The sequence below is a fragment of the Suipraeoptans intestinalis genome, from assembly GCF_009696485.1.
In the GTDB taxonomy this organism is placed as follows: domain Bacteria; phylum Bacillota; class Clostridia; order Lachnospirales; family Lachnospiraceae; genus Suipraeoptans; species Suipraeoptans intestinalis.
On sequence record NZ_VULY01000018.1, the window covers coordinates 733,358 to 1,167,500 of the forward strand.

Genomic DNA, 434,143 nt, shown 5'->3' on the forward strand with positions numbered 1-434,143 from the left:
TGATAAAGGCGATCTCCGCCGGCTTCAGCTCTTTGTAGTCCCGGTATCCCAGATTGATGTAGGCGAAGCTTTCAAAAGAAACACAGTAGGCGTCTTCCTTACAGCCGATCACCAAAGGCGTTCTTCCTTTTTTATCCCTCGCCGCATAGAGTCCTTTTTCCGTCATGACCAGCATCGTCATGGATCCGTCTATCACATCCTGCGCATAGCGGATCCCCTCCGCAATACTGGCCTGCTTGCAGATAAGAGAAGCTACCAGTTCTGTGGCATTTACCTGCCCTGTACTCATTTCCTGAAAATGGGTGTGCCCCTGGCTGTAGGTCATATCCAGCAGTTCTTCCGTGTTGTTGATCTTTCCTACCGTCGTGATGGCAAAGCTTCCCAGGTGGGAACGGATCAGCAGAGGCTGCGGCTCAAAATCCGAAATACAGCCGATCCCCAGATTTCCCTGCATTTCCCCTACATCTTTGTCAAACTTTGTCCGAAAGGGGGAATTCTCTATGTTGTGGATCGCTCTTTCAAATCCCTGTTTCCCAAACGTTGCCATCCCGCCTCTTCTGGTTCCCAGGTGAGAATGATAGTCTACTCCGTAAAACAATTCCAACACACAATCCTTTTTTGAAGCTACTCCAAAAAAACCGCCCATTTTGTTCTCCTTTTCCTCGTCTTATTCTGTTGTTTCTTTCCCGATTTTATCACAAACACCAAAGCGGTGTCTAATGGAAGTTCACCCGGTTCAGTGCTTCCATCTGCGTCCGGATCCAGGGAGCATCCCTTTCGTCGCACATGGTAACGATCAGATCGCCTGTTACCAGTCTGGTCTTGCCCTTGGGGATGATCTCCTCTGTTCCTCTCTTTATGGAAATCAGCAGGCAGTTATCCGGCCAGGGAACCTCTGCCACCTGTTTTCCTTCCATTGCGCCTCCCTGCTCCACCACAAACTGGGTCAGCAGCTTTTCTCCTTCCTCCGCCGGCGCTTTCGTCCGGCCCTTCACTATCCGTTCCAGAAGGCTTTCGTAGATCGGCTTGGATCCTAAAAGTTCCGCCGTCACATAAGCTGCCACAGAAACTACCGCCAGAGACAGTAGCTGGCTCATAGAGCCTGTCATTTCAAAAATCAAAATGATCCCTGTCAAAGGGGCTCTTACAATGGCTGTGAAATAGCCTGCCATGGCAAGGATAATGAAATTGCTGATGTAGCTGCCATCCAGCCCCAGAAGCTGATGACAGATGGTTCCAAACGCGCCTCCCAACAAAGCCCCCAGCACCAGCAGCGGAAAAAAGATTCCTCCCGGAGCGCCGGATCCAAAGCTGAAGGTAGAAAAAAGGAACCTGCCCACCAAAAACAGCAGCATGACTCCCACCGTCAATCCTCCTCCGGCCAGGCTGTCGATCAATTTTTGCCCGCTTCCTAATAGTTCCGGTACCCAAAGCGCCAGAAGTCCGGACAGCAAAAACGGAAGCAGCATTTTTTTTACCGGCGTCTTCAGGGTTCTCCCATACCACTCCTGTACCTTCAGCGTTCCGTGGTTATACAGGACTCCTCCCGCGCCCAGCACGATCCCCAGGAGCAGGAGCAGCCAGTAATTTTCCAGAGGAATGGCTCGTGTCACCTGAAACCGGAAAACAGAATGGACTCCCAGGATGGAAGAACACAAAAAATCTGCCGTCAGCGATGCCGTCATGACCGACAGCAGCACAGAAACAGAAAAATTCTTATGGATTTCTTCCAGAGAAAACATCACGCCTGCCAGGGGAGCATGGAAGGCCGCCGAGAGCCCGGCGCTTGCCCCGCAGGTCAGAAGGAATTTTTCTTCCGTCTTTCCCACATCCAGTCCTTTTGCCACACCCTTCCCTGCCATAGCTCCCAGCTGGATGGACGGTCCTTCTCGTCCCAGCGCCAGTCCGCCCAGCATGCAAAGGCTTCCCCCGAGAAATTTGGTCCAAAGGACCCGATACCAGGTCTGATTGATGGATCCTTGCATCTCTCCTTCGACCTGCGGGATCCCGCTTCCGGAAGCCATCGGCTCCAGAGCCACCAGCTTTCCCGCAAGTACTGCCAGAAAAAAAAGTGCCAGAAACCATGCGATAACATAGAGAGGCTTTCCTTTTATGAAGGAAACGATCCTGAAAAGCCACTCTCCCGCCTGTTCCAGACACAATCGATAAAGCAATACTACGACTCCCGCTGCGATCCCCACCAGTATCCCTTCTCCCATAAGGATCGCCGGAAACCGCTGCTGTCGTCTCACTGTGTGTTCAATACTCTTTTTCTTTCCTCTCTCTCTCACCACTTCACACGTCCTCCCTGCCTTCTATTATAAACCAGCCACGTGGCTTGTCAACGAATGGGACCGCCAAATCTCATTTCTTTTCCCGTTTTCTGTCTGACTTTCCTCTCCGGTTACGGAACCTTCAAAACACCTTTCGCCGGATACAGGTCTTCTCCTTCAATCGTATCTTCCCTGTTTGAGAGGCTTCCCTTTTGATTTTTTTACTTTTTTCAAATTTTGCTTGCTTTTTTCTTCCTGGAATGATACTATACCTTTTGTTGAAAATAATATTTCATGCGGGTGTAGTTCAATGGTAGAACACTAGCCTTCCAAGCTAGATACGTGGGTTCGATTCCCATCACCCGCTTATTTTATTGCAATGCAGCTCTTTATAGAGGACCGAATCTTTGATGTAAAAAAGGTTCGGCCTTTTTAGGTTTCAAAATTTCCTTTTTTGCACAGCGAAAACCCGCTTGCCATACGGCTCGCGGGCTTCGTTGTTATTATCGTTATCTAAAGGAATGAGAGTAAAGTGCTACACCGTGTTTCACTTCCGGTGTTCACTTTTGTGAGGGGGATGATAGTTGATGTGTTCTTCAACTATCTGAGTTCATTATAGAAAAGAAATATGTCTAAAGTATGTTCCTTTTCTAAAAGAAATCGAAAATTCCTTAAGCACCTCTTAAGAATTCCTTGCGTTCCCTCTTCTTTTTCCTAAGAACTCCCGGATTCCACAGGTTTTAAGAATCCGCCGATGTTGTTGTCCTGAAAAAAAGTATTGCCGCTGTACAAAAACAGCACCTCATTGATCCCATAGGTGTCCATCAGTTCGTCCGCATTTCCCGCATAGTATCTGGGGTCCACCATAACGATCTCCTGGTAAAAAGGCGTCAGAAACGGGACAAAGCTGTTGGCAAACGAATCCTTCACCAAAAGCAGTCTCCTGGTATTTTTCACATCGGTTCTAATGTCCAGCAAGGAATAATTTCCTCCCTGGAAAACCTGATATCCGTTCTGGGTATCCAACTGCTTTTCGTCATAGAGAGAGGTCCGTTTTTTCTGATTTTCAACATAACTGACAACATACTTTGTATGGTCTTCCTTGGGAAGATACAGCTCTATCTTTTCCTTTTCTCCCCTTCTGAAGCCGCTGGTCTTGGAAAGAGCTCCATTAAACTGCGTCGTTACCGGATATTTCTTGTAGGCGCTTTCATCCAAAGGCAGCTCCGCCTCTTTCCCATATTCCAAAAAAGCATAAAAAACGCCCGTGCCGGTCCAGTGATGGTCCGTTTTATAATAGATGTTCTCCTCCTTGTGATCCTCCATCACCCGCTGTGCCTCCACCCAGCGGATTCCCGGAGACAGTTCTTCCCGGACGCCCTCGATCATATCCGTCTGGCTGGCCTGACGCACCAGAGGCGGCAGCTTCTCCTGCAAGATCTCTCCCGCATCCGGCACCAGCATCATGCGCATCGTCACCTCCGGATATCTGCCCTGAAAATCATTCATTCCCCGGACGGTATTCTCTACATACTCTTTTTTCGGCGGTTCTATTTTTTCCAGCAACTGTCCGTTTTTTCCCAGATAGACCCCGTTTTCTTCCCGGTTTCCGCCGATTCGCTTTAAGGAGGCGTGAAAAATTCTCCAGACACTTCGCCCCACAAACTGATCGGATACATATGCTTCGTACTTTTTCATAAAATTTCCCGACAACACGCCGTGGAAGGTCAGCTCCGGTCTTTGTGCCAGCGTCCGGTTTTCTTCCTCCGAGATCTTTTTATCCCGGATCACAGGCCCCAGCACTGCCAGCGCCAGTATTACTGTCAAAAAAATGATGCCTACTCGTTTATTTCCCCTTTTCATTGCTTTGATCCCTTTTCCTTGCACAAACAGTTAAAATCTAAAATACAAAAACGGATTAAATGTACTGGACACCAGGCAGGACAATGCCACCAAAAATATCCCGGCATACAAAGACAGCGCCATCCATCGGGGATTCCCCTCATACTTGTCACTGTTCAGCAGCCAGACTGCCGCCGGTGTGCTTCCGATGATACAGCACAGAAAAAGCAGCCAATTGGATGCCAGATAATAGACACTCATACTATCCAGTACGCCTTTACTTCCCACTCCAAACAGGATCCCGATATAGCGGATGGCTCCCTGCAGGCTGTCACTGAAAAAGAACACCCAGCCGATCAGCACCACTGCCAGCGTATAGATCCTCTGCATCCATCCGGAGCCTCTTTCCAGCGCGTTGCCCCACACAAATTTTTCCAGGATCAAAAATACTCCGTAGTACAGTCCCCAGAACAGAAAGTTCCAGGCCGCCCCGTGCCAGAACCCTGTCAGCGTCCACACGATCAGAAGATTGATGATCTGCCGTTTTCCGCCTTTTTTGTTGCCTCCCAAAGGGATGTACACATATTCCCGGAACCAGGTTCCCAAAGAAATATGCCATCTTCGCCAGAACTCGGTAATGCTTCTGGACGTATAGGGATAATGAAAATTTCTCCGAAAATCAAAGCCAAACATTTTTCCAAGTCCTATGGCCATGTCCGAATATCCGCTGAAATCAAAATAAATCTGAAGTGCGTAGGCCACCGCCCCTATCCATGCCGTCAGCACATAGGCGGTTCCCTCCTGCAAGAAGCTGCCATGGATCATGTCGAAGACTGCGCCGATCCCATTTGCAAGAATCACTTTCTTTCCCAGTCCAATAATGAAATACCTGGCTCCTGCCCCAAACTTTTCCAGAGATTCCTTTCTCTGGGCAAGTTGCTTGTCTATGTCAATGTAACGGACGATAGGCCCTGCGATCAACTGGGGAAACATGGAAATGTACAAGGCAAAATTCATCACATGCTTCTGCGGCTTTACTTCTCCCCGGTAAATGTCAATGAGATAGGAGATCGCCTGAAAGGTGTAAAAGGAAATCCCTATGGGAAGCGCGAGTTTCCTGTAAGGAAGAGGAACCGGAGAAATCTGGTTCCATATCCCTGCAAAAAAGCCGGAATACTTGAAAAATCCCAGCAGCGCCAGATTTGCAGCCAGTGCAAAGACCAGCTCCCGTTTCCCGGATCCTCCCGCCTCTTTGGCCAGATAGATATCCCTTCCACAGACGTAATTCAACAAGATGGACAACAGCATCAGCCCGATATAGACAGGTTCTCCCCATGCATAAAAAACCAGGCTGGCCAGCAGCAGCACCACATTTTTCAGACGCTTGGGAGCAATGGCATAAGCCAGCAACGTTATCGGAAAAAATACGAACAAGAATGTCACACTGCTAAATAACATGCCCTTCCTCCTTAAAGACTTTTTGAAAAAGTATCCCGGTAAACAGAAGCTTTCGGCGACACAGCCAGAAAAATATAGGTTCCCCGGATGCTGATCTCTGCATGCTCCAGCAATTCCACCTGTTTAGGGGCATACCCTGCGAAATCATTTTTCCGATCTGCCAGTCGTCTCTCAATGGCCGTCTCTACCTCCTGCACCTGGGATTCCTCTTTCACCTTGATAACCAGAAGCTCCTGTGCGGACATACTGGTGGTCGCCACATAGCAAAGAACGCCTTCATAATCTGTGCCGTTTAAACCATAATATCTCTTTAAGCCCTGCTCTCCTGCGTTTTTCAACCTCCGCGTGTCCACTACCTGTTCCATTTCTTCCTTTACTTTGGAAAATTTCTGGTCGCTCCCTCCCACATAGTGCAGCAGAAAGCCTATATACACGGCGATCCCCAGTATCACTGCGTATTTTAATCCTTTTACAAGGACTCTCTCTTTTCGGTTTCCCTGCTGCTGCAGCATGTGCTTCACTGAATATTGTTCCATCTTTATAGTCCTGCCCCCTCTACCATCTGCTGCAGCCATTTGGGATAAAATTCTATTTCAAAGTGATACCCGTCTTCTGCATAATCTGTTTCCTGTGCCAGTCCCTCGTTATCCAAAAAGGCGACTCCCTGTTCTTTGCACATGCTTCGGATGGCTTCGTTGTAGGGCTGCAGATCCTTATAGGCTTCATTTTCCACCACATCCAGAGACAGTACCGGAAACAGTCCGTTCACAAAAATCTCCGATTCCGGAAGCGCCTGCTTTAGTTGTATGATAAAGTCTGCGTATTCCTGTCTGAACAGTTCCACGTCTCCGTGCACATGCCCCACATCATTAAACCCATAATAAAGAAATACACACCTGGGCTTCAGCTCTGTGACGGTTTCCAGCTGCTTGTCGTAAGAGGTCAGTCCGGTTCCTACTTCTGCCACCACATTCGTACTATCCAGAACGTTGTAGGTAGAAAATCCGGACGCTACCGAATCTCCCATAATGACACACCCCGAAAAGGCCTCCCGGTAATCTCGCTGCGCTGCCGCACCTTCCCCCTGCAGCTGCTCCTGCCGCACCTTCCGGACAGCGTCTTCCGTTTTTAAAAGATCTCTTTTTTCCAGCTTTTGAAGGAGCTTTCTCCCCTCCGACACATCCTCTTTCTGTGGGAGCAGAAGCCTGATCCCCATCCCCAAAAGCGCCAGGATCCCCAGAAGTACAAACACGGTCAGAACCTGATATTTTCTTTTGATCCCCGCTTTGCCCCCGGTCCTTTTCCTGCCCTCCACAGCGTTTCCTCCCCTCTTTTTCTAATCGATCCGCTCTTTTTTCCCCAAGCGCACTTCCTCTACCTGACCTGCCAGAGATTCTTCCACCCCATCAAACAGATAGGTTTTTCCTTCCGGTCTGCTCTTTTGATATGCCAGACCCTCTTTTTTGATACGAAGAATCTCTTCCAGGAATTCCCGGGAAGAAAGAAGCGTTCCTCCCTGCCCCTGGATGATCACCTGTTCTACCCAATCGGACGTCACCACAGTCACATGATGCTTCCTTCCCATCCGATGCACCGTTTTTTCAATATACTGATCCGCCGTCTCTGCCTCTTTGGTATAAACTACAAAAACATTGTGGTATTTTTCTACTTTTGTCGGGTTTCCCTCCACCTTGTAGGCATCAAATACTGCGATGACCGGAATCCCCCGGTATCCCTGGTAATCACTTAGTACATCCAAAAGCCTCCATCTTGCCGCACTGATATCTTCCTGCGCCAGTTCCTTCAATTCTTTCCAGGCAAAGATCACGTTGTATCCATCCACCAGAAGGTATTCCTGCACCGGTTCCCGGGAAGTAGCGTAGTTTCCTGCGGAAACCGTCTGCTGCCGCCTTTCTTTGCCACCGACTCTTCCATAGGTGCGAAGTAAAATCTCTTCCATTTCCTCCTGGGTGATCTCCCGGTTTCCGGAAACGCTCCTTCCGGTCCTTACGCCCGTACCGGTATCTTCCCCCGGTTTTTGTCTGCCTTCGTCTGTATGAACGTGCATCCGTTCTTCTGCTTCCTTCCATGATACCGAAATCCCGGATCCCTGACAACAGAAAATCGACCCTGCCGGCCACTCCTTGTCCTCTTCCGGAGAATATCCTGCCATTTCTATGACCTGTTGCGGCTCCTGACAGGTTCCGTATCCTTCCACCGTCAGAGAACAGCTTCCTCTCCCACCGGTAAACGCCGCCACTTCTCTGGCGTACTGCTCCAGAGCTGACACCGGCGCCTCTCCCCGGATCAGCACCGTTTCTCCTGCCTGCTCCAGCGGAAAAAGTCTGGCGCCTCTTCGATCCAGATCGGTCAGGAGCCTTCCTGCATTCTCGGAAGGCGCCTGTATCCACACGCTGTAATAGGGCTCCAGAAGTACCGATCTTGCTTTTAAAAGCCCTTGGCGCAGGGCCCGTCTTGCAGCCTCCCTGAAGTCTCCGCCCTCTGTATGCCGGATATGTGCCCGGCCGGCTATCAGGGTAATGCGGATATCCGTTACCTCCGCCCCCGTCAGCACCCCTTTGATCCCTTCTTCTTTGAGAGCTGTTACCACCAGCTTTTGCCAGTGCTCCTCCAGCATATTCGTATCACAATCTCTCTCTATCTCCACTCCGCTTCCTCTGGGAAGCGGTTCCAGTTTCAGATGTACCTCTGCATAATGCTTCAGCGGTTCAAAATGACCTCTTCCCACCACCGTATCTGCTATGGTTTCCTTGTAGAGGATGCTCCCTTTTGAAAATCGCACACGCAAGCCGTACTTTTCCTGTATCCATGCCTGCAGGATCTCCACCTGCACCTCCCCCATCAAACGGACATACATCTCCTGCGTCTTTCTGCACCACTCCACCTTCAGCATCGGATCCTCTTCTTCCAGTTTCTGAAACGCCTGCAGTACTTCGTGTATGTCTGCCGTTTCTTCCGCTTCCACCCGGTATTTCAACACCGGCTCCAAAAGGGGGCGACCTTTTCCCTCCTCCCATCCCAGGCCTTCTCCGGCTCTGGTATGGGTAAGTCCCGTGATCCCGCAAATTTCTCCGGCTGCCGCTTCCTCCTGGCAGGTATATCTGTCTCCCGAATAAATACGGATCTGATGGATTTTTTCTGTGTAAAGAGTTCCTTCTTCATCCCTGTAGGGAATGGATTCCCGAAGTCCGATCCGGCCTCCCGTGATCCGTACATGGGTGATCCGACTGCCTCTGTCATCTCTTGTGATCTTAAAGATCTTTGCTCCAAAGCTTTCCTTCTGCGGAATCTCTGTCTCTTTTTGTCGGGATTCTCCTGTTCCCTTTTCTTTTCCGGCTTTTTCTTTTTTCTCTTTCTTCGTTTGTGACCAGTCTTTTGTCTGACCATATGTGAAGATTCCTTTCAGGAACGCTTCTGTCTGCCAGAGTTTTAAGGCGGAGCCAAAATAACAGGGGATGAGTTTTCTGCTTCCGATCAGCCTCCTGATCGTCTCCGTTTCCAGTCGTCCCGTTTCCAGGTATTCTTCCAGCGCCTCCTCGTCACAGGTGGCTGCCTCTTCCCACAATTTATCTTCTTCCTTTTGGAAATCTATGCATCCTTCCTGCAATTCCCCGTTTAGCTGTCTTTGCAGCTGTTCCCGGTCAACGCCCGGAAGATCCATTTTATTGACAAAGATGAACACCGGCACCTGATAAAGTTCCAGAAGGCGCCAGAGGGTTCTGGTATGAGCCTGTACGCCATCCGTTCCGTTGATCACCAGGATCCCGAAGTCTATCACCTGCAGTACCCGTTCCATTTCTGCCGCAAAGTCCACATGACCCGGTGTGTCCAGAAGGATGATCTGCGTATCTCCTTCCTCGATCCGCGCTTCCTTTGAAAAAATCGTGATCCCGCGCCTTCGCTCCAACGCAAATGTGTCCAGAAAGGAATTTTTCTCATCTACCCGCCCCAGCTTCCTCAAAGCTCCCGCCTGGTACAGCAGGGCCTCTGCCAGCGTCGTCTTTCCTGCATCCACATGGGCTAAAATCCCTGCTGTCAATTTTCTCATTCCCTAACCTCCGTTCTTCCTGCCTACAGTGTACCACGAATCCCTTTCTTTTGTATGAAAAAGATTCCCTTTTATGATTTCAGTTTTTTCTTTTCTCTACAATACGATCTTCTTGGAATATTTTTTACTTCATAGGACCTCATTCTCTTTGAACTAAAAAAGCGTCGGACTTCCTGATAGCTGCAAGTCTATCCGATCATCCGACGCTGATTCACATCCCTTTCTTACTCTACATTCCTGTGTCTTTCTTCCATTTCATCATGAGAAAGTTTCATTTCTCTCTCCAACATCATAATAAGTACGTCATATAAAAGGAATGCATGCTGTTCAAATAAATTCCCCATAGGCTGCATGGAAGGAACTGCTCTTTTATCCGTTCCGTTAAAAACATGAGCCGGTATAAACAGTATGCAATCTGCTACAGCATGTACTTCCTCTCCCGGAGATCCTGTTACAACAAGGGTCTTTGCCTGGGCTTTTTTCGCCTGTCTTGTCACATAATCCAAATGTCCGATCTTTCCCGATCCGTTTACAATCATACACAGGTCATCTTTATGCATCCCTGGCGTAGTATCATCCCAGATCCAATGAACCGTTTTCCCTAGATGCATCAATCGCATCGCAAATGCTCTCGCTGCAATTCCCTCTCTTCCTACTCCCAGTATGAAAATGCGTTTTGCCTCTTTCAGTACAGTCATGACTGTTTCCAATTCATCTAGATCCTGCTTTTCAAATACTTTTTTGTGCTCCTCTAAAATAGTTCGATATAATTCTTCATACAGTTGTCTGTTCATCTTCTTCCTCCCTTTATTTCGTACTTGCTTTCAACAGTTTTTTCATGGAATAATTTTTCAACAGATGATTTAACCCCAATACCAGGGTCAGCATAACCCCCCAGATCAATTTTTGCGTATAGGGAGACAGTGCCATGATAGTAAATGCGCTGGACATAATCTGCATCATTACGATCGCAATCAATACATCTCCTACCTTTCCTTTTCCTCCGTTCGGATCAATTCCTCCGATCACACAGACAATCAGCGTCTGTAGCAGATAGGAGTCCCCATATCCCACTTTCGCAGAATTCACCCGACTTAAAATAATCAGCCCTGCCATTCCTGCCAGTAATCCTGTCAGGATAAATGTCCACATACACATTTTTTCATTATGAATTCCTGAAAACCTTGAAGTTGTCGCATTTTCTCCATACAGATACAATTTTCTTCCAAATCCTGTCTGCCACAGCACGACTCCTAAAACGGCGGCTGTTATGATAAACACCCAAAAAACAAAGGGAACATTTGCAATCAATAATTTCCCCAGCAATGCAAATCCCTTGTCAATCTTCCCTACACTGCTTCCTCCTGTAATAGCCATTCCAATTCCTTTAAACAAAGTCATGGTGCCAAGTGTCGCAATCAATGGCGGCGCCGCCGTTTGAGAAATCAAAAAACCATTAAATCCTCCAAACGCCACACTACACAGGATCGCAAGGAAAATTGCAAACAAAATTCTTGCCGATCCTCCCAGTCCCAAAGCCCATGTTCCGTTCAGAACATACGCAGTTAAAATTGCCACTGTGTTTGCGTTTGCAATAATGGATAAGTCAATGCCTCCTATCAGGTTGGATAACATCATCGCCAATGCAAACATCCCAAACTCCGGTATCTGAAATGCCATAGACTGTATATTTCTGGCTGAATACATGGAATTTCCAAAGGCAACCCCTGACACCAGGAGTACACACACAGTAACTCCTATCAGAATGCTCCTGTTCAGGTTTTCATTTAGTCGTTTTCTTAGTTTTATCATGGCCAGTCTCCTACTCCGTGAAAATCAGATTTTTTCTGTTTTTTACCTTCTCCTGCAGGGATGTAATAGCAACAGACATTACAAGAATCGTTCCAATAAACAAATTATTCCAGGAAGCCGATAATCCGATCATAATGAGAGTCGTATTTAGAAGATTGATGATCAAAACTCCCAGAACAGCCCCCAAAACTTTCCCTTGTCCTCCTGTAATCTTTGTCCCTCCGATCACAACTGCTGCTACAACGATCAATTCATCTCCTACCAGTTTGTTCGGATATAAAGCATTCGTCTGCGCAACATAAAGAATTCCCATAATTCCCGCTAAAACCCCCGAGTATGCATAAACGAACAAACGAATCTTTGCCGGATCAAATCCAATCCGTCTTGCAGATTCCTCACTGTTTCCAATTGCAAAAATCCCTCTTCCTACCATAGTCCTGTGTAGCAGAAACCATGTGACTCCTCCAATACATATCACCGGTATCACTGCTGCCGTAAGTTTTGCATCACCTGCTTCCAAAATCGCCAGACTTCCAAATCGATGAATACTCTTGGGAAGCACCCCTGCTCCGAACGATCTGTCTCCTATAAAAGTTGTCATAATTCCATGAAACAAATTTTGTGTTCCCAGCGTGATGATAAATGGCGGCAATTTCAGCCAGTTGATCAGTCCTGCATTTATGAGTCCCAATGCTCCGCCTATCACAGAGGACAGGAAAAAAGCAAACCACAGATGGTCGATTCCTGTCTGTATCATAATATTGATCGCCGTATAACTTCCAAACAATGCGATGGACATAAAAGAAACGTCAATTCCTCCCGAGATCATTACAACCAGCAGTCCTATCGTCACGATCATCATAGTTGAAGCAACCCTTGCAATATCAAAAATCGTTTCTGCCTTCAAGAAGGAGGGATTTTTTGCTGCAACAAAAATGCTGTATACTATTACAATAATCAGCAATACTGCCTGAAACCTGTCTATCCTTACCCGCTTCATACAATCGCCTCCTTCCTTTTTTGCTGTCCGATCAGAGCCTCCATCTCACTCTCTGATTTTTCTCTTAGATCTTCCTCCTCTAACATGCAGGAGCATTTTCCATCTGCAAGTATCATAACCCTGTTGCAGTTTGCCAAAATTTCCTGAACTTCATCCGAAATTAAAATAATCGCCATTCCTTCTTCTGCAAGACGATGGATTTGCTCATAAATCTCTGCCTTAGACCCTATATCGATCCCGACTGTCGGGGTATCCATAATGAAGATTTTAGGTTGAGTAGCAAGCCATTTCCCAATAACAGCCTTCTGCTGATTTCCCCCGGACAAAGTCCCTATGATCGTTTCCTCGGAAGGAGTTCTGACCTTTAGTTTCTGTATAAACTGTCTGGCTGTTTTTCTCTCTTCCTTTTTATCCAGCCTTCCTTTCCTCACAAGCCTCTTTATAATCGCAGAGGAAATGTTTTCCATTATCATTCGATTCATAAAAAGTCCCTGCACGGACCGGTCTTCCGGAAGTAGTGCAATTCCATACTTTTTAGCGGCGATTGGCGATGTGATCTTGCACTCTTTCCCTTCCACTTTTACGATTCCGCTATGACTGGGATTCAGCCCAAATAAAGAAAGCGCCAATTCGGTTCTTCCTGCTCCCAGAAGTCCTGTCACTCCCAAAATATCTCCTGACCGAAGGGAGAAAGAAATATCTTGGAACTGCCCATTCCTTGTAAGATGTTCTACTTCCAAAACAGGGGTGTCATTCTTTGTCTTTCTTTCGTACCTTGGGTACTCTACTTCCCTTCCCGTCATATAATAGGACAGGCTTTTCTTGTCCAGTTCTTCACTTTTAAAATCTCCGATCTTCTCCCCATTTCTGAAAATCGTAATCACATCTGCAACAGAAAATACTTCATCCAATTTGTGACTGATAAATACAATAGACATTCCCCTTTTCTTCAGCTCTACCATAATATTCAGCAGTCTGTCTACTTCTGTTTTTGTCAAAGCAGTGGTAGGTTCGTCCATGAATAAAATTTTACATTCCTGCGCCAGTGCTCTGCAGATTGCCACAATCTGCCTGTTGGCCATGGAAATTTCTTCCACCGGTTGTTCCAGATCCAATTGAACCCCTATTCTGTTCAAATGTTCTTTTGCTATCTTTCTGACCCTTCTCCAGTCCAAAAGTCCTGCTTTTTCATTTTTCAGTTTTCCAATAGCTATATTTTCTTCCACCGTCAGATGCGGAAATAACGACAGATCCTGGTAAATAACCTGGATTCCTTCCCTCATTGCCTGTGTCGGTGTCAACTGGTCATAATTCTTCCCATTTACAATAATTTTTCCGCCATCAGGTACATACACTCCGGAAAAGCATTTTACCAAAGTAGATTTTCCACATCCATTTTCTCCGGCCAGACAATGGATTTCTCCCTGTTTTATTTGAATCGTAATGTCTTTCAATGCCTGTACTCCAACAAAGGACTTACTGACCTGTTTCGCTTCTAAAATCGTTTCCACCCTTCTCCAATCCTTTCTGTATTTTGTAAACACCCGGAATGCTAAAAGGTACATTCCAGAATCGCAGACAGTTGTCAAGGCCTTGCATAGTCGCAACTTTTCTCTTATCGCCATTACAAAAAGTTACTGCCCGAACTCTGTCGGGCAGCAGTTTTTCATTTGCTAGAACTTATAGTCGTTAATATTTTCTGCTGTAAACTCAAGAGGTGCGTTTCCGTATGCCACTCCATCCTTTACTTCTATCGCATCATATCCTGTGATCTTCAGATCTGTTCCCGTTTTAATCTCCTGCCCTGACGCCAAGAGGTATGCTGCGTAACAGGTAGCATATCCCGCATCCGCCGGACGCCATGCCAAGCCCGCCTGCATCGATCCATCTTCCAAATAGGTTGCCGACATACTGGGAAGTGCCAGTGATACTACCTTGACTTCTTTTGCCTTATTTTTTTCCTGCAAAGCTTCGCAGATTCCTCCTCCATGTGCGGAGCAATCAAAGAACCCTGCTATATCCGGATAGGTTTTTAAGATTTCAAGCGTCTTGTCATGAGCTCCTTCTACACTGTTTCCATCCTCATAAGGTTCTTTTGTTACACATTCCATCTCCGGATAATTCTCAGTAATGTAGTCCACTGCCGACTGGTACCATTCCATATGGGTTTCCATCGTCAGACCGCCTACAAATCCCGCATACTTTCCTTTTCCACCCATTGCTTTTGCCAGTTTTTCTCCGAACAATTCTCCAAAAGTTTTATTCACGAACGCTTCCACATCCAGATCTACCGTATCTGCTATTCCCGGCGCTTCATGCGACACTACTACAATCCCGGCTTCTTTTGCTTTCTCAATGGTCGGGATCAATGCAGACGGATCGTTGGGAACGATACAGATAGCATCCACCCCCTGTGCAATCAGATCTTCCATAATGGAAATCTGACTTGCTGCGTCTCCCGTTTCCGGAACCTGCACCGTCACATTCAGACCGGTATCCTTTTTTAACTGCTCTACTCCTGTCGCCATGTCATCAAACCAGGAATCACTTTGTTTGACAATCATAACCACTTGGTAATCTTCCGGATCTGCACTCTTGTTTTTAGAATCCTCCGTTTCCTTTGTAGACGCGGTCTTCGTTGTACTTGTGCTGCATCCCATAAGTAATGTGGATAACATCCCTATGCACACCAGCATTGAAACAAACTTCTTTTTCATTTTTCTTTCCTCCTATCACGATCTGTTTGATAAGGATATTATATCTGGCTTTCCCGCAAAATCATATAAATTAAACCGATGCCTTTTTTTAAAAATCCGACTTTTTCCTGTGGCAAAATTGCTTTCATTTTTTCTTATTGTTATAATAATCCTCATCAAAATACTGCTGCGAGGATTTACATCATGAAGACATTTTTTACCGCAAAACAGAATTGGAAACTAAAAACAAAAATCCTTTCTATGAGCCTCCTTCTGATTTTTTTGTTGCTGATTACAGCTTTTGTCAGTCTTCTTGCAGTCATGCATTCTGAAAATCAATTGCTGTACAAAGCCGCCTCCGGCTCCCTCAATTACAGCGCAGACGATATTGAAAGCAAACTTTCCAACATTGAATACATGACCAGTTCTCTTGTTTCAAATTCTGCTATCAAAAAGAACCTGATCACACTTGGAAAAGAAGGAGAAATCCTTCAGGATCCCACGGCAATCGTTCGATCAAACAACTCTAAATCCGCCATAGAAGCTACTTTGTCCGACTTTCATCAAATCTACAAGGATGACAATATCAGTTTTATTAACATGTATTACAGTAATGGCATGACCTCCAGCTACAATGCCAGGATCAGTGATATCCCACAGGAACAGCTTGCCGTTATTACTGCTCGTGCTCACAATAATTCCGGATACCCCGTCTGGATTACCGATTACTGTTCTTCTTCCGGAATTCTTTACCTTGCACGTGATTGCAGACAGGTAGAGGATCTACAATTCCATACCCTTGGCACTGTTGTCGTTGGCATTCAAATGGATCGGTTCATTCAGGATTCCACTTCTTCCGTCCTTTATGCGGACAAGGTGCATTATGCGTTATTCCGGTCCGGCAGACTATTTTATCTGACAAGCGACATCAACAAACAGCAAATTGAACTCGCTCAGTCGCAGCTGGACAGTAGTTACGGAATCATTACGGCTTCCGGAAAACGTTTTTTTGGTCTCCGCGGAACTCTGGAAAATACTGGCTGGAATTTTATCTGCCTGATTCCGTATGATGCCATTTCCGAAACGATAAATTTGACGCTTCGTACTGTGTTTATTATCATCACGCTCGCTGTAGTGATTTCCTATCTCATTTCTCATCAGATCACAAAATCTATTAACAATGATTTTATGCGGCTGGTAGATAAAATGAATACTTTTGCTGAAAATGAGACTCTAATCCCGGTTTCTCCTTATGATTACTCGGATCGCAATGATGAGATCGGAATCCTGCACAAGCAATTTGACAAAATGGCTCAAAAAATCCAGACTTTAATTCAACAGAACTATGTCTATGAGATTCTGGCAAAAGACGCAAAACTCAAAGCCTTGGAAAGTCAAATCAATCCTCACTTTTTATACAACACGCTGGAAACAGTGAATTGGCGCGCAAAAGCCATTGGAGAAAAAAGCATCTCTTCCATGACAGAGTCCCTCGGCATTCTCCTTCGGGAAAGCCTCGGCTCTTCTCCCGCCTTTCCTACACTGAAAAAAGAACTGGAAACAGTAAAACACTATCTGACTATTCAGAAAATACGATACGAGAACCGGTTGGACTATTGCGAAGCGGTAGACCCTTCTATCTTGTCTGTACACCTGCCTCATTTAACCTTACAACCGCTGGTCGAAAATGCAATTCGTTATACCATTGAAGAAAATGCGGAAGACTGTTCCATTATGATCCACGGAACATACACAGCCGACCATTCCATTGTGTTGGATATCATAAACAGCAACTCCCAGTTTTCTCCAAATATGCTGGAGAAACTGGAGCAAAACCTTATCGAACCTCATGGCTTCGGTATCGGCTTGCTAAACATCCATAAACGCCTTCAACTTATTTATGGCGCTAAATATGGATTGACTCTCTTTAATTTGGATGAAGAACATGCTGTCGCACGAATCACTTTACCGGGAGGAACCACATGCTGAAACTATTGATCGTAGACGATGAACGAATTATCCGGGAAACTATGGCAACCCTCATTGACTGGGAATCCCTTGGCATTCAATTGATCGGTACTGCAAAGGATGGAATCGAAGCCTACAATATCATATTGGATGAATATCCGGAAATCATTTTAACGGATATAAAAATGCCGGGACTGTCCGGTCTGGATCTGATTCAAAAGATAAGTGAGATCCATCAGAAAGCACATTTTATCATCTTATCCGGCTACAATGAATTTGAGTATGCAAAAGAAGCCATGAAGTACGGGGTAAAGCATTATATCCTAAAGCCGTGCAATGAAAACCAGATTATAGACAGTATTAACAGTGTGAAAAAAGATTATGCCGACGCCATGCTATTTTCCCCTGTTATGCACCAGTCTGATGCTCATTTGGATGTCTACCACAGCATCATGGTCAACAGTCTGAATCTGTGTTTGAGTGCTCCTCCCCACGCCTTGCCGCTGGAATCTATTAGCAGAACCTTTTCCAAATATTTTGATTTCATCCATATTTCTTACGAGCTATGGTATCTGTATTATGTCACGCCACAGGATTATCCACAAATATTGGAAGCACTGCAAAAGTATAAGTTTCACGCTTTTCCTCACTTGCTTATGGATGCTCTTTATGTGCAAAACACTTTGATCCTCTACTATCCTTCCTTTGCGATTGCTCCAGATTCTGTAGCGGAATTATTACATCGCTTTACCGATGACTTTGATGTTCTTCCTGAATTTAAACACAAAACATCCGACAATCTGCTGGATGTTCTAAAAGAACTGATTCCTCATATCCGAAGGTATGATACCATTTACTATACCAGCAGCTTGAATGCAAAGACCGCCACATCATTAAACAACTATCAAAATATCATTCAGGAAACACAGACACTCGTACTTCAGGTATTTTCACCTGATCCATCTGTTGGTAAGAATGCTTTAACTTCTTTGCTACAATTACTGTCTTCCATTTCCAGCACAGACTTTTTGAAACAACTGTCTACTTCCATCATGATGACAGTCGTTACAAAAAGCAGAACGCTTGACATCTCCGGAATGAGAGAAGTTCTTCTTCGCCTTGACACCGAAACTTCTCTGCCTGAAATAAAAAAACAAATAAAAGTTTACTTGGAAAATCACTATCTTAGTTTTCAGTCAAATCCAGTGTCACTGTCTCTGAGTTCCAAAATCAAAAAGTTGGTGCAGCAGCATTACTGCAACTCTAACCTGTCCTTGAAATGGATTTCAGAAAATTATCTTTTCATGAATGTTGATTATTTGAGTAAAAAATTTCTGCAGGAAACCGACTGCAAGTTTTCTAAATACCTGACAGACTACAGAATTTTGAAAGCAAAGGAGTTTATGCTTTCCTCTAACATTGAATCCATTCAGGAAATCGCCGATCTGGTTGGCTGTGGAAATAATCCTCAGTATTTTAGCCAGATTTTTAAAAAAGCAACCGGCCATACTCCCAGTAAATACATAAAGACGCTCCGCCAACCTCTTTCAGAAATGTGAGAAACACTTATTTGGGGAAGTAAAAAATTCCCTTTTATTCCCCCAATCTCCATGCTAAACTAAGAAGGCATCACCATGCGGAAAGCAGACGCATTCTCGCTGCCGGCAGGATCTGCGATCCTCTCGGCAATATTGATTCTTAAAAGAAGAGAGGTTACATGTATGAACAAAAAAGAAATTTTGGAAATCCGCCGTCAGTTTACACCGGAGAACTGCTCCATTACCCGTATCTGCGGCTGTTATGTAGATTATGAAAAAGAAAAAAAGGCGCAGATGTCCAAAACCTTCCTGACTCTCCCGGAGGAAGAAGCGTTTAAATATTTTGATATTTTCAGGCACACCCTGTCCGGCACTTTTGGAAAGCATCTGTTGTCCGTAGATTTTCCCTTGGAATCTGAGCTCTCCGGCGAAGCTTATCAGCTTCTTTGCCAGCTTCGTACTTCCCGACTGGAAGATGAGGAATTGGTCCATTCCTTTTTTGATAAGGTGATTGAAAATTATGTGTTTGCGGAAAATTACTATATCACCCTGATCCATGCTGTCTACGATGTTCCCGGAAAATCCTCCGACGGCTCCCAGATGTTTGACGCTTCGGACAATGTGTACGAGCACATTTTATGCAGTATCTGTCCTGTAAAGCTGACAAAACCGGGACTGACCTATAATGCGGAGACGGATCTGATCGAAGAACGGATCCGGGACTGGTTTGTGGACGCTCCTGTGGGAGGCTTTTTATTTCCTGCTTTCTCCGACAGACTCTGTGATATGCACCATGCCCTGTACTATACAAAAAAACCGGAAGAGCTCCAGCCGGTTTTTATCCAGAATGTGCTGGGCGGCAACGTCCCCTTGAGCGCCATGGACCAAAAAACCTCCTTCCAGGCGCTGGTCAGCGATACGCTGGGAGATGCCTGCCACTATGAGGCCATCCGAAACATCCATGAATCCATCCAGGAAATGTTGGAGGAAAGCAAGGACGCTCCGGAGCCTTTGGAGCTTTCCAGATCGGATGTAAAAAAACTGCTGGCGCAGGAAGGGGCGTCGGAGGAATCTCTGCTCACATTTGAAGAAGAATTTGATCAGATGGCAGGAGAGTCCCGCACTCTTCTGGCTTCCAATATCGCAGGCACCAAGCACTTTCAGGTGGAAACCTCGGTAGTATCTGTGAAAGTACCTGCCGACAGAAGCGACCTGATCTCTGTCCGGGAGATCGACGGACGAAACTGTCTGGTGATCCCGGTAGAGGACTATCTGGAAGTCAATGGAATGCCGGCGCCTGTCTTTAAAAACAGTCTGGAGTAACACCCATGATAAAAGACACCTCCTTTCAGTTGATCTGCTCCCTTTTCAGTAGGCATGACGATAGATTTCATTCCGGCTGAAAGGACACAGATCAGATTCGATGAGGTGTCTTTTGTGTCTTTTGTATTTTTGTGTCTTTTTTGTTTTTCGTATTTTGTATTTTTCGGATCTTATGAACCTGCCTTTTTATATCACACCTTTTTGCAGCATGATATTGGCATACAGGGCCGATTCCCCGGTTGCGATAATGGCATATGCTGTTTTTGCCGCCTCGTAGAAAGCAAATCTTTCCAGATTTCCTACCACAGCCTCTCCTCTGGCATCATACTTCTTCACGATTTCCCTGTAGGTATCCCAGATGGGTGTCTCCACCGTATCTCCCGGAACTTTTTCCATCAAAGTCACCGGTTTTTCGGTATAGGTATCCAGAGGAAACACCTCCAGGATCGCTTCTAAAAGTTCCGGAACATTGTGTCCGTCACAGCGGATCACAATCGCATCTTTCCCCATGGATTCCGCCGGAAAATTCCCGTCTGAGATCACGATCCTGTCACTGTGCCCCATTTCACACAGCACCTTCAGAAGCTGCGGCGATAAGATTTTTGGTATTCCTTTCAGCATGGTTCTCTCCCTCTTCTTTCTGTCTTTGATTCTGGGGGTTCTGTTTTTTCTTATTCCCCCATATTTTTCCGATATTTTTTATGTATTCCCGCGTTTTTTGTTCCCGGGTTGTTCCTTCAACGATACGGAGGGTGCCAAAAGCACCCTCCGTATCCGTATCCTGACAACCGATCTGCCTTCGTTTTATTTCATGGAAAATTACATTCCGGGAAATAAAACCGTTTCGCAGGCCTCACAGGATTTTTTCTTATTCATACAAGCAAGGAGCGATTTCCTTATCTTCCATGTTGTCTGCTGTATACCACAGGCATCCGGTATCTACGTCAGATACTTTCTCACCTTTGGAAGCCTTTACAGCCAGCTCTACTGCTTTATAGCCGATCTGTACCGGATTCTGTGTGATGGAACCAGCCAAAACTCCGCTTCTGATGGCATCCAGCTGAATCTTTCCAGCGTCAAATCCAACACCGATCACCTTGTCTGCGCCCAGCTTGTTCAAGCTTTCATTTGCCGTTACCAGGTTCTTTGCAGAGAACTCGTTGGAACCATAGATCGCTACCAGATCATTTTTGTTCAGCAGTGTGTTTGCTACCGTTACGCAGGCTGCATCTTCTACGGTTGCCGGAATTCCAACCTCAACGATTACTTTTGCACCGTCTACTTTTTTGTTGTATTTGTCATGTCCTTCTACAGAAGCTTTATCTTCTCCAATCAGTTTTACCATCTTGTCGATGAAACCTGCCGTTCTGTCGCCGATAGACTGAGATACCGCATCCTGTGCAACAACGCCGATACGTACAGTGTCAGCCGGATCTGTTACCTTATCTTTGATCAGTTCATACATTTTCTCTGCTGCCAGCTCTCCTGCTGCATAGTTGTCTGTGGAAGCGTTAGCTGCGATCACCTTGCTTCCCGGAACACCGGAGTCAAATCCGATCACAGGAATCTCGCTGGACTGTGCGGTATCCAGTGCACTCTTTACAGAGTCCGGATCCAGAGCTGCCAGACAGATTGCGCTTGGCTTCTTGTTGATGGCGTTGTTCAGCTGCTCTACCTGCTCTGCCACTGCAGACTCGTCCTTCGGTCCTACGAAATTCACTTCTACGCCGAACTCTTTTCCAGCCTCTTCTGCACCCTTGTTTACCGCTTTCCAGAAATCGTGCTGGAATCCCTTTGCTACGATTTCTACCGTGCCGCCCTTTGCACTGTCCTCATCGGAAGCTTTCTCTTCCTTTTTGGATCCGCATCCCATTACCAGTGCGGACACCATTGCTGCACACAACAACACGCTAAGAATTCTTCTCTTCATTTTGAAATCCTCCCTTTTTCTTTTTTGTTTTCTATATTTACATCTGCCACAGCAGACATAATATCTGTTTGCAGGATCTTCTCTTTGAGAAGCCTCCATCTCCTGCCGCTGACCGGAACCTCTCCCGCATCGGCTTCTTCTGCCTCTTTAGACAGACGCTGCTTTTTTCCTGTTCAGCACGTCTGCAAATACTGCGCCGATCAATACAAATCCGGTAATGAACAGCTGATAATGCGGCTGCAGACCTACGAAAGGAAGTCCTGTCTTTAATACCGCCATGATAAATACACCGATCAAAGTTCCTGAGATAGATCCCATACCGCCTGACAGAGATGTTCCTCCGATCACGACACCGGCAATGGCATCCAGCTCAAATCCGTTTCCGGTTCCCGGCATCAAGGTGGAATACACTGCTGCGTAGGAAATTCCTGCCAGCGCCGCAAAGAATCCGCTGAAAATGTATGCCAGTGTTTCCCATTTTACTACGTTTACACCAGACAATCTGGCTGCTTCCTTGTTGCTTCCCAGCGCCAGGATATAGCGTCCCGGTCTGGTCTTATTCAGGATAATGGACATTACCACTGCCAGTACGATCAGAAGAATGAATCCTGTGGGGATCCCTGCTCCCGGAAGTCCTTCTCCCTTAAATTTGAAGATATTATGGAACCATGCCCCTGCATCCGTTCCCTGCGGGTATGTGATGCTGGCTGTTCCGGTTACGATGGATCCAAAGCCTCTGGTGATCATCATGGTGCCAAGCGTTGCGATAAATGCCGGAAGTCCCATGATGGATACCATCAGTCCGTTTGCCAGTCCCAGCAGAACGCCCAGCAACAGGATAACCAGCAGGACTACTGCCATAGGCGCTCCTTTTTTCAGCAGGACGCCTCCGATCAGGGAGCAGCAAATGCAGACGGTACCGATGGACAGATCGATTCCTCCGGTGATGATGACAAAGGTTACTCCGATCGCCATGAAACCGATGTAATAAGCTGAATCAAAAATACTGATCAAGGTACTGTATTGAAAAAAGTTGGCTCCAAAAAAGCTGAAGAATGCATACAGGAGTATCAATGCCAGTACCGCCACAAATTTTTGTGTTTTAATTGTCTTTTTCATGTTTCCGTACTTCCTTTCTAATCTCTCAGTGTTGCTGCCGTCATGATTCTTTCCTGGGATGCCTCCGAAATGTCGATCTCTCCCGTCTTGCGGCCTTCGCACATTACCACGATCCGGTCACTCATACGCAGCACTTCTGTTAATTCTGAAGAAATCATAATGATGGATTTTCCCTGTTTGACCAGTTCATTCATCAATGCATAGATCTCACTTTTGGCTCCTACGTCGATTCCTCTGGTAGGCTCGTCAAAGATCAGGATATCGCTGTCTCTTGTCAGCCATTTTGCAATGACAACCTTCTGCTGATTTCCTCCTGAAAGGTTTCTGACCGCCTGTCTCACAGAAGGCGTTTTGGTCTTTAATGCCTCCACATATTTCCCGGAAATCTCTTCTTCCTTCTTTTTGTCTATAAAAAGTCCCTTTGTAAACTTTTCCAGGGATGCCATGGTGGTGTTCTCTGCTACCGTCTTCTCCACGATGACGCCGTATCTCTTTCGATCTTCCGAAAGATATCCGATCCCGTGTCTGACGGCATCCTGCGGACTTTTGATCTCCACCTTTTTTCCGTGGATATAGATCTCTCCGCTGTCTATCTTATCTGCCCCGAAGATGGCCCGCGCCGTCTCCGTCCGCCCGGCGCCCATCAGCCCGGAAAATCCCAGGATCTCGCCCTTTCGCAGCTCAAAGCTGACATTTTTCACCAGCTTTCCTGCATTCAGCTTTTCCACCTTCAGCACCACTTCCGCATCTTCCGGCACATTGCTCTTTTGTTTCGGTTCCTCGTATACCACACGGCCTACCATCATGTTTATGATATCGTCCTTGGTACAGTCTTTGGAAACCAGGGTTCCCACATATTCTCCGTCACGCATAACCGTTACCCGGTCCGTGATGCGCTTGATCTCATCCATCCGGTGAGAAATATAGATCAGTCCCAGTTCCTTCTTCCGAAGGTCGTCTATGATCTTAAACAGCTCGTTGATCTCCGTCTCTGTAAGGGCTGCCGTAGGCTCGTCAAATACGATGATCTTCGCATCTGTGGAAATGGCCTTTGCGATCTCGCACATCTGCTGCTTCCCAACGGTCAGTCTTCCCATGGTCTCCCTCGGGTCGATGTCGATGTTCAGCAGGTCAAACAGCTTCTGCGCTTCCTCCACCATTTTCCTGTCGTTGATGAATTTGCCGCTCATATTTTCCCTGCCCACAAAGATATTCTGGGCTACCGTCAGATGGTTCATCATGTTCAGTTCCTGATGTACGATCACGATTCCTGCATTCTGCGCCTCTTTCGGGTTCTTAAACTCGACTTCCTTCCCCTCGTAAACGATGGTTCCCTGATCTTTGCTGTAAATACCGGTCAGGATCTTCATCAAAGTGGATTTTCCCGCACCATTTTCACCCATCAGTGCGTGTACTTCTCCCTTTTTCAGTTCCAGCTGCGCCTGTTTCAGTGCGTGTACTCCAACGAAAGATTTGTCGATCTCTTTCATTGTTAAAATCACTTCACCCACTCTCTCACCTTCCATTCTATCTTGTCTGTTCTGCCTCTTTCTTGGTTCTTGTTTATTATAAAATCCCCCATCTTTCACCGGAATGGGAAATCTTACAAAAAAAGGTAAATATCTTACGCAATCCGAAAGATAATTACCTTTTTTAGTAAAATATTCACTTTAATCCATCCAGATGGGGAACAGAAGCTTTTGATTTTCCTCCGTGTACATGCTTTCCTTTGTGATCAGTCGAAAGCCGGAGTGGATCCGTTTTTCCACCTGTTTTCCCTGGGCGATCGAGGTGGCAGCCTGGATTCCCAGATATCCCATGTCAAATGCCCTTTGCACTACGATCCCGTCTATGATCCCTGCTTCCAGCATCTGCAGTTCCTTCACCGAATTATCAAATCCCAGTATTTTTACTTTTCCCCCCTGCTCCGTCGCCTTGATGTAGGTAGCGGCTCCCACCGTGGCATATTCGTTGGTGGCGATGATCACCGTGATCTCCGGGTGCGCCTGCAGCATCTGTCTGGTCACTTCATAAGAATACTCGTAATCGGACTTCCCGTATACCTGATCCACCACCGGCGCTTCTATAACGTTTTTGATCCCGGTCTCTCTGTCGATGGCGGTAGAACTGTCCTTTACATGGCTGACCAGTCCCACGCTTTCTTCCCCCTTACAGATGGTGTTCATATAATTTCCCAGCTCTTCCCCGGCTTTTACATTGTCTGTTGCCACGATGCAGTCGGCGATCTCCTCCTTTAAGATTGAATCCACCAACACCAGGGGAATCCCTTTTTTCTTGATCTCTTTCGCCGCTTTCAGCGTTTTTTCACTGTCTGCCGGTGAGAGGACGATCACATCCGGCTTCATCCGGATGGCCTCCCGGATCAGTGCATTCTGTTTCTGGTAATCGGTTTCCTTTAGAGGTGCCAGAAAGGTATAGTCGATCTCATATTCTTCTGCCGCCATGGCCGCCCCCTCCGTCAGAGAGTGCCAGAAATCAATACTTTGCTCATTGCTTTTAGAAATGTAAACGATCCGGATCTTCTGTCTGCCCTGCTCCGTCAGGACGCCCAGGAGCAGCAGCCCCAGAAACGCTGTCAGTAAAAGCAGTGCATTCCGCTTCTTTTTGTTCATTCCGTCACCTCCCTGCTCCCTCTTCCTGCCGGGATCCGCACATAGACTGTGGTTCCTTTTCCCGGCTGAGACACGTAGGATAAGCCGTAATCCTTTCCGTAATACAGCTTCAGGCGGTTTTGGACATTGCCCACGCCCAGCCCTGTTTTTTGCAGGGATGACGCAGCTTCCGACAACAGCGTCCGAAGCCGTTCCTCCTCCATTCCGATGCCGTTGTCCGACACCTCCAGAACGATATCCTCCTGCTGATAATAGCCCCGGATGGAGATCCTGCCCGGCCCTTCTATGTACTTGATTCCATGATAGATCGCATTTTCCACCAAAGGCTGGAGCGTCAGCTTCACGATGGTCTCCTGCGCCACCTCTTCTTCCACTTCCATGGTGTAGGTCAGCTTATCCCGGTATCGCATTCCCTGGATCGTCAGATAGGTACGGACATAGTCCATTTCCTTTCCGATCGTTACCATCTCCTCCTCGTTTCCGATGCTTTGCCGGAACAGTCGGGACAGGGCGGAGGTCATCTCTACCACTTCCCCGTTATGTTTTCCGCTTTCTGCCATCCAAATGATAGAATCCAGGGTATTGTACAGAAAGTGCGGATTGATCTGAGACTGAAGCGCCCGCATCTCTGCTTTTCTTTTTTCCCTTTGCTCCTTTACATTCTCTGCCATCAGGTTCTGGATCTCTTCTGCCATCAGGTTGAAGGATTCCCCCAGCCTCCTTACTTCCGCCTGTCCTTCCGTCTCTACCACAGCCTCCTTAAAATGCCCTTTTTCCACTTCTTTCATAGCCTGGTCCAGCCGTACGATAGGGCGGGTGATGCTCTTGGATAAAAATACGGACAGACTGATCCCCAGCAAAAGCAACAGCACCGCCATCATCAGATATGCCCTTTGCAGATGTCTGCTTTCCTTCTGGAATTCCGACATGTACGCCACTCCGATCACGGTCCAACCGGTATTGGGAGAGGTAGACATGGTGTACAGCTTTCTCTCTTTTCCCTTCCCCCGGATCACGCTGGTTTCGGATTTTTCACTGAGGAAAGCAGCTACTCCCAGTTCCTCCTGCTTCAGTCCGCTGTGAAAAAGCTGCTGTTTGGGATGGTAGATGATGTTTCCCTTCTGATCTACCACATAGATATATCCCTTGCTTCCCAGGCTGACGCTGCCGCACAGACTGGAAATGGTCCGATAGTTCAGGTCGATCAGGAAGACCCCTCCTACCCGCTGGGTATCGTCATGGACGACGCCGCGGCTTAAGGTGATCACCCAATCATATCTGCCAAACACCATGTTCTGAATATGCGGCCTGGACAGCACCACTGCCCCACCTCTTTCTTTTGCCTGGGTATACCACCCCTGTTCTGACAAAGCGGCATAGGGATTCAGCAGGGAGGTTCCTTTGTTCAGAGCAATCCTTCCGTCGTCTCCGATCACCGCAATATTGCGGATGTCCTTCCTGGTATCCATGATCGTTCCAAACTGTGCCAGCACCCGTTCTTTTTCTCCTTCCTCCCACTTTGGCTCCCGAAACAGGAAGTTCTGGATATCCTGACTGTCAAACACCATGGAAGAAATGTCTTTCATGTGGTTCATATAGGTGTCTATCTCATTGTTGACCTGGTGGATCAGCTGTGTCGTATATTCCCTGGAATTGTTCACCATACTTTTCTGGGTATACCGGAATGTTAAAAAGAAAAACAGCATGGACGACGCCAGAAGCAGTACCACAAAGTACATCATCAGAGCCGTCTGGATCTTCTGTCTCTGCAAAAACTGTTTGTAGCTTGCCAGAATCTTTTTCATACTTTACTCCGTTTTCTCGCATATTCTTTCGGCGTCATTCCCACATTTTTCTTGAAAATACTGCTGAAGTAATGCGCATCACTGTATCCGACAGCCTCCGCCACTTCGTAGCTTTTCATCTGTGTCGTTGAAAGCAGCTCCTTCGCCGCCTCGATCCGGCAATCTGTCAAAGCTTCCACGAAGGTTTTCCCCGTTTGATTTTTGAACAGGGTACTGAAATAGCTGGTACTGATCGCCAGAAACTTACAGACCTGCTGCAAAGACAGACTGGAATCCTTATAATTTTTCTGGATAAACTCCATTGCACAGACCGCCATGTTCCTTCCCAGGTCGTCTCTTTCCGCAGACAGCTCCTGTGCAATCTCCTCACAAAAGGTATAGAGAAAGCCTTCCATCTCGTCTAAATTTCCCCGGTAAAAAGCTTCTTCCAGACATTTCTTTTCCCAGTCGCCTCTCACTTCCGGGCGGATCCCCGCTTCTTCCACAAAAAACAGAAGCTTCATCAGGATGCTCTGAAGGTAGATGGCCGCCCTGGTTCTGGTCATCATTTCTGTTCGGATATCGTCAAAGCAGGATCGAACCTCTTTTTGCAGCTCCGCCTTTTCATTTCGTTTGATGATCGGGATCAGCTGCGCCGCCCAGTCATTTTCTCCGGAGATCCTCTGCCTGTAAAAACCCGTCAGCTCTTTGCCAAACACGATGGAATTATCTTCAAATAAAAAGCCGTATTCCTTTGCCTTCTGCACGTTATCGTAGGATACCGAGAGATCTTCCGGATCCGTCACGCTTTTGCCCACCACCATCAGAAGCGGCTGCCGGATATGGCTGGTCAACACCGACAGAATATGATTTCCCACCTCCTGGATCCTTTTTTCCAGATGGTACTCGCTTTCCCCGCTCAGGATCAGGGTCGCCGTATTCCCCATATCCAGGAAAGCAATACAGCCTGCCTCCTGCTGCACCAGTTCCTCCGTAATATTGAATAGAATAAACAGCTTCAGGTCGTCGCAGTCTTCCGGATGGGCAAAGCAGATCTGGATCACACTGAAATATTCTCCGGAAAATGCTATGCCGTACTCTTTCTGCTGCCGCTCTCCCGTCTTCCCCAACTTTTTCCCCCGTATCATCTGGTTCAGAAGCCGTTCCCTGAAATATGGCTTATTTCGTTCATATACGGCCCGGATCTTCTCCAGCTGCTCTTCCTGCTCTTTTTCCTTATCCAGCTCCTCCTTCGTCTCCGTCAGAAGCTTCTTCAGTTCCTGGGCCGTCACCGGCTTCAACACGTATTTCATGACCTGATAGCGGATGGCCTGCTGTGCATAATCAAAGTTATCATACCCACTGATAATGACCACCTTGCAGTGGGGACAGTGCTCATAGACATACCGGGACACCTCCAGTCCATCTGCAAAAGGCATACAGATATCTGTGAGCACCAGATCCGGCTGCTCTTCCTCAATGGCTTCTATGGCCTGCTTTCCATTTTCACAGGTTCTTTTCAGTACAAATCCGAGACTTTCCCAGTCTATGTTGTCACGGATGGCCTCCCGGATCAGAATCTCATCGTCTACTAATATTGCCTTGTACATCCTTGCCTCCACTTTCTCTTCCCGTTTCCCGACAGAGTCTGCCCGCCTCTGGCGTCCTCTGTTTCCCTGGTCACATAGGCAGATTTTATCATGATTTCTGTTTTGTGACAATGAAAAGCCCAACCGGTATCCCTGCTGCCTGCAGCCTTCCGATTGAGCTTTTTTTCTGTATCTGGTCCTATTTTCCTATGACCTTCTGAAATCTTTCGTAAGCCTCATCCCAGTCTCTTTCGTTCTCCGGCTCAAACTGCCTGATCTCCTGGGAGCGTGCAATGATCTGTCTCGCCTCTTCCAGTGTGGAGATTTCCTTCTGCGCCAGAAGCTGGAGGGCAATATTGCCCAGTACGGTAGCTTCTATGGGACCTGCGCTGACGGTGCAGCCGCAGGCATTTGCCGTGCATTCACAAAGCAACCTGCTTTGTGTCCCGCCGCCTACCATATAGAGGGTTTCGTAGGTCTTTCCTGTACATTCCTGGATCTCTTCCTTGACATAACGATATTTCATAGCCAGACTTTCGTCGATACATCTGACGATCTCTCCTACCGTCTCAGGAATTTCCTGTCCTGTCCTCTGGCAGAACTCCCGGATCCGTCTGGGGATGTTTCCTGCCGGTGTAAATTCCGGTGCGTCCGGATCGATAAAGCATTTCAGAGGTTGGGCTTTTCTTGCCAGCTCTTCCAGCTCTCCGAAACCATATTCCTTGCCTTCCCGCATCCACTGTCTGCGGCTTTCCTGGATACACCAAAGGCCAATGATATTTTTCAGGAAAGAGACTTTCTTTTCATAGCCTCCCTCATTGGTGATGTTGTAGTTTCTGGATTTTTCGCTGATAATGGGCGCATCCAGCTCCGTTCCCAGAAGCGACCAGGTTCCGCAGCTTAAGAAGATGAAATCCTTCTCCTTCGCCGGAACAGAGATCATGGCGCTCTGGGTATCGTGTCCCGCCACCGCGATCACATCCATCTTGTCCAGCTCCAATTCCTGACAGACGGCGTCGGACAGCTCTCCTACCCTGGTGCCGCTGGGAATGATCTCCGGAAAAATATGTTCCGGGATCCCTAAGGCTTCAATCACTTCCTTCGACCAGCATCCTTCCTTTGCATCCATCAGCTGCGTGGTGGATACGATGGAATACTCTGCTTTTTTTTCTCCCGTCAGGAAGAAATTAAACAGGTCCGGCATTAAAAGCATCTGGTCCGCCCTCTCCAGCAGTTCTTTTCTCTCTTCTGTCAGGGACAGCAGCTGAAACGCCGTATTTAATTCCATAAACTGGTTTCCGGTGATCCGGTAAAAGCGTTCCTTATCTATCTTCCGGAAGCTCTTTTCGATCATGCCGGCGGTACGCACATCCCGGTAATGAACAGGGTTCTCCAGAAGCCTTCCCTGCTCATCCACCAGTCCGAAATCCACCCCCCAGGTATCAATTCCCAGACTTTCTATTTTCCCGTATTTTTTTGCACGGATCAATCCCTGCTTGATCTCATGGAACAGCCGCAACACGTCCCAGTACATGGTGCCGTTCACCAGCACCGGGTCGTTGGAAAACCGATGCAGCTCTTCGATGGAGATTTTCTCCCCATCGAAGGTGCCGCACATAGCTCTTCCCCCTGATGCCCCAAAGTCAAAGGCCAATACTCTTTTTTCCATAGCACACCCCTCTATTTGTAAAGTGGTCCGTATGTAGCGCAGGCTCTGTAGTCCTGTCCTTCCTTATCTTCTCCAAATGCATTCCATGCTGCCGGTCTGAAAATCTCTTCTTCCGGTACATTGTGCATGCATACCGGGATCCGAAGCATAGACGCCATGGTGATCACGTCTGCCCCGATATGTCCGTGGCTGATGGCTCCGTGGTTTGCTCCCCAGTTGTTCATCACATCATAGGCAGATCTGAAAGCGCCTTTTCCTGTGATCCTTGGTGCAAACCAGGTACAGGGCCAGGTATAATCCGTCCTCTTCCACAGGGCGTCCGATACTTCCTCCGGAAGATTGACCGTCCATCCCTCTGCGATCTGAAGCACCGGTCCCAGTCCTTTCACCAAGTTCAGACGAATCATGGTTACCGGCATTTCCGCCTTCGTTTCAAATCTGGAGGAATATCCGCCTCCCCGGAAATATCCATTATTTGCATAGTGCCAGGTCGTGGCATCCATGATGGCTTTCTGGTCTTCTTCCGTTACTTCCCACCACTGCTTGATCACGCCGTTGCCGTTTTCATCCTTGGCAGCTCCGCTTCCGTCCAGACAAGCCGCTCCGGAATTGATCAGATGGATGAATCCGTCCGACTCCTTTGCCAGTCCTGTCAGTTCAAATCCGGTCGCCTTTTTTACTGCCTCCGGGCTCCAGTAGGTGCGAACGTCTGCAAATATCTGAGCCTTTCCGGTAAGAAGCTTCATAAACATCATGCCCAGTCCGTTCAGAACATCGTTTTCCGTTGCCAAGATATACGGTTCTCTTGCTCCGTTCCAGTCAAAGGATGTATTCAGCAGGGCCTCCGGGTAGTCGCAGTTGGGATAAAAGTCCGTCCACTGTCTCTGTCCCTGGAATCCTGCCGCCAGCGCATTGTGTCCGATGGCTTCTTCGGAAAATTCCTCCGGAAGATTCTTGTTTCCATTCATCAGATCTTTGATGATCACCATCATCTTCACTACAAATTCCCAGTCGGAATCCTTCTGCTCTCTTGATTTTTGCAGATGCTCCGGATTGGTATCAAAGCCTTCCTTGCAATATTCCTTCGTCCATGCAAGAGCCTTTTCATATTCTGCCTGATCGTAAACACCTTCTGTCATACGGCGGATGATCTCCACCTCATCTACGGATTCTACCCGCATACCCAGATAGGATTCAATGAAGTCGGAATCAATGATAGATCCGCCGATCCCCATACAGATGGAGCCGATCTGCAGGTAGGATTTGCCCCGCATGGAAGCCGTCGCCACTGCCGCACGTCCGAAGCGGAGAAGCTTTTCCCTTACATCTGCCGGAATGTCTGTATCATCTGCCCCGCACACGTCGTGTCCGTAGATCCCGAACGCCGGCAGTCCCTTCTGTGCATGCGTTGCCAGCACGGAGGCCAGGTAAACTGCTCCCGGTCTCTCGGTTCCGTTAAATCCCCAGACAGCCTTGATGGTATGAGGATCCATATCCATGGTTTCTGATCCGTAGCACCAGCAGGGTGTCACCGTCACCGTGATATCTACGCCTTCTCTGCGGAACTTTTCCGCACAGGCGGCCGTCTCTCCCACGCGTCCGATGGTGGTATCTGCAATGACCACCTTCACCGGTTCTCCGTTGGAATATCTTAAGTTTTCTTCAAACAGCTTTGCTGCTGCCTTTGCCATATTCATGGTCTGCTCTTCCAGAGACCCTCTTACATCCAGCGCTCCTCTTCTGCCGTCAATGGTGGGACGGATCCCGATCACCGGATAAGCTCCTACTAATCTGCTCGCTGCCATATGAATTCCTCCTTTATGACTATTTTATACATTTACTACATTATACCTCTGCTCTTTTCCCTTTTCTTGTGTTATAATAGAGAAAAAATATAATAATATTCACTTTTGCATAGGAGCCCAAAATGAAATATATTGAATACCATGAACGAAAAAAACACGGAACCTTTGACTTCCCTGTGGAATTTTATCACGTGACGCCCAGCCATCCCCGCTATGAGATGACCTACCACTGGCACATGGAATGTGAGCTGATCCGCGTGCTGAAAGGAGAGTTTCTGATGACCATGGAGGACAAGGAATTCCTGATCCGCGCCGGCGACCTAGCATTTGTCCCCAGCGGCGCCCTTCACGGCGGGATCCCCTCCTCCTGCGTCTACGAGTGCATCGTGTTTGATCTGCACGCCCTTGCCAAAAGCAATACAGCCGGAAAGAAACTGCTGGGCCAGGTGTGCAGCAATGCCGTCTGGGTCAACTCCTGCTTTCCGGATACCCGGGACGATCTTCATCGAATCGTCTGGACGCTGTTTGACACCATGCGCAACACCTCCTCCGGCAGAGAGCTGATCATTACCGGCGCCCTCTATCAGTTTTTTGGGTGTGTGTTTGAGCGTCACTATTATACGGAGCGCCCCCTGTCTTCCCGGAAAAATCACAGACGGATGGAGCAGCTGCGGGCTGTCTTTGACCTGATCGACGACCGGTATGCCGACTGCCTGACGCTGGAGGATCTTGCCCGGACCGCCGGCATGAATCCCCGGTATTTCTGCCGGTTTTTCCAGGAAATGACCCACCGCACCCCCATAGATTATCTGAACTATTACCGTATCGAGCAGGCCTGTTTCAAGCTGGTCACCTCCGATGAGTCTGTCACGGAGATCGCCCTTAGCTGTGGCTTTAACGACGTCAGCTATTTTTCTAAAACCTTTAAAAAATATAAGGGGCTGACGCCAAGAAAATACCTGCGCCTGCCCCTGCAATAGCTGTTTCTGTTTTTTCCCTCTACTCCGGATAGAGGCATGTTACCTGCGCCGCATCCAGCAGACGCTGCATTCTGGCGTCCGGCTTTTCGTCCGTCACCAGGATGTCGATATCCTTCAGATCTCCTACCTTGGCAAAAGCAAACCGGTACAGCTTGCTGCTGTCTGCCGCCAGGATCACCTGTCTTCCCGCTTTCATCATGGCCTGCTTCATCTGGGCAAACTCCACGTTGCTCTCGGAAAATCCTTTGTCCCCGTCCAAAGCCCGGCAGGAAATAATGGTTTTTTCTACATGATACTGCTGCACTGCCTCTGTTGCCTTGGCTCCCACCAGCGCCAGATATCTGTCCTTTAGTACGCCTCCGGTGGAGATCACTTCCCAGCCCTCCGTGTCTGCCAGCTCCAGCAGCACCTCGATGGAATTGGTCAGCACAGTCAGCTGCTCCTTTTTTTTCATTGCCTTGGCAATAAATACCGCAGTCGAACTGGCGTCCAGCATAATATGCTCTCCGTCTTCTACCAGATCCGCCACCAGCTTTGCGATCTTCTGCTTCCCTTCCACATTGTGCTTTTTTCTTTCATTGAAGGGCAGCTCAATACTGGTGCTGTCGTTCAGTACCGCTCCGCCGTAGCTTTTTACAGCCAGTCCTTCTTTTTCCAGCTTCTCCAGATCTCTTCGGATGGTCTCCTCTGAAACGTCATACTGACGGCTCAGCTCTCCCACGATCACTTTTTTTTCTTCCTGCAGCTTTTTTAAGATCTCTTTTCTTCTTTCCAGTGCCAGCATTGCCTTTCTCCTTTGATCCGTTTCTTTACAGGATTGTACGAATCAGCTTTGCATCAGGATTGGCAATCACGGAAGCGTCCAAAAGCATTCCCTTTTCTCCCACGCTCCTTTTTCCCGCCTCGATCGCCGCCTCCACTGCCGCAACCTCTCCCGTCAGAAGTAGATAGGACTTTCCGCACATCCCTTTTGCCACCCTGACTTCGATCAGTCTGACCATTGCCGTCTTGGCCGCCACGTCCGCCGCCACGATCACTGATGCCACATCATACGTCTCCAAAATTCCCAAAGCACGCATGTCTCCCACCTGGGAGCTTCCATAAAGTGCCGGGAAAATATCTTCGTGTGGATTTCCCAGAACGAAATCGCCGATCAAATGCATGGGGTACTGTGTCTGCACCAGTTCAACGGCCGCCTTTACCCCGCTTAATTCTCCCGCTACGATCGCAATGTATTTTCCGGGACAGACCGTCTGCGCTTCTATGATCTCCACCTGCGCCGCCTTTACCATTGCGTCGGTAGCTGTGATCCCCGATGCGACCGTCTTAAACTCGATCATTCCTATTGCCTTGTTCACTGCACGTTCGTCCTTTCTATCCTACGCTTCTTATTGTAACATAAGTTTCCGTCACTGACACTACCCTTCCGCTGATAGACGCATGAATCCCCACACTAAGCCCTTCGTCCGGTTTGGCGATCATCTGCCCCTTCTCTACCTGTTCTTCCGGCCGGACGATTACTTTTGCCGGCGCTCCGATATGCTGTGAAAGAGGGATCCTCACTTCTTTTACCTGATATCCCGTCTCCTCCACAAGGGGCGCTTCCGTATCATACCGGGTCAGATCCAACCTTGCCATCAGCCGTTCCTCCGGAAGCTTCCTGTATTCCCGGATCGCACGGACCGGCTCTGCCTCTGCCACCGGCGGCCGGACTCCTGATTTTCTCAGTCCGCCCTTATAAATTCCCATCAGCGTCCTGGGGGATAATTCCTGCGGACAGGCATACAGTTCGCAGACCCCGCAGGAGGAACAGAACAAAGTGTTTACAAAAGGATGGTTGTCCTGAAAATCCTGATTGGAAGCCGCCCGCATAAACAGATGGGGCGTAATGGGATGTCCCAGCATATGCCGGGGGCAAAGATCCGTACAGGCCTGACACTGACAGCAGATAGACGCCGCCCGTTTCAGCTCGATAGACGGATTGCTTTCCTTTTTCCGGATGAGATAATGCTCCCTGGGCAGTACCAGGATCGCATTGGTGGTTTTGGTTACCACATCTTCTGCGGTTTTGACTGTTCCCATCATAGGGCCGCCCACCAGGTAGACCGGATCTTTCAGTGTTGCCCCTCCGGCCATCTCTGCCGCTTCCCGGATCGATGTCCCCAACGGAACCGAAACGGTGGATGGATGCTTTACTTCCGCCACCACAGATACCAGCTTTTCTACCACCGGCTCCTGTTCCTTCAGCGCCCGGTAAATATTAAAAACGGTTTCCACGTTCAGTACCGCTACCCCTTCCTCTATGGGGAGGCCTCCCGGCCTTACCACCCGTCCGGTAGCTTCATAGATCAGGACGATCTCGTCTCCCATGGGATACACCCCGTCCAGCAGATGGATCCGGATCTGGGGAAATGCTTCCTTCCATCGCTCCAGTTCTCTGACCGTGGAAGTATATTCCCGCTTGATACCGATAACCACCTGTTTTGCCTGGACTATCCGGGCAATCTCTGCCAGTGTTTCCAGGATCTCCTGCGCCCTCCGGGACAACAGCTGCCTGTGCAGCTTCAGCAAAGGCTCACATTCTGCACAGTTCAGGATCAGTGTATCCACTTTTTCATCCATCTTCACATAGGTAGGAAACCCTGCGCCTCCTGCGCCCACCACTCCCAGGCGGCGGATCCGGTCTCTTAGTTCCTGAATCTCTTTCATCTTTTCTATGCCTCGTCTACAATTCCCACAATCGCCGCATCCACCGGCGCCGACTCCATGCCGCATCCGATCCTTGCCGCACTTCCCGTTGCTACCAAAACCGTTTCTCCCACTCCGGCTCCAATATGATCAATGGCTACAAAGCTTCCTCTTTCCGAGCCGCCTCCTTTTTCCAGCGGCTCTACGATCATAAATTTATTTCCTATGAGCTTTTCACTTTTTCTCGTGGAAACGATACTTCCCACCACTTTTCCAACCAGCATGAATCTATCGTCCTTTCTGCAAGATCGTTACCGTCTGCCCCTGGCGGATCCCACAGGCATTTGCCTCGTCTGTATCTATGTGCATTTCCAGCGTAAAGCTTTCATCCACCCGGATCTTCACATGCCTGAGGATCGTTCCTCTCTCATTGTCCGCCTGCACGGACACTTCTTCCTTATCTCTGACCCCTGCCGCCTCTGCATCCTTTGGGGACATATGGATATGGCGCATGGCCACGATACAGCCCTCCTTCAGATAGATGGCTCCCTTGGGTCCTACCACCGCAATGGGGGCGGAGTCCTTCGTGTCTCCCGACTCTCTGACAGGCGCCTTAACTCCCAGCCGGACGGCGTCTGTGGCGGAAATCTCCACCTGGGAAGCTTTCCGGGCCGGTCCCAGTACTCTTACATTTTCTATCGCTCTAAGCTTTAAACCGACGACGGTCACCGTTTCATTTGATGCAAACTGTCCGCCCATCAGTTCTTTTTTCTTCGTCAGCTGATATCCGCTTCCAAACAGGGTTTCTATATGCTCCTGCGTCAGATGCACATGCCGCGCAGATATCCCTACCGGGACTTCAAAGCCCGGTTTCTGAGGCCGTTCTTTTTCCATCGCCTCCAATACCATTCTCGTTATGACTGCAATTTCTTTCGTTTCCAAACTAGGTTCCACCCTTTCCCCGGCTGTCTGCCCGTTATGGTTCCATACCCTGCAAGCAGCTGCGTTGCAGGGTATGGCCGGAATTCGTTTTCTCTTTTATTTTACTTTTGGCAAAATCTGTTCTACATCTGTATGAGGTCTTGGGATCACGTGTGTTGCCACCAGCTCTCCCAGTCTTCCCGCACTGTCTGCTCCTGCTTCCACAGAAGACTTTACAGCGCCTACGTCTCCTCTTACCATTACCGTTACCAGCCCGGAACCGATCTTTTCTGTCCCTACCAGTGTTACGTTTGCTGCTTTACACATTGCGTCTGCTGCTTCCACTGCCGCTACCAATCCTCTGGTTTCTACCATTCCCAATGCTTCCTGTGCCATGTTCATATCCTCCTTTTGTTCTCTGTGTCTGCTTTTCCCTGCGGATCCGTCTCATCTTTTCGGATCTTTCCCGGGGCTTTCTTTACCGTTTCGGTTGATTCTTCTTCTGGTATTTCTTCTGCTCCTTTTTTTGAGCCTTTTTTTCAGGCTTCTTTTCTGCTTTCTGAAGCGCTTCTTTTTGTACTTCTTTTGTGCTGTCTACCGGTTCTGTTTCTTCTGCCTCTCTCGCGCTTTCTGCCGATCCTTTCGTCCCGGCTGCCTGCTTGTCTGTGCTTTCTGTGGGCGTTGTCTCCACCGCTGCCTGTGTCCTTGCTTCCGTCTTATCTGTCCGGAACCGGCTGGCGCTAAGCGCCACCAGACGTTGTATCTCCATGTGGGGACTGGCGATGACCCCGGATGCCACCGGCTTTTTGATTCCCTGGGTATTTGCGGCTTCCACTGCTTCCTTGACGGAGGCAACGTCTCCGCTGACGATGATGGTAGCCAGTCGGCCTCCCAGCTTTCTTTCCCAGGTTTCCAGCGTAACTCCCGACGTCTTGCACATAATGTCCAGTGCGTCAATCGCCGCCACCACTCCGGTTATTTCTACAAATCCATATGACTTTCCCATGGGTCCTCTCCCTGTCTTTGTATTATACGCCCGGCAGGATCTTCTCTACGTCTGAGTGAGGTCTTGGAATCACATGTGTTGCTACCAGCTCTCCCAGTCTTCCTGCCGCTGCACTGCCGCTTTCTACTGCTGCCTTTACCGCTCCTACATCACCTCTTACCATCACCGTTACCAGACCGGAACCGATCTTTTCTGTCCCTACCAGGACTACCTCCGCTGCCTTTGTCATTGCATCCGCCGCCTCGATCGCCGCCGTCAGTCCTCTTGTTTCTACCATTCCCAATGCTTCCTGTGCCATGTGACATTCCTCCGTTTTCTTTTTTACAAGTTTTTTTACAAATGCGTTCTAATTTTTGTCAAAAGCATTTAGCTTTAACATCTTTTCCGTATCCCCGGTGGGATTAGGGATCAGATAGCTCTGTACCACTCCCGTTACCTGGGATGCCTTTTCCTTTGCCGCCGTAAGCGCCGCTTCCACGTCTGCCACAGCACCTCTGAACTTTACCGTGACCAGAAGGGGTACCGGCAGCTCCTCTGCATTTCCCGGCTTATTTTTATCGAAATATTCCAATCGTACATTCCCGGCCTTGCATCCTGCATCCGCTGCAAGGAAGGCGCAGACCAGACCATATACTTCCAGGATTCCTACTGCTTCTTTCATATCCATGCGCTCCGTTACCGATTAATGATGGCGATCTTCAGTCCCGTCATTGCCAGATTTTTCTGGTGGGCCTCATTGATTTCTTCCAGAGAATAGGTGTCTGTGATCAGCTTTTCCATCGGGAGGCCGATCCCCTTTGCCCGTTTCAGGAAATCAAAGGTGGTGGCATAATCTCTCAGCGTATATACCCAGGAACCTACCAGCGTAATTTCCTTGGAACAAAGATCAAAATGAGGATTGATGGTGGCGTCTCCTCCGTTGATAAAGAATCCCAGCTCGCACAAGCCTCCTCCGTTCCGGATAAACTTATAGATATTGGCGTGCGCCATGGGGTTTCCGGTGCACTGGAAAGCAAAATCTGCCAGATGTCCGTCAAACTGCTCCTTCACTCCCTGAGTCAGCGCTTCCAGACCCTTGTGCTCCTGGAAGTTCACCGACTTCATCGCTCCCATCTCTTTTGCAAATTCCAGCCGTTTTGCATTTCCGTCTACTGCTACGATATTCTCAATTCCCATCGTCCGCAGCACCGCGATACAGATCAGTCCGATGGGGCCGCATCCTTGTACCACGACTCTGGAATTGAACCGCAGGATCCCGGTAGTCTTTGCCCGTTCCACCGCGTGGATCAGTACGGCAGAGGGCTCGATCAGGATTCTGGAATACAGATCCAGGTCACTTACGTTAAATACAGTAGAGCCTTCTCGGATCAGGATATAGTCGGAGAACCAGCCGTTAAAATGGATCTCGTCGTCCGGAAGCAGGCCATATACATCTGCCCCGCCTACGTTTTGCTTGTTCATATCAAACATGGTAATATCCGGATCGTCCTTGAAGATCATGCAAGTTACCACCTTGTCTCCCACCCGCAGATCCTTTCCCGCACTGTCCTTTTTTACATGTTTTCCCATTTTTACGATCTCTCCGGTACCCTCGTGTCCCAGCACTATCGGGATCAGTCCGAAGGGATCTCGTTTAAACTCATGGGCGTCCGTTCCACAGATCCCACAGCCTTCTACCTTTACCAGAATGTCTCCGTCTCCTACTTCCGGAAGGGGGAATTCCTTGATGTCATAATGCTCCAGGTCTGTCAGCATGGCCACCCTTGCCGTCTGGGGAATGGCTTCCTGTCCCTTTGCCGGAGCAGTCATGCCGGAGGGCTCCGCCATCATGTTGGCCAGCACCTGTTTTACGATTTCTTCTACATTCACATTGCTATTCATTGTTTCCTCCTTACCGAATACAAAGACTTTCGGACATGACACACTTACGCCGTTTTGTAAAGGTGCTGGCACTGGTCAGTCCTTCGCCGGTTCTGCTGGCTATGGTGAAGGTACAAAAGCCTTCGCCGCCAAATCCCAATGCTGCGTAAGAGGGCCCGTTTTTTACCAGGATCGCCGTGTCCAGCATCCTTGCGTAATGGGTGATCCGATCCACATTCTTGGAATGAATGTGTGCGGAATGCCTGTTTCCATGCTCCAGCCAGAGCGCCTGTTCTACCGCGTCTTCAAAGTCCTTTGCCCTTACGATCCCCAGAATAGGCATCATCAGTTCCTCCGCGATCAGGGGATGCTCCTTTGGTCCTTCAAAAATAATGCATCGGATCCCGTCAGGCACAGACACGCCGATCATTTCCAAAAGCGTCTTTGCATCCCTGCCCACACACTTGCGGTTCAGCCTGCCGCCTTTTAGCACCAGCTCTGTCAGCTTCTGCTGTTCTTCCTGACTGATCTGGTAACATCCCTGTTCTGTCTGCATATAATGGAGCAGCTCATCTGTGATCTCGCTGACAGCCACCACCTCTTTTTCTGCAATACAGGGAAGATTGTTGTCGAAGGTACATCCGTTTACAATATCTCTTGCCGCTTTGGCAATGTCCGCCGTTTCGTCTACCAGTGCAGGAGGATTTCCTGCTCCTGCTCCGATCCCCCGCTTCCCGGAAGAAAGTACCGCCGTTACCACGCCCGGTCCTCCGGTCGCCGCGATCAACGGAATGTCCGGATGCTTCATCATCACATTGCTGCTGTCCATGGTAGGCTTTCTGACAGTCACCGCAATATTGTCCGGCCCGCCTGCCTCCAGAGAAGCCTCGTTGATCAGATTGACGGCATAGATGGATGTCTGGATCGCTGCCGGATGTGGATTAAATACCACCGTATTTCCGCCTGCCAGCATTCCGATGGTGTTGCAAAGCACCGTTTCACTGGGATTGGTACAGGGTGTAATGGCTCCTATCACCCCAAACGGTCCCATTTCTATCAGGGTCAGCCCCCGGTCTCCCGAATAAGCTTCTGTCTTAATGTCTTCTGTCCCCGGAACCTTTTCTGCCACCAGGTGATGCTTCAGGATCTTATCACCCACGTTACCCATTCCGGTTTCCTCTACGCCCATGCGGGCCATGACCTCTGCCTGCTCCTTTGTTTTTTTGCGAATGGCAGAAATGATCTTTTCTCTTTGATCCATGGTCATCCGTTTTACGATCTGCTGCGCTTTTTTCGCCGCCTCGATGGCCTCTGTCATCTCCTCAAACACTCCGTGCTTCGTGGCTGCATCTTTCCGGATCTCCAGCTTTGCCACCACTTCCTGCACGATATTTTGCAGCAGTTCCTCATTTATCGGCACGAAACCACCTCCTCTAATAACTTCTTCCCGTACACAGCCAGTCCTTCATCCTGTTCTGCACTTCCGCCGCTGATTCCCAACGCTCCGATGATCTTTCCGTTCTCCTGCAGTATCTCGCCTCCGCCAAACAGAACGATCCTGCCATGGTTGGTAAACTGTATCCCGTACAGAGACTGTCCCGGCTGTGCAGCTTTTCCCAGTTCACTGGTAGACCTTTGAAAGGCAACGGCTGTGTAGGTCTTATTGACCGCCACATCGTAGCTTCCCCGGTAAGCCCCGTCCATACTGCGCACCAGTATGGGATGGCCCGACGCATCTGAAACGGCGCTGACGATGGCAAGTCCCAGTTCTTCTGCCCGGTCTTCTACACATTCCACCAGGGCAGCCGCCAGTTCCAGGGTCATTCCCAGACGCTTATCCCGGCTTCCGCCCCAGGCTGCTTTTACAAGCCTTGCTACCCTTTCTTCTTTCATCTGTCTGCCCTGCCTGCACTACATTCCCAGCTGTTCCATCACTTTTGCGGTAATGGAGGCTACCAGATCGGCATTGCTTGCCGCCTCTGTCTTCGGCTTGCTCTGACTCTGGCATCCGCAGCTGTGGCAGTTCTTTCCGTTTTTATTCTGGCAAAGGTCTGCCGGGTGTTTTCCCGGAATTCCCATCTTTCTTCTGATCTCGTACAGTTTTTCTACCGTCTGGCTGTCAAACTCCTTCGGTCCGCCCAGCATTTTGGACTTGTACAGCAGTTCTGCATAAAATTCTACCGACTCCATCTTGTGGTAAGCAGACAGAAGATCCTGTGCCCAGGTCAGGGCGCCATGGCTTTCCAAAAGTACGGCGTCATAGTACGGCAGGTACTTTTCTACATTGTCCGGAATCTCTACCGTAGAAGGAGTTCCGTATTCTGCGATAGGAACACATCCCAGGGAAATGACTGCTTCCGGCATAATGGGCTGGGTCAGCGGGATCCCGGCAATAGCAAAGCTGGTGGCAAAGGTTGGATGGGCATGTACTACCGCTCCTACATCCGGCCGTTTTTCATAGACCCTCATATGCATCAGAATCTCAGAAGAAGGACGGAAGCCTTTGTTTGCCTGGATCACTTCTCCCTTGGCATTGACCTTGCAGATATATTCCGGCGTCATAAATCCCTTGGATACTCCGGTAGGGGTACACAAAAACTCATTGTCGTTCAGCTTTACAGAAAAGTTCCCGTCGTTTGCGGCAACCATGTTTCGGTTGTAGACTCTTCGTCCGATCTCACACATTTGTTTTTTTATTTCGTACTCATTCAACATCGCTTGTTCCTCCCTGGAATGATCATTTTATTTGTTTTTCTTGGTTCTTTTTGTATTTTAATCTAAATACAACATAATGTCAACTGTTTATGTGTTGTTTTATGTTGTTTTTAACCGTTTCAGATCTTTTTCCCGGATTTCTATCCCATTTCCCCGTCATCTAGGTTCTGGTGATCTCGCACACACTGAAATCCAGCTTCCTGCTGGCATACTCCAGAATGGCACAGACCGAGGCTTCTACCTCTGATACACTTCCTGTGATCACCAGTGATCCGCTGACATGATCCAGGAAACCGATCTGGATCCCGGAAGCCTTCATTCCGATATCCGCCAGGATAATGGCCGTCTCCGCCGGAGTCACCGTCAGCACCCCAATGGCTGCTTTTACTTCCTTTCCGGGAGCCAGCCCTACTTTTTCATAAAGGCTTCGATCCGGATTGGCGATGATATGTGCCAGCGTCAGCTGTTTTCCCGGTACCAGCTCCTGTACGATCCTTTGTTTTTCACTGTCTCTGTATTCCATATCACCCTCCGATCTGACACGCCAGCATGGACGCCGACTCTGCCGCCTGTTTCAGTCGTTCCATCTTCTCCGTGGTGGGAGGAAGTACGTCTCCCATCAGATAGTTTCTCCCAAGACCTTCGTATTTGTCCTGCCCCAGTCTGTGATACGGCAGGAGAAACAGTCGTTTGACTTCCGCCAGTTCTTTCGCAAAGGAGGCGATGGCCCGGATCTCTTCCGTTGTGTCATTGAAGCCCGGGATCACCGGAATCCGGATATTCAGTTCTGTCGCTTTCGACACTGCGATTTTCTTTGCATTTTCCAGGATCAGCCGATTGTCCTTTCTGGTGTAGGCCTTATGCTTCCCAGGATCCATGTGCTTGATATCCAGCAGATACTGATCCAGATACGGCAGAAGTTCCCGGATGGCCTGATAGGGCGCGCAGGCGGTGCTTTCCATGGCAGTAGAGATCCCCGCATATTTGGCAGCCTTCAAAAGATCTCTGGCAAACTCCGGCTGACAAAGGCTTTCTCCGCCGGAAAGGGTCAGTCCCCCTCCGGAGCGCCGGTAATAGGGGCGGTCTTTTTCTACTGTTTCCATGACTTCTTCCACCGTCACATCCCGTCCCATGATCTTTTCCTTCCCGCCTACTATCATGGTCTGGATCCGATATTCCTGGGACTCCGGATTGCAGCACCAGCGGCATCTTAGAACACATCCCTTTAAAAACACAATGGTCCGGATGCCGTAGCCGTCGTGGATAGAGTATCTCTGGATATCAAAAATCCTTCCTTTTGTCTGTCTGTAGTCTTCCATAATTAGATTCCCTGCTCTGTTCGGTTGATGATGTCGTCCTGTAAGGACTTGGAAAGTGTGGTAAACAATGCGCTGTATCCTGCTACCCGCACGATCAGATGCGCATATTTTTCCGGATGTTTCTGTGCATCCAAAAGCGTTTCCCGGTCTACCACATTAAATTGCATGTGGCTTCCCTTCTGGTCAAAGTAGGAGCGGATCAGACTGACGAAGTTGTCCAGTCCCTTGATCCCGCTAAGGGCGGAAGGATGCAGCTTCTGGTTAAAAAGAGTTCCGTTGGAGGCAATTCCGTGATCCAGCCTCGCCACCGAGTTGGCAGCCGCCGTGGGCCCATACACATCCTTTCCAGCAGAGGGAGAAACTCCGTCCGCCACCGGTGTGTGCGCCAGCCGTCCATCGGGGGTTGCTCCCGTCTGGGCTCCCAAAGGAACGTTGGCCGATACCGGATACAACCCTGCCTGATAGGTTCCTCCTCTTGGGTTACGGTAGTATGGAAGCGGCTTTGTATAAAGGTATGCCACTTCTCTGGCAAATTCATCAATTTCCTCCTGATCGTTCCCGAATTTGGGAACCTCGTCGATCCACTGCCGCAGCTTCCTGTATTTCTGCTTTTCTTCTTCCGGGATCAGATCCTGACTTAAGGCTTTGACCACAGCTTCCACTTCCTTTGGCCCCGTCTTTTGTCCCTGTTTCTCCAGTTCTCTCAGGATGTCCACCGCCATCTCTGTCATGCTGACCGCGTCCAGGCCTTCTCCGTAATTCAAGGCCATTGCCTTTCTATATTCTCCCAGAGTCACCTTCTTTTCTTCAAATACCAGCTTCTTGATGGCATACAGGGAGTCTGCCATATTGGCGATCCCAAAGCCCTGGGGACCGGTAAAGTTATAGACGGCTCCGCCTTCCTGTACCGTCTTTCCTTTCTTCATACAGTCGTCCACCATCGACGACAGGAAAGGAAGCGGACATCTCTGTGCATGCGCCACGTCGATGGCATTGTCTGCATTGACCAGAAGAGAGATCTGGTAATTCATCTGCGCTTCGTAGGCTTTATAAACTTCTTCAAAGGTGGTCATCTGCTCCACATCGCCCGTCCTGACGCCTACCAGCTCTCCTCTGTCCATTCCGTTGGAAAACACCAGTTCCAGCGGACGGCACATATTAAAGAATGCTGCGTCATGCCACCCTTCCGTTTTTCCTGCCTTCTGAGGCTCCACACAGCCGATGATGTTGTAATCCCTGGCGTCCTCCAGCGTCAGCCCCCTGCTCATCAAAGAGGGAATGATCACTTCATCATTGTAATAGGCCGGCAGCCCGATCCCCGTCCGGGTCAGTTCTGCTGCCTTCATCAGAAGATCCTGCGGCGAACCGTTCCACACCCGGATAGACAGAGACGGCTGCGGCAGAAATACATGGTGAGACGCCTGAATACACATAAAGGAAAGATCATTGGTCACGTCACGCCCCTCTGTATCCTGTCCTCCCACGATCAGGTTCTGGAACAGGCTGTAGCCGGCAAATCCCTCCGCACTGGCAGCATCACGGCATTTGTTCAGGTCGTTGAGCTTGACCCAGATACAGTCGATCAGCTCCTGTGCCTGTTCTCTGGTCAGCCTTCCCGCCTCCAGATCCGCCTTATAATAGGGATACATATACTGATCGAATCTTCCCGGAGAGATGGAATGCCCACTGGATTCTATCTGGATCAGCTGCTGTACAAACCAGAAGCTCTGGCATGCTTCATAGAAGCTTTTTGCCCCCTTTTCCGGCACATTTTTGCAGTTTTCTGCGATCTTAAGAAGCTCTTCCTTCCTCCTTGGCTCCCCTTCTTTGGCAGCCAGCTCTCCTGCCAGCTTTCCGTATCGTTTCCCATAACGGATCGCAGCCTCACAGCTGATCAGAACCGCCTGCAAAAATCTGGACTTGGAGGCATAGTCAGGATCACCCACCTGACAGCTCTCCAATTCTTTTTGTGCCTCTTCCATAATGCCCTGATACCCTTTTTGCAGTACCATTTCATATTTGACTGTTACATGACCCACTCCGTTATAGAAATAATTCCCGGCAGTAAACATATTGTGAGCGATGGCTTTTTTGGTTTCCTCCGCCATATAATGCTCGGCCAGTTCACTGGTGGTTTTTCCTTTCCAGTAGCGGTGTACCTCCCGCAGCTTCTGTTTCGTTTCCTCTGCAATGTAAAAAGGATCTGCCGCTCTGGTCTCTACCGTATCAAATTCCTCTTCCAGCCAGGTGTAAGAAAATTCCGGATAGGTCTGGCACCCTCTCGGAGCCAGCGTGGTGCTTCCTACGATCAATTCCTGGGGACGTATCAGGATTGGAATGTGATCCAAAATATGGGCGAATGCTTTCGCCCGGCGCAGGATCATCGGTTCTCCCTCTGTTTCCTTGTAGGATTCCGTCAGCAGCACCGCTCTGGCGGATTCGATCTCCGGCATTTTGGCATACAAATGCTCTACCAGGGCCGGAATCCGGTCTGTCTTTGGAATGTCTGTACTGTTATACTTTCCCATTCTTCCCTCCATTTTGTGTGTTCTATTGGCTTTTTATGAATTATATGTTGTTTTTATTGTATTTTATGTTGATTATATGTTGTTTTTATTGTCCTGTCAAGGATGTTCTATCGCTTTTCCCACCACAACCCACAAATACACCACAAAAAACAGCAGCCAGACTCTTTCTCCTGACTGCTGCTATTACGAACTACCTTTCTTTTTCCCGTTACGCCCAAATTTTTCTTACTGAAAATGCAATTGCCTCTTCCGACCTCACCGGGCTGTCTGCCGATTCCTCTCTGGATTTCCTGCTACAACTGCCGTTTCAGAAACTCTCTCACGCTTTCCATGACGCAGGCGCTTTCGTAGCCCGCCTCCCGCCGCACCTCTTCCTTTGCCCACTTCATGGCAAAGCTGTCCGGCACCAAATGAAACATGGGAATATCATTGGTATTGTCCCCGAATACCAGAACCTCTTCTACGGACAGCCCTCTCTCCTTCAGCAGCCACTGCAGCGCGCTTCCTTTATCTGCTTCCGCCAAAACCAGATCCAGCCAGCTTTCATCCTGAAAGCTGATCCGTACCTCGTGATCTTTCTCCCCCTTCCTTCTGATCCAGCCTCCTTTTTCCCCCGATCCCAGAAAAAACGACATTCGAAGCACCGGTTCTGTCACTTCCCTGACGTCCCGGACGGGCATGACTGCTCTTCTTTGTTTCTGATACCTGCTTCTTAGCCCTTCATTTTCGTATTCTGTGTAGCAGGTGTGTTTCCCTGCCAGCAAAAGCTCCGCTTTCTGTCGTTTTGCCTCCTTCACCCAGTGTTCTACCGTTTCCCGGGAAATGGGTCTGCAATGGAGCATCTTTCCCTTCTGTATGATCGCGGCTCCCTCCTCGCAGATCATGGTCACTTCATATAGCACCGGCGCAAGCAATTTTTTCAGATCTCCGTAAGATCTGCCGCTGGCTACCACAAAGTCTATTTTCCGGGATCTCAGCTCCCGAATCCCGTCGAAAAATTCTTCTGGAAGCCTCTCTTCCCCCTCTTTTAACAGGGTTCCATCCAGATCACTGACAATACATTTCTTTCTCATGCTTTCTTCCCTTTCCGTCGAATTCCTTTCCCCGCTTCCCTTCTTTGTCCGTTCTATTTTTCAGGGCAGACCTATCCTTCTTCCTGTATTTCTTTGGATCTCTTTGCATTTCTTTGGATTTTCTGTACATCCAGCGTCATTATAGCAAACTCCTGCGGAGATTTCTACTTTCAAAAAGTCACAGGCTCCTCGGACTCCTCGCAAGAACCCGTTGGCACATCTGCTCTTCGCTTCCCTTAAATGTATTCATGATCCGGTTACATTATCTGACCCGTCAACTGTTTTTCGCAACAGATCCGCTTTCTCCGTCCCTCTGTTAAAAAACACCTTGAAATTCCGCTCGTTCTTTTCTACAATTTACCTAGGCTGTACCCACCGCCTTTTTACAGGCAGTTTTCTTCTGCAACAGACAGCCTTGATAGATTCCAGGCAAAAAGGAGACGAACTATTATGCTGAAAACAAACGTGATGCGCCTGCTAGATCAAAAGAAAATCCCTTACACTACCCATGACTACAGCGATACCGACGCCCTCAGCGGAACAGAGGTCGCCTCCATTCTTCATCAGGATCCTTTACAGGTATTTAAGACGCTGGTCGCTGTCGGCGCTTCCAAAAAATATTATGTGTTTATGATCCCTGTCTGCAAGGAGCTGCAGCTTAAAAAAGCCGCTCAGACAGCGGGAGAGAAAAAAATAGAAATGCTGAAGGCAAAGGAACTGCTGCCGCTAACCGGATATATCCATGGCGGCTGCTCTCCCATTGGTATGAAAAAGTCTTTTCCTACCTTTATCGATCAGCAGGCTCTCGCCTTTCCTACCATCATTTTCAGCGGCGGAAAGATCGGCCATCAGGTGGAATTGTCTCTTGAGTCTCTCAAACAGATCCTTCCTTTTGGCGTGGCAGATCTGACTTAGGGGAGAATTCTTTCCTGTGCCTTCTGATGTTCTTCTCTTGCTTCCGAAAGCGCAATAAAAAAAAAGGATACGGCAACTGACAAATTGTATCAATTACCGTATCTGTTCCGATGCGGATGACAGGACTTGAACCTGCACGTCATGGACACTAGATCCTAAGTCTAGCGCGTCTGCCAATTCCGCCACATCCGCATGCCTGTTCCAGGTCAAATGATGAAAACAGGGCACTCCCTATTCTACTTTTTTTAGCGATTTTTGTCAATTCTTTTTCAATAAAGAAGGCTCATGAAAGCCTTTTGAAAAGCCTTTTTGTCCTATCAGCCCAAAAGGCATCCTAGGATCCCGATCACAAATCCATTTCAAACACAAAACGAACGTCAAAACTGCCATCAGCTTTCGCTGATGGCAGAAATTGTGTCTGTTTCTCCGGTGATCCGGCTGCCAAGGCAGTCAAGCAGGATCTTTCCCGCTTTCAGTGGTTCTATATTCCCTGTTCCTCTTTTCTTTTCGTGAATACCAGGATCCCTCCTGCGATCGAAAGCAGCATTGCCCCGGAATAGAGCAGAACCTTCGGAGAATCTCCCGTTTTGGGAGCCGCTGTTGATTTCTTCACGCCGGCAACCTTTCCCGGAACTTCCGGCTTGGAAGGTTTTTTTGGATCCGTCGGCTTAGAAGGTTTTTTGGGATCTGCCGGCTTGGAAGGATCTTTTGGATCTGCCGGAACATCTTTTTCCGCAAGACATTTTACTGTCAGTTGAATGGCATCTGTGGTCGGATCTGTGGAATCTTCTCCCCCGTCCAGCTGAACTCCCTTCCACTTATAATCGAAACGGATCACATTTCCCGTCAGCTTGTGCGTTGCCTTTGCCTGGAAGACTCCTGTCACATCCCCTTTTATCGTGTAATTCTGTCCGCTCACTGCATCGTCTGCAAATGTCACACCGCCAACTTCCACTTTTAAGTGATCTTCTACTCCATCTACCGCTTCCTTGATTTCCTTAAATGTATTTACTTCTGCGGCAACCACCATAGTAACGCTTAGTTTCTTTCCCTCTATCTTCGCATCGGAGATCTTGAACTTTCCATTGGCTCCCTTCAGCTCAATATGATCCTTTGCATTCTCCGTAAACCGAAGTCCTTCCGGAAGCTCCATAGATGCTGTAAATGCATGATGTATATCGCTGATGGCGATATTCGTGGCAACCTGGTCTGCCTGATAGGCGTCCTCTACCTGCTTCATTTGCGTCTTGATCGGCCTTACATTCAGAAGTCCCGTTACCTTAAACGTATCTGCTTTTTTGAATACCGGAACCTTGGTGTGCTGGGTATCCTCATTTACCAGCAGGTCTCCGTCCAGATTTCCCGTCTTCTGGATCGTCTGCTCCGTCGCTGCCGGATAATGCACGGAAATTGCGATCTCTCCCGGATTGGCTACGCTTTTTCCGCCTTCCGACTGCTTTCCGTCCCACTGTAAATTAAAATTGATCGCTTTTCCGGAAACGGTATGGGTTGCCTTTGCTTCCATCCGTCCGGTCACCAGGCCCGTTACCTCATAAGTTTTGCCGCCTTCCGCCGCTTCATTAAATTTAACTGTCCGGAAGGTGACTTTCAGCTCATCGTCCATTCGGTTGATGGCATCCCGAAGCTTATCATAGCTGGTTATGCTTTCGGCTCCCGCCAGCTTGAGGGTGACTACCGCCACCCTGTCAGCATTCTCCAGCGTAGTCTGTCCGACCTCAAACACCCCGTTCGCGCCGGAAAGCGTCGCCTCTGTTTTTGTGAAGCTTAACTCGTATGGCAACATCAAGCTGGCTGTAAAGGTACTCTCCAGATTTTCCAATTTGATATTTGAGGCTTCTGCACCTGCGTAGGTATTTTCGATCTTTGCCATCTGTTCTTTGATGGCTTTTACGTCCAGTGTCCCCACAAAATCCATTTCTTCCGTCTTCTGCTTCGTGACTGCCGTATTTCCCGTATCATCCCCAAGCTTCAGATCCGCGTCCAGATCCAGCTGCTGCTTTACATCCTCGTTGCTTGGCTGTCCAAAGCAGTTGGCCGCTGAAAATCCCGGCGCCAAAGGCTGCGAGCTGACATCTGTTCCATAAACCACCTTTGAAAACGCCCAAGGAAAGCTTCCTGATGCATGCGTCTCAAACTCTCCCTTAGCCGTGACAGTCTGCTTCTCAAATTCCTTTGCTTCGTCCAGACTCCCCGCTGTAACGGTATAGGGAATAGTGATATCGATCGTCTTGTCTGAGGCTCCTCCCCCATCCTTGAGGTAATATTCGTAGATGCCCGGCCAGTTTACATCCTTCAACGGAAATTTGAAGGTCACCGACTGTCCGCTGACATTATGCGAAAATGCAGCGGTATTAAACATGGATGTGGCGTTGGTCTTCTGAATGGCAGCGCTGTCAATGACGGCGCCTGCCGGAAAGGTTACCGTGTATTCCACATAGGCAATCGTGTTGGCTCCATCCTTTCCGTGCGGATAGAATCCGTTAACTGCCGCCAGTCTCATTTGGGTTTCAATCCCCTGCATCACCTTTCCCATAGGAATGGAGGCCTTCCAGCTTCCATTGAATGTGGCGGTATTCTGAGCGGCTCCACAGCTTGCCGTCCCGCTCGTCTGAGTGTACTGTGCCACCTGTAGTTCATCCGCCGCCTGGACGACCACCGCTTTTGGCAACAGCATCCCCAATGCCACTGCCATTGCTGTCAGAAAAGCGAATCCCCTGTTTCTTTTCTTGCAATTTTTCATTTCTTTTCCTCTCTTGACTTTGAATCCTAGCTCCTATATATGAATCATTCCTATACTACTCCGAAACCTTCGGCAATGCAAGCGCCTTTCTTCCGCGTTCTTCGTCTCCCCTGACGAATTCCTCTTCCGCCGGCACTAATACCTGTCATATTTGCAGCTGTATCGCTCCCTCGATCTGGCCAGATGCAGCCGCATGCCTTCTCTTGCCCCGTCCCCGTCGTGGATCAGGATCGATCCATAAATTTTCTGGTGCTCTTCGTAAATTTCCTGAATCTGCTCCTCGTACACCATGCCCGTTCCACTGATGTGACGCATCAGATTGCTGATGGTCTGGATCATGGTGTAGATCACATCATTCCCGGAGCATCTTGCGATGCAGATATGGAAATCCAGATCCCCCTGCAGAAATTCTCCATGATTTCCTTCCAGCAATGCCCTTTGCATACTATGGCAGATGGAAGACAGATGGTGAAGCTCATCCACATCCTCGCAAAAAGCCGCAAGCTCTGCCGCCTTCGTTTCCAGGCTGTTGCGAACCACAATAATGTCTTCGATCTGGCTCCGGTTCAGAAACAGAGACCAGGACAGAGGGATCCGGAAAAAATCCGCCTCATCGCTGCTGATGTAGGTTCCCTGTCCCGGCCGGATGTCTACCATCCCAAGAACCTCCAGCACCTTCATGGCTTCCCGGATCGCCGAGCGCCCTACATTCAGCAGGACCGCCAGCTCTCTGTCCGCCTCGATCTTATCTCCCTTTTGCAGTGTGCCGTTCATCATCTGCTGCGCAAAATGCATGGTCAGCTGGTTGATCAGATGGTTGATCCCAGTTTTTTTGCCTCCCTGCCCCGGAATCTGCAGTCTGTCTTTTTTCTTCGGAAAGAGGGAAGCGATCTGCTCCGCAAATTCCTGTGTGTCCAGAGCAAAGAGCATCGGATCTATCGACACCTTGTCCGCTATCTTCAACACCACATCATTCAGTCTTACTCCGCCTTTCACTTCCAGATTGGAGAGAGTCGCAATACTGATGGGTCTTTCTTCCTCGTCCAGGAAGTGATGGATCAATTCTTTTTGTGTCAGTCCCAGATGTCTCCTGAAAATTCTGAGATTTTCATGTTTGTATAATGAACTCAAAGCTCGTCCTCCCACCATTCCGATTCTTCCGCACCCCCAGCAGCTTTCTATCCTATTTTACTCACTTAACAGCTGCATTGCAAGCTCTGTTATGATGACGGTTGCCTTTGCAAACTCGCTGTACTTTGTAAATTCGACCGGACAATGGCTTCTCCCGTCTCTGCTGGGCACAAACAGCATCGCAGTTGGAATGACCTGCCCGATCTCAAGGGAATCATGTCCTGCTCCGCTGGGAAGATATTTATAGCTGTACCCATGCTTTTTGCAGCCTTCTTCCATTCTGCTTAACATTTCTTTTGAAAGAAATACCGGTGTGATTTCAAGTTTTGCATTGATTTCATAGCTTCCGCCCATCGCCTTGACTTCCCGTTCCAGGGCCGCCCGGATCCTGTTTGCAATATCATTGATATTGTCGTTATTCATGGAACGGATATCTACCGTAAACTCCACCCGCTCCGCAACAATGTTCATTCCTCCCGGTATGGTACGGATATAACCTGTAGTAGCCACCGTTCCATCCGCTTTTTCTCTCGCCCAATCCGGAATCTTGGAAATCACTTTAGTGGCTGCGTCTACCGCGTCCATACGCATATCCATCGGCGTCGTTCCTGCATGGTCCGCCCTTCCGTGTACCGTTACCTGATACCTCTGGATCCCCACGATTCCTTCTACCAGACCAATCTCAACATTTTCCGTATCCAGAACAGGGCCCTGCTCAATATGCAGCTCCAAAAACTGTCCGATGGAGCCCTCCGCCCATGCGGCTTCCCGGATCTTTTCCGGAACCAGTCCATATTCTACCATGGCGTCATAAATCGAGACGCCGTCCTTGTCTTTAAAGCTTTTGCAATACTCCACGTCACGGTCGCCCAGCATGGCTCCCGATCCAAAGTATCCCGTTCCAAAACGCATTCCTTCCTCGTCGCAGAAGCCGACTACCACAAAGTTCCGGTCCTGCATGATTCCGCTGTCTCTTAGCTGTCTTGCCACCTCGATCCCACACACGACTCCTGCGATCCCGTCAAAATCTCCTCCGTTGATCACAGAGTCATAATGGGAGCCCATCATGACACAGGGAGCTTCGGGATTTTTCCCCTCCAGGACCCCGATCACGTTGCCGGCAGCGTCTTCTCGTACCTGCATTCCTGCCTCTTTCATGATCGTTGTCAGGTAATTCACGGCATCTCTTGCTTCTTTCGTGAAAGGAAGCCGTGTACACCCCTCTCCCGGCGTAGCCGTATACTGTTTTAAATGCTCTAAATTTGTCGCGATCCTTCCAATGATTCCATCAATCTCCATCATGCGTTCTTTTCTCCCTTTCAAACGAACCATGCCTTCGGTTCTTTCTTCTGTTTCCCTTATTTTTTCCGTTCTATGATAAATACCCTGATGGGCGAATAGAGCATGGCTGCAATGACCATCAGGAATCCAACGGTACACAACACGTCGTTTGACAGGCCAAGTCCTGCCATGATGATTCCAAACGCCAGCATCATAATCAGAAATACAAGCGTCAGACCGCCCGCCTTCGTCTTAAAGAAACTTTGATTTTCCATTTTCCTGCCTCCATTCCTTTGTGTTTAAATGACAGTTGCCGCATACAAAATGATTCCGATCACAATGGTGGCAGGCACTGTGATCACAATGATCTTCTTTAGCACCTGTCCTTCGCTTCCCAGAATATTGGCGGTTGTTGTTCCCAGAATAATCTTACTGGGACTGACGGCGCTTCCGATCGCTCCACCGGCAGACTGAGCCCCCAGTACAGCCGGGGCGTTGACGTCCAGCAGCTTTGCCGTCTGTACCTGAAAATCTCCAAACAGGATATTGGAGCTGACATTACTGCCTGTCATAAAGGTTCCCAGCAGTCCCACGAAGGGAGCCAGCACGATATAGATCCTTCCCAGTACCCTTGAGATCCCGTTGGCAAGAACCACTGTCTGTCCTGTTCCGCTCATGATCTTGGACATAATAACAAGGCCGATGACTGCGATCCCCGACGGCATCGTCATGGCGACAGACTTCCCGAAGATCCGCTTTACGCCGCCTTCTTTGATCCAGCCCTTCTGTCTGTAGTAGAAAAGGCCGATCAGGGAAGCCAGGAGCAAAAACATACTGGCATGCGTAAATGGCTGGAATGGAGAAAAGCTCTCGTACGCTTTGTTCACAAATCCATATCCGGTAGTCGTCTCCGGGAACGGGCAGCCAAATTCCACCTGTTGCAGCAGGTTATGCACCGGCTTTATCAGCAGTACGGCCAGCGTCATTGCCGATAAGAGAATGTAGGGGACGAACGCCTGCAAAAGCGTCATATCCGTCTCTTCCTTCTCGGAGGACCGTCCTGTAAATTCCCGGTTCATCAGATCGCTGTCTTCCATCATCCATTCCTCTTTGTACCGTTTCATTTTTCCCAAAAGCAATACTACCACCAGTGAAATACAGGAAGGAATAAAGCAGGACAGTGTCGTGTTGACCTGCGTCAGAAGAAGCTCTCCGCCTCCCTGGATCAGAGACAGCAGGACCACTGCCGGAAATCCTTTTTTGACGGCTTTTCCTTTTCCGTAGAACCAGCAGATGGCAAATCCGGTAATCGCGTTCCAGAACCAGAGGAAGCCTGCCGTCCAAAGAGCCGTCACCAGGTATTCCCTGCTTCCTGCCGCCAGATTTGCCGACATAGCAAGGGCGTCCCACGCCGCCGCCAGTGTTCCGAAGGTATTTCCCCATGCCTGTCCTAACAAAGGAAGAATCACGGCCCATTTCGGCTTCATCCCGATCCCGATCAGCAAAGGAGCTCCCACTGCAACCGGAACACCGAATCCGGTAATTCCCTGCAGGAAGCTTTCAAAAATCCATCCCATTGCGAGCACCAGCAAAAGCTCATTGGGAAGAAGCTTCCGCATTCCGCTTTTGATCACCGAAAAAGCGCTGGCTTCTTCTCCTACCTGATACATCAAAATGGCGGTCCACACGATTACCAGAATGGTGAGGGCGCTCCAGATCCCTTTTGCACTCTCCGCCGCCAGAAGCCTGATATCCGCCTTGTAAAATACCATGCCCGCAACGATCGTGATCAGAAGTCCTATGGGCGCGGCTTCAGTCGCTCCCCACTGGTATTTGATCATCAGCACCAATAAGACCACGATGGGAAGAAATGCCATGATCCACATAAATAAGTTTGTTGGTATATTCATAGTTATCTCCTACTTGCTGTTTCTGTAAATTTGTCCGAAAGCCATACCCCTCAGCCCCGGAAGGAGCTGCAGAATATGGCCTTTCTCCGGACTCTTAAGAATGTATCACAGTACCTGTTTTGCCCGCGATCCCATCCGATGCTTTATCCAGCAGCGTGATCAGCGTCCGGCGCCCCGGAGCAGATCTGGCAAAGCGGATCGCCGCCTCTACCTTGGGAAGCATGGAGCCTTTTGCAAACTGCTCCTGTGCAATGTACTCTTCTGCCTGTTCTACCGTAATATCCGAAAGCCATTTCTGATCTTCTTTTCCCCAGTTGATGGCCACCTTTTCTACCGCAGTCAGGATGACCAGGTAATCCGCGCCGATCTTCGCCGCCAGAAGGCTGCTGGCATTGTCCTTATCTATCACTGCGTTGGTTCCTACCAGTCTTCCGTCTTCATCACTTACAACGGGAATCCCACCGCCGCCGCAGGTGATCACGATGTGCCCTGCGTTTACCAGTGTTTTGATAGTTTCCAGCTCACGGATCCGCATGGGCATGGGAGAGGCTACCACCACACGGTACCCTCTGCCGGCATCCTCCATGCACGCCACTCCATTGGCTTCATTTTTTTCCGCCTCTTCCTTCGTCAAAAACCTTCCGATGGGCTTTGTGGGGTTCTGAAAGGCTTCGTCCTTCGGATCCACTTCCACCTGCGTCAGGATGGTGGATACCTTTCCGTCGATCTTCCGGTTGTGCAGTTCGTACTTGATGGCATTTTGCAGATCGATGCCAATATACCCCTGGCTCATGGCCACAGAGGTGGGAAGCGGGATCTGCTTATCCGTCTCTCCCGCCACCACCAGATTGTCCATTGCATTCTGGATCATGCCTACCTGCGGCCCGTTTCCATGGGTGACGATGATGTCCAGTCCCTGCTCCGCAAGATCCACGATCACCTTTGCCGTTTTTGCAACTGCTTTCTTTTGCTCTTCGATATCTTTTCCCAGGGCATTTCCGCCAAGAGCAATGACCACTTTCTTTTTCTCCATAGCCATCTCCTATCTTTCTATATTTTATGCCTCAAATCCCAGTTTCTTAGCATATGCCACGATTGCCTTCTCGAAGCATTCGATGGGAGGATGTACCGTACCTGCGCCGATCTGTCCCTTTCCTGCCACTTTGTTTGCAATTCCCGTGTTGATGACCGGTGTGATTCCCTTTTCCACTACCAGTCTCGCGTCGATTCCCAGACAGATTCCCTGGAAATTCCAGGTAGGAACAGTAAAGTTGGGATTCCTGTCGATCACGATCTCCATCATCTCATTGCTGGTCCTCAGCGCATCTTCATATCCGCCGGCTCCCACAAATCTTGTTACGGCAGGCGCGGCGATCATTGCCATGCCTCCTACGCCAAAGGTCTCTGTGATCGCACTGTCTCCCATATCCGGGCATGCGTCCTCTGCGTCATATCCCGTAAAGTAAAGTCCCTGCGGTGTATTTACCGGGCCGGTAAACCATTCGTCTCCCATTCCGGCAATGCGGATCCCAAACTCATATCCGTTCCGGCACATGGCTGTTACGATGGTTCCGTCCGTTCCTTCTCTTGCTGTATCCATGACCACCTTTCCTGTCGCCATCATAATGTTCAGGAAGAACTGATCTGTATCCGAAAGGAATTTGATCACGTCATAGCGGTCCTTTTCTTCCAGATCCATCGCTGTGATGATGGGCGCCACCTCTTTCAGGAAAGCCAGGGATGCCGCGATATTTCTCTGATGGAATTCATCTCCCATGGCAATTGCCTTTGCCACCAGCGGATTGACAGCCAGACCGTTTTCCATGGATCGAAGGGCTTTTCCCAGTGTGGGACCCAGTACGTCCCGCATCCAGCGCAGTCTGTCTACTACTTCCGCATCATAAGCGCCAAAGCGCAGCACCTTTCCAATCCCTTCGTTCATCGTACAGTAAGCCTTGCGTCCATCTACTGCATTTTCCACTACAAAGACTGCCATGTTGGGAGAGGTGATCCCTCCCATCGGCCCTACTGCATTGCAGTGGTGGCAGGGAATAAACCGGATCTCGCCCGCCTCCAGCATCCTTCTTGCTTCTTCTTCCGTCTCTGCCCATTCTTCAAACATGACGGCCCCGACGCAGGATCCCTGCATAGGATCCGGCATATTCCGGTACGCCACCGGAGGTCCGGCATGTAAAATGACTTTTCCGCCATTCTCTGAAAATTCCGGGATCACATCTTTTGCCCGGACATTGTCTTTTAGGATGGGCTGACTTCCCACAATCTTTGCGATCACTTCCCGGTTCTTCTGATCGATCTCCTGGCAGGTTCTTAAAAAATTCAGGGTTTTTATCAGCTTTACATTTCCGCCTGCCGGTGGCATCCAGTCGTACTGTACCACCTGGCAGCCAAACTGATCCGCTACTTCCGCAAAGCTTTTCAGCCCTATATTGATGATCCCCGGTTTTTCTGACAGCAGTCTGCGAAGCATGTCAGAAGGAGCTTGTTTCTCCCTGGGAGCCACTTCTTTTTTGCGGATCTCCTTTTTCGGTTCTGCAAAATCTCTTCCAATGGCACGAATCGCCATACGGCACGCCAGCTTATTGTTTTCGCAGACCATCACGCCTGCCTGCTCCAGCTTGCTTACAGCTTCTTCATATCCTTGTACATCTTTCTTCGTTCCGCACACCGTTCCGATAAAGAAAACCTTTCTTCCCGCCGACTCTGCCTTGGCCTTTAATTCCACAATAGTGGGAAGAAGGGCGCCTGCCATGTCCCCATGGGATCCATAACCCAGCATGATATCAAACAGAACCACTCCCGTCGTCTCATCATCCACTGCTTCCTGCATGCATTCGATCCGTTTTGCCGGGTCGATCATCGGATGCGGTTTGCCCTGCGTATAAGCGTCGTCTCCCAGATCTACCACAACATTTCCGTCCAACTGCAGCATATACCCTTCAATATCCTCCGGCGGGACCTTACATCCCATGGCGTCCTTGATCAGCATGGCCGCCTCATTTGCCAGGGTTCCTCCCGAATAATATGCCTTGATGGTCTTTCCATCCTCTGCCCGGAAGAACGCGGAAGTGTCTGCGTTTATCTCCGCCTCCGGCACTTCTTCGCCTCTCACCAGACCTACGGCAAGCCTTGCCGCCTCATCCAGCGTATAGGCATGATAGAAGTTTTCTTCGTGATAGTCCGGTTTTTCTCCTACAAATAAGGTGACTACCGGTTTGCTGAAATTGGAAAGCCTTGCAGAGATCTTGTCCCTGACTTCCTTTGCCGGCGGCTTGGATACGATCACAAGCACTTTTACCGCTTCGTCCTCTTCCATTCCGTCGATCATATCCATCATCGTGATCCCGCCAATGGCTGCGTTCAGATCACGGCCGCCGATCCCGATGGCGTTCGTTACTCCTTCTCCCAGCCGGTCAATGATGGTGGTCAGCTCCTGGATCCCGGTTCCGGAAGCTCCGATGATTCCGATGGACCCGGGCGTCACGTTGTTGGTAAAGGCAATGGGAACTCCCTGGATGATTCCGGTACCGCAGTCCGGCCCCATCACTGCAAGCCCTTTTTCGTGCGCCTTCTCCTTCAGTTTCTTTTCGTCTTCCACCGTTACATTGTCGCTGAACATAAATACATGCAGCCCCTCATCCAACGCCCGGTCTGCTTCCAGCGCCGCATACGCCCCCGGAATGGAGATCACCGCAAGATTTGCCTCCGGCAGCTTTTTCAGCGCCCTTTCCCAGGACTTGACACTTTCTGCCCCCTTTTTCTCCTCGTTGTCTCCCGACTGCTTTTTCAAGAATGCTTCACACTCCTCCAGGATGACGTCCAAAATCTCTTCCCGGTCCATATCCGCAACCACTACCATATCGTTTGCCGTTGCGGCCATCAATTCTTCTGTATCCAGCCCGCTCTGCTTGAAAATATCCTTATTGGCGGGCGTCGCCATCATGATGGATACCTTTTTTACTCCCTCGATCGCTGAAATATGGTTGGTCAAAAGCATCAGCACGACGGAATCATGATAGCTTCCTTTTTTTACGACTGTTTTTAACATAGTTTTTCTCCCTAATCGGCAAATCTGTTTTTGTGATCATATCTGTCAAAATGAAGCTGGTCGCTTTTCAGGTAGTCCACGATCTCATCTACCACCTCGATGCCGCCCTCTTCATAGGTTTTGTCTCTTCTCATCACAGCTCTTTCTCCCGGATAATACACCTTTCCAAACCCGGGTGCCGCCTTCATTCCGCTCAGCTCATCGCAGGACTGGGACATGTTTTTCATAAACTGTTCCGCCCCGCAGAATCTTTCCGGATCCATCACAATGATCATCTGACCCAGCTCCCGTCCCTTGGAGCAGTCTGCATACATGGAGCTTACATGCTTTCCGAAGGGAACTCCCAGCAGGATTCCTGAGAAAATGTCTACCATCATCATCAGCCCGTATCCTTTTGCTCCTGCAATCGGCACCAGAGCGTTCACTTTATGGGGATCTGTTACCGGGCTTCCTTCTTCATCCACTGCCCAGTCACTGGGGATCTCTGCTCCCTGTGATCTTTTATCCAGGATCTTTCCCCATGCCTGCACGGTAGTCGCCATATCAAAGACCACCATTCTTTCGTCTGCTGTCGGCGCCGCAAAAGAAATGGGATTGGTTCCATAGTAAGGCTCTGTCCCTCCATAGGGCACTGCCATGGGATCAGACTGACAGAAGGTTATGGCAAGCAGTCCCTGCTTCGCACACATTTCCGTGTAATATCCGATGGAACCTGTGTGTGAAATATTCGCCATCCCAACCACTGCAACCCCGTTTTCTTTCGCCATTTCGATAGCTTTTTCTGTTGCCTTTGTCGCCACGTAATAGCCGATCCCGTTGTCTCCGTCCAGGATCCCGGAACAGGGGCCCGTCTGTTTCCATGTGATAGCAGGGTCGTGGGTGATCCCTCCTTTTGCGATCCTTTCTGTGTAATATTCCACACGTACCGCTCCATGAGACGCATATCCTCTCTCGTGTGCCCATGTCAGGATCTCTGCCGTCTGCTCTGCGTGTTCTTCCTGCAGCCCTCCCTGCATCATTTTATGCTTCATTAAATCTTTCAACTCTTGACGTGCAAGCTTCATAACTTCCTTCCCTTTTCCTTTATTTTATTCTACCTGATTACAGCCGAACCTCTCTGTTACAATCCTTGGAGTACAGATAGGCAAGCTCCTCTTCTCGTCCTACACCGTAGCATGCCTGCGGACAGTAAGCGTCCAGGAACATGTAATCCCCCTTCTTTACCGGGATCCATTCGCCGTCCACACGATACATTCCTTTTCCGGAAAGAAAATACATCCCATGCTCCTGCAGGTGTGTTTCGATATATCCATGGGAAGCTCCCAGCTTGAATTTCAGAATGTGGAAGTTCATGTCAAAGCCAAAATCTCCCGCAGCCGGAAGCAGGTCTTTAATGTGGCAGTTGTCCATGCCTTCGTATTCCACCCATTCCATGTCATTTGTGTTGTTTACCACCGTATGCGCCGCATATCCCTCTACCGCATCATATCTGCGCCGGTAAACAAACAGCTTTGCCGTGTCCTTTCCTGTATTCTCAAAGCAGATGTCCTTCCCTGCCGGAGAAAACAGGTAGCCGCCCTCTGTCAGGTCTGCTTCCTTATCTGCATTTTTTACATGAACCTTCCCGGAAAGAACGTACAGCAGTGTCTCGATTCCTTCTCCACCGATCCCCTTCAGGTTCTTTCCGCCTTCGTGTACCGTTACAAGATAGTCTGCAAAAGACGCGCCCATGGCCGGAGATGCAAGAATGGTCACATCACAGTTTTCATATCCCGGAATGGCATTTTTTACCAGTCCGTCCGGCTCAAGAAGTACCCAGTTATCCTTCTTGATCACGGAACGTGTCTCTAAAAGATCCTCTCTGTATCCTGTCTGATTGTTTAAATAACTCATAGCTTTCATCCTTCCTTTCTTGATTTCCCAATAATTTTTATGTGTTGTGGTCAACCGGATTCTAATAGTTATTATCCTCTTAGTATCCTATTTTTTCAATAGTCATTTTAAACAAATTCATGAATTTTATTTTATCTATTCTGTATTTTTTATTTCCAATGCAGTTCCTCTTTATTTTCTCGCTGTTCGTGTTATAATATGTATTGAAATTTTCTTTTATTTATTAACCACATTTTAATCAACGGTTTCTGGAGGTTTTTTATGTTTCAGTCTAAAGAAGTCTGTTTACAGCAGCTGCCTTATCCCAAAAACGCCATCGTCTATTCCCATTCCTTCCGTAAGCCTCATGCCGTCCTTTTATATTTTCATGGCGGAGGACTTTTGTACGGAGATAAAAGGGATCTGCCCGACTGCCATATCCGCCGGCTTACCGAAGCCGGCTACAGCATTATTTCCTTTGATTATCCCCTGGCGCCGGCCGCAAAGCTCCCTCTCATTCTGGAGGATGTCTGCGCGTCCATCCGGCATTATCTGGAGCATCCGCTTTCCTATGTCTGCCGTCCTCTCCCCTACCTGCTGTGGGGACGTTCTGCCGGCGCTTATCTTTGCCTGAGCGCCGCTGCCTGTGGGCAGCTTCCCAGTCCACCGTCAGGGATCCTCTCCTACTACGGCTATGGGTTTTTGTGTGACAACTGGTTTCAGTCCCCCAGCAGTTTCTACCGCACATTTCCACCGGTGTCGGCTGACTGTCTGCAGGCCATCCCGAAAGAGATCCATCCCACCGGCAGCCTGCAGACCCATTACAGCGTCTATGTCTACGCCAGGCAACAGGGCTGCTGGAAGGATCTGATCTACGAAGGACGGGAAAAGTTTTTCTTCCTGCAGCACTCTCTTCGCACCTGCGACCGGCTTCCCTGCCCACTTTTTTGTGCCCACAGCACCGGAGATACCGACGTCCCTTACGAAGAATTTCTTGCTTTGCGTACAAAATACAACGCCTCTTCCTATGTGGCTCCCTGCAGTGAACACGATTTTGACCGGGATCCCTCCTCTGCCTTTACTGCCGCTCTTCTGGATGCCTCTCTGGCTTTCCTGCATCAGCTCTTTGCAGTCTGATCCTCTTCTGCCTCAAGCAGGAGCCTTCCGTTTATGGATACTCTCCTATAAACGGAAGGAGAGTGCCGCTTTCCTTCCCATCCGGACACGAAAACGACACCTCCTCTCATTCTGTTCTTATGCTTTATTTTTCAAAGATAGTTCCCTTGCAGAACTTCCTGGAGGACGGCAGCGTCTTCATCAGGAAATAATACAAAACCCCTGTCGGAATCAGGCTGACGTACCAGGACAGCTTCATGATAAACAGCGAGCAGATGGAGCCTATCAGAATCGCGATGATCCCTGCCCAGTTGATTCCCTTGAAGGTTCCCTGTTTGTCGTAAATATCATTGACATCCAGCTTTTTCTTTCGCAGGATAAAGAAGTCCACTGCCATCACCGCAAAAATCGGTCCTAAAAAGGCAGAGTAGAATTGGGTAAACAGGTTCAGACCTGCTGCCGAATCTGCCGTAACCAGCTTCCACGGCATCACACATACGGACAACACACCAACCAGTACGGTTGCGTGAGACCACTTCATTTTAAAGGATTCCATCAGAACATATGCCGGAGGTACGATATTGTTCAATACATTTGTGGTCACCTGTGCAAATGCGATAAACAGCAGGGTCACAACCGTCAGAAATTTACTTCCCATCGTGGTAGAAAATACTTCCACCGGATCGCTGTTGCCTGTCGCCGCCGTTACCAGAAGCCCGATCAGGCCCATGAACAGGGTTACCGGCAAAATGGAGATGGTGTAGATGCTTGCCGCTTTTACCGGCTTGATATCCGGCGTTGCATTCCGGGAATAATCGGAAGCATTAATGATCATGGTCGAATAGATCCCAAGGAAGGAAGTTGTCGCTGCCCAAAACGGCATGCCCCAGGTTCCCTTCACCTTGGAGAATACGTCTCCGATCTCTGTAGAAAACTGCGTATTTACCACATACAGCATGTAGATCAAAATTCCGATGATAAAGACACAGGAAATATTTTCCAGCCACTTGATCCCCTCAAACCCCTTAATAGCAAGAGCCACCTGAAGGATCGTAAACAATGCGTATACCACCGGCAGATTGTCAAACCCAAACAGAACCTTACAACAGCCGTTGATGGCGCCGGCTCCTACCCAGCTTTGGAAGCCAAACCAGACAATGGCAGGCAGTCCCCGAAGAACACCGGGGATTTTTACTCCCGTTACGCCAAAGCTGCTGCGCAACTGCACGGCAAACGGTATGCCATAAATATGTCCGCATTCTCCGATGATCGCAAGCGCCACTGCAATGACAACACATCCGATACACATCGCAAGGATCGCCTGTGGTACGGTAAGTACCCCGATCAGACCCGCTCCCATAGAAAATGTCCCTACCGATACACAGCCGCCCATAAAGCTTGCCCCGTAGGAAACGGTACCCATGATCCTCTTTTTTGTCGGCTGCAGATCCGGGTCGATCTGCTGCGCCAGATCCGCCCTTAATTCCTTATTTTCTATCAGATTACTCATCCCTTCTTCTCCTTTTTCCCAACTTTTTTATTTTTGCTTTTTTACCAGCTCTCCGCATCCTTTTTCCGCTACGATCTTGCCGTCCTGTGCTACCACATTACCCCGGACCATCGTCAGGATGGGAAGTCCTTTTCCCTTCAATCCCACAAAAGCAGAGATCTTGTTTACATAAAGGAGGGAATCACCTGTGATCTCCCATTCTTTTTCAGGATCTACCAGCAGAAGATCCGCATCAAATCCCACCCGGATATCTCCCTTCTTTCCATAGATCCCAAATGCCTTTGCCGGCAAAACCGCCATGGCATTTGCCAGCACAGTGGGGCATACTCCCCGCTTTACGACTCCTTCGCTGAAGGACGCCTGAAATCCGCTTTGGATCCCGGAGCAGCCGCCCCATACATCAAACGCCGTCTCTATTTTCTGCCCCAGGATCTCCTTGTATTTTTCATCATAGGAGCAGGGAGAATGATCCGAAGCAATGCCGCTGAATACGCCCGCCTTTACATATTCCCACATCTGCTCCACCGACTCCTGGGAATGCAGGATCGGCGCGCATTTATAAAGCGGCCCCTTTTCGATCACATCCTTCGAGGTAAAGGTCAGATAATGGGTACAGGTTTCTGCCGTAATATCATATCCCTCGTCCTGCGCCGCCTTGATATGTCTTGCCACCTCCGGATGCGATACATGGCAGATATGCGCCTTACAGCCGGTGGCCTTCGCGATCTCTATAATGGCATCCGTCGCCACGATTTCCGCCACTACCGGACGGGACTCCAGAAAGGCTTTCCAGTCGGTACGTCCGGCCTCCTTCATCCTCTTTTCCTGGTTTTTGATGATGGAGTAATCTTCACAGTGAAATCCTGCGCGTCCGTCAAATTCTTTGATGATCTCCATGGCCTCCATCGCCTGTCCATAGTTCAGCGACTCATAGTCCGGAGAAACGGGCCCGATAAAGGATTTAAAGGAAACGCATCCCTTTTCGTCCAGATCCTTCAGATCTCCCAGATTATAGCTGGTCAGTCCTCCCCAGAAGCAGTAATCCACATAGGCGTTGGGAGACACTTTCGCCTCCTTAAAATCAAAAGCCTCTGCATTTGTCAGGCAGGGATCGTTTTGCAGCGGCATGTCGATCACTGTAGTATAGCCTCCCAGAGCCGCTGCCGCCGTTCCATGCGCGTAGTCCTCCCGCCATTCAAACCCCGGATCATTTAGATGTGCATGGGTGTCAATGGCTCCCGGAAATACATACTTTCCTTCTGCCTCAATCACCTTCTCTGCCGGCGGAGCGATCCCCGCTTCCAGGATCGCCGCAATTTTCCCATCTTTTATTCCAATATTGCCCTTGCAAACAGCCTCTGCCGTCACAATGGTTCCATTTTGGATCAATACGTCAAACATTCCTCATTCCCTCCTGTTTTTTCTGTACGTCTGTTATTCTAAAGAGGTTCCTTTTCTGAAACGGGCACAGGATGGCATCTTTTTCATACCAAAGTAGTAGATCAGACCCGTCGGGATCGTTGCCGTAAAAAATGAAATATTTACGTTCAGCAAGCCGATGACTGCCCCCACTGCAATGGCAAGGATCGCCGCCCAGTTGACCCCTGCGTGATCTCCCTTTTCATCATAGAGATCCTGCAGGGCTTCTTCGGTATATTTTCTTCTGCGAAGAATGAAAAAGTCTGTGATCAGCACCGCAAAAATCGGTCCGAAAAATGCCGTATAAACTTTCACAAATATATCCAGTCCCGCCGCAGAGCTGTTGCTGGTCAAAATCCAGGGGCAGGTCGCCACCGCAAGTACTCCTACCAGGATCACCGCCGTCCTGTGTTTCATCTTAAAGGCGTCCATGAACGCATAGGCCGGAGGAATGACATTACTTGCCAGGTTTGTGGACAACTGTGCAAAAATGATGAATCCCAACGTTACAACCAGGACAAATTTATTTTCCACCATCTGCGCGAAAGCATTGATAGGGTTTGCAATTCCGGTCGCTGTGGAAACCATGGCTCCGATCAGCCCCAGCAGAACTGTCGCCGGCACCATCGCAAGAAAGTAGGAAACCCCGCGCGTAACGGCGGAATAGCCGCTTTTCATTTCACGGGAATAGTCCCCCGCATTCAGCATAACGGTGGTACTGTTTCCAAAAAATGCGATCACCGCCGCAATAAACGGCATTCCCCAGGTTCCCTCTTTATGCAGGAGTTTTTGTCCGATGGTATCTCCGTACTGTGAAATGCAGATGTACAGCAGATAGATCATGGCAAGAGAGATTACTACACCGCCAATGTTTCCAACCCACTTTGCTCCCTGGAACCCTTTGATGGACAGCAGGATCTGCACCACCTGAAAGAGGACAAAGTACACCCAGATATTATCATAGCCAAAGAATGCAATGGAAATATTGTTCAGAGCCGCTCCTCCCAGCCATGTCTGAAACCCGTACCAGACGATACCGGGCAGTCCCCGGATCATGACCGGCACGATACTTCCCTTGGTTCCAAACGCGCTCTTTAACTGTACGCTGTAAGGCGCTCCCGTCTTATAGCTGAACTGGTCATTCATGGCAATTCCCACGATCAAAAGCAGCGATCCCAAAAGCACAGCTGCAAACAACTGAACCAGATTCAGGCCTTTCTCCAACTGGGCAGATCCCATGGTCAGTGTTCCGATGGAAATACAGCCTCCCAGCCACAGCATGGTGTTGGAGCCCCAGCCCATGATACGGTCTTTTTCTTTGATGGGCGCCAGCGAACTGGCTTCTTTTTTCACTTCCTTGTTTTTTACTTCACTCATAATTCCCTCCTGTTTTCTCTCTCCCACAGTTCTATTTTACCGGTGTAACATATTCTCCGTGTCCGATGGCCTCTTCCCTGTATGCTCCGTCTTCCGCCACCACCTTGCCGCGAATAATGGTACATACCGGCGTTCCTTTTCCTTCCAGTCCGTTGAAACAGGAAACATGCCCTTTCGTCAGCAGCTTTTCCTGTTCACATTTCCATGCTTTCTCCGGATCCAAAATCACAATATCTCCGTCAAACCCGATCTCAAACGCACCCTTTCGTCCATAAAGCCCAAACACTTTGGCAGGATTGTAGTCCATGACTTTTGCAATGAGACTGGGAGACAGCCCTTTTTGATGCACCACCATATCAAACATCATTGGGAGGAAATACTGGATCGCATTCAATCCGCCCCAGGCATGCCAGATATCCTTTGTGGCATTGTCTTTCTCCTCGTCAGCCGCCGGGGAATGGTCGCTTCCTACACAGGACAGGGTGCCGTCCAGCACATAGTCCCACAGCTTTTCCATATCCTCCCGTGTCCGCATGGGCGGCGTACATTTTGCCGGCGCACCCTTCTCAAACACAAAGTCTTCTGTGAATCCCAGATAATGCGGGCAGGTCTCCGCCGTGATGGGAAGCCCTTCATGGATGGCATCCTTTACCACCTGCGCCACCATCGGATGGCTGACATGGCAGATATGCACCCTTCCTCCTGTTGCCCTTGCCATATCGATCACATTTTTTGTGGCCACATATTCGGTCCATACATCATGGGCATCTAAAAAGTCGCGGATCTTCTCTTCATTGGTACGGCCTTCCTTTGCCTTTGCTTCTTTTTCTCTTTCATACACCTGTCCCCATTCCTCACAATGGAATCCGCAAAGCGCCCCATAAGGCTTTAAGGTCTCTAACGCTTTTCTTACATTCCCCATATTCACCGTTGGAAACAGGTCTCCGTTTGGACAGGTAAATCCCTTGAAAGCCGCCACGCCGCAGTGATGCAGATCTACCAGATCCTTTATATTGCTTTTGATCCCATTGGGATCGTCGCTGTAGTCTCCTACAATGCCGCCCCACAACGCATAGTCGATCACAGAATGCTTGCTGACCTTTCCCATTTTCAAATCAAAAATTTCCTTGTTTAACAAAGAAGGATCATTGTTCAGAGGCATGTCGATCAACGTTGTACAGCCTGCTACCGCTGCCGCACGGGAACCTGTTTCAAAATCTTCCCGATATTCAAATCCCGGCTCGTTTAAGTGGGCATGACAGTCGATGATTCCGGGGAAAATATAGTTTCCCTTCGCGTCGATCACTTCCTTTGCCTCCACCTCTGCTTTCGGATCAAGAAATGCTGCATACTTCCCGTCATGGATCGCTACCGTTGCCTCATAGATACGATCCGGAGTTACCAACTTTCCGTTTTGAATTAATAGATCATACATAACTTTTTCCCTCCTGCTTGCCTGCTGTTGCGTTTTTCTTCCTTGTCTGCTACCATACGTACATATCTATAGATAAAATACTCAGGAAATTCCTTGGAGATAAGATACTATGTATTACGACATCATACAAGCCTCAGACCTCACATTGCACCTGTTAAAAACCAGACAAGACGGATTCGTGCATTCCGTTTATCGAAAAACTGTGAACCTTTGTATTGATAAGACACTGATCGCCTTACAATCGAACGCTTCCCCTCTGTCTCCCATCAGCCTGATCGCTGATCTTTCCGAGGAGTCCCTGCGCAAACTGAACCTCTCAGAAGGTACACCTGTCAGAGTTACCGACACTTCCCTTCTGATCGGCTCTTTCCGCTTTCTGTTTCAGGGAGCCAAATCCTATTCCTCCTGTCTGCAGGAAGAACTGACGCCTGCTCAGATAGCCCTTTTAAAGGAGCGTCTGGCCGCCGTCCTGCTCTCCTCCCACACCGGAGGATTTGACGCCATCTTCCACGCCTTTCAGAAGCCCGGCCGCCCCCTTCCTTCCCCGATCTTAGAAGGCGGACGGCAGTATCTTCTGCAGGCCCGACAGGCGTTATCCCAAAAAGAGTATTCTTCTGCCTCCGTCTGCCTGTCCCGGCTCCTGGGACTGGGCATTGGTCTGACTCCCTCCGGCGATGATTTCCTTTGCGGCGTTCTGGCCGGCCTGATCCTTTCCGGAAACGGAAGCTCTTCTTTTGCTTCTTTGCTGAAGGAACAGGTCGCAGCCGGCTTACACCGCACCAACACCATCAGCCAGGCCTTCCTGCGCTGCGCGCTGAACCACCGGTTCAGTCCTGCCGTTCTTTCTCTTGCAAAATGTCCGGATCCCGGAGCCGTTCGGGCTTCTTTTGAAACCATCGGACATTCCTCCGGCATAGATACCCTGTACGGGATCTTCTTCATCCTGGACTTTATAGAAAACGGGCGGGTGTAAATGCACCTGCCCCTTTTCGCTTTAGTAACTATGCACAGTTATCTTACTCCACCATTGTATCTCTTGTATATATCGCCAATTATAATATATCTCACACCGTAACACATTGGCTAATACCGATAAATTTCAAAATATTTTATATCCGTTTCGGATAAATTTTATTTCTCTATTTTTCTTTAAGATACTCTGCAAGAATTTGATTCAAGTCTCCCACGATCCCATAGTCCGCAATCTGGAAGATCGGAGCCTCCTCATCCTGGTTGATCGCGATCATCAGCTTTGTATCCTTGATCCCTTCCGTATGCTGGATCGCCCCGGATACCCCCAGAGCAATGCAGATACGGGGACGGATGGTACATCCGGTCTGCCCCACCTGATTTTCAAAGGGAATCCACCCTTCATCTGCAATGGGTCTCGTTCCTCCCACCGCCGCATCCAGATGCCCGGCGAACCGCCGGAGCAGTTCAAAGCTTTCTGCCGTTTCCGCTCCTCTTCCGGCGATCACAACTGTTTCCGCCCCAGGATGCTGTCCGTACAAGAGACGGCCGGACGCTTTGTTACCACCCGGATCCCGGATTCCGGCACTTCTACCTCCAGATAGCTGATCCTCGGTTCTTTTTCTTCCGTCGCCTCATAGGGCTGATACACTCCCGGTCTTACCGTCAGCATCTGCGGATATACCCCCGGTCTGGTCACAATGGTCACGAATACATTTTCCCCAAAGGAGGGCTTGTTCTGCTTGATATAGAAAGAGCCGTCCTCCCCTGTTCCCACCAGCACCTCTGTACAGTCTGCCGTCAGTCCACATCCCAGCTTTACAGCTACCCGTGAAAAAATCGAGCGCCCTGTCATTGTTGCAGGAACAAGCACAACGGAGGGATCGATCCTGCGGAGCATGTCTGCGATCACCTGGCTGACTGCATCGTCCTGAAACAGGGGATCTCTTTTTGTTTTCACCGCATAGATCTCATCCAGCCCCAGCTTTTTCAGTTCTTCGATCAGCTTCTCACAGTCGTCAGAGACAACCATGGCCGATATCTGTTCCTTCGTCGTCTCCTGTATCAAATGTGCCACCGAAACAAGCTCCGCTACCACCGCTTCTATATTCCCCTGAAAGTGTTCCGCAAAAACGCAAATTCCTTTCGCCATTTAATTCTTTCCTTTCTCAATCTCTATCCACTCTCGAATTTTTGCCGCCATCTCTTCCGGTGTTCCCTTTAACATGACAGCTTTCCTTGTCCGCTCAGGAACAAAGGAATCCGCTACCAGAGTGGGAGATCCCTTGAGCCCGATCTCCTCCTGCGCAAATCCCAGATCCTCATTCGTGTACAGCTTCAACGGTTTCTCCTTTGCCTTACGCTTCGTGCGAAGCGTTGCAAGGCGCGGCTCATTGCATCCGAAGCATACCGTCATCAAGGCCGGAAGCTGCGCCTCCAAGGTCACCTCTTCTCCCTGACACTGTTTGATTCCCCGTATTCCTTCCTGCCCGTCATACTCTATGCCCGACACTTCTGAAATATGAGGGATCCCCAGATATTCCGCTACCATTGCACCCACCTGTCCTGTTGCTCCGTCACTGGACATCGCTCCTCCTAAAATAAGTTCGAACGTTCCGTATTTCCCGATGGCCCTCGCAAGAGGCTTCGCTGTCGCCAGTGTGTCTGCTCCTCCAAAGCACCGGTCTGAAATCAGCACTCCCTCCTCACAGCCAAGCGCCATGGCATCCCGCAGTGATTTTTCCGCCTCTGTCGGTCCCATGGTAAAGGCAACTACCTTCCCGCCTACCTGCTCTTTTAACAGCATGGCAGCTTCAATGGCATTCAGATCGGCAGGATTCAGCATCCCTTCCATGCTCGTGCGAACCAGCGCATGTGTTTCCGGATCTACCGATACGTTGTTGGAAACAGGAACCTGTTTTATCAGAACTGCTATATTCATATGTCTCTCCTATCTACTCTTGCAGTGTCTTTCACTTCTTATTGCTCTAACAGACGCTTAAACGCCCAGTTTTCCAATAGCGGCGTGGATTCGCCCACCATGATCAGTTTCGCAAGGTCTCTGCTTGCTGCGGGCGCTTCGATCACTCCATTTCCGCCATAGCCTGTTGCCAGCAGATAGCCTTCCACCGGTGTCTCTCCAAGGATCGGCCAGAAGTCCTTTGGCTCCGCTCTGTAGGACAGCCAGGAAGATACCAGTCCGCTGTCTACGATTCCGGGTACCTTCGCTTCCAGCTGGTCCAAAAGGAAATCAATGAAATACTCGTCCGTTCCTCCCGTTGCCGGCAGCTTATCCGGATCCCACTGTCCTGCGTGCATTGGATTGTTCAGATCCATCGAAAGGTGAGACTTGCAGATGAAAATATTATTTCCTGCCCGCAGTGCATAAAATTCCGGGTATTTTAATACCGGGAAGGTATAATCCAGCTTCTTTCCCGGAGGGCAAAGGAAAAAGGCTTCTGCTTTTGTGTGCCAGATCGGTACGTCAACACCTGCCATTTCTCCGGTAAATTTGCTCCAGGGTCCTGTACAGTCTACTACCACATCAAAGGTATACTCGATTCCTTCGCTGGTTTTCAGCCCCTTGACCTTGTTGTCTTCTACCTTTATTTCCGTTACTTCCACACCGGTTTTTACGACGCCGCCGTTTGCCTGCAGTTTTTTTGCATAGGTGTTGGAGATCATGGTGCCGTCAAAATATCCGTCATCCTGGGTATAACCTGCTCCCAGAATATTTTCCGTGGAAATATCCGGAAGGATTTCCTTGATCCGGTCTTTATCGGTGATATATTCCCCTGTATAGCCTGCCGCCTTTGCAAGAGCGATCCCCGTCTGAATGACCTTTTCCACTTCCTCATTGGTAGCTACCACCAGTGTCCCCGTTTTATCAAATCCTGCTGATCCCTTTTCTTCCGCCTCCATTTTCAGGTAAGACTCAAACCCATAGAGACGCACGTCCCAGTATCGGTTTTTCAAAGAATCGTCAAACAGGCATACTGTTCCGGCAGATTTTGCCGTAGAGGCGCCTCCCACTGTATTCTTCTCAAACACCGTAACTTCCGCCTGATCGTAAAGACTCAGATGATAACCCAGACAGGTTCCTGAAATTCCTCCGCCGATGATCCCAATTCTCTTTTTCTCCATTTGTGTGCCCTTCCTTTCTTTTTTATTTCTAACATGAGTTATTTCATGTTATCTACTTTTAATACGGTATGTAATAATACCTCACAGCCTTTTTTCATCTCTTCTTTTTCTGTCCGCTCATATCTGGAATGGCTGATCCCGCCCTTGCTTGGTACAAAAATCATGCCTGTGGGAAATGCCTGTGCCATCGCCAGAGAATCATGAAACGCTCCGCTGGGAAGGATCGTGTAGCTATAGTCCATCTCCTTGGTCGCCTCCTCGATCTGTTTCCTCAGCCAGTCCTGCATTGGCTGCGGATCATGGTCCGAGATTTTCTGCACCCGAAATTCCAATCCGCTTTTTCGGCAGACTTCCTCCAGATATGCGAAAGCGTTTTTCTCTACCGCCTCCATGATTTCTCGTTCCTGATCCCGGATCTCCAGATGAAACCGGCAGTTTCCCGGGATCACATTGACAGAATTGGGAGAGACCTGTATGGTTCCCACCGTCGCTACAGTAAACTCCTTTCCGGTTTTCTTTACGATTTCAGGGATTTCTCCGATCAGCTCCGCCGCTGCTACCAGCGCATCTTTTCTGTCCCCCATGGCTGTACTTCCTGCATGGTTTGCCTCGCCGAAAATCTCCACCTCAAATCTTACTACTCCGGCGATAGAAGAAACGACTCCGATTGCTTTTTCTTCTCTGTCCAGCCTCGCTCCCTGCTCCACATGAAGCTCCAGAAAGCATTTAACATCCTTTGGCTCCTTCTTTGCTTTCCACACGTCTTCCATCCGGATCCCATAGCTCTTTTCCATCACTTCCTTCTGCCTGTTTCCGCATCCGTCTGCCTCTTCCTCTGACACCTCCAGCGGCTGTCCACAGATAGCGCTGCTTCCAAACAGTCCGCTTCCGAACCTTGCCCCTTCCTCATCTGTAAAAACGATTACTTCAATGGGATGATCGGGAATATATCCTGCTTTTTTCATAGCCTCACATACCGCCAGGCCTCCCACGCAGCCGGCAGCGCCGTCATATCTGCCTCCATCAGGAACGGTATCCAGATGAGAGCCCAGCAGGATCGCCGGCAAAGCCGGATTCCTTCCTTCCATTCTGGCAATCAGATTCCCCGCTTCGTCTACCCGCGTGGAAATTCCCATTTCTGCAAACCATCCCGCAAACAGCCTTCTTCCTTCCTGATCCTCTTTTGAGTAGGCGATCCTGGAAAATGTGCCGTCCGGCTGTTTTCCACATTGATAAAGTTCCTCCAAATAAAACATGACTTTTTCCACGTCAATGACCATTCTCTTTTCCTCCCTGTCAGGTTCCACAAGAACAGAAGGTTATTTTTGTGCAATTTATCCTATTATTCCCTTTTCTTTTTCTTTCCCCTGTGTATATTCGTCATTGTAGTTTATTTTTTAACAATTTTCATCGTCATTTCATGATAAAAAACAAAAACCATTTTATCTTTCTCAGATAAAATGGTTTTTGTTTTGCTCCCCGGCAGTACGAAGAAGCAGGCATCCTGCTCCTACCCCTTCTTTAATTTGTCCAGGATCTTACATGCTACAAGCCCGATTCGCACACTCAGCATTTCTCTTGCATCATCAAAGCGCATTCCTGTCATCATTCCGATTTTTTCGATCCGGTAAGCCACCGTCTTGTAGTGAATGTGCAGCTCCTGCGCCGTTTTCATCAGATTTTGATTATAATCCAGGTAGGTGGAAAGCGTCAGGATCCATTCCCTCTTTTGACTTTTATGATCCCTGTACAGCTTCTGGAGAGTCTCCGGTATATATTCCTGTAATTCTTCCTCCTTCAATCCCGATAGCAGCTTCAGGATTCCCATGTCGGAAAACAACAGGATATCCGACTTCTCCTTTCCAAAGATGCTGCCTGCAATATCCAGGAATCCCAACGCATCCTCCGCTTCCCGGTAGCTATACTTCAAATTGACGATACCGTCTACTTTTTTCCCCACTCCCGCCTTGATTTCAAAGCCTTTTTTCTGCTCCCGCAGAAACTCTTTCAATTTTTCTATGGCAGCCTGCATGTCTTTTCTAAATTCACATTCATGCTTTTCCATTTCTTCCGTTTCTACTACGATGACCTTATCCAGGTCATTGGATATCACGGCTCCCGGGAACACCCTGCGGATTCTTTCTTTCAGAAGGTTTACATCATCCATCCGGACGTTGATGTCTTTTGGCTCCTTCCCTCTCTTATATTCCATCCCGAAAACAACGACCCGGTACATCCCTCCAAAGGACATGCCAAGCAGGCTTACATTTTTCTTCATATCCTCGATGAAGTGGATCTCTCCGTGCAAAATGTTATGCAAAATATCATTTTGATACTTTTTCTCCAGTTCCAGTACCGCATATCTTCTTGACAGTTCATATTGCAGAGCAGATACCGCACTGTCGATCGCAATATAATCCATGGCGTCCAGTTTTTCCCCGATCTCTGTCACCACCAGATACATCTGGATCCCAAACATCCTCTTCATGCGGACTACGTACTGGTCAACCGCTCTTCCTTCTCCATAAATGTATACACTTCTCTTCATGTACTGGTAGTTGGAGGCGATTTCAGGATCTACCTGGATCAGTTCTCCCGAAACCTCCAGATCAGTGGGAACGGTTTTTGTCTCTCCGATGCAAACCCCATTTTGATCATACACCCCCGTCGGATTGCTGATGAGCTTTCCCAGTACCGTCAGCAGCTTCACGATCCCGTCCTCTTCCGGCTTTAAAGACAGTACCAGCGCCTCGAAGTTATCTCTGGTCGTCTTAAAATATTTCAGCCGTTTTACCTCGTCACTAAACAGCTCCCCCATGATCACTTCCATAATGTCCTTAAACGAAGTATCAAAATCCACAGACAGACAGGGAATCTCCCTGCGATTCGCATAAGCCTTGAACATTTCTACTTTTTCTTCTGCAAAGTCAATGTTCCGTCCTCGTTTCAGGATCACCGCACTGATCTTTTTTTGCTCCAGCTCCCGGATATAGCCTTCCATTTCCAACAGGCTGCAGGATTTGAAGGCATACAGTCCCGTCAGAAGCACTTCGCCGCCATTGATAAATTTGACAATATCCGGCGCTTCAATGATCGTCACTCCCCCGATCTCATTATCCAGATGATCTTCTCCGGCAATCACCCTCATTTTCCCCAAACCACTCTGCTCCATCAAATCTCTCACACGATATTTCATGCTTTATCCTCTCCTATCCTTCCACCTGGTCTGCAGTCGTCTTTTTGTCTGCTCCAAAACCCGCACAGCCTCTTTTGCGGGAATCTGTTTCAAAGTTTCTGCAAGCCCGGCAAAGCCGGTCATGGATGTTTGCCAGAGTTTCTTCTACCGGTAGGTTTCCGTCCTTGGCATCTAAGCTTTTCGGATCATATCTTTTTTAATCTCCGCCAGCGAATCTGCTCCGCACATTTCCATAGTATCCTTCAGTTCCCCGCCTATTTTCTCCACGTAAAGCTTCACCCCTTCTTCGCCGCCTCCGTATACCGCCGTTACGAAAGGCCGTGCCAGGATCACTCCGTCGGCGCCAAGAGCCAGCGCCTTAAATACATCCACGCCCGAGCGAATACCGCCGTCTACAAAGACGCGCATACTTCCCTCCACTGCCTCTACAATCTCTTCTAACACCTCCGCCGTAGCAGGACACTGATCCAGCACCCGTCCGCCGTGATTGGATACGATGATAGCCGATGCGCCTGCCTGCTTTGCTTTCAGTGCGCCCTTTCCTGTCATGATCCCTTTCACGATAAACGGAACAGAGGCGGCGTCCACAATTTCCCGCAGCTCCTCTACGGATTTTCTTCCTGCCGGAGGCACCATGTTTTTCAGGAAGGGAAGTCCTGCTGCATCTACGTCCATCGCAACCGCAAACGCGCCCGAATCCTGCACCTGCCGCATTTTCTCCCGAATGGTTTCCAGGTTCCACGGCTTTATGGTGGGGATCCCCAGTCCTTTCGCCTTTTTTACCGCCTCCGTTGCCGCTTTCATCACCTCTGCGTTCACGCCGTCTCCCGTCATTGCCACGATCCCTGCCTGCGCACAGGCGGATACGAGAACGTCATTGTAGGAAGCGTCATTGTATTTCTCTCCATAATGCAGGTTGACCGCGCCTACAGGACCTGCAAAAAAAGGATAGCGGAACTTACGTCCAAACATTTCAAATGTGGTATCCACTTCCTGTTTCTCTGTCAGGGTGTCCATCTGCACCCGAATTTCCTGCCACTTCTCATAATTACGGATGGCCGTATCTCCAACGCCTTTTGCCCCGGGTCCCGGTATCTGATTCCTGCAGGCTTTCCCGTTACACACCGGACAGGCTTTGCAGAATTTTCCAATTTCTCCCTGTGCTGTTTTTAGCATCTCTTCGTATGTCATTTGCCTTCCCTCTTTCTCTTGAAATTTATCTTGATCTGTTTTTTACAAAACAGCAAGTATCTTTCTCACTCTTTTTTGCTTTCTTCTTTCACGGTTCCCTTTCGCGGTTTTCTTTGTGGTTTTCTTTCTCCGTCCTTTTTTCCGTTTTCTATTTCGCACTTTTTAAAGGGTAGCTTCCGTATGTGAACTGGCTTCATCTTACTCTGAAAAGCGGCGCAATGCAAGCCCGTTATTTCCATCCTTGGGATCTTCACTAAAAATCCCGGATGGTTCGGATTTTTGGGATTCTTGTTCTATTTACGGTACTTTTGGGTCATCCCCGATGAATCGTTTTGGAAAAACATTGAGAAATCAGCAACAATAGCTTTTTTGGTTCAGTTGTTCGCTCTTCAGGAAGAGCCGGCTCAAAAAGTCGGCGTAAGAAGAGAAACCATAGGAAATCTGGAAAACGGAAGATATAATCCTTCCCTCGTGTTGGCCTGGAATATCGCAAAGCAGTTCCAGGTATCCATCGAAGAAATGTTTACAGTTGAGAATGATCTGTCATGAAATAAAAATAACGGAAACCCATATAGTATTGGATTTCCGCTGTTTGCTTTTATGAGCGTGCGGGGATTCGAACCCCGGACAACTTGATTAAAAGTCAAGTGCTCTACCGACTGAGCTACACGCCCGCAACTGGGCTAGTTGGATTCGAACCAACGAGTGCAGGAGTCAAAGTCCTGTGCCTTACCGCTTGGCGATAGCCCAATAAAAGAAAAAAGGGTGGGTAGTGGGACTCGAACCCACGATATCCAGAACCACAATCTGGCGCGCTAACCAACTGCACCATACCCACCATGTATCTACCTACCGGACTAAGACCGATGAAGTACCCAATATTAAGTTGTGTGGTTCCAACGAGCCTGGGGGGATTCGAACCCTCGACCTACGGCTTAGAAGGCCGTTGCTCTATCCAGCTGAGCTACAGACTCACAGGCCAAACAGAAACCGTCTAACCATTTTCCCGGGCATTTCTGCTCCAAGAAAAGCGGGTGATGGGAATCGAACCCACGTATCTAGCTTGGAAGGCTAGTGTTCTACCATTGAACTACACCCGCACACGATCGGGGTGACAGGATTTGAACCTGCGACCTCCTGGTCCCAAACCAGGCGCTCTAGCCAAGCTGAGCCACACCCCGACATTGTCGCACGATCGTCATCAGGCAATTTGCCGTGACACATTAGTCATTATATAGTACCAACTTTTAAATGTCAATCATTTTTTTCTTGAAATCTTCTGCTTTTTTATGATACAATGGTTCGGTATGAGAGGTGGATAATTTTGTAGTCCTGCCTCCCTGAAAGGAAATGCAACATTTCCGCTGGAGATGTACCCAAGTGGCTGAAGGGTCCGGATTCGAAATCCGGTAGGTCGGCTTCGCCGGCGCGAGGGTTCAAATCCCTCCATCTCCGTCTATCCCAAAGCCTGCTGATGATTTTCCGTCATCGGCGGGCTTTTTATGTACAGCCTTCCGGTCGCTCAAGATCGGATCAAAAAAACAGAAAATACTTAACCTGTAAGCATTTCCTGTTTCTCAAAAGCGGAGAGGGTGGGATTCGAACCCACGCGCCCTTGCGGACAAACGGTTTTCAAGACCGCCTCGTTATGACCACTTCGATACCCCTCCGTATCCTATTCTGCCGCGATCTGGCGACATGGTGTATTCTATCACACCTGGCAGGTTCCGTCAATATTTTTTCCCGCCTCCCATCTATCGTCTATCGTCCTGTTCATAGACTCCCGTTTATCATCTCCCTTTTATAACCTCCTGTCCCCTCTTTATGGACCAGGCACAAAGCCCGGTTTTCTTCCCTTGTGCCTGATCCTCTTTTTGCCTGCCTGATTTTTCTACTTCTATCATCCGATCCATTTGCCGTTTCCGTCAAATCGGTAGCTTGTCCCCGATACGGACAGCGCCACCCCGGCTGCCATCACTCCATTGCCTTTCAGATAATACCAGTTGCCTTTCTCCAGAAGCCATCCCGTTTTCATGGCTCCGTTTTCTTCCAGGTAATACCAGGATCCTCCTGTATAGAACCACCCTGTTCTCATGACACCGTTTCCTTCCAGGTAATACCAGGATCCTCCCGTATACAGCCACCCTGTTTTCATAACGCCGGTGCCTTCCAGGTAGTACCAGCTGCCACCTTCCCGAAGCCAGCCCGTTTTCATGGCTCCTGTCTCATCCAGATAATACCAGTTGCCTCCCGTGTGCAGCCAACCTGTCTGCATGATGCCTGTTTCTCCCAGGTAATACCAACTGCCGCCTGTGTACAGCCAACCTGTCTTCATGACGCCGTTTCCATCCAGAAAGTACCACGCATCACCTTCTTTGAGCCAGCCCGTCTGCATCTGCGCCGTTTTCTTGTCAAAGAAATACCAGCTTCCGCCGATTCCGACCCATCCCTTTGCCGCTTTGCTTTCGTAAGTCAGGTAATACCAGTGTCCGCCTGTCTGTATCCAGCGACAGCATTCCAGATATCCGGCCGCATTGAAATAATAGATTTCTCCTTCTATTTCTACCGCTTCTGCCTTCGGATAGCTTCCGTCTTCATATTGGTACCATTTCCCGATCCGATCTTCTCTCCACCCTTCCCGGATCTGTGGATCTTCCTCAATCGGCTCCGTCTCGGCTTCCTTTTTCTGTTGATACAGGTTCTTCAGAATCGGCTCCGTTCCCTTGGCTTTTACACCGATCCAGATCTGATATTGCAGTTCCTTCCCCGTCTTATTTTCAGGAATATGCAGAACTGCCGAGGTAGCGGATGTCTTCTCCACCGTCACCTCCATCTGCTCCACCCTTGTATCCGTTCCTTTTTCAAAAGCCTCCACCGTCACATTCCAGTTGTCCGTTTTCAGGTTTTCTCCCTCCAGCGTCAAGGTCGGCTCACCGCCTTCTGCCGTGATCTCCTCACAGCAAAGCCTTGCATTCTGAATTACCGGAGGCAGTGTAGGCTCCGGCTTTACATCCGGTTTCGGCGCATCCGTATCCGCCGTCCCATACTGGGTCAGCTTCATGGTTTTTTCATATCGCCCTGCCTTTGCCGTGATAATGTGCTCTTTTCTTCCCGCTTCCGGATTTTCCTGAAAAAACAGGGTATACGTCAGATTTTCATCGTTTGGATGCTCCACCTTTTCAATCATGACACTTTCCGGATGAGAAAACTCCAACGTAACGTTTTCCTTCGTCAGATGCTTGCCCTTTACCCAGACAACCACTTCATCTCCGGCTTGATACAGGTCTCCAAAGCACATGGCATTGCGAACCCACCAAAGCTCCGGCTCTCCCGTTTCTTCCTTTCTGGGAATCCGAACCTCATAGCTTGTTTCAAAAGCAATTTTTCCCTTTGTTTCCGGAGTAGGGAAAAACTGCACCTCATAAACCTCCTCGCCGCCGGTCTCATTTTCAGGGAATAGGATCTTGATGCTTTGGGATTCTCCCTCCCCTTCCCTGACGATCTGAAACAGATCCAGCTTCTGAGCAAATAACCCCATCTTTATGCGTACACCTACCTCTTTCAGGTTTTCTCCCTGTACCAAAAACTCTACCTGCTTCCTGCCTTCTGATATGGTTTCTGTTTTCCGGGTCACCTGCCTGATCACAGCTTCCTGCCCCGCCGTCTGTTCCTCTTCCAGACTTTCCTTCGCCGCCGGGCTGCTACCGGTCTCTGTCTCCCTTTCTGCCGCCAGCGCTGCCACGCTTCCCTGTGTTGCCAGCAGTGCAAACGCCAGCATCCATCCCACTACTTTTTTTCTCATCTTGTCCTCCTCTTTCTGCTCTCCAAAAAGTGGCTGCCTGTTTACTCTGTGCCGCCCTTTCTTCTGATTTTTCTTCTGCTATTTTAGCAAATTCCCCGGGCTTCCTCTATAACATTCAGGCGTCTGACCGATTGTTTTTTTTAATAAAAAAAGTAATTTATAGGTTTTTTCTATTCTGATTTTTTCTGCTTTTCCACTCTGTTTATCAGGTTTTTATCTATTTTCCTATGGTGATACATGCTTTCCAGTATCCGGTCGATTGATCCGCTACTTTGCCATCTTACTTCTTTTTCCCACATCTCCCTACAAATACTTGATCCAAGCCTCCGGCTCTTTTCCCTCCTCCAGCACCAGGATCATATAACTGGGTCTTCGCCCCTCCTGACGGGGATGCGTCAGACTGCCGGGGTTGAGGATGAGAAGATTTTCTTCCCTGTGGATCACCGGTCTATGTGTGTGACCATAAAGGACAATATCCGCCCCCCTGCCTCTTGCTTCCCGCTTCAACTGCTCTTCTCCTACAGAAACATAGTACGCATGCCCATGGCACAAAAAGAGGTGCCAGCCCTCCAGAAACAACTCCTTCTCTCTGGGAAGATCGGAAAAAAAATCATTATTTCCCCGGACAAAATGCGCCGGACAGTTCACGGAATAGCGGATAGCATCCTCTCCTTTTTCCACATCTCCCAGATGGATCAGAAGATCCATTCCCTCTTCCTTCTCCAGCACTTTGTCTACATTGATATGCGAACCATGTGTATCACTGATGATCAAAAGCTTCATGCTTCCTTCCTACTCCTTTGCCCCTTCTCTTTCTTCCAGAATCTGCCGCATTTTTCGCAGTCCCACTCCTCTGTGGCTGAGGCTGTTCTTCTTTTCCGGTGAAAGCTGGGCGCTGGTGCATCCATACTCCGGTAAAAAAAAGATCGGATCATAGCCAAATCCATTTTCTCCCGCAATCTCTTGCGCAATCCGCCCTTCCATCGTTCCCCGCACTACCTCCTGTTCCTTGTTGGGAAATACCGCCGCAATGGCACACACAAACCGTGCTGTTCTCTGGGAAGGTTCTGCCTTCGCCAGTCTCTCCAGAATCACCCGGTTTTTTTTGTCATAAGAGGTGTCTTCTCCCAGATACCTGGCAGAATAAATTCCCGGTTCTCCTCCCAGATAGTCGATCTCCAGTCCGGAATCATCTGCCAGCACTATCGCTTTCGGATATCGCTTATGGGCTTCCTTCGCCACCGCCCGTGCTTTTATGATCGCATTTTCTTCGAAGGTCTGACCGTCCTCCACAACATCCACAAAAATCCCCGCTTCCTTTTGAGATAAAATCTGGAATTCCCCCTGTTTTTCTCCCAGGATCATCCGGATCTCTTCCATTTTGTGTGCATTTCCCGTGGCAAAAATAATCTCTCTCATTATCCTTCTCTCCTTCTTGGCGGTTTTGGTCCTAAAAACTGATAGAAATAGGTTTTCAGCATCCCATTGTAAATTTTTCTATTTTTGTCTGCCTTTCTCCCGAAATATTGCTCCGCTTCCTCATAAGAAGTGATCATATAGGTGGACCAGGTGGGCATCTCTTTCATCCGTTCCCCTAAAGTCCTGTACAGCGCCGGAAGATCTTTCTTTTCCTCCAGCCTTTCTCCATAGGGCGGATTGGTAATGACGAACCCGTATTTTCCCGAATGACTCAGCCTGGATACTTCCCTTTCCTGAAAGTGGATATATTCCTCCACACCTGCTTCTGCAGCGTTGTTTCTGGCCACCCGAACCACCTGTGGATCTGCATCATACCCCTGAATATCCATTTCCACCTGCTGCCGGATCCCGTCATGCGCCTCGTCGATCGTCCGATACCAGGCCTGCCGGGGAATCAGGTTGTCCCACTCTTCCGATAAAAATGACCGATTCATACCCGGTGCGATATTTGCGCCGATCATCGCTGCTTCAATGGGAAATGTCCCGCTGCCGCAAAAAGGATCCACCAGGATCCGGTCTTTTCTCCAGGGAGTCAGAAGGATCAGGGCTGCTGCCAGCGTTTCTGTGATGGGCGCTTTTCCCGCTATCGCCCGGTATCCTCGCTTATGCAAAGAGGCTCCGGAGGTCTCGATCCCCACCGTCACCACATCTTTTTTCAGAAAGACACGCACCGGATAAGAGCTGCCGTCTTCCTGAAACCAGTCGATCCCGTATTTGGCCTGCAGCCGCTTTACCATGGCCTTCTTCATGATCGACTGGATATCCGAAGGGCTAAACAGTTTGCTTTTTACAGAAGCAGCCTTGGCTACCCAGAATTTCCCGTCTTTGGGAATATAATTTTCCCAGGGAATTTCCCTCGTTTTTTCAAACAGCTCTTCAAAGGTAGTGGCACGAAAGCTTCCCACCTTCCATAAGATCCTTTCTGCCGTTCTCAGAAACACATTGGCCCGGCAAACCGCCTCCACATCTCCGCAAAATGTAACTCTGCCGTCCTCCACCTCCGTGATCTCATATCCCAGATCCACAATCTCTTTTTTCAGCACCGACTCCAGGCCAAAGTGGCAGGGTGCGATCAGTTCTATCCTATTCATGCTTCTCCCTATTCTGCACTTTTCTCCCTTGAAAAATGCTCTTTCTGTTTTTTAACTTTTTCTTAATATTTTTTTACTTTTTCTGCTTGCTTTTTCAATTCCTCTATATTATACTGAGTCTTGTAGGAAGGATACTTCCTACACCCCTTATTAATTATTTATACTCCCCTCAAAAGACCGATGGCTCCCCCATCGGTCTTTTACTGATCTGACGGATTCTGTTTCAGGCTCCAAAGCAGCCTTTTTTCAGGTATCTTTCCTGCCGCTTCACTTTTCGATCCCGCTTCTCAAAAAGATCCGGCGCCTCACAGGGCGCCTTTTTGTCAGGATCGGCCGGCAAAGATCCGCACGATCACCACGATCGCAAGGATGGGAAGCAGAATCGGAAGCAAGGTACTGATGATCCCCGCGATCAAAGCTCCGATTGCAATCACAGCCAGAATCCCTATCACCAGCCACAAAATACAGCCCCAGCGCCCTGTGTTGATCTGGACAGAGCTACCTCTGGATTCTGTTCTTTCTTCTTCGTAATCCGCTCTGTGCTGCGGGCTTCGGGGCTCCTGGGAGCCCGTCTCTGCCATATCCGAAATGGTCCTTGCAATCGCCCAGGGATCCCCCAGCTCTTCCAACACTTCTTCCTCTGTCCGGCCTTTCTTTACCTCTTCACCAATATATTCCTCGTAGTATTTCAGATTTTCACGTATCACAGAAGGCTCCACCTCATTGACCAGCGCCTCCTCCAGTCTGCGTAAAAATTCGTGTTTTGTCATGAATTCCTGCTCTCCCTTTCTATCTGTCCTTTACACTTCAAACATCAGATCTCCATAAGACGGCATTGGCCACACCTCTTTATCCACCAGCATCTCCAGCTGATCCACCGGTCTGCGGAGTCTTTCCATAGCCGGAACCACTTTTTCATAACAATACCTGGCTCTGATCTCACTTTTTGCTTCCTTCGCCGCCTCTTCCGATACTTCCCGGAGAACCTTCAGGGCATCCTTTGTCTGCTTCAGCAAAGCGGACACCTCCGTCAGAAGCTCTGCCTGTACCTGATGATCCGCGCCAGCCTCCCTTACAGCCAGCACCGTATCCGCCAGCACTTTGGTGTAGCCCACCACCGCCGGAAGGATCTGCTTGCTTGCCATATTGATCATGACCTGCGCCTCTATATTGATCGCCTTCGCATAATTTTCGTACTTGATCTCTCCTCTGGATTCCAGCTCTGTCCGGGTAAACACTCCGAATTTTTCAAACATGGCCACCGTCTTTTCAGAGGTCAAGGCCGGGATGGCATCCACCATACATCTCAGATTGGACAGCCCGCGCCGCTGCGCTTCCTCCACCCACTCCTGCGAATACCCGTTGCCGCTGAATACGATCCTCTGATGCCTGGTGGCGTATTCCTTGATCAGATCATGCACCGCCAGATCAAAGTCCTCTGCCTGTTCCAGTACATCACACGCTTCTGCAAAAGCCTCCGCCACAATGGTATTGATCACCACGTTAGCCCCTGCCACGGAATCTCTGGAGCCTACCATACGGAACTCAAACTTGTTGCCTGTAAAAGCGAACGGAGAAGTGCGGTTTCTGTCCGTTGCATCCTTTGCAAAATCCGGCAGTGTACGCACTCCCGTATGCATTTTCCCCTTATCCAGACTGTGGGTCGCTTCTCCCGTACTGATCAGCTGTTCCATCACGTCCTCCAGCTGCTCTCCCAGAAAGACGGAAATGATCGCCGGAGGCGCCTCATCCGCTCCCAGCCTCTGATCGTTTCCCGGATTGGCTGCCGATTCCCGCAAAAGATCTGCATGCTCGTCCACCGCCTTCAAAATACAGGTCAGTACCAGCAAAAACTGGATGTTTTCATGCGGTGTACTTCCCGGTTCCAGAAGATTTCTGCCGTCATCCGTGGTCAGAGACCAGTTGTCATGTTTCCCGGAACCGTTGACTCCTGCAAACGGCTTTTCATGAAGCAGACATTTCAGCCCGTGTCTTCCGGCAATCCGCTTCAAGGTCTGCATAATGATGTGATTGTGATCCACTGCGACGTTCGCCACTTCAAAGATGGGAGCCAGCTCGTGCTGTGCCGGCGCCACCTCATTGTGCTGTGTCTTGGAAGTAACGCCCATTTTCCACAGCTCCTCGTTAACATCTTTCATAAATCCGGCCACCCTCTGGCGGATGGTCCCGAAATAATGATCATCCATCTCCTGTCCCTTGGGGGGCATTGCCCCAAACAGGGTACGTCCGGCATAGATCAGATCCTTTCTTTCCCGGAATTTGCCGGCATCGATCAGAAAATATTCCTGCTCGATTCCCACGGAAGGTCTCACCCGCTTGGACTGAGTATTGCCAAACAACCGGATCAGACGCATGGCCTGCTCATTGATCGCTTCCATGGAACGAAGAAGAGGCGTCTTCTGATCCAGCGCTTCTCCCGTGTATGCACAAAAAGCCGTGGGAATACAAAGAGTCGCTCCCGCAGCATCCCTTCTGACAAAGGCAGGAGACGTACAATCCCAGGCTGTATATCCTCTCGCTTCAAAGGTTGCCCGAAGTCCTCCCGACGGAAAAGAAGAGGCATCCGGCTCCCCTTTGATCAGCTCCTTTCCGGAAAAGGTCATCAGTACTTTTCCGCTTTCCAGCGGGGCCGAAATAAAGGAATCATGCTTTTCTGCCGTCACGCCTGTCAAAGGCTGAAACCAATGGGTATAGTGCGTCGCACCTTTTTCAATGGCCCATTCCTTCATCTCATGCGCAATCACATCTGCCGTATCCAGTTCCAGTTCTTTTCCCTCTTCTATCGTCCTTTTCAATTCCTTGTAGACCTTTTTAGGCAGACGCTCCTGCATTGCCGTGTCATTAAACACATCCTGTCCGAATATTTCCGCTACATTCATACCCTTTTCCATCTATTATCCTCTTCTTCCATAAATTCTATCAGTTATTACAAAAAGGCACTCCAACCATCGTCGGAATGCCCTTAGCTGTTCTATGCACGATCGACAGAACCAAACAATTCCATCTTCTCTTTTACCGTCTTCATGATCGCTTCTGTACCGGGCTTCAAAAGTTTTCTCGGGTCAAATCCTTTTCCTTCCAGATCTTTCCCTGCTTCGATATACTTTCTTGTCGCATCTGCAAAGGATAGCTGACATTCTGTATTTACGTTGATCTTCGCAACTCCCAGATCAATAGCCTTTTTGATCATATCTTCCGGAATCCCTGTCCCACCATGAAGAACCAGCGGAAGCTTGCCTGTCAGCTGCTGAATCGCATCCAGCGTCTCAAAGCTGAGGCCTGCCCAGTTTGCCGGATATTTTCCGTGAATATTGCCGATTCCCGCTGCCAGCATGTCTACTCCAAGATCTGCAACCTGCTTGCACTCTCCCGGATCTGCACATTCGCCCTGTCCGATGACTCCGTCCTCTTCTCCGCCGATGGAGCCTACTTCTGCTTCCAGAGAAAGTCCCAACTTCTTGCAGGTCTCTACCAGCTCCTTCGTCTTGGCAACATTCTCTTCGATCGGATAGTGAGACCCATCAAACATGATGGAGGAGAATCCTGCTTCGATACATTTCTGGCATCCTTCGTAGGAGCCATGATCCAGATGGAGCGCTACCGGCACGGTGATCTTCAGTTCATCGATCATCGCTTTGACCATATCTGCCACGGTCTTGAAGCCTGTCATGTACTTGCCTGCTCCTTCGGATACTCCCAGGATCACCGGGGAATTACATTCCTGAGCTGTAAGCAGGATCGCCTTGGTCCACTCCAGGTTATTGATATTGAACTGGCCCACCGCATAGTGTCCTTCCACTGCTTTTTCAAGCATCTCTTTTGCTGATACTAACATTCTACTACCTCCACTTTTTCTGCCTGCCAGGAGTCCCCCCCTGTCCGGCAATTTTCTGTGTCACTTGCTTTTCCCATTATATCTCAAAGAATCCAAAAAAACAAGTAACCTCTCTTTTGGTTCTGCTTTGTGTAAAATGTTTGTGTATCTGCGTCTTTTTTACGGCGTCACAGGCAACTGTATCATTTGATGCAACACTTCTCCTATGTCTCCATTGATGCATATGCTTCTATTTTCAATTTCCACCGGACAGAAGGCCTCCCCATAATTGATACAGGCATATGCTGCTTTTTCATTTTCCATCACCATCTGCCAAAACGGATATTTGATGATCACCGGGGTGTTCGCTCCTACTCCCAGTTCCAAAAACAGAACCGGCGTCTTCTCGTGATTTTTAAGGAACTCCCGGTATGCCTCTGACGCTTTGTGCCAGCCTGCGTCTTCTACAAAAGAACTGTCCACACGAAGATTTGTGGTTACTTCCAAACCGTCATCCGGACACCGTGGGAGCAGTTCCGGTGGAATCTGCATGGAAAGTCTTCCATCCTCTGGAATTTCCCACCTGCCTCTGACATCCCTTACAAAGCCCTGTGCTTTCATCGCCTCCATCACCCATTCTTCATTGTCATAGGTCTTTGGAAGATCCGGCGCCGCCTTTTGGAACAGTCCGTAATCTCCTTGCGTGTAAAATAGTCTTTCCTTGTCAAACCCCGCTCTTTGAAACTGATGATCCACGTTGGTTGTAATAACAAAGTAGTCTTTTTCCTTTAAAAGGGAAAGCAGCTCTTTGTATACGGGCTTGGGCGGATCAATATAGCGATTGTAGTAGATGTGCCTTGCCCACCATCCCCAAAAGGTTTCCTGATCGGGAAACGGATAGAATCCGCCGGAATACATATCCCGAATGCCGTATGCCCTTGCAAAATCAAAAAAATACCGTTCGAACCGTTCCCCGCTGTAGGTCAGACCGGCAGACGTTGACAGTCCCGCCCCCGCACCGACAACGATCGCTTCCGCACGTTTGATCGCATCTTTCAGATCTCTGATCTGCCATCCTCCCGCGCTTCTCCCAAAAGATGTTTTTCTTCCCAGATACCGCGCCGCTTTCAGGCCCTTTTGAATGGTTTCCCGGTATCCGTTACTTTTTTCATAAAAATTCTTCATAATATATTTTATCCTCATCCTTAAACACGTTGAAAATGATCCTCTCCATTGCATCCGGATGTTCCAAGGACCATTCTGCCACTGTATCTACGGCAATTTTTGCCGCTCTTTTATTCGGGAACCGAAACACTCCCGTGGATATGCAGCAAAATGCCACACTTCTCAATCCATTCTCCGCACACAGATCCAATGTGTTTCGATAGCAGTCCGCCAGCTCCTTTTCCAGCCTTGGCGTAAGCTGAGACTCCACGATCGGTCCTACTACATGGATCACCTTTTTGGCCGGAAGGTTGTAAGCATCCGTAAGCATCGGCACCGCAGTCGGCTGTTCATACTGCCTGCCATATTTTATCCGAAGCTTTTCCATCTGTTCATAGCACTCCTGCCTGAGCTGTATTCCCGCATAGGTATGGATACAGTTGTCAATACAGGTATGCATCGGTATGAAACACCCCAGCATCCCTGCATTTGCCGCATTCACCACCGCATCTACCTGGAGTCTTGTAATATCTCCCTGCCAAATAGACAGATTTCCCTTGATCACAGGAATGTCTGAAAGACGGACGATCCCTTTTTCTTTCGCACACTCCAGCAAATATTCATTCTGTAGCTTTATTACGTCATCTGCCATTTTCTTTGGCATGCGGATGTTCATGAGAGAACGCAAAATGCGCCGCTTTTCATCCACACCTTCCGGAATCTGTATATGTTTGTACTTGTCAGAGTCCTCTTGGAACGCCTTTAAAAGATCGTTCAGCCGCTGCTCCTGCACCTTATTCTGATTCATATCCTCACCTTCCTTCTGTTCTGTCATGTGCCAACCGTTCAAATAACTTCTGTCATTTTAACGATGTTTCCTACGGGTGTATTGTAACTTTATTTATTACATTTATCACCATCATGCTAGCATTATATTTATGTAATGTCAATGGTTACATTAAAATTTCTTATGTTTTTTAGTTTTTTTAGTTTTCTTCACGCTGCTCTTTGGCTACACAGTCCTATAAGAAAAAGCGGAAAAAGTCGGCGCAGTCCCACAACTGCACCGACTCTATCTTTCAATCTCTTTCCCTGTTTCTTTTTTCTGTTTCTTTTTTCTGTTTCTTTTTTCTGTTTCTTTTTCTATTTCTTTTTTCTGTTTCTTTTTTCTGTTTCTTTTTTTCGTTTCTTCTCTCTTATTTTTTTCTTCTAAGAAGCCAGATTCCTCCCAAGGAAGCAAGCAATGCTCCCACATATACTTCCGGATGTCCTTGCTCCCCTGTTTTGGGAGTTCTCATTGATGTACTGGAACTCGTCTTTTTCGGTGAAGGTTCCACCAGGATGGACTGCTTTGGTTCTTTTCTGGTATTGGTTACCGTAAACCCGGTTTCCATATCTCCTGTGATCTTTGTTTCATACCCCTTCTCTTCCTCTTCCTGAATGGTGTATGCAATTTCTTTTCCATCCTGATACTGCTCCAGATCGGTGAAGGTATGCTGCCAGTGATTCTCCTCACGCAGTACCGCCGAATCCACTTCCCTGCCATCTGCCAACAGGCGGATCGTAGCGGACGTTCCCGGCTTTCCTACCCATTTTTTCGTTACCGGCACAGATCTTTTTCCCGTGATGGTGTTAGTAATGGTGAAACCGTCCTTCTCCGTGCCGCTGATCTCTGTATGATATCCGGGCACCGGCTCCTCTTTTACACTGTATGTATTTGCTTTTGTGTCGGTAATGTGATCTACCACTGGCAGATTTTCAAAGCTTCCCGTCCACTGATTTCCCTGATTCAGCTTCAGACTCTCTTGGGTCTTTTCGCCATTCTTAAACAAATATACCGTTATTTCCGGCGCTTTATCCGGAGATACTCCCCTCCATACCTTTGTGACTTTGATTTCAGTCGTGGCCGGCACAAGCGGGACCATCTCTTCTTCTTGTTTGTTGGTAATCACAAGGCTTCCATTTTCTGCCTTCCCATACGTCACCTGAAACTGTTTCCCGCCTATTTCGATTTCTCCCTTTTCTTCTCCCACTTCCTTGACTGTGTAACGATAACTGTTTCCCTGATCGTCTGCCAGATCCAGTCCCCTCCAAATATGGCTTGTTTTCTCCTTTGTCAAGATCACTTCCTCTGAAACAGGAAAATCATTTTGATACAGCCTTACCTTCGTGTCCATTCCCTCCCCTGGCTGTCCGTCTGCCTTGATCCACTTCTTTTCTACGGAAACCTCCGTCTTTTTCTTATCGTTTTCAATCAAAAACCAAGCTCCCACTTTGTCATCCGCTTTCATTTCAAACTCTCGCACAACGGGGTGATCCTGGTCATAGGCGATCCATTGTGGCGCTTTCGTTTCTCTTATCTCATATGTCTGGGCTTTTAGTCCTTTGATCTCTGCCATTCCCTGATCATTTGTCGTCAGCCGGACCGACGGTCCTTTGTTTACATAACCGTCTCCTTCTTTTACCTGAATGTCCTGCCCATCCTTTCTGGTGAGCGTAAATTCTACATCCTTGATGGGAATCTGCGTTCTTTTTATGACTTTCTTAATCTGCAGTTCTCCCGGTTTCGTTCCGGATATCGATCCTCCCTGACGCTGGATCTTTACCCTGTCCCCAAATTGTGTGGGATCCAGTGTCCAGTCTGCTCCGTTTAATACCGGTTCTGATGTATTCTCTACGTATTCCACCGCTTCATTCTCCAGGGTTTCCCTGGTGATCTTTGCAGACAGCCGGACTGCCACCTCCGTCTCGTGAAGCGTTGCCGTGTAGCCGCCCCCATAATTTGCATATCCCGGTATCGTAATGGTCAGATCCTGCCCGGCAAATGAGATCCCGATCCCCATTTCTTTCGCCTTTTGCAGATCCACCCATCCGCCGGTTGCCGGGAACAACGTGGGAAGATATCCTCCCTGAAACTGCACCACATAAGGACTGCTGTTTATTTTGTCCAGATCCCACGTCATGGTCTCCGGCAGCTTGTCTGTCACCACAAACCCTGCGCTTCCATCGCTTTGATTCCTGGCTGCATTAAAGGTAAAGACCCAGTCCACGCTGCTGCCGTCATTTCCGGACACTTCTACTCCCTTTTTGCTATATACGTTATTGGTAGAGATTCCGCCTTTTTTATAAGTGACCTCTATGGTCTTTCTGTTCCCCTCGTAATCTATATAGATCCTTCCCGTTCCATCCTGATCCATATCTCCTTCGTAATATCCGGTAAAGCTGAAATAAAAGCTTCCTTCCACGTCATCCAGCTTTGCTGCATTTTCATTAAAAATCAGCGTTCCCTTGCTTTCCGAAAACTGCACCTCTCCCAGAAGCTGTCCTTCCCTGTTGTATAAAGGAATGGGGGAGGAGGGCAGCTTGACCTTTGCCCCGGCTGTGCCAAAGCTGATATCCACCCTCTGCCCCGCCTGTACATTCGTTCCCTGTCCTCCAAATTTCACCGTCACTTTGCTCGTTTCCGCATGACCGATCTGCTCTGCTTCCACCTGTACTTCTTTTATGATCGCTCCCTGTGCAGCAACCCTTCCCATCGCTCCCCAGCCGCTTAAGACGGATGCCGCCAGTAGCAGTACCCCCATGATCCCCGCCAATGTTCTGTTTCCTTTCATAAAAACCTCCTTCATATTCATCTTAAAATACTATTTATTACGTCTTTATATTTTTAATATCCGGCATCGCATCGCTCTTTAAACCTGGATGCTTCTGCTCCCCTATATTCCATAAGATGTGATACCGAAATTTCCTTTTTTGCTATTTCATATATATCTTGTCATATTTATTATGTATTAATCGTATCAATTTTATCATAGAAAGTCCATGAGAATTTTTTCGGAAAAACCGCCTGGTTTTGGGCAAAATAAACAAAATCCAGCCTGGGGATTTATGCAAACTCTCTTTCTCTTTCGTTCTTCTCCTGTCACAAAAAATCCCAAATCACCTAACACCCTGTAAAAAAAGGATGTCTCCTTCCTACGAAATTTTCGTTCATAGGAAAGAAACATCCTTATAATATTTTTCATTTTTTACGGAAACCAACCGAATTGATTCCCTTTGTTTTAAAACACTCTTAGAAGTCCCTTCAGAAATTCCTGATTATTCTCCAAAGAACAGCTTTAGATCTTCCTCTACCGTTCCAATGCCCGCGATCCCGAAGTTTTCTACCAGCACGCTGGCTACATTGGGAGACAAAAATGCCGGCAAAGTGGGCCCCAGGTGAATGTTTTTGATCCCCAGATACAGCAGCGCCAGCAATACGATCACCGCCTTCTGTTCATACCAGGCAATATTATAGATAATGGGAAGTTCATTGATATCGTCCAGCTCAAATACTTCCTTCAGCTTCAACGCGATCAGCGCCAGAGAGTAGGAATCGTTGCACTGTCCGGCATCCAGCACCCGCGGGATACCTCCGATATCTCCCAGATCCAGCTTGTTGTATTTGTATTTGGCGCAGCCTGCTGTCAGGATCACCGTGTCTTTCGGAAGCTGTTGTGCAAATTCTGTGTAATACTCTCTTTTCTTCGCTCTTCCGTCACAACCGCCCATTACTACAAATTTCTTGATGGCGCCGGATTTTACGGCTTCTACCACCTTATCTGCCAGCGCAAATACCTGCTCATGAGCGAATCCTCCCACAATGGTACCTTTCTCGATCTCCTGCGGTGGCTGGCAGGTCTTTGCCTGTTCGATCAGCTCTGAAAAGTCTTTTTCTTCTCCATAGCTGCCGGAAATATGGCGGCAGCCCGGAAATCCTGCAGCTCCCGTCGTCCAAAGCCGATCCTTATACGAATCCTTCGGCGGAACGATACAGTTGGTGGTCATCAGGATCGGTCCCCGGAAGGTTTCAAACTCTTCCTTCTGCTTCCACCATGCATTTCCATAGTTTCCTACAAAGTTGTCATATTTTTTAAAGAACGGATAGTAGTGCGCCGGAAGCATCTCAGAATGGGTATACACGTCTACTCCCGTTCCCTTTGTCTGCTCCAGAAGCATTTCCAGATCTCTCAGATCGTGCCCGGATACCAGGATCCCCGGTCGTGTTCCCACTCCAATGTTCACCTGCGTGATCTCCGGATTTCCATAGGCTCCTGTATTTGCCTGATCCAGCAATGCCATTCCCTGCACTCCGTATTTTCCGGTTTCCATGGTCAGGGCCACCAGCTCTTCTACGCTGAGGCTGTCATCCTGCACTTTGGCAAGCGCCTCCTGAATAAATCCATCCACATCGCCATCTTCCTGCAGCAGTGCATTTGCATGCTTGGAATAGGCTGCCAGACCTTTCAGCCCGTAGACGATCAGCTCCCTCAGGGAACGCACATCCTCATTTTCCGTTGCCAGCACGCCTACCGTTGCCGCCTTCGTTTCATATTCAGCCTCGCCGCCTGACCAGAGCGCTGCCTGGGACAGTTTCTCCTTGTCCTGCACCTCCGGCAGCAGACTGTCTTTTTCTTTTAGTGTCTCTGTGATTCTTGCAACGATCATTTCCCGGTCAAAATTGGCGTTTGTGATCGTCATAAACAGATTAAATGTTACGGTATGATTCACACTTTCGGCAATCGTCTTTCCTTCGGCTCTCAGTTGTGTTGTTACAGAAGCCAGTCCTTTCGTAACATACACCAGAAGATCCTGCATCATAGCCACTTCCGGCTTTTTCCCACAGACGCCGGACACACAACAGCCCTGGCCGCCTGCCGTTTCCTGACATTGGTAACAAAACATTTTATGTTCCATTTGGTTTCCTCCATACATGTTCGGGTTGTTTTTTGTTCCTGCACAGTATAGACGAATTTTCTTCTTTGTTCCGTTGTTATTACCACTTTTTTCTCTTTTTTTGGATATCTTTTTTCCCGGACTGCCGCATCTGCCTGCAAGACTTCTGTCTGTAGTCGTCGCCCCAAGGTCAGATTTTATCTGTTGGGATCCGATCCTATCCTTTCTTTTCCTCCGGGCAGACGTCTGTCAGTACCAGCGCCGAATACGCTCCCATGTTTACTACCAGCTCTCCCTCTTCCACCAGATATTCTTCCGCTTCCCGGGTATAGCCTTCCGCGTAGGTGTACATCAACCGGTACAGCCTGCATTTTTCCGCCACTTCCGCCTTCCAGACAGGCACCGTCACTCTGGCCAGCGTCTCTCTGTTGTTTAACACGACGATGATCCTCTCGTCCTTTCCGAACCTTCCATAGCTCAGAATATTGTTTTCCCAATGAAGCAGCAGCAAAGAGCCGGTCTTCAAGGCTGTATACGCTTTATGAATCGCAATCATATCCCGGTGAAATTCCAGAAGCTCCCTGTCTTCCCTTCCCCACGGATACGTTCTTCGGTTGTCCGGATCTGTAAAACCACAGACGCCCGCTTCATCTCCGTAGTAGACGGTAGGCGCTCCTACCCAGGTCATCTGCATCACTACCGCTTCCCGCATAATGGCCTTGTTGACATATTCCTCGGCCGCTTTACTTCCCAGCTGCCCCACGCGTCCCACCATATGATTGGTTCTGGTAAGGAATCTGGAATGGTCGTGGTTGGACAATTCGTTCATGGCCACCTGCAGGGAAGGCGTCAGCATATTTGACATGTGATGTAGCATGGCTCCCGCAAAATGATCTCCGTTGCCGCGAAGCTCCGGCCTCTCCTCGTCACTGTGCTTTTCCATGCCCGTCAGAAACCAGGTGACCGGCTCCATAAAGGCATCGTAGTTCATCACGGTATCCCATTCATCTCCCTTTAGCCATTCTCTCGGATCGCCGTAGTGTTCTGCCAGGATCAGTGCATTGGGGTTGGCATGCTTCACAGCCTTTCGGAATTTCTTCCAGAACTGATGATTGTATTCGTTGCTCCTCCCCAGGTCCGCCGCTACATCCAGACGCCACCCGTCTGCGTTAAAAGGCGGTGACACCCATTTGACAGCCACCTTCAGAATATAATTTTCCAGCTTGACAGATTCCTCATAGTTCAGCTTCGGCAAGGTATCATGTCCCCACCAGCCATCATAATGGTAATTGTAAGGCCATGCTTCTTCAAAAAACCGGAAATAGCTGCGATAAGGGCTGTCTGCCGACACATAAGCGCCCGGCTGATAGCCTTCCTGCCCTTCATAGATCCTCTCCCGATCCATCCACTTATTAAAAGAACCGCAGTGATTGAACACGCCGTCCAGGATGATCTTCATCCCCCTTTTGTGCAGTTCTTCTACCAGTCGGATAAACAACTGGTTGCTGGCTTCCAGATTCCTCCTGTCTCCTGTGCGCTTCTGGTATTTGGTAGCGTACAGGTTTTCCGTTACCCCTTCCTGCAGCACCTCGCCTTCGTCCGCCACGATCCGGCCATAGTGCGGATCAATATAGTCATAGTCCTGAATATCGTACTTATGATTGGAAGGGGACACGAACAGAGGATTAAAATACAACACCTCCACTCCCAGTCCCTGGAGATAATCCAGCTTGTCCAGAACCCCCTGGAGATCGCCTCCGTAAAATTCCCGAACGTCCATACTGTTGGGATACTGGTACCAGTCCGCCACCTTGCTGCTGTAATCTCCGATATAGAAGTATTCTCTGGTTTCTACATCATTACCGGTATCCCCGTTGCAAAATCTGTCTGTGTAGATCTGGTACATCACCGCCCCCTTTGCCCAGTCCGGGGTGGAAAATCCCGGAACCAGAACGAAGCGGTAGTAGTCTACCGGCTCCCTGCTGACTCCGTTTCTCCCATAATAGAGCGTCTCTTCTCCTTTGGTAATGGAAAAATAATAAGAGAACGTCTCTTCCTTCAATTTCCATTGGATGGCATAATAATCAAAATATCCTTTCGTTTCGTCCTTTTCCATAGAAAAAGTTCCGGTGTCTGTCACAAGACAAACACCGTCCGCTTCCTCCCTTGCTGTACGAAACCGCAACGTCACCACAGAATCCTCCTCCGGTTGCGGAGGAATCACATATTCCCCGGTGCCGTCACAAAATAATGCTTCTTCTTTCATGTAACCTAACTTCCTTTTTTCTTTATCCCTGCTGCGCTTCAAATAACGCTTCAAATTCTTCCCTTGTGATTTTTTCTTTCTCCAAAAGAAGATTTGCACATGCATGCAGCACCCCTTCGTATTCCTTCAAGAGGGCTTTTGCCTTCCCGTAGCACTCGTCAATGATCCGCTTGATCTCCTGATCGATGGTAGTCGCCACGCTTTCCCCGTAGCCTCTGGAGGCATGGGCCAGATCTCTTCCGATAAATACCTGGTCGCTGTCATCGTCATAGTTGATGAGCCCTACGGTGTCGGACATTCCAAACTTGGTTACCATGGATCTTGCCAGTCCGGTGGCCTGCTTGATGTCCTGAGACGCTCCTGTGGTAATGTCGTCGAACACTGCCTCTTCTGCTACACGGCCTCCCAGAGATACAATGATCTCCTGCATCATCTGTCCTCTGGTATAGAACATATCATCTCGTTCCGGCAGCGGCATCGTATATCCTCCTGCTCCTCCGGTAGGAATGATCGAAACGCTGTAGACCGGTCCCACGTCCGGAAGCACATGGAATAAAATGGCATGTCCTGCCTCGTGGAATGCCGTGATCCTCCGTTCCTTCTGGGAGATCACACGGCTTTTCTTTTCTGTTCCGATCCCTACCTTGATAAAAGCCTTCTGAATATCTGTCTGCTTCAGATATCCTCTGTTGTCCTTTGCTGCCAGGATGGCCGCCTCATTCAGGAGGTTTTCCAGATCCGCTCCCGTAAAGCCTGCCGTTGTCTGCGCCACCTGTGCCAGATCTACGTCTTCACTCAGGGGTTTTCCGTCTGCATGTACTTTTAAGATTTCTTCTCTTCCCTTTACATCCGGCGATCCTACCATTACTTTTCTGTCGAAACGTCCCGGACGGAGAATGGCCGGATCCAGGATATCCACCCGGTTTGTGGCCGCCATGACAATGATCCCTTCGTTGACGCCGAAACCATCCATCTCCACCAGCATCTGATTTAAGGTCTGCTCTCTTTCATCATGTCCGCCGCCCATGCCGGTTCCTCTCCGGCGCGCCACTGCATCGATCTCGTCAATAAAAATGATACAGGGCGCATTCTTCTTGGCGTCTTCAAACAGATCCCTGACTCTGGAAGCTCCCACTCCCACAAACATTTCTACAAAATCAGAACCGGAGATGGTAAAGAAAGGCACCCTCGCTTCTCCCGCCACGGCCTTTGCCAAAAGCGTTTTTCCCGTTCCCGGAGGGCCCACAAGCAGCACTCCTTTGGGAATCCTGGCTCCTACCTTCACATATTTCTGGGGATCCTTCAGGAAATCCACCACTTCCTCCAGTTCTTCCTTTTCTTCTGCCAATCCTGCCACCTTGTCAAAGGTGATCCGATGCTCCTCGTCATTGTGAAGCCTTGCCCTGCTTTTTCCAAAAGACATGGCCTTTGCTCCGGCTCCGCCTCCCTGACGGTTCATCATCAGGAAAATCAGAAGCACTCCTCCCACCGTCAGAAGAGTAGGAACTAAAGTCGTTCCGATCCAGCTGTCCTTTGGAATATCCGGCATTCGGTAAACCAGTTCCTTCTCCTGCAGATATTTCTGGATCTCATTCACATCCGACACATACAGATACCGGATATCTCTGGTCTCTCCCACACGGATGCCGATCTCCAGCCGCCCTGTAGGAACCGCCTTATTCTGGCGGATCGTCACATTCTCTACCTGTCCTTTTTGTACCAGTTCTTCAAAATCCTTCCTGGTGATCTCCCGGCCGTTCTGATTCAGTTTATCCGATAGCTGAAATGCCACGAACAGCAGGAGTATGGAAAACAGGAGTACGATCCCTCGCAGTCCCATATTTTTCTTGTTCATATGATAAGTTCCTTTCTCTTTCGTAATTCCGTCGGATTAGTTGACCCCTTCCACTACTCCGATATAGGGAAGATTCCTGTACTTCTGCGTATAGTCCAGTCCGTATCCCACCACAAATTCATCCGGGATCTCAAAGCCCACATAATCCACCCGGATATCCTTGACCCGCCGGTCCGGCTTGTCAAGAAGGGTACACAGCTTCATACTGTTTGGATGACGCTGCCCCAGGATCTCCCACAGATAAGACAAAGTCCTTCCCGAGTCAATGATGTCCTCTACCACCAGCACATCCTTTCCTTCCAGGGACTCGTCCAGGTCCTTTGCGATCTTTACCACTCCGCTGGAAGAAGTGGCATTTCCATAGCTGCTGACACTCATGAAGTCCATGGAAAGAGGCACGCTGATCCGCTTTGCCAGCTCGCACATGAAGAATACCCCGCCCTTCAGGACACAGATCAAATGCACCTGCTTTCCTTCATAGTCCCTGCTGATTTCTTTCCCCAGCTCTTCGATCCTTTTTGCCACTTCCTCTTCCGAGATCATTACTCTAATCTGCTCTGCCATTGTGATTTCCTCCATCTACTTTTATTTCAAGAATCCTCTTTGTCCTGTCAGTCACCTGATACCCTTGATTCTGCCTGTAACCAATCACCCAGAGAATATGGTGCCCGTCAGCCGCCAGCCATATGGCGTCTCTTTGCCTCTGCGGAATCTTTTCATTGATGAAATACTGCTTCAGCTTCTGCCTGCCGCCAGCCCGGTCAATGGTAAGATAGTCTCCTGCTTCTCTGTGTCTGATTTTTACATTAGATTCTATTTTATCATAATCAAACCACTTCGTGTAGGGATTTTGCGGAAATATTGTGACTTCTTCCTGCTTTTCAAAGATCCGCATCTGGACTGCCGGCGGTTTTTCTTCTCCCGGTCTCTTCCCCTCCTCTTTTTCTGCCGGGTACAATTCTATCCCTTCGGGAGTCCTAAGCGCATCCAGCCGGTAAGGCAGACAGTGCTTTCTCCCGGACTGCTTTCCCCAAAGCTCTTCCAGAAGCCCGATATGAACCGCCGTAATGTCCTTTCTTTTTCCCGCCCCTTCCCACAAAAACTTTTGCAGGACGTATTCCCGCAGTTCCTCCGGAATCTTCCGGTACTCTTCTTCCTTCAGAAGCAGGCGTCCTTCCTCCTTCTTCCGGCAAAGCCGATACCATCTGTCCGCCTCTTTTTCCAAAAACGCCCATGCCTTTTTTGCCCTCTGGGAGGTCTCCCAGAAATGAAGAAGCGCCTTCTCGTTCACCGTCTCCAGCTCCGGAAGGATCTGTCTTCGGATCCGGTTTCTTGCATATGCAAGATCCTGATTGGTCGCATCCTCCCGGTAGGGGATCTGGCGCTGTTTCACATATGCTTCTATTTCCCTTCTTTCCAGGCACAGAAGGGGACGGATGATCTGTCCTTCCACCGGCGCGATTCCTCCCAGTCCTTTCAGCCCGCATCCTCTGGCAAGGTGAAACAGCAATGTTTCCGCATGGTCGTTTCTATGGTGAGCCAGTGCGATCTTGCTGCCTCCCCACCTTTTCTGTTCGCTTTGGAACAGTTCTCTTCGAATCTCCCGGCCCGCCTCTTCCACGGAAAGCTTTTTCTTCTTTGCGATCCCTTCCACATCCTCCCGAAAGAGTCGATACTCCACGTTCTTCTCTTTACAGATCTGCTCCACAAAGGCCGCATCCTTTCTGGCCGCCTCGCCCCTGATCTGGTGATCCACATGCACCGCCAGGATCTCTAGCTTCCTTTCCTTTCGCCATTGCAGCAGTAAAAACAGAAGGCACATGGAATCCATCCCTCCCGACAGCCCCAGTACGATCCTGTCTCCTTCTTCCAGCAAATGGTACTGTTTTACAAATGTTCTAACTTTCTGCTCCATTTTTCTCTCCACCCGGTGTCTTGGGACAGACGCCGCAAACGCAGCCTCTCCCTGTTATACAAAGAAAAGCTTTAGGAGAGTTACTTCCTAAAGCCATTTATCTTTCTGCTACTCTGCTTTAAATACAATTTCGTTCTCGTGAACCAGGCCAAGCTTCTCCCGCGCCACATCCTCCACATAGGCGTCCGTGCCTACATATTCCTTCAGCTCCTTGATCTCTTCTGTGCGAGCCTTCTCTTCCTTTATTTTTTCCTGCAGTTCCGTCTCCTGTGCCAGAAGCACTCTCTCCTTTTGCTTCAGCGATATGCTTCCGACTCCGCACACGCCGCAAAGCAAAAGCAGCACCAAACAGATCCCTCTTACACTGCTTTGGTTGCGCCTGACTCTTTTTTTCGGCTGTTTCTTCCTGCCCCTTTGCTTTATGCTTCCCATACTTATACTCACCCTTACTTCTATTTCCCCATACTGCCTATCCCACTAGGCTTTCATTAAGCCTACCTGTTTTTCTCTGTTTCCGCAAGGGATTTTTTGTGTTTTTTTCCTAAAAAAACGTAAATTTTTTTACTTCTTTTTTGGCTTCTTTTTCTTTTTTCTTTAAAAAAAATCTACAAAAACACAAATTGTAGTGTCGGCCGTCTGCATGCTTTCTAAATTTTGTATAGTAAATATGCACAATGCCTTTACAGGTACCGAAAAAGCTCCTTTGCTTCCTCCTTTTTGGAGGTGTCCCGAATGTCCAGGACCTCTGCCCGAACACTCTGATTTCCAAACTGGATCTCTATAATATCTCCCGCCTTGACCTTCACGGAAGCCTTGGCTGTCACCCCATTGACGGTCACTCTGCCGGCGTCGCAGGCCTCGTTGGCCACCGTCCTTCGCTTGATCAGTCTCGATACCTTTAAAAACTTGTCTAGCCTCATCTTTCTTCTCCCTCTTCTTGTCTTCCCTCATTTCTGCCGTCGTCAGACTCCTGCGCAGGCACAGGATTCTGACTCCCCATGATCGCAGATTCCCGGAATGTCAAAAGTTACATTTCGCTGTAAAAAATAGAGAGTGGATCTCCACTCTCTACCTTCCTCTCTTCTTATGCAGTGATTATGCGTTCAGCGCATCCTTCAGTGCCTTTCCTGCTTTGAACTTCGGAGCCTTACAAGCCTCGATCTTCATGGTCTCGCCTGTCTGAGGATTTCTTCCTTCTCTTGCAGCTCTGTTGCTTACTTCAAAGGTTCCAAATCCAACCAACTGTACTTTCTCGTCTTTCTTGAGTTCTGCGGTTACCACGTCAACAAAAGCCTTCAAAGCCTTCTCTGAGTCTTTCTTGTTCAACCCTGCTGCCTCTGCAACTGCTGCGATCAATTCTGTTTTGTTCATGAAAAATATCCTCCTCTTATCTACCTTGTCGAATCCTGTCTTAATATATATTCAGATCCTCTGAGATGTTATCGGCTCCTTTAAAAAAAGAAACTCTTATAGGTATTGTTATACCTGTTTTCCCTCTGTTTGTCAAGAAAATTTCACCTGTCTCACGATTTTAAAGAAATTTACTGGTTTTCCTATCTGTTTACTTTTCTGACAGCATTGTGTCTATCATGGAAAGAACTTCTTTTCCCAGCGTATCGGATCTGTTCTGTGCATCTTCCAGGGACTCTCCCTTTACGCCATAGTAGAACTTCACCTTTGGTTCTGTTCCGGATGGGCGGACGCAAAGCCAGTTGTCTCCCTCCAGCTCGTAATACAGTACATTCGATACCGGAAGTCCGGTGTCTGTTGTTTCTCCCGTTCGGCAGTCCAGGATAACGGACGTCTGGTAATCCCGCACCCGTTCCACCTGATATCCTCCTACCTGCCTGGGCGGATTGGCGCGAAGGCTTCCCAGAATTTCCTGTATTTTCTGTAATCCTTCCATTCCCTGCAGAGTAATAGACTGGATATCGTCTTTGTAGAACCCATACTTTTTGTACAGATCCAGCATGGCATCCCACAGTGTCTTTCCCCGCGTCTTGTAGTACGCTGCCGCCTCGCACAGCGCCATGGTGGCCGCCACAGCATCCTTGTCTCTTGCGTAGGTACCGATCAGGCAGCCATAGCTTTCTTCAAACCCAAACAGGTAACTGCCCTTTCCTTTCGTTTCAAAGCCCAGGATCTTCTGCCCGATAAATTTGAATCCCGTCAGAACTTCCATCAAGCCGATCCCATATCCCTTGGCGATGGCATCTGCCAGGTTGGAGGTTACGATCGTCTTGATCAGGTATCCGTCCTCCGGCAGTCCCAGCTTCTCTTTTTTCTGTCCGATCTCATAGTCTGCCAGAAGACAGCCGGACATATTCCCCGTCAGCTCCTTATAGGTCCCCGTCGCCGTATCTTTGACATAGACGCCAAGTCTGTCTGCATCCGGGTCGGTCGCCAGAACCAGATCTGCATCTACCTTCTCTGCCAGCTTCAGTCCCAGCTCAAACGCTTCCTTTGCCTCCGGGTTCGGGTAGGAAACGGTGGGGAAGTCCCCGTCGGGAAGCTCCTGTTCCTTGACCACATAGACATTTTCAAAGCCCAGCTCCGCCAGAATCCTTCTCACCGGCAGATTTCCGGTGCCGTGCAAAGGACTGTAGACGATCTTCAGTTCTTTTCCCATCCGGCAGATGGCGTCCTGATGCAGGATCAATTTTTTCAGTTCTGCTAGATAGCCGTCGTCGATCTCTTTTCCGATGGTGATATACAGACCTTCCTTCGTAGCTTCCTGCAATTCCATCGTTTTCAATGTATCATAATCCCGAAGGGCGTTCACCTCATCCATGATTCCTTTGTCATGGGGCGGCGTGATCTGTGCTCCGTCCTCCCAGTACACCTTGTATCCGTTGTACTCTGGCGGATTGTGGCTCGCCGTAATGTTGATGCCTGCAATACATCCCAGAGTTCTGACCGCATAGGACAGCTCCGGGGTGGGACGAAGAGATTCAAACACATAGGCCTTGATCCCGTTGGCCGCCAGACAAAGCGCTGCTTCCCGGGCAAATTCCGGAGACATTCTCCTGGAATCGTAGGCGATGGCCACTCCTTTCTCCTGCCCGTCTTTCTTCCTGATGTAGTTGGCCAGTCCCTGCGTTGCTTTCCTGACAGTATATACGTTGATCCGGTTGGTTCCTGCTCCTATGATCCCTCTTAGTCCTGCCGTTCCAAACTCCAGTTCCTTATAGAAACGCTCCTGTATCTCTTTCTCATTTCCTTTCAGCTGCTGCAGCTCCTTTTTTGTCTCCTCATCAAAGCACGGCTGGCTCAGCCATTCTTCATACTGTTTCATCACTTCCATAGGCCACCTCCTTGTGGGTTCATTATATACCATCCTCTTTCTGTTGAAAAGATTCTTTTCTTTGAGCGGCAAGCTCCGTCAACTTTTCCCGGGAATTCCATTGCGGATGTTCCAACACCTGCTCCAGCATCCACTCCAGCGTTTCTCCCATCTCTTTCCCCGGCTGCATCCCCATCGCTATCAGATCTTTTCCCGAAACCGCCAGCTCTTTCAGGGATACACATTCTTCTTTTTGAATGATATCCTCGTAAATCTCCTGAACCCGCCGCAGATTCTCCAGCTTTTCTTCTCTCTTATAACTGCTCTGTGCCAGGGTATCCGCCATTCTGACCTTCAGGTAGTCCAAAAACAGATCTTTCCCGATCCGGTGCATTCCTTTCCTGACGGCAAGAGGCTCCGCCTTTATCCTATCATCATGAAAGCGGATCAGTTTCGTTACCTTCTGCCGGGTTTCATTGTCAAACTTCAGCCGCTTCAAAATATGTTCCGCCATTTTTTCACTGACGGCTCCATGTCCTTTGAAGTGCGCCACTCCGTTTTCATCCATGGTTTTTCTGGCAGGTTTTCCGATATCGTGCAGCAGCATGGTCAGACGCAGACTTTTTTCCGGCAAAATGTTCTCCATACTGTGTACGGTATGCAGCCCTACGCTGCAGTTGTGATGCGGCGTTTCCTGTTCGGTTTCCATCATCGCATCAAACTCCGGCAGGATGGCGCCTGTGATCCCCAGCTCATAGCCTTTCAGGATCATTTGCGGATTGGGCGACGTTACCAGCTTGACCAATTCTGCCTGGATCCGTTCTGCGCTGATCTCTCGGAGGGTGTCTGCCAGCTCCTTCATGGCAAAGGCCGTTTCCGCTTCCACCTGAAATCCCAGTTGTGCCGCAAACCGGATCCCTCTTAAAATGCGAAGCGCATCCTCTCTGAGACGTTCCCTGGGGTTTCCCACGCACCGGATCCTGCCTTCTCTTAGATCCTGTATTCCCTGAAAACAATCCACCAGCCCTCTTGTGGGATTGTATGCCATCGCATTGATGGTAAAGTCTCTTCGGCGCAGGTCTTCCTTCAGGCTCTTGGTAAATTCCACATGGTCCGGATGGCGTCTGTCCGAATAGGTTCCGTCAATCCGGTAGGTGGTTACTTCAAAGCTCTCTTTTTGCAGCCGCACCGTCACCGTTCCGTGTTCGATACCGGTATCGATGGTTCTGGAAAACAACCCCTTTATCTCCTCCGGGGAGGCCGACGTGGTCACATCCCAGTCCTGCGGCCTTCTTTTCAGCAGCGTATCCCGCACACAGCCTCCCACCGCATAGGCTTCATGCCCGCTTTCCTCCAGCCGGCTTATGATCTGCCTTACCTTCTCCGGTATGTCTATCTCCAGTTCTTTTACAGGCGTTTCTATCCGTTTTTCCTGCTCCATTCTTTCCTCCCGAATCTCCCCGGAAAGTCCCTTGTCCCTTTCCGTCCGACACTAGAAACTTTTCCTCTTAGCATACGGGGACGGAAGAGTCTTCCTGCTCCCCGTCCCCTCTTTTTGCAAGGTTCTTCCCCAGATTCCTGTTTGCCGAAACTGCCTGGCTCTCTCTTCTCCTGCCGGGCGATGCGCTTTGGCATCTTCAGGAATATCCGGCAAGCTTAATAGGATTTTCCCCAGTATGCCATATGCTTCGCCGGCTTGCCACACCAAATACAGGTATCTGAGATCATTTCTTCATCTTCGATCAGACATCTGGTGGAAGCTCCTCCGGTTACATATTTTACTTCTCCTTCACATTCCGGATCCCCACACCAGCATGCTTTTACAAATCCGCGGTTTGCCTTGAATTTTTCTTCCATCTCTTCCATGGTCACTGCTGTGTCAATATGGCTGTCCAAAAATTCTTTGGCGCGGTCATACATATCCTGCTGCTCCTGCTCCAGGATCTCCCGGAGCCTTACGCTTATGGCATCCAGAGACACCACTTCCTTTTCCCTGTTGTCACGACGGACTACGATCACCTGGTTGTTTTCGATATCCTTCGGTCCGATCTCGATCCTGGTGGGGATTCCTAGCATTTCCTGCTCGGAGAACTTCCATCCGGGACTCTTCTCGGAATCGTCGATCTTCACCCGGTATCCTGCCTTCTTCAGCTCATCCAACAGGGCGTAGGCTCTGTCCAGAACCCCTTCCTTGTGCTGTGCGATAGGGATAATACGGCATTCCACAGGCGCCACATGCGGCGGAAGCACCAGGCCGCTGTCGTCTCCGTGCACCATGATCAGCGCTCCGATACTTCTGGTGGACCATCCCCAGGAGGTCTCATACACACTGTGCAGCTCGTTGTTCTTGTCTACATATTTGATGTTAAACGCATCCGGGAATCCGCTTCCGAAGAAATGACTGGTAGCGGACTGCAGCGCCTTTCCGTCGTGCATCAGCGCTTCAATGGTGTAGGTATCCTGTGCTCCCGCAAATTTTTCGTGCTCTGCCTTTCTTCCCGAAACAAAAGGAATGGCAAGCGTATCACGATAACAGTCCTCATACACTTTCAGCATCTGGATGGTCCGCTCTTCCGCCTCCTCATAAGTGGCGTGGATGGTATGGCCTTCCTGCCACAAAAACTCCCTGGAACGCAGGAACGGTCTGGTGGTCTTTTCCCAGCGAAGCACTGAATTCCACTGGTTCCATACCTTCGGCAGATCCCTGTAGGACTGCACTGTTCTTGCCCACAGGTCGCAGAACAGCGTTTCTGAGGTAGGACGGATGCACAGTCTTTCCTGCAGCCTTTCCATTCCTCCATGTGTCACCCACGCAACCTCCGGAGCAAATCCATCTATGTGATCCGCTTCTTTTTCCAGCAGATTTTCCGGAATCAAAGTAGGAAGGTAAACGTTTTCTACTCCCGTTTCCTTAAATCTTCTGTCCAGATCCGCCTGGATCAGCTCCCAGATCGCATAACCGTTGGGCAGATAGTTCAGACAGCCCTTCACACTGGAATAATCGCAGAGCTCTGCTTCTCTTACTACATCTGTGTACCACTGCGCAAAGTTCTCGTCTCTGGACGTAATGCTTTGTACTAACTTCTTGTCTTTTGCCATAACTGTTCTCCTTTTCTGTTTGATATACGATAAGGAAACGCAAAACGCCGAATCCTGCGCTCCCCAAAGGGACCGAAGGACTCGGCGGTACCACCCTAATTAACTGCACTTTTGCAGTTCTCTCTGCTTGCCGTTAACGCCGGCATCTACGCTGCACTTTCATGCAGTGGCTCCAAGGCGGGTTCCAAAAGACTTCTGCGGGAGCCTCTCACCTATCTGACTCCCTCTCTGGCGCAGGTTTCTTCTGTACTGTTCCTCTTCATCGCCGTTTTTGATCATGCTTTATTCTAATAGGTGCCGTCTTGTTTGTCAAGCATTCTTCCCGCTTGCCGGCTTTCCTGATTTTTTCCATTTCCTCTCTGTTTTCTCTTTTTTTGCAGACAGTCCCTTCTCTTTTCCGTCTTATTTTATTTTTCTATAATTGTGTATGGTTCATAGAAATTATCAATTTTCCTCCCTTTTTTGTTTCTGCTATACTGTTTAGGCAAAATGCAATGTCTTAACAGTAAGAGGAGGACTATATGAAAAAAAGACAACTCAGCCTGATACTGGCTGCTGCGCTGACGGTAGGCTTATTATCTGCCTGTGCAGGAAAAAAAGAAGAGGTTGCTTCTTCCGAAAAAGCAGAAAAAGTCACTTATGAAAGTGTCTCCACAGAGGATCTGGAGAACGCACTGAAAGAAGAGAACACCATCGTGCTGGACGCCCGTTCCCAGGATTCTTACAGCGGCTGGGCCTTAAACGGCGATGCACGCGGAGGACATATTCCGGGAGCCGACCTTTTTTCGGCCTTCTGGCTGACCTGTGACTATGATGACAAGGAAAACCTGGAGGGTCTGACCCGGAAGGAAGTTTTGAAAAAAGCTTTAAAAAACAAAGGCATCACCTCCGACAAGCAGGTGATCGTCTATGACACCAACGGAAAGGATGCCAAGGAAGTCTGCGATTACCTCGCAAAGCAGGGCATCAAACAGCTTTCCACCTATGACGCCAAACAGTGGCTGTCCGATGACTCCAAAGAAACCGAATCCTACCTCAACTACGATATGTATGTTCCGGCCAGTGTCGTAAATGAGATTGTTTCCGGCAATATACCCGAAGACTTTACTGCCTCCGATAAGATCGTGGTGCTGGATGTCAGCTGGGGAAGTGAAAAAAAGAGCGGCTACCTGGATGGACATGTGCCCACTTCCGTACACATCAACACCGACAGCTTTGAGCCGCCGAAGGTCTATGCCAATGACATCGAAGAATGGCGGCTTGCCGATCCCGCTACCCTGGAGGCTCTCCTCCTGAAAAACGGGATCACAAAGGATTCCTGTGTCATCGTCACAGGTCCCGAACCTATGGCAGCCTGCCGTATGGCCGTAATCTGCAAATATATGGGAGTAGAGGATGTACAGGTGATGAGCGGCGGTCTGGTCACCTGGAAGGGCGAAGGCTACCAACTGGAAAAGAAAGCCAACAAGCCGGAGGCAGAAAGTGACTTCGGCACGGAGGTTCCCGCCAATCCGCAATGGATCACCACCATCGAACAGGCAAAAGAAGGACTTCAGGATCCCGGCAGCATTCTGGTGGACAACCGTACCTGGGAAGAATACATCGGAAAAAGTTCCGGCTACGACTACTATGATGTTGCCGGAAGGATCGAGGGCGCCGTATTCGGCCATGCCGGAATCGGAAGCTCCAGCTCTGTCTATTACTATCGGAATATCGACAAGACTATGCGGACCTCTTCCGACATCCTGAAGCTTTGGGAAAAAGACGGGATCGATCCCCAGAAGCACCTGATGTTCATGTGCGGAAGCGGATGGCGGGCCGCTGAGATCCTGTGGGACGCCAAAGTCATGGGGCTGGAAAATACGTCTCTTTACAGTGACGGCTGGATCGCATGGAGCAACGAAGGAAATCCCTACGTAACCGGAGATCCCACAAAATAAGACACCTGCTCCTAAACAAAATAAAAAAGCATCTCAAACCACACCGTCTTCTTGCTCCGGTTGTGGAATGGATGCTTTTTTTATTTTGCCGGTACATAACCTGTAAAAAACTCTGTCAGTGCGTCTAGCGTCTTCATCAGCACCGGAAGCTCCTTCTCGTCCAGCCGTTCCAGGATCACTTTGGTCATCTGCCGGTGATAGTCCTCGTGGTGGAGGTAGGCTTTTCGCCCCTTCTCTGTCAGCCGCACATAGACGACGCGTCTGTCCGTTTCACTTCTTTCCCGTTTTACGTATTTTTTCTTTACCAGACTGTTCATTGCCGTAGTCAGGGAGCCCACCGTGATGTTCAGCTTTTTGGCCACCATGGACATATTGCTGTCCTCCCCCAGCCCGATCGCCTCGATCACGTGCATATCGTTGTTGGTGATATCCCTGAATTCTTCCGTAATGATCGCCTTTTCCTCCAGTTCCCAGATTTCGTTGATCAGGTTTACCAACACCTCATTGATGGTCCTGTATGCATCCTCCATGAATAATATCCTCTCCTCCTGCAGCTTTTACCTCTCTTCGCAGTCTATAGTATACTCTCCCTTATACCAAAGAATCAATCACTTCTTTTACCCCTTCCATTTTTTTCACCGACGCTACGTTTCCTCCGCAAAACAAAAGGCCTTCTTCTATGTCTCCCTCAGCGGCGCGGATCAGCGCCTCGGTAATACAGTAAGGCGTACTTTTAGGATGGCAGCTTTTCAGACACCGGGTACAGCCGGCGGGCGGAATCCTTTCTGTTTTCAGCCTTTTCGTCAAGGTATTGGAGATGGCTCTTCCCGGCATTCCCACCGGACTTTTGATCAGCTCCACCTCTTCTTTCCCGGCCGTCACATACCTCTCCTTGTAGCGGGGATGTGCGTCACATTCCCAGGTGGCGATCAGCCTGGTGGCCACCTGTATTCCGTCTGCTCCCAGACGAAACGCTTCCTCTGCCTGACTTTTTTCTCCGATTCCCCCTGCCAGAATCACGGGAATAGGTACCTGGTAAGCATTTTCATAGCCTTTCGCCACTTCCATGATCTTTCGGATCTCCGTTTCGTATCCCACTGTCTGATAGAGGTCAAGCTGCTCCTTCTGAAAGCCCAGGTGTCCTCCGGCCATGGGGCCTTCTATGATTAAAAGCTCCGGCATTCTGCGGTATTTCTTTCCCCAGTACTTTAGAAGGATTTCTGCCGATCTGGCCGTGGAGACGATCACCCCCAGACAGATCGGGGAGTCTTTTACATATCCCGGCAGATCCATGGGAAGCCCTGCACCGGATATGATCAGGTCTGCTGAAAGCTCTTTTGCCTTTTCCACGGATTCCCTGTAGCAGGACATGACCGTCATAATATTAAAGCCGATCCAGCCCTTTCCTGCGATTTCTCTTGCCTTCCGGTATTCTCGCTCCATGGCAAGCAGATTGGCTTTTTGCGGCTCTTTCCGAAAGTTCTCCTCCCGGAATCCGATCTGTGCCGCCGATATGACGCCGATCCCTCCTTCTTTTGCCACAGCGCCCGCCAGACCTCCCAGACTGATGCCGATCCCCATTCCTCCCTGCAAAAAGGGACGTTCCACTCTTCGCCCTCTAATCTCCAGTTGCTTTGCCATAGCTTCTCCTACATCTTTCGAAATCTTTCATATCGTCTCTTTCTCAGTTCCTCTGCACTCAGCCTTTCCTGCCGATTAAAAAAGTCGTGCAGCTCTCTTCGCAGCACAGTCGTTACCGGCTCCATCGTTTTGGCAGTATAGGATTCCGGTTCCCGGATGATTTTTTCTACCACTCCCATGACATACAGATCTTTTGCCGTCAGCTTCATCATTTCTGCCGCTTCCTTTGCCCGGCTCCCATCCTTCCACAAAATACTGGCAAACCCTTCCGGGGACAGAATGGAGTAAACGGCGTTTTCCAGCATCCATACCTCGTCTGCCACTGCCATTCCCAGGGCCCCGCCGCTTCCGCCTTCTCCTATCACGATGGCTACCACCGGCACTTCCAGATCCGAAAACTCTGCCAGGTTCCTTGCAATCGCCTCTCCCTGGCCTCTTTCTTCTGCAGAGGTCCCACAAAAGGCTCCCGGCGTATCCACCAGACAGACAATGGGCCGGCCGCACCGCTGTGCCTCCTTCGCCAGCCGCCTTACCTTTCGGTACCCTTCCGGCATAGGCATTCCGAAATTTCTTTCTACATTTTCCCTGGTAGTCCTGCCTTTTGCCTGAGCGATCACTGTGACCGGGCGCCCCAGAAAGCTTGCGATCCCGCCCAGGATCGCCCTGTCTTCTCCCGATTCCCGGTCTCCATGCAGTTCGAAAAAATCCGGAAACAGAGCATCGATGTAGTCCCTTGCCACCGGGCGGTCTTTTTTTCTGGACAGCTTTACCCTTGCCCAGGCGCCTTCCTTTTTTCTGCCCGCCGTTTCCTCTTTCCTGTCTGTTGTCCGTTCCCATCTCGCAAGAGCTTCCCTGCCGCTTCCTTGTCTGAAGTCCGCAAGATCTCCCTCTGCTTCTGATTCTGATTCTCCTGTCGCTGTCCCGGCTGTGTTTTCTTCGCCCTCATATCCGGACCCCAAAACCTCTTTGACGGTGCCCTCCTCTGCCTTCCTGCCATGAAGCCGCAGGAGAAACCCAAGGGTCTCTCTCATCTCTTCTCTTTTGACGATTCCGTCCAGAAATCCCTTTTCCAGCAGAAATTCCGATTTCTGGAATCCCTCGGGAAGTTTCCCCCCTATAGTCTGTTCTATGACTCTTGGCCCCGCAAACCCGATCCGCGCCCCGGGCTCTGCCAGGATCACATCTCCCAGCATGGCAAAGCTTGCCGTAACCCCTCCCATGGTGGGATCTGTCAGCACACTGACGTAGAGGTTTCCGGATTCCTTGTGTCGTTTAAACGCCGCTGCCGTCTTTGCCATCTGCATCAAAGAAACGATCCCTTCCTGCATCCTCGCTCCGCCGGAGCAGGTAAACAGTACTACCGGCAGTCCTTCTTTGGTGGCTCTTTCTGCCAGTCGGGTGATCCTTTCCCCCACTGCATATCCCATACTGGCCATCAAAAAACGTCCGTCCAATGCTCCGACAGCCACCGGCTGTCCGCAAATTGATCCTTTTCCTGTGAGCACCGCCTCTGTCAGCCCCGTTCTTTTTCGCAGTTCCTGCTTTTTTTCTTCATAGCCGGGGTATTCCAGAGGATCCGACACCGGCAGTTCCTCTTTCCATTCTTCAAAACTGTCTTTGTCCAGTATGATCTCCAGCCTCCTTTTCGCAGAGATATGAAAATAGCCCCGACATTTCAGGCAAATGTACTGCTGTTCTTTTACATCCTCCGTTAAGATGGCTCCGCCGCATTTCGGACATTTTTTCAGCAATCCTTCCGGCACTTCCGGAGTCGGACTTTTTCCCGGTGTGACATGGCTTTTCTTCCCGATCTGAAAAATTGGTTTTTTAAATACGCGATCCAGTTTCATCCCACTCACCTCTTACCAGTCTTTCTGTATCTGCTCAATAAATTCTACATCCGTCTCCCCTGCCAGATAGCGGGGATGGCTCATGATCCCATACTGGTAATCCACATTTGTATCGATCCCTTCTACGATCACCTCTCCCAGGGCACTCTGCATCCGACAGATGGCTTCCTGCCGGCTTTCTCCCCACACGATGACTTTTGCGATCATGGAATCATAGTAAGGCAGCACCTCATATCCGCTGTATACTGCCGTGTCGATCCGCACTCCCATCCCTCCCGGAAAATGGAGACCGGTAATGACTCCCGGCGACGGGCGAAATCCCTTCTCGGGAACCTCCGCATTGATCCTACATTCAATGGCATGTCCTTTCAGTCGGATATCTTCCTGTAAGATCGACAACAGTTCTCCCGATGCGATCCGAATCTGCTCTTTTATCAGGTCCACCCCGGTCACCCACTCTGTGACCGGATGCTCTACCTGGATCCGGGTATTCATTTCCATAAAGTAAAACGCTCCCGTCTCCTCCAGAAGAAATTCTATGGTCCCTGCATTTTCATATCCGGCGGCCTTCGCCGCCTTCACTGCCATCTTTCCCATCTTTCTTCTCAGCTCCTCCGACAGTGTGGCGCAGGGCGCCTCCTCTATCATCTTCTGATGATTCCTCTGGATCGAACAGTCCCTTTCTCCCAGATGAATCACATTCCCGTATTTATCTGCCAGGATCTGAAATTCAATATGCCTCGGTTTTCGGATATAGCGCTCCAGATACATGGTATCATCTCCAAACGCCTGCCGGCTTTCGGTCTGTGCTGTCAGAAACTCAGAAGAAAACGCCTCCTCTTCCCATACGACCCGCATTCCTTTTCCTCCGCCGCCCAGCGCCGCCTTCACCATAACCGGATATCCGATCCTCCTCGCCGCTTTTTTCCCTTCCTCTACCGTCCGGATCGGCTCTTTGCTTCCGGGAATCACCGGGATTCCTGCCGCCATCATGGTTTTCCTTGCTTCCTGCTTGTCTCCCAGTTTTGCGATCACAGCGGAAGGGGGGCCCACAAAGCAGATCTTGCAGGCCTCGCACAATCCGGCGAACTTACTGTTTTCCGACAGAAAGCCAAAGCCGGGATGGATCCCTTCCGCTCCGCTTGCAATGGTAGCGCTCAAGATGGCTTCCATATTCAGATAGCTGTCCTTTAAGGCCGCCGGTCCGATGCAAATAGCCTCGTCTGCCAGCTTTGTGTGAAGAGCCTCTTTGTCTGCCTCCGAATAAACTGCCACCGTCTCGATCCCCATTTCCCGGCAGGCACGGATGATCCGCACTGCAATTTCTCCACGGTTTGCGATCAATAGCTTTCTCATTCCATCACCTACCCTACTATAAAAGTCAGTTCTGCGCTGACAACCGTCTTTCCCTCTACGCTGGCAACCGCTTCTCCCACGCCTACCGGCCCTTTTTTCCGGATGATGCGGGTCTCCAGACGCACTTTATCTCCCGGGGAGATCTTTCCTTTGAACCTGCATTTAGAGATTCCTCCAAAATAAGCGGTTTTTCCCTGATTTTCCTCACAGCTTAAAATAGCCACCGCTCCTGTCTGCGCCAGCGCTTCTACCGTCAGAACCCCCGGCATCACCGGCTCTTCCGGAAAATGCCCCCGAAAAAATCCTTCTCCGTAGGAAACACACTTGTATCCCACTGCATATTCTCCCGGCTGATAATCCTCCACATAGTCCAGTAGCAGGAACGGGTAGCGATGCGGCAGGATCTCTTTGATCTGCTGAATGTTCAGTCTGTTCATCGTTTTCTCCTTCTTCCTAACTTTTTATCCGAAACAACGGCTGCTGATATTCCACCAGCTTCCCGTTCTCTGCCAGGATTTCCAGGATCTGTCCGTCGCAGTCGCTTTCGATTTCATTCATCAGCTTCATTGCCTCGACGATTCCAAGGATCTGTCCCTTTTTGACCCGGTCTCCCACCTGTACATAGGGAGCGGCATCCTCTGCCGGCGCCGCATAAAAGGTTCCCACCAGGGGAGAGGTCACCACATTTCCCTGAAGTTCTTCCTGCTCCTGCCTCTTTTCTTCCGTACCGGTCGTCTGCTCCCACCGGACCTGTTCCGTTATCTTTTTCGGCAGTTCTTCCAAACCAATCGGTTCTTTTTCTTTCCGTAAATGCAGTCTCACTCCATTTTCTTCATACTCCAGCTCCGAAAGCCCGGACGCCGACATGGAAGAAATCAATTGCTGCAGCTGTGTCACTTCCATCTCTTTTCCCTCTACCCTTCATACTGCTTTGCCAATAAAGTTGCATTGTGCCCGCCAAATCCCAGAGAATTGGACATTGCAAAGCGGACGTTTCTTTTTACCGGACTTCCAATAGCATAGTTCAGATCACATTCTCCTTCCGTTTCCCTGGTTCCCATCGTCTGATGGATCAGGCCGTTTTCCAGAGTTTTCATGCATGCCACAAATTCAATGCCGCCTGCTGCCCCCAACAGGTGGCCTGTCATGGATTTGGTAGAATTGATCACTACCTGATCTGCCCCTTTTCCCAGCGCTTTTTTAATGGCTCTTGTCTCAAACAGGTCGTTATAGTAGGTGCTGGTTCCATGGGCGTTGATGTAGTCCACGTCCTTTCCTTCTATCCTGCCTTCTTCCATGGCCAGCTCCATTGCTCTGGCTGCACCGCTTCCATCCTCGCAGGGGGAGGTGATATGGTATGCATCTGCCGTTGCCCCGTAACCTATCAGTTCTCCGTAGATTTTTGCCCCTCTCTTTTTGGCATGCTCCAGCTCTTCCAGAAGTACCACGCCAGCCCCTTCTCCCAGTACAAAGCCGCTGCGGTCTTTGTCGAAAGGGATGGACGCCCGAAGCGGATCCACCTGTTCTGACAGGGCAGTCAGTGCCATAAAGCCTGCCACTCCCGTGGGACAGATACAGCTTTCCGCTCCTCCTGCCAGCATCATGTCTGCATCCTGATACTGAATGGCGCGAAAAGCGTCTCCTATGCTGTTGGTTCCGGAAGCGCATGCCGTCACCACGCTGGTACATTTTCCACGAAAGCCGGTCTGAATGGACACGTTGCCCGCTGCCATGTTAGAGATCATCATGGGAACCAGAAGAGGGTTTACCCTGCCGGGACCCTTTGTCTTTAGTTTTTCACAGGCCGTTTCCACCTGTGTCAGACTTCCGATTCCTGAGCTAATGATGATCCCTGCGCGAAACGGATCCTCCTCTTCCATAATAAGTCCGGCATCCTCCACAGCTTCTCTGGCCGCCGCCACGGCATATTGGGAAAACAGTTCCATCCTTCTTGCCGCCTTTGCATCCATCCTGTCTGTCGGCGAAAAATCTTTGACCTGCGCTGCCAGTTTTACTTTATAGTCCGCAGTGTCAAATCTTGTGATCCTGTCAATCCCTACTTTGCCCCTGCACAGGCCGTCCCAGTAGTCTGCCACCGTATTTCCTATCGGGGTTACTGCTCCCAGTCCTGTTACTACCACTCTTCTTTTCATGCGTCCTCCTTACATTGCGATCCCGCCGTCCACCTGGATCACCTGTCCTGTGATATAGTCTGCCTCTTTGGCTATGAGAAATTCTACTGCCGCTGCCACATGCTCCGGCCGGCCAAATCTTCCCATCGGTATTTTCTTTGCCGCCATATCCCTGACGTTTTCCGAAAGGTCTTTGGTCATGTCCGTCTCAATAAATCCAGGCGCCACCGCATTTACTGTGATCCCCCTGGAAGCCAGCTCCTGCGCCGCCGTTTTGGTCATCCCGATCAGTCCTGCCTTTGCCGCCGCATAATTTGCCTGACCTGCATTTCCTGTGATCCCTACTACAGACGCAATATTTACGATCCTGCCTTCCCGCCTCCGGACCATCTCTCTAGCTGCAAACCGCATGGTGTGAAACGCTCCTTTCAGGTTGACTTCCAGCACCCGGTCAAACTCCTCTTCCGTCATACGCATCAGCAGATTGTCTCGTGTGATCCCTGCGTTGTTGATCAACACATCGATCTTGCCATAGGTGTCCAGAATCATTCCCAGCATTTTTTGTGTTTCCTTCCAGTCAGAAACGTCACAGGACCAAATCTTTGCTTCCGCTCCCCTTTCCTGCACCTGCTCTGCCGTTTTTTCCGCCCCTTCCCGGTTCCCCTGATAGTTCAGGATCAGGACGGTATCTTTTTTTGCCAGCCTGACTGCAATCGCTTCCCCGATCCCTTTGGATGCTCCGGTGATCAAGATCACTTTTTTGTCCGTCATGCTTCCTGCCTCCTTTGTCCTATTTTTTCTGTTATCGTCTCCATATCTTCCCATGTTGCAATATTATAAACAGGAATCTCTGTTTTCATTTTTTTCAAAAATCCGGCCAAGGTGTTGCCCGGCCCAATCTCTATCACAGCCTCCACAGCTTCTGCCTGCAAAGTTTTCATACTCTGCATCCAGAGAACCGGATGGCTGATCTGGCGGATCAAAAGCGGACGGATCTCTTCCTTCTTCGTTACTTTTTTGGCCGTCACATTGCTGATATAAGGAACCTGCAGGTCCCGGATAGGAATTTCCTCCAGCTTCTGTTCCAGCCTTCTTCCTGCCTCTTCCATGTAAGGAGAATGAAAAGGACCGCTCACCTCCAGGAACAATGTCCGTCTGGCGCCTGCTTTTTTCAACACCTCTGCGGCTTCCTCTACCGCTTTTCTTTTTCCGGTAATCACAATTTGCCCCGGACAGTTATAATTAGCGACAGTGACTCCTTCTACCGACGACAAGGCTGCTTCCAGACGGGTTTCCTCCAGTCCCAAAACGGCGCACATAGCTCCTTCCCCTGCCGGAACCGCCTTCTCCATCAAAAGGCCTCTTTCCCTGACCAATCGGACAGCATCTGTCGTTGTCAGCCCTCTTCCCTCTGTAATGGCTGCATATTCTCCCAGACTCAATCCGGCTGTCACTTCCGGCCGGATTCCTCTGCTTTCTATCTCCCGAGTCATGGCAAGCATGGTAGTAAGGAGAGCTGCCTGGGTATACTCGGTCTTTTTCAAAAGCTCCTGCCCTTCCAGGCATAGTTTCCTGATATCCAGCCCGATTGCCTGGGACGCTTCCTCGTACACCTCTTTTGCAAAATTTCCTTTTTCGTAAAAATCCATTCCCATTCCTGTTTTCTGCGTACCCTGTCCCGGATAGATAAATGCGATCTTTCCCATACTATTCTCCCTTTAACAGTCTTTTGGCTTCCCGTGTGATCCCTTCCAAGATCTCCTGGCAGGACAGTTCTTCCCGGATCAGTCCTGCGATCTGCCCTGCCATGATACTGCCTTGTTTCACGTCTCCTTCTACCACAGCCTTCCTGAGACCGCCCAGCGTCAGATATTCCAGCTCTTCCAGGGTAGCTCCTTGTTTTTCCAGCTCCAGATAGGTTTTCGTCATCTCGTTGCGCAGAGCCCGTACAGGATGTCCTGTACTCCTTCCCGTCACCCTGGAATCAATATCTTTTGCTTTCAGGATCCGTTCTTTGTAGTTTCCATGTACCTGTGACTCCTTTGCCGTCACAAAGCGGGTTCCCATCTGAATCCCCTGTGCGCCTAAAAGAAAAGCTGCCGCCATCCCTCTTCCGTCTGCGATCCCCCCGGCTGCTATGACCGGGATCTGTACCGCATCCACGATCTGCGGAACCAGCGCCATGGTGGACGTTTCTCCAATGTGTCCACCTGCCTCACAGCCTTCTGCCACCACCGCATCCGCTCCGCACCGTTCCATCCGCTTTGCCAGTGCTACAGACGCCACTACCGGAATAACCCGGATACCTTTTGATTTCCACAGCCTCATGTATTTTTCAGGGTTTCCTGCCCCTGTCGTAACCACCTTTACGTCCTCTTCCGCCACTACTTCTGCCACTTCGTCGGCATAGGGGCTCATCAGCATCAAATTGACTCCCACCGGACAGTCCGTTTTTTCTCTTGCCGCTTTGATCTGTTCCCTTACCCACTGTGCCGGTGCATTTGCGGCTCCGATCAGCCCCAGCCCGCCGGCTTCTGACACGGCGGCTGCCAGATGGTGCTCCGCTACCCAGGCCATTCCTCCCTGTACGATGGGATATTTTATTCCTAACAACTTGGTGACTTCTGTCTGCATCTGTTACAACCTCTTTCCTTTATTCTTCTTATCCTTTGTGCTGTTCTATGTAGGCCATCACATCCCCCACCGTGTCCATCTGCTCCAGATCTTCTGTGGGGATCTCGATCCCGTATTCTTCCTCCAACGCCATCACCATCTCAAACAGATCCAGGGAATCCGCTCCCAAATCTTTCTTAAAAGAAGATCCCAGTGTAATGCTGCCTTCTTCTACTCCCAAATTTTCTGCTACCAGCTTTCTTACTTGTTCAAACATCCTTGTTCCTCCTTTTTTGTATCATTTATTCATAAACCAAATGATCGGTTTATTTCCACTCTACAATAACGGCTCCCCAGGTCAGCCCGGCCCCAAATCCTGCCAGTATCAGTTTGTCTCCCTGCTTGAGCTTTCCGTCTCTGTTCATTTCGTCTAATAGAATGGGAATACTGGCAGAGGATGTATTCCCATATCTGTCCAGATTCATGGGGAATTTTCCAATCGGTTCCTCCATCCGTCTTGCAACGGCCTCTACGATCCTACGATTCGCCTGATGCAGGACATAATATCGAATCTCCTGCTTTTCCAGACGATTCTTCCTCAGAACCTCCTCCATTACTTCCGGAACCTTTTTTACTGCGAATTTAAAGACGGCCTGCCCGTCCATCTTCATAAAGTAGGCAAAAGACTCTTTCCGGTCTTTTGGGATCTCACAAAACGCCTCTTCGTTCCTATCTTTATCCGACGGTAGACTGTTCTTCGTTCCTGTGACGGCAAATCGCTCCCTTCCTTTCCCGCCTCCCAGGAAAGGATGTTCCGTCTGACACAGGTTACTATGCACTCCGTCATTCCTGCTTCTGCAGGTCAGAGCTTCTCCCTTTTCTCCATCGGAATGGATGACCGAAAGGTAGGGACGGCTTATGCTTTTTTGAAGAAGGACGGCTCCTGCCCCGTCCCCGAACAGGATGCAGGTTCCTCTGTCCGTCCAGTCGGTGATGTGGGATAGACACTCGCTCCCAATGACCAGCACCGTCTGATATCCTCCCGTTTCCAAAAGACTTTCTGCCACATGATATGCCAGTACAAATCCGGTACAGGCTCCATTTATGTCAAATGCAGCGGCATGCTGTGCCTTCAGCAATTTTTGCACTCCACAGGCAGTCCCCGGAAAGACCTGCTCTCCCGATATGGTGGCCACCAGAATCAGATCCACCTCTTCCGGGGAACATTTTGCCTGTTCCAACGCTTTTTTCCCCGCCTGATATGCCATCATAACTGTAGTTTCTTCTGCTGCGATCCTCCGTTCCCGGATCCCGGTCCGTTCCCGGATCCACTGGTCGCTGGTATCCACCCAGGTACTTATCTGATCATTGGTGATCCTGCACTTTGGAAGACAGGATCCTGTTCCTGCTATGATCGCCATGTTTTTCTCCTTGTTGATTTGATTTTATTTTGATTTTAATATATTTTTACTTTAATATATTTTGACTATCAAAGTATATGCCTGTCTGCTTTTCTTGTCAAGCCCTTTTTCATGGAACCCCTCTGAGAACTTTTTCGAAGAACCCTTTCGGAGAACCCTTATAGGGCCCCTCTTTTCTGCAGGTCGGCAATTTTTTCTCCATGCCGACAACCTTTTTTTCCATGATAATTGACAGATTTCTTTTTATCTCTTATACTGGGAAATGATCATTGCATCAGAAATGGGAAACAGAAGGAATCTCTTCTATCCGTATTCGGGCTTGTAATGGTTTCGACGGGGATCAGGAAGTCGAGGAAGCCATCCGTAGCGGGACACTACGTTAAAAGTTCCATCTAAATATAAACGCAGATAATAAATTAGCGTACGCTGCCTAACAGGCAGTAGTCGGTCCAGGGTCATCCGCTGCTTTGGGTACCGGCTTCAACGAGGCGGAGCACTTCGTTTCCAAAGCTTTGAGGAAATGGAAGATCTTATGAAGCTACTGAAACCGGAAACCTGTCATTAGGTGTCCGGCAGAGGGAACGTCAGATTAATGACTGTGATGGGAGATGCTTTGATGAAATGATGTTCGGACGCGGGTTCGACTCCCGCCAGGTCCATCCGGGGCATTAGCGCAGTTGGGAGCGCGCCACAATGGCATTGTGGAGGTCAGGGGTTCGAATCCCCTATGCTCCATTGATGAACAAGGCAGAAGGTCAGGAATTTTGTGAAAACAGAGTTTCTGATCTTTTTTCATTTTACAGAGGCACTTTTCGGTGAAGGGAAACAAAAAGCCCCGGGGGCGGTTTGGAACCACACGCCCCTGGGACATTCTGTTTTCGCATTTCGCTCTGTCTTTTACTTTTTTATATAACCAGCCACAGGCTCTTATCCTCTCCTGTATCTGTCGGATACAGGCATTTACCCGATCCATGCTCCGTTGGCTGCAAACCGGTAATTGTGTCCACCCACCGAGATCGTGGCATTCGCTGCCATGGCTCCGCTTCCCGTCAGGTAATACCAGGTATTTCCCTGCTGCAGCCAGCCTGTCATCATGGCTCCGCTTCCTGCCATGTAATACCAGTTGCCTCCATCGTTGATCCAACCGGTCTGCATGACTCCGTTTGACGCCATATAATACCAGGTTCCGCCGGCGTTGACCCAGCCAGTTTGCATCGCTCCGCTTCCTGCCATATAGTACCAAGTGCCTCCGTCATTGACCCAGCCGGTCTGCATCGCTCCGCTTCCTGCCATATAGTACCAGGTGCCGCCGTCGTTGACCCAGCCAACCTTCATATTGCTATTCACTTTGTCAAAGAAATAGTAGACGCCACCGATCGCTTTCCAGCCTTTTGCAGACTTATTATCGTTTTCAAAGTAATACCACTGTCCGCCATCCTGCAGCCACTGATTTTTCACGGCATACCCTCTTGCGTCAAAGTAGTACCATTCTCCTTCAATCTGCTTCCATGCAGAAGCCGGATAGCTTCCGTCTGCATTTCTGTACCATCTGCCGGTTCCGTCTATCTGCCATCCTTCTTTATCGTCCACATCCGGGGTTTTGGTCTTCTTGTATTCGTATACAAATTCTCTTCCTGCCCCGATAAAGTCTTTATCCCCTTTCGGAATCGTCGGCTCTGAGAGAAGCTCATAGCCTTCCAGCTCCTTCTTCTCAATGGGATATTCGGAGATCATATGATATTCGTAGCCTCTGAAGATCTCCGGCTCTACGATATCTTTTTTTGTCGCGGCATCTATGTAGCGTACCTTGATCTCTCTGATATCCTCTTTTCCTGCCGGGAAGAATCCGGTTTCCCCGGTAATCCCGTTGTTGAGTACCTGCAGCGTTGCTACCGGCTTCTCTAAAAAGTTTTTTCCATCCAGTGCAACCTGGAGTGTGTAAGTTTTATCCGTTCCCGCTAATCTTGCCGGAAGTATTTCGATCAACTGTGTGTTCCCTGAACCGATCACACCCGTTTTATACTTGTAGGCAATTCCCAAGAAACGATTGCTGCCATCTCACTCCGGTACGTGGATTACCGGCCATACAATGCCGTTCTCATCCACTGCACGAATCTTTGTTTTCGTATCATCCAGATTGGTTCCGCTTAATTTCAAATGGACCTTCAGTTGTCCCAGAGACTTGCGGACCGTTACCACTGCATGGGTAGAGGTTGCTCCCTCCTCTGAACCGGATAATACACTGATGCTCATATGACTTAAAGTCTGATCCCCGGCGGTCTTTCCCTTGGGAAGTACAGACACTACGGCCGCCTTTGCCGGATTTTCCACCGTCGGCTCATAAATCGGCACTTTGTCTACCTCTACCTTCAGCAGATAACTGATGGTGTTGTCTGTTTCGTTGGCCGGTAATGTATAGGTCAGAGTCGGCTCTGCTCCCGGTGTTACTTCAATGGGGATTTCTGCCGGAGATGTTTCTGCTCCCCGGATCAGCTTGGCCTGGATCTGATCTTTTGACAAGGTGTCCAGCCGAACGCCCTTCAGGGTAGCCACCACCTGACCGCCTTCTGCCGAGAGGATGCCCGGTGTTACCTGGATATCATCTACATGAGGTCTTGACATAACCGCCCATTTAAAGTCTTTCACAAGCTTTCCGTCCGCCGTTTTCAGAGCTCCCTCTTTTACATAGAGAGCCGTGTCCGCCTTTGCATCGTATTTCTGGGCCAGCTTGATGGTCACGGTCTTTCCTTCTACCGTCACAGTGTCTGCCGCTTCCAGATTCCTGCGGTTCGCCTGATCGTCTCCATCCGATGCCAGATAGATCAGCGGCTTGATCTTCTCTGCTTCTCCTCCGGCTGTCACATCCTGCTCAAAGGTTGCCACCACCGTTGTATCGTCTGTCATGGCAACTGTGGAAGGCAGCAGCGAAACGGTGCTTGCCGCTTTCCCATCCTGCATGACCTTTAACTGCTGTATCTCGCTACCGTTTGAATCGGTTACCAAAATGCGATATTCCAGGCCGTTTTTCATTTTGTTGATCGGTATGGTAATAGTCGCTCCATCCGCTCTTTTTTCCTTTACTGCCGCCGGATATCTTCCCGTCATCTCCATGTTTCCGTCCTGCGTGTATGTTTTTACGTCTACATTCCACGCATCTGCCGTCAACCCCTGTCCGTTCAGAGTCAGCGTCACATCTCCCCCTGCTTCTCCAATCTGTGTTGGATTTACGGAAGCTGTAATCGACTGATCCTGATTCGTGACAGCCCCTGACTCTTCAGGTTCCGCCGCCCGTACTGCCAGACCGCCCTGCGAAAACAACAGAGCGCCCGCCAGCACAAGACTGACCAGTTTCTTTCTCATGTTCTTCCCTCCTCGTGTGTTTTTGTTCCCTCTCGATTTTCTCGAAAATAAACTTCCTTTTCATTATAGCGGATGTTCTCTTCTCTTTTCTACCATTTTACTTATTGTTTTTTCTGATAAGGCCTTCATTTATAGGTATTTTCTATATGTGCTTATAGGAAAATCCCGATAATGCAGGCAGAAATACCGACGCAGATTCCCCCTTCTATCAAGCAGTTCTCTGGATCTCTGACAGTCAAAACTGCCGCTCCCCAAAGGAGCAGAAAAGAGGGACGGATTCTATCCCGCAGGAATACAATCCGTCCCTCTTTTCTCTCTTTCTTCCCTATGATTCCTACAACATTCCGAATCTGAAATCTCGTTTCTTTATCTGTCATTTGTCAGTTTTAACCGATCCAGCACATGGAAGATCAGGCTCAGCACCATTCCTACCACGCAGGCCAGCACCATTCCCTTTAGCTGAATGCTGCCCATTTTTACCATAACGCCAGACAGACCCGTCACAAATACGATAGAGGTCAGCGTAAGGTTCCTGGATTTTCCATAATCCACTTTTGAATCTACCAGAATGCGGATTCCGGATGCTCCGATCATTCCGTACAGCAGAAACGAAATGCCTCCGATCACAGGATTGGGAATCGTCTGGATCAGGGCGGACAGTTTTCCCACCAGGGAGCAGATGATAGAAAGGATGGCCGCTCCGGCAATCACCCTAACGCTGTAGACTTTCGTCACAGCCATGACTCCGATGTTCTCTCCGTAGGTCGTCGTCGGCACAGATCCAATCAGACCTGAAATCATGGTGGACAGGTTATCTCCCAGCAAAGATCTGTGCAGTCCCGGATCCTTCAGAAGGTCTTTTCCTACGATCTTGCTGGTCACTACCTGGTGTCCGATGTGTTCCGAAGCGATCACCAGCAGCACCGGAAGGATGATCAAAACAGCTTCCAGACTGAACTTTGGTGTCTGAAAGTTTGGCAGAGCGAAGAAAGGAGCTGCTTTGACTGCCGAAAAGTCTACCATTCCTGTTGCGATCGCCGTTACGTATCCTGCAACCACTGCGATCAGGATCGGGATGACCGATAAAAATCCTCTGAACAGTACCGTTCCAAACACGGCAACTCCCAAAGTCACTGCAAATACCAGCACATTTGCCATGGATATTTTTTCATCCAGAAGTCCCGCATTCTGTGCGGCTGTCCCCGAAAGTTCCAGTCCGATCAGCGCCACCACCGGTCCCATTGCCGCCGGCGGAAGTACCACATTGATCCATTCCGAACCGAATTTATAGATAATGAGAGCCAGGATACAGCCTCCCAGGCCGACTACCACGAATCCGCCCAATGCATACGGATACCCCATTTCACTGATCACCACTCCTGCCGGAGCCAGAAATGCAAAGCTGGAGCCCAGGTAGGCCGGCGCTTTTCCTTTTGTGATGGCAATAAACAGCAGGGTCCCCACTCCGTTCATAAACAGAACGATTGCCGGATTGATCCCAAATAAAAAAGGTACCAGCACTGATGCTCCGAACATTGCAAACATGTGTTGCAAGCTTAGCGGAATCAACAGCTTTGCCGGTACCCGGTCTTCCACCTGGATAATTTCCTGATTTCCCATAATTTACCCTCCTAATATCTCATTCCTAAATTGTAGCCTCAACCATTCTATCACACCGCATTTCCAAAGAAAACAAAAATTTTTGATAATTCCCTCACAAAATTTATTTCTTCCTATCCAGAAGCATTCCCGCATCCGTTTTCATCTAATTTTTGAAAATTATAAAGCTGTTTTGTAAATCATGCGTTATTCTTCGTATTATAATATCATAATATTTATCTCTTTATGTTGTTATTTAGATAATATTATGATATTATAAAGATATTAAAAGGAGGTTATGATTATGATTACAATTCGACCGGTATCTGACTTAAGGAATAAATTTCCCGAGATCGAGGAAACTGTTATCTCTTCCAATGCTCCCGTCTTCCTCACAAAAAACGGATATGGAACTATGGTTTTAATGAGCATCCAACAGTATTCCGCTCTCACTGACACCATCGAACACAAGCTTGATGAAGCCGACCTTTCTGCCCAGGAAAGCCCTCTTCGCCACTCTAAGTCTGAGGTGTTTCGCCGGGTAAGGAGTAGAATAGATGAATCAGATTCCCTATAAATTAACATTCCTTCCTCTTTTTGAAGAAGATCTAAATGAAATCGTAGACTATATTACCCATACTCTTAAAAATCCGACTGCTGCCCATCGACTCGTTGATGAGATAGAGCTTGCTATTATGAAAAGGCAAAATCAGCCCCTTGCTTTTGCTCCCTATCGCTCTTCCATACCAAGAGCTCTTTTATATTACAGAATCAATGTTCGTAACTTTTCTGTTTTCTACGTTGTGATAGGTGACACCATGGAGGTCCGACGAATCTTATATTCCAAAAGAGATTTCGACAAATTTCTGGACTGATCCTTGAAACAGTCGCAATGCTGTAGAACCAGCTAGCAGACATGCTTCTCCAGTGCAATAAAATGCACTGTCCGGAATCATTTGAGACTCTAAACAGCGCATTTTTCATTTTTGTTATATTCCTTTTTCACGCCAAGATGATATGTACCTAGCGATACAGTCCTTTCACTGCTGGATACATCTCCCTGAACCGGCGGTATCTTTCTTCATATTTTGCCACCAGTTCCGGCTCCGGCTCCACCGTATCTGTTACCTTTACCAGCTTCTGGGTAATGCTTTCCACATCCTTGTACACTCCGCAGCCTACTGCGGCCAGCATGGCTCCTCCCAGTGCCGGTCCTTCTTCGCTCTCCAGAACATCCACCTTCAGATTCAGCACATTGGCGATGATCTTTCTCCAAAGTGGACTCCTTGCTCCGCCTCCGCAGATCTTTGTCCGTGTGATGGGCACACCCAGAGATCTTGCCACTTCCAACGAATCCCTCAGGCCAAAGGCTACTCCTTCCAAAACCGCCAATGTCATATCCTCCCTTGCTGTGTCCATGGACATTCCAAGGAATGCCGCCCTTACATTGGGATCATTATGCGGAGAGCGTTCTCCCATCAAATACGGCAGATAGAACACCTGGTTTTCTCCCAGCTTTTTGATCTGTTCCTGTTCTTTTACAAAATCTTTCGTCCGCAGGATCGCTTCGTTCCACCATTTGTTGCAGGATCCGGCGCTCAGCATACATCCCATAAGGTGATAGTGTCCGTCTGCATGCGCAAAAGAATGCAGGGCATTATTGGCATCCACCCCAAAGGTCTTGCTGGAAATAAAAATCGTTCCGGACGTTCCAAGAGAAATATTGCATCTGCCCTCTCCTACCGTTCCCGTCCCGATAGCGGCAGCCGCATTGTCTCCTGCTCCCGCCACGATCTTCACCGTCTCAGGAAGTCCCAACTCTCTTGCAAAAGCAGGAACCAGCGTCCCTACTACTTCATAGCTTTCATACAGTCTGGGTAGCTGGCTCTCCCGGATCTGGCAGATCTCCATCATTTCCCGGGACCATTTTCTGTTCTTAACATCCATCAGTAGCATCCCTGACGCATCCGAAACATCTGTACAAAAGACTCCTGACAACCGGTAAGCCAGATAGTCTTTTGGAAGCATGATCTTTTCGATCTTTGCAAATTTCTCCGGCTCATGCTTTTTCATCCACAAGAGTTTGGGCGCCGTAAAACCGGCAAAGGCAATGTTCGCTGTACACTCTGACAGCTTCTCCTTTCCGATCTCCCGGTTCAGATAATCTGTCTCCTCCCCTGTTCTCCCATCGTTCCAAAGGATCGCCGGTCGGATCACCTGGTCGTTCTGATCCAGGGCCACCAGTCCATGCATCTGACCCCCGAATCCGATCCCGGCCACCAGCTCTTTCTTACAGTCTGCTGTCAACTCTTTTATTCCGTCTATCGCCGCATCCAGCCAGTCCTCCGGATTCTGCTCGGACCATCCTGACTTTGGAAAGAAAATAGGATATTCTCTGGATACGATCTTGTGTATCCCCCCCTCTTCATCCATCAATAACAGTTTCACAGCCGACGTTCCCAAATCAATTCCTATGTAAAACATTGTCTCCTCCTTCCCGTTCCGCCCTCCTGCCGTCATTATAGCAAGTTTCCTTTTTCGTCACGACCAATTTTTTGCCTATCTTATGGCACTTTTTTGCCTTTTTCCCGCTTCCGTCTCTTTATTCGGATACACCGGCAGATCCAGCGTTTCCCGATCGCTGCTTTTCAAATCCCGACTCTGCTTTCAGATATGTTTTAAACCTCCATTTCTGTGAGGCGGATCTGTTTCAGAATGTCTTCCATATCCTCCCGCAGAAAATGTCCGGTTTCTTCCCGTAGCGCAGAGGCTGTGGACATGGCCGCTGCCCGTTTCAGGATCTCCTCCGGCTCCAGCTCCCTGCTGAGTCCTGCTGCAAATCCGGCCGTCATGGTATCTCCGCAGCCCACCGTATTGACGGCTTGTATCTGCGGTACTGTCAGCCGGAAGATCCCCTTTTTTGTTGCCGCCACTGCTCCGTCTTTTCCCAGCGATACCACCACCATCTCTATGCCGTCTTCCTGCAGTGCTCTGGCTGCTTTTCCGATCTCCGCTAGATCCTTACACGCACTCCCCGTCAGCATACGGATCTCGTCAATATTGGGCTTGATCAGGTATGGTTTCTCCTTGATCCCTTCTTCCAGAAGCCTGCCGCTGGTATCCAGTATCACTTTTTTCCCGGCCTCTTTTCCCAGTCTGATCAGTCTTCTGTAAGTACTCTCATCCAATCCTTTGGGAACACTCCCGGATAATACGATCACATCCGCCTTCGGCAGCTGCTTTTGATACCGCTCTAAAAATCCCTGAAATTCCTCCGGTGATACCGCCGCTCCCGGTTCCAGGCATTCTGTTTGCAGCTGCTTTTTTTCATCCCAGATATTGATGCAGGTACGGCTTTCTCCCGACAGGTGGAAAAAATCATGCTCCACCCCATATTTTTCCAGGGCTTCTTCGATGTAGGCGCCTGCGTGACCTCCTACAAACCCGGTGGCAACCACCCGTTCCCCTGCGATCACTGCCGTTTTAGACACATTCAGACCTTTTCCGCCGGGAACATACCTGCATTCCTTTACCCGGTTCACTTCCCCCTCCCGGAAGTTTTCTATCACATACCTCTTGTCGATAGCCGCATTCAGCGTCACTGTCAAAATCATACTCTCTCTCCCAACTGCTGCTTCTGTCTTCTTCTCCCTGTCTGTTAAGCTGCCGGTTTTTTACTTTTAGATTCTTTTCGCTCCTTGCCGGTCTTCTGCTTTTTACACACTTTTACACTTCCTGCTCCCCGCTTTCATTTACCAGCAGAATCTTTCCTTTTACCTTTCCCGGCTCCTTAAACAGTTGAAATGCTTCCTGCGCCCGGCTCATAGGAAACTTTTGGAAGATCAACGCCGGATCAAACCGTAGCTGTCCCGTGGCAAAATAGTGGGCCGTCAGTTCCCATTCCCGCCCTGGAAACGGCGCACTGTAAGACATCCAGGATCCGGTCAGCTTAAATTCCTTCCGGTTCATCTGCTCCCAGACTGCCGGAGAGAATGTCAGATCCTTGTGCGGCGTTCCGATAAAGCAAACGGAAGCTTTGTTGGCCGCCAGCAAAAAGGCCGCTTCCATGGTAGCTGTCTGCCCTGCCGTTTCAAACACGTATCCAAATCCGGCTCCTTCGGTGATCCTGCCTGCCTGCTCCATATAGTCTTCCTCCAAAGAACAGATGGTCTCGTCTGCCCCCAGTCGTTTGGCCAGCTCCAGCCGCTTTTGACTGATGTCAAATACCACTACTTTTTTTGCTCCGAAAATTTTGGCCCACTGCATGGTAAACAGACCGATGGTACCTCCTCCCAGGACGGCTACCAGTTCTCCGCCTCTGTAATCATTCTGAAAAAGACCATGGAGCGCTACCGTGGACGGCTCAAACATCGCTCCCTGCTCGTAAGAAACAGACGAGTCAAACACGACTGCATTCTTTTCCGGGATCACCACATAATCTCCGTTGCTTCCCTGCTGTCTGGAACCGATGAAGCTGTAGTGTCTGCACAGGGAATAGTTTCCTTTCTGGCAGTCCTCACATTCCATACAGGGTAAAAGGGGCGCCCCCGATACCCGGTCTCCTACGCGGACCTTTGTGACTCCCTCTCCTACTTCCACCACATCTCCGGAAAATTCATGTCCCAGCACAATAGGATAGAAATGGACACCATGGTGCAGGACCCGCGGAATGTCCGATCCGCAGATCCCGGATACTCGGACCTTTACCTTTACCATCCCCGGCTGCACCTGTGGTTCCTCATAATCCATATATCTTACATCTTCATTTCCGCATACGACTGCTGCCTTCATCAAAACTTATCCCTTTCCTTTCATCAGGTCTTTCAAATTCTCATAGATGCCCAAATAGGTTTCATAATTTTTATCATATACAGCCCGATGCTTCGGGTTCGGCTCATGCACTCTCCTGTATGTTACCGTCTTTTTCACAGCCTCTTCAAAGCTCTTATACATGCCGATGCCTACTCCCGCCAACATGACTGCTCCCAGCGTGGTTGCCGTATCCGAAGACGGAACAACAATCCTGGTTCCTGTTACATCCGCCTTGATCTGCGTCCACAAAAGAGAGTTTGCCGAACCGCCCATGGCCCGAAGCTCCTTGACGGCTGCATGCGCTTCTTTGGCCGTCTCCAGATTGTGGCGAAGAGACATGGCCACCCCCTCCATGGCAGCCCGCACCAGATGCCCCTTTGTCGTTTCAAAATCCAGACCGTAGAAGACCCCTTTTGCGTCCGGGTCCCAAATCGGAGAACGTTCTCCCGCCATGTAGGGCAGAAAGATCAGGCCGTCACTGCCTGCCGGAACCTTGTCAGCGATCTCATTTAACAGCTGAAACGAAGAAGTCCCTCTGTTTTTCGCCTCTATCCTCTCCACATCTCCCAGCTCTCTTTCCAGCCATCGGAGGACTCCGCCGCCTCCTACGGTTCCTCCCTGCAGCAGCCAGCTATCCGACGTGGCGTGGTAGCTTAAGATCAGCCGCCGATCCGCCCGGTACTCTTTGGTGCAGATGCTCATGCCGCCTGCCTGGCCGCCCTGCTCCTGGGTCTCTCCCTCCTGCAAAACCCCTGCTCCCAGCGTGCCACAGGCAGCATCCAGCGCTCCTGCCGCTACAGGGATCCCTTCCACCAGTCCACACTCTTGGGCCGCTTTTTTCGTAACGTTTCCGATGATGGCATGACAAGGGAAGATCTCCGGCAAAAAAGAAGTGTCTATTCCCATCTCTTTGCAGAGTTCCTTCTCCCACGTTCCCTTTCGCATATGAAAACACTGCCATCCATATCCCTGGGACAGCTCCTGTGTCATCTCTCCTGTCAGGCAAAAAGCAATATAACTGTTGGACTGCAGGATTTTTTCCGTGTGTTTATAGACCTCCGGCCTATGCTTTTTATACCAGAGCACCTTCGGCATGGAGTAGGAAGGCATAAATGGATTTCCGCTGACTTCAAACAGCCGTTCCTCTCCGAACGACTGCCTGATCTCCCTGCAGATTTCATCTGCACGGGTATCCATCCAGATAGGCGTATGACACAGGACGCGCCCCTCTTTGTCCACCGGGATAGCTGACCAGCTCTGCCCGTCGATCCCGATTCCTGCAATCTTAGAAGCTTCTATCCCGGAGCGCTCCAGCATTCTCCTGACCGCCCTGCAGACAGCCTCCCACCATTCCTCCGGGTTTTGTTCTGCCCACCCCTTCTTCGGATAATAGACAGGGTAGCCCTCGCTCTCTGTGGCAGCTACTTCCCCATTCTCTGTAAAAAGTGCCGTTTTGCAGGCACTGGTTCCAATATCGATTCCCAACAAATATTGTTTCATTCTGCACGCTTACCCTCGTTTGCTTTTCCGTTGCATCCACAGACTTTTATCCGGTCTTTTACCAGCTGTTTGACTGCTTCCATCCCCACCTGTCCCAACTTTTTCGGATCGATGGTTCCCGGCTCCTCTTCCAGCAGCTTTTTCACCGCTCCCGTATACGCTGCCCGCAGCTCCGTTGCAAAGTTGACCTTGCACATTCCTCTTGCGATGCAGTCCTTTACGTCTTCGTCGCTAAGTCCGGAGCCTCCGTGAAGCACCAGCGGAACAGAGACCTTGCTGCGGATCTGGGAAACCCGTTCTTTATCCAGAACCGGTGTCCCTGCATAGAAGCCATGGGCGGTTCCGATGGCTACCGCAAGAGAAGTGACGCCCGTCCTCTCCACAAATATCCTAGCCTCTTCGGGATCCGTATTGGTATCCGCCTCTGCCTCCAGGTCATCTTCTTTTCCTCCGACCTTCCCAAGCTCTGCTTCTATGGGGATCTGAAGGGCATTGGCCACATCCGCCACCCGTTCTGTCACCGCCACATTCCCTTCAAAATCTTCCTGGGATCCATCCATCATCACAGACGTATACCCTGCCTTTATGGCACGAACAGCCAGTTCAAAGCTGTTTCCGTGATCCAGATGCAGGCATACCGGAACGCTGGCCTTTTCTGCCTCTGCCCGCACCATAGCAAAGTAGGTTTCCAACGTCCCGTATTTCACCGTAGACGCCGTAGTCTGCAGCATGACTGGCGCCTTTAATTCCTCTGCCGCCGCAATCACAGCCTTTACCATTTCCATGTTTTCTACATTAAATGCTCCCACCGCATACTGCCCCCTCTGGGCGTCTGCCAGCATGTTTTTTGACGTAACCAATGGCATATCCTTTTCCTCCCTGCTTTTCAAACTGCTTGTTACTGTTCTTCCTAAAAAATCCCTTTCATTATACAACACTTTTTTCCCCTTTGCACTGATAAAAAAACAATTCTGCAGCTGCTTTTTGCGTATGGGAATGAACCCCGGCTCCCGTATGATATCTTCTGAGAATGAAAAAAGGCGATATTTCTACCGCCTTTGTATTGCATCAGATTTCCACCGTTTCCTTTACGTTTCAGATGTCTTGTAGGTCTTATCCGGCAGTCTCCTTCTCCTTTTTTCCTGCTGCCTGGGCTTTGTTGATCTCCGACAGCTTTTAATCCAGTTTCATGTCTCCCGCTTTGATCCATCCCCATTTTTTCAGGATGTAGCAAAATACTGCGGAGAGCACGGCCGGAAGGATAAAACAGATCAACCCCATTCCTGCCCAGTCCATGGCGGTGATCCCCTCTTTGACGCCGTTTGCCACATCGGCAGCCCATCCTGTATAGACACCGATCTGTCCTACAAAGCCACAGGTCCCCATTCCGGAAGAAACAGCAGGTCCGTTCATCTCCAGACGGAACACGCAGGTGGCGATAGGTCCCGTGATGGCCGATGCCAGAATAGGCGGGATCCATATTTTGGGATTCTTCACAATATTTCCCATCTGGAGCATGGACGTTCCCACCCCCTGTGAGATCAGTCCCCCCACTCCGTTTTCCCGAAAAGACATCACTGCAAATCCTATCATCTGGGCACAGCAGCCTGCCACCGCAGCTCCTCCTGCCAGGCCGGTCAGGCCAAACGCCGCACAGATAGCAGCGGAAGAAATGGGTAGGGTCAGTGCGATCCCCACCAGCACCGACACCAGAATTCCCATCAAAAACGGCTGAAGGTCTGTCGCCCACATGATAAGGCTTCCCATCTTGATAGCTGCACCTCCGATAGCAGGCGCCCACCAGGCAGAAAGCAGGATCCCCACTCCGATCGTCACAAGAGGTGTAATCAAAATATCAATCTTGGTTTCTTTGGAGATCGCTTTTCCACATTCCGCCGCAAAAATCGCCACAAACAGCACAGCCAGCGGCCCTCCTGCGCCTCCCAGTGCATTGGATGCAAATCCTACGGTAATCAGAGAAAACAACACCAGAGGCGGACTGTTCAGGGCATAGCCGATGGCCACCGCCATCGCCGGCCCGCTCATTGCCGACGCCATAGACCCTACCGTGTATTCTGTCTCATTGATAACGGCAACGGTTCTGGTCAGCCAGGAAATTCCCAGCTGCGTACCCAAGGTATTAATGATGGTTCCTATCAGCAGGGAGCAAAACAAGCCCTGCGCCATGGCCCCCAATGCATCTATTCCATATCTTTTGACAGAAATAACAATATCTTTTCGCCTTAAAAACTCCTTGACTGTATCCATTTGCTTCTCCTCTTTCCTTCTGTGCTCTACTTTGCTGTCTGTTTGTCTTTCTCTCTTCCTTTTCCCGGTCTTTCACTAAAGATCCGGAAAAGCGATGTCATAGATCTTCCATGTGTCTCCCTGCTGTATGTACCAAAGCACTGCCGCATAGGTTCCTTTTTTGGCAGATATGTTCTGGCCTTCCTCATATTGGCAGGTGTATTCCCCGGAAAGATCTACCCGGATGATCGTTTCCCCTTTCTTCCCTCTTGCTTCCGCCCGTGCTGTCGCTTCCCCACGGGACAGCAGCAGTGTCGCCACCTCCGTATTTTTTTCTTTCCCGCACAGGACATGATCCCGAAATCCCCGATATTTCTCATGCACCATCTTTTTACAGGTTTTATGCATCTTTCCCAGGATTTCGATCTTTCCGACCTCGTCCTTTTTAAGACTTCCTTCCATCAGCGTCTGAAATTCCTGAACTGCCTGTGAAGATACCTGCTGCACAGATTCCGGCAAAATATTCGGATCTGCCGCGATCTCTACCGGATTTTGAACTTCATCATAGCCTCTTTTGGACAGATCTACGATTTTTTGAATATCTTCCATTCCTTCCCGTTTGATCTCCACATAGTGCACATAGCCAAATATTCCCGGCACTCTGTATATATCGCAGGTTTCCGTCTGGACCGGCTTTACCCGCTGACTGACAGGCACGGCATCCAGCCTCAATCCGGCGTTCCGGGGCACCTTCAGGTCTACCTGACGGATCAAAAGGCCCTTGTCTTCTACCTTCCAGAATAATCCCTTCCGGACCATTCCGATCTCTTCCCAAAATTCTTCCTGGTTTTTCTCATAACAGATGCAGAATCTCGCCCGCTTTCCCGTCTGTGCCACTTTCCGGATCTTTTTTGGCTCTCCTACCTCCCTGCCTCCTGCTACCGTCATGGCTGTCACAAAGGCCCGCTTTCCCAAAAAGCCTTCCGGGACATCCCGGTACTCTAACATCTCGTACATGGCATTCCAGTCTTTGTCCGACCTTGCCTCTGCATAGCGCCTGACTGCGCTTTCTGCCCCCAGCACATTCGTCAGCACCAGGATCATGACTACCAGCGTCAGAGCAGCCACTCCCGCCTCCAGGATCAGGATCCTGGCAAGGACTGTAGGAGTCTTCCACTTTTTCTTTTTCCCCTCTTCTATCTCCAGCTGGTCAAATTCAAACTCTTCCGGGAGAAAAGGCCCGTAAACCGTCTCTTCAAGGACTTCCCATTCTGCTTTGCCACAGCTGCCCCGGCTTTCTTTTGGGATCTCTTCTTTTCTGCTTGCCCGGTTATCCTGCTTCCACTTTTCCCAAAACATCCTTCGTCTCTCCATTTTCTTAGCGATACGTCGACAACAGGTTTACGTTATAAATTTCTACTTCATTGAGATACAGGGTACGATTGGCATCAAATACTTCCGGCGCTATGGTTCCCATGTACCAGCTTTGGCTGTCGAAATATGCCTGCAGCTCCGGCTCCTGAAATCGCCGCCCTCTTCTTGCCAGGATCTCATTGATGGCCAGCTGCGCCTGCTCCGGAGAAAGGGCTGATGCTTCTTCCTCTGTGATAAAAGTGGTATCACTGGCAGGAAAACAAAAGGATTCCTCCGCCGACGGTTCCTCGGCTGCCTCCGATGATGGCTCCGTCGCTTCCTGTCCTTTCTGACCTGCCTTTGAAAATTCCATGACTTCGGGAACCGCCGTGACCATAACGCCTTCCGGAGCCGGAAGTGTCCCCTGGTTCCCCTCCCTGCTGCTTGCCAGATTCATCTCTCGTACCTTTTCCGTAGACAGAACTGACTCCTGCCTGGGTGCGTTTTCAGAGCCTTTTGCCAGCACATAGACGGTCACTGTTACCATAAGAAAAATAAGGATACCCAGCGCCGCTGCCGCAATTTCCTGGATGCGTTTTTTTCTCGTCATAGCTTTCTCCTTTTGTCTGCCCCTCTTTAAGTACCGTCAAAAAGATTCTCCTGATTTTGTCCTGCCGGCTGGCCGTCCCAGGGTCTGTGGAACCTCTTCTTTTCCATCAGACGCCCAGACGCTGTGCAACGGCCTGACCGGCTGCGGTTCCTGCCACTCCTCCGATCCCTGTCTCCTTCAGGCTGCTATCCATCTTATCTCCCACTTCCTTCATGGCGTCTATCACCTGATCCACCGGAATCTGGCTTTCGATCCCGGCCAGCGCCATATCGGCGGCAGCCATGGCGTTGACGGCTCCGCCCACATTTCTCTTGACACAGGGAACTTCCACCAGACCCGCCACCGGATCACAGACCAGCCCCATCAGATTCTTCAGCGCCATGGCACAGGCATGTCCGATCTGGCTTACGGTGCCTCCCCGCAGGTAACAGATGGCTCCTGCCGCCATCCCGGAGCCGGATCCGATCTCCGCCTGACAGCCACCGGATGCCCCGGCCAGATAGGCCCGGCTGGCGATCACCTGCCCGATTCCTGCCGCCACATACATGGCCTCTATCATATGTTCTTCCGGGATCCCGTATTCTTTTTTATAGGGAACCAGTACCGCCGGCATCACTCCACAGGCTCCTGCCGTGGGAGCCGCCACGATCCTTTTCATACAGGCGTTATTGCAGCCCATTTTCAGAGCTACCGTCATGACTTTTGCCATGTAATCTCCGCATAGAGCCTCTCCCTTCTTCTGGTAGGCTTCCATTTTCGCTCCTTCGCTGCCCACAAGGCCTCCCGAAGATACCTGATCTTCCTCATACGCCTCAATAGCACTTTCCATGGTCCTCCATATCCCACACATTCCGTTCCAGGATTCTTCCTCTGACGCTCCTCTGTCTTCCATATCTTCCAGTTGTATGGCTTTCCAGAACTCTATCCCTTCTTTCTCACATCTTTTTGCAATGTCTTCTATTGATTGGTATGCCATCTCTTTTCCTCCACTTACTCTGCGTGATACGCTTCCAAAAACATAACCCGGAGTATTCCCTCTTTTTTCTCCAGTTCTGCGATCGCTTCCTTTGATACCTTCTGATCTGTCTCCACCACCATAACAGCCAGTCCTCCCCGCTTATCACGGAACACCTGCATCGTGGCGATATTCACATCTTCTTTGCTGAGAGCTTTGGATACCTCCGTGATCCTCCCCGGCTGATCCACATTCCGAATGATCAGAGTATTCGACTCTCCACTGAAATTCACGTCCACATCTCCCAGCTTGCTGACCCGTATCCTGCCTCCGCCGATGGAATATGCCTGTATTTTCAGTGTCTTTTTTCCTTCTCCTTCCATCACCAGAAGCGCCGTATTGGGATGTGCTCCCTTCAGGTCTTTCTTGACAATAGAAAATTCCATTCCCTTTTCCTTTGCGATCTCAAAGCTGTCCGGGATCCTCATATCATCCGGCTTCATCCCCAAAAGTCCTGCGATCAGGGCCTTATCTGTCCCATGCCCCTTTCCTGTAGCGGCAAAAGAGCCGTGCAGATACACCGTCACCTTATCCGGCTGTCCTCCGAACAGCTTTCTTCCCATAAATCCGATCCTCGCGGCGCCTGCCGTATGGGAACTGCTGGGTCCCACCATAACCGGTCCCAAAATATCAAATATGTTTGCCATCTTCCCTCTCCCTTCTTTTCCTCTCTGGTTTTCCTTTCTGTTTTCTGTGACGTCTCTTCCTTTTTTTTTCAATTTCTATCTGTTTTCTCTACTTTATACACTATCACATTTTCCTTCTTTACAAAAGACCTATCTGTCGGAAAGCCCTTCCTTTTCCCTTGGGAAAGATCATGGCTCGCAAAAAGGAGGATATCCCCTTTCCATGGAGCTTTTTCCATAGGTTCGGACACCCTCCCTTTATCTTCCTGTGATGAAGCAACGGTCAACCTTTTCCGGATCCCCGGCAATTTACCGTCCCTTCAAACTGTGCCTCCCGCACTTCCCCGGGATCTGTTTTCTCTTTCGCTTTTTGCGGGAGCCTTTCTCGCTTTTGCCGCTTTCCTGCTTAAGTCATCTGATGCTCTGTATGAAGCAGAAGGTGTGCCTTGTGGGATAATGGCTTTTCCAGATATTCCGCATACAGCTTCTTGATATCCGGATTGTCATGGGAACAACGCACTTCGGAGCGATCGTCCAGATAGTAGAGATTCTTTCCTCTCTCAAACGCCAGCTCCTTCCCGTCGTGGATCAACTGCCCACCGCCGCCTACGCAGCCGCCGGGACAGGCCATGACTTCCACAAAATCATACTGTACTTCTTTTCTTTCAATCTTCTTTAGCAGTTCTCTGGTATTGCCCAGTCCGCTGACAACCGCCGTTCTTACCTTCACCCCGTCGATATCAAACTCTGCTTCCTGTATGCCGTTATTTTCCTGGAAGCCTGTGCTTCTTACCTGTTTGAAGGTGCCTGCCGGTGGATTTTCCTTTTTCAGGGTAAAATATGCGGTACGAAGAGCCGCCTCCATCACCCCGCCTGTTGCGCCGAAAATGATTCCGGCTCCCGTTCCCACACTCATGGGATTGTCTCCCGGGATATCCTCCAGCGTGTCCGGTTTGATATGGGCAGACCGGATCATTTTTACCAGCTCTCTTGTGGTGATCACCACGTCCGTCTCATGTCCTGCATATTCTCCGTAAAACAGTTCCATCTCCCGTTCGCTCTTCTTTGCCAGGCACGGCATCACCGAAACGGAAAAGATCTTTTCCGGCGACACTCCAATGGACTCCGCAAAATAGGATTTCATTACCGCGCCAAACATCTGCTGAGGTGACTTTGCCGTAGACAGATCTTTCACCATATGAGGGAACTGGGATTTTACGAAACGCACCCAGCCTGGGCAACAGGAGGTAAACATAGGCCTTTCCTTCAGCTCTCCCGCCGTAAACCGTTCCAAAAATTCGCTTGCTTCTTCCATAATGGTCAGATCTGCAGAAAACGCCGTATCAAACACATAGTCTGCTCCCATCCGCTTTAGGGAATCCAGGATCTTTCCTACCTTGGCTTCCTCCGGACTCAGCCCCAGCTGCTCTCCCCAGGAAGCCCGTACCGCCGGCGCCACCTGCACTACCACGATTTTCTCCGGATCTGCGATGGCATCCCACACCAGTTCTGTGTCGTCTCTTTCACTAAGGGCTCCCACCGGACAATGGGTGATACACTGTCCACACAGAGAACAGGGCGCCTCTTCTATTTTTTGTCTCCTGGAAACGTTAACGGTCGTTCTGGAGCCGGTTCCTTCCAGGTCCCACACATTCAGGCTTTGGACCTTGTCACACACCTGAATGCACCGCATGCATTTGATACATTTGGAGGAATCCCGGATCAATGGAAATTCCTTGTTCCACTCCTGTTTCTCCGGCGTCTGTTTGTAGGGAAGCTCCAGGATGTTCAGATCGTTTGCCACCTTCTGAAGACTACAGTTTCCGCTTCTGGAACAGATCACACATTGATTGTTGTGCTGGGACAGAATCAGTTCTACCGTCGTCCTCCGATGTCTTCTTACCTTGGGGCTGTTGGTATACAGTACCATCCCTTCCTCTACCACATTGTTACAGGAAGTGATCAGCTTTTCCTTTCCTTCCATCTCTACCACACAGACACGACAGGCTGCGATCTCATTCAGTCCTTTTAGATAGCAGAGTCTCGGAATCGGAATCCCATTCTGCTCAGCCGCCTCCATGATGGTGGTATTCTCTTCCACAGATATTTTCTTTCCGTCAATGATAAGATTTACCATAACCTCTCTCTGCCTCCTTTAAATATTCCATATCCGAAATGATCGCACCTCAGGCAGCGCCCCGCCTCCTGCTGTGCCTCGTTCTTCGTCATACAATTTTCCACGCCTGCAAAATCCTGGACTCTCTCGCAGCCTTCTCTTTCTGTCATATTGACTCTTCCGCATGGGATCTTGTCTTCCAGGCTTGGCTCCGGAATTTCCACATCGCAGGAAATCTCATGGCGATATCCGAAATATTCATCAATATTTGCCGCAACCACCTTTGCCGCCGCAATGGCTGTGATCACTGAGGCCGGACCGCTGGCGCAGTCTCCTCCCGCAAACACGTCCGGCATGTGTTCTACAGCTCCTGTGCTCTTGGTATGGATCTTTCCTTTTTCTACCGGGATCCCGGCTTCTTCAAAGTGTCTCGTTTCGATGTTCTGCCCAATGGCTACGATCAGGTAGTCGCACGGAATATAGACGTCCTCTTCCCCGGTGGGTTTTACACTTGCCCTCCCGTCCCGGATGGCGCTGATCATCTGCGGCGTCACATAGATGCCTTTGATATGATTCTGCTCGTCCACTTCGATAGAGGAGGGAGCCATCAGTGTCTGTACTTCGATTCCTTCTGCTACTGCCCCTTCAATTTCGGCGGGAAGCGCTGTCATATCTGCCACTCTTCTCCGGTATACGATGCTGACTTTTTTTGCGCCCAGACGTCTTGCCGTCCTGACTGCGTCCATCGATACATTCCCGCCTCCGATGACTGCCACTTCCTTCCCGGTCAGATCCGGATGTTCATTTTTTCCTACGCTCCGCAAGAACTGGACTGCGGACACCACTCCATCTGCATCTTCTCCCGGCAGTCCCAGCTTTTTGTCAGTGCTCGCTCCGATGGTGATCAGCACTGCGTCATACTGCTTTCTGAGATCCTGCAGACTGATATCCTGACCGATCTTCAGGCCATGTCTGACTTCCACTCCCGTCTTCAAAATGGCGCGGATATCCTCATCCAACCTGTCTTTCGGCAGCCGGTAATTGGGAATTCCATAGCGGAGCATCCCTCCCAGCTCCGGAAGCATTTCGTATACAGTTGCCTGATGTCCCATCAGCTGCAGATAGTAAGCTGCGCTTAAGCCTCCCGGACCTCCTCCCAATACCGCCACCTTCTTTCCGGTGGGCGCACTACAGACAGGGGGATCCACCTCTCCGGCATAATCCGCCGCCATTCTTTTCAGGCCTCGTATGTTAATGGCATCATCCATCATATTTCTTCTGCATCTTGCTTCGCACGGATGCTCACAGATAAATCCGCAGGTGGTTGGGAAGGGATTATCCTTCCGGATCAGGCGGATAGCGTCTGCATATCTCTCCTCGCGGATCAGGGCAATGTACCCCGGAATATCCACGCTTGCCGGGCAAAGAGCCACACAGGGTACCGGCTGGTGATAGGTACAGGTACACCGGCCGTTTTTAATGTGTTCTTCGTAGTCGTCCCGATAACCGATCAGGCCCTTATACACCATGTTGGCAGCCTCATACCCAATGGCACAGTCGGAGGCCTCCATTGCATTCAGCGCCGTCTGTTCCATGATATCCAGTGTCTTCATGGTCGCCTTTCCGTCCAGCACCTCCTTGATGCACTGGTTCAGCTGTCCCAGCCCGACTCTGCAGGGCACGCACTTTCCACAGGTCTGGGCGTGACACAATTCCACAAAAGCTCTTGCCATATCCACCGGACATAATCCCGGAGGACTGGACTCGATCCGTCTTTCCAAGTCTTTATACAGCCCCTCCATCACGATTTTAGCTCTTTTTGGCGAAGCAATTTCTAATCGACTCATTTCCATCTCCCCTTTTCCAAGTATTTTTGAAACAGTATTGGTAATAATATACCATTTTCCCTTCTTTTTTGAAATATTTTTTAGTAAAGTAGATAAATTAACATTTTGGTCAGCATTTTAACAAATATTCGTATAAATGATTTTTATTTTCAAAATAGAACTCCTCTTTTCTCACCTCTCCCTGATCCGAATCGGTAGACATGTGAATCCACACCGGAATCTGTAGACACATGCATCTGCACAGGCACGAATACAGACACAGATTCTGTTCAGACGTCAGAGCTGAGAATTCTCCGCACATTTTGTCCCATACCCTCATTCCACCTTTATGCAAACTGAAAAAAGGCTGCCGCTTTTTGCGACAACCTTCTCTTTGACAGATCCTGTATAGTCTGTTTTATACCAGCTCGATCAGAACTTCCATGGCAGCGTCACCTTTACGCTGACCAATCTTCACGATCCTGGTGTATCCTCCCTTGCGGTTTTCATATTTGGGAGCTACCTCGTCAAACAGCTTTGCAACCAGATCCACTTCTTTTGTATTTTTCTTTCTTCCTGCCTGTGCCGCCGGAACTTCTTTCACCGGATACAGCACCTTCAGCATCTGACGGCGTGCGTGAAGTCTGGAAGCAAGATCCTTCTTTACTGTCTTCTCCACTTCGTCGTAAACGGTAACTTTCTTTCCGTCTACTACCTCTTTCACTCTCTTTCCGTCTTTATCCTTGCGGGCAACTTTTGCTTTTACTGTTACCTCTTCGAAGTTATCCTTTTCTTTTACTGCCAGAGCGATCAGGCCTTCTGCGATTCCACGGATCTCCTTTGCCTTTGCCTCTGTCGTACGGATGCTTCCGTTATTTAACAGTGCTGTTACCTGATTTCTCAGTAATGCTTTTCTCTGGCTGGATGTTCTTCCAAGTTTTCTGTATTTTGCCATTTTTCTTCCTCCATCTCTTTCACATCGTCAGCGCTCTTCGGACTTACCTGCCGATGCTCTGTCATGCTTCTTCGGACTTACTGACAGATTTTTCTTATTCTTCGCCTCTGCTGAGGCCCAGTCCCAATTCGTCCAGTTTTGCAAGAACTTCCTCCAGGGACTTCCGTCCAAGGTTTCGCACCTTCATCATATCTTCCGAAGTGCGATTGGTCAGTTCTTCTACTGTGTTGATGCCGGCACGCTTGAGGCAGTTGTAAGAACGGACAGACAATTCCAGTTCATCAATGCTCATCTCCAGCACCTTTTCCTTTTCGTCATCTTCCTTTTCGATCATAACCTCTGCTGCCTGCGCCACCTCCGACAGATCTACAAAGAGTCTCAGATGCTCGTTCAGCACCTTTGCCGCCAGGCTGATGGCTTCATCCGGAAGCAGGGTTCCATTGGTGTAAACATCCAATGTCAGCTTATCATAATCTGTGATCTGACCGACACGGGTATTTTCCACCGTCAGGTTGACTCTCTCCACCGGAGTGTAGATGGAATCGATAGGAATCACCGCAATGGGAAGCTCCTCGTTTTTGTTCTTATCTGCGCTGACATAGCCCCGCCCCTTTGTGATGATCAGTTCCATGTACAGCTTGCTGTCTGTGCCTCCGTTCAAGGTGGCGATCACTGTTTCCGGATTGACGATCTCGATATCCTGGTCCACCTGGATATCCGCTCCGGTCACTACGCCCTCTCCCTCAAATTCAATATAAGCAGTCTTCGGCTCATCTGTCTCAGAAGTGTTTCTGATCGCCAGTGACTTCAGATTCATGATGATCTCTGTGACATCTTCCTTAACACCCGGAATAGAACTGAACTCGTGAAGTACCCCGTCTATCTTAACCTGGCTGACTGCAGCTCCGGGCAGAGACGACAACATGATCCTGCGCAGGGAGTTTCCCAGCGTCGTTCCATATCCTCTCTCCAAAGGCTCTACTACAAACCTTCCATACTTCTTATCTTCTGAAATCTCAGTTATCTCAATATTGGGTTTGTTAAAATCAAACACTAAGTCCACCTCCTGTGGTGCTACGGGTTATTATTTAGAATACAACTCGACAATCAGCATTTCGTCTACCGGAACTTCGATCGCTTCTCTCTTTGGAAGCTCTTTTACTTTTCCGGTCAGTCCTTCCAGATCAGACTCCAGCCACTCCGGAACAAGACGTCCGGCTGTTACTTCCACGATCCCTTTGTATCTTGTAGAGCCCTTCTTGTTTTCCTTGATCTCGATCACGTCTCCTGCCTTGATCAGATAAGAAGGAATATTGATCTGTTTACCGTTTACCAGTACATGCTTATGGTCTACGATCTGTCTTGCTTCGCGTCTGGTTCTTGCAAATCCCAGGCGGAACACAACGTTATCCAGCCTTGACTCCAGCATAACCATCAGGTTCTCACCTGTCATACCGCTCATACGCTGAGCCTTCTTGAAGTAGTTTCTAAACGGTTTTTCCAATACACCGTAGATGAACTTTGCCTTCTGCTTCTCACGCAGCTGAAGACCGTACTCGCTCATCTTTTTATTTGCTCTCTTTAATTGTCTGTTAGACTTTTTATCAATTCCCAAGTATGTAGGATCCATACCAAGTGATCTGCATCTTTTGAGAACCGGAACTCTATTTACTGCCATGTTTTCCTTTTCCTCCTGTTTGAAATTCGGATATTACAATCTTGCCTGCGGGTATCCACTAGACTCTTCTGCGCTTCGGCGGACGACATCCGTTGTGCGGTACCGGAGTCACGTCTCTGATGCTGGTTACATCGATTCCGCAAGCCTGCAATGCACGGATCGCAGCTTCTCTTCCGGATCCCGGTCCTTTTACCATAACGTCCACGGATTTCAGTCCATGTACCAATGCCGCTTTTGCCGCTGTCTCTGCTGCCATCTGTGCCGCATATGGAGTAGATTTCCTTGAACCTCTAAAGCCCAGACCACCTGCACTTGCCCATGAAAGAGCATTTCCCTGTGCATCTGTCAACGTAACGATCGTGTTGTTGAAAGATGACTGAATGTGTGCCTGTCCACGTTCAACGTTTTTCTTGACACGTTTTTTTGTCACTTTTTTTGTAACTTTCTTTGCCATAATAAAACTAACCTACACTTTCTGATTTAATCATGTTTTATGAGTACCTATTTCTTTTTGTTTGCCACAGTTCTCTTCGGGCCTTTTCTGGTTCTTGCGTTTGTCTTTGTCTTCTGTCCGCGAACCGGAAGTCCCTTTCTGTGACGGATTCCTCTGTAACATCCGATTTCCTGTAATCTCTTGATGTTCAAAGCGATCTCTCTTCTAAGATCACCCTCTACCATCTGACTTTCGTCGATCACTGCGCTGATCTTCTTCACATCTTCGTCTGTGAGGTCTCTGCAGCGAATGTCCGGATTTACTCCTGCTTCTCCCAGAATCCGGTTAGAGCTTGCTCTTCCGATCCCGTAAATATAAGTCAATCCGATCTCAACACGTTTGTCTCTTGGTAAATCTACACCTGCTATACGAGCCATGTGAATTTCCTCCATTTTCTTTTCTTAGTTTAATATTGTCTTTAACTGGGGATATGATATCCCAGGTGTGTCGGTATCCACACCCTTTCCGGCCACCGGTAGCCTCCGGTAATGACGGGCCGGTATTAGAAGCAATATACGAGGACGTCCACCAGCCGCGCAGGATTCCTTGTATATTTGATACAGTCTCCCCCCGTAGGGATCCACTGTCAGCCGCCTAAATCATCTGCATAACTTTGCCAAACTCCAAGGATTAACCTTGACGCTGTTTATGCTTTGGGTTCTCGCAGATAATGCGAACGCTTCCTTTTCTTTTGATTACTTTGCATTTTTCGCAAATTGGTTTTACTGATGATCTAACCTTCATGTCAAATCCTCCTTTCATCCATTGCTCTGCCGTTGTTTCACCCATTTTTTCGCTATTTTCCGCCTAAAAAGCAGAAATATGCCCAAAAACGTGCTTATACATTATAGCACTCGATTTTCCTATAAGTCAATATCTTTTTTATGGTTCTTTCCGAGCCCTTTCCGGGCCTTCTCTCCGAATACGCTGACCGGACCTTTTTCAGCCCTTTCACGGTTGTTTCCAGAGCTCTTTTCCTGCCTCGCCTATTTGTCTCTCCAGATGATCCTTCCTTTAGACAGATCATAGGGGGACAGCTCCAGTGTCACCTTATCTCCGGGCAATATCTTTATAAAATTCATCCGCAGCTTTCCGCTGATGTGAGCCAGAACCTGATGTCCGTTCTCCAGCTCTACCTGGAACATGGCGTTTGGAAGTTTTTCCACAACCGTTCCTTCAATTTCGATTACGTCTGCTTTCGACATATATTTTCCTCCCTCTTAGGTTTCCTTTTTTCGTAGACTTAATATTACAGGATCTCCTTCTGTAATCAGAATGGTGTTTTCATAATGAGCCGACAGGCCGCCGTCTCTGGTCACTACCGTCCAGTCATCGTCCAGCCAGTCTACTTCCCAGGTTCCGGTGTTGATCATCGGTTCGATCGCCAGCGTCATTCCCGCCTTCAGCTTCACCCCTTTTCTTCCTACATCGTAGTTGGGGATTTCCGGCGCTTCGTGCAGCTCCGTTCCGATTCCATGTCCGCAAAGATCCCGGACGACTCCGTATCCTCTTGATTCTGCATAGTTTCCGATGGCCTTTGAAATATCGAACAAATAATTTCCTTCTCTGGCATACTCCAGTCCCGCAAAAAAGCTGTCGCGGGTCACATAAATCAGTTTTCTTGCCACATCGGATACGGTGCCTACCCCTACCGTTCTTGCTGCGTCGGAGTGGTATCCTCTGTGTATCACTCCTGCATCCAGGCTCACAATATCGCCTTCCTGAAGGATCCGTCTGTCTGACGGGATCCCGTGCACTACCTCGTTGTTTACGGAAACGCAGATAGACGCCGGATATCCGTGATAATCCAAAAAGGAAGGAATACAGTCATAACTTCTGATCAGCTTTTCTCCCAGCCGATCGATCTCGCCGGTGGTGATTCCGGGGCAAATGGCCTTCTCCAGTTCTTCATGTACTTTCGCCAGGATCTGCCCCGCCTCCGCCATCAGCCGGATTTCTCTGTCTGATTTGATCGTGATCGGCATCTCTACGCCTCCAGCAGCTTCAGTATGTCCTGAAACACGTCCTGAATATCCTTGGTGCCGTCCACCGAATACAAGATTCCTTTTTCTCTGTAATAGTCGATCAATGGCTGTGTCTGTTCGTGGTAAACACGCAGGCGTTTTTCCACGGTTTCGGGTTTATCATCTTCACGCAGGATCAGCTCTTTTCCGCAGCTATCACAGATTCCTTCCTCTTTCGTCGGCGCATATTCCAAATGGTAGGTTGCCCCGCATCCCACGCAGGCTCTTCTGCCTGACATCCGGTGAACGATATTGCCATCCGGAACCTCCACGTTAATGGCGAATCCCAGTGCCTCTCCCATTTCGTCCAGAGCCGCCGTCAAAGCCTCTGCCTGGGGAATGTTTCTCGGAAATCCGTCCAGCACATATCCTGTCTTACAGTCCTTCTGAACGACCCTGTCTGTTACCAGGCTGACCGTCAGCTCATCCGGAACCAGAAGTCCCTGATCCATATATGCCTTTGCCTTTTTGCCCAGTTCCGTTTCGTTTTTGATGTTGGCGCGGAAGATATCTCCTGTAGAGATATGAGGAATCCCAAATTTTGCAGCGATTTTTTTTGCCTGCGTCCCTTTTCCCGCTCCGGGTGCTCCCAGCATAACAATCTTCATGTCTCTTCCTCCTTATAGCATTTTAACCCGCAGAAAAATCTGCGAGTCAAAATGTTAATGATTCAAAAATCCTTTGTAATTCCGCACAAGCAATTGAGATTCCATTTGCTTGAGGGTTTCCAGGATAACACTTACGATAATGATCAGGGAAGTTCCTCCAAACGACACATTTGCTCCCAGCCATCCGCTGAAGAAAATGGGAACTACCTGCAGGATCACCAATCCGCACGCTCCGATGAAAATGATCCGGTTCAGGATCTTCGTCAGATATTCCACCGTCGGTTTTCCGGGACGGATCCCCGGGATAAACCCGCCGTTCTTTTTCATATTGTTGGCAATTTCCAACGGATTGAATGTGATCGATGTGTAAAAATATGCAAAGAATACCGTCAGTACAATGTAAACGATCAGTCCCCAGGAATATTTCAGCTGTGCCGGGTTCAACCAGTTCCCCTGGTTCAGCCCTCTGAGGATCTCGCTGCCGATTCCGGCGCCCTGTCCTTTTCCGAAGAACGTGGCCAGCACTACCGGCGTCTGCATCAGGGATGATGCAAAAATGATCGGGATCACACCTGCGGTATTGATTTTTAATGGAATGTTGGTAGACTGTCCGCCATAGCTTTTTCTTCCCACGGTCTTCTGTGAGTACTGCACTGCAATCCGTCTTTCCCCCCCTTGAAGGACTACTACGAACACCACCAGCGCTACGATGATAGCCAGGATGATCACAACTGCCAACGTTGCTTTTGCTGGCGTTTTTCCTTTTACAAACTGCTGGAACAGTGTGGTCATATCACTGGGGATCCTTGAAACGATATTGATCACCAGTACGATGGAAATTCCATTGCCCACACCCTTCTCCGTAATCCTCTCTCCTATCCACATGAGGAAAGCGGACCCTGCCGTTAATGTCAGCACTACGATCGCTGCATTTACAAAGTTATAGTGAGTCAGAAGCCCCTGTCTTCCAAATCCCACCGCCATGGCTGTAGATTCGATCAATGCCAGCGCCACCGTCACATAACGGGTAATGGACATGATCTTCTTTCTTCCATCTTCTCCGTCCTTCTGCATCTCTTCCAGCTTGGGAATTGCGATGGTCAGAAGTTGCATGATAATGGAAGATGTGATATAGGGAGTAATACTTAGTGCAAAGATGGACATTCTCTCCATAGAACCGCCGGTAAAAGCATTTAACAGATTAAATGCTTCTCCGGTATTCTGTGCAAAAAAGTCCTGAATGTATTTGGTATTGACTCCCGGCGTGGGCAACTGTGACCCAAGCCGGATGACTATCAGCATCAGGAAGGTATATAGGATCCGTCCTCGCAGATCTTTTACCTGAAATGCTTTACGTAATGTCTGCAACATTAGATCACCTCTGTTTTTCCACCCAAAGCCTCAATTTTCTCTACTGCACTGGCACTGAATGCGTTTGCCTGTACCGTCAGTTTTTTTGTAAGTTCCCCGTTTCCAAGAATCTTAACCCCATCTCTTGGATTTTTTACGATCCCCTGCTGGATCAGTGTTTCTACAGAAACAACAGAATCGTTCTCGAACACTTCCAACGCTCCCAGATTGATCCCAACGATCTCTTTGGAATTTCTGCTCTTGAAGCCTCTTTTTGGTATCCTTCTATACAAAGGCATCTGTCCGCCTTCAAATCCTGGTCTTGTACCTCCGGAACGAGCCTTCTGCCCCTTATGCCCTTTTCCGGCTGTCTTACCATTTCCGGAACCGTGTCCACGTCCTCTTCTGAAATTATCACTCTGCTTTGCACCATCTGCTGGTCTTAAGTTTGATAAATCCATTGTGACACCTCCTTCTTCGCGATTTGTCTATACTTCTTCTACTTTTACCAGGTGCTGCACCTGTTTTACCATTCCTCTTGTTGCTGCATTGTCCGGAAGTTCTACTGTTTTGTTCAGTTTTCTGAGTCCCAGCGCTTCCACCGTTCTCTTATGCTTTGGTACAGCACCAATTGGAGATTTTACCAATGTAACTTTTAAATTTGCCATTTTTTACCTCCTTAGCCTAAGATCTCTGCAACTGTTTTTCCGCGAAGTCTTGCAACTTCTTCCGGAGTTTTGATGTGGCGAAGTGCATCTATCGTTGCCAATACTACGTTCTGTTTATTGTTTGATCCCAGAGATTTGGTACGGATATTTTTGATCCCTGCCATCTCGATCACGGCACGCGCCGGTCCTCCGGCGATCACTCCGGTACCTTCTGAAGCCTTTTTCAAAAGAACTTCTGCTCCGCCAAACTTTCCCACATAATCATGCGTAACACTGCCATGTGCATCCAGTGCTACGGAGATCAGATGCTTTGCCGCATCTTCCTTTCCTTTGCGGATCGCTTCAGGAATTTCTGTCGCTTTCCCTAAACCTGCACCAACATGGCCATTTCCATCGCCTACAACAACTAAAGCTGTGAATCTCATGTTACGGCCACCCTTAACAACTTTGGTTACACGTTTAATTGACACTACTTTTTCTGTTAGTTCTAATTGACTAGCATCAATACGTTCTTGTCTCATGTGTGCTCCTCCTCCTAGAAATTCAACCCAGCTTCTCTTGCTGCGTCTGCTAATGCTTTTACTTTTCCCTGATAAATAAATCCGCCTCTGTCAAACACTACGTCTTTGATCCCTTTTTCAGCGGCTTTCTCTGCAATCACCTTACCCAAATACTTTGCTGCATTTACGTCGTTGGTCTTTTCCAGGTTTGCTTTCACTTCTTTCTGAAGAGTGGAAGCAGAAACCAAGGTGTTTCCAACGGTATCGTCAATAATTTGAGCATACATATGATTGTTGCTTCTAAACACAGCCAAACGTGGGCACTCAGCCGTACCGCTAAAACGGTTACGTAACTTCATGTGTTTCTTTCTGCGAACTTCACTTCTGATTTTTTTGCTAACCATTTTCACACTCTCCTTACTTATTTTTTACCGGTCTTGCCGACTTTACGTCTGATCACTTCATCAGCATACTTGATTCCCTTGCCCTTATATGGCTCAGGTCTTCTCTTATCTCTGATCTCTGCAGCATACTGACCGACTTTTTCTTTGTCGATTCCCTGAACGATGATCTTGTTCTGTCCTTCCATTGCGGTTTCCACGCCTTCCGGATCGATCATCTCAACAGGATGAGAGTATCCAAGGTTCAATGTAAGCTTGTTTCCGGATTTTGATGCTCTGTAACCCACTCCGTTTACTTCCAGAACTTTTTTATAGCCTTCTGTAACGCCTACTACCATGTTGTTCAGAAGTGTTCTGGTAAGGCCGTGAAGAGATTTCATTCTCTTTAAGTCATTGGGTCTGGTTACAACGATCTCTGCACCTTCCTGCTTGATCTCCATCTCTGCCGGAAGTTCTTTTTCCAACGTTCCCTTCGGGCCCGTTACCGTTACTTTATTATTCTCTGCAATTACGACAGTCACTCCCGCCGGAACCGCAACTGGCAGTCTTCCTATACGTGACATACCTGTTCCTCCTTAACTTAAATTTTCGGAGCAGAAGCTAAAGTCTGCTCTGTTTTCAGTTTCTTCATTCGCTAAGCTCCAAGAACGCCCTCGCACTAAGGCTCGTGAAATACCTCGCCAAGTGCCTCTTGCGGATGTTCTTCTCGCTAGCGCTCGTGTGGTACCTCGCTAAGCTCCAAGAACGCCCTCGCACTAGGGCTCGTGAAATACCTCGCCAAGTGCCTCTTGTGGATGTTCTTCTCGCTAACGCTCGTGTGGTACCTCGCTAAGCTCCAAGAACGCCCTCGCACTAAGGCTCGTGAAATACCTCGCCAAGTGCTTTCGGGCTACCATACGAAGCAGAGTACTTCTCCGCCTACGCCCAGTTTTCTTGCTTCTTTGTCTGTGATCACACCTTTGTTTGTGGAGATGATCGCTGTTCCAAGTCCGCCGAATACCTTCGGTACATCTTCGCATCCTGCGTAAACCCGCAGACCCGGCTTGGAGATTCTCTTAAGACCGGAGATAACCTTTTCATTCTTATCTGAACCGTATTTCAGGGTAATTCTGATGGTCTTGAAAACGTCTTCTTCGATCAGATCATACTTCTCTATATATCCCTCATCCAGCAGAATGTTTGCAATAGCCAGCTTCATTCTGGATGATGGCACGTCTACTGTATCATGTTTTGCAGTATTTGCATTACGAATTCTTGTAAGCATATCTGCGATTGGATCACTCATTGTCATTATCCTTTTCCCTCCTTATCGTGAAGTTCTTCTTCCAGCTGCAAACTTCTACCAACTTGCCTTCTTAACGCCCGGAATCTGTCCCTTATATGCCAATTCACGGAAGCAAACACGGCAAATTCCATATTTTCTCAAATAAGCATGCGGACGTCCGCAAATTCTGCAGCGGCTGTATTCTCTGGTAGAAAATTTCTGCTTACGCTGCTGCTTAATTTTCATCGCTGTCTTAGCCATAATTTCCCTCCTTATTTTGTAAACGGCATATTGAACTGGGTCAGCAGTTCACGTGCTTCTTCGTCTGTTTTTGCTGTGGTAACAAAGATAACGTCCATACCTCTTACCTTGTCCACCTTATCGTACTCGATTTCAGGGAAGATCAGCTGCTCTTTGATGCCCAGAGCATAGTTTCCTCTTCCGTCAAATGCGTTAGGGTTTACACCTCTAAAGTCGCGGACACGGGGCAACGCAAGGTTGATCAGACGGTCTACAAACTCATACATCTTCTCTCCCCTCAAGGTTACCTTACATCCGATTGCCATTCCTTCTCTCAGCTTGAAGTTTGCCACTGACTTTTTGGCTTTGCAGATCACTGCCTTCTGTCCTGAGATCTTCTCCAGATCAGCGATCGCTGAATCCAGAATCTTGGCATTATCCTTTGCCTCGCCAACGCCCATATTGATGACTACCTTGTCAAGCTTTGGCACTTCCATAATATTTTTATAACCGAACTTTTTCTGTAATGCGTCTACGATTTCGTTCTGGTACTGCTCTTTTAATCTACTCAAAACCGGAACCTCCTTCCTTCTCTTTCTTAATCAATCACTTCTCCTGTTGATTTTGCATAACGCACTTTCTTATCTCCGTCCATTTTGAAGCCCACACGGGTAGCCTTCCCCTTGTGTACATACATAACGTTAGAGATGTCCACAGGACCTTCCTGATGGATGATTCCGCCGTTTTGATTTGCTGCACTCGGCTTTGTGTGCTTGGTCAGCATGTTTACGCCTTCCACTACCACTCTGCCGGTCTTGTGGTTGACAGCGGTCACTTTGCCCTCTTTGTCTTTATCTTTTCCGGCAATCACCTTTACGGTATCGCCTTTCTTGATCTTCAGCATCGACATATTCGCACCTCCTTACAGTACTTCCGGCGCAAGCGAAACGATCTTCATAAACTGCTTGTCACGCAGCTCTCTTGCTACCGGCCCAAAGATACGGGTTCCTTTTGGTGTCTTGTCTTCTTTTATGATGACAGCGGCATTCTCATCGAAACGGATGTAGGATCCGTCTTTACGACGAGTGCTGTTTACGGTACGAACGACTACTGCCTTTACTACATCACCTTTTTTTACAACGCCGCCTGGTGTTGCATCTTTAACACTTGCAACGATGATATCGCCGATTCTGGCATATCTTCTTGTTGAACCGCCAAGTACCCGAATACACAACAGCTCTTTTGCGCCTGTGTTATCTGCCACTCTCAGTCTGCTTTCTTGCTGTATCATGCAGGTTCCCCTCCTTATACTATTTCACTTTTTCCATGACTTCCACAAGGCGCCATCTCTTGTCTTTGGACAACGGTCTTGTTTCCATTACTTTTACCTTATCGCCGATATTACACTCGTTTGCTTCGTCGTGTGCTTTCAGCTTATATGTTCTTTTTACGATCTTTTTGTAAAGTGGGTGCTTTACATGATCCTCTACTGCCACAACAATGGTTTTGTCCATCTTATTGCTGACAACTCTGCCCACTCGTGTTTTTCTAAGATTTCTTTCCACGGTCTATACTCCTTTCAAATGAAGTTCTATTCGCCGGACTTTGCCGTTAACACGGTCTGGATTCTGGCAATATTTCTTCTAACCTCTTTGATCCTGCTTGTATTGTCCAACTGATTTGTTGCGTTCTGAAACCTTAAGTTGAAAAGTTCCTTCTTAGCAGCTACTAATTCTTCACTCAGCTCTGCAGCTGATTTTGTTTTTAAATCTTCTACAAACGCATTAATTTTCACTGTTATCACCGCCTTCTAAGTCTGCACGTGAAACCACTTTACATTTACATGGCAGCTTGTGTGTTGCAAGACGAAGCGCTTCTCTTGCCACGTCCTCAGGCACTCCTGCGATCTCGAACATCACACGGCCTGGCTTTACCACTGCTACCCAGTACTCCAAAGTTCCTTTACCGGAACCCATACGTGTTTCAGCTGGTTTTGTAGTTACCGGTTTATCTGGGAATATCTTGATCCAAACCTTACCTCCACGCTTGATATGACGTGTCATAGCAATACGGGCAGCTTCGATCTGGTTGGAGCGAATCCAGCAGGGCTCTGTAGCCACGATACCGAACTCACCATGTGAAATTGTATTCCCACGCAGCGCTTTTCCTTTCATCGTGCCGCGGAATTGTTTACGACGTTTTACTCTTTTTGGCATTAACATTATTTATCGCTCCCTTCCTTTGCCGCCTTCTCGGGAAGAACTTCGCCCTTATACACCCACACCTTCACACCTACTTTTCCGTATGTGGTGTCTGCCTCGGCAAATCCGTAGTCAATATCAGCTCTCAATGTCTGAAGAGGAATGGTTCCTTCGCTGTAAAACTCTGTACGAGCCATATCTGCTCCGCCCAAACGTCCGGAAACAGAAGTCTTTACTCCAAGAGCTCCTGCCTTCATGGTTCTTGACATACAGGATTTCATTGCACGTCTGAAGGAAATACGGTTCTCCAGCTGAAGCGCGATATTTTCTGCTACCAGCTGCGCATCCTTATCCGGTCTCTTGATCTCCTTGATGTCTACCACCAGCTTCTTGTCTGTAAAACGGGAAAGCTCGCTCTTTACTTTTTCAATCTCAGCTCCGCCTTTTCCGATCACAACTCCCGGTTTTGCTGTATATACGATTACCTTTACTCTGTCAGACGCTCTTTCGATCTCGATCTTGGAGATCCCTGCGCTGTACAGTCTCTTTTTGAGATATTTTCTGATCTTGTGGTCTTCTACCAGGCAGTCTGCAAAATCTTTTTCTGCATACCATCTGGAATCCCACTCTTTGATAATACCCACTCTCAAGCCATGAGGATTAACTTTTTGTCCCATGATTGTCCTCCTTATCTTTCATCAAGCACAAGTGTGATGTGGCTGATTCTCTTCTCGATTCTGTAAGCCCTTCCCTGTGCTCTTGGTCTGATTCTCTTCATTGTCGGTCCTTTATTTGCGTATGCCTCTGCAACATAAAGCTTTTCCACGCTCATGCCATTGTTGTTCTCGGCATTTGCGATGGCTGACTCCAACAACTTCTTTACTAAGCTGGAAGCATATCTTGGATTATAAGTCAAAATACCAAGTGCTGTCGTCACATCTTTTCCTCTGATGGCATCCAACACGAAGCATGCTTTCTGTACGGATACTCTTGCGTAAGAAAGCTTTGCTGACGGTCTGGTATCTTTATTGGCATTTCTCTCTCTTTTAATTTGGGATCTGTGTCCTTTTGCCACGGATAAACCCTCCTTTCACATTCTTACTTATCTAACTCTGGATTTCTTTTCGTCTTTTCCATGTCCTCTGTATGTTCTGGTAGCCACAAACTCACCAAGCTTGTGTCCTACCATGTCTTCTGTCACATACACCGGTACATGCTTTCTTCCGTCATGAACGGCGATTGTATGTCCAACCATACTCGGGAAAATTGTAGAACGGCGTGACCATGTCTTTATAACAGACTTGTCCCCTGCCTCGTTCATCGCATCAATTTTCTTAAGCAGGCTTGCATCTGCAAATGGTCCTTTTTTAACTGAACGTGCCATAGGTTCTAACCTCCTTGTGAAAATTATTTGATCGCTTTACCATCTCTTCTTCTTACAATCAGCTTGTTAGAAGACTTGTTTTTCTTTCTCGTCTTAAGACCCAGTGCCGGCTTGCCCCATGGTGTACATGGACCCGGACGTCCGATACCTGTTCTTCCTTCTCCACCTCCGTGCGGATGGTCGTTGGGGTTCATAACAGAACCACGAACGGTAGGTCTGAATCCCATATGGCGCTTGCGTCCTGCTTTTCCGATGTTGATGAGGTTATGATCTCCGTTTCCGACTACTCCTACAGACGCTCTGCACTCGATCGGAACCATTCTCATTTCTCCTGACGGAAGTCTGAGGGTTGCATACTTCCCTTCTTTTGCCATCAGCTGTGCGCTGTTTCCGGCAGAACGAACCAACTGTCCGCCTCTTCCGGGATGCATCTCGATGTTATGGATCTGGGTACCAACCGGAATCTCCGACATAGGCAGGCAGTTTCCGACCTTGACTTCCGCTTCCGGTCCGTTCATGATCTTCATGCCGTCCTTCAGTCCTTCCGGCGCCAGAATGTATGCCTTCTCTCCATCTTCATAACAGATCAGAGCGATGTTTGCCGTTCTGTTGGGATCGTACTCGATTCCGATAACCCTGGCTGTAATACCGTCTTTTCTTCTCTTAAAGTCGATGATTCTGTATTTTTTCTTTGCTCCGCCTCCACGATGTCTTACTGTGATCTTTCCCTGATTGTTACGTCCTGCCTGTCTGCTCTTTGGAGCAAGCAAAGACTTCTCCGGTGTCTTTTTCGTAATTTCTGCGAAGTCAGAACCTGTCATTTGTCTTCTGGAAGGCGTATATGGGCGATAAGTTTTAATTCCCATGGTTACTTCTCCTTTCAAATCTGCTAATTATTGTTTTCACGGATTTGCACCGTATATCTGTTTCTTTTACAGACCTTCAAAAATCTCGATGTCTGCACTGTCTGCCGTCAACTGCACGATCGCTTTTTTGGTCTTGGAAGTTCTTCCGTACTTCATGGAACCACGCGCTCTTTTTTTCTTGCCGTCAAGGTTCATCGTGTTGACGCTCTTTACCTTTGTTCCGTTGAACATTTTTTCAACAGCTTCTTTTACCTGTGTTTTTGTTGCTTCCGGATGTACCAGGAATGTGTATTTCTTATCTCCCATCATTCCCATACTTTTTTCTGTCACAACCGGCTTAAGGATCACATCATAATATTGAATATTAGCCATTATGCGTACACCTCCTCAATATTGGCAACGGTCTCTTTCGTCAGGATCAATGTGTTGTATTTCAGGATATCGTATACATTGATCGTGTTTGTTCTTGCCGTCTTCACTCCTGCGATATTTCTTGCGGAGATCTCTGCGTTTTTATTGTCTTCTCCCAGAACCACCAGCGCTTTTGAAACGTTCAGGTTCTTCAGGATGTTTGCGAAATTCTTGGTCTTGATCTCGTCAAACTTGATCTCATCTACTACGATCAGCTTGTTTTCTGCTACTTTTGAGCTCAACGCTGACTTCAGAGCCGCTCTTTTTTCTTTTCTGTTCATCTTAAAAGAGTAGTCTCTCGGCACCGGAGCAAATACCACTCCACCGCCTGTCCACTGCGGAGATCTGGTGGATCCCTGTCTTGCATGACCGGTTCCTTTCTGTCTCCATGGTTTTCTTCCGCCTCCGGACACTTCAGAACGGGTTTTCGCCTTCTGTGTTCCCTGACGCTTATTTGCAAGCTGGTTTACGACTGCCATATGCACCAGATGTTCGTTTACTTCTACGCCGAACACTGCATCGCTTAAGTCGATGGTTCCAACTTCTTTTCCTTCGATATTATAAACAGCTACGTTTGCCATATCCGTATCCTCCTTCCTTCACCAAGTCCTAGTTCCCTTTTACCGCTTCTTTGATCGTTACCAGAGACTTTTTCGGTCCGGGTACAGAGCCTTTTACAAGAATCAGGTTCTTGTCTGCATCTACACGGACGATCTCAAGATTCTGAATGGTAATTCTCTTGCTTCCCATATGCCCCGGCATCTTCTTGCCCTTGAACACCTTGCTGGGATCAGAAGCAGCTCCGTTGGAACCTGCATGGCGATGGAACTTTGAACCATGAGTCATCGGTCCTCTGTGCTGGTTATGTCTCTTGATCGCACCCTGGAATCCTTTTCCCTTGGAAATTGCAGTTGCGTCGATCTTATCCCCTGCCGCAAAGATATCTGCTTTGATCTCCTGCGCCAGCGCAAAATCTGCTACATTCTCAAAACGGAACTCTCTTACAAATCTTTTCCCGGAAACGCCCGCTTTTGCAAAATGTCCCTGCAAAGCCTTGGTCAGACCATGACGGTGAACGATCTCTTTCTTTCCATTTTTGTCCTTGTTGACTGTCTTGTCTTTTTTGTCAGCAAACCCTACCTGCACCGCATCATATCCGTCGTTTTCAACTGTCTTGATCTGTGTTACCACACAGGGGCCAGCCTGAAGGACTGTTACCGGCGTCAGACTTCCGTCTTCATTGAACACCTGGGTCATACCAACTTTGGTAGCTAAAATAGCTTTTTTCATTATGATTTCCTCCTTAAATTTACAGCGGAACGCCGCCTGGACGTTCATCCTAAATGTTAGGAATTACTGCTTTTGCTTTTGAAACTTACTTGTTCTTCATCTTGATGTCGATATACACACCTGCCGGCATCTCCAGTCTGGACAACGCCTCTACCGTCTTCTGGGTAGGAGTGATGATATCGATCAGTCTCTTGTGTGTTCTCTGTTCAAACTGCTCTCTGGAGTCTTTGTACTTGTGAACAGCACGCAGGATCGTTACTACTTCTTTCTTTGTCGGAAGCGGAACCGGCCCGCTCACCTTAGATCCGTTCTTCTTAACTGTCTCGATGATTTTCTTTGCGGATGCATCCACCAGCTGATGGTCATACGCCTTCAATGTGATTCTCATTACTTGTTGACTTGCCATAAAAAAAGTCGCCTCCTTTTCGTACTTTGTAACTCAGTACGACAAGCGGTGACTGTACACTCTCCCGTGTGTGTCGTGAGAAACTCACACGTCGTTACCATATTTCAATGGTCAGTTGGTTCGTACAGTGACTTGTCGCCAGTTTCCTAACTTGACATTCGCTCCTCGGAAAACCTGCCACAACGGGCAGCAACCTCCGGTATCATAGCTATCATGCCACAGCTTTTTCAGTATAAAGGAAATAGTTTCCCTTTGCAACCATTAAACAAGAAAAATTGTACTTTTTTCAGTACAATCTTTCTTCTCTCCACGCCTTTCCATCGCCATCTTTTTTTGCTGTCAGTTTTCTTTTACAAGTCTCCTTTTCCCGGCGCTTTCTCTTCTTCAATCAGACGCCAACTGCCTTTTCGTCTCGGCCTCGCCTGGCTGACTCCTCTTTTCTAGCGGTTTTTCCAGGCTTCCTTCAGGATCTCCCACTTCATTGCCCAACTTAGCCGCACCGGCACAATGGTTTTTCCCGTCTTATGGGATAAAAATTCGTAAAAGCCTTCCGCTTCCCCCTGCACAAAGTCATTCTTTCCTATTATATGCAGGTCGTTGTTATTCACGCTAAGGTAGAAATAGGTCTCATCCGCGTAGATGTAAGCAATTTCTCCATACTGCACCTTTATTTCTTCTTCCTGACGCAGGATCCGGAACTCTCTTTCGCCAAAAACAAAGCGGATATCTGCATGGCTTTGGTAATAAGGATCCGTTTTTCCCAGGTTATACACAGAAAGCGGGCGCTGGATCAACGCCAGTAGAAGCATCACAATCCCGATCACTGTAAAGATCAGGGACAGCCGCGGCGTCCTGGCAAAAAACCGCAAAATAATACTGCACACCGCTATGATCAAAAGTTGCCTGCTGGGGTGTTTTCCTCCCACCTGCTCTTTAAATCTCAAAAATGCTTTTAATGTCTCCTTCGTGTGTTTCGTCACCGCTTCATACACTACCGTCATATGTCCCCTCCCCATTCACTCACGCAGAAATTCTATCCGCCGTGTTCTTACATATTTTCATTATATTATAAACGCCGCACCACAGCAAGCCGAACCGCCACTTTCCGCCAAACAAACTATTCCTTCCCGCCAAACCCGACGCACGATTACACACAGGGTTCCATAGCAGACCCGTCCCTTGCTTTCAAATCCGTTTTTCATGGCACTCCAATTTTCTTGTTTTCAATTCCTTTTCCTTTCTGTTTTCTGCATCTCCACTTTTTTGCGCATCCGTTTTTATGCAGAAACTATCACAATCTTTCCTGCTAAGAATCCACTCCTCTCTTTCAATTCTTCGGTTTTCCCGATTCGTTTTCATGCGTTTTTGAACAAAAAGATTGACTTTCTTTCTATTTGTTGGTAAAATTAAACAATAACAGATAGTATTTTTTTTAACAATGAGCGCGGCAAATCGGGGTGTCGCCTCCGTTAACTCAGTAGTTCTGTTAGCATCAGCAAAAATTTAATCTGGAGGGATGAATTATGAACGTTGTAGCAATTATTCGTATCGTACTTATTGTGTTCACGTTAGCATCGTTACTTTATTTTGTGAAGGATTTACTTGCTCACAAAGAAGACCTGAAAGGCAAACACTGGGTTGCTCTTGCCATCATCGGTCTCTACTCTAACTTCCTTGATACGTGGGGAATCGGAAGTTACGCAACCACACAGGCAGGATTTAAATTCACCAAATCCACCAATGATGAGACGATCCCCGGAACCCTGAACATCGGAGACACTTTCCCCGTTGCTTTGGAAGCGATCCTTTTCCTTGGATTTGTGGATATCGATCCTCTTACACTGGTTCTCATGTTGGCAGCCGCTACACTCGGCGCTGTAATCGGAGCAGGTATTGTATGTAAGTGGAATCTGAAGGTGGTTCGTTATGCTCTGGGTATTGGTCTGATCATCCTGGCCATCGTTTTGTTCTGCAAAAACTCCGGCTTCGGACCTTTCGGTCTGGTGGGAACCGCTACCGGACTGACCGGAATCAAGCTGGTAATCGGTGTTGTGATCAACTTCTTCCTTGGTGCATTGATGATGATCGGTGTTGGTCTCTATGCTCCTTGTATGGCGCTGGTATCCGCGCTGGGAATGAACGTAGGAACCGCTTTCCCGATCATGATGGGATCCTGTGCATTCCTGATGAACGCAGCTTGCTTCAAGTTCATTAAAGAAGGAAAGTATGACAGAAAAGCCGCTCTTGCACTTGCAATATTTGGATGTATCGGTGTTACCTTGGCTTATGTCCTGCTGAAATACGCAATCGACATGAAGATGCTGACCTACGTTGTTTGTGTCGTTATGATCATCACTTCTCTGATGTTCTTCAAAGACGCAAGAAACAGCTAATTTCACACACAGATATTTTGAGGAGGCGTGATGTATCTCGCCTCCTTTTTCTATGCACTCCTCTCCATCCAAGACAGCCGATCCGAATTCTTCGGACTTTTCTTTTTCGAGCTTCTTTGTGGATGTTTTATCACACCAACGCACCAATCTGTTAACATGTAAAAGTACACAATTTCCTTTCAAAAACATCAAGAGAATTTATTCATTTTACCAAAGTTATTTCTCTTTCTTTTCTTTCGTTGACAGTTCTCTTTTAAAGTGCTATATTGTTTTCAACTTAAACGCACACACTGTAAGTAAGGGCTTTAAGTGAAGGATTTCCATACTACTTTTTATGGAAGGAAAGGTTTTCTTCCATATCGTGAATCGGTTGTAATTGCAGTTACGCTTTTGCCGGTCATTTCCCCAAGTGGCCTTGCGTATGGCGTACTCAATTCATATATACTATCTCAGTTTGAGAAGCATTCCCCAGCTTTGTATATAAGACAAAACTGCAATGCAACAAAACCTCTCAATGACATACCAAGAAAGAGCACGGCATCCCCTTGCCGTGCTCTTTCTTCGTCCACTTTTTCTTGTTTGCGCCTCTTATCTCTCGTTCTGTCTCATTTTCAGTTTTAAGAGAGCCGTCGCTTTTCTACAGTCCAGAGTCACCATGTTGTTTTCTCCCACCACATTGGTCTCCACTCCCTCTGCGCTTTTATTGATATCTACAATTCCGTCCAGGTAATCATTTACTACAACAAACTGTGCTACCGTACCGCTGAAATTCAGCCCGGTCACCGGAATCCCACGGATCCCCAACTGTTCACAGGTATTGGTGTAGTCCACGTCGCTGTTGCCCCAGCCATCCGAGGACAGGATCACCCCATCCGCTCTCATGGCCTCTGCCCATACGGCAGTTCTGGTTCCCACCAGCATTTTTTCTTCATTGCCATCCGGCGTTCCCACGATCACGATCCCCATCAGATCCAGATCGGTATCTGCTGCCACAACCTCTAAAAGAGGGTCTCTGAAATGATGCAGCGATGTTTCCTTTGTCGATGGTCCTATTCCCATAGTTTCCCTCCTTTACTGCATGGAACGGATAATTCCGTCGCGATACTCGTTTGGTGTGATCAAGATCGGCATGTTCCCCATATCTATAATGGAGCGCCCGCCTTCCACTCCCGAAGGCTCCTTGGAAAACAGGTGGGTATCATACATCGCTCCCTGTCCTGCAACCTGTCTTACGATCAGGACTCTCTTCTTTCCCGGGCGTACCACATCATGATATTCGTGCCTTTCCGTGCATTTTTCTCCCTTAAATTTTTTCAGCTTATCCCGATATCTCTGAATAAATTTGTCACATACCCTATGCGCCGCAGTCGGACCCGGACGCTCCTGCCCCATACCGGACGCCAGCGTTACGTCAAAGGAAATGATATAATCGTTATCCCCCGGTGTTCCGGCTCTGTTTAAATACAGCTGCTCCTTTAAATTCCCTTCTGAAGATCCGAACTCGTGGCACTGCTTTCCATCCACGTCTACTCCTGTCAGCATCACATATACGCCTGTAACTGTATGCGTAATCCCTTCTCCCAGTTTTCCCAGAACCTTGGTTGAGATGGGAATAATATCCATAATCGTATTGGTCCATCTGTCATGTTCGCCCGGCTTGATCAGCTGGATGTCTATCTTTTCAATAAACTCTTCTGAAGCTGCCAGTTCTTCTGCAAGCTCATTGCTTACCGTCATTTTCCCGTCTACTGTGATATCATCAGACTCCCCCCATACCACTTCATTCATATGGAAGGCTTTGATCACAAGTCGTCTTAAATCTTTCACTTCATCTGCCATCTTTTCTACCCCCAATAAGGTTTTTCCTTCTTAACAAGAACGGGCAGATGCCAAAACATCTGCCCGCTGCTTCCTGGACCCTTTCGGCCACTGATTCACTGCTATTAAACTTTCGCGATATACTCGATCGGCAATGGAACGATCTTTCCTGGTGTCTGGATCTCTACCAGATTTTCCAGAGCCAGCTTCACGATCTGAGTCTGCTGCTCAGGATTGTTCGGAGCACCGGCATTTGCTCCCATCGGTACCAACGGCGCTACCGCACGCGGTGTACCTGTCTGACGAACTACCGGAGGAAGAGCTGCGATGATGATCGTCGGAATTCCAGCTTCCTCAATTGCTCTCTGCACCAATACTGCAGAGCGGTGGCAGGTTCCTCAGCCAGCTGTCAGAAGAACGCCGTCTACGCCTTCTTCTTTGAACATTGCTGCGATTGCCGGACCCGTCTCGTTTTTGAACTTCTCCTGGTTTCCGCCACCGCCCATGAATCCAGCGTGAACCGGTGCGCAAGCTTTGATAAAGCCTTCTTTTGCCAGCTCATGGATTCTGTCGATCGGGAACATACAGTTGATGTCTTTGTTTACGTCTCCGTTGTCATACCCACCATGTGATACCATCAATTCGTTGGACGGCATCTCATCTGTAACTTTTCTCCAGGTAAAGTCACCTGCAAGGTTGAATCTCTCCTGGTCTTTATGATGCACACCTGCTGCTGTTGCAAGAGCGATTGTCATGTCCTTCAACTCTTTTGTAACAGGAGCCCATACAGACGGCGGAGTAATAGGAACGAATATCTCTGATTGCATTCCTTTAACTAATGTTAAACTCATTGTTATACCTCCTTATTATTCTGGTTCTGTTTCTGCATTTCTGCCTGACGCCTCTTATAAGTGTCCAGATTACTCACATATTTTTCATTGGCTTCGGGGCCAAGCTGCTCGATGAAACTCATGTTCCACGCAACCTCCTGTCCCACCTGAATCGGATAGTCCGTGATCAGCATCCGCATAGGAATCTTCAGATATCCCAGGCGTCCTTTCAGGTCGATGGCTACACTGCCGTCGTATACCTCCACTATGATACCTTCCATCCTGATAACCTTGTCGCCATACTTCATGTTTTTCACCTGTTCTTAGTCGTATTTTTCTTTTCTCTTCTGGCTCATCGGCAGGGACTGCTCATTTGCAACCAGCTCAAGCTTCTTTCCTGTAGCGTTTTCGATCAATTCTACGTTCGTAGATTTTACGTTCGGATTCCACTTCTTCTCAGCAGCTTTTACTTCTTCCTTGCCCATTGCATTCTTCAGCATCTGGATCGCACGAACTGCATCCTCATGGCACAATGTGTTGCAAGCCAGTACTTCGTTTTCGATACCGGACTCGGACTTGTTGTTATCTACCATGTGAGTCATGTACTTGTTACCTACTACCAGAGCTCCCTGTACGGAACAGAAGGACATTCCCACTACCGGGATTCCACGCATACCGATCTGCTCATGGTGGCTTGCGAAGTCAATGTGGTTGTTTCCGAAACCTTCTGTTGTAACGAAAGCTCCGTCTACGTCCAGCATCTCGCACATCTGACCTACACGTCTGGATACATAGAACTTCTCCGCATTGATCTGCGGGCTTCCTACGAATACCACACCGCAAAGGTCGATTTCTTCGTCATGAAGCGCTTCCAGTACCAGAGGCTCTCTCCAGTAATGTCTGGACATTTCCTTGGATGCAGGTCCGATACAGGTCAGTGCATGGATACAACCATCCAGAACTTCCAACGGAGATACTGCTACCGGAACGTTTCCAAGGTCTACGTTCGGCTTTCCTCCCAGGATACCAACCGGCTCTACTGGAAGGATCAGGTTGTCGTGCATAGCTCCCTGTCCCATGATCTCTTTTACGATCACGACTTTTTTCTTTCCAGGTCTTCTGTACTGTTCAAATGTCTCGGTATCAACGATCAGGCTCTCATCCAGCTTCTTCAGAGCTTCTCTGATTTCCTGTGTGATCACGTCAGTTGCGGAGTGAGCTGCCAGCGGGCCTGGTCTCTCCATGTTGGTACCTTCTTTGATGGTTACCTGTGTCTTAATGAAGATCTCACCCTTTTCAGCTGCTCCCGGACGTCCCCACATCATGTTCTCATCCAGATATCCTTCGGAAGATCCGAACTCACCGATCTGAACGCCGTTTGCATCTGTACCTGTTACTACAACAACTACACCGTCAAGCACTCTGGTTGCTCCGGATCCCAGCTCGTCGTCGCCGTCTTTGGTAGCGATCGGCTGAATATCCATAACCGTCTCAGAATATGTATGATAGTTATCCGGTGTAATGATATCGATCTTCAGATCATAAACCAGTTTCTGGGAATCGATTGCTTCCTGCTCGATTCCTTCACGGATGTAAAGGGTCGTTCCTTCGATCTTTGTCTCCGGTCCTCTCTTCACCTCTGTGATCTTAAAGTGCTTTCTGGTCAGGCTTCTGATCAGCTTCGGCTCCTGGTCTGCTGCCGGCGCTACTGCCGCTCCTGCTGCTGCCACAGGCGCTGCTACTGCTCCTGCTGCCGTTCCTGCTGCTCCAAGTCCTCCAACCGGGATCTCCAGGTTGATGTCCTTTCCTTCTCCAATGTGGATCTTCAGCATTCCGCCCGGTGCTGCTGTTGCTACCGGCGCTGCAGCGGGTGCTGCCGCCTCTTCTGCTACTTCCTCTGCCACTGCTTCTTCTGCAACAGTTGCAGCCTTTGCACCTTCTACCACGTCTGCAGTGATCGGTGTCAAAGAGTCACAGGTCTTTGTAAGCTTCGCTCCCAAAACCTGCTCGATGGTCAATGCTCCATCCAGATTCAGTAATCCTGAATCTACCAAATCATCAAAGATCGCGGGATCTTCCAGATTTGCAGCCTCAATTGTGATGCCAGCTTCCGCTCTGCAGCACAATACCGCAGGGTCATGAGCATGTTCTTTTGCTGTTTCAGCTGTAATTGACATATTGTTTCCCTCCTTGTTTCTTTTTGAATTCCCATTTGGGGTTCTTTTGATTATATATACAGCCACATGCAACCTACATACCTGGAATAAGGGATCGGGGGCCCCATTCTGTCACACGTGACGGTAATACCGCTGTTGTTATTTGCCGTTTGGCAGCTGATCCACCTGTTTGGAGACTGTCAGCCTTCTGTAAAGCGCATGGCCGATGGTCCTCATGACATGGTCTGTCTGGTGGAAGGTCTTAAGCTTCATCTTCGGAGCGGATCCCATAACTGTGTTGGAACAGTCGGAGCAGTTTCCGATGATGATGTATTCTGCCTTATCCTTCTTAAACTGGAGACACTTCTGTGCCTGTCCCGGACAGTTCCCCGGGTTTTCGCACTTCAGCGGAGCGCCTTCTTTTGGCGAAACAGCCTGCTTGCAGGCTGCAATGGATACTACTTTTCCATTCATCTTCTCTGCCAGCTCATACATACGCTCGCCGCTTCCTCCACAGGCACAGACCAGAAGTCCTACATTGGCGCCGTGAAGATCCGGGAACTCTATGGTAACGATGATGCCGCCGGTGGTCTTTGTGATCGGCGCATCCAGCGTGGTGGATTTTCCTGTGAAAGGTCCGCCCATGATGATCTCTCCGTAAGGCTCTTCAATGCCGCCGGCTCTCTCGATCAGGTCGCCTACGCTGGTTCCTACCGGAACATCCAGGTATACGTGAGGCTCATTGCCTCCGTTCAGCTTTCCGATCACCGTCAGATGTTTGGAGAAGCACGGCTTTCTCATCTCGATGGCCTCTGCGATACGAAGCAGGGTCTCGCAGTTGATCACTACTGCATTGGCTGCTGACGGAAGCTGTGTGGGATCCAAAAGGATTCCCAGACATTCTCTGACTACCGCTCTTTCCTCTCCCATCGGATAGATGTCGGGAAGCAGATGGATGGTCAGGTTCTCTTCTTCCTTAATGGCTTTGCGGAGAATCTCTACCGCTTTTTCATTTTTCTTCTTGATCGCAATAATTCCCTTTGATGCATTGCAGATTTCCATACAGTACTTCAAACCGCGAATGGTAATGTCCGTCTGTTCCTCCAGCTGCACCATATTGTGGCGGAGTCCCGGCTCACATTCTGCCGCATTTACCAGTACATATCCGCCGTTCAGGTCCGTTCCGATCTTCACTCCTGTAGGAAATCCGGCTCCTCCCATTCCAACGACGCCCGCCGCCTTTACCATATCCAGCTTGCTGCCTTCTTCTATGGGAACAAACTCATCTTTTTGTTCCGCATCCGGTTTGATCACAATCCGATCTTCCAGCACTTCTTCTACCACTCCGTAAACACTGGAGAAGATGTTGGCTCCCAGTCCGGTAGGGGTAGCGATCAACGTTCCCTTTTTCACCTCGTCCCCAGCCTTAACGATGGGGGCACAAGGAGCTCCTACGTGCTGACGTAGTAAAATCTGTACATTTCCCATGATCTTTCTCTCCTTTTCTTTATAGTTGTCTTTCAGTCCGGCCCTCAGAAACGGATCCGGTCTGTAAACATAAGTAAAAAACGCATCATCTCTGTACGTTTACTTATCTTTTTCAAATGTGACAAATACAGCACTTTCCTTCTGACTCTCCCTGCTGTCCTCCCTGCAGGTCCCCTCCAAAGTCGTGTGTGCTGTAATCGTTGCTGTCTATGAGTGCGTCACTTATAAGTTTTATCTATAATTATCCGTTAATATTCTGTAGCAATTTCGCTATTTAATTAACGTGATTCGGGCATTTTTTGGCGAGGGCATGTGGGAATCGAACCCACCCAGGACGCTCCTAACGCCCTACACTAGTTTTGAAGACTAGGAGGCACACCAGTCACCCATCTACCCCCGTACATTGGTTTTATGCACAACAACTGTATCACACTTCCCCGGTCTTTTCAACCATTTTAACAGAATTTTATATATTTTTATATTCCCAAAAAACATTGACTTTTTCTGGCTTTTCGGTCATAATGCTATTAGAAAGATGAACAATTGACTAGAATGCGTTCTGATTGTTAATTTTATGTCGTTTTTTTGTTTCTTAAAAAAGACATGGTTGAAAAAATAACGGTCTTTCTCCATGTTTTTATACGATTCATAGATATTTTCTATGAACGAGAGGTAACCCTACATTATAAGGAGGTAGAATTATGGACTTGAAAGCAAATGTAAACTTTGAGCGTTTTGAAGCTGCATTACAGGTAGTGGACGCTCACACCGTTGGGGAATTCTGTCGTGTCGTGATCGGAGGGTTCCCGGAGCCAGAGGGAAACACCATGATCGAAAAGAAAAAATGGATGGAAGAAAACTACGATCATGTACGTACCGCTCTGATGTTTGAGCCAAGAGGACACCATGACATGTTCGGCGCTTTCCTTTGCAAGCCGGTCAGCCCGGAGGCAGACTTCGGCGTTATGTTCCTTGATACAGGCGGATATCTGAACATGTGCGGACACTGCACCATCGGCGCTGTGACCGTTGCCCTGGAAGCAGGTCTTCTGGAGTGCAAGGAGGGAGTGAACCAGGTAGTTCTGGAGGCTCCTGCCGGAATCATCCGTACAGAGGCCGTAGTAAAGGACGGCAAGGTAGAAAGCGTTACTTTGACAAACGTTCCTTCCTTCGTTTATAAAGAGAATTGCTCCGTTGTGGTAGACGGAAAAGAGATTCCATTTACCATTTCTTTCGGCGGAAGCTTCTTTGCACTGGTAGATACTACAAAGATCGGCTTCGATTCCATCGATCCCAAGACCGTTCCTGCACTGACAGACCTTGGTATGAAGATGATGGAGATCATCAACAAAGAGATTCCGGTACAGCATCCGCTTCTGGACATCACGACGGTAGACCTGGTAGAGTTCTACGGACCGACTCCAAATCCGGACAAGGCAACCATGAGAAACGTTGTTGTATTCGGTGAGCACATGGCTGACCGTTCTCCCTGCGGAACCGGAACCAGCGCAAAACTGGCTACCCTGCACAAATGGGGCGAGATCGGCGTAGGCGAAGAATTCATCTACGAAAGCTTTATCGGCAGCCTGTTCAAGGGCGTGATCAAAGAAACCACGAAAGTTGGCGACTTTGACGCTGTCGTTCCAATGATCACAGGATCCTGCTACCTGACAGGTGTGGCAACCTACCTGATCGATCCTACGGATCCATTGAAATATGGTTTCCAGGTAGGCTAGTCTTTGATCTATCAAAGTCAGATATTTTCTACAGAGCGGGCTTTCGCGAGCTCGCTCTTTTTGCAACAGCGGTAAGCCGACGCCTCAGAAGCTCTGAGACCCCGGCACCCGTTTACCCCCGGAACTGCCTTTTGGCACTTCCGTTTATCCAGAATCCGATAGGAGGAGGTTTATCATGCCCCGAAAACGGCAATCCACCAAAAGCAGAATCGTAAAGGCCGCATGGAACCTGTTTTTCAAGAAAGGTTACGATAATACCACAGTTGAGGATATCATTGTCGCCTCCAAAACTTCTCGCGGTTCTTTCTATCACTATTTCAAAGGCAAGGAGTCTTTGCTGAATTCCATGTCCGATCTGTTTGACGACAAATACCGGGAGCTGGCTGCTGAAATGGATCCTTCTCTTTCTTGTTATGACAAGCTTCTGCTTTTAAATCATGAGCTGTTTTACATGATCGAGCATGACGTCAACCGAGAGCTTCTGGCTCTTCTCTATTCTTCCCAGCTGGTGACCAAAGGCCAAATGTCCCTCAGTGACAAAAACCGGTTTTATTTTGAATGGGTTACACAGATCCTGGAAGAAGCGTTGGAAAAAAAGGAATTTGCAGCATCCTCTTCCGCAGAGGAACTGATGCATTTATATGCCATGTACGAACGGGCGTTGCTTTACGACTGGGCTCTGGCCAAGGGAAGCTATTCCCTTTATCAGTACAGTGACAGGCTTCTGCCGCATCTTTTGGATACATTTATCACCGGAGTGTAGATGGATCTGAAACATGCATGTTTGCTGCCGGGATGTACACGCATCTGCGGCGGCTCTTTTTTATGTCCTGTGCGGCGCAGTTTCCCTGCAATCAAAAAAGTATGGAGCCTTTGCCTTTTCCGGCAGCAGCTCCACACCCATCTGGACTTCCTTATCTTGTATACCGTTTTTGCTTCTATCGTCATGAAATAACCGGGAGAACACCTTACACCATACATTCCTGAATGGCGCTCGCCTCGATCCCGGCCCGTTTCAGCCCTGCCTCGATCACTTCCTTCTGCTCCGGTTCCGTGCACCACGCAAGACCGCAGCCCGCCGAGATGGATCTGGGAACCGGGATGATACGCCCCGGCAGCCCTTCTTCCTTACACAGCTTCTCCATTCCCATGGCGTCTGCCGTTGTATAAAAGGTGACAACCAGCTTTCGTTCTTTCTTTCTCATTCTTCTTCCTCTTCTGCCAGCGTTCGTACCGCCTGTATTCCAAAATCTACTTCTTCTTCTGTATTTTCATGGGAAAAACTGAAGCGGACCGCTCCCTGCTCTTTTGTTCCCAAAGCCTCATGCATCAAAGGCGCACAGTGTCCTCCTGCCCGGGTACAGATTCCAAACTCTGTCAGCAATGCGTCGCTTACGTCTGCCGAATCATAGTCTCCTATATTGAAGGTAACGATGGGACACCTGTTTTGGCTGGTGAAATCTCCGTATATCTTTATGCCCGGAATTTCTCTGATGCCTTCATAGAACCGCCACATCAGCGACTGCTCCCGCTCCCGGATCCTATGGATCCCTTCTCTTTCCAGATACCGGAGCGCCGCATTCAATCCCGCGATCCCGTGTCCGTTCAGTGTCCCAGCTTCCAAAGCGGTGGGCATTTCTCCCGGATGCGTCCTGTCAAATGTCCGGATCCCGCTGCCTCCCACCTTCAGAGGTCGAATGGAGATTCCCTCCCGCACATACAGTCCTCCTGTCCCCTGCGGCCCCAAAAGACCTTTGTGTCCGGTAAAGCACAGCACATCTATCTTCATTTCCTCCACGCAGATGGGAAATACTCCCGCCGTCTGAGAGGCATCTACAATCAGACAGATCCCCCGTTCTCTTGCGATCTCTCCCACTTTCTGTATCTCTACATAATTTCCCGTCAGATTGGAGCCGTGGGTGCAGACGATCACTTTCGTATCTTCCCGACAGGCATCCTCAATTGCCGCCGGATCCAACACTCCGTTTTCCTTGCTGCGCACGATCGTCAGCTTTGCCCCTCTGCTTTCCATCAGATAAAGCGGACGAAGTACCGAGTTATGTTCCAGTTCCGTCGTGATCACATGATCTCCCGGCCTCACCAACCCCTGGATCGCCAGGTTCAGGCTTTCCGTAGAATTAGCCGTAAATGCGATCTGCCTGGGACTCGTTCCTCCAAACAGGCGGCACAAACGTTCTCTGGTATCATACAGCAGTCTGGATGCGCTCAAAGACGCCTCGTTGGCCCCTCTTCCGGCATTTCCCATAGACGTCAATGCATTTACCACAGCCTCCACCACTTCTTTTGGCTTCTTCATGGTAGTTGCCGCATTATCAAAATAGATCACTTTCTCCACCTCCTAGATTCCATAGACTTCCCTGACCACCCCTACGAATCTCTCCGTGGCTTTTGTCATGGCCTTGTTCTTATTGTAGACCAGATTGATGTCTCTTCCTCCATTTTCTGTAGGAATATGAAATACCAGCATCTTTCCGCTTTTTTCTTCCTCTTCCACTGCCAGCCTGGACAGAACCGAGATTCCCATCCCCTGCTGCACCGACTTTTTGATGGTTTCCTGGTTTTCAATGCTGGCGATCACCCGCATGGATCCCACATCGACTCCTGCCGCCCTCAGCTGCTTTTCCGCCTCTTTTCTGGTGCCGGAACCTTCTTCCCGCATCAGGATATGTTCCTTCTGGATCCAGGAAATATCCGTCTCTTTTTCCTGGAGCTGTTGATACTTGGAAGTACAGGGTGTTACGATCACCAGCTCATCCTTATAGAAAGGAAGGTATTTGCAGTGCTTCTTTTCCAGTACCGTTCCCGTAAATCCCACATCCGCCGTCTGGTCGATGATCCGCATAACCACCTTGGCGCTGTCTGTTTCCATGATCTTGATCTGATCCTTAGGATATTTCTCATTGAACCGAATCAAAATCTCCGGAAGCAGATACTGGGCCGGAATAGTAGAAGCCGCAATGGTGATGCTGCGCTTTCCTTCTTTTTTCTCCGCACAGAACTTTTCTTCTATCTTTTTCTCCAGATCCACCATCTGCCTGGCGTATTTATACAAAGCCTGTCCATCCTCCGACAGGCTCACCTCTTTTGTGTTCCTGACAAAAAGCCGAACTGCCAATTCCTTTTCCAGAGCGGAAATATGCGCGCTGATGGTAGGCTGCGTCAAAAACAGTTCTTTTGCCGCCTTGGAAAAGCTTCCCCCTTCTGCAATTTGAACAAATGCCTCCAGCTGTTTTAAATTCATTGATATGCTGCCCTTTCACTTTCTGCCCCTGTTTTCTTGGTTACCTTGATTCCGTCCATATACTCCAGGATCGGCTTTGCACTTTTCCGACTGGTCTGGAACATATCTCTTACCTGCGCAATGGTGATCATCCTGTCCTCTTTCAGCTTTTCCAGGATCTTCTTTTTCGCTTCTTCCATCAGAGAAAACAGGGTGTAGAGATCTTCCATGACCTTTACCGCCTGCTTCTCCTCTAGAAGCACGCTTAAAATGTCATCCTGCACGGCAGGCTCCACTCCCGGCGCCTGGATCTCAGAATACCGCAGAAAATCATATCCCGCCCGTTCAAAGGTTTCCAGCAGGAACCGGGAAGTCTTTTCATAGAGCGCGTCCCGGCGGATCTCAAAGGTGGGACGGCTTACAAATTCGTCTTTTCGCTTCAGCACCTCATCTGCTTCCATCTGTTCGATCACTTTATCAAAGACGATAGGCTTCATCTGCTTGAAGCATGCCCCCTGAAGCTCCGCCTTCTTCATGCCATATCGGTAGGGATGCGCCTCCCCGTAGGCGTTTAGAAGCTCTTTGACCCGATCCTTCTGCGTCTGATAGTCCTCCCTGTGCCATACATAAACGTCCTTCCGCATGGGAAATGTCAGGATCTGTCCTGCCTCCTGTAGTTCTGCCAGATCCGTCTCCACCTCTTCCATGGACAAAGCCGTCACCTTGGCCAGCTCTGCCGCCGTGACCATGGTTTCTTTGTATTTTCTGATATGCAGCTCCAGGACATCCGCTGTCGACCCGGATTCCTTTCGCTTCAATTCCTCGATCACTTCCGTCTGAAAGCGCCTCTTGATCGTAGGATTCGGTTCCAGGATCACTCCGCCCCCTATGGTTTCCATGGGAGAATAGAACCGTACCACAAACCGGTCTCCTCTTCTGACTGCCACTTCCTCTTCCAGGCGAAGCTGCACATAGCCGCTTTCTCCCGGTCCGATCTCCTCTTTGTCCAGCAGCACCGCCCGGCAAAGAATCTCACTGGTTCCGGTGAACAGATGCAGCCTGGTGTGATTTGTCAAAACACGCATAGAGGAGGGAAGCACCTGCATGCGTACATCCAGCAAGTCCGTATTTTTCATGCTGTTTTCCCGGGAAAGCACACAGCCCCGGTAGATCTCTTTCTTCTTCACGTTGGACAGATTGATGGCCACTCTCTGTCCGGCATAGCAGGTAGCCTTATCCTCTCCGTGCACCTGAATGCTTCGGATCTTACAGCTTTTTCCTACCGGATACATTTCCAGCGTATCCTCTCTGGAAATAGCGCCGGAGATCAGCGTCCCTGTGATCACCGTCCCAAATCCGGACAGGCTGAACGCCCGATCCACCGGAAGTCTGGGGATGGTAGAAACATCCTTTTCCCCGGATTTTTCCCAGGTCAGCTCCACGATCGTCTGCACCAGTTCCGGAAGTCCCTGCCCGGTGGCAGCCGAAACCCGAAGAATGGGAGCCTGCGCAAGAAAAGTGCCTTCCAGCTCTTCCCTCACCTCTTCTTCTACCAGCTCCAGCCATTCTTCCTCCACCAGGTCGCATTTGTTCAGCACGATGATACTCCTCTGGATCCCCAGAAGTCCCAGGATATCCACATGTTCCCTGGTCTGCGGCATCATCCCTTCGTCTGCCGATATCACCAGGAGCACCAGATCCATCCCTACTACCCCTGCCACCATGTTGTTGATAAACTTTTCGTGGCCGGGAACGTCTATGATCCCCGCCCGGTCTCCGTTGGGCAGATCAAAGTACGTGAATCCCAGGTCTATGGTGATCCCTCTTCGCCTCTCCTCTTCCCACCTGTCGGTATTCCGTCCGGTCAGCGCCCGGATCAGAGTGGTCTTTCCATGATCGATGTGTCCTGCTGTCCCGATAATAATGTTATTCATCGCTCTTCTCCTAATTCTATCTCCGGTTCTTCTTCCAGCACCTTCAGCTGCGCCAGCTGGTCTGCAATCTCGGCAAACCATTTTCTTTCAATGGTTCTGACATCCAGCAGCAGCAGATTGTTTGCGATCCGGGGAATGACCGGTATCGGAAGATGACGCATCCGAGCCTCCAGCTGTGCTACCGTGATCTTCTCCGGCCTAACAGCCACCGCCACGCTGGGGATCCGCTCCAGAGGAAGCGACCCTCCCCCAATCTGGGATTCACAGTCCACAAGAAAAATCTCTGCCGGAAGCTTTTTGGCCCGCAGCATACGCCGGAGCGCCTTTGCTTCTTTTTCTATTTCTTCTTTCCTTGCCGTCATCATACGCAGCACCGGAATTCTTTGAACCGCTTTTTCTTCCGACAGGTATTCCTGTAATACCAGTTCCAGTGTCGCCGCCGTAAATTTGTCGATCCGCAGCGCTCTGGTCAGCGGGTTCTTTTTCATCTGATCAATATAGGCTTTTTTTCCGACGATGATGCCGGCCTGTGCGCCACCCAAAAGCTTATCGCCGCTGAAGCAGACTACGTCGGCTCCCTGCCGGACAGAATCCTGCACCGTCGGCTCATATTCCAGTCCGTATTTGCTCAGGTCGATCAAGACTCCGCTGCCCAGATCTTCGATTACCGGCAGCTGATATTCTTTTGCCAGCCTGGTCAGCTCTCCTACCTCTACCGTTTCTGTAAACCCTACGATCCGGTAGTTGCTGGTGTGTACCTTCAAAAACGCCTTCGTCTCCTCCGTCACGGCGTCTGCATAATCCTGATAGTGGGTCTTGTTGGTCGTTCCCACTTCTACAAGCCTTGCTCCGCTTTGCTCCATCACATCCGGGATCCTGAATTTCCCGCCGATCTCTACCAGTTCTCCCCGGGAAACCACCACCTCTCCTCCTTTTGCCATGGAGCTGAGGATCAGCATCACCGCCGCCGCATTGTTGTTGACCGCCATGGCGCTTTCTGCCCCGGTGATCTTGCACAGCAGCTTTTCAAAATGCGAATACCGTTCCCCTCTTTTTCCTTCTTCCAGGTTGTATTCCAGGTTGGAATAGCCGGTGGCAATGGCTGACAGCCTTTCCATATGCCTGTCGCTGATGGGCGCCCGCCCCAGATTGGTATGCAGGATCGTCCCCGTTCCGTTGATCACCGGTTTCAGGTTGGGCTGGTGGACCTTTGCCACCTCCCTTTCGATCTCTGCCGGAAGCCGATCAAGCTTTCTTTCCGCCTGACTCTCCTCCTCACACGTTTTTATAAATTCTCTGATCTCATCCAGCTTCTTTTGTATGGCACAAACCACCGTATCTCTGCTGTAATGCCGGATCATTCCCTGAATCTCCGCAGTTTCCAGAAGTACATCCACCTTGGGGATCCTGCGGAACCATTTTCTTTTGTCCATGTCTTGTCTGTCCCTCTTTATTTTTTACCACAAGCGGATCAGCCGCTCGCTCTTTTCCGCCACTGTCCCAATGACAGAAACGGTCGTATCCATCTTCATCTTTTTAAAATCCTCCAGAATCGGCTTTACCTCTTCCGGCGCCACACTGATCAGCAGGCCGCCTGACGTCTGGGGATCGTACAAAAGATCCAGATAATGTTCTTCAATATTTCCTGCCTCCACCTTGCCAAGCGAATATCCCTTGTTCTTGTAGGCGCCTGCAGGAATCAGCCCCATCTTGGCATAATCGATAGCATCCTCAAAATAAGCGATATCCCTTACCCGCAGGTCAAAGGTCACCTCGCTTGCCGAAGCCATCTCCACACAGTGTCCCAGAAGGCCAAAGCCCGTAATATCCGTACAGGCAGAAACCCGATACCGGTCTACCACCTGCTTCGCCTTTTTATTCAGCGACGCCATGACCGTCTGCGCTTCTTTGATGGCGGAAGGAGAAGCAATCTCTCCCTTGATGGCCGTATTGACCACTCCGCTTCCGATCTGCTTGGTCAGGATCAGCACGTCTCCGGGTCTGCATCCGAAATTTTTAAAGATCTTGTCCGGATGCACAAAGCCGGACACGCAGAGCCCGTACTTTGGTTCTTCGTCCTGTACGGAATGTCCTCCTACCAGGACGGCTCCCGCCTCTTTTACCTTGTCTGCTCCGCCTGCCAGGATGTCCCCCAAGATAGCAGGATCCAGGCAATTGGGAAAGCCAACGATATTTAAGGCCACCGCCGGCTCCCCGCCCATAGCCCATACGTCGCTCAGCGAATTGGCTGCTGCGATCTGGCCAAACATATACGGGTCATCCACGATCGGGGTAAAAAAGTCCACCGTCTGAATCATGGCAATCTCATCCGTCACCTTGTATATGGCCGCATCATCAGATGTTTCAATCCCCACAAGCAGGTTCTCGTCATAAAATTTAGGTAATCTGCCCAATACTTGAGCAAGGGTCTCAGGACCTATCTTGGCTGCTCAGCCGGCAGTCCTTGCTAATTGTGTCAGTCTTACATCTGATTTCATGCGTACTCCTCTTTTCCTCCGGCAGCCTTGTGGTCTGCCTTTTTCTTCTTCCGTCTCTCTTTGTGTTGCCTTGTTTCTCCCGTTTTCTGCCGGTTGTTCTCCCGGCGCGGCAAATTCCCTGTCTCCGCCATCCTCCCTCTGATTCCGGGGATCATGGGCGCAGTATCACGTCTGCTACCGCCATGCCCTCTGCCACGGAAAGCATCATGGACGCAGTACCACGTCTGCTGTCGCCATTCTCTCTGCCATGGAAAGCATCATGGACGCAGCACCACATCTGCTGCCGCCATGGTTTCCACGATGCTGTACATATTTGTTACAGTACCGACCGCCAGCTTCTCTTTTAATCCATAATAATCCAGGCAGGTGCCGCAGGTTCTGATCTCTACGCCCTGTGCTTCCATTCCCTTCAGATCCTCCAGAGAGTCCGAACCTTCTGCCGTCAGGGTCGCTCCGCCATTATAAAAAAGAATGGTCTGCGGAAGCTCATCCAGCTGGGAAACGGCAAACAAAAAGCCTTTCATCAAAACCTTACCCAACTCGTCGTTTCCTGTCCCCATACGATCCGAGGATACTACCACGATCTTGTTTTTCCTGGCCGTTACGTCACAGGACACCTCTGCCTGCGCGATCTGCTCCTCTTTTCCCTCTCCCATTTGGATGCGTACCACATAGGCGCCTTCTCCCGTCTTCTCCGAAGTCACCTCTCCGCCGGACTCCCTGCCCAGCTTCGTCACATTCTGTACCGCGATCTCATTGTCCACCTGCACCTCTACCACGCCTGCTCCTCCTAATTCCTGGAGCGCTTTCTTTGCCTTGATCACCGGGATCGGGCAGGCATCACCCATTGCATTTACCTGAATCATTGTATTTCCCACCTTTCTGTTCTTTTCTGAACGGTTTACTTATAGAAATATTCTATCACTAAACCGTTAAAAGGTAAACGGATTTACCGTATTTTGTGAAACTATTTCGCAGATGATCTCCCGCCGCCGTTTTCTGCGGGCAAAATAGCAGACTCCCTCCCGAACCGCACAGGAATCCGTCGCTTTCCTGTACCGTCCGGGAGGGAATCTCTCTTGCCAGATTGCCTCTTGCGGCAATCCCTTTTTCTTCTTTGGCCGATATCTTTTTCTTTCGTATCAGACCTCTTCACGACTCTTGCGCCGCTACGTGCCTCTTTTTCCGATCCGTCTTCCTACAGTCTCTTTTCAAAGTTACCATCCACGGAGCATCCTTCCGTAAAGATCATAAAAGCCTCCGGATCGATGCTTTTTACAATCTGTTTGATCTGCGCCACCTCATATTTGGAAACCAGTACAAACAGAATGTAGGACGTCTTCTTTGTATATGCGCCTTCTCCGTCCCAGTTGGTCACCCCGCGCCCTGTCTGCTCCATGATCGCCTTGGAGATCCCAAGCTTTTTGGTAAAGATCATCACGCTCATGTTGATGTTCTGGATATGTACTCTGTCGATAGCCACCGCCTGTACCGTCGTGTAGATCAGAGAATATACCACGATCTCCACATCAAACAGAAGAAGGCAGATGGCATACACCATAATGTTGATGATGATATTGATCTGCCCCACGCTGATATTGGGATACAGCTTGGCACAGCACAGACCGATAATATCCTGGCCGCCTCCCGAGGTCCTTCCCCGCAACACAAAGCCCACTCCGATCCCGGCAATGATCCCGCCGATGATACAGCTGGTGAGGTAGTCTTCGATCACCGGGGTCCTTGCGATGGGAACCAAAAGAAGAAACGCACTCTGCATGGTAACGGTCACCACCGTCTTTAGCGCAAATTTCTTGCCTAATACCCGGTATCCCATGTAAAACAGAGGAATATTCAGAGTAAAAAAGATGGCTCCCGTCATGTCCATTCCGGCAGGCAGCGGAAGATGGAGCTTTTCTTTTAAAAACAAACTGATCAGCTGGGAAATACCGGTAAACCCTCCGTTGTACAAATTCAGCGGGATGATCAGCTGATTTACCGCAATGGCAAACATCAGACTGCCGCCGATGGCGTAAATCGCCTGCGTCAACAATTCTTTTCTTCTTTTTGTCAGTATGCTGTTCATTTTTCTTTGCTGTCCTCTCTGTCCTTTGTCTATTTCCTCTCCTGCTCTCTGGAACAGGCAAGGATCTCCTCATTTAACGATAACATCTTTTCATCCAGGGTGGATACCATATCCGCGCACTCCCGCAGTTCCCTGCTGATATGAGCCGGCGCATTGCCTTCAAATTTATAGTAGATCTTGTGCTCCAGACTGGCCCAGAAATCCATGGCAATGGTCCGGATCTGGATCTCTACCTTGGTGTCCACCATCCCGTCTGACAGATAGACCGGAACCGACACCAGCATATGGTAGCTTTTGTATCCGCTGTCCTTTGGCGACTTATTGTAGTCCTTGATCTCGATGATCTTCAGATCTGTCTGGCTTGCGATCATATTGGCCAGACGGTAGATATCCGAGGTGAACGAACAGATCAGCCGCACTCCTGCAATGTCATTGACGTACTTCACCATATTTTCCACGGAAATTTCCTTTTCATACTTCCGCAGCTTCTTTACGATACTTTCCGGCGTCTTGACTCTGGTCTTGATATGCTCAATGGGATTGTACTGGTGGACATGCTGAAATTCATCGTTTAAGATCTCCAGCTTCATTTCCACCGTTTTGATCGCCGATGTGTACAAAAACATGATCGTCTTCCAGCTGTCCACATCCTCATAATTCTTAATCGTCTGCTCTATTTTCTCCATGCATTTTCCTCCGGCAGCCACCTTGCTTCGGACTCAGTATAGCATAAAATTTCCCTTTTCAACAGCCGACTTCTCCGATTTTCTTTGTTAAAATTCTATCCCTTCCCGCGCCATGATCCCCTGGTCATAGGGATGCTTGACCTTTCGGATCTCCATAGCATAATCCGCCGTTTCCAGCATCTGCGCAGACACTTTGTGTCCCGTCAGGACGATCTCCAGTCCTCTTGGCTTGTGCTGCAAAAAGCTCAGCAGTTTTTTTTCACTCAACACGCCCAATGCAACTGCGCAAAGCGCTTCGTCCAGCACCAGGAGATCAAATTCCGAGACGCCGCAGAATTTTACGATCTCATCCAGCGCCTTATTATTATAGTGGAACAACTCCTGCTTTTCCTCTGTGTTCATCTGACTGACAAACTTTACCGGTTCTCTCCCGTACAAACAGGTGATGTTCTCTATGCTCTCCAATACTTTTCTTTCATTCGACTGATTGTCCTTCAAAAACTGGAACACCAGTATCTTCAGACCGCTGCCTGCCGCCCGGACAGCAAGTCCTACCGCCGCCGTCGTCTTTCCCTTTCCATCTCCGTAATACAGATGGATCCTTCCTGTGCCCCACATCACTTTTTCTTCTCCTCCATTCCACACGTTATATAATACATACAACACATCCCGAAAAAAAACAAGCAGAACCTGATTTCCTGCTGACAAATCAGGAAAATATGGTACAATGGGCGATAGCAGGAAACAAAGAAGGAGGCTGTTTATGTTTCGATTATGGGGAAAAGAAATGAAAGACGGGCGTTTGCTCCGAGATACGGTGATCTGTGATGACTCTGCATCTTCCCGCACGCAGAAAGTCCTGTCCGCTTTGGAGGCTGTCTGTATCGCCTTTGATCTGAGTAAACCTATCTGGCTGGATTCTAATATTGCGGAATTCCGGCGACTGGATAAGACCCGCTTTCATCAGGATCATTTTGTGGAAACCATCGATTTTGACTATCTGGAAATCCACGTGATCGAAGAATAAAAGATGCTACCGGCTTCTTTTTCGCAAAAAACACCTTTTCGCCTCCCTGGTATTTTTCTTATCACCAGGGTAACGAAAAGGTGTTTGTCGTACAAACGATAGTTAATTGTTACGGATCGCTTCCAGCGGACTTAACTGCATTGCCCGCTTTGCCGGAAAGTATCCTGCAAGGATCCCCACCAGCATGGCAAATCCCATGGACACCGGCACCATCCACCAGGGAATATAAGAAATGCTGGAATCCAGTCCGATCTGTTCTCCGCTGACCAGAAAATTGATGGTCCCGGATATCAGGAAGCTGAAAGCATTCCCCAAAAGGCCGCCCAGCAGTCCGATGAACGCCGCCTCCAGCAAAAACATCTGTTTGATATTTTTCAGGCTGCAGCCCAGTACCTTGATCACTCCGATCTCCTTGGTTCTTTCATAAATGGACATCATCATCGTATTGGCGATCCCGATGGCCGCCACCAGAAGGGACACGGCTCCGATCCCTCCCAAAACAGCCTGGACAATGGCAAACTGACTCTTCATGGCGTCCAGATATTCCGCATTGGTCTCCACTTCGTATCCCATGTCCCGGATCTGGCTGGCAATGGCGTCTACATGCTCGATCTCATCCACATGTACCTGTGCATAGGTATAGACAAATTCCTTATAGGGCTTTCCAGATTTCGTTTTGGGCTGTCCCGGTATGACGCGGCCGGCAAATTCCTTCTTCAAGATCCTCTGAAGGGAATCCAGATCACAGTAAACGCTTCCATAATGCATATTGTACTTCTCGATGCCTCCGGCGATCACGCCGCTGGGGCGGACCACATATTTGCTGCTCGATTTCTGCGGCGCGGTCTCCGCCGCATTTCCCGTCTTATTCTTATCGGTCGTCACCATGCTGTCCAGGACGTTGTTGCCGGAATGATAGTTTTCCGGATCAAATATCACGAACATGGAATCTCTGGCAAAATTAATATCCGGAAGTCTTCGGGTATCATAATACCCCTTATTCGTTGCCTTCTCATAAAACAGAGTGGGAATCCCATTGCCATACAAAAATTCCAGAGAGCTTCCCGGTTTTGGCAGGCTGCCGGAGGCCAGCTTGATGTTCATCTCTTTCAATTCCTCCGGCTTCATGGCAATCAGGTCCGCAGTTCCTTCATAGATTCCTTTCAGTAGCAGGATATTCATCTGGTAGACAGGAGACACCTTTTCCACATGTTGGATTTCCGACAGATGTTTCAACAGTCTTCCGTCTATGTATTTCTCTTCTTTCTTGGAACTGCCTCCGTCTCCTTCCGTTCTGCCTCCATACATGACTTCTCCGGCATTGCTCCCCCGCACCTTGATGGAAGTCAGGCCGCCCGATTCCTCCACTTCCTTATAGAGGGATCGCTGCATTCCCATCCCCAGCGAGATCATGACTACGATAGAGGCGGTACCTATGATAACGCCCAGTACCGTCAGGAACGTTCTGAGTTTGCGCCTTTTCAGATTGCTACTGCTTATCCTCAGAAGATCTATCCACCTCATCCAGCAATCCCTCCTCTTCGTTTGCCTTTAGTTTCTTTTTTCTCCTCCTTATGAGAACGACTGCTGCGATCACCGCTGCCAGCACTCCCACACCGCCTATTATCAGTTTTGCAGGAGATTTTGGCTGCTCCGCCGGCACTTCCATGCCAGCCGCCATATCTTCCTGACTCTCCTGGGTCACCTCCAGCTGAAACTCCTTGGTTACTGTAGAAACATTTCCCGCTTCGTCCTCATAGCTGACCGTCATAGTGATCTTCGCCGGCCCTTCCGTTTCTGTTTTTCCCTTCAGCATACTGTCAATGCTGCCTTTTCCGCCCGGTTCTACATTTCCTACAAATATTTCCGACTTTTCAATGGCCGCCCCTTCAAACGTAGCCTTTACGTTGTACAGCTTGATCTTTCCCAGATTGTACAGCGTCGTCATCACATTCGCTTCTTCTCCCACCGCAATGGATTCCGGGCTGATCTCAAACTGGCTGAACTCAAATCTTGCTTCCTGCTTTACAGGAATAGAAAGATTCGATGTCGCCTGAATCTGCGCCGCATTGGCATCTTCATATTTCATACTCAGTTCAATGTTATAGGGCTTTTGTACCAGATCTGCTTTGGCATTCATGGCGATGGAAATATCCGCTGTCCCTCCTGCCGGGATCCCTTCCAGATAGATGGAACTGGATCCGGAGGACGGGAGAAACGCCGGAGAGCTGGTAGCCTGCTCGCTGCCCTCTGCCGGGGCGTTCAGGTCGAACAGCATATTATTGACCCGCATGGTTTTGGAAGTGTTTCGCAGATGGATCGTCAGGGTAAAGTCCGTTCCGGCTTTCACTTCTCCCGGATTGGTGGTAAATCCTGTCACGATCACACGGGGAACGGAAGTATTTCCGCCTCCGCCGCCTCCTGCGCCGACATAGCTTGCCTCTGCGTTGCTCACTCCTGTTTCTGCCATGCTTTCTCCTCCTTTTGCAGCTTCCGCCGCCTGTCTCGTTTCATTGGCTGCTGTGCCAGCCGGTATTTCCTGTGTTTTTGCCGTCGTATTGATATAAATAGTCTCTGACTCCGTTTCATTTCCGCCGGAACGAATCCGGAATCGAATCCGGGACGTGCCCGTAGGTATCTCATCTTTCTGGGTGAAGGCAAAGTTGACTTCTTTCTTCTCTCCCGCCTTTAGTCCGATCTTCTTTGCGCTCTGCTCCTCCTGAAACGGCCATACATCATTTTTACTTGCCAGCTCCGGCGTCACGGATACTTCCTCCAGATCCTGCCCGGAAGAGTTTGTCACCACTATCCTGATATCCTGAGATCTTCCTGCCTGGAAGGTAAATTCTTTGTTGCTTTTTACTTCTACCGCCGCCACCGGGTCTGCCGCCAGAGGCATCAGTGGTATCCCTACGCACAGCAGGACTGCCGCCAGCAAAATCGCTCCGCTCTTTCTAAGTGTTTTCATGATTCTTCTCCCCTCTTTTCCCTGTTCTCTTCGATTTTTAATATTTTTCCGTCACGGATGTGGAAAATCCGATCTGCATAAGAAGCCAGCTGTACGTCATGCGTCACCATGATCAAGGTTTTGTTTTGCTTTCTTACCACATCCTGCATCAGTGTCATCACATCCTCTGATGTTCTGGAATCCAGATTCCCGGTAGGCTCATCTGCGAAGATGATCTTGGGATCCAGCACCAGCGCCCTTGCCACGCCCACTCTTTGCTGCTGTCCTCCTGACATCTGATTCGGGAAATGCTTTTTATGCTTCTGCAGCTTCACCAGATCCAGCATCTGATCCGCCTTCTTCATGCGGCTGTTCCTTCCCTCTCCCCGGAATGCCAGAGGAAGCGCCACATTCTCCCTGGCGTCCATCGTTCCCAGAAGATGAAAGGACTGAAAAATAAATCCTACATTTTCTCTTCGGAAGCGCACCAGCTCTTCCTCGTTCATTTTTTCCATATGCTGTCCCGCGATCACGACTTCTCCTTTGGTGGGTTTTTCCAATCCCGCCAGCATATTCAGCAGCGTCGATTTTCCCGATCCTGAAGTTCCTACGATCGCGCAAAACTCGCCTTCATACACTTCAAAGCTCACGCCGTTCAGCGCACGCACCACTTCCTCCCCCACGCGATACAGCTTGTACAACTCTTTTACTTCGATTACTCGCTTCATAGACCCCCTCCTTGCTTCAATACACTCAGCATACAATACATTTCTAAATTTATCCCTTAGAAATTCTTAAGATTATCTGAATTTTGCCAAGCATCTTTTTATACTTTATCTCTAACAAACCCATTCCTCTATTTGATTTCATCCCCGCATTGAAACCCTTAAATATTTTAGTTATAATATAAGAAAATGTGTACACGAGGGGTTTTATGGAACATATAAAGTTTATTTTTGTATTAGTACTGGGCATTCTTTCTGTCCTGGTTTTTTTAGTCATAAGAGTTTGCAAATGTGGGATTCCCGGAATCCTGTCCAAGACAATTGCCAGTCTGTTTTTTGTTTTCACCGGCCTATCGGCATCCTTTGTTTCCTCCGGCCATCCTGGCGTGAAATTTGTACTCATCGGTCTGCTCTTTGGTATGCTGGGCGACATTTGGCTGGATCTTAAAGTCACCTACGCCCACGATGGAAAACCATGGCTGTATTCCGGTTTTGTTTCCTTTATGCTGGGACACCTGTTTTATATCATCGCCATCATCCGTATCAGCCAGATGAACTTTTTCTTTGTTCTGTTCTCTCTGATCCTCGGAATTCTTTTGGGATACCTCGCCATTTCTCTGGAAAAGGTCATGAAACTGCAGTATGGGCCTTACAAAAAGGTCTCTCTGATTTATGTGTCCCTCCTGTTATGTACATCCATGACCGCCTTTTTGGCCTGTTTCCAGACAAATTTCAAAAATACCACCCTGTTGCTTTTCTTCCTGGGAAGCTTGTTTTTCCTGGCATCGGATTCTATTCTCTCTGCCACCTATTTCGGAACCAAACGCAAAGAAGCGCCTGCCTGGATCATATTAAACCACGTGACCTACTACGCTGCGCAATATCTGATCGCTTCCTCCCTTTTGTTTTTGTAAAAGCGGCTTGGGAAAGCGTTTCGTTTCAGAAGATTTTTTTAAACAGCTTCCATTTTTTGTCGTCAAAGGGCTGATAGCGGAACGGCAGGTCTATCCCTCTGATGCTTTTTACCACCCCTTTTTTGTGGCTTAACGCATCAAATCCATATTTTCCATGATAGCTCCCCATCCCGCTCAGTCCCACCCCTCCAAAGGGCAGCCGGTGGTTTGTAAAATGCACTACCACATCGTTGATACAGCCGCCTCCGTAGGAAATGGAATGGATCACCTGATCTGCCACTTCTTTTCTGTTTGTAAACAGGTAGCAGGCAAGAGGCTTTTCAAGTTCCTTCACCTTCCTGATTACTTCCGCCAGATGACGGTATGAAATGACAGGCAGGAGAGGACCGAAAATTTCTTCCTTCATAATTTCCCTGTCAAAATCCGAATCGGGAAAGATGGTCGGCGCTATTTTATTCGCTGCTTCATCCGTCTGCCCGCCAATCACATGTTCCTCCGTGCGTATCAGTTCACACAGCCTGTCAAAATGATGTCTGTTTATGATCCTGGGGTAGGTCTTGCTGCCGATATCATAACGCTCCTCCAGTTCCCTTTTTAACTCCCGGATAAACTTTTCTTTTACACTTTCGTGGATCAAAACATAATCAATAGAGATACAGGTCTGGCCTGCATTTAAAAACTTTCCCCAGGCGATTCTTTTGGCAGCCAATCGGATATCCGCGCTTTCTTCGATAATGCACGGACTTTTCCCACCCAGCTCCAGTGAAACCGGGATCAGATGTTGACTGGCGGCGCTCATGACTTTTTTCCCGACGCCGGGGCTTCCGGTAAAAAAGATATAATCATATTTTTGATGCAGCACAGCATCATAAGCCGTGTCTATCTCCAGGCAGGAAATGTAACGACGTTCAAAGGTTTCATCCAGGATCTCTTTCATCACATTTGCAGTGTGAAGGCTGGTTCTGGAGCACTTAAGCACGGCGCAGTTTCCCGCAGCCATCGCAGCCACCAGCGGAGACATGGTCAGATTGAACGGATAATTCCACGGCGACATGATCAATACGACTCCATAGGGCTCGCTGTATACATAATCAACAGAGGGAAATGTCCCCATACTCCCCCACACCCTCCTGGGTCTGCTCCATTTTTTTACCTGTTTCAGCGCCGTATCGATCTCACTGTATACCATTGCGACTTCCGTCATAAACGCCTCTGTTTTAGACTTCCCCAAATCTAAGTACAGGGCTTCCAGGATTCTGTCTTCCTTTTGCCGGATCGCATACTTTAATTTCTTTAATTGCCGAATTCGAAACGTAATGTCCTTCGTCTGGTCTGTATGGAAAAATTCCCGCTGTTTTTCTACTATTTTTTCAACCATGTTTCTCTCCATCCTCTCCTGAACTTTTTTATTCTTACTCATCCAAAATAGACAAATATAAATCTAGTCTCTGATTCAAATATCTTGCAAACATATCTGCCATTGCCGATATATTATGTTTTAAATGATATTCATCAAAAGCTTCATAATACTTCAAGCGATCAGTAAACTTTATATCTATCGACGGATAGCCCGCTTTCATTAGTTCCAAGTTAACCAGTAATCTTCCAGTTCTTCCGTTTCCATCAATAAAAGGATGTATTCCTTCAAATTCGATATGAAAACGTGCAAGCTTAGTCACAATATCTTCCTTGCTGTTTTTATATTGCTCCAGTAGTTCTTCCATCTTAGGAATAATCAAATATGGCTGTACAGGTTCATGTGTTGCCCCCATAATTCGAACAGGGACTCTTCTGTATATTCCTCTGTCCTCTTTTTTATCAGCCAAAACTAAATAGTGAATATCCTTTATTACCTTTTCAGAGATTGGGGCATTTTCACTAACAAGCTGCCTGACATAGTCAAAAGCTTCTTTATGTCCAATAACTTCCAAATGTTCCTTTAATGATTTTCGGTCAATAGTAAGTCCTTTAAGAACCATGTCTGTTTCTCGCAAAGTTAAGGTATTGCCTTCGATTGCATTTGAGTTATAGGTATATTCTGTTAGAAATTCTTCATTTAATCTCTCCAACTCACCTTCTGTCAAGGGTCTTCTTTTTCTGAGAACTTCTAATTTATCTTCTATGATTGAAATCAGTGATTCCTTAATTTTATATCTTCCATCAGTTGGCTTTGTTGCATCATATGGTATTTTCCATACTCTTCCTTCTTGATATACCCCGGGAATCTTCCCTTCTGAGCATAAAATCCTTACTCTTCTATCGGATATACCCCATTTTTCAGCTGCTTGTTTCACTGTAATATACATAAATTACCCCTCCAGTCCTTCATATTATGCCATTTTATCGGAATAATATCAACTAAATAGGAATAACATAATCAGATTATCGGAACAATGGCACTTTATGGAACGATAACTTGTATATGGAATAATATTATCCACTATAACGGAATAATAAATTTGAAATAAAAAAGGGATAAAACAAAAGATTTCTCTTTTGCTTATCCCTAATGGTCATCTCCTGTAAGTTTCTCAGTTTCAATAGTTTGTTTCTTTGCTTTCGCATCAATTAACAATGATTCTATCCTTATCTTTGACAGTATCCATTTAAACCGAATTTCTTCAGCAGGAAAGTCTTGGCGTAAATTTTCTTACGCTCACTAAGTAATTAAAAGTCCCGTCATGGTCTATTCTTTGTAATAAGAAAACTGCTTATACTTATAACGATAACTATGAGAAATAAAATATACGAATTTGCACACTTTATTATATTTTTAAATTCATTTCCAAACTTGAAAAGAACTAACATAAACAACAAAACTATGTAGGAAGAAAATTGAGTTTTAGAATAATCAAATTTATAATTCATAAAAATATATATCGTGTTATATACGATTAAAAAACACATAATAATTAACATTGTGTCCACATCAAAAAACATATCTGATTTCCTAAAAAGTATATTAACAATCCAAAACACAACATTTACAAGACAAAATCCCACAACAATGCAAATTTGACCAATTATATTTTTTTCTAAAGCTATATCTCGCTTTAATATGGGCATTGCTAATAAAAATTCTTTAGTAGCTTTGGAATCCTCTTCATAGCACATCTTTCCAACAATAAAATTAAACAGTAATGATGGAACCATAAGCAATGCTACTGAATAATACTTGTTACTATCAAATGCAATCAATGCAAAAAAACAAGCACTTAAAACACCAAAAATCAAATTTCTATTATTTAAATATATATATTTAAAAAAGATTTTTTTCATATTTTGACTCCTCATTCCCAATTAACCTCTCCAAGTACTCATCTATCTTACATTTCTTCTTTTTCATCTCATCCATTTGACATTTACCTAAAATCTTTCCGTGGTTTAGAAAAATCAATTTATCAGCTATTTTATTCATATCTTCTGTTATATGAGATGAAAACAAAATTGCAGTACCATTTTCTTTTGAATACGCCCTCAGTATTTTTAATATTTTACTTCTTACTATCGGATCTAATCCTGAAGTTGGTTCATCCATTATTAACAGTTTAGGATTATGAGATAATGCTAATGCCAATGAAAACTTTACTCTCATTCCTTTTGATAACTCTTTTATTTTCATGTCACCACTTAATTCAAAAACATCATTAAATAAATATTGATATATTTGCTCATCCCAATCTTGAAAATACATTTGATAAAATCTTTTTATATTTTTTATCTTTTGATTTGGAAAATAATCAATATATTCACCAACATAACCAATTTTTTCTTTATATAACGGATTTTTTGAATTTGAAATATCTTCTCCTAAAAAAATGACTTCTCCACTATCACTTTCAACAATGTTTAATATTAATTTTATAAGAGTCGATTTGCCTGCACCATTCGGACCAATTAACCCAACTACTTCTCCTCTTGATAAAGAAAATGAAATATCATTGAGTTTAAACGATCTATACGATTTGCATAAATTATTAATTTCAATAATTAAATTGTTGTTTTCCATATATTCTCCTCTCACTTTGGCTTTCTATTTCTCATTGATATTCCAAAAGAAATAATCAACAAGAAAATAATTTGTATCATATTATAATCATTATCAGGATTTATTATTTTAGGCAAAGCCTGAGTTACTATCACCAAAAAGACAAAATACATAATTGTCTTAAACATCATTTTCATGCTCTATTTCCCCGTTTAATCGTCCAACTTCTTCCCAAAATAAATTTATTGCATAAGCTAATTTTAAAGGCTGTTCAATATTAATTTGGTGATTTGCTTTTTCTATCTTTACTAACTTTGCATTAAATATATCCTTTGACAATTCAAATGCTGATTTTTTATTAGCATGATCTCTTTCTCCATAAATAATTAAAGTTGATGCCTCTATCCTTTCAACAATAATAGAATTATTTTTCTTGATAGCATCAAGTATTTTTAAGGAATCTGTTTTAGAAAACCCTTGTTTAAATAAGACAGATGGCATAAACCTAAAAATATTTTGTTGTAATCTTAATAATATATTTGATACTTTATATGGTGAGTTTATTAGTACCAATGATCTAACTTTATTCGGGAATTCAGTTGCATACTGCATTGCTAACAATCCCCCTAATGACAAGCCACATAAATCAACTTTCCCAGCTTCATCATTGCACTCTTTGCATATCAAGTTATATAACGCCTGATATACATCTTCAGACTCCACATCACACTCAATCAAATCAATATATTTAGCTTTTCCCTCTATATGCTCTTTTATGCCATCCCACGCAGATACTGATTGCCCTAGTCCATGGATGAAAATTTTTGTCATAAATCATACCTCTATTTTCTTAACATTCTTCAGCAAATATATAATGGAAAAAGCTATAATAAACAACGCTGCTAAAATTGATATAATTTTAATAAATATGTAATTAACCTGAATCTGATTTCCAACCATGCAATAACAAGCAAAATTTGTAACCATTAATATTACAGGAGATTTTTTAATCCACCCTGTCGCCAAAGAAAGGCATCCAATTCCTATTACAGTAATCAATGTATAAATTAAATTTCCAATTTCATACATAAACAAACTATGTTTCAAATCATTCTCCACTACTTTAAAAATTATATTTCCATAGTATAAAATCACATCAGTTGTAATAAGAGATATTGTACAAAAGGTTGATATGAACAAAATGCAAGTCAAAACTTTAGAAAGGAAAATATTTTCCCTACTAACGGGATATCCCAATGTTTTACATAAACACAATTCCGAGTATGGATTTATGATATATTTTACAAACATCGCTCCTAACACAAACGAAAAAAGACCAATTATAAACATTGCGTTCATTTTCAAAATAAATGTGATTGAATTGAGTTCGGAAGTATTTACGTCAAATTTAGGGATAAACGAAAAAAACACTGACAATAACAAACATATTATTGTACCAATCACAATTACTATCATGTAAGGTTTGCTTTTATGTTTTTTATATTCAATCCTAATCAAATCTATAAGTTTGAGTTTCATCATATCCCTCCATTTTTTTAATTAGAAAAGCTTCAAAATCTTTTGTATGTTCTTCTACGAGCTCATTAACATACCTATCTAAAACAATAGTTCCCTTCGCAATTACAATAATTCTTGTTGCAGCCTGCTTAATCTCTGATAATATGTGGCTCGAAATCAATATAGTCTTTTCTCCATTAGCCATATTCCGAATAGTGTTTTTTAATTTCACAATTCCTTTTGGGTCTAATCCATTAAATGGTTCATCCATAATAATTATTGGGGGATTTTTTATACAGCATTCCGCAAATTGTAATCTTTGTCGCATGCCAAAGGAATATTTTTTTACAGGTTCATTGTTATATGGATCCAATCCTACAGCTCTAAGAACGCTACATATATTGCTTTTATCTAATTTGTAATATTCACATTCAATACTCATATTCTCAATTGCATTGAGATGTTCATAAAAAACAGGAATACTCATACAAAATCCTATTTCTTTTCTTAAACTATCAGTGTAATCAGGTTGCCCTAAAACAGCTATTTCTCCCTCTGATTTTTTCGCCAACCCGAGAAGGACTTTAAATAGAGTTGTCTTTCCTGCTCCATTTTTCCCTAAAACAGCTATTACCTCTCCCTTTCCGGCATTCAGAGATATATCATTTAAAATTCTTTTATTCCCATAACTCTTTTTTAAATTTTTTATTTTTATCATTTCTTCCTCCATTACATACCTATGGTATGTATAAGCCTAAAAAAATAAACCGTAGACAGCTTATTTTTTTGTTGTTGAAATATACTTTGCCAAATCCAACATAGTACTAAAAATCTCATCTGAAATAACAGGTACATTCAGCCCTTCTAAAATATTTCTAATGAATTCAAATTTTCTAATCAACTCTTGCTGGGTTAATTCATTAATTCTCAATCCTATAATCAGATTAAAATATATAACTATGATTTCAGCAACCTCTTCTTGAAAATTTGTTTTAATAGAGCCATCTGTGATTCCCAGTTTTACTACTTCATTTATCTTAGGTATCAAAAAATTATATGATACATTATACTGTTCAAATAATATGCTTGGACTTTTTAAGGAAATCTTCATTGCATATAACGTTGAAAATTTTTTATAATCACTTAAAGATTGAACTATTGCATACTGAAGCTTCTCCAAACCATTACTTCCTATCCACTCTTCATGCAATAGTTTGTCGTCATCAATACCTATAATTGCACTTAAAATGTCCATTTTAGACTTAAAATGATGATAAACAACGCCTTTAGTCATTCCACCAAGATGATTAATAATATCTTGAATACTTGTTTTATCAAAGCCTTTTTCGATAAACAGACTTTTAGACACTTCAATTATTAACTCCCTACTTTTTTCAGGATATTTATTTCTTGACATAAAACCACCTCGAATTTTACATACTATTGGTATCTATATATTAGCACGGTTCATCCAAATAATCAATTAGTTTTCCGTGAAAATTAGAACTACATTAAAACAATCAAAGACTATAAATGTCCCATGAATTGTGATATAACACGATACAAATTTAAAAATAGCTTAATGCTTACTATCTTTTGTAGTAAGCACAGTAAGTGTACGGACACTTACGAAAAAATTGAGGAAGCAGCCCTTTGGGATCTGCTTCTTTTTTTATCAATTTTTAGCTTGTTAGGGAGAACCCTAAGACCCCGGAATACATTTAAAGGAGGAAATATCTATGGCAAATAGAATACGAAATGAAAGACTTGAAATTAAACTGACCAAGGAAGAAAAGGCTCTTTTTAAAGAGAAAAGAAAGCTTGCAAAGTGTAGAAATATGAGCCACTTTATTAGAAAATGCGTTTTGGAAAAAGAAATATATCAAGTAGATTTAGAACCTTTCAGAGATTTACAAGGCTTACTTTCCAATGCTACAAACAACATCAACCAGATTGCAAAGCGAGTAAATTCAACAGGTGTAATTTACAAAGAGGACATTAATGATATAAAAAACAAATTGAACATTTCTCAAAAGAGCTATGGCAAAATTCATGACGGTGTGAAATTTTTTCTGTAAATTGAGATCTTCTATGATAATTAAGCGGCTTAATGGCAGTTTTCTGCGGTTAAGCCGTTGTCTATTTAATAGCAAAAATGAACGAACATGTCAAGAGCACCCAGAAAAATCTGGGTGTATTTTTCTTGGCATATTATTTAGACTTACATCATCAGTCGGTCGGGGTACATGATTTCCAGTTCACCACGTACTTTTCCCCAGTTGCGGATCGACATTGTCCATTTTTTTGCAATTTCAAAAGTACCCAGATATAGTGCCTTCATCAGCGCCTGGGAACTTGGAAATACGCTTCTCTGCTTGTTCAATCTACGATAGCATGAATTTAGTGATTCTATGGCATTCGTAGTATAAAAAGCGGTACGAACATCCTTGGAAAACTTGAAAATTGGAGAAATCGCATCCCAGTTATCATGCCAGCGGTTCATGGCACTCGGATATTGCCCAGACCATTTCTTTGTCACAGTCTCTAACTGCTTTCTAGCAGCTTCTTCGCTTGCTGCCGTATAGATTGTCTTTAAATCCTTTGCAAAGGATTTCATATCTTTGTTTGCAACATATTTCAGCGTATTTCTCACCATATGTACAATACAACGCTGTTGCTCTGTTTTTGGAAATGCGGTAGAGATTGCATCCTTGATTCCTGTTAATCCATCTGAGCAGAGAATGAGAATATCCTGAACTCCACGATTCTTCAAGCTGTTCAATACAGAAAGCCAGTACTTACTGCTTTCATTTTCGCCCACTACGATGCTTAAGACTTCTTTCATGCCATCTTCATTGATGCCAAGTACCACATATGCTGCCAGCTTTCTGATCACACCATCATCACGTACAGAGAAATGCACAGCATCAATAAAAACGATTGGATACACAGGTGACAAGGGACGATTCTGCCATTCCTCGATTTTGGGAAGGAGCTTATCTGTGATATCGGATACCATTCCTTCACTGACTTCAAAACCATAAATATCCTCTATGGTTTCTGAAATCTGTCGTGTAGTCATCCCCTTTGCATACATTGCAATAATCTTGTCATCAATGGAAGAAATATCTTTTTGACGTTTTGGAAGTACCTGTGGTTCAAAAGAACTTTGACGATCCTGAGGTACATCTACTTCGAATTCACCGTATTTACTACGAACAGTTTTAGACTTTGTTCCATTACGGTAATTAGGCTCACTAGATCTTTCATAACGATCGTATCCAAGATGATTGTCCATTTCTGTTTCAAGCATATCTTGAAGGGTTCCGGAAAGCAGATCTTTAAGTGCCTCCTGAATATCATCTGCTGACTGGATATCGTATTCCTGGAGCAGTCCCTGAATAAGATTTCTTTTTCCTTCTGTCATCGGTTTTGGTTTGTAAACTTCTTTTTTTCTGTTTGCCATAATAAAAGGCCTCCTATGATTTAATATATTTTATCATAGAAGACCTTTATAGTGTTTAATTTACAGAGTTTTTTTCACAGGCTCAAATTCATTCCCTGCTGCTTAACAGGACTTCCGGAGGTGATTAGTTTTTATGGCTATTACAAAAATACACCCTATCAAATCGACTCTTATCTTTGATTGTTTCCGACAACTTCTAAGAGCTTTAGATACTCTGCTTCATTATGCAGGACATCTTGTTTTACAAGCTCCAAAATGTTATGAAAATCATTTATTCGCATTTTTACCTCCTTCTTTTTTACAAACAAAAAAGGTGGTTAGATTTTACTCTAATCACCTTTTGATTCTGTAATTTTGTTTATTTCATCACTACCCATTTACCTGATTTGGTAGAGCCTTCTCTTTTAATAACTCCATGAGATTTAAGATTCCTTATATGGTATCGTACCCCATCTGCTGTTATTTCTTTAATCTCATTTGCTATCTGCTCCGCAGTAATACTTGGATTGTCTTTCATAAGAAGCACTATCTGTTCTTGGATGCTGTTTTTTTCTTTGGTAGTTTCTTTGGTAGTACTACCATTAAAGTCTTTCAAAAATTCTTCATTCACACCCATAACTGCATTGGTATAGTTATCTTCTTCATTGTCCGGATAAAACTTAAGCTCAGGAGAACCATTTTCTAATAGTGCATCTTTTGCACGCCTTATCCCGGATCCGTATGACTCTATCAGATTAAGAGAAAAGAACATATCTTTAAGTTCTTTATTAAGATACTGCCTTCTATCAAAACTTCTATCTCTATTAAGAGCTTCAATAGTTACAGGAGGAAGTGGTCTGTTATGGTTTACAAAAGAAATTCTATCCTTGTAAATATATATTCCTACATATTCAGGCGTATCATATTCTTTATGCAAAATAGCATTAGTAGCAAGTTCCTCAAATGCCGTAAGAGGATAGTTATAGATAATCTTATGCTCAATTTTATCAGCTTCCCTTATGGTATACGAAGCCATAATATTATCTTCAAAATATTTGCTGACTTGTTTTGCCTGTATCCAAACCGGCCCATCAAATCTTTTTGATTCCATTTTATCCGTTCCGTCAATTTCTCTTATGATTTCAACATGGGCATTTGGAATAAATTTATTCGGTGTTTCCGCAAACATCAACACAGCAAAATTTTTAGCTCTATAACCACCATACTCGCTTTCACTGACAAGTCCCATACTCTTTGCCATATCCAACTTAGACATTTCTCTAATATCTTTCTTTGCTCCTGTCTGAAGCAGATATTCTTTCATGTATTCATAGCTTAAATCATCTATGGTAGCTGTATCGTTCAAATTAGAACTAAAAGAAAAATTTGCAAATTTCTTCAAAAGCTCAAATTCTTCAGTTGGATTTGGCAGTCTTGAATCTCTACCGACTCTAATATATCTTCCTGCCTTTAGCCTAATATCTTTATCCCTTTCCGCTCTTTCACTTGTTTCAAACGGACCGTTACTACCACTCTCTACCGCAACGATAATATAGTATTCATCATCAATTTTATCCGTAATAATATGGTAGTTTATTCTAGGATGGATATTGGAAAGCAGAGATTTTAATTCATTTTCAATCCCTTCAACTTTGGACTCTTTTATCCCCTCTATCGGTCTTTTGGGAATTGCCTTTTCTCCCGTTTCTTTATCGTCAACTTCTTCAATTCCAACAAACAACAATCCAATCTCATTGTTCATATAGTTATTGGCAAAGGCACAAGCAGTTTTTAGAATTTTATCTTTAAAATTTGCCGACTTTTTATATTCGATAAAACTGCTTTCTATGTTTTGATTTTCAAGAATGCTGTGAGCCATTCTCTTTATGTCTAAAAGCTGCATAATACCTCCTTTTCAAAAAAATATTTCAATATATTATAGCACTTTTAGGATATTTTTTCCACTCTGAGATTAGTCCCTACTTACTTACGTTACTGTCAAGTAATCGTTGGCAACTTTCTTTTTGATTTATCTTTTTGTTGAAATAGCATGTTTTGTCCCAGTTTAATATCCAGCCATGTACAACAGTCGTTTTCTCTCCCCCTGTATCTTTCCATTTAATCCAACCACATGCCCAATCGCCGGATATTCATATCCTTTTCCGTCTTTCTTTGGCGCTTTCGCTGACATCAGAATCGCTCCATACAATTCTTCTACTTTTTCTTCTTCAAATACCGGCCGACGCAGACGTTCGGTCACTTCATACAGTTTCCCACTGCACTTTTTTGCCAGGATCTTCGCCAGATGATTTCCTCCCCGTTTACTCCAGCTTCTATGTCCATGCTTCATTCGCTTTGCGATTACGCTCCATACATGGTTTTCCATCGTTCCCATATTCCGATATGACAACCCTTCCGGTGGCTCTGGAAGATTGAGATTTTGAGACTGGTAAGGCACGAGCCCTTCCCGGTTGTTTTCATAATAACGAATCAGGTCTTCTACATCTTCAATCTCTGCCTCATCACTTAAACTGTTTCGATAGATTTCCAGATACCGGAATACTTCTTCAATCTCTTCAGCTTTTATCAACTCTAAAACAGCATCCCTCGCAGCCTGTTCATGGATTTTCTCTTTCACAGCCTTATTCCGGTGGAACGGGTCTAACTGAAAACAGGTGCTTTTATCTTTCACTTTCTTGATCCAGGATGCTCCGTCTGCGTTTAAGATTCTTTGATCCACTTCATCCAGGTTAAACTCCTGCGCGATTGCTGCTTCCCGATATTCTTGAAACTCCTTTGCTTTGGAAAATCCGGCAACGACTACTTTATTTTCCAGCGCATAACGATCCGAACCGGTTTTTCGCCATCCTTCATAAGCGATCCCGATCTTAATCTCTGATTTATCCTGTTTTTCCTCTTTCCGGTCTTTTCCCTGCAGCCTGATATAAACTCCGTCCGCTTCTTCAAATAGGACGGGAACCTCTCTTTTTCCTTTCACATGCCCTTTCTTATATTCTTCTGTCAGTTCAGCTTCATCCTCACAGACTTTTTCCCCTAACGCCTGAATGACGTTCCATACTCCCATCGCACTGATGGTCTGTCCAGTCATCTCACTGACCTGACGGGCACATTCTCTGTAAGATAGTTCTGTAATCCCCTTTACCAACAGTTCCGCCATATTCGTTGAAATTAAACCTACATGATCCAGATCCAGTGTTTCGTCCAGCAGATATACAAAACGCTTTCTTCCGTCCTCTTCAGTCACTTCATAAACATTTCTCTGATAGGTTACCTCACCATATACGGTCTTTACGGTTGTTTGTCTGCCTCCTTTATCCCTATACTTCTTCTTGTCTCTGTCCTCCAGCAGCATCCGGTCATATCGTTCCAGGAACTCTTTTGTAAACTCCCTGCCGATCTGGCAGACCCACGCATAAATATTTTTCTCCAACTGATTGAATGTTACGCCGTTTTCCTTTATCATTGAATTCATCATACAGACTCCTTATGTTTTTTTCAGCAATTAAACAATAAGATAAATCTGTATGATTGGGAAGAGGTTTCGATCTCTTCCCTTTATTTTTGCCAACTATAATTTTACTCTAAGCTTACTTACTATATGTCAGAACCGCCTCTTTTATCTCATTTTCAATATCTTTCAAAAATTCTTCTTTTGAAGATTTTCCCTGAGCAATATCGGATAATTCCATTTCCCACTTTGCGGTAGTTTCTGCCGACTTAAAGTTATCAGCTACAATCGTTACAAGACTGATTCCTTTATGCGTGGCTATAAGATTTTTCTTATCTCTTTCTACAAATCCCTTAAAGATTAGATTTTCAATAATTCCTGCTCTTGTTGCAGGTGTTCCAAGTCCCTTTCTTTCAACCTCTACACCTTTTTCTAAGGCATCATTTCCTGCAATCTCCATAGACTTTAAAAGCGTATCTTCAGTAAAGTGTTTCGGAGGATGGGTAAATTTCTCTTTAACTTCCTTACTTTCAATAGCAAGTATATCCCCTACACTTACATCAGGCAAAACTATATCTCCGCTTTTTTTAGTCATATATTCTTTGCCTGTGCCGACTCAAAGAGATTATCGTAATCTTTTCCGTCTTTTAGATGATCAAAGCCATCTGCAAATATTACATCGGTAAGATTTAGAAGTCAAGTTATCTTTATATAAAAAGGCTTCTGCCTGTAAGTATCATACATTTTCGCAAAAGTGATACCTTTTAGCAAAAGCCTATTATTCAGCAGAGTCTCAAAACACCCCACTGTTTTAATATTCAAATGTTTCATTCAAAAGACCTGAAAACACACATTCATTTTCTCCCCTTAATATCCTACAAACCGCAGAAAATCAAGGTTTCTTTGAAAGCAGACAAACGGTTTCAATATTTCCCTGAACTTTGATTTTATACTGCATAGCGAAAGTATGCAATAGGTTTTCAACGTGGGGTTATGACTTTATCCCCTTATCATACAGAATATTGTCGGTATAATATGTCATCAACCGTCTTCTTGATACCCACTAAAATCTCAAAACAAGTAGATAGCATTTCAAAAAAGCATCTCCAGTAATTATCATATAGACCACAATTATCGCTTTGATACGAGAAATTCAAATAACTACAATAATTATTTATTTCTTCGCATATCTCTGGTCCTAAATCCAGTGAATACTCCAATAGCACCTCATTTAAAAGCACTCTTTTCTCTTGAAATGTATAAATTCTTTTTAAATCATCTTCATACAGAACCCAATGTTCCATTAGCTCATTTTCCAAAAATGAACCATAATGTCGATTCTCAAAATTATGTTTCCAATATTCGTATGCGTACTGCAATATACCGTGCAAATTATCTAATGCTTCTTTTGCCTTCCTACATGCTATGTTTTTTCTACTTTCAAATACCACATTTGATTTTAACCAGTTATCCATCTGATTAATAATACAAAATTGTTCATACTCGGCCATACTTTTCCATGTATATAACAATTCTGCCGGATACTGATTTTCATCACTGTCTATCATTCTTGCACACAACTTGCATAACCAAATTCCATTTTCTATACTACTTCTCTCTTCTGGCGTTAAGTCAGGGTTGTATCTTGGTCCACCTTCAGCTGCTGCGGTTATATGTGCAGCCTCACCGATTGATACTCGCTTTTGTGGATTGCTATGAGGACCTTTTGTTTCTTTTCTACAGTTTGGATTAGAACACTTTCCTCCCACTCTCTCACATAATCTATTTATAGTTTCTTTCGAAAAGTCATCTCTTTTATTCATTCGTAATGCTCCTTACCTATCTCCAAACATGAACTCAATAACACTTAGCGCATTCAAAATCTGTATACATTCATATCTTTCAATACTTCTATTCATTCGACCATGCATTAACCAATTTCTATTCAAATACGGAGGTTCGATGCCATTTTCGAACTTGTATGGGCCATCTATAAATATCCTATTCAAATATGCTATTAACGAAGGATACATTTCCAAAAAGTATATTTTCTTTGACATGAATCCTCGTTTTTCGGTAAGCTGTCTAAAGTCCTCCGCCTTTTGATTTGCAAAGCCTGCATTAGAATATTTAGCTTTGTAGCTCATACGTTGATTCGGAAAATCAACTAATTTATTCACCCTATTATCAAGTAATGAAAGCAAGTACATAGCTGCAGTCATATAATCTTCATTTTCAAAAGCCTGCATGCCATTCTTAAAATATAACCGTGTCTCGTCCGAAACGTACTTTTCCTGTAACCCCTCTATAATCACATCAAGAATTACAATATCTTCTCCATCAAAAAACTCTGCTACCTTTGCTTCCCCTTCACATAATAATTGTTCCCAATTCTTAATATCTGCAGGATTTGAATGCTCAGAAATAACCCAACCATTTTTTCCGAACTTTTCACTCCACTCAATTTCAGTTCTATATTTTTCTTCAAATTCAGCTTCAGTTAAACCTTCCGTTTCTCTGACCTCTCGCTGATAATTTTTGAGCATTTCTGCAAACTTTAGAAGCCCCGGCATATTATTAAGTGAATTCTTCCATTCGTTTAATTTGTCACTGAGTTCTTGAAATTTTGCTAATGCTTCTGGAGATATCGCTTTCGTCACATTTTTATACAATTCTTGCTGCTTCTTAGCTATCTCAAGTGCTTTCCTATACTCTTGTGAATTTTCAAAATCATTACTCATCTTATCTTCCTCGTGACGTAAAAAACTTTTGCCCAAAAGTATCCTTTCGCCAAAATGTATACTTCCCGTTCTCCAAAGCCTATCCCCTGGGGTAAATCTCCGATTATATCATCACTCTACGGAAACAGAAACACACATCTATTTTACTCCAAAAATGGCGAAATCCTTTGATTTATTGGGCTTTTCTTGACAGAAGGCACACCGTCTCCACATGCACACTATGTGGAAACTGATCCACCGGCTGTACCTTTTCCAGCCGATATCCCCGCTCTTCCAGAAGCTTCACATCTCGCGCCAGGGTGGCGGAGTCGCAGCTGACATACACCACTCTCTCCGGCGCCATATCTGCGATTGTTTGAAGCAGACTTTCCTCGCAGCCTTTTCTGGGGGGATCCACCACGATCACATCTGCCTGCGCTTTCCTTCCACATTCTCCTTCGTGATTCCTATAATATTCCGGCAGGATCTCTTCCGCTTTTCCTACATAAAATGTGGCATTTTCTATTCCATTGATCCTTGCATTCTCTTTTGCATCCTCGATTGCCTGCGGCACGATTTCCACTCCATAGGCCTGTCTGGCTTTTTTTGCCAGAAACAGGGAGATCGTTCCAATTCCGCAGTAAAGATCCCACACTACTTCCTTTCCCGTCAGTCCCGCATAATCCAGGGCGGTCTGGTAAAGCCGCTCCGTCTGAACAGGGTTCACCTGATAGAAAGACAGCGGCGAGATCCTGTACTGCAGCGTTCCGATGTAATCTGTGATCGTCGGGCTGCCCCAGATAGTCCTGATCCTGTTTCCCATGATCACGTTGGTTTTTTCTGTGTTGATGCTAAGAGAGATGTTTTTCATTCCTTTTATCTGCTTTAGAAGCTCCACCAGCTTCTCCTTCTGCGGAAGCTGCCCGCCGTTGATCACCAGGCAGACCATGATCTCTCCCGTGACAAACCCTTTTCGGATCAGCACGTGACGGACCAGACCCTCGTGACGTTCCTCCTCGTAAGGCGGAATCTGATACCGTTTCATGAACCCTTTTATCTGTTCCAGTATAACGGCATTTTCCTCCACTCCCAGCATGCAATCCTCTATGGGCACGATACAGTGCGTCCGTCCCGCATAAAATCCTGTGATGATCTCTCCGTTCTTATCTTTTCCCACCGGAAACTGCGCCTTATTCCGGTAGCGCACCGGCTCTTCCATTCCCAGGATCGGCTGCAGGATCCTTTCCAGCCTTGCCCGCTCAATCCCTCCAATGCGGATCAGATTATTTTTCACTTTTTCCTGTTTAAACTCCAGTTGATACGCATACTTCATCTCCTGGATCTGACAGCCGCCGCACTGTCTGGCAACCGGACAGACTCCTCCTGTTTCCCGTTTAGGCGACGGACTGATCAGTCTCATCAGTCTGCCATATCCATAATTTTTCTTCACTTTGGTAACTTTTACCTCTGCCACGTCGCCGATCACAGTATCTTTGACAAAGAGAGGGTAGCCGGCCACCTTGCCGATACCCTCTCCATTTACTCCCATATCCTCAATGACGAAAGAAACCACTTCATTCTTTTTCATGATGCTCTACCTTTTTACTTTCCCTCTCATTCTTTTCCAAACCAAAATTCACCTGGTGAAGCTGACATCGTTCACAAATAAAGCCTCAGCCCTTCCCGCAATCAGCATCCCGTCTGATTCCGAACTAAATCACCGTTTTTCGTAGATTAGATTCAAACAGCCGCTGATAGCCCAGCCAGCATGCCGCCTGATTCCGGACTAAATTACCGTTTTTCGTAGATTGGATTCAAACAGCCGCTGATAGCCCAGCCAGTCATTTCCCGGTTTATCCTTGAAGATTTCCGTCAGCGTCTGCATTTTTGCATCGGTACTGTCTGCAAAATTTAGCGCCAGGGCCTCTGCCAGCGCCGGTTTTTTCGGCGATCCATACTCCAGCTCTCCATGGTGAGCGATCACACAATGTTTTAATTCACTTGCCAGACGATCCGGGAATCCCGGAATCGAGCGGACTGCCTGGCTGATCATCTCTACGCCGATGATGATATGCCCCAGCAGCTGCCCGTCGTCTGTATAATCATTTTCCGGAAATGCCGAAAGCTCCTTCGTCTTTCCGATGTCGTGGCAAAGCGCCCCTGCGTACAGCAGGTCCCGATTTAAAATGGGATAAGCTCCCACCATGTATTCGCAAAATTTTACCACGCTCAGCGTATGCTCCAGCAGCCCTCCTGCAAATCCATGATGCACACTTTTTGCTGCAGAATGCCCCTTAAAAATCCGGATAAATTCCTCATTCTTCACAAAATAATATTCCACTGCCTGCCTAAGGTAGGTGTTTTCGATCTGACGAATGTATCCCAAAAGCTCCTGATACATGCTCTCCGTGCTTTTTTCGCTGGTAGGCATATAGTCTGCCGGAAGGTAGTCTCCTTCCTCCGCCCGTCTGATCTGGCGGATATTCAACTGGAGATTGTTGTTGTAGCTGATCACATCTCCAAACACCTCTATAAAGTCCATCTCGCCGTAATCCGCAATCCCGCTGGAATTCGGATCCCATACCTTTCCGTCCAGGATTCCGGTTTTGTCCTGCAGCAGCAGATTGTCATACGGCTTTCCGTTGCGGGTTTCCGCCGTCCGTTTTCCTTTGCATAAATAGATATTCCTGATGGTTTCTCCTTCTCGCAACGTGTTGATATATCTCATTTCTTCGTCCTTTCATTCCTTCGTCTGTCTGTTTCTGTCTGTCGTTTTCTTCCGGTTCTGCGCCTTACTTCCTTCTGATTTCCAACGCTTCTGTGCTTCCGGTCTTTTCAGCCACGGCTCTATGCTACTCCTGCTTTCCCACCGTGACCTCAAACTCTATGTCCACATACCCCTCCGCCCCCTGGCGCAGGCCCTTCAAGCGGACCTTCTCACCTGCGTTCAGCTTCAGCAGGCAATTCCTGTATTCTGTCAGAGTCGTTACCTTCTCCGTTCCGATCCCCGTCAGGATATCTCCATTTTGGAGTCCGGCCGCCATCGTCGGAGATCCCGGCATGACCTCCTTCATATAAATGCCTCTTGGCACTCCCTGCTCCTGAATCTCTTCCGTCACTTCCAGCCCGCAGATCCCCAGGTAGGGAATTCCCTGTCCGTTAGAAAGAAGTTCCATAGTCCGCTTCAAGTCGGAGATCCCATAGCCTGCCACCAAAGCACTGTCCGTAGATGCTACCGACTGGTCGATCACCCCTACGATTTCTCCTTTCAGGTTCACCAGCACTCCGCTTCCTTCCTCTCCTGCTGCAATATCTGTCTGCAGGATCCCATAGCTTCCATCTACCCGGGACACCCGGTTGTCCTTGGACATAATGCCGCCAACGCCCAGACTCTGCCCATCTCCCAACGGACTTCCCAGCGCAAGCACCGGTTCTCCCAGCTGTATAAAATTAGAGCTTCCCAATACCGCCACTTTCAACTGCTTCATGGTAGACGACTTCAGACGGCTGGTCTCCACGGCATAGATCCCCATGCCCAATCCGTCGTCCTTCTGCTTCAGGGTGACGCTCCGCTTGCTCCCATCTGAAAAAACAGCCTGCAAAGACGCTCCCTCTGCAGCCGCCATCGTTTTTCCCCAGATCAGGATCTCCCTTCCGTTATCTGCCACCACGATTCCCGTGATGCTGTGTGTCTGTGCCGTCTGCTCTGTCCAGTCTTCCTTTGACGTCAGGATACGGATCTCCACCACCGATCTTCCGGCTTCTTTTGCCACTTCTCCCAGCGCCTGCTGCATCTGCAGATAACTTTCCGAGTCCAGCTCCTGCGGCTCCTCCTGCCCGGGTGCTTCCTCCTCCTTTGGGATCGTCACTTCTTTTATCCGGGAGGATGACAGCCTGTTTGTCCACGCAAAACCAAGACTGGCTGCTATCCCAAACACCAGTCCCCAGCCCACCAGGCGGATCCATCGCTTTTTCAGCGCTCTCCACCGTCCGTTTTCGTCCTTGATCACTTCCTGAAGGAAGGAGTATTCCCCGCTTTCCCCGGAAGTCTCATCTCCCGTGTTCTGCTCCTCCTTCGGGCGGCTGTCCTCTTCCATAAACAACTCCTTCTTTTTTCAAACTTTACATTTTAGTATACCCCATGCCGTCCTTTTCTTCAACATTTTCTCCTTTCCTTTGCCCTCCAAATAAGGTAGAATAGGCATGGGTGAACGATATGAATGAAAAAACATTAAACAAACTGGAATATCCAAAAATCATAAAACGACTGGCGGGACTGGCCTCCTCTGCCTCCGGCAGAACCTTGTGCCAGGCTCTGACGCCGTCCGTCGATCTTGCAGAAATAGAAACGGCACAGCAGCAGACCGGCGCCGCCTTTTCCCGGATCATAAAAAAGGGACGCCCTTCTTTTTCCGGTGTTGTTCCTGTAATAGATTCCGTCCGAAGGCTGGAGATCGGCGGAGCATTAAGCGCCAAGGAGCTGCTTTCTCTTTGCCGTCTTCTGGAAACCGCAGCCCAGATCAAGGCTTATGGCAGAGCAGAAGATCCCGATCAGGAGCCGGACTGTCTCTCTGTCTTTTTTGACAGCCTGGAGCCTTTGACTCCTCTGTCTTCTCACATCCGTTTCTGCATTTTGCAGGAGGATGAGATCAACGATGAGGCAAGCAGCAACCTGAAGCAGATCCGCCGGCAGATTTCACAGCTGAACGACCGTGTCCATTCTGCTCTGGCCTCCGTCTTAAACGGCTCCTCCCGGCAATATCTGCAGGAGGCCATCATTACCATGCGGGGAGACCGGTACTGCCTCCCGGTAAAGGCAGAATATCGAAACCAGATCCCGGGGCTGATCCACGATCAGTCTGCCACCGGCTCTACTATTTTTGTAGAACCCATGGCTGTTGTACGGCTGAACAACGATCTGAAAGACCTGTTTGCCAAAGAACAGGAGGAGATCCAGATCATCCTGGCCACTCTCAGCCAGGAGGCGGCGCCTTACGCTTCTTTGATCCTCTCCGACTTTCAACTGCTGACCCAGCTGGATTTTATTTTTGCAAAAGGAGCGCTGGCCCTTGATATGAATGCCTCCCTGCCCCGTTTCAACACAGAAGGCAGGATCCATATCCGCCAGGGAAGGCACCCTCTTCTTCCCGCCGCCTCTGTTGTTCCTATCACCGTCACTCTCGGCGATGCCTTCCATCTTCTGATTGTGACCGGACCCAATACCGGCGGAAAAACTGTCTCCCTCAAGACGGTGGGGCTGTTTACCCTGATGGGACAGGCAGGGCTTCATATTCCCGCTTTAGACCGTTCAGAGCTTGCCCTGTTTCGCTGCGTCTACGCTGACATCGGAGATGAACAGAGCATTGAACAAAGCCTCAGTACTTTTTCCTCCCATATGACCAACATCGTATCCTTCCTGGAAGAAGCAGACAAAGATTCTCTGGTTCTGTTTGACGAATTGGGCGCCGGGACGGATCCTACAGAGGGCGCCGCTCTGGCCACAGCCATTTTAAAGCATCTTCATCAGAAGCAGGTCCGCACCATGGCAACTACCCACTACAGTGAGCTCAAGGTGTTTGCCCTTACCACAGAGGGTGTGGAAAACGCCTGCTGCGAATTTGACGTAGAAACATTAAGACCCACTTACCGCCTTCTGGTGGGGATCCCCGGAAAAAGTAACGCCTTTGCCATCGCTTCCAAGCTGGGGCTGTCCGGGCAGGTCATAGACTCTGCCAAACAACTTTTAAGCCGGCAGGACGAGGCCTTTGAAGATCTCCTTTCCCGTCTGGAGCAAAACCGCCGGACCCTACAGGAGGAAAAAGAACAGATTTCTGCTTACAAAAAAGAACTGGAGCTTTTAAAGTCTCAGGCTCTCTCCCAGCAGGAAAAATTGGACGCACAGAAAGACCGTATTCTTCGGGAAGCCAAAGAAAAAGCACGACTGCTTCTGGAAGAAGCCAAGGATGTTGCAGACGAAACCATCCGCAATTTCCACAAATTCGGAAAAGAAGGGATGTCTGCCTCTGCAATGGAAAAAGAACGGGAAAAGATCCGAAAGCAGCTCTCTTCCGTCCAGCCCTCCATGCCCGCCGCCTCCCGAAAGAAGAAGCCTCAGGATCCTGCTTCCTTCAAGCCGGGAGAAAGTGTGCGCGTCATCAGCATGAACCTGACCGGAACCATTACCTCCAAGCCTGACCCAAAGGGTAACATATCGGTACAGATGGGAATCTTTAATTCTCAGGTTCCTCTCTCCGATCTGGAACTGTTGGAGGAGCCGGTTTCCTATTCTGCCAAAAAGCTTCATACCACCTCCAAAGGGAAGCTGAAAATGGGCAAATCCTTCTCCGTCCGCCCGGAAATCAACCTGTTGGGACTGACGGTAGACGAGGCGGTCGCCCAGCTGGATAAATACCTGGATGACGCGGCTCTGGCCGGCCTGTCCCCGGTGCGCGTCGTCCACGGCAAAGGGACCGGAGCCTTAAGAACCGGCATCCACAGCTATCTCCGCCGTCAAAAACGTGTGAAAAGCTTCCGTCTGGGCTCCTTTGGAGAAGGAGATGCCGGCGTGACCATAGTCGAATTAAAGTCCTAGGAGGAGTTGCCATGAACAAGCAAAAAATTCTGATCGTAGATGATGACGAAAATATTGCCGAGCTGATCTCCCTTTATCTGACCAAGGAATGTTTCCATACCCACATGGTCCATGACGGAGAACAGGCTCTGTCTGCCTTTGACAGCTACCGGCCTGATCTGATCCTGCTGGATCTGATGCTCCCCGGAATGGATGGGTATCAGATCTGCCGAGAGATCCGTTCCCGCTCCTCCGTTCCTATCATCATGCTTTCTGCCAAAGGAGAAGTGTTTGATAAGGTGCTGGGGTTGGAGCTGGGCGCGGATGATTATGTCATCAAGCCCTTTGATTCCAAGGAGCTGGTGGCTCGCGTCAAAGCGGTCCTGCGGCGGTACACCTTCCCGCTTCCCACCTCTTTTTCTGAGGAGAAGGGAAAGTATGTAGAGTATCCTGGAATCTGCATCCACCTGACCAATTATTCTGTCATGGTGGACGGTACTACGGTAGAAATGCCCCCAAAGGAACTGGAACTTTTATATTTTCTCGCCGCCTCCCCCAATCAGGTATTCACAAGAGAGCAGCTTCTGGATCAGATCTGGGGATATGAATATCTGGGAGATACCAGAACGGTGGATGTCCACATCAAGCGGATCCGGGAAAAAATAAAGGACCACGACACCTGGAGGATCAGCACCGTCTGGGGAATCGGATACAAATTTGAATGGAAGCCGGAAAAGAAATGAGGTTTTTATGAAAAGTACACTCCATCTGAAATTTCTGATCGTCTATATCATTTTTGGATTTCTTTGCCTGTTTACCACAGCGATCCTGACGCCGGAATTGATCACTGCTCCGGCAAGGGACTATGTAGCCTCCGGCATGTTTCAGGAAGCCAGCCTGATGTCCGGCGACTATTTTCCTCTGTATTTTTCTGAAAAAATCGACGCCGGAGACCTGCATCTGCAGCTAAATGCCATGCAGACCCAGCTGGATGCAGCCGTCTGGTTTGTGGACCGGGACGGGACGCTGATCGCCTCTTCCCGCCCGGAGAACTACCCGGCCGCCCCTGCCTCTGTTCCTGATTTCGATCCAGTGGAGGCCGGAGGTTCTAAGTATCTTCTGGGAGATTATCACCAACTGTTTTCCCATGATGTGATCACTGTCATCGCTCCGGTTCTGTCCGGTTATACGCCGGGAGGATATCTGGTTCTGCATAAATACGCTTCTGATGTGGGCGGGCTGACGCACCTGTTTCTCAGAGGGATCTCCATCATCCTGGTCCTGGTATTTTTCTTTTCCTTCCTGATCCTTCTGGCCTTTCATTTTTTTGTTTACCGACCTCTCCGAAAGATCACAGAAGCTGCCACCCAGTATGCTACCGGCAATCTGGAGCATGAGATTCTGGTCACCTCCCAGGATGAAATGGGATACTTATCTGCCTCCCTGAACTATATGTCCTCCCGGTTACGGGACGCCGGAGACTACCAAAAACAGTTTGTTGCCAATGTTTCTCATGATTTTCGTTCTCCTCTGACTTCCATCCGAGGCTATGTCACAGCCATGGCCGACGGTACGATCCCGCCGGAGCTCCACGAGAAATATCTGAATATCATCCTGTTTGAAACGGAGCGCCTCACCGATCTGACAAACGACCTTTTGATCCTGAATGAATACGACACCAAAAACCGGATTCTGAACTGGGAAGCCTTCGACATCCATCAATGTATCAAGGAGGTTTCCGCCTCCTTTGAAGGCACTTGCACCCGCAAGAAGATCTCTATCGAGCTTCTGTTAGCCACCAAGTGTCTGCTGGTGTATGCCGATAAACGAAAAATCCAGCAGGTGCTCTACAACCTGCTGGACAACGCCACTAAATTCAGCGACGACAATTCCTCTGTCGTCATCGAAACGACGGAGCGGGGGGACAAAGTATATCTCTCCGTCAAGGATGACGGAATCGGTATTCCCAGAAACGCTTTGAACAAAATCTGGGATCGCTTTTACAAAACCGATCTTTCCCGGGGAAAGAACAAAAAAGGAACCGGCCTGGGGCTTTCCATCGTAAAAGAAGCCATTCAGGCACACGGTGAAAACATCCATGTGGTCAGCACGGAGGGCGTAGGAACAGAATTTACCTTCTCCCTGCCGAAAGCCCCCGCTTCCTAATACAGGATCTGCTGTACGCTTTTTTCTTTCAGATTCTTTTTCGTCACCCAGGTATAGCCGGTATTGACTTCTGCCTCGTTCCCCAGCCCCAGGTAGGCTCTTGCCGCCGCTATCACCGTCGCATATCCCATTCCAAACGGATTCTGCACGATCAGGCCTTTTATTTTTCCTGCCTCTAATTCCTGCAGATTCCTTTTCGTTACGTCAAAGCCGATCACTGACAGATCCGTATCGGTCCTTTCCATGGCCTCCAGTACGGCAGGTACCGCTGATCCGTCCATAATAAAACACCCCTTCGCTTCCGGATTCTTCTTCAAAAGATAATCCATTATCATCTCCTGGGAAATGCTGTCCGGCTGTACTCCTTCTTCCGTCTTCTCTACCCCTTCCGGTTTCTCGTAGGTTCCGTTTTCTATCTCCTGAATCATTCCTTCCTTTTGTTCTTCCAGCCGGTTCAGGTAGTACACTCCCGCCACCGGAAGGTTGGGATATTCCGCCGCCGCAGTCTGAAATCCCTTCTCCCGCAGGAGTAAGGATTCTGCCCGAAAATCTGATGCAAATACCAGGACGCTTCCGCCCTCCGGCAGTTCTTCCGCCATGTGGGCTGCCGCTTCTCCTGCCGCCCCTTCATTATCCGTCGCTACCATAGACATCAGGCCCTCATAGGAGTTCCCTGAATCAAACGCAATGATGGGAATATCATTCTCTGCCGCCATATCGAACTGTACGGTTCCCGCCTTTACGTCGGCAATGGCGATCCCCACTGCGATGGGATATCTTGCGATCTCCTCGTCCAGAATATTGATCTGCTCTTCCACGTTGTTTTCTGTACCGGATCCGCTATATGTGACTTTGATCTTTTCTTTTCCCGTATATCCCAGGATCCTGTTCAGATCCTCCTTTGCCGCCTCGGCTCCTTTTTCCACGGTATTCCAAAACGGTCCGCTTTCTCCCTTTCCGATCACAGAGATGTAGGCGCCTTTTTCCAGATTCAACCCTTCTGCATTGCTGTAGGCAGCCGGCTGGATCATTTGCAGCCACGCCTGTCTTTTGATCTCCTCGCTGCTCACCTTTGTTTTCTGTCCGTTATCTGATGCCATGTCCTCCTGAATCCTGCAGCTGCATAACAGCAGGCTCATCCCCAAAAGGACTGCAAGAACGCCGGCCATTCTCTTTTTCATTCTAAAACTCCTTCCAATCTGTCTGTTTCTGTGACAAATTTTCTACTCCAACACTATACACCAATTTGACCGGAAAGTCTTGAAATTTTTCTTAATTTTTCCGGTTTGCCTGTCCTTTCCCTTGTATATTTGCCTGTTTTGTATTATGATAAGTCAAAGGAAATCTAAAAAGATTCCCTATTCTTCATTATGAAAAAGGAGGTTTTACCAATGGCACATGTAATTAGCAGTGATTGTGTAAGTTGTGGAGCTTGCGAGCCGGAATGTCCAGTTGGAGCGATTTCTCAGGGCGCTGATCAGTACGAAATTGATGCAGACGCTTGTATTGATTGCGGAGCCTGTGCTTCTCAATGTCCTACAGGATCCATTTCTCAGGCTTAATTGATCCTGAATGAATGACCGGAACCGCCGCAGGGCGTGTTTCGGGATTGTGGGTGATCGCCCAGGTTTCAGATGGATTGGGACTTTGACGCATCGCCATTATAAAAAAGATATTACTCGGAAGATGCCGGTAATATCTTTTTTATTTGGATTGATAGGATAATATCCCTCTTGTTTACTTCTCCCTGACTTCCTCCCGGACCATATTGGCAAATCTGGTATATTCTCCCAGCCACACCAAACTGACGGTCCCCACCGGACCGTTTCTCTGCTTTGCGATAATAACCTCCGCCTCCTTTTTATGCTCGGAGTCTTTGTTATAATATTCGTCCCGGTAAAGAAACATCACCACGTCGGCGTCCTGCTCAATGGCTCCGGACTCCCTCAAGTCCGAAAGCAGCGGTCGTTTGTCATCTCTGCGTTCTACCGCACGGCTTAGCTGTGACAGTGCGATCACCGGCACATTCAATTCTCTTGCCAGTCCCTTCAAAGCCCTTGAGATATCGGAAATCTCCTGCTGTCTGGATTCAGATGCCCGTCCTGTCCTGCCCGTCATCAGCTGCAGGTAGTCGATGATCACCAGATCCAGCCCATGCTCCAGCTTATATTTTCTGCACTTGGAGCGAAGCTCTGAAATAGAAATTCCCGGCGTGTCATCAATGATCAGGCCGGAGGTTCCGATCACTCCGGCTCCCTCGATCAGCTTTTCCCAGTCAGTATCCTGCATATTTCCGGTACGCAGCCTCTGTGCATCCACATTGGATTCCATGGCGAACAGACGGTTCATCAGCTGCTCGTTCGACATCTCCAGACTGAAGATCGCCACCGCCTTCCCCGAACGGAAGGCAACATTTTGCGCCACATTCAGCACAAACGCCGTCTTTCCCATGGAAGGCCTGGCCGCGATCAGGATCAGATCCGATGGCTGAAGTCCCGACAATTTGTAATCCAGGTCGTGGAAGCCGGTAGGGATTCCCGTCACACTCCCCCGGTTTTTCGCCGCTTTTTCAATCTTCTCCAGCGTCCGCATCACCACCTGACGAATGGGAACAAAGTCCTTGCCTCCCTTTCGCTGCAGCAGCTCGAACATCGACTTTTCTGTCTGCTCCAGGATCACATCCAGAGGCTCCTTGCCCACATAGCAGGTGTTGGCAATTTCTTCATTCAAACGGATCAGCCTGCGCATCAATGCCTTCTCCGCCACAATCTCCGCATAATATTTGACGTTTGCCGAGGTAGGCACCGTCGTGATCAGATCCCGCACAAATTCCATGCTGGCCACCTCATCCGACACGTCTTTTTCCTTCAGCCGTTCCTGAAGTGTTACCAGATCTACCGGTCTTCCCTCGTTGAACAGCTCCACCATGGATTCAAACACGATACCGTAGGGCGTCTGGTAGAAGTCCTCCTTGCTGATCAATTCTGCTGCCGTCATAATGGCATCCTTATCCATCAGCATGGAGCCTACCACAGAGGCCTCCGCCTCCACGCTGTGCGGCATCGCTTTTTTTGCAAGCGCTTCTTCCATGCCGTCCTCCTACTCTTCCGCTACGCTGACTTTCAGATCTGCCGTCACTTTGGGATGCAGTTTGATCCCTACCGTATGCTCTCCGATGGTTTTAATCGCGTCTTTCAGCAGCACCTTCTTTTTGTCGATCTCCAGATTCATCTGGCTTTTCACCTCTGCCGCGATCTCTTTGGATGAGATGGACCCGAAAGCCTTTCCGCCCTCTCCCGTCTTGATGGCCAGCTGTATCTTTCCGGCCTCGATTTCCTGCTTCAGCGCCAGCGCCGCCTCGTATTTTTCCTGCGCCACCTTATCTTCGTTGGCCTTTTTCAGCTTCAGGTCATTCAGGTTCCTGCTGTTCGCCTCCAGACCTTTTTTCTGCTTCAGAATAAAATTGCGGGCGTATCCGTCATTGATCTCCACAATGTCTCCTGCTTTTCCCAGTGCTTTTACGTCTTCTGTCAATATAACTTTCATCTATTCGTCTCCTTCCTCCTGCAGATATTCATCAATCTTCTCTTTCAGTTCTTCCATTGCCCTCTCCATGTCCGTATGGTCAAACTGGGCTCCCGCTGCGTTCAGATGTCCGCCGCCCCCCAGCTTCTCCATCAGATACTGTACATTGACTTCATCAATGGATCTTGCGCTGACATAGATCTTGCCATTATGCTCCGTCAGTACAAAAGACGCCTTGATCCCGTTGATATCCAGCAGCTCATTTGCCGCCTGGGCGCCTGCAATGGTGGGGCTTTCAATGGAAAGATCCTCTCCCATCGCCAGTGCGAACATTCCTTTGTACACGGAAGCTCCGCTGATGATCGCCGCCTTGGCGCGGTAAGCCTCCATATCGTCCCGCAGCAGCTTCCGCACCAGCGTGATATCCGCTCCGCTTCTTCGCAAAAAAGCCGCCGCCTCAAAGGTCCTGACCCCTGTCTTATTCAAAAAGTTATTCGTGTCAATGGTAATACCGGCATACATACTGCTTGCCTCTATGCTGGGAATGTTGACATCATCCACAATGTACTGCAGCACTTCCGCCACCATCTCACAGGTGGAGGAGGCATAGGGCTCGATGTAGGACAGCAGGGCATTTTCAATATGGTCGCTGCTCTGCCGGTGATGATCCAGTACCACGATAGTCTCTGTCTTCTTTAAAAGCTCCGGACATTCCGTCATATAAGGACGGTTAATGTCTACCACGATCACCAGGGAATTTTCATCTGCCAGATCCACCGCTTCTTCCGGTTTCAGAAAGAAGTCTCTGGGATAAGAGATATCTTTCAGAAAACTGTCATACAGCGGCCTTACCGTCGTTGATATCTCGTCGATGACAATATGAGCCGTCTTTTCCAGCGCCGCCACCGCCCGGTAGATTCCGATAGCCGCCCCAAAGGAATCCATGTCCGCCATCTTATGCCCCATGACGAAGATCTTGTCTTTCACGGTAATAAATTCCCGCAGCGCCTCTGCCTTTACCCGCGCCTTCACCCGGGTGTTCTTGGCTGTCTGTTCCCTTTTTCCGCCGTAATAGGTGGTGCCCGTCCTGTCTTTGATCACCGCCTGGTCGCCGCCTCTTCCCAGCGCCAGATCAATGGCGACTCTTGCATAATCATTACTCTGGGCATAAGCCGTCTCGCTGAAGCCCAGCCCGATACTGAGCGTAGCCGGGATCCGGTTGCCGATGTTGACCGACTTTACATCCTCCAGCAGGGAAAACCGGTCGTCCTCCAGACCTTCCAGATATTTTTTCTGGAAAATCACAAAGTACTTGTCATTTTCCATCTTTTTCACGATTCCGTCGATCCTGGCAATATACTGATTGATCCGTCGGTCCACCAGCGCCACCAGAAGGGACTGGCGCACTTCCTCCACACTGACCACAACCTCGTCGTAGTTGTCAATATAGATCAGCCCGGCTACCAGCCGTTGTTCCTCATTCTGCCGGATATACCGGTTCATATCCGTCACATCCCGCAGGGATACTGCTATAAAATACTCTTTTTCCGACGGCATCTGCAGCAGCTTTTCCGTATCGCTGAACCCTTCTGCCCAGACCCGCCTCAGCTCGGCGATATACTCGCGTCCCTCATAGGAAACTTCGATCTGCGTCCGTTCGTCCACGTCCTTCGGGAATACCCCCCTGTTCAGCTGTGGGATATATTTGCTCAGATACAGCTTTTGCTGCTGGAACACCCCAAACGACTCCTGAAAACAGTCGTTCATCCAGACAACCTTTCCGTCCTCCAGCAAAATCGCATAGGCGATGGAAAGCTCCTTTAAAAGCGTATTCTGCACGATCCCGTACTGGGCGGCAAACTCGATCAGATCCTTCATGACTGCCGACTTGCTGTACACATAAAGCGCCACAACGATCCCTGCGTACACCGCCAGCAGGATAAACATCAGCGTCCCCGCCTTCCGGTCAATCTGGTAGATCCAGATGTTCATCAGCACCAAAAGCACTGTCATGACCATGGGCATCTGCAGGTAATATTTTAATTGCCCCTTCAGCTTTACCTGTTGCTTCTCTTTTTCTGCCATCTTCTCATCCTCTAAAAATGAATCCAGTTCTCACTAATAACATATAGTATACCATCTTTCGACCAAAAATAAAAGATGATACTTCCCTGACGACTCCCATGCACACTTTCCAGTCGCACCTTTGCCGTCAGGGAATGTATCATCTGTGTTTCTTTATCGAAATCCTTCCGGATTCATGGACTGCCACCGCCAGGTATCCTCGCACATTTCTTCCAGACCTTTTTCTGCTTTCCAGCCCAGAACCTTTTCTGCCTTTGCCGGATCTGCGTAGCAGGTGGCGATATCTCCGCTTCTTCGCGGACGGATCTCATAAGGGATCTCCTTCCCGCAGGCCTTGGAAAAGGCTCTGACCATATCCAGTACAGAATACCCTGTTCCGGTTCCCAGATTGATGATCTCCAGGCCGGGATCTGTAAACAGGTAGGCAATGGCTTTTACATGGCCTTTTGCCAGATCGACCACATGGATATAGTCCCTTACTCCCGTTCCGTCCGGCGTATCATAATCGTTCCCAAATACCCCCAGCCTTTCCAGTTTCCCTACGGCCACCTGGGAAATGTAAGGCATCAGGTTATTGGGGATCCCTCTGGGATCCTCTCCGATCTCTCCGCTTTTATGAGCGCCTACCGGATTGAAATATCGCAGCAGGATCACATTCCATCTGGGGTCCGCCTTCTGGATATCCATCATGATCTGTTCCATCATGGACTTGGTCCAGCCGTAAGGATTGGTACACTCTCCCTTGGGGCAGGCTTCCGTAATGGGAATCTCCACAGGATTTCCGTACACGGTAGCAGAAGAACTGAATACCAGATTCCACACTCCCGTTTCCTTCATCACTTTGATCAGGGTCAGGGTTCCCGTAATGTTGTTGTGGTAGTACTCCAGCGGTTTTTCCACCGACTCGCCCACAGCCTTTAAAGCCGCACAATGCAGCACCGCGTCAATCCTCTCCTGAAGGATCACGCTCTTTAAAAGCTCTTCCTCCAGCACATCTCCCTTGTAAAAGGTCACGGCTTTCCCCGTGATCCTCTGAACCCGCCTTACAGATTCCTCCGAGGAATTGGACAGATTATCATAGATCACCACTTCATAGCCGCTCTCTAAAAGCTCCACCGCCGTGTGGCTTCCAATATAGCCTGCGCCGCCTGTGATCAGTATTTTTTTTGCCATGTGACTACCTCCCTGCATTTCCGTACTTTCTTACGATTTCCTTCATGGTATCCCACTTGCGCTCCATGTCCTCCACCAGACAAAACTGCGTCCGGCATCTGTCCAGATTCTGTCCCTCTCTGTGGATCTTAAAGTAGGTATCTCCCTCCAGATAATCTGTCAAAAACCGCATTCCGCACTCAAAGGTCATGACTTTCGCCCCCATAGGCAACAGCTCGATCTCTTTTTCTGTCAGTTTTCCCTGACAGCCCTCAATAAATCCTTTCACATAGATTTCAAACAGATGCATATCACAGGAGACCTTTGACAGATCCCTCTCATCCTCCGTGGCCGTGCTGGCTCCAAATCGGATGGAATCGCCAAAATCAAACACAGCCAGTCCCGGCATCACCGTATCCAGATCGATGACGCAGATCCCCCTTCCCGACTTGTTGTCGATCATAATATTGTTCAGCTTGGTGTCGTTGTGGGTCACTCTGATCGGGATCTTTCCTGCCTCCAACAGCCGCGAAAAATATTCTGCCGTTTCCTTTCTCCGACGGACAAAGGCGATCTCTTTTTCCACCTCTTTCGCTCTTCCCTTTCGATCTGCCAGAACCGCCTGTTCAAAGGCTTCATAGCGGGCGCATGTATTGTGAAAATCCTTAATGGTCTCATGAAGGGTTTCCGCCGGATAATCCGACAGCAGACATTGAAACGTCCCGAAAGCCACGGCGCTTTGATAAAAATGCTCTTCCTTTTCTACCTGATCGTAGCTGGTGGCGTCTGTGATAAATTTGTAGGATCTCCAGTAATCTCCCTTGGAATCCACATAAAACGGATCTCCGTCCACCGTGTGGATCACATTTAAGGTCTCCCTGTCGGGATCTCCTCCCTGGCAGATAATCTTTTTTCTCAAGTGGGATGTGACGCCCACAATATTTTCCATCAGACTCCTGGGATCTGTAAACACATCCTTGTTCATCCGCTGCAGGATCACCTTTAGCGTTCCCATTTCTGCAATTTCAAATACCAGCAGATACGTATCATTGATGTGTCCGCTTCCATACGGCTCTTCCCTTGTCAGGATCCCTTCATACTGGAAGCTTCCGATCGCTTCATCCAGCTGCTGTCTTGTTACCTGTGCCATGTTATGATTCCCCCCAAAGCTTTTTCGGATACCGTCCCTCTTCCGTCATTTTTCTGACGGCCTCCATCACTACCGGTTTATCCTCTTTGTATGTAACTCCATACCACTTGTCTTTTGATTTTAAAACATCCACCGTTGCCTTTTCTTCTTCCAGCAGCCTGCTGACTACTTCCGGCAGAAAATACTCGCACTTCATGGGATTTTCCTGCAGTCCCCTGTCCAAAAACGCCGGGAACCTTTTCTTTAATTCCTGCAGAATACTGGCAGAAAATCCCCACATGTTCATAGACACCGTGGTTTCCTTTGGCACGAAATTCCAGGTCTCTCCCTCGTCTTCCGTGAAGGCGATCCCTCCGTCTCTTTTTTCTACCCGGGTTCTCTCACAGATCCCCACAAGCCGTCCGGCCTCGTCCATCTCACAGATCCCTCTGGCAACATGTCCGTTATCCGTTACCGTGTTGCCCAACTGGTATCCCACCATGGTATAACGGTATTTTTCATCATCCTCATGACTTTCCAGATAGTGATAGATCAGGCGGAAGGCTTCTTCCCCGTAATAATCGTCTGCATTGATCACTGCAAAGGGACCGTCTATTTCCTCCAGACAGCTTAACACTGCATGACCGGTTCCCCATGGCTTGACGCGCCCTTCCGGCACCTGATATCCCTCCGGCAGGTTGGCAATATCCTGGAATACATAGGCAACCTCCATATGGTCTGCCATTCTTTTCCCGATCACCTGACGGAAATCCTCTTCGTTTTCCCGCTTGATGATAAATGCCACTTTTTCAAATCCTGCTCTTTTTGCATCAAACAGGGAGAAATCCATAATGATCTGCCCCTCTTCGTCAATGGGATCGATCTGCTTTAGCCCTCCGTATCTGCTTCCCATTCCCGCTGCCATAATGACCAATACCGGTTTTTTCATTTTCCTTACCTCCAAACTCTTTCTATCTGTCATTCTTTCCGTCTGTACTTCCTCTATCCTTTGATTCCGCCTGTAACGCCGCCGATGATTTTTTCCGACAGGAACAAGTATAAAACAAATGTGGGAAGAAATACAATGATAACCGCTGCAAACATTCCCGCCCAGTTACCGGTGTACTGCATGGACTGCAGCATTCCGTAAAGCCCCACTGCCACCGGACGCAGCTCGTCACTGTTGGCAAAGATCAGAGACAGGAAATATTCGTTCCAGATATTGATAAAATTAAAGATCGTTACCGTCACGATCCCGGACTGTGCCATCGGAAACATGATCTTCCAAAACGTTCTGGCCGGCGGACATCCGTCGATCGCCGCCGCCTCCTCATACGTCCTTGACAGGTTGGAAAAAAAGGTCAGAAGAAAAATCGTCGTATAAGGGATATTGATCCCCGTATACAGAAAGATCAGCGTCACCTTGCTTGCCAGAAGACTGTTTAAGATGCCCATATTTGCTACTACGCCAAACAGCGGCAGGATGATCATGGTGATCGGCACTCCCATCGCCGCCACAAATCCCGTCTGGATCACCTTGTTTCCCAGAAAGGTAAACCTGGAAAGCACATAGGCTGCCGGCGCGCAGATCAGGATCAGAAGAATACAGGAGATCACAGAATACAGCAGTGAATTCTTAAAAAAGGTAGCCACACCGCCGGATCCCCACGCCTGTACATAATTTTCAAAATGAAGTCCTGTAGGAAATTTCAGCGCATCTCCCTTGAAAATATCTGCCGTGGTAGACAGACTTGCCGCTGCGATCCATCCCAGGAGCAAAAGGGTAAATCCTACCCACAACAACACCACCAGATACCCGGGGGCCAGCTTTAACTCTTTTTTCCAGTTCCATCTTTGTTTCATCAGTTGCTCCCCCTTTCTAAAATTCCAGATCGTCGTCTTTGATCAGCAGGTTGCAGACGGTAAACACCAGAACCACGCAGAGGCAGAGCACGATCCCGATGCTGGCTCCATAGCCTGCATTTCTCTCTGTTACCGCATTCCCCGCCCCGAAAATGTTCATGTACATATACTGCACCGGAACAATGGTGGCCTTGTTGGCCGTCACGGAAGAAAACAGCTGGGACCATACAAAAAATGCCGCCGTGCTGACTGACCACATGGTAATGTTGGTCTTAAACACTCCCTTCAGCAGAGGAAGTGTCATATATCTGAACTGCTGAGGCTTATTGGCCCCGTCAATTGTAGCCGCTTCATAAAAATCCGGACTGATCCTTTCGATCCCGCTCATCCAGATCAGCATATGATAGCCCACCATTCCAAAACAGTAGGCGATCAGCAGCGCCCAAAATACATTATCCGGCGCTGTCCACTGGGTCTTGGCCAGCTTGTCCAGCCCTACAAACTCCAGTACACTTTTTAACAGTCCGAACTTAGGACTGTACACATACTGCAGCCACATAGTTGCCAATGCAACTGCACTCACGATATTCGGAAGATAAATGATGGCACGAAATACTTTTTTCCCTTTGATCCCGCTGGTCAGGATCACGCCCAGAAGGAGTGACAAAAGCATGACGATCAGTCCGCCAAACAGCCAGATCCTTCCAATGTTCCACATGGCTGTACGGAAAATATCCGTCGACAACAGTTTTTCGTAGTTACTGATTCCCACAAACTGCCACATATCCGCGGTATCTGTAACCGACTCGATCTTAAAAAAGCTCATCAGGACCGTTCTGATGATCGGATATAGAAATACAGCCAGGAACATGATAACTGCCGGCATCAGAAACCCAATTATCATTCCCTTATTTTTCTTCACGCAAATCCCTCCTTCTTCTTACAAAATATGGTGGCGAAGGCAGTCTGCCCATGCCACCATATTCCCCTCACTGCTCTCTCAAACTTCAAACAGTTTTTATTTTTCTGCTGCGGTCTTGCAAGCCTTTACGAACTCATCGGCTGTCATCTTGCCGCCCATCAGCTTTAATACGTTTTCGCTTAATGCCGGTGTCAGGTCTCCGTTATTTTCTACACCCACTGCCCAGTCATAGAAAGTAGTGGTTGCATCAAATCCCGGTTTTACTTCCTGCAGCTCTGTCGGCCATGCATCTGCATTTGCCTTGTCGGCCGGGATGCAAAGAGCTTCCTCTGTCATCTTCTTATCGAAATCTCCTGCCGCGATATAGGTGATCAGTTCAAATGCCTGCTCTGCCTTCTTGGAATCCTTGTTGATCGCAAATACCTGGTTTGCAATGTTGTTTGCCGTTGCATCATTGGTTCCGCCGGATACTGCCGGATAATTGAAGTATCCCCATTTCAGATCCTTGGATACCGAATCCTTGATCTCGTTGGGCAGCCAGGATCCGCAGATGATGATTGCTGCATCCCCCGGTGCAAATTCCTGATTCTGTCCTGCCGGATACACATTGGACTCTATGTTCTCGGAGAAGTATCCCTTACTTGCAAAGTCTTCCAGATCTTTCGCTGCCTGTGCCACTCTCGGATCATCCCAGCTCACTGCCTCGATCTCCCCTGCTTCCACCTTTTCCTTCACTGCCGGATCTCCCACCAGTGCCTTTACGCCATCCTGTCCCAGATAACGTCCCAGGTGATAGCCAAGGAAAGAGGTTGCATAGGCTCCGTCGCCTGTGATCGGTGTGATCTTTGCTTCCTTCAGCTTTGCGCACACTGCGTCAAACTCTTCCCAGGTAGTCGGAACCGCCTCGATTCCTGCCTTTTCAAACAAGGTCTTGTTGTAGAAGAAACCGAAAATAGACGGCTGGTAAGGAATAGAATGCAGCGTTGCATCTCCGTCGTGAGTCTGTCCGTATGCGTTTCTTGCAATCTGGAACAGCGTCGTATTTCCGTGCTCTGCCTCAAAATCTTTTGCCAGATCTTCCAGATCCAGCAGATATTTTCCCCAGGATCCGTTGACTCTGTTGACATCCTCATCAAACAGGTCGATCTGCTGCTTTGCGTCCAATGCCGGCTGCAGACCTTCTCTTTGTCCGCTCCGTCCCTTGAACTGCAGATCTACCTCTACGCCTGTGTCCTTTGTGTACTTTTCTACCGCTTCCTTGATCACTTCTGCCTGGGGCTCTTTCTCGCTCCACATAGACCAGTACACAAGCTTGTCGCTGTCTTTGCTATCAGAGGAAGCGCTGTCAGACTTCTTGCCGCAGCCTGCCATTGCAGCGACAACCAGTGCTCCACACAGCAATACGCTAACCAGTTTCTTTTTCATACTACTTTACCTCCTATAAAGTGTTTTCTCTCGCTGTCCTCATTCTATTACAAAACTGCACAAAAATCTTTGTATTATATTTTCATAAATTTGCACTATCGGTATTTTTCTTTTGATTTCCCTTTCTTTTTCCTGTATACTGTTGGTAAGAATCCATAATATTTTAAAAAAGCAACTCTTTTTCAAGACAAATCGCGAGGTATCTTATGGGATATGACGGAATTTCACTGCAAAACGAAGTATCTGTTGGTAAAATTTACAGCATCCACTATTTTGAATATATGAATGATTTTTCCTTTGATGGAGAAGCCCATGATTTCTGGGAATTTATCTGTGTGGACAAAGGGGAAGTTTCCATTACCGCCGGGACCAGGCTGCGGACTCTGAAGCAGGGAGAGATCGCCTTTCACGAACCCAACGAATTCCATGACGTACACGCCAACGGAACCATCGCCCCTAACCTGGTGGTCATCTCCTTCCAGTGTGACGATCCGGCGATGGACTTCTTCCGCAAAAAAACGTTTTTGATCGACGACACGGAGCGCAACCTTCTGGCAGATATCATCATTGAAGCCCGGCGCTGTTTCGACTGCCGGCTGGATGACCCCTATCTACAGAACATGCCCCAGAAGCCTGCCGATATGTTTGGCGCCCAGCAGCTGATCCGGCTGTATCTGGAGCATTTCCTGATCCACCTGATCCGCCGGCATTCCAACCCGGTGGTTCTTCGCAGGCTGCCCGGTCGGGATTCTTTTGGCCCTATGACGAAAAAAAGTGACACGGAGCTGTTTCACCGTGTCACCGACTATCTGGAATCCCACCTCTGTTCCCACATTGCTATCCATCAGATCTGCAAGGACAACCTGATCGGACGCTCTCAGCTGCAAAAGCTGTTCCGGGCCCAGTGCCATATGGGGATCATCGAATATTTTTCCCTGATGAAGATCAACGCCGCCAAGGAAATGATCCGGACCAACCGGCTAAACTTCACCCAGATTTCCGAACAGCTGGGGTATACTTCCATCCATTATTTTTCCCGTCAGTTTAAAAAGCTCACTGGAATGACTCCCTCTGAATATGCGTCTTCCATTAAGGCCATGACAGAGCGAAGGCGCTAGAGCTTCTCTGTCACCTTAGACAGCGCTGCCTCGTCTGCCACCAGGATTACATCCGGGTGCAGCTGCAGGATGGAGGCGGGTACCTGCGGGGTAATGGGCCCCCAGAAGGCTTTCTTTACGATATCCGCTTTATCCTCTCCGCTTACGATCACCAAGATCCGGACGGCTCTTAGAATGGTGCCGATCCCCATGGTATAGGCCTGTCTGGGTACCTCTTCTGCCGATTCAAAAAAACGTTTATTGGCCTGTATCGTACTTTCCTGCAGATCGACACAGTGGGTTTCTTTTGCAAACGCCTCCGCCGGTTCGTTGAATCCGATATGCCCGTTATGCCCCATTCCCAAAAGCTGAATGTCGATCCCTCCCAGGCTTTCCATCAATTCTTCATATCGTCTGCATTCTTTTTCCGCTTCTGCATTGGTTCCGTCCGGCAGGTGGGTCTGTTCCTGCGGGATGTTTACCCGGTCGAACAGATGCCTGTGCATAAAGTAGTAATAGCTCTGTTTATTTTCTTTGTCCAGTCCTTTGTACTCGTCCAGATTGACAGTCCTGACCTCACTAAAATCCAGATCCCCTTTTTCGTACCACTCTACCAGCTGTTCATAGGTTCCGATCGGCGTAGAACCCGTAGCAAGTCCCAGCACACTGTCCGGTTTGGATATGATCTGCGCCGACAGGATATTGGCCGCCTTCCTGCTCATTTCCCGGTAGTCTTTCACTGCATATACTCTCATAAGTGTCCTCCCATATGTGTTCTGCATGATCCCAGGCTCTTCGCCCCGTCGTTCCTTCATGCCCCTTTCTTTCTTTTATAGCAAAGAATATATGCGAAAACAAGACGGTTCCGAAAGTCTGTCCAAAAAGACAAAAAAAGTCGACAATCGTGCTATTGCATTCTTGCCCTTCCTCTCCTATACTCAAATCCAGAGAGTCATTTCAGGGCGGTCTTTGCCGCCCGGTAATATAAGGAGGTTTGCTATGTCTAAAGCGAGAGGAAGAGTCACTTTGCCCAGCCAATCCGGGTTTTTGACTGAAACAAAAGAAATCATGGAAAAATGGGGCGCCGACGCCCTGCGGGACAGTGACGGGACCAAATTGGACCAGGAACTGAAGGAGCTGGACGCCAAAATCTACACCACCTACTTTGTGGCAAGAGGCCACAACGACTTTGCCAGAGAACATATGGATGAATGCCAGCAGATGCTTTTGATGTCCAAAAGGAATCTGGCCACTTCCACGGAACTGACCATTGATTTTCTTGACGGATATTTCAGGGAACAGGTGGTTCCGGATTATCGCCACGATCCTCATACCTGGTGGGAAGTCATCGACCGCACTACGGGGGAGGTCCTGCCCGTCTCCTGCTGGCAGGTGGACACACAAAAGCATCTTGTTCTCCTGGAACAGGCCATCCCTTTTCACGAATACACCGTCTCCTTTTTCGTGTACGCCATCTGGGATCCCACTCAGATGTACAACCATATTACCAACGACTGGGGCGACAAGCCGCACGAAATTCCTTTTGACGTCCGTCTGCCCCATTCCGGCAGATTTGCAACGGATTACCTGACTTCCTGGCTGAAGGAAAATCCGGACACAGATGTGGTTCGCTTTACCACCTTCTTTTATCATTTCACTCTGGTATTTAATGAGGAGGCCCGAGAGAAATTTGTAGACTGGTTCGGATACGGCGCAACTGTCTCTATCCAGGCTTTTGAAGAATTTGAGGCCGAATATGGATACGCTCTGCGACCGGAAGATATCGTGGATAACGGATACTATAACACCGCCTTTCGTGTCCCCACAAAGGCTTATCTGGATTACATGGATTTCATTCAGAGATTTGTCGCAAAGAAGGCAAAGGAGCTGGTGGATATTACCCATGCAGCCGGCAAAGAGGCTATGATGTTCCTGGGGGACAACTGGATCGGAACTGAACCCTACGGTCCTTATTTCCGGGAAATCGGGATGGATGCCGTCGTAGGAAGTGTCGGCGGCGGCGCAACGCTGCGCCTTATTTCCGATATTCCTCATGTGAAATACACAGAAGGCCGCTTTCTGCCCTATTTCTTTCCCGACACCTTTTATGAAGGAAATGATCCCTGTGTGGAAGCGGTAGAAAACTGGTTGAGCGCAAGACGCGCCCTGATGCGAAGCCCTCTGGATCGGATCGGATACGGCGGCTATCTCAGCCTGGCCTATCAATTCCCCAAATTCATAGATTACATCGCGCAGGTTACGGAAGAATTTCGCACCATCTACGACAACGTAAAAGGAAAGCGCCCCTACTGCGGTCTGAAGGTCGCTGTCTTAAACGCCTGGGGCCGGCTTCGTTCCTGGCAGACCCACATGGTGGCTCACGCCCTCTGGTACAAGCAGACCTATTCTTATTTTGGTGTGCTGGAAGCTTTAAGCGGCGCTGCCGTGGACGTTTCCTTCCTCAGTTTCCAGGATATCCGTACCGGAGGCATTCCGGCAGATGTGGATGTGATCCTGAATGTAGGAGATGCCGGCACCGCTTTTTCCGGCGGGGAGGAATGGCTGGATCCAAAGCTTGTGACTGCCATCCGTCAATGGGTCTATGGCGGCGGCGCTTTTCTGGGGATCGGGGAGCCTTCCGCCATCCACCATCAGGGACGCTTCTTCCAGCTGGCAGATGTGCTGGGGGTAGACAAAGAGCTGGGTTATACCTTATCCACCGACAAATATTTTCACACGGCTCTTTCCTCCCATTTCATCACAGCCGACGCAAAGGACGCCTTCTGCTTTGGAGAAAGCCAGCACAATATCTACGCCCTTTCCCGGCAGACGGAGATTCTGGAATACTCTGACAACGAAGTGCATCTGGCTGCTCATCCCTACGGAAAGGGAAGAGGGGTCTATATCAGCGGCCTTCCCTACAGCCACGAAAACACTCGTCTACTCATGCGGGCGATGTATTATGCAGCACACAAAGAAGAGGCTTTCCGTCGCTGGCACACAGACAATCTGTTCTGTGAGGTACACGCCTATCCCGAAACCGGGAAGTATGCTATTGTCAACAATTCTAACGATACTCAGTCCACCGTCTTTTATGACGGAAATGGCGAGGCAACACAGGTGACGTTAAAGCCCTGCCAGATTTTATGGAAATAACGATTCGTTTACGCAAAAAAGCAGTGTAGCTTCTGCTGAAACTACACTGCTTTTTTGTATCTTCTGTTCCGGTCTGCGAAACCTTCGCCTGCTCTCTGAAAGCTCCGATTAGTCCTGAACGTATGGCATCAATGCCAGGTGGCGCGCACGCTTGATGGCTACTGTGAGAGCTCTCTGGTGCTTTGCACAGCTTCCTGTGATTCTTCTGGGAAGGATCTTTCCTCTCTCAGAAATGTACTTTCTCAGCTTTGCCACATCCTTGTAATCAATCGTGTTGTCCTTGCCGCAGAATACGCAGACTTTTTTTCTTCTGCGCATACCGCCTCTTTTCTTAAATCCGCCTTCCGGACGGTTTCCTTTTTCAAAAGCCATGGTCTTGTCCTCCTTACCACACACTAATTAAACGGTAATTCATCGTCGATTCCATCTGGGATATTCATAAAGCCGTCTCCGGCGTCTGTCCCTGCCGCAGGTGAAGGCATCCCCTGGAATCCACCGCCGTGTGCTTCACTGGCAGCTTTGCTCTCCGCAAACTCCTGGTCTTCCACCACAACATCTGTCGTATATACCTTCTGGCCTTCCTTGTTGGTGTAGCTGCCGGTCTGGATCCGTCCCGTTACCAGCACCTTCAGTCCCTTTCTGAAATACTTTTCCGCAAACTCAGCCGATCTCCCAAATGCCACGCAGTTGATAAAATCCGCACTCTGCTCGCCGTCATTATTTCTCCGGAACCTTCTGTCCACCGCCAAGGAGTATCTTGCGATCGCCATAGAGGTGTCGCCTGTAGAATAACGAACCTCCGGATCTCTCGTCAAACGTCCCATTAAAATCACTTTATTCATATTAATCCCTCTGCTTCCTGCTTATGCTTCCTGTCTTACGCATAAATATCTGAGTACATTGTCCATAATACGAATTCTTTGCTCGATCTCGCTTGGAACCTCTGCATCAGATTCAAAGTGGATGAAATAATAAAATCCCTCTTTCATTTTCTGAATCTCGTAAGCCAGTCTTCTCTTACCCCATTCATCAACGTCAGAAATCTTGCCGCCGAAACGCTCTACCAGAGCCTTTACTTTCTCGACAACCTGTTCTCTTTCATCATCTTCGATTTTTGCATTGACAACAACAGCTAACTCATACTTGTTCATGTCGCCTTGCACCTCCTTCTGGTCTTTTTGGCCCCTACTCTTTCGTAGGAGCAAGGATATCCGGGGAAACTTCCCCAAATTACACTGTGTCACAGTGGTTCATACTACCATATTTTTTAGCGGTTTTCAAGTGGTTTCTCTAAATCTCTTGTGCTTTTTTCCACCAGCGGTCGGGCCATCATGATCTGATGTCCGCAGCCTGTACACTTTAGGCGGAAGTCCGCCCCTACCCGCAGGATCTCCCATTTTTTGCTTCCGCAAGGATGCGGTTTTTTGAGAGTTACCACATCTCCTACTTCATACTTGTAGTTTGCCATACGATCACCCTTTGTCCGATTTTTCCTTTTTTGAGGATGTTTCTATTCTTCCTTCACTCTTACGCCCCGCACCACAAAACGATTCTCATCGCCTGCACTGGTACAGGTCGAAAGGGTCACGATCCTGCTGGAGGTATCCACTGCAATGCCCGTATCATACTGTGCCACATCTTTGGTCATGGTCAAAAACTTCTGAAAAGCCTCATCCGTCGCAAACTGTGTCAGGTAGCTGTCCGATGTGTCTTTTACCTCCCCCACCGAATAAATCTGGTAGGTCAGCTTCTTCCCATCCGGCGTATACAGGTAAAAATAGGGGTTCGCCTCCCAAAAAGACTGTTCTCTGTAATCCTCCAGATGCCGGAACATGGAACCGTCCCGCATCCAGTGTCCGTAGATCAGGGTGTGCCTGTCTGAAAAGTCCGCACTGGCATTGGCATCCAGGAAAATGGCGCCCACCGTATTTTCATTCTCGGAAAAGGTTTTGGACAGATACTTTTCATTGTCGCTGCCCTGAACCACCGGATAGTTGATCACAGACGGTTCCGGGTCAAACCGGATCCACGCTACCGTATCCGGATTGATCTTCTTCAGTTCCTCAAAATTCACTGAAAATGTCTCTTCTCCCTTTTCGTCCTTTTTGGTCTCAACAGCCAGTTCCCGCACCTTTGCATACTCCTTCTTCCCGGTGTTGTATCCCTTCCAGATCTTAAACAGTTGGAATCCCGAAAAGCAAAATACGCCGATCGCCACCAAGAGGATCAGGTTTGACAGGATGCTCCTGCCCGTCACCTTTTTCTGCTTTTTTTTCTTTCTATGGTAATAAGGTTTTTTTTCTTCTTTCATCTTTTTATATCTCCCGCCTTCTTTCTATTCCCCGCCATTATAGCACAAGGCTCCCCTTTTTGAAAATATTTCGGAGCATTTTCCCTGCGGGTGAAAATTCCGGTGATTTTAAATTGACGAACCCTTTATCTTTTGATAGAATGAGAAAAGATAATCTTTGGCGCCATAGCCAAGTGGTAAGGCAGAGGTCTGCAACACCTTCATCACCAGTTCAAATCTGGTTGGCGCCTTCGCATATTTTCAGGGACATCGATCATCCAAAGCGGATCGGTGTTTTTTTATTTTCCGCCGTTTCTCCGCTTCTCTTTTGTTTTGCCCTTCTTTGCTTTAAAATCCCAAGGTATCGTCCACCAAAATGACTTTGATTCGGTTTTTCTCTCTGGAATATCTGGTGATCAACATCTGGCAGCAGATGGTAGAAGGCGTCTTACAGTCAAAGCAGGTTCCCAGTCTGCAACAGGGAGTGTCCAGTCCCAGCCGCTGTGTATTAATGGGCGCCGCCTCATTCCTTGTCCTGGAAATGGCATCCTCTACGCTTTTTACCACTTTATTCATCCCCGCAACCACGATCACGTTTCTGGGTCCGGATGCAATAAAAGAAACCCGGTTCCCCAGTCCGTCCATATTGACCAGTACGCCGTCCGAAGAGATCCCATTGGCGCTGGTCAGGAAATAGTCGCATCCATAAGCAGCTATTTCTATGTTCCTTCTTTCCTCTCTGTCTTTTCCCAGATCCCTGTTGAACACCTGAAAATCTCCTTCACAGACCGCCTGCTTCAATCCGATCTCTGCGATTGACAGGGATCCTCCCCAGGACACGCTGCTTCCTTCTTTGATCCACTCCAAAGCCTTTTCTTTCGCCTCTTCTCTGGTTTCCACGTAACAGGCTTCCATATTTCTGCTTTCCAGCGCCTTTACCACCTGTTCTCCTAATACTTTATTTCTTTTTCTGCGGTTCATCTTTTTTCCTCCTTCATGCGTTCGTTTGTGCTCTTCTTTACAATCCCCTTCCCCAACCTGTTTTTATTTTACACAAAATCTCTCCACATTCAAAGCGTCTTCTTTTTCTCGGCATTCTTTCCTCCTTTTATCTGATGCTTTACTCCTTTTTCCGGCAAAACCCTTTGTTAAAAAGAGTTTCGGATGATTTTTTTGTCCATTTTTCATAAATTTCTATTGCATTTTCCTCATTTCTTTTATATAATCAAGAAAATAACAATAGAAAACAGTTACTATTATCTTTATCAGATCAGAAAAGGAGTGATTCAATTGAAAACAGTCATCATCGGAACCAATCATGCCGGCATCGCGGCAGCAAACACTTTACTGGATACCTACAAGGATCAGGAAGTCGTTATGATCGACCGCAACACCAACCTCAGCTATCTGGGTTGTGGAACGGCTCTGTGGGTAGGAAGGCAGATCGAAAGCTATGAGAATCTTTTCTACACCAACGAGAAGGCGTTTGCCGAAAAAGGCGCAAAGATCCACATGGAAACATCTGTCACGGAAGTAGACTTTCAAAATAAAGTTGTCTGCTGTGAAAAAGCAAACGGCAGCAAGTTCCAGGAAAGCTATGACAAGCTGATCCTTGCTACCGGTTCCCTCCCCATTTCTCCCAAGATTGACGGACATGACCTGGACGGCATCCATTTCCTGAAGCTGTTTCAGGAAGGACAGGCAGTGGACGCAGAGCTTTCCAAAGAAGAGGTGCAGACGGTTGCCGTGATCGGAGCCGGATATATCGGCGTGGAAATTGCAGAAGCAGCAAAACGCCGCGGCAAAAATGTGTTGCTGTTTGATGTGGAATCCACTTCTCTTGCCAGCTACTATGACGAATGGTTTTCCAAAGACATGGATGAAAATCTCAAGAAGCACGAGATCGACCTTCACCTGGGCGAAAGAGCCACGGCTTATCTGGGCGAGGAACGTGTTCAGACTCTGGTAACGGATAAAGGCTCTTACGCCGTAGATCTGGTGATCAACGCCATCGGATTCCTCCCCAACAATGCTTTGGGAAAAGATCATCTGAAATTATTCAAAAACGGCGCCTACCTGGTAGACCGTCATCAGCAGACCAGCGATCCCGACGTATATGCCATCGGCGACTGTGCCAATGTGTATTCCAATGCCCTACAGCAGCCGGCCTATATCGCACTGGCCACCAACGCAGTCCGTTCGGGCATCGTAGCTGCCCACAATATCGGCGGCACACCTTTGGAATCTATTGGCGTGCAGGGATCTAACGGTATCTCCATCTTCGGATACCACATGGTTTCTACCGGCCTTTCTGTAAAAGCGGCAGAAAAGTTTGGCCTTTCTGTAAAATACACGGATTTTGAGGATTTACAGCGGCCCGGATTTATGACGCACAATGCCAATGTAAAAATCCGTATCGTATACGAAACTTCCTCCCGCCGTGTCGTTGGAGCACAGATGGCTTCCTTTGAAGATATTTCCATGGGAATCCATATGTTCTCCCTCGCCATTGAAGAAGGTGTTACCATTGATAAGCTGAAACTTCTGGACATCTTCTTCCTGCCCCACTTTAATCAGCCCTACAATTACATCACCATGGCTGCATTAAGTGCAGAATAGAACCCACTCGTACAGACAACCAGAAAAGACACAGGCTTCTGTAACCGGATCCGGCGGCGGATCTTCCCCGCCGGGTCACAGAAAATACCCTGTGTCTTTTTTGGTTGTCACGATTTTAGATTTGTGGCGCCGGAAAGAAAATCACGTCCTTCTGCTCCGATGACATCCACAGTCATCGCCCTATCCTTTGATTCCGGATTGCGCTACCCCTTCAATAAACTGCTTCTGGAAAACAAAAAACAATAAAATGATAGGAATGACCGCCATAACGGCTCCTGCCATCTGCATGGGATATTTTGTCGTATACTGTCCCTGTAAGGTAGAGAGCGCCGGCCCAAGGGTCATCATCTTTGGCGATGTATTCACGATCAGTGGCCACATAAAATCATTCCAGGCAAATTTAGCTGTAAAAATGACCAGAGACACAATGCCCGGTTTTACAAGAGGCAGCATGATTCTCCAGAAAATCTGAAATCTGCTGCAGCCATCCAAAAGAGCCGCCTCTTCCAGCTCCTTTGGAAGCGAAAGAAAAAACTGCCGCAGCAAAAACGTCCCGAAAGCGCTGAATAAATTTGGCAGAAACAGCGCCGGTATCGTATCCAAAAGCCCCAGTTTTTGAATGATCTGATACTGGGGAATGAGAAAAATCTGTCCCGGAACCATAAGCACCGACAAAATGATCACAAAAATAATATTTTTAAAAGGAAATTCGATCCGTGCAAACGCATAGGCAGCCATAGAGCAAAACACCACCTGCGCGACCGTTGTTACCGCCGTAGAAATAATCGTATTCAGATATACTCTGGTAAATGGCAGCGCCGTTATGATCTGCTGATAAGCCGTCAAAAGAAATTTCTTCGGAAAGATCGTAGGCGGTATCTGCATCGCTTCCCCTACCGTCTTAAAAGAGGTCAGTACCATCCACGCAAAGGGAAATACCGTAATCCCAATCCCAAGGAGGAGCAATATATGGATCCATATCTGTTTTCCTATCCTTCTGTCTTTCATCTTTTCCCCTCCTTAGTCATAATTCACCCATTTTTTCTGTACAATCAGCTGTGCGACCGTAATGACCATGATCACAGCAAAAATCAAAACAGAGATGGCTGCCGCATATCCCTTGTATCCATAATCAAACGCCTGCCGGTAGAACAGCATTACCACCGTCTGCACATCCGCATATGCCGGATTTGTCTTTGTCACCATCATATACACTACGTCAAACACTTGAAAACCACTGATCACAGATGTGATCATCACAAAAAAGATCGTGGGTGTCAACATCGGTATGGTAATCTTGAAAAATCTCTGCAGAGGTCCCGCTCCGTCAATGGCTGCCGCCTCATAGTAGGTTCTTGAAATTCCCTGCATTCCTGCCAGAAGGATAATCGTGTTATATCCCACCGTCATCCATAATCCTACGATCATGATCATAAAAAGCGCTGTTCCGGAATCGGTCAGCCATCCATGCCCCTTTCCGCCCAGTGCCCTTATCACACCGTTTAGGATCCCCATTTTTTCATTGTAGATCCATTTCCATACCATGGCTACAGCCGCAGCCATGGTAACGGATGGTAAAAAATATAGTGTTCGATAAACAGAGGTTCCTTTGATTTTTGTGTTCAGTAAGGCTGCAATACAGATAGACAAAAACATTCCTGCCGGCACCGTTATGATTACATATTTCAGCGTATTCCCAAAACTCTTCCATACCTCTTCGTCCTGTAGCAGCTTTTCATAGTTCTGCAAACCCACAAAATTCGTTACATTAAACTTATTTACGCTGTTGAAGCTAAACCATATATTCTGCAAAAACGGCCAGATGTAAAATACCAGCAGTCCCAGTGTAACCGGCGCAATGAAAAGATAGGCTGCGATCCAGTCCTTTTTCTGTCTCCTGCTCACTCCTTTTTTTGCGCCTTTTCTTGCTTTTCTTTCAGCCATACGATCACCCATTTCGTTTTTCTTATTTTGTCAACAGTGCATCTGCCTCTTTTTTCAGTTCCTTACAAACTTCTGCCAACGGCTGCTCTCCATTGTATGCCTTTTGAAGATACGTTGCCTCCAGATCATACAGTTCTGCCGCCTTGGGGCAAACAGGAAGAGGATATGCCTTCTCTGCATGATTGGTATACGCTGCAAGATGATAGTTCGGATTTGCATTTGCAAAATATTCCTGTGCGTCCGTCCTTGCCGAGATTACAACTCCTGTTTCTCCCTGTATTTTCATTGCTTCCTTGCTTCCCATCCAGGTGGCAAACGCGATGGCTTCTTCCTTGTTCTTGCTTCCTTCATAAACTGCATACCCAAGACCATTGATACAGTTGTCTTCTATCCCGTTGAACGTAGGAATCTCAACACAGTCGATCTTTTCTGCGATCGCATCATTTCCCGCATATTCCGGCACCATGTACGAACCGGCAAAATTCATTGCAAGCTGTCCTCCCTCGAACATGGCGTCTGCGGTTGTCTCAGAAAGTGCCGCCGCACTAGGTGACAATCCCTTGTCTATCATATCGATCCAGCACTGGATTCCCGCCTGCGTTTTTTCGTCTGTATAGCCGGTCTCTGTCTTGTCTTTATTCAGGATATATCCTCCGTTTGCAAATACTGTCTGGTAATACCAGGTCTGAAAGTCTACGGGGCACGCAAACGGATACACCCCATCCGGGAGTCCTGCTGCCTTTAATTTTTCCGCCAGCGCCACCAGGTCTTCATAGGTCATATCGTCTGTCGGATATTCTACGCCTGCCTTGTCAAAGATCTCTTTGTTGTACCACAGGGCATTGGTATCAAAATCCTTCGGCACAGCGTAGTTCACACCGTCGCGGACATAGTTTGATACCAGGGTTTCCGGAAAACTGTCTGCAATATCCGTCTTTTTAACCGCATCTGTCAGATCCGCCAAAATCCCGCCTTCCACATAAGCATCCAGATGCAGTACATTCAGCCAGAATACGTCCGGCGCCTTCCCGCCTGTCGCAGCTGCTTCCAGCTTTGTCCAATATTCTCCGCCCTTATATGGCGTCAGTTGAATCTCGATCGTAACATCCTTTTGCTCCTTTTCATATGCTTTCGCCAGCTGTTCCATGGCATCCCTTTGTTTTTCATCCCAGATTCCCAGGGTCAGGGTCGTCTTCCCGCTTTTTGCACTTCCTCCCTCGCCTTTTCCTCCGCAGGCTGCCAGCATCGTCACACTCATTGCCGCACATACACAAACGGCTGCCAGTTTTTTCCAGTTTCTTTTCATAATGCTCCTCCTTTTCTTTTCCGTTGATAAGACATCTATTATGAAGCCGTTCCGGTCATACCCGAAGGGCTCGCATACGCTTCCTGTAACGCTTTTACAAATTCTTTTAAAACTACCGGTTTTCCGGCGCGGAGTCTGGACTGCTCTGCCGCCAAAGCACAGTAATGACTTTCCAGAGAACGCTCCAGGGATGTGATGTGTCCACTTTCTTCCTTTTTCCCGGAAACCAGTTCCAGAAATTCTTCCACCATACGCCGGTCTCCGCCGCCATGTCCGGAAAAGTCGTCGGACAATCCCATAACATCCACCTTTATCTCCGTGACTTCTGCATCAAATCTGCGAATACAGATTTCTCCTTTTTCCGGTTCCTGGGAATCCATATTTACAGTAAGCTCTCCCCGCGTTCCCATGAATTTTGCATGGCGGGAAACCGAGGAGGTAAATCCGCTCATGGTAAAGCTCATCGTCGTTCCGTCCGTCATATTCAGATTGACCACCTGGTGGTCTACCACGTTGTTGTTGCACCGATAAACGCAGCGGCCATATTTTCCGGTCCGCAGCGCCTCCATCAACGTTTCTTCACTGGGTCCTTCCGGAACAAGCACATCCAGCGGCCACTGGCGGTGCCCTGTCCGGTACCCGATGATCCGGTTGTCCATATAGATTTTTTCTGCGTCAAACGGACACTCCCGTCTTGCCTGACACCCATCCAGGCATCGGTCCGTACTTCCCTCCGGAGCGTTGTCTTTTTTAAAGTGACACATGCTCCCGTAAGAAGACACGGACTCACAGGTTTTTCCTGCCAGCCACAGATACAGATCCATATCATGGCAGCATTTCTGAAGGATCATCGGGCTTGTTTCGTCAGAATTTGACCAGTTTCCACGAACGAAGCTATGTGCCTGATGAAACCACCCCACGTTTTCCGTTGCTGCGATAGATACCACCTCTCCAATGGTTCCCGTTTCCAGAAGTTCCTTTACCTTTTGATAAATGGGTGTGTACCGCAGCACATGACAGACTACTACCCGCCGCCCATATTTTCTCGCAGCCTCCTCCAGTCGGATACATTCCTGCAGGTCGGGAGATACCGGCTTTTCCAACAGCAGATCATACCCTTTTTCCAAAGCAAGCAGCGCCTGCGGTACATGCTGACGATCCTGTGTTGCGATGATCGCTGCATCTGCCATCCGCGTGCAGGCAAATAATTCTTCTGCGCTGGTAAAACAACGCTCCTCCGGGATATGATACTCTTTTGCCGTCATTCTCAGCTTTTGAAGATCCGGATCCGCTATGGCAACAATCTCCATTTTTCCCGGATCCAGTCTGGCAAGCTTTGCATACTCTTCCCTTCCTCTGCTTCCCAGTCCTGCGATCACAACCTTTACACCTTTTTCCATTCTCCCACCTCTGTTTTCGTTCCTATTCTGTAGATCTGTTGGTAAAAGTCCACGGTTACTTCTGTTCCGTCTGCAAATTCCGTTTTCTGGATCCCCGGATCCTTGTTCACCATCGTGTGCCTTACCATTTCACATTTTGCAATTTTTTGGTGCAGCCTTGAAACAGCCTTACATCTTTCGATTTTTTCTTCCAGGCTGAGCCGGATTCCCTCGTCAAATGCACCATCCACATTCGGGTAAGCCCCGTCCCTGCAAAGATACGGCGCTCCTCCGTTTAAGAGCGCATAGAGCATATAGTCTTCCGTCTCACTGACTTTTTCCATCATCCACGGCACGATCAGACAGTCGTGATAAACCAGACTGAACAGGGGCACCGGAATCCCGTACCTGGGACTTCCCGGCTGACGGAGCATAAAATCATAAGGAGCATAATGACTGAATACCATGCTGGGTACACACCAGTCGCTTACTTCTTCGGAGCTTGGAAGGATCCCTTTTGACATCAGATAGTCAAAGCAGCGGTTTCTTTCCTCCTGACAGTCTTTTCTGGTCATCCTGTGGCGGGGATTGTTACATTCATCTCCCTCATTGCAGGTGAACACATCCAGATACGCACAGTCCAACTGGATCCCCTGCTCTTCCAGCGCCGTGAAATTTCTTCTGACATAATAGGGCGCCTGCGTTCCGCACAGGTAAGACTGCGGTCCGCCTGCCCATCTCTGATGTGTCGGGATGCTGCCGTCTACCAGACGACAGGCGTACTCTTCCTCAAAGCTGGCTGCCGATCTGTAATAATCCCTATATTGATCGTGAATCCCAAACAGATCGCCACACCGGTGCATGGTATCTGCCAGCTCTTTCATTCCTTCCCGGCCTCCGGCTTCTTTACATGGGGGCATATAGTCGGGATGATTGTTGTCGTACCCCGGCTCTGCCCATCCATCCAGATGCAGATACAGCTTTCCCGCGCCTTTTTGATGCAGGTCAGCGATCTCTTTTGCCCTTGTGGCAAATCCGGTCAGCCAGTTATTTTTATCCGGATGCTTTGCATCGTAAAAATCTGACTGTGGCTGCACATAGGTCTTAATTCCCTTGTGCAAAAAACTGCAGCCGATCAGCTCATCCACCCGCTGTACTCTGGCAGCCTTTTCTGCTAGCGTGCAAAGCCTTCCGTCTTCCTTTACATACCTTCTGTAAATTTTGCAGGCAGTATTGTAGTCTCCTTCTTCTATCAGGGTATACCGGGTTATACGCCTGTACTCCATCTTTCCCAGGCTGGGCTCAAACCAGATCCCCACCTGCGTATACGGTCCTTGTTCAGGGTGCTTCACTCCATACCCTGCGTTCCACGGAGTCGTACAGATCGCCACATAGCCTTCTTCTCCTCTAAACTGTGCGAACCACGGCATATATCCGCCGGCTGTTCCAAAACGTCCTTCAAACGGAATCTCATCCAGCTTTGTTTCCCATGTGTTTGGGATCAATACTCCCTGCTGCATATTCAGTACCGTATACCAGTCAGGGCTTGCTTTCTCAAAGGCCATATGTCCGGGCCAGTATACCCGCCGGATCTGCATCCCTTCTTCGCACAGAGGGATCCATTCAAAAAATACGTCTCCTGTACAGGCTTCTATCCAGACAAGGGTTTCAAATTCATAGGAACAGCTCTTTCCATCGCTCTCAAATCCTCCAAAGTGGCTACGGATCCCTGCCCCTACTCCATTTTCCACAATTTCATGCCGGATAGTTGTTGCATCTGTGAATTTCCACGTGTTCTCTTCACTTTCCATCCGGGGAACATATCCTTGGTCCCATTTCCAACAGGCTTCCCCCCTTAAAAGTGTAACGTTCAAGGTTGTCTCCTCTATCCTGATTTCTGTTTCATTCTTTTTTACGCTTAGCATGATATCCCCTTCATTTCATTGGTAAAATCACCAATTTTCTGTCAGCTTTTTACACATTATATTATAACTTGCACATAATTGTTTGATATTTCGTCCTTGCTTCTTGTCTAATTATCCACACCCTATTACAATATTGTCAGGAGGGCTTTTATGAGCTATGTAAAAACAGTACTGGAACATTCCATTGTTATCGATTCTATTATTACCATCCATTATTTCGAATACATGAAAAATTTTGAATTCCGCGGAGAAGCTCATGATTTTTGGGAATTTCTGTATGTGGACAAGGGAACCGTTGCCGTCTGCGCCGACCGTACCTGGGTCACACTCCATACCGGTGATATCATTTTTCACCAGCCTGACGAATTTCATGCGATCAAATCTATCGGAAAAGATTCTCCCAACCTGGTGGCAGTTTCCTTTACTTCCGCTTCTTCTGCCATGGATTTTTTTATTCACAAAACCTTTACCCTCAGCAGAGAGGAACGCTCTCTGATCTCCGGCATGATCGCTGAAGCCAGACAAACTTTGTCTACTCCCTTACATATTCCGTCCATCGAGCAGATACAGATAAAGGAATGTACCCCCTTTGGCTCCCAGCAGATGATCCTTCTTCACCTGGAGCTGTTTCTGATCACGCTGGTGCGGGAACACCAGGATGAGCACCAAGCCTCCCGCCCTGTCCACAGATTTTCTCCGGTACAGGAATCTGCTGAGCAGGAACGTCTTTCTGAAATTTTAAAATACATGGAATATCATATTTGTGAGCATCTCCATGTTTCCGACATCTGCAATACCTTTTCCATTTCCCGATCCGCCCTTCAGTCTCTGTTCCACAAACAGCTCCACTGCGGTGTGATCGACCACTTTAACAAAATGAAGATCCAGCGGGCAAAGGATATTATCCGGGACGGTACCATGACCATGACGGAGCTGGCCTATTTCCTTTCGTACGGCTCTCTTGCGTATTTCTCCAGGCAGTTTCGCATCTCTACCGGAATGTCCCCTTCCGCCTATGCTTCTTCTGTCAAGGGCATCAGCGATGGACTTCGAAAAGTCGATGACGACGCAACTCCCTAGCTTCGGAAGCCTGCCTGCTTCTTCCGGCATTCCATTTTACAAAAAGGACGCCTCCAAAAATGCTTTGTAGCATCTGACGGCTTCATAAATATCCGCTTTGCTTGTCGTTTCCCAGGGGGCATGCATACTTAATACCGCTACTCCACTGTCGATCACTTCCATTCCATACACAGACATCAGATACGCAATCGTACCTCCGCCGCCTACATCCACTCTCCCCAGCTCTGCCGTTTGAAAACGTACTGAGGCCTTTTCCATAATCCCGCGAATCTGTGCAATATACTCCGGGTTGGCATCATTGGATCCACTCTTGCCTCCCGCTCCAGTATACTTGTTGAAGACAGGTCCCTCTCCTAAAAACGCTGCGTTTTTCTTTTCAAAGGCGTCCTCATACATAGGATCGTATCCGGCGCTTACATCAGATGAAAGCATTTTTGAATTTGCAAGGGTCCTTCGAAGCAGCAGATCGCTGTAGTTTTCTCCCTCACGCAGCAGCAGATATTCCGCCACCGCATTTTCAAAAAACCGTGATGTCATTCCACTGGCTCCCACACTCCCGATCTCCTCTTTATCAACGAGAAGGCAGCAGTTGGTTCTTGTAATCTCCTGCGCCTCCAGCATGGCAAACAGGGAAGAAAATGCACACACCCTGTCATCCTGTCCATATGCCAGGATCATGCTCTGATCCAGCCCGCACTCCCGCGCTTTTCCTGCCGGTACGATCTCAAATTCGGCAGACAGAAAATCTTCCTCTTCCATGCCGTATCTGTCCCGCAAAAGCTTCAGGATCCCCTGGCTTACCGGATGCTCCCCTTCCTCCTGTGCGCGGTTTCCGATCAGAAGATCCATTTGTTCCCCATCCACAAACTTGTCTGCGCTCTGCTCCCGTCTTTTCTTGTCCAAATGTGGAAGCAAGTCTGTGATAACCAGAACCGGATCTGTTTCTTCTTCCCCCACACATATCTCTATCTTTTCTCCGGATGTTTTGACGACTACCCCGTGTATGGCCAGCGGCAGAGCCAGCCACTGATATTTTTTCACCCCGCCGTAATAGTGCGTGTCCAAATAGGCAAGTCCTTCTGTTTCATGCAGTGGATTCTGTTTGATATCAATCCGAGGAGAATCAATGTGCGCACCCAGGATATTCATTCCCTGCTCTATGGGCGCCGCCCCTGCGTGGAATAAGACAAGCGCCTTTCCCATATAATCCAGATAGGCTTTATCTCCCGGCCGCAGTTGCTTTCCGGTTCCTATTAGCTCTTTCATATCCTGATAGCCTTCTTTTTTTGCCAGTCTGATTGCTGTTTTTACGCATTCTCGTTCTGTTTTCCCTTCATCCAGACAATGCCGGTAATTCTCCGCTGTCTTTTCCAGTTCTTCTAACTGACTGTTTGTGTAAGTCTGCCAAAGATTCTTTCGTTCCATCTTATTCCCTCTCTTTTCTTATATTTTTTGTTTCCCGAATTAGGTATCTGCCTCTATTATAGGGCAACCTTTTTTCAGACGACTCTCTGGATTATCCTGCCGAATTGCACAATCGTCCTGATCCTCCCTTTCTTGTACCACTCCTCTCCCTTTCGGAACAGATGCTCCGTAATTCCTGCCGATAGCTCCTCTCACCAGGGGATATACAAACGTCCCGGCCGGTGTTATAATAAACGGGATATCTATAAAAGGAGGCGAAATGTATGGACAGTTGTGATAGTCGAAGTATGTATGACGATGAAAAAGACCTGCCTTCCGTTCCAAGTGTCCGCAGCGGCGCCCTTTTGTAACGAAATTCCAGGCCTTTTTCCATCGTCCTTGAAACCGCACCGATGTGTGCCGCGTTTATGCGATGGATTTTTTATGCCCTTTTTTAAGGAGAATGGAGGCTGTTATGGAAAAAGAAAGACGAGAAGAAATTGTAGTTCGCAGCGAAATTTTGGCTATTATAAGAGGACGGCTGTCAGATCGGGACCTGGCCGAAAAGCTGCATGATTACCACGAACATGATATTGCGCAAAGCCTGGACGAATTAACAAAGGAAGAGCGTATCCGCCTGTATCACATTCTTGGGCCCGAATGGATATCCGGGATCGTTTCTTTTATGGACGATCCTGCCGAATATGTTGCAGAGCTTGAAATCCCTCAGCTTGCCGCCGTCATCAACAAAATGGATTCTGACGATGCCGCCGATCTGCTGCGGCTCCTGGATGAGGACACAAAAAGCAGGCTGCGTCCCATCCTGACGGAAGATGTAAAGGCCGACATCAAACTGATCCATTCGTATGAGGAAGATGAGATCGGCAGTCTGATCACAAATAATTATATCTGCATCAAAAACACCTTAACCGTTCGCCAGGCCATGCACGAGCTGGTAAAGCAGGCAGGGGAGCATGACAATATTTCCACCATTTATGTCGTCGATGAAAAAAACACCTTCAGCGGAGCTATCGATCTGAAGGACCTGATCATCGCCAGAGAGCACGACCATCTGGATTCTCTGATCAGCTATTCTTATCCGTATCTGCCCGACCACGCAAAGATCTCTGACAGCATCGAGCGTATTAAAAATTACGCAGAAGCTTCTCTTCCTGTCCTAAACGCAAAAAAAGAGATCATCGGAATCCTGACTGCCCAGGAAGTGATTGAAGCAGTAGACGATGAACTGGGAGAGGATTATGCAAAGTTTGCCGGTCTGACCGCCGAGGAGGACCTTCGGGAAACCACCGGGATCAGTATGCGGAAACGGCTTCCCTGGCTGATTATCCTTTTGTTTCTCGGTATGATCGTATCTTCTGTCGTCGGTGCTTTTGAAGCTGTCGTGGCTGTTTTGCCCATTGTCATCTGTTTTCAATCGCTGATCCTGGATATGGCCGGGAATGTGGGAACACAGTCCCTGGCGGTAACGATTCGTGTTCTGATGGACGAAGATCTCAGTGCCAGAGATAAGGGGATTCTGGTTTGGAAGGAAATGAAGGTGGGATTTTGCAACGGACTGCTTCTGGGAGGCCTGTCCTTCCTTTTCCTGGGACTGTACATTGATTTTTTCAAAGGCTATTCCCTGCTTTCCGCGTTTTTAATCTCCGGCTGCGTAGGCACTTCCCTGCTGCTGGCCATGGTCATTTCCAGTCTGGTAGGGACTCTGATCCCTTTGTTCTTTCATAAAGTCAAAGTGGATCCGGCGGTTGCATCCGGCCCTCTAATCACCACCATCAACGATCTGGTGGCAGTGGTCGCCTACTATGGTCTGACTTGGATCTTTCTGATCCAGATGCTTCACGTCGCCTAGTCCTCTGCCTTTGTCCTGCGCATACAAAAAAGACGATGAGGCCGCTTCGTCTCATCGTCTTTTTTGTATGCCTGCTGCAGACCGCCGTGACGGTTTCCTTACAGCCTCTTTGTAAAAGGCGCAGACCGGATTTGAACCGGTGAATCAGGGTGTTGCAGACCCATGCCTTACCACTTGGCTACTGCGCCATACATAACAGTGACTCCGACGGGAATCGAACCCGTGTTACCGCCGTGAAAGGGCGATGTCTTAACCTCTTGACCACGGAGCCAGATTTGGTCTCTCAAAATCGACCGAATTTTATCCTACCACACCTTCCACTCTTTTGCAAGAGTTTTTCTTTATTTTCCTAATCTAAAAATGTCAAGTGCTCATGGGCACTTTCTTTCTGTCTTTCCCAATCTTCATTACGCATTTGTGCATGTTCCCTTTCCTTTCTTTTTTCTAACTACCTTCCCTGCTTTCTCTAACAAAAATGAAACCGTAAAGCCCTGCCTGAGCCCTACGATTCCATTCTAATAGCCGTTCCTCTATTTTTCTGCGCAGATCTGTCCGATCTCTCTCCATTCTCCTGTCTTTCTCTCAGGAAAAGTCTGAATTTCCCCCGAGCGTTACACGGACACAGCCTCCTGTGCAGCTACCGCCTCTGTCTCTTTCGATCTGCGCCCGGCTTTCGCCAGCCGAATGGCCTCCATGTCTGTTTCACTGTATTCAATTTCGATGTCCGTATGGTGTCCGAATTCACTGCCATACTTTTTCTTATTGGCAACGTAGAATACCAGACCCAGAAACGCCCAGCCTCCTGCCATGCACCATTCCTGGATCGTCAGCGTACTTCCCGATCCCGGTATCAGATACATCAGCACCATGGCTCCTGACATGAGAACAGCCGTATATCCTACAAGCTTGTAATGCTTTACCATATAGGGTCTTGGCATATCCGGAGCCTTTTTTCTCAGGATCAGGAACGAGGCAGACACCATACAATAAGCCAGGCAGCATCCCAGATTTCCCGCGTCGCAGATCCAAACCAGCATCTGCCTGCCTGCCAGCGGCGCAAACATGGAGATGATCCCGATCAGCAGCAATGCATTTACCGGCGTTTTATATTTGGGGTGCAATTTGGCGAAAGCCTTCGGTATCATATTGGAATCCGCCATAGAGTACATGGCTCTGCTTCCGCCTATCATGAAAGAATTCCAGCTGGTAATGATCCCGCACAGGCCTCCGATGATCACCACGTTGGAAACCGCCTTTACTCCAAAAGCTTTTACCATGGCATCTGCCGTTACCAGCCCGCTTCCCGCCATAGAAGCATTGACCTCTGCCGGATCCAGCAGATATCCCACTGCTATGATCACCAAAGAGTAAAATGCGACTGCCAAAACAATCGATAATATCAGGATTTTCCCTATTTTTTTCAAAGAACCCTGAATCTCTTCCGCCGCCTGGGGGATTACGTCAAATCCGATAAAGAAGAACGGCGTCATTACCGCTACATGTAGGATATGGCTGATTACCGATCTGTTTCCACTTCCTGCAAACATCTGTGGCACCAGGTTGCTCGTATCTCCGCGAACTGCCGATGTGGCGATCAGTACGACCCCTACCGTAAAAATAATCGCAGTCAAGATGGTCTGTACATTGGCCGCCGTTTTTGCCCCCAGAATGTTGATAAACATCATAACCGCCGCTGTAACAGAGGCCAGCGCCAGCCAGGTGGCATATACATCAAATCCTGCTACCGTATAAAGATACCCTTTCAGGAAGCCTGGGAAAATATAAGATACGATGGTGGGAAATGCGCAGGCCTCAAAACAAACTACCCCCACATATCCCAGAATGATTCCCCAGGTACAGATGAAAGAACCGGTGGGTCCCATTGCTTTATAACTAAAAACGTGCTCTCCTCCACACTGTGGAAGTGCCGCCGTCAGTTCCGCATAGGTCAGTCCTACAAAGAAGATCATGATCCCTCCAAGGACAAACCCCAGTGCGGCGCCCAAAACGCCTCCTCTGTGGATCCAGTCGCCGGTAGAGATGACCCATCCCCATCCGATCATTGCTCCAAACGCGATCACCAGGATATCCTTCGATGATAATACCTTGTTAAACTCTGACTTCTTTGTTTGTCCGCTCATACAAACGCCTCCTATCCTTTCACACAATACGATCTTCCCGCCACCGGTCTATGGCTAAAAACGGAAGCAGCACCTTTGTTTCCTTCAAGCTGCTGCCCCTGTTTTTCTATTTTTGCCCTTCTTTTCGTTTAAGTGACAACTTTATTATAACTCCATGTTGTCACTTTGTCAAAAGTTCTGTAATTTTTTTTCATTTTGTGGTAAATTATTTCTATACAATATTGGAAATGAGGTGAGATCATGTCTGAATCGAAAGCAAAACACCCAGACAAATACATATATGAATCCAGATATCACCAGATCGCAGTGGAACTGGCGGAAAAAATTGCCGAAGGCTGGTATGCGGTGGGAGAAAAACTGACGGTACGCTCCATGGTAGCCAACACTTTTCATGTATCCCCCGAAACTGCCCGAAAGGCAGTTCAGATCCTTGTAGATATGGGAATCGTCACCAGCCGGCACGGAAGCGGGACCTACGTAGCCTCACGGGAAAAGGCACAGTTGTTTTTTGACCGGTATCAAAGTACGATCTCTATCAGTAAAACCAGGGAGAGTCTTTTGGACACCATCCATGCCCAGAAACTTCACCTGGATAAAATGGTCAATTTGCTGGACGAACTGATCGCCCAGACCCAGAGAGACCACAGTACTGCCTATCTGATCCCCTACGATATGAAGATAGACCAGCAGTGCAACTTCCTTGGCCATTCCATCGGCGAGATCAATATCTGGCAGCAGACGGGTGCAACCATCGTTGCCGTCAAACGCGGAGATTCCATTTATGTTTCTCCCGGCCCTTACGAAAAGATCCAAAACGGCGATGTTCTCCTCTTTGTAGGAGATGAAGGCTCCCGCCAGCGGATGCTCGGATTGTTTAACGTGACGCCGGATCTTTCCACTTAACATACGCCTTTGTTTTCTTGCACGCACGCCCCTATTATCATATATTCCATCAAATGGAGGATACGCCCATGCATCTATCTGATGGTCTGGCCAACCAGATCGTCCACGCAATCCATGAAGTTGTCAAAAGAGATACCAATCTGATCGCTCCTTCCGGGAAGATCATTGCCAGCACCGACCCTGAGCGCATAGGTACCGTTCATGCGGCAGGAGCTTCTGCCATCCACAGGGGACTTCCCGTATTTGTAGATGACGCACATCCTTTTCAGGGATCAAAGCCTGGTATCAATTACCCTATTTTTCTTGATCATGCTCCAATTGCTGCGATTGGGATCACAGGTCCGCCTGAAGAATTGAAATCTTATGGATTTCTCATCACAAAAATCTCTGAAGTTTTTTTCAAAGAACAGCATCTGAGCGAAGAGTTTCTGTCTGAAAGCAGGGCGATCCACTACCTTGTCACCTCGTTGATCTACAACAACATACAGGATCCTTCTCAGCTGCACCTGTTGCTGGACAAATACCGTATTTCCTCAAAAAAACAGTATGCCGTATTTGCTCTCTACATGAACGATATCTCTTTAGAAACGTCTCTTCGGTTTTATTTTCGCGGTTTAGCGTGTCCGCTCTTCCATTATCTGTATCCCAACGAGTGGATCGCAATTTTTGACGAAGCATCCTTTAGAAACTTTATTCCGGGAGATTTTTCTGCCCGTTTCCACGGACAGGTCGTTTCCGGCTTGGGCAGCTTCACTCCTATCCATCAGCTTCATCATTCCTACCGCAGCGCTTCTCTTGCAAGAACCCATGCCGAACGGATCTGTTCTGATTTCTACGACAGCCGCTGCCTGTCTTTAGAATTTGTGCTGGAACATCTCCCTCCTGAAGCCCGGCAGATACTTGCTTCTCAGGTGCTAAAATCGCTCACAGACAAAGAGTGTCATTTGCTGAACTGCTATTTTTCCAACAACCTCTCCCTGACAAAGACTGCCGGACAGCTTCACATTCACAAAAATACCCTGCAGTATCAGCTGAACTGCATTGCCCAGAAAACTTCCTGGAATCCCAGAAAATTTCAGGATGCTGTTTTTCTTCAGCTGGCACTCTGCTGCCTTGAAGCCTAAGGAATTTTCATTGTTTCATGTACCTGTTTTTCGTTTCTTGATACGTTATTTTTTGGTATAAATACTATGGTCTTTTCTTCTGAAAGCCGATATACTGTCTATATTACTTCATAATTATGGAACTATATATGCAGATTATCTATTTAGGAGGACGCCTATGAAAGTTGTTGTTGCAATCGATTCCTTTAAGGGGAGCCTTTCTTCCATGGAGGCCGGCATAGCTGCAAAAGAAGGGATTTTGGCTGCTCATCCCTCTGCACAGGTGGTTGTCAAGCCTCTTGCCGATGGCGGAGAAGGAACCGCCGACGCTTTGATCGCCGGACTCGGCGGGCAGACGATTTCTTTGCGTGTTTCCGATCCTTTAGGAGCCCCGGTTTCCGTACACTACGGCTATTGGCCAGACAGACAGCTGGCTGTTCTGGAAATGGCCAGCGCCGCCGGAATTACTTTGATCCCGGAATCTGAAAAAGATCCTCTGGCAGCCACTACCTACGGAGTCGGAGAGATGATCCGGGATGCCATCCAGCGTGGATGCCGGCATTTCATCATTGGGATCGGCGGAAGTGTTACGAATGACGGTGGTGTCGGCATGCTAAAAGCCCTGGGTTACAGATTTCTTGATCAAAACGGAACTGACGTGGGTATGGGTGGAAGCGCTTTGTCTAAGATCTTCTCCATATCCGCAGCACATGTACTTCCGGAGTTGAAACTCTGCCAGTTTCAGATAGCCTGTGATGTGTCCAATCCCCTTTGTGGTCCCACCGGAGCCACCTACATCTATGGCCCGCAAAAGGGAGTCACAGAAGCATTAAAAGCCCCCTTAGATGCCGCTATGGCACACTACGCCTCTGTCACAGAACAAACAATGCACAACTGTTTTCGTGATACTCCTGGTTCCGGGGCAGCCGGAGGTATGGGCTTTGCATGTTTAAGCTATCTGCAGGCTTCCTTAATTCCCGGAATCCAACTGATCATGGAAGCAACCCATCTTACAGAAGAGCTGAAAACAGCGGATGTTGTCGTTACGGGAGAAGGGCGTCTGGATGCTCAGACAACCATGGGAAAAGCTCCTGTAGGCATCGCCAAACTGGCCAAACAATTTGGCGCCACCGTAATCGCTTTTTCCGGCAGCGCCACAAAAGATGCCACCGCTTGTAATGCAGCGGGCATTGATGCTTTTTTTCCTATTTTGCGCAATGTTGTCACCCTAGAGGAAGCCTTATCTCCCGAGACAGCAAAAGAAAATTTATCTCTGACAGCAGAACAGGTTTTTCGGCTGCTCCAATGTCGGCCTTTACGATGATCTGCTTTCGTCCATTCTGTTTATCCGTATTACAGGGCGATCCGCTTGCAGCGGATCGCTTTTGCGGCAGGAAAATGTGCCACAAGAGTACAGTCCCGGTGAAATACTTTTTTGTTTGACCAAACACATCTTCGTAGGAATAAAAAAAGAGTTGTTCCCCGACAGTATGCCTTCACTCTCCGTCGAAAACAACTCTTTTTTCTTCTCGCCTATTGATTGTATAGATCCAGGTCCAGTTCCTTTTCTTTTGCATTCACGATCACGTTTGTTGCCGCATCCCCTATTACATTCAGCGGCAGTAAAGCCATTTCCACCGGTCTGTTAATAGCAACTACCAGTGCGTATGCAATCATGCAGGCATCTGTTGTCCACCCCATTCCGGAGAGGACTGTCACGATCAGCGTGGTTCCCGCGATCGGAATAGCTGGACACCCCATCGCAGCACAGATCGACAAAAAGGCTACTACTGCCAGATTTGCCGGCGTCACATCAATTCCCGACGCTGTCGCAATAAAAGTCACTGCAAACATGTGCATGATTGTTGTTCCATTCATATTGATCGTCATCCCCGTAGGAAGCACGAAGCTGGTAATTTCCTCCGAACAGCCCAATTCATCCAGATTTGTCCGGGTATTCAGCGGCAGTGTTGCTGCGGAAGAATTGACTGAAAATCCAAACACTCCTACCTTTGCGATCTTTTTGATAAACTGCCATGGATTCAGCCTTGTCGTTACCCAGATTCCCAATGGATACAAGACTATCGTCAGTACAAATAATGTGATCATTGCAGATACAACATAGGAAGCTGCCGGTGCCAGATATTCCACTCCATAGATTGCAAAGGTCCTTGAAATCAGACAGAAGATTGCAACAGGTCCCACCTTATTGATCAAAAATGTCAGATACATCTGTATGATCTCATTTCCGCTTTCCAGTACTGCCTTCAGCGGATCCGCCTTCTTTCCCAGCGCATTCATACTCAGTCCCATAATGATCGCAACCACCACAACCGCCAGAATACTGTTATTGCTGCTGAAAGCGGCTGTGATATTAGACGGAACCGCCTCCACGATGGTCGCCAATGGGTTGAAAGCTGCGATCGTGGCTGCTTCCGTTACTGCTTCTTTGGGAAGCTTAACATCAAAGAAACCGCCGCTTTTTACGAGATATGCCACCGTTCCTCCTAAAAACGCACCGCATGCATAGAATAAAAAGAATCCCAGGAGCGTTCTTCCTGCTATCCTTCCTAATTTGGAAGAACTGGATATGCTGCACATGGCCAAGCTCAATGATACCAGAACTAAAGGTACGATCGCCAGCTGTAATCCTCTCATAAATACCTGTCCCACAATATAAAACAACCCGACTGCTCCAACACCCTGCTCTCCTGTGATATCCTGAAATAGCAGGCGATTGATTCCATCCCAGACGGCTTCTCTTCCCTCCGACAGGAGATAACTTCTTAAGAGCATGAACCCAAGGCCTACCACCAGTCCCCCCGCCAGCGCTATCATCATCTTTCTTACTACCGATGCCGATTGTTTCTCTTCTTTTTTCATCCTTCCGCTTCCTTTCCTGGTTTACTTATTTTTTGAAACACACTGTCTAACTCTCACAAAAAAGGTTAAAAAAAGCACCGGACAAACCAAAGATCGTCTTCTTACGTTATACTCTCTATCTTCTTTGATTCAGCCGATGCCTTGCATCCTGACCTTTTTACATGCTCTGCTATAAAGGTTTGATTTCAATTCCCTCCTGCACAAAGGCCGTTCTGATTTTTTCTACAAACTCCAGCGCTTTTGGACCGTCTCCATGTACACATAGGGTATCGCCCCGGATAGCCAGTTCCTTTCCGCTGATGGAAGTTACCTTCCCCTCCTTCACCATGCGGATACATCTTGCGATCGCAATTTCTTCATCTGTGATCATGGCCCCTTCCATCTTTCTGGGAACCAGGGATAAGTCGTCCATATAGGCCCTATCTGCAAAGATCTCGGATGCCGTCCGAAGTCCTCTGCTCTCTGCAATCTCTCCCAAAACAGCGCCTGCGCAGTAATATATTATAAGTTCCTTGTCAAATTCCAGCACCGCTTCCACGATAGCTGTGGAAATCTCTTCATCATACTGGCACTGGTTTCCCATTGCTCCGTGAGGCGCCACATGGTTGAGCCTCATCCCATAACTTTTTGTAAATGCCGCCAACGCTCCTATTTGGTAGCGAACATAGTTTTTCACTTCCTGAAAGGACAAGACCATCTTCCTTCTTCCAAATCCCATCAGATCCGGATAACCCGGATGTGCCCCTACCATAACACCTCTTTCTTTTGCCATCCGCACAACGGTATCCATGACCACAGGATCGCCCGCATGCCATCCGCATGCCACGTTTGCCGTAGTCACATACTGGATCAGTTTTTCGTCTCCTCCCAATTTATAAGCCCCAAAGCTCTCTCCCATGTCACTGTTTAAATCGATGGTGTACATAGTTCACCTCCTCACTGTCTTTCTGTCCTAAACTACCGCCTACTATGGGTTCACAACATTTTGCGGTGTTCCGTTTTTGAATGCTTTTAAATTTTCCACTGCAATATCCATCAGCCTCTGTCTGGATTCTCTGGGTGCCCAGGAAATATGTGGCGTAATAAAACAGTTCTTTGCCTTTAACAGCACATTGTCTTCCCGAATCGGCTCTGTAGAAACCACGTCAAGCCCCGCTGCATAGACTTTCCCCGATTCCAGCGCAGCCGCCAGATCCTCTTCTACGATCAAAGGTCCTCTGGAATTATTTAAAAGGATAACGCCGTCCTTCATTTTTTGTATATTTTCCTTGTTGATGATTCCTTCTGTTTCCGGGAACAGCGGACAATGCAGCGCTATGACGTCTGACTCTCTTAACAGGGTCTCCCTGTCCACATAGGTTGCTATTTCTCTTCCCGCCTCGCTTTCAAATGCGTCATTTGCGATTACCTGCATTCCAAGTGCCTTCGCAATACGCCCGGTGCTTTGCCCGATTCTTCCAAACCCTATGATCCCCATTGTCTTTCCTGCCAATTCGATCAAGGGATAATCCCAAAAGCACCAGTCTGCACTACGGCTCCACTTTCCATCACGCACCGCCTGAGAATGATGTCCAATATGATGACAGATCTCCAACAGCAGCGCAATGGCGAATTGTCCTACCGCATCTGTTCCATAGGTAGGGATATTAGAAACCGGAATCCCTCCTTCCTTTGCCGCCTCTATGTCCACCACATTGTACCCCGTCGCCAGTACTCCAATAAACCGGATCTGCGGGCATGCCTCCAACACCTTCCTGGTGATAGGTGTTTTGTTGGTATAGACCGCCTGCGCGTCTCCTATACGCTCTATAATCTCCTCTTCTTTTGTCCGATCATATACTTTTACTTCTCCAAAAGCTTCCAGCCCCTCCCAGCTAATATCTCCGGGATTTAATGTATATCCATCCAACACGACAATTTTCATTTCTTTCTACTCCTTTCTGTTTAAATCAGCTTCCAGTTGATTCAACTCCTCAACTTCCCTGATGTACAAGCTTTGTGCCAGTTCGATTCCCACCCTTACGAAACGTACTCTGTTGCCCGGAACACTTTGCACAAGTCTGGGGAGGTCTACGGAAATAACTGTTCCGATCTTTGTATAGCCCCCTGTACTCTGGCGATCTGCTAACATAATAATCGGTTGTCCGTTTGTAGGTACCTGGATAGAGCCAAATGCAATGCCATCTGTGATGATGTTTCCATCCTTTTTATGTCGAAGAGGCTCTTTTCTTTCCAAACGACATCCCATCCTGTCAAACTCGTTGGTAATTACTGCGCTGTACCAAAAAAATTTACGAATCTCTTCTTCCTCAAATTCTGTATCCTGAGAACCGGTAACCACACGTAACACAATCTCCTGTCCCCAATATCTTTCTGGTTTCAAGATTCTCCTGTCCATCTGGTTCAATCGGCTTTTAGGACTCCGGAAGCCGATCCTATCTCCTTTTTCCAGTTTTCGCCCTTTCACTCCACCCAGTTGATTTCGCATTAACGTAGATTTACTTCCCATCACCACCGGTACTTCCAGGCCTCCTGAAACTGCCACATAGGCCCTGCATCCATTGCCTGATGCAAACCCGAAGGAAAGTAAATCTCCCTCTTTTACCTCCAAAGCCCTATACATATCCACCGGGTTTCCATTGATCCTGGGAGACAGATCCCCTCCCGTTATAGCGATTATATTTTCCTGCTCAAATACAAGATCCGCTCCCTGAAAGGTCATTTCCAGCGCCGCTTCCGTTCTGTCATTTCCTGCCAAAATGTTTGCAATATGAAATGCTCTTCTGTCCATAGGACCTGCCGGCGATACTCCAAACTGCTGATATCCAAATCGTCCTTCATCCTGCACCGTCGTCTGGATCCCCGGACTTTCCACCCGTATGCCCATTCCTACACCATCCTTTTTTCATAGGTTCTGACCCGGTAGTTTCCCTTGCAGTCCTGTTCTTTTATTTTCTCATATTCTCTGCGGCTCACCGGAATATATTTCACCCAGTCTCCTGCATGAATTAAAAAAGGATCTTTTCTTCTGTAATCACACAAGGCTACCGGGGTCGCTCCGATCACATTCCAGCCGCACGGCTGGTCAAAGGGAATCATGTTTGACAAATTCTGAGCAGCTACCACGGAATGGCCCGGTATTCTTACACGAGGACTTTCTCTTCTTTTAAAATGAAAAGGTCGTCCAAATCTTGCCATATACGGGTGCCCCGGAGCAAATCCCAACATATAGCAATAATATTCTTCCCCCGAATGAACCTGGATGAACTCCTCTTCTGTCATATCTTCCATTGCCGCACACTCTTCCAGATCTAACGCAAATTCTTTATCGTAGCAAATGGGGATTTCTTTCACCATCTGAACCACTGTCCTGATATTTTCCACACCGGAGAGCCTTTCCCCCACCAGTGCTTTCAACTCCCCGAAACGAATTTGAACCGGGTTGTAATGGATCGTCAGTCCCGCGTAAGTAGGCACCATCTCTAGGATTCCTTCTATCGGCTTTTCTGTCAGTCTCAAAAAGAGCTGCCTTACCTTCTGATTCACTTCCAGGCTGATTTCTTCTCCCAGTTGGACGGATATGGCACAATCTCCCACAATTAAAAATTTTGCTTCCATCCCTCTTCCTCCTCTTTCGGAAGTATTCTTCGATCTCAATTTCTGACTTGAGTATAGCACATCCTGTTTTATTCTAAAAATAAATTATTTATCTATAATATATTAACATTTTTTATTTATCTGTCTTCCATCCCTTTTTCTTTAAATAAAGCTCCATCCGCTTGTCAAGCATTTGCACCGCTTTTAATGTCGCCTCGCTCATATGCTTATGTGTAACCTTATAGGTCACTCTTCTAGGCGGCCGTATTTCATTTGCAATTTTACTCACATGGATCTGCTTCAGTTTCTGAATCCGCTCCACTACCGTTGAGGGCGCAATGGCCCACATGCCTTTTCCTGACAGTAAGTGAAACAACAATTCAAATGTATCCACCTGCATTCTTGGTCTCTCTCCCTTTGTAATCCACTGGTTGTGCCAGATCTGATAATCAGTCTCCCAACTCAAATAGATCTCCCTCTCTTTGTTCAACTCGTCTGTATGGATCTCCTCTTTCTCAATCTCCGGCTGCTCCGACTGAATGATATACATCTCTTCGCTCAGCAGCGGTTCTGCAAGAATATTCTTATAGTGAAGATAATGGTGTACAAATCCAATATCTATCTCGTGTTTTTCCAGATAGTGATAGATCTCGGAAGAATAGTGGGTTTTGATCCGTAAATTTGTCATCCGGTCCGCTTCGTCCAGCATTTCTCTGTATAAATCATACATCATGGCACTATTTAGGGTATCTGTGCAGCCCACTGTCAGGTAATATTTTTCCTGTTTCTCTTTCAAAGACTGTGTTTCCTGCCAGAGATACAGCCACCGTTCTGCAATGGGCACAAATTCCTCTCCGTAGGTAGTCAGTTCTACCTGTTTATACCCTTTTTTTCTGATTAAAAGGCTGACGCCCAGTTCCTCTTCCAGAAGTTTTAATCGATGACTGACTGTCGGCTGGGACACGAAGAGAGTCTCTGCCGTTTTCGTAATATTTTTTGTTTCCACAATCATCAAGAATGTTTCTATTTCCGCCAAATTCATCTTGCACCTCCAAATATAAATTTTATTAATATTATACAATCAAATTATTCATTTCTCAACTTTTTCTCTCTGTGTTATGATGAAATAGATAGATACATTCGTGTAAAGGAGGAAAAATCAATGAACGAAAAACACGGAAAGTTATTTTCGGATGAATATCAAGCCCATTTAAAGGAAAAGTTTTTCCATGCAGACGCAGATCCGGAACATGGAAACCGCCTTTTTTTTGAAAATTCAGGAGGATCTTTACGCCTGAAAAAAGCTGTTGAAAGAAAGGCAGAGGCAGAGGCCTTTCCTGATTGCCCTGAAAGAGTACGTGGTCGAGGATTTGAATTGTCCTCCTATATAACCTGTGGTACACAGGACATTTTAGAAACTGTATTCGGCGCAAAGGATGGAGCTTTAATCACGGAATTATCTGCTTCTCAAACCATGTTTCATGCCGTCGGCACGATCCTGGAAGGAATCGATTGGGGAACCAATGCTGTTACTTCTGCTTTAGAGCATCCCTCTGCTCATGATGCCGTTGAATATTACTGCGCCCGCACTCACAGAGAATTTCGGGTAGTACCTGCCAATCGGATTACCGGAGGGCTGGATGTCGATACCATTTTAAGCCATGTAGACGAGAACACCTGTCTTTTAAGCATCATGGCAGCTTCTAATATTTCCGGAAATGTAATGGATATTAAAGAAATTTCCAGACGTGCCAGAGAAATCAATCCGGATATTTATATCGTGTCCGATGCTGTACAGCATGCTCCGCATGCTCCTATTGATGTAGCAGACTGGAAGGTAGACGTAGCCAATATTGCCCCCTACAAATTTTTTGGTGTGAGGGGCTGCGGATTTGCCTATGTCTCTGATCGTGTTGCAAGTCTTCCTCATCGCAAGCTAATCCATAAGCCTGCTAATGTATGGGCTCTTGGAACTCCCACACCGGGAAATTTTGCTGCGATGACAGCGGTCATCGATTATGTGTGCGACATTGGATCTGATAGCTTCCTCTCTGAGAACACTTCAGTTCCGACAGACCGACGAACACTTTTCGTAAAAGGAATGCACCGCATCCATATGCAGGAACGTGCTCTTCTTTACCGAATGTTGGAAGGCACCGAAAAAACTCCGGGATTACGCCACATTCCAAATGTGGAGGTCTATGTCGATACAGAGGATCTGACTGCCAAGGATCTGATCATTGCCATGGGAATTAAAGGGCTCGACTATTCTCTCTGCTCTCAACTGTATCTGGAACATGGCGTAACTATCTTTGAGCGTCTGAAAAGCAGTCCTTATTCACAGCGGATCATAGAGACATTGGGGTTGGAGGGTGCTCTTCGTGTTTCTCCTTTACATTGCCACGGACGAAGTGATATTGACCGCTTTTTAGAAATCACTTCTACAATTGCCTCTTCCGTCTCTCTTTCCTGATCTTTCCTGTTGTTTGATGGGGGCTGTCATCTGGAGGCACTTTTCGTACGCCCTTTCGTGAAGCACCTCTTTTCCAAATGAAAAATCACTGCCACCGGTTTTGCTTAGCCAGTGACAGTGATTTTTTACTGATAATCCATAATATCAATCCAGTTCATCAGAAACTCTTTTTTCAAAGCTCCCTTTTTCCCCAACTGTGCCGCCGCTACCAACGGAAGCCATTGCTGCACATACTGCATTGCCGTATCGCTCTTTCTACAGTAGCACTTCATGTAAAGCTTTGCCATCTCCTGGTCTTCCAAGGCAAACAAGAGATAGGTCATGGCTGCGTCTGCGCCTCCGTTTCCCGTGACGGCATGGGCCCAGTCGATCGCAGTAAGTTTTCCATTTTTCCCTACGATCACATTGCTGGGATTAAAGTCTCCGTGGCATAGCTTGCTATGTCTTGGCATGCTCTCCAGGCGCGTCAAAAGATCGTATCTGGTGGTCGCATCCAGTTCTTTGGTGCTCTGGATCTCCCTGGCCAGTTTGTCCCTGCCATTTTCCAAAAGATAGGCCTCTTTTCCGTGGATCTCTAATTGCAGATCTACAAAATCCTCCATGTACTTGTCCATGTTTGCCGGATCCACACGCATCATCTCTTCCAGCGTTTTCCCTTCCTTGTACTCAATGAAGATCGCCCACTGTCCATCCACATGCTCCACCTTCTGAAGCTTCGGAATGGCAAGACCGGTCTCTTCCACCCGCGCCATCTTCAGTGCCTCATTAAACACATGGGACTTGGGATGCGTCCTGTCGAATATCTTGACGATACTCTTATCCAGACGATACACTTTTTTGTAGGGCCGTTCCACGATCAGTTTTCCCTGCTCCATCCTTTGCACCTCCTTTAGAATCCGTTCCGTTCTTTTTTACTGATCTTATTATACGCCTTCCTGCCGCCTCTGAAAAGTATTTTTGTATATTTTTTAACTATTTTATTTTGTATTTTTATTTCGTTATTTTATTAACTATCCATGTTGAAATTGTTTTCTTCCCACCGAAATCTCAGCGGAAATGATTTCCGGTTTATATGAAAAACAGTCTGCACGGTGAAAGATTTTATTCTACCCTATCCATGCTCCATTTCCTGCAAAATGATAAAGACCGCCTTCCATCTGTAAACTCACTCCCGCTGCCATAGCTCCGTTTGCTTTCAGATAATACCAAGTAGCTCCACTCTTTATCCAACCTGTCATCATCGTGCCGTTTTCTGCCAGATAGTACCAACTGCCGCCCAGGCTGACCCAGCCGGTTTTCATAGCTCCGCTTTCATCCAGATAGTACCAGCTGCCACCCTGATTTAGCCAACCAGTCTTCATAGCTCCACTTCCATCCAGATAGTACCAGGTAGCCCCATCCTTGATCCAGCCTGTCATCATCATGCCATTTTCTGCCAGATAGTACCAACTGCCGCCCAGGCTGACCCAGCCGGTTTTCATAGCTCCGCTTTCATCCAGATAGTACCAGCTGCCACCCTGATTTAGCCAACCAGTCTTCATAACTCCATTTGCATCCAGATAATACCAGGTAGTCCCACCCTTGATCCATCCTGTCATCATCATGCCGTTTTCTGCCAGGTAATACCAGTTTCCTCCTACGTTCATCCATCCTTTTGCCATCCTGCAAAGCCCGTCAAAATAATACCAGTTTCCACCAAATGGAAGCCAACTATTTCGTACTGCATACCCCTTGGCATCGAAGTAATATGTCTCGTTATCCAGAGTTTTCCAAGATGCAGTCAGATAGCTCCCGTCTGCAGTTTTATACCGTTTTCCTACAGCATCCTCTCTCCAGCCTTCCGGCTGCTTTTCCGGTTCCTGTGTCTCCTTCTTATGAACCGTAATATTCAAAGCCTTCCTGATCTCCTTTACTTGAACGATAACGCTCTTGTCAGTTGCTTTCAGAGGTGTATTTTCATCTGGAAGCAGTTGGATTCCATACGCTTGAAGCTCATCCGCTTTCACAGTTTGGACAACTCCGTTTTTATCCTTTAGCAGCAAGATCATCCCTGCACTACTAAACTGTTGACCTTCCTGATAAATTGTGGTCTGAGGCAACTGCGTGACCTCCAGTTCCTGAATCTCATTTTTATCAAATTTCTGAATGGGCGCCGCATCTGACAGCACATATGCCTTGTTCTTCTTCTGGATCCGGTATCCTCCAATGGTCTGTAAAAACGAAACGCTGACGCCTTGATGGATATTTCCTTCTGCCTTCACATATTCCCATCCTGTCTTTCCTGCAAACTGTGTTTCAAATCCACTCAATCTGATATTCGATGCGTCTCTTATATCTTCCCCCACCTGCAGGGATGTGTCTGGTGACAGAACAATCTCTCCTGTTCCTGTGATTCTTCCAATCCGGACATCTCCCTTCAGATTGATCCATAGCTGTGCTCCCTCCTGCACATCAACCGTCCTATCAATTCTGTCCAGACGGTCCAGATTCACTACCGCTCCATCACGCAATGATAAATTTTTTACTCCTGTCAGTTCTATCCCTGTCAAACGAGAAGCGGAAAAAGTAACTTGATTTTGAATACTGTCCTCTGCCAGAATTTTTTTTACAGCTTTTGCATTGGAAAGCAGTGTCACCTCTTCCGTTGTCTGATTTCCGTTTACACCGCCCAACACAATCCCTTCGTCTACTCTTGCGTACTCCGATTCTATTCGGATTGTAACCGGGACATCCACATCTTCTGTTTCTCCTCCCGCAATAATCTTATGAAATCTTGTAGAAGAATCTCCATTTAAAATGGAGATCTGTACGTGATTTCCACTGAGATTTCCTGTCTTAGAACCACCGATCAGTACTGGTCTCAAATAATCCTGCAACTGGCTAACCGTCGTGGAAACCTCATCAAAAGTCACCTCATTTCCAGCCGCATAGATTCTGGGTAACTCACCTCCGTTTACGATCATATTCAGTGTCATATTCTGGAACCGGACATTTTTCTTCAGTTCCAAATCAGCTCCCCGAAAGGTCAGGCGATATCCCTGTCCATCAATTACAATATTTTTGTCAATAAAAAAAGTTCCCTCCTGTCTGTACAGGACATCCCCTGTCAGTTTTAATGTATCTCCATCGACAGATCTCTGAATTGCATAAGACAGGCTCTGATAGGGATTCTCCTGTGTCCCGTCTCCCTCTATAGAACTTTCCTGTCCATTTGCCACATAGATCGTACTCCCGTTACTATCCGATGTATCGTTTCCTGCAGCCATTGCTTTCCTTGTTCCCATTGCCAAAAAGCTTCCGGTAAAAAGAAGGCCAAGCAGGATCCTTGTTCCATATTTTTTTAAGTCCTTCCACGTTTTTTTCTCTCTTATGCTTTCTCCCATATGATCTCCCTTCGTTTAATTAATATGATTTCATATGCATTTTAATATATCATCAGAAACCCTCTTATTCAAGTCAGATACTGGCTCTCTTCTTGTGGTCCAGAATCTGTCTGTCTCTTTTTGTCAGTCTGGCGATGAGACATATCAGGCAGATTTTGTCCTATAGATTTCCGATTCATGTGAAAAACAGCGAAAGCTCTCCTGATTCCCTACAGACAAGATCTTTCTTTTCCCTGCAGAGAAACTTCTCCAAGGAAATCTCCCGCTGTCTTTTATTGGTTATTTGTCATATGCCTTGTCGCTTTTGACTTTTTAACCTCTGTCTTTTTAGCGTTACCTTTTGATCCTGCGTCTTTTTTCAAAGAACAGGGTTCCGAAAGCTGCTACAGAAAGCATCATCAGGATATATGGCGTACTCTGGCTGGAATCTCCGGTTTTCGGACTTCCTTTCACTTTTCCTGCCGAAGCCCCGGTGACCTCAACGGTCTGTGCCTTATCCTTTGGATCTTCGTGCGTATGCACATCCTCTTTATCCAAAACTCCGTCTCCGTCTGTATCGATCAGCTTTTCCACAGAAATTGCTCGCTCAAATACCACATAGGTTTCTCCTGCTTTCAGTCCTGTCACCGTTCCGAAATCCAGTTCCCAGCTGCCTTTTCCGCTAGGATCTGCCGTAAACTCTGCCGTCGCTTCCGCCACGGTCTGAACTACTTTTCCATCTTTGATCTGGTTCAGCTTTCCGGTGACTTTATACACTTTGCCGCCTTTCAGTCCTTCATAGTGGATGGTATCTACAAGCTTTACGCCCTGTCCGGCTTCTTCTTTGCTGACTTTTGCCGACTGGTCCGCACTTCCTACAGAGTTGTTTGCTTTCACCGTAGTCAGAATCTTTCCGTTCTCTTCGTCCGGCTGCGGTGTGTCCGGTTTCACTTTGACTGTCTGCGCCTTGTCCGTTGGATCTTCGTGCACACGGCTGTGAGGAGCGTCCGGTTCGTTATCATAATCGGTATCTACCAGCTTCTCCACAGATTTTGCACTTTCATATACCACATAGGTTTTTCCTTCTTCCAGTCCTTTGACTTTTCCGAAGTCTAACGTCCAACTGCCGCTGCCGCTTTGCTCTGCCGTAAATTCTGCCGTGGCTGTCGTCACTGTTTTTACGACTTTTCCGTCTTCTATCAGGTTCAGCTTACCGGTTACCTTGTAAGCTTTTCCTCCTACCAGTCCGGTGTAATGGATCGTATCTGTAACCGCAGTACCATCCTCTGATGCTTTTGCTTCCGCCGCTGCATTCTCGCTTGCCACAGCGTCGCCTGCCTGCACCGTCGTGCGGATCTTTCCGTCAGGATTTTCATATTTTGGTTCTTCTCCACCCGGTTCCTCCGGCTTCACCGTAAAGGTCTGTGCCTTGTCTTCCGGATTTTCATGGGTATGCTCATCCGGCTGATCCGAAATACCATCCCCATCTTTATCAATCAGTAGTTCTACGGATTTTACCCGTTCAAACACTACATAAGAGCTTCCCGGTTTCAGATCCTGCCTTGTACCAAAATCCAGCTCCCAGCTGCCGCTGCCACTCTGATCGGCTGTCTTTGTAGCTTCCATCGTATCCACAGCTCCTACCGGCTGACCTGCCTTCACTTCCATCAGAGTTCCGCTTACAGTGTAATCTTTTCCACCTACAAGCCCCTCATATGCAATGGTGTCCACAACATGCACACCTGTCTTGGCTTCTTCGGCTGTCACTCTTGCCTTTTGCTCCGATGTTGCCGTCGCATTGTTGGCCTTTACCGTCGTCTTGATCTTACCTTCCGGATACACCGGATTTCTGGGTACTACCGTAATCGTCTGCGCCGGATCCTTTGGATCTTCATGTACCGGATTCTGTGGCGTGTCCGGTATGTTGTCGTAATCTGTGTCGATCAGGCGCTCCAAGGATCTGGCGCTTTCATATACCACATAAGATTTTCCTTCTTCCAGCCCGGCAATCGTTCCAAAATCCAGCTCCCAACTGCCCTTTCCGCTTTCGTCAGCCTTTAATTCTGCCGTGGCGGTTACCACCACTTTTACCGCTTTTCCATTCTCCACAAGGTTCAGGCTTCCTGTCACTTTATAAGTCTTTCCGCCTACCAGTCCGGTATAAGAAATGGTATCTGTTACAGTCACACCGCTTTCCGCTTCATTTTCTGAAACCTGAGCCGGTGCCGTCTCGTTTCCGGTACTGCTGTTTGCTTTGACCGTCGTGCGGATTTCTCCGGCAGGATTTTCGTAGCCCGGCTGTTCCGGATCAACCGGTTTTGCCTTATCTGTTACTACGACTTTTCCCTCTTTCCATTCTACAGCATCTTCCGAAGCAATCTCGCCCAGCTCCACCGTTCCGTCTTCTTTTACGGTGAAAGTGAAATCCGTCACCTTCAGATACCCGGTAGGCGCCGCTTCCTCATGGAAGGTATAGGTGCCTGCTGCCAGCTTGACCGTCTTGCTTTCTCCTTCTTTGGAGGTCCAGGATTCCACTGTCTGACCATCTTTTTTGATCTCAATCTTCGCTCCTGCGATCTCTTCTCCTCCCAGGTTGGTCTTGGAGAAGATGACCTCCTTTTTCGGCGTCTCCTTTATTATAAAGGTCTGGGATTTATCTGCCGGGTTTTCATGCTTGACTTCCTGCTTGCTTTCCGGCTTCTTGTCTCCATCGGCATCTACCAGATTTTCTTTGGAAACGGCTTTCTCATAGACCACGTAAGATTTCCCTACTTCCAGCCCTTCTACCGTTCCAAAATCCAGCTCCCAGTCGCCTTTGCCGTCTTTTCCCGCTGTCAGAACCGCCGTCTTGGTCGCCTTTGCATCACCGACTACCACTCCGTCTTTGACTTCATACAGCGTTCCTGTCACATCATATTCCTTGCCCTCTACCAGACCTGTATAGTGGATGGTATCTACCACTGCCACCCCATCTCCGACGGATGCTTCCGCAACCTCTGCCAGAGCCGTCTCGCTGGCCGTGCTGTCGTCTGCCTTCACGGTAGTACTGATCTTGCCCTCCGGGTTCACATAAGGCTGTTCCGGATGGTTCTTTACATCTACCAGCCATCCGTCTGATACCTGTTTTGTGGCGACATCCTGCGTATCTTCAAATACGATCTTGCCGTCTGCCATGACTTCAAACGGCTTGTCCGAAAGGCCTTCATACCCTTCCGGTACCCCAATCTCTTTCAATGTATATTTTCCTGCTTTCAGGGAAACACGGATCGGAGTGCTGTCTGCCCCCTGAGAAGTCCACACCATACCGGGAACTGCCTGCCCCTTTTCATCAAAAATCTGCAGTCTTGCTCCTGCCAGCTTGGTATTTTTCTCGTCCACCTTGGTAAATCCAAATGTAAAGACCTGCTCATATACATTGACGCCAATCGTCTGATTCTCGTCATCGTTCACCACATGTTCCGCTATCGGCAACCTGCCTTCCTTTGGCTGTCGATCCGCTCCCAGATCCTCTGCGCGGTAAACTCTTTCCAAAACGGTAAACCTCTGCAGTCCCGGAGTCTTCAGCATAGTAGCCGGAATCTTCAGATCTTCCACAAGGACAGATCCTCTTCCGTCAGATCCTACCGTAAATTCCTTGTATGCCTTGGTGATCTCCTGCGTTCCGCTGTATGAAACCAGCGTAGCGCACGCTACATAGTCTCCCTCTGGAAACCCGGAATAGTCGATTCTGTCATCTACCATCACCTGTCCCTCAGAAGTCATCGCGTGGTCCACCGTCTTCACGTCTTTTTGATTGTCTTCTTTTCCTGTCGCATAGGTTCCGATATAGGGTTTTTGATCATTTTGTACCACCAGCGTACTATTTTCTACCGTTACTTTTTCTCCGCTGGTAACTGCCACCTGACCGCTTTCACTTACCGTAAAGACAATATCCTGCTGCAGTGCCACATGCCCTGCCGGCGCTTCCTTCTCTTTCAGGCGGTACGTTCCCGGTTTCAGCTGGAATTCTTTTGCACTTCCTGCCATGGAAAACCAGGACTCGATCTTTGCGGCACCTTCTCCCTCTGTCCAAAGCTCCAGCGACGCGCCATTGATCATCACGCCTTTGTTATCTACTTTTTTGATGGAAACCAGCTTCTTTTCCGGCTCCAGCTTTTTGTCCAAAAGAACGATGGTGTCTCCTTCCAGAAGCTTTCCATATGTAAAGATGCTTCCGTCTGTACGAACCGTAAAATCTACCGCTTCTACCTTCTGGTATCCATCCGGCGCCTTCTTCTCGATCACGCGGTAATTTCCCGGCATCAGGCTGACTCTGGCAGGGTTGGCATTCGATGTCCATTCCAACGGCTCCTGTGTATCCAGATTTACCAGAATTTCTCCGTTCTCATCCGCAAGGATCATCTCTGCTCCCGACAGACCGCCTCCGTTGTTGATGTTGTAAGACATTTCTTCATCGGTCATTCCCTGTTTGTATTCCTGTTTACTGAAATACACCTTCGGCTTCTGACGTACATGTCCACTTACCAGAGACTGTACTCCGCCGGAAACAGAAGCATAGGTACGCACCTCCACAAACTTTGAATTGTCCGGGAATACGCTTCCATTCATGTAAGCTTCCGCTTTTTCCTTTAGCGCCTTCTGCACCTCATTCATGCCCGGAAAGCTTCCCTGATTCGCCATCTCTCTGCTTTGTGTAAAGTAGTACACTACCTCCTGCGTCGCTACCCAGTACTGATACGGAGTGATCCCATGCGTTCCCATCAGATTCTCCGGATCCTCAGAAAACTGATACAGCAACATTTCTATCGCTTTGTATGTCTTTTCTGCGTTATAGCGCGGATAGGATTTGTTCACCTCCTGCATCAAAGCCTGCGAATCACTGCCTGCCAGCCGATACGTCCCCACGTAGTACCCGTTTCCGTCATAGGCAGGCGTTCCTTTCATTCAGACAAAATGCCCAGGTCTCTGCTTCCTTCTTATCCTTGGTCCACACCTTCAGCATTTTAGTCTTATCTTCTGCATAATACTGATTTTCTGCCGAAATATTCGTTCCTGTATTCGGGACTCCCTGGGCGTTTACTTTGCCCATCTGTCCCAATTGTCCAATTCCCACCAGAGTCAGTACCGCCACTATGATGATGGCTGATAACCTCTTCTTCATACTGTTTCTCCTTTTCTATCCATATCTGACATCCATAGGCTTCCCCTTGCTCTCTCCATACAACCGCTTTGTCTGCCTTCTGCTTTTCCTGTGGTGTTTTGGGCCTGCACAGATAAAATCCCTTTCCCCCCTTCCCTTAAAAACGAGCAAAAAACCGCTATGATATATTCATATTACACCTTGATTCTTTTTTCTGTCTATATAAAATCAAGATTTTCCTATGTACTTCATAGGTTTTGGGATTTTTCTCAAAATTTGACAGCCCTATGCATAGATATTTGTGAAATTTTTTCAATTTTTCTGCAAAACTCCAACTCTAGGGTATTAGTGTGGTTCCCTTTCTTTTGCTCACACAATCCCTTCCTAGTTTCCATGGGACTGAAAAAAGCGACTATTTTTCAGTCGCTCTTCCCCCTATTCCCGCAGTCGTGGAAATAACGTTGATCGCTGTTTGAATCCTCCTCAAATGGACACGACTTTCAAACAATGTTTCCTTAAATCATCCAAATAGGTACAATATAATTCTCCCTGTCAATCGCACCGAATCCGGGTTTCATACAGACAATCGCTCCCTTGGAGCGTGGTGTTGACGACCTATCAAGCAACCCAAACACCTTTATCAACTCTGTTCCCGGATTAGATGTTTTCTTAATTTCAATTGGGTTCAGAACCCCATCATGTTCCAAAACAAGATCAATCTCCTTGGCATCCTTGTCACGGTAGTAATACATATATGGTTCCTTCCCGCAATTGAGATACGTTTTCCTAATTTCAGCGACCACATAATTCTCTAAAATCGCACCATTCATAGCACCACTTTCCAATGTTTCTGCGCTACTCCACTTTGTCAGATAGCACACCAATCCCGTGTCGTAAAAATATAATTTTGGCGTTTTTACAAGACGTTTTAGCAAATTGTTGGAATACGGATGAAGGTAAAAAATAATACCCAGCGTTTCCAAAATCCCCAACCAATCCTTTGCTTGTGTCTGATTGATCTCAGCATCTCTTGCAATCTCCGCTACGTTAACCATTTGGCCACACCTTGCCGCTGCCGCCGTAATAAACCGAAGAAATTTGAGCGAATCAATGGCGTCTGATAATTCTTTCACATCGCGCTCAACATAAGTAGACAAATAACTGCTGTAAAAAATCTGACTGTTGCTGTTTGTGCCACTTACAATCGCAGGCATGGACCCTTTATAAATACGTTCAAAAATACCTCTTGTATCCATTTCCACTCTATCTGTCTTTCTTGCAGTTAAGGCCTCCCTCTCTACGGTGAATGGCTCCATTTCTCCTCCCACCATTTCCGCCTGTGATACTGCGGTAAGAGAAAGCACTGCCACTCTGCCTGCCAATGACTCCCGCACTCCACGCATCAGTTTGAACACCTGTGACCCGGTCAGCCAAAATGCTCCTGGCTCATGGTTTTTATCTACATTCATCTTAATGTAAGCAAACAATTCCGGTGCATACTGAACTTCATCAATCAGTATAGGCGGCTTATGCAGTTGCAGGAATAATTCTGGGTCAGACTTTGCAAGAGTTCTTTCATTCAAATCATCCAGGGTAACATACCCCCTGTCCGTTCCCTCCATTAATTTCTGCAACATTGTAGTCTTGCCCACCTGTCTCGGCCCCGTAACCAAAATCACCGGGTACTCCTTTGTAACCTGACTTACCACTTTTTCCAAATTTCTTTTTATATAGCTCATATTCGCAACCTCTTTTCGGCCATTCTATAATTTGATTATATTTTAGCCGAACTCATACAAAAAAGCAAGCGCCCTTCGGCTGATTTCTCTTGTGATTATATTTTAGCCGAAATATGTTTGTTTTATTTTATGAATGATTGCCTTTATTTTACAATAAAACTCCTTTTTCAAATAGATGCCCATCTCACAACTTCGTCGTTCGCCTGCGGATACCCCTAAAGCTCGCTTCCAGACACCAAAAAAGAGACTTGCAAGCAAGCTTACAGTCTCTTTTTTGGCGCCTGAATTGGCACTTTATTCATTGTCTCCGCGTATATTACTCGATGATGGTAGCTACTCTACCAGATCCTACAGTACGTCCACCTTCACGATATCAGACCGGTGTATTGCGGTGTGCAAATGGTGATTTTTCGTGTGATTTGTGTGGAAAAATCCGCATTTTCCACTGTGTCCGTATGGTTTTTGGGGATTTTGTTATCATGGTGTTATCACTGCATTTTTAGTTTTTCTGGCATATTTTTTCTCACATTCGTAATCTCTTTATTTAAATCTTTTATATATTCTTTACACACATCTATATATAATCCTGTTTTATATTCTGGATTTTTCAAAAACTGTAATTCAACGGGATATTTTGTAATCTCCGTAAGTAACTTTACAAATATGCTTTTCAAATTATTTTGGCTTTCATCATTATTAAGGCATACTTCTGCAACTTCTTCAAAGCCAAATACTAAATAATCTTTATTTTCTCTTTTCTCCAAATGTACATTAATCGCTTTGCTTTCCTGATTCATAAATATCCTTCCTATCATAAAATGCAGTTTTACCGCCCTCAAGAGTATGCATACTTTCTTGAGTCCAGTTTTTAGTGTCTGTTTCATCATCTATATTTCTAAGTTCATCATAAAAAGGATTACCAACATACGTTTTATATATTCCATTCTCATGAGTTCTTAGTATACTAATATACGGAAGCGTACCAACAGCAATATTAAGTGTTTAATGTCATCTGAATATCTTTGTGCCCCAGTCTTTCCTTGATGATCAGTGGCTCTACACCCTGATAAATCAGATATGCTACATGGCTGTGACGGATATCATGCACTCTGATTGGTTTTACACCGGTCAATGCTTCATACTTCTTAAGCCGTTTCTGCAGTGTTCTCGCTACAATCGGAAACAACCTCTGATCTTCTGGAAATCCATAATGCTTCTTCGCATACTCCTGTACCTCTTCTTTAAGAAAATTGGGAATATCAATAGTACGGGCCGAATTCTCTGTTTTTGGTGTATCAATCACATCTCTCTTACTGACCCGGTTATAAGTCTTATTGATATGCAGGAGATTTCCACTCATATCAAAATCCGAAAGTCTCAATGCCAGAAGTTCTCCTTCCCTGATTCCTGTCCAAAACAGAATTTCAAATATCAGATAATCTTCACTCCCCGGCTCAATCCCGGCAATAAATCTGTCGTATTCTGCCTTCGTCCAGAATTCCAGCTTGTTGGCATCTGATTTCCCCATCTTTTTTACTTTCTTACATGGATTTTCCTTCAGATTGTAAATTTTCTGTGCATGATTAAACAGTGCATTTAACTGATTCTGGATCATACGCTCATAAGTCTTGCTGTATCCTTTTTCTTGAATGGTATTCTGCCACTGGATAATCTCTGCCGGTGTGATCTCATTCATTTTTCTTGTCCCAAAATACGGAACAATATGCTTGTTCATCATGTGCTGCTTATTACGGATTGAATTTTCTTTCAGTTCATTCTTTTTATCTTCAAAATAAACTTGAATAAAACTGTTCATCTCCATCTTCATATCCGCTGCAGTCTTTCTTATGAATTCCTTCTCATAATTCAATGCTTCTTTCTTAGTCTTGAACCCTCTTTTCAGCTTCTGCGTTTTCTTTCCTGTCCAGTCAACATAACGGAAGCTCACATACCAGGTTCCCTGTGTTTTGTCCTTGTAAGCTGACATCTTAACTCCTCCTTCATACTGCTCTCTGAGAGCATCCATAAAATTTTGTTTCCCAGTAGGGACGTGGAATTTTTCCACGAACTGCCACATATCCTTCCTTTGCCAGTTCATCATTGAACTGCTTCAGAATGGAATATGCTTTACTGCGTTTCACACCTAATTCTTCCATGACATCATCAACAGTCATCATATAATTAGTTCTCATAGCGTCCTCCTTTTCAGTCACCTTTGTGACTCTTTTGATGTTTTTACTATGATTCACTTTTGTGACTTTGTCAATATCTTTTTGCGAATTTTATTTTTATATTCCATTCTACATTTTCATAGTCTGTGAAAATCAACCTCTTTCGCATCATTCACTTTTGTGCTAGAATAGAATCACAAATATTTTTAAGGAGGCAGCATATTATGGTAGGTAAAAAAATCCGAGCATACCGAGAATTCAGAGGATACAGTCAGATACAGTTAGCCGAGCTGTCCGGCATTAACGTAGGAACAATCAGAAAATATGAACTTGGAATCCGAAATCCAAAACCGGATCAGTTAGAAAAGATAGCAACTGCACTGGGATTAAATGTAAGTGTTTTTCTGGACTTTAATATTGAAACGGTCGGAGATGTACTCTCTCTCTTGTTTTCTATTGATGATTCAGTAAACCTCTCACTTGCAGAAACGTCTGATCAGAAAATTTCGCTGACGTTCGATAATCCTACGATGCAGGACTTTTTCAGGAAATGGTGTCAATTTAAAAATGTCTACGAAAAGGAAAAAGCTGAAATATTAGCTATCGAAGATGCTGATAAAAGACAGGAAGAACTGGATAAGCTGAATGCTACCCAGGAAGAATGGAAACTGCGTGCTATGGGAACTACGATAGGTTGTCATACTATAGTTAACAAAAATGAAGGAACCACTCTCAAAACTCAAAATCTTATTTGAAAGGCAGGATTATTATGGCATTAAATAAAAATATTATTACACAGGTAATCAATTTTTGTAACCGGGATTTAGTACCAGATGAACAATTTAAAGCCGGATCCGCATATCCGATAGAATGGTTTAACGACTATTTCTCATTTTTAGGAAATTCTAATTTACAAAAGTATCTTGGTGAAGCATATTATCAAGCAAGATTTATGTACAAGCTTATGAATGGATTAAGATTACCAATTGCCAAACATAAAGCCATTGTTAGATTTCAAATTATTCAATATACCTCTATTTGTGAAGCAGTTTTACAGGCCGCAATAGAATCATTTTTTAAATCAGAATTTGAAGACAAATATGCTGTAATACAATTGACAAAATGTCACAATGCCCTTTCTTCTTCAACCAAAATTACTTACGACAATAAAACAGTTTACCTATGTAAAGAGAAAAAAATTAAAGCTGACATTAAGAGAGAACGTATTGATCACAAAACTGATTTTGCTGTGCAGCATAATATTATCTCTGCTAAAACAAAAAAAGAATTTGATTCATTGTATCAGTCACGAAACAATATTCATATATTGAAAGCTGCTCAAAATAATTATACTCCAAAACTAAAAGAGGCTAAAGAAGCCTTTGCACTGATGCAAACATTTGTATCTGAAGTAAAAAGCTTTTATTCGGCTTATAGGACAAAACGTGTTGGTCGTTAGTCCCAGTTCCGAAACGATTTATCTACCTTATGGAAATCGTTCCAAACAATAGCATCACCCCAAATCGAGAGACTCTTTTCCAATTTTTGCCTCTCATTCATTCTTTGATATATGGCAGCTATACTTCTATCTGTTGGCATTATCTTTATTATTTCAGACGAGGAAAGCGGTTCTGGCGAGTGCATATAGCACCACCAGTAAACCGCTTTTATTCTTCTTTCTATTGAAAGTCCTCTATGATTTCTGAGCAGTTCTCTCAGTCTGGAATTAACACCGCCCTCTATTCGATTATTCGTTGCTGGCGGTTCAAAATCAGCCTTTAGTTCCTCTTCCAGGTATGTAAATAAGGTGTTCTCTCCAAACAACTTTAAAATTGATTTTTCAGCCTTTAAAAGTCTCTCATGAGTAGGCCTTTCATGACCTCTTTCATCTATTGTTTTCTCATTCAGAAATTTTTGATATCGTTTCATCCAATCAACAAATCTTTTTCCCCATCTGTCAGCTTCTTCGTGACTCTTAATCTTTAATAAATCCTTTGCAAGACTATAAAGCTCTATACCAGCCAGAGTGTTTGGTCTGGTAGTTGTATAGCGCCTCACCTGACAGAATACATGAAATAAACATCTTTGATGCTCTGCATTAGGCCATGCTGCCTTTAGTGCTTTTGCAAACCCGCTTCCTCCATCAGAAACCACCATTCTCGGTTCAGCGATACGCTTCATCAACGCCATCCATGCCCCAGAATGCTCATATCTACACAAATACCAACCAAGTACATTTTTCTCGTCACAGCAGATTAGAATGCACGCTTTACGACCAAGATATATACCGTCTAAAAACAGCACATCCTTAGACTCTTCTATCTTTGGAGGCATAGGCCATATTTCCCAGAACTTTGCCGTCCTCCTTCTAAATGTCCTTCCTTCTCCGGGCATTTCTGACTGCGTTTCTTTTCCAAACAACCATTTTAGAAATAAATGAAACGCTTTAGTTTTGTTGTCTATTTTCTGTGTGAAAGTCATTTTACATCTGTTGCAAAACCATCTCTGAGATCCTGCTTTCGTTTTTCCGTATCTACCACATTTTTCTCCGCAAGCAGGACAATTGACCTGATACATTTAACCTTCCTCCCGTGACCATTATTTCAAGGAAGATTAAACCCCTTTAACTACAGTATTTTCAAGGCTTCAAGGTACTTCATACCAACACGTTTTGTCCACCCTCAAACTTCTTTCAAAAAAGATTAACCCGTAGAACCGAAGTTCTACGGGTATCTTACGTTTGGACACAACGTTATCTTGCGATAACAAATCCATATTCAGATTGTATTACTCGATGATTGTAGCAACACGTCCTGATCCTACAGTACGTCCACCTTCACGAATAGCGAAACGAAGACCCTGCTCCATTGCTACCGGGTGAATCAACTCGATAGTCATCTCTACGTTATCTCCAGGCATGCACATTTCTACACCGTCCGGCAGGTTGCAAACACCTGTAACGTCAGTTGTTCTGAAGTAGAACTGCGGTCTGTAGTTGTTGAAGAACGGAGTATGACGCCCACCTTCATCCTTTGTCAGTACATAAACCTGAGCAGTAAACTTACGATGGCAGGTGATAGAACCTGGTTTTACCAGAACCTGTCCTCTTTCGATCTCGTCTCTCTGAACTCCACGAAGCAGCGCTCCGATGTTGTCTCCTGCCTGAGCCTCATCCAGAAGCTTGCGGAACATTTCAACACCAGTTACAACTGTCTTCTTGCTCTCTTCTTTGATACCAACGATTTCTACTTCGTCAGATACATGAAGAACTCCACGCTCTACTCTACCGGTAGCAACTGTTCCACGTCCTGTGATGGAGAATACGTCCTCGATCGGCATCAGGAACGGCTGATCTGTAGCACGCATCGGATCCGGAATGTAGCTGTCAACTGCAGCCATCAGCTCCATGATCTTGTCTCCCCAAGCTCCGGAAGGATCTTCCAGTGCTTTCAGAGCAGATCCCTGAATAACCGGAGTATCATCTCCCGGGAACTCATACTCATCCAGAAGCTCACGGATTTCCATCTCTACCAGCTCAAGAAGCTCTTCGTCGTCTACCATATCGCACTTGTTCATGAATACTACGATGTACGGTACACCTACCTGACGGGAAAGCAGGATGTGCTCTCTGGTCTGAGCCATAACTCCGTCGGTAGCAGCAACTACCAGAATAGCTCCGTCCATCTGAGCCGCTCCTGTGATCATGTTCTTAACGTAGTCAGCATGTCCCGGGCAGTCTACGTGAGCATAGTGACGGTTTTCTGTCTCGTACTCAACGTGAGCGGTAGAAATCGTGATACCACGCTCTCTCTCTTCCGGAGCCTTGTCGATGTTCTCAAAATCAACTGCTGCATTTCCTGCTACTCTCTCGGACAGAGTCTTTGTGATAGCTGCTGTCAGAGTTGTCTTACCATGGTCAACGTGTCCGATGGTACCAATATTACAGTGTGGTTTTGTTCTTTCAAATTTAGCTTTAGCCATTTTGAATGTCCTCCTTATTCATGGTGCCGCAAAGGCATTTTTATTCTACATATCTAGCCTGACTTTGATTATATTTCAAAGCCCGCCTTTTTTCAAGCCTTTTCGGCTATTTATTATTGATTCTTCCCTGCCAGTACCTTCTCCTGTACAGACTTCGGAACCGGCTCGTATTTCTCAAAGAACATAGAGTAGTTTCCACGTCCCTGTGTCCTGGAACGAAGGTCTGTGGAGTATCCGAACATCTCAGACAAGGGCACATAACCTCTTACGATCTTTCCGCCGCCCAGGTCGTCCATTCCTTCGATACGGCCACGACGTGAGTTGATGTCTCCGATTACGTCTCCCATGTACTCTTCCGGCATGGTCACTTCCACCTTCATGATCGGCTCAAGAAGCACCGGTGCAGCTTTTTTCATAGCATCCTTAAATGCCAGAGAACCTGCAATGTGGAATGCCATTTCACTGGAGTCTACCTCATGGTAGGAACCATCGTAAACATTTGCCTTCAGTCCAACTACCGGGAATCCTCCCAGCACACCTGACTTCATAGCTTCCTCGATACCCTCTCCGATCTTCGGGATGTACTCCTTCGGGATCGCTCCACCTACAACGGTAGATTCAAAGAAGAATACCTGTTCGCCATTGGCATCGGTAGGCTCGAACTTCACCTTACAGTGTCCGTACTGTCCACGTCCACCGGACTGCTTTGCATACTTGCTGTCTACATCCACCGCCTTGGTAAAGGCTTCCTTGTATGCAACCTGAGGCGCACCTACGTTTGCCTCCACCTTAAACTCACGGAGAAGTCTGTCTACGATGATCTCCAGATGAAGCTCACCCATTCCGGCGATGATCGTCTGTCCTGTCTCCTGATCGGTGTGTGCTCTAAAGGTCGGATCCTCTTCTGCCAGTTTTGCAAGAGATTCTCCCAGTTTGCCCTGAGATGCTTTCGTCTTGGGCTCGATCGCCAGCTCGATAACCGGCTCCGGGAACTCCATGGACTCCAGGATTACCGGATTCTGCTCATCACAGATGGTATCTCCTGTCGTTGTTACCTTGAATCCGATCGCAGCCGCAATATCTCCGGCATAAACCTTGTCCAACTCTTCTCTCTTATTTGCGTGCATCTGAAGGATACGTCCCACACGCTCTTTCTTGCCCTTCGTTGCATTCAGTACGTAGGAACCGGAGTTGATCGTACCGGAATACACTCTGAAATAAGCAAGCTTTCCTACGAACGGGTCTGTCATGATCTTAAATGCAAGCGCTGCAAACGGCTCTTCGTCAGAAGAATGTCTAACAGTGTCGTTTCCGTCTCCGTCTACACCCTCGATCGCCGGGATGTCGGTCGGTGCCGGCATATACTCCAGGATCGCATCCAAAAGCTTCTGTACACCCTTATTCCTGTAAGCAGATCCGCAGCAAACCGGGATCGCCTGACACTCACAGGTGGCCTTTCTCAAAACTCTCTTCAGGTCTTCCACAGACGGTTCATTTCCTTCCAGATATTCCATCATCAGATCATCGTCCAGGTCGCAGATCTTCTCTACCAGTTCAGCCCGGTACAACTCTGCATCCTCTTTGATGTCCGCCGGGATCTCTCCCACAAAGATGTCATCTCCTTTGTCGTCACGATAGATATACGCCTGCATCTCCATCAAATCTACGACTCCCTGGAAATCGTCCTCTTTTCCGATAGGCAGCTGCAGACAGATGGCGTTCTTTCCCAATCTTGTCTTGATCTGCTCCACGGCATTGTAAAAATCAGCACCCAAAATGTCCATCTTGTTGATGAACGCCATTCTCGGTACGTTGTAGGTGTCCGCCTGACGCCATACGTTTTCTGACTGCGGCTCTACTCCGCCTTTTGCACAAAATACACCCACAGCCCCGTCTAATACACGAAGGGAACGCTCTACTTCTACCGTAAAGTCAACGTGTCCCGGAGTATCGATGATATTGATACGATGTTCCGCAGCACCGGCTTTCTGCTTTGCGTTTTCCTGAAGTGTCCAGTGGCAGGTCGTAGCGGCAGACGTAATGGTAATACCTCTTTCCTGCTCCTGCTCCATCCAGTCCATGGTAGCATTTCCTTCATGGGTATTACCGATCTTATGGTTCACACCGGTATAATACAGGATACGCTCTGTCAGCGTCGTCTTTCCCGCATCGATATGGGCCATAATACCAATATTTCTGGTCTTATCTAATGGATATTGTCTTCCAGCCATTACTTCCTCCTAAATCCTTAGAAACGATAGTGAGCAAACGCCTTGTTTGCCTCAGCCATCTTGTGCATATCTTCTTTCTTCTTCACAGATGCGCCTGTGTTGTTGGCTGCATCCAGAATCTCATTTGCCAGTCTTTCTTCCATTGTTTTCTCGCCTCTTTTACGTGAGAACAATGTCAGCCAACGAAGCGCTAACGCCTGTCTTCTGTCGGCTCTTACCTCGATCGGCACCTGATAAGTCGCTCCACCGATACGCCTTGCTTTTACTTCCAGTACGGGCATGATGTTGTTCATTGCCTCTTCAAATACTTCTACAGCCGGCTTCTCAGCTTTTGCTTCAACTCTGTTAAATGCTCCGTATACAATCTTCTGTGCTACACCCTTTTTCCCATCCAACATAATGTTGTTGATGAGCTTGGTAACCACCTTGTTGTTGTACAACGGATCTGCTAATACATCTCTTTTTTGAGTATGTCCTTTACGTGGCACGGTCCTTCCCTCCTTAAACATAGTGGCGCAACCTGCAGGTCGCGCAGATTAATTCATCGGTACTCACTCACATAGCTTCCACTGATCGTGCAGTGCCAGGCATACGATCTATACCTTGCAACTTACTTAATCATAGTTTACGTTTGTGATAACGATCTGGTTACACTTTACTTTTTGGCGTCTTTCGGTCTCTTAGCACCGTATTTTGAACGTGCCTGCCTTCTCTTTGCAACACCTGCTGTATCAAGTGTACCTCTGACGATATGGTATCTGGTACCCGGAAGGTCTTTTACTCTTCCTCCGCGGATCAGAACCACACTATGCTCCTGAAGGTTGTGTCCTTCTCCCGGAATGTAGCTTGTTACCTCGATTCCGTTGGATAGACGAACTCTGGCGATCTTTCTAAGAGCGGAGTTCGGCTTCTTTGGTGTAGCAGTCTTTACAGCTGTACACACGCCTCTTTTGTGAGGAGCAGAAAGATCTGTACTTCTCTTTCTCAAAGAGTTGTAACCTTTTTGAAGTGCCGGTGCGGTAGACTTCTTTACAGATGTCTGACGTCCCTTTTTCACTAACTGATTAAATGTTGGCATTCTTTTCACCTCCTATGATTATAATAAGTTGCATATTCATTTACTGAATATTGGCATACAAAAAATGCTATGCATAATTTTGCACGCTTGTTCAGTGTATTACGATTTTTCCGTCTTGTCAAGAGTTTCCTGTTTTGTCACATACATTTGTCACATACATTTGTCATGTACATTTGTCACCTATATTTCGTCATGTACATTCGCCACGTATCTTTGTCCTTTACAGTCCCAGCGTATCCGAAATGGCACCCATCTCCTCCAGCGCCACATCCACCAGATCCTCCAGACGCAGTCCGGTAAATTCAATCGCCTCCATATAGTCCCTGTTCGCCCCGGCTGCAAATCGCATCTCATTAAATCGTTTTAACACGGATTTTGGCTTCACACTTGCAATCTTTTTGTCCGGATAGATCTGTGCCACCGCCTTCACAAATCCACTCATGGGATCTGCCGCCAAAAGCGCATACTGGATCGGCGTCTTTGCTTTCACGCCGCATTTGGGGTTATGCGCACAGATGGCGTCAAACAATTCCTGATCCTCCACTCCTTCTTTCTTCAGGATCTCCACCGAAGTGGGGCCGTGTACCTTCATGTCATTTCGCCAGTCGCACTGCTCCTCATCCAGATCGTGGAGAAGTCCGGCAATTCCCCATTTTTCCACAGAATCCGGATCCAACCGCTTTGCCAGCCCTCTCATGATCGCCTCTACTGCGTAGGAATGGAGGATATAGTTTTCTCCTTCCATATACTTCATCAAAATAGTATGTGCCTCTTCCCGTGTCATAGTTCTTCCTCCTTTTTCCATGCCTGCCTGATGCGCCTTTTCCCGGCGGCTCTTTGTTGAGCAGTTATCTCCGCTTTTTTCGCATTCTTCTGCCGGCTTCTTCTTTGTGAATGAATTGACATTTGCTGCTATCATACCATTTTTATCCTCTGCCGTCATCTTTTTTGCCAACTTTCCTCTTTTCTCACCCTCTTTCTGTTCACAGAAAAATCCCGGCACTGACAGTCCTGGCCTCTCACGCCCTCTTCCCATTTAAACAAAGGGGTTGAGGCGAGCTAGACCAACACATTTTGTCCTATAACACAGTATGAATATCTGCATACATCGCCAAAACTCCTGTAGAACCACGCGACTATCGCGTGGTTTTCCTAATACCAAAAGCTCCCGCTTGTGACACAAGCCGGAGCCTTTGCTTCCTCTATTTCCGGGCAAAACGCCGAAGAAACCGTTATTCCTGTTCTTCTTCCTGCGTATGGGAAGGGCAGGAGCAGCAGCCTCCGCCGCAATCTCCACAACATCCACCCGATTTTTTCTTTTTCCAGATACTTCGTACAATGGCGATGACTGCAATCGTCAGAATTCCGCCAATGATCCCGGTAGACAGCACACTGCTTGCCGCTAATGCCATGTTCATCCCTTCTTTCTACACTCTTGCTCCGTCCACGCTTACACTGGACAGATTTTTACTTGTACTTCTTTCCTTCGGCTGCGGACGGAACAGCAGGTACAAAAAGATAACGGTCAGCAGGATCGCCACGATCGTTCCCACTCCAAAGGTTCCGCCTGTCAGCACCGTTCCAAACTGGTACACACACAGGGATACTGCATATGCCAGGATCGTTTGATAGCCGATGGCAAACCAAAACCACTTTTTATTGTTCATCTCTCTTTTGATTGCTCCCATTGCCGCAAAGCAGGGGGCACACAGCAGGTTGAACACCAGGAAGGAATACGCCGCTATCGTTGTGAAGCTTGCCGCCAGATTTCCCCATACTTCCGATCCGTTTTCCGCCACTTCCTCATATCCATAAAGGATTCCGAAGGTACCTACCACGTTTTCTTTCGCTACCAGTCCGGTAATGGCTGCCACGGCCGCTTTCCAGTTGCCCCAGCCAAGAGGAGTAAAGATCCATGCAATCCCTTTTCCAATGTTTGCCAAAAAGCCCTGATCCAGACTTTCTACCATCTTGATCTTTCCACCTACCATTCCAAAGCTGGATGTAAACCAGATAAAAATGGTGGACAAAAGGATGATGGTTCCGGCTTTTTTAATGAAGGACCAGCCTCTTTCCCACATACTGCGGAGTACATTGCCTACTGTAGGCATATGATAGGCCGGAAGCTCCATCACAAACGGTGCGGGATCTCCCGCAAACATCTTTGTTTTCTTCAGAATAATTCCGGAGCAGATGATGGCTGCGATCCCTACAAAGTAAGAGCTGGGGGCAACCCAAGACGCTCCGTTGAACAAGGCTCCTGCAATCAGCGCAATGATCGGCAGCTTCGCCCCACATGGAATAAAGGTTGTGGTGATGATGGTCATCTTTCTGTCTCTGTCATTTTCAATGGTCCGAGACGCCATCACTCCGGGAACTCCGCATCCTGTTCCGATCAGCATGGGAATAAAGGACTTTCCGGACAACCCGAATTTGCGGAAGATCCTGTCCATAATAAATGCAACTCTTGCCATATATCCACAGCCTTCCAAAAACGCCAGCATGATAAACAGCACCAAAATCTGTGGTACAAATCCCAAAACCGCCCCGACTCCGGCTACGATTCCATCCAAAACCAGACTCTTCAGCCAGGCAGCACAATTGACAGACGTCAGGAAATTCTCTACCAGCACAGGAATACCCGGAACATCTACCAGCCCAAACAGCTTCCAGCCGTCCCCAAACACGCCTTCATTGGCCCAGTCTGTGGCCCATCCGCCTACCGTAGACACGGAGATATAGTAAACCAGCCACATGACTGCCGCAAAAATCGGAAGCGCCAGAAAACGGTTGGTTACAATCCTGTCTATTTTATCGGATGTCGTCAGCTTTCCCTTCGCCTGTTTTTTTACCAGACTTTTTTCAATCACGTCTGTGATGTATTCATACCGCTCATTCGTGATGATGCTTTCCGCATCATCATCCATCGCCGCTTCCAATTTTGCGATCAGATCCTCTACTTCCGGCACCTGTTCCATTGTCTCGGTGATCTTGGAGTCCCGTTCAAACAGCTTCACTGCAAAAAATCTCTGCTGTTCCTGTGGCACCCCTAACAGCTGCCGCTCGATCGTCTCCAGTACGGCTTCCACTTCCGGCGCAAACCCATGGACATGTTTCTGCTTCTGTTTGCTTTCTGCCAGTTTTTTTGCCCTGTTTGCAGCTTCCATGACCCCTTCCCCTTTTAGGGCAGAAATCGTTACCACTTCACATCCCAGATGCTCTGCCAGCTTTTCAATACGGATCTCGTCTCCCGATTTTCTTACAATGTCCATCATATTGACAGCCATCACGACCGGGATTCCCAGCTCCAGAAGCTGGGTGCTAAGATACAGATTTCTTTCCAGATTGGTTCCATCCACGATGTTTAAGATGGCGTCCGGCCTTTCCTGCAGAAGATAATTTCTTGCCACTACCTCTTCCAGCGTGTACGGTGACAGGGAATAGATCCCGGGAAGGTCTGTGATGGTTACCTCTTTATTCCCTTTTAATTTCCCTTCCTTTTTTTCCACCGTTACACCCGGCCAGTTTCCTACAAATTGATTGGATCCTGTCAGTGCGTTAAACAGTGTCGTCTTTCCACTGTTCGGATTTCCTGCCAGAGCGATTGTTACTCCCATTTTCATTCCTCCTAAATTTCTCGATTACTGTACTTCTATCATTTCTGCATCTGCTTTTCGCAAAGACAGTTCATAGCCACGGACTGTTACCTCAACAGGATCTCCCAAAGGCGCCACCTTACGGACAAAAATGGAAGTCTTTTTCGTGATTCCCATATCCATGATCCTTCTTTTTGTCGCACCTTCCCCGTGGAGCTTTACCACCGAAACGGTTTCCCCACATTTTACGTCTCTTAACGTTTTCATCTTACTCTCCTCCTACACCATGATCTTATTGGCAATCCCCTTGCTGATGGCAACCCGGGATCCTTTTACCTGTACGATAATGTCTCCTCCATTACTGGATATAACCGTCACTTCCTCTCCTGGTACAAACCCCAGATTTTCCAGAAATTTCTTTGTTTCCCCTGCCCCCTGCACTCTCTGAATGACAGCACTTTCGCCTTCTTTTAACAGTGTCAATGGCACTTTATCCACTTCCTTTCTTTTTTGTCTTTTCAAGTACCATCCATTTTTCATGAATCCCTGCGCCTTTGCTGTCCGGGAGGTGTTCCCGCTTTACCGTCGCTGGGCAGCCTTTTTATTCTCAATAACTTGATACTGATTATCATTTACGAAGATATTGTAGTGGAATCTTTCCCGTTTGTCAACCAGAACCCGAAGAAATCTGACGAAAGAAATGTTTTGAAAACGTTTCTTAATTCATATCCACACGCAAAGCGGAGCAGAGTCGGTTCGACTCTGCTCCGCTTTTTTACGATTTCTTATCTGCTCTATTCTTCTATCAGCATTTCTTCCGTCTGTGCATCCACTTCTTCCAGAATGTCGTCCCAGTCGCTTCTCTCCTGGGCTCCTTCGGAGGTCAGTTTTACATCCCGGTATTTCCGCATACCCGTTCCTGCCGGGATATGCTTTCCGATGATGACATTCTCCTTCAGACCGATCAACGGGTCTACTTTTCCCTTGATGGCCGCTTCCGTAAGCACCTTGGTGGTTTCCTGGAAGGATGCTGCCGACAGGAAGGAATTGGTTGCCAGAGATGCCTTGGTAATACCAAGCATGATCTGTTCGCCTGTCGCCGGCTCTTTGCCGTCTTTTTCCATTTCGGCATTGACATCTTCGAATTCCAGCCGATCTACGTTGATGCCCGGCAGGAATTCGGTGTCTCCCGCCTCTTCCACGCGAACCTTCTTCAGCATCTGACGCACGATCACTTCAATATGCTTGTCGTTGATCTCTACACCTTGCAGACGGTATACGCGCTGTACTTCCTGGATCATATAATCCTGTACGGCACGAAGTCCTTTGATCTTGAGGATATCATGCGGATTTACGCTTCCTTCCGTCAGCTCGTCTCCTGCCTCCAGCTCCGCTCCGTCCTGGATCTTGATCCTGGAACCGTAGGGAATCAGGTAAGCCTTGGATTCGCCCGTCTCGTTGTTGGTTACGATGATCTCCCGTTTTTTCTTGGTGTCGTTGATGGTCGCCGTTCCTGCAAACTCCGTAATAATAGCAAGTCCCTTGGGCTTTCTCGCCTCAAACAGCTCCTCCACACGAGGAAGACCCTGGGTAATATCGTCTCCTGCCACACCTCCTGTATGGAAGGTTCTCATGGTCAGCTGAGTTCCCGGCTCTCCGATAGACTGTGCCGCAATAATACCAACAGCTTCTCCCACCTGCACCGGCTCTCCCGTCGCCATATTAGCTCCGTAGCATTTTGCACACACGCCGCTGTGGGAACGACAGGTCAGGATGGTACGGATCTTGATCTTCTTCAAGGTCTCGCCCTTTTCGTCTACACCCTTCTTCATGATCAGCTCTGCGCGTTTCGGCGTCACCATATGGTTTGCCTTTACCAGAACGTTTCCTTCTGCATCTTTGATATCTTCGCACAGATAACGTCCGGTGATTCTCTCCTGCAGGCTTTCAATCTCTTCATTTCCATCCATGAATGCCTTTACATACATACCCGGAATCTCTTTTCCTTCTTCCCGGCAGTCGATCTCGTGAATGATCAATTCCTGGGATACGTCTACCAGACGTCTGGTCAGATATCCCGAGTCCGCTGTACGAAGCGCCGTATCCGACAGACCTTTTCTTGCTCCGTGGGCAGACATGAAGTATTCCAGTACGTCCAGTCCTTCACGGAAGTTGGACTTGATAGGAAGCTCGATGGTCCGTCCCGTCGTGTCTGCCATCAGTCCACGCATACCCGCCAGCTGTTTGATCTGCTTGTCGGAACCACGGGCTCCGGAGTCCGCCATCATAAAGATGTTGTTGTATTTATCCAGTCCTGTCAGAAGCGCTTCTGTCAGAGCGTCGTCAGTGGCTTTCCAGGTCTCTACCACTTCTTTGTAACGCTCTTCCTCTGTGATCAGACCACGGCGGAAGTTTTTGGTGATCTGATCCACCATCTCTTCTGCCTTTCCGATCATCTCCGGCTTCTGTGGCGGTACCGTCATATCTGAAATGGAAACGGTCATGGCCGCCCTGGTAGAATATTTGTATCCGATGGATTTCACTGCGTCCAGCACCTCTGCCGTCGCTGTGGATCCGTGGGTATTGATAACCTTCTCCAGAATCTGCTTCAGCTGCTTCTTTCCTACGTGGAAATCCACCTCCAGCAGCAGCTCATTGCCTTCCACCTCACGATCTACAAAGCCCAGATCCTGCGGAATGATCTCGTTAAACAGGAATCTTCCCAGCGTAGACTCGATCACACCGGATTTCACGGTGCCGTCCGGCATCTTTTTGGATACCCGTACCTTAATGATCGAATGAAGGGTAATGGCTTCATTTTCGTAAGCCAGGATCGCCTCGTTCACATTTTTAAAGGTTTTTCCCTCTCCCTTTACGCCCGGTCTTTCCTGCGTCAGGTAATAGATGCCCAGAACCATGTCCTGAGACGGTACTGCCACCGGACCTCCGTCGGAAGGTTTCAGCAGGTTGTTGGGAGACAACAAAAGGAAGCGGCACTCTGCCTGCGCCTCCACCGACAGCGGCAGATGGACTGCCATCTGGTCTCCGTCAAAGTCCGCATTATAAGCGGTACATACCAGCGGATGCAGCTTGATGGCCTTTCCTTCTACCAGGATGGGTTCAAACGCCTGAATTCCCAGACGGTGCAGGGTAGGGGCACGGTTCAGCATAACCGGATGCTCCTTGATCACATCTTCCAGCACATCCCAGACTTCCGGCTGCAGCCTCTCTACCATCTTCTTTGCATTTTTGATATTGTGCGCGGTACCGTTTTGTACCAGTTCTTTCATTACAAATGGTTTAAACAGTTCGATCGCCATTTCCTTGGGCAGACCGCACTGGTAGATCTTCAGCTCGGGGCCTACTACGATAACGGAACGTCCGGAGTAGTCCACACGCTTTCCAAGAAGGTTCTGACGGAATCTTCCTGATTTTCCTTTCAGCATATCTGACAGGGATTTCAGCGCCCGGTTTCCCGGCCCCGTCACCGGACGGCCTCTTCTTCCGTTGTCGATCAGAGCGTCTACCGCTTCCTGCAGCATTCTCTTTTCATTGCGGACAATAATATCCGGTGCTCCCAGCTCCAGAAGTCTTCTCAATCGGTTGTTACGGTTGATGATCCTTCTGTACAGGTCGTTCAGATCGGACGTGGCAAACCGACCTCCGTCCAACTGTACCATCGGTCTCAGATCCGGCGGAATCACCGGTACTGCCGTCATGATCATCCACTCCGGCTTGTTTCCGGACTCTCGGAACGCTTCCACTACTTCCAGGCGCTTTACGATCCTTGCGCGCTTTTGCCCGGTAGCGCCCTTTAAGCCTTCCTGAAGTTCGTGATATTCCTTATCCAGGTCAATGGCCGCCAAAAGCTCCTGTACCGCCTCGGCTCCCATCCCTGCACGGAAACCGCTTCCCCATTTTTCTCTGGCCTCCTGATACTCCTGCTCAGAAAGTACCTGCTTGTACTGAAGGTCTGTCTCTCCTTTTTCCAGTACGATATGGGAAGCAAAATACAGAACCTTTTCCAGTGTTCTGGGAGACAGATCCAGGATCAGTCCCATACGGCTGGGGATTCCCTTAAAATACCAGATATGTGACACCGGGGCTGCCAGGGCAATGTGTCCCATTCTTTCACGTCTTACACTTGCTTTCGTCACCTCTACTCCACAGCGGTCACAAACCACGCCTTTATAGCGGATTTTTTTGTAGCGGCCGCAGTGGCATTCCCAGTCCTTGCTGGGTCCGAAGATCCGCTCGCAGAACAGTCCGTCCCGCTCCGGCTTCAGCGTTCTGTAGTTGATGGTCTCAGGCTTTGTCACTTCACCTCTGGACCATTCCAAAATCTTATCCGGCGATGCCAATCCGATTTTGATCGCATCAAACGTCATCGGCTGATAGGATTGTTCTCTGTTAGTTTCTGGCATACTGGCACCCCTTCCTACTCTATATCTGACACGTCGTCAAAGTCTGCATCCTCCTGGAACAGTTCTTCTGATTCGATGTCTACCAACTCTTCATTCTGGAATTCCTGCTCGGTAAATCCCTGTGCTCCGAAGTTTTCCTCTCGGGTCTGCTTCCAGTCTCCTTCGATCACGGAACGCAGGTCTGACTCTTCGATCTCTACCGTCTCCACGATCTCCACCTCCGTGTTGTCCTCGCGCAGAACTCTGACATCCAGTCCCAGCGACTGCAGTTCCTTTAGCAGTACCTTGAAGGATTCGGGGATACCCGGCTCCGGAATGTTTTCTCCCTTGATGATCGCTTCGTATGTCTTTACACGTCCGATCACGTCGTCAGACTTCACGGTCAGGATCTCCTGCAAGGTGTAAGAAGCGCCATAAGCCTCCAGCGCCCATACTTCCATCTCTCCGAAACGCTGTCCGCCAAACTGGGCTTTTCCTCCCAGCGGCTGCTGTGTAACCAGAGAGTACGGGCCGGTAGAACGGGCATGGATCTTGTCGTCTACCAGGTGGTGGAGCTTCAGGTAGTGCATGTGTCCAATGGTAACCGGACTGTCAAAGTATTCCCCGGTACGTCCGTCTCTTAAGCGAACCTTTCCGTCTCTGGAAATGGGTACGCCCTTCCAGAGCTTTCTGTGTTCTCTATTGTCCGACAGATACTGCAGTACCTCCGGCAGCAGTTCGTCTTTATGCTTTGCTTCAAACTCCTCCCAGGTCAGGTTGACATAATCGTTTGCCAAATCCAGCGTGTCCATAATATCATTTTCGTTGGCTCCGTCAAATACCGGCGTTGCGATATTGAATCCCAGCGCCTTGGCAGCCAGTGACAGATGGATCTCCAGCACCTGTCCGATGTTCATACGAGACGGCACTCCCAACGGATTCAGCACGATATCCAGCGGGCGCCCGTTTGGCAAAAACGGCATGTCTTCCACCGGCAGCACCCGGGAAACTACACCCTTGTTTCCGTGACGTCCCGCCATCTTGTCTCCCACAGAAAGCTTTCTCTTCTGGGCGATGTAAATGCGCACCGCCTGATTGACTCCCGGAGACAGCTCATCTCCGTTTTCCCGCGTAAAGATCTTGGCGTCCACCACGATTCCGTATTCTCCATGTGGCACTTTCAAAGAAGTGTCCCGGACTTCTCTTGCTTTTTCTCCAAAGATGGCCCGCAGCAGTCTTTCCTCTGCCGTCAGCTCCGTTTCTCCCTTCGGCGTTACCTTTCCTACCAGAATGTCTCCCGCACGCACTTCGGCACCGATGCGGATGATTCCTCTCTCGTCCAGGTTCTTGAGGGCGTCGTCTCCCACTCCCGGAATATCTCTGGTGATCTCCTCGGATCCCAGCTTGGTATCCCTGGCTTCTGCTTCATACTCTTCGATATGCACAGAAGTATATACATCCTCCTGCACCAGTCTCTCACTGAGCAGGACTGCATCTTCGTAGTTGTAACCTTCCCAGGTCATAAATCCGATCAGCGGATTTTTCCCCAGCGCCATCTCTCCGTTGGAAGTAGACGGTCCGTCTGCGATCACTTCTCCTGCCTCTACCTGATCCCCTTTCAGCACGATCGGTCTCTGGTTGTAGCAGTTGCTCTGGTTGCTTCGCAAGAACTTGGTCAGCTTGTATTTTCTCAAATTGCCGTCTTCTTCACGAATGGTAATCTCTGAAGAAGTGGATCTTTCCACCACGCCCGCCTTCTCTGCGATCACACATACCCCTGAGTCAACGGCCGCTTTTTCTTCCATTCCCGTTCCCACTACCGGTGCTTCCGTCACCAGAAGCGGCACGCTCTGACGCTGCATGTTGGATCCCATCAGCGCACGGTTGGCATCGTCGTTTTCCAGGAAAGGAATCAGCGCTGTCGCCACGGAGAATACCATCTTGGGTGATACGTCCATGTATTCAAACCGCTTTTTCTCATACTCCTGCGTTTCGTCACGATAACGTCCGGAAACGTTCTTATGAAGGAAGTGTCCCTCCGCATCCAGCGGCTCATTGGCCTGTGCCACATGGTACTTGTCTTCTTCGTCTGCTGTCATGTAGACAACTTCTTCCGTTACCACCGGATTTTCCGGATCCTCCCGGTTGATCTTACGATAAGGCGCCTCAATAAAGCCATATTGATTGATCCTTGCGTAAGTTGCCAGGGAGTTGATCAAACCGATATTGGGACCTTCCGGCGTCTCGATCGGACACATTCTTCCATAATGGGAATAGTGTACGTCACGCACCTCGAATCCTGCCCGGTCCCTGGAAAGTCCTCCCGGTCCCAAGGCGGACAGACGCCTCTTGTGGGTCAGCTCGCCCAGCGGGTTGTTCTGATCCATAAACTGGGACAGCTGGGAAGATCCGAAGAATTCCTTCACCGCTGCCGTCACCGGCTTGATATTGATCAGAGACTGGGGAGAGATCCCCTCCAGATCCTGCGTCGTCATTCTTTCTCTGACTACCCTCTCCAGTCTGGACAGACCAATCCTGTACTGGTTCTGCAAAAGCTCTCCTACTGAACGGATCCTTCTGTTGCCCAGGTGGTCGATATCATCGTCGGTACCAAGATCGTACTCCAGATGCATGTTATAGTTAATGGAAGCAAAGATATCTTCCCTTGTGATATGCTTTGGTATCAGGTCGTGAATGTCTCTTCTGATAGCCGCCTTCAGCTCTTCTATGTCTCCTGCCGTTTCCTGCAGAATACCCTCCAGCACCGGATAGTATACCAGCTCTGTCACGCCCAGCTCCGCCGGATCCACATCGACAACGGCAGACAGATCCACCATCATATTGGAAAGAACCTTAATGTTTCTCTCCTCTTCTTCATTTTTGATCCACACATAGGGAACTGCCTCGTTCTGAATCTGATCTGCCAGTTCCAGCGTCACCTTATCTCCTGCCTGTGCGATCACTTTGCCTGTCACACGGCTTGCCACATCCTCTGCCAGGACCCGGCCCGTAATACGGTTCTTCAACGCCAGCTTCTTATTGAACTTATATCTTCCCACCTTTGCCAGATCATAGCGGCGAGGGTCAAAAAACATACTGTTGATCAGGCTTTCTGCACTGTCCACCGCCAGAGGCTCTCCCGGCCGGATCTTCTTATAAAGCTCCAGAAGCCCTTCCTGGTAATTGGTAGCCGCATCCTTTTCAAAGCTCGCCAAAATCTTCGGCTCCTCGCCGAACAGTTCTATGATTTCCGGGTTTGTCCCTACGTTTAATGCACGAATCAATACGGTGATGGGTACTTTTCTCGTTCTGTCTACACGCACATAGAAAACGTCATTGGAATCCGTCTCGTACTCCAGCCACGCTCCTCTGCTGGGAATCACTGTTGAGGAATACAGCTTCTTCCCGACCTTATCATGTGCAACCGCATAATAGATCCCCGGAGAACGCACCAGCTGGCTTACGATAACACGCTCTGCTCCGTTGATCACGAAGGTTCCCGTGTCTGTCATAAGCGGCAGGTCTCCCATAAAGATCTCATGCTCGTTGATCTCTTCCGCTTCCCTGTTGTGAAGCCTGACTCTGACCTTAAGAGGCGCCGCATAAGTCGCATCTCTTTCCTTGCATTCCTCGATGGTGTACTTCACATCGTTCTCACACAAGGTAAAATCAACAAATTCCAGACTCAAATGACCGCTGTAATCAGCAATCGGGGAAATGTCTTCAAAGACTTCTTTCAGTCCTTCATCCAGAAACCACTGATAAGAATCCTTCTGGACTTCTATCAGATTGGGCATCTGAAGCACTTCCTTTTGTCTGGAATAACTCATGCGTGAACTTTTTCCGCTTTTAATGGGATAAATTCTGTTTTTCTCCATATGAACGTTTCACTCCTCATCTATTTTTTCGTGGCCGACAGGTGGCTTTAACGTAAAGCAAAAACCCTTAAAATATCTTGAGTTTTTATAAATCACGCAAAATTATGGCATAACTTGCCACAATAGTGCATTTTTAAGGATAACACAAATTATTTTCTTCTGTCAAGGCTCTTTCTCCATCTTTTTTCTCTCTGCTTTTTCCCGGATCCTCCCCTCTTTTCTTTCCCTTTCTCTTGGCATCACAGGCTTTTCCCTACAGTCTTTTATACAGCAGTTCTTCCAGTGCTTCCCTGCTTTCCGTATGGTTGATCTCATCCCGAAGCTTGGAGGAGCCCTCCAGTCCTTTGGTATACCACGCCACATGCTTTCGCATTTCCCGCACTGCCAAATACTCTCCCTTCTGTTCCATTAAAAGCTCCATATGCCGCAGCATCATATCCCGGATCTGACATTTTGTAGGTCTGTCCGGGATTCTCCCCGTCTCGCTGTATGCTTTTAATTCCCGAAAGATCCAGGGATTCCCCTGGGCCGCACGCCCGATCATCACTCCATCGCAGCCCGTTTCTTTTTGCATCTGCACCGCTTTTTCTGCGGACGTTACGTCTCCGTTCCCAATGACCGGTATGGATACCGCCTCCTTCACCTTTCGGATAATATCCCAGTCCGCCTTTCCGGAATAATACTGTTCTCTGGTCCTTCCGTGGACGGCGACCGCCGCTCCTCCTGCCTCTTCTATTACCCTGGCAATCTCCGGTGCATTGATGCAGTCCTCATCAAATCCTTTTCGGATTTTTACCGTTACCGGCTTTTTCAACGCCCGAACTGTCTGAGACACGATCTGATACACCAGTTTAGGCTGCTTCATCAGAGCGGATCCCTCTCCGTTTTTTACGATCTTTGGCACCGGGCATCCCATATTGATGTCCAGGATCTGAAAGGGCAGCTCCTCGATCTCCTTTGCCACCATACTGATGGTATCCGGTTCCGAGCCAAACAGCTGCAAGGATACCGGCCGTTCCTTTTCATGAATGGAAAGCAGCAGCCTGGTATTGGCATTTTTGTATTTCAGCGCTTTGGCGCTGATCATTTCCATACACAAAAGACCCGCTCCCTGCTCCGCACACAAAAGGCGGAAGGGCAGATCCGTCACTCCCGCCATCGGCGCCAATATATAGGGATGTTTTAATGTAACCGTTCCAATCTGCAGCATCGTTTTATCCTTCTTCATCTCTTTTTTCTTGTTTTGTCCTGATCTTTGTCCGTTTCCCCCGGAGCCATACATATCCCCGCTCTTTCCGGTTTTTTTCCTTGCCCCTGCCCTTTAACGGTTTTTTCTGAGTCCCTTGTTTTTTTCATACAGGATCCTGAGACCCTTCAGTGTCAGCTCTGCGTCATAGATGTCAATACAGTCTGTCTCCGCCGCAATGATTCGTCCCAGTCCGCCACTGGCAACGACCTTTGCCTGCTGGTAGCCCGATTCTTTCTTGATCCGGCTGACAATGTATTCTGTCTGTCCGATCTGGCCGTAGACCAGTCCCGCCTGCATACTGGAGATCGTCTCCTTCGCCAGGATGGACTCCGGCTTTTTGATCTCTATAGCCGGAAGAAGCGCCGCCTGCCCCCACATCGCCTGTGCAGAGGTGCGGATCCCCGGTGCGATCACCGCCGATTCAAACGTACCGTCCGGTCCTACCAGATCATAGGTGGTGGCTGTCCCGTAGTCAATTACGATCACCGGACCGCCGTGAAGCGTGTAGGCCGCTACCGCGTCCACGATCCGATCCGCTCCCACCTGTCTGGGATTTTCTGTGACGATGCGGATGCCTGTCTTGATCCCCGCCGACACCACCAGCGGAGTTACATGAAAATATTTAATGATGGCGCTCCCCAGAGAATGCATGATATCCGGAACCACCGACGCAATGATCACCGAATCGATCTCATCGCTGGGCAGCCCCTGCCGCTCCACCATCTCCTTCAGCGTGATCCCGTACTCATCCGAAGTCCTCTTGATCTTTGTGGTCAACCGAAAAGTCCCGTACAGTTTTTCCCCCCGGAACACTCCCAGCGTAATATTTGTATTTCCGGCATCAATTACCAGCAGCATGTCTATTCCTCCTCTTTCTGAACAAATACCCGGTAAAACATCTGTAAGGATTCCAAAAGATCCTGCTGGTTCCTTTGTATCTCCTTGATCTTCAGCTGACTCCCGATCTCGTCAAATGAAAAGTCGTCCGGTTGGCTCATCACCTCAAACTGCAGCGTTCCTTCCTCATCAAACACCAATGTCAGAATCCCTCCCACATCTGCCACATAAAGCACACAAAGAATCTGCAGCTCTTCCTGTACGTGGGTGGGAAGCTGCGCAAAGTCGGGATTGAAATAATATTTTTCTTCGTAAGAATTGGCTCCGCAGAGCACCACTTTTTTGTATCCGTCTTCTCTATATGTATCCATATATCCCCCTTACCGAAACTTCTCCTGCAAACACGCTCCGTATGCTCTGATCTTCCAGCCGGACCAGCAGATCCCCTTTTGGAGAAATCCCCAGTGCTATGCCGTCAAAGGATTCCTTGCCATCCTGTACCCTGACCGGTCTTCCTGTGTTGACCAGTCGCTTCTCATATTCTGTTCGAAACCGTGACAGGCTGCCTCCCTCTTTGCAAAAGACCTCATAGCTTTGCTCAAATTTTTCCAGCAGGGCGGCGATCAGCCGGCTTCTGTCTGCCCTGATCCCTGTTTCCAGCCAGAAAGAGGTTGCCTTTTCAGACAGCTCTCCCGCAAATTGTGTCTGGTTCAGATTCATCCCTACCCCTACCACTACGTGATGGATATAATCCACCTGTGCCGTCATTTCCGTCAGGATCCCGCAAACTTTCTTTCCATTCATTACAATGTCATTGGGCCACTTGATTTTCACCGGCTCCGTCGTCAGTTCCTGCAGGCTTTCTGCCACACAAAGCGCCATAAGGAGCGTGATCCCGGAAGCATGGTCCGGCGGTACGGTCGGCCTTAGAAGCAAAGACATATAGATCCCGCCCTCCTGAGGCGACTCCCACTGCCGCCCCCGCCGGCCTCTGCCTGCCACCTGCTCCTTTGCCACCACTAAGACCCCTTCCTCTTCTCCTCTGCTTCCTGCCAGGGCAGCCTGTATATTGGTGGAATCTGTGGATTCCAGAAAAAGGATCTTCTTTCCGGCCCACTTCGTTTTCCGCCTGCTTTCGATCCCTACTTTGGAAAACTCTTCCGGCTCTCCCAGTAAACGGTAGCCTTTATTACGCACCGCCTCGATGATATATCCTTGCTGTTTCAACTGTTCCACGACCTTCCAGACAGCCGTCCTTGATACCTGGAACGTTTCACACAATTCCTGTCCCGAGACATATCCCTTCCGTTCTCTTAGGACCTTTACGATAGCCGCCTTCATAGTCCCTCCTGTGTTTTTATGATTTGTCCCGCCCTTTCCAGGTATTCCATAAATCTGGGCAGTCTTCTGTCTTCCTTGCTCCGCTTCTGCTCCACCTTTTCCAGCAGTTCCTTCACCGTATAGACGTGGTACTTCTGTACCCGCAGAAGCTTCGCTGCCGCCTCCAGCATTCCAAGAAACAGCTCTTTGTCCGTACTTCTGGGTGGAAGCTTCAGTTCCAGAAGGATCTCCGCCTTTTCTATGTCGCGAAATCCGCTCATCACTTCCCTGTAAAATTCATCGTCCCAGCACTGCTCTAGATAATAGATGTGCCCTTCCAGTCCGTACAGCATCCGTTTGGCGTCATAATAGCCGATCTTCAGGTTCTGGGCACTCCTCTTGGCAGAAAACTCCAGGATACTTCCCAAACGAACCCGGGGCGCTACCCGGTAAAACGTTCCGTCTTCCGGAAAATGGACTTTCGGGATTCTTCCCGGTCCGTAAATCCTCACTTCGATAATATCCTTGTAGCCTCTTTTCAAAAGAGCATTGACAGGAACATTGTTCACTGCGCCTCCATCCACATACCGGCTGCCATGCAGCGGCTCATTTTTAAATCCGATCAGGTAGGCACTGGCCAGCAGAAAGTCACAGAGAAGTCCTTCCGGAATCTCTGAAAGAGACAGATCCAGTTCCTCCATGTCCGAAAGGCAAAACGTCTGCAGGCAAAATTCTTTTCCGCAATTTCGAATGCGGTCTTCCTCCACCACACTCCGGATCAGATTTCTTAAGGGGGTAATATCCACTCCTCCCTCCCGTATCACACGCAGTCCTGCATTCACCACTTCCTTAAACGGTTGCCCCTTTTGGAACAGGCTTTCCATCCAGGCATCGTCCACATCCATGACCTTGGAAAAGGAGATTTCCTTCCAGATGCTTTCTGCCAGTTCCACGTCTCCCATACAAACAAGGGCGCCGTTTAAGGCGCCCACGGATGTTCCTGCTACCGCATTGATCTTCAGGCCGGCCTCCGCCAGAGCTTTCCAGGCTCCTGCCTGGTAAGCTCCTCTGGCTCCGCCCCCGTCAAATACCAGACCGTATTCCTTCTCCATGTCTATCACAGGTTTCATCTCTACTCTTTCTCTCCTACTTCCGTCAACGATTTTACAAGCCCTGCAAGCCCCTGGATCTCTGATGGGATAATGATCTTGGTAGCCTGTCCGTCCGCTGCCCTCTCAAATGCTTCCAGGCTCTTCATAGTCAGGACCGCCTTATCCGCTCCTGCTTCTTTCAGGAATCGGATTCCGTCTGCATTCGCCTGCTGCACCTTCATAATGGCCTCCGCTTCACCTTCTGCCCGGCGGATCATTGCCTGTTTCTCTGCTTCCGCACGAAGGATCGCCGCCTGCTTCTCTGCCTCTGCATCCAGGATCGCGGACTCCTTCTTTCCTTCTGCCACCAGAATGGTGGATTTCTTTTCTCCCTCCGCACGAAGGATCGCTTCTCTCCGCTCTCTTTCCGCCTTCATCTGCTTTTCCATCGCATCCTGGATCGCTGCCGGCGGAATGATATTCTTTAATTCCACACGGTTTACCTTGATCCCCCATGGATCCGTCGCCTCATCCAGAGAGGCCCGCATTTTGGTGTTGATGGTCTCGCGGGACGTTAATGTCTGATCCAGTTCCAGATCTCCGATAATATTTCTAAGGGTAGTTGCCGTAAGATTTTCGATCGCCATAATAGGGCTTGCCACTCCGTAGCAAAACAGCTTGGGATCCGTGATCTGGTAAAATACCACCGTATCTATCCGCATGGTTACATTATCCTTGGTGATCACCGGCTGGGGCGCAAAATCCACCACCTGCTCCTTCAGATCCACCCTTCTTGCCACCCTGTCCAGCACAGGGATCTTGAAGTGGATCCCGGTATTCCAGGTTCCCTGGTAAGCTCCCAGTCTTTCAATCACCAGCGCCTGCGCCTGCCTCACCACCCGCACGCAGGAAACCAGGATCAAGCACACCAAAATCAATAGCACCAAAAACAAAAAATTTCCTAACATGTTGTTTCCTCCTCTTCTACCAAAACCTTAACGCCCTGTATCTCTACCACAACGACTTCCCGCCCTTCCGGGATCACCCTGTTTTCTCCTGCCGGTCTCGCAGCCCACTCCTGGCCCTTTACCCGCACGCGTCCTACACCTGTCAGGCCGTCTATCTCCTCTATCACCAGACCGTGCTCCCCTTTGATCAGCTCCAGGTTCGTTTTTTTTCTTTCTGTGTTAAAGTGCTTCATGGCCCAGGGTCGCGTCAAAACTAAAAGGATCAAAGATGACACGATGAACACCGCAAACTGAACGACCGTCCCCTGTCCTAAGAGTCCCGCAACAAATGCAAGAAGCGCGCCTGCCGCAAACCATATGGTGGTCAGTCCCAGCGTACAGAGCTCGATCACCAGCAACACAATAAAAGCGATCAGCCAATACATTGTCTGCATCCTGCTCCCCCCCTTCCTTTTTATCTGCCGTTTCCTGCTTTTATCTTACTACATCCCCTCTCCCTTTGCAAGGTCACAGACAGGGATGAAAAGCAGCTTACAGGCTCCGCTGACGGCTTGCCTCAAAACTAAGAACCGCTGCCGCGATCCCTACATTCAGGGATTCCACCTGTCCCTGCATGGGGATTTTGATCCGAGCATCCGCCAGCGCAGCGGTTTCTTCCTTCAGTCCGTTCCCCTCATTTCCCAGCAAAAATCCGCAGGGCTTCGTGAAATCCTGTTGATAATACGGCAGGCTGCCTTCCAGGTGCGCCGCATATAGCCGGATCCCGCTCGCCTTTACGCAATGGATCGCCTCTTTCAAATCCGCCACCCGCACAAACGGAAGACGGAATACCGATCCCATGGTGGACCGGATCGTCTTGGGTGCAAACAGATCCGCACAGGCTTCATCCAGAAGCACGCCGCTGACTCCGGCTCCCTCCGCCGTCCGAAGGATCGTCCCCAGGTTCCCCGGATCCTGGATCCCCTCCAGCAGTAACAGCTGCGGACACTCTCCTCTTACGATCTCCGCCAATGCATGGCAGGGTTTTTGCACCACACACAGAACTCCCTGAGGCGTCTGTGTGTCCGAAACATATTCAAATACACGGTCGGCAAGTATCTCTATCCCGGCCTTGCATCTGTTTTCCAAATCTTTCGCCAATTCTTTCTGCTTTTTGAGAAAGCTTTCCGATACATAGATTTCTCTTAAAAGCCCGGCCGGCGTTTCTTTCGCCATACGGCTTCCTTCTGCCAGAAATACCCCTTCCTCCTCCCGGCATTTTTTCTTTTTCTTTAGCTGTATCAGTCGCTTTACCTTCCCATTGGATGTACTGGTGATCATAGATTTTCCGTCTCCTTACACTTTAAACCGATATCCCACGCCCCAGATCGTTTCAATATACTGGGGATTGGAGGTATCCATCTCCACTTTTTCCCGGATCTTTTTGATGTGTACCGTAACGGTGGCGATATCTCCCACCGATTCCATATCCCAGATCTCCCGGAACAGTTCATCCTTGGTGTACACATGATTGGGATGGCTGGCCAAAAACGTCAGCAAATCATACTCCTTGGTGGTAAAGGCCCGTTCCTCCCCATTGACCCAGACTCTTCTGGCAGTCGTGTCGATCCGAAGTCCCCGGATCTCGATCACCTTGTTGCGTTCCGCCACGCTTCCGGTCAACCGGTCGTACCTGGCCAGATGCGCCTTTACCCTGGCCACCAGTTCGCTGGGACTGAAGGGCTTTGTGATATAATCGTCGGCTCCCAGACCCAGTCCTCTGATTTTATCAATATCTTCTTTTTTTGCAGACACCATCAGGATCGGGGTGTTCTTGATCTGACGGATCTGCCTGCAGATCTCAAATCCATCCACCTCCGGAAGCATCAGATCCAGGATATACAGATCAAACTCTTCCTTCAGTGCCCGATCCTGTCCCGTTCTTCCGTCGTTGCATACTTCCACCTGAAATCCCGCAAGCTCCAGATAATCTTTCTCCAGATCCGCAATCGCCTCTTCGTCTTCTACGATCAGTATTCTATTCATGTATCGGCACCTCCTGATATTTTCTAAGCACGAAATACATGGTCGTCCCTGTATTTTCCCTGCTGGTCGCCCATATCTTTCCGCCATGTTCTTCAATGATCTTTTTTACAATAGACAGCCCGATCCCGCTGCCTCCCTTGGAAGAATTTCTGGAGGTATCGCTCCGAAAAAACCGATCGAAAATATTGGGCAGATCCTTCGCCGCAATCCCTTTTCCGTTATCCTCCAGCTCTATCTGGACAAAATCTCCCACGTCCTTGATCCGCAGATTGATTTTTCCCTTTTTCTTATCCATGTATTTGATGGAATTGTTCACGATATTGTGCACCACTCGTTTGATCTGTTCTGTGTCGGCAATGACCTTCACATCTTCCTCCACATAATTGAAATAGCCAAATTCTATTCCGGCAGGCTCCAGCTCCATCGCCAGATCCTCCGCACAGTCATTGAAATATCCGTTGACGGAAATGGTGCTGAAATTATAGGGGATGCGGTTGGTATCGATCTTGGTGTAAAAGGTCAGCTCATTGATCAAAAGATCCATCTCATTGGCTTTGTTGTAAATGGTCTTTACATATTTGTCCACTTTTTCCGGAGTGTCCGCCACTCCGTCCAGGATCCCTTCCGCATAGCCTTTGATGGTGGTGACCGGCGTTTTCAGATCATGGGAGATATTGCTGATCAGTTCCTTGTTTTCCTGGTCAAATTTCAACCGCTCTTCCGTGGTATCCTTCAGCCGTTTCCGCATGGCTTCCAGATCCCGACACAGGCTGCCCAGCTCATCCTTGGATTCCTGCTTCAGTTCAAAATCCAGATTCCCTTCGGTAATATTTTTTGCCGCCACCTGCATTTTGGCCAGCGGCCGCATCACCCCTCTGTAGATCCAGTAGATTAAAACGGCGGCGGTCAGGATCAGAACGATCATCACTCCGTATACCATCCGCACCAAAAATGTTTCGATCTCCGGGATCATATCCTTCATATCCGTCACCAGAAACAGGCTGCCCTTTTGACCATCTGCATAGGTTACGTCGATCTGCTTTAACAGTACCTGCTCTTTGCCCCCCAGATAGATCCCGTTCTGGGACGCTTCCGACGCTTCCCCGTACTCGGGTAGCTGGGAAAGAATGGCGTCTACCTGCTTTTTCCCGGAGCCCACATAAGTGATCTCTCCTTCCCTGGTTGTCAGCAGGAAGCTTTTCTTCTTCTGCAGCCGCCGGTTCCACTGCTCCAGATAGGAAACTTCCTCCAGTCTGGCCGGCTCTTCTTCCGCCACCTGACTCAATTCCTGAAATGGTTTTTCCGTCAGGGCGGACATGGTTTCAACGGAGTTGGACAGACTTTTTACCGTCGTCCCTTTCAATTCATAATTCTTCTCAATGGAATGTATCTGATGCGTTCCCAGCACGAATACGATAACCGACGTCAGTATGACAGGAATCAGTATCACCGTCAGAAACGCAATGATCAGGCGTGTTTTTAATTTCATGGCAATCCCTCCGTGGAAAGTATAGCATGAAAATAGGTGCTTCATGACAAAGCACCCATAAACTTTTCTAAAATTTTTATAAATATCCTTTCAGAACCTCTGCCTTATCTGTCTTTTCCCAGGGGAATTCCACGTCTGTCCTTCCAAAATGCCCGTAAGCCGCCGTTTTTTTGTAGATCGGCCTGCGCAGATCCAGCATCCGGATGATCCCCTCCGGCCGAAGATCAAACTGTTCCCGGATGATCTCCACCAAGGCTTCGTCCGACAGGCGCCCCGTTCCAAAGGTATCCACCATGATGGAGGTGGGATGTGCCACCCCGATGGCGTAGGACAACTGGATCTCGCATTTCTTTGCCATCCCTGCCGCCACAATGTTTTTTGCCACATATCTGGCTGCGTAGGCTGCGGAACGGTCCACCTTTGTACAGTCCTTTCCGGAAAACGCCCCGCCTCCGTGTCTTGCCATGCCGCCGTAGGTATCCACGATGATCTTTCTGCCGGTCAGTCCGCTGTCTCCGTGAGGACCTCCGATCACAAACCGTCCTGTGGGGTTGATAAAGAACTTGGTCTGTTCATCCACCATTTCTTTCGGGAGAATCCGGTTAAATACGTGGGTGGTGATGTCCTGATGGATCTGCTCCTGAGACACCTCCGGATCATGCTGTGTGGAAAGCACCACCGCATCCAGTCGTTTCGGCACTCCTTCTTCATCATACTCCACTGTTACCTGTGTCTTTCCGTCCGGTCTCAGATAGGGCAGCGTGCCGTCCTTTCTCACCTGCGTCAGTCTTTGTGCCAGCCGGTGTGCCAGAGAAATGGGGTAGGGCATCAGCTCCTCTGTTTCGTCTGTCGCATACCCGAACATCATCCCCTGGTCTCCTGCCCCGATGGAATCTGCATCCTCCGGCTTCTGCTGCTTTGCCTCCAACGCTTTATCCACTCCCATGGCAATGTCCGAGGACTGTTCATCGATAGCCAGGATCACGCCGCAGGTATCTGCATCAAACCCGTATTTTCCTCTTGTATATCCGATCTCCCGCACGGTGTCCCGCACCAGCTTCTGCATATCCACATAGGCATTGGTGGTAATTTCTCCCATCACCATTACCAGCCCTGTCGTGGTACAGGTTTCGCATGCCACACGGCTCATGGGATCCTGCTCTACCAGCGCATCCAAAATGGCGTCTGAGATTTGATCGCACATCTTATCCGGATGTCCCTCCGTTACAGATTCTGATGTAAATAAATGTCTTTCCATTTGATTTCCTCCCGTCTTTTCCTGTTTTATTTCTGTTTCATCTGACATTGTGCAGATCTGCACAGTCACCAGGCTTTCCGCCAAGCGCAGATCCCGCATCGTTGCCGCTAAAAAAGCAGCCCGACAAAGGACTGCTTTACATACATAAATCAATCCTCTTATTGTTCGAATGACTCGCTCAGGTTGGCACCTTCCCTTCCGGGGGTTGCCGCAGCTTCACAGGTCCTTTGTACCTCCACTGCTCTGAATAAGAGAAATTTTATTAAATTCCACTGGAACTATACTATTTTTTCTTTCGTTTGTCAAATACACAAAACGATTCTGTCATTTTTCTAACCGATTCTCAGGCAAAACTTCTGGATCGCTTTTTCCGAATCCACCCGCTCAATGATCCCGCCGATCCCTCTTAGCTTTTCCTCAAACCGCTCATAGCCTCGTTGGATATATACGATATCATCGATGATAGTGATTCCGTCCGTTGCCAGACCTGCAATGCAAAGCGCCGCACCTGCCCGGAGATCCGGAGCGCTGACCCTTGCTCCCGAAAAGCTTTCCACGCCTTCAATGGTAGCGGAATTGCCCTCTATCTTCACGCTGGCTCCCATTCTCGCCAGCTCATCCAGATACTTAAACCGGTTTTCAAAAATACTCTCCACGATAGTGCTGGTTCCCTGGGAAAGCGCCAGCGTCACGCCAATCTGAGGCTGCATATCCGTTGGAAATCCCGGGTACGGCAGTGTCTTTACATGTGTGCTGTTCAGCCGGCCCTTCGCCACCACACGCACCGCATCGTCAAACTCTTCCACCTCACAGCCCATTTCCACCAGCTTGGCCACCGTTGCTTCCAGATGCTTGGGAATTACGTTCAGCACCGTCACGTCTCCCTTGGTAGCCGCAGCCGCAAACATAAACGTTCCTGCCTCGATCTGATCCGGGATCACGGAATACTCCGTCCCGTGAAGCTTTTGCACGCCACGGATCCGGATAATGTCCGTTCCGGCTCCTCTGATGTTTGCTCCCATACTGTTCAGGAAGTTGGCCACATCCACCACATGGGGCTCCTTTGCGACATTTTCCAGGATCGTCAATCCTTCGGCCATGGCCGCTGCCATCATAACATTGATGGTGGCTCCCACACTGACCACGTCAAAATAAATATGTTTCCCCCGAAGCCTCTCTACCTCCGCCAGGATCTTTCCGCCGTGGATGATCACTTCTGCTCCCAGCGCCCGAAATCCCTTCAGATGCTGGTCAATAGGACGGCTGCCAATGTTGCAGCCTCCCGGAAGCGCCACCTCCGCCCTCTTGTATTTTCCAAGAAGGGCTCCCAGCAGATAATACGAAGCGCGGATCTTCTTGATATATTCATACTCTATGGACATGTCGCTGATGTTCTTCCCGCTGATCCTCACCGTATGCCTGTCTACTCTGGAAACAGACGCGCCGATCCCTGCGATGGCATCCAGCATCACGTTGATATCGTTTACATCCGGAAGGTTATCTATCAAAACCGTATCGTCGGTCATGATAGCTGCAGAAAGAATCGCAAGAGCTGCGTTTTTTGCTCCTCCGATCTCTACCTCTCCCACCAACGGATGACCGCCCTTAATAATATATTGCTCCATACTCCACCTCAATCGCCAAGATTTATCTCCGTGTCATTATACCACAGAATCCCTGTTTGTAAAATCTTTTTTACAGACTCGTAATTTTTCTGTAATATTTCTCTACTTTTTCAGTGCAGTTATCACGGCTTCCAGCGTCTCTTCCACCGTCCGTCCGTCTTCACAGATGGTAATGTCCGCATACCGTTCAAACAGCCGGACCCTCTCCCGGTAGAGATCCAGAAGTGTCTGTCCTTCTCTTAACACCACGCCTCTGTCTTTTACATTTTGAAGCCTGGCTGCGATCGTTTCATAGGAGGCCTGCAGGTAGACCACACGGCCGATTTTTTTGAAATGCTCCATGGCATTGGGGCAGTAGACCACGCTCCCCCCCGGGGAAATCATCGTTTTCTCCGCTTCTATGCCTGCGTTGACCCGGTCTTCCACCTCCAGAAATCCCTCAATCCCCCGCTCTGCAATGATCTCCTTCAGGAGCTTTCCCTCCTGTTCCTGGATCAAAAGATCCGCATCTAAAAACTGATATCCCAGCCGTTTTGCAGCCACCACGCCGATCGTGCTTTTCCCCGACGACGGCATTCCGATAAAAATTACATTGTCCATGCTTTTGCTCCTTGTGTCTGATGCTTTTTCCGGAGAAAATCGGGGCGAATGCTCCGCCCCGATTTTCTCTGTATTTTCTTGTCTGCCGCCTTGCTTTTCCGCTGTCGCTTCCAAAAGCCGCGGCCCTTCGCCGCATCCGCTTTCGGAAAACGTCAGCCGCTGCCCGGCCCTCTCTTTTCCGGAATATCCGAAACGCTCAAAAGATACGCTTCTGATCCAATCAGGCTCTCTCGCTATACTTGTGCGCTTCCTCCAGCATCATGTCCTTTACTTTCATCAGGCGGATCTGAGAGCTTCTTTCATTCTCGTCCAGCTTCATGGTGATATACTTGATCGTCCTTCTGGCCTCCGGAATGATCACATGCTCCAGCGCGTTTACCCGCCTCCTGGTTTTCTCAATCTCTGCCGCCATCAGCTGGCAGGCTTTTTCGATCTCCGCCAGCCGCAGCATCTCCGGCAGGATGTCTGCCAGGGATTTTACTGCGTCGTCCAGATCTCCCGATGTAAATGCAAACCCATAAGAATAGATGTCATTTGCATCTGCTGTGCGGGTTTTGGTGGTGAATGCCGGAATATTTACACTCATGACATTCTTACTTCCCACTTCCAGATTGACTTCCTGCTTGGGCGCCATAAATGCCGTTCTCAGAGTCACTTCATCCATTCCCGCCTTGGCGATCACAAAGTTCTGGTTGGCGGCCTTGATTCCCGCCTCCACCTTTAGACGAAGTTCCATGTTTTCCTTGACCAGTTCCAGAAATTGACGCATCAGCTCATCTCTTTTGTCTTTTAGAAGCTTATGGCCTTTGACGGCTGTGACCAGTTTTCTTTTTGTCTTCGTCAACTCCATACGGGTCGGCGTAATCTGTGTGGATGCCATATCCTACCACCTCCGTCTATTTTCCGTAGTATTCGTCCAGATATTTGTCATCAATTCGCTTCAACTCGCTTCTGGGAAGCAAAGACAACAGCTCCCACCCGATGGTAAGCGTTTCCTCAATGGAACGGTCTGCCAGATAGCCCTGCGATACATATTTCTTTTCAAATTCCTCTGCAAATTTTGCATAGAGCAGATCGATCTCTGTCAGCGCCGCCTCTCCCAGGATAGTCATCAGCTCCTTGGCATCCTTTCCTCTGGCATAGGCTGCAAACAACTGGTTCATGGTATTGGAATGATCCGCTCTGGTCTTTCCGTCTCCGATTCCCTTGTCTTTCAGACGTGACAGAGAAGGCAGTACGTCGATAGGCGGCTGGATCCCTTTTCGATACAGCTCACGGCTCAGGATCACCTGTCCTTCTGTAATATAGCCTGTCAGGTCGGGGATGGGATGCGTCTTATCATCCTCCGGCATGGTCAGGATGGGGATCATGGTAATGCTTCCCTTCTTTCCCTTCTGCCGTCCGGCTCTCTCATACAGGGTTGCCAGGTCTGTGTACATATATCCCGGATATCCACGGCGTCCCGGCACTTCCTTTCTGGCTGCCGACACTTCCCGGAGGGCGTCTGCGTAATTGGTGATGTCCGTCAGGATGACCAGTACGTGCATATCTTTTTCAAACGCCAGGTATTCTGCCGCCGTCAAAGCCATTCGCGGCGTGGAGATACGCTCGATGGCCGGGTCGTTTGCCAGGTTGATAAATAATACCGTTCTGTCAATGGCCCCCGTCTCCTTAAAAGACTCCACAAAGAAGTTGGACTCCTCAAAGGTGATCCCCATGGCAGCAAACACTACCGCAAAATTTTCATCTGTGCCGCGAACCTTTGCCTGTCTTGCGATCTGCGCCGCCAGATTGGCGTGAGGCAATCCCGACGCCGAGAAGATCGGCAGCTTCTGCCCTCTTACCAGGGTATTCAGTCCGTCGATGGAAGAGACTCCCGTCTGGATAAATTCCTCCGGATAGCTTCTTGCCGCCGGGTTCATCGGCAATCCGTTGATCTGTCTTCTTTCTTCCGGAAGGATCTGAGGGCCTCCGTCAATAGGACGTCCCAGTCCGTCAAACACACGTCCCAGCATGTCTTCGGACACGCCCAGCTCCATGCTCCTTCCCAAAAAGCGCACCTTGCTGTTACTTAAATTGATTCCCGATGCACTCTCAAACAACTGGACCAGTACGTCGTTTCCGTTTACTTCCAGTACCTTGCACCGTCTTCTTTCGCCGTCTGCCAGCTCGATCTCTCCCAGCTCGTCGTAGGCAACCTGTTCCACCCCTTTTACCAGCATCAGTGGTCCGGCAACTTCCTGTATTGTTCTATATTCTTTTGGCATAGCTTAGAAGTCCTCCTTCCCGGCAATGGCTGCCACTTCTCTTTCCAGCTCGCTCTTGATGGCCTCATACTCTTTGTCTAACTCTTCTTCTTTTGTATACTTGAATCTTCCGATCCGCTCCCTGACCTCCATGTTGATGAGCGCCTGCATCTTTCTTGGATGCTCTGCCAGCGCCTGTGAGGCTTCCTCATAGAATGCCAGTACCAGCCGCATCATCAGATGCTGTTTTTTCAGGGACGTATACGTATCGATCTCGTGGAAAGAGTTCTGGTGCAGGAAGTCCTCCCGGATAGAACGCGCCGCTTCCATTTTCAGTCGGTCTGTTGCAGACAGCGCATCCATTCCTACCATTTTTACGATCTCTTCCAGTTCCGCTTCATCCTGGAGAAGGCTCATCATCTTCTGGCGGTTTTCCATCCAGTCAGACGCTACTTCCTGATCAAACCACGGCCCCATATGATCCACATACAGAGAATAGCTGGTCAGCCAGTTGATAGCCGGGAAATGCCGCTTGTAGGCCAGCGCCGAATCCAGTCCCCAGAACACCTTCACGATCCGAAGAGTTGCCTGAGATACCGGCTCTGAAATATCTCCTCCCGGAGGGGATACGGCTCCGATTACAGACAGGGCTCCCTCTCTTCCATCAGATCCCAGGGAGATCACGTGCCCGGCTCTCTCGTAAAACTGTGCCAAACGGCTTCCCAGATAAGCCGGATATCCTTCTTCGCCCGGCATCTCTTCCAGACGTCCCGACATCTCTCGCAGCGCCTCTGCCCATCTGGACGTAGAGTCCGCCATCAAAGCCACCGAATACCCCATGTCCCTGAAATACTCTGCAATGGTGATTCCCGTGTAAATGGAAGCCTCCCGTGCCGCCACCGGCATGTCGGAGGTGTTGGCGATCAGAACGGTCCTCTCCATCAAAGACTGCCCTGTTTTCGGGTCCTTCAGCTCCGGGAACTCGTTCAATACGTCCGTCATCTCGTTTCCACGCTCTCCGCAGCCGATGTATACTACGATATCCGCTTCCGCCCATTTTGCCAGCTGGTGCTGGATAACGGTCTTTCCGCTTCCAAACGGTCCCGGAACAGACGCTACTCCTCCCTTGGCAATCGGGAAAAAGGTATCTACCACTCTCTGCCCTGTGATCAGCGGTTTCTGCGGAGGCAGCTTTTTCACATAGGGACGTCCTTTCCGAACCGGCCATCTTTGCATCATGGTCAGTTCCTTTTCTCCATCCTCTGTTTCCAGGACCGCCACTACCTCTTCTACCGTAAATTCTCCTGCTTTGATCTCCTTGACCGTACCCTCTACGCCAAAAGGAACCATGATCTTCTGCTGTACTACGATGGTCTCCTGTACCGTTCCCAGGACATCTCCTGCAACCACCTTGTCGCCCGCTTTTGCCACCGGCACAAATTCCCATTTCCGGTCTCTTTTCAGAGAAGCCACTTCCACCCCTCTTTGCAGGCTGTTTCCCGATATTTTCATGATATCGTCCAGCGGACGCTGGATTCCGTCGTAGATGCTGGCAATCAGCCCGGGGCCCAGTTCTACGGACATGGGTACCTGCATGGATTCTACCGGTTCGCCCGGACCCAGTCCTGATGTTTCTTCATATACCTGTATGGATGCTTCGTCTCCGTGCATCTCGATAATCTCTCCGATCAGCCGCTGGTCGCTTACACGCACCACGTCAAACATGTTGGCATCTCTCATGCCCTTTGCGATGACCAACGGTCCAGCTACTTTTTTGATTGTTCCTCTGCTCATTTGAACGAATCAACCTCCTTTATTGGTTTCCAAACAGAATGTCCGATCCAACAGCCTGCTCTACCGTTTTCTTTACGCCTTCCACACCGGCTCCTGTGTTGCCGGAAATCCCCGGTACCCGGACGATGGCAGGCATTACCTGTTCTTCGTATTTTTCCAGTTCCTTTGACAGCTCTTTGGCCAGCGCTTCCGTGATATAAATGATTCCATACTGCCCGGCCGCCAGTCTGGCCAGCCTGTCCTTTCCTTCTTCTTCATCGGCAACAGGAAAGGTATCCAGCCCCAAAGCAGCAAAGCCGTAAATACTGTCATAATCGCCTATTACCGCTATCTTATACATACATTTCCCTTATCCTTTCCCGAATGGACTCCTCCGGCAGCCGGTTCTGCTTTCCTGACAGCACCATCCGCACCGTCCTGATCTCATTTTGTCTTGCGATCACATACGCCACGACAGGTCCCAGTGTAAACGCCTCATACTTCTGGGATTTCATAGTCTCTATGATCCTGTTATCGCACCATCGTTCAAAGGCCGACATCGACTGGCGCAGCACTTCTGCTCCCTGGGAATAGGATGTTTCCTGAAGGTATTCGCAGATGCCTTCTATGCCCGCCAGCGCTGCTTTCGCAAGCCGCTCCCAGCGGATCCCTTCACAGTCTGTCATTGCTTTTTCCATAAAGTCCAAAGACTTCCCTGTCTTGGCAGACCGGACGGCCACCTTGATGTTGGCTACCGCCACATAGGATTCCGCGTATTCCCGGATAACCGGTTCCTTCGTCTCTTTTCCCGCCTGACAGATCGCCTCCAATGTCGCCTTGTCGATCATAATGTCGCACAGCTGTCCGTCTCTGGTGTGCAGAAGACTTTCATAGGCTTCCCTTGCCACTTCCTGCAGCACTTCGGGAAGCTCCTCAAATCGCCTTTCCCGCACCAGTGTCAGCATCTCTTTGCCCATAACCATCCCGTTTTCATAAAAAATCTGATGGTTGGTCTCCTCTGTACACACCTCTTTGATCGCCGCCTTCAGATTGTGGAACAGCTTGGGGTACATCAGCACGTCAAATCGTTCCAGCGGAATACCCAGCTCTCTTACCACATCCCAGATCTTCTCTTCTTCTCTGGCCAGAATCCCTTCCATATCCTTTTGTAGCGCTCCGTCGCCCCAGCCTTTTTCTTCCAGTAACTGAAGGCATTGTTCATATGTCTGACAAGCGATCAGCTGGTCTACGACCTCTTTTGAAAATAAATTCACCTCCATTGCACGGATCCGTGCAACCGCATAGGTATATTCTTCCCTCATGCCTTCCCTCCTACGCAAACAACAGCCGGTGAACCTTGTCGGACAGCTCCTCCTGTCTGGCATCAAACAATGCTTTCAGGGTACAATTTTCTTCAATCCCTCCGTAAACGAGAATGAAACCGTTCTTTATCGCACCCTCCTTCTCAGAGATACGGAGTTCTCCACCTTTTGCCTTTGCAATCTCTTCTATTTTGTCTCCAAATCCCTCCGGCAGTCTGCCAAGATCTGTTTTTCCAAACAGGATTTCTCCCGTTTCCGGCAGCGCATACTTCTTTACAAGGAGAAGCAGTGCAGAAAAATACTCTTCTTCGCCCAGGTTTTCCAGCGCTTCATACGCCTGTTTCAGCACATCGGCGATCACACCCTGTTTTGCTTCCAGAATCTTTGTCCGCTTCTGCAGATCGATAAAAGAAGCTGTTTTCTCCTGCTGCTTCTTTTCTTCTGCCTCCGCCTTCCGGAGCATTTGCTTCTCACTTTCTTCGGCTTCTTTCTGAGCTTGTTCTATGATCTCTCCTGCCGTCAGTTTGGCTTCCGCAATCTTTTCTTCCGCTAAAGATCTGGCTTCATCCATGATCTGGCTTTTTATCTTGTTTAATCCGCTCATTGCCTGGCTCTCCTTTTTCTTTAAAATGACACGTTTCTTTTCGATCCTGTCCGCTTACAGCTGAATAGATGTTACTGCGAGGACGGAGATCAGAAGCGCCAGAATGGCGTAGGTCTCTACCATGGCCGGGATCAGCATCGCCTTACCAAACTGATCCGGTTTTTTTGCTACGATTCCGATAGCTGCCGCAGCCGTTTTTCCCTGATGCTTTCCGGAGATCAATCCTACGATCCCGATAGGAAGACATGCCGCCAGGATCAAAAGTCCTGTCTGTACGGAAATCTCTGCGGCTCCTCCGCCCAGGATCCCTACCTTCGCCAGTGTAATGAAGCCTACCAGAAGTCCATAGATCCCCTGGGTTCCCGGAAGCAGCTGCACGATCAGAACCTTACCAAACTTAGACGGGTCTTCTGATACGACTCCGGACGCTGCCTGACCTGCGACTCCAACTCCGATAGCAGATCCGGCTCCTGCCAGAAATACTGCTACCGCTGCTCCCAACAATGCATAAACGATTCCTAAACTACTCATCTTACTTCTCCTCCTTGATTTCTACATATTTTGTTTGTTGTGTAAAGGGATGGAAGCCTCTTCCGCTTCCCTCATAAAACTTACCGAAAAATTCCACAAATTGAAGACGATTGGTATGCACATAGGCTCCCAGGATATTGATGGCCATATTCAGACTGTGTCCTACCAAAAATACAATGATGAAGATTATCACGCCTACTACGCTCTTTCCTGCCATGATCCCCATCTGGTTCACCACCGACGCGATAACTCCCGTTGCCAATCCCAGCGCCAACAGTCTGGAATAGGAAAGCACGTCACTGAGCCAGCCGGTAATGTTGTACAGGTCATACGCCCCCAGCGCCAGTCGCAGGGCCGGGTTCTTGCTCTCCCGTCCCGACATGAGAAACAATCCCGCCGCTCCTCCGATAGCCAGTCCCTTTGCCAGTAGATTGACTGCCGGTGGGAAGGTCACTTCCATCTGGGAGATCGCTACAAATACCTGGCTGGGTATCAGAAGAAGGATCAGTCCGATCACAAAGGCATACCAGAGTACTACGTCACAGAAAAAGTCCAGTATCCGCTTTTCCTTCAGGCAGATATAGCCTTTGATTCCCAGTCCCACAAACAGGTGGATGGTACCGAACAGCATGGAATATACCAGCATCTTCATCGGATTGTTCAAAGGAACAAACCAAAGGGCTTTCACTTCTACCGTTTTTCCCAGAAACGTCTTTGCCGCCACCGTGATCACGTCTCCGAAGTACCCTCCGAACAGAACGCCCCACACCAGTGTGGACAGTCCGCAGTAGAAAAACAGTTTCAGTGATTTCTGCATACTTTTTTCCATCCGGGGAAACTTTTTCAGAAGTACGAAGCAGCAGATAGAGATAATGGCTCCATACGCCGCGTCGGAAAGCATCAGCCCAAAGAAAAATACGTAAAAGAAGGACATGACCGTTGTCGGATCAATCTCTCCTTTTCCAGGAAGTCCGTAGGATTCCACCACGCCTTCCATGCTGGAGGAAAACCGGTTGTTGACCAGTACCGTAGGCGGCACCTCGTCCTCTTTCAGATCTTCCTCATCCAGGACACAGCTGTATACCTTCTCGATCCGTTCCCTGAGAAGCGGAACCTGTTTCTTTGCCACATACCCGCTGATGCAAAATACCCGTTCTGACTGCGGGAGCGTCCCCAGCACCTGATACTTTTCTGCACGGATCCTGTAGTAATCCGAGGCGATCTGAAGCTCCTCCCTGGCAGAAGCCAGCGCTTCTATCTCTTTTTCCTTCTTTTTGATGGTCTCTTCCAGGTCGTGAATCTTCTTTTCCCAGTCTTTTATCTGCTCGCCGGGAGATTTGCAACTTTTCACCGTTGGTCTTGCAAAACCCAGACTGCGCAGCGCTTCTTCGATTTTTTGTTCATCTTTTTTCAGACAAATGATCAAAAGATAGATGCCGTCCCGGTCGCTGGACACCTCTTCCAGATGCACCTCTTCCAATTCAGGCTCTGCCTCTTTCAGGCTTTCCTTTACCATTTCCAGCGTCCACTGTCCGCTTAGAGTCCCCAGTATCACCGCCGTCTTGTCTGTCCCTCTGCTGTTCATGGGAATGTCCAGGCTCTTCCACGGTGTCAGACTTTCTATCTGGTTGTACAGTCCATGGATCTCATTTTTCAGCTCTGCGATCTCCTTGCTTATGCCCACCAGAGCACTTCCCGTTTCCACCGCCTGTTTTCTCTGCCGGATGGTCTGCTCCAGTCTTTCCTTACCCAGTAGCGTCTTTCCTTCAAAGCCTGATAAGAACGACTTTTTCTCCGGTGTGTACGTCTCCAGAATATGCAGCGCCTGCTCAAAAAGATGTACCTTCTTTTCAAAGCTCTGTCTGGCGTTTGTGGTGTCCATCTTTTCAAAGCCGCCGTCATCCTGCCGGATCTGATCCATCTCCATGACACCCAGAGACTGTATGGTTTCCAAAATCGCTTTTCGATCCCGTTTTAGCCCGCAGATACTTACTCTTTGCATCTGCAATACTGCCATAACATTCTCCCTCCTTTCCCCCTGCTGTCTGTTACAGCAATGCTTCTTTCACAAGTGTAACTGCGTCTTTTTCCTTTTCTTTCGCCCGTCTGGTGAGTTCTTTCGTTTCTTCTTCCGCCGCAGCCTCCGCCTGTTCAATCGCCGCCTGGGAAAGTTGTTTCTGACGCTCCAGTCCCTCTTTGACTCTCCGGCTCACAGTCTCTTCCTTTTCCTGCCGGATCTTCCTGGCTTCCTCTTTTGCCTCTTCCAGAATCCTGGTACAGGCCTCATCTGCCTCCTGCAGTACTTTTGCCGCCTGGGCTTCCGTTTCCCGAATTTCCCGCATGGTTTCCTCTACCAACTCATTCACCTCTTTTCCTTCATGAACCTATTTGGCTAAAATTATAATATATTCCAATTCATAAGTCCATGAAATTTATGCTTTTTTAATGATTATATCTATCAGTACTTATAAATATTATGAATAGTCAAACGAATTTTCCTGCATTTTAATCCTTCCATTCCAATCGATGCAGTTTTCCCTCCCTGCACATGCCGTCAAACCCCTGCTGGCGCAGCGCCTCGTAGAGGACCACCGCTACAGAATTCCCCAGATTCAGGGACCGGATCTCTTCCAGCATGGGGATCCTGATGCATGTTTCCTCTGAATCCTGCAGGATCTCCTCCGGAATCCCCGCACTTTCCTTGCCGAACATGATATAGCAGTCTTCTTCGTAGGAAACCTCTGTATAGATCCGTTTTGCCTTGGTCGTTGCCAGATAGATCTTCGCTTTCGGATTCTTGTCCAAAAACTCCCGGTAGTCTACATAGGTGGTGACATCCAATCGGCTCCAGTAATCCATGCCTGCCCGTTTCAGATTCTTTTCTGTCAGCCGAAACCCCAGCGGCTCGATCAGGTGCAGCCTCGCCCCTGTCGCCACGCAGGTTCTTCCGATATTTCCGGTATTTGCCGGTATTTCCGGCTCCAGCAGTACAATATTGATCATTCTCTTTCTCCTCCCAGCCATTTCAGCCATTCATCCGGCGCCGGGCGATCCAGACACCGGATCTCCTCCCCGTTTTTCAAAAGCTTCTCCTTTCCCTCCTTCAGGCGACCGATCCTTTTTACAAAGACCTCCTGTTCTCCCAGTTCCTGCTCCAGATCCGTCCCGGAAGTCACTATCATGCAGCCCGCCGACTGCATCAGGTAGGGGTTCAGACGAAAATGCTCACAAATCTCGATCACCTCCTGCAGGAGAGGGATCTGCTTTAATTCCACTTCAAATCCACAGCATTTGGATTCCGCCATCTTCCACAGAGCGGCAAAGATCCCGCCCTCTTCCGTCTGATACCAGCCGGTGATCCCATTTCCCTGTAAAAAACAGCGATCCTTTAAAAACTGCTCCTCTTTCCACCGTTCCATTTCTTCCAAAAAAGCAGAAGAAAATCTTTGTTCTAAGATTTTTTTCTCCTGCCTTTTAAGCTGCAGGGCGGCAGATAAGGCAGGCAATCCTACACAGTAAATCTCCTCTTCCCCTTGGCTGTACGGTATACACTTTTCCGATTCCCTTTTTTCCCAGATATCTTTTCTGTCCTGCGTTTCCTTTTCCCTGCCCGCAGCAGTCTGTGCGCAGACTTCTCCCGCTCCTGTCACAGTCACTCCCGGACTTTTCAGCAGGGGATTCACCCGCCGTTCAACGCCATGACAGGGAATCTGTTTTTGCCCGCAAAGATCCCGCAGTCTTTTTTCCACCCGGATAGAAAGCATCTTATATTCTCCGGAAGGGATCTCCACCGACGCCGTTACAGCAAGCTGCCGACACCCTCTGCTTTTCAGATGATTTGCCACCATGGCAAGAGCCGTATCTCCCACACGCTCTTCCTCTCCGTAGGCGGTATATGATTTCCACGCAAGTTCCATGTTGATTGCCTCACTTTTCTTCTTCCTGTCACGCTACACGATCAGATATGGGATCACCATCGTGGCGATCATGGCCACGATCACCGTTACCGTAATGATCGCTATGATTCTTTTCGTCCGTTTGTCATGAAATTTCATCTCGTTTCCTTCTTTCCCATCACAGCATCCGCTGCTTTTCTACGGCAGTCCGCTTCCCCTGCCGGTTGGTTCTATGCAGACGCCGCCTTTCCCGGCCGCATCTTTTTCGCCAACTATAACGCCCATTATAGCACATGTACTTTTTTTTGTACAATATGGAAGCCTTTTTTCATCTACTTTTTTTGTACTGTTTTGTACAGAGATATCTCCTCTTTCTATGCAGATCCGCACGGTGCAGCGTTATAATTTCAAGCTAAAATTGGGAGGCTGTTTTCTTACCCAGTATAGCGGCAGGAAAAACATAGAAAAAGCGGTGTATGGGTTATTGGAAGAAATTTTTCCGGAAGGAGGATTACTTCCGGTGACGATCCGAAGCTCCAAATGGATTGAAGAAAGCACTTTGGAGCAACAACCACTACTGGCCAGGGATCCGAAAAAGAAAGAGAAGATCACACGAGAATATCTGGCGCTGACACGGCATATCATGGAAGGAGAATAGCTATGGGAAAGTTTAATTTATCAAAGATTCGAGGGACGGAAGGCCTGTTGAATGAAGACGGTGGAATGAAAGCGGGACTTGGACTTTTAAATGATGTATCCAGAGGGGATATGGATCTTCTGTATTTAGACAGGCGTCAGATTGAAAAGAATAAACGGAACTTTTATAAGATTGGAGAGATTGAAAGCCTGGCGCAGTCTATCGCAGACGTAGGCCTCAAGCAGCCGCTGGAGGTAAAGCCGATTGAGGGAAATAAATTTGAGCTATTAAGTGGGGAAAGAAGGCTGACTGCCATTGATCTGCTGATCGAAAAAGGGATCTGGCAGAAAGTGATTCCCTGTGTGGTGACGGTACTGGATAAAATTGATCTGCCGCTGGATGAAGAAGAAAAGGAAATGTATTCTATCATCACAACCAACCGGGAACAAAGGGATTATACCGATGGAGAGATTGCAAGAGAGCTGCAGGAATTGAGACGAATCTACAAAAAGCTGAAAGATCAAGGAGTGGAGCGTCTGAAGAAAGCGGATGGAAGTGAAGTGGAACTAAAAGGAAAACGAGAAAGAGAGGTGCTTTCCGAAACCCTGGGGATCTCTACTGGGAAGGTGGCACAGTTTGACAAAGTGGAACATCAGGGCAGCCCTGCGTTAATGGATGTCATGTTGGAAGATAAGATTTCCTCCAACACGGCAGCACAGGTGGCAGATATGCCAGTGGAGGTACAGGAAGATTTCCTGCAGAAAATGCAGGCGCAGAAAAAAATCGAAGGGAAGGACTTGAAAAAATATCAGGAGGAACAGAAGGGACTATTGAGTAGTGAAAAAGAACATGCTACACTACAAAAAAGAGAAGTAGAGGTTCCGGAAGGGTATTGCTATTTGGACGGAGAAAACTGGAAACAGGATACAGAAGGGATCCGCAAGCAGGTTCGGATTGGGATGCTGCTGCAGGAGGAACAATACTTTCAATATCTGAATGTCATTCGCCAGTTGGAGGAACTGATAAAGAATGGAGAAAGTGTCATTGGAAGCACAAAAGAAAATCATCACAACCTATAAAGTGACCAGATCTATGTTTATCATTGAGCATCGGCTTTTGAAAGAAACGGGAGCAAGCCTGGTGGCATTTCAGAAAAAGGCGATTGCTACTTTTTTGAGAGGAGATTGTAAGGTGAACCCCCGGTTGAAGATCCGTGCTTACACAGATCCGGATTATGTAAGGAAAACGGTACGGGAACAGATCATACTGACAGAAGCGGAAAATGAAGCGTTAGAAGAAGTGGCGGCAGACGAAAAGACCACGAAAACAGTAGTAATCTTTCAGGCTATGCTGAACTTCTGCGAAATGCAGGCACGGTTATTATGGGGTTAGAGAAAGACGCCGGGAAGCTGTGTGGAGGAAAAAGAAGAGTACGTGTCAATGTTGACACGTAAAACCAATGGGAGAAAATTGTAAGAAGGAGGAAGAGCAGATGGCAAAATCGGAATTTAAACTGATTATAAGAATCGACCCAGAAAAAACAGAAAAATATGGGTATGACTATCGGGAAGTAATAGAGGCAGTAGAAAAAACCTGTGAGAATTACCAGTGCATCAATCAGGGAGATGGTGTTTTTACAGGAAGAGGGGTTCCCTCTGACGTTTCCCATGTAGGGAATGCAGCACATCATTTATGTCATGCAGACTGGTTTGAAAAATGCGTGAAATCGATAGAGTGGTTCGCTCCAAGAGGAGAACATATAGATTTAATCCAATATTACACAGAGAAAAAAGGAATAATGTTTGGATAGGAGATTGAATATGGAGAAAAAGTCTCGATATTCCATGAACTTTGATTTGGATACAAAGAAATTAGAGAAATTCTATCCAGGCAAAAATTGGCGAAAAGCTTATGAAGATATTCGGGAATATTTAACTGGAAAAGAATTTATTCATGTGCAAGGATCAGGCTATCACAGTAAAGAAGAACTAGCATTGTTGGATGTTTATGAATGTATTCAAGAAATGGGAGAACAGTTTAGCTGGTTGGAAGATTCATTGTATACAATTTATGCGACAGAGATAGGTGACACTTATGATTTTTCCGAATCTTTAAGAGATGCTTGTAAACAGAAAGAACAAAACCCTCAGACTTATATGCAAAAAGCCGTGGAAAGAGCAGCAAGACAGGCAGAAGGCCAGCAAGAATTTATAAATGAGGAAGAGTTGGATTTTTAGATAGAGTTATACGGGATAGAGAATAGGAAATAAAGGAGGGAAAAATAAATGAAAAGACTGATATCGGCAGCTTGCGTGGCAGCTTTTCTTGTTGCTCTGGGCGTTGGCGCACAGATGGAAACCGGGGCGGAAACGAAGCAAAAAATGAAAGTGGAACAGACAGAAAAAAAGAAGGAAGAAAAGAAAACGAAAAACAAGGTAGAAGTCAAGAAAGAAGAAGCTGCAGATAAAGAAGAGGTGGAGGCGGTCAAAGAAGAGGAGAAAAAGGCAGAAGTTTCATCCACTGAAGGAAGCGAAAAGAAGAAAGAAGCGGAAAAAGCTGGAGGAACCGGGGTAGAGGCGAAGCAGAAAGAATCAGCAAAATCAGCGGAAACTTCTGGTTCAGGGAACACGTCCCAGACAGAGCCAAAAGCACACAGCCATAACTGGCAGCCAGTGTATACCACGATTACGGTAACAGATCAGGCAGCATGGACAGAACAAGTTCCAGTGTATAGGCAAGAAGCATGGAAACAATGCAATACATGTGGAGCAGACATAACGGGACAAACTTCAAGACAACATGAGGAGGCAACGGGGTGCCCTTGTGGTGGATACGGAACAGCATATCGCCAAGTTTTGGATCATTATAATACGATAAATCATCCAGCAGTAACACATCAGGAACAGCAGATCACCGGGTATCGATGCAGCTGCGGAGCAACCCAATAAAAATGGATAGAAATGTGAAGGAGAACAGGTCAAAACCGTTGAATGGTTGGCCTGTTTTTTGTTATAGTTTTCTTAGAAGTTCTAGGAAAAGGATCGAAAAGGGATGGGGAAATTCTATAGTCATCTAAGTCGGGATGACCGACTTAAAATCGAATTGATGTTACGGCATGGGTTTGGAAAAAGGGAGATCGCCGAAGAATTACAAGTTCACATATCAACCATTTATCGGGAAGTAAAACGAGCGACTTATCTACACAGGAATACAGACCTGACGGAAGAAGAACGGTATAATCCGGAAGAGGCACAAAGGAAATATCGAGAGAAGCTGAAGGAGAAAGGAAGGGGGCTGAAGATCGGAACAGATAGAAAGCTGCTTCGGTTTTTGGAGCATCAGATTATAAAGGAAAAGAAGTCGCCCTATGCGGCGCTAGAAGCAGCCAGGAAATCAGATCAGGTGTTTCAAACACAGATCAGCTTATCTACTTGCTATAATTACATCAGGAAGAGGGTGTTTCCTAATATCGTATTGGCTGATTGTCCCATGCCACACAAAAAAAGGAAAAAGAAGGTACAGGTGGCAAAGAAGGTCAGCAGAGGAACCAGTATTGAGAAGCGACCGGAAAAGATTAACCGCAGAGAAGAAGTGGGACATTGGGAAATGGATACGGTTCTGGGTGGAAGGGGAAGCAAAAAAAGCCTTCTGGTATTAACAGAAAGAGCGACGCTTCTGGAAGTGATAGAACCACTGAAAGCACATACGGCAACGGAAGTGGTGCGAGCATTGGATCGGATGGAACGCAGAATCGGAGAAAAGGCTTTTCGGGAGTTATTCCGCAGCATTACAGTAGATAATGGGGCGGAATTTAGCGATTACAAAGGGATTGAGCGATCCCGAAGAAATAAGAAAAGCAGAACAAAAATATACGTCTGCCACCCATACAGAAGTACAGAGCGTTCCAGGAATGAGAATCAAAACAGATTTATCAGAAGATACCTGCCAAAAGGAATGAACCTTGATGGGATTTCCAGAAATCAAATCAAACAGATAGAAGCATGGATGAATCAATATCCCAGAAAAATCTATGGAGGGAGATCTGCAGAAGAAGTCTTTCTGAAATTGATTCAGGAAGCAACAGAAAGGGGGTGGATTGCATAACACAGGAGACAATTTTTTCGGGAGACGACAGCCACTTGTATAAGTGGCCACTTTGCGTGTTCTTCTCATACAAAGCACAAAATATTCGGGGAGAAAAAAATATAAAAAAAAGATAGGAAGAAAGTGAGCATTAACACTTGACATTTTCACTATGCAGATGCCTTTCCTTTTTCATTGACATTTTATGCAAAATCCTTTAGAATGAAGACCTGTGCAGCCGGGGTGGTAGCGGTACCTTGTACCTGCAATCCGCTATAGCAGGGGTGATACTGTGCCGAGGGCATCGCATTGCAGAGCTGCCCTTGATCAGCTGATGCCGATGTTCGGGTCTTACGCAGCGGAACTTCATGAACCGTGTCAGGTCGGGAACGAAGCAGCACTAAGTGAAATCTTCCGGGTGCCGTAAGGGTGCCTGGACTGAGTCAGCTGCCAAGGTAACGTCTGGGATCGATCGTTCGACGCACAGTGCACAGAAAACAGACCATAAAAAATCCATGACAGAAAGGATCTGGTGATCCCGGTTCATGGATTTTTTTATTGCCCTATTTTGTTTTAACAGGAAGTCTCCTGCCCTTCTTTTTTCTTTTCCCGAAGCTCCTTAAAAAATGCTTTCATCATCTCGCTGCATTCCTTTTCCAACACTCCCGTTTCCACCTCCGCCTGATGATTAAAAGCTTCTTCCCGAAGCAGATCCAGGACAGATCCGGCGCACCCCGCTTTTGGATTCATGCAGCCGATCACCACCTTGTCCATTCGCGCCTGCACAATGGCGCCTGCACACATCTGGCAGGGTTCCAGTGTCACATACATTTGACATCCCTCCAGCCGCCAGTCTCCCAGCCGCCTGCTGGCTTTTCGGATGGCGATCATCTCGGCATGTGCCAGGGGATTTTTCTCTGTCGTCCTTCGGTTGTATCCTCTTCCAATGATCTTCCCCTCGTAAACGATCACGCAGCCAATAGGAACCTCCCCCAATGCGTAAGCCTTTTTTGCCTGCCGAATGGCTTCTTTCATATACTTTATCGTATCTTCCGTCATTTAGATGATCCCTTTCATTTCCTGATACAGCCGTTTGGCGTAGCTGTCCGTCATTCCACAGATATAGTCTGTTGCCAGAAGCAGACGAAGATACAACTTTTCTTCCTCCGATCTTCCTTCCGCCTGTCTGTGATAGGCTCTCTTATAATTGCTGGAAACAAAGGACATCAGTCGTTTCCCTATGGCATCCAGAGACGCCTGCGGATCATCATACCGGATCGCCGCCTCTAAAAATCTATCCATCAGATCATTCAGAATGCTGGACTCTGCTACTTCCATCCGGTAAATGGTCTCCGAAGTAAAGACCTCCCGGTATGCCAGTTTGCCCAAAAGTTCCATCAGGGACTGGGCGAAGGTTCCATGAAAGAGGTCTGATGGATACCGTCCCTCCATGATCTCATGATAATGGGTGTTGAATCCATCAGTGGCACACTGGATCAAAAATGCCTGCAGCCTTACGATCCAGTTTTTGATGGCATACTCTCTGGGATCCTCCACTCCTTTTTCCAGTCCTCTCTGGTACAGCTCCTCCAGTTTGTCCGCTCCCTTAAACCCGCCAGATACCGGCGGCTCTTCACTTTCCAGTTTTCTAAGGACCTCTAACAGCTTATCAAACCCGATAAATCCTTTTACAAAGGCGTCTTCAATATCTGCCGTTTTATAGGCAATATCGTCTGCCGCTTCCAAAATATACACCAGCGGATGCCTCGCTCCATTCGTCCCTGTCTCCTTGACAATGTCCTGAAACAGTTCTTCGTCCGCCAGATAATAGCCCATTTTTTTCTCCTTGATGTCCCGGGAGGCCGGATTTACCTCCAAAGAGGACACCGGATACTTAATGATAGAAGACAGCAGCCCGTAGGTCAGGTTCATCCCATTTTCGTCCACCAGAAAATGCAGGCGGCTGACCAGCCGCAGCGCCTGCGCATTTCCCTCAAAATGATAAAAATCCCGGATCATTCGTGGCGTCAGTACCTGCTCCAATGGTTTTCCGTGGTATTGCAGTCTGGGAAGATTCTCCTTAAACCAATGCCGAATAGCATACTCTCCGAAATGTCCAAAGGGCGGATTTCCAATATCATGGATCAGTCCGGCACACTGCAAAATGCTGCAGATATCTTCTTTCATTTTCTGCGTAAATCCCGAATCCTTCCGATAGGTCAGAATGTTTTCTCCGATATTTTGCCCCAGAGACTTTGCAAAAGAAGAAACCTCCAGAGAATGGGTCAGCCGGGTGCGAATAAAATCGCTTTTATCCAGGGGAAAGACCTGGGTCTTATCCTGCAGCCGCCGAAAGGATGCGCTCCCGATGATCCTGTGGTAGTCTTTCTCAAACTCGCTTCGCAGATCCGTTCCTTTTCCGTACTTGCTGCTGCTTTCTCTTCTTCGTTTTGTCGATAACAATTGTTCCCAGTTCAAACCTGCTCCCCTTTTCTAATCCAGAAAGATCGGCTCTTCATAGTCCTTTCCAAGTTCCGCTTTTAACCGCTCCTGTTCTCCTAAAAACGCCCATTCCGTCATATCCTTCCAACTGTGGGTTCTTCTGCTGTAAACCTGAACATAACCCAGCCGTTTCGGATGGATCCGAACACTGTTGCTTTCATATTCTCTACCGGTATAGGGATTGACCTCCCCTTTTTCCAGGTCTTCCTCTTCTGTCGTCGCCAGCACTTCCTCCAGCGCTTCTTCATACTCCACCTGATATTTCTGCGGATAGTCTGACGGCTGCAAAATTTCTGCCTCCTTCTCCTGCCGCTTTTTCGTCTCCGGGAGTTCTTCTGCCGGCTTTTCCGGTTTTGCTTCTTTTTCTTCTTCCTGCTTTCTTGTCCGTCTGGTCAGCCAGCCAAACATCTTTTTCGCCGGCTCCTTTTTAACCGGTTCCTGTTTTGCCAAAGCCGCTTCTTCCGCAGCCGCTTCCTGCTTTACCGAAACCACTTCTTCCACGCCCGCTTCCTGCTTTACCGCGTCATGGGCAACCGTCTTCTGCTCCTGCCTTTCTTCCACGGCGGTCTCCTTGCCGGAATCTTCCGAAGAATCCTCCTTTAGATCTTCTTTGATTTCTTTTATCTTCTGAGACGGCTCCGCCTTCTTTTTCTTCTTCGTTTCTGCTTTCTTCCGGGTCCTCTCTATCTTTTCCTTTACCTTTTCGATGATCGCCTCATCTTCCAGAGCCGCTTCATCCAATATGTTTAACTGGAACGGCCGCTCCAGGATCTCTGCGATCAGGATCATATCTTTTTCCTGAAAATTATCTCTGCCCAGGCGCTGCGTCAGATTCTGGCGGGACATTTTCTTCCCGGTCCGCTCTTCCATCACTGCCGCCAGCTCTTTGATGGTCATTCCTTTTCTCTTTAAAATGATTTTCACTTGCTCCCCGAATGATAAATACATTTCTTGCTCCTCCTTCTCTTTTCTGTCATAGATGTTCTGTGGTTGAATCGTCCCTCATTAATTACAGAAATATATTCGTTTCTTTTTCTTCCCTCTTTTTCTCAAACATCCTTTTAGGGAATCTACCGGGTCCGTCCCTGCTTTTTCGTCAAAGTCGGTTTCTATCCTTTTCAATGATTTATTATAGCATGTTGCCCATCAAAAAAAAGATCTTTTTGCAAAGAATCTTTTCTTTTTCTTCTCTTTTTAAAAGACATAAATTTCTATCTTATCTCTTATTTCTCTATCGGTACTGCAGACCGCCGCTCTGACCTCTGTATGATCCAAAAAAAACTCCCGGTATGCGTACTCCCTTGAAAACTGTTCCGGTTTTTTTGCCAGCTTCGGCATCCCTTTTTCCCACTCGATCTCAAAGCTTCTGGTATCCAGCCTAGTTCCCAGCCTGGTGGCTTTCATAAAGCTTTCCTTTAGCACCCAATGGCGAAAAAACAGATCGCTTTGTTCTCCCTTATCCGCTTCTTCCAACCGCCGATATTCTGCGTCGGTGAAAAAGCGTTTTGCGATCCTGGGAAGATACGTTTTAACCACTTCTATATCACAACCCACTTCTTCTCTCGGGCGATCACTGAAAGCACATAGTACATAGTTGCCGGAATGAGACAGGTTAAACACGACTTCTTCTCCCACTCCTTCTTTTTTCTGTACTTCCTGCCACAGTCTCCACACTGCCACACTCTGTGCTTTTGCCTCCGGAGCAGATAGTCTGGCTGCCTTTTCCTTTCTCCACTGGGGGAGCCGTTCCATCTCCGCCTTCCATCTCTCCTCCTGATACAGCGGAGAAATTTCCGCCATCCATGTTTTTACCAAATCTGTCCCCCCTCTCGTTTTCACCCAATTCTTTTGCTGCTTTTTCTGCTTTCCTCTTATTATACTTTCTTGATTTCACTTTGAAAACACCAAACTGCCTTACATTGTCCAAACTTTTTTCTTCAAAACCTGTTTCAAGTATTCTTTTCTATCCTCAACATCTCCCCTCCAGACGAAGCGAGAGTCTCGGTTTGTCAAACCAAAGACTCTCGTTCCTTTATCCCATCTATTTCCTTCTGTTTTTTGATGCCTTCAACCGATTCATCGCCCTGGCAAGAGAGGCCTGCGACAGATGATATTCCTGGATGCTCTGCTTCTGCCGCAGCTGCTCCTTCGCCCTTTCCTCTGCTTCTCTTGCCCGCAGGACGTCGATATCCTCCGGTCTCTCTGCCGAATTGACCAGCACAGCCACCTGGTTATTCAGGATTTCCACGAATCCCTTGGAGACTACTGCCGTGATGGGCTCTCCTTCCTCCGGCGTCAGAACCAGTTCTCCGATCTCTACCGCGATCACCATATTTTCATGGTGTGCCAAAATCCCTTTTTGTCCGTCCGGAGTAGGGACTACCAGACTCTTGCACCTGCCTTCAAAAAACACCTTGTCACTGGAAATCACCTTCAAAAAAAACGATTCCATTACATCTGCTCCTTTGCTTTCTCCACCACTTCTTCCAAGGTTCCCACGTTAAAGAATGCATTTTCCGGATATTCGTCCATTTCTCCGTCTACGATCGCCCGGAATCCCCGTACCGTTTCCTTCACCGGCACATACCTCCCCTTTACGCCGGTAAATCCTTCTGCCACAGAGAATGGCTGAGAAAGGAATCTCTGGATCTTTCTGGCACGGCTGACAATCTTCTTGTCCTCCTCCGACAATTCTTCCATTCCCAGGATCGCAATGATATCCTGCAGCTCTTTGTACTTTTGCAGCATGGACTGTACGCTCCTTGCCACCCGGTAATGCTCCTCTCCTACCACATCTGCCTCCAGGATCCTGGACGTAGACTCCAGCGGATCCACCGCCGGATAGATTCCCTGCTCCACGATCTTTCTGGACAAAACGGTAGTGGCATCCAGGTGGGAGAAGGTGGTGGCCGGCGCCGGATCTGTCAGGTCGTCAGCCGGTACATAGACTGCCTGCACGGAGGTAATGGAACCACTCTTTGTCGAGGTGATCCGCTCCTGCAGCGCTCCCATCTCGTTGGCCAGCGTCGGCTGATATCCCACCGCTGACGGGATCCTGCCCAGAAGCGCCGATACCTCTGAGCCGGCCTGCACAAACCGGAAAATATTGTCAATAAACAGCAATACATTCTGTTGTTTTTCATCCCGGAAATACTCCGCCATGGTCAGCCCCGTCTCTGCCACACGCATTCTGGATCCCGGCGGCTCATTCATCTGTCCAAATACCAGAGCCGTCTTTTCCAGTACGCCGGATTCTCCCATCTCCGTCCACAGATCGTTTCCTTCCCTGGATCGTTCTCCTACTCCCGTAAAAATGGAATAGCCTCCATGCTCCGTAGCAATATTGTGGATCAACTCCTGGATCAGCACCGTTTTCCCTACTCCGGCGCCTCCAAACAGGCCGATCTTTCCTCCTTTGGCATAGGGCGTTAAAAGATCGATGACCTTGATCCCCGTTTCCAGCACCTCCACCTTATCGCTTAGTTCATCAAACCGGGGAGCTTTCCGGTGAATCTCCCACTTCTGTGCTTCCTGAGGGATCTGCTCCTTTCCGTCAATGGTATCTCCCAGCACGTTGAACAGCCGCCCCAGCGTTTTCTCTCCCACGGGCACCCGGATTCCGGCGCCTGTGGGCGTCACCTCCATCCCTTTTTGCAGCCCCTCGCTGGATGCCAGCATGATACATCTTGCCACGTTATTTCCGGTATGCTGCGCCACCTCCATAACGCAATGAAAGCCCATCCCCTCCACTTCCAGAGCATCTTTGATCCTTGGAAGCTCTTCTTGCGATTGAAATTCTACGTCTACTACAGGCCCCATCACCTGCATAATCTTTCCTTTTCCCATGTGTTTTGTCACTTCCTTTTCTGCACGCCGGCTCCGCCTACAACCTCCGTCAACTCCTGTGTAATGTCTGCCTGCCGCGCCCGGTTATACGTCATCCTTAATTCTCCCAGCATCTTTGTGGCGCTGTCTGTAGCGTTTTGCATTGCCTTCATCCTGGCATTATGCTCACTGCAGTAGGATTCCACCAGACACCCATAGATGATCCCGTTTAAATAGTTGGGAACGATACTGTCCATCACGCTGTGCGCCGAAGGATAGAATGTCATTCCCTCCAGGTAATCTCCCTCTGGCGTATGCACCATCTCCTGCTGAAAGCTGGTCTTTTGCAGCGGCAGCAGCTTGATCTTCTCCGCCGCTTCCTCCATGGCGTTGACCATACGAGTATAGATGATATACACGTCATCCACCTCTCCCTTTTCAAACAGCTCTACCACCTTAGAGGCGATCCTTCTGGCCCGGTTCATGTTGGGGTTTTGGACGGTGTAGCGGAAGCTTTCCTCCAAAACGACCCCTTCCTTCCCCGAAAAATACTGTCTCCCCAGCTCTCCCAGCACATACAGCCTGTACTGTCCGGCATTTCCTTTCATTTCTTCTGCCAGCTTGATCACATTATGGTTGTATGCTCCTGCCAGTCCTTTATCCGCCGTAATGACGATGCATCCTATCTTTCTTTTTTCCGGCAAAGTCTTCTCTCTTCTGTCAAAAAAGTGGCTGTGCATATCCGGTACATGTTTCAGGATCCTGGCGATCTCTGCCTGCATGGCATAAAAAAACGGTTCTGTCTCCGAAAGCTTTTTTCTTGCCTGCTTCACCTTTGAGGAAGAGATCAGGTACATGGCATTCGTGATTTTTTTCGTTTCCTGAATGCTGTCTATCCGCTCTTTCATTTCTCTTGTATTTGCCATACTCTCACCTATCTGCTTTTCTGAAATTCCCGGATCCCTTCCATGATCCGCTCCTTTAATGACGGACTCAGATCCTGTTCTTCCTGGATCTTTCGGCAGATATCCGACTGTCTGTCCTGAAAATAGGACAGCAGATCCATCTGAAATTCTTTCACCTGATCTGTGGGCACTTCCTTTAAGAGCCGTCCGGTCACCGCGCACAGGGTGACCACCTGCTCCCAGAGACTCAAGGGACGTCCCAGCGGCTGTTTCAAAAGTTCCGTCAGACACGCTCCGTACTGTAGCTGTGCTTTAGTGGCCGCATCCAGATCCGAACTGAACTGTGTGAAAGACTCCAGCTCTCTCGCCTGCGCCAGATCGATCCGCAGGCTTCCGGAAGCCTTTTTCATCGCCTTCGTCTGTGCTGCACCACCTACCCGGGAAACGGACAGTCCTACATTGACCGCCGGGCGGATCCCTGCATGAAACAGATCGCTTTCCAGAAAGATCTGTCCGTCGGTAATAGAGATCACATTCGTGGGGATATAGGCCGACACGTCTCCTGCCTGTGTTTCAATAATGGGAAGCGCCGTAATAGAGCCGCCTCCTGCCGCTTCGCTCAGCCTGCTGCTTCTCTCCAGCAGTCTGGAATGCAGATAGAACACATCTCCCGGATACGCCTCTCGTCCCGGCGAACGCCCTAAAAGCAGAGAGATCGTCCGGTAAGCTACCGCATGCTTGGACAGATCATCGTACACGATCAGTACATCTTTCCCCTGTTCCATAAAATATTCTGCCAAAGCTGTCGCCGAATAAGGAGCAATGTACTGAAGAGAGGCGCAGCTACTGGCTGTGGCACAAAATACCGCCGTATATTCCATGGCTCCTTTCGCTTTCAGGGTGTTGACCAGTTGTGCCACTGTAGAGGCCTTCTGCCCTATAGCCACATAGATACAGATCACCTGCTTTCCCTTCTGATTCAGGATGGCGTCTACCGCAATAGACGTCTTTCCTGTCTGCCGGTCTCCAATGATCAGCTCTCTCTGCCCTCTTCCTATGGGAAACATGGCGTCAATGGAAAGGATCCCCGTTTCCAGCGGAACGCTGACAGATTTTCTGTCCACGATCTGCGGCGCCTCTTTTTCGATAGGGCGATACTCTAAAGCAGAAATCTCCCCTCTTCCATCAATGGGATTCCCCAAAGAGTCCACTACTCTGCCGATGTAAGCCTCTCCTACAGGAACTCCTGCCCGCCTGCCGGTACGCACAGCCTTTGCTCCCTGCCTGATGTCCGCATCGTCTCCGAACAAGATACAGCTGATCTCCGACTCTTTGATATCCTGAACCATTCCCTTCAGGCCGTTGTCCAGCATTATGATCTCCCCGTACATCACCGTATCCAGGCCATAAACCGAAGCGATCCCATCTCCTACGGAGATGACCGTACCTACCTCTTTTCCCTGTACCACTTCTTCATAATTTTGAATTTCTTCTTTTAAAATCGAAATAATCTCATCTGAACGGATCCTGCTCATTTCCGTTACCTCCTAATCAAACCGCGCTTCAGCTCCAGCCATCTGCCCCTTGTGCTGTAATCGTATTCCCATCCGTTTACCTGCAGAAGAAATCCTCCCAAAAGTTCCGGTTTTTCCTCTTCCAGCCACCGGACTTCACTTGCCGCAAACTTCTGTTTCAACAGGATTTCCATCTGATCTTTTTCCTGAACAGAAGGAGGCGTTACATAAGAAAGTCTGATCGTGATCCTTCTCTCTCTTTTGTCTTTCTCTGCCTGAAGTCCTGTCTTCATATCATCCAGAAGCGCCACCGTCTCATACTTTACCAGAGTTTGCAGCAGCCCTTTATAAGCCTCCGGAAACACTCTGTCAACCACCCTGCTTTTGTCCTGTCGGGAAACTCTCGGGTCTTCCAGCACTTTTTTCAGCTTCGGATTCTCCCGCAAAATCTCCCGGATGTCTTCCAGATCTGTTTCTTCGATTCCCAGTTCCCAAAGCGCCTTGACATAAGGAGAAATTTTTCCATTTCTTCTCATACCTTCTGCCTTCCTTCTTTTCTGATAAATTCCTGATATGCAGAAGACTGCGGGTTCTCCAGCAGTTTTTTTGCCTCTTCCATTGACAGCACTGCCGCCTGGGCTTTCACGTCCAAAAGCGCCTGTGTCTGCTTCTCCTCAATAGATGCCTTCGCCTCCTCCAGCTGTCTCCTCGCTTCCTTCTGCGCTTCCTCTATCAGCTGTCTGGCTTCTCTTTGCGCCTCTTCTTTCGCCTGCAGGATGATCTGCCTGGATTCCTCCTTTGCCTTCCCCCGGATGTCTTCATATTCTCTTTTCAGGCTTTCCGCCTGTTCCTTCTCCCGGCTTGCCTCCTGCAGTTTCCCTTCGATCATCTGTCTGCGCTTTTCCATGATATCCATGACCGGACGGAACAACAGCTTGCGAAGAATGAGGAAAAGTACAAGGATATTTATCATTTCCAATACAAAATTCGCATCTAACCTTAACACATCTTTACCGCCTTTCTCAGGGTTCTCCTCTCTTCTCCCGAAAAAGTTCTCCTTATTTCAGGAAGAGGATGATCATCAATGCCACGATAAAGCCGTAGATGGCCGTTGCCTCTGCCAGTGCACATCCCAAAATGAGGGACTTACTGATCTTCTTTTCCGCCTCCGGCTGTCTTGCGATGGCTTCCGTCGCTCTTCCGGTTGCGATCCCGATCCCGACACCAGCTCCAATTCCCGTTAATACTGCTACTCCTGCTCCAATTGCGATAATTGTTCCCGACATACTATGTCCTCCTTCTTTATTCCATTTCTTCATTCATAAAAAGTGCCGTTAAAAATACAAATACGTAGGCCTGCAGCAGCCCGTCGAAAATATCAAAGTAGAAACTGAGAGGAACGGGGATCAAAAGCGGTGCTACCTGCTTGATCAGTTCCATCACTACAAATCCTCCCAGCATATTTCCAAACAGACGCATGCACAGCGAAAGTGGTCTGATAAACACTTCCAGCACCATGATCGGCGCCACGAAGGGAACCGGTTCCCCGAAGTGTTTTCCCCAATGGCGGATCCCGTTTCTTCGTATCCCGCTGTATTCGATCAAAAGCATACTAAGAATGGCCAGCGCCGCCGTTACGTTCAGATCCTTTGTGGGTGGTTTGATCCCGATCAGCCCCATGGTGTTGGAGATAACCAGAAACAGTCCCACCGTCATCAGGTAGGGAATATAACCGGAATTTTCTTTTCCCAGGATCCCTTCAAAAAGATCCGTTCCCCATTGAATACATGACTCCAACGCAAGTTGTACTTTCCCCGGACGTTCCACCTTGAGATTCCTCACCAGGATCAGAGACAGCAGGGTCAGACACAGCATGATCCCCCAGGTTGCCACCACCGCTTCGTCCACCTTGATCCCCCCGAAAACCGGAATCTCAAACACCGTTTTACAGGTTAATTCCTCCATGAGATTTTGAGTCAGTTTTTCCGTATAAATGCCCTCCTCTCCTCTAAGCTTTCCTCACATTACTGCCATTTTTTTCTTTTGTCAATCATCTTTTTCTCTTCGCTGTTTTCCTGCATTTCACCCCTTTTTTTATTTATTTTTTTAAATTCAAAATCATGGATCCCCTTCCTTTTATTTATTTTTTCATCATTTTTTGTCTCTTCCTGCTCTTTCTAGTTTCCTCCTTGAATTTTGTCCAAAATTATATCGGTTTCTTTTTTATTTTTATGGATTTTTACGAGAAACAGAATGTTTTATTTCGCGCAGCGCACATTCCTGTGAAACAAAAAAACATCTCCTGCACCCTTATGTCTGATGCAAAAGATGTTTTTTTCCACCTGAATTTCCGGATATTTTGAGGAAGTCCTTTGCCGCCTATTCCCTCACGGCAAAATAATTCCCCTCTCTGTCCGCCTATACTATCTACACTATCTGTACTCTCTGTTCTATTTTCTCTTTCGCTTTTGCCTCCGGCTCCTTTTCTATCCCGCCAAACGGCATCTGTGCCACCAGCCTGTAGGTTTTGGGAAGCTTGTATCTTTCCCGTACCATGTCATCTATAACGGGATTGTAATGCTGCAGGGAAGCTCCGATCCCCAGCTCTGCCAGCGCCGTCCAGATGCTGATCTGCAGCATTCCATTGGCATGGTTTGCCCACACCGGAAAATTGGCTGCATAGGTCGGAAACTTGGCTGCCAGTCCGTCTACTACCTCTTCTTCGTAAAAATACAAAATCGTTCCTGCTCCATTTCGGAAGGACTGGATCTTGTCATGCGGTACCTTCCCCTCAAACACCCTCTCAATCTCATCCCACAGCGCCTCATGCTCTTCCCCAAAGGCCGCCACGACCCTCGCACTCTTCATATCAAAGGCATCGGGAACCAGTTCCGTCACTCTTTTTATTACTTCCTCCACTTTTTCCTTCGCAACCGGAAGCTCCTTGTTTAACAGATAACGACTTCTTCTCTTTTCCAATCCTGTGATCACGCTCATGTCTGTTCCTCCTTTTTCTTTTTTGTGTATTCGGTTTCCCTGTTCTGTCTGCCTTGTTCTGTTTGCCTTGTTCTGTCTGCCTTGTTCTGTCTGCCTTGCCCCAGCATATGCCTTCGTCTGCAAAGCCGTCACTGTTTTCCCGTTTTCCACTTTTCATTCGTTCCGGAAAAACCGCTCTTTTGAACCCCGGATCCGCCTGTGTTTTTAAGGGCTTTCTCCCACGATGCCGGCGGCGCCTGCCTCGGTCGATTATTTGATAAAGGTTCCTTCCTCCAGCTCCTTGAACGCCTGCTGCAGTTCCTCCCTGGTGTTCATTACCACCGGCCCTCCCCAGGCGATCTCCTCCTTCAATGGACTTCCACTGAGAAACAGAACTTTGGCTCTTTTTTCTTTTCCTTCTATCGTCACCTGGTCTCCGTCCGATAACAGAGCCGCCGTCTTTTCTTCCAGATCTTCTCCTGCTACCCGTACATCCCCCAGCAAAGGAAACAGCAGCGCCTGTCTGCCCTTCTCTGTGGGAATGGTAACCGTCTTTCCCGGTTCTACCGTAATATCATAATAGTCAATAGGCTGATAGTTCCCCTGGACTCCCTGCTGCCCGTCATAGCTTCCTGCCAGGATCCTGAGGCGGCCTCCTTCCAGTTCCACTTCCGGGATCTGGTCCCTCTTGATGCTGCGGTAAGCCGGCTTTGTCATTTTGTCCTTTGCCGGAAGATTCAGCCATAGCTGCACGCCCAGCATCCGCTCGCTTGCCGGCAGCTGTTCTTCATGGATGATGCCGGATCCTGCCGTCATCCACTGGACTTCCCCATCTTCCACGGTGTCTTCAAAGCCCAGATTGTCCTTGTGTTTCATTTTCCCCTGCCACACGTAGCTGATGGTCTCGATCCCTCTGTGGGGATGCGGCGGAAAGCCCGCTATATAATCCTGCGGATTGGTGCTGTCAAAAGAGTCCAGCATCAAAATAGGATCAAATTCTTTTGCGGTCTGGCTGCCCAGCACTCTTACCAGCTTCACACCGCCTCCATCTACCGTTTGAAATCCTTTTACCTTTTTTCTGATCGTTCTATTCATGTAAGATCCCTCCTAATTTTTTTAATAGGAACAACAACTGCTTCTTCTCTTCCGCGGTCAATTCTTTCATTTTTTCTCTGATCATCTCCCTGTTCTTTGGAGCCGCCTGCTGAATGACACTCCTCCCCTCCTCTGTCAGATGAAGGATGCAAAGCCGCTTGTCCTTTTGATCTGCCAGTCGTTCCACATACCCTCTTCCTACCAGATTGTTGACGATGACCGGTATGGTTCCTACACTGCTTAAAATCTTTTCCCGCACTTCTCCTACGGTCAGATCTCCCTTGCTGTACAGCGCTTCCAACACTGCAAACTGGCTCAGCGTCAACCCGTATTTCCCTGCAATCCTTCCCGTCTGCCTGTCCAATTCATTGGTATTGCGGTGCAGTCCGATGACGATTTTCATTTCTTCCTGTCCCATATCTCTTTCTCTCTTTTCTCTTTTTTTCTTTTTTCTCTTGCTTCTGCTTTCCCTGAATCGCTTCTGTTTTTCGCTCCCTGCTTTTGCATCCCCGGCAGATGCCGCTTCCGGATCCTTTTTATGTTTTTGCACTTTACGTCTTTGTGTTTTTTGTGCTTTACCTTTCTACACCCGGAATTTTATATCTAATTAGTTATATCTATGTAGATATAATAGCATAGTCCCATTTATTTTGCAAGTATTTCCGGAAACTCCTGTTGCCATTTCTGTCAGCTTCCCGTTTTTGTCTAATATGCTGGATTTTAAGGCAATATCTGGACTTTTCCCGTGAAATATGATAGCATAAATTAAGTCAAGATAGACTTGTGGCGTGTGGGCTCTGTGCGCATTTCGATTAAAATCCGTAAAAAATTAAAATTTTACTGTTTTAACCGTCAGAAAAACGCCAGAAATCCATCGTCTTTGTGCAGTTTGATAACCGAAAGGTTTTCTATCCAGAATGGGAGGGGACGAGTATTATGAAACAGGTCAAAAGTCTTTTTCAGTGTTTCAGGCCACAGTCTCTGCAGATCTGTCAAAGCCTGACAAAGCAGGAGTGTGTATCATCTGTTTTATCCTTTGTTGTATATTGCGCGGGTTTACTTTGGACGAATCATTTTGAAGAAATCAGCATGGCAGGGGTGCTCCTTTTACGCCCGGTTCCTGCTTTTCTTTACTCGGTTTTATTCTTTTTGTTTATTTGTTTCCGGAACAGAAAAAAATTGCATACGCTTGGCCTGACAACAGAGCACCTGAAATCCGCCCTTGCATTTCTGGCAGTTGTATTGGCGGCCTCTCTTCTCTTTCACGTGCGGCATTTTCTTACAAACCAAACAACCGTCATCACTTTTCTTTCTCAGGCGGCTTTCTATCTCGCACTGTTCTTTTTTACGGAGGAATTTATATTCAGAGGATATTTGTGGCCCCGGCTTGTAAAACTCTTTGGCTTTCATCCGGGAACCATTTTGTGTGGTACGCTATATGGTCTCCTGATCCTTGCCAATCCCGGCAATTATCATTTTGAGACACTCACCCCGTTGATTCTTTTCAACACTTTATTTTCCGGCATCGTTATACAGTACCTCTTTTCTCTTTTGTACATGAAGTTCGGAAACATTTATGTTTCTACTATATTACGTGCAGGCGTGTACTTTTTTATACTCCTGTAATGAGTCCGCACCACGAAAAGGACTGCATCCCATCTCACACAGAATGCAGTCCTTTTTATTGTGTCACAGACAAAGTCAGGATCACCGGCTTAGCCAGTGGTCCTGACTTTGTCTTCCGGTTTCCCTTCCTACCTTGCTTTTTCCTCGCAGACTCTCATGGCCTCCATGATCCCGCTGCGAAGTCCTTCCCTTTCCAGGATACGGACCGCTTCTATGGTCGTACCTGCCGGGGAGCATACCATATCCTTCAGCACACCGGGATGCAGCTTTGTTTTTTCCATCAAAACGGCGCTTCCCTTCACCGCCTGTGCCACAAATTCATAAGCCTGTGCTCTTGGCATTCCTCCCGCCACCGCAGCATCTGCCATGGCCTCCATCAGCATAAACAGATAGGCCGGAGAGCTTCCGCTGGCCGCTACCACCGTGCTCATGAGACGTTCTTCCACCTCTTCCGCCCTACCAAAGCTTTCCAAGAGTGTTCTTACCGTTTCCAGATCCTTGTCCGTCACCAGAGAATTGGCGCAAAAAGCCGTCATTCCCTCGCCCACCAGCGCCGGCGTATTGGGCATGGTCCTGACCAGCTTAACCGGTTTCCCAAACTGCTCCTGTAACCACTCCAAAGTCTTTCCGGGAGCGACTGTTACGAGGATCTGCTCCTCTCGAATGTCTTCCCGGATCTCCTCGATCACCGACTGGTAATAGCACGGCTTGACTGCCAGAAACAACAGTTCTGTCTTCCGCACCACTTCCCTGTTGTCTTTTGTCATGCAAATGCCCAGCTCTCTTTCTCTTTTCTCCCTGCTGCTCCTTGTTTTGGCAGAGCCTAGCACATCCAGCGGCTCCACTACCTTTTTTGCCAGTATTCCCCCAATCATTGCCGACGCCATATTTCCGACACCTATAAATCCCAGCTTCATCCTTATCCCTCCTTCTTATAATTCCTGCCTGAAAAACGGAATTCCCAGTTTTTTCAGCAGCAGTTCCTCCCTGTTCTGGCAGGTAAAAAGCAATACCTGTCTGCCGCTTTTCTGCAGCCACAGCAGCGTTCGCTCCAGACGCTCTTCATCATAATAGACAAAGGTATCATCCAAAAGAATCGGATTGTCCTCCTCATACAACATGGTATCTGCCGCCATCCGCAACGCAAAATACACCTGTTCTGCCGTCCCCCGGCTCAGGCTGCCGATCTCCTGCAGTTTTTCCTCCATCCAGATTCTTATCCCTTTTTCTCCCAGGGTGAGGCGGACTCCCGTTTTCCCCGTCAGGTAGGACAGGGTTTCTGCCACTGCATCTCCCACCCGTTTTTGCACCTGTTTTTCCATGTTTTCTGCTGTCTGTTTCAAAAGCTGCTCTGCCAGCAGCAGTTCCTGCCTCTCTTCCTCCCATTTTTTCCATTCCTGTGAAACGCTCTCCAGTTCCTCCAACTGTTCCCGCAGATTTTCACAGGAAATTTCCTTTTCTCTTTTTTCTTCCGCAATCCTTTTCCGCTTCCAGTTTAACTGCTCCAGGTACGAACCGGCAGAGGCTTCCTGTTTCCTTTCTCCCTGCAGGGAAGGTTTCTCCCTTTTCCGAAGGCTTCTCGTTTCCACCCACAGCAAAGCCCCCACCGCAACAAGGCTCACCACTTCTGCTACCGTGCGGACGGCCCCTTTCAAAAACAGGTGCGCCAGCAGGCAGCTTCCCAGAAGCAGAAGGATCCCGATGATTCCGGGAAGGCTTCCCCTCTTCTCTCTCCGTCCGGTTTCTGCCGCCGGCGCCTCTTCTCTTCCTGCTCTCCTATTTTCCGCAGAAAACAGCCTCCGAAAGCCTGCCCCGTCTTCGTCCGGCCCCTTTTGAGATGTCCAAAAATCTTCCTCTGTTTTCCTGTCTGCTTCCTTGGCAACCAGAATGTCTTCCTCGTTTTTCAGCCGTTCTATATCTCTTTGAAAGTACCGTTCCTCCTGCCGAAGCCGCTCTCTTTCCTGCCGTCTTTCCTCTTCACAGCGTCTCTGCCGTCTCTCTGCCTGTTTTCTTTGCTCCTGCAGATAGCTCAGCGCTTTTTTCAATTGGATCTCCTGGGTTCCTCCCGAAAAATAATTGGCGGCGTAGTCCTGCAGCGCTTCTCCCAGAGATTGATCCGGTTCCGCCTTCAGCTGTCCGATGGACACGGTATTTTCAAACCCTGCCCGGTCCATCCCTCCCAGCAGCATCTCCAGATCCCCTGCCTCCAGCGACAGCTCCTCTCCATCTTCCTCGCAGATCAGCCTGCCTTTTTTTCGCTCTTTCCCAAAGCTCCTTTCCAGAAAAAACGATTTTCCTCCGCTCTCAAACCGCAGGATCCCTCCATAAGAGAAGGAATGCTCCCACGGTTCGTATCTGGTGTAGTCGTCCCGGCAGGCGGCACGTCCCCGTCCTCTTTCCATCCCATACAGCATCCCCTTGATAAAGGAATGCAGCGTAGATTTTCCGGACTCATTTTTCCCGTAGATCAGATTGATCCCATCCTGCAGGAGCCATCGTTTTCCTTCTAATTTCCCAAAGTTTGTAATTCGCAATTCTCGAAGTCGCATATCCGTCCCACTTATTTTCTTGTGCCCTTCTCCTGTCAGCCGCCTTTGCCCGGCGAAACAGTCACAGCCCTCTTCTCTCTTGTCCAGAATTCTGCCACAGACAAAAGGCTGCGCTATCTTCCGGTTTCCATCTCAATCGTCAGCCGTTCTATCAGTTTCACAACAGACGCTCGGAATTCTTTCAGTCTTTCCAGCTCTGTTTTGATTTCTTTCTGCACTCTGGCATCGGTAAACACATTGTCGAACCAAATATCCAGGGCATTGTCACACACGGTATCGCTGACTGTTTCCGGCAGATGCATGTTGACATCCTCCAACTCCTGATTGAGTATCCGGAGAGAATCCGATATTTCTTTCAGATCATCGTTTGCGTCTTTGATCTTGTCTCTTTTCATAAAGCTGGAGAACATCCCTCCGCCAAATAAATCAAAAATCCCCCAGTCTGCGGCACTGTCCAAAGAAGCGATGGCGTTATCTATCCTTGCCACGACTTCCTGTGCCGCTGTTTTCGCTTCCTGTAATTCCTTGAATCGATCCATTTCTTTTTCCTTTCTTTCTTGGTTTGCAGCTTCAGCCTACAGGGATCTCCCCGTTTCCAGAAGCGCCTGGATTCCCCGGCACAAAGCCCGGTAATGGCGGCTTTCCTCCGGAGCTTCCTCCATTTCTCCGATCATCTGTCCCAGCAGATTGTCTTTGTTTCTTTGCTTTAACCGCTCCAGATCATAGGCAGGTCTTGTATCATCCACCCATTCCACCAGATTGCCAAATATGTCCATTTCTTCCTGCTCCAGCAAAAGATCCGGAGACCTCCTGCCCTGCAGGCGAATCTTATAAAGATGCTCTGTTCCCATTTTTCTGACAGCAGCCTCTATTCTTTGTCGTATTTCGTAAGCCGTGTCTCTTTCTGTCGTTTCCACAGAGAGAGGAATGTACTTTCGCCCCGCACTTTTCACAAACCGAAGTGTTCCTCCGGTTTCTTTCCACTCTCCCAAAAGATACCCGTGATCGCCGGTATCACTGCGGTCCGTCGGCTCCAGCGCGCCTGCATAGGCCGCCCTTCCCGCTGCCAGTATCCCCGGCTTGTGGATGTGTCCCAGCGCCACATAATCATACCCCAGCCGAAGCAGGTCCTCTTTTCTGAAGGGAAGGTGTGTTTCATCCCCTCCATGAAGCAGGAGGATCTCCTTCGGCTGAAGATGCCTTCTCCTCCAATCGGCGGCGTCCAGCGGCTCCCTGATCTCCCGGCTGTGATAGCTTTTTCCATATACCGCCGTTTGCAGCTGCGGAAACTCCACCCATTCCATTTCCTGTCCTCTGCCCAGGAAATGCACCTGCTTTTCCCAGGGAAAATCGGCATAGCAGGATCGGTATGTCATATGGTCATGATTTCCTGCGATCAATACCACCTGGGTCTTTTGCAGGTCGGCGAACATGGCGTTGACTTCCCGCAATTCTTTTTTCAGGGGTTGACGATGGAACAGATCCCCGGCGATCAATAGCAGATCTATCTCCTCCCGGTTACAGATCCGAATGATCCGTTCCAGACTCTTCCACAGCTCCCCCGGTCTTTTGTCGCTGTACGCCTTTCCCGCCTCTGGCTTTGCGCCCAAATGCACGTCTGCGATGTGTATGAACTTCATCCGCCTCTTCTTCTCCTTTTTCTGCTTCTTTCTCTGCCGGCAGCGTCACCAGAAATGTGGTGTATTCCTCGTCGCTTTTTGCCAGGATCCGTCCCCCGTGCAGCTCTACGATCTCTTTTGCTATGGCAAGCCCCAGTCCGGCCCCTCCGGTTCCGCTGGATCTGGATCCGTCCACACGGTAGAATTTCTCAAAGATCACCTGGATCATATCTCCCGGAATCTTTTCTCCCCGGTTGATGACCCGGATCTCCACCCCCTCCTTTGTTTCCTTCGCCTGGATCCGTATGGGGGTCTCTTCGTAGCAGTAGGCGATGGCATTTCTCAACAGGTTGTCAAATACCCTTGCCAGCTTGTCCGGGTCTCCGTGGATCACCAGATTTTCTTCTACCAGCACTTCGCAGGTCAAACGTTTTTCCTGAAGGACTCCATACAACTCATCTGCCAGCTGCTCCAGCATAAAGGACAGATCGATCTCCACCTTCTCCAAAGCGATCTCCTGCATATTGTACCTGGTGATATCAAAAAATCCATTGATCAGATCCCCCAGACGAAGGGATTTTTCCAGAGCGATCTTCGTATACTTGGCCCGCTCTTCTTCACTGAGTCCTCCCTCTTTATGCTCATCCAGCATCGTCAGGTATGCCACAATGGATGTCAACGGCGTTTTCAAATCATGGGCCAGAAACAGCACCAGATCGTTTTTCTTTTTTTCCTCCTGCATGGCTTCCATCTTCTGCCTGCGAAGTCTGGCCTTGATCTCATTCATGCGGATCTCTATGGGCTTCAGCTCGGTGATTAGCTGGATGGAGGAAGAGGACTCCGAAGCGATGTTTTCAATTCCATCTCCGATCTGATCCAGGTACTGGATCATTTTTGAGAGAGAAACATAGAAAAAGACGGCAAACAACAGAAGAAACCCTATGACCAGAAATAGCGGTTTATTATTTCCCACAATCTCCCAATACAGCCGGATGGCCTCCTCTTCCTCCACCCGGAAGGCCTGCAGCACCCGGACAAACCCATTGGCAAACCTGTCATTATAAACGCCGTCAATAACATAATGCAGCAAAAAACCGCCCACTACCAGCGTCATTCCGGTGACCAGCAGTGTCTGGATCAAAATACTGATTTTCAGCTTTTGGTAGTTACTCTTCAACCTTGTAGCCAACCCCCCATACCGTTTTTATAAATTCCGATTTCCCGGAAGACGTTCCCATCTTTTCCCGTAGATGGCGGATATGCACCATAACAGTGTTATTGCTGTTTTTGTAATAGGTTTCCTTCCAGACGGTTTCAAACAGCTCCGCCGGGCTCACCACCCGTCCCTTATTTTCGCAGAGGAACCACAGCACATCAAATTCTATCGGCGTCAGAGTCAGAGGCCTCTCGTTGAAGATGCATTCCCGGGAATGCCGGTTCAGCACCAGTCCGCCTACCACCATCGTTTCATCCTCTTCCCTTCCGCCGTCATTGTACTGAGTGTATCGTCGAAGCTGCGCCTTCACTCTTGCCACCAGCTCCAGCGGGTTAAAGGGTTTGAGGATATAATCGTCTGCCCCCAGTGTCAGTCCGGTGATCTTGTCAATGTATTCCGTCTTTGCCGTCAGCATGATCACCGGGAAGGTATAGGTTTTTCGGATCTCTCTTAAGATCTGAAAACCGTCCATCCCCGGAAGCATGATATCCAGGATCGCCAGGTCGATCCTGGTCTTTTTGATACATTCCAATGCCTCTTCCCCGGTGTAAAACTTAAACACCGTATATTGGTCATTTTTCAGATACAGCTCCACCACGTCGGCAATCTCTTTTTCATCATCCACTACCAGAATATTCATGCTTTCCTCCTTTTTGAAGTTGGGACGGGAGAAAACCTCTCCCGTCCCACGCGCCGTTGTCCGTTGTTTATTTACAGTTCACAGTTATTGACTGTTCTTGGGAACGGGATCACATCTCTGATATTGCTCATTCCCGTCAAATACATGATGCATCTTTCAAATCCCAGACCAAATCCGGAATGTCTCGTGGATCCATATTTTCTGAGATCCAGATAAAACTCATAGTCTGCCCGGTTCAGTCCCAGCTGGTCCATTCTTGCCAGAAGCTTCTCATAGTCATCTTCCCTCTGGCTTCCTCCGATGATCTCTCCGATTCCCGGCACCAGGCAGTCTACCGCCGCTACCGTCTTTCCGTCCGGATTCTGCTTCATGTAGAAGGACTTGATCTCTTTGGGATAGTTGGTTACAAATACCGGTTTTTTGAAAATTTCTTCGGTCAGATATCTTTCATGCTCCGTCTGAAGATCTGATCCCCAGCTCACCGGATATTCAAAATTCTGGTTATTCTTTTCCAGAAGCTCTACGGCTTCCGTATAGGTGATTCTTACAAACTCCGAATTTCTGACATGGTTCAGCCGATCCAGAAGTCCCTTGTCTACGAAGGTGTTGAAGAAATTCATCTCTTCCAGCGCCTCTTCCAGTACGTATCCGATCACATACTTCAGCATTGCCTCCGCTACGTTCATATTTTCTTCCAGATCTGCAAAGGCCATCTCCGGCTCGATCATCCAGAACTCTGCCGCGTGGCGTGTGGTGTTGGAATTCTCCGCGCGGAAAGTAGGCCCAAAGGTATAAATATCCCGGAAAGCCTGTGCATAGGCCTCTCCGTTTAACTGACCGCTGACGGTCAGATTGGTCTCCTTTCCAAAGAAATCCTCATGAAAATCCACTCTGCCTTCTTCGGTCCGCGGCAGATTCTCCATGTCCAGCGTCGTCACCCGGAACATTTCTCCCGCTCCCTCTGCGTCGCTTCCTGTGATCAGCGGGGTATGTACATACACAAAGCCTCTTTCCTGGAAAAACTTATGAATGGCATACGCCGTCAGAGAACGGATCCGAAAGACTGCCTGGAAGGTATTGGTCCTGGGTCTTAAATGAGCGATGGTCCTCAAATATTCAAAGGTGTGACGCTTCTTTTGCAGCGGATAATCCGGAGCCGACGCTCCCTCGATCTCCACCGTATCTGCCTGTATTTCAAACGGCTGCTTTGCCTCCGGCGTCGCCACCAGGGTTCCTGTTATGATAACTGCCGCCCCTACGTTCAGTTTGGATACCTCTCCAAAATTGTCCAGCGTATCATGGTATACGATCTGCAACGGTTCAAAAAACGTTCCGTCATTTAATACGATAAAGCCAAACGCCTTGGATCCTCTGACGCTTCTGACCCAGCCTCCTACCGTAATCTTTTGGCCCAAAAACTTCTCCTGCTCTCTGTATAATTCCTTGATCTTTACAAAATCCATCTAACTGCTCCTTTATCCTGCTATACTTTTCTTCATATTGTTTCATTATATCTCTTTTTCTGCTTTCTGTAAACGGTCCTGGAAAAGAACCTGCCAACGAAAAAGAAGTACCCTTCCTTATGCCCGAACCCCCTCTCTTCCAGCATGCACATCCCAGAGGGCGCAGCCACACATCGCGCAACAACTTCTTACCGGAAATACATTTGCAAAAGATCATTCCCCTGGCTGCCTGCGCCAACACGCTTTTGAGAGGGAAACGTACGCAGATGAGCGCACACTACAACAGGCTGACGCTTCCCTTCCCGGGAGCGTCAGCCTGTTTGCTTCAATGATGCAGAGCGGGTTACGACCCGCGCTATTTCTTTTTTCTACAGCTTTACTTTACACGCTTTCTTTTGAAAGCCCTACCGGCCAGGATCATGGAAGCGACTGTCAAAAGACTGTATAGTACAACCGGACTGGTTTCTCCGGTCTTTGGTGATGTTCCCGGTTTCTTCACATCTTTATAGGTGTTCGTTACCAGGAAGTTTGTAGTGTCTCCTGCTATTTCGGACGTATACCCGGCAATCTTCTCTTCCTCAATGGTATACTTGATTTCTTTTCCGTCCCGATACTGTTCCAACCCTGCAAAGGTATGCTGCCAGTTCTTTTCTTTTGTCAGGACAGCCTTTTCTATCTTTTTCCCATCTGCAAGCAAATAGATGACTGCAGAATCTGCCGGTTTCCCAATCCACTTTTTGGTCACGGGAACGGATACTTTTCCCTTGATGGTATTGGTAATGGTCAGGAGCGTTTCTGCCTCTCCGGAATAAGACGCCGAATACCCTGTTTCTTCCAGTTCTTTTACCGTATACTGGATCTCTTTGCCCTTCTTATATTTGGGCAGATCTTTGAATGTATGCTTCCAGCTGTCCTTCGCCGTCAGCTCATACTCTGCCGCTTTCTCCTCATCTGCATAAAGTTCTATCCGGACGCTCTCCGGTCGAAGCCCTTTTGCATCCTCGTTATCCACCCACACTTTTTCCACCGGTATATCTATGTGTTCCGGGGTATATGTATTTGTGATCGTAGTGCCCTCAATGCTGGCTTCATAGCCGGGTACTTCTTTTTCCGTTACAGAATATACGATTTTATCCCCCTTTTCGTCAAAGGTGGGCAGATGTGTGAAGGAATATTTCCAGTTTCCTTCTTTCGTTGCTTTTGTGGTCATCTGGGTCTCCCGACCGTTTTGTACCAGAATTACCACTACTTCATCCGGCCGCTTCCCATCCTGATCCTCCCCGTCGTTCCATACCTTCTCTCCTGACAGGGAGATCTCCGGGTTCATCAGGTCATTGACGATATGATACGAATACGTCTTTCCCTGTTCCCTTACCGCAATGGGGATCTCTTTTTCTGAAGCGGTGTAGCCTGCAAGGCCTTTGCTTTCCTTTAATACATAGTCTCCGTAGGCCACATCTGAAAACACAACGTCCCCACTTTGATCTGTCAGCTTTTTCTCCACGACTTTGCCGTCCTTTGACAACGTAAATTCCACTCCCGCAAGAGCCTTTTTTCGTGTCGTGTTGTCTGTTTTGTGAACAGAGATCGTTCCCTTTTTCCGCTGGTTGCTTATAGTAAGCTCCGCTTCTTTTTCTGTCCCGGACAGAGTTACCGGATACTCTTTTGTGGACACTACATAGGGCGCCTGCGTGCTTACTTCACGAACCACATAGGTTCCATGCGGAACCAGCTCAAATTGCGCCTCTCCCTTTTCGTCCGTCGTTACATTCGCGATCTTCTCCCCTTTGTAATTTACCACTTCCTTCCCATCCTGCGTGCGGATACTGAAAACCGTATCCGCGATCCGCTTAGGTGATCCGTCCTCATTTTTCTCGTCTGCCGATGTTTTTATGATGTGAACGCTGCCATATTCCGGAAGCAAGGCGACATTCATGATCTGCTGGCGGTGCGTCGGCGACAATGTATATTCTCTGGTCTGTGCTGTGTTTTCTGTGATAGAGGTCTCCAAAATCGAATTGGCTACTTCTTCTCCGCCGGATGTTTTTCCCTGGAACGCCTGACTTGCCTGTTTATCAAAAGCCACCAGATAGTTTCCTCTCTTATATACGGGTAAGGAGTAGGCTCCCTTGTCATCGGTTTTCCCTTTGATCTCTTTTCCGTTAAAGTCTGTGGCTGCCGTACCATCCGGATTTACGATTCTCACGCCGACATTGGAAGCCAGGATATCTTTGTCGTCATATTGTCCGTTCTTGTTCAGATCCAGATAGGCGATTCCCTTTACCAGATACGTCAGGAAATCTACCGACACCTTATTTCCTTCTGTGTAATTCTTCCCATTTGTACTGAACGCAGAGGAATTTACTGCCAAAGAAGTCTTCTCATCAAGCTCTTTGTCTCCCGGAATCCGGGCCGGAATCACAATATTCAATTCTTCCTTGGGCTTTAACACCTGTCCTTCTTTCAATGAAATCTTGACAGATTTTACTTTTGTGAAGTCCGTTACCTGGTCTCTGGTTACCCAGACGCCGTCACGCACACTCCCCAGGTCCGTTCCCTGATCGGACAACTGGTAGAAAAACTCTACTTTTTCCAGAATATCCGGGTTTGCTTCTTCCAGCGAGCCGGTAAGGGGCGTTGCGTAGGTAGACTTTCTCTCTACGTAAGCATTCTGCTCATTGGGGCTGATACTGTGATCCCCCACTGCAGGCAACACATCCAGGATCGACAGCTTTTCCACGTCCTTAATGGAATTGTTGAAAAGGTTTATCTTGTACTGAATGGCATACCCCAGATCGCCTGTCGCACCGGTCGCATATTCGCCGTCGTAACGGACGGTATTGTTCAGGAGCAATTCCAGCGGTGGAACAAAGGTTACCGTCGTGTCTTTTTTCATAAAGATCTCCGAAGTATCCCCATCCTGATCCAGATCCAGGGCATCCACATAATCATTTTCCCGATTATTTCCGGTTCCATACGGACGAATATAATCGTTTTCATCATACGTCAGGTAGTTGGTAAATTTGTTTTCTCCCCGTGCCGCATACTTCGTAGCCCTCAGTTCCAAATAAAGGGGATAGTAAGAAGCCGGCGTCACCCCGCCATACTCTACTATGACGGCAGTTTTCCCTGTCCCTTGAAAGTTCTTTACTTCGGTAACTTTCGGTTCAATGGGGTTAGTTCTCCACTGTGAGTCATACATCCTTTTCTCAAACTTGCCTGTGTACTCAAACCCGGGAGGCAAAAGGGTGATCGTGCGGACGTTGGGAATTTTTTCCAGATCCCCATATGTGGCAGAATCATGATTGATTCTCGGCAATGCCGGGCCCACCAGATATCGAAAGGTGGCATCGTTGGCATATTCTACGACACGCGGCTCATCGGCAAACTCGTTGACAACCGGGTGCAGGGGGGATACCAGAAAATACGTCGGAATGCTCGCTGTTCCCTTCTGTCCCAGATAGGCTCCTTTGACGTATTCTTTTTTTGCTGTGTCATAGTAGCTTACACTCGTAGAGCTGTTGTAGGTAAGGGAGCCATCTGACAAAGCGTCCAGCTTCTTCATTTCTTCCTCTGACAGCCACACTCTTTCACGTAACTGGATCCCTGCGTTATCCAGTACAATCGGTTTTTCAAATTTGACGACAATTTCTTCATAGTTCCCGTGCTTATCCTCGATCAAAACAGGCGTATCATACTTGACATGCTCCTGAATCAGATGCTCGGTACCCGCTTTATCAATTCCGTACAGCTTGGTGTTTCCGTTATTGATGGCATCGATTACAGCCTGCCTGTGTTCCGCATTATAGGGATTTTGCTCGTCTGTTGCATATGTTGTGATCGTTGTGCTTTTAAAATAGACACCGGCCGAATCCAGCCTGCTGTAGACTGCTTTTATCTCTGTGGTCTCTCCTCCGGAATATCTGTTTTCATAACTGGAGCCATTATTGACATTCACCGCCCTGATACGAAGAGGGATCCCTCTTTCGTTCATCCTGTAGGCACCTTTATAAATCTTCCCGTCAAGATAGTGGTATTCCGGGCTGTAAATATATACAAACTCTTCGCCGATATAGTGATCCGCATGGCTGTGCTTGCCATAACTAAATCTGCCATTTTGAGAATAGGGAACCGGCTTAAAATAAAAGGTTTCTATTCTCCTGCCAACATACTCTCCGCCGTTTCCGTTTTCGTCTACGTTCTTATAGTAGTCGATCGTAATGGGAATATCCTTATTGACAGATACCGCTCCCGGCGCCAGACGGATATTCGCACCGACAGCCTGGCGGCCATTGGTCCAGTCCGCCGGACTTCCGATCTTATTAAAATTTACATTTTCCAGGAGAATCTCCACCTTATTGTCATGGATATTCTTCGTGTGCTTTCCTGCTCCGTGAACGCCAACGGAGTCTGCCCTCATGCCCGGCTCGTCCTCCGGAAACGTGTAAACGACTTTGATGTTCTTTGGGATCTCCATTCCGACACTTTCATTGACCCCCTCTATCTTATCCGGATAGATCGCTGAAAAAACATTGGTTTTCGGAATAGTGTTCGGAGCAGTTTTGGCGTCGCCCATCTGTTCTACGTAGCCGGTCACGACATAGCGATGTCCATTCTCTGTTGCTTTCTTTTCAGAGTTTATCAGACCCGAATTTCCATGTACCGACCACAGAGCAAACCCTATCGTCCTAACCACATACTTGTGTGTCGTTTCCTGAATGGGCGTACCGTCGCTTTGATACAGTCCGGCCTTCACTTCGATGCTGTCGTCATTTCTCGCATGATTTCCGTCAAATTTAAAGAAATATTGATAGCTGTAGTGTGTTCCTCCCGTGATTCTGGGATAGGTGTATTTTACATAGTTGTATTCTCCATCCTCGTATCTTTCGGTTGTTCCCGCCTGGGAATCCACAAAACGCAGATCCGTGATCTTATCGGTTTTTGGCACCCGGATCAGAAGATACGGAGCGTCCACGCTGTACGTATTCCCGGAAACGTCCAGGTCCACCACACTGTCTACCTGCTGCTGGGTATACCAGACTTCCGGCAGCTCTTGCAGACCATTTTCCGTCAGTCTCGCAATTTTCAGGTCGATCTTTTCCGTATCCTCCTCTCGCAGACCGGTCGCTTCTGCCGCACTTCTCTCAACAGCCGCTTCCGGTACTTCCCTGCTGTCTTCCATCAGACCGCCAAAGCCTCCTGCCAGGCTTTCTGTTTCTGTCGCTTTCCCGGTCTGGCTTTCTTCCACCGATACTCCTGCTGCCGCAGCCGGATGATCCTCTGCATAAACCAGATTGATGCCAGGCAGGATACTGGTCATCAGCATTGCCACCGCCAATATGCCTGCTGCAATTTTTTTCCTGTTGCCTTTCATAATGCATCTCCTCTCTCAATCCTTTCAAGCTTTGTATAAGCTGTGTAAAAAGCACCAAACTTTGTATTAAAAAAACGAAAACAACGCACCCCCTCCGGCTACGCATTTTCGTCTTCTATCACAGGATTCTCTATCCTAATTCTGTCTGTCTGTCTGTCTGTCTGTCTGTCTGTCTGTCTGTCTGTCTGTCTGTCTGTCTGTCTAAAAATTGTTTCATGGTACGCACGCCCTGTCAAGCTGTTTTGCCTGCTTTTCTATCAACTTTCTATTCTAAACTTTCTGATCCTCTATATTCTATCACTGATGACGATTCCTGTCACCATTTTTTAGGGAAGTCTGAAATTTTTCTGGCAGATATGACCCTGCACGTCTCCCGTCACTGTCCTTGCAGGATAGTATTCCATCGATAATAACCAGGATACCTCCCCTTCATTTTAAAACCTTTCCGACTTGTTTCTGTCTTGTGCACAGAACAGCATTGCCACACCTTGATTTTCCACCGCTATCATGCTATACTTCCAATCGCTACTAAAAGCCCCAAAAACAAGGTCTTAAGGGCTTTTCGACGATTTCCGTCGTAAAATGAATCGAGTGTTCGCGACCTTCCACTCGTAAAACAAAACTAAAGGAGAATTGCTATGAAACAAAAAAATGTAATCTTTCTGACGCAGGCTGCTATGATCGCAGCCCTCTATGTGGTGCTGACCCTTGTGTTTGCTCCTTTTTCTTTTCAGGAGATCCAGGTTCGGCTGGCAGAGGCTCTGACCATCCTGCCCGCCTTCACGCCCGCCGCCATTCCCGGCCTGTTTGTGGGATGTCTCATCGGAAACATCCTTGGCGGAGCCGCTTTGCCGGATATCCTGTTTGGCAGCCTTGCCACCCTGGCGGCCGCCTTTCTGACCTATGTGCTGCGAAACAGATCTCCCTTTCTGGCACCGGCCCCCCCTGTTCTGGTCAACGCGCTTGTGGTTCCTTTCATCCTGCGGTTTGGATACGGAATCCTGCTTCCCATTCCTCTTATGATGCTGACGGTAGGGATCGGAGAACTGATCTCCTGCGGAATCCTGGGAATGGCGCTGTATTTTGTACTCCATCGCCATCGATCCACGATCTTTGGGGATCTTGCCTGCTAGTATGCCGGCAGCTCTCTTTGCTCTTCTGATTCGGAAGATCAAAGCCCTATACTGACATTTCCCATGGCGTTTGCAGACTGACGAAAGTCTTCAAACGTCATGGTTTTTTCTTCCCCTGTTTTCCCATCGGTATAGAAAATCTGCCCGCTGCCGTAGCCGGTCATCAGGATGGTTTCCTTCTCTCCCAGGATCGCCAGGATCAGGCGGTTCTGTCCCACCAGATACAGTAACTGTTCCAGGCTGCATCCGGAAAGATCCATCTCTCTTCCTCCCTTTAAAGCCTTTGCCGCCTGCAGCGGAAGTTCTCCTTCTTGCAGTTTTTCCACCAGGGCAGCCTCGTCCGCTTCCCTTCCAAACACCTGATATCCGGCTTCATAGCTGCCGTCTGCCCACAGGACCTGCTGGTAGGAATCTACCGCCAGTCCTTTTTCTTTTTCCGCTGCCAAAACGGCTTCTCCTGCCTGCTCAAAGATGCCCTGCAGTTTTCCCTTTCCGTATACAAAATACCGATCTGTCGGTGTTACATCCTCTTTTTTCGATTCTTCTGTCTGCTTTCCTACTTCCATTACCACCGGGTTTTCATACAGAACCTGTTTGGGATTGAGGAATTTAGGATCCTTATCGGAAATTCCATTCTCATACGTCAACCGCCACTGCGTTTCTTTCAGTTCCGTCTGATAGCTGGTCAGTTGAATATTGCTCTCCTTCTTTTCCGCATTATTGGTGATATAGTCCGAGCTGTCCGCCACATAATAATTCCCGCTGTTTTTTACCCGCTCCAGCGTGATCATATTCTCGGAAAAGACGGCTTTTCGCACATACGTCCCTTCCTGCTGGTACGTTTTTTTCAATTCTTCTTTTTCGTTCTGGATCTCCAGCTTATACATGGGAAGGATCTCTTCTCCGGAAAGAAGCATTCCCTTTTCCTCCTCCTTTGCCACTCCACAGACAAAGTCTCTTTGGACAAATCCCAGCGGATATCGGATCTCTCCCTTTGGATCTTCTATGGTCCAGAAGCGGTTCTCTTTCAGATCCCGCACGATCATCAGAGCTTCTCCTTTTTTCGGGGAACGGTAGGCCGCCATGCCGGCTTCCCGGGACAGAACCCATTCCCCTTCCTTCAGTCCTTCCGCCAGAGCCTTTTCTCCCCCTGTCTTCAGGTTGAACTGATACAGGGTTCCGTCAGAGATCACATACAGAAGCTTTTTGCTCCGGTTGTAATAAAAGACATCTGACAGCTCATGTTCCGCTGCCTCCCCCGATGTATCGGTGGACAAAAACGCCTGCTCCTCCACCGAGTTTTTTCGGATATCGTACACATATACGGCAAGTCCGGTCTCTCCTTCGTGCTCTCCCCGGTTCATATATCCGGAAACGGAAAAAACGGTATCTCCATCCTCTTCCACATCCAGGATCTGCACGCTGTGATGGGGCGTCAGGTTCCGGATATCCTTGCTCTCTGCCGAAGAAAAGCTGAACACCAGCGCCAGCTCATCTGTATTTTTATTGTAATTCCAAAGCTCATTTGCTTCCACAAAGGACACGATGGAGCCATCCTGGTTGACGCCATAGGAAATATCGTCAGAGGTGATCCCCAACTGGATTCCCTTCTCATTTAGCACATGACGGGTCGCGTCAAATACCTGTTCCATTTCTCTGTCATAATCCAAAAGGTATGTGTCCGACGTTCCTGCTGCGTGTCTGACCTTGAAAAATTCTGTCACCTGATACAGGTCGGTTTCATTTTCTTCTCCCTTACACCTTACACGGTATTCCAGCTGCACCGCCACATAGGAGGAAGTGATCTCTTTTACGTTCCAGCGTTCTCCCTGCTCCACCTGAGGCTTTAAGCCTCCCCATGTCACATGGTCAAAGTCGGATTCGATGGTGACCTTTTGGAAGGTGGTGTTGTCCGCATCCTCCGAAGGCTCTATCGCCGTTCCGATCCCCTGGTCCTCTCCCTTTTCCAGTGCATTCTCATGAAAATCCCGGATGTAATCCAGGCTTTCACTCACCGATTTCCCCGCCTCCGGCGTCAGTCGTGTATAATAAAACACGTCTTTATCTCCCTTTACATGGAAGACCATTTCCAGCCAGCCATCCTGTTCCTTCCATTCTTCCTCCAGTTTGACCTGAAATTTGACCCCGGGGGATTCTATGGATCCTTTCTGGCGTTTTTCTTTTCCATCCAGAGAATACACGGTGTAACTGACGCGCTGGATCTTTGCCTCGTAAGGCTCTATCCGAACGTCCAGCTTTCCATCTTTGACAGGCGTCACCGTCTCCCGGATCGCCGTCAGATCTCTCTTTGAAGCATAGCCGGGCAACGTATTCAGCCCATACCCGTTGTAGGAAAACGTAACCTGCGGGTATGTGGCCGCCCCCATATCCGCCGTCATGTTGTCGTTTCCCTTATTGGTAAAATATTCGAACACAAGAACCGCCAGGATAAATACTCCTGCAAGTATCGCTCCATGGGTCAGTCGTTTTTTTCTGCTCATAGCATTCTCTGCCTTTCTTTCAGAAGCCCTGCAATGGAAGGGGTCACATGAAGAGCCGCTTCACAGTTTTCCAGAGCTTTTTGATCCTTTTTGATATGCCCCGTCCGAACGGCCCGGATCAGAATATTTTTGGGCGTGTGCTCCATTTCGATAAACTCCAGGATCTGAGCCTCGTAGCCGCAGGCCTCCAGATGCTCTGCCCGCAGTGCGTCCGTCACAAGCGCCGCGATCCGTTCTTTGATCAGTCCATATTTTAATACAGGTGCCAGCGTCTCATTCCGGATCTGTCCGTTTAATTCATGCTGACAGCAGGGAACTGCCAGGATCACATCCGCTTCCCATTCCACCGCCTTCTGCAGCGCAAAGTCCGTCGCCGTATCACAGGCGTGCAGGCTGACCACCATATCAATCTTCCTCTCCCCGGTATAATCTGCGATATTTCCGTGCTGAAACTGCAACTTCTCATATCCATACGCTTCCGCCAGACGGTTGCAGTGGTCTATCACCTCTTTTTTCAGATCCAATCCGATGATCCTCACATCATATCCCATCTTTTCCCGCAGATAGTAATACATGGCAAAGCTCAGATACGATTTCCCGCATCCAAAATCCAGGATCGTCACTTCCCTTTCCTTATCCAGCGCCGGCAAAACATCCTCCACAAACTCCAGATACCGGTTGATCTGGCGGAACTTATCCATGCGGGAGCGAACGATCCTGCCTTCTTTTGTCAGCACTCCCAAGTCTAAAAGAAACGGAACTGCATCTCCTTCTTCCAGGATATACCGTTTCTTCCGGTTATGTTCCCTGGTAATTTCTGTTTTGCTCTGTACCGCCTTCTTTTTGATGGTAAGCGTTCCCTTTTTCCCTGCCAGGACGGTGATTCTCCACTGTCTGGTCTCTATCTGTAGCTGTTTCATCTCCCGCATCCCCTCCAGGATCGCCAGAATGGTCTCTTCCTTTGAAAGATTCTGGTGAAATGCCTGATGATTTCGGAAGGTTTCTATCTGAAAGCATAGTTCTCCCTTTTTCATCAAGGGTCTGATCCTTTGCTTTTCTATCCCGCCTTTTTTTCTGGGACCGCTGATCACTGCCCCTGCAAAATCCATATTCAGTTGTTCTTCCAATACTTTTTTTAATCTCTCCATAGCAGATTCATTGTACTGTTTTTTCCCCTGAAACGCAAGCGGGCATTTGTGCCCTGTATCGTCACAAACACCCGCATTTTTCTGTTTCCTTTCCTTCTCGTTTCCCTGCGTTATGCTTTCCCTGCTTCTTTTTCAGGAGAAGGGCTTTCTTCCTCCCGGCAGGGCATTCTCCTGGCCTGAAGAGGGAAACGTATGGTCACCTTGAACAAATCTCCGTCCACATACACATCGAAGGTTCCTCCCTGCAATTCTGTCAGCGATTTGGCAATAGAAAGTCCCAGTCCGCTTCCTTCCGTACTTCGGGAGATATCTCCCCGGATAAACCGTTCCGTCAGCTCCTCCGCCGGAATGTTCAGAGGATTTCGGGACACATTCTTCAGGCAGAACACCGCCTGGTTTCCACCCTGGATCTTCAGATCCGTGTAGACCCTTGTCCCTTCCATCCCATATTTGGTCACATTGCTGTAAATATTTTCCAGTACCCGCCACATCCGTCGTCCGTCTACATACACCACCGTTTCCTTCTCCGGAAGGCACAATACCTCTTCCATCCGCCTCTCCTGAAAGCGTTCTTCAAATTCTCCGCTTACCTGCTGGATCATTTCCACCAGATTGATATTCATACACTCTAGCGTGATATTCCCCGAGCTGGCCTTGGATGCTTCTACCACATCCTCCGTAATGGTCTTCAGTCTCTGCGACTTTTCTTCAATGATATCCAGGTATTTTTGTATCTTGGGATCTTCAAATTTCTCTTTCTTCAAAAGTCCCGCATAATTGATGATGGAAGTCAACGGTGTCTTAATATCGTGGGAAACATTCGTGATCAGCTCTGTCTTCATCCTCTCGTTTTTCAGATTTTCTTCCAGCGCCGTATCAAACCCGTTCCCGATGGCATTGACCTGCTCTGCTGTCCTTAGCATATCTCCTTTCAGTCCCTCCAGCGGAACCTTGTAGCTTACTTTTCCTTCTGCGATCTCCTGGATCCCCTTCTGGATCTTTTTCCGGCTCAGCTCTCTTCTGATCAGATAGACAAACACAGCCCCTTCCATGATTAGCAGCACCAGGGTTCCCTGGTAAATTCCTCCGGCAATGATGATCCAGTGCATCAGTATGAATCCCAGAAACAGCAGGATCGTCTTCCATACCTGATTCAGATTTCTAAACAGAGTCCTCGTAAACCGGCAAAGTCTTCCGGTCACGCTGTTTCTCCACACCTGTTTTCCCTTGATCTTCCTGACGATACTCAGGTAGGTCACAAAGAACCATCCGCAAAGAGCCACCGCTCCCATCGCCATGACCACCATTTCCGGAATCAGGCTGTAATAGATTTGAGAAATGCTTTCTCCCTGCTCCGGATAATAAGAGCCACTGATTCCTCCCATTTCCAATACCGGCGCGGTGATCAAAAGCGTTCCCAGAAAAAATCCGGCCAATAGAATCTCTATCGGAAGGCGATCCAGAAAAATATAGTGCAGATCGTCATCCTCCGGCTTTCTTCCGGCCACCGTTGTCAGCCAGATCAGGATGCCTAAAAAGAGGACGGAAGCGATGCAGCCCGAGAGCAGTAATGTATTTCCCAGATGTCCGTATTTTCCAAACAGACGGCTTTCCTGGTAAAATTTGTCCTGGATCGGATAGTGGGTGTCCACTCCAATGGCCAGCAGGTCATTTCCGGTCTTGCCGCTAAGTCCCGTCAGCATGGCTCTCCACCCGGATGCCTGCGTCCGTTTGATATTGGTTTCAAATTCTTCCAGCCGGTCGGTTACGATCACAAACCGCCCCATCTTCCGAATCTGTTTCAGGCTTTCTTTCCAGTTGTCAGCGTTTTCAAAGCCTGTCCGGTTTGTTTTGACCGTACCTGCAGTAAAATTACAATACAGATACGCCAGATTGGTATCCCCTTCCCGGTAGCTTTCTTCCAGTACCGCTGCAGAATCCGCCTCCATCTTCACCTGGTAGGCAGCACTGCGGACCAACTGGTAGGCCGTCTCCAGTTTTCCGTTCCAATCCGGGTTTTCATTGGCGATCTCCAGAATATCTGCTTTTCCCTGCGGCGGATACTTCTCCTGGATCCATAGTCCGTCATAGCTCCAGAAATTGGTATAGACCACCTTGCCTTCTTTGTCCTGGATCACGGAAGTTGTCATTTCGTTGTCTTTCTGCACATTTCCCCGTTTCAGATCCACCAGAACCTGATCTACAAAGTCATCTCCTCCCATCTCCTTCGCTTCCACAAACTGGAGATTCCCGGACTTGATCTCCTCTGCAAAGTTCTCGTACCAGAAGTACCGATACCCGCCTCCTTGTTTCTGACATACCACGATAGGCGGCGGAGCTGCTCCGGGATCCAGACTGTCCTCCCCTTCCTTCTCCCACTGGTCTCCCCACTGGTAAAGATCACTCAGGCGGTATTCCAGCCCGCTGGATTCCTCCGGCTTTGGCACTCCCTCCTCCACATAGGCCTTCACATCGATCACATCCGTGGATTCTTTGACGTTTTCTCCGCCAAATTTCTCCTGCATCGCCACGCCGTCCAGGAGCTCTCTGGCAGACTGCTCCACCGTATCTCCAAAACTCACGCTGTTTTCGTAGGTTTTTGCCGGCCTGCCCGTCAGCCATTCCCGAAACAGCTCCGGATAGGATGCCAGCAAAAACAGATCCAGGGCCAAAATCACCGCCAGCGCATGCGCAGTCAGGATCAAAAGGCCTTTTGTGATCCCGCTGCAATACCATTTCTTTTTCATGTAGCTCCCCGCTTTCTATGAATACTTTTCAATCTTGTAGCCTACTCCCCAAACCACTTTCAGGTATCTGGGCTCCTTGGGATTGATTTCTATCTTTTCCCGAATATGGCGAATGTGGACCGCTACCGTATTGTCCACGCCGATCGCCTCCTCGTTCCATATATTTTCATAAATCTGGTCAATGGAGAAAACCCTGCCCTGATTTTTTACCAGAAGCAGCAAGATATTATATTCCAGTGGAGTCAGCTTGACCGGCTCTCCCTCTACCGTAACCTCCTTTAGCGCATCGTTGATAGACAGTCCGCCCGTCGTATACACCTCCGACCCCGTCTCTGACAGGGTGCTTCCCAGCTTTGTGTAGCGCCGCAGCTGCGACTTGACTCTGGCTACCAGCTCCAGCGGGTTAAAGGGCTTTGTCACGTAATCATCCGCCCCCACATTTAGTCCCAGGATCTTATCGGCATCTTCTGATTTTGCAGACAGGATAATAATCGGAATATTATTTTCCTCCCGGATCTTCAGGGTGGCCCGGATTCCGTCCAGCCTTGGCATCATAATATCTATGATCAGAAGAGACACCTGTTCTTTCTTCAGGATTTTTACCGCTTCCTCTCCATCATATGCCTTGATCACCTGAAAGCCTTCCTGCTCCAGATAGATATCGATGGCTTCCACAATTTCTTTATCATCGTCACATACTAAAATTCTTTCCATCGTCTTCACCCCCTCCATACTATACAAGAATATCAGCCAATTTTTAAGAGTCTCCGGGTAAAATTCTTAATATATTATGAGTTTTTCTGTCTGCCGGATCGTAAACGATATCTTTCGGGCTTCGCCATGACAGCCTCCTTTCCCTACCATGATGCCCGGTTCTGAGATCGCAAACGATACCTTTCGGGATTCGCCATGACGGCCTACCTCTCACAGATACTTACGCTTTGTCCTGCCACTTCTGCACGAAGGCACAAAAAGAAACAGGGGATTTTCTTTCTGTCGGTTCTCCCTGTCCCCGGAAATCTCCCCGGATCCCATACCGCTTTCACAAAATACCCTGTTTCCTACCTCTTGTCTCTGTGAACACGTTTTTACAGCGATATTTTTACGTCTTCACAGTCACTTGCCGTCAGCCGGCCTTTCTCTGGCTTTCGCTTGTTATCCGCTGTTTACCGCCGGCTTCTTTTTCCGAACCGTCCTAGAACCCGGTCAGCCGGAACAGCATCAGTTCATTTGCTGACCCATCCTCTCTTTCCTGTGTTACCAGAAGCAGCAAAGATCCATCCTCCAGTTTCTGCATATCTTCCAGCCACGGATAACTGGTTCCGAAGATTTTTGACGTTTCGATGGAGCCTACCGACGTCCCGTCCTTCGCCCAGAAATGGATCCTTCTCATATTTCCGTCGGTTGCCACAAATCCATTTCCTGTCTCTGCCATGCCGGTAATGTATCCCAGCCTATCCGGATCGCTGCTCTGCTCTCCTCCCAACTCCACTACCTGATTGCCTTCATAATCGTATACGATGATCTTGGTTTCCGTCTCATCACTGTCTGCCGCTTTCTTCTTTCCTGCTACCATAATATAATTTTCTGTAATCTGCACATCGTCCAGCATCTGGAACGGTCCCTGCCTGCTGGCATCATCATTCAATCCGCTTAAGATCCATGGTTCTGCTGTCAGTGCCCCGCTCTTATTGGTGACCTTCATGGGGTCGCTGTTGACCCAGAAGCTGATCCCCCATTCTCCGGAAGGATGCATATTAAGATCCCCCTTGATGGTCGTCTGCATTGCCTGCTTTCCGTCTTTTATGCCAATCACCTCGAACACACCCTGCGCCACATACAGCATTCCACTGTTATCTGTGGACAGATATTCATAGTCTGTTTCCAGCTCCAGGGAATCTTCCTTTACCAGTCCCTTTTCTTTATATTCGTAGGTAGTCAGCTTGTTTCCAAGCAGATGGAACAATTTTCCGTTCTGATGCACAAATTTATGCTTCATGATCTCCTGTGTTCCCTCTTTTCCGTCAAACGGAATGTATTCCGGCTGAATGGTATAGCTTCCCACCATCTGCTCAGACAACTTTGGCTGGAAGGCTTTCCCGTCCCAGGGCCACGGCGCTTCTTTGTTTTTCTCTCCCTTGTCGCTAATCACGATTCCTTCTATCAGTTTCTTGATCTTTTTGTTTTCCTTATCTCCGGACACCTCGATCCGGTAGGAAACTCCCGTCTTTTCATGTCGATACAGATAGACGTCTGTGTCGTTCTGCTCCGAGGACGCCCTTGCAAATTCTGCATTTCCTGCCGAAATCCCTTTTACCTTTCCATCGGCATACTCCCTTAGATCTACTTTCCATTCCGCAAGTTTTTTCCGAAAGGTGATCGCTTCTTCCTTTTCTCCTGTAATGCGGATGCGCACATCGGACTCCTCCCGGGTGCTGCCATCATATAGCAGGAGATTTCCATACCCTTTCTCCTTTTTCAGTTCCTCTTTATCGTACTTCCATCCTTTTGGATAATACACGGTAAAAACTCCTGCCTCTACTTTTTCTCTGTCTTTCCATTCTTTTTTTGTCTGCTTTGCCGAATCCTTCTGTTCCGTTTCCTTTTTCTGACTGCATGCTACCGGCAGGATCAGACACAGGATCAGGACAGCCCACCACAGACACCGTTTGATCTGTTTCATAAAATCCCTCCTCGTTTTTCTACTTCTATTTTCCCTGCTGGACGCGTATTAAGAGCTCTTAATACAGTGGAAGGTGTAATAATCATCTGCATTACTGTAGGAAACTTCCAATGTCTGATCTTCCAGGATCGTCACATAAATGGCCGGTTCCTCTGTCTCAATGGTACAGTAGCCCAGCGCAACGGACCATTTGAAATCTCCTATCTCCTGTCCTTTATAGATCACGGATACCTGGTGATCTTTCTTAAAATTCAGTCGCAGCCCGTCGTTGATGTTCTCCACACCTTCCATGGTGGTCTGGGGACCGTCTCCCAATATTTCCTCCACGCTGTCTGACATCCACTCGCCCAGCATGGCTTTTTCTTCTTCGCCCATGTACAGAGAGGGATCCATGGCATCCGTTCCGTCCTTGGCAAAAATGACCTTGACTCCCATCCCCATCATATTCTCAAAGGTGATACTGTCTTTCCCCAAGGTTCCTTCCATCTTTTCTCCCTCAATGGTCAGGGTAAACTTATCCCCGTCTACCGACCACTTCCCTTTTCCCTTGTCTTTTCCGATGGTCACATCTGCTTTCCCACCGCTTTTTGCCACAAACTCAAATTTGCCGCCGAAAGATTCTTCTACTGACACCTGCACGCCTATCATTTCTCCCAGGATCGCTACCCATTTCCCTTCATAAGGACTCTTTTTCCCCTGTTTTCCTCCTCCGCAGGCAGTTAGCCCTGCCATGCTGATCACCATCGCTATCACCAATATCATACTGACCTTCTTTTTCATATACGCACTCCCTTTCTTTTTTTCAGCTTCTACCCAGCTTCTGCGCTCTGCCTATTTTCCACCGGAAAAATATGGAGTCAAAAGTTCTGCCACGTTGCTGATAGGCATGGTTTGCAGGATGACCTTTCCAGGTCCTTTTACTACCGTATTAAAGACTCCTTCTCCGCCCAGCAGCATATTTTTTGCTCCTTTTACCGCAACCACATCCATCGTGCAGGTATCCTCCATGGCTGCCAGATAGCCTGTGCTGACCACGATCTCCTGCCCTGCTTTTAGTTCATATTCCACTGCATGCCCGTCAATTTCCACAAAGGCTGTTCCGTTTCCGGTCAGTTTCTGCATGACAAAACCTTCTCCTCCGAACAATCCCTTGCCCAGCTTTTTCTGAAAATGCATGGATAGCTCCACTCCCGCTTCCGATGCCAGAAATGCACTTTTCTGCACGATCATGGACCTTCCCATCCGGATGTCCAACGCCTTGATGGCTCCCGGAAAGCTGGAGGCAAATGCGATCATTCCGTCTCCCCCTTCCGCCGTAAACCGATTCTGGAAGATGGCTTCCCCCGACAGAAATCTTCCCATCATTTTTTTCATCCCGCCTCCCGATGTGGTTTCCATTTTCATGTTGGGACTCATCCAACTCATACTCCCACTTTCTGTGATCATACATTCTCCGGCTCCCAGCTCGCACACTACAACCGGAAGATTTCCTCCTAAAATTTCATACTTTTTCATAACAACTCTCCTTTCTTCATCCTACAACACTCCCTTTTTCCCCCAGTTTCCTGGCACATTGTTCGCACATATCCAGATCTTCACATGCCATAAAACACTCATCACACACCCACCTGCCGCAAATAGGACACCTACTGAACAGCCTTTCCCCCACCTGCAACGCCGCCCTTTCTGCTTCCTGTTTTTCTCTCTCATAGAGGGCTACATAGACCACTTTTTTTCCTTCTGTTATAGGAGACGTATGCATCTTGGAAAACGGTATCTTCCGGCTCTTCCAGGTCTTCCCGCAATTTTCACAGGTCACGGCAAACTGGAAGCCATCCTCCTGTGAGCAGTCTTTCAATAGATGTTTGAAATCCCTCTGCACTTCTTCACCCCCTTTTTCCTTGACGACTCCGGGTCAACGCGTTTGTGCTTGATGACTTTATTTTATAAATCGCCTCTGGGAAAATCTATGGTTCCCGGTCTACCTTTTTCCTTCTTTCGAGAAAGCCTTCTAAAAAGTAAACCTGGTCTACCATGCAAAAAGCACAAAAACCAAAATTGATTTTTGTGCTTTTTGCTGTGTATTCCCTTTTTTCTAACGATTCTCCCGCCCTGCAGGAGCCATCCTCCTATGGCAGCTCCCCTTCTTCGGCTCTGCCTGTTCCCCGTATCTCTTCCGCCTGCTCTATACTTCCCAACTGCTGTTGCTCCAGACAACCGCACCTGCGAAACAAGTCTAAATACACGGTCAGTTCATCATTAGAAGAAACTTTTAATTTTCTATAGATATTTCCATTGTGCTTTTTTACCGTACTCATGCTGAGAAATGCCATCCCCGGTATCTGCGACACCTCATACCCTTCCAGATAATATCGAAAAATATGATACTCTGCCCGCGTCAGACTTTTTACATTTTCTGCAAATTCCGCAAAAAGTTCCGCGATATTTGGCGGCAGATCTCCTTTCTCCAGGGGACGTTTCTGCTTTGCCAGACGTTTGCACAATTCCTCCAATTCTGCAATGCTGTAGGCTTTTCCTTCTTTTGCGATCATACCCTCCCCAATATCCTCAAAATCTCTGACAATGGGTTTCACAAAACTATTGGAAAGAATCCCCGCCAGGATCAGCATCACAACTGTAAATCCCACCGCTGCCGCCATCATATAGTTCCTGCTCTTCTGGATATACTGGTCACACCCCTGCCGGGGAAGCAGGATCGCCGCGGCCCACCTTTCTCCCTTTTCTCCCGGCAGTTCCATCTCTTTTTGTACGCCGTAATACTCCCCGTCAGAAGACTGATACAGACTGTAGTACTGCTTCTGTTTTACCCGGAAAAGAGACTCACTGTTTTTCAGCCAGGTACCGTCTCTATCTCCTGACATCCCTTTTTCCAATCGCAGCCGTTTTCCGTCGGTTGGCGCCAATACCGTCACGGCAGACCCGTAGGAACTGCTTTCCGCCGGATATTCCAGATTAAAATGTACCTCGTTCAATTCGATCCCACACACACCGCACACCTCTCCGGTGCTGATCCGAATGGGAATCATCAGAAGGATCACATCCTCCCAAGTATTTTTCAGCTTACTCTTCTGGGTCCAGTAATAGTCTTCCTGTCCCGTTTTTTGCGCCGCCATCCAGCTTCCGGGAAGCTCATCCGTCTGAAACTCCATGTTCCAGCGATTGTGCAGCTCCAGCCCGTTTTCTCTCGCAACTTCTGACATTCCGCGAAACAAAATCGTTTCCGGAGTCAGCACCACATTGCTGCTGACATTGATCAGCCGCAGATAAACTCCGCTTTTTGATTGTTCCGCTCCGGGAAGCTGGGTATTGACTGTCGCATTGACGACTGCAAATGCACCGCTGCTCCTTCCCAGGCGGATCGTGGTGTTCAATTCCTTGTACAGCATCTTCTGCACTTCCAGCAGTTCCTCCGGATGGTCGTTCAGATCCGAAACGGTCAGCCCCTTTTCTTTCAGGAGATATTCCAGGTTCTGCCCCAGCCCTCTGGAAAGCTGCAGCCCATAGCCGGTATACTCTTCCAGTTCTTCTGAAACTTTTTCATAAGAGCTTTGCAGTTGCTGCTCCATCGTTTGGGCGATCTGCTGTTTTGTTTTCAGCGATCCGCCAATCGCTGCCAGCATCAGCAGAACGATCCCCAGCGCGGCGAAGATCAGGCTGACCAGGTAAAGCATCAATCTCCCCCGCATCGTAGTCTTTCTATCTCTGAGAAGGCGCAGAAGCTTTCCTAACTCTCTCCATCTGTTTCTCATAGTCCTTCCTCACTTGTCCCCTATGGCATCGCATCCTCCAACTCCTGCAGCGCCTCTTTCTTCAGCTTTTCTACGTCCCCTTCTCCTTTTTGCCATTTCAAATAAGCCGAGCGCAACTGGCTCCTGGTGGTTTTTTCAAAGGTCTGTTCCTGTTCCAGATAAGACGCCAACTGAGGCGCCGTGTAAAAGCTGTAAGAGGCCTGTGTTTCTATAAACGCCTCATAAAGACTCTTGTATTTGGGATTTTTCAGATCTTCTATGGCCTTCGGAAGATACTGGAAAGCTGCTTCTGTCACCGGCATATACCCTACGCTGGTAACAAATTGAACATTGATTTTTGGTTCTGTCAGCCATTTTAAAAAGACCACTGCGGCAGCTTCTTTTTCCGGCGTGGATTTTACTGTGCAAAACCCTGCTCCCCGCTGCATCACCATTTTTTCCCCCTCCGCAAAACAGGGAACCGGTCTTGCGACCACCTGAATAGGCTCTGAGTGATTGTCCGGATAGGTCACAATATCTTCGTAGTAGAGAACACTTGCCGAGGACGCTACGCTGACGATCACGTCTCCCGTCCGCAGAGGCTCTGTGGCGTAGCCTTCCTGCAGCCATACCCCACCTTGTACGGCGGCATCGGCATAGGGTTCCCACATTTTCATAAATCCGTCTCCATAGGCAATCTGCTCTCCGTTAAAAAAGTCCTCTCCCAAAGACGCCACCCCTACCTGGGCGTAATTGAAATGATAGTCGTGGACAAAAAACGCCTTGCCGTCTCTTTCTACCTCCGGCGTCTGTGCATCTGTCCATTGGTAGTACATTTTAGACATTTCATAGAGTCCCTCCCAGGTGTCCAGCTGTTCTATGGTTGCGCCGGTCTCCGCCGCAAATCGGTCAAACAGAGTCTTATCCACAAACAGGATCTCCGTAGACTTTGCCACCGGAAATACCACAAGACGCCCCTCCACCTTTCCTTCTTCCAGAAAGGACGGGATGTAGGCAGCCAATTCTTTTTCCGTAAAGTAATCCCTGTAATCCACCAGACATTCCGGATCCGGCATAGCCAGAACTGTTTTGGGATAAGAAATAAACAGATCCGGCAGTTTGGCGGCTCCCGGTTCTTTTTTCGCTGCCCGCAGCACGGCGTCATGAATATTGTTGGTGTTGGACACCACCGTCACCTGCAGCTTGATCCCTTCCTTTACTCCCACCGTTTCGTTAAATTCCTCGATCAACCCGTTCAGCGGAGAGTCTGTCTGTCCCCCGTATACATGCCACACCGTCAATGTGACCGGTTCTCTCCTGCTTTCTTTTTCCCGGCAGGCAGTCAGCGCCAGTACACATAAAAAAGCAGCTACCGCTCCGCCGCAGATCCACGTTCTTTTTCTCATACATTTCCCCCTTCTTGCCCCTGCATTTTTTGCAGGGAAACTGCCAAGCCCTCCATCCTCCTATCAGTATCCACACATTTATCAAGTATGCCCGGTAATTATTTGTCTTTTTTCTGTTTATCTTTCTTATTTTTTATTATATCGTCGTGTTATGATGTTGTAAATATTTTTATCTTCATAAATCAGATTATGTCGTTCTTTTTTCTCTTTTACTCTGTAATTTTTATTTTCCTTTTTCTTTCCTGTAACTTCCGCCAGTGGAGCGACTTCCTTTGTTTCCTGTTAAAAAAGGCCCCAAAAAGACTTTTGTCTTCTTGAGGCTCTCTCTGCTATATTTCTATTGTCCGACAGAAAAATATGGGGTCAAAAGCTCTGCCACATTACTGATAGGCATCGTCTGCAGGATCACTTTTCCCGGTCCTCTGACCACTGTATTGAAGATCCCTTCCCCTCCCAGCAGCATATTTTTTGCACCTTTTACCGCTACGATATCCATGGTACAGGTATCTTCCATTGCCGCCAGATAGCCTGTGCTGACTACGATCTCCTGTCCTGCCTTCAAATCGTATTCCACCGCATGTCCGTCAATTTCTACAAAGGCTGTCCCGTTTCCACTAAGCTTCTGCATGACAAAGCCTTCTCCTCCAAACAGCCCCTTTCCCAGCCTTTTTTGGAAGTACATGGATAATTCTACCCCTTCCTCCGACGCCAGAAATGCGCTTTTTTGTACGATCATGGATCTTCCCGGACGGATATCCAGCGCTTTGATGGCTCCCGGAAAGCTGGAAGCAAATGCGATCATCCCGTCTCCGCCTTCTGCCGTAAACCGATTCTGGAACATGGCTTCTCCTGACAGGAATCTTCCCATCATTTTTTTCATGCCGCCCCCCGACGTGGTTTCCATCCTCATATTGGGACTCATCCAGCTCATACTTCCGCTCTCTGTGATCATGCATTCCCCCGCGCTCAGCTCACAGATGACCACCGGAAGATTTCCTCCTACGATTTCATATTTTTTCATCACAAGTCTCCTCTCTCTTTGTTCTTTCTTCTGTTTTCCTTTTTCTTTTCACGGCTTCCTTTCTCTCTTGCCTTGCAGGCTTTCCCCTTTTCACCGCTAAAACAGAATTGATTTTATTATATCGCTGTACTATTTGCTTGTAAATATTTTGTTCCTTTGGGCCTACATCTTGAACCTGCCTCTGTGGATCCGGACCTGCCTCTGTGCATCTTGAACCTGTATCTGTGTATCCGGATCTGCACCTGTACTGTTACTCAGCCTCTCCATCTGCATACTGCCGAAGCAGCCTTTTGGCCTCCTGCTCCATCTGTCCCGCAACCTCCTTGGGCGACAGGATTTTCACCTGTTCTCCCAGAGAAAAGATCCATCCTAAAAACTGTTTGCTGATATGAACCTGCACCTGTACCGTAAAATGCTTCTCATCCACCGGGATCAGGCGCACATCCTTTCCAAACCGGTCCATGATCACTCCTGCCAGCTCGTTGTCCACCAATATTTTTACCGTCTCTTCTTTTCCGCCGAACATCCCGAAGCTTTTTCTTGCGTAATCCGCCATGTTCAGCTTTTTAAAACAGCTTTTCCCCTCCCTGTCTTCCTCCGATGCCCGGATATGCAGCATCTTATCTACCCGGTAATGCCGGACCTGCTGCGGGCCGGAGTCAAATCCGATCAGGTAATAGTTCTCATCGTCCCAGGACAGTCCCCAGGGGCTGATATGGTACCAGTCGCCGCCGCGCCGCAGTTCCATTTCCTTCTTCACATTCCACTGATAGTATTGAAAATAAATCTTCTTGTTGGTAGAAATCGCATGGTGAATGGCGTCCACCGTATAATAGATGCTTTCGTTCATGGTCTTGATCCGCCCCGAAACATATACCTGGCCCTGAAGCTTCCGCGCTTCAAACTTGCTGACCAGCTTTTCCAGCTTTCGGATCAAAGCATTTGACTTTTTTTCTGTAATAAATTTGGAAGACTGTACCGCATCTACCAGAAGCTTTAATTCCGGCAGCTCAAAAGGACGATCCACCACATGATAATGATACCGGTTGCCCATCGGTTCTCCTTCTACCTCCAGCCCCAGCACTTCCAGATCCCTCAGATCTGTATAAATACTTTTTCGATCTGCCGTGATCCCATACGCTTCCAGAGCCTTTAAGATTTCCGGCATGGTAATATAATGCTCCTCGTCCGTACATTCCAGCATGATCTGCGCCAGTCGGTACAATTTAAACTTTTGATTCGCCCCCTTTGGCATGGCTACGTTCTCCTTTTTCGCTATAGGATCTCCGACTTCCTGCAAACCTTACCTGCGCTGTCCGGAATACCTCCCATCTTCTGTCTCGCCGGTCTTTGCCTCGCAGTTTCTTTCCCTTCCAAGTATTTCCGGCCCATTGTGTACAGATTCATAGACAGCCCGAATCTTTTCATGCATCCTTCTCAGGCTGTATTTCTCTTTTATCCGATCCCGACTCGCCTGGCTGTCTGAAGCAGTCCAGGCAGACGGGTGGCTACTCTGAAGCAAAGCCTCCGCCAGTCCCTCCACGTCTCCCGGTTCCAGCAGAATCCCCTGTTCCGATTGCACAAGCTCGGGAATTCCTCCCACCGTCGTACTAATGATCCTGTTTCCGGCCGCCATCGCCTCCAGGATGGCCATGGGCAGCCCTTCATTGTAGGAGGGCAGCACAAGCGTTCTGACCTCCTGAAGCAACCGGATACGCTCCTCCCCGGAAACCCAGCCCAATACCTCTATCTTGTCTGCAAGCCCTTTTTTTGCGATCAGCTCCTTGATCTCCTCTATGTCTCCATCCCCCGCCATAAAAAGATGAAGCTTTGGCCTGCTTTGAACAGCCCTTTCCATGGCTTCTACCAGATCATAGGCGCCTTTTCGCTTTCCCAGTCGTCCAAGAAACAGCAGATTCTCCGCCTTTCCCCGTCCTACCATAGAAGGAGCATACTTATCCGTATCCACCCCGTTTTCAATGACACAGATCTTCGCCAGTGGAAATTTCTGACGAAAATAGCGATACCAGCTGTCAGACAGCACCAGCACCTGATCGCAGGCATTCCAGATCCTTGCCACCCTCTCTTTTTTTCTTCGAGAAAGCCCTTCATAAAACGCTTTGTATTCTGCGCCATGCACGTGAAGAATGACTTTTTTTCCTCTTTTTTTCAACGATCGGATGTAATACCCTTTTCTAAAGGTGCTCCCTCTGGTTGCCATGTGTATATGAAACAGGTCGTATGTTTCCACTGATCGAAAAAATCGAAGATAGGCTCTGACGGAGTGCCAAAGCCGCTTAAAAAGAGGGCCGTCACAGCAGGAAGCATAGGCATCTATCTCATAGCCTTCTGCCAGCAGAGAGCTGTCTGACAGGTTTTTCAAGACCGTCGCCATCCCGCCATTACTATATGTTTCTGTAGGGCCAATTTGTAACACTTTCACTAAACTCATTGTTTTATACCCGTTCCCGATCCGGATGCTCCCCGGACCATCCCAGCGGCGGCATCGTATCTATCTGGTACAGATCTGTGTTTGAAATTTCAAAATCGAAAATATTGAGATTTTCCACCATCTTTTCTTTCTGAGACGCCTTTGGGATCGACGCAAACCCTCTCTGATATTCATAGCGCAGGCAAAGTTTCGGAACGCTGACCCCATACTTTTCTGCCAGATGTTTCAACAGCACATCCTCAAATAATTGTCCTCGTCCGACTGGTCTGTAAGCCTGCACAAAAATCCCCTTTTCACGGCAGTAGCAAACGGCAGCTTCCTGCATATGTCCCGGATGGATCTCCAGCTGGTTCAGCATCGGGGTGATCTCACAGCACCCCAGAAGGTTTTCAATATGGTGCGGCAAAAAATTACTCAATCCGATGGCATGGACTTTCCCTTCCCTGTACAGCTCTTCCATTGCCTTCCAGGTTTCCGCATCTATCTGCGCCCAGTCAGCGTCCTCCGGGGAACGAAGCGGCCAATGGATCAGATACAAATCTATATAATCCGTATCCAGTCTTTCCAGAGACTGATGAAACGCCTGTCTGACATTTTCATATCCCATTTCTGTTTTCCATGCCTTTGTGGCAATGACAAGTTCTTTCCGGTCAATTCCGCTGTCACGGACAGCCTTTGCGATGTACTCCTCCGTCTGGTAAAAAGAAGCGGTATCAAAATACCGGTATCCTGCCTCCAGAGCAGTACGGATCACATCTGCCATGTCTCCTTCTGCCGCCTTATAGGTCCCAAATCCAATTGCCGGAATCTGCACTCCATTGCTCAATTCAAAACACTTCATATCGCCGCTCCTTTTATTTTTCCTCTGTTTGTATCATAACATTGCCCCTCTGGGATCCCTGCTACCGTACCGGCCCTTGATTTCGGCAGGTGCTTTCCTGTATTCCATGTTTTGCCCGCTTTTTCTCTGTTCTTTCGCCCGCTCCTTCGCTAGGGCTTTTTCGTCAGAGTTTCTACATCCTTAGCCCTTCCGTTTTCTCCGCCGCTTCCTCATTTCTTCGCTAAGGCCTCTTCGTCAGAATTTCTGCATCCCCAGACACGATCCTGGCATTTGTCATGTATCCCGTTTCTTTTCTCTCCCTCATTATAGGGCGAATACCCGTAAATTGCAATTTCTTCCCTGCTATTCCATGCGATTATTACGATCAGGCATTCTCCAATATCACTACGGTTCATCGCGCGTTGGAAAACATATTCCACCTTTCTTTCCACAACGTGTCAGAAAAAGCATCGCCTCAAAAAGTGCATTAGAAAAATATTGAAAACAGCCGGCAGCACACGAAACATAATCAGCGCCGAAACAAGAATCTTTCTGTGCTTTCACTAATTTCTGTATACTCTGCAAATTATGCCTCTTTGCGTTACCAGGATCACTTTGGCTTTGGCTGTGTCTTCCATCTTGTCATACAGTCGCCCTGCGCTGATACACTCTCCTATCACGGTATACGGGCTGTTTGCCACATATCCAATCTTTCCAAGCCCCTCCATCGTTACCTGGATCGCTTCTTTGTCGTATTCGTTCTCCGGTTCCTTTTTCAGCGTCAGCTTTGTTCCTTTTTCCAAAAAATCCGAGCCATAATAGTGCTGCACTCCGGCCAATGTAACATATAATTTCTCCATTTTGAATTCCTCCTGTTTTCTCATATTCTACATATCTTCCATCCATTCCCGGTAATCCGCTTCACTTGCAAAAAACTGGTATCCTCCGTTTACGTAACCCATGTACCCGTCCTCTGTGTTGTATCCTTTCATGGCTTCCTGCTCCTTTCTTTTTGGTAAGATCAGATTACCGGATAAGCTGTCCAATAAAAACCCCACCTTCGAAAAGTCCCCGTCACATAAATGAATGTTTAAGCACATAAATGAACATCACTGTCATTGATAAAACTTTCACCTAAAAAGTGAAAAAAAGCCTTTGGTTTTTCAGAATTTTCACTCTTGTTTTTTTCTTCAAACTTGCGGGATTTTAGTAGACATTCGGGAAGAAAGTGGTATGATTCATATGTTGACATTTCTACTTTTATTATGCGATCTAAGAGGATAACTGTATGGATTACAAACGTATTTTACAAGGAATTCTTGACATTGGAGAGTCAATGTTGAAAAGCGGTGCTGAAAACTTCAGACTGGAAGACAGCCTGTACCGAATGTGCAGGAGCTATGGATTTAAACACAGCGACGTATTTATTATCCCAAGCAATATCCAGATCACCATAGAAACTCCGGAGGGTGAATTTTTCACCCAGATCCGTCATATTGAAACCACAGATATTGACTTTGACCGGCTGAATTACCTTAACAACCTATGCCGGTACGTGTGCGCCCATACGCCCGATGAGGCGGAGCTTCGCCAAAAATATCTGGAAGTCATCCATCGTCCCAAGCAGCATCCTGCGGCCCCCTATTTTGCCGGTATCATGGGCGGAACAGGATTTGCCGTATTTTTTGGATGCAATTTTATGGATGCAATCGTTGCCGTCATCGTTTCTCTGATGATCATCGTGGTCGGCAAACAGCTTTCTAAACTGGAAAACAATCTCATGATCCACAACATGATCTTGGCATTCCTGTCAGAATCCTTCATTCTTCTTACGGCGCGCTTCGGGATCGGAAACCATCCTGACCGGACCATGATCGGAATCGTGATGCTGCTGATCAGTGCGCTGGGAACCACCAATGGGATTCGGGATCTTCTGCAACGCGATTTTATATCTGGATTCATCAATATTATGAACTCTTTTCTGGGAGCTGCGGGGATTGCCTTCGGCACCGGTTTGTCTATCCTTTTGTTGCACGGAGTATCCTCTGATGGTTTCATCCTGAACCCCAGCATCCCGATCCAGTTGATCTCCTGTACAGTTGCTTGTACCGGATTTGCGCTCCTGTTTAAGATCAGAGGGCGTCAGGTGCTGTATTCCAGCGTCGGAGCCTTCTTTACCTGGGCAATCTATCTTCTGGTATTTTCTGTCAAACCCAGCAACTTTCTTGCGACACTGGCTGCGGCTGTTTTTGTTGGATTTTACGCCTTCATCATGTCCCGACTAAACAAGGCGCCTTCCACCATTTTCCTGACAGCCTCTGTATTCCCGCTGATTCCGGGACCGAACCTGTATTATATGATGTACGGTTGTGTCAGCAGAGATCTGAATCTGGCCTTTTCAGAAACGATCGTTTTGTTGGCTACCTGTTTGGCCATTGCGTTTGGCTTCATCATTGTAGACATGGTTGCCCGCTATTCCATGTTTGCCCTGCGGCGGGACTACCACATCGGCAAAACCTTCGGCCGAAACGCCCAGAAAAGAAAAAAGAAGTCGTAGAAGCACTCCTCCTCTCTTCCTGACAGACAGACCATGTCGCTGCTTAGGAGGGAGGAGTTTTGTTCGATTTCTCAAGGACAGCTCATTTTACAGTTTTCCCTTTATGCCTTCCTTTGGGATAGAAAAAGGAGTGCTGCTTTACAGATGATTATCCACCTGCTCTGCAGCACTCTTTTTATTACTGATTTTCTGTTAATGCAGTTCGTTTACTTCTTTGATAACTGTCGAGTCTGTGTTCAAAGAAGCTTTAGCGTCGGTTTCCCGCCTTCTTATACTTATTCCGATTTTGCAGTATATTCTGCATAACCTTCGGTTTCCAATTCAGCCGTCAACTTGGCCAAATCTTGTGTTTCATAGCCTGAAACTTTATTGGCTGTTTCCAGGTCAAGTGAATTGTCCGAGTTGACATAGTAGCAATACCCATAGTAAACATATTCAACCGTCGTATCGGAATACTTAGAGGCAGTTGTTATCTTGTAGACTGTCACAAGGTAAATCTGTCCGGAAGCCGAATCATCATAATAGTCTGTTTGATAAGAAATGTAACTCTTCTGATTTTCAATCGTATAAGTCGTATAGCTTGAATTTTCATAGTTAGATTTGGCATAGGTGTCATTTTTAGCAAGAGCATCGGAAATATTGCCAATTTCCGTGATTGCAGCCAATCCTGAAACCTTGACTTCAAAGGTATCTGATTCTAATTTCTCTCCTTTTTGTTCCAATTCGTAAAGATAACCTGGAGAAGCAACTAATTCAACCGTATCACCATTCTTCAAATTATTCATACCTTTACTGTCAGCATAGGTTAAAATCGTCTCTCCATCCTCATCTTTCGGCAGTTTTAAACTTCCATAACCATCAAAGCCAATAAACGTGACAGGATATTTTTTCAGGAAATCTTTCGTAGAAATCTTTTTAATCGCATCCAGCCCTTTAACTTTGAACTTTTTCGTCTCCTGTTTCACAGGTGATTTGCTCGAACTGGTCTTAATTCTAAGAACAACCGTGTCTCCGTTACTCAATTCAGAGGTTTTATCAAATTCGTAACTAACACTGTCAATCATTGCCATGGCTTTGGAATATTTACCACTTAAGTTCGAGTTTGAGGCAACTTCTGCTAAAATAACCGAATCATCATTAGCTAAATTTTCCACATTTTTCACATAACATCTCCTCTTCCCTGTTCCAAAAAAGGCACCTCAAAAGCCCCCGCTCTTGAGATACCTTTTTCACTTCCCGTCGTCCGCCCTAGATGTCCCTCTCGTCCAATGCTACCTGATACTTTTCCAGGATCAGTCCCTGGATCCGCTCTCTCGTCCCCGCATTGATGGGGTGTGCAATGTCCCTGTATTCCCCGTCCATCGCCTTCTTGCTGGGCATTGCTATAAACAACCCCTTTTCACCTTCGATTACCTTAATGTCGTGTACAACGAATTCATCATCCATGGTTACGGAAACCACTGCTTTCAGCTTTCCCTCCTTCGCCACCTTACGTACTCTTACATCTGTAATCTGCATCTTCTCTGCAACCCCTTTCTTGCATAGCTTTGTACTTTACAGTACATATCTCTCGTTATCCTCAAAGACTACCTTCACTTCCCCTTCTCCAACATATCGTGTGTTCGCCCGGATCGTTCCCCTGCTCTCAACGATACAGTTTTCAATGTAAGCGTTATCTCCCAGGTAGACATCATTGAGAATAATAGAATTCTTAATGACGCAGTTCTCTCCCACAAAGGTTTTCTTAAATAACACCGAATTTTCTACTCTGCCATTGATAATACTTCCACTTCCCACAAGGCTGTTCCGCACTGCTGCTCCGGAGTTGTATTTCACCGGCGGCAGGTCGCTGACCTTTGAATATATATCTGGAAATTCCTTAAAGAAGTATCTTCTGACATCCTCCTTCAGAAAGTCCATATTCGTCTTGTAATAGGACTCCACCGTAGAAATATTGCTCCAATAGTCTTTTATCTTATAACCGTATATTTTTTTCAGGCCTCTGTACCGGATCAAAATATCGGTTACAAAATCGTGTCTGTCTTCCTCTGCACATTTCTCGATCAGCTCGATCAAAAGCCTTCTCCTGATGACGTAAATGCCCAAAGACACGGTATTGGATGAAGCGATCAGCGGCTTTTCCTCAAACTCCTCGATCCGCATCTCGTCATTCATCTTGATGGTTCCAAAGCGGCTGACGTCCGTCCCCACCGGCATCGCCATACACGCCACCGTGATATCCGCCTTCTTTTCTATATGGTATTCCAGCATTTCGTTGTAATCCATTTTGTAAACGGCGTCTCCCGATGCCAGGATCACGTAGGGCTCATGGCTTCTTTTCAGAAAATCCAGATTCTGCCCGATGGCATCCGCCGTCCCCCGGTACCAGTATTTATTATCCGCCGTCATAGTCGGGGTAAAAATATAAAGTCCCCCCTGCTTTCTCCCAAAATCCCACCACTTGGAGGAATTCAGATGCTCGTTCAGAGAGCGGGCATTGTACTGTGTCAGCACTGCTACCTTCTGTATATGGGAGTTGGTCATATTGCTGAGAGCAAAATCGATCGCTCTGTAACTTCCCGCGATAGGCATGGCCGCCACCGCTCTTCTTTCTGTCAGACCTCCCATTTTAGAGGCGTTTCCACCCGCCAGTATTACTCCTAACGCCCTCATACGCTTTCACCTGCCTTTATCAGTGTCTCACCGCTTTCCAGAATCCCTTCCGGATAATCTTCCGGATTCGTCACTCCGCTGATCGCCGTGTTTTTTCCAATCTGTACTGCCGGCGGAATGTAGGACTGTTCCCCTACCGTGACCAGCCCAAATGCATACACATCCGGCTTCAGCTTGTTTGGCGCTTCAACTCCCGTACCCAAAACCGCCTTTTTCCCGATTTTACAGCTTTCTGCAATGATGGCTCTGTCTACGATACACTCCTCTCCGATCACCGTATCCCGCATGATGATAGAATCCCGTACGACTGCTCCTTTTTCGATTACAACGCCGGATCCTATCACACAGTTTCTCACCTCGCCGTGGATCTCCGCCCCGTTCCCTACGATGCTTCTTTCTACGACCCCTTCCTCCGAGACATACTGGGGAAGTATCCTGGCATTGTTGGTATAGATCTTCCAAAATTCTTCGTACAGATTAAATTCCGGGATCAGGTCGATCAACTCCATATTCGCTTCCCAGTAGGATCCCAGTGTTCCCACATCTTTCCAGTAGCCTCTGTACTCATATGCAAAAAGTCTCTGCCCTTTGTCGTGGCAGTACGGCATGATATGCTTTCCAAAATCACACCCCGGGACGTCTTTCAGAGACATCAGCGCCTCCTTTAATACTTCCCAGCTGAAAATATAGATGCCCATAGAAGCCAGGTTGCTCTTGGGCTGGGGCGGTTTTTCCTGGAACTCTGCGATCCGCCCGTCCTCCTCCGTCACTACCACGCCAAACCGGCCGGCCTCTTCTATCGGAACCGGCATCACCGCAATGGTAACATCCGCCCGGTTTTTTTTATGTGCATCCAACATCAGTTCATAATCCATCTTATAAATATGGTCTCCCGACAGGATCAGCACATATTCCGGATGAAAGGTTTCCATATATTCCAAATTCTGGAAAATGGCATTGGCTGTCCCCGTGTACCATTCGCTGCCCTCTGTCTTCTCATGAGGAGGCAGGATCGTGACGCCGCCGTAATTGCGGTCCAGATCCCAGGAAATCCCGATCCCGATATGGCTATTCAGCCTGAGTGGCTGATACTGCGTCAGGACGCCCACCGTGTCAATGCCTGAATTGATGCAGTTGCTTAAGGGAAAATCTATGATCCTGTACTTTCCTCCAAATGTCACCGCCGGCTTAGCTACTTTTGCCGTCAGCACTCCCAGGCGGCTTCCCTGTCCTCCTGCCAACAGCATCGCTATCATCTCTTTTCTTCGCATAAGCCCCATCCTCTCCGTATAAATTGATCGTTTTTATTATAACATAACCTTTTCTCTTAGTGAACATTATAGCTAATTTTTTTGTGATTTTCAATTACTTTTTGTGAAAAACCAACAACAAAATAAGGTTGGATTTTCCCTCTCAACTGTATATAATGAAGAGGTAGAGATATGCCTAACAAAGAAAGGAATTACTTTTATGTATAAAATCGATTTTAATCATCCGGTTCACCTGTATTTCATGGGAATCGGAGGGGTCAGCATGAGCGGATTAGCGGAGATCCTGCTTCAGGAGGGGTTTCAGGTTTCCGGGTCAGACCGTCAGGTTTCCCCCCTGACCCAGCGCCTGGAGTCCCTGGGAGTACGGGTATACACACCGCAGACAGCAGCTAATATTTCTTCTGATATTGATGTTGTTGTCTATACTGCGGCCATCCGGGAAGATAATGAAGAATTTCAGGCAGCCCGCGCTTTAGATCTTCCTATGCTGAGCCGCGCCGAGCTGCTGGGCCAGCTGATGAAAAACTATAAGACTTCTATCGCAGTAGCCGGAACTCACGGAAAGACCACTACGACTTCCATGCTGTCCCAGATCCTTCTGGAGGCAGAGGTGAATCCTACCATTTCCGTCGGCGGAATGTTAAAAGCCATTGGCGGGAACATCCGCGTAGGCGCTTCTGACTATTTTCTGACAGAGGCCTGTGAATACACCAATAGCTTTTTACATTTTTTCCCTAAAATCGCCGTCATTTTAAATATTGACGAGGATCATTTGGACTTTTTCAAGGATCTTGATGACATACGGAATTCCTTCCGACAGTTTGCGGCTTTGCTTCCTGCTGACGGAACCCTGGTCATCAACGGTGAGATCCCTGATCTTGCTCCTCTTCTGGAAGGACTTTGCTGTCGTGTGGTACAATACGGCGGAGACAGCTCTTTCGACTACAGCGCCACAAATATCACCCATGACCCCTACGGGGTCGCCTCCTTTGACCTGGTCAAATCCGGTATGTTCGTCGAACGGATCAGTCTTTCTGTCAACGGGGATCACAACGTTATGAATGCTTTGGCGGCCATTGCCGTTGCAGATGTGCTGGCGCTTCCTTTTTCCGCGGTCTGTCAGGGACTGCACCGCTTTACCGGTACCGGAAGACGTTTTGAATACAAGGGAGAGCGTCAGGGAGTTACCGTCATTGACGACTACGCCCATCATCCTACAGAAATCCGGGCTGCGCTGGGAGCCGCCGCCCACTATCCTCACAGGGAGATCTGGTGTGTCTTCCAGCCTCATACCTATACCCGGACCAAAGCTCTGTTCGCAGAATTTGCAGATGCTCTGTCTGCGGCGGATCACGTCATCCTGACGGACATTTATGCTGCCAGGGAAACGGATACGCTGGGAGTCTCTTCTGCCAAGCTGGCGGAAAGGCTGCGGGAAAAAGGTTGTGACGCTTACCATATTTCTTCTTTTGAAGAAATCGAGGCCTTTTGCAGGGAGCATTGTATAGAAGGAGACCTGTTGATAACTATGGGAGCCGGAGACGTTGTAAACATAGGCGAATCTTTGCTGAGTCACTAGTTATCCACAAAATCCACAGGATTTTATCCACAAAAAACCTGATTTTCCCTGCAGAAATTTCTTTTTCCCGTTCTCTTTGGGTGCTATAATAACCCTACTTAATGGGAATGCAAGGGAGGCAGTACATATGAGGATACCGATCCTGTCCGGGAGGACTTCAAACACAACCACGATCGAGAATACTTTTATCGATCAATATATGGCATCTGCCAATGGAGAATACGTAAAGGTATATCTGTTGCTGCTGCGCCGTTCCTGTAACGGCCTGGATCCCTGGTCTGTTTCCCAGCTGGCAGATTTTCTGGATTGTACGGAAAAAGATATTGTTCGTGCTTGTAATTACTGGAAAAAGGCGGGACTTTTAGAGTATCAGGAAAGTTCAGCCTCTTCTTCTGTGCCTGCCTCAAATACGGGAGCTTCCGAGGAAGCCGGCTTTGCCTCCTCCGAAAAATCCAAGAAGGTCTCCTATGGACAGCCTACCGACGAAAAGAAAAGCAGCCCTGCGACAGTGCTTTCTCTTTCGGAAAGCAAGACCGCTTCTTCTGCGAAGAAGACGCCGACAAAGCGAACCTCTTCTCAGAAGGCACTGAAACAGCTGATCCATGTCGCAGAGCAGTATCTGGGAAAAACGCTCAGCGCTTCCGACATGGAAACGATCCAGTATTTCCTGACAGACCTGGAGTTTTCTCCGGATCTTATCGACTATCTTTTGGAATACTGTGTGGAATACGATCACAAAAGCATGCACTATATCAAAAAAGTGGCCCTTTCCTGGAAAGAGCAGCAGGTTACCACCATCGAAGAAGCCAAGGCTGCCTCTTCCCGGTATAATACAGCCGCCTACTCCATCCTGAAGGCATACGGAATCCAAAACCGTGCCCCTGCTCCCGTAGAGGAGACCTACATCAAAAAGTGGATCCGCACCTTTGGATTTGCGATGGACGTGATTTTGGAGGCGTGCAGCCGTACCATCCGCACCATCCATCAGCCCAGTTTTGAATATACGGACAGCATTCTTTCCAACTGGAAAGAGCAGGGACTTTCTTCCCTGTCAGATGTACAGGAGGCCGATTTAAAATATCTACAGGAAAAAGAAGCAAAAAAGAAAACCAGGAGTTCTTCCAAGACTTCCTCGCCAAACAGGTTCAACAACTTTGACGGCCGTTCTTACGATATGAATGACATGGAGCGCCGTCTGATCCAGCAGTAGGGAGACGGGGGATCCTCATTCCAAGGAGACTATCTATGGCATTGAGCAATGCGCAACATTCACAACTTATGCGGATCTACGAGCAGCGGCAGCTGGAAAGCCGCAGGCGCCTTCAAAAACGTTTGGAAGAGGTTTATGCTGCCGTTCCAAAATTCCGTACCTTAGAAGATGCCATCGCGTCTTCCAGTGTAGAAAAGGCCCGTCTTTTGCTGGACGGTGATGCTTCTGCTCTGGACTCGCTGAAAGAAACACTGGCAGAGCTTTTGGTGCAAAAACGAGCACTTCTTTCTGACGCCGGATTCCCGGCCGATTACCTGGAGCCGGATTTCTTCTGTGATGCCTGTAAGGATACCGGATATATTGGAACCACGCCCTGCCATTGTCTGAAAAAAGAAACGGTACATCTGCTTTACACACAGTCCAATCTGCAGGATTTTCTGGAACGGGAGAATTTCTCCACCTTTTCACTGGGGTTTTACTCCCCCAACCTGGTGGATCCTCTGACCGGTCGTTCTGCAAGAGACGCCGCTGTTACCGCCCTTCAGACCTGTCAGGACTTCGCCCGGAACTTTTCGGACACTTTCCGGAACCTTCTTCTCTACGGAAGTACCGGAACCGGAAAGACTTTCCTTTCCCACTGTATCGCCAAGGAGGTCATGGAATCTTCCCATTCTGTGATTTATCTGACTTCCACAGAGTTGTTTGACCTGCTGGCCGATCATACATTCCGCCATACAGAAGGCGAGGCAGAGGCTGCCTACGATCAGATCTACGACTGCGATCTTCTGATCATCGACGATCTGGGAACGGAATTCACCAATTCCTTCACCGCTTCTCAGCTGTTTATCTGCCTGAATGAGCGCATACTAAGGCGCCGATCCACCGTAATATCCACCAATCTTGCATTGGGTGATATAAAAGAGACTTACTCAGAGCGGACATTTTCCCGCATCAGCAGCCACTACACCATCTTAAGGCTGACCGGCGATGATATCCGCATCCAAAAAAAATTATTACAATCGGGAGGTACCAACCATGCTACGCCGTAATGACCGTAACCTTGAAAACATTCCAACCGGAGCCCTGGGGATTATTGCCCTTGACAGCTGCAAGGATCTGGGGAAAAAAGTCAATGATTATCTTGTGAAATGGAGAAAGGAAGACGGTCCGGCTCATAAGGACGACATCGTCTTCCACGGATACGAAAGAGATACCTTTCTCCTGAACACCAAGGTACCCCGCTTCGGATCCGGAGAAGCGAAGGGGATCGTCAATGAATCTGTCCGCGGAATGGATCTCTACCTGATGGTGGATGTATGTAACTACAGCATGACCTACTCCTTATCCGGAAACATCAATCATATGTCCCCGGATGACCACTATCAGGATCTGAAGCGTGTGATCGCCGCGATCGGAGGAAAGGGCAGGCGTATCAACATTATCATGCCTTTCCTTTATGAAAGCCGTCAGCACCGCCGCAGCGGCCGGGAATCTCTGGACTGTGCGCTGGCCCTTCAGGAACTGGTCCGCATGGGAGCTGACAATATCATTACCTTTGACGCCCATGATCCACGGGTTCAAAATGCTATTCCGTTAAACGGATTTGAAACGGTACGTCCCACCTATCAGTTTATCAAGGGACTGCTCCGCCGCTTTCCGGATCTGACCATCGACGCAGACCATATGATGGCTATCAGCCCCGACGAGGGCGCTACCGAACGTGCCATCTATCTTGCCAATGTTCTGAATCTGGACATGGGAATGTTCTATAAGCGCAGGGATTTTACCCGGATCGTGGACGGAAGAAATCCTATCGTAGCTCATGAATTTTTGGGATCCTCCGTGGAAGGCAAGGATGTGATCATCCTGGACGACATGATCTCCTCGGGAGACAGTATTCTGGATGTGGCAAGACAGCTGAAGCAAAGAAAGGCTCGAAGAATCTTTGCGGCTGCTACCTTCGGACTCTTCACCAACGGTCTGTCCAAATTTGATCAGGCTTATGAAGAGGGTGTACTGGATGCCATCCTGACTACCAACCTGATCTATCAGCCGCCCCAGCTTCTGGAACGTCCATACTACATCAATTGCGACATGAGCAAATACATCGCACTGATGATCGACACCCTCAATCACGATGGCTCTGTCAGCAGTCTTCTGAACCCCAGCGAGCGGATTCAGAATGTGATCGAGCGTTACAAAAGAGGCGAAGCGATCTAACGTCAAAAGTAGTTTCCTGTTAGAATTTGTTTTAACAATCCGGTTGGGACCGGCGATTGAGAGCCTTGTCCCGCCGCAAAAAATATCCTGCAGAGAAGGACGAAATTGTCCGGATTCTGCAGGATGTTTTTATGTATATAAATACTTCCCCGTCTTTAGTTCGATCACCCTTTGGTTACGGCTGCCTCTGAATACAAGAGACAGGTCTTTTTCCGCTTCCACAAAGGGGCCATCCACCAGTACGTCGATATAAGACAGCATTTCTTCGGTATCTTTTCCATACACCCGGCCTCCCTCCTGCAGATCCACATCATACAGGTAGCCGGTGTAACACCACACATCCTTCTCAGGGAACTGCGCCTTTATCTCCCGAAGCAGCCCTACCAGCTCCCGTTGATTCTCCGGCTCAAAAGGCTCTCCTCCCAGCAGACTGAATCCCTGTACATAGGAGGGCTGCAGATCGGTCAATATCTGTTCCCTGACAGCATCGGTAAACTCACTTCCGTAGTCAAAGGCCCATGTTTCCCGGTTGAAGCACCCTTTACAGTGGTGCCTGCAGCCGGAAACAAACAGGCTGACTCTGACTCCCGGACCATTGGCAATATCACAGGCCTTTACATTTCCATAGTACATGCCGTCCTCCTACAGATGCAGGACTCTGTCTTTGATCTCCTGCGTCCGCCCCTGATTCCAGAACTGTGTTCCGATGTAGCCGCAGGTTCTTCTTGCCACAAACAGTCTGTCCTGATCGGTATTTCCACAATTGGGGCACTGCCATCCCAGTTTTCCGGATGCGTCCTCTTTTACTACGACCTCCCCGGAATACCCGCAGCATTCACAATAATCACTCTTCGTATTCAACTCTGCATACATGATATTGTCATAGATAAACTGCATTACCGTCAAAACTGCCGGGATATTGTCCTGCATATCCGGCACTTCGATATAGCTGATGGCGCCTCCGGGAGAAAGCTTCTGAAACTCCGCTTCAAATTTGAGTTTATGGAAAGCATCGATCTCTTCTGCAACATGCACATGGTAGCTGTTGGTAATGTAGTTCTTGTCTGTTACGCCCGGAATAACGCCAAACCGCTTTTTCAGGCACTTGGCAAACTTATAGGTAGTGGATTCCATCGGAGTTCCGTATACGGAATAGCTGATGTTCTCAGCCTCTCTCCACTGCGCGCACTTATCGTTCAGCCTCTGCATGACTGCCAGCGCAAACGGTCTCGCCTCCGGATCCGTGTGCGATTTCCCTTTCATGCGTATGCACATTTCATACAGTCCCGCATACCCCAGAGAAATGGTGGAATAGCCGTCATACAACAGCCGGTCTATTTTTTCACCCTTCTTCAGTCTTGCCAGCGCCCCATACTGCCACAGGATGGGCGCCACATCCGAAATGGTGCCCAGCAGCCTGTCGTGTCTGCAGCGAAGCGCTCTGTGACAAAGCTCCAGCCGCTCTTCCAAAATAGCCCAGAACCGCTCCTCATTTCCATTGGCGGAGCATGCCACATCTACCAGGTTCAGCGTCACCACGCCCTGATTGAAACGTCCGTAGAATTTGTAGCTTCCATCCGGGTTCTTCTGCTTTTCCTCTACCGTCAGAAAAGACCGGCATCCCATGCAGGGATACACTGCTCCCTTTTTCAATTCCCGCATCATTTTTGCGGAGATATAATCCGGCACCATACGCTTCGCCGTACATTTCGCCGACAGTACGGTCAGATCCCAATACTTGGATCCTTCCGTGATATTATCCTCATCCAGTACATAGATCAGCTTGGGGAATGCCGGTGTGATCCATACACCCTTTTCGTTTTTGACTCCCTGCATCCTCTGGATCAACACTTCTTCGATGATAATGGCCAGATCATCCCTGGTCTGCCCCTCTTCTACCTCATCCAGATACATAAACACCGTCACAAAAGGCGCCTGTCCGTTACAGGTCATCAAAGTGATCAGCTGATACTGGATCGTCTGGATCCCGCTTCGGATCTCCGTTCGAAGACGTGTTTCCGTTACTTTTCTGATGATCTCCTCATCCAGCGTTTCGTGGCAGGATTCTCTCTCTTCTATAACCGTTTTACGTATTTTCTGCCTGCTGATGTCTACAAAGGGAGCCAAATGCGCCAGAGTAAAGGACTGCCCGCCATACTGGTTGCTGGCTACCTGTGCCACGATCTGGGTCGTCACATTGCAGGCGGTAAAAAAGCTGTGGGGCTTTTCTATGAGCGTCTCACTGATAACGGTTCCGTTTTGCAGCATATCCTCCAGATTAATCAGGTCGCAGTTATGCTCCTTCTGTGCGAAATAATCGGTATCATGAAAATGAATGATCCCCGCCTCATGGGCCGCCACCACTTCCTCCGGCAGCAGTACACGCTTGGACAGGTCCTTGCTCACCTCTCCCGCCATATAGTCTCTCTGGGTGGAATTGATCACAGGGTTCTTGTTAGAGTTTTCCTGATTCACTTCCTCGTTAATATGCTCGATCAGTGCCAGGATCCCGTTATCTGTAGTATTGGACTTTCGGGTCAGCTCCCGTTTATACCGGTAACGCACATATTTCTGCGCCACCTCATAGCCCCGCATCTCCATGATCCCGGTCTCCACCATATCCTGGATGTCCTCCACATGGACTGCATGAGTAAGCGCCTCCACTTTCGCCGTTACATTGTCTGCAATCGCCATGATCTGATAGTCATTCATCTGATACAGACGATCCACCTCCTTGTTGGCTGCAATGATCGCATTCCTGATTTTTTCAATACAAAAATCCACTTCTTCCCCGCTTCTTTTGATAACACGGGTGTTCTTTGCCGTACTCATACGCTCTCCCCTTCTTCCACTAAATATCGAACCTTTTGTCTCGCTCACACTACATATTGTGTCTGTTCACTATCATACACCATATTTCTTTGAAAGGGAAGAGGTATTTTCTATATTTCTTATCTGTCATCTTCCTGTCAGGCTCTCCTTTGCTTTTTTGCCCGCTTTCCAAACAATTCTGCCTGCTTTTTTATTTGCTCTGCGTCGGCTTCCCGCCTATGACAACCGGTATATTTCCTCTCCGTTCTGTCTAAAATTTACAGATATCTACCCAGGCAGTCCCTTCGCACAGAGTCTCCAGCTCTTCCGGCGTCAGATCTACCATGCTGTTGCTGCTTCCACACGCCGGGTAGATCCTGTCAAACCGCTTCATGGATACGTCCAGATACACTTTGACTCCTTCCCGTATTCCAAAGGGGCATACCCCTCCCACATCATGTCCGATTTCCTCTGCTACTTCCTCTTTCGTAAGCATCTTTGCCTTTCTTCCAAATTGTTCCTTGAATTTTTTATTGTCCACTCTCCCGTCTCCTGCGCAGACGATCATGATCGGGGCATCTGTCCCCCAGAAGGTCAGGGATTTCGCGATCCGCTCCGGCTCTGTGCCAATTGCCTGCGCCGCCAGCTCTACCGTCGCACTGGAGGTCTGAAACACTGTGATCCTCTCCGCGTATCCTCTCTGCCTTAAATATTCTCTTGCCTGTTCAAATGCCATTTGCTCCTCACTCCTTTTCTGCCTTCTCATTATACTCGAAATGTTTGCTTTTTTATATCCTTTTCTTGCAGCATTTGCCGGAGGCCGAGAACATAAAAACTTGGAATGGTAATTCTTCCGTCAGATATGAAAAGAGCGAATTTCTACCGCTCTGACATAAAAAAACGGCATAGCCGATAGTTACATCAACTATGCCGATGTTTTTAAAAATTATCAAAGCCTCAGGTCAAGATACCCTTTCCTGCTTCTCCTTTTTCCCATCAATAGACGAACGCCTCTGCCAGCTGTGCACTTTCCACCAGCCCTCTGTAGGTTTTTGAGGAAGTCAGAAGTTCCTGGTGTTTGCCCCAGGCCTCTACCTTTCCGTCCTCGATCACCACGATCTTGTTCGCATTTTCAATGGATTTCAATCGATGGGAAATAATGATCACCGTCTTGCCCTTCATAAGCTTGTTCAGACTTTCCTGAATTTTCTTCTCATTATCCACATCCAGGGCTGCTGCGATCTCATCCAGGATAACGATCGGCGCATCTTTCAAAAATGCTCTGGCAATGGAAAGCCTCTGCCTTTCCCCGCCGGACAGGGTCGCTCCGTTTTCCCCGATCCTGGTGGCATATCCTTCTGGAAGCCTGCTGATAAACTCCTCGCAGTTTGCCAGGCGGGCCGCACGTTTTACCTCTTCGTCACTTGCTCCCGTCTTTCCGATCCGGATATTTTCCAGAACAGACGTATTAAAAAGCGTCACATCCTGAAAAACAATAGACACTTTGTCAAACAGCGCCTTTGTTGAAATCGCTTTGATGTCCTTCCCTGAAATCCGGATGCTTCCCTCCTCATAGTCATACAGTCTTGACATCAGCCGCAGGATACTGGTCTTTCCGCAGCCGGATTTTCCTACCAAAGCCGTCACCTCATTCTGCTTTGCAGTAAAGCTGACGCCCTTTAGGATCGGCGTGTCGGCATCATAGGAAAATCTAACGTCCTGCAGCTCAATATCAAATCGCTCTAACGAAGCCTCCTCTCCCGTCTGCAGCGGCGTCTGGCGGATCTCCTTCACCCTCCGGATCATGGAATCAATGTAAAACAGCTCCGCCATATTCTGGCCTATGGCCTCCGCCCCGTCTTTCAGCTTCATGGCAGCCAGAAGATATCCGATGAAATAAAGAAGATTCATTTCTCCTGCAAACAGCATGACTGATCCTAAAACGATCACACCTACCAAAGAAAGGTACAAAACAATGCTGGCCAGATTCATTGTGAGACCCACCAGTATTTCTGCCCGGATATGAATGGTTTCACTCTCCTCCATCTCTCTGTAAAGCTTTCTTTTTATTTCTTTTGCCATTCCGAAGCTTTGTATTTCCTGCTGCAATTCGATTGCTTCTTGAAAGCTTTCCGCATTTTTCCGCAGCTTTGTATAGTATTTCCCCTGATTTTTGATCTGCATCCGCTTGGAAAGAAGAATCAGTAAAAAGTTCAGCAAAATCGGCAGGATCACTATCGCCCCAAGCTTCACATTCCCTGTCAGAAGCAGTACGGAAACCACTGCGAAAAACGCAAGAAACCCTATCAGCTTGGCAATGGCATGAGAGAGCGCATGCTCTATGGCCGCCACGTCTCCCATGATGGTTTGTGCCAGATCGGAAAGATCATGTTTGGAAAAATATGACAGAGGAAGCTTACTCAGCGTGCTTGCAATATCGATCCGCAGATGTTCGCTTTCCCTGTAGGTAGCATTGTATAAAGAGTTATATTCGATACTCAGCAGGACATACAGCCCCACCAGTATGACCGCCGAAACGGCAAAGTACACCCCGTTGCTTCTGGTATGCCCCAGCACCAGCTGATCAAAAAACAACAGCAGCAGCATAGCAGGTACCATATTCATCGTGTAGCAAAAAAAGGTTGCGATACTGGAACGCACCAGATCTTTCGCTCCCTGCTCCGTCAACGCCAGCCGGTTTCTAAACAACTTTTTCATCTGTAACCCTCCAATCGTTTGCCTCTGCATAAATTTTCTGAAAATGTCTGTATACCGTATCTTCTTTCATCAGCGCCTCGTCCGTTCCCCTCTCGATGATCTTCCCGTCCTGCATCACCAGAATCTCATCCACATTCCGGATGCTGGTCAGCCGATGCGCGATCATGATCACGGTCTTGCCTTTCATCAAATTGGCGAACGCCTTCTGCAATTCATGCTCATTGTCCGGATCGATCCCTGCGCTTGCCTCGTCAAAGATCACGATCTTTGCGTCCTTTAGGATCGCTCTGGCGATTGCGATCCGCTGTTTCTCTCCGCCGGACAGATAGACTCCCTTCGATCCGATCACTGTTTTCTCCCGGTCTTTAAATTTTTCCAAAATGCTGTCGCAGCCTGCAAGATGCATGGCCTCCAGCACCTCTTTTTTTGTGGCCTTTTTATTGGCGAGCGCCACATTTTCAAAAAGTGTCGTCTGAAACAGCTTTACATCCTGAAATACAAACGCAATATTTTGAATGACTGCTTCTTTCGCATATTCCGTCAAAGGAATGCCCCCAATTTTTACCGCACCGGACTGAATCTTATAAAATCCTGAGATCAGCTTGGCAATCGTAGATTTCCCGCTCCCGCTTGCTCCCAGAAGCGCATAGGACTTTCCTTCTTCCAACCGGAAACTTACATCCTCCAGCACCAGCTTGTCTCCATATCCAAAGGACACATGCTCAAATTCAATATCAAAATTCGGAAACCGGGTTTCCTTCCCAAACTCCAGACAGTCTTCCTGCATCTGTTCATACAGCGTTTCCAGCTTACCTACAGCGTCCTGCGCCTGAAACATATACATGGACAGGTACATAACTTTCATGATAAAGGTAAATAGCACTCCGCTTAGGAAGAAGACCATGATCAGTTCTGTCACCGTTCCTTTTGGATTTCCTCCTATATCCGTAAACCACAGCAGTAGGGGGATCAAAAGCGCCACCAGGCCGAAAAACAATTCCTGAAACAAAACATACGGGATTTTACAGCTCATGGAATAATTCAATGCATATCTGGCGTATTCCCTGATCGCTCCATGCAGCGCTTTAAAGCTTTTTACATCCACCCCGAAGATCTTTACCACCTGCATTCCTCTGATGTACTCCACCGTTTCACTGCTTAGCTTTTCCAGAGACTCCTGATAGATCTTCATAAATTTCTTCTCTCCCATCATTCGGCTCATCAGTAGCAGGCTGAGTGCTGTCAGCGCCAAAAGAGTCCCTCCTACACGGATGCTGACTGCAAAGCCAAGAAGCAGCAGCAGAACCGGCATCAGCATGGCTCCCGTATTATCCGGGATCAGATGGGCCACCGCCATATGTGTCTGAGCCGCGTTGTCATCCAGAAGTTTCCTTGTTTTCCCTGAAGAAGTTTTGTCAAAAAACCGGAAACTGGCATTTGTCAGCCCATCGATCCCAAATTTTCTCAGATTTGTCTCCAGACGGAAAGCAAACAGATGCGCCGCCGAAAGGGAAAGAAAATACAAAATTCCTCCGCCAAACATCAAGCCTGCGATCCAAAGGGCAGATTGTGTCGCCCCTTCCTGATTCCCTTCCAGGATCAGCCGATTTAAAAATCCATACAGATTATAAAAGGCATAGATCTGAAGCAGAGCTGCTCCCGCCGAAAAAAGAACCGTCAGAAACAACAGGTACTTTTTTTCCGGCGCATAGCTGATTAGTTTTTTATAAACCCGAAACATAAAACCCTCCTTTTCTGTCACGTTTAGACAGTGATTTTGTTTTTGATAATAACCCTCAATATGCATTTGCACAGAATTCCTTTATGCATAAGCATTTTCGCTTTATTATTGTATCTGCTTTTAAAAAATGATACAATCAATCTAGCTTTTAATGTCTAATCGTATTATTGTTTTGTCTAATTGCAATAGTCTGATTGCAATCGCAGGAGGTGCCTATGTCTTCTTTTTCAGAGTTTCTAAAAACCCTCGACTGTCAGATCTGTCCGAACTCTGCCGGATTCTGCTCTGCCGGTCAGACATTTCATATGCAGGGCGAAGATTTTGACGGCTGTTACTGGTACTATGAAACCGATCAGTTTATTGTAGATATCCATGATTTTTTCATAACAAAGGAAAAGATCGTCGGATCCTTTTCCGGACTCTCCCACCTGTTTTCCTTTAATTCCACCTACATCAAATCCGCTAACGGAGAGTGTTTTACTCCTTATCAGACACTGACCTCCAATACGCTTTTGGTCTCCAGTACAGAAGAAACCTCCGCCCGTTTTCTTCTCCATGGCAACTCCCCCTTTCTCAGCGTGGGGATCAGCTTCAAGGAAAATATGATCCAGGAATATCTTGCTTCTTCGGATATCCCCGCGTCTGACGTCTTTTTCGATACCCGAGAGCTGGTCACCAAGCCTCTGGAGCTTCTGGCAAACGCCATTTTAACCTGTCAGATGACAGTTCCTGCCGCTCAGCTTTTTTTGAGGCCAAGGCCAAAGAATGGCTCAGTATCACTTTGGACGCCTACCTGAACAAATCCCGGCTCCGCCAGATTTCTGCCGCCGACAAACGCGGACTGGAAAATGTGGAAAACTATATCAACGACCATTATGCACTGGACATTCCCCAGGAGCTTTTGGAAAAAATTGCCATGATGAGCGGGACGAAACTAAAAACGCTCTTTTCTTTGAAAAATCAGATGAGTATTACCGAATACTCTCAGAGAAAACGGATGAACATCGCAGAGACGCTGCTGTCCACCACCGATCTGGAGATAAAGGATATTGCCAAATCGGTGGGATACGCTTCCCACAGCCGTTTTACCACGCTGTTCAAAAAGTACAAGGGGATTTATCCCCGGGAAGTTAAAAAGCAGTCCTTTGCCAGCCATCCCGCCGCTGATTGCCACAAGCATTCCTGCCGCAGGACTTTCCCTGATCCGGCAGACTCCCTCCCCCTTTGACCGCAGACGGTCTTTTTGTATTTCCACACGTAAAAGACTCCGGACCTATGACACCCGGAAGCGCATTGCTTCCACGGTCTCCTGTCCGGAGTCTTTCCTTCTCCCCTGCGAAAGATGATTCTATCTTTTTACTTTTCTTTTCCTGTCTGTTCCTTTTTCGTTCTTCCGTCTTTCTACAGCTTCCAGATATCTCTGTTATACTCTGCGATGGTTCTGTCTGAAGAGAAAAATCCTGCCTTCGCCGTGTTCTTCAGCATCATGCGACTCCATTTTTCTCTGTCCTCATAATCGGACAGCATTCTTTCCTTCGTTGCAATATAACATTCAATGTCCAGCAGCGCCATAAACCAGTCTTTGTGGATGAGATCCTGATACAGCCGGTTCAGACTTTCCGGATCTCCCAGCGCCAGCAATTCCTCTCCTACAATGAAATCCACCAGCTTCTTGATTCCTTCCCTGGACTCATAGAGATCTTTTGCACAGTAAGAGCCTGTTTCATAAAGTCGGATCACTTCCTGGCTTTTTGCCCCGAAGATGTAGATATTGTTCTCCCCTACCAGATCGCAGATCTCCACATTGGCTCCGTCCATAGTTCCCAGTGTCACGGCTCCATTGAGCATAAACTTCATGTTTCCTGTTCCGCTGGCTTCCTTGGATGCCAGAGAGATCTGTTCTGAAATGTCGCAGGCAGGGATCAGGTATTCTGCCTTGGTCACGTTGTAATTTTCTACCATCACCACCCGCAGATACGGTCTTACTGTCTCATCTGCCTCAATGAGATCACGCAGGCACAAAATCAGATGGATAATATCCTTTGCCAGCGTATATGCAGGAGCCGCCTTTGCGCCAAAGATCATAGTAACAGGTGTTTTCGGCAGGTTTCCTGCCTTGATCTCCAGATACTTGTGGATGATGTAAAGGGCGTTCATCTGTTGTCTCTTGTACTCATGGAGCCGTTTGATCTGGATATCAAATACAGAGTTCTCGCAGATTTCTACATTTTGTGTTTCTTTCAGATAATTTTTCAGTTTCTTTTTGTTGTCTGCTTTGATCTCCAGCAGTCTGTTTCGCACCGCTTCCTCCGCTTCATAGGACAGAAGCTTCTCCAGCTCCTGTGCGTCTTTTTTCCAGCCGCTGCCGATCAACTCCGTCAGGTATTCTGCCAGGCTGGGATTGCAGTGCATCAGCCAGCGGCGGAAGGTGATCCCGTTGGTTTTATTATTAAATTTCTCCGGATAAATGTCATAAAAAGCTTTCAGCTCAGATTCCTTCAGGATATCTGTATGCAGAGCGGCAACACCGTTTACGCTGAATCCATAGTGGATATCCATATGCGCCATGTGAACTCTTCCATCCCCGTCAATAATGGCAACCGCCTCATCGGGATGTGCCTTTTTCGCCTTCTCATCCAGCTTCCGGATCACCGGCATCAGATGCGGAACCACCTCTTCCAGATAAGAGGACGGCCATTTTTCCAACGCTTCCGCCAGAATCGTGTGATTGGTATACGCACAGGTCCTGCTTACCACATCTGCCGCTTCCTCAAAGGACAGACCTCTCTCTTCCAGAAGGCGGATCATTTCCGGAATCACCATGGAAGGATGGGTATCGTTGATCTGAATGACCACATGCTCATGCATCTGTCTTACATCATAGCCTTTCTCATCCATTTCCTTCAGAATCAGCTGCGCACCGTTGCTTACCATAAAGTACTGCTGATAGATCCGAAGCAGATGTCCCGCCTTGTCGCTGTCATCCGGATAAAGGAACAGGGTCAGGTTTTTTGCTACCGCCGTTTTGTCAAAACTGATCCCTTCTTCCACCAGGCTTTCATCCAGGGTATCCACATCAAACAGATGTAGTCGGTTTACTCCGCTTTCATAGCCCGGCACATCTATATCGTACAGTGTGGACCGCAGCTGAAAGTCACGGAACGGCACCGTAAAGTGGATCCCTGTATCCACCAGCCAGTTTTCCTGCTCGATCCAGGGGTTTTTCACTTCTTTTTGTTTCCTGTTTTCCAGTACCTGGCGGAACAATCCATAGTGATAGTTCAGACCGATCCCCGCTGCGCAAAGTCCCAGCGTTGACATCGAATCCATGAAGCAGGCAGCAAGCCTTCCCAGTCCTCCGTTTCCAAGAGATGGCTCCGGTTCCACTTCCTCGATCTGAGAAAGCAGCTTTCCTTCTTGCTCTAACAGTTCCTTTACTTCATCATACACGCCCAGATTGATCAGGTTGTTGGACAGAAGCTTTCCAATCAGGAACTCTGCCGAAATGTAATACACTTTTTTTGTTCCCGGATTTTCTTTCTTTTCTTTTGTCAACTCCTTCGTCAGTCCCAGCAGACTGTAATAAATTGCCTTGTCGTCCGCCTGACCGATGGTGCTTCCCAATCTTTCCTCAAGTTTCTGTTTGATGTTCATTCGTTTTCCTCCTGCTATCTTTCAGACTCTGATGTCTTTTCTTCTGCTACGCTCTCCCGCAGACGCTTGTAATACGGCTGATCCTTTTTGCCAGCTGCCCGCTCAGGGCCCCTTGCTTCATCCGCCAGCACCAGTTTCCCCCCAGGGTAGAGGGTGTATTGATACGGGCGCTTCCTCCCAGTCCCAGGTAATCCTGCATGGGAATGATACAGGTATCTGCCACACTTCTCATAGCCAGGCAGATGTAGTCCCAGTGGATCTCTTCGTCTACCGTCGCCTGATTGTTCAGATAGGACAGCGCCATTTCCTTGTCTTCTTTTTCCAGCGCCCGATACCAGCCCTGCAGCGTATCATTGTCATGGGTGCCGGTGTATACCACCGCATTCCTCTCGTAATTGTGAGGAAGATAGTCGCTCTCCTCACGGGAATCAAAGGCAAACTGTAGCACCTTCATCCCCGGATATCCGCTGTCTGCAAGAAGCTTTCGCACACTGTCCGTCAAAAATCCCAGATCCTCCGCAATGATGGGGAGTTCTCCCAGTCTTTCCCGGATCGCAGCAAACAGTTCCATTCCCGGCCCCGCTTCCCAGGCGCCGTTTTCCGCCGTTTTTTCTCCGTAGGGAATCGCGTAATACTCGTCAAATCCCCGGAAATGGTCGATCCGCATAATATCATACAGCTGGAAACAGTGCCGCACCCTCTGAAGCCACCAGGCATAGCCGGTCTTTTTATGATACTCCCAGGCATACAGCGGGTTCCCCCAAAGCTGCCCCGTGGCAGAAAATCCATCCGGCGGGCATCCTGCCACCTTGACCGGTATATTCTTCTCATCCAGCTGGAACAGCTTTGGATTCGCCCAGGTATCTGCACTATCCAGCGCCACATAGATGGGAATATCCCCGATCACGGAAACTCCGTTCTGGTTGGCATAGGCTTTTAGCTTTTTCCATTGTTTCTGAAAATAAAATTGTGTAAATCCCCAGAACTCTACCTGGTCTGCCAGCTTTTCTTCATAGGCCTTCACCGCTTCCGGCCTGCGAACGCGGATGCCTTCCTCCCATTCGCTCCAGCTTTTCCCCTCAAACGCTTCCTTGACTGCCATATACAGGGCATAGTCCTTTACCCAGTACCCTTCCGTTTCCAGAAACGCAGCCCATTCTCCGGGCTTGTTCTGCCGCCAGGCTGCATGGGCTTTTTTCAGCAGCGGGAATCTTCCCTGATAGATTTTTTCGTAGTCTATCTGCTCCTCCTGCGTTCCCCAGTCACACTCCTGGCAGTCCTTTCTGTCAAGAAGTCCTTCCTGGATCAACTGCTCCAGATCGATAAAATACGGATTCCCCGCAAACGTAGAAAAAGACTGGTACGGAGAATCTCCGTAACCAGTTGGTCCAAGTGGCAGTATCTGCCACCTGGACTGTCCGGATTCCTTTAAGAAATCCACAAATTCATATGCCTCTTTTGAAAAACATCCGATCCCATACCTGGATGGAAGAGATGAAACAGGCATCAATACTCCACTGGTTCTCATGCTCGCTTTTCCTCCAACTTCCCTAGCCTTTTACTGCTCCTGCTGCCACACCCTTAATGATGTATTTCTGGCAGGAAACGTAGAATACAATAATGGGAACGATCGCCAATACCAGAACCGCCATCATGGCTCCCATGTCGATGGAGCCGTAGCCTCCCTGGAGGTACTGCACCGCGATGGGAATGGTTTTGTAGTCGGTTCCAAGCACCAGATACGGAAGCAGGTAGTCATTCCATACCCACATGGTATTCAAAATAGCCACCGTGATAGCCGTAGGCTTCAGGATCGGCCACACGATCTTAAAATAGATCTGTATGGGACTGCATCCATCGATCATAGCCGCTTCTTCCAGCGAAACCGGGATAGCCTTTACAAATCCGCTGAACATAAATACGGAAAGGCCGGACCCAAATCCCAGGTAAATCAGGATGATCCCCACCGGATTATCCAGATACAGCATGTTCGCTACCTTTACCATGGGGAACATCACCATCTGGAAGGGAACGATCATGGCAAACACAAACAGATAATACACGATGCTGGTAAACTTGTTTTTTACCCGAGTGATCCACCATGCCGTCATGGATGTAAACAGCACAATGACCGCCACCGAGCAAACAGTAATAAACAGGGAATAGCCTGCCGCTTTCAAAAATTCTGTCTTGGAAACTCCCTCAATATAGTTGCTCAGTCCCACAAAGGTATCTGCCTTTGGCAGCTGGAAGGGAGCGTCACTGATGTACAGCTTTCCTTTTACCGAATTCATCGCCACCAAAAATATGGGAACCAGGAAGGTGACGGAGAGTACTACCAAAATGACGGTAAGCAGATTCCCCACGCTTCTGGAAACTTCCATTTCCGGCGCCATCTCTTTTCTTTTCTTTCCTGCCATTAGTTCTCCACCTCCCTCTTTCTGGTAATAAACAGCTGCGTCAAAGCGATCAGCGCCACGATCAGGAAGAAGATCACCGCTTTCGCCTGTCCGGCTCCTTCCCATCCTACTCTTCCGTAGAAGGTGCTGTAAATATTAAGCCCCAGCATCTCTGTCGATTTTCCGGGAGCTCCGGCTGTCAGCGCCAGGTTCTGGTCAAACAGCTTAAACGAGTTGGTCAACGTCAAAAACAGACAAATGGTAACGGATGGCATCACCATAGGAATGGTGATCTTCGTCAGAGCCTGCCATTTGTTGGCTCCGTCGATCTTTGCCGCCTCGATCACGTCTGTAGAAATATTCTGGATCCCCGCAATATAAATGATCATCATATATCCGATCATCTGCCAGTTCATCAGGATCACCAGTCCCCAGAATCCGTATTTTGCTTCTGCCGTAATGGTCACGCCAAATTTTGCCAGTACCCCGTTGATCAGGATCTGCCAGATATAACCCAGTACGATCCCTCCGATCAGGTTAGGCATAAAGTATACCGTCCGGAACAGGTTGGTTCCCTTGATCCCTCTGGTAAGAACATAGGCCAGAGTGAATGCCAGTACATTGATGGAGATCACAGACACCACCGTAAATTTTGTAGTAAACCAGAATGCGTCTAAAAACTCTTTTGTCTGGAATATTTTGATGTAGTTGCTAACTCCCACAAACTCTGCATCCATGATCGTCGTAAACTCGCAGAACGACAGAAAAATCCCGATGATGAACGGTGCAAGAAAAGCAATGATAAATGCGATAATTGTGGGAAGTGCGAACAATGCAAAATATTTTTTGTATGATTTTTGCATATTGTCTCTCCTCTGCTTCCAATCCTTTTGTGCGAACGAAACGGGCGGACCTGTTTTCTGCCCCACCCGTTTCGTCTTGTTGTCATACTATTTCAGTCTATTGAGCGTTAGCTTTTTCTGTTGCCCATTCTTCTGTCATGTCGCTAACGACCTTGTCCCACTCTTTGGATCCCTGTGCATACTCCAGAAGAGATGCGCCGAAATCGTCCTTCCATGTCTGGCTCGGCATGGTTGTAAAGTTCCACGGAACGTTTGTTTTGTTCTCGTCTGCCATGTACTTCAGGATCTCTTTTGCCAGCGGATCCGTCGGCTTCTCTTCATCAGAGAAGGTGTTGAACGGTGCGATGAATCCCAGATCCTTGGTTACAAATGCCTTTCCTTCATCAGAGTTGAACAGCCATTCCATAAATGCGATGGTTGCCTTCTGATCTGCTTCGCTGACTTTTGCGTTCACACACATGTAGTTTTCTGTTCCGATGCAAAGTCCCTGGTTTTCTTCTCCAGCCAGTCCTGTATAGATTGGAAGGAACTTCACGCTTTCTTCTTTTACAGTGTTTCCGTCTACGCCGCTAATCTGTCCCCATCCCCAGTTTCCGTTCTGAACCATTGCTACTTTTCCAAGTGCAAACTCTGACATGGAGTCATCTACAGATTTGGAGCTCAGAAGCTTCGCCTCTGTAACAGAGTTGTTCAGGTACAGGTCAAAGATCTGCTTGTACTCTTTGTTGTATGTAAAGTCGATCTTGTCCGGATTTGTTTCGTCTTTATCCTTGTATTCTGCATTCAGAGGCAGGTTCATCAAGTGTGTCTGCCATCTCCAGTCCTCTCCCGGTTTCAGAGAAGTAGAAGCAAATACGCCTTCGATTCCCAGCTGATCCTTCTTTGCCGTCATGTCTTCTACAACAGCTTTCAGTTTATCAAAGCTGTTGATCTCTTCTGTAGAAGAAATGTCTACCGCTTTATCAGAAAGTGCAAAATACTTCTGCATGATCTCATCATTGTAAATGATTCCGTATCCTTCTTCTGCAAACGGGATTCCGTATACGCCCTCGCCGTCCTTCACTGCCATATCCTGATCCAACAGCCAGCTGTAAAGCTTGGTGTCCTTCAGATCTGCTGTATATGCCTTCCAGTTCTGATATCCCACCGGTCCGTTGATCTGGAACAGTGTCGGCGGATTCTTCTTTGCCACCTCGGATTTCAGTGTCTGCTCATAGGTTCCCGCCGCTGCGGTTACCACTTTCACTTCCACACCAGTCTCTTCCGTGTACTTCTTTGCAATTTTTTCCCAGGTCTTTGCTGCTTCCGGCTTAAAGTTCAGATAATATACAGAACCTTTGTCGTCTTTTGCTTCCTTCTTTCCACATCCTGCGAATACGGAAAGTGCCGTCACTGCTGCCAATCCCAGGGCAAGCCATCGTTTTTTGTTTTTCATAATCCTTCCCTCTTTTCTGAATCTTTTCGGTTACTTAAATCTACGCCTATCTTAGCAAAGAATTTCGGATTCTTTTAACAAATTAACAACTTTCAATGCAAAAAAATATACTTTTCAGTCTCCCTGCTTTTTACTCTCTTTCTTTTCCCCTCTCAAAATCTCCCCGAAGCTACCACTCCTGCCGGAACCTGTCTATGCTCTCATCCGAGGCCTCCACAAAGTCCTGTGACGTGATCTCCCCTTCCGCCAGCTTGGGCAGATACTTCCCGATGGTTTCTTCCTGCAGGATGGAATTCCACTTGACCTGATAATTGGGAACCAGTCCCGAAACGTTCTGGTAGGCCTGGATATAATCCTGCTGCGCCGCCTTCCCGGTACTTCCCTGTGAAGAAAACAGTCTCTCCTTTTCCTGTTTGTTCCGGAGGGTGCGGAACTTCAAAAACTCCACCGCTCCCTTTTTGATCTCCTCGGAGTACCCCGACACCACCGACCATCCGAAGGTCTCCGGGGAGGAGACTAGCGTATTGCCCGGAAAGGCAGAAAAACGCACCTTGTCCTTCCATTCTGCCGGAATCTGGTCGATCATCCAGTAGCCGTTGGCCACCATCGCGGCCTTTCCGGAAAAGAAATCATTATAGGCCACGTCAAAATCCGAATGCAAAGCCTCCTTGCCGGCATAGGAAAACAGTTTTTGCAGCGTCTCTGCCAGCTGTCGCCCCTGGGCATTGTTATAGGATTCCGGATAAAGCGTTTCCATAAAAGCCAGTCCCTCCGGCGTAGAAGCAAGCTGCGCCGTGGCAAACAGCATGGGAGACCAGCCGGTTCCCTCCGTGTGAAGCGCCAGCGGTGTGATTCCGTGTGCCTGCAGTTTGTCGCAGCATTCCCAGAACTCTTCCCAGGTAGTCGGAAAGTGGTCGATCCCCGCCTGTGCAAACAGTTCCTGGTTCCAAAAGATCCCGGAGCAGGAAAAAGCCGCCGTGCTGATGGGCGAGAGATAGATCCCCCCATCCGGTTCTGTACAGCCCTGAAGGACAACCTCTTCTATGGAAGAACTCCATTCCTCATCTGTCCGGATCTCATCCGACAGATCCTCGATCCTGCCCTCTGTGATCATCATGTGGTAGAAAGAAGGAAGCATCCGCAGATCCGTGATAACGGCCGGCAGCTGGTCTGTCACGTTCATCCGCTTCAGGTTCTGACGGTATTCGTCCTCTGTTTCCATGATCCAGTCCACCTTTACCTGATAGCTCCCTTTGTATTTCTGGTTAAAGGCTTCCACCAGCTCCTGTTGGTTCTTCTTGCCTGTCGTAGGGTTTACCGTAAATGTGATGGGGATTTCCACTTCCTTTTTTTCCGTTTTCTGTGTCTTTTCCTTTACAGGGCCGCACGCCGACAGGCACAGACACACTAGCAGCCCTCCTGTCAGAAATGCCGCCGTCTTTCTACAAAATATCCTCTGCGCTCCTGTTTCACGATTCCGCAGATTCCTTCGGAAGAAGGACGTAGCAGTTTGTTCCGGTTTCCTGCGTTTCATACCACATCTTCACCTCCTCTCCATATTTCAGCCGCAGTCTGGTGACCACATTTATCATGCCGTACCCCCGTTTCTTTTCCGGGAATGCCTTTTTGATCTCTCCAAAGGGAAGCTTCATCAATCCGTTTAGCTTTTCCATTACAGCCTCCGGCATGGCGCTGCCGTTGTTAAACACGCAGATCAGGATCCCCTCCGCTTCCTCCGTTACCCGAATCCGGATCAGTCCTCCTTCAAATCGATCTGCAAATCCGTGCTTCAGCGCATTTTCCACCAGCGGCTGCAGGATCAACTTCACTACCCAGACTTTTTCGGGATCTACCTGGCAGTCGATTTCATAATGAAAAAGATTTTCGTTGCGGATCTGATGGATCTCCATGTAGCTTCTTACATTCTCCAGTTCCGCCTCCAGCGTTACCAGATTTTCTCCCTTGCTGAGGGACAGACGAAGGTACCTGGAAAGCGCCTCTATCATCCGCATGGTCGTCTCCTCTCCGTTCATCCGCGCCAGCATATAGATGGTATCCAGCGTATTGTACAGAAAGTGCGGGTTGATCTGGCTCATCAGCGTATTCATTTCACTGATCCGAAGTTCTTTTTCCTGATCCTTGATCTCTTCCAGCAGCGTCTGGATCTTCCCCAGCATTTCATTATAGGAATCCCCGATCTTGTCCAGTTCCGTGTTCGTCTGCACATGAACCGTTCTTGTAAAATCCTGTCCGTCAAACCCGGTCATCGCATCGCTGATCTCCTGGATCGGTCGGGTAAAGCGTTTGGAGAAATACAAACTTAAAACCACCGCCGCCGCCAGAACCAGCAGGTAGATGATCCCCATCACCTGTAACACCTGCGTCAGCCCTCCCGTCAGGGTACTGTCCGGCACAAACGTAAACACCGTCATCTGGCTTTCTTTTTGCCGATAGGCGCAAAGTACCCCGCCTTTTACCCGTTTCCCTTCCAGGATCATCCGGCTTCCGCCGGTCTTTTTGATCTCTTGCCATACCATTTTCCCGATGGCTTCTCCGTCTTCCCGTCGGGTCCACAGGGTACAGGCGCGCCCGTCCGCATCCAGGATCCCTGTTACCGCCTGGCTTGTAACTTCTTGATCTCCCTTTATGATCTGGTCTAAAAAGGGAGTACGCATCTTAAAAAACAGCATGCCCGGTGAGTGGGCATAATTCATGCTCCTGACGTACCTGCCTACAAACAGCGCCGGCTCCGTTCCGCCAAACAAGGTATCCTCCTTCCAGAACCAGACCGTCCGGGAATAGGCGTCTCCAAGCTCTGCCTCCAATCCACTGTTTTTTACCTCTTCATACGTCAGATTGGAGTAGGAGTGGTGGTACACATTCTGTTTGTTGTCCACATAGCAGTATTCTTCCACATACTCCAGATCCACATAGGCAAAATATTTGCTGAGAGCGTGCTTTTCCACATCTTCCAGTTCCCGCACCTGAAGACTTTTTTGTACCTCTTCATACAGGATACAGTCTGCCATCACATTGTCGCTTTTCCGATAGAGTCCGTCCAGTGCGATCCCCAGTTTTTCATTCATAAAGACATACTTGTTGGTGATGCTCTCTGTCAGCTCTTTCCGCACATAGGTCCAGACACCTGCGCCGGAAAGCAGGAGTGCCACCCCCAAAAGCGCGAGGGTATGCAGCAGATATTTGGTCTGGATCCCTTTGGTGATCATTTTTCTTATCATACCTTCATTTCCTTTTTGTATTCACTGGGAAGGCTTCCCGTGTATTGCTTGAACAAATGGGAAAAATAGGAGGGGTTACTGATCCCTACCTGCTCGCAGATGGCTCCGATGCTGTAGCCTCCCTCCTCCAAAAGCTGCTTCGCCTTTTCCATCCTCTGCTGCAGCAGATATTTCTTGAAGGTCATATGGAACGTATTTTTAAAGACCCGCCCAAAGTAAACCGGGTTCAGATACACGTGGGACGCCACCGAAACAATGGACAGCTCCTCTTCTTTCAGGTTTGCTTCGATATAAGCCAAGGCGTCCGCCAGATATTCTTTCCCCTGAACAGGCTCCTCCGCCTGCGTCATTCCCTTTCTGGCCTCTATGGATTCACACAGGATCCGATAGCACACGTCTACCGCCTTCGCCGCGTTCAGGCTCTTCATATTCACATAATAGCTTTGAAATTTTTCCTTGACTTCCTCCGTCATCCCATAGGATCCCTGGATCATCAGCTCCGTTTTCAGCATAACCTTATGAAGATGCTGCTCCTGCAGGTGTTCTTCTCTTGGCAGCAGATAGAGAAATTGCACAAAGGCCTCCTTCAGATCCTCCTGGCTGTTTTTCCGGATCGAATAGACCACCCGGGTCTCTGCGTCCGCCAGATAAGATCCCTCTTCCCGTTCTTTGGCCTTCAGGAATCTCAGATCATTTCCACCTGCCGTCCCCGCTTTTAGAAATAGTTTCGTTGCTTCTTCTGTGCTTTTCTTTAATCCCCGAATCCCTTTATACGGCTTGGAAATGGCGGCTACCACGCGACTTCCTTCTTCCTGTCGCAGCCTGTCTGTCAAGGATTTCAGTCGATGAGCCATGGTGTTGTCCTGTGTCTTGACCAGAAAGACCATCCCTCCCTCTGCCCCCTCAAAGGGTCTTAAAAACACGTCACCGTTCAGCTCTTCCTCCAGCTTTTCCAAAAAGCTCCGCCGTCTTTTTTCATATTCTCCGGCGTTAATGATCTTATCTGCAATATCAATATCCGTGCAAAGGGCAAGAAATCCGTCTTTTTCTTCCAACACCCCTCCGATGGTTTCAAATACTTCCTCCAGCTTTTCCTCTGAGATCAGGTCATAGATGTACTTCTCTACCAGTACCTGTAAAAAGCTGGTTTCGTCTTTTCTCAGGATCTTTTCATACGATTCATATTTTTGCTCCGTTTCGATCTGACGCAGGCATACCTGATAGGCTCCGGTCATGGTCTCCTCCAGCTTCTTTTCTTCAATGGGCTTCAGCAGATATGCATAGGCTCCCAGGTCGCAGGCCTGCTGTGCATATTCAAAGTCCCGGTACGCACTCAGGACAATGAACAGACTGTCGATCCCCTCTTTTTTTGCCTCTTCCATGACCATAAGTCCTGTCATCTGTTTCATGCGGATGTCTGTCAGTACCACCTGCGGTCTGATGCTGCGGATCACCTCCAGCGCCTGTTCCCCGCTTTGTGCGGATCCCGCCACTTCAAATCCCATTCCTTCCCAGTCATAGGTGGTCAAAAGTCCCTGAAGCAGGATCGGTTCATCATCTACCACCACCAGTTTCAGCAGCTTTTTCATCTTCATCCCTCCCGTTCCCTTCTCTGTAGAACAGTGTACCACAAAAACAGCCTCACTGCATCCGGCTTTCGCTTTGATGCAATGAGGCTGCAAAGGTAAGATAAGAAGTCATTCGTTGTCCGTCTGTCTTTCGGCGGCCTGCACCACATGCTTTGCCAGAACGGAAGTGGTGATACTCCCCACTCCTCTTGGCACCGGGCTGATATGAGAGGCCTGCTCCTGCACCGTCTCAAAATCCACATCTCCCCACATGTTGCCTTCTTCATCTACGTTAATCCCTACATCCGCTACCACGGCTTGCTCTCCCACCATGTCCTGTGTAATCATTCTGGCCTTTCCGGCGGCCGCCACCAGGATTTCTGCCTCTCGGCATACCCCGGGGAGATCTCTGGTCCTGGTGTGACAGATCGTCACAGTGGCATGCCGCTTCAAAAGCAGCATGGAAAGAGGTCTTCCTACCACCATACTCCGCCCTACTACCACCACCCGTTTTCCGGAAAGGGGGATTTTATAGTGATCCAGAAGTTCGATCACCGCCTCCGCCGTACAGGGCGCATAGCCGGTATCGTCTCCCGCAAATACCTTGGCCACATTGGCCGGGCACATCCCGTCCATATCCTTCCCGGGATCCACGATCCTCTTAGCGGCCTCTTCGTTCAGATGTCCGGGCAGAGGACGAAACAGCAGGATGCCATGCACCCGGCCGTCTTCGTTCAGTTCTTTCAGCTTTTCCTCAAAGATTTCCTGCCGGATGTCCCGGGGAAGCTCTACTGTACGGCAGTCGATCCCCAGAAGCTCCATCCGCTTTTTTGCCCCCCGTTCATAGGCAAGGTCATCCGGTCTGGCTCCCACTCGCAGGATGGCAAGACAGGGGCTCACTCCCTTTTCCTTCAGACCTGCCACTCTTTGAAGCAGCTCTTCTTTCATGGCATTTGCCACATCCGCACCTTTCATTACTATGCCCATAGCTTCCTCCTAGCGAATCTTTTCTAATACGGCAAGATAGATCTCCTCTTTCAGCGTCCTCGCTTCCCTAATCAAGGCATCCGCCTCTGCGTTCAGCTTTGCCGCCTGCTCCTTTTCCTGCATCAGTCTGGTATTGATGTATATGTTGAGAGAGGCGCCTTCCAGCGCCGCCTGCGCAAACAGGATCCCGACTCCCACATCACTGATGGCGATCCTGCTGCCCTTTTCTCCCAAAATCCGTAAAAGCTCCATCACCTGCCGGACCGTCTGCATGATCTGCAGGGGAACCCGGCTGGCTTCATACAAGGCTGCCTCCATGATTCTTGCCCGCTCTGCCTTCTCTTCCTCCGTCTCTCTGGGAAGTCCATACGCTCTGGAAAGAGGTGCAAATGCTTTTGCATCCTCATCTGTCAGGCGTATCAGTTCCTTTTGGAGCGTCAGAAGCCGCTCTTTTGTTTCTAAGATTTCTTCCTCCACCGCCGCATAGGTTTTCTTCCCTGCCGTCAGGTTGGCTACCATCATTCCCAGCGCAGAAGCAAACGCCCCCACCGCCGCTGAGGCGCCTCCGCCTCCCGGCACCGGCTCCTTCGAAGATAAGGCTTCCAGAAAGTCTGTTATTTTTTGTTCCAGCATCATATGTCTATTCTCCTTAAAACAGTCCTGAGATCACTCCGTCTGCATCGACGTCGATCTTCTCCGCTGCCGGTACTTTGGGAAGTCCCGGCATCTTCATGATGTCGCCGGTCAACGCCACCAAAAAGCCCGCTCCCGCCGACGCTGTGATATCCCGGATGGTGATCTTAAAGTTTTCCGGACGCCCCAGCTTCTTTGCATCATCTGTCAGGGAATATTGGTTTTTCGCCATGCAGATGGGCAGCCCTGCCAGGCCTATTTCTTCAAAGTTCTTCAGCTCCTTTGCCGCCTTCGGTGAAAATTCCACTCCGGAAGCCCCGTATACTCTGGTTGCAATGGCCTCGATCTTTTCCCGGATCGATCCGTTCACATCATAGACATACTCCATGGTGCTTTCTCCTTCACAGAGACGAACCACTTCTTTTGCCAGTTCCTCCCCGCCTTCTCCACCTTTTGCCCACACTTCGGACAGCGCTACATTGGCTCCCAGTTTTTTGCAGGATTCTCTTACCAGCTCCAGTTCTGCCCTGGTATCTGTAGGAAAGGCATTGATGGCTACCACCACCGGCAGTTTATATACATTCGTAATATTCTCAATATGCTTCAGCAGGTTGGGAAGTCCCTTTTCCAGCGCTTCCAGGTTCTCCTGCGCCAGATCTGCCTTCGGAACCCCGCCGTTATATTTCAGCGCTTTGATCGTTGCCACCAGCACCACGGCGTTGGGTCTGATACCGGACATGCGGCACTTGATGTCCAGGAATTTCTCTGCCCCCAGATCTGCCCCAAAGCCGGCCTCCGTGATCATATAGTCCGCCAGCTTGATCCCCATTTTTGTGGCGATCACACTGTTACAGCCATGGGCGATATTGGCAAAGGGACCGCCATGGATAAAGGCAGGCGTACCTTCCAGCGTCTGTACCAGATTCGGTTTCAGCGCATCCTTTAACAGGGCTGCCACCGCTCCTTCTGCGTGCAGATCTCCCGCCGTTACCGGCTTTCCGCTTCTGGAATACGCCACGATGATTCTGGACACCCGTTCCTTCAGATCCAAGATATCGTTGGACAGGCAGAAGATGGCCATGATCTCGGAAGCCACGGTAATATCAAACCCATCCTGTCTGGTCACTCCGTCTGCTTTTCCCCCCAGTCCGTCCACAACGCAGCGAAGCTGCCGGTCATTCATGTCCACGCACCTTCTCCACGCCACTCGATTGGTATCAATATCCAGAGCATTTCCCTGATGAATGTGGTTGTCCAGCATGGCCGCGATCAGGTTGTTGGCTGCTCCGATGGCGTGCAGGTCTCCGGTGAAGTGGAGATTGATATCCTCCATGGGAACCACCTGCGCATAGCCGCCTCCGGCAGCGCCTCCTTTTACTCCGAACACCGGCCCAAGAGAGGGTTCGCGAAGAGCCACCATGGTCTTATGACCCAAACGGTTCATGGCGTCTGCCAATCCGATGGTCGTGGTAGTTTTTCCTTCCCCGGCCGGAGTCGGGTTGATCGCCGTTACCAGCACCACTTTTGCGTCTTTTCGATGGATCAGTTCTTCCTGGTAGTAGCAATAATCGATCTTTGCCTTATATTTTCCATAGTTTTCCACATACTGATCCGGAATCCCTATGGAATCTGCTATCTGATTAATAACCTGCATCTCTGCTTCCTGTGCGATTTCAATATCACTTTTAAATCCCATATCGTCTGCCACCTTTCTGTCTTATACGCTTCTTTTGAAACTGCTGCAATCCCTAAACTATTGTGGTTTCTTCTTCGGCATGATGTGTACCGCTTCTCCCACAGCGTCCTCCAGCGCTTCTCCCACGCCTTCGTTGTAGGTGGGGTGCACACGCATTCCCTTCAGCATCTGGTCCGCCGTCATCCGATTGGCAATGGCCGTCACAAACTCTCCGATCATATCCGTTGCCCTGGCGCACATCATCTGCGCTCCCAGAACCTTCTGTGTTCCTTCCTCTGTCACAACCTTGATAAATCCTCGTTCTTCTTTGGTGATCAGAGATTTTCCGTTGGCGCTCATGACAAATTTCCCGGTTTTTACCGGAATCCCCTTTTCCTTTGCCACCTCTTCCGTGATTCCTACCGCCGCGATCTCCGGATCGGTATATACGCAGCCCGGAACCAGGCCGGTATCTACCGTAACCGCTTTGCCTGCCAGATGCTCCGCCACATAGATTCCCTGGGCGCTGGACAGGTGTGCCAGTTGCATTCCTTTGATCAGGTCTCCGATGGCATACACGCCTTCCACACTGGATGCAAAGTTCTCATCTACCACCACTCTGCCTTTTTCCAGAACAAGGTCTACCCCTTCTCCCAGCAGTCCGTCCGTATTGGGGATCCTTCCCACTGCACACAGTACATACTGTGCCGAAACCCTGACTTCTTTTTCTTTCTCCAGGAATACACAGGCGTACCCGTCTTCCTCCTGCTCCACTCTCTGTACCGCTGCGGAAGTAAATACCTCCACGCCCCGTTTTTTCAGGATCATCCGCAGGTTCTGGGAGATTTCCCTGTCCTCCATGTTGGGAAGCAGTCTTGCCATGGCTTCCACGATCGTCACCTTACATCCCAGATTGGCGTAAACACTGGCAAATTCCACGCTGATCACGCCACCGCCTATGATCACGAGACTATCCGGAACCTCCCGGAGCCGGAACAGTTCATCGCTGGTCAAAACGCCCGGAAGCTCCATTCCCGGAATCGGCAGCAGAAACGGTTTGGAGCCGGTAGCCAAAACGATCCTCTCTCCTTCATAGCAGGTCTCTCCCGCTTCAGAGACTACCCGAACCACTTTGCCCTTTTCCAGTCTCCCTTTCCCTTTGAGAAGGGTAACTCCGTTTCCCTTTAAAAGGGCTTCTACCCCCTGGCAAAGCTGCTCTGTCACACCCTCCTTGTACGCCAGGATCTTTCCATAATCATACCGGACCTCCGATGCAAAAACGCCAAACTGCTCACTTTCTTTCATCTCCCGATAGACGGAAGAAGCGTGTACCATTGCCTTCGCCGGAATACATCCCCGGTTCAGACAGGTGCCTCCTACTTCTCTGTCCTCCACGACGGCGGTGCGAAGCCCCGCTTTGGCGGCCTGGATTCCGCAGACGTAGCCTCCCGGTCCTGCTCCCACGATAATTACATCATATTTTTCCATCTTTCCTCTCCCTCATACAGCAGACGCCTTTCCGAAAACCATTTTTACGGGAAGGCGCCTGCTGCCATTCCGTCTCTACTCTTTTGGGAACTCATATCGTAGCACCGGATTTCTTGCGGCTCCCACCTCGTCCAGTCTGGTAACCGGCGTTTCCATCGGAGCCTGGTGCAGCTGTTCGGCATCTTTCAGAGCCGTCTCGTGCAGTTTTCTCAGTACCGCCACCGCCTCATCCAGCGTTTCTCTGGATTCGGTTTCCGTAGGCTCGATCATCAGAGCTTCCTCTACGATCAAAGGAAAATACATGGTGGGCGGATGGATCCCGTTATCCAGCAAGCCTTTTGCAATATCCATCGCTGTCGCTCCAACAGATTTCTTCAGATCGGAAAGGCTCATGACAAACTCGTGCATACAGGTTTCGTCGTATGCCATGGTGTAGATATCTTTCAGCTTGTTTTTCATATAGTTGGCGTTCAGCACCGCATTCTGGCTGGACGCCAGAATCCCTTCTTTTCCCAGGGTCATCACATACGTCAATGCCCTGACATCCACCAGGAAGTTGCCGTAGAAGGTCCGAAGCTCCCCGATGCTGTCCTTTGCTTTCTTCCGTACCAGGCTTTCCTCTCTTTCGATCAGGAAGGATGGCAGGAAGGACGCCAGATGCTCCTTGCAGCCTACCGGCCCGCTTCCCGGCCCGCCTCCTCCGTGTGGCGTGGAAAACGTCTTGTGCAGGTTTAGATGGATCACGTCAAATCCCATGTCTCCCGGCCTGACTGTTCCCATAATGGCATTGAGGTTGGCTCCGTCGTAGTAGCACTGTCCGCCGCACTCATGTACCAGTCTGGTGATCTCCAGAATATTTTTATCAAACAGTCCTACGGTATTGGGATTGGTCAGCATCAGTCCTGCCACATCGTCTCCCAAAGCCGCCTTTAACTTGTCCATATCCACACATCCGTCTGCTCCGGAAGGGATGCTGACTACCGAATAGCCCGCCATCACAGCACTTGCCGGGTTGGTTCCGTGCGCAGAGTCCGGCACCAGAATCTTGGTCCGCCTCTCTTCTCCCCGGCTTTTATGGTATGCCTTGATGAGAAGAAGTCCGGCAAATTCTCCATGGGCCCCGGCTGCCGGCTGAAAAGACATGCGATCCATTCCTGTAATCTCGCACAGGTATTCTTCCAGCGTCTTAAAAACATCCAGACACCCCTGTATCGTATGCTCCGGCTGCAGCGGATGGATCTCTGTAAATTCCGGAAGCGCCGCCATATCTTCATTGATCTTGGGATTGTACTTCATGGTACAGGATCCCAATGGATAAAAGCCGTCATTGACTCCATGGCATTTTTTCGCCAGCTCCGTATAATGTCTGCTGATCTCGGTTTCCGACAGATGGGGCAGACGAGGCGGCTGCTCTCTCCTGTCCGACTCCCTTGGCAGACAGGGTTTTACATCGCATTCCGGAAACAAATCCAGGCCTCTTCCTTCTTTTCCCTTTTCAAATATCAGCATCCACTACACCTCCTTTACGATGGCTGCCGCCCGGTCTATCTCTTCTTTCGTATTGACCTCTGTGCAGCACCACAAAATCCTGTGTCCGTCAAGGGGATATCCTCCCAGAATATCCTGCTCTTCCAGCGCCTGCAGGATCTCCTCCGAAGATTTTTCTGAAGTTGTAACGAATTCATGGAAAAACTCTCCCCCATTCTCTATGGTAAGGCCTGCTTTTTCCAGTTCCTCTGCCATATAATGCGCCTTGGAGGTACAAAGAGACGCCACCTTCTCCAGTCCTTTGCTTCCCACCGAAGCCAGGTACACTCCCACTCCCAGCGCACAAAGCGCATGGTTGGAACAGATGTTGCTGGATGCCTTCTCTCTTCGGATATGCTGCTCTCTTGCCTGCAGTGTCAGCACATAGCCGATCTTCCCATTATGGTCCGTGGTCTGTCCCACGATCCTTCCCGGAAGTCTTCTGGTCAGCGCAGATACGCATGCCATAAAGCCGCAGTAAGGCCCGCCAAATCCCAGCGGCAGCCCCAGAGACTGCCCTTCGCCAACGGCAATATCTGCGCCGTATTCTCCGGGCGTTTTCAGAATCCCCAGAGAAATGGGATTCACACTCATGATATATTTGGCTCCCGCCTCATGTACTGCTTCCCCGATCTCTTTTGCTTCCTCCAGGTTGCCGTAGAAGTTGGGATGCTGTATCAGCACGCATGCCACATCCTCTGCCAGTAGCGCCTGCAGGGCCTCCCTGTCTGTCCTTCCGTCTTTTGCGGGAATCTGTGTCAATTCTATCCCGTTGCCGAAACAGTAGGTCCGAACCGCCTCTACGACGAATGGATCTACCGTTGCCGAAATCAGAGCCGTTTTCCGCTTTCTCTCCCGGCACATCGCCACTGCCTCCGCCGCTGCGCACCCTACGTCATAGACAGATGCATTGGCTACGTCCATTCCTGTCAGTTCGCAGATCATCGTCTGAAACTCAAAGGTGGCCTGCAAGAGTCCCTGACTGATCTCCGCCTGATACGGCGTGTACGCCGTCATCATATTTTCCTTTGAAAGAACGCTTTTGACCGTGGCCGGAATATAATGCCTGTATGCTCCCGCTCCTCGAAAAACAGTGGGAAACACATGATTTTTTCTTGCCATCTCCGTCATTTTCCTGCGAACGGAAAGCTCCGGCATCCCTTCCGGGATCCCCAGTTCTCTTTGCAGCTTCACTTCATCCGGAACATGTGCATATAGTTCTTCCATCGTCTGGAACCCTATCTCCTCCAGCATCTGCTTCTGTTCCTTTTCCGTACCCGGAATATAAATTCCCATAAGCATTCACCGCCTCTCTCTGCTTCTTCTGCCTGCTGTATCCGTCTCTGTATGCTGCTAGGCTTCTCCCTCCACAAACGCTTTGTATTCTTCCGCCGTCAACAGCTCTTCTTTTTCTCCCACTTCTTTTACCTTCACAAACCATGCTCCATACGGCTCCTCATTGATCTTCTCCGGAGCATCCAGAAGCTCTTCATTGATCTCACACACCACTCCGGAAACCGGAGCATACACATCCGACACCGCCTTTACGGACTCTACATCTGCAAAAGACTCTCCTATCGTCAGTTCATCTCCTTCCTCCGGAAGGTTTACAAACACCAGATCTCCCAGCTCTGCCTGTGCAAAATCCGTCAAGCCGATGGTGAAGACTCCTTCCTCTTCTTTTACCCATTCATGTGATTTTGAATACCGTACATCTTCTCTGAATTCCATAACCCTTCTCCCTTCTTTTCCTTTTGCCTTGTTTCCTTTCTTCCAACAGGTTCATTTTAATGGATATTGCTCCCTCTGTCTATTCTTATCCGCCGTCCTATTTCTGTTTTTTGTAAAACGGAAGCGCCGTTACTTCTGCTTCCACTTTTCGTCCTCGCACTTCTACCTGGACAGCATCCCCCAGATCCACGCTTCCCTCTTCTACCAGCGCCATGGCAATCGCGTATCCCAGGAAGGGGCAATGGGTGCCCGACGTTGTCTGCCCGATCTGTTTTCCATCCTTGGAAACCTCCTGGTGCTCGCGGATGATCCCCCGTCCCGTCACTTTCAGTCCGATCCTTTTTCTCGCCGGCGGATTGGCTGACAGGGCTTCCTTCCCGATAAATGCTTCCTTGGACATTTTTACCGCAAATCCGAGGCCGGTCTCCAGCGGAGATACTCCGTCGTCCATTTCATGTCCGTAAAGAGGCATTGCCGCTTCCATCCGGAGCGTATCCCTGGCTCCCAGACCACAGGGAATCAGGCCTTCCTCTTTTCCCGCTTCCAGCAAAATATCCCACAGCCGTTTCGCTTCCTTGCTGTCCACATAGAGCTCTACACCGTCTTCGCCTGTGTAGCCTGTCTTGGATACGATACAAGGGATTCCCGCTACGTTCCCATCAAAGACTGCGTGATAATATTTCTTTGGAACAGATTCCTCCTCGGTCAGCTTTTTCAGGATCTTCATAGCTTCCGGTCCCTGCAGCGCCAGCTGTGCATACGCATCCGACACGTCTGTAAATACTGCGTCGCCGAACTGGTGCTCTTTCATCCAGCGATAGTCCTTCTCCCGGTTGGCTGCATTTACTACAATAAAGTACTGCCCCTCATTTTTTTTATATACAATAAGATCGTCTATTGTCCCTCCCTGCTCGTTACACATGGGACTGTATCTGGCCTGTCCGTCCGCCATATTTTCAAAGCTGTTGGTCAGAAGCATCTGCAGATTTGCCAGAGCGTCCTTCCCCTCGCAGAGGATCTCCCCCATGTGAGAGACGTCAAACAGTCCCGCCTGGGTACGTACCGCCATGTGCTCCTTGATCACTCCGGATTCATACTGAACCGGCAGCAGGTATCCTGCAAACGGCACCATCTTCCCTCCTGCTTCTACATGCGCTTCATATAACGGTGTTTTCCGTTCCATTGTAACTCCTCCTTTCATCCTGGTGAAAACTCTGTCAAGCCGTATCAAAAAGGGAGCTTCGCATTCGGAATATCGAATGACAAACCTCCCCTGTCGTGTACTCTTCAGAGCATTGTCCGGATCAGAGCTTTTGCCTGAGAGTTTCAAATATCCTCTTGCCCCTTCGGCGTCCCGCACTCTATCGGAATCTCTCTCTGATCCTTCAACCAATTCTTTCTTGAATTTGACTACATTATACTGACAACACTTCTTCTTGTCAATATTGTATTTGTCTGTTTTTCACAAAAACTTTGTTATATTTTTCATTATTTCGTTGCTGTTTTCACAATTCTTTGTGTTTTTCTCCTCCATGATAGGCCTTGATCCATTTTGAGAACATGGTATGGCTGACATTCAGCAAATCGGCTCCCTTTCTGAGACTGATCCTCCCTTCTTTCCATAAAGCCAGTACCTCTTGAAAATTGTCGGGCATCTGCCTTCTGGGCCGTCCGAATTTGATTCCCCGCTTCTTCGCCTCCACGATCCCCTCTCTCTGTCTTTGGCGGATGTTTTCTCTTTCTATCTGCGCCACATAAGACAGAATCTGAAGCACGATATCTGCCATAAACTTTCCCGTCAGATCCTTTGCTTTGCTCCTTGTATCCAGAAGCGGAAAATCCAGTACAATGATTTCCGTCTTTTTTTCTTTTGTGATCCGATTCCATTCCTTTATGATCTCATCATAATTTCTCCCCAGCCTGTCGATGGACTTAATATACAGTTCGTCGCCTTCTTTTAGTTTTCTGATCATTCTTTTGTACTTCCTGCAATTAAAATCTTTCCCGCTGGCCTTATCAACGTAGATCCTGTCCTGTGCAATTCCTTCCTTTAATATGGCGCTCAGCTGCCTGTCAATGTTTTGTTCCCTGGTGGAAACTCTTGCGTATCCGTACTTCATGCTCATTCACTCCCATAAAATAAAGTCTGTACTGTTTAAAAGTTGCATACGACTATTTTATAGGGAAAACCATGCAAATCCGCCATTTTCGGCACAAAAAAATCACCGTCCCCACAGCCTTCAAGTTCTGCAAAAACAGCGATTTATACTGCGCGATCAGGGGCTCGAACCCTGGACACCCTGATTAAGAGTCAGGTGCTCTACCAACTGAGCTAATCGCGCATATCTTTATAGATTTCTTCAACGCAAGTGCTATTATACAATACTCATATTGAAATTGCAATACTTTTTTAACGCTTTGTTAGCCTATCCGCCACATATTTTTCTTCTCTTTGCACCGCCTTTCCCACATACCTGCATGACCCTTCCATCTACACCCCTATTTTCGCATATGTCGCTCCTTTTTTGTTTTCTTAACTTCTCTTAAGAAACTTTCCTTTTCTTTTAGAAAAGAAACATAGTTTGGACACATTTGTTTCCTATAATAAACTCAGATAGTTGATACGACATCAACTATCTCCCCCTCACACAAATTGTCCATTGGACAACACACCCAGTGGAACAATTTACTCTCATTCCTTTAGATAACTATAACGACAACGAAACCCGTTAGCCGAAAGGTTAACGGGTTTTCGCTGTCTGCTTCTATTCTTTTTCGAGCTCTCACAGATGCCTCCGAGAGAGCTCTTTCTGGTTTATCTCTTTTCCGTTCTCTTTTTTGCCACCTGCAGAATTCCACCTGCTGACAGGAGCAGTGCCAACGTATATCCCGCCAGCGATCCTGCGTCTGCGGTTTTTGGTGCTTTCTTCCTGCTTTCCTGCACGGTCTTCCCCTTTTTGCTTTCAGGTGTTCCGTTATCTCCAGGCGTTACATGATCCGGCTTCGGTGGTTCTTCCCGGATCTCGGTGTTCGTGATCACCGTTTCCGTCTCTTTTGTGTCATAGCTTACGGTATACTTGCGGTCATTTATCACCAGCATGCCGTCCTTCTCTCCCACTTCCTGCACGGTGTATCGATTGGGCTCCTTTTGGTCGATCTTGTCTACCACCGGAAGATCCGTAAAGGTGTGACTCCAGTTTCCTGTTTCGTTTAGGGCCACGGCCTTCCCAAATGCCTCTCCATTTTTCAGAAGCTGCACAGTAATCTCTTTTGCCCCGGCAGTTCCTTTCCAGATCTTGGAAACCTTCATGGTGGTGGTTCCCGGGATCAATGTGCCCATATCGGTGTACTGCTTATTGGTTATCACAAAGCCATTGGCTTCGTCGCCGGTTACACGGACCTCATACTTTCTGCCGTCCAGCTGGATCCTTCCATCTTTTTCCTGCACTTCCCGCACGGAATAGGTGATGGGCTTTAAGGTATCTCCCTCTTTCTGTACCCCCGGAAGATTCTCAAAGGTATAGGTCCAGCCATCTGCCGCCGTCAGTTCTTTCATTCCATTTTCTACCTGGCTTTCTGTGCCATCCACCGTCCGGTAAAGCTGCACATAGACGGCAGCCGCCGGTATGGTCTTTTCTCCTGCCCACTCTTTTGTGACTTTTATCTGCTTTTTAGGCATATAGGTATTGGTAATGACTACCTCCTTAGCGGAAGGCTGTGTCATCTTTACCGAATAGCTGTGTCCATTCAGGGTAATAATACCGTCTGCTTCCCCTACTTCTTTTATCTCATACACATTTCCCTGTGCCTGCTGGATGGTGTCTACCACCGGAAGCTGTTCAAAGGTATGTGTCCAGCCATTTTCCTCATTCAAGGCAACGGCGCTTCCTTCCGGCTCTCCGTTTTTATACAGCTGTACCTGTACCTCTGTCTCTGTCACTTCTCCGGCCCAGGTCTTGGACACCTTCAGCTGCGTCGTCCCCGGTGTCAGCACTCCCATGTCCGTATACTGTCGGTTGGAAATGGTAAATCCGTTCTCCTGGCTTCCGCTAATGGTTACCTGATACTTCTTTCCTTCCAACTGGACCGTCCCATTGTCCGTCATTCCTTTTTCTTTCACCGAGTAGACGATGGGCTTGGTTTGTCCGCCAGCTTCTTCTGTTACCGGCAAGTCTGCAAACACCTTTTTCCAGCCTCCGGCGGCCGTCAGCTCTTCTGTTTTTACCAGTGTCGGCTGTCCGCCTCCCACGCTCTTGTACAGCTCCGCTTCCACTTTTTCTGTTGGCTGGGTCGCACCGCCTTGCCATTCTTTTGTTACCTGCACATCTGTCAGCTGTGTGTTGGTAATCGTATAATACTTCGTCTGAGGCTCTTTCTCTGCCTCCGCCATCGTATCATTTTCGTAGGCCACTGCGACTGCATAAGTATGATTTCCCAGTGTTACTTTTCCGTCTTTCGTTCCCTTTTCTTCAACAGTATACTTGTCAAACAGCGGATTTCCTTCCTGATCTACCATTTTCAGATCCTGGAATTCCACGTAATCTACGGCTGAATCTTTTGGAAGGGTCTTCTCTATTTCTTTTTCTCCACCTTTCAGAACAAAGGTCACATCCTCTTTATCAGAAGCGTTCCATGCCTTTTTTACCCGCACGGTGATCCGCCCCTGCTGATAGACAGCGTAGGTGTGAAGGGTATTCTTTTCTTCCACGCTCAGGATATCTGTGATCTGTGTGTTTGTATCCTTGTGCCAGGTGCCCGTAAAGGTAGCCTTTGCAAAGTCGTACTTCTCACTGTCCTGCGGTGTTTTTTGTTCCTCATTATAGATTGGTTTCTCTTTCCATGCCCCTTTATACCATCCACGGAATCCATAGCTTTCATTTGCCACAGTAAGGGACGGGATCACCTCCGTTGCAGTCAACTCTGTCGCCGCCGCGTTGTTCAGGGATACCTTCGGCGCTCCGTCGCCGGATTTGTAAAAGGTGTACACCTGCTCCAGCTTCTGTCCTGCCGGGTCTGTATCTGCCGTTCCCCCTTCCATCGTCGCAGAGGAATGGTTGCTGTGGTAGATCATTTTGGCTCTCTGTCCCAGCACGATGGTGGAAGCCTCCGGATCATACACGTAGTCCCACAGCGCCGGGCTTGTATGATCCTCTACCGTTGCGATCTTACTTGCCTCTACCGTCCGGGACACATAATGAAGCTTTTTGGCGTCCTCCGGTGTCGGCGTGTAGCCCGCTGCGGTTCCCGCCGGCGTATAGGCTGCCTTCAGGTCTGCGTCCGTCACCCCTTTTCCTACCAGATAGCCTACGTATCGGTTGGCGGTTTCCGCAAAGTCCTCCTGAAACACCTGATCATTCGCTGCATTTGGCGCTTCGCTGATGGAAACATTGATCACGGAATTTCTGGGTCCGCTTAATAGGATGGCGGATGTCTTGTCAAACACCCTCACGTCGTTGCCGTCAAAGGAAGCGTCCGTTCCCACGATCACATCCTGCTTGGCGTAGATATTGTCCCCGCTGTGTTCTGCCTTAAATTGATGGTTGCCGCTATTAAAAAAAGCATCTTTACTCTTTACGTTGTTCCCAAACACAGCGCTGTGAACGTTCAGGTATCCGTCGTTCATCACTCCTGCCCCCATCTGGGTGGTGGTGTTGTTTTTTACCTGCGCATGGTTCTCGAACGTAAGATTTCCCTTATTGTAAACGGCCGCTCCATAGTTGGCGGTCATGTACTCGATCGTTCCGCCTGCTACTACCACGTTAGAGCCCGGAGCGATATAGAGTCCTGCGCCTGCCGATGCTGCATTATATGTATATGCATGGGCGTTCTGCAGGGTAGAATTCTCTATCCGAAGATCTACCGTTGTGTTTCCATATTCCTTGGTCGCTCCGTTTCTGTGTCCTACGGAGATGATTCCTCCCGTATGATCCACCATGAAATTTTTCAGAGTCGTCCCTTTGATATGTGCCTTTGCCGAAGCCCCGTTTTCAAATGCGATCGCTCCGCCGTACTTGGCTGATTTATATTTCCAGGCTGCATTCCAAGATGCTCCGTTTCCTGTCAGGCTGGAATCATACAGATTCAGTTCTCCGCCGCCCACCACATCGATAAATCCGCCTGCAAAGGCAACTTCGGGATATTTCGAGTCCTCTGCTGCTTTCTCCATGGTAAACGTTGTATTTGTCACCGTCAGGTAGGAGTTCTCCGACATGATGGCGCCGCCCGACGTTCCGAAGTATGTTGACGCTTCCGGCTTCGTAGGAAGCTGTCCTCCCACCAGCTTGAAGGTAGAATCTTTTATGACGTTATGATCCAGTTTCTGTCCGGACTTTTCAAATTTGATAGCGCCTCCGGTATCAAAGCCGCCCTTTACCACAAAGTCTACATTATAAGCCCTTATGATACTGTTCGTTGCCTCGATGGCGCCGCCCTGGTATCCGCCTACGTTGGAGGCTGTAACATAATTGTGATTGCCATCAAAGATGGTCCGGTCTTCTGCCCCGTCGGAGTTGATGTACAGCAGAGAACCTCCTTCCAACTTGATGGCGCCGCCCTCTCCTGTAGTCCCTCTCTTTGTCTCCGTTGTCCCGCTGTAATTGTCGTAAAATGCTCCGCCTCTCATCGAAATGATCGATTTGCCTCCGCAGTAGATAGCTCCGCCATGGGCGGCGAGCGCCGGATCGTTGGGATGCTCCACTGCAGGCGTCGCTTTTTTCGCATAATTGTCACGGAAAACCGTATCCAGCAGGGACAGCTTTCCTTCCTGCTCCAGATAGATAGCCCCGCCCTGATAGCTTTGTTTGTTGACTCCCGATTCATCCAGTTTTTTCTGGAAAGTGTCCGTCGAACCGTTTTTGACAGTCACCTGCTCCAGACTTACCTCTGCTCCCAGGATCTTAAGCAGCCGTCCTTTTTCCGCTCCGTCCAGCGTTCCGTTCCGGATAATCACCGACACATTCTCTCCCCGTATCTGGAACATCTCTTCTATGTTGTTTCCCAGCGTCAGGGTATGCCCCTTCAAATCGATCACCGTACTCCCACTCTCAAAAATGAGAGGCTGCGTAATAGTGATGTCTGTCGTAACTACGGGATTATTCCCCAATCCTGCCCGCAGTTCACTTTCACTGCTTACATTCCCTGCCTGCACCGCCTGTGCGGGAAGCAGGAGCAGAAGCAGCATCAACCCTAGTTGAAAACCTTTTTTCATCCCCTAAATTCTCCTTTTTTTATTGTGATAATTCTCCGATCCTATTATATCTTATACTTCTCCAAAAGGCTATCTAATAAATGGGTTTGTTTTTGATGTATTTTAATTAGTTTTTCTCTCAAACTATTTTTTCTGGATATTTTTTATTCTGTGCAAAAAAGCCAAAAAAAAGCAGAGAAACTCCGTCACAAAAAACTCACAAAGGGCTTACGAAGAAAGCAGCGCAAAAAGAGACGGACGATTTTCCGAAAGCTTCTGGTCTGCCGGGAAAAATATCCGTCTCTTTTTTCTTATATTTTGTTTTTTCTTCCCTCGTTCGGTTCCTTCTTAGCCTTGCAGCCTCCGTCTCTTTTCCATGCGTTTCCTTAGGCACCATACCCCCGCCGCCAGGCTTCCTGTTCCGACCCAGATCCAACCGTCAGCTTTGTCTCCTGTTTTTGGCTGCCTCTTTCCTTTGGGCTTCTCCGGCTTAGGCGCCGGCGTTGTCTCTGTGACCTTGGGCTGCGTTACCACATCCATCTTCCACTGATTCTTTCCTGCTTCCTCCTGATACTCCGCCAGCGGAACCGACCACAGGCTGGCGCCCATCCGAACACGGTCTTCTCCCACGTCTACCGTCTGCTCCTGCACCGCCAGATACATGCCCGGCTTTAGCTGTCGGAACAAAACCTGTCCGGCTTCATCGCTAATCCCTGCCTGCAACCCTGCCTGATTTTTCTGTGCGCTCCGTTCCAAACGCTTTGCCGCTTCTATGGATTCTTCCGTTGTCATACCGGCAAATACTACCTGACTGTCTTGAAAAGAAGGCGTCAGGGAGTACACCGCACTTCCTCCTTCCACTGTCAGATCAGCCACCTGATACAGATGGATCCTGGCTCCCGGGATCGGCAGCGTTTGCCCCGTCCTGTCCTGATAATGCAACTGGATCCGAAGGGAACACTCTGCCCCTTGTTCCAGTGGTGGCACCCTGTCCTTTTCTCTTCCCTCTTCCGCCGTTCCTTGTATCTGGAACAGGGCGGCTCCTATACAGGCCGCCAGCATTGCATACCGGATTCGTTTTCTCCAGCAGGTTCTTTCTTTCCTCATGATCCCGTTTCCTTTCTGCTGTCACGGTGTTTTTTCCTTTTCCCCAGTCCCGCCGCCAGAAGCAGAAACACTCCCAACCCTCCGGCCAGCAGGAACAGCTTTCTATCATGTAAAATCGACAGGGCTTCTTCTTTTTCTGGTTCTTTATAGGGAATCCGATGTCCCTGTACCAGTAATCGGTGTGTATTGATACTATAAGGTGTACAGGTAAGAAGCGTTGCCCGATCTTCCTTCTCCTGTAATTTTAAGGCCTCGGTTTCTTCCGGCAGGACTACCTGAATCTGATCCACCTGATAAGCCAGTACCCGATCCAGGGTATGGATATAAAAAACATCCTTCTTTTTCATCTGATCCAGATCGGTAAACAGCTTGGCGCTGGGCAGTCCCCGGTGCGCCGATAATACCGTATGACTTCCCTTTCCTCCCACCGGAAGACTGGTTCCGCGGATATGCCCGCAGCCCTGATCCAGCGCCTCCTTTCCTGTGCCATGATAGATGGCCAGACGCAGGTTGATTTTAGGGATGACCAGATATCCCATCACCCCGTTTTTCAGAGGATCCAGAAGTTCATCGTAAGGGTGGCTTTTAATGTATTCTTCCGTGTCTTTTTCAAAGACATCGTAGACTACATTCTGCTTGTGCTGTCGATTGTATTCCACCGCCTCCTGCCAGCTGTCTTCCAAGACCCGCCTTGGCTGCGCCTCTATTTTCCGGGAATAGGTATCGATCAGTCTGCTATTTCTGTAGCGGTTCCACTGGTCGCTGATGACCGGATAGGTAAGGATTCCCAGTCCGACGAGAAATAGCAGCAGGATTCCCGCTTCCACCACACCAAACCGTTTTCTTTTCCCTCCCGGATCATCTTTTCTTTTTTTCATCATTTCTTTTTCTGCTTCCGCTGTTTTCTATAATTCCAGCCTCCCACCAGGATGCCGGCCAAAAGTAGTCCTCCCAGAGCACTAAGAATCTGACCCAACAGCAGATTCGGATCTTTCCGGCCTTCTTTTGCCCGATCGCTCTCGTATTCCTTTTCCCGGAACGGAACCCGGTGTCCTCTCACCAACAATCGCCGGGTGTTCACTCCGTAAGGCGTACAGGTCACCAGAGTTGCCAGATCTTCCCCTTCCTGTATTCTCAGAGAACTTACCTGTTCCGGAGCCACCGTTTGGATCTGGTCGATTTTGTAAGCCAGTGTTCTGTCCAATATATGAAAGTAAAACACATCCCCTGTTTTCAGTAAGGGCAGATCCGTAAACAATTTGGCACTGGGCAGTCCCCGGTGCGCCGAGATCACAGTATGAGTGCTGCTGCCTCCCACGGGAAGCGAGCTCACAAACAGATGACCGGCGCCTTTTTCCAAAACCTCTTTGGTGGTGTAATGATAAATAGGGATGCTGATGGAAATATCCGGGATCTCCACAAATCCCATGATCCCGTCTCCCGTAAGGTTCAGCAGGGCTTCATACGCTTCATCCCGGATCCCCTCCCTGACAGAGAAGGCATCCGGAACTTTTTCTTTTTGAAGCTGCCCGTTATAGGCCTCTGCTGCCTGCAGCATACGGGCAGTATCTTCTTTTGCTTCCTTTTGGACCGCCTTCCGATATGTCTGCTCCAGTTTTTTTGCACGATAGCTGTTCCACCGGTCACTGACTGTCGGATACAGAAGAATTCCCAATCCTATCAGGAATATCAGCAGCAATGGTAGATTTGTCTTCTTCCTCATAGGACACTCCCACTATTGCAGGAAACCGGCAAAAGCCGGTTCCATACATACTCTATCCATTCTTTTTCTGTCTTTTGAAAAACAGGATGGCTGCCAGAGTCATTACGATCACGCCCAGCGCGGTAAAGAGATAGGTTCCCATCCCTCCGGTAGACGGGAGCGCATTCAGCTTGGTGTTTTTAATGGTTTCTGCCAAAAGCACTGTTCCGGATCCTGCCGGATTGCTCTCTGTCAGAGCTACACTGTTTTCTGTGGTAGTAGAGGCTTTTACATACGCCGCCTTGGCTCCTGCCGTCGCTGCCGTCTCCTCTGTAAACTGACTTATCTCATAAAAGACGCCTGCCTTGATCCAGCCGACCTGTGTCTTATCCATTGCTTCGCCGGAATTGGTGGTGTAATCCACCTTGGTGGATTGAACGGAGCTGGTAGTCGTTGCCGTTGCCCAGCTTGCTTCTACTTCATAAATCGTCTCATTCAGAGAATATCCCGTAGGTGCCGTGATCTCCTTGATGTAGTAGGTTCCCTTTCCTACATGGGTAGAAAGGGCAATTCCCTTTTCGTTCGTTTTCACGATATCTACCAGCTTGGTTGCCTTGTTATCCAGATAAATACCAAAGACTGCATCCTTCAGAGGCTTTGCCTGTGTGCTGTCGTCTGTCTTTTTAAATGCCAGCTGATAGGTGTAAACTTTTTCTTCCTTGTCTTTTTTCGTGTTTCCACTGGCCTCATCTGTGCCGGGTTTATCCTCCGGCGTATCGTGAGTCTGTCCCTTTGTGGGATCATTTGCGTAGATCAGCTCCACCGTGTTGGTATTTCCTGTAGATCCCACCACAGCATCCTTATTGATCACTGCCTTGTAGGTGATCACCGGCGCCGCTCCCATCAGCTTGTCATAATCAAAGTTCAGGTTGAATCCTGTTCTTCCGTCTATCTCTGTCTTTTGCGCTGCTTTCGCGATCACAACGCCCGCCTGGTTGGTAAAAGTACCGTTCTGGTTGGTGATCGTTTCTCCCTTCCAGGTAATCGTCAGACTTTCATAGTCAAAGGTCAGGCCTTTACTCAAGCGGTCCGCCACAAAAAAGGTCTTGTTTTTTGCGTTCTCCGGATAGCTGGGCAGAGTAGGCGTCAACGTGTATGTCAGCTCTTTTCCGATGGATCCGGTCTGCTTTCCGTCATCTTCGACTCCGCCGGAAGCCTTTTTGTCAATTGTAGGTTTCGATGACTTTGCTACTCCCGTCTGTCCATACAGATAATTCTGGGTAGCGTCATAGCTTCCGTTTTGTAAAACGCCTTCTCCGTTATAGGAGGCTGCCAGAAGGATAGGATTGTATACCGTTCCGTCTTCCGCTCCTGTAATCAGCGCGATCCAGATCCCGGCGCCTTCCACCTCCTGCGTTACGGTAGCAGACGTTGCCTGCACTACCTTGGTTGCCTTCGGCGTGATGGTTCCGTCCCCGATCTTCTGGGCAATGTTTACGATTTCCTGAGATTTGGGTTTCGTCAGATCTGCAATCGTGGCATTGTCCGCAAACTCCCATTTTACAAAGGAGCCTCCGCTGTATACTCCGCTTGCGATCTGATAAAACGTAACCTTTGGATTGCCCGTCAATCCCTGTACCTCCAGGTTCGCCTTGTCTGTCGGCTCTGCTGCCTGGGCTTTGCCTGAAAACAGCATTCCTCCCACCAGTACAATGGCCATCATCATGGAAATGACTTTTTTAACCACCTTCATCTTTTCTCTCCTTTCTTTGTACCTCTCTGTTTTATCTTCTTTTTCTTTTTTCTTTCGGATCCACATCCATAGGGCTGCCATCCCCATCAGCAGACCTCCTGCTCCCGTAAAGTACATCGTCCCGATTCCCCCCGAGCTAGGCAACTCATACAGCGGACTGTTTTTTACGGCTACTCCCACTCCAGCTCCCGGCGTATCTGTAATGAGTTCAATGAACGGATGGGTTGCTGTCTGGCCCACAAGTCGTATCTTTCCTTCCTCTGTGACTTCTATCTGAAACACATCTGTCAACAGATAATAACCGGAAGGGGCCGTTACTTCCTTTAGGGTATAGCGCCCCGGGCGGATTCCATAAGCCGTGACGCTTCCGTTTTCTCCTGTCGTAACGGTCTCCTGCGGGTTCCCCGACAGGTCCGGTTCCTTATACACCGGAATGATCTGTCCGTTCTGGTACAGGGAAAACACGGCACCCTGCAGCTTTTTCCCCGGATCTGTCTGATCCGTCTTCTTCAGCACCAGGGGATAGGTCTTGGGCGTGTTGGTAATCCGAAAGGCAGTCTGCCCTCCCTGCTGGAGCTGCTCGACCTTGGAAATATATCCTGCGATCTGTACCTCTTCCACCGTGTAGGAAATCGGAGTGCCGGTGTCGTCCGTTCTCGGAAGCCCTGTAAATCGGCTGCTCCAGTTGTTTCCCGCGTGGAGCAGAACGGTCTGACCGGTAAGCGTTCCATTTTTCTTCAGTTTTATCGTGACCCGGTCTGCGGTATGATTCTCTTCGCCGTCCTGCCAGATTTTCGCTACCGGAAGATCCATCCGAACTTCCTTATTTGCAACCACCAACTGATTTTGCTCCGGATCATCGGCAAGCTGAATATTATTTTTTTCATATTCCTTCAGCACATATCCCTGCAACAGGCTGCCCACATCCTCCTCTATCAGGTAGGTATATGCTCCTCCGTTTGAATCCCGGATCTCCAGGTCTGACACATCCTTCTGCCACCCCTCTCCCGCTCTGAGGAATATTTCCCGGGAAAAGCCGGCATCGACTGTCTGATCAGATCGCTTTCGTTTTAGCGTCACTTTGACCGGCTGCTGGAATGTGGGCTGAAAAACCGTCTGATCCGCCCGGTACCATTTCTTTACGATCCGAAGCCCCGTTTTGACTTTTCTGTTGTGGATAGAAAAGGTGGTTCCCTGCTTGCTGACAGAAGCCTCATAGCCCGGCACTTCCCTTTCCTTGATCTGGTATTCCACTCCCGTAATGGAGGATTCTGAAACCCCCAGACGTTTCGCCAAAAGTTTTCGCATGGACAATTCATCAGGAACTCTGTAAAATCCACCGCTCCATCCGCTTTCTCCATCGATGTGGATGGTTCTTACCAGCTCTTCTTTCTGCGCACCGTTTACTTTATACCTCCGATACAAATCGACGATGAGCTCCTCATGCTCCTCCGAAGGATCACTCCAGGTTTTGTTTACCTGAAAATCCTTGTACATGACCGAATAGTTGCTAAACGACTGTGTGCTGATAGAGGTCCATACAAAATTGGTTCGTTTTACCGCAGAAGATCCCGCCGGGTTTCTGGAGAGATTTCCCATGGTAAAGTTTAGATGATCTGTCTGCGCAGTCGTAAACATCACAGAATTCAGCGACCAGTTCGGATGTGTCGGATTGTCCCCGTCCCAGTAAACAGAGCCTCCGTTATACGCATATTGTCTGCCAGTCGAGGTATCGCCGTCATAATACGTTTCTATATGGCAGTTTGGGACCGTGTAAACGCCCGACACTGTTCCCGGCTGCGGAAATACATACTCCGGTCCGTATGCTGCAGGATAAGGCTGCTCATCGTCTTGTATCCTCGCTTCATTCAGAGAATTGATGGTGTAATAGGCTGCTGTCTCATCTCCGAATACTCCACTGGGAAACTGGATCTGGCTTCCCGATTTACTGTAAAACTTCAGGTCTACATTGATCTCCAGCACATTCTGCCAGCACCAGCCATGATATAGGCTATGGCTGATCTGAAGAATAGGGTAGTAGGTATTGTTGCCATAATCACGCATATTCCAGCTGGCTCCCGGCGTCCTGTTTTTCATAGGTGTCACCTTGATCCTAGCAACAGCATCTACCACTTCTCCGTTATAGTAGGCCGCGTTTGTATACTTCACATCCACCCACATCTGCGTGGTGTTTAAGGACTTATCTGCCGAGTTCCATCCGGCCTGTGAATCTGTACTATGATTGTAGGTGTATACTGTATGAGAACCCTGAAACCGGACTGCTTCCACTCTTCCTCCCGCCGCCATATTGGAAAATCTGTTTCGGGAGGCAACGCTCCAGTCTCCGTTCCACAAGGCTCCTCCGTCACTTGCTGCAGAGGCGGCCAGCGAGGCCCGATCGGAAACAGAGCTTCCTGTTCCAATGATCTGTGCCCTGGCGCCCGGCATGTTTTCGATGATCTGCAAATAATTGGCCGGTGCGATATCAGACGCCGCCACAGTGGTCGGAGGGGTGACCTGACTGCCTGCCCCTGCTCGGAGCATAACTGCCACACCTTCCTCTTCTATGGAAAATGCCCGGGCGTTCCATTCTGTATCCAAATTCTCCTCTATCTTCCCCGCTTCTTCGTCCTCTCGCGATATTCCTCCATCCTCAGTCGTTTCCATTTGCTTTTCCGCTGTTTGTGGCGATTCTTCCGCAAATGACAGGAATACCTGCAGCAAACAAATCAGCAAAACCAGCGCTAGTGTTCCTATCCGCCTGATTTTTTTCATCCTTTTTCTCACCCCCCCTTTTTTCTATTTTCAGAATAAACTTCTTTTTATATCTGTCTGTTTGTTCTACTCTCCCTCTTTCGTGCTCCAATTATACCCCCCCCCGGAAATTGCAAGAATAATTTCATTTCTCCTTGCAATTTCCGGGGATTTTCCTCAATCATATAAATTTTTTCTACTTTTGTGCAATTTCCTATCTCAAAGATAGGAATATCTTCGTTTGCGTCTTGCATTTCGTATCGTTTTGCAGGATTTTCCCCACAAAAGTTCCACTGTTCCCACCATCTGCCTGCCTCCTGTTTCCCGTAAGACAACAAAACACTGTTTCTTTTCACTTTGGACAATCCTGTCGTGAAAAGAAGCAGTGTCGTTGCTTTTTTCTCTGTTCTATTTTTTAGCAAGCCCTTCTGTCTGCCGTCAGTCCTCACAGCTTCCAAATACCTGTGGGCTTTTCTGTCTTCTATCCTCTGTCTCCCATGGGGATATATGCCTTATACGGCGTCAGAGGCTTATATGCCGGACGTATGATCTTATCCACATTTTTCAGCTCTTCCAGCCTGTGGGCGCTCCAGCCTACGATCCTTGCCGTCGCAAAAATCGGTGTGTAAAGGGATGCCGGAAGATCCAACATGCCATACACCAGCCCGCTGTAAAAGTCCACATTGGCATTTACGCCTTTATAGATCTTTCTCTTTCTTGCAATCACCTCCGGCGCCATGTGTTCCACCATCTCATAGAGTGCATATTCCTTCTCATATCCCTTTTCTGCCGCCAGCTGCTTGACAAACTGCTTAAAGATCTCCGCTCTTGGATCGGACACAGAATAAACGGCGTGTCCCATTCCATAGATCAGCCCTTTCTGATCAAATGCTTTTTTGTCCAGCAGATCCTCCAGATAGTTTTCCACTGCCTCTTTGTCCGTCCAGTCCTTCAGGCTGTTTTTCATATCCTCAAACATCTGGGTCACCTTAATATTGGCACCGCCATGCTTGGGGCCTTTTAAAGATGCCATGGCTGCCGCCATGGTGGAATAGGTATCTGTCCCCGAAGAGGTAACCACATGGGTCGTGAAGGTGGAGTTGTTTCCTCCGCCGTGATCCATATGCAGGACCAGCGCCATATCCAGGATCCTTGCTTCCAGCTTGGAATAGGTCCGGTTTTCCCGGAGCATCATCAGGATATTTTCCGCTGTGGAAAGCTCTTTTGAAGGTGCATAGATAAAAAGGTCTTCTCCTCTTCTGTAATTATAGGCATGATATCCGTACAGCATCAGCATGGGAAATTGACTGATCAGATTCAGACACTGCCGCAGCACATTAGGGATCGAGGTATCGTCCGCCTTGGAATCGTAGCTGTATAAATTCAAAATGGACCGGGACAGACTGTTCATCATATCTCTGCTGGGCGCCTTCATGATCACATCCCGTACAAAGGTGGGCGGCAGCGTCCTGCGCTCTGCCAGTACCTCTTCAAAGGCTTTTAGCTGACTGCTACCGGGCAGCTCCCCAAACAAAAGCAAGTATGCCGTTTCTTCAAACCCAAAATGATCTGCCTCCAGAAATCCTTTTACCAGATCCTTGATGTTATATCCCCGGTAATACAGATTTCCCTCGCAGGGAACTTCCTCTCCGTCAATGATCTTTTTGGCACAGACGTCGGAAATATTGGTCAGTCCTGCCAGGACTCCCTTCCCGTTCAGGTCTCGCAGTCCTCTCTTTACCTCATAGCGGGTGTAAAGTTCTTTATCGATGGCATTGTTTTCCTCACAAAGCTTTGCATATGCTTCGATTTCCGGTGTCACTTCAAATACTGCGTAATTCTCTCGATTTCCCATAGGGCACCTCCTTGTCTGTGTACTGCTCCGTCTGCATTTTCTGCTTGCCTGTCTCTATCCTACATCCTCCTTGTTTCCTGCTTTCTGCTCAATTCATTGGCCAGAACCGCAAATTCTTCCAGTGTCAGCGCTTCTCCTCTGACGCTGCTGCCTCTTCCCAGCTTCTCAATGGCTTCTTCTATTTCCTCTTTGGTAAATCCCGATTCTCTCAGCGTCTTCAATCCGTTTGCCAGCGTCTTTCTTCTTTGATGGAAGGATGCCCGGATGATCTGAAACAAAAGAGTTTCATCCTCTACCTCCACCGGCGGCTCTGTATGTCTGGTCAGCCGTATTACTGCAGATCCCACATTTGGCCGGGGCATGAAGCAGTTGGGCGGTACATTGGCTGCCAGGTACGGTTTTGCATAATATTGTACTGCCAGAGAAAGTGCTCCATACTCCTTGCTTCCCGGTCCCGTCTTCATCCGGTCTGCCACCTCTTTTTGCACCATCACCGTCATGCTTTCCATCGGCACTTCTTTTTCAAACAGACCCATAATGATAGGAGTCGTAATATAATAAGGAAGATTTGCCACTACCTTTACCGGTCTTCCTTCATTCTCTTTCTCCACCAGTTCTTTCAGATCCAGCTTCAGCACGTCCTGATGGATCACCTTTACATTTGGGTATTCCTGCAAGGTATCTGCCAGCACCGGGATCAGGCTGGCGTCGATCTCCACCGCCACCACCTTGCGGGCCGCCTTTGCCAGGTACTGTGTCAGTGTCCCGATGCCGGGGCCGATCTCCAAAACCATATCTTCTTTCGTAATCTCTGCCGCCGCTACGATCTTATCCAGTACGTGTGGATCGATGAGAAAATTCTGTCCGTATCGTTTTTTAAACGACAGTCTGTGCTTCTTCAGTATTTCAATTGTGTTCTGCGGATTCCCTAAACTTGGCTCTGCCATCCCTTCGCTCCTGTCCTGTTATTTCCACTTATTATATCTGATTTCCGGGAATTTTTCCATAAAATTGTCTGGCATTTTCCCTGGTCTGCCTCAACACCGCTTCTGCTGAGATCCCCTTTATCTGTGCAAGCGCCTCTGCCACATAAGAAATATAAAGAGAATTATTTCTTTTCCCCCGAAACGGCTCTGGCGCCAGGTAAGGCGCATCTGTTTCCAGCAAGATCCTCTCCAAAGGGATCACCGCTGCCGTTTCCTTTAGTTTCCTGGCATTCTTAAAGGTCAGGACGCCTCCTATACCGATCTGATATCCCATCCTGACATACTCTTCGGCCTGCTCTCTTCCGTAGGAATAGCAATGGATGACTGCTTTCATTCCCTGCCCATGCCGCTTCATGATCTCCATGGTATCGGCTGCCGCATCCCTGCTGTGGATCACCACCGGAAGCTGCTGTCGCCTTGCCAGTTCCAACTGCCGGATCATCCAATGCTTCTGCGTTTCCTTCCCTTCCACATTCCAGTGATAATCCAGACCGATCTCTCCCACAGCCACTACCTTGGGATGCTGTACATAAGCCTCCAGCCTTGTAAATCTCTCCTCTGTCAGCTCTCCTACCGCATCCGGATGCACTCCCATGGCTCCATAAAGAAAGGGGAATTCCTCCGTTAATCTCAGGATCCGCTCCAGTGAGCGATAATCCGATCCGATATTAATGATTGCTTCCACTCCCTGTGCTTCCATGGACAAAAGCAATTCTTTCCTGTCCGGGTCAAATTGCTCGTCATCATAATGTGCATGTGTATCTATGATCATCGTTTCTCCCTCCCTGAAACATGCCGGATCCTGCCGTCTTGGTTTCAGTCGCTTTTCTGTCCAAAAAGGACGAGTCGTACCCGGCTCGCCCTTCTTTCTATTTTGTCACAAATGCATCTAGCAGATGGAAGCTCCTGCCGGCATCTCTTCGTCCGGAACCATCACGGCCAGCCTTCCATTGGCGTCTTCTGCCGACAGGATCATCCCTTCTGACAAAAGTCCTGCCAGCTTCGCCGGTTTCAGATTGACCAGTACCATTACTTTTTTTCCTACCATCTCTTCCGGTTGATAGCAGGATTTGATCCCGGAAACGATCTGCCTGATCCGGTCTCCCGTTTTCACCTGAAGACAAAGCAACTTTCTGGACTTTTTCACTTCCTCGCAGGCAACCACTTCTCCCACCTGAAATTGCAGCTTCTCAAACAGATCATAGGTGATCTCTTCTTTCATCTCCTGATGGATCACATCCTCCTCTGCCCGGTCACTCTCCTTCTTTTCTTTTGCAAGCTGTGCTTCTTTTTCTTCCAGCTCCTTTAGAAAAGCTTCCGCATCGATCCTGGCAAAAAGGATCTCCGGCTGCTCTGTAACCTTGTCTGTCCCCATCTGCTTCCGGATCTTTTCGGAAGTCTCCGGCATAAACGGCTCCAAAAGAGCGGCTCCTTCCTTGATCCCTTCTGCCAGACGATACAAAACGGTTTCCAGCCTGTCCCTGCTTGCCTCTTCTTTGGCCAAAACCCAGGGCATCGTCTCATCAATATATTTATTACAGCGTTTGAAAATCTGGAAAATTTCCGTGATGGCGTCTGCCACCCGCAGCTCCTCCATTTTTTCTCCCACCTTCTTCTTTGCCTCCGAAATCACAGCCTTCAGTTCTTCATCCACCGGATCGGTCGCCTGTTTATCCTTCACGACTCCGTCAAAATACTTGTTTGTCATGGAGATCGTTCGGTTCACCAGATTTCCCAGCGTATTTGCAAGGTCTGCATTGATTCTTTCGATCATCAGCTCCCAGGAGATCACTCCATCGTTATCAAACGGCATCTCATGCAGAACAAAATACCGGACAGCGTCTACGCCAAAGGCTTCTACCAGCTGGTCCGCATATAATACATTTCCCTTGGATTTACTCATCTTCCCGTCTCCCTGCAGCAGCCAGGGATGTCCGAATACCTGCTTTGGCAGCGGCAGATCCAGCGCCATGAGGAAGATCGGCCAGTAAATAGTATGGAAACGAATGATATCCTTTCCGATCAGATGCAGATCTGCCGGCCAGTCCCTCCGGAACTGTTGGGTATGATCTCCGTCTGCATCATAGCCGATCCCGGTAATATAGTTGGTCAGGGCATCCAGCCATACATACACCACGTGCCCCGGCGCAAAGTCCACCGGGATCCCCCACTGGAAGGAAGTTCTGGAAACACAAAGATCCTGCAGGCCCGGCAGCAGAAAATTATTCATCATCTCATTTTTGCGGGACACCGGCTGGATAAATTCCGGGTGTGTCTCTATGTGGTGGATCAGCCGGTCCGCATACTTACTCATACGGAAGAAGTACGCTTCCTCCTTTGCCGGATGCACCTCTCCGCCACAATCCGGACATTTTCCGTCCTTCAGCTGGGCTTCCGTAAAAAAGGACTCACAGGGCGTACAGTACATGCCCTCATAATGGCCCTTGTAGATATCTCCCTGCTCGTACAGTTTTTTGAAGATCTTCTGCACCTGTTTTTCATGCTCTTCGTCTGTTGTCCGGATAAATTTGTCGTAGGATGTGTTCATCATATCCCACACTGCTCTTACTTCTTCCGCCACTTTATCCACGTAGGCCTTGGGCGTAACCCCTGCCTCCTGCGCCTTCAGCTCTATCTTCTGTCCGTGCTCATCTGTTCCCGTCTGGAAAAACACCTCATACCCCTGGCTTCTTTTATATCGCGCGATGGCATCGGCCAGCACGATCTCGTAAGTATTTCCGATATGCGGTTTTCCGGATGTATAAGCGATCGCTGTCGTCATATAATACTTCTCTGCCATAGTCCTCTCCTTCTCCCACTTTCCTTTTCCCTGTTTTCCGGTGTTTCCCACCGCTTACAGGAGTCCTGATTTTTCCTATTATAGCAAGAAACACCCCAGAAGTCCAATGCCCGCCGAATTTTTTATACTTATTTTATTGAATCCCGCTTCTTTCTTATGCTATACTTGCCGAAAGGAAGTGATGAATATGAAGATAGAAAAATTAAGTGAAAATCAGATACGCTGCACCCTGACCCGTGCAGATCTTGCAGACCGGCAGCTACATTTAAGCGAACTGGCTTACGGAAGCGAGAAGGCACGTTCTCTTTTCCATGACATGATGCAGCGGGCAGCCGCAGAGTTTGGCTTTGAGGCCGATAACACCCCTTTGATGATAGAAGCAGTTCCCATCAATTCAGATTCCATTGTGCTGATCATTACAAAAGTGGATGATCCGGAGGAACTGGATACCCGGTTTTCCAAATTTGCTCCTTCCCCCGGAGGGGAGGGCGACGGAGTTCCTGCTCCTTTCCTTTCCAAGCTAAATGGAAGCAGTTTTCTGGAAAAAGAGGAAACGCCTGCAAAGCATCCGGGGGAAGCGCCTGTAACAGCAGAGGAAAAAACAGATCTTTCCTCTTTTCCCGCTCGCCTGTTTTCTTTTGGCAACATGGAGACACTGGTTGCAGCCTCCAAGGTCATCGGACAGATGCACCGCGGCAGCAGCACCTTATACAAAGACGAAGCAGAAGGTGTTTACCTTCTCTCCCTTACCAGAGCGCCCCATTCCGATCAGGATTTTAGCCGCATCTGCAATATGCTTTCAGAATACGGCTCCCAGGAACGTGCCAACGGCGCTATCTTTGCTTTTTTGACAGAACATTTTTCACCGATGCTGGAGAAGGACGCACTGAAAACCTTGTCTGCTCTGTAAGTTTGTACGATTCTTCAACGTTTTCTGTACCGTCTGGTCCTGTTGCGGGATCTCTACAAATATCATACCGGCATCGCCACAAAAAGAACCTTCCCTCCCACAGGAGAAAAGGTTCTTTTTTCATCTGTCTTTGAAATTCCGTTGTATGGAGCTTCCTTTCCGCTGATCTGCGATTACGCATTTAAAAACGCATTGATCTTTTCCAGCAGCAGATCTGCATCCAATCCGTGCACCATAGCTGCTTCTTCCAGCGTCTCTGCCTGTGATGCGGGACAGCCCAGACAGTGCATTCCTACCTCCATCAAGATGGGAGCGATGTCGTAATTTACGCTGAGGATTTCTCCAATTGTCATATCCTTTGATACCTGTGCCATAGCGATTCCTCCTTCTATTCATATAATTCGGATCTCTTCTGTATCCTGTTTCCTTCAACAATATGTGTTGGGCGTATTCATTATAATCGCTTTTTCTCATTGTGTAAACATTTTCTCCTGTTTTATTCCCAATATTTGATTTCTTGATTGTCAATATTTTTTTCCGTTTTCTTGTTAAAAATATCATTTTCATTATTTCTTCACAAAACGCTTGTTCTTTTATTTGCCTTGAGTAATCCACCAAATCCCCCTCATTTTCTGTGGATAATGTGGATAAGTCTGTGGAAACTTCCGTTTTTAGCCATTTTTCCATTTTTCATCTGTGGAAAACTTTACCTGCCTTTTCTTGAAATTTCTTTTCTTTTTTTACAATTTTGTACACTTTGTATAGGCGGTGTTTTTCTCGCAAATTTTCTTCCGGGATTTCTTTTCTTCCTGCCCTTTCTCTTTCAAATTTGTATTGACTTTTTCTGAAAAAAGAGATAGGCTAAACTTAATAATTATTCTCATTATTGAAAGGAGGTCCTTATGCCCACTCTAAAATATAGTAGACAGCGTGCTTCCATTAAAGAATATCTGGACGGCACCGTAGAACATCCTACTGCCGATATGGTCTATATGAAGGTAAAAAAGCAATTTCCCAGCATCAGTCTGGGGACTGTTTATAGAAACCTGAACCTGCTGGCTGATATGGGGGAGATCCGAAAGCTTTCTACTCCCGACGGAGGAGATCGGTTTGACGCCAATCTGACTCCCCATTATCACGTAGTATGTAGCTCTTGTGGCAAGGTTTATGATATTATGTTACCGGAAGAGTCCATCCGTCATATCAACGAATCAGCCGACGCCTGCTTCGATGGAGACATCGTTTCTCATGACACACTCTTTTATGGGATCTGTGAGCACTGTAAAAAAGGAAAATAGCGCTTCTCTTTGGGGAGCGTTTCCTTTTATGGACTGTTCTCACGACACATTCAAAATCTGAAAGTTCCTGGTTGACAGGAAGATACTCTTATGATAGTATAATATCAGTAATAGTTACTGATATTGCTATAAAACAAATCAAATAGAAAAGGAGAGAACTACTATGAAAAAATTTGTCTGTACTGTATGTGGATTTGTACACACCGGAGATTCTGCACCGGAGAAATGTCCAGTCTGTGGAGTGCCTGCTGAGAAGTTTAAAGAGCAGACGGGCGACAGAGAATGGGCGGCAGAGCACGTGGTAGGCGTGGCAAAAGGTGTAAGCGAAGATATTCTGGCTGACCTGAGAGCAAACTTTGAAGGAGAGTGTTCCGAGGTTGGTATGTACCTGGCAATGTCTCGTGTAGCTCATAGAGAAGGCTATCCGGAAATCGGACTGTACTGGGAAAAAGCTGCCTGGGAAGAAGCAGAGCATGCTGCAAAATTTGCGGAGCTTCTGGGCGAAGTTCTCACAGACAGCACCAAGAAGAACCTGGAAATGCGTGTAGATGCTGAAAATGGTGCAACAGCAGGTAAATTTGATCTCGCTAAGCGTGCAAAAGCTGCAAACCTGGATGCGATCCACGACACGGTTCATGAAATGGCAAGAGATGAGGCACGTCACGGAAAAGCATTTGAAGGACTGCTGAAGAGATACTTTGGATAAGATCACCAAAAGGGTTGCATGCTGTTTGCAACCCTTTTCTTACCAACGTGGAACCTGCCTACCGGCTCGTTCTTTCGCTTCTACCATTCCATGCGTCTAAATCATACATTTAAATTATAGGAGGAAACAAAATTATGTCTAAATATACCGGAACTAAAACAGAACAAAACTTAATGACTGCTTTTGCAGGAGAATCCCAGGCACGCAACAAGTATACCTACTATGCTTCCGCTGCTAAAAAAGCTGGATTTGTTCAGATGGCAAACATCTTCGAGGAAACTGCAAATCAGGAAAAAGAGCATGCAAAAATGTGGTTCAAGGAATTTCACGGGATCGGAGATGTTGCAGAAAATCTGAAGGATGCGGCTGCCGGTGAAAATTATGAGTGGACAGATATGTACAAGAAAATGGCTGAGGAAGCCCGTGAAGAAGGCTTCGAAGAGCTGGCAAAGAAATTTGAGGGAGTTGCAGAGGTAGAGGCTGCTCACGAAAGACGTTATTTGAAGCTTCTGGAAAGCTATGAAAACGGCGCCACCTTCAAAGGAGAGGCTCCTCTTGGATGGAAATGCAACAATTGCGGATACATCCATGTAGGAGAGGAAGCACCCCAGGTCTGCCCCGTCTGTGACCACCCCAGAGCACATTTTGAAAGAAAAGTAGAAAACTACTAAACAGAAACGAGTTTCAGTATTTTAGGACCTGCCGTTTGGGCGGGTCCTTTTCAATGGCAACCCGGACATTTCCACCGATTCCTTCTCCAAACAGGGGCAGATACGGCTTCTATCAGCCATATCTGCCCCTGTTATCGTAACGGTCGCTGCCGTAATTCCGACTCCGCCGTCTGCCATTTCGTATTTTCCGTCCTGCTCACACAAAAAGAGTCTTTCGTGCCTGCTTATCTGCCGGAAGATCCGTTGCCTATCAGGTCTTCTTTTTCCCTGCGTGACAGCTTTTTCCATGCCGCTTCTGCTCGCATGGCTTCCTGCCTGGAAGAAAACATCTCATAATATACCAATGTAACCGGGCGACGTCCTTTTGTGTACTTTGCGCCTTTTCCCGCATTATGCATCTGGATCCGCTGCTCCAGACGGTTGGTCCATCCAATATACAGCGTATCGTCTGCGCATCTTACCATGTATGTATAATTCACACTACTCTCCCCGGTTTTCCTGTGGCGCCTGTCCTTCGACTTCCTGCGGAGCCGTTTCTACCGCCTTGCTTTCTGCCGGTGAATTTTCCTGTCTGCCCTCCTGAACAGGTGCTCCTGCTACCGTACCTGTCTGTACAACGCTCTGCGGCATCGTTTTGGAGGCCGACTGTCCCTGCATAAATCCCTGCTGCATTCCCGGAGCCGGTCCTGCCTGCCGGAAGTTTCCTCCCATCCTGTCTTCACGATTGCGGATCAAAAACAGATAGATCGCTTCGTAAAGCGGAATGAAAAGACCGGCCACTGCATGTATCACTGCAAAATTCCTGTCGGTATATCTCTCATAGATCCTGATATTCATCAGGCTGCGCAGCCCGCTGATCAGCCCTCCTCCTACCAGGTTGATCACAATGATCAGAAAATATCCTACCAAAACAGCTCCCAGAAAACGGAACAGCACCAGCGGCGAATCTCCCAGTTCATAATAATATTCCTGTGATCCCAGAAGCTTCATAAAGCTGACTGCATAGAAAAAGAAAAGAACCAGTCCCGACACCACTCCCAGTGCAATATTTCCCAGCAGGATCCAGAGTCCGACATTCTTAATCGTTCCTTTTCCAATTTTCTGTTCTCCGCACAATTCCCCCTGAAAATACATCCTTCCATAAGGAATAAATGCCAGCCATGCATTTGCCAATCCTCTCCTTTTGCCCAGCGTGTACAGTCCTATTCCCTTTAGGATATAACTGGTCAGCCCTACCAGCAGCACAACTGCAAGCACGATCAGATAAATCATAATGATCTGCCTTAAGATCATTTCCTCTCCATAGTACATACCTTAACTCCTTTCTAATCTGTTCAGATGCCAGATTTCATCCACATATTCCTGAATGGTCCGGTCTGAAGAAAACTTACCGCAGCTTGCCGTATTCAGCAATGCCATCTTCGCCCACCGTCTGGTGTCTCTGTAAGCCTCCTCCACTTTTTCCTGTGCCCTTGCGTAAGAGTCGAAGTCTTTTAAAATAAAGTATATGTCTGCCCTTCCACCCTGACTGCCCTGTGTCAGGCTGTCGTACAGATCCCTGTACATCTGTGTGTCTCCATTGGCATAGGTTCCATCTATCAGTTGATCCACCACCTGCTTCAGATCCGGATCTTCCTTTAACACATCCATCGGGCAATAGCCGCCGTTGTTTTCATAGGAAATCACTTCATCCGAAGTCAGTCCGAAAATAAAAGCGTTTTCCTGCCCCACTTCCTCCACGATCTCCACATTGGCTCCGTCCATGGTTCCCAGCGTCACGGCTCCATTGAGCATAAACTTCATATTTCCCGTACCGCTGGCTTCCTTGGATGCCGTAGAGATTTGCTCACTGACATCTGCCGCCGCAAAGATCCACTCTGCATTGGACACCTTGTAATCCTCAATGAACACTACCTTGAGCTTGCCATGGATGCTTCTGTCATTGTTGATCACCTCTGCCACGGAATTGATCAGCTTGATGATCTGCTTCGCTCTTACATATCCGGCAGAGGCTTTCGCTCCAAAAATAAAGGTCCTTGGATAAAAGCTCTGCTCCGGATGTGCTTTTATTTTATTATAAAGGTACATAATATGCAAGATGTTCAAAAGCTGACGCTTATATTCATGAAGCCGCTTTACCTGCACATCAAAAATGGACCGGGGATCCACTTCTATTTGGTTGTGTTCCAGAATATAGGCGGCCAGGCGTTCCTTGTTCTGTCTTTTGATCGCCATAAATTCTTCCAGCGCCTTCGGATCATCCGTCAGCTCCTTCAGCTTCTCCATTCTGGACAGGTCTGTGATCCACTTCTTTGTTCCCAGCTTTCCTGTCACCCAGTCTGCCAGCCGGTAATTGCCATGCATCAAGAATCGCCTCTGGGTGATCCCATTGGTTTTGTTATTAAATTTTTCCGGCATCATCTGATAAAATTCTTTCAGCTCCTGCTGCTTCAGGATCTCCGTATGCAGCCTTGCCACTCCGTTTACGGAATATCCTGCCACAATGGCAAGGTGCGCCATTTTTACCTGTCCGTCCCGAAGGATGGCCATCTTCCTTACTTTCTCCTCTTCTCCCGGATATTGGCTTCGGATCTGCTCCACAAATCTCCTGTCAATCTCCTGGATGATCTGATATACCCTGGGAAGCAGACGCGAAAACAGATCAATGGGCCATTTTTCCAGAGCCTCCGCCATTATCGTGTGATTGGTATAGGCACAGGTTTTCGTCGTCACCTCCCATGCCTCATTCCATCCAAGCCCCTCTTCGTCCAGCAGGATCCGCATCAGCTCTGCTACCGCTACTGTCGGATGGGTATCGTTCATCTGGAAGGTTACCTTTTCATGCAGTCTCTCGATCTGTTCATGGCTTTTCTTGTATCGGTCGATCGCCGTCTGGATGCTGGCAGAGATAAAGAAATACTGCTGCTTCAGGCGCAGCTCCTTCCCCGCATAGTGATTGTCGTTGGGATATAGCACCTCCACGATATTTCTCGCCAGATTTTCCTGCTCCACAGCCTTGCGGTAATCGCCCCTGTCAAAAGAGTCCAGTTGAAAGTCCACGATGGGCTCTGCGTCCCAGATACGTAAGGTATTGACCACATGGTTTCCATACCCCACAATGGGATAATCATAAGGGATCGCTTTGACAGACTCAAAGTTTTCCTGTACAAAGTGTACTTTGCCCTCCGCATCATATTCCGTTCGGATATTTCCTCCAAAGCGGACCTCTTTGGCATATTCCGGCCGTCTCAGCTCAAAGGGGTTGCCGTCCTTGAGCCAGTTGTCCGGCGTTTCTACTTGGTAGCCATTTTTAATCTTCTGTTTGAACATTCCATAGCGATAACGGATCCCGCAGCCATACGCCGCATATCCCAGCGTGGCCAGGGAGTCCAGAAAGCAGGCTGCCAGCCTTCCCAGTCCGCCGTTTCCCAGTGCGGGATCCGGCTCTTCGTCTTCTATAGCATTCAGATCGATCCCCATTTCTTCCAGCGCTTCTTTTACTTCCGTGTATGCTGTCATGTTGATCAGGTTGTTTCCCAGAGCTCTTCCCATTAAAAATTCCATGGACATGTAATATACGATCTTGGGATCCTGTTCCTCATATGTTTTCTGGGTCGCGATCCAGTCGTCGATCATGACTTCTTTTACCGCATAGGACACCGCCTGAAAAAGCTGCTGCGGCGTTGCTTCCTGAACGGAACGGCGGAACAGAGTTTTTACCTCTGTTTCCACCTCTTTTTTAAATCGTTCCTTTTCAAATCTAGGGTTGTACATCTATCTATTTTTCCTCTCTTTTCGCCACGCCTAACCGTACTTCTTCTCCGTTGATCTTCCATGTTTTACAGAAGCCTTCCGGCTCTTTCTTTTCCATGGAAACTCCCAGCGTCTCCTCCTGGATCTCTCCGGCGTTCGCCTCAAAGATCCGGTTCGCCTTCTCCGTTCCCTCATAGGAGATCCGGATCTTGTCTATTACTTCAAAGTCCGCTTCTTTTCTCATCGTCTGGATCTTGCTGATAATTTCTCTGACGAACCCTTCTTCCAGCAGTTCTTCTGATAAGTGCGTATCCAGCACCACCGTTACTGCTCCATCATTTTCTGACACATAGCCTTCCATCTGAGCCGATTCGATCAACAGGTCTTCCCTGAACAGTGTCACCGTCTGCCCCTGGATCTCCAGCTTCAACGCATCTGTCTGATTCAGTTCATCCATGGCTCCATTGCCGTCTATGCTGTTCAGCGCTTCTTTGATCTGTCCCAGCAGTTTTCCATACTTGGGGCCTACCGTTTTCAGCTGCGGTTTAAACTGGTAGGAAGTAAATTCCCGTACTTCCTTTGTAAATTTCAGCTCTTTTACATTCAGCTCTTCTCTTACAATCTCCTGGTAGAATACCGGAAGATCAAATTCTGCCTTTACGTACATTGTTCCCACCGGCTGACGGTTTTTGATGTTGGCGCTGTTTCTGCAGGCACGTCCCATCACCACCAGCTTCAGCACCTGCTCCATATGAGACTCCAGCTCTTTATCGATCCTGGATTCGTCCACTTTTGGGAACTCACACAGATGGATGCTCTCCGGCGCCTCCTGGTCAATGCTCCTTACCAGATTTTGGTAGATCTCTTCCGTCATAAACGGAACCAGCGGAGCTGCCGCCTTACATACCTCCACAAGCGCTGTGTAAAGAGTCATGTAGGCATTGATCTTGTCCTGTTCCATGCCCTTTGCCCAGAAACGCTCTCTGCTGCGTCTGACATACCAGTTACTCATATCCTCTACAAATTCCTGTAAAGCCCGTGCAGATTCCGGGATACGGTAATGCTCCAGGTTGTCGTCCACCTCTTTGATCACGGTATTCAGCTTGGAAAGCAGCCATTTGTCCATAACTGACAGCTTTTCGTAGTCCAGACAGTATTTGGTGGCGTCAAATTCATCAATATTTGCATAAAGTACAAAGAAAGCATAGGTATTCCACAGCGTTCCCATAAACTTTCTCTGTCCTTCCGTCACAGCTCCTCCGTGGAAACGGTTTGGCAGCCAGGGGGCGCTGTTAACATAGAAATACCAGCGGATCGCATCTGCTCCGTAGGTTTCCAGAGCATCAAAGGGATCTACGGCATTTCCCTTGGACTTGCTCATTTTCTGGCCTTTTTCATCCTGCACATGCCCCAGCACGATTACATTTTTATAGGGCGCTTTATTAAAAATCAGGGTAGAGATCGCCAGCAGGGAATAGAACCATCCTCTGGTCTGATCCACCGCCTCCGAAATGAAGTCTGCCGGGAACTGTTTTTCAAACAGCTCCTGATTTTCAAAGGGGTAATGGTGTTGTGCAAACGGCATTGCTCCGGAATCGAACCAGCAGTCGATCACTTCCGGCACCCGCTTCATCTGCTTCCCGCATTCCGGACACGTAATGGTGACTTCATCGATATATGGGCGATGCAGCTCGATCTCCTCCGGACAGTTGGGGGACATGTTTTTCAATTCTTCAATGCTTCCTATCGAATGCTGGTGTCCGCATTCACACTCCCAGATATTCAGCGGAGTACCCCAGTATCTGTTACGGCTGATCCCCCAGTCCTGAACATTTTCCAGCCAGTCTCCGAATCTTCCCTTTCCGATGCTTTCCGGGATCCAGTGAATGGTATTGTTGTTGGCGATCAGGTCTTCCTTGACTGCCGTCATCTTGATAAACCAGGACTCTCTTGCGTAGTAGATCAGCGGGGTATCGCATCTCCAGCAGTGTGGATAGCTATGTTCAAATACCGGCGCTGTGAACAAGAGGCCTCGTTCTTCCAGATCCTCCAAAACCTTTGGATCTGCTTTTTTTACAAACAGTCCTGCAAACGGAGTAGAGGGGCTCATTTCTCCCTTATCATCTACCAGCTGTACAAAGGGCATATCGTATTTGCGTCCCACCTTTGCGTCGTCTTCACCAAACGCCGGCGCATTATGTACGACTCCCGTTCCGTCTGTCAGGGTAACGTAGCTGTCGCAGGCCACATAGAATCCTTTTTTCTTCTGCTTGTCTGCCACATCAGCCGCACACTGATACAACGGTTCATATTCTTTGTATTCCAGATCCTTTCCTGTGTAGGTTTCCAGAATCTCATACGCAGCTTCCTCGTCTGTTCCCAGACCTCCCAGCACGGTGTCCAGAAGCGCCTCTGCCATGTAATAGACATTTCCGTCCGCTGCCTTCACTCTGGCATAGGTTTCTGTGGGATTTACGCAGAGCGCCACGTTGGACGGCAGCGTCCAGGGCGTCGTCGTCCATGCAAGGAAATAGGCGTCTTCTTCCTTTACTTTAAACCGTACAATGGCGGAGCGTTCTTTTACATCCTTGTATCCTTGCGCCACTTCCTGTGCGGAAAGCGGCGTCCCGCAGCGCGGGCAATAGGGTACGATCTTAAATCCTTTATACAAAAGATCCTTGTCCCAAATTTTTTTCAAGGCCCACCATTCTGATTCAATGAAATCATTATGGTAGGTGACATAAGGATTGTCCATATCTGCCCAGAAGCCTACCGTTCCGGAAAAGTCCTCCCACATTCCTTTATATTTCCAGACACTTTCCTTACATTGCTGAATAAACGGCTCTAATCCGTACTCTTCGATCTGATCCTTCCCGTCCAGTCCCAGAGCTTTTTCCACCTCCAGCTCTACCGGCAGTCCGTGGGTGTCCCATCCCGCCTTTCTGGGCACCTCATAGCCTTTCATGGTGCGGTATCTGGGGATCATATCTTTGATCACCCTTGTGAGAACATGTCCGATATGCGGTCTTCCGTTGGCTGTCGGAGGTCCGTCATAAAACATATACATGTCTTTTCCTTCTCTGCCTTTCATGCTCTTTTCAAAAATCTGATGATCCTTCCAAAATTTCTCCGTTGCTTTTTCTCTCGCAACAAAATTCAGGTCTGTCGATACTTTTTTGTACATACTTCTCTCCCTTTCTATCCTTTCCCTTTGGTTTTGTGCCTGTTGTATGTTTTATTTTTCTGCTGTCTTTCGTCGTCTTGCCGGAGGCTTTTTATTTCATAAGATGCCAGTTCCTGTGAAATAAAAAACTCCTGTCCGAATAGGACAGAAGCTGCGCTTTCTTTCTACCACCTAAACATACCAGCATATGTCTTCCCTATAACGTGGGAATCTCCGTCAGACTCTACCGGGAATCCTCCTTTCGATGTCTGAAGCTCGGAAGTGATGTTCAAATGCAGCCTACTTGCACCGGCTCTCAGCCCCGCCGGCTCTCTGTGGCGTTCCTCTGCACTCTACTGTCTTCGTCTTCGCTTTTGTATCTCGGGTTATTATCTCAAAGACTTTCCAAAACGTCAAGGGATTTTCCATTTTCCTGACATTTTCGTGCCACCTGGTGCCACTTGCGTGCCTTTTTTCCCGTCTTTTTCCTGTTCTTTCCCCGGCAAATATGCTTTTCTCTTGTTCTTCCCCCATCCTTTTGCTTTCAAACTTTCAAACATTCTATTATTCCAAAGAAATTAGAGATTCTTCTTTTTTTCAGACTGTGTTATAATCCCTCTAAACAGGCAGATGAAACTCTCTTTCCTTCTACTGTCTATTGAGAAGTTTGTCGCCGGGAGCCCCACTAAGTTTTTCCACTATGTCTAATAAGGAGGTCTTATGTTTCAGGAAACCATTGACAGCATTTCATCCGCTGCAGTTGCCAAAGCTCACCTATGGAAGCATCACAAAAAAAGTTATCTGATCTCCTCCATGCTTGCCGGTTCTTTCATTGGTATCGGCGGAATTACCTCTTTTACTTCCGCCTCTCTTTTGGATGCCGCCGGCTCTGCCTGGACGCGTCTGATAATGGCCGCTACCTTTTGTATTGCACTGACTCTGGTGGTTTTTACCGGCACCGAGCTGTTTACCGGCAACAACTATGTCATGACTATCGGCTGGCTCAATAAGGCCACAAGGGGACGTGACGCCGCTGCTATCTGGCTGTTCAGCTGGATCGGAAATTTTCTGGGAGCCATCCTTCTGTCTGTTCTTTATGTAGGAACAGGCGCCGTTTCCTCCGGATCCACCATGGAATTTTTTTCAAAAATCGCAGCTGTCAAAGCCTATATGCCTCTTCCACAATTGTTTTTCCGGGCTGTCCTCTGTAATTTTTTGGTCTGCCTTGCCATCGTGGTAAGCAATCGTACAAAAAATGATGCTGCTAAAATTCTTCTGATCGTCTTATGTCTCTTTTCCTTTGTCATCTCCGGATTTGAACACAGCATTGCAAACATGACTGTATTTTCCATTGCGCTTCTGGAGCCTTCCATTACCTCTGTCTCCCTTCCTGCGGCCCTTATCAGCCTGCTGGTTGCCACTCTGGGGAACATGGCAGGCGGGATCGTGCTGGTCGGATTCAGCACCTTTGCGTTAAAGACCGAGAAATAGGGGATGCTGATACCATTCCTTAAAAAAATAAAGAGGTTGAAGCGGATTAGACCAACACATTTTGTCCTATAACTCAAAAAGACAGAGTCCCGATTCTAGGATTCTGTCTTTTTCTGTGACGTGAGCGTGCGGGGATTCGAACCCCGGACAACTTGATTAAAAGTCAAGTGCTCTACCGACTGAGCTACACGCCCCTATTCGTTTTATCTAATAGAAGTAAATAAAATGCCCAGAGCCGGAATCGAACCAGCGACACGAGGATTTTCAGTCCTCTGCTCTACCGACTGAGCTATCTGGGCATATGCACATTGTGCAAATTGCGGGGGCAGGATTTGAACCTACGACCTTCGGGTTATGAGCCCGACGAGCTTCCAGACTGCTCCACCCCGCGCTATTCAATTAAATGTTTCCGAAGAAACAAAAGCCGATAATCGGACTCGAACCGATAACCTGCTGATTACAAATCAGCTGCTCTGCCAATTGAGCCATATCGGCACAGCCATTCTTATGGCTAATGGATGGAGAAGGATTCGAACCTTCGAAGGCGTTGCCAACAGATTTACAGTCTGCCCCCTTTGGCCACTCGGGAATCCATCCATATAAGTTTAAGTGGGACCAATAGGGCTCGAACCTATGACCCTCTGCTTGTAAGGCAGATGCTCTCCCAGCTGAGCTATGATCCCATTTAAACGACCCAGAAGAGACTCGAACTCTCGACCTCCGCCGTGACAGGGCGGCGCTCTAACCAACTGAGCCACTGGGCCAAATATGATATTTCATCAGTACAGCTTCCATGTACCTTCAAAACCACATACAAGTTAAGCATCCGTCTCCTACCGATTCCCCTTCGGTCATGCCCTCGACCGATTAGTAGCAGTCAGCTCCATACATTACTGCACTTCCACCTCTGCCCTATCTACCTCGTCGTCTTCAAGGGGTCTTACTACTTTCGTAGGGATATCTCATCTTGAGGGGGGCTTCACGCTTAGATGCCTTCAGCGTTTATCCCGTCCCGGCTTGGCTACTCTGCCATGCACTTGGTAATGCAACAGATACACCAGCGGCCAGTCCATCCCGGTCCTCTCGTACTAAGGACAGCTCCTCTCAAATATCCTACGCCCACGCCGGATAGGGACCGAACTGTCTCACGACGTTCTGAACCCAGCTCGCGTACCGCTTTAATGGGCGAACAGCCCAACCCTTGGGACCTACTTCAGCCCCAGGATGCGATGAGCCGACATCGAGGTGCCAAACCACTCCGTCGATGTGAACTCTTGGGAGTGATAAGCCTGTTATCCCCAGGGTAGCTTTTATCCGTTGAGCGATGGCAATCCCACTTTCTACCACCGGATCACTAAGTCCTAGTTTCCTACCTGCTCCACCCGTCGGTGTCGCAGTCAAGCTCCCTTCTGCCTTTGCACTCTTCGAATGGTTTCCAACCATTCTGAGGGAACCTTTGAGCGCCTCCGATACCCTTTCGGAGGCGACCGCCCCAGTCAAACTCCCCACCTGACATTGTCCCCAGACCGGTTCACGGCCTCTGGTTAGAAATCCAATACTGCAAGGGTGGTATCCCAACAGCGACTCTGTGACAACTGGCGTCATCACTTCCTCGTCTCCCACCTATCCTGTACATACAATACCGAATCCCAGTATCAAGCTGGAGTAAAGCTCCATGGGGTCTTTCCGTCCTGGCGCAGGTAACCAGCATCTTCACTGGTATTTCAATTTCACCGGGTGCATTGTTGAGACAGTGCCCAAATCATTACGCCTTTCGTGCGGGTCGGAACTTACCCGACAAGGAATTTCGCTACCTTAGGACCGTTATAGTTACGGCCGCCGTTTACTGGGGCTTAAGTTCAAAGCTTCGACCTACGTCTAACCTCTCCCCTTAACCTTCCAGCACCGGGCAGGCGTCAGCCCATATACCTCACCTTTCGGTTTTGCATAGACCTGTGTTTTTGCTAAACAGTTGCTTGGGCCAATTCTCTGCGGCCAGATTCCTCTGGCACTCCTTCTCCCGAAGTTACGGAGTCATTTTGCCGAGTTCCTTAACAATGCTTCTCCCGTCGGCCTTAGGATTCTCTCCTCATCCACCTGTGTCGGTTTACGGTACGGGCGCGATGAAAACAATAGCGGCTTTTCTTGACACATGGCTCACATACTTCCCTACTCTTCTTCGGTACGCGTCACGTCTTCAGATTGCTGTACGGTTTTTCCTTTACAGCTCCTACCTCGCTTGCGCCGGTCTTTCCATTCCCGGCTTATGCTTTCCACGTGTGTCCCCACAGTTCTGTCCCATCGCGGTACAGGAATCTCTACCTGTTCTCCATCGACTACGGCTCTCGCCCTCGCCTTAGGCCCCGACTTACCCAGAGCAGATCAGCTTTACTCTGGAAACCTTGGATATTCGGCCGGAAGGATTCTCACCTTCCTCTCGCTACTCATTCCGGCATTCTCTCTTCCTGATACTCCACAGCTCCTTCCGGTACTGCTTCTTCACATCAGCAATGCTCCTCTACCAATCAATTCTTCATTGATTCCTGAGCTTCGGTAGTGTGTTTCAGCCCCGGACATTTTCGGCGCAGGACCTCTCGACTAGTGAGCTATTACGCACTCTTTGAATGTATGGCTGCTTCTAAGCCAACATCCTAGTTGTCTTTGAAATCCCACATCCTTTTCCACTTAACACACATTTTGGGACCTTAGCTGCAGGTCTGGGCTCTTTCCCTTTCGACTGTCCAACTTATCTCGTACAGTCTGACTCCCGTTCATCATCTACGCGGCATTCGGAGTTTGATATTCTTCGGTAAGCTTTGACGCCCCCTAGGAAATTCAGTGCTCTACCTCCGCAAGACTTGATTCGAGGCTAGCCCTAAAGCTATTTCGAGGAGAACCAGCTATCTCCGGGTTCGATTGGAATTTCTCCCCTATCCACACCTCATCCCCACCCTTTTCAACGGATGTGGGTTCGGTCCTCCATTGCCTTTTACGGCAACTTCAACCTGGACATGGATAGATCACCCGGTTTCGGGTCTACTCCGACTGACTCTTTCGCCCTCTTCAGACTTGGTTTCCCTTCGGCTCCGTCTCTTCTAAGACTTAACCTCGCCAGCCAGCGTAACTCGCCGGACCGTTCTACAAAAAGTACGCG

383 protein-coding genes, 23 tRNA genes, 1 rRNA gene, 2 other RNA genes, 2 pseudogenes, 2 riboswitches and 1 other annotated feature (2 of these 414 cut by a window edge) are annotated in these 434,143 nt (G+C 48.3%); of the genes and pseudogenes, 59 read left to right on the forward strand and 352 right to left on the reverse strand.

Annotated features, from left to right (window positions below; all coding sequences use genetic code 11):
* Together FYJ34_RS04150 and FYJ34_RS04155 are read right to left on the reverse strand one after the other, a co-directional pair.
* Window positions 1-646, reverse strand: partial view of an amidophosphoribosyltransferase gene (locus FYJ34_RS04150; RefSeq protein WP_154476482.1) — the 5' end (the start) only. The gene continues 767 nt to the left of window position 1, outside the view; the window shows 646 of its 1,413 coding nt (coding positions 1-646); it begins with the start codon at window positions 644-646; the stop codon falls past the left edge of the window.
* 70 nt (window positions 647-716) lie between these two features.
* Window positions 717-2,219: a ClC family H(+)/Cl(-) exchange transporter gene (locus tag FYJ34_RS04155; protein WP_154478819.1), complete on the reverse strand. Its 1,503-nt coding sequence runs from the start codon at window positions 2,217-2,219 to the stop codon at window positions 717-719.
* 350 nt (window positions 2,220-2,569) lie between these two features.
* Here FYJ34_RS04155 and FYJ34_RS04160 point away from each other — a divergent pair.
* Window positions 2,570-2,640, forward strand: a tRNA-Gly gene (locus tag FYJ34_RS04160).
* Between the two features lie 347 nt (window positions 2,641-2,987).
* Here FYJ34_RS04160 and FYJ34_RS04165 read toward each other — a convergent pair.
* The 10 genes from FYJ34_RS04165 to FYJ34_RS04210 form a co-directional block, all read right to left on the reverse strand.
* Window positions 2,988-4,136, reverse strand: a complete 1,149-nt coding sequence (locus FYJ34_RS04165; protein WP_154476484.1) for a DHHW family protein — start codon at window positions 4,134-4,136, stop codon at window positions 2,988-2,990.
* 30 nt (window positions 4,137-4,166) lie between these two features.
* Entirely contained in the window at window positions 4,167-5,573 is a 1,407-nt protein-coding gene (locus tag FYJ34_RS04170; protein ID WP_154476486.1) for an MBOAT family O-acyltransferase, read from the reverse strand.
* Window positions 5,574-5,584: 11 nt separating this feature from the next.
* On the reverse strand, window positions 5,585-6,109 hold the full coding sequence (locus FYJ34_RS04175) for a DUF4358 domain-containing protein (RefSeq protein WP_235899241.1): 525 nt from the start codon (window positions 6,107-6,109) through the stop codon (window positions 5,585-5,587).
* Between the two features lie 2 nt (window positions 6,110-6,111).
* Entirely contained in the window at window positions 6,112-6,888 is a 777-nt protein-coding gene (locus FYJ34_RS14150) for a GDSL-type esterase/lipase family protein (protein ID WP_154476488.1), read from the reverse strand.
* Window positions 6,889-6,909: 21 nt separating this feature from the next.
* Window positions 6,910-9,642 (reverse strand): translation factor GTPase family protein, encoded by a 2,733-nt coding sequence (locus tag FYJ34_RS04185; RefSeq protein ID WP_154476490.1) that lies wholly within the window; start codon window positions 9,640-9,642, stop codon window positions 6,910-6,912.
* A gap of 224 nt (window positions 9,643-9,866) precedes the next feature.
* Complete coding sequence (locus FYJ34_RS04190; RefSeq protein WP_154476492.1) at window positions 9,867-10,436, reverse strand: SIS domain-containing protein; 570 nt, start codon at window positions 10,434-10,436, stop codon at window positions 9,867-9,869.
* Window positions 10,437-10,449: 13 nt separating this feature from the next.
* Window positions 10,450-11,454 carry an ABC transporter permease gene (locus FYJ34_RS04195; RefSeq protein ID WP_154476494.1) on the reverse strand — a complete coding sequence of 335 codons (1,005 nt, stop codon included), beginning with the start codon at window positions 11,452-11,454 and terminating at the stop codon, window positions 10,450-10,452.
* A 10-nt stretch (window positions 11,455-11,464) separates the two neighbouring features.
* Window positions 11,465-12,454, reverse strand: a complete 990-nt coding sequence (locus tag FYJ34_RS04200; protein WP_154476496.1) for an ABC transporter permease — start codon at window positions 12,452-12,454, stop codon at window positions 11,465-11,467.
* Window positions 12,451-13,965 carry a sugar ABC transporter ATP-binding protein gene (locus FYJ34_RS04205; RefSeq protein WP_330582527.1) on the reverse strand — a complete coding sequence of 505 codons (1,515 nt, stop codon included), beginning with the start codon at window positions 13,963-13,965 and terminating at the stop codon, window positions 12,451-12,453. The genes FYJ34_RS04200 and FYJ34_RS04205 overlap by 4 nt, the downstream gene beginning before the upstream one ends.
* 162 nt (window positions 13,966-14,127) lie before the next feature.
* Window positions 14,128-15,171 (reverse strand): autoinducer 2 ABC transporter substrate-binding protein, encoded by a 1,044-nt coding sequence (locus FYJ34_RS04210; RefSeq protein ID WP_154476500.1) that lies wholly within the window; start codon window positions 15,169-15,171, stop codon window positions 14,128-14,130.
* Window positions 15,172-15,354: 183 nt separating this feature from the next.
* Between FYJ34_RS04210 and FYJ34_RS04215 the strand changes: the two genes are divergently transcribed.
* The 3 genes from FYJ34_RS04215 to FYJ34_RS04225 all read left to right on the forward strand — a co-directional run bounded on the left by FYJ34_RS04215 (window position 15,355) and on the right by FYJ34_RS04225 (window position 19,979).
* Complete coding sequence (locus FYJ34_RS04215) at window positions 15,355-17,139, forward strand: sensor histidine kinase (RefSeq protein ID WP_154476502.1); 1,785 nt, start codon at window positions 15,355-15,357, stop codon at window positions 17,137-17,139.
* Window positions 17,133-18,677, forward strand: a complete 1,545-nt coding sequence (locus tag FYJ34_RS13705) for a response regulator transcription factor (RefSeq protein ID WP_154476504.1) — start codon at window positions 17,133-17,135, stop codon at window positions 18,675-18,677. Before FYJ34_RS04215 ends, FYJ34_RS13705 begins: the two co-directional genes overlap by 7 nt.
* Window positions 18,678-18,839: 162 nt before the next feature.
* The gene (locus FYJ34_RS04225; protein WP_154476506.1) at window positions 18,840-19,979 is read left to right on the forward strand and encodes a DUF4317 domain-containing protein; all 1,140 of its coding nucleotides are present in this window, start codon (window positions 18,840-18,842) and stop codon (window positions 19,977-19,979) included.
* A 186-nt stretch (window positions 19,980-20,165) separates the two neighbouring features.
* Here the strand turns inward: FYJ34_RS04225 and FYJ34_RS04230 are convergent, their stop codons facing one another.
* The 9 genes from FYJ34_RS04230 to FYJ34_RS04270 all read right to left on the reverse strand — a co-directional run bounded on the left by FYJ34_RS04230 (window position 20,166) and on the right by FYJ34_RS04270 (window position 32,508).
* Window positions 20,166-20,600, reverse strand: a complete 435-nt coding sequence (locus FYJ34_RS04230; protein ID WP_154476508.1) for an RbsD/FucU family protein — start codon at window positions 20,598-20,600, stop codon at window positions 20,166-20,168.
* A 247-nt stretch (window positions 20,601-20,847) separates the two neighbouring features.
* Window positions 20,848-21,909 (reverse strand): ABC transporter substrate-binding protein, encoded by a 1,062-nt coding sequence (locus FYJ34_RS04235; RefSeq protein WP_154476510.1) that lies wholly within the window; start codon window positions 21,907-21,909, stop codon window positions 20,848-20,850.
* A gap of 147 nt (window positions 21,910-22,056) precedes the next feature.
* On the reverse strand, window positions 22,057-23,028 hold the full coding sequence (locus tag FYJ34_RS04240) for an ABC transporter permease (RefSeq protein WP_154476512.1): 972 nt from the start codon (window positions 23,026-23,028) through the stop codon (window positions 22,057-22,059).
* A gap of 17 nt (window positions 23,029-23,045) precedes the next feature.
* Complete coding sequence (locus FYJ34_RS04245; protein ID WP_276959111.1) at window positions 23,046-24,539, reverse strand: sugar ABC transporter ATP-binding protein; 1,494 nt, start codon at window positions 24,537-24,539, stop codon at window positions 23,046-23,048.
* A gap of 159 nt (window positions 24,540-24,698) precedes the next feature.
* A complete protein-coding gene (locus FYJ34_RS04250) occupies window positions 24,699-25,661 on the reverse strand; it encodes a substrate-binding domain-containing protein (RefSeq protein WP_154476516.1) in 963 nt (320 codons plus the stop codon).
* Entirely contained in the window at window positions 25,658-27,466 is a 1,809-nt protein-coding gene (locus tag FYJ34_RS04255; protein ID WP_154476518.1) for a cache domain-containing sensor histidine kinase, read from the reverse strand. The genes FYJ34_RS04250 and FYJ34_RS04255 overlap by 4 nt, the downstream gene beginning before the upstream one ends.
* Complete coding sequence (locus FYJ34_RS04260; protein ID WP_173017055.1) at window positions 27,463-29,178, reverse strand: response regulator transcription factor; 1,716 nt, start codon at window positions 29,176-29,178, stop codon at window positions 27,463-27,465. Before FYJ34_RS04260 ends, FYJ34_RS04255 begins: the two co-directional genes overlap by 4 nt.
* Before the next feature lie 55 nt (window positions 29,179-29,233).
* Window positions 29,234-30,703 (reverse strand): rhamnulokinase, encoded by a 1,470-nt coding sequence (locus tag FYJ34_RS04265; RefSeq protein WP_154476522.1) that lies wholly within the window; start codon window positions 30,701-30,703, stop codon window positions 29,234-29,236.
* Window positions 30,704-30,714: 11 nt separating this feature from the next.
* A complete protein-coding gene (locus FYJ34_RS04270) occupies window positions 30,715-32,508 on the reverse strand; it encodes an L-fucose isomerase (protein WP_154476524.1) in 1,794 nt (597 codons plus the stop codon).
* Between the two features lie 122 nt (window positions 32,509-32,630).
* On the opposite strand from FYJ34_RS04270, the gene FYJ34_RS04275 reads away from it, so the two are divergent.
* The gene (locus tag FYJ34_RS04275) at window positions 32,631-33,488 is read left to right on the forward strand and encodes an AraC family transcriptional regulator (RefSeq protein WP_154476526.1); all 858 of its coding nucleotides are present in this window, start codon (window positions 32,631-32,633) and stop codon (window positions 33,486-33,488) included.
* A gap of 19 nt (window positions 33,489-33,507) precedes the next feature.
* On the opposite strand, the gene FYJ34_RS04280 is transcribed toward FYJ34_RS04275, so the two are convergent.
* The 17 genes from FYJ34_RS04280 to FYJ34_RS04360 all read right to left on the reverse strand — a co-directional run bounded on the left by FYJ34_RS04280 (window position 33,508) and on the right by FYJ34_RS04360 (window position 47,598).
* Entirely contained in the window at window positions 33,508-34,272 is a 765-nt protein-coding gene (locus tag FYJ34_RS04280; protein WP_154476528.1) for a DeoR/GlpR family DNA-binding transcription regulator, read from the reverse strand.
* A gap of 25 nt (window positions 34,273-34,297) precedes the next feature.
* Window positions 34,298-34,846: a BMC domain-containing protein gene (locus FYJ34_RS04285; RefSeq protein WP_330582528.1), complete on the reverse strand. Its 549-nt coding sequence runs from the start codon at window positions 34,844-34,846 to the stop codon at window positions 34,298-34,300.
* A 16-nt stretch (window positions 34,847-34,862) separates the two neighbouring features.
* Complete coding sequence (locus FYJ34_RS04290) at window positions 34,863-36,197, reverse strand: 4Fe-4S dicluster domain-containing protein (RefSeq protein ID WP_154476530.1); 1,335 nt, start codon at window positions 36,195-36,197, stop codon at window positions 34,863-34,865.
* A gap of 5 nt (window positions 36,198-36,202) precedes the next feature.
* Window positions 36,203-36,460 carry a EutN/CcmL family microcompartment protein gene (locus FYJ34_RS04295; RefSeq protein WP_154476532.1) on the reverse strand — a complete coding sequence of 86 codons (258 nt, stop codon included), beginning with the start codon at window positions 36,458-36,460 and terminating at the stop codon, window positions 36,203-36,205.
* A 4-nt stretch (window positions 36,461-36,464) separates the two neighbouring features.
* A complete protein-coding gene (gene pduL, locus FYJ34_RS04300) occupies window positions 36,465-37,085 on the reverse strand; it encodes a phosphate propanoyltransferase (protein WP_416389712.1) in 621 nt (206 codons plus the stop codon).
* Window positions 37,086-37,214: 129 nt separating this feature from the next.
* Entirely contained in the window at window positions 37,215-37,493 is a 279-nt protein-coding gene (locus tag FYJ34_RS04305; protein WP_154476536.1) for a BMC domain-containing protein, read from the reverse strand.
* Between the two features lie 82 nt (window positions 37,494-37,575).
* Window positions 37,576-38,103, reverse strand: a complete 528-nt coding sequence (locus FYJ34_RS14155) for a BMC domain-containing protein (protein ID WP_154476538.1) — start codon at window positions 38,101-38,103, stop codon at window positions 37,576-37,578.
* Window positions 38,104-38,125: 22 nt separating this feature from the next.
* Complete coding sequence (locus tag FYJ34_RS04315) at window positions 38,126-38,401, reverse strand: BMC domain-containing protein (protein WP_154476540.1); 276 nt, start codon at window positions 38,399-38,401, stop codon at window positions 38,126-38,128.
* Window positions 38,402-38,449: 48 nt separating this feature from the next.
* On the reverse strand, window positions 38,450-38,764 hold the full coding sequence (locus tag FYJ34_RS04320; protein WP_154476542.1) for a BMC domain-containing protein: 315 nt from the start codon (window positions 38,762-38,764) through the stop codon (window positions 38,450-38,452).
* Window positions 38,765-38,778: 14 nt separating this feature from the next.
* Window positions 38,779-39,984, reverse strand: coding sequence for a zinc-binding dehydrogenase (locus FYJ34_RS04325; protein WP_154476544.1), 1,206 nt, complete (start codon window positions 39,982-39,984; stop codon window positions 38,779-38,781).
* 10 nt (window positions 39,985-39,994) lie between these two features.
* Entirely contained in the window at window positions 39,995-41,383 is a 1,389-nt protein-coding gene (locus FYJ34_RS04330; RefSeq protein WP_330582529.1) for an aldehyde dehydrogenase family protein, read from the reverse strand.
* The gene (locus FYJ34_RS04335) at window positions 41,374-41,856 is read right to left on the reverse strand and encodes a GlcG/HbpS family heme-binding protein (protein ID WP_154476546.1); all 483 of its coding nucleotides are present in this window, start codon (window positions 41,854-41,856) and stop codon (window positions 41,374-41,376) included. Before FYJ34_RS04335 ends, FYJ34_RS04330 begins: the two co-directional genes overlap by 10 nt.
* An 18-nt stretch (window positions 41,857-41,874) precedes the next feature.
* Window positions 41,875-42,678, reverse strand: coding sequence for a class II aldolase/adducin family protein (locus FYJ34_RS04340; RefSeq protein WP_154476548.1), 804 nt, complete (start codon window positions 42,676-42,678; stop codon window positions 41,875-41,877).
* A 160-nt stretch (window positions 42,679-42,838) separates the two neighbouring features.
* Window positions 42,839-43,201 carry a BMC domain-containing protein gene (locus FYJ34_RS04345; protein ID WP_154476550.1) on the reverse strand — a complete coding sequence of 121 codons (363 nt, stop codon included), beginning with the start codon at window positions 43,199-43,201 and terminating at the stop codon, window positions 42,839-42,841.
* Window position 43,202: 1 nt separating this feature from the next.
* Window positions 43,203-43,997, reverse strand: a complete 795-nt coding sequence (locus FYJ34_RS04350; protein ID WP_154476552.1) for a glycyl-radical enzyme activating protein — start codon at window positions 43,995-43,997, stop codon at window positions 43,203-43,205.
* 2 nt (window positions 43,998-43,999) lie between these two features.
* Window positions 44,000-46,525 (reverse strand): glycyl radical protein, encoded by a 2,526-nt coding sequence (locus FYJ34_RS04355; protein ID WP_154476554.1) that lies wholly within the window; start codon window positions 46,523-46,525, stop codon window positions 44,000-44,002.
* Between the two features lie 293 nt (window positions 46,526-46,818).
* A complete protein-coding gene (locus FYJ34_RS04360) occupies window positions 46,819-47,598 on the reverse strand; it encodes an HAD family hydrolase (protein WP_154476556.1) in 780 nt (259 codons plus the stop codon).
* Window positions 47,599-48,048: 450 nt separating this feature from the next.
* Here FYJ34_RS04360 and ybaK point away from each other — a divergent pair, with 450 nt between their 5' ends.
* Window positions 48,049-48,513 carry a Cys-tRNA(Pro) deacylase gene (gene ybaK / locus FYJ34_RS04365; RefSeq protein WP_154476558.1) on the forward strand — a complete coding sequence of 155 codons (465 nt, stop codon included), beginning with the start codon at window positions 48,049-48,051 and terminating at the stop codon, window positions 48,511-48,513.
* 111 nt (window positions 48,514-48,624) lie between these two features.
* Here ybaK and FYJ34_RS04370 read toward each other — a convergent pair.
* The 10 genes from FYJ34_RS04370 to allE all read right to left on the reverse strand — a co-directional run bounded on the left by FYJ34_RS04370 (window position 48,625) and on the right by allE (window position 61,555).
* Window positions 48,625-48,705 (reverse strand) — tRNA-Leu (locus tag FYJ34_RS04370).
* 289 nt (window positions 48,706-48,994) lie between these two features.
* Window positions 48,995-51,274: an LPXTG cell wall anchor domain-containing protein gene (locus FYJ34_RS04375; protein ID WP_154476560.1), complete on the reverse strand. Its 2,280-nt coding sequence runs from the start codon at window positions 51,272-51,274 to the stop codon at window positions 48,995-48,997.
* Between the two features lie 135 nt (window positions 51,275-51,409).
* Window positions 51,410-52,405, reverse strand: a complete 996-nt coding sequence (locus FYJ34_RS04380; protein ID WP_235899249.1) for a FadR/GntR family transcriptional regulator — start codon at window positions 52,403-52,405, stop codon at window positions 51,410-51,412.
* 57 nt (window positions 52,406-52,462) lie between these two features.
* On the reverse strand, window positions 52,463-53,704 hold the full coding sequence (locus FYJ34_RS04385) for a M20 family metallo-hydrolase (RefSeq protein WP_154478823.1): 1,242 nt from the start codon (window positions 53,702-53,704) through the stop codon (window positions 52,463-52,465).
* Between the two features lie 59 nt (window positions 53,705-53,763).
* Window positions 53,764-53,961: a hypothetical protein gene (locus FYJ34_RS04390; protein ID WP_154476564.1), complete on the reverse strand. Its 198-nt coding sequence runs from the start codon at window positions 53,959-53,961 to the stop codon at window positions 53,764-53,766.
* Between the two features lie 24 nt (window positions 53,962-53,985).
* A complete protein-coding gene (locus tag FYJ34_RS04395) occupies window positions 53,986-55,596 on the reverse strand; it encodes an L-lactate permease (protein WP_154476566.1) in 1,611 nt (536 codons plus the stop codon).
* 94 nt (window positions 55,597-55,690) lie between these two features.
* Window positions 55,691-56,629, reverse strand: coding sequence for a carbamate kinase (arcC, locus tag FYJ34_RS04400; RefSeq protein WP_154476568.1), 939 nt, complete (start codon window positions 56,627-56,629; stop codon window positions 55,691-55,693).
* A gap of 24 nt (window positions 56,630-56,653) precedes the next feature.
* Window positions 56,654-59,662 carry a bifunctional FdrA/YlbE family protein gene (locus tag FYJ34_RS04405; protein WP_154476570.1) on the reverse strand — a complete coding sequence of 1,003 codons (3,009 nt, stop codon included), beginning with the start codon at window positions 59,660-59,662 and terminating at the stop codon, window positions 56,654-56,656.
* Between the two features lie 11 nt (window positions 59,663-59,673).
* Window positions 59,674-60,726 (reverse strand): ureidoglycolate dehydrogenase, encoded by a 1,053-nt coding sequence (allD, locus tag FYJ34_RS04410; protein ID WP_154476572.1) that lies wholly within the window; start codon window positions 60,724-60,726, stop codon window positions 59,674-59,676.
* Between the two features lie 37 nt (window positions 60,727-60,763).
* Window positions 60,764-61,555, reverse strand: a complete 792-nt coding sequence (gene allE, locus FYJ34_RS04415) for a (S)-ureidoglycine aminohydrolase (protein ID WP_154476574.1) — start codon at window positions 61,553-61,555, stop codon at window positions 60,764-60,766.
* Window positions 61,556-61,816: 261 nt separating this feature from the next.
* On the opposite strand from allE, the gene FYJ34_RS04420 reads away from it, so the two are divergent.
* Entirely contained in the window at window positions 61,817-62,671 is an 855-nt protein-coding gene (locus FYJ34_RS04420) for an alpha/beta hydrolase fold domain-containing protein (protein ID WP_154476576.1), read from the forward strand.
* A 124-nt stretch (window positions 62,672-62,795) separates the two neighbouring features.
* On the opposite strand, the gene FYJ34_RS04425 is transcribed toward FYJ34_RS04420, so the two are convergent.
* Genes FYJ34_RS04425 through allB (FYJ34_RS04440) form a run of 4 tightly spaced genes read right to left on the reverse strand, consistent with a single transcriptional unit; the run spans window position 62,796 to window position 68,391 of the window.
* Window positions 62,796-64,160 carry an NCS1 family transporter gene (locus FYJ34_RS04425; RefSeq protein WP_154476578.1) on the reverse strand — a complete coding sequence of 455 codons (1,365 nt, stop codon included), beginning with the start codon at window positions 64,158-64,160 and terminating at the stop codon, window positions 62,796-62,798.
* Between the two features lie 27 nt (window positions 64,161-64,187).
* On the reverse strand, window positions 64,188-65,561 hold the full coding sequence (gene allB, locus FYJ34_RS04430) for an allantoinase AllB (protein WP_154476580.1): 1,374 nt from the start codon (window positions 65,559-65,561) through the stop codon (window positions 64,188-64,190).
* Between the two features lie 33 nt (window positions 65,562-65,594).
* Window positions 65,595-66,956 carry an NCS1 family transporter gene (locus FYJ34_RS04435; RefSeq protein WP_154476582.1) on the reverse strand — a complete coding sequence of 454 codons (1,362 nt, stop codon included), beginning with the start codon at window positions 66,954-66,956 and terminating at the stop codon, window positions 65,595-65,597.
* Between the two features lie 31 nt (window positions 66,957-66,987).
* Window positions 66,988-68,391, reverse strand: a complete 1,404-nt coding sequence (allB, locus tag FYJ34_RS04440) for an allantoinase AllB (protein ID WP_154476584.1) — start codon at window positions 68,389-68,391, stop codon at window positions 66,988-66,990.
* A gap of 109 nt (window positions 68,392-68,500) precedes the next feature.
* Between allB (FYJ34_RS04440) and FYJ34_RS04445 the strand changes: the two genes are divergently transcribed.
* Window positions 68,501-69,364: an oxamate carbamoyltransferase subunit AllH family protein gene (locus FYJ34_RS04445; RefSeq protein ID WP_154476586.1), complete on the forward strand. Its 864-nt coding sequence runs from the start codon at window positions 68,501-68,503 to the stop codon at window positions 69,362-69,364.
* Window positions 69,365-69,530: 166 nt separating this feature from the next.
* Here the strand turns inward: FYJ34_RS04445 and FYJ34_RS13130 are convergent, their stop codons facing one another.
* From FYJ34_RS13130 to FYJ34_RS04475, 7 genes are all read right to left on the reverse strand, one after another.
* Window positions 69,531-69,869, reverse strand: coding sequence for an electron transfer flavoprotein subunit alpha/FixB family protein (locus tag FYJ34_RS13130; RefSeq protein ID WP_330582530.1), 339 nt, complete (start codon window positions 69,867-69,869; stop codon window positions 69,531-69,533).
* Window positions 69,866-70,513, reverse strand: a complete 648-nt coding sequence (locus FYJ34_RS04450; RefSeq protein WP_235899254.1) for an electron transfer flavoprotein subunit alpha/FixB family protein — start codon at window positions 70,511-70,513, stop codon at window positions 69,866-69,868. Before FYJ34_RS04450 ends, FYJ34_RS13130 begins: the two co-directional genes overlap by 4 nt.
* The gene (locus FYJ34_RS04455; protein ID WP_154476588.1) at window positions 70,514-71,302 is read right to left on the reverse strand and encodes an electron transfer flavoprotein subunit beta/FixA family protein; all 789 of its coding nucleotides are present in this window, start codon (window positions 71,300-71,302) and stop codon (window positions 70,514-70,516) included.
* Window positions 71,303-71,340: 38 nt separating this feature from the next.
* Complete coding sequence (locus tag FYJ34_RS04460) at window positions 71,341-72,504, reverse strand: NAD(P)/FAD-dependent oxidoreductase (protein ID WP_154476590.1); 1,164 nt, start codon at window positions 72,502-72,504, stop codon at window positions 71,341-71,343.
* 38 nt (window positions 72,505-72,542) lie between these two features.
* The gene (locus FYJ34_RS04465) at window positions 72,543-73,784 is read right to left on the reverse strand and encodes a Zn-dependent hydrolase (RefSeq protein ID WP_154476592.1); all 1,242 of its coding nucleotides are present in this window, start codon (window positions 73,782-73,784) and stop codon (window positions 72,543-72,545) included.
* A 230-nt stretch (window positions 73,785-74,014) separates the two neighbouring features.
* The gene (locus FYJ34_RS04470; protein WP_154476594.1) at window positions 74,015-75,700 is read right to left on the reverse strand and encodes a PucR family transcriptional regulator; all 1,686 of its coding nucleotides are present in this window, start codon (window positions 75,698-75,700) and stop codon (window positions 74,015-74,017) included.
* Window positions 75,701-75,871: 171 nt separating this feature from the next.
* Entirely contained in the window at window positions 75,872-76,891 is a 1,020-nt protein-coding gene (locus FYJ34_RS04475) for an alpha-hydroxy-acid oxidizing protein (RefSeq protein ID WP_154476596.1), read from the reverse strand.
* A gap of 369 nt (window positions 76,892-77,260) precedes the next feature.
* Between FYJ34_RS04475 and FYJ34_RS04480 the strand changes: the two genes are divergently transcribed.
* Window positions 77,261-77,440 carry a helix-turn-helix transcriptional regulator gene (locus FYJ34_RS04480; RefSeq protein WP_154476598.1) on the forward strand — a complete coding sequence of 60 codons (180 nt, stop codon included), beginning with the start codon at window positions 77,261-77,263 and terminating at the stop codon, window positions 77,438-77,440.
* A gap of 52 nt (window positions 77,441-77,492) precedes the next feature.
* Here the strand turns inward: FYJ34_RS04480 and FYJ34_RS04485 are convergent.
* From FYJ34_RS04485 to FYJ34_RS04510, 6 genes are all read right to left on the reverse strand, one after another.
* Window positions 77,493-77,565 (reverse strand) — tRNA-Lys (locus FYJ34_RS04485).
* A 4-nt stretch (window positions 77,566-77,569) separates the two neighbouring features.
* Window positions 77,570-77,641, reverse strand: a tRNA-Gln gene (locus tag FYJ34_RS04490).
* 14 nt (window positions 77,642-77,655) lie between these two features.
* Window positions 77,656-77,729: transfer RNA gene (locus FYJ34_RS04495), tRNA-His, on the reverse strand.
* Window positions 77,730-77,791: 62 nt separating this feature from the next.
* Window positions 77,792-77,865 (reverse strand) — tRNA-Arg (locus FYJ34_RS04500).
* Window positions 77,866-77,920: 55 nt separating this feature from the next.
* A tRNA-Gly gene (locus FYJ34_RS04505) sits at window positions 77,921-77,991 on the reverse strand.
* 6 nt (window positions 77,992-77,997) lie between these two features.
* Window positions 77,998-78,072, reverse strand: a tRNA-Pro gene (locus FYJ34_RS04510).
* 185 nt (window positions 78,073-78,257) lie between these two features.
* Between FYJ34_RS04510 and FYJ34_RS04515 the strand changes: the two genes are divergently transcribed.
* A tRNA-Ser gene (locus tag FYJ34_RS04515) sits at window positions 78,258-78,346 on the forward strand.
* A 129-nt stretch (window positions 78,347-78,475) separates the two neighbouring features.
* Here FYJ34_RS04515 and FYJ34_RS04520 read toward each other — a convergent pair.
* From FYJ34_RS04520 to proS, 22 genes are all read right to left on the reverse strand, one after another.
* Window positions 78,476-78,561, reverse strand: a tRNA-Ser gene (locus tag FYJ34_RS04520).
* 230 nt (window positions 78,562-78,791) lie between these two features.
* Entirely contained in the window at window positions 78,792-80,693 is a 1,902-nt protein-coding gene (locus FYJ34_RS04525; protein WP_154476600.1) for an N-acetylmuramoyl-L-alanine amidase family protein, read from the reverse strand.
* A 303-nt stretch (window positions 80,694-80,996) separates the two neighbouring features.
* Window positions 80,997-81,476 carry a metallophosphoesterase family protein gene (locus tag FYJ34_RS04530; RefSeq protein ID WP_154476602.1) on the reverse strand — a complete coding sequence of 160 codons (480 nt, stop codon included), beginning with the start codon at window positions 81,474-81,476 and terminating at the stop codon, window positions 80,997-80,999.
* Between the two features lie 9 nt (window positions 81,477-81,485).
* The gene (gene rdgB / locus FYJ34_RS04535; RefSeq protein WP_465244905.1) at window positions 81,486-82,115 is read right to left on the reverse strand and encodes an RdgB/HAM1 family non-canonical purine NTP pyrophosphatase; all 630 of its coding nucleotides are present in this window, start codon (window positions 82,113-82,115) and stop codon (window positions 81,486-81,488) included.
* Complete coding sequence (locus FYJ34_RS04540) at window positions 82,112-83,263, reverse strand: THUMP domain-containing class I SAM-dependent RNA methyltransferase (RefSeq protein ID WP_154476606.1); 1,152 nt, start codon at window positions 83,261-83,263, stop codon at window positions 82,112-82,114. The genes rdgB and FYJ34_RS04540 overlap by 4 nt, the downstream gene beginning before the upstream one ends.
* 323 nt (window positions 83,264-83,586) lie before the next feature.
* Window positions 83,587-84,033: a DUF1700 domain-containing protein gene (locus tag FYJ34_RS04545; protein WP_154476608.1), complete on the reverse strand. Its 447-nt coding sequence runs from the start codon at window positions 84,031-84,033 to the stop codon at window positions 83,587-83,589.
* Window positions 84,034-84,063: 30 nt separating this feature from the next.
* Window positions 84,064-86,175: a glutamine synthetase III family protein gene (locus FYJ34_RS04550; RefSeq protein ID WP_154476610.1), complete on the reverse strand. Its 2,112-nt coding sequence runs from the start codon at window positions 86,173-86,175 to the stop codon at window positions 84,064-84,066.
* A gap of 80 nt (window positions 86,176-86,255) precedes the next feature.
* Window positions 86,256-87,119, reverse strand: a complete 864-nt coding sequence (gene fba, locus FYJ34_RS04555; protein WP_154476612.1) for a class II fructose-1,6-bisphosphate aldolase — start codon at window positions 87,117-87,119, stop codon at window positions 86,256-86,258.
* 159 nt (window positions 87,120-87,278) lie between these two features.
* A complete protein-coding gene (locus FYJ34_RS13135) occupies window positions 87,279-88,283 on the reverse strand; it encodes an SIR2 family NAD-dependent protein deacylase (RefSeq protein ID WP_235899256.1) in 1,005 nt (334 codons plus the stop codon).
* Window positions 88,267-89,070, reverse strand: a complete 804-nt coding sequence (locus FYJ34_RS04570) for a protein-ADP-ribose hydrolase (protein ID WP_154476618.1) — start codon at window positions 89,068-89,070, stop codon at window positions 88,267-88,269. Before FYJ34_RS04570 ends, FYJ34_RS13135 begins: the two co-directional genes overlap by 17 nt.
* 388 nt (window positions 89,071-89,458) lie before the next feature.
* On the reverse strand, window positions 89,459-91,876 hold the full coding sequence (locus FYJ34_RS04575; RefSeq protein WP_173017056.1) for a Cna B-type domain-containing protein: 2,418 nt from the start codon (window positions 91,874-91,876) through the stop codon (window positions 89,459-89,461).
* Window positions 91,877-92,360: 484 nt separating this feature from the next.
* Window positions 92,361-93,998: a hydroxylamine reductase gene (hcp, locus tag FYJ34_RS04580; protein ID WP_154476622.1), complete on the reverse strand. Its 1,638-nt coding sequence runs from the start codon at window positions 93,996-93,998 to the stop codon at window positions 92,361-92,363.
* Between the two features lie 196 nt (window positions 93,999-94,194).
* Window positions 94,195-96,243, reverse strand: coding sequence for a glycoside hydrolase family 13 protein (locus FYJ34_RS04585; protein WP_154476624.1), 2,049 nt, complete (start codon window positions 96,241-96,243; stop codon window positions 94,195-94,197).
* A gap of 22 nt (window positions 96,244-96,265) precedes the next feature.
* Window positions 96,266-98,098: an ATP-dependent zinc metalloprotease FtsH gene (ftsH, locus tag FYJ34_RS04590; protein WP_154476626.1), complete on the reverse strand. Its 1,833-nt coding sequence runs from the start codon at window positions 98,096-98,098 to the stop codon at window positions 96,266-96,268.
* A 36-nt stretch (window positions 98,099-98,134) separates the two neighbouring features.
* Entirely contained in the window at window positions 98,135-98,662 is a 528-nt protein-coding gene (gene hpt, locus FYJ34_RS04595; RefSeq protein ID WP_154476628.1) for a hypoxanthine phosphoribosyltransferase, read from the reverse strand.
* Complete coding sequence (gene tilS, locus FYJ34_RS04600; RefSeq protein ID WP_154476630.1) at window positions 98,646-100,013, reverse strand: tRNA lysidine(34) synthetase TilS; 1,368 nt, start codon at window positions 100,011-100,013, stop codon at window positions 98,646-98,648. Before tilS ends, hpt begins: the two co-directional genes overlap by 17 nt.
* Window positions 100,014-100,121: 108 nt before the next feature.
* Window positions 100,122-100,445 carry an FtsB family cell division protein gene (locus FYJ34_RS04605; protein ID WP_154476632.1) on the reverse strand — a complete coding sequence of 108 codons (324 nt, stop codon included), beginning with the start codon at window positions 100,443-100,445 and terminating at the stop codon, window positions 100,122-100,124.
* Window positions 100,446-100,693: 248 nt separating this feature from the next.
* A complete protein-coding gene (locus FYJ34_RS04610) occupies window positions 100,694-100,933 on the reverse strand; it encodes an RNA-binding S4 domain-containing protein (protein ID WP_154476634.1) in 240 nt (79 codons plus the stop codon).
* A gap of 175 nt (window positions 100,934-101,108) precedes the next feature.
* The gene (locus FYJ34_RS04615) at window positions 101,109-101,384 is read right to left on the reverse strand and encodes an HU family DNA-binding protein (protein WP_154476636.1); all 276 of its coding nucleotides are present in this window, start codon (window positions 101,382-101,384) and stop codon (window positions 101,109-101,111) included.
* 190 nt (window positions 101,385-101,574) lie between these two features.
* Window positions 101,575-103,317 (reverse strand): phospho-sugar mutase, encoded by a 1,743-nt coding sequence (locus FYJ34_RS04620; RefSeq protein ID WP_154476638.1) that lies wholly within the window; start codon window positions 103,315-103,317, stop codon window positions 101,575-101,577.
* 22 nt (window positions 103,318-103,339) lie between these two features.
* The gene (locus FYJ34_RS04625; protein WP_154478824.1) at window positions 103,340-104,698 is read right to left on the reverse strand and encodes a CCA tRNA nucleotidyltransferase; all 1,359 of its coding nucleotides are present in this window, start codon (window positions 104,696-104,698) and stop codon (window positions 103,340-103,342) included.
* 254 nt (window positions 104,699-104,952) lie between these two features.
* On the reverse strand, window positions 104,953-106,395 hold the full coding sequence (gene proS / locus FYJ34_RS04630) for a proline--tRNA ligase (protein WP_154476640.1): 1,443 nt from the start codon (window positions 106,393-106,395) through the stop codon (window positions 104,953-104,955).
* A 64-nt stretch (window positions 106,396-106,459) separates the two neighbouring features.
* Window positions 106,460-106,667: a binding site (T-box leader), on the reverse strand.
* Between the two features lie 249 nt (window positions 106,668-106,916).
* Between proS and FYJ34_RS04635 the strand changes: the two genes are divergently transcribed.
* The gene (locus FYJ34_RS04635) at window positions 106,917-108,335 is read left to right on the forward strand and encodes a rhodanese-like domain-containing protein (RefSeq protein WP_154476642.1); all 1,419 of its coding nucleotides are present in this window, start codon (window positions 106,917-106,919) and stop codon (window positions 108,333-108,335) included.
* Window positions 108,336-108,415: 80 nt separating this feature from the next.
* Here the strand turns inward: FYJ34_RS04635 and FYJ34_RS04640 are convergent, their stop codons facing one another.
* The 12 genes from FYJ34_RS04640 to FYJ34_RS04695 form a co-directional block, all read right to left on the reverse strand.
* Window positions 108,416-108,865, reverse strand: a complete 450-nt coding sequence (locus FYJ34_RS04640; RefSeq protein ID WP_154476644.1) for a MarR family winged helix-turn-helix transcriptional regulator — start codon at window positions 108,863-108,865, stop codon at window positions 108,416-108,418.
* Between the two features lie 61 nt (window positions 108,866-108,926).
* Entirely contained in the window at window positions 108,927-109,976 is a 1,050-nt protein-coding gene (locus FYJ34_RS04645; RefSeq protein ID WP_154476646.1) for an NAD(P)H-dependent flavin oxidoreductase, read from the reverse strand.
* A gap of 8 nt (window positions 109,977-109,984) precedes the next feature.
* Complete coding sequence (locus FYJ34_RS04650) at window positions 109,985-111,826, reverse strand: acetyl-CoA carboxylase carboxyltransferase subunit alpha (protein ID WP_154476648.1); 1,842 nt, start codon at window positions 111,824-111,826, stop codon at window positions 109,985-109,987.
* A 12-nt stretch (window positions 111,827-111,838) separates the two neighbouring features.
* A complete protein-coding gene (locus FYJ34_RS04655; protein ID WP_154476650.1) occupies window positions 111,839-113,182 on the reverse strand; it encodes an acetyl-CoA carboxylase biotin carboxylase subunit in 1,344 nt (447 codons plus the stop codon).
* Window positions 113,183-113,190: 8 nt separating this feature from the next.
* Window positions 113,191-113,619, reverse strand: coding sequence for a 3-hydroxyacyl-ACP dehydratase FabZ (fabZ, locus tag FYJ34_RS04660; RefSeq protein ID WP_154476652.1), 429 nt, complete (start codon window positions 113,617-113,619; stop codon window positions 113,191-113,193).
* A gap of 16 nt (window positions 113,620-113,635) precedes the next feature.
* Entirely contained in the window at window positions 113,636-114,085 is a 450-nt protein-coding gene (gene accB / locus FYJ34_RS04665) for an acetyl-CoA carboxylase biotin carboxyl carrier protein (protein ID WP_154476654.1), read from the reverse strand.
* 11 nt (window positions 114,086-114,096) lie between these two features.
* Window positions 114,097-115,335: a beta-ketoacyl-ACP synthase II gene (fabF, locus tag FYJ34_RS04670; RefSeq protein WP_154476656.1), complete on the reverse strand. Its 1,239-nt coding sequence runs from the start codon at window positions 115,333-115,335 to the stop codon at window positions 114,097-114,099.
* 9 nt (window positions 115,336-115,344) lie between these two features.
* Window positions 115,345-116,085 (reverse strand): 3-oxoacyl-[acyl-carrier-protein] reductase, encoded by a 741-nt coding sequence (gene fabG, locus FYJ34_RS04675; protein ID WP_154476658.1) that lies wholly within the window; start codon window positions 116,083-116,085, stop codon window positions 115,345-115,347.
* Entirely contained in the window at window positions 116,082-117,020 is a 939-nt protein-coding gene (fabD, locus tag FYJ34_RS04680) for an ACP S-malonyltransferase (RefSeq protein WP_154476660.1), read from the reverse strand. Before fabD ends, fabG begins: the two co-directional genes overlap by 4 nt.
* A gap of 1 nt (window position 117,021) precedes the next feature.
* Entirely contained in the window at window positions 117,022-117,948 is a 927-nt protein-coding gene (gene fabK, locus FYJ34_RS04685; protein ID WP_154476662.1) for an enoyl-[acyl-carrier-protein] reductase FabK, read from the reverse strand.
* Window positions 117,949-117,976: 28 nt separating this feature from the next.
* A complete protein-coding gene (acpP, locus tag FYJ34_RS04690; RefSeq protein ID WP_154476664.1) occupies window positions 117,977-118,204 on the reverse strand; it encodes an acyl carrier protein in 228 nt (75 codons plus the stop codon).
* A 49-nt stretch (window positions 118,205-118,253) separates the two neighbouring features.
* Entirely contained in the window at window positions 118,254-119,348 is a 1,095-nt protein-coding gene (locus tag FYJ34_RS04695) for a beta-ketoacyl-ACP synthase III (RefSeq protein ID WP_154476666.1), read from the reverse strand.
* A gap of 315 nt (window positions 119,349-119,663) precedes the next feature.
* Between FYJ34_RS04695 and ssrA the strand changes: the two genes are divergently transcribed.
* Window positions 119,664-120,010: a transfer-messenger RNA gene (ssrA, locus tag FYJ34_RS04700) on the forward strand.
* Window positions 120,011-120,083: transfer RNA gene (locus FYJ34_RS04705), tRNA-Ala, on the forward strand. It begins immediately after the preceding tmRNA gene.
* 225 nt (window positions 120,084-120,308) lie between these two features.
* On the opposite strand, the gene FYJ34_RS04710 is transcribed toward FYJ34_RS04705, so the two are convergent.
* The 3 genes from FYJ34_RS04710 to uraA all read right to left on the reverse strand — a co-directional run bounded on the left by FYJ34_RS04710 (window position 120,309) and on the right by uraA (window position 124,328).
* On the reverse strand, window positions 120,309-121,388 hold the full coding sequence (locus FYJ34_RS04710) for an N-acetylmuramoyl-L-alanine amidase family protein (RefSeq protein WP_154476668.1): 1,080 nt from the start codon (window positions 121,386-121,388) through the stop codon (window positions 120,309-120,311).
* Window positions 121,389-121,406: 18 nt separating this feature from the next.
* Window positions 121,407-122,708 (reverse strand): hypothetical protein, encoded by a 1,302-nt coding sequence (locus FYJ34_RS04715; RefSeq protein WP_154476670.1) that lies wholly within the window; start codon window positions 122,706-122,708, stop codon window positions 121,407-121,409.
* Between the two features lie 366 nt (window positions 122,709-123,074).
* Complete coding sequence (uraA, locus tag FYJ34_RS04720; RefSeq protein ID WP_154476672.1) at window positions 123,075-124,328, reverse strand: uracil permease; 1,254 nt, start codon at window positions 124,326-124,328, stop codon at window positions 123,075-123,077.
* A gap of 283 nt (window positions 124,329-124,611) precedes the next feature.
* Here uraA and FYJ34_RS04725 point away from each other — a divergent pair, with 283 nt between their 5' ends.
* Window positions 124,612-124,884, forward strand: coding sequence for a type II toxin-antitoxin system Phd/YefM family antitoxin (locus FYJ34_RS04725; RefSeq protein ID WP_154476674.1), 273 nt, complete (start codon window positions 124,612-124,614; stop codon window positions 124,882-124,884).
* The gene (locus tag FYJ34_RS04730) at window positions 124,865-125,182 is read left to right on the forward strand and encodes a type II toxin-antitoxin system RelE/ParE family toxin (RefSeq protein ID WP_154476676.1); all 318 of its coding nucleotides are present in this window, start codon (window positions 124,865-124,867) and stop codon (window positions 125,180-125,182) included. Before FYJ34_RS04725 ends, FYJ34_RS04730 begins: the two co-directional genes overlap by 20 nt.
* Before the next feature lie 148 nt (window positions 125,183-125,330).
* On the opposite strand, the gene xylB (FYJ34_RS04735) is transcribed toward FYJ34_RS04730, so the two are convergent.
* The 44 genes from xylB (FYJ34_RS04735) to FYJ34_RS04950 form a co-directional block, all read right to left on the reverse strand.
* Window positions 125,331-126,791, reverse strand: a complete 1,461-nt coding sequence (xylB, locus tag FYJ34_RS04735) for a xylulokinase (RefSeq protein WP_154476678.1) — start codon at window positions 126,789-126,791, stop codon at window positions 125,331-125,333.
* Window positions 126,792-126,985: 194 nt separating this feature from the next.
* Window positions 126,986-127,921, reverse strand: a complete 936-nt coding sequence (pfkB, locus tag FYJ34_RS04740; RefSeq protein ID WP_154476680.1) for a 1-phosphofructokinase — start codon at window positions 127,919-127,921, stop codon at window positions 126,986-126,988.
* Between the two features lie 112 nt (window positions 127,922-128,033).
* On the reverse strand, window positions 128,034-129,098 hold the full coding sequence (locus tag FYJ34_RS04745; protein WP_154476682.1) for a galactitol-1-phosphate 5-dehydrogenase: 1,065 nt from the start codon (window positions 129,096-129,098) through the stop codon (window positions 128,034-128,036).
* A 6-nt stretch (window positions 129,099-129,104) separates the two neighbouring features.
* Window positions 129,105-130,619: a xylulokinase gene (gene xylB / locus FYJ34_RS04750; RefSeq protein WP_154476684.1), complete on the reverse strand. Its 1,515-nt coding sequence runs from the start codon at window positions 130,617-130,619 to the stop codon at window positions 129,105-129,107.
* Window positions 130,616-131,485: a class II fructose-bisphosphate aldolase gene (locus FYJ34_RS04755; protein ID WP_154476686.1), complete on the reverse strand. Its 870-nt coding sequence runs from the start codon at window positions 131,483-131,485 to the stop codon at window positions 130,616-130,618. The genes xylB (FYJ34_RS04750) and FYJ34_RS04755 overlap by 4 nt, the downstream gene beginning before the upstream one ends.
* 310 nt (window positions 131,486-131,795) lie before the next feature.
* Window positions 131,796-132,887 carry a PTS sugar transporter subunit IIC gene (locus FYJ34_RS04760; RefSeq protein WP_154476688.1) on the reverse strand — a complete coding sequence of 364 codons (1,092 nt, stop codon included), beginning with the start codon at window positions 132,885-132,887 and terminating at the stop codon, window positions 131,796-131,798.
* A gap of 75 nt (window positions 132,888-132,962) precedes the next feature.
* Window positions 132,963-134,225 (reverse strand): hypothetical protein, encoded by a 1,263-nt coding sequence (locus tag FYJ34_RS04765; protein WP_154476690.1) that lies wholly within the window; start codon window positions 134,223-134,225, stop codon window positions 132,963-132,965.
* Window positions 134,226-134,244: 19 nt separating this feature from the next.
* Complete coding sequence (locus FYJ34_RS04770) at window positions 134,245-134,829, reverse strand: YARHG domain-containing protein (RefSeq protein ID WP_154476692.1); 585 nt, start codon at window positions 134,827-134,829, stop codon at window positions 134,245-134,247.
* A gap of 106 nt (window positions 134,830-134,935) precedes the next feature.
* Complete coding sequence (gene sdaAA / locus FYJ34_RS04775; protein ID WP_154476694.1) at window positions 134,936-135,805, reverse strand: L-serine ammonia-lyase, iron-sulfur-dependent, subunit alpha; 870 nt, start codon at window positions 135,803-135,805, stop codon at window positions 134,936-134,938.
* A 14-nt stretch (window positions 135,806-135,819) separates the two neighbouring features.
* Complete coding sequence (gene sdaAB, locus FYJ34_RS04780) at window positions 135,820-136,491, reverse strand: L-serine ammonia-lyase, iron-sulfur-dependent subunit beta (protein ID WP_154476696.1); 672 nt, start codon at window positions 136,489-136,491, stop codon at window positions 135,820-135,822.
* A gap of 385 nt (window positions 136,492-136,876) precedes the next feature.
* Entirely contained in the window at window positions 136,877-138,607 is a 1,731-nt protein-coding gene (locus tag FYJ34_RS04785) for a [FeFe] hydrogenase, group A (RefSeq protein ID WP_154476698.1), read from the reverse strand.
* Window positions 138,601-140,433, reverse strand: coding sequence for an NAD(P)-binding protein (locus FYJ34_RS04790; RefSeq protein WP_154476700.1), 1,833 nt, complete (start codon window positions 140,431-140,433; stop codon window positions 138,601-138,603). Before FYJ34_RS04790 ends, FYJ34_RS04785 begins: the two co-directional genes overlap by 7 nt.
* Window positions 140,434-140,830: 397 nt before the next feature.
* Window positions 140,831-141,367 (reverse strand): bL17 family ribosomal protein, encoded by a 537-nt coding sequence (locus tag FYJ34_RS04795; RefSeq protein WP_154476702.1) that lies wholly within the window; start codon window positions 141,365-141,367, stop codon window positions 140,831-140,833.
* 94 nt (window positions 141,368-141,461) lie between these two features.
* Entirely contained in the window at window positions 141,462-142,421 is a 960-nt protein-coding gene (locus FYJ34_RS04800; protein WP_330582531.1) for a DNA-directed RNA polymerase subunit alpha, read from the reverse strand.
* A gap of 30 nt (window positions 142,422-142,451) precedes the next feature.
* A complete protein-coding gene (gene rpsD, locus FYJ34_RS04805) occupies window positions 142,452-143,045 on the reverse strand; it encodes a 30S ribosomal protein S4 (RefSeq protein ID WP_154476704.1) in 594 nt (197 codons plus the stop codon).
* Window positions 143,046-143,103: 58 nt separating this feature from the next.
* A complete protein-coding gene (gene rpsK / locus FYJ34_RS04810) occupies window positions 143,104-143,499 on the reverse strand; it encodes a 30S ribosomal protein S11 (protein WP_154476706.1) in 396 nt (131 codons plus the stop codon).
* A gap of 47 nt (window positions 143,500-143,546) precedes the next feature.
* On the reverse strand, window positions 143,547-143,915 hold the full coding sequence (gene rpsM / locus FYJ34_RS04815) for a 30S ribosomal protein S13 (RefSeq protein ID WP_154476708.1): 369 nt from the start codon (window positions 143,913-143,915) through the stop codon (window positions 143,547-143,549).
* A 253-nt stretch (window positions 143,916-144,168) separates the two neighbouring features.
* On the reverse strand, window positions 144,169-144,282 hold the full coding sequence (gene rpmJ, locus FYJ34_RS04820; protein ID WP_005339020.1) for a 50S ribosomal protein L36: 114 nt from the start codon (window positions 144,280-144,282) through the stop codon (window positions 144,169-144,171).
* A gap of 242 nt (window positions 144,283-144,524) precedes the next feature.
* Window positions 144,525-144,743, reverse strand: coding sequence for a translation initiation factor IF-1 (infA, locus tag FYJ34_RS04825; protein ID WP_004607275.1), 219 nt, complete (start codon window positions 144,741-144,743; stop codon window positions 144,525-144,527).
* Window positions 144,744-144,758: 15 nt separating this feature from the next.
* A complete protein-coding gene (gene map, locus FYJ34_RS04830) occupies window positions 144,759-145,523 on the reverse strand; it encodes a type I methionyl aminopeptidase (protein WP_154476709.1) in 765 nt (254 codons plus the stop codon).
* A gap of 2 nt (window positions 145,524-145,525) precedes the next feature.
* The gene (locus FYJ34_RS04835; protein WP_154476710.1) at window positions 145,526-146,170 is read right to left on the reverse strand and encodes an adenylate kinase; all 645 of its coding nucleotides are present in this window, start codon (window positions 146,168-146,170) and stop codon (window positions 145,526-145,528) included.
* 54 nt (window positions 146,171-146,224) lie between these two features.
* Window positions 146,225-147,541 (reverse strand): preprotein translocase subunit SecY, encoded by a 1,317-nt coding sequence (gene secY, locus FYJ34_RS04840; RefSeq protein WP_154476711.1) that lies wholly within the window; start codon window positions 147,539-147,541, stop codon window positions 146,225-146,227.
* Window positions 147,541-147,981: a 50S ribosomal protein L15 gene (rplO, locus tag FYJ34_RS04845; RefSeq protein WP_154476712.1), complete on the reverse strand. Its 441-nt coding sequence runs from the start codon at window positions 147,979-147,981 to the stop codon at window positions 147,541-147,543. The genes secY and rplO overlap by 1 nt, the downstream gene beginning before the upstream one ends.
* A 27-nt stretch (window positions 147,982-148,008) precedes the next feature.
* Complete coding sequence (gene rpmD / locus FYJ34_RS04850) at window positions 148,009-148,188, reverse strand: 50S ribosomal protein L30 (RefSeq protein WP_154476713.1); 180 nt, start codon at window positions 148,186-148,188, stop codon at window positions 148,009-148,011.
* An 11-nt stretch (window positions 148,189-148,199) separates the two neighbouring features.
* Complete coding sequence (gene rpsE / locus FYJ34_RS04855; protein WP_154476714.1) at window positions 148,200-148,709, reverse strand: 30S ribosomal protein S5; 510 nt, start codon at window positions 148,707-148,709, stop codon at window positions 148,200-148,202.
* Window positions 148,710-148,723: 14 nt separating this feature from the next.
* A complete protein-coding gene (gene rplR / locus FYJ34_RS04860; protein ID WP_154476715.1) occupies window positions 148,724-149,092 on the reverse strand; it encodes a 50S ribosomal protein L18 in 369 nt (122 codons plus the stop codon).
* A gap of 17 nt (window positions 149,093-149,109) precedes the next feature.
* A complete protein-coding gene (gene rplF, locus FYJ34_RS04865; protein ID WP_154476716.1) occupies window positions 149,110-149,652 on the reverse strand; it encodes a 50S ribosomal protein L6 in 543 nt (180 codons plus the stop codon).
* Between the two features lie 326 nt (window positions 149,653-149,978).
* On the reverse strand, window positions 149,979-150,380 hold the full coding sequence (gene rpsH / locus FYJ34_RS04870; protein WP_154476717.1) for a 30S ribosomal protein S8: 402 nt from the start codon (window positions 150,378-150,380) through the stop codon (window positions 149,979-149,981).
* Between the two features lie 48 nt (window positions 150,381-150,428).
* The gene (locus FYJ34_RS04875; RefSeq protein ID WP_154476718.1) at window positions 150,429-150,614 is read right to left on the reverse strand and encodes a type Z 30S ribosomal protein S14; all 186 of its coding nucleotides are present in this window, start codon (window positions 150,612-150,614) and stop codon (window positions 150,429-150,431) included.
* A gap of 11 nt (window positions 150,615-150,625) precedes the next feature.
* On the reverse strand, window positions 150,626-151,165 hold the full coding sequence (gene rplE, locus FYJ34_RS04880; RefSeq protein ID WP_154476719.1) for a 50S ribosomal protein L5: 540 nt from the start codon (window positions 151,163-151,165) through the stop codon (window positions 150,626-150,628).
* Window positions 151,166-151,191: 26 nt separating this feature from the next.
* Window positions 151,192-151,503, reverse strand: a complete 312-nt coding sequence (gene rplX, locus FYJ34_RS04885) for a 50S ribosomal protein L24 (RefSeq protein ID WP_154476720.1) — start codon at window positions 151,501-151,503, stop codon at window positions 151,192-151,194.
* Between the two features lie 12 nt (window positions 151,504-151,515).
* Window positions 151,516-151,884, reverse strand: a complete 369-nt coding sequence (rplN, locus tag FYJ34_RS04890; RefSeq protein WP_154476721.1) for a 50S ribosomal protein L14 — start codon at window positions 151,882-151,884, stop codon at window positions 151,516-151,518.
* Between the two features lie 19 nt (window positions 151,885-151,903).
* Window positions 151,904-152,158 carry a 30S ribosomal protein S17 gene (rpsQ, locus tag FYJ34_RS04895; protein ID WP_320651905.1) on the reverse strand — a complete coding sequence of 85 codons (255 nt, stop codon included), beginning with the start codon at window positions 152,156-152,158 and terminating at the stop codon, window positions 151,904-151,906.
* Window positions 152,159-152,184: 26 nt separating this feature from the next.
* Window positions 152,185-152,388, reverse strand: a complete 204-nt coding sequence (gene rpmC / locus FYJ34_RS04900) for a 50S ribosomal protein L29 (protein ID WP_320651906.1) — start codon at window positions 152,386-152,388, stop codon at window positions 152,185-152,187.
* Entirely contained in the window at window positions 152,378-152,815 is a 438-nt protein-coding gene (gene rplP, locus FYJ34_RS04905; protein WP_154475243.1) for a 50S ribosomal protein L16, read from the reverse strand. Before rplP ends, rpmC begins: the two co-directional genes overlap by 11 nt.
* Window positions 152,815-153,471, reverse strand: a complete 657-nt coding sequence (rpsC, locus tag FYJ34_RS04910; RefSeq protein WP_154476722.1) for a 30S ribosomal protein S3 — start codon at window positions 153,469-153,471, stop codon at window positions 152,815-152,817. Before rpsC ends, rplP begins: the two co-directional genes overlap by 1 nt.
* Before the next feature lie 11 nt (window positions 153,472-153,482).
* Window positions 153,483-153,869 carry a 50S ribosomal protein L22 gene (gene rplV / locus FYJ34_RS04915; RefSeq protein WP_320651908.1) on the reverse strand — a complete coding sequence of 129 codons (387 nt, stop codon included), beginning with the start codon at window positions 153,867-153,869 and terminating at the stop codon, window positions 153,483-153,485.
* Between the two features lie 27 nt (window positions 153,870-153,896).
* Window positions 153,897-154,178, reverse strand: a complete 282-nt coding sequence (rpsS, locus tag FYJ34_RS04920) for a 30S ribosomal protein S19 (RefSeq protein WP_154475239.1) — start codon at window positions 154,176-154,178, stop codon at window positions 153,897-153,899.
* 23 nt (window positions 154,179-154,201) lie between these two features.
* The gene (rplB, locus tag FYJ34_RS04925) at window positions 154,202-155,044 is read right to left on the reverse strand and encodes a 50S ribosomal protein L2 (RefSeq protein WP_154475247.1); all 843 of its coding nucleotides are present in this window, start codon (window positions 155,042-155,044) and stop codon (window positions 154,202-154,204) included.
* 66 nt (window positions 155,045-155,110) lie between these two features.
* The gene (rplW, locus tag FYJ34_RS04930; RefSeq protein WP_154475249.1) at window positions 155,111-155,416 is read right to left on the reverse strand and encodes a 50S ribosomal protein L23; all 306 of its coding nucleotides are present in this window, start codon (window positions 155,414-155,416) and stop codon (window positions 155,111-155,113) included.
* Entirely contained in the window at window positions 155,416-156,036 is a 621-nt protein-coding gene (gene rplD / locus FYJ34_RS04935) for a 50S ribosomal protein L4 (protein ID WP_154476723.1), read from the reverse strand. Before rplD ends, rplW begins: the two co-directional genes overlap by 1 nt.
* Window positions 156,037-156,064: 28 nt before the next feature.
* Complete coding sequence (gene rplC / locus FYJ34_RS04940; protein ID WP_154476724.1) at window positions 156,065-156,745, reverse strand: 50S ribosomal protein L3; 681 nt, start codon at window positions 156,743-156,745, stop codon at window positions 156,065-156,067.
* Window positions 156,746-156,830: 85 nt separating this feature from the next.
* A complete protein-coding gene (gene rpsJ, locus FYJ34_RS04945) occupies window positions 156,831-157,151 on the reverse strand; it encodes a 30S ribosomal protein S10 (RefSeq protein ID WP_154476725.1) in 321 nt (106 codons plus the stop codon).
* A 440-nt stretch (window positions 157,152-157,591) separates the two neighbouring features.
* The gene (locus FYJ34_RS04950) at window positions 157,592-158,152 is read right to left on the reverse strand and encodes a YcxB family protein (RefSeq protein ID WP_173017057.1); all 561 of its coding nucleotides are present in this window, start codon (window positions 158,150-158,152) and stop codon (window positions 157,592-157,594) included.
* A 522-nt stretch (window positions 158,153-158,674) separates the two neighbouring features.
* On the opposite strand from FYJ34_RS04950, the gene FYJ34_RS04955 reads away from it, so the two are divergent.
* Window positions 158,675-159,544 (forward strand): permease, encoded by an 870-nt coding sequence (locus FYJ34_RS04955; RefSeq protein ID WP_154476727.1) that lies wholly within the window; start codon window positions 158,675-158,677, stop codon window positions 159,542-159,544.
* A gap of 588 nt (window positions 159,545-160,132) precedes the next feature.
* On the opposite strand, the gene FYJ34_RS04960 is transcribed toward FYJ34_RS04955, so the two are convergent.
* From FYJ34_RS04960 to FYJ34_RS04990, 8 genes are all read right to left on the reverse strand, one after another.
* Entirely contained in the window at window positions 160,133-160,603 is a 471-nt protein-coding gene (locus FYJ34_RS04960) for a glycine/sarcosine/betaine reductase component B subunit (protein WP_154476728.1), read from the reverse strand.
* Between the two features lie 12 nt (window positions 160,604-160,615).
* A complete protein-coding gene (gene prdD, locus FYJ34_RS04965; RefSeq protein WP_154478825.1) occupies window positions 160,616-161,383 on the reverse strand; it encodes a proline reductase cluster protein PrdD in 768 nt (255 codons plus the stop codon).
* Window positions 161,384-161,487: 104 nt separating this feature from the next.
* Entirely contained in the window at window positions 161,488-161,733 is a 246-nt protein-coding gene (locus FYJ34_RS15695; protein WP_465244899.1) for a hypothetical protein, read from the reverse strand.
* Window positions 161,734-161,760: 27 nt separating this feature from the next.
* Window positions 161,761-162,213, reverse strand: coding sequence for a glycine/sarcosine/betaine reductase selenoprotein B family protein (locus FYJ34_RS15700; RefSeq protein ID WP_465244900.1), 453 nt, complete (start codon window positions 162,211-162,213; stop codon window positions 161,761-161,763).
* Window positions 162,214-162,215: 2 nt separating this feature from the next.
* Window positions 162,216-162,500, reverse strand: coding sequence for a CBO2463/CBO2479 domain-containing protein (locus FYJ34_RS04975; protein WP_154476730.1), 285 nt, complete (start codon window positions 162,498-162,500; stop codon window positions 162,216-162,218).
* 15 nt (window positions 162,501-162,515) lie between these two features.
* Window positions 162,516-164,369: a D-proline reductase (dithiol) proprotein PrdA gene (gene prdA, locus FYJ34_RS04980; RefSeq protein ID WP_154476731.1), complete on the reverse strand. Its 1,854-nt coding sequence runs from the start codon at window positions 164,367-164,369 to the stop codon at window positions 162,516-162,518.
* A 138-nt stretch (window positions 164,370-164,507) separates the two neighbouring features.
* Entirely contained in the window at window positions 164,508-165,836 is a 1,329-nt protein-coding gene (prdC, locus tag FYJ34_RS04985; RefSeq protein WP_154476732.1) for a proline reductase-associated electron transfer protein PrdC, read from the reverse strand.
* 300 nt (window positions 165,837-166,136) lie between these two features.
* Window positions 166,137-166,234: transfer RNA gene (locus FYJ34_RS04990), tRNA-Sec, on the reverse strand.
* Window positions 166,235-166,537: 303 nt separating this feature from the next.
* Between FYJ34_RS04990 and FYJ34_RS04995 the strand changes: the two genes are divergently transcribed.
* Entirely contained in the window at window positions 166,538-167,572 is a 1,035-nt protein-coding gene (locus FYJ34_RS04995) for a proline racemase family protein (protein WP_154476733.1), read from the forward strand.
* A gap of 175 nt (window positions 167,573-167,747) precedes the next feature.
* The gene (locus FYJ34_RS05000) at window positions 167,748-168,335 is read left to right on the forward strand and encodes a TetR/AcrR family transcriptional regulator (protein WP_154476734.1); all 588 of its coding nucleotides are present in this window, start codon (window positions 167,748-167,750) and stop codon (window positions 168,333-168,335) included.
* 205 nt (window positions 168,336-168,540) lie between these two features.
* Here FYJ34_RS05000 and FYJ34_RS05005 read toward each other — a convergent pair whose 3' ends face one another.
* The 11 genes from FYJ34_RS05005 to FYJ34_RS05050 all read right to left on the reverse strand — a co-directional run bounded on the left by FYJ34_RS05005 (window position 168,541) and on the right by FYJ34_RS05050 (window position 178,635).
* A complete protein-coding gene (locus FYJ34_RS05005) occupies window positions 168,541-168,777 on the reverse strand; it encodes a putative Se/S carrier protein (protein WP_154476735.1) in 237 nt (78 codons plus the stop codon).
* Window positions 168,774-169,919, reverse strand: a complete 1,146-nt coding sequence (locus FYJ34_RS05010; protein WP_330582534.1) for an aminotransferase class V-fold PLP-dependent enzyme — start codon at window positions 169,917-169,919, stop codon at window positions 168,774-168,776. Before FYJ34_RS05010 ends, FYJ34_RS05005 begins: the two co-directional genes overlap by 4 nt.
* 12 nt (window positions 169,920-169,931) lie before the next feature.
* A complete protein-coding gene (locus FYJ34_RS05015) occupies window positions 169,932-170,834 on the reverse strand; it encodes a selenium metabolism-associated LysR family transcriptional regulator (RefSeq protein ID WP_154476736.1) in 903 nt (300 codons plus the stop codon).
* Window positions 170,831-172,747: a selenocysteine-specific translation elongation factor gene (selB, locus tag FYJ34_RS05020; protein ID WP_154476737.1), complete on the reverse strand. Its 1,917-nt coding sequence runs from the start codon at window positions 172,745-172,747 to the stop codon at window positions 170,831-170,833. Before selB ends, FYJ34_RS05015 begins: the two co-directional genes overlap by 4 nt.
* On the reverse strand, window positions 172,744-174,180 hold the full coding sequence (gene selA, locus FYJ34_RS05025; RefSeq protein ID WP_154476738.1) for an L-seryl-tRNA(Sec) selenium transferase: 1,437 nt from the start codon (window positions 174,178-174,180) through the stop codon (window positions 172,744-172,746). Before selA ends, selB begins: the two co-directional genes overlap by 4 nt.
* Before the next feature lie 24 nt (window positions 174,181-174,204).
* A complete protein-coding gene (selD, locus tag FYJ34_RS05030) occupies window positions 174,205-175,245 on the reverse strand; it encodes a selenide, water dikinase SelD (RefSeq protein WP_154476739.1) in 1,041 nt (346 codons plus the stop codon).
* A 151-nt stretch (window positions 175,246-175,396) separates the two neighbouring features.
* Complete coding sequence (locus tag FYJ34_RS13540) at window positions 175,397-175,522, reverse strand: hypothetical protein (RefSeq protein ID WP_268878928.1); 126 nt, start codon at window positions 175,520-175,522, stop codon at window positions 175,397-175,399.
* Complete coding sequence (gene yedF / locus FYJ34_RS05035) at window positions 175,503-176,111, reverse strand: sulfurtransferase-like selenium metabolism protein YedF (protein WP_154476740.1); 609 nt, start codon at window positions 176,109-176,111, stop codon at window positions 175,503-175,505. The genes FYJ34_RS13540 and yedF overlap by 20 nt, the downstream gene beginning before the upstream one ends.
* 332 nt (window positions 176,112-176,443) lie before the next feature.
* The gene (locus tag FYJ34_RS05040) at window positions 176,444-177,331 is read right to left on the reverse strand and encodes a YitT family protein (RefSeq protein WP_154476741.1); all 888 of its coding nucleotides are present in this window, start codon (window positions 177,329-177,331) and stop codon (window positions 176,444-176,446) included.
* A gap of 29 nt (window positions 177,332-177,360) precedes the next feature.
* The gene (locus tag FYJ34_RS05045) at window positions 177,361-178,017 is read right to left on the reverse strand and encodes a GTP pyrophosphokinase (protein ID WP_154476742.1); all 657 of its coding nucleotides are present in this window, start codon (window positions 178,015-178,017) and stop codon (window positions 177,361-177,363) included.
* Window positions 178,018-178,104: 87 nt separating this feature from the next.
* Window positions 178,105-178,635 (reverse strand): cob(I)yrinic acid a,c-diamide adenosyltransferase, encoded by a 531-nt coding sequence (locus tag FYJ34_RS05050; protein WP_154478827.1) that lies wholly within the window; start codon window positions 178,633-178,635, stop codon window positions 178,105-178,107.
* 145 nt (window positions 178,636-178,780) lie between these two features.
* On the opposite strand from FYJ34_RS05050, the gene FYJ34_RS05055 reads away from it, so the two are divergent.
* Window positions 178,781-179,044, forward strand: coding sequence for a hypothetical protein (locus FYJ34_RS05055; RefSeq protein WP_154476743.1), 264 nt, complete (start codon window positions 178,781-178,783; stop codon window positions 179,042-179,044).
* A gap of 102 nt (window positions 179,045-179,146) precedes the next feature.
* Here the strand turns inward: FYJ34_RS05055 and FYJ34_RS05060 are convergent, their stop codons facing one another.
* Genes FYJ34_RS05060 through FYJ34_RS13140 form a run of 4 tightly spaced genes read right to left on the reverse strand, consistent with a single transcriptional unit; the run spans window position 179,147 to window position 183,119 of the window.
* Window positions 179,147-180,568: an ABC transporter permease gene (locus tag FYJ34_RS05060; protein ID WP_154476744.1), complete on the reverse strand. Its 1,422-nt coding sequence runs from the start codon at window positions 180,566-180,568 to the stop codon at window positions 179,147-179,149.
* Entirely contained in the window at window positions 180,534-182,012 is a 1,479-nt protein-coding gene (locus tag FYJ34_RS05065) for a COG1361 S-layer family protein (RefSeq protein ID WP_154476745.1), read from the reverse strand. Before FYJ34_RS05065 ends, FYJ34_RS05060 begins: the two co-directional genes overlap by 35 nt.
* Window positions 182,009-182,719, reverse strand: a complete 711-nt coding sequence (locus FYJ34_RS05070; RefSeq protein ID WP_154476746.1) for an ABC transporter ATP-binding protein — start codon at window positions 182,717-182,719, stop codon at window positions 182,009-182,011. The genes FYJ34_RS05065 and FYJ34_RS05070 overlap by 4 nt, the downstream gene beginning before the upstream one ends.
* Before the next feature lie 49 nt (window positions 182,720-182,768).
* On the reverse strand, window positions 182,769-183,119 hold the full coding sequence (locus tag FYJ34_RS13140; RefSeq protein ID WP_235899496.1) for a hypothetical protein: 351 nt from the start codon (window positions 183,117-183,119) through the stop codon (window positions 182,769-182,771).
* Here FYJ34_RS13140 and FYJ34_RS05075 point away from each other — a divergent pair.
* Window positions 183,046-183,630, forward strand: coding sequence for a lysoplasmalogenase family protein (locus tag FYJ34_RS05075; RefSeq protein ID WP_235899467.1), 585 nt, complete (start codon window positions 183,046-183,048; stop codon window positions 183,628-183,630). The two genes, FYJ34_RS13140 and FYJ34_RS05075, sit on opposite strands and share 74 nt — an antisense overlap.
* Before the next feature lie 25 nt (window positions 183,631-183,655).
* Here the strand turns inward: FYJ34_RS05075 and FYJ34_RS05080 are convergent, their stop codons facing one another.
* From FYJ34_RS05080 to FYJ34_RS05115, 8 genes are all read right to left on the reverse strand, one after another.
* On the reverse strand, window positions 183,656-185,050 hold the full coding sequence (locus tag FYJ34_RS05080; RefSeq protein WP_330582535.1) for an aldehyde dehydrogenase: 1,395 nt from the start codon (window positions 185,048-185,050) through the stop codon (window positions 183,656-183,658).
* The gene (locus tag FYJ34_RS05085) at window positions 185,043-185,936 is read right to left on the reverse strand and encodes a Fic family protein (protein ID WP_154476749.1); all 894 of its coding nucleotides are present in this window, start codon (window positions 185,934-185,936) and stop codon (window positions 185,043-185,045) included. The genes FYJ34_RS05080 and FYJ34_RS05085 overlap by 8 nt, the downstream gene beginning before the upstream one ends.
* Window positions 185,937-186,309: 373 nt before the next feature.
* A complete protein-coding gene (locus FYJ34_RS05090; protein WP_173017058.1) occupies window positions 186,310-186,909 on the reverse strand; it encodes an ABC-2 transporter permease in 600 nt (199 codons plus the stop codon).
* Window positions 186,890-187,639 carry an ABC transporter ATP-binding protein gene (locus FYJ34_RS05095; RefSeq protein WP_154476751.1) on the reverse strand — a complete coding sequence of 250 codons (750 nt, stop codon included), beginning with the start codon at window positions 187,637-187,639 and terminating at the stop codon, window positions 186,890-186,892. The genes FYJ34_RS05090 and FYJ34_RS05095 overlap by 20 nt, the downstream gene beginning before the upstream one ends.
* A gap of 159 nt (window positions 187,640-187,798) precedes the next feature.
* On the reverse strand, window positions 187,799-188,449 hold the full coding sequence (locus tag FYJ34_RS05100; RefSeq protein ID WP_154476752.1) for an alpha/beta fold hydrolase: 651 nt from the start codon (window positions 188,447-188,449) through the stop codon (window positions 187,799-187,801).
* Between the two features lie 3 nt (window positions 188,450-188,452).
* Window positions 188,453-189,157 carry a hypothetical protein gene (locus tag FYJ34_RS05105; RefSeq protein ID WP_173017059.1) on the reverse strand — a complete coding sequence of 235 codons (705 nt, stop codon included), beginning with the start codon at window positions 189,155-189,157 and terminating at the stop codon, window positions 188,453-188,455.
* On the reverse strand, window positions 189,129-189,854 hold the full coding sequence (locus tag FYJ34_RS05110) for an ABC transporter ATP-binding protein (protein WP_173017060.1): 726 nt from the start codon (window positions 189,852-189,854) through the stop codon (window positions 189,129-189,131). The genes FYJ34_RS05105 and FYJ34_RS05110 overlap by 29 nt, the downstream gene beginning before the upstream one ends.
* Window positions 189,855-189,914: 60 nt before the next feature.
* A complete protein-coding gene (locus FYJ34_RS05115; RefSeq protein ID WP_154476755.1) occupies window positions 189,915-190,553 on the reverse strand; it encodes a TetR/AcrR family transcriptional regulator in 639 nt (212 codons plus the stop codon).
* Window positions 190,554-190,875: 322 nt separating this feature from the next.
* Between FYJ34_RS05115 and FYJ34_RS05120 the strand changes: the two are divergent.
* Window positions 190,876-191,192 (forward strand): annotated as a pseudogene (locus FYJ34_RS05120) (plasmid mobilization protein).
* Window positions 191,193-191,357: 165 nt separating this feature from the next.
* Here the strand turns inward: FYJ34_RS05120 and FYJ34_RS05125 are convergent.
* From FYJ34_RS05125 to FYJ34_RS05165, 9 genes and pseudogenes are all read right to left on the reverse strand, one after another.
* The gene (locus tag FYJ34_RS05125; protein ID WP_117995389.1) at window positions 191,358-192,602 is read right to left on the reverse strand and encodes an IS256 family transposase; all 1,245 of its coding nucleotides are present in this window, start codon (window positions 192,600-192,602) and stop codon (window positions 191,358-191,360) included.
* A gap of 358 nt (window positions 192,603-192,960) precedes the next feature.
* Window positions 192,961-194,484 carry an AlbA family DNA-binding domain-containing protein gene (locus FYJ34_RS05130; RefSeq protein ID WP_154476756.1) on the reverse strand — a complete coding sequence of 508 codons (1,524 nt, stop codon included), beginning with the start codon at window positions 194,482-194,484 and terminating at the stop codon, window positions 192,961-192,963.
* Between the two features lie 162 nt (window positions 194,485-194,646).
* Window positions 194,647-196,074 (reverse strand): ISLre2 family transposase, encoded by a 1,428-nt coding sequence (locus FYJ34_RS05135; protein ID WP_173017106.1) that lies wholly within the window; start codon window positions 196,072-196,074, stop codon window positions 194,647-194,649.
* 115 nt (window positions 196,075-196,189) lie between these two features.
* Window positions 196,190-196,654, reverse strand: a pseudogene (locus FYJ34_RS05140) (DNA topoisomerase); the annotation flags it as partial.
* 406 nt (window positions 196,655-197,060) lie between these two features.
* Window positions 197,061-197,873: a hypothetical protein gene (locus tag FYJ34_RS05145; RefSeq protein ID WP_154476758.1), complete on the reverse strand. Its 813-nt coding sequence runs from the start codon at window positions 197,871-197,873 to the stop codon at window positions 197,061-197,063.
* 12 nt (window positions 197,874-197,885) lie between these two features.
* Window positions 197,886-198,791 carry a hypothetical protein gene (locus FYJ34_RS05150; protein WP_154476759.1) on the reverse strand — a complete coding sequence of 302 codons (906 nt, stop codon included), beginning with the start codon at window positions 198,789-198,791 and terminating at the stop codon, window positions 197,886-197,888.
* A gap of 172 nt (window positions 198,792-198,963) precedes the next feature.
* Complete coding sequence (gene rlmD / locus FYJ34_RS05155) at window positions 198,964-200,358, reverse strand: 23S rRNA (uracil(1939)-C(5))-methyltransferase RlmD (RefSeq protein WP_154476760.1); 1,395 nt, start codon at window positions 200,356-200,358, stop codon at window positions 198,964-198,966.
* Window positions 200,359-200,556: 198 nt separating this feature from the next.
* Complete coding sequence (locus FYJ34_RS05160) at window positions 200,557-201,498, reverse strand: 3'-5' exoribonuclease YhaM family protein (RefSeq protein ID WP_154476761.1); 942 nt, start codon at window positions 201,496-201,498, stop codon at window positions 200,557-200,559.
* Window positions 201,499-201,622: 124 nt separating this feature from the next.
* A complete protein-coding gene (locus FYJ34_RS05165) occupies window positions 201,623-202,867 on the reverse strand; it encodes a S1C family serine protease (protein ID WP_154476762.1) in 1,245 nt (414 codons plus the stop codon).
* Between the two features lie 119 nt (window positions 202,868-202,986).
* Here FYJ34_RS05165 and FYJ34_RS05170 point away from each other — a divergent pair, with 119 nt between their 5' ends.
* The 3 genes from FYJ34_RS05170 to FYJ34_RS05180 are packed head-to-tail and all read left to right on the forward strand — an operon-like array spanning window position 202,987 to window position 207,507.
* Window positions 202,987-205,362: an endonuclease MutS2 gene (locus tag FYJ34_RS05170; RefSeq protein WP_154476763.1), complete on the forward strand. Its 2,376-nt coding sequence runs from the start codon at window positions 202,987-202,989 to the stop codon at window positions 205,360-205,362.
* A gap of 11 nt (window positions 205,363-205,373) precedes the next feature.
* Complete coding sequence (locus FYJ34_RS05175) at window positions 205,374-206,084, forward strand: response regulator transcription factor (RefSeq protein WP_154476764.1); 711 nt, start codon at window positions 205,374-205,376, stop codon at window positions 206,082-206,084.
* 7 nt (window positions 206,085-206,091) lie between these two features.
* Window positions 206,092-207,507: a HAMP domain-containing sensor histidine kinase gene (locus FYJ34_RS05180; protein WP_154476765.1), complete on the forward strand. Its 1,416-nt coding sequence runs from the start codon at window positions 206,092-206,094 to the stop codon at window positions 207,505-207,507.
* Here FYJ34_RS05180 and FYJ34_RS05185 read toward each other — a convergent pair.
* The gene (locus tag FYJ34_RS05185) at window positions 207,504-208,688 is read right to left on the reverse strand and encodes a substrate-binding domain-containing protein (protein ID WP_154476766.1); all 1,185 of its coding nucleotides are present in this window, start codon (window positions 208,686-208,688) and stop codon (window positions 207,504-207,506) included. The two genes, FYJ34_RS05180 and FYJ34_RS05185, sit on opposite strands and share 4 nt — an antisense overlap.
* A 210-nt stretch (window positions 208,689-208,898) precedes the next feature.
* On the opposite strand from FYJ34_RS05185, the gene FYJ34_RS05190 reads away from it, so the two are divergent.
* Window positions 208,899-209,069: a DUF362 domain-containing protein gene (locus FYJ34_RS05190; protein WP_154476767.1), complete on the forward strand. Its 171-nt coding sequence runs from the start codon at window positions 208,899-208,901 to the stop codon at window positions 209,067-209,069.
* Between the two features lie 175 nt (window positions 209,070-209,244).
* Here the strand turns inward: FYJ34_RS05190 and dnaB are convergent, their stop codons facing one another.
* The 9 genes from dnaB to FYJ34_RS05235 form a co-directional block, all read right to left on the reverse strand.
* Entirely contained in the window at window positions 209,245-210,597 is a 1,353-nt protein-coding gene (gene dnaB / locus FYJ34_RS05195; protein ID WP_154476768.1) for a replicative DNA helicase, read from the reverse strand.
* A 9-nt stretch (window positions 210,598-210,606) separates the two neighbouring features.
* Window positions 210,607-211,053, reverse strand: coding sequence for a 50S ribosomal protein L9 (gene rplI / locus FYJ34_RS05200; RefSeq protein ID WP_154476769.1), 447 nt, complete (start codon window positions 211,051-211,053; stop codon window positions 210,607-210,609).
* Window positions 211,054-213,117, reverse strand: coding sequence for a DHH family phosphoesterase (locus tag FYJ34_RS05205; protein WP_154476770.1), 2,064 nt, complete (start codon window positions 213,115-213,117; stop codon window positions 211,054-211,056).
* A 153-nt stretch (window positions 213,118-213,270) separates the two neighbouring features.
* Entirely contained in the window at window positions 213,271-214,290 is a 1,020-nt protein-coding gene (gene galE / locus FYJ34_RS05210) for a UDP-glucose 4-epimerase GalE (RefSeq protein ID WP_154476772.1), read from the reverse strand.
* 4 nt (window positions 214,291-214,294) lie between these two features.
* Window positions 214,295-215,419, reverse strand: coding sequence for a phosphotransferase enzyme family protein (locus FYJ34_RS05215; RefSeq protein ID WP_154475279.1), 1,125 nt, complete (start codon window positions 215,417-215,419; stop codon window positions 214,295-214,297).
* Window position 215,420: 1 nt separating this feature from the next.
* Entirely contained in the window at window positions 215,421-216,347 is a 927-nt protein-coding gene (locus FYJ34_RS05220; RefSeq protein ID WP_154476774.1) for a nucleotidyltransferase family protein, read from the reverse strand.
* A 53-nt stretch (window positions 216,348-216,400) separates the two neighbouring features.
* A complete protein-coding gene (locus tag FYJ34_RS05225) occupies window positions 216,401-217,261 on the reverse strand; it encodes a carbohydrate ABC transporter permease (RefSeq protein ID WP_154476776.1) in 861 nt (286 codons plus the stop codon).
* A gap of 16 nt (window positions 217,262-217,277) precedes the next feature.
* The gene (locus FYJ34_RS05230) at window positions 217,278-218,183 is read right to left on the reverse strand and encodes a carbohydrate ABC transporter permease (protein WP_276959296.1); all 906 of its coding nucleotides are present in this window, start codon (window positions 218,181-218,183) and stop codon (window positions 217,278-217,280) included.
* A gap of 96 nt (window positions 218,184-218,279) precedes the next feature.
* Complete coding sequence (locus tag FYJ34_RS05235; protein ID WP_154476778.1) at window positions 218,280-219,608, reverse strand: ABC transporter substrate-binding protein; 1,329 nt, start codon at window positions 219,606-219,608, stop codon at window positions 218,280-218,282.
* A gap of 206 nt (window positions 219,609-219,814) precedes the next feature.
* Here FYJ34_RS05235 and FYJ34_RS05240 point away from each other — a divergent pair, with 206 nt between their 5' ends.
* Window positions 219,815-220,726, forward strand: a complete 912-nt coding sequence (locus FYJ34_RS05240; protein WP_154476780.1) for an AraC family transcriptional regulator — start codon at window positions 219,815-219,817, stop codon at window positions 220,724-220,726.
* Here the strand turns inward: FYJ34_RS05240 and nagB are convergent.
* Window positions 220,723-221,460: a glucosamine-6-phosphate deaminase gene (gene nagB, locus FYJ34_RS05245; RefSeq protein WP_154476782.1), complete on the reverse strand. Its 738-nt coding sequence runs from the start codon at window positions 221,458-221,460 to the stop codon at window positions 220,723-220,725. The two genes, FYJ34_RS05240 and nagB, sit on opposite strands and share 4 nt — an antisense overlap.
* Window positions 221,461-221,704: 244 nt before the next feature.
* Between nagB and gnpA the strand changes: the two genes are divergently transcribed.
* The gene (gene gnpA, locus FYJ34_RS05250; RefSeq protein ID WP_154476784.1) at window positions 221,705-223,861 is read left to right on the forward strand and encodes a 1,3-beta-galactosyl-N-acetylhexosamine phosphorylase; all 2,157 of its coding nucleotides are present in this window, start codon (window positions 221,705-221,707) and stop codon (window positions 223,859-223,861) included.
* Window positions 223,862-223,969: 108 nt separating this feature from the next.
* Here gnpA and rpsR read toward each other — a convergent pair whose 3' ends face one another.
* From rpsR to srtB, 5 genes are all read right to left on the reverse strand, one after another.
* Window positions 223,970-224,233, reverse strand: coding sequence for a 30S ribosomal protein S18 (gene rpsR / locus FYJ34_RS05255; RefSeq protein WP_154476786.1), 264 nt, complete (start codon window positions 224,231-224,233; stop codon window positions 223,970-223,972).
* 23 nt (window positions 224,234-224,256) lie between these two features.
* Complete coding sequence (locus FYJ34_RS05260) at window positions 224,257-224,703, reverse strand: single-stranded DNA-binding protein (RefSeq protein WP_154476788.1); 447 nt, start codon at window positions 224,701-224,703, stop codon at window positions 224,257-224,259.
* A gap of 21 nt (window positions 224,704-224,724) precedes the next feature.
* Complete coding sequence (gene rpsF / locus FYJ34_RS05265) at window positions 224,725-225,012, reverse strand: 30S ribosomal protein S6 (RefSeq protein ID WP_154476790.1); 288 nt, start codon at window positions 225,010-225,012, stop codon at window positions 224,725-224,727.
* Window positions 225,013-225,128: 116 nt separating this feature from the next.
* Window positions 225,129-225,329, reverse strand: a complete 201-nt coding sequence (locus tag FYJ34_RS05270; RefSeq protein WP_154476792.1) for a DUF951 domain-containing protein — start codon at window positions 225,327-225,329, stop codon at window positions 225,129-225,131.
* A gap of 42 nt (window positions 225,330-225,371) precedes the next feature.
* Window positions 225,372-226,172 carry a class B sortase gene (gene srtB, locus FYJ34_RS05275; protein ID WP_154476794.1) on the reverse strand — a complete coding sequence of 267 codons (801 nt, stop codon included), beginning with the start codon at window positions 226,170-226,172 and terminating at the stop codon, window positions 225,372-225,374.
* Between the two features lie 159 nt (window positions 226,173-226,331).
* Between srtB and FYJ34_RS05280 the strand changes: the two genes are divergently transcribed.
* A tRNA-Cys gene (locus FYJ34_RS05280) sits at window positions 226,332-226,402 on the forward strand.
* A 97-nt stretch (window positions 226,403-226,499) separates the two neighbouring features.
* Here FYJ34_RS05280 and FYJ34_RS05285 read toward each other — a convergent pair.
* A complete protein-coding gene (locus tag FYJ34_RS05285) occupies window positions 226,500-227,132 on the reverse strand; it encodes a lactate utilization protein (RefSeq protein ID WP_154476796.1) in 633 nt (210 codons plus the stop codon).
* A 303-nt stretch (window positions 227,133-227,435) separates the two neighbouring features.
* Between FYJ34_RS05285 and nox the strand changes: the two genes are divergently transcribed.
* The gene (gene nox, locus FYJ34_RS05290; RefSeq protein WP_334296367.1) at window positions 227,436-228,770 is read left to right on the forward strand and encodes a H2O-forming NADH oxidase; all 1,335 of its coding nucleotides are present in this window, start codon (window positions 227,436-227,438) and stop codon (window positions 228,768-228,770) included.
* Between the two features lie 180 nt (window positions 228,771-228,950).
* Here the strand turns inward: nox and FYJ34_RS05295 are convergent, their stop codons facing one another.
* Genes FYJ34_RS05295 through FYJ34_RS05315 form a run of 5 tightly spaced genes read right to left on the reverse strand, consistent with a single transcriptional unit; the run spans window position 228,951 to window position 235,324 of the window.
* Window positions 228,951-229,778 (reverse strand): carbohydrate ABC transporter permease, encoded by an 828-nt coding sequence (locus FYJ34_RS05295; protein ID WP_154476800.1) that lies wholly within the window; start codon window positions 229,776-229,778, stop codon window positions 228,951-228,953.
* Between the two features lie 12 nt (window positions 229,779-229,790).
* The gene (locus tag FYJ34_RS05300; RefSeq protein WP_154476802.1) at window positions 229,791-230,714 is read right to left on the reverse strand and encodes a carbohydrate ABC transporter permease; all 924 of its coding nucleotides are present in this window, start codon (window positions 230,712-230,714) and stop codon (window positions 229,791-229,793) included.
* A gap of 22 nt (window positions 230,715-230,736) precedes the next feature.
* Window positions 230,737-232,020 carry a sugar ABC transporter substrate-binding protein gene (locus FYJ34_RS05305; RefSeq protein ID WP_154476804.1) on the reverse strand — a complete coding sequence of 428 codons (1,284 nt, stop codon included), beginning with the start codon at window positions 232,018-232,020 and terminating at the stop codon, window positions 230,737-230,739.
* Between the two features lie 38 nt (window positions 232,021-232,058).
* Window positions 232,059-233,420, reverse strand: a complete 1,362-nt coding sequence (locus FYJ34_RS05310) for a Gfo/Idh/MocA family protein (protein ID WP_154476806.1) — start codon at window positions 233,418-233,420, stop codon at window positions 232,059-232,061.
* Entirely contained in the window at window positions 233,405-235,324 is a 1,920-nt protein-coding gene (locus tag FYJ34_RS05315) for a DUF5696 domain-containing protein (RefSeq protein WP_154476808.1), read from the reverse strand. The genes FYJ34_RS05310 and FYJ34_RS05315 overlap by 16 nt, the downstream gene beginning before the upstream one ends.
* A gap of 150 nt (window positions 235,325-235,474) precedes the next feature.
* Here FYJ34_RS05315 and FYJ34_RS05320 point away from each other — a divergent pair, with 150 nt between their 5' ends.
* Window positions 235,475-236,404: an AraC family transcriptional regulator gene (locus FYJ34_RS05320; protein ID WP_154476810.1), complete on the forward strand. Its 930-nt coding sequence runs from the start codon at window positions 235,475-235,477 to the stop codon at window positions 236,402-236,404.
* 36 nt (window positions 236,405-236,440) lie between these two features.
* On the opposite strand, the gene FYJ34_RS05325 is transcribed toward FYJ34_RS05320, so the two are convergent.
* On the reverse strand, window positions 236,441-237,829 hold the full coding sequence (locus tag FYJ34_RS05325; protein WP_154476812.1) for an aminopeptidase: 1,389 nt from the start codon (window positions 237,827-237,829) through the stop codon (window positions 236,441-236,443).
* A gap of 454 nt (window positions 237,830-238,283) precedes the next feature.
* On the opposite strand from FYJ34_RS05325, the gene mgtE reads away from it, so the two are divergent.
* A complete protein-coding gene (gene mgtE, locus FYJ34_RS05330) occupies window positions 238,284-239,678 on the forward strand; it encodes a magnesium transporter (RefSeq protein ID WP_154476814.1) in 1,395 nt (464 codons plus the stop codon).
* Window positions 239,679-239,794: 116 nt separating this feature from the next.
* Here mgtE and FYJ34_RS05335 read toward each other — a convergent pair.
* From FYJ34_RS05335 to FYJ34_RS05345, 3 genes are all read right to left on the reverse strand, one after another.
* Window positions 239,795-239,866, reverse strand: a tRNA-Cys gene (locus tag FYJ34_RS05335).
* A gap of 11 nt (window positions 239,867-239,877) precedes the next feature.
* Window positions 239,878-239,949, reverse strand: a tRNA-Glu gene (locus FYJ34_RS05340).
* Window positions 239,950-240,289: 340 nt separating this feature from the next.
* Entirely contained in the window at window positions 240,290-241,819 is a 1,530-nt protein-coding gene (locus FYJ34_RS05345; protein ID WP_154476816.1) for an APC family permease, read from the reverse strand.
* Between the two features lie 240 nt (window positions 241,820-242,059).
* On the opposite strand from FYJ34_RS05345, the gene FYJ34_RS05350 reads away from it, so the two are divergent.
* The 3 genes from FYJ34_RS05350 (at window position 242,060) to FYJ34_RS05360 (ending at window position 245,149) form a co-directional block, all read left to right on the forward strand.
* The gene (locus FYJ34_RS05350) at window positions 242,060-242,722 is read left to right on the forward strand and encodes a GntR family transcriptional regulator (RefSeq protein WP_154476818.1); all 663 of its coding nucleotides are present in this window, start codon (window positions 242,060-242,062) and stop codon (window positions 242,720-242,722) included.
* A gap of 68 nt (window positions 242,723-242,790) precedes the next feature.
* Entirely contained in the window at window positions 242,791-243,846 is a 1,056-nt protein-coding gene (locus FYJ34_RS05355; RefSeq protein ID WP_173017061.1) for a CdaR family transcriptional regulator, read from the forward strand.
* Window positions 243,847-244,003: 157 nt separating this feature from the next.
* On the forward strand, window positions 244,004-245,149 hold the full coding sequence (locus tag FYJ34_RS05360) for a glycerate kinase family protein (protein WP_154476822.1): 1,146 nt from the start codon (window positions 244,004-244,006) through the stop codon (window positions 245,147-245,149).
* Between the two features lie 209 nt (window positions 245,150-245,358).
* On the opposite strand, the gene FYJ34_RS05365 is transcribed toward FYJ34_RS05360, so the two are convergent.
* The 6 genes from FYJ34_RS05365 to FYJ34_RS05390 form a co-directional block, all read right to left on the reverse strand.
* Window positions 245,359-246,708 (reverse strand): dicarboxylate/amino acid:cation symporter, encoded by a 1,350-nt coding sequence (locus tag FYJ34_RS05365; RefSeq protein WP_154476824.1) that lies wholly within the window; start codon window positions 246,706-246,708, stop codon window positions 245,359-245,361.
* Window positions 246,709-246,877: 169 nt separating this feature from the next.
* Complete coding sequence (locus FYJ34_RS05370; RefSeq protein WP_154476826.1) at window positions 246,878-247,633, reverse strand: LamB/YcsF family protein; 756 nt, start codon at window positions 247,631-247,633, stop codon at window positions 246,878-246,880.
* A gap of 42 nt (window positions 247,634-247,675) precedes the next feature.
* Entirely contained in the window at window positions 247,676-248,632 is a 957-nt protein-coding gene (locus FYJ34_RS05375) for a D-2-hydroxyacid dehydrogenase (protein WP_154476828.1), read from the reverse strand.
* Window positions 248,633-248,638: 6 nt separating this feature from the next.
* Window positions 248,639-249,595, reverse strand: coding sequence for a 5-oxoprolinase subunit C family protein (locus FYJ34_RS05380; RefSeq protein ID WP_154476830.1), 957 nt, complete (start codon window positions 249,593-249,595; stop codon window positions 248,639-248,641).
* Between the two features lie 2 nt (window positions 249,596-249,597).
* On the reverse strand, window positions 249,598-250,326 hold the full coding sequence (locus FYJ34_RS05385) for a 5-oxoprolinase subunit B family protein (protein ID WP_154476832.1): 729 nt from the start codon (window positions 250,324-250,326) through the stop codon (window positions 249,598-249,600).
* A 112-nt stretch (window positions 250,327-250,438) separates the two neighbouring features.
* A complete protein-coding gene (locus FYJ34_RS05390) occupies window positions 250,439-251,347 on the reverse strand; it encodes a LysR family transcriptional regulator (protein WP_154476834.1) in 909 nt (302 codons plus the stop codon).
* 120 nt (window positions 251,348-251,467) lie between these two features.
* On the opposite strand from FYJ34_RS05390, the gene FYJ34_RS05395 reads away from it, so the two are divergent.
* Complete coding sequence (locus FYJ34_RS05395) at window positions 251,468-252,778, forward strand: aminotransferase class V-fold PLP-dependent enzyme (RefSeq protein ID WP_154476836.1); 1,311 nt, start codon at window positions 251,468-251,470, stop codon at window positions 252,776-252,778.
* A 125-nt stretch (window positions 252,779-252,903) separates the two neighbouring features.
* Here FYJ34_RS05395 and FYJ34_RS05400 read toward each other — a convergent pair whose 3' ends face one another.
* The 8 genes from FYJ34_RS05400 to FYJ34_RS05440 all read right to left on the reverse strand — a co-directional run bounded on the left by FYJ34_RS05400 (window position 252,904) and on the right by FYJ34_RS05440 (window position 265,211).
* On the reverse strand, window positions 252,904-253,653 hold the full coding sequence (locus FYJ34_RS05400; RefSeq protein WP_154476838.1) for a phosphotransferase family protein: 750 nt from the start codon (window positions 253,651-253,653) through the stop codon (window positions 252,904-252,906).
* A 231-nt stretch (window positions 253,654-253,884) separates the two neighbouring features.
* Window positions 253,885-256,161: a hypothetical protein gene (locus tag FYJ34_RS12855; RefSeq protein WP_154476840.1), complete on the reverse strand. Its 2,277-nt coding sequence runs from the start codon at window positions 256,159-256,161 to the stop codon at window positions 253,885-253,887.
* Window positions 256,162-256,494: 333 nt separating this feature from the next.
* Entirely contained in the window at window positions 256,495-261,084 is a 4,590-nt protein-coding gene (locus FYJ34_RS05410) for a VaFE repeat-containing surface-anchored protein (RefSeq protein WP_154476842.1), read from the reverse strand.
* Entirely contained in the window at window positions 261,062-261,301 is a 240-nt protein-coding gene (locus tag FYJ34_RS05415; RefSeq protein WP_154476844.1) for a hypothetical protein, read from the reverse strand. Before FYJ34_RS05415 ends, FYJ34_RS05410 begins: the two co-directional genes overlap by 23 nt.
* Window positions 261,302-261,795: 494 nt before the next feature.
* The gene (locus FYJ34_RS05420; RefSeq protein ID WP_154476846.1) at window positions 261,796-263,019 is read right to left on the reverse strand and encodes an ATP-binding protein; all 1,224 of its coding nucleotides are present in this window, start codon (window positions 263,017-263,019) and stop codon (window positions 261,796-261,798) included.
* Window positions 263,020-263,507: 488 nt separating this feature from the next.
* Window positions 263,508-263,816, reverse strand: coding sequence for a hypothetical protein (locus FYJ34_RS05425; RefSeq protein ID WP_154476848.1), 309 nt, complete (start codon window positions 263,814-263,816; stop codon window positions 263,508-263,510).
* Window positions 263,817-264,013: 197 nt separating this feature from the next.
* On the reverse strand, window positions 264,014-265,006 hold the full coding sequence (locus tag FYJ34_RS05435; protein ID WP_154476850.1) for a site-specific integrase: 993 nt from the start codon (window positions 265,004-265,006) through the stop codon (window positions 264,014-264,016).
* 13 nt (window positions 265,007-265,019) lie between these two features.
* Complete coding sequence (locus FYJ34_RS05440; RefSeq protein WP_154476852.1) at window positions 265,020-265,211, reverse strand: helix-turn-helix domain-containing protein; 192 nt, start codon at window positions 265,209-265,211, stop codon at window positions 265,020-265,022.
* Between the two features lie 203 nt (window positions 265,212-265,414).
* On the opposite strand from FYJ34_RS05440, the gene FYJ34_RS05445 reads away from it, so the two are divergent.
* Together FYJ34_RS05445 and FYJ34_RS05450 are read left to right on the forward strand one after the other, a co-directional pair.
* Complete coding sequence (locus tag FYJ34_RS05445) at window positions 265,415-265,945, forward strand: helix-turn-helix domain-containing protein (RefSeq protein ID WP_154476854.1); 531 nt, start codon at window positions 265,415-265,417, stop codon at window positions 265,943-265,945.
* 14 nt (window positions 265,946-265,959) lie between these two features.
* Window positions 265,960-266,649, forward strand: coding sequence for a hypothetical protein (locus FYJ34_RS05450; RefSeq protein WP_154476856.1), 690 nt, complete (start codon window positions 265,960-265,962; stop codon window positions 266,647-266,649).
* Here the strand turns inward: FYJ34_RS05450 and FYJ34_RS05455 are convergent.
* From FYJ34_RS05455 to FYJ34_RS05630, 36 genes are all read right to left on the reverse strand, one after another.
* Entirely contained in the window at window positions 266,646-267,767 is a 1,122-nt protein-coding gene (locus FYJ34_RS05455) for an IS1249 family transposase (RefSeq protein ID WP_154476858.1), read from the reverse strand. The genes FYJ34_RS05450 and FYJ34_RS05455 overlap by 4 nt on opposite strands.
* Before the next feature lie 210 nt (window positions 267,768-267,977).
* On the reverse strand, window positions 267,978-269,171 hold the full coding sequence (gene tuf, locus FYJ34_RS05460) for an elongation factor Tu (protein WP_154476860.1): 1,194 nt from the start codon (window positions 269,169-269,171) through the stop codon (window positions 267,978-267,980).
* 113 nt (window positions 269,172-269,284) lie between these two features.
* Complete coding sequence (fusA, locus tag FYJ34_RS05465; protein ID WP_154476862.1) at window positions 269,285-271,402, reverse strand: elongation factor G; 2,118 nt, start codon at window positions 271,400-271,402, stop codon at window positions 269,285-269,287.
* 17 nt (window positions 271,403-271,419) lie between these two features.
* Complete coding sequence (gene rpsG / locus FYJ34_RS05470) at window positions 271,420-271,890, reverse strand: 30S ribosomal protein S7 (RefSeq protein WP_276960102.1); 471 nt, start codon at window positions 271,888-271,890, stop codon at window positions 271,420-271,422.
* Between the two features lie 167 nt (window positions 271,891-272,057).
* Window positions 272,058-272,480 (reverse strand): 30S ribosomal protein S12, encoded by a 423-nt coding sequence (gene rpsL / locus FYJ34_RS05475; protein WP_154476866.1) that lies wholly within the window; start codon window positions 272,478-272,480, stop codon window positions 272,058-272,060.
* A gap of 220 nt (window positions 272,481-272,700) precedes the next feature.
* The gene (locus FYJ34_RS05480) at window positions 272,701-273,435 is read right to left on the reverse strand and encodes an HD domain-containing protein (RefSeq protein ID WP_330582537.1); all 735 of its coding nucleotides are present in this window, start codon (window positions 273,433-273,435) and stop codon (window positions 272,701-272,703) included.
* Window positions 273,436-273,712: 277 nt separating this feature from the next.
* Entirely contained in the window at window positions 273,713-273,892 is a 180-nt protein-coding gene (locus tag FYJ34_RS05485; protein ID WP_154476868.1) for a FeoB-associated Cys-rich membrane protein, read from the reverse strand.
* Window positions 273,893-273,907: 15 nt separating this feature from the next.
* Complete coding sequence (feoB, locus tag FYJ34_RS05490) at window positions 273,908-276,097, reverse strand: ferrous iron transport protein B (protein WP_154476870.1); 2,190 nt, start codon at window positions 276,095-276,097, stop codon at window positions 273,908-273,910.
* Window positions 276,098-276,121: 24 nt separating this feature from the next.
* The gene (locus FYJ34_RS05495; RefSeq protein WP_154476872.1) at window positions 276,122-276,343 is read right to left on the reverse strand and encodes a FeoA family protein; all 222 of its coding nucleotides are present in this window, start codon (window positions 276,341-276,343) and stop codon (window positions 276,122-276,124) included.
* A gap of 12 nt (window positions 276,344-276,355) precedes the next feature.
* Complete coding sequence (locus FYJ34_RS05500; RefSeq protein ID WP_154476874.1) at window positions 276,356-276,616, reverse strand: FeoA family protein; 261 nt, start codon at window positions 276,614-276,616, stop codon at window positions 276,356-276,358.
* Window positions 276,617-276,870: 254 nt separating this feature from the next.
* Window positions 276,871-280,500: a DNA-directed RNA polymerase subunit beta' gene (rpoC, locus tag FYJ34_RS05505; protein ID WP_154476876.1), complete on the reverse strand. Its 3,630-nt coding sequence runs from the start codon at window positions 280,498-280,500 to the stop codon at window positions 276,871-276,873.
* 14 nt (window positions 280,501-280,514) lie between these two features.
* The gene (rpoB, locus tag FYJ34_RS05510) at window positions 280,515-284,357 is read right to left on the reverse strand and encodes a DNA-directed RNA polymerase subunit beta (protein WP_154476878.1); all 3,843 of its coding nucleotides are present in this window, start codon (window positions 284,355-284,357) and stop codon (window positions 280,515-280,517) included.
* A gap of 253 nt (window positions 284,358-284,610) precedes the next feature.
* Window positions 284,611-285,585 carry a tRNA dihydrouridine synthase DusB gene (gene dusB, locus FYJ34_RS05515; protein ID WP_235899265.1) on the reverse strand — a complete coding sequence of 325 codons (975 nt, stop codon included), beginning with the start codon at window positions 285,583-285,585 and terminating at the stop codon, window positions 284,611-284,613.
* A 93-nt stretch (window positions 285,586-285,678) separates the two neighbouring features.
* Complete coding sequence (locus FYJ34_RS05520; RefSeq protein WP_154476880.1) at window positions 285,679-286,464, reverse strand: type III pantothenate kinase; 786 nt, start codon at window positions 286,462-286,464, stop codon at window positions 285,679-285,681.
* A 2-nt stretch (window positions 286,465-286,466) separates the two neighbouring features.
* Window positions 286,467-286,814 (reverse strand): DUF6145 family protein, encoded by a 348-nt coding sequence (locus FYJ34_RS05525; protein ID WP_154476882.1) that lies wholly within the window; start codon window positions 286,812-286,814, stop codon window positions 286,467-286,469.
* A complete protein-coding gene (locus FYJ34_RS05530; protein WP_154476884.1) occupies window positions 286,801-287,784 on the reverse strand; it encodes a biotin--[acetyl-CoA-carboxylase] ligase in 984 nt (327 codons plus the stop codon). The genes FYJ34_RS05525 and FYJ34_RS05530 overlap by 14 nt, the downstream gene beginning before the upstream one ends.
* Window positions 287,781-288,893: a patatin-like phospholipase family protein gene (locus FYJ34_RS05535; RefSeq protein ID WP_154476886.1), complete on the reverse strand. Its 1,113-nt coding sequence runs from the start codon at window positions 288,891-288,893 to the stop codon at window positions 287,781-287,783. The genes FYJ34_RS05530 and FYJ34_RS05535 overlap by 4 nt, the downstream gene beginning before the upstream one ends.
* A 2-nt stretch (window positions 288,894-288,895) precedes the next feature.
* The gene (locus tag FYJ34_RS05540; protein ID WP_154476888.1) at window positions 288,896-289,822 is read right to left on the reverse strand and encodes an SPFH domain-containing protein; all 927 of its coding nucleotides are present in this window, start codon (window positions 289,820-289,822) and stop codon (window positions 288,896-288,898) included.
* Window positions 289,816-290,256 carry an NfeD family protein gene (locus tag FYJ34_RS05545; protein ID WP_154476890.1) on the reverse strand — a complete coding sequence of 147 codons (441 nt, stop codon included), beginning with the start codon at window positions 290,254-290,256 and terminating at the stop codon, window positions 289,816-289,818. The genes FYJ34_RS05540 and FYJ34_RS05545 overlap by 7 nt, the downstream gene beginning before the upstream one ends.
* 97 nt (window positions 290,257-290,353) lie before the next feature.
* On the reverse strand, window positions 290,354-291,142 hold the full coding sequence (locus FYJ34_RS05550; protein ID WP_154476892.1) for a TrmH family RNA methyltransferase: 789 nt from the start codon (window positions 291,140-291,142) through the stop codon (window positions 290,354-290,356).
* Window positions 291,143-291,157: 15 nt separating this feature from the next.
* Window positions 291,158-291,847 carry a response regulator transcription factor gene (locus FYJ34_RS05555; RefSeq protein WP_154476894.1) on the reverse strand — a complete coding sequence of 230 codons (690 nt, stop codon included), beginning with the start codon at window positions 291,845-291,847 and terminating at the stop codon, window positions 291,158-291,160.
* Window positions 291,840-293,336 carry a HAMP domain-containing sensor histidine kinase gene (locus FYJ34_RS05560; protein WP_154476896.1) on the reverse strand — a complete coding sequence of 499 codons (1,497 nt, stop codon included), beginning with the start codon at window positions 293,334-293,336 and terminating at the stop codon, window positions 291,840-291,842. The genes FYJ34_RS05555 and FYJ34_RS05560 overlap by 8 nt, the downstream gene beginning before the upstream one ends.
* A gap of 76 nt (window positions 293,337-293,412) precedes the next feature.
* Window positions 293,413-294,594 carry a methionine adenosyltransferase gene (gene metK / locus FYJ34_RS05565; protein ID WP_154476898.1) on the reverse strand — a complete coding sequence of 394 codons (1,182 nt, stop codon included), beginning with the start codon at window positions 294,592-294,594 and terminating at the stop codon, window positions 293,413-293,415.
* A gap of 155 nt (window positions 294,595-294,749) precedes the next feature.
* Window positions 294,750-294,848: riboswitch (SAM riboswitch) on the reverse strand.
* A gap of 78 nt (window positions 294,849-294,926) precedes the next feature.
* The gene (locus tag FYJ34_RS05570) at window positions 294,927-296,219 is read right to left on the reverse strand and encodes a UDP-N-acetylglucosamine 1-carboxyvinyltransferase (RefSeq protein WP_154476900.1); all 1,293 of its coding nucleotides are present in this window, start codon (window positions 296,217-296,219) and stop codon (window positions 294,927-294,929) included.
* 102 nt (window positions 296,220-296,321) lie between these two features.
* Window positions 296,322-296,819: a shikimate kinase gene (locus FYJ34_RS05575; RefSeq protein ID WP_154476902.1), complete on the reverse strand. Its 498-nt coding sequence runs from the start codon at window positions 296,817-296,819 to the stop codon at window positions 296,322-296,324.
* Between the two features lie 220 nt (window positions 296,820-297,039).
* Window positions 297,040-297,699, reverse strand: coding sequence for a V-type ATP synthase subunit D (locus FYJ34_RS05580; RefSeq protein ID WP_154476904.1), 660 nt, complete (start codon window positions 297,697-297,699; stop codon window positions 297,040-297,042).
* A 16-nt stretch (window positions 297,700-297,715) separates the two neighbouring features.
* On the reverse strand, window positions 297,716-299,086 hold the full coding sequence (locus FYJ34_RS05585; RefSeq protein ID WP_154476906.1) for a V-type ATP synthase subunit B: 1,371 nt from the start codon (window positions 299,084-299,086) through the stop codon (window positions 297,716-297,718).
* A gap of 3 nt (window positions 299,087-299,089) precedes the next feature.
* Window positions 299,090-300,859 (reverse strand): V-type ATP synthase subunit A, encoded by a 1,770-nt coding sequence (locus tag FYJ34_RS05590; RefSeq protein WP_154476908.1) that lies wholly within the window; start codon window positions 300,857-300,859, stop codon window positions 299,090-299,092.
* Between the two features lie 19 nt (window positions 300,860-300,878).
* Entirely contained in the window at window positions 300,879-301,199 is a 321-nt protein-coding gene (locus FYJ34_RS05595) for a V-type ATP synthase subunit F (protein ID WP_154476910.1), read from the reverse strand.
* Window positions 301,192-302,160, reverse strand: coding sequence for a V0D/AC39 family V-type ATPase subunit (locus tag FYJ34_RS05600; RefSeq protein WP_154476912.1), 969 nt, complete (start codon window positions 302,158-302,160; stop codon window positions 301,192-301,194). Before FYJ34_RS05600 ends, FYJ34_RS05595 begins: the two co-directional genes overlap by 8 nt.
* A gap of 10 nt (window positions 302,161-302,170) precedes the next feature.
* A complete protein-coding gene (locus FYJ34_RS05605) occupies window positions 302,171-302,764 on the reverse strand; it encodes a V-type ATP synthase subunit E (protein WP_154476914.1) in 594 nt (197 codons plus the stop codon).
* A gap of 54 nt (window positions 302,765-302,818) precedes the next feature.
* Window positions 302,819-303,295, reverse strand: a complete 477-nt coding sequence (locus tag FYJ34_RS05610; RefSeq protein ID WP_154476916.1) for a V-type ATP synthase subunit K — start codon at window positions 303,293-303,295, stop codon at window positions 302,819-302,821.
* A gap of 1 nt (window position 303,296) precedes the next feature.
* Window positions 303,297-305,312, reverse strand: a complete 2,016-nt coding sequence (locus FYJ34_RS05615) for a V-type ATP synthase subunit I (RefSeq protein WP_154476918.1) — start codon at window positions 305,310-305,312, stop codon at window positions 303,297-303,299.
* A gap of 31 nt (window positions 305,313-305,343) precedes the next feature.
* On the reverse strand, window positions 305,344-305,661 hold the full coding sequence (locus FYJ34_RS05620; protein ID WP_154476920.1) for an ATP synthase subunit B family protein: 318 nt from the start codon (window positions 305,659-305,661) through the stop codon (window positions 305,344-305,346).
* Window positions 305,662-305,800: 139 nt separating this feature from the next.
* Window positions 305,801-306,298 (reverse strand): tRNA (cytidine(34)-2'-O)-methyltransferase, encoded by a 498-nt coding sequence (locus FYJ34_RS05625; RefSeq protein WP_154476922.1) that lies wholly within the window; start codon window positions 306,296-306,298, stop codon window positions 305,801-305,803.
* Complete coding sequence (locus tag FYJ34_RS05630) at window positions 306,295-307,212, reverse strand: AIR synthase family protein (protein WP_154476924.1); 918 nt, start codon at window positions 307,210-307,212, stop codon at window positions 306,295-306,297. The genes FYJ34_RS05625 and FYJ34_RS05630 overlap by 4 nt, the downstream gene beginning before the upstream one ends.
* Window positions 307,213-307,582: 370 nt before the next feature.
* Here FYJ34_RS05630 and FYJ34_RS05635 point away from each other — a divergent pair, with 370 nt between their 5' ends.
* The 8 genes from FYJ34_RS05635 (at window position 307,583) to ffs (ending at window position 312,405) form a co-directional block, all read left to right on the forward strand.
* Window positions 307,583-307,849 carry a hypothetical protein gene (locus FYJ34_RS05635; RefSeq protein ID WP_154476926.1) on the forward strand — a complete coding sequence of 89 codons (267 nt, stop codon included), beginning with the start codon at window positions 307,583-307,585 and terminating at the stop codon, window positions 307,847-307,849.
* A 2-nt stretch (window positions 307,850-307,851) separates the two neighbouring features.
* A complete protein-coding gene (locus FYJ34_RS05640; protein WP_154476928.1) occupies window positions 307,852-308,907 on the forward strand; it encodes a ParB/RepB/Spo0J family partition protein in 1,056 nt (351 codons plus the stop codon).
* Complete coding sequence (locus FYJ34_RS05645) at window positions 308,873-309,220, forward strand: hypothetical protein (protein ID WP_154476930.1); 348 nt, start codon at window positions 308,873-308,875, stop codon at window positions 309,218-309,220. The genes FYJ34_RS05640 and FYJ34_RS05645 overlap by 35 nt, the downstream gene beginning before the upstream one ends.
* Before the next feature lie 100 nt (window positions 309,221-309,320).
* Complete coding sequence (locus FYJ34_RS05650; protein ID WP_154476932.1) at window positions 309,321-309,638, forward strand: hypothetical protein; 318 nt, start codon at window positions 309,321-309,323, stop codon at window positions 309,636-309,638.
* Between the two features lie 10 nt (window positions 309,639-309,648).
* Window positions 309,649-310,065 (forward strand): VapD family protein, encoded by a 417-nt coding sequence (gene vapD, locus FYJ34_RS05655; RefSeq protein ID WP_154476934.1) that lies wholly within the window; start codon window positions 309,649-309,651, stop codon window positions 310,063-310,065.
* Between the two features lie 48 nt (window positions 310,066-310,113).
* A complete protein-coding gene (locus FYJ34_RS05660; RefSeq protein WP_154476936.1) occupies window positions 310,114-310,776 on the forward strand; it encodes a hypothetical protein in 663 nt (220 codons plus the stop codon).
* A 103-nt stretch (window positions 310,777-310,879) separates the two neighbouring features.
* Window positions 310,880-311,932 (forward strand): IS30 family transposase, encoded by a 1,053-nt coding sequence (locus FYJ34_RS05665; protein ID WP_154476938.1) that lies wholly within the window; start codon window positions 310,880-310,882, stop codon window positions 311,930-311,932.
* Between the two features lie 209 nt (window positions 311,933-312,141).
* Window positions 312,142-312,405: signal recognition particle sRNA large type (gene ffs / locus FYJ34_RS05670), an RNA gene on the forward strand.
* A 79-nt stretch (window positions 312,406-312,484) separates the two neighbouring features.
* Here ffs and tadA read toward each other — a convergent pair.
* The 15 genes from tadA to FYJ34_RS05745 all read right to left on the reverse strand — a co-directional run bounded on the left by tadA (window position 312,485) and on the right by FYJ34_RS05745 (window position 325,278).
* On the reverse strand, window positions 312,485-312,970 hold the full coding sequence (gene tadA, locus FYJ34_RS05675; RefSeq protein WP_154476940.1) for a tRNA adenosine(34) deaminase TadA: 486 nt from the start codon (window positions 312,968-312,970) through the stop codon (window positions 312,485-312,487).
* Complete coding sequence (locus tag FYJ34_RS05680; protein WP_154476942.1) at window positions 312,971-314,389, reverse strand: deoxyguanosinetriphosphate triphosphohydrolase; 1,419 nt, start codon at window positions 314,387-314,389, stop codon at window positions 312,971-312,973. It lies immediately after the preceding gene.
* Window positions 314,390-314,404: 15 nt separating this feature from the next.
* Window positions 314,405-315,361, reverse strand: coding sequence for a hypothetical protein (locus tag FYJ34_RS05685; RefSeq protein ID WP_154476944.1), 957 nt, complete (start codon window positions 315,359-315,361; stop codon window positions 314,405-314,407).
* A 246-nt stretch (window positions 315,362-315,607) separates the two neighbouring features.
* Window positions 315,608-316,228: a 4'-phosphopantetheinyl transferase family protein gene (locus FYJ34_RS05690; RefSeq protein ID WP_154476946.1), complete on the reverse strand. Its 621-nt coding sequence runs from the start codon at window positions 316,226-316,228 to the stop codon at window positions 315,608-315,610.
* A 226-nt stretch (window positions 316,229-316,454) separates the two neighbouring features.
* Complete coding sequence (gene atpC / locus FYJ34_RS05695; protein WP_154476948.1) at window positions 316,455-316,865, reverse strand: ATP synthase F1 subunit epsilon; 411 nt, start codon at window positions 316,863-316,865, stop codon at window positions 316,455-316,457.
* Window positions 316,865-318,259 carry a F0F1 ATP synthase subunit beta gene (gene atpD / locus FYJ34_RS05700; RefSeq protein ID WP_154476950.1) on the reverse strand — a complete coding sequence of 465 codons (1,395 nt, stop codon included), beginning with the start codon at window positions 318,257-318,259 and terminating at the stop codon, window positions 316,865-316,867. The genes atpC and atpD overlap by 1 nt, the downstream gene beginning before the upstream one ends.
* A gap of 8 nt (window positions 318,260-318,267) precedes the next feature.
* On the reverse strand, window positions 318,268-319,164 hold the full coding sequence (gene atpG, locus FYJ34_RS05705) for an ATP synthase F1 subunit gamma (protein ID WP_154476952.1): 897 nt from the start codon (window positions 319,162-319,164) through the stop codon (window positions 318,268-318,270).
* An 8-nt stretch (window positions 319,165-319,172) separates the two neighbouring features.
* A complete protein-coding gene (gene atpA, locus FYJ34_RS05710) occupies window positions 319,173-320,678 on the reverse strand; it encodes a F0F1 ATP synthase subunit alpha (protein ID WP_154476954.1) in 1,506 nt (501 codons plus the stop codon).
* Window positions 320,679-320,683: 5 nt separating this feature from the next.
* Window positions 320,684-321,193 carry a F0F1 ATP synthase subunit delta gene (locus FYJ34_RS05715; RefSeq protein ID WP_154476956.1) on the reverse strand — a complete coding sequence of 170 codons (510 nt, stop codon included), beginning with the start codon at window positions 321,191-321,193 and terminating at the stop codon, window positions 320,684-320,686.
* On the reverse strand, window positions 321,190-321,663 hold the full coding sequence (gene atpF, locus FYJ34_RS05720) for a F0F1 ATP synthase subunit B (protein WP_154475305.1): 474 nt from the start codon (window positions 321,661-321,663) through the stop codon (window positions 321,190-321,192). Before atpF ends, FYJ34_RS05715 begins: the two co-directional genes overlap by 4 nt.
* A gap of 52 nt (window positions 321,664-321,715) precedes the next feature.
* Window positions 321,716-321,943, reverse strand: a complete 228-nt coding sequence (gene atpE, locus FYJ34_RS05725) for an ATP synthase F0 subunit C (protein ID WP_154475307.1) — start codon at window positions 321,941-321,943, stop codon at window positions 321,716-321,718.
* 16 nt (window positions 321,944-321,959) lie between these two features.
* A complete protein-coding gene (locus FYJ34_RS05730; protein WP_154476958.1) occupies window positions 321,960-322,622 on the reverse strand; it encodes a F0F1 ATP synthase subunit A in 663 nt (220 codons plus the stop codon).
* A 462-nt stretch (window positions 322,623-323,084) separates the two neighbouring features.
* Window positions 323,085-323,804 (reverse strand): nitroreductase family protein, encoded by a 720-nt coding sequence (locus FYJ34_RS05735; protein WP_330582538.1) that lies wholly within the window; start codon window positions 323,802-323,804, stop codon window positions 323,085-323,087.
* A 99-nt stretch (window positions 323,805-323,903) separates the two neighbouring features.
* Complete coding sequence (locus FYJ34_RS05740; protein WP_154476960.1) at window positions 323,904-324,728, reverse strand: pirin family protein; 825 nt, start codon at window positions 324,726-324,728, stop codon at window positions 323,904-323,906.
* Complete coding sequence (locus tag FYJ34_RS05745) at window positions 324,721-325,278, reverse strand: MarR family winged helix-turn-helix transcriptional regulator (RefSeq protein WP_330582539.1); 558 nt, start codon at window positions 325,276-325,278, stop codon at window positions 324,721-324,723. Before FYJ34_RS05745 ends, FYJ34_RS05740 begins: the two co-directional genes overlap by 8 nt.
* 539 nt (window positions 325,279-325,817) lie before the next feature.
* Between FYJ34_RS05745 and FYJ34_RS05750 the strand changes: the two genes are divergently transcribed.
* Complete coding sequence (locus FYJ34_RS05750; protein ID WP_173017062.1) at window positions 325,818-326,354, forward strand: CPBP family intramembrane glutamic endopeptidase; 537 nt, start codon at window positions 325,818-325,820, stop codon at window positions 326,352-326,354.
* Between the two features lie 128 nt (window positions 326,355-326,482).
* On the opposite strand, the gene proC is transcribed toward FYJ34_RS05750, so the two are convergent.
* The 8 genes from proC to FYJ34_RS05790 all read right to left on the reverse strand — a co-directional run bounded on the left by proC (window position 326,483) and on the right by FYJ34_RS05790 (window position 339,215).
* Window positions 326,483-327,271 (reverse strand): pyrroline-5-carboxylate reductase, encoded by a 789-nt coding sequence (proC, locus tag FYJ34_RS05755; protein WP_154476964.1) that lies wholly within the window; start codon window positions 327,269-327,271, stop codon window positions 326,483-326,485.
* A 15-nt stretch (window positions 327,272-327,286) separates the two neighbouring features.
* A complete protein-coding gene (locus tag FYJ34_RS05760; RefSeq protein ID WP_154476966.1) occupies window positions 327,287-328,903 on the reverse strand; it encodes an ATP-binding protein in 1,617 nt (538 codons plus the stop codon).
* A gap of 113 nt (window positions 328,904-329,016) precedes the next feature.
* Window positions 329,017-329,442, reverse strand: coding sequence for a hypothetical protein (locus FYJ34_RS05765; RefSeq protein ID WP_154476968.1), 426 nt, complete (start codon window positions 329,440-329,442; stop codon window positions 329,017-329,019).
* 36 nt (window positions 329,443-329,478) lie between these two features.
* Complete coding sequence (locus tag FYJ34_RS05770; RefSeq protein WP_330582608.1) at window positions 329,479-330,534, reverse strand: metallophosphoesterase family protein; 1,056 nt, start codon at window positions 330,532-330,534, stop codon at window positions 329,479-329,481.
* Window positions 330,422-331,699: a sensor histidine kinase gene (locus FYJ34_RS05775; RefSeq protein ID WP_154476970.1), complete on the reverse strand. Its 1,278-nt coding sequence runs from the start codon at window positions 331,697-331,699 to the stop codon at window positions 330,422-330,424. Before FYJ34_RS05775 ends, FYJ34_RS05770 begins: the two co-directional genes overlap by 113 nt.
* Window positions 331,689-332,378: a VanR-ABDEGLN family response regulator transcription factor gene (gene vanR / locus FYJ34_RS05780; RefSeq protein ID WP_154476972.1), complete on the reverse strand. Its 690-nt coding sequence runs from the start codon at window positions 332,376-332,378 to the stop codon at window positions 331,689-331,691. Before vanR ends, FYJ34_RS05775 begins: the two co-directional genes overlap by 11 nt.
* A gap of 71 nt (window positions 332,379-332,449) precedes the next feature.
* Window positions 332,450-333,841 (reverse strand): asparagine--tRNA ligase, encoded by a 1,392-nt coding sequence (gene asnS, locus FYJ34_RS05785; protein WP_154476974.1) that lies wholly within the window; start codon window positions 333,839-333,841, stop codon window positions 332,450-332,452.
* A gap of 376 nt (window positions 333,842-334,217) precedes the next feature.
* Entirely contained in the window at window positions 334,218-339,215 is a 4,998-nt protein-coding gene (locus tag FYJ34_RS05790; RefSeq protein WP_154476976.1) for a Cna B-type domain-containing protein, read from the reverse strand.
* A 638-nt stretch (window positions 339,216-339,853) separates the two neighbouring features.
* Between FYJ34_RS05790 and FYJ34_RS05795 the strand changes: the two genes are divergently transcribed.
* Window positions 339,854-340,348 carry a QueT transporter family protein gene (locus FYJ34_RS05795; protein ID WP_154476978.1) on the forward strand — a complete coding sequence of 165 codons (495 nt, stop codon included), beginning with the start codon at window positions 339,854-339,856 and terminating at the stop codon, window positions 340,346-340,348.
* Between the two features lie 38 nt (window positions 340,349-340,386).
* Here FYJ34_RS05795 and FYJ34_RS05800 read toward each other — a convergent pair whose 3' ends face one another.
* From FYJ34_RS05800 to FYJ34_RS05870, 15 genes are all read right to left on the reverse strand, one after another.
* Window positions 340,387-342,849, reverse strand: coding sequence for a hypothetical protein (locus FYJ34_RS05800; RefSeq protein ID WP_154476980.1), 2,463 nt, complete (start codon window positions 342,847-342,849; stop codon window positions 340,387-340,389).
* Window positions 342,846-343,997: a class I SAM-dependent methyltransferase gene (locus FYJ34_RS05805; protein ID WP_154476982.1), complete on the reverse strand. Its 1,152-nt coding sequence runs from the start codon at window positions 343,995-343,997 to the stop codon at window positions 342,846-342,848. Before FYJ34_RS05805 ends, FYJ34_RS05800 begins: the two co-directional genes overlap by 4 nt.
* 110 nt (window positions 343,998-344,107) lie before the next feature.
* Window positions 344,108-346,744 carry a sensor histidine kinase gene (locus tag FYJ34_RS05810; protein ID WP_154476984.1) on the reverse strand — a complete coding sequence of 879 codons (2,637 nt, stop codon included), beginning with the start codon at window positions 346,742-346,744 and terminating at the stop codon, window positions 344,108-344,110.
* 15 nt (window positions 346,745-346,759) lie between these two features.
* Window positions 346,760-347,458, reverse strand: a complete 699-nt coding sequence (locus FYJ34_RS05815) for a response regulator transcription factor (RefSeq protein ID WP_154476986.1) — start codon at window positions 347,456-347,458, stop codon at window positions 346,760-346,762.
* 481 nt (window positions 347,459-347,939) lie between these two features.
* Window positions 347,940-349,427: a hypothetical protein gene (locus FYJ34_RS05820; protein ID WP_154476988.1), complete on the reverse strand. Its 1,488-nt coding sequence runs from the start codon at window positions 349,425-349,427 to the stop codon at window positions 347,940-347,942.
* A 48-nt stretch (window positions 349,428-349,475) separates the two neighbouring features.
* Window positions 349,476-350,207 (reverse strand): hypothetical protein, encoded by a 732-nt coding sequence (locus tag FYJ34_RS05825; RefSeq protein WP_154476990.1) that lies wholly within the window; start codon window positions 350,205-350,207, stop codon window positions 349,476-349,478.
* A 51-nt stretch (window positions 350,208-350,258) separates the two neighbouring features.
* Window positions 350,259-350,942, reverse strand: a complete 684-nt coding sequence (locus FYJ34_RS05830; RefSeq protein WP_154476991.1) for a TIGR00266 family protein — start codon at window positions 350,940-350,942, stop codon at window positions 350,259-350,261.
* A gap of 16 nt (window positions 350,943-350,958) precedes the next feature.
* Entirely contained in the window at window positions 350,959-351,309 is a 351-nt protein-coding gene (locus FYJ34_RS05835) for a hypothetical protein (protein WP_206671422.1), read from the reverse strand.
* Window positions 351,310-351,556: 247 nt separating this feature from the next.
* Window positions 351,557-353,197: a response regulator transcription factor gene (locus tag FYJ34_RS05840; RefSeq protein WP_154476993.1), complete on the reverse strand. Its 1,641-nt coding sequence runs from the start codon at window positions 353,195-353,197 to the stop codon at window positions 351,557-351,559.
* 20 nt (window positions 353,198-353,217) lie between these two features.
* Complete coding sequence (locus FYJ34_RS05845; protein ID WP_154476995.1) at window positions 353,218-354,582, reverse strand: extracellular solute-binding protein; 1,365 nt, start codon at window positions 354,580-354,582, stop codon at window positions 353,218-353,220.
* Window positions 354,583-354,919: 337 nt separating this feature from the next.
* Window positions 354,920-355,603, reverse strand: coding sequence for a TIGR00266 family protein (locus tag FYJ34_RS05850; protein WP_154476997.1), 684 nt, complete (start codon window positions 355,601-355,603; stop codon window positions 354,920-354,922).
* A 250-nt stretch (window positions 355,604-355,853) separates the two neighbouring features.
* A complete protein-coding gene (locus tag FYJ34_RS05855; RefSeq protein WP_154476999.1) occupies window positions 355,854-356,858 on the reverse strand; it encodes a helix-turn-helix transcriptional regulator in 1,005 nt (334 codons plus the stop codon).
* A 48-nt stretch (window positions 356,859-356,906) separates the two neighbouring features.
* A complete protein-coding gene (locus tag FYJ34_RS05860; protein WP_173017063.1) occupies window positions 356,907-357,986 on the reverse strand; it encodes a glycosyltransferase family 4 protein in 1,080 nt (359 codons plus the stop codon).
* Between the two features lie 73 nt (window positions 357,987-358,059).
* On the reverse strand, window positions 358,060-358,896 hold the full coding sequence (locus tag FYJ34_RS05865; RefSeq protein WP_154477003.1) for an aldo/keto reductase: 837 nt from the start codon (window positions 358,894-358,896) through the stop codon (window positions 358,060-358,062).
* Between the two features lie 542 nt (window positions 358,897-359,438).
* Window positions 359,439-359,735 carry an HIRAN domain-containing protein gene (locus FYJ34_RS05870; RefSeq protein WP_154477005.1) on the reverse strand — a complete coding sequence of 99 codons (297 nt, stop codon included), beginning with the start codon at window positions 359,733-359,735 and terminating at the stop codon, window positions 359,439-359,441.
* 428 nt (window positions 359,736-360,163) lie between these two features.
* On the opposite strand from FYJ34_RS05870, the gene FYJ34_RS05875 reads away from it, so the two are divergent.
* Window positions 360,164-361,432, forward strand: a complete 1,269-nt coding sequence (locus tag FYJ34_RS05875; RefSeq protein ID WP_154477006.1) for a threonine/serine exporter family protein — start codon at window positions 360,164-360,166, stop codon at window positions 361,430-361,432.
* Between the two features lie 275 nt (window positions 361,433-361,707).
* On the opposite strand, the gene FYJ34_RS05880 is transcribed toward FYJ34_RS05875, so the two are convergent.
* The 4 genes from FYJ34_RS05880 to FYJ34_RS05895 all read right to left on the reverse strand — a co-directional run bounded on the left by FYJ34_RS05880 (window position 361,708) and on the right by FYJ34_RS05895 (window position 365,376).
* Window positions 361,708-362,595 (reverse strand): hypothetical protein, encoded by an 888-nt coding sequence (locus FYJ34_RS05880; protein WP_154477008.1) that lies wholly within the window; start codon window positions 362,593-362,595, stop codon window positions 361,708-361,710.
* 85 nt (window positions 362,596-362,680) lie between these two features.
* Complete coding sequence (gene spoVG, locus FYJ34_RS05885) at window positions 362,681-362,950, reverse strand: septation regulator SpoVG (RefSeq protein WP_154477010.1); 270 nt, start codon at window positions 362,948-362,950, stop codon at window positions 362,681-362,683.
* Between the two features lie 36 nt (window positions 362,951-362,986).
* Window positions 362,987-364,105 carry a glucose-1-phosphate adenylyltransferase subunit GlgD gene (gene glgD, locus FYJ34_RS05890; protein ID WP_154477012.1) on the reverse strand — a complete coding sequence of 373 codons (1,119 nt, stop codon included), beginning with the start codon at window positions 364,103-364,105 and terminating at the stop codon, window positions 362,987-362,989.
* Window positions 364,102-365,376, reverse strand: coding sequence for a glucose-1-phosphate adenylyltransferase (locus FYJ34_RS05895; RefSeq protein ID WP_154477014.1), 1,275 nt, complete (start codon window positions 365,374-365,376; stop codon window positions 364,102-364,104). The genes glgD and FYJ34_RS05895 overlap by 4 nt, the downstream gene beginning before the upstream one ends.
* Window positions 365,377-365,575: 199 nt before the next feature.
* Between FYJ34_RS05895 and murC the strand changes: the two genes are divergently transcribed.
* The 4 genes from murC to FYJ34_RS05915 all read left to right on the forward strand — a co-directional run bounded on the left by murC (window position 365,576) and on the right by FYJ34_RS05915 (window position 370,385).
* The gene (murC, locus tag FYJ34_RS05900) at window positions 365,576-366,955 is read left to right on the forward strand and encodes a UDP-N-acetylmuramate--L-alanine ligase (RefSeq protein WP_154477016.1); all 1,380 of its coding nucleotides are present in this window, start codon (window positions 365,576-365,578) and stop codon (window positions 366,953-366,955) included.
* A 127-nt stretch (window positions 366,956-367,082) separates the two neighbouring features.
* Complete coding sequence (locus FYJ34_RS05905; RefSeq protein ID WP_154477018.1) at window positions 367,083-368,165, forward strand: DnaD domain protein; 1,083 nt, start codon at window positions 367,083-367,085, stop codon at window positions 368,163-368,165.
* 35 nt (window positions 368,166-368,200) lie between these two features.
* The gene (locus tag FYJ34_RS05910) at window positions 368,201-369,214 is read left to right on the forward strand and encodes an ATP-binding protein (RefSeq protein ID WP_154477020.1); all 1,014 of its coding nucleotides are present in this window, start codon (window positions 368,201-368,203) and stop codon (window positions 369,212-369,214) included.
* A complete protein-coding gene (locus FYJ34_RS05915) occupies window positions 369,201-370,385 on the forward strand; it encodes a ribose-phosphate pyrophosphokinase (protein ID WP_154477022.1) in 1,185 nt (394 codons plus the stop codon). The genes FYJ34_RS05910 and FYJ34_RS05915 overlap by 14 nt, the downstream gene beginning before the upstream one ends.
* Window positions 370,386-370,514: 129 nt before the next feature.
* On the opposite strand, the gene nrdG is transcribed toward FYJ34_RS05915, so the two are convergent.
* The 5 genes from nrdG to FYJ34_RS05940 form a co-directional block, all read right to left on the reverse strand.
* Window positions 370,515-371,018 carry an anaerobic ribonucleoside-triphosphate reductase activating protein gene (gene nrdG / locus FYJ34_RS05920; protein WP_154477024.1) on the reverse strand — a complete coding sequence of 168 codons (504 nt, stop codon included), beginning with the start codon at window positions 371,016-371,018 and terminating at the stop codon, window positions 370,515-370,517.
* Between the two features lie 9 nt (window positions 371,019-371,027).
* The gene (gene nrdD / locus FYJ34_RS05925; protein ID WP_154477026.1) at window positions 371,028-373,217 is read right to left on the reverse strand and encodes an anaerobic ribonucleoside-triphosphate reductase; all 2,190 of its coding nucleotides are present in this window, start codon (window positions 373,215-373,217) and stop codon (window positions 371,028-371,030) included.
* Window positions 373,218-373,467: 250 nt separating this feature from the next.
* Window positions 373,468-373,932: a YbaK/EbsC family protein gene (locus FYJ34_RS05930; RefSeq protein ID WP_154477028.1), complete on the reverse strand. Its 465-nt coding sequence runs from the start codon at window positions 373,930-373,932 to the stop codon at window positions 373,468-373,470.
* Between the two features lie 260 nt (window positions 373,933-374,192).
* On the reverse strand, window positions 374,193-375,914 hold the full coding sequence (locus FYJ34_RS05935; protein WP_154477030.1) for an ABC transporter ATP-binding protein: 1,722 nt from the start codon (window positions 375,912-375,914) through the stop codon (window positions 374,193-374,195).
* Complete coding sequence (locus FYJ34_RS05940) at window positions 375,898-377,655, reverse strand: ABC transporter ATP-binding protein (RefSeq protein ID WP_154477032.1); 1,758 nt, start codon at window positions 377,653-377,655, stop codon at window positions 375,898-375,900. The genes FYJ34_RS05935 and FYJ34_RS05940 overlap by 17 nt, the downstream gene beginning before the upstream one ends.
* Window positions 377,656-377,870: 215 nt before the next feature.
* Here FYJ34_RS05940 and FYJ34_RS13145 point away from each other — a divergent pair, with 215 nt between their 5' ends.
* Together FYJ34_RS13145 and FYJ34_RS13150 are read left to right on the forward strand one after the other, a co-directional pair.
* Window positions 377,871-378,452, forward strand: coding sequence for a hypothetical protein (locus FYJ34_RS13145; protein ID WP_235899267.1), 582 nt, complete (start codon window positions 377,871-377,873; stop codon window positions 378,450-378,452).
* The gene (locus tag FYJ34_RS13150) at window positions 378,437-378,883 is read left to right on the forward strand and encodes a helix-turn-helix domain-containing protein (RefSeq protein ID WP_235899269.1); all 447 of its coding nucleotides are present in this window, start codon (window positions 378,437-378,439) and stop codon (window positions 378,881-378,883) included. The genes FYJ34_RS13145 and FYJ34_RS13150 overlap by 16 nt, the downstream gene beginning before the upstream one ends.
* 173 nt (window positions 378,884-379,056) lie before the next feature.
* Here FYJ34_RS13150 and FYJ34_RS05950 read toward each other — a convergent pair whose 3' ends face one another.
* From FYJ34_RS05950 to metG, 28 genes are all read right to left on the reverse strand, one after another.
* Entirely contained in the window at window positions 379,057-381,309 is a 2,253-nt protein-coding gene (locus FYJ34_RS05950) for a glycogen/starch/alpha-glucan phosphorylase (protein WP_154477034.1), read from the reverse strand.
* Between the two features lie 46 nt (window positions 381,310-381,355).
* Entirely contained in the window at window positions 381,356-382,837 is a 1,482-nt protein-coding gene (malQ, locus tag FYJ34_RS05955) for a 4-alpha-glucanotransferase (RefSeq protein ID WP_154477036.1), read from the reverse strand.
* A gap of 22 nt (window positions 382,838-382,859) precedes the next feature.
* On the reverse strand, window positions 382,860-383,729 hold the full coding sequence (locus FYJ34_RS05960; RefSeq protein WP_235899272.1) for a carbohydrate ABC transporter permease: 870 nt from the start codon (window positions 383,727-383,729) through the stop codon (window positions 382,860-382,862).
* Window positions 383,729-384,571 (reverse strand): carbohydrate ABC transporter permease, encoded by an 843-nt coding sequence (locus FYJ34_RS05965; RefSeq protein ID WP_154477038.1) that lies wholly within the window; start codon window positions 384,569-384,571, stop codon window positions 383,729-383,731. The genes FYJ34_RS05960 and FYJ34_RS05965 overlap by 1 nt, the downstream gene beginning before the upstream one ends.
* A 97-nt stretch (window positions 384,572-384,668) precedes the next feature.
* Window positions 384,669-386,006 carry an ABC transporter substrate-binding protein gene (locus FYJ34_RS05970; protein ID WP_154477040.1) on the reverse strand — a complete coding sequence of 446 codons (1,338 nt, stop codon included), beginning with the start codon at window positions 386,004-386,006 and terminating at the stop codon, window positions 384,669-384,671.
* Between the two features lie 169 nt (window positions 386,007-386,175).
* Window positions 386,176-387,540 carry an ABC transporter substrate-binding protein gene (locus FYJ34_RS05975; RefSeq protein WP_154477042.1) on the reverse strand — a complete coding sequence of 455 codons (1,365 nt, stop codon included), beginning with the start codon at window positions 387,538-387,540 and terminating at the stop codon, window positions 386,176-386,178.
* The gene (locus FYJ34_RS05980; RefSeq protein WP_154477044.1) at window positions 387,476-389,245 is read right to left on the reverse strand and encodes a sensor histidine kinase; all 1,770 of its coding nucleotides are present in this window, start codon (window positions 389,243-389,245) and stop codon (window positions 387,476-387,478) included. Before FYJ34_RS05980 ends, FYJ34_RS05975 begins: the two co-directional genes overlap by 65 nt.
* Window positions 389,242-390,834: a response regulator transcription factor gene (locus FYJ34_RS05985; RefSeq protein WP_235899274.1), complete on the reverse strand. Its 1,593-nt coding sequence runs from the start codon at window positions 390,832-390,834 to the stop codon at window positions 389,242-389,244. The genes FYJ34_RS05980 and FYJ34_RS05985 overlap by 4 nt, the downstream gene beginning before the upstream one ends.
* A gap of 108 nt (window positions 390,835-390,942) precedes the next feature.
* Window positions 390,943-391,800, reverse strand: a complete 858-nt coding sequence (locus FYJ34_RS05990; protein ID WP_154477046.1) for a bifunctional 5,10-methylenetetrahydrofolate dehydrogenase/5,10-methenyltetrahydrofolate cyclohydrolase — start codon at window positions 391,798-391,800, stop codon at window positions 390,943-390,945.
* Window positions 391,801-391,809: 9 nt separating this feature from the next.
* Entirely contained in the window at window positions 391,810-392,436 is a 627-nt protein-coding gene (locus FYJ34_RS05995) for a cyclodeaminase/cyclohydrolase family protein (RefSeq protein WP_154477048.1), read from the reverse strand.
* A 13-nt stretch (window positions 392,437-392,449) separates the two neighbouring features.
* A complete protein-coding gene (locus FYJ34_RS06000; protein WP_154477050.1) occupies window positions 392,450-394,129 on the reverse strand; it encodes a formate--tetrahydrofolate ligase in 1,680 nt (559 codons plus the stop codon).
* A 57-nt stretch (window positions 394,130-394,186) separates the two neighbouring features.
* On the reverse strand, window positions 394,187-395,596 hold the full coding sequence (lpdA, locus tag FYJ34_RS06005) for a dihydrolipoyl dehydrogenase (RefSeq protein WP_154477052.1): 1,410 nt from the start codon (window positions 395,594-395,596) through the stop codon (window positions 394,187-394,189).
* Window positions 395,597-395,671: 75 nt separating this feature from the next.
* On the reverse strand, window positions 395,672-397,105 hold the full coding sequence (gcvPB, locus tag FYJ34_RS06010; RefSeq protein WP_154477054.1) for an aminomethyl-transferring glycine dehydrogenase subunit GcvPB: 1,434 nt from the start codon (window positions 397,103-397,105) through the stop codon (window positions 395,672-395,674).
* A 3-nt stretch (window positions 397,106-397,108) separates the two neighbouring features.
* Window positions 397,109-398,419: an aminomethyl-transferring glycine dehydrogenase subunit GcvPA gene (gcvPA, locus tag FYJ34_RS06015; RefSeq protein ID WP_154477056.1), complete on the reverse strand. Its 1,311-nt coding sequence runs from the start codon at window positions 398,417-398,419 to the stop codon at window positions 397,109-397,111.
* Between the two features lie 57 nt (window positions 398,420-398,476).
* Window positions 398,477-398,854 carry a glycine cleavage system protein GcvH gene (gcvH, locus tag FYJ34_RS06020; RefSeq protein ID WP_154477058.1) on the reverse strand — a complete coding sequence of 126 codons (378 nt, stop codon included), beginning with the start codon at window positions 398,852-398,854 and terminating at the stop codon, window positions 398,477-398,479.
* 97 nt (window positions 398,855-398,951) lie between these two features.
* On the reverse strand, window positions 398,952-400,037 hold the full coding sequence (gcvT, locus tag FYJ34_RS06025) for a glycine cleavage system aminomethyltransferase GcvT (RefSeq protein ID WP_154477059.1): 1,086 nt from the start codon (window positions 400,035-400,037) through the stop codon (window positions 398,952-398,954).
* Window positions 400,038-400,150: 113 nt separating this feature from the next.
* Window positions 400,151-400,243, reverse strand: a riboswitch (glycine riboswitch).
* A 116-nt stretch (window positions 400,244-400,359) separates the two neighbouring features.
* Complete coding sequence (locus FYJ34_RS06030; RefSeq protein WP_154477060.1) at window positions 400,360-400,974, reverse strand: recombinase family protein; 615 nt, start codon at window positions 400,972-400,974, stop codon at window positions 400,360-400,362.
* Window positions 400,975-401,123: 149 nt separating this feature from the next.
* Window positions 401,124-401,196: transfer RNA gene (locus tag FYJ34_RS06035), tRNA-Lys, on the reverse strand.
* A gap of 473 nt (window positions 401,197-401,669) precedes the next feature.
* Window positions 401,670-406,061: a Cna B-type domain-containing protein gene (locus FYJ34_RS06040; protein WP_154477061.1), complete on the reverse strand. Its 4,392-nt coding sequence runs from the start codon at window positions 406,059-406,061 to the stop codon at window positions 401,670-401,672.
* A gap of 327 nt (window positions 406,062-406,388) precedes the next feature.
* Entirely contained in the window at window positions 406,389-407,147 is a 759-nt protein-coding gene (locus FYJ34_RS06045; protein ID WP_154477062.1) for an isopeptide-forming domain-containing protein, read from the reverse strand.
* Window positions 407,144-408,028, reverse strand: coding sequence for a class C sortase (locus FYJ34_RS06050; protein ID WP_206671423.1), 885 nt, complete (start codon window positions 408,026-408,028; stop codon window positions 407,144-407,146). The genes FYJ34_RS06045 and FYJ34_RS06050 overlap by 4 nt, the downstream gene beginning before the upstream one ends.
* Window positions 408,025-408,870 (reverse strand): class C sortase, encoded by an 846-nt coding sequence (locus FYJ34_RS06055; protein WP_154477063.1) that lies wholly within the window; start codon window positions 408,868-408,870, stop codon window positions 408,025-408,027. Before FYJ34_RS06055 ends, FYJ34_RS06050 begins: the two co-directional genes overlap by 4 nt.
* Before the next feature lie 52 nt (window positions 408,871-408,922).
* Window positions 408,923-413,269: a SpaA isopeptide-forming pilin-related protein gene (locus FYJ34_RS06060; RefSeq protein WP_173017064.1), complete on the reverse strand. Its 4,347-nt coding sequence runs from the start codon at window positions 413,267-413,269 to the stop codon at window positions 408,923-408,925.
* Window positions 413,256-413,468, reverse strand: a complete 213-nt coding sequence (locus tag FYJ34_RS12700; RefSeq protein WP_173017065.1) for a hypothetical protein — start codon at window positions 413,466-413,468, stop codon at window positions 413,256-413,258. The genes FYJ34_RS06060 and FYJ34_RS12700 overlap by 14 nt, the downstream gene beginning before the upstream one ends.
* A gap of 369 nt (window positions 413,469-413,837) precedes the next feature.
* A complete protein-coding gene (locus FYJ34_RS06070; RefSeq protein WP_154477068.1) occupies window positions 413,838-415,211 on the reverse strand; it encodes a citrate/2-methylcitrate synthase in 1,374 nt (457 codons plus the stop codon).
* Window positions 415,212-415,270: 59 nt separating this feature from the next.
* Complete coding sequence (rsmA, locus tag FYJ34_RS06075) at window positions 415,271-416,158, reverse strand: 16S rRNA (adenine(1518)-N(6)/adenine(1519)-N(6))-dimethyltransferase RsmA (RefSeq protein ID WP_154477070.1); 888 nt, start codon at window positions 416,156-416,158, stop codon at window positions 415,271-415,273.
* 31 nt (window positions 416,159-416,189) lie between these two features.
* Window positions 416,190-416,969 carry a TatD family hydrolase gene (locus FYJ34_RS06080; RefSeq protein ID WP_154477071.1) on the reverse strand — a complete coding sequence of 260 codons (780 nt, stop codon included), beginning with the start codon at window positions 416,967-416,969 and terminating at the stop codon, window positions 416,190-416,192.
* 117 nt (window positions 416,970-417,086) lie between these two features.
* A complete protein-coding gene (metG, locus tag FYJ34_RS06085) occupies window positions 417,087-418,997 on the reverse strand; it encodes a methionine--tRNA ligase (RefSeq protein ID WP_154477073.1) in 1,911 nt (636 codons plus the stop codon).
* 187 nt (window positions 418,998-419,184) lie between these two features.
* Between metG and FYJ34_RS06090 the strand changes: the two genes are divergently transcribed.
* Window positions 419,185-419,907, forward strand: coding sequence for an adaptor protein MecA (locus tag FYJ34_RS06090; RefSeq protein ID WP_154477075.1), 723 nt, complete (start codon window positions 419,185-419,187; stop codon window positions 419,905-419,907).
* A gap of 173 nt (window positions 419,908-420,080) precedes the next feature.
* Here the strand turns inward: FYJ34_RS06090 and FYJ34_RS06095 are convergent, their stop codons facing one another.
* Window positions 420,081-420,281: a DUF1858 domain-containing protein gene (locus FYJ34_RS06095; protein WP_154477077.1), complete on the reverse strand. Its 201-nt coding sequence runs from the start codon at window positions 420,279-420,281 to the stop codon at window positions 420,081-420,083.
* Between the two features lie 528 nt (window positions 420,282-420,809).
* On the opposite strand from FYJ34_RS06095, the gene FYJ34_RS06100 reads away from it, so the two are divergent.
* The 3 genes from FYJ34_RS06100 (at window position 420,810) to rbr (ending at window position 422,582) form a co-directional block, all read left to right on the forward strand.
* Complete coding sequence (locus FYJ34_RS06100) at window positions 420,810-421,205, forward strand: Fur family transcriptional regulator (RefSeq protein ID WP_154477078.1); 396 nt, start codon at window positions 420,810-420,812, stop codon at window positions 421,203-421,205.
* 163 nt (window positions 421,206-421,368) lie between these two features.
* The gene (locus FYJ34_RS06105) at window positions 421,369-421,911 is read left to right on the forward strand and encodes an NADH peroxidase (protein ID WP_154477080.1); all 543 of its coding nucleotides are present in this window, start codon (window positions 421,369-421,371) and stop codon (window positions 421,909-421,911) included.
* A 134-nt stretch (window positions 421,912-422,045) separates the two neighbouring features.
* Complete coding sequence (gene rbr / locus FYJ34_RS06110; RefSeq protein ID WP_154477082.1) at window positions 422,046-422,582, forward strand: rubrerythrin; 537 nt, start codon at window positions 422,046-422,048, stop codon at window positions 422,580-422,582.
* A gap of 21 nt (window positions 422,583-422,603) precedes the next feature.
* On the opposite strand, the gene FYJ34_RS06115 is transcribed toward rbr, so the two are convergent.
* The 6 genes from FYJ34_RS06115 to FYJ34_RS13545 form a co-directional block, all read right to left on the reverse strand.
* Window positions 422,604-422,759, reverse strand: coding sequence for a hypothetical protein (locus tag FYJ34_RS06115; protein WP_154477084.1), 156 nt, complete (start codon window positions 422,757-422,759; stop codon window positions 422,604-422,606).
* 47 nt (window positions 422,760-422,806) lie between these two features.
* Window positions 422,807-423,061 carry a GIY-YIG nuclease family protein gene (locus tag FYJ34_RS06120; RefSeq protein ID WP_276958866.1) on the reverse strand — a complete coding sequence of 85 codons (255 nt, stop codon included), beginning with the start codon at window positions 423,059-423,061 and terminating at the stop codon, window positions 422,807-422,809.
* Between the two features lies 1 nt (window position 423,062).
* Window positions 423,063-423,893 (reverse strand): hypothetical protein, encoded by an 831-nt coding sequence (locus tag FYJ34_RS06125; protein ID WP_154477086.1) that lies wholly within the window; start codon window positions 423,891-423,893, stop codon window positions 423,063-423,065.
* A 3-nt stretch (window positions 423,894-423,896) separates the two neighbouring features.
* Complete coding sequence (locus FYJ34_RS06130) at window positions 423,897-426,356, reverse strand: glycogen/starch/alpha-glucan phosphorylase (RefSeq protein ID WP_154477088.1); 2,460 nt, start codon at window positions 426,354-426,356, stop codon at window positions 423,897-423,899.
* A 4-nt stretch (window positions 426,357-426,360) separates the two neighbouring features.
* Window positions 426,361-429,519, reverse strand: coding sequence for an isoleucine--tRNA ligase (gene ileS, locus FYJ34_RS06135; RefSeq protein ID WP_154477089.1), 3,159 nt, complete (start codon window positions 429,517-429,519; stop codon window positions 426,361-426,363).
* Between the two features lie 392 nt (window positions 429,520-429,911).
* A complete protein-coding gene (locus FYJ34_RS13545; protein WP_268878929.1) occupies window positions 429,912-430,046 on the reverse strand; it encodes a hypothetical protein in 135 nt (44 codons plus the stop codon).
* 172 nt (window positions 430,047-430,218) lie between these two features.
* On the opposite strand from FYJ34_RS13545, the gene FYJ34_RS06140 reads away from it, so the two are divergent.
* Window positions 430,219-430,989: a formate/nitrite transporter family protein gene (locus FYJ34_RS06140; protein WP_154477091.1), complete on the forward strand. Its 771-nt coding sequence runs from the start codon at window positions 430,219-430,221 to the stop codon at window positions 430,987-430,989.
* Between the two features lie 121 nt (window positions 430,990-431,110).
* Here the strand turns inward: FYJ34_RS06140 and FYJ34_RS06145 are convergent.
* From FYJ34_RS06145 to FYJ34_RS06180, 8 genes are all read right to left on the reverse strand, one after another.
* Window positions 431,111-431,183 (reverse strand) — tRNA-Lys (locus tag FYJ34_RS06145).
* A 32-nt stretch (window positions 431,184-431,215) separates the two neighbouring features.
* Window positions 431,216-431,288 (reverse strand) — tRNA-Phe (locus tag FYJ34_RS06150).
* An 18-nt stretch (window positions 431,289-431,306) separates the two neighbouring features.
* Window positions 431,307-431,380: transfer RNA gene (locus FYJ34_RS06155), tRNA-Met, on the reverse strand.
* Between the two features lie 31 nt (window positions 431,381-431,411).
* A tRNA-Thr gene (locus FYJ34_RS06160) sits at window positions 431,412-431,484 on the reverse strand.
* A gap of 20 nt (window positions 431,485-431,504) precedes the next feature.
* Window positions 431,505-431,586, reverse strand: a tRNA-Tyr gene (locus FYJ34_RS06165).
* Between the two features lie 13 nt (window positions 431,587-431,599).
* Window positions 431,600-431,672: transfer RNA gene (locus FYJ34_RS06170), tRNA-Val, on the reverse strand.
* A gap of 7 nt (window positions 431,673-431,679) precedes the next feature.
* Window positions 431,680-431,753 (reverse strand) — tRNA-Asp (locus FYJ34_RS06175).
* 83 nt (window positions 431,754-431,836) lie between these two features.
* A 23S ribosomal RNA gene (locus tag FYJ34_RS06180) occupies window positions 431,837-434,143 on the reverse strand (it continues 588 nt past the right edge of the window).

Bases quoted from the DNA above. Each gene is read 5' to 3' on its own strand.
- FYJ34_RS05895 (WP_154477014.1), bottom strand. From the start codon at position 365,376: ATGCGAAGAAAAGAGATGATAGCGATGCTGTTGGCAGGAGGACAGGGA.
- FYJ34_RS05455 (WP_154476858.1), bottom strand. From the start codon at position 267,767: ATGTATCAGGTCAATTGTCCTGCTTGCGGAGAAAAATGTGGTAGATAC.
- FYJ34_RS05580 (WP_154476904.1), bottom strand. From the start codon at position 297,699: ATGGCATCCACACAGATTACGCCGACCCGTATGGAGTTGACGAAGACA.
- FYJ34_RS04215 (WP_154476502.1), top strand. From the start codon at position 15,355: ATGAAGACATTTTTTACCGCAAAACAGAATTGGAAACTAAAAACAAAA.
- FYJ34_RS06125 (WP_154477086.1), bottom strand. From the start codon at position 423,893: ATGTACTATGGAGAGGAAATGATCTTAAGGCAGATCATTATGATTTAT.
- rplO (WP_154476712.1), bottom strand. From the start codon at position 147,981: ATGGATTTATCAAACTTAAGACCAGCAGATGGTGCAAAGCAGAGTGAT.
- FYJ34_RS05685 (WP_154476944.1), bottom strand. From the start codon at position 315,361: ATGTATTTATCATTCGGGGAGCAAGTGAAAATCATTTTAAAGAGAAAA.
- allE (WP_154476574.1), bottom strand. From the start codon at position 61,555: ATGAGTTATTTAAACAATCAGACAGGATACAGAGAGGATCTTTTAGAG.
- FYJ34_RS05865 (WP_154477003.1), bottom strand. From the start codon at position 358,896: ATGAAGTGTTTTGAATTGAGCAATGGAGTGCAGATTCCGGCAATTGGA.
- rpsJ (WP_154476725.1), bottom strand. From the start codon at position 157,151: ATGGCAAGTCAACAAGTAATGAGAATCACATTGAAGGCGTATGACCAT.
- FYJ34_RS04760 (WP_154476688.1), bottom strand. From the start codon at position 132,887: ATGGATACAGTCAAGGAGTTTTTAAGGCGAAAAGATATTGTTATTTCT.
- selA (WP_154476738.1), bottom strand. From the start codon at position 174,180: ATGGACAAAAGAAAATGGTTCCGCAGGATCCCCAAGGTGGATGTACTT.
- rpsK (WP_154476706.1), bottom strand. From the start codon at position 143,499: ATGGCAAAGAAAGTTACAAAAAAAGTGACAAAAAAACGTGTCAAGAAA.
- gcvPA (WP_154477056.1), bottom strand. From the start codon at position 398,419: ATGGGAATTTATATTCCGGGTACGGAAAAGGAACAGAAGCAGATGCTG.
- FYJ34_RS06115 (WP_154477084.1), bottom strand. From the start codon at position 422,759: ATGGCAGACGGCGGAGTCGGAATTACGGCAGCGACCGTTACGATAACA.
- FYJ34_RS05960 (WP_235899272.1), bottom strand. From the start codon at position 383,729: ATGGCAGGAAAGAAAAGAAAAGAGATGGCGCCGGAAATGGAAGTTTCC.
- sdaAA (WP_154476694.1), bottom strand. From the start codon at position 135,805: ATGGCATACCAATCAATAGAAGACATTGCAAAAAGATGTGAGAAAGAA.
- nrdG (WP_154477024.1), bottom strand. From the start codon at position 371,018: ATGTACTATGGAAATGTAAAGGCCTGTGATATTGCCAATGGTCCGGGA.
- FYJ34_RS04295 (WP_154476532.1), bottom strand. From the start codon at position 36,460: ATGCTGGTTGGAAAAGTGGTGGGAAGTATCGTTTCCACGAGAAAAAGT.
- FYJ34_RS05040 (WP_154476741.1), bottom strand. From the start codon at position 177,331: ATGAACAGCATACTGACAAAAAGAAGAAAAGAATTGTTGACGCAGGCG.
- FYJ34_RS04155 (WP_154478819.1), bottom strand. From the start codon at position 2,219: ATGGGAGAAGGGATACTGGTGGGGATCGCAGCGGGAGTCGTAGTATTG.
- rplP (WP_154475243.1), bottom strand. From the start codon at position 152,815: ATGTTAATGCCAAAAAGAGTAAAACGTCGTAAACAATTCCGCGGCACG.
- FYJ34_RS05235 (WP_154476778.1), bottom strand. From the start codon at position 219,608: ATGAAAAAGAAACTGGTTAGCGTATTGCTGTGTGGAGCACTGGTTGTC.
- FYJ34_RS06000 (WP_154477050.1), bottom strand. From the start codon at position 394,129: ATGGGATTTAAAAGTGATATTGAAATCGCACAGGAAGCAGAGATGCAG.
- FYJ34_RS05630 (WP_154476924.1), bottom strand. From the start codon at position 307,212: ATGGAACTTGCGTGGAAATCATATACCGCCTACGGAGAGGAAGAGCGT.
- FYJ34_RS04320 (WP_154476542.1), bottom strand. From the start codon at position 38,764: ATGAAAGAAGCAGTAGGAATCCTGGAAGTATATGGTCTGGTCTGCGCC.
- FYJ34_RS05065 (WP_154476745.1), bottom strand. From the start codon at position 182,012: ATGAAAACACTTAGAAAGAGCGGAGCGATTTTGCTGGCGGCAGTCCTG.
- FYJ34_RS05570 (WP_154476900.1), bottom strand. From the start codon at position 296,219: ATGGAGCAATATATTATTAAGGGCGGTCATCCGTTGGTGGGAGAGGTA.
- FYJ34_RS05260 (WP_154476788.1), bottom strand. From the start codon at position 224,703: ATGAATAAAGTGATTTTAATGGGACGTTTGACGAGAGATCCGGAGGTT.
- rpsR (WP_154476786.1), bottom strand. From the start codon at position 224,233: ATGGCTTTTGAAAAAGGAAACCGTCCGGAAGGCGGATTTAAGAAAAGA.
- fabF (WP_154476656.1), bottom strand. From the start codon at position 115,335: ATGAAAAGAAGAGTGGTAGTAACAGGACTGGGAGCAGTAACCCCGATA.
- FYJ34_RS05950 (WP_154477034.1), bottom strand. From the start codon at position 381,309: ATGAACATCAAACAGAAACTTGAGGAAAGATTGGGAAGCACCATCGGT.
- FYJ34_RS05830 (WP_154476991.1), bottom strand. From the start codon at position 350,942: ATGAAAAAGTATGAAATTTTAGGAGGAAATCTTCCGGTTGTAGTGTGC.
- FYJ34_RS04455 (WP_154476588.1), bottom strand. From the start codon at position 71,302: ATGAATATAGCAGTTCTGATAAAACAGGTTCCTGTTTCCAACAACGTA.
- FYJ34_RS05500 (WP_154476874.1), bottom strand. From the start codon at position 276,616: ATGAAAAATGGATGGTACTTGAAAAGACAAAAAAGAAAGGAAGTGGAT.
- FYJ34_RS13705 (WP_154476504.1), top strand. From the start codon at position 17,133: ATGCTGAAACTATTGATCGTAGACGATGAACGAATTATCCGGGAAACT.
- FYJ34_RS05980 (WP_154477044.1), bottom strand. From the start codon at position 389,245: ATGATAAGAAAAATGATCACCAAAGGGATCCAGACCAAATATCTGCTG.
- rplW (WP_154475249.1), bottom strand. From the start codon at position 155,416: ATGGCTAATATTCAATATTATGATGTGATCCTTAAGCCGGTTGTGACA.
- FYJ34_RS05985 (WP_235899274.1), bottom strand. From the start codon at position 390,834: ATGAAAAAGCTGCTGAAACTGGTGGTGGTAGATGATGAACCGATCCTG.
- FYJ34_RS05345 (WP_154476816.1), bottom strand. From the start codon at position 241,819: ATGAGCGGACAAACAAAGAAGTCAGAGTTTAACAAGGTATTATCATCG.
- prdC (WP_154476732.1), bottom strand. From the start codon at position 165,836: ATGGGAAATGTACAGATTTTACTACGTCAGCACGTAGGAGCTCCTTGT.
- FYJ34_RS05665 (WP_154476938.1), top strand. From the start codon at position 310,880: ATGGGGAAATTCTATAGTCATCTAAGTCGGGATGACCGACTTAAAATC.
- FYJ34_RS05555 (WP_154476894.1), bottom strand. From the start codon at position 291,847: ATGAATAGAATACTGATCGTAGAAGACGAAGAGGCGATTGCGGATCTG.
- FYJ34_RS05870 (WP_154477005.1), bottom strand. From the start codon at position 359,735: ATGGAGAAATTATATGTTACATTGGCCGGAGTGCAGCACTATTATGGC.
- FYJ34_RS05530 (WP_154476884.1), bottom strand. From the start codon at position 287,784: ATGAAGGCGGCTATCGTAAAGGTCCTAAGAGAACGGAAGGGATATGTC.
- FYJ34_RS04325 (WP_154476544.1), bottom strand. From the start codon at position 39,984: ATGAATAGCAATGTGAATGTAGAAGAAATCGTAAAACAGGTGCTGGCC.
- rpmJ (WP_005339020.1), bottom strand. From the start codon at position 144,282: ATGAAGGTTAGATCATCAGTAAAACCAATTTGCGAAAAATGCAAAGTA.
- asnS (WP_154476974.1), bottom strand. From the start codon at position 333,841: ATGGATTTTGTAAAGATCAAGGAATTATACAGAGAGCAGGAGAAGTTT.
- FYJ34_RS05325 (WP_154476812.1), bottom strand. From the start codon at position 237,829: ATGGAACGAAAGAATCTTTGGCAGACTTACACAAACAGTCAGTTAGAA.
- FYJ34_RS05205 (WP_154476770.1), bottom strand. From the start codon at position 213,117: ATGGCAGAAAAAGAGAAGCAACAGGTAAAGCTGAAGGGGCAATTAAAA.
- FYJ34_RS05875 (WP_154477006.1), top strand. From the start codon at position 360,164: ATGGATTACAAACGTATTTTACAAGGAATTCTTGACATTGGAGAGTCA.
- FYJ34_RS06045 (WP_154477062.1), bottom strand. From the start codon at position 407,147: ATGAGGAAAGAAAGAACCTGCTGGAGAAAACGAATCCGGTATGCAATG.
- FYJ34_RS05175 (WP_154476764.1), top strand. From the start codon at position 205,374: ATGAACAAGCAAAAAATTCTGATCGTAGATGATGACGAAAATATTGCC.
- FYJ34_RS05585 (WP_154476906.1), bottom strand. From the start codon at position 299,086: ATGCCAAAAGAATATAGAACAATACAGGAAGTTGCCGGACCACTGATG.
- FYJ34_RS05990 (WP_154477046.1), bottom strand. From the start codon at position 391,800: ATGGGCATAGTAATGAAAGGTGCGGATGTGGCAAATGCCATGAAAGAA.
- FYJ34_RS04795 (WP_154476702.1), bottom strand. From the start codon at position 141,367: ATGGCAAAATACAGAAAACTTGGAAGAACATCCAGCCAGAGAAAAGCA.
- FYJ34_RS05845 (WP_154476995.1), bottom strand. From the start codon at position 354,582: ATGAGAAAAAGAACGTGGATCTGCGGCGGAGCGGTAGCTGCTTTTTTA.
- FYJ34_RS05110 (WP_173017060.1), bottom strand. From the start codon at position 189,854: ATGATAAAAATAAAAAATTTAAAAAAGAGTTATGGGAATAAAAGAATT.
- FYJ34_RS04570 (WP_154476618.1), bottom strand. From the start codon at position 89,070: ATGAATCAGAATAAGGTGCAGGAGCAGCGGCTGAACGATCTTTTAAAG.
- FYJ34_RS05600 (WP_154476912.1), bottom strand. From the start codon at position 302,160: ATGAGGGAAGAATATACCTATGCGGTTGCACGGATCCGTGCAATGGAG.
- rpsC (WP_154476722.1), bottom strand. From the start codon at position 153,471: ATGGGACAAAAAGTTAATCCTCATGGCTTGAGAGTGGGTATTATCAAA.
- FYJ34_RS04375 (WP_154476560.1), bottom strand. From the start codon at position 51,274: ATGAAAAATTGCAAGAAAAGAAACAGGGGATTCGCTTTTCTGACAGCA.
- FYJ34_RS04445 (WP_154476586.1), top strand. From the start codon at position 68,501: ATGTATTACGACATCATACAAGCCTCAGACCTCACATTGCACCTGTTA.
- FYJ34_RS05610 (WP_154476916.1), bottom strand. From the start codon at position 303,295: ATGAGTAGTTTAGGAATCGTTTATGCATTGTTGGGAGCAGCGGTAGCA.
- FYJ34_RS05365 (WP_154476824.1), bottom strand. From the start codon at position 246,708: ATGAAAAAAGAAGAGAAACAATCGGCATCGGTAGTAAGAAAGATGATG.
- FYJ34_RS06070 (WP_154477068.1), bottom strand. From the start codon at position 415,211: ATGGGAAATCGAGAGAATTACGCAGTATTTGAAGTGACACCGGAAATC.
- FYJ34_RS05375 (WP_154476828.1), bottom strand. From the start codon at position 248,632: ATGAAAATTGTCGTGTTGGATGGATATACATTAAATCCCGGAGATATT.
- rplB (WP_154475247.1), bottom strand. From the start codon at position 155,044: ATGGGAATTAAAACTTATCGCCCATATACGCCTTCCAGAAGACAAATG.
- FYJ34_RS05450 (WP_154476856.1), top strand. From the start codon at position 265,960: ATGGCATTAAATAAAAATATTATTACACAGGTAATCAATTTTTGTAAC.
- FYJ34_RS05100 (WP_154476752.1), bottom strand. From the start codon at position 188,449: ATGACAAAAATTTTCATCCATGGACTAGGGCAATCAGTATCTGCGTGG.
- rplR (WP_154476715.1), bottom strand. From the start codon at position 149,092: ATGGTTAGCAAAAAAATCAGAAGTGAAGTTCGCAGAAAGAAACACATG.
- map (WP_154476709.1), bottom strand. From the start codon at position 145,523: ATGCCGATCACGATCAAATCAGACAGAGAAATCCGGCTGATGGCGGAG.
- nrdD (WP_154477026.1), bottom strand. From the start codon at position 373,217: ATGAGTACGGCAAAGAACACCCGTGTTATCAAAAGAAGCGGGGAAGAA.
- sdaAB (WP_154476696.1), bottom strand. From the start codon at position 136,491: ATGGCAAACATATTTGATATTTTGGGACCGGTTATGGTGGGACCCAGC.
- FYJ34_RS04950 (WP_173017057.1), bottom strand. From the start codon at position 158,152: ATGACGGTAGTGTATGAAGCGGTGACGAAACACACGAAGGAGACATTA.
- FYJ34_RS05820 (WP_154476988.1), bottom strand. From the start codon at position 349,427: ATGAAACAGATCAAACGGTGTCTGTGGTGGGCTGTCCTGATCCTGTGT.
- FYJ34_RS04315 (WP_154476540.1), bottom strand. From the start codon at position 38,401: ATGGCACAGGAAGCATTGGGAATGGTAGAAACAAGAGGACTGACGGCG.
- rsmA (WP_154477070.1), bottom strand. From the start codon at position 416,158: ATGGCAGAGCCAAGTTTAGGGAATCCGCAGAACACAATTGAAATACTG.
- FYJ34_RS04995 (WP_154476733.1), top strand. From the start codon at position 166,538: ATGGACTTGAAAGCAAATGTAAACTTTGAGCGTTTTGAAGCTGCATTA.
- fabZ (WP_154476652.1), bottom strand. From the start codon at position 113,619: ATGAACAGACTGAACATTCAGCAGATCAAAGAGATCCTGCCGCATCGC.
- rpsE (WP_154476714.1), bottom strand. From the start codon at position 148,709: ATGAGACAAGAACGTATTGATGCTAGTCAATTAGAACTAACAGAAAAA.
- FYJ34_RS04170 (WP_154476486.1), bottom strand. From the start codon at position 5,573: ATGTTATTTAGCAGTGTGACATTCTTGTTCGTATTTTTTCCGATAACG.
- glgD (WP_154477012.1), bottom strand. From the start codon at position 364,105: ATGAGGGCGTTAGGAGTAATACTGGCGGGTGGAAACGCCTCTAAAATG.
- yedF (WP_154476740.1), bottom strand. From the start codon at position 176,111: ATGATTCAGGTAAATGCAATGGGTGATGCCTGCCCGATCCCGGTGATC.
- FYJ34_RS05320 (WP_154476810.1), top strand. From the start codon at position 235,475: ATGAGCTATGTAAAAACAGTACTGGAACATTCCATTGTTATCGATTCT.
- FYJ34_RS05390 (WP_154476834.1), bottom strand. From the start codon at position 251,347: ATGAATTTGGCGGAAATAGAAACATTCTTGATGATTGTGGAAACAAAA.
- FYJ34_RS05105 (WP_173017059.1), bottom strand. From the start codon at position 189,157: ATGAAACTCAAACTTATAGATTTGATTAGGATTGAATATAAAAAACAT.
- feoB (WP_154476870.1), bottom strand. From the start codon at position 276,097: ATGGGAGTAACAATCGCTCTGGCAGGAAATCCGAACAGTGGAAAGACG.
- FYJ34_RS05135 (WP_173017106.1), bottom strand. From the start codon at position 196,074: ATGAATTCAATGATAAAGGAAAACGGCGTAACATTCAATCAGTTGGAG.
- fabK (WP_154476662.1), bottom strand. From the start codon at position 117,948: ATGCAGACAGAAGTCACCAAGTTGTTAGGAATAAAATATCCCATCGTA.
- FYJ34_RS05625 (WP_154476922.1), bottom strand. From the start codon at position 306,298: ATGATCAATATTGTACTGCTGGAGCCGGAAATACCGGCAAATACCGGA.
- FYJ34_RS04190 (WP_154476492.1), bottom strand. From the start codon at position 10,436: ATGAACAGACAACTGTATGAAGAATTATATCGAACTATTTTAGAGGAG.
- FYJ34_RS05905 (WP_154477018.1), top strand. From the start codon at position 367,083: ATGAGGATACCGATCCTGTCCGGGAGGACTTCAAACACAACCACGATC.
- atpA (WP_154476954.1), bottom strand. From the start codon at position 320,678: ATGAGCAGGATCCGTTCAGATGAGATTATTTCGATTTTAAAAGAAGAA.
- FYJ34_RS04390 (WP_154476564.1), bottom strand. From the start codon at position 53,961: ATGGAAAATCAAAGTTTCTTTAAGACGAAGGCGGGCGGTCTGACGCTT.
- FYJ34_RS04545 (WP_154476608.1), bottom strand. From the start codon at position 84,033: ATGACAAAACACGAATTTTTACGCAGACTGGAGGAGGCGCTGGTCAAT.
- ileS (WP_154477089.1), bottom strand. From the start codon at position 429,519: ATGTACAAAAAAGTATCGACAGACCTGAATTTTGTTGCGAGAGAAAAA.
- rpsF (WP_154476790.1), bottom strand. From the start codon at position 225,012: ATGAACAAGTATGAGTTAGCTGTTGTTGTCAATGCAAAAATCGAAGAT.
- FYJ34_RS06030 (WP_154477060.1), bottom strand. From the start codon at position 400,974: ATGAAGTACGGATACGCAAGAGTTTCCACCAGGGAACAAAACATTGAC.
- lpdA (WP_154477052.1), bottom strand. From the start codon at position 395,596: ATGGAAAAATATGATGTAATTATCGTGGGAGCAGGACCGGGAGGCTAC.
- FYJ34_RS05930 (WP_154477028.1), bottom strand. From the start codon at position 373,932: ATGGCATTTGAACAGGCAAGAGAATATTTAAGGCAGAGAGGATACGCG.
- FYJ34_RS05790 (WP_154476976.1), bottom strand. From the start codon at position 339,215: ATGAAAGGCAACAGGAAAAAAATTGCAGCAGGCATATTGGCGGTGGCA.
- gcvH (WP_154477058.1), bottom strand. From the start codon at position 398,854: ATGGAATTCAGAGAAGATGTACGGTATTCAAAATCACATGAATGGGTA.
- FYJ34_RS05000 (WP_154476734.1), top strand. From the start codon at position 167,748: ATGCCCCGAAAACGGCAATCCACCAAAAGCAGAATCGTAAAGGCCGCA.
- FYJ34_RS05810 (WP_154476984.1), bottom strand. From the start codon at position 346,744: ATGAAAAAGAAATGGTATTGCAGCGGGATCACAAAAGGCCTTTTGATC.
- FYJ34_RS04355 (WP_154476554.1), bottom strand. From the start codon at position 46,525: ATGGGAAAGTATAACAGTACAGACATTCCAAAGACAGACCGGATTCCG.
- FYJ34_RS04975 (WP_154476730.1), bottom strand. From the start codon at position 162,500: ATGAAGTATGGCGACAAGGTTATCAGGATGGAAGGTATCATAGTGGAG.
- proS (WP_154476640.1), bottom strand. From the start codon at position 106,395: ATGGCAAAAGACAAGAAGTTAGTACAAAGCATTACGTCCAGAGACGAG.
- rpmD (WP_154476713.1), bottom strand. From the start codon at position 148,188: ATGGCAAATTTAAAAGTTACATTGGTAAAATCTCCAATTGGTGCTGTA.
- rpoB (WP_154476878.1), bottom strand. From the start codon at position 284,357: ATGGAGAAAAACAGAATTTATCCCATTAAAAGCGGAAAAAGTTCACGC.
- rplI (WP_154476769.1), bottom strand. From the start codon at position 211,053: ATGAAAGTTATATTGACAGAAGACGTAAAAGCACTGGGAAAAGCAGGA.
- FYJ34_RS05425 (WP_154476848.1), bottom strand. From the start codon at position 263,816: ATGAATCAGGAAAGCAAAGCGATTAATGTACATTTGGAGAAAAGAGAA.
- metK (WP_154476898.1), bottom strand. From the start codon at position 294,594: ATGGAAAGACATTTATTTACATCAGAATCTGTAACGGAGGGACATCCG.
- FYJ34_RS05540 (WP_154476888.1), bottom strand. From the start codon at position 289,822: ATGTTAGGAAATTTTTTGTTTTTGGTGCTATTGATTTTGGTGTGCTTG.
- FYJ34_RS04230 (WP_154476508.1), bottom strand. From the start codon at position 20,600: ATGCTGAAAGGAATACCAAAAATCTTATCGCCGCAGCTTCTGAAGGTG.
- FYJ34_RS05995 (WP_154477048.1), bottom strand. From the start codon at position 392,436: ATGATGCTGGAACAAAAAATAACAGACTTTCTGGAAGCCTTATCTTCG.
- FYJ34_RS05970 (WP_154477040.1), bottom strand. From the start codon at position 386,006: ATGAAAAACAAAAAACGATGGCTTGCCCTGGGATTGGCAGCAGTGACG.
- secY (WP_154476711.1), bottom strand. From the start codon at position 147,541: ATGTTGCAGACATTACGTAAAGCATTTCAGGTAAAAGATCTGCGAGGA.
- rplX (WP_154476720.1), bottom strand. From the start codon at position 151,503: ATGTCGATGCTGAAGATCAAGAAAGGCGATACCGTAAAGGTGATTGCC.
- FYJ34_RS04475 (WP_154476596.1), bottom strand. From the start codon at position 76,891: ATGACATACGAAGAGATGCTAAAAACAGCACAGGGAGAAATTGGAAAA.
- atpG (WP_154476952.1), bottom strand. From the start codon at position 319,164: ATGGCAAATACAAGAGAAATGAAAGAGCGGATAGACAGCATTCAGGAA.
- FYJ34_RS05055 (WP_154476743.1), top strand. From the start codon at position 178,781: ATGTTTCGATTATGGGGAAAAGAAATGAAAGACGGGCGTTTGCTCCGA.
- FYJ34_RS04340 (WP_154476548.1), bottom strand. From the start codon at position 42,678: ATGTTGAATGAGTACGAAATAAAAAAACAAATGTGTGAGATCGGACGA.
- rplF (WP_154476716.1), bottom strand. From the start codon at position 149,652: ATGTCACGTATAGGAAGACTGCCAGTTGCGGTTCCGGCGGGAGTGACT.
- FYJ34_RS06050 (WP_206671423.1), bottom strand. From the start codon at position 408,028: ATGATGAAAAAAAGAAAAGATGATCCGGGAGGGAAAAGAAAACGGTTT.
- FYJ34_RS04470 (WP_154476594.1), bottom strand. From the start codon at position 75,700: ATGAAATATCGTGTGAGAGATTTGATGGAGCAGAGTGGTTTGGGGAAA.
- FYJ34_RS04540 (WP_154476606.1), bottom strand. From the start codon at position 83,263: ATGAATAGGATAGAACTGATCGCACCCTGCCACTTTGGCCTGGAGTCG.
- FYJ34_RS05915 (WP_154477022.1), top strand. From the start codon at position 369,201: ATGCTACGCCGTAATGACCGTAACCTTGAAAACATTCCAACCGGAGCC.
- hpt (WP_154476628.1), bottom strand. From the start codon at position 98,662: ATGGCAGAGCAGATTAGAGTAATGATCTCGGAAGAGGAAGTGGCAAAA.
- FYJ34_RS06055 (WP_154477063.1), bottom strand. From the start codon at position 408,870: ATGAGGAAGAAGACAAATCTACCATTGCTGCTGATATTCCTGATAGGA.
- rplD (WP_154476723.1), bottom strand. From the start codon at position 156,036: ATGGCAAACGTAGCTGTTTATAATATCGAAGGAAAAGAAGTTGGAACC.
- FYJ34_RS05445 (WP_154476854.1), top strand. From the start codon at position 265,415: ATGGTAGGTAAAAAAATCCGAGCATACCGAGAATTCAGAGGATACAGT.
- FYJ34_RS05215 (WP_154475279.1), bottom strand. From the start codon at position 215,419: ATGGCACAGGTAACAAGACAGCAGCTGGATGAAGCGATCGGAAGCTTC.
- proC (WP_154476964.1), bottom strand. From the start codon at position 327,271: ATGAAGCTGGGATTTATAGGTGTCGGAAATATGGCGTCGGCAATGATT.
- FYJ34_RS05575 (WP_154476902.1), bottom strand. From the start codon at position 296,819: ATGGACAATGTAATTTTTATCGGAATGCCGTCGTCGGGGAAAAGCACG.
- vapD (WP_154476934.1), top strand. From the start codon at position 309,649: ATGGAGAAAAAGTCTCGATATTCCATGAACTTTGATTTGGATACAAAG.
- xylB (WP_154476684.1), bottom strand. From the start codon at position 130,619: ATGAAACAATATTTGTTGGGAATCGATATTGGAACCAGTGCCTGCAAA.
- FYJ34_RS05170 (WP_154476763.1), top strand. From the start codon at position 202,987: ATGAATGAAAAAACATTAAACAAACTGGAATATCCAAAAATCATAAAA.
- FYJ34_RS12855 (WP_154476840.1), bottom strand. From the start codon at position 256,161: ATGGGAGAAAGCATAAGAGAGAAAAAAACGTGGAAGGACTTAAAAAAA.
- rpoC (WP_154476876.1), bottom strand. From the start codon at position 280,500: ATGCCAGAAACTAACAGAGAACAATCCTATCAGCCGATGACGTTTGAT.
- FYJ34_RS05815 (WP_154476986.1), bottom strand. From the start codon at position 347,458: ATGGAAAGAATTTTAGTATGTGACGATGATAAAGAAATTGTGGAAGCC.
- FYJ34_RS05805 (WP_154476982.1), bottom strand. From the start codon at position 343,997: ATGGAGAGATTAAAAAAAGTATTGGAAGAACAACTGAATATGGATTTT.
- FYJ34_RS05415 (WP_154476844.1), bottom strand. From the start codon at position 261,301: ATGAAGAAGAGGTTATCAGCCATCATCATAGTGGCGGTACTGACTCTG.
- FYJ34_RS13145 (WP_235899267.1), top strand. From the start codon at position 377,871: ATGTCTTCTTTTTCAGAGTTTCTAAAAACCCTCGACTGTCAGATCTGT.
- rlmD (WP_154476760.1), bottom strand. From the start codon at position 200,358: ATGAAAAAGAATGAAGTGGTTTCTTTCGTCATTGAGGATATGGGAGTA.
- atpE (WP_154475307.1), bottom strand. From the start codon at position 321,943: ATGTCGGGAACAATTATCGCAATTGGAGCAGGAGTAGCAGTATTAACG.
- allB (WP_154476580.1), bottom strand. From the start codon at position 65,561: ATGTTTGACGTATTGATCCAAAATGGAACCATTGTGACGGCAGAGGCT.
- FYJ34_RS04650 (WP_154476648.1), bottom strand. From the start codon at position 111,826: ATGAAACTGGATCGCGTATTTAAAAAACCAATTTTTCAGATCGGGAAG.
- FYJ34_RS04605 (WP_154476632.1), bottom strand. From the start codon at position 100,445: ATGGGAAGCATAAAGCAAAGGGGCAGGAAGAAACAGCCGAAAAAAAGA.
- rpsD (WP_154476704.1), bottom strand. From the start codon at position 143,045: ATGGCAGTAAATAGAGTTCCGGTTCTCAAAAGATGCAGATCACTTGGT.
- FYJ34_RS04175 (WP_235899241.1), bottom strand. From the start codon at position 6,109: ATGGAACAATATTCAGTGAAGCACATGCTGCAGCAGCAGGGAAACCGA.
- FYJ34_RS05315 (WP_154476808.1), bottom strand. From the start codon at position 235,324: ATGCTAAGCGTAAAAAAGAATGAAACAGAAATCAGGATAGAGGAGACA.
- FYJ34_RS04875 (WP_154476718.1), bottom strand. From the start codon at position 150,614: ATGGCTAAGACAGCGATGAAAATTAAGCAGCAGCGTAAGCAGAAATTT.
- FYJ34_RS04240 (WP_154476512.1), bottom strand. From the start codon at position 23,028: ATGAAAAAGACAATTAAAACACAAAAATTTGTGGCGGTACTGGCATTG.
- FYJ34_RS04280 (WP_154476528.1), bottom strand. From the start codon at position 34,272: ATGCTGGCACTGGAAAGAAGAAAAGAGATCTTAAAAAAGCTGCAGGAA.
- FYJ34_RS05160 (WP_154476761.1), bottom strand. From the start codon at position 201,498: ATGAGATATATCAACACGTTGCGAGAAGGAGAAACCATCAGGAATATC.
- FYJ34_RS05965 (WP_154477038.1), bottom strand. From the start codon at position 384,571: ATGCAAAAATCATACAAAAAATATTTTGCATTGTTCGCACTTCCCACA.
- spoVG (WP_154477010.1), bottom strand. From the start codon at position 362,950: ATGCAGATTACAGATGTAAGAGTACGTAAGGTGGCGAAGGAGGGAAAG.
- FYJ34_RS05270 (WP_154476792.1), bottom strand. From the start codon at position 225,329: ATGGCAAACTACAAGTATGAAGTAGGAGATGTGGTAACTCTCAAAAAA.
- FYJ34_RS06095 (WP_154477077.1), bottom strand. From the start codon at position 420,281: ATGGCACAGGTATCAAAGGATATGACAATTGGAGAAATCCTCAGCGTA.
- FYJ34_RS04200 (WP_154476496.1), bottom strand. From the start codon at position 12,454: ATGAAGCGGGTAAGGATAGACAGGTTTCAGGCAGTATTGCTGATTATT.
- prdD (WP_154478825.1), bottom strand. From the start codon at position 161,383: ATGGCAGATGAAGTGAAAGATTTAAGACGACTTGTGATCAAAGCCTTC.
- FYJ34_RS04465 (WP_154476592.1), bottom strand. From the start codon at position 73,784: ATGGTCATTGACGTGGAAAAAGTCATGTTTTATTTGGAGGAACTTTAT.
- FYJ34_RS05640 (WP_154476928.1), top strand. From the start codon at position 307,852: ATGGGAAAGTTTAATTTATCAAAGATTCGAGGGACGGAAGGCCTGTTG.
- rbr (WP_154477082.1), top strand. From the start codon at position 422,046: ATGTCTAAATATACCGGAACTAAAACAGAACAAAACTTAATGACTGCT.
- FYJ34_RS05440 (WP_154476852.1), bottom strand. From the start codon at position 265,211: ATGAGAACTAATTATATGATGACTGTTGATGATGTCATGGAAGAATTA.
- FYJ34_RS05935 (WP_154477030.1), bottom strand. From the start codon at position 375,914: ATGAAAAAGTTGTTTAGAAACCGGCTGGCGTTGACGGAGCAGGGAGCG.
- allD (WP_154476572.1), bottom strand. From the start codon at position 60,726: ATGAAGCTTGCACGTCAAGAGTTGAAAGATTTAATGAAGCATAAAATG.
- FYJ34_RS04550 (WP_154476610.1), bottom strand. From the start codon at position 86,175: ATGGAAAAGGGTATGAATGTAGCGGAAATATTCGGACAGGATGTGTTT.
- FYJ34_RS05350 (WP_154476818.1), top strand. From the start codon at position 242,060: ATGTCTGAATCGAAAGCAAAACACCCAGACAAATACATATATGAATCC.
- FYJ34_RS06130 (WP_154477088.1), bottom strand. From the start codon at position 426,356: ATGTACAACCCTAGATTTGAAAAGGAACGATTTAAAAAAGAGGTGGAA.
- rpsH (WP_154476717.1), bottom strand. From the start codon at position 150,380: ATGACAATGAGTGATCCAATCGCAGATATGCTTACAAGAATTCGTAAT.
- FYJ34_RS05740 (WP_154476960.1), bottom strand. From the start codon at position 324,728: ATGAATAGAACGATCAGAAAAAAGGTAAAAGGATTTCAAACGGTAGAT.
- FYJ34_RS04575 (WP_173017056.1), bottom strand. From the start codon at position 91,876: ATGAAAGGAAACAGAACATTGGCGGGGATCATGGGGGTACTGCTACTG.
- FYJ34_RS05940 (WP_154477032.1), bottom strand. From the start codon at position 377,655: ATGTTTCGGGTTTATAAAAAACTAATCAGCTATGCGCCGGAAAAAAAG.
- FYJ34_RS05385 (WP_154476832.1), bottom strand. From the start codon at position 250,326: ATGGAAGCAAAATTTTTAATTGTGGGAGATTGTGCCATATCCGTCCAA.
- FYJ34_RS13540 (WP_268878928.1), bottom strand. From the start codon at position 175,522: ATGTGGTGCTGCGTCCATGATGCTTTCCATGGCAGAGAGAATGGCGAC.
- FYJ34_RS04460 (WP_154476590.1), bottom strand. From the start codon at position 72,504: ATGGAGAAAAAGAGAATTGGGATCATCGGCGGAGGAATTTCAGGAACC.
- FYJ34_RS04225 (WP_154476506.1), top strand. From the start codon at position 18,840: ATGAACAAAAAAGAAATTTTGGAAATCCGCCGTCAGTTTACACCGGAG.
- FYJ34_RS04195 (WP_154476494.1), bottom strand. From the start codon at position 11,454: ATGATAAAACTAAGAAAACGACTAAATGAAAACCTGAACAGGAGCATT.
- FYJ34_RS05560 (WP_154476896.1), bottom strand. From the start codon at position 293,336: ATGAAATTAAAAACACGCCTGATCATTGCGTTTCTGACGGTGATACTG.
- FYJ34_RS05050 (WP_154478827.1), bottom strand. From the start codon at position 178,635: ATGTGGGGCACAGGAAGGATCCATCTGTATTACGGAGATGGAAAGGGA.
- FYJ34_RS05005 (WP_154476735.1), bottom strand. From the start codon at position 168,777: ATGAGAAAGAAAGAACGAAAGCTGGTTGTCACCTTTTATACAACGGCA.
- FYJ34_RS05295 (WP_154476800.1), bottom strand. From the start codon at position 229,778: ATGAAAGACAGAAGGATAGGAAAACAGATATGGATCCATATATTGCTC.
- FYJ34_RS05855 (WP_154476999.1), bottom strand. From the start codon at position 356,858: ATGCCAAAGGGGGCGAATCAAAAGTTTAAATTGTACCGACTGGCGCAG.
- FYJ34_RS04250 (WP_154476516.1), bottom strand. From the start codon at position 25,661: ATGAACAAAAAGAAGCGGAATGCACTGCTTTTACTGACAGCGTTTCTG.
- dnaB (WP_154476768.1), bottom strand. From the start codon at position 210,597: ATGGAAGAAGCGCTTGCAAAAAAAGCGATGCCGCACAGCGTGGAGGCG.
- FYJ34_RS05095 (WP_154476751.1), bottom strand. From the start codon at position 187,639: ATGGAAAACAACAATTTAATTATTGAAATTAATAATTTATGCAAATCG.
- murC (WP_154477016.1), top strand. From the start codon at position 365,576: ATGTATAAAATCGATTTTAATCATCCGGTTCACCTGTATTTCATGGGA.
- FYJ34_RS05115 (WP_154476755.1), bottom strand. From the start codon at position 190,553: ATGTCAAGAAATAAATATCCTGAAAAAAGTAGGGAGTTAATAATTGAA.
- selB (WP_154476737.1), bottom strand. From the start codon at position 172,747: ATGAATAACATTATTATCGGGACAGCAGGACACATCGATCATGGAAAG.
- FYJ34_RS04715 (WP_154476670.1), bottom strand. From the start codon at position 122,708: ATGAGAAAGAAACTGGTCAGTCTTGTGCTGGCGGGCGCTCTGTTGTTT.
- dusB (WP_235899265.1), bottom strand. From the start codon at position 285,585: ATGAAGAAGGATAAAACGATGCTGCAGATTGGAACGGTTACATTAAAA.
- uraA (WP_154476672.1), bottom strand. From the start codon at position 124,328: ATGGGAAATCAGGAAATTATCCAGGTGGAAGACCGGGTACCGGCAAAG.
- FYJ34_RS05380 (WP_154476830.1), bottom strand. From the start codon at position 249,595: ATGGGCATACGGGTGGAAAGTCCGGGGATCCAGACGACGGTGCAGGAT.
- xylB (WP_154476678.1), bottom strand. From the start codon at position 126,791: ATGTTTTACATAGGAATTGATTTGGGAACGTCGGCTGTGAAACTGTTA.
- FYJ34_RS05305 (WP_154476804.1), bottom strand. From the start codon at position 232,020: ATGAAAAGAAACTGGAAAAAACTGGCAGCCGTTTGTGTATGTGCGGCA.
- gnpA (WP_154476784.1), top strand. From the start codon at position 221,705: ATGTCTAAAGCGAGAGGAAGAGTCACTTTGCCCAGCCAATCCGGGTTT.
- tilS (WP_154476630.1), bottom strand. From the start codon at position 100,013: ATGGAGCAGAAAGTTAGAACATTTGTAAAACAGTACCATTTGCTGGAA.
- FYJ34_RS05355 (WP_173017061.1), top strand. From the start codon at position 242,791: ATGCATCTATCTGATGGTCTGGCCAACCAGATCGTCCACGCAATCCAT.
- FYJ34_RS05045 (WP_154476742.1), bottom strand. From the start codon at position 178,017: ATGGAGAAAATAGAGCAGACGATTAAGAATTATGAGGATGTGGACAGC.
- FYJ34_RS05650 (WP_154476932.1), top strand. From the start codon at position 309,321: ATGGCAAAATCGGAATTTAAACTGATTATAAGAATCGACCCAGAAAAA.
- FYJ34_RS04730 (WP_154476676.1), top strand. From the start codon at position 124,865: ATGAATCAGATTCCCTATAAATTAACATTCCTTCCTCTTTTTGAAGAA.
- FYJ34_RS05850 (WP_154476997.1), bottom strand. From the start codon at position 355,603: ATGAAAAAATATGAAATCGTAGGAGGAAATCTTCCGGTGGTCATCTGT.
- atpD (WP_154476950.1), bottom strand. From the start codon at position 318,259: ATGGGAAAAGGAAAGATTATGCAGGTGATGGGGCCTGTAGTAGACGTA.
- FYJ34_RS05715 (WP_154476956.1), bottom strand. From the start codon at position 321,193: ATGAGAAGAAATGGAAAAATTTCTCCTTATGTCAAGGCGCTTTGGGAA.
- FYJ34_RS04955 (WP_154476727.1), top strand. From the start codon at position 158,675: ATGAACGTTGTAGCAATTATTCGTATCGTACTTATTGTGTTCACGTTA.
- FYJ34_RS06040 (WP_154477061.1), bottom strand. From the start codon at position 406,061: ATGAAAAAAGGTTTTCAACTAGGGTTGATGCTGCTTCTGCTCCTGCTT.
- FYJ34_RS04635 (WP_154476642.1), top strand. From the start codon at position 106,917: ATGAAAAAAAGACAACTCAGCCTGATACTGGCTGCTGCGCTGACGGTA.
- FYJ34_RS05300 (WP_154476802.1), bottom strand. From the start codon at position 230,714: ATGGCTGAAAGAAAAGCAAGAAAAGGCGCAAAAAAAGGAGTGAGCAGG.
- fba (WP_154476612.1), bottom strand. From the start codon at position 87,119: ATGTTAGTATCAGCAAAAGAGATGCTTGAAAAAGCAGTGGAAGGACAC.
- FYJ34_RS05400 (WP_154476838.1), bottom strand. From the start codon at position 253,653: ATGGAGCAGGGAAAACTGATCGTGGAACGGCCCTACAAAAAAGTGTAT.
- FYJ34_RS05370 (WP_154476826.1), bottom strand. From the start codon at position 247,633: ATGTACACCATCGATTTAAACAGTGACATGGGAGAGAGCTTTGGGGCT.
- FYJ34_RS05090 (WP_173017058.1), bottom strand. From the start codon at position 186,909: ATGAAAAAAATCTTTTTTAAATATATATATTTAAATAATAGAAATTTG.
- FYJ34_RS05360 (WP_154476822.1), top strand. From the start codon at position 244,004: ATGAAAGTTGTTGTTGCAATCGATTCCTTTAAGGGGAGCCTTTCTTCC.
- FYJ34_RS05240 (WP_154476780.1), top strand. From the start codon at position 219,815: ATGGGATATGACGGAATTTCACTGCAAAACGAAGTATCTGTTGGTAAA.
- FYJ34_RS05125 (WP_117995389.1), bottom strand. From the start codon at position 192,602: ATGGCAAACAGAAAAAAAGAAGTTTACAAACCAAAACCGATGACAGAA.
- FYJ34_RS05395 (WP_154476836.1), top strand. From the start codon at position 251,468: ATGAACGAAAAACACGGAAAGTTATTTTCGGATGAATATCAAGCCCAT.
- FYJ34_RS04655 (WP_154476650.1), bottom strand. From the start codon at position 113,182: ATGAGAAAGCTATTGATCGCAAACCGTGGAGAAATTGCAGTGCGGATC.
- ybaK (WP_154476558.1), top strand. From the start codon at position 48,049: ATGCTGAAAACAAACGTGATGCGCCTGCTAGATCAAAAGAAAATCCCT.
- FYJ34_RS05520 (WP_154476880.1), bottom strand. From the start codon at position 286,464: ATGCTGCTGGTAATTGATGCCGGAAATACAAATATTACGCTGGGAGTG.
- FYJ34_RS05015 (WP_154476736.1), bottom strand. From the start codon at position 170,834: ATGAATTTAAAACAGCTGGAGGCATTTGTTCAAATTGCAGAAGGGGGA.
- FYJ34_RS04255 (WP_154476518.1), bottom strand. From the start codon at position 27,466: ATGAAAAAGATTCTGGCAAGCTACAAACAGTTTTTGCAGAGACAGAAG.
- FYJ34_RS04345 (WP_154476550.1), bottom strand. From the start codon at position 43,201: ATGGAATACAGAGACAGTGAAAAACAAAGGATCGTACAGGAGCTGGTA.
- FYJ34_RS05795 (WP_154476978.1), top strand. From the start codon at position 339,854: ATGAAACAAAAAAATGTAATCTTTCTGACGCAGGCTGCTATGATCGCA.
- FYJ34_RS04165 (WP_154476484.1), bottom strand. From the start codon at position 4,136: ATGAAAAGGGGAAATAAACGAGTAGGCATCATTTTTTTGACAGTAATA.
- FYJ34_RS04420 (WP_154476576.1), top strand. From the start codon at position 61,817: ATGTTTCAGTCTAAAGAAGTCTGTTTACAGCAGCTGCCTTATCCCAAA.
- FYJ34_RS05595 (WP_154476910.1), bottom strand. From the start codon at position 301,199: ATGTATAAGATAGCGGTAATAGGCGATTATGACAGTATTTACGGCTTT.
- fusA (WP_154476862.1), bottom strand. From the start codon at position 271,402: ATGGCTGGAAGACAATATCCATTAGATAAGACCAGAAATATTGGTATT.
- FYJ34_RS04360 (WP_154476556.1), bottom strand. From the start codon at position 47,598: ATGAGAAAGAAATGTATTGTCAGTGATCTGGATGGAACCCTGTTAAAA.
- FYJ34_RS05285 (WP_154476796.1), bottom strand. From the start codon at position 227,132: ATGAACCGCAGAAAAAGAAATAAAGTATTAGGAGAACAGGTGGTAAAG.
- FYJ34_RS05545 (WP_154476890.1), bottom strand. From the start codon at position 290,256: ATGCAGACAATGTATTGGCTGATCGCTTTTATTGTGTTGCTGGTGATC.
- FYJ34_RS05485 (WP_154476868.1), bottom strand. From the start codon at position 273,892: ATGGCATTAGCGGCAAGCAGTGTGCTGTCTACCGGGATCATTGGCGGA.
- FYJ34_RS04305 (WP_154476536.1), bottom strand. From the start codon at position 37,493: ATGGCACAGGAAGCATTGGGAATGGTAGAAACCAGAGGATTGGTAGCG.
- tadA (WP_154476940.1), bottom strand. From the start codon at position 312,970: ATGACGGAAGATACGATAAAGTATATGAAAGAAGCCATTCGGCAGGCA.
- FYJ34_RS04185 (WP_154476490.1), bottom strand. From the start codon at position 9,642: ATGAGAAAATTGACAGCAGGGATTTTAGCCCATGTGGATGCAGGAAAG.
- FYJ34_RS06090 (WP_154477075.1), top strand. From the start codon at position 419,185: ATGAAGATAGAAAAATTAAGTGAAAATCAGATACGCTGCACCCTGACC.
- atpC (WP_154476948.1), bottom strand. From the start codon at position 316,865: ATGGAATCGTTTTTTTTGAAGGTGATTTCCAGTGACAAGGTGTTTTTT.
- FYJ34_RS04450 (WP_235899254.1), bottom strand. From the start codon at position 70,513: ATGGCGAAAGGAATTTGCGTTTTTGCGGAACACTTTCAGGGGAATATA.
- FYJ34_RS04755 (WP_154476686.1), bottom strand. From the start codon at position 131,485: ATGCCATTGGTTACGTCAAAAAACATGCTGGCAGACGCCCAGAGGGGG.
- FYJ34_RS04765 (WP_154476690.1), bottom strand. From the start codon at position 134,225: ATGTTTTGGGAAAAGTGGAAGCAGGATAACCGGGCAAGCAGAAAAGAA.
- FYJ34_RS04615 (WP_154476636.1), bottom strand. From the start codon at position 101,384: ATGAACAAAACAGAATTGATCGCAGCAGTTGCAGAGGCAGCAGGGTTG.
- FYJ34_RS05060 (WP_154476744.1), bottom strand. From the start codon at position 180,568: ATGAGGTGGATAGATCTTCTGAGGATAAGCAGTAGCAATCTGAAAAGG.
- FYJ34_RS05660 (WP_154476936.1), top strand. From the start codon at position 310,114: ATGAAAAGACTGATATCGGCAGCTTGCGTGGCAGCTTTTCTTGTTGCT.
- FYJ34_RS05165 (WP_154476762.1), bottom strand. From the start codon at position 202,867: ATGGAAGAGGACAGCCGCCCGAAGGAGGAGCAGAACACGGGAGATGAG.
- arcC (WP_154476568.1), bottom strand. From the start codon at position 56,629: ATGGAGAAAAAGAAAGTGGTCATTGCTCTTGGCGGAAATGCCCTGGGA.
- FYJ34_RS05760 (WP_154476966.1), bottom strand. From the start codon at position 328,903: ATGCGACTTCGAGAATTGCGAATTACAAACTTTGGGAAATTAGAAGGA.
- FYJ34_RS04350 (WP_154476552.1), bottom strand. From the start codon at position 43,997: ATGGAAGACTACAGACAGACAAAAGGAAGGATTTTTGATATCCAGAGA.
- FYJ34_RS04610 (WP_154476634.1), bottom strand. From the start codon at position 100,933: ATGAGGCTAGACAAGTTTTTAAAGGTATCGAGACTGATCAAGCGAAGG.
- FYJ34_RS04210 (WP_154476500.1), bottom strand. From the start codon at position 15,171: ATGAAAAAGAAGTTTGTTTCAATGCTGGTGTGCATAGGGATGTTATCC.
- FYJ34_RS05420 (WP_154476846.1), bottom strand. From the start codon at position 263,019: ATGAGCTATATAAAAAGAAATTTGGAAAAAGTGGTAAGTCAGGTTACA.
- acpP (WP_154476664.1), bottom strand. From the start codon at position 118,204: ATGTTTGAACAAGTAAGAAAGCTGGTAGCAGAAAATTTGGGAGTAGAA.
- FYJ34_RS05910 (WP_154477020.1), top strand. From the start codon at position 368,201: ATGGCATTGAGCAATGCGCAACATTCACAACTTATGCGGATCTACGAG.
- FYJ34_RS04770 (WP_154476692.1), bottom strand. From the start codon at position 134,829: ATGACGAGAAAAAAACGCATCCAGGAAATTGCGGCAGCGGCGCTGGGT.
- FYJ34_RS05180 (WP_154476765.1), top strand. From the start codon at position 206,092: ATGAAAAGTACACTCCATCTGAAATTTCTGATCGTCTATATCATTTTT.
- accB (WP_154476654.1), bottom strand. From the start codon at position 114,085: ATGGAAGTGACACAGCTGCAGCAATTGATTTCTTCCATGTCGGCGTCC.
- FYJ34_RS05535 (WP_154476886.1), bottom strand. From the start codon at position 288,893: ATGAAACCTGTGATAGACATGGAGAAGGAATACGGTCTGGTATTTGAC.
- FYJ34_RS05800 (WP_154476980.1), bottom strand. From the start codon at position 342,849: ATGAGCAGAAAAAAACGACTGACCCATGGAGCGATACTTGCAGGAGTA.
- FYJ34_RS05070 (WP_154476746.1), bottom strand. From the start codon at position 182,719: ATGAAGCGAGTAATCGAAGTAAAAGAGTTGTACAAGCTGTATCGCGTG.
- FYJ34_RS04235 (WP_154476510.1), bottom strand. From the start codon at position 21,909: ATGAAGAGAAGAATTCTTAGCGTGTTGTTGTGTGCAGCAATGGTGTCC.
- FYJ34_RS06105 (WP_154477080.1), top strand. From the start codon at position 421,369: ATGAAAAAATTTGTCTGTACTGTATGTGGATTTGTACACACCGGAGAT.
- rpsL (WP_154476866.1), bottom strand. From the start codon at position 272,480: ATGCCAACATTTAATCAGTTAGTGAAAAAGGGACGTCAGACATCTGTA.
- allB (WP_154476584.1), bottom strand. From the start codon at position 68,391: ATGTATGATCTATTAATTCAAAACGGAAAGTTGGTAACTCCGGATCGT.
- FYJ34_RS04265 (WP_154476522.1), bottom strand. From the start codon at position 30,703: ATGGAAAAAAGAGTATTGGCCTTTGACTTTGGGGCATCAGGGGGAAGA.
- fabG (WP_154476658.1), bottom strand. From the start codon at position 116,085: ATGACGGACAAAAAAGTGATCTTGATCACCGGAGCATCCAAAGGGATC.
- gcvT (WP_154477059.1), bottom strand. From the start codon at position 400,037: ATGGAACGGAAAACACCGTTATATGAAGCGCATGTAGAAGCAGGAGGG.
- FYJ34_RS04530 (WP_154476602.1), bottom strand. From the start codon at position 81,476: ATGAAGCTTTTGATCATCAGTGATACACATGGTTCGCATATCAATGTA.
- pduL (WP_416389712.1), bottom strand. From the start codon at position 37,085: ATGGTATTGGAGGCGATGGAAAAAGAACGGCCTCAGAAACCGGGCTTT.
- rpsM (WP_154476708.1), bottom strand. From the start codon at position 143,915: ATGGCTCGTATAGCAGGTGTAGATTTACCAAGAGACAAACGTGTTGAG.
- FYJ34_RS05410 (WP_154476842.1), bottom strand. From the start codon at position 261,084: ATGAAAGGAACGCCTGCCTATGACGGAAACGGGTACTACGTGGGGACG.
- FYJ34_RS04385 (WP_154478823.1), bottom strand. From the start codon at position 53,704: ATGGAGATTGATGGAATCATTGGAAGGATCGCGACAAATTTAGAGCAT.
- FYJ34_RS05605 (WP_154476914.1), bottom strand. From the start codon at position 302,764: ATGAGCGGATTAAACAAGATAAAAAGCCAGATCATGGATGAAGCCAGA.
- gcvPB (WP_154477054.1), bottom strand. From the start codon at position 397,105: ATGCTGATATTTGAAAAGGGAAAAGAAGGAAGAGGCCTGGATTTGTTT.
- FYJ34_RS05615 (WP_154476918.1), bottom strand. From the start codon at position 305,312: ATGGCAGTATTGCAGATGCAAAGAGTAAGTATCTGCGGGCTAAAACGG.
- FYJ34_RS04960 (WP_154476728.1), bottom strand. From the start codon at position 160,603: ATGGGAATAGGACCATCGACAAAGGAAACATCGCTGCATCATTTCAGA.
- FYJ34_RS05975 (WP_154477042.1), bottom strand. From the start codon at position 387,540: ATGAAACGCAGGAAACCGGAACAAACTGCTACGTCCTTCTTCCGAAGG.
- FYJ34_RS04270 (WP_154476524.1), bottom strand. From the start codon at position 32,508: ATGGCAGCGAGCAGATTAGTAGGAGCTTATCCGGTGATCGGGATCCGT.
- FYJ34_RS04620 (WP_154476638.1), bottom strand. From the start codon at position 103,317: ATGGAAGTGATGAAACAGTATGAAGAATGGCTGAGCCAGCCGTGCTTT.
- FYJ34_RS05730 (WP_154476958.1), bottom strand. From the start codon at position 322,622: ATGGAGGAATTAACCTGTAAAACGGTGTTTGAGATTCCGGTTTTCGGG.
- FYJ34_RS05750 (WP_173017062.1), top strand. From the start codon at position 325,818: ATGGCAGGGGTGCTCCTTTTACGCCCGGTTCCTGCTTTTCTTTACTCG.
- FYJ34_RS05220 (WP_154476774.1), bottom strand. From the start codon at position 216,347: ATGAAAAAACCGGTATTGGTCATTATGGCAGCGGGAATGGGAAGCAGA.
- FYJ34_RS04640 (WP_154476644.1), bottom strand. From the start codon at position 108,865: ATGGAGGATGCATACAGGACCATCAATGAGGTGTTGGTAAACCTGATC.
- rpsS (WP_154475239.1), bottom strand. From the start codon at position 154,178: ATGGCACGTTCAGTTAAAAAAGGACCATTTGCAGATGCAAGCCTGCTT.
- galE (WP_154476772.1), bottom strand. From the start codon at position 214,290: ATGGCAAAAAAAATACTGATCACAGGCGGCGCAGGCTATATTGGAAGC.
- FYJ34_RS04695 (WP_154476666.1), bottom strand. From the start codon at position 119,348: ATGGCGATCATAGCAGGAACAGGATCCTGTCTTCCAAAGTGCAGGATC.
- FYJ34_RS05590 (WP_154476908.1), bottom strand. From the start codon at position 300,859: ATGAGCAGAGGAACAATCAAAAAAGTAGCTGGACCGTTGGTCATCGCA.
- FYJ34_RS04425 (WP_154476578.1), bottom strand. From the start codon at position 64,160: ATGAGTAATCTGATAGAAAATAAGGAATTAAGGGCGGATCTGGCGCAG.
- FYJ34_RS06080 (WP_154477071.1), bottom strand. From the start codon at position 416,969: ATGATCATAGATACACATGCACATTATGATGACGAGCAATTTGACCCG.
- prdA (WP_154476731.1), bottom strand. From the start codon at position 164,369: ATGTCAATTACAGCTGAAACAGCAAAAGAACATGCTCATGACCCTGCG.
- FYJ34_RS13140 (WP_235899496.1), bottom strand. From the start codon at position 183,119: ATGAGTACAAATTTCACGCCAGGATGGCCGGAGGAAACAAAGGATGCC.
- FYJ34_RS04275 (WP_154476526.1), top strand. From the start codon at position 32,631: ATGAAATATATTGAATACCATGAACGAAAAAAACACGGAACCTTTGAC.
- FYJ34_RS05150 (WP_154476759.1), bottom strand. From the start codon at position 198,791: ATGAGTAATGATTTTGAAAATTCACAAGAGTATAGGAAAGCACTTGAG.
- FYJ34_RS05435 (WP_154476850.1), bottom strand. From the start codon at position 265,006: ATGTCAGCTTACAAGGACAAAACACAGGGAACCTGGTATGTGAGCTTC.
- FYJ34_RS04525 (WP_154476600.1), bottom strand. From the start codon at position 80,693: ATGAGAAAAAAAGTAGTGGGATGGATGCTGGCGTTTGCACTGCTGGCA.
- vanR (WP_154476972.1), bottom strand. From the start codon at position 332,378: ATGAATATTCTGGTAGTGGATGATGAAAAAGAGATTGCCGACGTGGTG.
- rplN (WP_154476721.1), bottom strand. From the start codon at position 151,884: ATGATACAGCAAGAAAGCAGACTGAGAGTGGCAGATAACACAGGCGCA.
- pfkB (WP_154476680.1), bottom strand. From the start codon at position 127,921: ATGATTTTGACAGTGACGCTGAATGCGGCTATCGACAAGAGGTATGTG.
- FYJ34_RS04725 (WP_154476674.1), top strand. From the start codon at position 124,612: ATGATTACAATTCGACCGGTATCTGACTTAAGGAATAAATTTCCCGAG.
- FYJ34_RS04785 (WP_154476698.1), bottom strand. From the start codon at position 138,607: ATGGTAAATCTTATCATTGACGGAAAGAAAATATCTGTGGAAGAGAAT.
- FYJ34_RS06060 (WP_173017064.1), bottom strand. From the start codon at position 413,269: ATGGAAACGACTGAGGATGGAGGAATATCGCGAGAGGACGAAGAAGCG.
- FYJ34_RS05085 (WP_154476749.1), bottom strand. From the start codon at position 185,936: ATGTATATTACAGTGAAACAAGCAGCTGAAAAATGGGGTATATCCGAT.
- mgtE (WP_154476814.1), top strand. From the start codon at position 238,284: ATGGAAAAAGAAAGACGAGAAGAAATTGTAGTTCGCAGCGAAATTTTG.
- FYJ34_RS04790 (WP_154476700.1), bottom strand. From the start codon at position 140,433: ATGAGTCGATTAGAAATTGCTTCGCCAAAAAGAGCTAAAATCGTGATG.
- FYJ34_RS14155 (WP_154476538.1), bottom strand. From the start codon at position 38,103: ATGGGAAAGTCATATGGATTTGTAGAAATAACCGGAGTGGTGGCGGCG.
- tuf (WP_154476860.1), bottom strand. From the start codon at position 269,171: ATGGCTAAAGCTAAATTTGAAAGAACAAAACCACACTGTAATATTGGT.
- FYJ34_RS05765 (WP_154476968.1), bottom strand. From the start codon at position 329,442: ATGGATCGATTCAAGGAATTACAGGAAGCGAAAACAGCGGCACAGGAA.
- FYJ34_RS06140 (WP_154477091.1), top strand. From the start codon at position 430,219: ATGTTTCAGGAAACCATTGACAGCATTTCATCCGCTGCAGTTGCCAAA.
- FYJ34_RS04745 (WP_154476682.1), bottom strand. From the start codon at position 129,098: ATGAAGGCAGCAGTCGTATGCGGAAATGAAGATGTAAGATATATGGAT.
- FYJ34_RS05310 (WP_154476806.1), bottom strand. From the start codon at position 233,420: ATGGAAAAAGGTGTAAAGGTTGTGATCGCAGGACTGGGAAGCAGAGGA.
- FYJ34_RS04335 (WP_154476546.1), bottom strand. From the start codon at position 41,856: ATGAAAGAAGAAAGGGTAGCAAGGCTTGTAAAAGCAGCCTGGGGCGGA.
- infA (WP_004607275.1), bottom strand. From the start codon at position 144,743: ATGTCGAAAGCAGACGTAATCGAAATTGAAGGAACGGTTGTGGAAAAA.
- FYJ34_RS05190 (WP_154476767.1), top strand. From the start codon at position 208,899: ATGGCACATGTAATTAGCAGTGATTGTGTAAGTTGTGGAGCTTGCGAG.
- FYJ34_RS05525 (WP_154476882.1), bottom strand. From the start codon at position 286,814: ATGGATACATATAGAGAAGACGGATACAAAAAAGTGGTGCTCTGCGGA.
- FYJ34_RS05495 (WP_154476872.1), bottom strand. From the start codon at position 276,343: ATGAAAACGTTAAGAGACGTAAAATGTGGGGAAACCGTTTCGGTGGTA.
- hcp (WP_154476622.1), bottom strand. From the start codon at position 93,998: ATGGAACATAAAATGTTTTGTTACCAATGTCAGGAAACGGCAGGCGGC.
- nagB (WP_154476782.1), bottom strand. From the start codon at position 221,460: ATGAGAGTATATGCAGTGAAAGACTACCGGGAAATGAGCAGGAAGGCG.
- FYJ34_RS06100 (WP_154477078.1), top strand. From the start codon at position 420,810: ATGCCCACTCTAAAATATAGTAGACAGCGTGCTTCCATTAAAGAATAT.
- FYJ34_RS04405 (WP_154476570.1), bottom strand. From the start codon at position 59,662: ATGTTAAAAACAGTCGTAAAAAAAGGAAGCTATCATGATTCCGTCGTG.
- FYJ34_RS05225 (WP_154476776.1), bottom strand. From the start codon at position 217,261: ATGAAACAAAGATGGAACTGGAAAAAAGAGTTAAAGCTGGCCCCCGGG.
- FYJ34_RS05825 (WP_154476990.1), bottom strand. From the start codon at position 350,207: ATGAAAAAGAAGGTCAGTATGATATTGGTGATAGCGATGGTGATCAGC.
- FYJ34_RS04585 (WP_154476624.1), bottom strand. From the start codon at position 96,243: ATGAAAGAAGAAGCATTATTTTGTGACGGCACCGGGGAATATGTGATT.
- malQ (WP_154477036.1), bottom strand. From the start codon at position 382,837: ATGAGAACCAGTGGAGTATTGATGCCTGTTTCATCTCTTCCATCCAGG.
- srtB (WP_154476794.1), bottom strand. From the start codon at position 226,172: ATGAAAGAAGAAAAAAAACCTTATTACCATAGAAAGAAAAAAAAGCAG.
- FYJ34_RS05145 (WP_154476758.1), bottom strand. From the start codon at position 197,873: ATGAATAAAAGAGATGACTTTTCGAAAGAAACTATAAATAGATTATGT.
- rplC (WP_154476724.1), bottom strand. From the start codon at position 156,745: ATGAAAAAAGCTATTTTAGCTACCAAAGTTGGTATGACCCAGGTGTTC.
- FYJ34_RS05840 (WP_154476993.1), bottom strand. From the start codon at position 353,197: ATGAGAAACAGATGGAGAGAGTTAGGAAAGCTTCTGCGCCTTCTCAGA.
- FYJ34_RS05185 (WP_154476766.1), bottom strand. From the start codon at position 208,688: ATGAAAAAGAGAATGGCCGGCGTTCTTGCAGTCCTTTTGGGGATGAGC.
- FYJ34_RS04290 (WP_154476530.1), bottom strand. From the start codon at position 36,197: ATGAAAGAGATTCAGGAACTAAGAGACCGGATCCGCCGCCTGGGAGTG.
- FYJ34_RS04435 (WP_154476582.1), bottom strand. From the start codon at position 66,956: ATGAGTGAAGTAAAAAACAAGGAAGTGAAAAAAGAAGCCAGTTCGCTG.
- FYJ34_RS04395 (WP_154476566.1), bottom strand. From the start codon at position 55,596: ATGAATATACCAACAAACTTATTTATGTGGATCATGGCATTTCTTCCC.
- FYJ34_RS05130 (WP_154476756.1), bottom strand. From the start codon at position 194,484: ATGCAGCTTTTAGACATAAAGAGAATGGCTCACAGCATTCTTGAAAAT.
- metG (WP_154477073.1), bottom strand. From the start codon at position 418,997: ATGGCAGAGAAGTATTATATGACGACAGCGATCGCTTATACATCCGGA.
- FYJ34_RS04835 (WP_154476710.1), bottom strand. From the start codon at position 146,170: ATGAAGATTGTTATGCTGGGAGCACCCGGAGCGGGAAAAGGGACGCAG.
- FYJ34_RS04645 (WP_154476646.1), bottom strand. From the start codon at position 109,976: ATGGCAAAGCAACTGGAGATTAGAGGGCGAAGAGTGGAACGTCCCTTT.
- FYJ34_RS15700 (WP_465244900.1), bottom strand. From the start codon at position 162,213: ATGAGTTTAACATTAGTTAAAGGAATGCAATCAGAGATATTCGTTCCT.
- FYJ34_RS05550 (WP_154476892.1), bottom strand. From the start codon at position 291,142: ATGATCACCAGTACATCCAATGGGAAGGTAAAGCGACTGATACAGCTA.
- ftsH (WP_154476626.1), bottom strand. From the start codon at position 98,098: ATGAACAAGAAAAATATGGGACTGCGAGGGATCGTACTCCTGTTTTCC.
- FYJ34_RS13135 (WP_235899256.1), bottom strand. From the start codon at position 88,283: ATGAAGAATTTTTATGAAAAAAGTAACGGATACCGGGAAACCATTCAA.
- fabD (WP_154476660.1), bottom strand. From the start codon at position 117,020: ATGGGAAAGATCGCATTTATCTATCCGGGACAGGGTACGCAGAAAACA.
- FYJ34_RS05080 (WP_330582535.1), bottom strand. From the start codon at position 185,050: ATGAGTAAGAATAAAAAAGTTCAGGAGAGGATGGAGAGAAACATGGTT.